The organism is Spirillospora sp. NPDC048823 (assembly GCF_043198445.1).
Classification (GTDB): Bacteria; Actinomycetota; Actinomycetes; order Streptosporangiales; family Streptosporangiaceae; genus Spirillospora.
In genome coordinates this window covers 172631-634003 of the sequence record NZ_JBICUT010000002.1, presented here as the reverse complement: position 1 = coordinate 634003, position 461373 = coordinate 172631, and the positions used below count along the sequence as shown (strand labels likewise).

The 461373-nt window shown below is 71.4% G+C and carries 389 protein-coding genes, 7 tRNA genes, 4 pseudogenes and 1 riboswitch (2 of these 401 only partly in view); of the genes and pseudogenes, 174 read left to right on the top strand and 226 right to left on the bottom strand.

What is annotated here, in order from left to right:
• Together ACGFK0_RS06430 and ACGFK0_RS06425 are read left to right on the top strand one after the other, a co-directional pair.
• A protein-coding gene (locus tag ACGFK0_RS06430) for a hypothetical protein (protein WP_392901053.1) crosses the window boundary here: on the top strand, positions 1–353 show its end. Its footprint begins 1009 nt before the window's first position; 353 of the gene's 1362 nt are visible here — the last part of the coding sequence; its start codon lies beyond the left edge, outside the window; its stop codon occupies positions 351–353.
• Between the two features lie 337 nt (positions 354–690).
• A complete protein-coding gene (locus tag ACGFK0_RS06425; RefSeq protein ID WP_392901051.1) occupies positions 691–1671 on the top strand; it encodes an alpha/beta hydrolase in 981 nt (326 codons plus the stop codon).
• A gap of 27 nt (positions 1672–1698) precedes the next feature.
• On the opposite strand, the gene ACGFK0_RS06420 is transcribed toward ACGFK0_RS06425, so the two are convergent.
• Together ACGFK0_RS06420 and ACGFK0_RS06415 are read right to left on the bottom strand one after the other, a co-directional pair.
• Positions 1699–2916 carry a PP2C family protein-serine/threonine phosphatase gene (locus tag ACGFK0_RS06420; protein ID WP_392901049.1) on the bottom strand — a complete coding sequence of 406 codons (1218 nt, stop codon included), beginning with the start codon at positions 2914–2916 and terminating at the stop codon, positions 1699–1701.
• 57 nt (positions 2917–2973) lie between these two features.
• Entirely contained in the window at positions 2974–3462 is a 489-nt protein-coding gene (locus ACGFK0_RS06415) for an MSMEG_6728 family protein (protein WP_392901047.1), read from the bottom strand.
• A gap of 350 nt (positions 3463–3812) precedes the next feature.
• On the opposite strand from ACGFK0_RS06415, the gene ACGFK0_RS06410 reads away from it, so the two are divergent.
• From ACGFK0_RS06410 to ACGFK0_RS06400, 3 genes are all read left to right on the top strand, one after another.
• A complete protein-coding gene (locus ACGFK0_RS06410; protein WP_392901045.1) occupies positions 3813–4676 on the top strand; it encodes an arpA protein in 864 nt (287 codons plus the stop codon).
• A gap of 84 nt (positions 4677–4760) precedes the next feature.
• Positions 4761–5576 carry a class I SAM-dependent methyltransferase gene (locus ACGFK0_RS06405; protein WP_392901043.1) on the top strand — a complete coding sequence of 272 codons (816 nt, stop codon included), beginning with the start codon at positions 4761–4763 and terminating at the stop codon, positions 5574–5576.
• Between the two features lie 15 nt (positions 5577–5591).
• On the top strand, positions 5592–7391 hold the full coding sequence (locus ACGFK0_RS06400; RefSeq protein ID WP_392901041.1) for a choline/carnitine O-acyltransferase: 1800 nt from the start codon (positions 5592–5594) through the stop codon (positions 7389–7391).
• A gap of 24 nt (positions 7392–7415) precedes the next feature.
• On the opposite strand, the gene ACGFK0_RS06395 is transcribed toward ACGFK0_RS06400, so the two are convergent.
• The 4 genes from ACGFK0_RS06395 to ACGFK0_RS06380 are packed head-to-tail and all read right to left on the bottom strand — an operon-like array spanning position 7416 to position 10973.
• Positions 7416–8591 (bottom strand): ABC transporter permease, encoded by a 1176-nt coding sequence (locus ACGFK0_RS06395; protein ID WP_392901445.1) that lies wholly within the window; start codon positions 8589–8591, stop codon positions 7416–7418.
• Between the two features lie 38 nt (positions 8592–8629).
• Positions 8630–9319, bottom strand: coding sequence for an ABC transporter ATP-binding protein (locus tag ACGFK0_RS06390; RefSeq protein WP_392901039.1), 690 nt, complete (start codon positions 9317–9319; stop codon positions 8630–8632).
• Positions 9320–9333: 14 nt separating this feature from the next.
• Positions 9334–10455: a peptidoglycan-binding protein gene (locus ACGFK0_RS06385; protein ID WP_392901037.1), complete on the bottom strand. Its 1122-nt coding sequence runs from the start codon at positions 10453–10455 to the stop codon at positions 9334–9336.
• On the bottom strand, positions 10452–10973 hold the full coding sequence (locus ACGFK0_RS06380) for a hypothetical protein (protein ID WP_392901035.1): 522 nt from the start codon (positions 10971–10973) through the stop codon (positions 10452–10454). Before ACGFK0_RS06380 ends, ACGFK0_RS06385 begins: the two co-directional genes overlap by 4 nt.
• Before the next feature lie 167 nt (positions 10974–11140).
• Between ACGFK0_RS06380 and ACGFK0_RS06375 the strand changes: the two genes are divergently transcribed.
• The 3 genes from ACGFK0_RS06375 to ACGFK0_RS06365 all read left to right on the top strand — a co-directional run bounded on the left by ACGFK0_RS06375 (position 11141) and on the right by ACGFK0_RS06365 (position 15363).
• Complete coding sequence (locus ACGFK0_RS06375) at positions 11141–11797, top strand: response regulator transcription factor (RefSeq protein WP_392901033.1); 657 nt, start codon at positions 11141–11143, stop codon at positions 11795–11797.
• Between the two features lie 2 nt (positions 11798–11799).
• Positions 11800–12978: a sensor histidine kinase gene (locus ACGFK0_RS06370; protein WP_392901031.1), complete on the top strand. Its 1179-nt coding sequence runs from the start codon at positions 11800–11802 to the stop codon at positions 12976–12978.
• A gap of 90 nt (positions 12979–13068) precedes the next feature.
• Positions 13069–15363, top strand: a complete 2295-nt coding sequence (locus ACGFK0_RS06365; protein ID WP_392901029.1) for an ATP-binding protein — start codon at positions 13069–13071, stop codon at positions 15361–15363.
• Between the two features lie 139 nt (positions 15364–15502).
• Here the strand turns inward: ACGFK0_RS06365 and ACGFK0_RS06360 are convergent, their stop codons facing one another.
• From ACGFK0_RS06360 to ACGFK0_RS06350, 3 genes are all read right to left on the bottom strand, one after another.
• Entirely contained in the window at positions 15503–15970 is a 468-nt protein-coding gene (locus tag ACGFK0_RS06360; RefSeq protein ID WP_392901027.1) for a hypothetical protein, read from the bottom strand.
• A gap of 202 nt (positions 15971–16172) precedes the next feature.
• On the bottom strand, positions 16173–16913 hold the full coding sequence (locus ACGFK0_RS06355; RefSeq protein ID WP_392901025.1) for a hypothetical protein: 741 nt from the start codon (positions 16911–16913) through the stop codon (positions 16173–16175).
• Positions 16914–16969: 56 nt separating this feature from the next.
• Positions 16970–17800 carry a helix-turn-helix domain-containing protein gene (locus tag ACGFK0_RS06350; RefSeq protein ID WP_392901023.1) on the bottom strand — a complete coding sequence of 277 codons (831 nt, stop codon included), beginning with the start codon at positions 17798–17800 and terminating at the stop codon, positions 16970–16972.
• A gap of 309 nt (positions 17801–18109) precedes the next feature.
• On the opposite strand from ACGFK0_RS06350, the gene ACGFK0_RS06345 reads away from it, so the two are divergent.
• From ACGFK0_RS06345 to ACGFK0_RS06325, 5 genes are read left to right on the top strand one after another with little or no spacing between them, the layout of a single operon-like run.
• The gene (locus ACGFK0_RS06345) at positions 18110–19429 is read left to right on the top strand and encodes an ATP-binding protein (RefSeq protein WP_392901021.1); all 1320 of its coding nucleotides are present in this window, start codon (positions 18110–18112) and stop codon (positions 19427–19429) included.
• Entirely contained in the window at positions 19426–19860 is a 435-nt protein-coding gene (locus ACGFK0_RS06340) for a roadblock/LC7 domain-containing protein (protein ID WP_392901019.1), read from the top strand. The genes ACGFK0_RS06345 and ACGFK0_RS06340 overlap by 4 nt, the downstream gene beginning before the upstream one ends.
• The gene (locus tag ACGFK0_RS06335; protein ID WP_392901017.1) at positions 19857–20261 is read left to right on the top strand and encodes a DUF742 domain-containing protein; all 405 of its coding nucleotides are present in this window, start codon (positions 19857–19859) and stop codon (positions 20259–20261) included. The genes ACGFK0_RS06340 and ACGFK0_RS06335 overlap by 4 nt, the downstream gene beginning before the upstream one ends.
• A complete protein-coding gene (locus ACGFK0_RS06330) occupies positions 20239–20835 on the top strand; it encodes an ATP/GTP-binding protein (RefSeq protein ID WP_392901015.1) in 597 nt (198 codons plus the stop codon). The genes ACGFK0_RS06335 and ACGFK0_RS06330 overlap by 23 nt, the downstream gene beginning before the upstream one ends.
• Positions 20832–22025, top strand: coding sequence for a cytochrome P450 (locus ACGFK0_RS06325; protein ID WP_392901013.1), 1194 nt, complete (start codon positions 20832–20834; stop codon positions 22023–22025). The genes ACGFK0_RS06330 and ACGFK0_RS06325 overlap by 4 nt, the downstream gene beginning before the upstream one ends.
• 68 nt (positions 22026–22093) lie before the next feature.
• Here the strand turns inward: ACGFK0_RS06325 and ACGFK0_RS06320 are convergent, their stop codons facing one another.
• On the bottom strand, positions 22094–23485 hold the full coding sequence (locus tag ACGFK0_RS06320; protein WP_392901011.1) for an SPFH domain-containing protein: 1392 nt from the start codon (positions 23483–23485) through the stop codon (positions 22094–22096).
• A gap of 124 nt (positions 23486–23609) precedes the next feature.
• Between ACGFK0_RS06320 and ACGFK0_RS06315 the strand changes: the two are divergent.
• Positions 23610–25316, top strand: a pseudogene (locus ACGFK0_RS06315) (cytochrome c oxidase assembly protein); the annotation flags it as partial.
• A 29-nt stretch (positions 25317–25345) separates the two neighbouring features.
• Here ACGFK0_RS06315 and ACGFK0_RS06310 read toward each other — a convergent pair.
• From ACGFK0_RS06310 to ACGFK0_RS06290, 5 genes are all read right to left on the bottom strand, one after another.
• Positions 25346–26680 carry an HD-GYP domain-containing protein gene (locus ACGFK0_RS06310; protein WP_392901009.1) on the bottom strand — a complete coding sequence of 445 codons (1335 nt, stop codon included), beginning with the start codon at positions 26678–26680 and terminating at the stop codon, positions 25346–25348.
• Between the two features lie 10 nt (positions 26681–26690).
• Entirely contained in the window at positions 26691–28037 is a 1347-nt protein-coding gene (locus tag ACGFK0_RS06305) for an HD-GYP domain-containing protein (protein ID WP_392901007.1), read from the bottom strand.
• 580 nt (positions 28038–28617) lie between these two features.
• Complete coding sequence (locus tag ACGFK0_RS06300; protein ID WP_392901005.1) at positions 28618–29538, bottom strand: NAD-dependent epimerase/dehydratase family protein; 921 nt, start codon at positions 29536–29538, stop codon at positions 28618–28620.
• Positions 29539–29615: 77 nt separating this feature from the next.
• Positions 29616–29912: a mycothiol system anti-sigma-R factor gene (gene rsrA, locus ACGFK0_RS06295; RefSeq protein WP_392901003.1), complete on the bottom strand. Its 297-nt coding sequence runs from the start codon at positions 29910–29912 to the stop codon at positions 29616–29618.
• Positions 29913–30001: 89 nt separating this feature from the next.
• Positions 30002–30607 (bottom strand): sigma-70 family RNA polymerase sigma factor, encoded by a 606-nt coding sequence (locus tag ACGFK0_RS06290; protein WP_392901443.1) that lies wholly within the window; start codon positions 30605–30607, stop codon positions 30002–30004.
• A 335-nt stretch (positions 30608–30942) separates the two neighbouring features.
• Between ACGFK0_RS06290 and ACGFK0_RS06285 the strand changes: the two genes are divergently transcribed.
• Positions 30943–31734 (top strand): class I SAM-dependent methyltransferase, encoded by a 792-nt coding sequence (locus ACGFK0_RS06285; RefSeq protein WP_392901001.1) that lies wholly within the window; start codon positions 30943–30945, stop codon positions 31732–31734.
• 36 nt (positions 31735–31770) lie between these two features.
• Here the strand turns inward: ACGFK0_RS06285 and ACGFK0_RS06280 are convergent, their stop codons facing one another.
• Positions 31771–32100 (bottom strand): TraR/DksA family transcriptional regulator, encoded by a 330-nt coding sequence (locus ACGFK0_RS06280; protein ID WP_392900999.1) that lies wholly within the window; start codon positions 32098–32100, stop codon positions 31771–31773.
• A gap of 75 nt (positions 32101–32175) precedes the next feature.
• Positions 32176–33027 carry an SOS response-associated peptidase gene (locus ACGFK0_RS06275; protein ID WP_392900997.1) on the bottom strand — a complete coding sequence of 284 codons (852 nt, stop codon included), beginning with the start codon at positions 33025–33027 and terminating at the stop codon, positions 32176–32178.
• Here ACGFK0_RS06275 and ACGFK0_RS06270 point away from each other — a divergent pair.
• The 6 genes from ACGFK0_RS06270 to ACGFK0_RS06245 all read left to right on the top strand — a co-directional run bounded on the left by ACGFK0_RS06270 (position 33026) and on the right by ACGFK0_RS06245 (position 38165).
• On the top strand, positions 33026–33925 hold the full coding sequence (locus tag ACGFK0_RS06270; RefSeq protein ID WP_392900995.1) for a DoxX family membrane protein: 900 nt from the start codon (positions 33026–33028) through the stop codon (positions 33923–33925). The two genes, ACGFK0_RS06275 and ACGFK0_RS06270, sit on opposite strands and share 2 nt — an antisense overlap.
• A gap of 126 nt (positions 33926–34051) precedes the next feature.
• Positions 34052–34645: a sigma-70 family RNA polymerase sigma factor gene (locus ACGFK0_RS06265; RefSeq protein WP_392900991.1), complete on the top strand. Its 594-nt coding sequence runs from the start codon at positions 34052–34054 to the stop codon at positions 34643–34645.
• Positions 34642–35361, top strand: a complete 720-nt coding sequence (locus ACGFK0_RS06260; RefSeq protein ID WP_392900988.1) for a hypothetical protein — start codon at positions 34642–34644, stop codon at positions 35359–35361. The genes ACGFK0_RS06265 and ACGFK0_RS06260 overlap by 4 nt, the downstream gene beginning before the upstream one ends.
• A 98-nt stretch (positions 35362–35459) precedes the next feature.
• Entirely contained in the window at positions 35460–36731 is a 1272-nt protein-coding gene (gene aroA, locus ACGFK0_RS06255) for a 3-phosphoshikimate 1-carboxyvinyltransferase (protein WP_392900985.1), read from the top strand.
• 58 nt (positions 36732–36789) lie between these two features.
• Positions 36790–37779, top strand: coding sequence for a ribosome small subunit-dependent GTPase A (gene rsgA, locus ACGFK0_RS06250; RefSeq protein WP_392900982.1), 990 nt, complete (start codon positions 36790–36792; stop codon positions 37777–37779).
• A 53-nt stretch (positions 37780–37832) separates the two neighbouring features.
• Positions 37833–38165: a protein kinase gene (locus ACGFK0_RS06245; protein WP_392900979.1), complete on the top strand. Its 333-nt coding sequence runs from the start codon at positions 37833–37835 to the stop codon at positions 38163–38165.
• A 267-nt stretch (positions 38166–38432) separates the two neighbouring features.
• On the opposite strand, the gene ACGFK0_RS06240 is transcribed toward ACGFK0_RS06245, so the two are convergent.
• Positions 38433–39284, bottom strand: coding sequence for a hypothetical protein (locus ACGFK0_RS06240; RefSeq protein ID WP_392900976.1), 852 nt, complete (start codon positions 39282–39284; stop codon positions 38433–38435).
• Positions 39285–39419: 135 nt separating this feature from the next.
• On the opposite strand from ACGFK0_RS06240, the gene hisN reads away from it, so the two are divergent.
• Together hisN and ACGFK0_RS06230 are read left to right on the top strand one after the other, a co-directional pair.
• Entirely contained in the window at positions 39420–40223 is an 804-nt protein-coding gene (hisN, locus tag ACGFK0_RS06235; RefSeq protein WP_392900972.1) for a histidinol-phosphatase, read from the top strand.
• Positions 40224–40368: 145 nt separating this feature from the next.
• Positions 40369–40560, top strand: a complete 192-nt coding sequence (locus ACGFK0_RS06230) for a hypothetical protein (protein ID WP_131882944.1) — start codon at positions 40369–40371, stop codon at positions 40558–40560.
• Positions 40561–40575: 15 nt separating this feature from the next.
• Here the strand turns inward: ACGFK0_RS06230 and ACGFK0_RS06225 are convergent, their stop codons facing one another.
• Both ACGFK0_RS06225 and ACGFK0_RS06220 read right to left on the bottom strand, forming a co-directional pair.
• Positions 40576–42093 (bottom strand): carboxylesterase/lipase family protein, encoded by a 1518-nt coding sequence (locus ACGFK0_RS06225; protein ID WP_392900967.1) that lies wholly within the window; start codon positions 42091–42093, stop codon positions 40576–40578.
• Positions 42094–42192: 99 nt separating this feature from the next.
• Entirely contained in the window at positions 42193–42837 is a 645-nt protein-coding gene (locus tag ACGFK0_RS06220) for a TetR/AcrR family transcriptional regulator (RefSeq protein WP_392900964.1), read from the bottom strand.
• Positions 42838–42941: 104 nt separating this feature from the next.
• Between ACGFK0_RS06220 and ACGFK0_RS06215 the strand changes: the two genes are divergently transcribed.
• Positions 42942–43796, top strand: a complete 855-nt coding sequence (locus ACGFK0_RS06215; RefSeq protein WP_392900961.1) for an oxygenase MpaB family protein — start codon at positions 42942–42944, stop codon at positions 43794–43796.
• Between the two features lie 70 nt (positions 43797–43866).
• On the opposite strand, the gene ACGFK0_RS06210 is transcribed toward ACGFK0_RS06215, so the two are convergent.
• The 9 genes from ACGFK0_RS06210 to ACGFK0_RS06170 all read right to left on the bottom strand — a co-directional run bounded on the left by ACGFK0_RS06210 (position 43867) and on the right by ACGFK0_RS06170 (position 55821).
• Complete coding sequence (locus tag ACGFK0_RS06210) at positions 43867–44670, bottom strand: SDR family oxidoreductase (RefSeq protein ID WP_392900958.1); 804 nt, start codon at positions 44668–44670, stop codon at positions 43867–43869.
• The gene (locus ACGFK0_RS06205) at positions 44667–46025 is read right to left on the bottom strand and encodes a cytochrome P450 (protein WP_392900955.1); all 1359 of its coding nucleotides are present in this window, start codon (positions 46023–46025) and stop codon (positions 44667–44669) included. Before ACGFK0_RS06205 ends, ACGFK0_RS06210 begins: the two co-directional genes overlap by 4 nt.
• A 108-nt stretch (positions 46026–46133) precedes the next feature.
• Positions 46134–49112, bottom strand: a complete 2979-nt coding sequence (locus ACGFK0_RS06200) for an AMP-binding protein (RefSeq protein ID WP_392900952.1) — start codon at positions 49110–49112, stop codon at positions 46134–46136.
• Positions 49113–49166: 54 nt separating this feature from the next.
• Positions 49167–50816 (bottom strand): AMP-binding protein, encoded by a 1650-nt coding sequence (locus ACGFK0_RS06195; RefSeq protein WP_392900949.1) that lies wholly within the window; start codon positions 50814–50816, stop codon positions 49167–49169.
• A gap of 140 nt (positions 50817–50956) precedes the next feature.
• Positions 50957–51325 carry a DUF3054 domain-containing protein gene (locus tag ACGFK0_RS06190; RefSeq protein ID WP_392900946.1) on the bottom strand — a complete coding sequence of 123 codons (369 nt, stop codon included), beginning with the start codon at positions 51323–51325 and terminating at the stop codon, positions 50957–50959.
• Positions 51326–51380: 55 nt separating this feature from the next.
• Positions 51381–52739: an FAD-dependent oxidoreductase gene (locus ACGFK0_RS06185; protein WP_392900943.1), complete on the bottom strand. Its 1359-nt coding sequence runs from the start codon at positions 52737–52739 to the stop codon at positions 51381–51383.
• A gap of 66 nt (positions 52740–52805) precedes the next feature.
• Positions 52806–54848, bottom strand: coding sequence for an AAA family ATPase (locus tag ACGFK0_RS06180; protein WP_392900940.1), 2043 nt, complete (start codon positions 54846–54848; stop codon positions 52806–52808).
• Between the two features lie 234 nt (positions 54849–55082).
• Positions 55083–55156, bottom strand: a tRNA-Met gene (locus tag ACGFK0_RS06175).
• A gap of 32 nt (positions 55157–55188) precedes the next feature.
• Positions 55189–55821, bottom strand: coding sequence for a TetR/AcrR family transcriptional regulator (locus tag ACGFK0_RS06170; protein ID WP_392900936.1), 633 nt, complete (start codon positions 55819–55821; stop codon positions 55189–55191).
• Between the two features lie 59 nt (positions 55822–55880).
• Between ACGFK0_RS06170 and ACGFK0_RS06165 the strand changes: the two genes are divergently transcribed.
• The gene (locus ACGFK0_RS06165) at positions 55881–57089 is read left to right on the top strand and encodes a cytochrome P450 (RefSeq protein WP_392900932.1); all 1209 of its coding nucleotides are present in this window, start codon (positions 55881–55883) and stop codon (positions 57087–57089) included.
• Here ACGFK0_RS06165 and pruA read toward each other — a convergent pair.
• Together pruA and ACGFK0_RS06155 are read right to left on the bottom strand one after the other, a co-directional pair.
• Positions 57086–58717: an L-glutamate gamma-semialdehyde dehydrogenase gene (gene pruA, locus ACGFK0_RS06160; protein ID WP_392900929.1), complete on the bottom strand. Its 1632-nt coding sequence runs from the start codon at positions 58715–58717 to the stop codon at positions 57086–57088. The genes ACGFK0_RS06165 and pruA overlap by 4 nt on opposite strands.
• 15 nt (positions 58718–58732) lie before the next feature.
• Entirely contained in the window at positions 58733–59635 is a 903-nt protein-coding gene (locus ACGFK0_RS06155; protein ID WP_392900926.1) for a proline dehydrogenase family protein, read from the bottom strand.
• A 119-nt stretch (positions 59636–59754) separates the two neighbouring features.
• Between ACGFK0_RS06155 and ACGFK0_RS06150 the strand changes: the two genes are divergently transcribed.
• Positions 59755–60891 carry a PucR family transcriptional regulator gene (locus ACGFK0_RS06150; protein ID WP_392900923.1) on the top strand — a complete coding sequence of 379 codons (1137 nt, stop codon included), beginning with the start codon at positions 59755–59757 and terminating at the stop codon, positions 60889–60891.
• Between the two features lie 234 nt (positions 60892–61125).
• On the opposite strand, the gene ACGFK0_RS06145 is transcribed toward ACGFK0_RS06150, so the two are convergent.
• The 4 genes from ACGFK0_RS06145 to ACGFK0_RS06130 form a co-directional block, all read right to left on the bottom strand.
• A tRNA-Met gene (locus tag ACGFK0_RS06145) sits at positions 61126–61199 on the bottom strand.
• Positions 61200–61263: 64 nt separating this feature from the next.
• A complete protein-coding gene (locus ACGFK0_RS06140) occupies positions 61264–62313 on the bottom strand; it encodes a PDZ domain-containing protein (protein ID WP_392900919.1) in 1050 nt (349 codons plus the stop codon).
• A gap of 27 nt (positions 62314–62340) precedes the next feature.
• A complete protein-coding gene (locus ACGFK0_RS06135; protein WP_392901441.1) occupies positions 62341–62757 on the bottom strand; it encodes a molybdenum cofactor biosynthesis protein MoaE in 417 nt (138 codons plus the stop codon).
• Between the two features lie 103 nt (positions 62758–62860).
• The gene (locus tag ACGFK0_RS06130; protein ID WP_392900916.1) at positions 62861–63397 is read right to left on the bottom strand and encodes a PPA1309 family protein; all 537 of its coding nucleotides are present in this window, start codon (positions 63395–63397) and stop codon (positions 62861–62863) included.
• Between the two features lie 118 nt (positions 63398–63515).
• On the opposite strand from ACGFK0_RS06130, the gene ACGFK0_RS06125 reads away from it, so the two are divergent.
• Positions 63516–66431 carry a UPF0182 family protein gene (locus tag ACGFK0_RS06125; protein ID WP_392900913.1) on the top strand — a complete coding sequence of 972 codons (2916 nt, stop codon included), beginning with the start codon at positions 63516–63518 and terminating at the stop codon, positions 66429–66431.
• Positions 66432–66626: 195 nt separating this feature from the next.
• On the opposite strand, the gene ACGFK0_RS06120 is transcribed toward ACGFK0_RS06125, so the two are convergent.
• Positions 66627–67709 (bottom strand): NAD-dependent epimerase/dehydratase family protein, encoded by a 1083-nt coding sequence (locus ACGFK0_RS06120; RefSeq protein ID WP_392900910.1) that lies wholly within the window; start codon positions 67707–67709, stop codon positions 66627–66629.
• An 89-nt stretch (positions 67710–67798) separates the two neighbouring features.
• On the opposite strand from ACGFK0_RS06120, the gene ACGFK0_RS06115 reads away from it, so the two are divergent.
• Positions 67799–69199, top strand: a complete 1401-nt coding sequence (locus ACGFK0_RS06115; RefSeq protein WP_392900907.1) for a zinc-dependent metalloprotease — start codon at positions 67799–67801, stop codon at positions 69197–69199.
• Between the two features lie 205 nt (positions 69200–69404).
• Positions 69405–69977: an NUDIX hydrolase gene (locus tag ACGFK0_RS06110; protein WP_392900904.1), complete on the top strand. Its 573-nt coding sequence runs from the start codon at positions 69405–69407 to the stop codon at positions 69975–69977.
• 40 nt (positions 69978–70017) lie between these two features.
• Here ACGFK0_RS06110 and ACGFK0_RS06105 read toward each other — a convergent pair whose 3' ends face one another.
• The 3 genes from ACGFK0_RS06105 to ACGFK0_RS06095 all read right to left on the bottom strand — a co-directional run bounded on the left by ACGFK0_RS06105 (position 70018) and on the right by ACGFK0_RS06095 (position 72246).
• A complete protein-coding gene (locus ACGFK0_RS06105; protein WP_392900901.1) occupies positions 70018–70689 on the bottom strand; it encodes a hypothetical protein in 672 nt (223 codons plus the stop codon).
• A complete protein-coding gene (locus ACGFK0_RS06100) occupies positions 70686–71249 on the bottom strand; it encodes a M48 family metallopeptidase (RefSeq protein WP_392901439.1) in 564 nt (187 codons plus the stop codon). The genes ACGFK0_RS06105 and ACGFK0_RS06100 overlap by 4 nt, the downstream gene beginning before the upstream one ends.
• A 196-nt stretch (positions 71250–71445) precedes the next feature.
• Entirely contained in the window at positions 71446–72246 is an 801-nt protein-coding gene (locus ACGFK0_RS06095; protein ID WP_392900898.1) for an enoyl-CoA hydratase/isomerase family protein, read from the bottom strand.
• Between the two features lie 251 nt (positions 72247–72497).
• Between ACGFK0_RS06095 and ACGFK0_RS06090 the strand changes: the two genes are divergently transcribed.
• On the top strand, positions 72498–73847 hold the full coding sequence (locus ACGFK0_RS06090) for an ABC1 kinase family protein (RefSeq protein WP_392900895.1): 1350 nt from the start codon (positions 72498–72500) through the stop codon (positions 73845–73847).
• Between the two features lie 60 nt (positions 73848–73907).
• On the opposite strand, the gene ACGFK0_RS06085 is transcribed toward ACGFK0_RS06090, so the two are convergent.
• From ACGFK0_RS06085 to ACGFK0_RS06070, 4 genes are all read right to left on the bottom strand, one after another.
• Positions 73908–74168, bottom strand: coding sequence for a hypothetical protein (locus ACGFK0_RS06085; protein WP_392900892.1), 261 nt, complete (start codon positions 74166–74168; stop codon positions 73908–73910).
• A gap of 82 nt (positions 74169–74250) precedes the next feature.
• Entirely contained in the window at positions 74251–74529 is a 279-nt protein-coding gene (locus ACGFK0_RS06080) for a WhiB family transcriptional regulator (RefSeq protein WP_392901437.1), read from the bottom strand.
• 648 nt (positions 74530–75177) lie between these two features.
• A complete protein-coding gene (gene tesB, locus ACGFK0_RS06075) occupies positions 75178–76050 on the bottom strand; it encodes an acyl-CoA thioesterase II (protein ID WP_392900889.1) in 873 nt (290 codons plus the stop codon).
• A gap of 68 nt (positions 76051–76118) precedes the next feature.
• Complete coding sequence (locus ACGFK0_RS06070) at positions 76119–78194, bottom strand: ATP-dependent DNA helicase UvrD2 (RefSeq protein WP_392900886.1); 2076 nt, start codon at positions 78192–78194, stop codon at positions 76119–76121.
• A gap of 129 nt (positions 78195–78323) precedes the next feature.
• On the opposite strand from ACGFK0_RS06070, the gene ACGFK0_RS06065 reads away from it, so the two are divergent.
• Positions 78324–78605 carry a mycoredoxin gene (locus ACGFK0_RS06065; RefSeq protein ID WP_392900883.1) on the top strand — a complete coding sequence of 94 codons (282 nt, stop codon included), beginning with the start codon at positions 78324–78326 and terminating at the stop codon, positions 78603–78605.
• Between the two features lie 57 nt (positions 78606–78662).
• On the opposite strand, the gene nudC is transcribed toward ACGFK0_RS06065, so the two are convergent.
• On the bottom strand, positions 78663–79574 hold the full coding sequence (gene nudC / locus ACGFK0_RS06060) for an NAD(+) diphosphatase (protein ID WP_392900879.1): 912 nt from the start codon (positions 79572–79574) through the stop codon (positions 78663–78665).
• A 22-nt stretch (positions 79575–79596) separates the two neighbouring features.
• The gene (locus ACGFK0_RS06055) at positions 79597–80997 is read right to left on the bottom strand and encodes a dipeptidase (protein ID WP_392900876.1); all 1401 of its coding nucleotides are present in this window, start codon (positions 80995–80997) and stop codon (positions 79597–79599) included.
• 110 nt (positions 80998–81107) lie between these two features.
• Here ACGFK0_RS06055 and ACGFK0_RS06050 point away from each other — a divergent pair, with 110 nt between their 5' ends.
• Positions 81108–81392 (top strand): DUF4031 domain-containing protein, encoded by a 285-nt coding sequence (locus tag ACGFK0_RS06050; RefSeq protein WP_392900873.1) that lies wholly within the window; start codon positions 81108–81110, stop codon positions 81390–81392.
• On the opposite strand, the gene ACGFK0_RS06045 is transcribed toward ACGFK0_RS06050, so the two are convergent.
• The gene (locus ACGFK0_RS06045) at positions 81382–81990 is read right to left on the bottom strand and encodes an HD domain-containing protein (RefSeq protein ID WP_392900870.1); all 609 of its coding nucleotides are present in this window, start codon (positions 81988–81990) and stop codon (positions 81382–81384) included. The two genes, ACGFK0_RS06050 and ACGFK0_RS06045, sit on opposite strands and share 11 nt — an antisense overlap.
• Before the next feature lie 199 nt (positions 81991–82189).
• Here ACGFK0_RS06045 and ACGFK0_RS06040 point away from each other — a divergent pair, with 199 nt between their 5' ends.
• Genes ACGFK0_RS06040 through ACGFK0_RS06025 form a run of 4 tightly spaced genes read left to right on the top strand, consistent with a single transcriptional unit; the run spans position 82190 to position 87631 of the window.
• The gene (locus ACGFK0_RS06040; protein ID WP_392900867.1) at positions 82190–83335 is read left to right on the top strand and encodes an acetyl-CoA carboxylase biotin carboxylase subunit family protein; all 1146 of its coding nucleotides are present in this window, start codon (positions 82190–82192) and stop codon (positions 83333–83335) included.
• On the top strand, positions 83332–84909 hold the full coding sequence (locus tag ACGFK0_RS06035) for an IucA/IucC family protein (RefSeq protein ID WP_392900864.1): 1578 nt from the start codon (positions 83332–83334) through the stop codon (positions 84907–84909). The genes ACGFK0_RS06040 and ACGFK0_RS06035 overlap by 4 nt, the downstream gene beginning before the upstream one ends.
• A 50-nt stretch (positions 84910–84959) precedes the next feature.
• Positions 84960–86561 carry an IucA/IucC family protein gene (locus tag ACGFK0_RS06030; protein ID WP_392900861.1) on the top strand — a complete coding sequence of 534 codons (1602 nt, stop codon included), beginning with the start codon at positions 84960–84962 and terminating at the stop codon, positions 86559–86561.
• Complete coding sequence (locus tag ACGFK0_RS06025; protein ID WP_392900858.1) at positions 86558–87631, top strand: type III PLP-dependent enzyme; 1074 nt, start codon at positions 86558–86560, stop codon at positions 87629–87631. The genes ACGFK0_RS06030 and ACGFK0_RS06025 overlap by 4 nt, the downstream gene beginning before the upstream one ends.
• Before the next feature lie 3 nt (positions 87632–87634).
• On the opposite strand, the gene ACGFK0_RS06020 is transcribed toward ACGFK0_RS06025, so the two are convergent.
• Both ACGFK0_RS06020 and ACGFK0_RS06015 read right to left on the bottom strand, forming a co-directional pair.
• A complete protein-coding gene (locus tag ACGFK0_RS06020) occupies positions 87635–88465 on the bottom strand; it encodes a maleylpyruvate isomerase family mycothiol-dependent enzyme (RefSeq protein WP_392900855.1) in 831 nt (276 codons plus the stop codon).
• Positions 88462–89091, bottom strand: coding sequence for a maleylpyruvate isomerase N-terminal domain-containing protein (locus tag ACGFK0_RS06015; RefSeq protein ID WP_392900852.1), 630 nt, complete (start codon positions 89089–89091; stop codon positions 88462–88464). The genes ACGFK0_RS06020 and ACGFK0_RS06015 overlap by 4 nt, the downstream gene beginning before the upstream one ends.
• A gap of 88 nt (positions 89092–89179) precedes the next feature.
• Here ACGFK0_RS06015 and ACGFK0_RS06010 point away from each other — a divergent pair.
• From ACGFK0_RS06010 to ACGFK0_RS05950, 13 genes are all read left to right on the top strand, one after another.
• A tRNA-Gly gene (locus tag ACGFK0_RS06010) sits at positions 89180–89251 on the top strand.
• A gap of 2 nt (positions 89252–89253) precedes the next feature.
• Positions 89254–91434, top strand: coding sequence for a transcriptional regulator (locus ACGFK0_RS06005; protein ID WP_392900849.1), 2181 nt, complete (start codon positions 89254–89256; stop codon positions 91432–91434).
• 112 nt (positions 91435–91546) lie between these two features.
• Positions 91547–92041, top strand: coding sequence for a hypothetical protein (locus ACGFK0_RS06000; RefSeq protein ID WP_392900846.1), 495 nt, complete (start codon positions 91547–91549; stop codon positions 92039–92041).
• Entirely contained in the window at positions 92041–93417 is a 1377-nt protein-coding gene (locus ACGFK0_RS05995; RefSeq protein WP_392900843.1) for a hypothetical protein, read from the top strand. The genes ACGFK0_RS06000 and ACGFK0_RS05995 overlap by 1 nt, the downstream gene beginning before the upstream one ends.
• Positions 93414–94793, top strand: coding sequence for a VWA domain-containing protein (locus ACGFK0_RS05990; RefSeq protein ID WP_392900840.1), 1380 nt, complete (start codon positions 93414–93416; stop codon positions 94791–94793). Before ACGFK0_RS05995 ends, ACGFK0_RS05990 begins: the two co-directional genes overlap by 4 nt.
• A gap of 68 nt (positions 94794–94861) precedes the next feature.
• Positions 94862–95983, top strand: coding sequence for an AAA family ATPase (locus ACGFK0_RS05985; RefSeq protein ID WP_392900835.1), 1122 nt, complete (start codon positions 94862–94864; stop codon positions 95981–95983).
• A complete protein-coding gene (locus ACGFK0_RS05980; protein WP_392900832.1) occupies positions 95932–98832 on the top strand; it encodes a DUF5682 family protein in 2901 nt (966 codons plus the stop codon). Before ACGFK0_RS05985 ends, ACGFK0_RS05980 begins: the two co-directional genes overlap by 52 nt.
• 275 nt (positions 98833–99107) lie before the next feature.
• A complete protein-coding gene (locus ACGFK0_RS05975; protein ID WP_392900828.1) occupies positions 99108–101765 on the top strand; it encodes a PQQ-binding-like beta-propeller repeat protein in 2658 nt (885 codons plus the stop codon).
• A 624-nt stretch (positions 101766–102389) separates the two neighbouring features.
• Positions 102390–102878, top strand: a complete 489-nt coding sequence (locus tag ACGFK0_RS05970) for an ATP-binding protein (RefSeq protein WP_392900824.1) — start codon at positions 102390–102392, stop codon at positions 102876–102878.
• The gene (locus ACGFK0_RS05965; RefSeq protein ID WP_392900821.1) at positions 102875–103744 is read left to right on the top strand and encodes an SAM-dependent methyltransferase; all 870 of its coding nucleotides are present in this window, start codon (positions 102875–102877) and stop codon (positions 103742–103744) included. The genes ACGFK0_RS05970 and ACGFK0_RS05965 overlap by 4 nt, the downstream gene beginning before the upstream one ends.
• A 141-nt stretch (positions 103745–103885) precedes the next feature.
• Complete coding sequence (locus tag ACGFK0_RS05960; protein WP_392900817.1) at positions 103886–104932, top strand: hypothetical protein; 1047 nt, start codon at positions 103886–103888, stop codon at positions 104930–104932.
• 26 nt (positions 104933–104958) lie between these two features.
• Positions 104959–105720: a class I SAM-dependent methyltransferase gene (locus tag ACGFK0_RS05955; protein ID WP_392900814.1), complete on the top strand. Its 762-nt coding sequence runs from the start codon at positions 104959–104961 to the stop codon at positions 105718–105720.
• 60 nt (positions 105721–105780) lie between these two features.
• The gene (locus tag ACGFK0_RS05950; protein ID WP_392900811.1) at positions 105781–106398 is read left to right on the top strand and encodes a methyltransferase domain-containing protein; all 618 of its coding nucleotides are present in this window, start codon (positions 105781–105783) and stop codon (positions 106396–106398) included.
• A gap of 85 nt (positions 106399–106483) precedes the next feature.
• Here the strand turns inward: ACGFK0_RS05950 and ACGFK0_RS05945 are convergent, their stop codons facing one another.
• Complete coding sequence (locus ACGFK0_RS05945; RefSeq protein ID WP_392900808.1) at positions 106484–107302, bottom strand: exodeoxyribonuclease III; 819 nt, start codon at positions 107300–107302, stop codon at positions 106484–106486.
• 350 nt (positions 107303–107652) lie between these two features.
• Between ACGFK0_RS05945 and ACGFK0_RS05940 the strand changes: the two genes are divergently transcribed.
• Both ACGFK0_RS05940 and ACGFK0_RS05935 read left to right on the top strand, forming a co-directional pair.
• Positions 107653–108798, top strand: coding sequence for an FKBP-type peptidyl-prolyl cis-trans isomerase (locus ACGFK0_RS05940; protein WP_392900805.1), 1146 nt, complete (start codon positions 107653–107655; stop codon positions 108796–108798).
• A 224-nt stretch (positions 108799–109022) separates the two neighbouring features.
• Positions 109023–111770, top strand: a complete 2748-nt coding sequence (locus ACGFK0_RS05935) for a transglycosylase domain-containing protein (protein ID WP_392900802.1) — start codon at positions 109023–109025, stop codon at positions 111768–111770.
• Positions 111771–111776: 6 nt separating this feature from the next.
• On the opposite strand, the gene ACGFK0_RS05930 is transcribed toward ACGFK0_RS05935, so the two are convergent.
• The gene (locus tag ACGFK0_RS05930; RefSeq protein ID WP_392900799.1) at positions 111777–112157 is read right to left on the bottom strand and encodes a hypothetical protein; all 381 of its coding nucleotides are present in this window, start codon (positions 112155–112157) and stop codon (positions 111777–111779) included.
• A gap of 385 nt (positions 112158–112542) precedes the next feature.
• Between ACGFK0_RS05930 and ACGFK0_RS05925 the strand changes: the two genes are divergently transcribed.
• The 3 genes from ACGFK0_RS05925 (at position 112543) to ACGFK0_RS05915 (ending at position 117350) form a co-directional block, all read left to right on the top strand.
• Positions 112543–115851, top strand: a complete 3309-nt coding sequence (locus ACGFK0_RS05925; protein WP_392900796.1) for an SseB family protein — start codon at positions 112543–112545, stop codon at positions 115849–115851.
• Positions 115848–116216, top strand: a complete 369-nt coding sequence (locus ACGFK0_RS05920; RefSeq protein WP_392900793.1) for a hypothetical protein — start codon at positions 115848–115850, stop codon at positions 116214–116216. Before ACGFK0_RS05925 ends, ACGFK0_RS05920 begins: the two co-directional genes overlap by 4 nt.
• 267 nt (positions 116217–116483) lie before the next feature.
• The gene (locus tag ACGFK0_RS05915) at positions 116484–117350 is read left to right on the top strand and encodes a hypothetical protein (RefSeq protein WP_392900790.1); all 867 of its coding nucleotides are present in this window, start codon (positions 116484–116486) and stop codon (positions 117348–117350) included.
• On the opposite strand, the gene ACGFK0_RS05910 is transcribed toward ACGFK0_RS05915, so the two are convergent.
• Positions 117351–118163, bottom strand: a complete 813-nt coding sequence (locus ACGFK0_RS05910; RefSeq protein ID WP_392900787.1) for a TrmH family RNA methyltransferase — start codon at positions 118161–118163, stop codon at positions 117351–117353.
• Positions 118164–118437: 274 nt separating this feature from the next.
• Between ACGFK0_RS05910 and ACGFK0_RS05905 the strand changes: the two genes are divergently transcribed.
• The 3 genes from ACGFK0_RS05905 (at position 118438) to ACGFK0_RS05895 (ending at position 124243) form a co-directional block, all read left to right on the top strand.
• Positions 118438–120720 carry a substrate-binding domain-containing protein gene (locus ACGFK0_RS05905; protein ID WP_392900784.1) on the top strand — a complete coding sequence of 761 codons (2283 nt, stop codon included), beginning with the start codon at positions 118438–118440 and terminating at the stop codon, positions 120718–120720.
• 316 nt (positions 120721–121036) lie between these two features.
• Positions 121037–122557: an RNA polymerase sigma factor gene (locus ACGFK0_RS05900; RefSeq protein ID WP_392900781.1), complete on the top strand. Its 1521-nt coding sequence runs from the start codon at positions 121037–121039 to the stop codon at positions 122555–122557.
• 216 nt (positions 122558–122773) lie between these two features.
• A complete protein-coding gene (locus tag ACGFK0_RS05895; protein WP_392900776.1) occupies positions 122774–124243 on the top strand; it encodes an RNA polymerase sigma factor in 1470 nt (489 codons plus the stop codon).
• Between the two features lie 21 nt (positions 124244–124264).
• On the opposite strand, the gene ACGFK0_RS05890 is transcribed toward ACGFK0_RS05895, so the two are convergent.
• Positions 124265–125347, bottom strand: a complete 1083-nt coding sequence (locus tag ACGFK0_RS05890; RefSeq protein WP_392900773.1) for a phosphotransferase family protein — start codon at positions 125345–125347, stop codon at positions 124265–124267.
• Positions 125348–125779: 432 nt separating this feature from the next.
• On the opposite strand from ACGFK0_RS05890, the gene ACGFK0_RS05885 reads away from it, so the two are divergent.
• Positions 125780–126475, top strand: coding sequence for a hypothetical protein (locus tag ACGFK0_RS05885; RefSeq protein WP_392900770.1), 696 nt, complete (start codon positions 125780–125782; stop codon positions 126473–126475).
• A gap of 27 nt (positions 126476–126502) precedes the next feature.
• Here ACGFK0_RS05885 and ACGFK0_RS05880 read toward each other — a convergent pair whose 3' ends face one another.
• Complete coding sequence (locus ACGFK0_RS05880; RefSeq protein WP_392900767.1) at positions 126503–127882, bottom strand: PLP-dependent aminotransferase family protein; 1380 nt, start codon at positions 127880–127882, stop codon at positions 126503–126505.
• 86 nt (positions 127883–127968) lie between these two features.
• Between ACGFK0_RS05880 and ACGFK0_RS05875 the strand changes: the two genes are divergently transcribed.
• From ACGFK0_RS05875 to ACGFK0_RS05855, 5 genes are all read left to right on the top strand, one after another.
• Positions 127969–128619 carry a pyridoxamine 5'-phosphate oxidase family protein gene (locus ACGFK0_RS05875; RefSeq protein WP_392900764.1) on the top strand — a complete coding sequence of 217 codons (651 nt, stop codon included), beginning with the start codon at positions 127969–127971 and terminating at the stop codon, positions 128617–128619.
• A gap of 52 nt (positions 128620–128671) precedes the next feature.
• Positions 128672–129268 carry an oligoribonuclease gene (gene orn, locus ACGFK0_RS05870; RefSeq protein WP_392900762.1) on the top strand — a complete coding sequence of 199 codons (597 nt, stop codon included), beginning with the start codon at positions 128672–128674 and terminating at the stop codon, positions 129266–129268.
• Positions 129269–129322: 54 nt separating this feature from the next.
• Positions 129323–129398 (top strand) — tRNA-His (locus tag ACGFK0_RS05865).
• Positions 129399–129597: 199 nt separating this feature from the next.
• Positions 129598–130167, top strand: a complete 570-nt coding sequence (locus ACGFK0_RS05860; RefSeq protein ID WP_392900759.1) for a response regulator transcription factor — start codon at positions 129598–129600, stop codon at positions 130165–130167.
• An 81-nt stretch (positions 130168–130248) separates the two neighbouring features.
• Positions 130249–130324: transfer RNA gene (locus ACGFK0_RS05855), tRNA-Lys, on the top strand.
• A 117-nt stretch (positions 130325–130441) separates the two neighbouring features.
• On the opposite strand, the gene ACGFK0_RS05850 is transcribed toward ACGFK0_RS05855, so the two are convergent.
• Genes ACGFK0_RS05850 through ACGFK0_RS05830 form a run of 5 tightly spaced genes read right to left on the bottom strand, consistent with a single transcriptional unit; the run spans position 130442 to position 135345 of the window.
• The gene (locus tag ACGFK0_RS05850; protein WP_392900756.1) at positions 130442–130687 is read right to left on the bottom strand and encodes a hypothetical protein; all 246 of its coding nucleotides are present in this window, start codon (positions 130685–130687) and stop codon (positions 130442–130444) included.
• A 57-nt stretch (positions 130688–130744) separates the two neighbouring features.
• Positions 130745–131920 carry a cytochrome P450 gene (locus ACGFK0_RS05845; RefSeq protein WP_392900753.1) on the bottom strand — a complete coding sequence of 392 codons (1176 nt, stop codon included), beginning with the start codon at positions 131918–131920 and terminating at the stop codon, positions 130745–130747.
• A 21-nt stretch (positions 131921–131941) separates the two neighbouring features.
• Positions 131942–133582 (bottom strand): phosphonate ABC transporter, permease protein PhnE, encoded by a 1641-nt coding sequence (gene phnE / locus ACGFK0_RS05840; RefSeq protein WP_392900750.1) that lies wholly within the window; start codon positions 133580–133582, stop codon positions 131942–131944.
• Positions 133575–134348: a phosphonate ABC transporter ATP-binding protein gene (gene phnC / locus ACGFK0_RS05835; protein ID WP_392900747.1), complete on the bottom strand. Its 774-nt coding sequence runs from the start codon at positions 134346–134348 to the stop codon at positions 133575–133577. The genes phnE and phnC overlap by 8 nt, the downstream gene beginning before the upstream one ends.
• A 10-nt stretch (positions 134349–134358) precedes the next feature.
• Positions 134359–135345 (bottom strand): phosphate/phosphite/phosphonate ABC transporter substrate-binding protein, encoded by a 987-nt coding sequence (locus tag ACGFK0_RS05830; protein WP_392900744.1) that lies wholly within the window; start codon positions 135343–135345, stop codon positions 134359–134361.
• A 159-nt stretch (positions 135346–135504) separates the two neighbouring features.
• On the opposite strand from ACGFK0_RS05830, the gene ACGFK0_RS05825 reads away from it, so the two are divergent.
• From ACGFK0_RS05825 to ACGFK0_RS05810, 4 genes are all read left to right on the top strand, one after another.
• A complete protein-coding gene (locus ACGFK0_RS05825; protein WP_392900741.1) occupies positions 135505–136929 on the top strand; it encodes a hypothetical protein in 1425 nt (474 codons plus the stop codon).
• Positions 136926–137906: a PaaX family transcriptional regulator C-terminal domain-containing protein gene (locus ACGFK0_RS05820; RefSeq protein ID WP_392900738.1), complete on the top strand. Its 981-nt coding sequence runs from the start codon at positions 136926–136928 to the stop codon at positions 137904–137906. The genes ACGFK0_RS05825 and ACGFK0_RS05820 overlap by 4 nt, the downstream gene beginning before the upstream one ends.
• Before the next feature lie 160 nt (positions 137907–138066).
• Positions 138067–139503, top strand: a complete 1437-nt coding sequence (locus tag ACGFK0_RS05815; protein ID WP_392900735.1) for a hypothetical protein — start codon at positions 138067–138069, stop codon at positions 139501–139503.
• A 24-nt stretch (positions 139504–139527) separates the two neighbouring features.
• Positions 139528–140388: a glutamate ABC transporter substrate-binding protein gene (locus tag ACGFK0_RS05810; RefSeq protein ID WP_392900732.1), complete on the top strand. Its 861-nt coding sequence runs from the start codon at positions 139528–139530 to the stop codon at positions 140386–140388.
• A 20-nt stretch (positions 140389–140408) separates the two neighbouring features.
• Here ACGFK0_RS05810 and ACGFK0_RS05805 read toward each other — a convergent pair whose 3' ends face one another.
• The 4 genes from ACGFK0_RS05805 to ACGFK0_RS05790 all read right to left on the bottom strand — a co-directional run bounded on the left by ACGFK0_RS05805 (position 140409) and on the right by ACGFK0_RS05790 (position 145961).
• Positions 140409–142124, bottom strand: coding sequence for a TerD family protein (locus tag ACGFK0_RS05805; RefSeq protein ID WP_392900729.1), 1716 nt, complete (start codon positions 142122–142124; stop codon positions 140409–140411).
• Between the two features lie 6 nt (positions 142125–142130).
• A complete protein-coding gene (locus ACGFK0_RS05800) occupies positions 142131–142700 on the bottom strand; it encodes a TerD family protein (RefSeq protein WP_392900726.1) in 570 nt (189 codons plus the stop codon).
• A 226-nt stretch (positions 142701–142926) separates the two neighbouring features.
• Positions 142927–144744 carry a rhamnogalacturonan lyase gene (locus ACGFK0_RS05795; protein WP_392900723.1) on the bottom strand — a complete coding sequence of 606 codons (1818 nt, stop codon included), beginning with the start codon at positions 144742–144744 and terminating at the stop codon, positions 142927–142929.
• Between the two features lie 332 nt (positions 144745–145076).
• The gene (locus tag ACGFK0_RS05790; RefSeq protein WP_392900720.1) at positions 145077–145961 is read right to left on the bottom strand and encodes an SDR family oxidoreductase; all 885 of its coding nucleotides are present in this window, start codon (positions 145959–145961) and stop codon (positions 145077–145079) included.
• A gap of 177 nt (positions 145962–146138) precedes the next feature.
• Between ACGFK0_RS05790 and ACGFK0_RS05785 the strand changes: the two genes are divergently transcribed.
• Together ACGFK0_RS05785 and ACGFK0_RS05780 are read left to right on the top strand one after the other, a co-directional pair.
• Positions 146139–146942, top strand: a complete 804-nt coding sequence (locus tag ACGFK0_RS05785; protein ID WP_392900717.1) for an SAM-dependent methyltransferase — start codon at positions 146139–146141, stop codon at positions 146940–146942.
• A gap of 158 nt (positions 146943–147100) precedes the next feature.
• The gene (locus tag ACGFK0_RS05780) at positions 147101–147337 is read left to right on the top strand and encodes a hypothetical protein (protein WP_392900714.1); all 237 of its coding nucleotides are present in this window, start codon (positions 147101–147103) and stop codon (positions 147335–147337) included.
• A gap of 34 nt (positions 147338–147371) precedes the next feature.
• Here ACGFK0_RS05780 and ACGFK0_RS05775 read toward each other — a convergent pair whose 3' ends face one another.
• Together ACGFK0_RS05775 and ACGFK0_RS05770 are read right to left on the bottom strand one after the other, a co-directional pair.
• Positions 147372–148016, bottom strand: coding sequence for a nitroreductase family protein (locus tag ACGFK0_RS05775; protein WP_392900711.1), 645 nt, complete (start codon positions 148014–148016; stop codon positions 147372–147374).
• Between the two features lie 70 nt (positions 148017–148086).
• Positions 148087–148890, bottom strand: coding sequence for an SAM-dependent methyltransferase (locus ACGFK0_RS05770; RefSeq protein WP_392900708.1), 804 nt, complete (start codon positions 148888–148890; stop codon positions 148087–148089).
• 320 nt (positions 148891–149210) lie between these two features.
• Between ACGFK0_RS05770 and ACGFK0_RS05765 the strand changes: the two genes are divergently transcribed.
• The 6 genes from ACGFK0_RS05765 to ACGFK0_RS05740 all read left to right on the top strand — a co-directional run bounded on the left by ACGFK0_RS05765 (position 149211) and on the right by ACGFK0_RS05740 (position 159254).
• Positions 149211–152378 (top strand): glycosyl hydrolase 115 family protein, encoded by a 3168-nt coding sequence (locus ACGFK0_RS05765; RefSeq protein ID WP_392900705.1) that lies wholly within the window; start codon positions 149211–149213, stop codon positions 152376–152378.
• Entirely contained in the window at positions 152375–153757 is a 1383-nt protein-coding gene (locus ACGFK0_RS05760; RefSeq protein WP_392900702.1) for an endo-1,4-beta-xylanase, read from the top strand. Before ACGFK0_RS05765 ends, ACGFK0_RS05760 begins: the two co-directional genes overlap by 4 nt.
• 126 nt (positions 153758–153883) lie before the next feature.
• Positions 153884–155713, top strand: coding sequence for a glycoside hydrolase family 15 protein (locus ACGFK0_RS05755; RefSeq protein WP_392900699.1), 1830 nt, complete (start codon positions 153884–153886; stop codon positions 155711–155713).
• Between the two features lie 18 nt (positions 155714–155731).
• Positions 155732–156784: a glucose 1-dehydrogenase gene (locus tag ACGFK0_RS05750; RefSeq protein ID WP_392900696.1), complete on the top strand. Its 1053-nt coding sequence runs from the start codon at positions 155732–155734 to the stop codon at positions 156782–156784.
• Positions 156785–156884: 100 nt separating this feature from the next.
• Complete coding sequence (locus ACGFK0_RS05745; protein ID WP_392900693.1) at positions 156885–158165, top strand: cation:proton antiporter; 1281 nt, start codon at positions 156885–156887, stop codon at positions 158163–158165.
• A 126-nt stretch (positions 158166–158291) separates the two neighbouring features.
• Positions 158292–159254: a DUF5954 family protein gene (locus ACGFK0_RS05740; RefSeq protein WP_392900690.1), complete on the top strand. Its 963-nt coding sequence runs from the start codon at positions 158292–158294 to the stop codon at positions 159252–159254.
• Between the two features lie 21 nt (positions 159255–159275).
• On the opposite strand, the gene ACGFK0_RS05735 is transcribed toward ACGFK0_RS05740, so the two are convergent.
• Entirely contained in the window at positions 159276–159659 is a 384-nt protein-coding gene (locus ACGFK0_RS05735) for a hypothetical protein (RefSeq protein WP_392900687.1), read from the bottom strand.
• Positions 159660–159827: 168 nt separating this feature from the next.
• Between ACGFK0_RS05735 and ACGFK0_RS05730 the strand changes: the two genes are divergently transcribed.
• Complete coding sequence (locus ACGFK0_RS05730) at positions 159828–161954, top strand: tetratricopeptide repeat protein (RefSeq protein WP_392900684.1); 2127 nt, start codon at positions 159828–159830, stop codon at positions 161952–161954.
• Here ACGFK0_RS05730 and ACGFK0_RS05725 read toward each other — a convergent pair.
• The 3 genes from ACGFK0_RS05725 to ACGFK0_RS05715 are packed head-to-tail and all read right to left on the bottom strand — an operon-like array spanning position 161899 to position 164778.
• The gene (locus ACGFK0_RS05725) at positions 161899–162396 is read right to left on the bottom strand and encodes a hypothetical protein (protein ID WP_392900681.1); all 498 of its coding nucleotides are present in this window, start codon (positions 162394–162396) and stop codon (positions 161899–161901) included. The two genes, ACGFK0_RS05730 and ACGFK0_RS05725, sit on opposite strands and share 56 nt — an antisense overlap.
• A complete protein-coding gene (locus ACGFK0_RS05720) occupies positions 162396–163631 on the bottom strand; it encodes a hypothetical protein (RefSeq protein WP_392900678.1) in 1236 nt (411 codons plus the stop codon). The genes ACGFK0_RS05725 and ACGFK0_RS05720 overlap by 1 nt, the downstream gene beginning before the upstream one ends.
• Position 163632: 1 nt before the next feature.
• Entirely contained in the window at positions 163633–164778 is a 1146-nt protein-coding gene (locus ACGFK0_RS05715; RefSeq protein ID WP_392900674.1) for a hypothetical protein, read from the bottom strand.
• Positions 164779–165007: 229 nt separating this feature from the next.
• On the opposite strand from ACGFK0_RS05715, the gene ACGFK0_RS05710 reads away from it, so the two are divergent.
• Entirely contained in the window at positions 165008–168145 is a 3138-nt protein-coding gene (locus ACGFK0_RS05710) for a tetratricopeptide repeat protein (RefSeq protein ID WP_392900671.1), read from the top strand.
• A gap of 618 nt (positions 168146–168763) precedes the next feature.
• Here the strand turns inward: ACGFK0_RS05710 and ACGFK0_RS05705 are convergent.
• The gene (locus ACGFK0_RS05705; protein WP_392901435.1) at positions 168764–169249 is read right to left on the bottom strand and encodes an ATP-binding protein; all 486 of its coding nucleotides are present in this window, start codon (positions 169247–169249) and stop codon (positions 168764–168766) included.
• Positions 169250–169367: 118 nt separating this feature from the next.
• On the opposite strand from ACGFK0_RS05705, the gene ACGFK0_RS05700 reads away from it, so the two are divergent.
• Positions 169368–170165 carry a helix-turn-helix domain-containing protein gene (locus ACGFK0_RS05700; protein ID WP_392900668.1) on the top strand — a complete coding sequence of 266 codons (798 nt, stop codon included), beginning with the start codon at positions 169368–169370 and terminating at the stop codon, positions 170163–170165.
• A gap of 14 nt (positions 170166–170179) precedes the next feature.
• Positions 170180–170371, top strand: coding sequence for a DUF397 domain-containing protein (locus tag ACGFK0_RS05695; RefSeq protein WP_392900665.1), 192 nt, complete (start codon positions 170180–170182; stop codon positions 170369–170371).
• Between the two features lie 47 nt (positions 170372–170418).
• On the opposite strand, the gene ACGFK0_RS05690 is transcribed toward ACGFK0_RS05695, so the two are convergent.
• Genes ACGFK0_RS05690 through ACGFK0_RS05655 form a run of 8 tightly spaced genes read right to left on the bottom strand, consistent with a single transcriptional unit; the run spans position 170419 to position 178083 of the window.
• Positions 170419–171414, bottom strand: coding sequence for a glycosyltransferase family 2 protein (locus tag ACGFK0_RS05690; RefSeq protein ID WP_392900663.1), 996 nt, complete (start codon positions 171412–171414; stop codon positions 170419–170421).
• Positions 171411–172658 (bottom strand): glycosyltransferase family 4 protein, encoded by a 1248-nt coding sequence (locus tag ACGFK0_RS05685; RefSeq protein WP_392900659.1) that lies wholly within the window; start codon positions 172656–172658, stop codon positions 171411–171413. Before ACGFK0_RS05685 ends, ACGFK0_RS05690 begins: the two co-directional genes overlap by 4 nt.
• Positions 172655–173956 carry a lipopolysaccharide biosynthesis protein gene (locus ACGFK0_RS05680; RefSeq protein WP_392900655.1) on the bottom strand — a complete coding sequence of 434 codons (1302 nt, stop codon included), beginning with the start codon at positions 173954–173956 and terminating at the stop codon, positions 172655–172657. The genes ACGFK0_RS05685 and ACGFK0_RS05680 overlap by 4 nt, the downstream gene beginning before the upstream one ends.
• A complete protein-coding gene (locus tag ACGFK0_RS05675) occupies positions 173953–174708 on the bottom strand; it encodes an NTP transferase domain-containing protein (RefSeq protein ID WP_392900653.1) in 756 nt (251 codons plus the stop codon). Before ACGFK0_RS05675 ends, ACGFK0_RS05680 begins: the two co-directional genes overlap by 4 nt.
• Complete coding sequence (locus ACGFK0_RS05670) at positions 174705–175334, bottom strand: HAD family hydrolase (protein WP_392900650.1); 630 nt, start codon at positions 175332–175334, stop codon at positions 174705–174707. The genes ACGFK0_RS05675 and ACGFK0_RS05670 overlap by 4 nt, the downstream gene beginning before the upstream one ends.
• Positions 175331–176545, bottom strand: coding sequence for a 2-phospho-L-lactate transferase CofD family protein (locus ACGFK0_RS05665; RefSeq protein WP_392900646.1), 1215 nt, complete (start codon positions 176543–176545; stop codon positions 175331–175333). The genes ACGFK0_RS05670 and ACGFK0_RS05665 overlap by 4 nt, the downstream gene beginning before the upstream one ends.
• Positions 176542–177339 (bottom strand): glycosyltransferase family 2 protein, encoded by a 798-nt coding sequence (locus tag ACGFK0_RS05660; RefSeq protein ID WP_392900643.1) that lies wholly within the window; start codon positions 177337–177339, stop codon positions 176542–176544. The genes ACGFK0_RS05665 and ACGFK0_RS05660 overlap by 4 nt, the downstream gene beginning before the upstream one ends.
• A 15-nt stretch (positions 177340–177354) precedes the next feature.
• Complete coding sequence (locus ACGFK0_RS05655; protein ID WP_392900640.1) at positions 177355–178083, bottom strand: hypothetical protein; 729 nt, start codon at positions 178081–178083, stop codon at positions 177355–177357.
• Positions 178084–178363: 280 nt separating this feature from the next.
• Between ACGFK0_RS05655 and ACGFK0_RS05650 the strand changes: the two genes are divergently transcribed.
• The 5 genes from ACGFK0_RS05650 (at position 178364) to ACGFK0_RS05630 (ending at position 186901) form a co-directional block, all read left to right on the top strand.
• Positions 178364–179908: a TIGR02677 family protein gene (locus tag ACGFK0_RS05650; protein ID WP_392900637.1), complete on the top strand. Its 1545-nt coding sequence runs from the start codon at positions 178364–178366 to the stop codon at positions 179906–179908.
• A complete protein-coding gene (locus tag ACGFK0_RS05645) occupies positions 179905–181068 on the top strand; it encodes a TIGR02678 family protein (protein ID WP_392900634.1) in 1164 nt (387 codons plus the stop codon). Before ACGFK0_RS05650 ends, ACGFK0_RS05645 begins: the two co-directional genes overlap by 4 nt.
• A gap of 17 nt (positions 181069–181085) precedes the next feature.
• Entirely contained in the window at positions 181086–185141 is a 4056-nt protein-coding gene (locus ACGFK0_RS05640) for a TIGR02680 family protein (RefSeq protein WP_392900631.1), read from the top strand.
• Positions 185138–186355 carry a TIGR02679 family protein gene (locus ACGFK0_RS05635; RefSeq protein ID WP_392900628.1) on the top strand — a complete coding sequence of 406 codons (1218 nt, stop codon included), beginning with the start codon at positions 185138–185140 and terminating at the stop codon, positions 186353–186355. Before ACGFK0_RS05640 ends, ACGFK0_RS05635 begins: the two co-directional genes overlap by 4 nt.
• Positions 186356–186433: 78 nt before the next feature.
• Positions 186434–186901, top strand: coding sequence for a hypothetical protein (locus ACGFK0_RS05630; protein ID WP_392900625.1), 468 nt, complete (start codon positions 186434–186436; stop codon positions 186899–186901).
• 5 nt (positions 186902–186906) lie between these two features.
• On the opposite strand, the gene ACGFK0_RS05625 is transcribed toward ACGFK0_RS05630, so the two are convergent.
• Positions 186907–187947: a phosphotransferase gene (locus tag ACGFK0_RS05625; RefSeq protein WP_392900622.1), complete on the bottom strand. Its 1041-nt coding sequence runs from the start codon at positions 187945–187947 to the stop codon at positions 186907–186909.
• Positions 187944–188918: a hypothetical protein gene (locus tag ACGFK0_RS05620; RefSeq protein ID WP_392900620.1), complete on the bottom strand. Its 975-nt coding sequence runs from the start codon at positions 188916–188918 to the stop codon at positions 187944–187946. Before ACGFK0_RS05620 ends, ACGFK0_RS05625 begins: the two co-directional genes overlap by 4 nt.
• Positions 188919–189083: 165 nt before the next feature.
• On the opposite strand from ACGFK0_RS05620, the gene ACGFK0_RS05615 reads away from it, so the two are divergent.
• The 3 genes from ACGFK0_RS05615 (at position 189084) to ACGFK0_RS05605 (ending at position 192175) form a co-directional block, all read left to right on the top strand.
• On the top strand, positions 189084–189902 hold the full coding sequence (locus tag ACGFK0_RS05615) for an SAM-dependent methyltransferase (protein WP_392900619.1): 819 nt from the start codon (positions 189084–189086) through the stop codon (positions 189900–189902).
• A 246-nt stretch (positions 189903–190148) separates the two neighbouring features.
• Positions 190149–191279 (top strand): acyl-CoA dehydrogenase family protein, encoded by a 1131-nt coding sequence (locus tag ACGFK0_RS05610; RefSeq protein WP_392900616.1) that lies wholly within the window; start codon positions 190149–190151, stop codon positions 191277–191279.
• Positions 191276–192175 carry an acyl-CoA dehydrogenase family protein gene (locus ACGFK0_RS05605; RefSeq protein ID WP_392900613.1) on the top strand — a complete coding sequence of 300 codons (900 nt, stop codon included), beginning with the start codon at positions 191276–191278 and terminating at the stop codon, positions 192173–192175. The genes ACGFK0_RS05610 and ACGFK0_RS05605 overlap by 4 nt, the downstream gene beginning before the upstream one ends.
• Here ACGFK0_RS05605 and ACGFK0_RS05600 read toward each other — a convergent pair.
• Positions 192159–193739, bottom strand: coding sequence for a FadD3 family acyl-CoA ligase (locus ACGFK0_RS05600; protein ID WP_392900610.1), 1581 nt, complete (start codon positions 193737–193739; stop codon positions 192159–192161). The two genes, ACGFK0_RS05605 and ACGFK0_RS05600, sit on opposite strands and share 17 nt — an antisense overlap.
• A gap of 193 nt (positions 193740–193932) precedes the next feature.
• Between ACGFK0_RS05600 and ACGFK0_RS05595 the strand changes: the two genes are divergently transcribed.
• Entirely contained in the window at positions 193933–195561 is a 1629-nt protein-coding gene (locus tag ACGFK0_RS05595; RefSeq protein ID WP_392900607.1) for a Coagulation factor 5/8 type domain-containing protein, read from the top strand.
• Positions 195562–195594: 33 nt separating this feature from the next.
• Here the strand turns inward: ACGFK0_RS05595 and ACGFK0_RS05590 are convergent, their stop codons facing one another.
• Entirely contained in the window at positions 195595–196365 is a 771-nt protein-coding gene (locus ACGFK0_RS05590) for a TioE family transcriptional regulator (protein WP_392900604.1), read from the bottom strand.
• Positions 196366–196423: 58 nt separating this feature from the next.
• Between ACGFK0_RS05590 and ACGFK0_RS05585 the strand changes: the two genes are divergently transcribed.
• Positions 196424–197653 (top strand): erythromycin esterase family protein, encoded by a 1230-nt coding sequence (locus tag ACGFK0_RS05585; RefSeq protein WP_392900601.1) that lies wholly within the window; start codon positions 196424–196426, stop codon positions 197651–197653.
• Between the two features lie 25 nt (positions 197654–197678).
• On the opposite strand, the gene ACGFK0_RS05580 is transcribed toward ACGFK0_RS05585, so the two are convergent.
• Entirely contained in the window at positions 197679–198044 is a 366-nt protein-coding gene (locus ACGFK0_RS05580; protein WP_392900598.1) for a DUF1330 domain-containing protein, read from the bottom strand.
• Positions 198045–198477: 433 nt separating this feature from the next.
• Entirely contained in the window at positions 198478–198729 is a 252-nt protein-coding gene (locus ACGFK0_RS05575) for a hypothetical protein (RefSeq protein WP_392900595.1), read from the bottom strand.
• Between the two features lie 296 nt (positions 198730–199025).
• Here ACGFK0_RS05575 and ACGFK0_RS05570 point away from each other — a divergent pair, with 296 nt between their 5' ends.
• On the top strand, positions 199026–199448 hold the full coding sequence (locus tag ACGFK0_RS05570) for a hypothetical protein (RefSeq protein ID WP_392900592.1): 423 nt from the start codon (positions 199026–199028) through the stop codon (positions 199446–199448).
• 2 nt (positions 199449–199450) lie between these two features.
• Here ACGFK0_RS05570 and ACGFK0_RS05565 read toward each other — a convergent pair whose 3' ends face one another.
• The 6 genes from ACGFK0_RS05565 to ACGFK0_RS05540 form a co-directional block, all read right to left on the bottom strand.
• Positions 199451–201271 carry a WD40 repeat domain-containing serine/threonine protein kinase gene (locus ACGFK0_RS05565; RefSeq protein WP_392900589.1) on the bottom strand — a complete coding sequence of 607 codons (1821 nt, stop codon included), beginning with the start codon at positions 201269–201271 and terminating at the stop codon, positions 199451–199453.
• Positions 201271–203268, bottom strand: coding sequence for a WD40 repeat domain-containing serine/threonine protein kinase (locus ACGFK0_RS05560; protein ID WP_392900586.1), 1998 nt, complete (start codon positions 203266–203268; stop codon positions 201271–201273). Before ACGFK0_RS05560 ends, ACGFK0_RS05565 begins: the two co-directional genes overlap by 1 nt.
• A 37-nt stretch (positions 203269–203305) precedes the next feature.
• The gene (locus ACGFK0_RS05555) at positions 203306–203485 is read right to left on the bottom strand and encodes a hypothetical protein (RefSeq protein WP_392900583.1); all 180 of its coding nucleotides are present in this window, start codon (positions 203483–203485) and stop codon (positions 203306–203308) included.
• A gap of 78 nt (positions 203486–203563) precedes the next feature.
• Complete coding sequence (locus ACGFK0_RS05550; RefSeq protein ID WP_392900579.1) at positions 203564–204355, bottom strand: SDR family NAD(P)-dependent oxidoreductase; 792 nt, start codon at positions 204353–204355, stop codon at positions 203564–203566.
• 138 nt (positions 204356–204493) lie between these two features.
• Positions 204494–205123: an HNH endonuclease family protein gene (locus ACGFK0_RS05545; protein ID WP_392900576.1), complete on the bottom strand. Its 630-nt coding sequence runs from the start codon at positions 205121–205123 to the stop codon at positions 204494–204496.
• A 327-nt stretch (positions 205124–205450) separates the two neighbouring features.
• Positions 205451–205996 (bottom strand): DoxX family membrane protein, encoded by a 546-nt coding sequence (locus ACGFK0_RS05540; RefSeq protein WP_392900573.1) that lies wholly within the window; start codon positions 205994–205996, stop codon positions 205451–205453.
• Positions 205997–206185: 189 nt separating this feature from the next.
• Between ACGFK0_RS05540 and ACGFK0_RS05535 the strand changes: the two genes are divergently transcribed.
• Positions 206186–206419: a hypothetical protein gene (locus tag ACGFK0_RS05535; protein ID WP_392900570.1), complete on the top strand. Its 234-nt coding sequence runs from the start codon at positions 206186–206188 to the stop codon at positions 206417–206419.
• A gap of 106 nt (positions 206420–206525) precedes the next feature.
• Here ACGFK0_RS05535 and ACGFK0_RS05530 read toward each other — a convergent pair whose 3' ends face one another.
• Genes ACGFK0_RS05530 through ACGFK0_RS05500 form a run of 7 tightly spaced genes read right to left on the bottom strand, consistent with a single transcriptional unit; the run spans position 206526 to position 214239 of the window.
• On the bottom strand, positions 206526–207701 hold the full coding sequence (locus tag ACGFK0_RS05530) for a lipid-transfer protein (RefSeq protein WP_392900568.1): 1176 nt from the start codon (positions 207699–207701) through the stop codon (positions 206526–206528).
• Positions 207698–208123, bottom strand: coding sequence for a MaoC family dehydratase (locus ACGFK0_RS05525; protein WP_392900566.1), 426 nt, complete (start codon positions 208121–208123; stop codon positions 207698–207700). Before ACGFK0_RS05525 ends, ACGFK0_RS05530 begins: the two co-directional genes overlap by 4 nt.
• Entirely contained in the window at positions 208120–209184 is a 1065-nt protein-coding gene (locus ACGFK0_RS05520; protein WP_392900563.1) for an acyl-CoA dehydrogenase family protein, read from the bottom strand. The genes ACGFK0_RS05525 and ACGFK0_RS05520 overlap by 4 nt, the downstream gene beginning before the upstream one ends.
• Positions 209184–210173 carry a bifunctional MaoC family dehydratase N-terminal/OB-fold nucleic acid binding domain-containing protein gene (locus ACGFK0_RS05515; protein WP_392900560.1) on the bottom strand — a complete coding sequence of 330 codons (990 nt, stop codon included), beginning with the start codon at positions 210171–210173 and terminating at the stop codon, positions 209184–209186. The genes ACGFK0_RS05520 and ACGFK0_RS05515 overlap by 1 nt, the downstream gene beginning before the upstream one ends.
• Positions 210170–211333 (bottom strand): acyl-CoA dehydrogenase family protein, encoded by a 1164-nt coding sequence (locus ACGFK0_RS05510; RefSeq protein WP_392900558.1) that lies wholly within the window; start codon positions 211331–211333, stop codon positions 210170–210172. Before ACGFK0_RS05510 ends, ACGFK0_RS05515 begins: the two co-directional genes overlap by 4 nt.
• Before the next feature lie 34 nt (positions 211334–211367).
• The gene (locus tag ACGFK0_RS05505; protein WP_392900555.1) at positions 211368–213047 is read right to left on the bottom strand and encodes an AMP-binding protein; all 1680 of its coding nucleotides are present in this window, start codon (positions 213045–213047) and stop codon (positions 211368–211370) included.
• The gene (locus tag ACGFK0_RS05500) at positions 213040–214239 is read right to left on the bottom strand and encodes an NADH:flavin oxidoreductase (RefSeq protein ID WP_392900552.1); all 1200 of its coding nucleotides are present in this window, start codon (positions 214237–214239) and stop codon (positions 213040–213042) included. The genes ACGFK0_RS05505 and ACGFK0_RS05500 overlap by 8 nt, the downstream gene beginning before the upstream one ends.
• Positions 214240–214446: 207 nt before the next feature.
• Between ACGFK0_RS05500 and ACGFK0_RS05495 the strand changes: the two genes are divergently transcribed.
• The gene (locus ACGFK0_RS05495) at positions 214447–216042 is read left to right on the top strand and encodes a class I adenylate-forming enzyme family protein (RefSeq protein ID WP_392900549.1); all 1596 of its coding nucleotides are present in this window, start codon (positions 214447–214449) and stop codon (positions 216040–216042) included.
• 85 nt (positions 216043–216127) lie between these two features.
• Here ACGFK0_RS05495 and ACGFK0_RS05490 read toward each other — a convergent pair whose 3' ends face one another.
• From ACGFK0_RS05490 to ACGFK0_RS05460, 7 genes are all read right to left on the bottom strand, one after another.
• A complete protein-coding gene (locus ACGFK0_RS05490; RefSeq protein ID WP_392900546.1) occupies positions 216128–216940 on the bottom strand; it encodes an SDR family oxidoreductase in 813 nt (270 codons plus the stop codon).
• A 111-nt stretch (positions 216941–217051) separates the two neighbouring features.
• On the bottom strand, positions 217052–218053 hold the full coding sequence (locus ACGFK0_RS05485) for a LysR family transcriptional regulator (protein WP_392900543.1): 1002 nt from the start codon (positions 218051–218053) through the stop codon (positions 217052–217054).
• A 51-nt stretch (positions 218054–218104) separates the two neighbouring features.
• On the bottom strand, positions 218105–218803 hold the full coding sequence (locus ACGFK0_RS05480; RefSeq protein WP_392900540.1) for a Crp/Fnr family transcriptional regulator: 699 nt from the start codon (positions 218801–218803) through the stop codon (positions 218105–218107).
• Between the two features lie 331 nt (positions 218804–219134).
• Positions 219135–219905, bottom strand: coding sequence for a succinate dehydrogenase/fumarate reductase iron-sulfur subunit (locus tag ACGFK0_RS05475; protein ID WP_392900537.1), 771 nt, complete (start codon positions 219903–219905; stop codon positions 219135–219137).
• Complete coding sequence (locus ACGFK0_RS05470; protein WP_392900534.1) at positions 219902–221920, bottom strand: fumarate reductase/succinate dehydrogenase flavoprotein subunit; 2019 nt, start codon at positions 221918–221920, stop codon at positions 219902–219904. Before ACGFK0_RS05470 ends, ACGFK0_RS05475 begins: the two co-directional genes overlap by 4 nt.
• Positions 221921–221932: 12 nt before the next feature.
• On the bottom strand, positions 221933–222763 hold the full coding sequence (locus ACGFK0_RS05465) for a hypothetical protein (protein WP_392900532.1): 831 nt from the start codon (positions 222761–222763) through the stop codon (positions 221933–221935).
• 451 nt (positions 222764–223214) lie between these two features.
• Positions 223215–223859 (bottom strand): DNA-binding protein, encoded by a 645-nt coding sequence (locus ACGFK0_RS05460; protein WP_392900529.1) that lies wholly within the window; start codon positions 223857–223859, stop codon positions 223215–223217.
• 132 nt (positions 223860–223991) lie between these two features.
• Between ACGFK0_RS05460 and ACGFK0_RS05455 the strand changes: the two genes are divergently transcribed.
• The 3 genes from ACGFK0_RS05455 to ACGFK0_RS05445 are packed head-to-tail and all read left to right on the top strand — an operon-like array spanning position 223992 to position 226290.
• A complete protein-coding gene (locus ACGFK0_RS05455) occupies positions 223992–224567 on the top strand; it encodes a hypothetical protein (RefSeq protein ID WP_392900526.1) in 576 nt (191 codons plus the stop codon).
• A 5-nt stretch (positions 224568–224572) separates the two neighbouring features.
• Complete coding sequence (locus ACGFK0_RS05450; RefSeq protein ID WP_392900523.1) at positions 224573–225130, top strand: OmpA family protein; 558 nt, start codon at positions 224573–224575, stop codon at positions 225128–225130.
• 14 nt (positions 225131–225144) lie between these two features.
• On the top strand, positions 225145–226290 hold the full coding sequence (locus ACGFK0_RS05445) for an OmpA family protein (RefSeq protein ID WP_392900520.1): 1146 nt from the start codon (positions 225145–225147) through the stop codon (positions 226288–226290).
• A gap of 136 nt (positions 226291–226426) precedes the next feature.
• Here the strand turns inward: ACGFK0_RS05445 and ACGFK0_RS05440 are convergent, their stop codons facing one another.
• On the bottom strand, positions 226427–227275 hold the full coding sequence (locus ACGFK0_RS05440) for a serine/threonine-protein kinase (protein ID WP_392900517.1): 849 nt from the start codon (positions 227273–227275) through the stop codon (positions 226427–226429).
• 194 nt (positions 227276–227469) lie between these two features.
• Here ACGFK0_RS05440 and ACGFK0_RS05435 point away from each other — a divergent pair, with 194 nt between their 5' ends.
• On the top strand, positions 227470–229245 hold the full coding sequence (locus ACGFK0_RS05435; protein ID WP_392900514.1) for an LCP family protein: 1776 nt from the start codon (positions 227470–227472) through the stop codon (positions 229243–229245).
• A 5-nt stretch (positions 229246–229250) separates the two neighbouring features.
• Here ACGFK0_RS05435 and ACGFK0_RS05430 read toward each other — a convergent pair whose 3' ends face one another.
• Positions 229251–229862 carry a prepilin peptidase gene (locus ACGFK0_RS05430; RefSeq protein ID WP_392900511.1) on the bottom strand — a complete coding sequence of 204 codons (612 nt, stop codon included), beginning with the start codon at positions 229860–229862 and terminating at the stop codon, positions 229251–229253.
• Positions 229863–230162: 300 nt separating this feature from the next.
• Between ACGFK0_RS05430 and ACGFK0_RS05425 the strand changes: the two genes are divergently transcribed.
• The 5 genes from ACGFK0_RS05425 to ACGFK0_RS05405 all read left to right on the top strand — a co-directional run bounded on the left by ACGFK0_RS05425 (position 230163) and on the right by ACGFK0_RS05405 (position 233935).
• Positions 230163–230564, top strand: a complete 402-nt coding sequence (locus tag ACGFK0_RS05425) for a hypothetical protein (RefSeq protein ID WP_392900508.1) — start codon at positions 230163–230165, stop codon at positions 230562–230564.
• Positions 230565–230943: 379 nt separating this feature from the next.
• The gene (locus ACGFK0_RS05420; protein ID WP_392900505.1) at positions 230944–232362 is read left to right on the top strand and encodes a hypothetical protein; all 1419 of its coding nucleotides are present in this window, start codon (positions 230944–230946) and stop codon (positions 232360–232362) included.
• A gap of 42 nt (positions 232363–232404) precedes the next feature.
• The gene (locus ACGFK0_RS05415; protein ID WP_392900502.1) at positions 232405–232803 is read left to right on the top strand and encodes a DUF3592 domain-containing protein; all 399 of its coding nucleotides are present in this window, start codon (positions 232405–232407) and stop codon (positions 232801–232803) included.
• A 64-nt stretch (positions 232804–232867) separates the two neighbouring features.
• Positions 232868–233497, top strand: coding sequence for a hypothetical protein (locus ACGFK0_RS05410; RefSeq protein WP_392900499.1), 630 nt, complete (start codon positions 232868–232870; stop codon positions 233495–233497).
• Positions 233498–233518: 21 nt separating this feature from the next.
• A complete protein-coding gene (locus ACGFK0_RS05405; protein WP_392900496.1) occupies positions 233519–233935 on the top strand; it encodes a hypothetical protein in 417 nt (138 codons plus the stop codon).
• Positions 233936–234281: 346 nt separating this feature from the next.
• Here ACGFK0_RS05405 and ACGFK0_RS05400 read toward each other — a convergent pair whose 3' ends face one another.
• The 8 genes from ACGFK0_RS05400 to ACGFK0_RS05365 form a co-directional block, all read right to left on the bottom strand.
• Positions 234282–235478, bottom strand: coding sequence for a C40 family peptidase (locus ACGFK0_RS05400; RefSeq protein ID WP_392900493.1), 1197 nt, complete (start codon positions 235476–235478; stop codon positions 234282–234284).
• A gap of 105 nt (positions 235479–235583) precedes the next feature.
• On the bottom strand, positions 235584–236018 hold the full coding sequence (locus ACGFK0_RS05395) for a hypothetical protein (protein ID WP_392900490.1): 435 nt from the start codon (positions 236016–236018) through the stop codon (positions 235584–235586).
• Positions 236015–236620 carry a hypothetical protein gene (locus tag ACGFK0_RS05390; protein WP_392900487.1) on the bottom strand — a complete coding sequence of 202 codons (606 nt, stop codon included), beginning with the start codon at positions 236618–236620 and terminating at the stop codon, positions 236015–236017. Before ACGFK0_RS05390 ends, ACGFK0_RS05395 begins: the two co-directional genes overlap by 4 nt.
• A gap of 15 nt (positions 236621–236635) precedes the next feature.
• On the bottom strand, positions 236636–238117 hold the full coding sequence (locus tag ACGFK0_RS05385) for a hypothetical protein (protein WP_392900484.1): 1482 nt from the start codon (positions 238115–238117) through the stop codon (positions 236636–236638).
• Between the two features lie 145 nt (positions 238118–238262).
• The gene (locus tag ACGFK0_RS05380) at positions 238263–238685 is read right to left on the bottom strand and encodes a DUF3592 domain-containing protein (RefSeq protein WP_392900481.1); all 423 of its coding nucleotides are present in this window, start codon (positions 238683–238685) and stop codon (positions 238263–238265) included.
• Positions 238686–238737: 52 nt separating this feature from the next.
• Complete coding sequence (locus ACGFK0_RS05375) at positions 238738–239433, bottom strand: hypothetical protein (RefSeq protein ID WP_392900478.1); 696 nt, start codon at positions 239431–239433, stop codon at positions 238738–238740.
• A 25-nt stretch (positions 239434–239458) separates the two neighbouring features.
• Entirely contained in the window at positions 239459–240358 is a 900-nt protein-coding gene (locus ACGFK0_RS05370; protein ID WP_392900475.1) for an ImmA/IrrE family metallo-endopeptidase, read from the bottom strand.
• A 186-nt stretch (positions 240359–240544) separates the two neighbouring features.
• Positions 240545–240976, bottom strand: a complete 432-nt coding sequence (locus tag ACGFK0_RS05365; protein ID WP_392900473.1) for a hypothetical protein — start codon at positions 240974–240976, stop codon at positions 240545–240547.
• Positions 240977–241133: 157 nt separating this feature from the next.
• Between ACGFK0_RS05365 and ACGFK0_RS05360 the strand changes: the two genes are divergently transcribed.
• On the top strand, positions 241134–242738 hold the full coding sequence (locus ACGFK0_RS05360; protein WP_392900470.1) for a serine/threonine-protein kinase: 1605 nt from the start codon (positions 241134–241136) through the stop codon (positions 242736–242738).
• Here the strand turns inward: ACGFK0_RS05360 and ACGFK0_RS05355 are convergent.
• The 14 genes from ACGFK0_RS05355 to ACGFK0_RS05290 form a co-directional block, all read right to left on the bottom strand.
• Positions 242719–243960 carry a glycosyltransferase 87 family protein gene (locus ACGFK0_RS05355; protein WP_392900467.1) on the bottom strand — a complete coding sequence of 414 codons (1242 nt, stop codon included), beginning with the start codon at positions 243958–243960 and terminating at the stop codon, positions 242719–242721. The two genes, ACGFK0_RS05360 and ACGFK0_RS05355, sit on opposite strands and share 20 nt — an antisense overlap.
• 14 nt (positions 243961–243974) lie before the next feature.
• Entirely contained in the window at positions 243975–245444 is a 1470-nt protein-coding gene (locus ACGFK0_RS05350) for a hypothetical protein (protein ID WP_392900464.1), read from the bottom strand.
• A 132-nt stretch (positions 245445–245576) separates the two neighbouring features.
• Positions 245577–246983, bottom strand: a complete 1407-nt coding sequence (locus tag ACGFK0_RS05345; protein WP_392900461.1) for a hypothetical protein — start codon at positions 246981–246983, stop codon at positions 245577–245579.
• 2 nt (positions 246984–246985) lie between these two features.
• Positions 246986–248530, bottom strand: a complete 1545-nt coding sequence (locus tag ACGFK0_RS05340; protein WP_392900458.1) for an OmpA family protein — start codon at positions 248528–248530, stop codon at positions 246986–246988.
• Positions 248531–248667: 137 nt separating this feature from the next.
• Positions 248668–248898, bottom strand: a complete 231-nt coding sequence (locus ACGFK0_RS05335; RefSeq protein WP_392900455.1) for a hypothetical protein — start codon at positions 248896–248898, stop codon at positions 248668–248670.
• Positions 248899–249069: 171 nt separating this feature from the next.
• Positions 249070–249816: a response regulator gene (locus tag ACGFK0_RS05330; RefSeq protein ID WP_392900452.1), complete on the bottom strand. Its 747-nt coding sequence runs from the start codon at positions 249814–249816 to the stop codon at positions 249070–249072.
• A gap of 1 nt (position 249817) precedes the next feature.
• Positions 249818–250996 (bottom strand): sensor histidine kinase, encoded by a 1179-nt coding sequence (locus ACGFK0_RS05325; RefSeq protein ID WP_392900449.1) that lies wholly within the window; start codon positions 250994–250996, stop codon positions 249818–249820.
• A gap of 10 nt (positions 250997–251006) precedes the next feature.
• A complete protein-coding gene (locus ACGFK0_RS05320) occupies positions 251007–251894 on the bottom strand; it encodes a type II secretion system F family protein (RefSeq protein ID WP_392900446.1) in 888 nt (295 codons plus the stop codon).
• 7 nt (positions 251895–251901) lie between these two features.
• Complete coding sequence (locus tag ACGFK0_RS05315; RefSeq protein WP_392900443.1) at positions 251902–252840, bottom strand: type II secretion system F family protein; 939 nt, start codon at positions 252838–252840, stop codon at positions 251902–251904.
• A 25-nt stretch (positions 252841–252865) separates the two neighbouring features.
• Positions 252866–254209, bottom strand: a complete 1344-nt coding sequence (locus tag ACGFK0_RS05310) for a CpaF family protein (RefSeq protein ID WP_392900441.1) — start codon at positions 254207–254209, stop codon at positions 252866–252868.
• A 3-nt stretch (positions 254210–254212) separates the two neighbouring features.
• Positions 254213–254593 (bottom strand): TadE/TadG family type IV pilus assembly protein, encoded by a 381-nt coding sequence (locus ACGFK0_RS05305; RefSeq protein WP_392900438.1) that lies wholly within the window; start codon positions 254591–254593, stop codon positions 254213–254215.
• Positions 254594–254598: 5 nt separating this feature from the next.
• Entirely contained in the window at positions 254599–256179 is a 1581-nt protein-coding gene (locus ACGFK0_RS05300; RefSeq protein WP_392900435.1) for a CpaE family protein, read from the bottom strand.
• A gap of 7 nt (positions 256180–256186) precedes the next feature.
• A complete protein-coding gene (gene cpaB, locus ACGFK0_RS05295) occupies positions 256187–256861 on the bottom strand; it encodes a Flp pilus assembly protein CpaB (protein WP_392900432.1) in 675 nt (224 codons plus the stop codon).
• A gap of 68 nt (positions 256862–256929) precedes the next feature.
• Entirely contained in the window at positions 256930–258531 is a 1602-nt protein-coding gene (locus ACGFK0_RS05290; RefSeq protein WP_392900429.1) for a hypothetical protein, read from the bottom strand.
• 709 nt (positions 258532–259240) lie between these two features.
• Here ACGFK0_RS05290 and ACGFK0_RS05285 point away from each other — a divergent pair.
• The 5 genes from ACGFK0_RS05285 (at position 259241) to ACGFK0_RS05265 (ending at position 266023) form a co-directional block, all read left to right on the top strand.
• Positions 259241–259732: a DUF4282 domain-containing protein gene (locus ACGFK0_RS05285; RefSeq protein WP_392900426.1), complete on the top strand. Its 492-nt coding sequence runs from the start codon at positions 259241–259243 to the stop codon at positions 259730–259732.
• Between the two features lie 12 nt (positions 259733–259744).
• Positions 259745–262102, top strand: coding sequence for a protein kinase (locus ACGFK0_RS05280; protein ID WP_392900423.1), 2358 nt, complete (start codon positions 259745–259747; stop codon positions 262100–262102).
• Positions 262099–263241, top strand: coding sequence for a response regulator receiver protein (locus ACGFK0_RS05275; RefSeq protein WP_392900420.1), 1143 nt, complete (start codon positions 262099–262101; stop codon positions 263239–263241). Before ACGFK0_RS05280 ends, ACGFK0_RS05275 begins: the two co-directional genes overlap by 4 nt.
• Positions 263242–263345: 104 nt before the next feature.
• A complete protein-coding gene (locus ACGFK0_RS05270) occupies positions 263346–265277 on the top strand; it encodes an AAA family ATPase (protein WP_392900417.1) in 1932 nt (643 codons plus the stop codon).
• Entirely contained in the window at positions 265274–266023 is a 750-nt protein-coding gene (locus ACGFK0_RS05265; RefSeq protein ID WP_392900414.1) for a 4Fe-4S single cluster domain-containing protein, read from the top strand. The genes ACGFK0_RS05270 and ACGFK0_RS05265 overlap by 4 nt, the downstream gene beginning before the upstream one ends.
• Here ACGFK0_RS05265 and ACGFK0_RS05260 read toward each other — a convergent pair.
• Positions 265927–266877, bottom strand: coding sequence for a hypothetical protein (locus ACGFK0_RS05260; RefSeq protein WP_392900411.1), 951 nt, complete (start codon positions 266875–266877; stop codon positions 265927–265929). The two genes, ACGFK0_RS05265 and ACGFK0_RS05260, sit on opposite strands and share 97 nt — an antisense overlap.
• Here ACGFK0_RS05260 and ACGFK0_RS05255 point away from each other — a divergent pair.
• On the top strand, positions 266863–267348 hold the full coding sequence (locus ACGFK0_RS05255) for an FHA domain-containing protein (RefSeq protein WP_392900408.1): 486 nt from the start codon (positions 266863–266865) through the stop codon (positions 267346–267348). The two genes, ACGFK0_RS05260 and ACGFK0_RS05255, sit on opposite strands and share 15 nt — an antisense overlap.
• A 139-nt stretch (positions 267349–267487) precedes the next feature.
• On the opposite strand, the gene typA is transcribed toward ACGFK0_RS05255, so the two are convergent.
• Positions 267488–269341, bottom strand: coding sequence for a translational GTPase TypA (gene typA / locus ACGFK0_RS05250; protein ID WP_392900405.1), 1854 nt, complete (start codon positions 269339–269341; stop codon positions 267488–267490).
• Positions 269342–269533: 192 nt separating this feature from the next.
• A riboswitch (cyclic di-AMP (ydaO/yuaA leader) is annotated at positions 269534–269668 on the top strand.
• Positions 269669–269675: 7 nt separating this feature from the next.
• On the opposite strand from typA, the gene ACGFK0_RS05245 reads away from it, so the two are divergent.
• Positions 269676–270689 (top strand): NlpC/P60 family protein, encoded by a 1014-nt coding sequence (locus tag ACGFK0_RS05245; protein WP_392900403.1) that lies wholly within the window; start codon positions 269676–269678, stop codon positions 270687–270689.
• Positions 270690–270973: 284 nt separating this feature from the next.
• On the opposite strand, the gene ACGFK0_RS05240 is transcribed toward ACGFK0_RS05245, so the two are convergent.
• Together ACGFK0_RS05240 and ACGFK0_RS05235 are read right to left on the bottom strand one after the other, a co-directional pair.
• The gene (locus tag ACGFK0_RS05240; RefSeq protein WP_392900400.1) at positions 270974–271366 is read right to left on the bottom strand and encodes a (deoxy)nucleoside triphosphate pyrophosphohydrolase; all 393 of its coding nucleotides are present in this window, start codon (positions 271364–271366) and stop codon (positions 270974–270976) included.
• A gap of 31 nt (positions 271367–271397) precedes the next feature.
• A complete protein-coding gene (locus ACGFK0_RS05235) occupies positions 271398–272174 on the bottom strand; it encodes a Mut7-C RNAse domain-containing protein (protein ID WP_392900397.1) in 777 nt (258 codons plus the stop codon).
• 138 nt (positions 272175–272312) lie between these two features.
• Between ACGFK0_RS05235 and ACGFK0_RS05230 the strand changes: the two genes are divergently transcribed.
• Positions 272313–272435, top strand: coding sequence for a hypothetical protein (locus tag ACGFK0_RS05230; protein ID WP_392900395.1), 123 nt, complete (start codon positions 272313–272315; stop codon positions 272433–272435).
• 24 nt (positions 272436–272459) lie between these two features.
• On the opposite strand, the gene ACGFK0_RS05225 is transcribed toward ACGFK0_RS05230, so the two are convergent.
• From ACGFK0_RS05225 to ychF, 8 genes are all read right to left on the bottom strand, one after another.
• Positions 272460–273518: an NlpC/P60 family protein gene (locus ACGFK0_RS05225; RefSeq protein WP_392900393.1), complete on the bottom strand. Its 1059-nt coding sequence runs from the start codon at positions 273516–273518 to the stop codon at positions 272460–272462.
• On the bottom strand, positions 273515–274147 hold the full coding sequence (locus ACGFK0_RS05220; RefSeq protein ID WP_392900391.1) for a hypothetical protein: 633 nt from the start codon (positions 274145–274147) through the stop codon (positions 273515–273517). The genes ACGFK0_RS05225 and ACGFK0_RS05220 overlap by 4 nt, the downstream gene beginning before the upstream one ends.
• A 42-nt stretch (positions 274148–274189) precedes the next feature.
• Complete coding sequence (locus ACGFK0_RS05215; RefSeq protein WP_392900389.1) at positions 274190–276715, bottom strand: type IV secretion system protein; 2526 nt, start codon at positions 276713–276715, stop codon at positions 274190–274192.
• The gene (locus ACGFK0_RS05210) at positions 276712–279201 is read right to left on the bottom strand and encodes an ATP-binding protein (protein WP_392900387.1); all 2490 of its coding nucleotides are present in this window, start codon (positions 279199–279201) and stop codon (positions 276712–276714) included. The genes ACGFK0_RS05215 and ACGFK0_RS05210 overlap by 4 nt, the downstream gene beginning before the upstream one ends.
• Before the next feature lie 157 nt (positions 279202–279358).
• Positions 279359–282196 carry a TcpE family conjugal transfer membrane protein gene (locus tag ACGFK0_RS05205; protein WP_392900385.1) on the bottom strand — a complete coding sequence of 946 codons (2838 nt, stop codon included), beginning with the start codon at positions 282194–282196 and terminating at the stop codon, positions 279359–279361.
• Between the two features lie 56 nt (positions 282197–282252).
• Positions 282253–282531: a hypothetical protein gene (locus tag ACGFK0_RS05200; protein ID WP_392900383.1), complete on the bottom strand. Its 279-nt coding sequence runs from the start codon at positions 282529–282531 to the stop codon at positions 282253–282255.
• Positions 282532–282593: 62 nt separating this feature from the next.
• The gene (locus ACGFK0_RS05195) at positions 282594–283622 is read right to left on the bottom strand and encodes a conjugal transfer protein (protein WP_392900381.1); all 1029 of its coding nucleotides are present in this window, start codon (positions 283620–283622) and stop codon (positions 282594–282596) included.
• A 485-nt stretch (positions 283623–284107) separates the two neighbouring features.
• Complete coding sequence (gene ychF, locus ACGFK0_RS05190) at positions 284108–285199, bottom strand: redox-regulated ATPase YchF (RefSeq protein WP_392900379.1); 1092 nt, start codon at positions 285197–285199, stop codon at positions 284108–284110.
• A 154-nt stretch (positions 285200–285353) separates the two neighbouring features.
• On the opposite strand from ychF, the gene rmuC reads away from it, so the two are divergent.
• The gene (gene rmuC, locus ACGFK0_RS05185) at positions 285354–286745 is read left to right on the top strand and encodes a DNA recombination protein RmuC (RefSeq protein WP_392900377.1); all 1392 of its coding nucleotides are present in this window, start codon (positions 285354–285356) and stop codon (positions 286743–286745) included.
• 125 nt (positions 286746–286870) lie between these two features.
• Entirely contained in the window at positions 286871–287368 is a 498-nt protein-coding gene (locus tag ACGFK0_RS05180) for a DUF6542 domain-containing protein (RefSeq protein WP_392900375.1), read from the top strand.
• Positions 287369–287391: 23 nt separating this feature from the next.
• Here ACGFK0_RS05180 and ACGFK0_RS05175 read toward each other — a convergent pair whose 3' ends face one another.
• The gene (locus tag ACGFK0_RS05175) at positions 287392–288357 is read right to left on the bottom strand and encodes a 4-hydroxy-3-methylbut-2-enyl diphosphate reductase (RefSeq protein ID WP_392900373.1); all 966 of its coding nucleotides are present in this window, start codon (positions 288355–288357) and stop codon (positions 287392–287394) included.
• Between the two features lie 184 nt (positions 288358–288541).
• On the opposite strand from ACGFK0_RS05175, the gene ACGFK0_RS05170 reads away from it, so the two are divergent.
• Entirely contained in the window at positions 288542–289621 is a 1080-nt protein-coding gene (locus ACGFK0_RS05170; RefSeq protein WP_392900370.1) for a hypothetical protein, read from the top strand.
• A gap of 73 nt (positions 289622–289694) precedes the next feature.
• Here the strand turns inward: ACGFK0_RS05170 and ACGFK0_RS05165 are convergent, their stop codons facing one another.
• Complete coding sequence (locus ACGFK0_RS05165; protein ID WP_392901433.1) at positions 289695–290114, bottom strand: MarR family winged helix-turn-helix transcriptional regulator; 420 nt, start codon at positions 290112–290114, stop codon at positions 289695–289697.
• A gap of 50 nt (positions 290115–290164) precedes the next feature.
• Here ACGFK0_RS05165 and xseA point away from each other — a divergent pair, with 50 nt between their 5' ends.
• Both xseA and ACGFK0_RS05155 read left to right on the top strand, forming a co-directional pair.
• Positions 290165–291421, top strand: a complete 1257-nt coding sequence (xseA, locus tag ACGFK0_RS05160; protein WP_392900368.1) for an exodeoxyribonuclease VII large subunit — start codon at positions 290165–290167, stop codon at positions 291419–291421.
• A gap of 50 nt (positions 291422–291471) precedes the next feature.
• Positions 291472–291708 carry an exodeoxyribonuclease VII small subunit gene (locus ACGFK0_RS05155; RefSeq protein WP_392900366.1) on the top strand — a complete coding sequence of 79 codons (237 nt, stop codon included), beginning with the start codon at positions 291472–291474 and terminating at the stop codon, positions 291706–291708.
• A gap of 6 nt (positions 291709–291714) precedes the next feature.
• On the opposite strand, the gene ACGFK0_RS05150 is transcribed toward ACGFK0_RS05155, so the two are convergent.
• Complete coding sequence (locus ACGFK0_RS05150) at positions 291715–292434, bottom strand: DUF4245 domain-containing protein (protein WP_392900364.1); 720 nt, start codon at positions 292432–292434, stop codon at positions 291715–291717.
• Positions 292435–292454: 20 nt separating this feature from the next.
• On the bottom strand, positions 292455–293120 hold the full coding sequence (locus ACGFK0_RS05145; protein ID WP_392900362.1) for a TetR/AcrR family transcriptional regulator: 666 nt from the start codon (positions 293118–293120) through the stop codon (positions 292455–292457).
• Between the two features lie 191 nt (positions 293121–293311).
• Between ACGFK0_RS05145 and glpX the strand changes: the two genes are divergently transcribed.
• The gene (glpX, locus tag ACGFK0_RS05140) at positions 293312–294346 is read left to right on the top strand and encodes a class II fructose-bisphosphatase (RefSeq protein WP_392900360.1); all 1035 of its coding nucleotides are present in this window, start codon (positions 293312–293314) and stop codon (positions 294344–294346) included.
• Here the strand turns inward: glpX and ACGFK0_RS05135 are convergent.
• The gene (locus ACGFK0_RS05135; RefSeq protein ID WP_392900357.1) at positions 294343–294963 is read right to left on the bottom strand and encodes a DUF1707 domain-containing protein; all 621 of its coding nucleotides are present in this window, start codon (positions 294961–294963) and stop codon (positions 294343–294345) included. The genes glpX and ACGFK0_RS05135 overlap by 4 nt on opposite strands.
• Positions 294964–295047: 84 nt before the next feature.
• On the opposite strand from ACGFK0_RS05135, the gene ACGFK0_RS05130 reads away from it, so the two are divergent.
• The 3 genes from ACGFK0_RS05130 (at position 295048) to ACGFK0_RS05120 (ending at position 298287) form a co-directional block, all read left to right on the top strand.
• Complete coding sequence (locus tag ACGFK0_RS05130) at positions 295048–296004, top strand: ABC transporter ATP-binding protein (protein ID WP_392900354.1); 957 nt, start codon at positions 295048–295050, stop codon at positions 296002–296004.
• A 157-nt stretch (positions 296005–296161) separates the two neighbouring features.
• A complete protein-coding gene (locus tag ACGFK0_RS05125; RefSeq protein WP_392900351.1) occupies positions 296162–296959 on the top strand; it encodes an ABC transporter permease in 798 nt (265 codons plus the stop codon).
• Positions 296960–297057: 98 nt separating this feature from the next.
• The gene (locus tag ACGFK0_RS05120; RefSeq protein ID WP_392900348.1) at positions 297058–298287 is read left to right on the top strand and encodes an MFS transporter; all 1230 of its coding nucleotides are present in this window, start codon (positions 297058–297060) and stop codon (positions 298285–298287) included.
• Positions 298288–298399: 112 nt separating this feature from the next.
• On the opposite strand, the gene ACGFK0_RS05115 is transcribed toward ACGFK0_RS05120, so the two are convergent.
• Positions 298400–298630 carry a hypothetical protein gene (locus ACGFK0_RS05115; RefSeq protein WP_392900345.1) on the bottom strand — a complete coding sequence of 77 codons (231 nt, stop codon included), beginning with the start codon at positions 298628–298630 and terminating at the stop codon, positions 298400–298402.
• Between the two features lie 29 nt (positions 298631–298659).
• Positions 298660–300135: a PLP-dependent aminotransferase family protein gene (locus ACGFK0_RS05110; protein ID WP_392900342.1), complete on the bottom strand. Its 1476-nt coding sequence runs from the start codon at positions 300133–300135 to the stop codon at positions 298660–298662.
• 312 nt (positions 300136–300447) lie between these two features.
• On the opposite strand from ACGFK0_RS05110, the gene ACGFK0_RS05105 reads away from it, so the two are divergent.
• From ACGFK0_RS05105 to ACGFK0_RS05095, 3 genes are all read left to right on the top strand, one after another.
• Positions 300448–302088 carry a fumarate hydratase gene (locus ACGFK0_RS05105; protein WP_392900339.1) on the top strand — a complete coding sequence of 547 codons (1641 nt, stop codon included), beginning with the start codon at positions 300448–300450 and terminating at the stop codon, positions 302086–302088.
• Between the two features lie 150 nt (positions 302089–302238).
• On the top strand, positions 302239–303498 hold the full coding sequence (locus ACGFK0_RS05100) for a serine/threonine-protein kinase (protein WP_392900337.1): 1260 nt from the start codon (positions 302239–302241) through the stop codon (positions 303496–303498).
• A 98-nt stretch (positions 303499–303596) separates the two neighbouring features.
• On the top strand, positions 303597–304991 hold the full coding sequence (locus ACGFK0_RS05095) for a class II fumarate hydratase (RefSeq protein WP_392900334.1): 1395 nt from the start codon (positions 303597–303599) through the stop codon (positions 304989–304991).
• 55 nt (positions 304992–305046) lie between these two features.
• Here ACGFK0_RS05095 and ACGFK0_RS05090 read toward each other — a convergent pair whose 3' ends face one another.
• The 5 genes from ACGFK0_RS05090 to ACGFK0_RS05070 all read right to left on the bottom strand — a co-directional run bounded on the left by ACGFK0_RS05090 (position 305047) and on the right by ACGFK0_RS05070 (position 310376).
• Complete coding sequence (locus tag ACGFK0_RS05090; RefSeq protein WP_392900332.1) at positions 305047–306063, bottom strand: lytic transglycosylase domain-containing protein; 1017 nt, start codon at positions 306061–306063, stop codon at positions 305047–305049.
• A gap of 453 nt (positions 306064–306516) precedes the next feature.
• A complete protein-coding gene (locus ACGFK0_RS05085; RefSeq protein WP_392900329.1) occupies positions 306517–307932 on the bottom strand; it encodes a PhoH family protein in 1416 nt (471 codons plus the stop codon).
• Between the two features lie 159 nt (positions 307933–308091).
• Positions 308092–308916 carry an isoprenyl transferase gene (locus ACGFK0_RS05080; RefSeq protein ID WP_392900327.1) on the bottom strand — a complete coding sequence of 275 codons (825 nt, stop codon included), beginning with the start codon at positions 308914–308916 and terminating at the stop codon, positions 308092–308094.
• Between the two features lie 202 nt (positions 308917–309118).
• Positions 309119–309676 carry a hypothetical protein gene (locus tag ACGFK0_RS05075; protein ID WP_392900324.1) on the bottom strand — a complete coding sequence of 186 codons (558 nt, stop codon included), beginning with the start codon at positions 309674–309676 and terminating at the stop codon, positions 309119–309121.
• Between the two features lie 178 nt (positions 309677–309854).
• On the bottom strand, positions 309855–310376 hold the full coding sequence (locus tag ACGFK0_RS05070) for a hypothetical protein (protein ID WP_392900322.1): 522 nt from the start codon (positions 310374–310376) through the stop codon (positions 309855–309857).
• A 97-nt stretch (positions 310377–310473) separates the two neighbouring features.
• On the opposite strand from ACGFK0_RS05070, the gene ACGFK0_RS05065 reads away from it, so the two are divergent.
• Positions 310474–311109 (top strand): TetR family transcriptional regulator, encoded by a 636-nt coding sequence (locus ACGFK0_RS05065; protein ID WP_392900320.1) that lies wholly within the window; start codon positions 310474–310476, stop codon positions 311107–311109.
• A gap of 4 nt (positions 311110–311113) precedes the next feature.
• Here ACGFK0_RS05065 and ACGFK0_RS05060 read toward each other — a convergent pair whose 3' ends face one another.
• The 4 genes from ACGFK0_RS05060 to ACGFK0_RS05045 all read right to left on the bottom strand — a co-directional run bounded on the left by ACGFK0_RS05060 (position 311114) and on the right by ACGFK0_RS05045 (position 316855).
• Positions 311114–312289 (bottom strand): C40 family peptidase, encoded by a 1176-nt coding sequence (locus ACGFK0_RS05060; protein WP_392900317.1) that lies wholly within the window; start codon positions 312287–312289, stop codon positions 311114–311116.
• A gap of 210 nt (positions 312290–312499) precedes the next feature.
• The gene (locus ACGFK0_RS05055) at positions 312500–314485 is read right to left on the bottom strand and encodes a thioredoxin domain-containing protein (protein WP_392900314.1); all 1986 of its coding nucleotides are present in this window, start codon (positions 314483–314485) and stop codon (positions 312500–312502) included.
• 50 nt (positions 314486–314535) lie between these two features.
• A complete protein-coding gene (locus tag ACGFK0_RS05050) occupies positions 314536–315894 on the bottom strand; it encodes a dihydrolipoyl dehydrogenase family protein (protein ID WP_392900311.1) in 1359 nt (452 codons plus the stop codon).
• On the bottom strand, positions 315887–316855 hold the full coding sequence (locus ACGFK0_RS05045) for a ribonuclease Z (RefSeq protein ID WP_392900308.1): 969 nt from the start codon (positions 316853–316855) through the stop codon (positions 315887–315889). Before ACGFK0_RS05045 ends, ACGFK0_RS05050 begins: the two co-directional genes overlap by 8 nt.
• A gap of 84 nt (positions 316856–316939) precedes the next feature.
• Between ACGFK0_RS05045 and ACGFK0_RS05040 the strand changes: the two genes are divergently transcribed.
• Complete coding sequence (locus tag ACGFK0_RS05040; RefSeq protein ID WP_392900305.1) at positions 316940–317419, top strand: pyridoxamine 5'-phosphate oxidase family protein; 480 nt, start codon at positions 316940–316942, stop codon at positions 317417–317419.
• An 81-nt stretch (positions 317420–317500) separates the two neighbouring features.
• Here the strand turns inward: ACGFK0_RS05040 and ACGFK0_RS05035 are convergent, their stop codons facing one another.
• From ACGFK0_RS05035 to mca, 3 genes are read right to left on the bottom strand one after another with little or no spacing between them, the layout of a single operon-like run.
• Positions 317501–318106, bottom strand: coding sequence for a tetratricopeptide repeat protein (locus ACGFK0_RS05035; RefSeq protein ID WP_392900302.1), 606 nt, complete (start codon positions 318104–318106; stop codon positions 317501–317503).
• Positions 318107–318152: 46 nt separating this feature from the next.
• Positions 318153–318410 (bottom strand): hypothetical protein, encoded by a 258-nt coding sequence (locus tag ACGFK0_RS05030; RefSeq protein ID WP_392900299.1) that lies wholly within the window; start codon positions 318408–318410, stop codon positions 318153–318155.
• Positions 318401–319264: a mycothiol conjugate amidase Mca gene (mca, locus tag ACGFK0_RS05025; protein ID WP_392901431.1), complete on the bottom strand. Its 864-nt coding sequence runs from the start codon at positions 319262–319264 to the stop codon at positions 318401–318403. Before mca ends, ACGFK0_RS05030 begins: the two co-directional genes overlap by 10 nt.
• Positions 319265–319442: 178 nt before the next feature.
• On the opposite strand from mca, the gene ACGFK0_RS05020 reads away from it, so the two are divergent.
• Both ACGFK0_RS05020 and greA read left to right on the top strand, forming a co-directional pair.
• Positions 319443–319826: a DUF4307 domain-containing protein gene (locus ACGFK0_RS05020; RefSeq protein ID WP_392900296.1), complete on the top strand. Its 384-nt coding sequence runs from the start codon at positions 319443–319445 to the stop codon at positions 319824–319826.
• A gap of 238 nt (positions 319827–320064) precedes the next feature.
• Positions 320065–320565, top strand: coding sequence for a transcription elongation factor GreA (gene greA, locus ACGFK0_RS05015; RefSeq protein WP_358461839.1), 501 nt, complete (start codon positions 320065–320067; stop codon positions 320563–320565).
• An 84-nt stretch (positions 320566–320649) separates the two neighbouring features.
• Here the strand turns inward: greA and ACGFK0_RS05010 are convergent, their stop codons facing one another.
• Positions 320650–321135 (bottom strand): Lrp/AsnC family transcriptional regulator, encoded by a 486-nt coding sequence (locus ACGFK0_RS05010; RefSeq protein ID WP_392900292.1) that lies wholly within the window; start codon positions 321133–321135, stop codon positions 320650–320652.
• Positions 321136–321263: 128 nt separating this feature from the next.
• Here ACGFK0_RS05010 and hppD point away from each other — a divergent pair, with 128 nt between their 5' ends.
• From hppD to ACGFK0_RS04985, 5 genes are all read left to right on the top strand, one after another.
• Positions 321264–322352: a 4-hydroxyphenylpyruvate dioxygenase gene (gene hppD / locus ACGFK0_RS05005; protein WP_392900290.1), complete on the top strand. Its 1089-nt coding sequence runs from the start codon at positions 321264–321266 to the stop codon at positions 322350–322352.
• 105 nt (positions 322353–322457) lie between these two features.
• The gene (locus ACGFK0_RS05000; protein WP_392900287.1) at positions 322458–323354 is read left to right on the top strand and encodes an RDD family protein; all 897 of its coding nucleotides are present in this window, start codon (positions 322458–322460) and stop codon (positions 323352–323354) included.
• A 76-nt stretch (positions 323355–323430) separates the two neighbouring features.
• Entirely contained in the window at positions 323431–324273 is an 843-nt protein-coding gene (locus ACGFK0_RS04995) for an RDD family protein (protein WP_392900285.1), read from the top strand.
• Between the two features lie 59 nt (positions 324274–324332).
• The gene (locus ACGFK0_RS04990) at positions 324333–325904 is read left to right on the top strand and encodes a M1 family metallopeptidase (RefSeq protein WP_392901429.1); all 1572 of its coding nucleotides are present in this window, start codon (positions 324333–324335) and stop codon (positions 325902–325904) included.
• A gap of 253 nt (positions 325905–326157) precedes the next feature.
• On the top strand, positions 326158–327579 hold the full coding sequence (locus ACGFK0_RS04985) for a M1 family metallopeptidase (RefSeq protein WP_392900282.1): 1422 nt from the start codon (positions 326158–326160) through the stop codon (positions 327577–327579).
• A 69-nt stretch (positions 327580–327648) separates the two neighbouring features.
• Here ACGFK0_RS04985 and ilvA read toward each other — a convergent pair whose 3' ends face one another.
• The 3 genes from ilvA to ACGFK0_RS04970 all read right to left on the bottom strand — a co-directional run bounded on the left by ilvA (position 327649) and on the right by ACGFK0_RS04970 (position 331140).
• Positions 327649–328887: a threonine ammonia-lyase gene (gene ilvA, locus ACGFK0_RS04980; protein ID WP_392900280.1), complete on the bottom strand. Its 1239-nt coding sequence runs from the start codon at positions 328885–328887 to the stop codon at positions 327649–327651.
• Positions 328888–328966: 79 nt separating this feature from the next.
• Positions 328967–329920: an ROK family protein gene (locus ACGFK0_RS04975; protein ID WP_392900278.1), complete on the bottom strand. Its 954-nt coding sequence runs from the start codon at positions 329918–329920 to the stop codon at positions 328967–328969.
• 56 nt (positions 329921–329976) lie between these two features.
• Entirely contained in the window at positions 329977–331140 is a 1164-nt protein-coding gene (locus ACGFK0_RS04970; protein ID WP_392900275.1) for an FIST N-terminal domain-containing protein, read from the bottom strand.
• A 241-nt stretch (positions 331141–331381) separates the two neighbouring features.
• Here ACGFK0_RS04970 and ACGFK0_RS04965 point away from each other — a divergent pair, with 241 nt between their 5' ends.
• Genes ACGFK0_RS04965 through ACGFK0_RS04955 form a run of 3 tightly spaced genes read left to right on the top strand, consistent with a single transcriptional unit; the run spans position 331382 to position 335532 of the window.
• Positions 331382–332818 (top strand): sigma 54-interacting transcriptional regulator, encoded by a 1437-nt coding sequence (locus ACGFK0_RS04965; RefSeq protein ID WP_392900273.1) that lies wholly within the window; start codon positions 331382–331384, stop codon positions 332816–332818.
• Positions 332819–332855: 37 nt separating this feature from the next.
• Positions 332856–334973, top strand: coding sequence for a VWA domain-containing protein (locus ACGFK0_RS04960; RefSeq protein WP_392900270.1), 2118 nt, complete (start codon positions 332856–332858; stop codon positions 334971–334973).
• A gap of 25 nt (positions 334974–334998) precedes the next feature.
• Positions 334999–335532, top strand: a complete 534-nt coding sequence (locus ACGFK0_RS04955) for a hypothetical protein (protein WP_392900267.1) — start codon at positions 334999–335001, stop codon at positions 335530–335532.
• 95 nt (positions 335533–335627) lie between these two features.
• Here the strand turns inward: ACGFK0_RS04955 and ACGFK0_RS04950 are convergent, their stop codons facing one another.
• Both ACGFK0_RS04950 and ACGFK0_RS04945 read right to left on the bottom strand, forming a co-directional pair.
• Positions 335628–336737 carry an alpha/beta hydrolase gene (locus ACGFK0_RS04950; RefSeq protein ID WP_392900264.1) on the bottom strand — a complete coding sequence of 370 codons (1110 nt, stop codon included), beginning with the start codon at positions 336735–336737 and terminating at the stop codon, positions 335628–335630.
• Between the two features lie 48 nt (positions 336738–336785).
• A complete protein-coding gene (locus ACGFK0_RS04945) occupies positions 336786–337943 on the bottom strand; it encodes a cystathionine gamma-synthase (RefSeq protein WP_392900260.1) in 1158 nt (385 codons plus the stop codon).
• A gap of 169 nt (positions 337944–338112) precedes the next feature.
• Here ACGFK0_RS04945 and ACGFK0_RS04940 point away from each other — a divergent pair, with 169 nt between their 5' ends.
• Positions 338113–340269, top strand: coding sequence for an MMPL family transporter (locus tag ACGFK0_RS04940; RefSeq protein WP_392900257.1), 2157 nt, complete (start codon positions 338113–338115; stop codon positions 340267–340269).
• A gap of 151 nt (positions 340270–340420) precedes the next feature.
• Here ACGFK0_RS04940 and ACGFK0_RS04935 read toward each other — a convergent pair whose 3' ends face one another.
• A complete protein-coding gene (locus tag ACGFK0_RS04935; RefSeq protein ID WP_392900254.1) occupies positions 340421–341812 on the bottom strand; it encodes a cystathionine beta-synthase in 1392 nt (463 codons plus the stop codon).
• 189 nt (positions 341813–342001) lie between these two features.
• Between ACGFK0_RS04935 and ACGFK0_RS04930 the strand changes: the two genes are divergently transcribed.
• From ACGFK0_RS04930 to ACGFK0_RS04920, 3 genes are all read left to right on the top strand, one after another.
• Entirely contained in the window at positions 342002–343006 is a 1005-nt protein-coding gene (locus tag ACGFK0_RS04930; RefSeq protein ID WP_392900252.1) for an SGNH/GDSL hydrolase family protein, read from the top strand.
• Between the two features lie 395 nt (positions 343007–343401).
• Positions 343402–344622 carry an acetyl-CoA C-acetyltransferase gene (locus ACGFK0_RS04925; protein ID WP_392900249.1) on the top strand — a complete coding sequence of 407 codons (1221 nt, stop codon included), beginning with the start codon at positions 343402–343404 and terminating at the stop codon, positions 344620–344622.
• Positions 344623–344825: 203 nt separating this feature from the next.
• Positions 344826–345053, top strand: coding sequence for a DUF4287 domain-containing protein (locus ACGFK0_RS04920; RefSeq protein WP_392900246.1), 228 nt, complete (start codon positions 344826–344828; stop codon positions 345051–345053).
• Between the two features lie 324 nt (positions 345054–345377).
• Here ACGFK0_RS04920 and ACGFK0_RS04915 read toward each other — a convergent pair whose 3' ends face one another.
• The 4 genes from ACGFK0_RS04915 to ACGFK0_RS04900 all read right to left on the bottom strand — a co-directional run bounded on the left by ACGFK0_RS04915 (position 345378) and on the right by ACGFK0_RS04900 (position 349223).
• Positions 345378–346208, bottom strand: coding sequence for a Bax inhibitor-1/YccA family protein (locus tag ACGFK0_RS04915; protein WP_392900243.1), 831 nt, complete (start codon positions 346206–346208; stop codon positions 345378–345380).
• A 78-nt stretch (positions 346209–346286) separates the two neighbouring features.
• A tRNA-Leu gene (locus ACGFK0_RS04910) sits at positions 346287–346362 on the bottom strand.
• Between the two features lie 17 nt (positions 346363–346379).
• Positions 346380–347804 (bottom strand): class I SAM-dependent methyltransferase, encoded by a 1425-nt coding sequence (locus ACGFK0_RS04905; protein WP_392900240.1) that lies wholly within the window; start codon positions 347802–347804, stop codon positions 346380–346382.
• A 57-nt stretch (positions 347805–347861) separates the two neighbouring features.
• The gene (locus ACGFK0_RS04900) at positions 347862–349223 is read right to left on the bottom strand and encodes an NAD(P)/FAD-dependent oxidoreductase (RefSeq protein ID WP_392900238.1); all 1362 of its coding nucleotides are present in this window, start codon (positions 349221–349223) and stop codon (positions 347862–347864) included.
• 243 nt (positions 349224–349466) lie between these two features.
• Between ACGFK0_RS04900 and ACGFK0_RS04895 the strand changes: the two genes are divergently transcribed.
• The gene (locus ACGFK0_RS04895) at positions 349467–350183 is read left to right on the top strand and encodes a DUF4232 domain-containing protein (protein ID WP_392900235.1); all 717 of its coding nucleotides are present in this window, start codon (positions 349467–349469) and stop codon (positions 350181–350183) included.
• Here ACGFK0_RS04895 and ACGFK0_RS04890 read toward each other — a convergent pair.
• Positions 350180–351001, bottom strand: coding sequence for a uracil-DNA glycosylase (locus ACGFK0_RS04890; RefSeq protein ID WP_392900232.1), 822 nt, complete (start codon positions 350999–351001; stop codon positions 350180–350182). The genes ACGFK0_RS04895 and ACGFK0_RS04890 overlap by 4 nt on opposite strands.
• Positions 351002–351139: 138 nt before the next feature.
• Here ACGFK0_RS04890 and ACGFK0_RS04885 point away from each other — a divergent pair, with 138 nt between their 5' ends.
• On the top strand, positions 351140–351940 hold the full coding sequence (locus tag ACGFK0_RS04885) for a DUF2510 domain-containing protein (RefSeq protein WP_392900229.1): 801 nt from the start codon (positions 351140–351142) through the stop codon (positions 351938–351940).
• A 35-nt stretch (positions 351941–351975) separates the two neighbouring features.
• Here ACGFK0_RS04885 and ACGFK0_RS04880 read toward each other — a convergent pair whose 3' ends face one another.
• The 4 genes from ACGFK0_RS04880 to eno all read right to left on the bottom strand — a co-directional run bounded on the left by ACGFK0_RS04880 (position 351976) and on the right by eno (position 355379).
• The gene (locus ACGFK0_RS04880) at positions 351976–352926 is read right to left on the bottom strand and encodes an exopolyphosphatase (protein WP_392900226.1); all 951 of its coding nucleotides are present in this window, start codon (positions 352924–352926) and stop codon (positions 351976–351978) included.
• Positions 352923–353492 carry a DUF501 domain-containing protein gene (locus ACGFK0_RS04875; protein ID WP_392901428.1) on the bottom strand — a complete coding sequence of 190 codons (570 nt, stop codon included), beginning with the start codon at positions 353490–353492 and terminating at the stop codon, positions 352923–352925. The genes ACGFK0_RS04880 and ACGFK0_RS04875 overlap by 4 nt, the downstream gene beginning before the upstream one ends.
• An 82-nt stretch (positions 353493–353574) precedes the next feature.
• Positions 353575–354096 (bottom strand): septum formation initiator family protein, encoded by a 522-nt coding sequence (locus tag ACGFK0_RS04870; protein ID WP_392900223.1) that lies wholly within the window; start codon positions 354094–354096, stop codon positions 353575–353577.
• Positions 354096–355379 carry a phosphopyruvate hydratase gene (gene eno, locus ACGFK0_RS04865; RefSeq protein WP_392900220.1) on the bottom strand — a complete coding sequence of 428 codons (1284 nt, stop codon included), beginning with the start codon at positions 355377–355379 and terminating at the stop codon, positions 354096–354098. The genes ACGFK0_RS04870 and eno overlap by 1 nt, the downstream gene beginning before the upstream one ends.
• A gap of 304 nt (positions 355380–355683) precedes the next feature.
• On the opposite strand from eno, the gene ACGFK0_RS04860 reads away from it, so the two are divergent.
• Positions 355684–357057, top strand: coding sequence for a sensor histidine kinase (locus ACGFK0_RS04860; protein WP_392900217.1), 1374 nt, complete (start codon positions 355684–355686; stop codon positions 357055–357057).
• A gap of 49 nt (positions 357058–357106) precedes the next feature.
• Here the strand turns inward: ACGFK0_RS04860 and ACGFK0_RS04855 are convergent, their stop codons facing one another.
• From ACGFK0_RS04855 to mfd, 6 genes are all read right to left on the bottom strand, one after another.
• Positions 357107–357367, bottom strand: coding sequence for a hypothetical protein (locus tag ACGFK0_RS04855; protein WP_392900215.1), 261 nt, complete (start codon positions 357365–357367; stop codon positions 357107–357109).
• Positions 357368–357425: 58 nt separating this feature from the next.
• A complete protein-coding gene (locus ACGFK0_RS04850; protein WP_392900212.1) occupies positions 357426–358370 on the bottom strand; it encodes an NADP-dependent oxidoreductase in 945 nt (314 codons plus the stop codon).
• A 129-nt stretch (positions 358371–358499) separates the two neighbouring features.
• Complete coding sequence (locus tag ACGFK0_RS04845) at positions 358500–361001, bottom strand: penicillin-binding protein (protein WP_392900209.1); 2502 nt, start codon at positions 360999–361001, stop codon at positions 358500–358502.
• Positions 361002–361083: 82 nt separating this feature from the next.
• Positions 361084–362139: a MazG family protein gene (locus ACGFK0_RS04840; RefSeq protein WP_392900207.1), complete on the bottom strand. Its 1056-nt coding sequence runs from the start codon at positions 362137–362139 to the stop codon at positions 361084–361086.
• A 5-nt stretch (positions 362140–362144) separates the two neighbouring features.
• Positions 362145–362801, bottom strand: coding sequence for a hypothetical protein (locus ACGFK0_RS04835; RefSeq protein ID WP_392900205.1), 657 nt, complete (start codon positions 362799–362801; stop codon positions 362145–362147).
• Positions 362802–362880: 79 nt separating this feature from the next.
• Entirely contained in the window at positions 362881–366510 is a 3630-nt protein-coding gene (gene mfd, locus ACGFK0_RS04830) for a transcription-repair coupling factor (protein ID WP_392900202.1), read from the bottom strand.
• 217 nt (positions 366511–366727) lie between these two features.
• Here mfd and ACGFK0_RS04825 point away from each other — a divergent pair, with 217 nt between their 5' ends.
• The 5 genes from ACGFK0_RS04825 to ACGFK0_RS04805 all read left to right on the top strand — a co-directional run bounded on the left by ACGFK0_RS04825 (position 366728) and on the right by ACGFK0_RS04805 (position 372225).
• Complete coding sequence (locus tag ACGFK0_RS04825; protein ID WP_392900200.1) at positions 366728–367669, top strand: class I SAM-dependent methyltransferase; 942 nt, start codon at positions 366728–366730, stop codon at positions 367667–367669.
• Between the two features lie 118 nt (positions 367670–367787).
• Positions 367788–369269 carry an adenylyl-sulfate kinase gene (gene cysC / locus ACGFK0_RS04820; RefSeq protein ID WP_392900197.1) on the top strand — a complete coding sequence of 494 codons (1482 nt, stop codon included), beginning with the start codon at positions 367788–367790 and terminating at the stop codon, positions 369267–369269.
• 150 nt (positions 369270–369419) lie between these two features.
• Positions 369420–370349 carry a sulfite exporter TauE/SafE family protein gene (locus tag ACGFK0_RS04815; RefSeq protein WP_392900194.1) on the top strand — a complete coding sequence of 310 codons (930 nt, stop codon included), beginning with the start codon at positions 369420–369422 and terminating at the stop codon, positions 370347–370349.
• A 125-nt stretch (positions 370350–370474) separates the two neighbouring features.
• Entirely contained in the window at positions 370475–371386 is a 912-nt protein-coding gene (locus tag ACGFK0_RS04810) for a hypothetical protein (protein ID WP_392900191.1), read from the top strand.
• Positions 371386–372225: a phosphatase PAP2 family protein gene (locus ACGFK0_RS04805; RefSeq protein WP_392900188.1), complete on the top strand. Its 840-nt coding sequence runs from the start codon at positions 371386–371388 to the stop codon at positions 372223–372225. The genes ACGFK0_RS04810 and ACGFK0_RS04805 overlap by 1 nt, the downstream gene beginning before the upstream one ends.
• Here ACGFK0_RS04805 and ACGFK0_RS04800 read toward each other — a convergent pair.
• Both ACGFK0_RS04800 and ACGFK0_RS04795 read right to left on the bottom strand, forming a co-directional pair.
• The gene (locus ACGFK0_RS04800; RefSeq protein ID WP_392900185.1) at positions 372203–373249 is read right to left on the bottom strand and encodes a hypothetical protein; all 1047 of its coding nucleotides are present in this window, start codon (positions 373247–373249) and stop codon (positions 372203–372205) included. The two genes, ACGFK0_RS04805 and ACGFK0_RS04800, sit on opposite strands and share 23 nt — an antisense overlap.
• A gap of 89 nt (positions 373250–373338) precedes the next feature.
• Entirely contained in the window at positions 373339–375216 is a 1878-nt protein-coding gene (locus tag ACGFK0_RS04795; protein ID WP_392900183.1) for a hypothetical protein, read from the bottom strand.
• Between the two features lie 509 nt (positions 375217–375725).
• On the opposite strand from ACGFK0_RS04795, the gene ACGFK0_RS04790 reads away from it, so the two are divergent.
• Genes ACGFK0_RS04790 through ACGFK0_RS04770 form a run of 5 tightly spaced genes read left to right on the top strand, consistent with a single transcriptional unit; the run spans position 375726 to position 382854 of the window.
• Positions 375726–377657: a Wzz/FepE/Etk N-terminal domain-containing protein gene (locus ACGFK0_RS04790; protein ID WP_392900180.1), complete on the top strand. Its 1932-nt coding sequence runs from the start codon at positions 375726–375728 to the stop codon at positions 377655–377657.
• Between the two features lie 30 nt (positions 377658–377687).
• Positions 377688–379250 (top strand): O-antigen ligase family protein, encoded by a 1563-nt coding sequence (locus tag ACGFK0_RS04785; protein WP_392900177.1) that lies wholly within the window; start codon positions 377688–377690, stop codon positions 379248–379250.
• Positions 379213–380418, top strand: a complete 1206-nt coding sequence (locus ACGFK0_RS04780) for a hypothetical protein (protein ID WP_392900174.1) — start codon at positions 379213–379215, stop codon at positions 380416–380418. Before ACGFK0_RS04785 ends, ACGFK0_RS04780 begins: the two co-directional genes overlap by 38 nt.
• Positions 380411–381286, top strand: a complete 876-nt coding sequence (locus tag ACGFK0_RS04775) for a sulfotransferase domain-containing protein (RefSeq protein WP_392900171.1) — start codon at positions 380411–380413, stop codon at positions 381284–381286. The genes ACGFK0_RS04780 and ACGFK0_RS04775 overlap by 8 nt, the downstream gene beginning before the upstream one ends.
• Positions 381283–382854, top strand: a complete 1572-nt coding sequence (locus ACGFK0_RS04770; RefSeq protein ID WP_392900168.1) for an oligosaccharide flippase family protein — start codon at positions 381283–381285, stop codon at positions 382852–382854. Before ACGFK0_RS04775 ends, ACGFK0_RS04770 begins: the two co-directional genes overlap by 4 nt.
• A 30-nt stretch (positions 382855–382884) precedes the next feature.
• Here ACGFK0_RS04770 and ACGFK0_RS04765 read toward each other — a convergent pair whose 3' ends face one another.
• From ACGFK0_RS04765 to glmU, 11 genes are all read right to left on the bottom strand, one after another.
• Positions 382885–383700, bottom strand: coding sequence for a WecB/TagA/CpsF family glycosyltransferase (locus tag ACGFK0_RS04765; protein WP_392900165.1), 816 nt, complete (start codon positions 383698–383700; stop codon positions 382885–382887).
• Entirely contained in the window at positions 383697–384635 is a 939-nt protein-coding gene (locus tag ACGFK0_RS04760) for a glycosyltransferase family 2 protein (RefSeq protein ID WP_392900163.1), read from the bottom strand. The genes ACGFK0_RS04765 and ACGFK0_RS04760 overlap by 4 nt, the downstream gene beginning before the upstream one ends.
• Positions 384632–385651: a sulfotransferase gene (locus ACGFK0_RS04755; protein WP_392900160.1), complete on the bottom strand. Its 1020-nt coding sequence runs from the start codon at positions 385649–385651 to the stop codon at positions 384632–384634. The genes ACGFK0_RS04760 and ACGFK0_RS04755 overlap by 4 nt, the downstream gene beginning before the upstream one ends.
• A gap of 104 nt (positions 385652–385755) precedes the next feature.
• Positions 385756–387063 carry a sulfate adenylyltransferase subunit 1 gene (locus tag ACGFK0_RS04750; RefSeq protein ID WP_392900157.1) on the bottom strand — a complete coding sequence of 436 codons (1308 nt, stop codon included), beginning with the start codon at positions 387061–387063 and terminating at the stop codon, positions 385756–385758.
• The gene (gene cysD, locus ACGFK0_RS04745) at positions 387063–387980 is read right to left on the bottom strand and encodes a sulfate adenylyltransferase subunit CysD (protein ID WP_392900154.1); all 918 of its coding nucleotides are present in this window, start codon (positions 387978–387980) and stop codon (positions 387063–387065) included. Before cysD ends, ACGFK0_RS04750 begins: the two co-directional genes overlap by 1 nt.
• Positions 387981–388104: 124 nt before the next feature.
• Positions 388105–389049 (bottom strand): inositol monophosphatase family protein, encoded by a 945-nt coding sequence (locus ACGFK0_RS04740; protein WP_392900151.1) that lies wholly within the window; start codon positions 389047–389049, stop codon positions 388105–388107.
• 102 nt (positions 389050–389151) lie between these two features.
• Positions 389152–390627 carry a sugar transferase gene (locus tag ACGFK0_RS04735; protein ID WP_392900148.1) on the bottom strand — a complete coding sequence of 492 codons (1476 nt, stop codon included), beginning with the start codon at positions 390625–390627 and terminating at the stop codon, positions 389152–389154.
• A 240-nt stretch (positions 390628–390867) separates the two neighbouring features.
• Complete coding sequence (gene pth / locus ACGFK0_RS04730) at positions 390868–391458, bottom strand: aminoacyl-tRNA hydrolase (RefSeq protein WP_392900145.1); 591 nt, start codon at positions 391456–391458, stop codon at positions 390868–390870.
• Positions 391459–391596: 138 nt separating this feature from the next.
• The gene (locus ACGFK0_RS04725) at positions 391597–392220 is read right to left on the bottom strand and encodes a 50S ribosomal protein L25/general stress protein Ctc (protein WP_392900142.1); all 624 of its coding nucleotides are present in this window, start codon (positions 392218–392220) and stop codon (positions 391597–391599) included.
• 521 nt (positions 392221–392741) lie between these two features.
• Positions 392742–393722: a ribose-phosphate diphosphokinase gene (locus ACGFK0_RS04720; RefSeq protein WP_392900139.1), complete on the bottom strand. Its 981-nt coding sequence runs from the start codon at positions 393720–393722 to the stop codon at positions 392742–392744.
• Between the two features lie 165 nt (positions 393723–393887).
• Complete coding sequence (glmU, locus tag ACGFK0_RS04715; protein ID WP_392900136.1) at positions 393888–395327, bottom strand: bifunctional UDP-N-acetylglucosamine diphosphorylase/glucosamine-1-phosphate N-acetyltransferase GlmU; 1440 nt, start codon at positions 395325–395327, stop codon at positions 393888–393890.
• A gap of 240 nt (positions 395328–395567) precedes the next feature.
• Between glmU and ACGFK0_RS04710 the strand changes: the two genes are divergently transcribed.
• Positions 395568–395638, top strand: a tRNA-Gln gene (locus tag ACGFK0_RS04710).
• 317 nt (positions 395639–395955) lie between these two features.
• Here the strand turns inward: ACGFK0_RS04710 and ACGFK0_RS04705 are convergent.
• A complete protein-coding gene (locus ACGFK0_RS04705) occupies positions 395956–396093 on the bottom strand; it encodes a helix-turn-helix domain-containing protein (protein WP_392900132.1) in 138 nt (45 codons plus the stop codon).
• Positions 396094–396563: 470 nt separating this feature from the next.
• Between ACGFK0_RS04705 and ACGFK0_RS04700 the strand changes: the two genes are divergently transcribed.
• Both ACGFK0_RS04700 and ACGFK0_RS04695 read left to right on the top strand, forming a co-directional pair.
• Complete coding sequence (locus tag ACGFK0_RS04700) at positions 396564–397517, top strand: acyl-CoA desaturase (protein ID WP_392900129.1); 954 nt, start codon at positions 396564–396566, stop codon at positions 397515–397517.
• A gap of 53 nt (positions 397518–397570) precedes the next feature.
• Positions 397571–398323, top strand: coding sequence for a TetR/AcrR family transcriptional regulator (locus ACGFK0_RS04695; RefSeq protein WP_392900126.1), 753 nt, complete (start codon positions 397571–397573; stop codon positions 398321–398323).
• Between the two features lie 244 nt (positions 398324–398567).
• Here ACGFK0_RS04695 and ACGFK0_RS04690 read toward each other — a convergent pair whose 3' ends face one another.
• The gene (locus ACGFK0_RS04690) at positions 398568–399368 is read right to left on the bottom strand and encodes a trans-aconitate 2-methyltransferase (RefSeq protein WP_392900123.1); all 801 of its coding nucleotides are present in this window, start codon (positions 399366–399368) and stop codon (positions 398568–398570) included.
• Positions 399369–399470: 102 nt separating this feature from the next.
• Between ACGFK0_RS04690 and ACGFK0_RS04685 the strand changes: the two genes are divergently transcribed.
• The gene (locus ACGFK0_RS04685) at positions 399471–400331 is read left to right on the top strand and encodes a patatin-like phospholipase family protein (RefSeq protein WP_392900120.1); all 861 of its coding nucleotides are present in this window, start codon (positions 399471–399473) and stop codon (positions 400329–400331) included.
• On the opposite strand, the gene ACGFK0_RS04680 is transcribed toward ACGFK0_RS04685, so the two are convergent.
• From ACGFK0_RS04680 to ACGFK0_RS04670, 3 genes are read right to left on the bottom strand one after another with little or no spacing between them, the layout of a single operon-like run.
• On the bottom strand, positions 400300–400959 hold the full coding sequence (locus ACGFK0_RS04680; protein ID WP_392900117.1) for a response regulator: 660 nt from the start codon (positions 400957–400959) through the stop codon (positions 400300–400302). The two genes, ACGFK0_RS04685 and ACGFK0_RS04680, sit on opposite strands and share 32 nt — an antisense overlap.
• A complete protein-coding gene (locus ACGFK0_RS04675; RefSeq protein ID WP_392900115.1) occupies positions 400956–402176 on the bottom strand; it encodes a sensor histidine kinase in 1221 nt (406 codons plus the stop codon). Before ACGFK0_RS04675 ends, ACGFK0_RS04680 begins: the two co-directional genes overlap by 4 nt.
• A 5-nt stretch (positions 402177–402181) precedes the next feature.
• On the bottom strand, positions 402182–404377 hold the full coding sequence (locus tag ACGFK0_RS04670) for an MMPL family transporter (RefSeq protein ID WP_392900112.1): 2196 nt from the start codon (positions 404375–404377) through the stop codon (positions 402182–402184).
• Positions 404378–404507: 130 nt separating this feature from the next.
• On the opposite strand from ACGFK0_RS04670, the gene ACGFK0_RS04665 reads away from it, so the two are divergent.
• Positions 404508–405011, top strand: coding sequence for a MarR family winged helix-turn-helix transcriptional regulator (locus ACGFK0_RS04665; protein ID WP_392900109.1), 504 nt, complete (start codon positions 404508–404510; stop codon positions 405009–405011).
• Between the two features lie 77 nt (positions 405012–405088).
• Here the strand turns inward: ACGFK0_RS04665 and ACGFK0_RS04660 are convergent, their stop codons facing one another.
• The 7 genes from ACGFK0_RS04660 to ACGFK0_RS04630 form a co-directional block, all read right to left on the bottom strand.
• The gene (locus ACGFK0_RS04660; RefSeq protein ID WP_392900106.1) at positions 405089–406219 is read right to left on the bottom strand and encodes an amidase; all 1131 of its coding nucleotides are present in this window, start codon (positions 406217–406219) and stop codon (positions 405089–405091) included.
• A 42-nt stretch (positions 406220–406261) separates the two neighbouring features.
• On the bottom strand, positions 406262–408103 hold the full coding sequence (locus ACGFK0_RS04655) for an ABC-F family ATP-binding cassette domain-containing protein (protein WP_392900103.1): 1842 nt from the start codon (positions 408101–408103) through the stop codon (positions 406262–406264).
• Between the two features lie 370 nt (positions 408104–408473).
• Positions 408474–408665, bottom strand: a complete 192-nt coding sequence (locus ACGFK0_RS04650; RefSeq protein ID WP_392900100.1) for a hypothetical protein — start codon at positions 408663–408665, stop codon at positions 408474–408476.
• Between the two features lie 125 nt (positions 408666–408790).
• Positions 408791–409711: a 4-(cytidine 5'-diphospho)-2-C-methyl-D-erythritol kinase gene (locus ACGFK0_RS04645; RefSeq protein ID WP_392901426.1), complete on the bottom strand. Its 921-nt coding sequence runs from the start codon at positions 409709–409711 to the stop codon at positions 408791–408793.
• Between the two features lie 76 nt (positions 409712–409787).
• A complete protein-coding gene (locus tag ACGFK0_RS04640) occupies positions 409788–410903 on the bottom strand; it encodes a glycoside hydrolase family 26 protein (RefSeq protein WP_392900097.1) in 1116 nt (371 codons plus the stop codon).
• A gap of 199 nt (positions 410904–411102) precedes the next feature.
• Positions 411103–411984 carry a 16S rRNA (adenine(1518)-N(6)/adenine(1519)-N(6))-dimethyltransferase RsmA gene (gene rsmA / locus ACGFK0_RS04635; protein ID WP_392900094.1) on the bottom strand — a complete coding sequence of 294 codons (882 nt, stop codon included), beginning with the start codon at positions 411982–411984 and terminating at the stop codon, positions 411103–411105.
• A 17-nt stretch (positions 411985–412001) separates the two neighbouring features.
• The gene (locus ACGFK0_RS04630) at positions 412002–412811 is read right to left on the bottom strand and encodes a transglycosylase family protein (RefSeq protein ID WP_392900091.1); all 810 of its coding nucleotides are present in this window, start codon (positions 412809–412811) and stop codon (positions 412002–412004) included.
• A 264-nt stretch (positions 412812–413075) separates the two neighbouring features.
• Between ACGFK0_RS04630 and ACGFK0_RS04625 the strand changes: the two genes are divergently transcribed.
• Complete coding sequence (locus ACGFK0_RS04625) at positions 413076–414050, top strand: hypothetical protein (RefSeq protein ID WP_392900088.1); 975 nt, start codon at positions 413076–413078, stop codon at positions 414048–414050.
• A 26-nt stretch (positions 414051–414076) separates the two neighbouring features.
• On the opposite strand, the gene ACGFK0_RS04620 is transcribed toward ACGFK0_RS04625, so the two are convergent.
• Both ACGFK0_RS04620 and metG read right to left on the bottom strand, forming a co-directional pair.
• Positions 414077–414901, bottom strand: coding sequence for a TatD family hydrolase (locus ACGFK0_RS04620; RefSeq protein WP_392900085.1), 825 nt, complete (start codon positions 414899–414901; stop codon positions 414077–414079).
• A complete protein-coding gene (gene metG / locus ACGFK0_RS04615; RefSeq protein WP_392900082.1) occupies positions 414898–416700 on the bottom strand; it encodes a methionine--tRNA ligase in 1803 nt (600 codons plus the stop codon). The genes ACGFK0_RS04620 and metG overlap by 4 nt, the downstream gene beginning before the upstream one ends.
• Before the next feature lie 131 nt (positions 416701–416831).
• On the opposite strand from metG, the gene ACGFK0_RS04610 reads away from it, so the two are divergent.
• The gene (locus tag ACGFK0_RS04610) at positions 416832–418475 is read left to right on the top strand and encodes an ArnT family glycosyltransferase (protein ID WP_392900079.1); all 1644 of its coding nucleotides are present in this window, start codon (positions 416832–416834) and stop codon (positions 418473–418475) included.
• On the opposite strand, the gene ACGFK0_RS04605 is transcribed toward ACGFK0_RS04610, so the two are convergent.
• Complete coding sequence (locus ACGFK0_RS04605; RefSeq protein ID WP_392900076.1) at positions 418472–420328, bottom strand: hypothetical protein; 1857 nt, start codon at positions 420326–420328, stop codon at positions 418472–418474. The two genes, ACGFK0_RS04610 and ACGFK0_RS04605, sit on opposite strands and share 4 nt — an antisense overlap.
• Positions 420329–420369: 41 nt before the next feature.
• Entirely contained in the window at positions 420370–421758 is a 1389-nt protein-coding gene (locus ACGFK0_RS04600; protein WP_392900073.1) for a glycosyltransferase family 2 protein, read from the bottom strand.
• A gap of 641 nt (positions 421759–422399) precedes the next feature.
• On the opposite strand from ACGFK0_RS04600, the gene ACGFK0_RS04595 reads away from it, so the two are divergent.
• Complete coding sequence (locus ACGFK0_RS04595) at positions 422400–423986, top strand: hypothetical protein (RefSeq protein ID WP_392900070.1); 1587 nt, start codon at positions 422400–422402, stop codon at positions 423984–423986.
• Between the two features lie 42 nt (positions 423987–424028).
• Here the strand turns inward: ACGFK0_RS04595 and ACGFK0_RS04590 are convergent, their stop codons facing one another.
• Both ACGFK0_RS04590 and rsmI read right to left on the bottom strand, forming a co-directional pair.
• A complete protein-coding gene (locus ACGFK0_RS04590) occupies positions 424029–424331 on the bottom strand; it encodes a hypothetical protein (RefSeq protein ID WP_392900067.1) in 303 nt (100 codons plus the stop codon).
• Between the two features lie 85 nt (positions 424332–424416).
• Complete coding sequence (gene rsmI, locus ACGFK0_RS04585) at positions 424417–425250, bottom strand: 16S rRNA (cytidine(1402)-2'-O)-methyltransferase (protein WP_392901425.1); 834 nt, start codon at positions 425248–425250, stop codon at positions 424417–424419.
• Positions 425251–425332: 82 nt separating this feature from the next.
• Here rsmI and ACGFK0_RS04580 point away from each other — a divergent pair, with 82 nt between their 5' ends.
• Positions 425333–426937: a dolichyl-phosphate-mannose--protein mannosyltransferase gene (locus ACGFK0_RS04580; protein WP_392900064.1), complete on the top strand. Its 1605-nt coding sequence runs from the start codon at positions 425333–425335 to the stop codon at positions 426935–426937.
• A 39-nt stretch (positions 426938–426976) separates the two neighbouring features.
• Here the strand turns inward: ACGFK0_RS04580 and ACGFK0_RS04575 are convergent, their stop codons facing one another.
• The gene (locus tag ACGFK0_RS04575) at positions 426977–428179 is read right to left on the bottom strand and encodes an MFS transporter (protein ID WP_392900061.1); all 1203 of its coding nucleotides are present in this window, start codon (positions 428177–428179) and stop codon (positions 426977–426979) included.
• Positions 428180–428315: 136 nt separating this feature from the next.
• On the opposite strand from ACGFK0_RS04575, the gene ACGFK0_RS04570 reads away from it, so the two are divergent.
• The 4 genes from ACGFK0_RS04570 (at position 428316) to ACGFK0_RS04555 (ending at position 433044) form a co-directional block, all read left to right on the top strand.
• Positions 428316–429410, top strand: a complete 1095-nt coding sequence (locus ACGFK0_RS04570; protein ID WP_392900058.1) for a LacI family DNA-binding transcriptional regulator — start codon at positions 428316–428318, stop codon at positions 429408–429410.
• A gap of 22 nt (positions 429411–429432) precedes the next feature.
• The gene (locus ACGFK0_RS04565; RefSeq protein ID WP_392900053.1) at positions 429433–430521 is read left to right on the top strand and encodes a magnesium transporter CorA family protein; all 1089 of its coding nucleotides are present in this window, start codon (positions 429433–429435) and stop codon (positions 430519–430521) included.
• 107 nt (positions 430522–430628) lie between these two features.
• Positions 430629–431612, top strand: coding sequence for a class A beta-lactamase (gene bla / locus ACGFK0_RS04560; RefSeq protein WP_392900050.1), 984 nt, complete (start codon positions 430629–430631; stop codon positions 431610–431612).
• A 7-nt stretch (positions 431613–431619) separates the two neighbouring features.
• Entirely contained in the window at positions 431620–433044 is a 1425-nt protein-coding gene (locus ACGFK0_RS04555; RefSeq protein ID WP_392900046.1) for an MFS transporter, read from the top strand.
• Here ACGFK0_RS04555 and ACGFK0_RS04550 read toward each other — a convergent pair.
• On the bottom strand, positions 432971–434620 hold the full coding sequence (locus tag ACGFK0_RS04550) for a penicillin-binding transpeptidase domain-containing protein (protein WP_392900043.1): 1650 nt from the start codon (positions 434618–434620) through the stop codon (positions 432971–432973). The genes ACGFK0_RS04555 and ACGFK0_RS04550 overlap by 74 nt on opposite strands.
• 135 nt (positions 434621–434755) lie before the next feature.
• Here ACGFK0_RS04550 and ACGFK0_RS04545 point away from each other — a divergent pair, with 135 nt between their 5' ends.
• The 3 genes from ACGFK0_RS04545 (at position 434756) to ACGFK0_RS04535 (ending at position 440091) form a co-directional block, all read left to right on the top strand.
• A complete protein-coding gene (locus ACGFK0_RS04545; RefSeq protein WP_392900040.1) occupies positions 434756–435799 on the top strand; it encodes a LysR substrate-binding domain-containing protein in 1044 nt (347 codons plus the stop codon).
• A gap of 104 nt (positions 435800–435903) precedes the next feature.
• Positions 435904–436821 (top strand): serine hydrolase, encoded by a 918-nt coding sequence (locus tag ACGFK0_RS04540; protein WP_392900037.1) that lies wholly within the window; start codon positions 435904–435906, stop codon positions 436819–436821.
• A 198-nt stretch (positions 436822–437019) separates the two neighbouring features.
• Positions 437020–440091 carry an AAA family ATPase gene (locus ACGFK0_RS04535; RefSeq protein WP_392900034.1) on the top strand — a complete coding sequence of 1024 codons (3072 nt, stop codon included), beginning with the start codon at positions 437020–437022 and terminating at the stop codon, positions 440089–440091.
• A gap of 23 nt (positions 440092–440114) precedes the next feature.
• Here ACGFK0_RS04535 and ACGFK0_RS04530 read toward each other — a convergent pair whose 3' ends face one another.
• Positions 440115–441401, bottom strand: coding sequence for an amidase (locus ACGFK0_RS04530; protein WP_392900031.1), 1287 nt, complete (start codon positions 441399–441401; stop codon positions 440115–440117).
• Positions 441402–442068: 667 nt separating this feature from the next.
• Between ACGFK0_RS04530 and ACGFK0_RS04525 the strand changes: the two genes are divergently transcribed.
• Complete coding sequence (locus ACGFK0_RS04525; protein WP_392900028.1) at positions 442069–444456, top strand: phosphoketolase; 2388 nt, start codon at positions 442069–442071, stop codon at positions 444454–444456.
• 74 nt (positions 444457–444530) lie between these two features.
• Positions 444531–445598: an acetate/propionate family kinase gene (locus ACGFK0_RS04520; RefSeq protein WP_392900025.1), complete on the top strand. Its 1068-nt coding sequence runs from the start codon at positions 444531–444533 to the stop codon at positions 445596–445598.
• 127 nt (positions 445599–445725) lie between these two features.
• On the opposite strand, the gene ACGFK0_RS04515 is transcribed toward ACGFK0_RS04520, so the two are convergent.
• Together ACGFK0_RS04515 and ACGFK0_RS04510 are read right to left on the bottom strand one after the other, a co-directional pair.
• Positions 445726–446019: a hypothetical protein gene (locus tag ACGFK0_RS04515; RefSeq protein ID WP_392900022.1), complete on the bottom strand. Its 294-nt coding sequence runs from the start codon at positions 446017–446019 to the stop codon at positions 445726–445728.
• A 32-nt stretch (positions 446020–446051) separates the two neighbouring features.
• Positions 446052–446447: an ATP-binding protein gene (locus ACGFK0_RS04510; protein ID WP_392900019.1), complete on the bottom strand. Its 396-nt coding sequence runs from the start codon at positions 446445–446447 to the stop codon at positions 446052–446054.
• Positions 446448–446609: 162 nt separating this feature from the next.
• On the opposite strand from ACGFK0_RS04510, the pseudogene ACGFK0_RS04505 reads away from it, so the two are divergent.
• Together ACGFK0_RS04505 and ACGFK0_RS04500 are read left to right on the top strand one after the other, a co-directional pair.
• Positions 446610–447466, top strand: a pseudogene (locus ACGFK0_RS04505) (helix-turn-helix domain-containing protein).
• Positions 447457–447642 carry a DUF397 domain-containing protein gene (locus tag ACGFK0_RS04500; protein ID WP_392900016.1) on the top strand — a complete coding sequence of 62 codons (186 nt, stop codon included), beginning with the start codon at positions 447457–447459 and terminating at the stop codon, positions 447640–447642. Before ACGFK0_RS04505 ends, ACGFK0_RS04500 begins: the two are co-directional and overlap by 10 nt.
• Positions 447643–447991: 349 nt before the next feature.
• Here ACGFK0_RS04500 and ACGFK0_RS04495 read toward each other — a convergent pair.
• Positions 447992–448827, bottom strand: a pseudogene (locus ACGFK0_RS04495) (transposase family protein).
• 338 nt (positions 448828–449165) lie between these two features.
• Between ACGFK0_RS04495 and ACGFK0_RS04490 the strand changes: the two are divergent.
• Both ACGFK0_RS04490 and ACGFK0_RS04485 read left to right on the top strand, forming a co-directional pair.
• Positions 449166–450428 carry a DUF222 domain-containing protein gene (locus tag ACGFK0_RS04490; RefSeq protein ID WP_392900013.1) on the top strand — a complete coding sequence of 421 codons (1263 nt, stop codon included), beginning with the start codon at positions 449166–449168 and terminating at the stop codon, positions 450426–450428.
• 268 nt (positions 450429–450696) lie between these two features.
• Positions 450697–451694: pseudogene (locus ACGFK0_RS04485) on the top strand (IS5 family transposase).
• Between the two features lie 512 nt (positions 451695–452206).
• Here the strand turns inward: ACGFK0_RS04485 and ACGFK0_RS04480 are convergent.
• From ACGFK0_RS04480 to galE, 9 genes are all read right to left on the bottom strand, one after another.
• Positions 452207–452992, bottom strand: coding sequence for an enoyl-CoA hydratase/isomerase family protein (locus tag ACGFK0_RS04480; RefSeq protein ID WP_392900010.1), 786 nt, complete (start codon positions 452990–452992; stop codon positions 452207–452209).
• Positions 452992–454152 carry an acyl-CoA dehydrogenase family protein gene (locus ACGFK0_RS04475; protein WP_392900007.1) on the bottom strand — a complete coding sequence of 387 codons (1161 nt, stop codon included), beginning with the start codon at positions 454150–454152 and terminating at the stop codon, positions 452992–452994. The genes ACGFK0_RS04480 and ACGFK0_RS04475 overlap by 1 nt, the downstream gene beginning before the upstream one ends.
• Complete coding sequence (locus ACGFK0_RS04470; RefSeq protein WP_392900004.1) at positions 454149–455384, bottom strand: acyl-CoA dehydrogenase family protein; 1236 nt, start codon at positions 455382–455384, stop codon at positions 454149–454151. Before ACGFK0_RS04470 ends, ACGFK0_RS04475 begins: the two co-directional genes overlap by 4 nt.
• Positions 455381–456406: a phosphotransferase family protein gene (locus tag ACGFK0_RS04465; protein WP_392900002.1), complete on the bottom strand. Its 1026-nt coding sequence runs from the start codon at positions 456404–456406 to the stop codon at positions 455381–455383. The genes ACGFK0_RS04470 and ACGFK0_RS04465 overlap by 4 nt, the downstream gene beginning before the upstream one ends.
• 118 nt (positions 456407–456524) lie before the next feature.
• Positions 456525–457103 (bottom strand): enoyl-CoA hydratase/isomerase family protein, encoded by a 579-nt coding sequence (locus tag ACGFK0_RS04460; protein WP_392899999.1) that lies wholly within the window; start codon positions 457101–457103, stop codon positions 456525–456527.
• Positions 457104–457234: 131 nt separating this feature from the next.
• A complete protein-coding gene (locus ACGFK0_RS04455; RefSeq protein WP_392899997.1) occupies positions 457235–457819 on the bottom strand; it encodes a TetR/AcrR family transcriptional regulator in 585 nt (194 codons plus the stop codon).
• 4 nt (positions 457820–457823) lie between these two features.
• Entirely contained in the window at positions 457824–459083 is a 1260-nt protein-coding gene (locus ACGFK0_RS04450) for an acyl-CoA dehydrogenase family protein (protein WP_392899994.1), read from the bottom strand.
• A 115-nt stretch (positions 459084–459198) separates the two neighbouring features.
• A complete protein-coding gene (locus tag ACGFK0_RS04445; protein WP_392899991.1) occupies positions 459199–459696 on the bottom strand; it encodes an Lrp/AsnC family transcriptional regulator in 498 nt (165 codons plus the stop codon).
• A 250-nt stretch (positions 459697–459946) separates the two neighbouring features.
• The gene (galE, locus tag ACGFK0_RS04440) at positions 459947–460966 is read right to left on the bottom strand and encodes a UDP-glucose 4-epimerase GalE (protein ID WP_392899988.1); all 1020 of its coding nucleotides are present in this window, start codon (positions 460964–460966) and stop codon (positions 459947–459949) included.
• A 367-nt stretch (positions 460967–461333) separates the two neighbouring features.
• Here galE and ACGFK0_RS04435 point away from each other — a divergent pair, with 367 nt between their 5' ends.
• Positions 461334–461373: the beginning of a response regulator gene (locus ACGFK0_RS04435; protein WP_392899985.1), read on the top strand. The gene runs 623 nt beyond the window's last position; only the first 40 of its 663 coding nucleotides appear in the window; it begins with the start codon at positions 461334–461336; the stop codon falls past the right edge of the window.

The window sequence follows — 461373 nt, the reverse complement described above, 5'->3', positions numbered from 1 at the left end:
GCCCGGCGGACGCGCGGCTGCGCGACCTCAAGCGCTGGCCGCAGGTCTTCGTCACGGTCTGGGTGCTGACCGTCATCCCGGTGCTGGTGTTCCAGATCGGCCTCATCATCAGCCAAGTCCCCGGCCTGGTCGTCAAGGACTGGGGGATGATCCGCCGGCTCCTCTACGACGCCGCGAACGGGGCGGGCCCGCTCGAACTGATCACGTCGGGGCTGCAGATCATCCTGCTCGTGCTGCCGCTCGCGGGTGTCGCGATGATCCTTTACGGGGTGGGCCGCCGGCTGCTCCGGTGGGCCGTCCGGTACGTGAACGGACCCGCCCCCGATCCGATGGCGCACGGCGGAGTTCGCTGAGTTCGCCGAGTTCGCACGCCCGGGTTCGCACGGTTCCCACGGGTTCGCGCCGGGTGCCCTTCGCGGGCGCCCGGCGCCGGCTTCCACCGCGACCCGGAATGCATTTTATACGCTTTTCAAATGACGCTTCGGGGGACCGTGCGACGGGAACCTACTCCGAGTAAGTAGCGACGCTCACCCATCCACTTACCGCCGAGCACGATCATCACCGGGCCATTCGGCCCGACGGCGGCCCGGGCGTTCACAAAACCCGGATCCGCATCATCAGCCGCACGGCGGCACTCCCCCCTTTTCGAAGGCCAGCACAACCCGACCGGCGTTTCCGAAAGGCCTCGCATTGCTTCGCAGCATCACCGCCGCCGCATGGCCGGCGGCCTTCGCCCTGCTCCTGCCGCTCGTCCCGTCCATCCTTGTGGACCGCTCCACAGCCGTGGCGGGCACCGGCGCCGAGGTCGTCGCCGAAACGGCCGTCGCGTCCCGCACCGTGGACCTGACCGTCGACTCACCCGCCATGGACCGCCGCGAGAAGGTCCGGCTCCTCCTGCCGCGCGGCTGGTCCAAGAACGCCCGCCGCACCTGGCCCACCCTGTGGCTGCTGCACGGCGGAGCGGACGGCTACAAAGCCTGGACACGCGACACCGACGTCGCCCGGCTGACCGTCCGCACCGGCGTCATCGTCGTCATGCCGAACGGCGGACGCTGCGGCAACTACTCCGACTGGTGGAATTACGGGAACGGCGGCTCCCCGCAATGGGAGACGTTCCACATGGCCGAACTCCGGCGGATTCTCGAACGCGACTACCATGCCGGAAAGCGGCGGGTGATCGCCGGGAACTCCATGGGGGGTCTCGGCGCCATGCTGTACGCGGCCCGCTTCCCCGGCATGTTCAAGGCCGCGGCGGCATTCAGCGGATACCTGCACACGCTGCACGGCCACGAGCCGGGTGAGAACTCGACCGGCTGGGGGCCGGCACTGGCATGCCCCGGCACCGACTGGCGGCGCGTCTGGGGCGACCCCGACGACCAGGCCGCGATCTGGCACGCGCACAACCCCACCGATCTCGCGGAGCGGCTGCGTGGCGTCCGGCTGTGGGTGGCCAGCGGCAACGGCGAGGCGGGGTCGCTCGGCGGGCTGCCGTTCACCGACCCGGTCGAGGCGGCCGCCAACGAGCACGCGCACGCGTTCGCCGGCCGGCTCCGCGACCGCGGCATCCCCGTCACCACCCGGTTCTTCGACGGGCAGCACGACTGGCCGTACTGGGAGCGCGACCTGCACGAGGCGTACCCGATGCTGATGGACGCCCTGGGGCTCGGTTAGCGGAGGGCTCAGGCCGGCGGCGCGGTCTCAGGTCTGCCGCATCGGATCCGGAGCGTCCGCGGGCGTCTCGGGCGGCCCGTGCCATTCGAGGAGCAGGACGGTGGCGTCGTCGTCCAGCCGGCCGGCGTGATGATCGAGGATGTTGCGGATGAGCCGCCGCAGCGTCTCGGGCACGGGCAGGCCGTCGGCCTCGTGCTTGATGATGAAGTCGACGAAACGGCGGAGGCCGAACTCCTGTTTGTTCGGGTCGCGGGCCTCCACGATGCCGTCGGTGTAGAACAGGACCCGGTCACCCGGTTCGAGTTGCACACCGCACGGCTTGGGAACGATGCCGAGGCCGGTGCCGAGCGGGGTACCCGGCGGGCACTCCAGCGTCGTCACCCAGCGTCCCCGCCGGAGGACGACCGGCGCGGGATGCCCGTACAGGGCCCACGACAGAATCCCCGTCCGGAGGTCGAGTTCCGCCAGGGCGGCCGTCACGAACCGCCCGCCGTCCTGTTCGGCCAGCACGTCCTCGATCGCCTGACCCGTCTCGATGAGGTCCGCGCCCTGCAGGCGGCTGTTGCGGCAGGCGGCGACGGCGAGATTGGACGTCAGCCCCGCCGCCGTGTCGTGCCCCATGGCGTCGAAGACGGCGAGGAAGGCGGTGCCGGCCGCCAGCGCGTAGTCGAAGGCGTCGCCGCCCAGCTGGTAGGCCGGTTCCAGGGTCGCGCCGACGACCACCTGGTCGTTGGCGAACGTCATCGGGGGCATCAGCCGCCACTGCATCTCGGCCGACACCGCCATGGGCCGGGTCCGCACCAGCCGGGCGAAGGAGTCGCTGTACGGCCCCTTGCTGACGATGATGAGCGCGACCAGCCCGGCCAGGTATTCGGCGTCGTCCTCGGCCCGCTCGTCGTCCCGCCTGATGGTGACCCGGATCACCCCGATCCGCTCGGCACCGTTGAGGATCGGCACCCACCGCTGGATGGTCCCGTCGTCGAACGCGTGGCCCGTGACGGGTGCCACGGTCTTGAACGCCCGCCCGGCCAGGGTGCCCTCGATCTTGTACTCCGCGACCTCGGGGCCGGGGTCGCGCCCGGCGCCGTCCCCACCCCCGGTCAGGAGCCTCAGGACCGTCTGCTGCAGGTCCGCGACGTAGATCACCACGTCGTGCAGGCCGGCGTCTGCGGCGTGCCGGGCGACGGCGTCCGGCAGCTGCTCCATGGACATCATGTGGCTCGCCGCCACCAGTTCTCTCAGCATCGATCCGCCGCCCTACACCGTCCGCTCCCCATGCCTCGTCCCGGTCCACGGTATGCGCTACCCGCCTGCGCGTTCCGTACGTGATCCCCGGTCGGAGGCGGGCCATACATACGGAAGATCGTCCGGGGTGTCCGGGAAGAGGGCGCCGTAGAAGCCGGGATCCTTGCGGACGAGGGCCGAGCGGTGGCTGAGGTGGAAGGCCGGGTCGCCCAGCCAGGGCGGCAGTTCCCCGGCGCGGGAGAGCCGTTCCTGGTCCCGCGGGTGCCGCACGCCCGTCGCCCCGGCCAGATCGGCCGTCAGTGTCCCCGCGCAGGTGTCGCCGTGCCCGAGGTCGCACCAGCGGCGGCAGATCTCCAGTCCGTAGCGGACGAGCGCCTCCTCGTACCCTCTCCACATCAGCGCCGCCGGATGGTGCCGCCAGCCGTATCCGGGCACGGTCAGCGCGCGCAGCACCTGGATCGCCTCGACCCGCTGCTTGCCGAGCCTGCGCCGGTCGAGAACGCGCGCCGTGGCGGCGAAGTCCGCATACGGCAGGAAAGTCTGCACGGCCGCCCCTCCGTCCCTTCTGTCGTCACACCCTTACCCGTGTCGCGGATCATCCATCTGCGCCTCGGCCCGCCTCCCCGTGTTTCGTCGATCATGCCTGCAGGACGGTGACGCCGCCGTGTGCCGCAAGGTTCGCGGAAGGTCGGGCCGGGCGTCACGTCCCTGGCCGTGGGGCGGGTGATATGGAACACACCGGACACGCCGGGCGGGCGAGCCCGGGACCGTTCGAAGGCACAGGTCACGGGCCCGGCTTATCGTCTTCTGACAAAGCAGACCCGAAAAGCAGGGCCTGAATTGCCGGAAGAGTTGTGCTAAACCCATCTGGGGTTCGCCGGACTGGAAGGATCTTCATGGGCGCAGCGGAGGCTCTCGGCCGGGTGATCGATACGAGGCGCTATCCGCTGACCGAGCCGGACGGCGCCGGATGGGACTCCGTCGTTTCCCGCACCCGCGCCGCACTGGCGGAATCGGGGTGCTGCGTCCTGCCCGACTTCATTCGCCCGTCATTGCAGGACGAACTGAGCGCGGAATGCGCGACGATCGCACCGCGCGCCCATTACGACGTCGAAACGGTCAACGCCTACAACATCGATGTCGGCAGCCCGTTGCCGGAGGATCATCCGGGCCGCATCACGATCGAGCGGGGCAACGCGTTCGTCGCCCGCGACCACATCCCCGCCGATCTCATCATCCACCGGCTCTATTCGAGCGGGCTCTTCCAGCGGTTCGTGGCCGCCTGCTTCGGGCTGCCGCGCGTGCACGAACTCGCCGACCCGCTGTCGGGGCTGTGCCTCAACGTCGTCAACCCCGGGATGGAGCACCCCTGGCATTTCGACACCAACGAGTTCACCGTGAGCCTGCTGACCCGGGAAGCGGAGGACGGGGGCGTCTTCGAGTACTGCCCGAACATCAGGTCGGCGGAGGCGGAGAACTTCGATGCCGTCCGCCGGGTGCTGACCGGACACGGCGGGGACCTCGTCCGCCGGCTGACGCTGCGCCCCGGCGACCTGCAGCTCTTCAAGGGGAGGTACTCGCTGCACCGGGTGGGGACCGTCAACGGGGACACGGCGCGGCACACGGCGATCTTCGCCTACAGCGAGCGCCCGGGGGTCATCGGCAGCGTCGCGCGCACGAAGCAGCTCTTCGGCCGCGTCCTGCCCGAGCACCTGGCGGCGGAGGGACGCGCCGTCCGGGTCGACCGGCTGCTGGACTGAGCGTTTTCCACCCGGCCCGTCCCCGAGAGGCCGTGACCGTTGCAGGCCACCGAGGATGGAAAGTGCTCACTAGGGAGGTTCTCCGTGCGCGTCGACACGACGGGCAAGATCTCGCTCGACCACATCTACACGCGGCCCGACCCCCGCGCCTACTTCACCACACTCCGCGAACTCGACTACAACATCCCGGAACTGGCCAAACCGCATTTCCGCCGGTTCATCGCCGATTACCGGGAGACGCGCGGAGTGCCGTCCCCGACCGTTCTGGACATCGGCTGCTCCTACGGCATCAACGCGGCACTGGTGAAATACGGCGCCACCATGGACGAGCTGTACGATCGCTACAGCGGCCGCGACGCCCACCGGGGCACGCGCGCGACGCTGCTGTCCCGCGATCGGGAGCTGATCCGTTCCGGTGAACCAGAGAACAGCCTGCGCTTCCTTGGCCTGGACGCCTCGGAACAGGCCCTTTCCTACGCCCTCGAAGCCGGATTCCTGGACGGTGCCGTCCACGCCGATCTGGAGAACGGCGAGCCGACCGACGAACAGCGCGCACAGCTCGCCCGTACGGACCTGGTCATCTCCACGGGCTGTCTCGGATACGTCACCGAGCGCACCATTTCCCGGGTCATCGAGGCCCAGGACGGACGCAGGCCGTGGATGGCGCACTTCGTCCTGCGGATGTTCCCGTTCGACCCGATCGCCGAGACGCTCGCCGCCGCCGGATACGAGACCGTCCGCCGCGACGGCCTGTTCAGGCAGCGGCGGTTCGCGACGCCCGAGGAGCAGTCGCTCGTCCTGGACCGGCTCGCGGGCATCGGCGTCGACCCGCGCGGCCTGGAGTCCGACGGCTGGTTCTACGCGCAACTCCACATCTCCAAGCCCGCGACTGAGCACTGACTACACGAGGATCGAATGAACGCCAGCGAAGAACTCTCGACCCGCACCTTCGGCAACGAGGCGCGTCTGCCGCGGGTGCCGCTGCCGACGCTCGACGCGACCTGCGAACGGTTCATGGAGTGGTGCGGGCCGCTGCTGACCGAGGACGAGCGGGCGCGGACCGAGTCCGCGGTGGCCGAGTTCGCCCGGCCTGACGGCGCGGGCCGCGCGCTGCAGGCGGCACTCGAACGCTACGACGCCGCCGAGGGCGTGCACAGCTGGCTCGACACCTTCTGGCCGTACCGCTACCTCGGCCGGCGTGACCGGATCGCGTTGAACGCGAACTTCTTCTTCCTCTTCAAGGAGTCGGACGAGGGGCAGGCGGACCGGGCGGCCGGGCTCATCGCCGGTGCGCTGGACTACAAGCTGCGGCTCGACGACGAGGCCGTCCCTCCCGTCCTGCAGCGCGGGCGGCCGCTGACGATGGAGCAGAACAGGTTCCTGTTCTCCACGACGCGCATCCCCGGCACCGAGCAGGACACCGTCCGCGCCCCCTACACGGAGGACTGGCCGGGGCCGTCGCAGGCCCGCCACATCGTGGTGTTCTTCCGCGGCAACATGTTCCGGATGGACGTGCTCGGCCCGGACGGACGTCCCCACACGCTGGACGAGCTGACCGCGGGGCTGGACGCCGTCATGAAGGCCGAGGCGGCCCCGGAGCCGTCCACCGGCCACCTCACCACCAAGGCCCGCGCCGAATGGGCCGAGAGCCGCCGGGCGCTCCTCGCGCTCGACCCCGCCAACGCGAAGGCGCTCGACGATGTGGAGACGGCGCTTTTCTGCGTCTGCCTGGAGAACTTCGCCCCCAGGAACACCCTCGACGCCTGCGACCATCTGCTCCACGGCGACAGCGGCAACCGCTGGTTCGACAAGGCCGTGTCCTTCGTCGTCTTCGGCGACGGCACCGCGGGCATCAACGTCGAGCACTGCGGGCTCGACGGCACGACGATCCTCAGCTTCGTCGACGCGGTGCTGGGCGCCTCCCCCGAGGAGCTCTCCCGGCGGTCGGGCGCGGTGCCGCAGGGCCTGCCTGTCACCGAGGCCATCGAGTTCGTCCTGGACGACGACCTGCGGCGCGACATCCAGGACGCCGCGTCGTCGTTCGCCGCGTACGGCGCCGCGACGGCCACCTCCACCGTGTCGTTCGACGACTTCGGCACCGATGCGATCAAGCGGCTGAGGATGTCCCCGGACGCGTTCGTCCAGATGGCCTACCAGCTCGCGCACAAGCGCGCGAAGGGCCTCACCGGCGCCACCTACGAGTCGATCGCGACCCGCCAGTACCGGCACGGACGCACCGAGGCGATGCGCGTCGTCACCCCCGAGGTGCTGCGCTTCGTGGAACTCATGGACGACCCCGCCGCCGGCGCCGCGGCGCGCCGGGACGCGTTCCGCGCCGCCGCCGACGCGCACGTCAGGCGCGCGAAGGAGTGCCAGTCCGGCCAGGCCCCCGAGCAGCACCTGTGGGAGCTGCAACTGATCCAGAAGCGGCGCGGCGCCGAGCTGGGCGTCACCGGTCCGCTCCCCCTGTTCGAATCGCCCGGCTGGGTCACGATGCGTGACGACTACCTGAGCACCAGCTCGGCGCCGTCCGTCAACATCCGGTACTTCGGTTTCGGGTCGACCAGCGAGCAGTGTGTCGGCGTCGCCTACGTGCTGCTCCCCGACCGCTTCAACGCCTACCTCAGCACCCCGCGCCCGGTGGCGGACGCGATGCAGACGTTCGCGGACCGGCTCCGCGACGCCGTCCGCGAACTGCGGGAGCTGCTCGCCTGATCAGCGGCCCGGCCGGTCCGGGCGTCACGTCGCCGCCAGCGCCTCGGTGGGGCTGAGACGGGACGCCCGGACCGCCGGGTAGAGTCCGGCCACCGCGCCGATCACCAGGGTCGCCGCCACACCGCCCCCCACCGCCCAGGCCGGGATGACGACCGGCCAGCCCTGGTAGAGGGCGTAGACGCCCGTGACGATCGCCCCGATGAGCGCGCCGCCGGCGCCGCCGAGCGTCGACAGCAGCAGTGACTCGGCGAGGAACTGCGTGCGGATCTGGCCGCGGGTCGCGCCGAGGGACCGGCGCAGGCCGATCTCCGAACGGCGCTCCAGCACCGAGATGACCATCGTGTTGGCCACCCCGACACCGCCGACGAGCAGCGCGACGGCGCCGAGCCCGAGCAGCAGCCCGGTGAACGCCTCACCGGCGGCCTTCTTCGCCGCCAGCGCGTCCGAGGGGCGCGACACCTCCACCTCGTTCGGCGCCTGCGGGTTCGCCGTCGCGCCCAGCACGTCCCGGACGTCCTCGACGCTCGCCTCCTGCGAACGGGTGTAGATCGTCGTAGGATGCCCGTCGAAGCCCAGCCGGTCCTGCGCCGCCGGCCAGCCGACGAGCGCGGCGGTGTCCAGCTCGGGCGCGAGCGGCGCCGGTTCGAGGATGCCGATGACGGTGAACCACCGGCCGCCGATGAGCACCCGCACGTCCGGGGCCGCGTGGCCGATGCCGAGCCGCTCCGCGGCGGTCGCGCCGAGCACCGTCGCCGGGAACGCCCCGGTCGCGGCGTTCAGCCAGACGCCGCTGCGGAGCTCGGCGCCCGTGGCGGCCCGCAGGTCGGTGCGGGCGGCGTAGGCGGCGATCCCCTTCGTCTCGGTCTCCGGGACCTTGTTCGTCCGGTACACCTTCGCCTCGTCCAGCAGGGCGGTCGCCGACACCTCCCGCACCGGGGCGATCCGCGCCACCATCGCCTCCGACTCCGGGGGTAGCTGCGCCTCCTCACCGGTAAGCGTGCTGCCGGGAGAGACCGTCAGCAGGTCCGTGCCCAGCGCGGCGAGCGCCCGGTCGAGGTCGGCGCGGGACGACGAGGACACGCCGACGACCGCGACCATCGCCGCGATCCCGATCGCGATACCGAGCGCCGACAGGAACGCCCGCATCGGGCGGGTGCGCAACCCGACCGCGCCGACCCTGACCACGTCCCCCGGCCACATCCGCGCCGGCCGCGGCGCGGACCGCGCCACCGGGGCCGTCACCGCGCCGCCCTCGTGGTGGACGGCTCTGCGAACCCGGCGCCCGTCGCGGAGTCGTCCACCACGAGGCCGTCGCGCATCCGGACCCGGCGGGGCAGCCCCTCCGCGATCTCCCGGTCATGCGTGATGATCACGACGGTGGTGCCGGCGGCGTGCAGCTCGCGCAGCACCGCCATCACCCCGTCCCCCGACGCCGAGTCGAGCGCGCCGGTCGGCTCGTCGGCCAGCAGCAGCGCCGGCTCGCCTGCCACCGCACGCGCGATCGCGACGCGCTGCCGCTCGCCGCCGGACAGCTCGTGCGGCAGATGGTCCATCCGGTGGCCGAGGCCGACCCGCTCCAGCGCCGCCGCGGCGCGCCGGCGCCGCACCACCGCACGAAGCCCCGAGTACAGGAGGCCGTCCGCCACGTCGTCGATCGCCGGGGTGCCCGCGGCGAGATGGAAATGCTGGAAGACGAAGCCGATGCGGCTCGCCCGCAGCGCCGAAAGCCGGTTGTCGGCCAGGCGCCCCACGTCGTGCCCGTCGATGTGGACGCTGCCCGAGGTCGGGCGGTCCAGCGTGCCGAGGACGTTGAGCATGGTCGACTTCCCCGAGCCGGACGGGCCGGCGATGGCGACCAGCTCCCCCGCGCCTATGTGCAGCGACACGCCGTCGAGGGCGCGGACACCGCCGGGGTACAGCTTCGCCACGTCCCGCAGTGTGATCATTTCGGTACCCCCACGACCGTGCCCTCGGCGATCCCCGGCCCGGATATCTCCACCCTGCCGTCCGCGAACAGGCCGGTTTCGACGGGGACGTACGACGAGGCGGCGCCCTTGACGACCTCCACACCGAAGCCGCCCTCCCGCAGCGCGACCAGCGCGGAGACCGGCACCGCCAGGACCTTCTCGCGCCTCCCGGCGGTGAACGCGACATCGACCGAGGCGAGCGTGTACTCGGCGGCGGCCTTCTTCGCCTCGCCGGAGTCGAGCCAGATGGTCACCTCCACCTTCGTCGACGGATCCTGGCCCTGTTCCCCGGGTTCGATCACCGTCGTGACCTCGTCGATCTTCGCGGTGACGGTCTTGTTCTCCGGCAGGGTCACCTGGACCTCGGCCCCCTTCTCGGCCATCCGCTGGTCGGCGGTGTCCAGTTCCACGGTCACGGCCTTGGTGGTGCCGGTGTAGTCGAGGATCTTCTTGCCGGGCGCCGCCGGCTCGCCCGCGTTCGCGTGGACGCCGTCCACCAGGACGGGCCCGGACGCGAACGCGACCCGCCCGGGTTCCACGGTCCCCGTCTCCGCCACGCCGATGTCGTCCTGCCATTCCATGACGGCGGCGGCCGTGTCCGCGGTGTACTCGCCGTCCACGGTGAAGCCGCCGTAACCGAGCTTGCCGAGATTCGTCTCGAACCGCTTCACGTCGGACCCCTCGGTGCCGATCGTCAGCGGCCGGTAGGACGGCTTGGACCCGTACATCAGCACGACCGGGTCGCCGTCCACCTCGTACAGCTCATGGCCCCGGGTGATCTCGTCGCCGCTCTCGGGGAGCTTCGTCAGCGTCCCCTTCGCCTGGCTCGTCGCGGTGTGAGCCGGGCCGTAGCCGAGCTGTCCGTCCTCGGTCAGGGTGTCCTTGAGCGTCTGCCTGGTCACCTTCGTGGTGGCCGGCGGCAGGTCCGTCGCCGTCCGGCCATCCGGGTCCTCGCCGCCGAGAGCCGCGGCGGTCGCGACGCCGCCCACCGCGACCAGGGCGCCGGCGGCCAGGGCGACCTTCAGGCGCGGGCGCCCGCGGGGCGGACGCTTCGGCTCCTTCACCGGCGCGGGTGCCACGGTGACATCGCCGGTCACTTCCCGCCGCCCTGCAGGACGTCCTGGCACTTGCGCTGCGCGGGCTCCAGGTCCGGGTCGTCGCCGACCGTCCTCTTGTCGATCATGATGCCGCGCTGGCCCGGCTTGGGGTCCGGGAACTTCTCCACGCCGTTCCGGCGCATGCACTCGGCGAACTTGCGGCCGCGCTCCTGCTGCTCGGGATCCGGCGCGCCGGTGGCGTTCGCCTGCGGGTCGTACTTCCGGCACGCGGTCATGGCCTTGTCCATGACCACCTTGTCGCCCTTGTGCTTGAGCCGGATGCCCTGGCCGGGCTTCGGGTCCTCCATGTCCACGCCGTGCTCGCGCATGCACTGGGCGAACTTGACGCCCATCTCCTCGCGGCTCCGCTTCTCGCCGTCCCCGGCCGCGGCGCCCTGCTTCCCCCCGCCCGCCGAGGCCACCCCCGACCCGTCGCCGTCACCGTCGCCCGAGCCGCAGCCGGACATTGTCAGGGCCAGGGCCAGCGGCACCATCGCGAACATCCGCAGACGCATCATGTCGTCCCCTCGTCTTCGCGGCCGGAGCGGTTCCGGCCGGACGGAAGGCGATGCAACCCGGCCGGACGTTTCCCCCGCGTTTCCGCTCCGGCGACCCGGATCACTAACGGAAACGAAACACCGCGCCGGGCACACTCTCACCGGTCGGGGAAGGCGGAGGGAGCATCATGCGGGTGCTGGTGGTGGAGGACGAGCGGCTGCTCGCAGGCGCGATCGCCGAATGGCTGAGGGACGAGGCCCACGCCGTCGATCTCGCCCACGACGGGGCCGCCGCCCTGGAACGCGTCTGCGTCAACGACTACGACGTCGTCGTCCTGGACCGCGACCTTCCCCTCGTCCACGGCGACGACGTCTGCCGGGAGATGGTGCGGGGCGAGACCTCGGCGCGCGTCCTGATGCTCACCGCCGCCGCCGAGATCACCGACCGCGTCGGCGGCCTCGGGCTCGGCGCCGACGACTACCTCACCAAACCGTTCGCGTTCCCCGAACTGGCCGCCCGCGTCCTCGCCCTCGGCCGCCGCTGCCGTCCCGCCGCGCCGCCGACGCTGCGCCGCGCCGGCATCACCCTCGACCCGGCGCGCCGCGAGGTGTTCCGGGACGGACGTTACGTCCCCCTCGCGAAGAAGGAGTTCGCCGTCCTCGCCGAACTGCTCCGCGCCGACGGCGCCGCCGTCTCGTCCGAGCAGCTCCTCGAAAAGGTGTGGGACGAGCACGCCGACCCGTTCACCGGGGCCGTCCGCCTCACGGTCCTCAAGCTGCGCCGCAAACTCGCCGACCCGCCCGTCGTGGAGACCGTCAAGGGAGCGGGGTACCGGATCCCATGAGGATGTCGCTCCGCACCCGGTTGACGCTCACCTACGGCGTCCTGTTCTTCGTCGCGGGCCTGCTGCTCCTCGGCGTCACCTACGTCCTGTTCGGCCAGCAGATGCCCCGCGCCAACACGAAGATCCTCGCCACCCGCACCGGCCCCGGCCCCGCCACGTCGCCCGCCCCCCTGGACGACAACGGCCGGCTCATGGCGGAGACCCGGCGCCTCTTCGAGAAGGAGCGTGACGAACTGCACGACGCGGCCACCACCTCCCTGGTCACCCAGGGGTCGATCGCGCTCCTCGTCGTCGGCGGGGCCGCGGTGGGCTTCGGGTGGCTCATCGCGGGCCGGGTCCTCACGCCCCTGCACCGCGTCACCGACACCGCCCGCCGCATCGCCGGCTCACCCGCCGCCGACCGCGGCCTGCACGAACGCATCGCGCTCCGCGGCCCCCACGACGAGGTCAAGGAGCTCGCCGACACCTTCGACACGATGGTCGAACGCCTCGACCGGTCCTTCGACGGCCAGCGCCGCTTCGTCGCCAACGCCTCCCACGAGCTGCGCACCCCCCTCACCCTGGGCCGCGCCCTGGTCGAGGTGGCGATGCACCGCGCGTCGGCGTCCCCGGACGTCCGGCAGCTCGGCGAGACCCTCCTGCAGATCAACGCCCGCCACGAACGCCTCATCACCGGCCTGCTCCTCCTCGCCCGCTCCGAGAACGAGATCACCACCCGCGCCCCGGTCGATCTCGCGGACGTCGTCGTGCACGTGGCATCGCAGACCGCCCAGGAGGCGAAGGACGCCGGCATCGCCGTCGAGACCGACACGGCCGAGGCCACGACCACCGGCGACGCCCTCCTCCTGGAACGCGTCGTCCAGAACCTCCTGGAGAACGGCCTGCGCCACAACACCGAAGCCGGCTGGGTCAGGATCTCCTGCCGGACACACGACGACCAGGCCGTCCTGGAGGTCTCCAACTCCGGCCCCGCCGTCCCGCGCTACGAGGTCCCCGCCCTCTTCGAACCCTTCCGCCGCCTCGACGCCGACCGCGTCGTCACCGCGAAGGGCGCGGGCCTCGGCCTGTCGATCGTCCAGTCGATCGTCCGCGCCCACGACGGCACCGTGTCGGCCGTCCCCCGCGAATCCGGCGGCCTCCACCTGACCGTCACACTCCCCAGCCCCCCGCCCCCCACGTAACGCCCAGGCGGTGTGTGCACTTGTGCGCAGTCCGCGGGAACGTCACGGGTTACGGTGAGCCCAGGTCGATCTAACCGCGGAGGGCCCGGCATGACGACCTATCTGGGCGGGGCGAACATCGGAGGCGACTCGGTCTCCGGCAACAAGATCGTTCACATGGCCACGGTGCCGCCGGAGGCCGACGATCCCCCGCGCCAGCTTCCCCTGGGCATCCCGGGCTTCACCGGACGCCAGGACGTTCTCTCCCAGCTCAACTCCCTCGTCGAGACCGGCGGCTCAGCACCGGTGATCATCGCGCTCACCGGTATGCCCGGAATCGGCAAGACCGCGCTCGCGGTGCACTGGGCGCATCTGATGTCGGAGCACTTCCCCGACGGGCAGCTCTTCATCGATCTGCGCGGCTACTCCAGACGCGGCGCCCTGTCTCCCCGCGAAGCACTCGGCCAGGCACTGCGGACACTACGGGTTCCATCGAGCCGGCTGCCCGTCGACGAGGACGAACTCGCGGCCCTCTACCGCTCACGGCTCGCCGGCAAACGCGTCCTGATCGTCCTGGACGACGCCGCGAACCCGCAGCAGGTCTCCCCGCTCCTCCCAGGGACGTCCTCTTGCGTGGTGGTGGTGACCGCCCGCCGGAAACTCACCGCACTGGTGGCGAGGTACGGCGCGCGCGCCCAGGCGCTCGACCCTCTCCCGGAGGCCGAGGCCCTCGCCCTGGTCAGCGAAGTGGCCGGGCACGAGCGGACGCGGCGCGAGCCGGACGCCGCCGCGGAACTCGTCAAGATGTGCGCACGCCTCCCCCTGGCACTCCGCGTCGCCGCCGCGAACCTCGCCGCCCGGCCGCGGCAGTCGTTCGCCGAAACCGTGGAGGCGCTCGCCGACGGCGACCGGCTGTCCAAACTCGCCTTGGGCGACGACCCCCGGGAGGCGGTCGGTGCCGCGTTCGATCTGTCCTACCGGGGACTCGACGCTGAGACGCGGCGCACGTTCCGGTTCCTCGGACTGGTCGAGGGCCCGAACGTCGCGCCCGAGGCCGTCGGCGCCCTACTCGCGGCGACCCCCGACGCCGCCCGGCGGCTCCTGGACCGGCTGGAGACCGCCGGGCTCGTCCAGGCGATCGGACGCGACCGCTACGACATGCACGAACTTCTGCGCGAGTACGCCCAGGGACGCGCGCTCAAGGAGGACTCGCCCGTCGTCCGGAGCGCGGCGGTCCAGCGGCTCGCGATGTGGTACCTCGCCACCGCCCAGCAGGCCGGACGGTTCCTCGACAGGTACCGCCGGACGATCCGGCAGGAGCTGACCGCACCGCCCGTGAACCCGGATCCGGCCGAGCGGACCGGCCACCTCGAATGGTTCGCGCTCGAGCAACAGAACCTGACCGAGATCACACGGCAGGTCGCCCGCCTGCACTGGGATCAACTCACCTGGGAACTGGCGGACGCCGTCTACGACTTCTTCGAGTTGCGCCGGTACTGCCACGAGAACCTGGAGGTCCACAGGCTGGGGCTTGAGGCGGCACAGCGCGGATCGAACCCGCTGGCCCGGTTCTTCATGCACCACCACTTATCGGTGATCTACCGCGAGCTCGGCCGCACCCAGGAGGCACTCCTGGAGGCGGCGTCCGCACTCCAGCTCAGCGTCCAGATCGAGGACCACTACGGCGAGGCCGCCGTCCTGGACAACATGGCCCGGACCTACCTTCAGCTCAGCGACTACCGGATGGCGCTCGAACTGGGCAAGCAGGCGCTCGTGATGCGCCGCGAGATCAGCGACCGGCACGCCGAGGCGACCACCCTCGACACCCTGGCCCGCGGATACCAGGGGCTCAGCAGGTACGACAAGGCTTTCAAATGCGCCGACGATGCGCTGACCATCCGCAAAGAGATCGGGGACCTCAGGGGCGAGGCCGAGACCCTCGACAACATGGCCCGGATCTACTTCGGCTGGGGACACGTCGACCACTCACTCGACGCCGCCGAACGGGCACTGAAGATTCGCCAGGAGATCGGGGACGAACGCGGGATCACGAGCTCCCTCGACCTGCTGAGCAAGGTGTACCTGAGAATGGGGCTCGCGGAGAAGGCGCTCCGGACCGCCGAAATGGCCTTCACGCTGGAGGAGAGCGTCGGGTACCGCTACGGTCAGACGGTCACGCTGAGGGCCCTGGCCGAGATACTGATCGTTCTCGATCGTCCCGCAGAAGCGCTGACGAAGGCCCGCCTCGCGCAGGACGTGGCAATGCGGCTGCGCGACCGCCATGAAGAGGCCAAGACACTTCGGCTCCTCGCGGCCATCCACGACGATGCCGGACGAACAGCCGAGGCGCGGACTGCGACGGCCGAGGCGGCCGCCATCTCCCGGGAGCTTGAACGGTTGCTGTAGCGGCGGCCAAATCCCGCCCTCGACTTTCCGTTAACTCGACATTCAGAAGGTTTCTCTGCGGCCATGGATATATCTCCACCTACAGGTAGATTTTTCAACAGGGCGCCAAACCCCAATAAAAATAACAACACATCACACATCACCCTATGATGTCATGTTGCATCACTGAGATTAAGTTTTGGAGCGCGTCCCTGTACGGCTTATGGACATCTTGCCATTCCTGCGACTCTCGAACACCAACGGGCAGATTGGTCTCGACCAGCGCTTCCCGAACGTAACGCAATCTATAATAAACTTCGTCGGAGGCGCTGACTACCGGCTCCGGTGCGATCAGATGGACTCTATATCGAAGCGCAAGGAGCGAATTCGCATCAAAAGCGTTCCTAACGCGATCACGAGTCACTGGCGTTCCTTCGGCTTGCGCAAGCGCTCGCATGCCTGCATCAGTATCAATGAGAGCGGCAAGGAACAGTTCGTACGCATCGCGCCTTCTATCCAGGAAACGTTCACGACGTTCATGCCTCCTGCGCTGCATATCAACGAGAAGCGCCGACCCCGATCCGATCACACCGCCAGCCAGAGCCAAAAGCACAGAACCATAGTCCATTGGTTGAGCGTAAACGTAATAGCAGATTACGTAAATAGCCTATCCGATGCAAGAATCTTGCATACCTTCGTATACGCAAGAAGTGGACACGGGAGCCAACTATTCGAAAGCGTTACTTATTTATCCGTTCCAGAAAGTTGGCACACCTGCCTTCAAGGCCACGCAACGTAGAGCGAGGGCTGGGAGCGATGGGGTCGCCGGGTCAGCGTTCGTTGATGATTTTGTTGCCGAGGACCAGGTCGCCTCTTACCTGGACGTCGCCGCTGAAGATGGTGGAGCCGTCGGGGTCGGGTGAGCGCGGCGCCGGAGGCCGGGTCGACGGGGGGTTCGCGCCGGTCAGGTACATCCACGCTTCGGTGGTCGTCTCCTTGACCTGGACGGTCACCTTTTCGAAGGACCGGGGATCCACGGGGCCGTGCAGGTGGGCCACGAAGGCTTCATAGACGAACGGCGAGACGATGAAGCCCAGGTCGGCGCCTGATTCGGCGAGGGCGGCCTTGAGGACGGGGGCCTCCATGATGCGGGCCGTCTGGATGATGACCTGCCCGTTCAGGCCCTCGGCGTCGGGGGTGACCGGGCCGACGTGCAGGGCGACGCGGAGCTGGATGCGGACGGCGGCGCTGGCGCGGTGGTTGTGCCGGCGGAGCGCGGCGGCCAGTTGGCCGGCGAGGGGGTCGATGAGGAACCTGGTGGGGATGGCGGGCGAGACGATGACCAGGGCGCCGTCGCCGCGGTCCTCGCGGTAGGTCTCCGAGGGCGGGACGCCCGATGTTTCCAGCGCGGACAGCAGGACGCGGTAGGTGACCTCGCGGACGACCTGGCGGTCCTCGTCGTCGCGGGACGGGTCGCCGAAGCCGGCGATGTCGCAGAAGAGGACGGAGCAGTTCAGCCCCGACCAGGTCGCGAGGGCGCGGGGCGGTGCGGGATCCAGGGATGCGTCCACGGCACGAGTGAACGCCCGGGATGGGCGGCTGTCCATGTCATGTGCCACAGAACGGGTCAGCGGGGCGCGGCGTGCCTCCGCAGTTCGCGGGGGCTGACGCCGAAGCGGTGCCGGAAGGCGTGGCTGAGGGCGCTGGCCGAGGAGAAGCCGGTGGCGTGGGCGAGGTCGGTGATGGTGACGTGCTGGTCGAGGGGGTTGCGCAGGCGGTCCCGGACGAGGCGGAGCCGCTCCTCGCGGATCAGCTCGCGGGGGGTGGTCCCGGCCCGCTGGAGGGCGAGCTGGATCTGCCGCAGCGACCAGCCGAGGTCCTGCGCCATCGCGGCGCCGGTCAGGCCGGGGTCGGTGACGTGCTCGCGGACGTAGCGGCGCACGACCGCCTCCACCTCGGCGAGGTGGCCGGGTGCGGGCGGCCGGTCCTCGCCGGCGACGACGATGCACAGCAGTTCGGTGATCCGGTCGCATGCGGCGTCGAACTGCGGTTCGGTGAGGGTCTCGTCTCCGACGGCCCTGACCATGTCGGCGACGACGCGGCCGAGGCCGGCGGACAGGTCGAGGCGGGTGGCGAGCGGCGACGCGGGGCGCAGCCGGCCGTCCACCTCGTGCGCCGGGATCGTCATGACGAGCGCGCGGGCGGGGTGGCGCTGGATGACCCGCAGCGGCACCGCCGGTGACAGCAGGCCGCCCGTCCCCGGCCGGAGCCGCGCCTGCCCGCAGTCGCGGAGCACGAGCATCTCGCCGTGGAGCGGCAGCAGGAAGCGGTAGGCGTCGTCGGGGTCGCGGCGGGCGTCGCCCGCGGTGCGGACGTAGTCGGTCCGGTCCGACCGGTAGAGGACGAGCCGGTAGGCGGCGCTGCTCTGCCGGACCGGCCCGCCGAGGAAGTCGTCCACCGCAGGCCCTTCCGCCGGTCGGTCCGCGTGCCGTGGCCGACCGCCGGCCGGCACCTGATGATCACCGCAGGTGAGCGTAGTACGGTCACGCCGCCAAATCAGGCGAATCAAGCGGAAAGTAACCCGAATCAGACGACGCGTGATCATGCGATGCGCCCGGCGGCAAGATCTCTGCGCGCGAGCACAAGCGCCCCCGTGCACGCCCGTCCTACGGTGCCGAAGCTGCGGCGTATCCGCGTCGTCCGAAACCCGGCCATGAGGCGGTCCGCGCAGGTCCGCCTCGCCCGATTCGTGTACACCGAGGATCTGATGGAGCAATTCCTCTTGGCGACGGCGTTCGCCATCGTGGCGGGCGCGGGCATCGCCGCCGCGGTCCTGCTGGTACGCCAGCGGCAGGCGACCGCCGATCTGCGCGAGCAGAACGCCGCGCTGGCCCGTGGTCTCGACCTGCGGGAGAAGGAGCTGCGGCACCTGGCCGACGTCCGGCTGCCGGAGCTCATGGAGTCACTGGGCAACCCGGGCGTGCACGTCGCCGGCCCGCTGCACGACCTGAACCGCGAGGCGCCCGCCTACGGGCAGTCGCTGCAGACCGTGATGGACCTGTTCGCCGGGTCCGCCGCTCGCGTCCGCGAGCGGTCCGACCGGTCCGCGAAGTCGACGCTGCGGGCGATGATGCGCGCCGTGCAGAGCCTGGCCAACGAGCAGCAGCTCGCCATCTCGACCATGCAGGAACGCCACGACGACCCCGGCGTCCTGGAGGGCCTGCTCCGCATCGACCACATGAACGCCCAGCTCGGCAGGCGCACCCAGGCCACCGCCGTGCTGTGCGGGTCGTGGCCGGGGCAGCAGCGCTCGGCGTCCTCGATGACCGACGTGGTCCGCGGCGCGACGTCCCGGATCCGCGACTACCTGCGCGTCAACATCGAGGGGACGGTGAACAGCGCGGTGACGAGCCGGGCCGTGGAGCCCGTCGTGCTGACGCTGGCCGAACTGCTCGACAACGCCGCCCGGCACTCCCGCCCCGACACCTCCGTCGAGGTCAACTTCCGGTCCGCGCACAACGGCGTCGCCATCACGATCGACGACGCGGGCGTCGCGATGGACGCCGACGAGCTGCAGCGCGCGTCCGACCTGCTGTCGGGCCAGACCTCGGTGGACATCCACCGGCTCGGCGACCCGCCGCAGGTCGGGTTCGCGGTGGCCGGCGTGCTCGCCGCCCGCTACGGGTTCCGGGTGTCGGTCGACAGCCGCTCCCCCTACGGCGGCGTGCGCGCCGTGGTGTTCGTGCCCAGCACACTGCTCACCACCGTCCCGGACGCGCGGCCGCCCGAACCGGTGGCCTCGCCCCGCCCGGCCCTGGAGACCGGCGCCGAGGACGGGCCGTCCACGGCCGGCGGCCTGCCCAAGCGCAGCCGCGTCGCGGTCGCCGAACGGCCCGCCGGGACGGACGGCGAGCCGCCCGCGACGGACACCGGCGGCCCGCCGCCGGCGAGGCCCGCCAGAGACACCGCCGCGGGCCTCGGCGCCTGGCAGCGCGGGACGCGCTCCGGCCGCGCCGGCACGCCGTCCGGCGGCGACGGCACGGACATCGCCGGGCCCGCCATCGAGAGCAAGGACTTGCGGCCATGAACGAGGGGTGGGACGGCGCGATGGACGACGGGACGAACCGGCTCGGCTGGATGCTGGACGACGCGCTGCGCATGCCGGAGACGCGCTACGCGATCCTGCTGTCGGCCGACGGCCTGCTCATGGCGCACTCCGAGCGGATCAGCAGGGACGACGCGGAACGGCAGGCCGCCGGCATGTCGGGGCTCCAGTCGCTCGCCCGCAGCACCGCCGAGTTCTGCGGCGACCCGGGCACCACGTGGCGGCAGACGGTCAACGAGTTCGACGACGGGTACGTGTTCCTCGTCGCCGCCGGCCCCGGCGCGTATCTGGCGGTGTCGGCGACGCAGCACGTCGACATGGAGAGCGTGTCGTTCCGGCTGCAGGAACTGGTGCAGCGGCTGGGCAAGGAGATGACCAGCCCGCCGCGTCCCGGCGCGGGCCGTCCCGCATGACCCCGCGCAGGAACGAGCGGGCACTGGTCCGCCCGCACGTCGTCACCGGCGGCCGGGCCCACCCGACCCGCAACGTGTTCGACCTCGTCACCCTCGTGATCGCCACCGGCGACCTGCCGCTCCACTCCGGGGGGACGGCCGCCCTGGGCCCCCGGCAGCCGCTTTCGAGGACCGGGCTGTCCCCCGAGAAGCTCCGCATAGTCGAACTGTGCCGCGGCGGCGCCCTGTCGGTCGTGGAGATCGCGGGGCATCTCGGCCTGCCCGTCGGAGTCACCAAGGTCCTGCTGTCCGATCTGGTCGACACCGGGCACCTCACCACCCGGGCCGGCGCGCCGGCGGCCCAGCAGTCCCAGGTCCGGCTCCTTCAGGAGGTGCTCGATGGACTCCGCGCTCGCCTCTGAGACGCCCTACCTGCGCGACAGCGTGCGGACGGCCGTCAAGATCCTCATCGTCGGCCATTTCGCGGTCGGCAAGACCACCTATGTCGGGACGCTGTCGGAGATCCGCCCGCTGCGCACCGAGGAGCGGATGACGCAGGCCGGCGCGATGGTCGACGACCTCGCCGGCATCGAGGACAAGACGACCACCACGGTCGCCATGGACTTCGGCCGCCTCACGCTCAGCGACAACCTCGTCCTGTACCTGTTCGGGGCGCCCGGCCAGCAGCGTTTCACCCGGCTGTGGGACGACCTGGCGCGCGGCGCCCTCGGCGCGCTGGTCCTCGTCGACACCGCCCGTCTCAAGCAGTCGTTCGAGATCATGGACCTCGTGGAGCGGCAGGGCCTGCCGTACGCGGTGGCCGTCAACCACTTCGACGCGTCGCCGGCCTTCCCCGAGTCCGAGGTCCGCGAGGCCCTCGACCTCGCGGACACCACGCCGCTGATCACCTGCGACGCCCGCGACCGCAGGTCGTCCACCGAGGCGCTGATCTCGCTCGTCGACCACCTCCTCACCCTCGACACGGAGACACCGTGACCGACGACCGGACCACCCGCGAACCGGCCCGCTTCCCGATGTACGGAGCGGAGTTCGCCAAGGACCCGCGGCCCGTCTACGAGCGGATGCGCGCCCACGGCGACCTCGCGCCCGTCGAACTGGCCCCGGGCGTCCCGGCGACGCTCGTCCTCGGATACGACGCGGCGCTGGAGATCCTGCGCGACCCCGACCGGTTCCCGCGCTGCAGCGAGGTGTGGGAGGAGGAGGTCGGCCCCGAGTGCCCGGTGCTGCCGATGATGATGACCCGGCCCAACGCCCTGTTCACCAACGGCGCCGTCCACGCGCGCCTCCGGTCCGTGATCGTCGACAGCCTGGACCGGGTCGACCCGGCGTCGCTGCGCGAGCACGTCGCGAACGCCGCGAACGGCCTCATCGACGCGTTCGCCGCCGACGGCAAGGCGGACCTCATCGGCCAGTACGCCCGCACGCTGCCGCTGCTGGTGTTCAACGAGATGTTCGGCTGCCCCCGTGACATCGGCGACAAGCTCGTGCGGGGCATGAGCGCCATCTTCAACACCGTCGGCGCCGAGGAGGGCAACGCGCTCCTCGGCGAGGCCACCCTCGAACTGGTGGCGCACAAGCGGCAGAAGCCCGGCGCGGACGTGACGTCGTGGATGATGCGGCATCCCGCCGGGCTCGACGACTTCGAGATGACCCACCAGATCACGCTGCTCGTCGGCGCCGGCACCGAGCCGGAGCAGAACCTCATCGCCAACGGCATCCTGCTCCTGCTGTCGGACGACCGGTTCGGCGGCGACCTGTCCGGCGGCAGCCTGCCCGTCGAGGACGCCCTCGACGAGATCCTGTGGACCGACCCGCCGATGGTCGCCTACGGGACGACGTTCCCGCGCCACGACATCGACTTCCACGGACACCGGCTGCCCGCCCACCAGCCCGTCCTGATCGGCTACGCCGCGGCCAACACCGACCCGTCACGGTCGATGACCGACCGCAAGGGCAACCGCGCGCATCTGTCCTTCACCGGCGGCCCGCACACGTGCCCGGCCAAGAGCCACGCCCGGCTGATCGCGTCGGTCGCCATCGAGACGCTCCTGGACCGCCTGCCCGACCTGGACCTGGCCACCCCGGCAGGCGACCTGGAGTGGCGCCCCGGCCCGTTCCACCGAGCCCTGACCGCCCTCCCCGTCATCTTCCCGCCCACCCGTTGACCTGTGCGGCGCGCCGCCCTTGAGAGACGCTCCCCAAGGGCGGCACGCCGCGGGTGAACGAGGTCCGGTCAGTCTCCGGTGGCGGAGCGCAGGGCGCCCACCACGGCGGTCAGCTGGGTGATCAGGCCGGCCACGCTGGTCTGGTCGGCGCCGTTGACGGTGACGGTGCGCAGCTCGTCCGGCTTGGGCAGCTTGGCCATGATCTCCGGCAGTGTGGCGATGAGACGGGCCTGCACCGCGGCGGGCGTCCGGTCGTTCTCGATCGCGGCGCGGGCGCCCTCCCGCTCCAGGTCCAGCAGCGCCTGCTCGTGCGAGGACCGGGCGCGGGACTCGGCCAGCGCCAGCTCGCCCTCCGCGCGGAGCCGGGCGAGCTCGTGGTCGCGTTCGATGCGCAGCCGCCCCGTCTCCGCCTCCTCCTCGTGCCGCTCGCGCTCCATCCGCAGCTTGTGCCGCGTCGTCTCGGTCTCCATCTCGGCGACCTCGCGGGTGTCGTCGTGCTCGCGTTTCGTGCGGCGCAGCAGCTCGGCCGCCTCGGTGTCGAACAGCTGCGACTCGTTGCGGGCGCGCAGCTCGGCCAGCTCCCGCTCATGCTCCAGCCGCTGCGTCTCCTTGATCCGCGCGGCCGCCATCTCGCGCTGCCCGACGGCCTCCTCGGCCTCCAGCTCCGCCAGCCGGGCGATCTGCCCCTGATGCGCCCGGTACGGCTTCTGCAGGTTCTCCCAGAGCCGGGACGAGCTGACCACGGCCTCCTTGATCTGCACGGTGACGATCCGCAGCCCGAGACCCTGCTCGCCGTCGTCCTGCCCCTCGGCCACCGCGCGGAGCCGGGCCGTCAGCTCCTCGATGATGGGCTGCTTGTCGCTGAGGACGTCCTGTACCCCCATGGTGGAGACCTTGTCCTTGATCGCGGCCTCCGCCTGCTCCCGAAGCTGCAGGTTGACCAGCCGCATCGGGTCGTCGGCGTCGCTGAAGTCGAGTTTGCGGTACGCGATGCCGAAGTCCTGGATGATCCACTGGACGTAGCCCTGGACGAGCACGCCCTGCAGCTCCCGGCAGATGCAGTACGCGTTGATCAGGATCGTCTGCGTCGCGCCCGGCACCACGAGGAACGAGTCGGTGGACGGGTTGAACCGGAACGACACCCCGAGCCCGATGTGCAGCGGCTCCGCCCGTCCGCGCCGGGTGTGGACGACGAACGCGTTCGGCGGGACGAGCACGTTCCTCCACCGCCAGAACCCGCTGATCCGGACGTCCACCGGGCCGGGCGCGGCACGGTCCCGGGCCGGGCCGCCGCCGAGGGCGCGGTCGCGTTTGGCCAGCGGACCGCCCGGCTGCGGCATGGCGCCCGCGGTGGCGGGCACCGGCGCCGGGGTGCGCCTCGCCCTGAGGTCGTCCTCCAGGACCGCCTGCTGGGCGACGACCTTCTCCAGATACGTGTTGCCCTGGTCCTGGGCGCTCATCTCGCTCCTCGGCGCTTGATCGGTTTGGCGGTACCTTATTGCGCTTCGAACCTTCTGATCGGCCGTATGCGTATGTCCGGCCGTGGCGACACGTGAGCAGCAGGCTCCCCCGACCGGCAGGCCGATGCTCGCCATCGGCGCCGCGGCGCTGGCGCTGGTCGTCCTCGCGCTGGTGATACGGCTTGGCGGGGCGCTCAGCGAGACCTCGGCGCCGGGCCTGTCGCAGGCCGGGGCCCTGACCAAGGTCGGCCTTTCGGTCGCCAGGCTCGGCGGGAACGTCGCCGCGGTCCTCACCGTCGGGTGGCTGCTGGTCGCGGCCGTCTTCGCCGGCCCGCCGTCGCCGGCCGGCCGCCGCTGCCTGCGCGCCGCGTCCATGACGGCGCTGGTGTGGGCATTGTGCACGCTGGTGCTCATCGTGTTCAGCGCCCTGGACCTGTTCGGCATCGGCGTCGGCGGCCTGACCGGGAACATGATGCGGACGCTCCTCATCGAGCTGCCGCAGGGACGGGCACTGCTGATCGTCCTCGCCGTCGCGGTCGCGCTGTCGGTCGCGGCGGGCCTGCCCCGCGCGGACGGCGGCTCCGGGTACCTGCTGGCGGCCGCGCTCGCCGCCCTGCTCCCGCCGCTGTTCACCGGCCACGCGGCGGGCGCCTCGTACCACGCGCTCGCCGTCTACAGCCTGGCCGCCCACGTCGTGGGCGCCGCGCTCTGGATCGGCGGGCTCGTCGCCCTGCTCACGGCCGGGCCCGCGCTGCGCGACCGGCTGCCGCGGATCGCCGGGCGCTACAGCGGGCTGGCGCTGGCGTCGTTCACCGTCGTCGCCGTGAGCGGCGCCGTCAACGCCTGGGTGCGGCTCGGCGGCCTCCACCTCGGATCGCGGTACGGGACGGTGGTCGTGGCGAAGGTCGCGGCCCTCACCGTCCTCGGCGGGCTGGGCTGGTGGCACCGGCGCACCACGATCCCCGCCCTGCGGGACGGAACGGGCATGCGGCCCTTCCTGCGGCTCGGGGCCGTCGAGGTCCTCACCATGACGGCGGCCATGGCCCTCGCCACCGGGCTCTCCCGCACTCCCCCGCCCGAGAACGCCCCCGGCACCCTCGACATCGTCGCGCTGCGCCTCGGCTTCCCGCTGCCCGGTCCGGCGGGCCCCGGACCCTACCTGCTCGACTGGTGGATCGACCCGCTGTTCCTCACCCTCATCGTGACGGGGGCCGTCCTGTACGGGCTGGGCGTCATGCGCGTGCGGGACTGGCCGTGGCACCGCAGCGCCGCCTGGGCCGCCGGGCTGCTCGTCGCGTTCCTCGCCACCGGCAGCGGGATCTCCCGGTACAGCATGGTCCTGTTCAGCGCCCACGCCGTCCAGCACGTCCTCATCGGGCTGCTGGCCCCGCTGCTGCTGCTGTACGGGGCCCCGATACGGCTGGCGCTCCGGGCCGCACGGGGCGAGAACGCGCCGCTCCTGGCCGCCGCGGCCGGCTGCCGCGGGATCCGGCTGCTCGCGCATCCCGTCGTCGCGTCCGTGCTGCTCCTGTTCAGCCTCTACGCGTTCTACCCGTCGCCCCTGTTCGGCGCGACGCTCAGCAACCACGCGCTGCACTCGCTCGCGATGCTCTGCTTCCTGATCATCGGGCTGGCGTACTTCCATGGGACGGCCGGGACGCTGGTCCCGTACGCCGCCCTGCCGCTGCACGTGATCGCCGGGGTCGCCCTGATGCGGGAAGGGACCGTCCTCGGCAGCTGGTACGAGGAACTCGGCCGGCCCTGGGGGGCGGCACCGCTGGACGACCAGCACCTCGGCGCGCTGCTGCTGTGGACGGCCGCCGCCGCCGTCACGGCCGCCGCCGCACCGGCCCAGGAGCTCTACGGGCGGGGACGGCGGTCCACGACCCGGCTGAGCGCCTCCACGACCGTCGGGTCGTACTCGGCGGCGGAGTCGAGCCTCAGCCGCTCCAGGACGGCGGCGCCCCTGTCCCGGTCGCGGGACTCGCCCACCAGGTCGTCGTAGGCGTTGGCGACCTTGATGATGCGGCCCGCGAGCGGCGGCGGGACGGGCCGCGTGTCGGCGGAGTCACCGCCGGCGGGTTCGCGTCCCGTCCGGTAGGGGTGCGAGGACAGCTGGACGATGTGCGCCACCCGGTCCAGGACCCCGGTCTGCTTGATCACCTCGGCGCCGAGTTCGGCGATGCGGCGCTGCTCGGCCGGGGACGCCAGCACGGTCGCGCCGCCCGGGATCGGGTCGCCGAGCGACAGCTGGCCGATGTCGTGCATGAGCGCCGCGTACTCCAGTTCGAGCAGTTCCTCCTCGGACATGCCGAGCTCGCGTCCCATCGCCACCGCGAGCCGCGACACGCGCCGCGAATGCCCCGTCTCCACGTAGCCGCCGACCTCGGTGACGCGCGACAGCGCCCGTACGGTCTGCAGGTACGTGGCACGGATCCCGGCGTACCGGCGGAACGCGAACTGCGTCACCAGGATCGGCACCGTGAAGATCAGCAGCGCGGCCTCTCCCATCGCGGTCGTCGCCACCGCGATCAGCATGGCGGTCGCGCTGGTCGCGGCGCACAGCGCCATCTTGGCCTCGATCTCGTCCCGCAGCGCGATCCCGATCCGCGCCCGGACGGCCTCCGCCCGGATCATCGCGGCGATCAGCACGTCGGTGAAGCAGGACGCGATCACGACGATGCCCATCACCGCCAGCAGCAACTGCCAGACGAGGTCGAGCGACAGCATCGGCCGGAAGCACAGCGCGACGATCGAGACCGTGAACAGCCGCCGCGCCATCGCGTCCGGCCGCGGGGACCGGCCCACCGCGATGTGCGGCAGCGACCCGATCAGCATGCCCACGGCGGTGACGGCCACGACCTGCAACGCGGAGTGCTCGGCGGCGACGACGCCGAGCGGCGCGTCCGGCGGGGCGCCCTCGGGGCCGACGCCGACCAGCAGCGCGTAGCCCATCGCGCCGGCACTGGCGATGGGGGCGACCTCCCGGTTGCCCGGCATCACCATGCGGAACAGCTCGCCCAGCGAGATCAGCACGCCGAAGATGATCGCGACGTTGGGCTGCCGCAGCCCGACGGCCGCGACCTGCGTGATCGCGACGATGACGAACAGCCCGGCGGTGGCGATCAGCAGCAGCTGCCCGGAGTCGATGGTCTGCCACGTGGCCCGTTCCCGGGTGCGGCCCTGGCTGCTCATGGACGTCCCGTCACCGCCGCGCCTCGTCGCCGGCGACCCGCAGGGGCGTGCTCGGGTCGTCGTGGTCCTGCCGTGTGGTCTCCACGACATCGTCGTCGGGCAGGACGACCGGACCGGGCGGCACCCACGGATCGCGTTCGAGCGCCCGCAGGAACGCCTCCACGATCATCGGGTCGAAGTGGTCGCCCATGCAGCGGCGCAGCTCCGTCACGGCCTCGTCCACGCTGCGGGCGGCCCGGTAGGAGCGGGTGGAGGTCATCGAGTCGAACGCGTCCGCGACGGCGATGACCCGGGCGAACTCGGGGATCTCGTCGCCGGCCAGCCCCATCGGGTAGCCGCGCCCGTTCATCTTCTCGTGGTGGTGCATGATGCCGGCGAGCGCCTCGTCCAGGAACCCGATCTCCCGGACGATCTCCAGCCCGCGCATCGGGTGCAGCTGGATCGCGGCGAACTCCTCCTCGGTCATCGGCCCGTCCTTCTGCAGCACCTTGGTGGGGACGCCGAGCTTGCCGACGTCGTGCAGCATCCCGGCGTAGCGGATCGCCTCGACGCGGTCGGGCCGCATGCCGATCTCCTGGGCGATCATCACCGAGCCGCGCGAGACCCGCTCGGAGTGGCCGCGGGTGTAGAAGTCCTTGGTCTCGACGGCCTGGCAGAGCGCGGCGAGGGTGGCCGAGTGCGCCTGCTGCTGCACGTACGCCTGGTCCATCGCCCAGCGCGCGATGAACAGCGGCAGCAGGACCAGGACGGCGGCGAACGGCCCGACCCGCGGCCACAGCCCGGCGATCAGCAGGCCGACCATGCCGTAGCCGAGGCAGCCGACGGCGAGCTGGCCGCTCTCGTGCAGCAGCTCGCGCGGCGTGGCCTGCCTGCTGAGCAGCAGCACCCCGGCCATCAGCGTCAGGTTGACGAGGACGAAGGTGACGAGGGCGCCGAGGAACGGCCCGATGACGTTCTCCACCCAGCGGGCCTGCTCGGGGTGGAAGCGGTCACCGCCGAGGAGGTCGAAGACCGTCCCGGCGATGAAGCCGGTGAGCGCGAGCTGCGCGCCGTTGAAGATCCGTTTGACGGGGGCGAAGAACCGCTGGCCGGTGATCACGGCGCAGAAGCCGACCAGCGCCGCGCCGGCCGGTCCGAGGAGCACCACCGAGGCCAGGCTCGCGGCGAAGCTCATCGACACCCTGGCGCGCGGGACGTTCAAGCGTGCGGGTGCGGAGTCGCAGATCAGGAACAGCAGGGCCAGGACGGCCAGCTTGCCCCAGTCGATCTCCGCGAAGGACGACGTCGCGATGAGGCCGACCGCGAGGGCGACCACACCACAGATGTACGCCCAGGCAGCGAGAGGTAGTCCACGCATTGCCGCCCCCTCGGGGAGGGAACACCCTCGTCCGCCCGTCCGCAGAGGCGTGGCCTGTGCGGTCTGCCGGGAATGAAGATGTTCAGTGACGAAATGGCGGGCCGCCACCGGGCTGACGCGTGCCTGCCGGCACCTACACCCAGGACACGCCCTCGGGCATCATCAGCGACGATGCCGAGGCGCTCTCACGCCGGCCGTGTCCCACCGGCATCACGCGCTTGAGCATGGCTCCTTGCCTCCCCCCGCGAACCGGGCCGTCCGGCCTCGCGGCCGGCCACCGGGACCGGATCGGACCGGTCCAGGCTTCCCGGCGAGCACATACCCCGAATTCACGGGCGTGCACGTGCTCCCGTCGCTGATTCCGGCACAAGCCTAACGTGAACTGCCCAGGTCACACAGGCATGCGAGGAAACGAGAGCAAGGCGTGAAGCAATCGTCACCTTAAGTGATCAATTATCTCCGGCGAATGCACCCAACGTAATTGCACAATCCCTCTGCACGTCACAATGCACGTGCACACACCGCCTGATCTCAATAATCGCCAGGAATTGGTCACAAACGGCCAAGCCCCTGCTTTGCGTCAAGCCGGGGCGTTTTCTCGTGCCCACGCGACCGTGTCGGCGAGCCCTTCCCGCAGACCCACCTTCGGCTCCCAGCCGAGCGCCTCCCGCGTCGCCCGCGGGTCGACGGACATGGCGGGCAGATCCCCCAGCCGGGGCGGCGCGAACTCCGGGTCGTCCGGCGCGCCCGCCGCCTCCGCCACCAGCGTGTGCAGCTCCCGGTCGGCCGTCTGCACGCCGGTGCCCACATTGAGGCGGCGCCCGCCGCCGCGCTCCCCCGCCGCGCGGGCGAACGCGTCCACCACGTCCAGCACGTAGACGTAGTCGCGGGTCTGCGTCCCGTCGCCATAGACCCGGGTGGGACGGCCCGCCAGCAGCGCGTCCGTGAAGATCGAGACGACACCGGCCTCGCCCTCGGGCGTCTGCCTCGGCCCGTACACGTTCGCCAGCGTCAGCGTCGTGAAGTCGACGCCGTGCAGCGCCTTGTACATCCCCGCGTACACCTCGCCGGAGACCTTGGACGCCGCGTACGGGGACGCGGGCCGCAGCTCGGCGTCCGCCGGGACGGGCAGCGCGTCCGGAACCCCGTACACCGCGCAGCTCGACGTGAACACCACCTTGCGGCCGCCCGCCGCCCGCGCCGCCTCCAGCACGTTCGCCGTCCCGACCACGTTCGTGCGCGCGTCGCCCAGCGGGTCCGCCACGCTGGCGCGGACGCTCACCTGCGCGGCCAGGTGGCAGATCACCTCGGGCCGCCGCGCCGCGGCCTTCTCGACGAGCCCCGGATCACCGACGTCCATCTCCCACAGCTCCAGCCCGGGACGGGCGTTGGCGCCGGACGACATGTCGTCCACACCGATGACCTCATGGCCATCGGCGAGGAGCCGGTCGACCAGATGGGATCCGATGAAACCGGCCGCGCCGGTGACGAGTGCGAGCACCCGCAGCACGATACCGGCGGACGTGCGACGCGGCCGCCCGGGACCGCGGCCGGCCGACCGGCGCGGTCAGGCGGCGGTCAGGCGCTCTCGGTCTTCTCGGCGTCGCCGGACGCCTTGATGTCGCCGCAGATCTCCTCGATGCGGCCGAGCACCTTCGCGCGCAGGTCGGTGGGAGCCTGCTCGCAGGCGCAGGACTTGTTCACCAGCTTCTTGACGGCCTCTTCGAGCCCGTACTCGCGCAGGCACGGTCCGCACTCGTCCAGGTGCTGCCGCACCTCGCCGCAGCCGCCCTGGTCGAGCTCACCGTCAAGATAGGTGTAGACCCGCGCCAGTACCTCGTCACAGGGGGTCTCATGGTGGTTGCCACAGCTCATGGCTCACTCACCCCTCTCGTTCACCGCGTCGCGGCACGGCGCGATGTCGGGCGTTTCGCTCCGCTGTACGCGGCAGGCGCGTTTCCCGCTCACTTGGACCCTCCGCCCGTCCTCGTGAGACCGCGGTCCTCGGCGTAGTCCTCCAGCATCACGCGCAGCTGGCGCCGGCCCCGGTGCAGACGGGACATCACCGTGCCGATGGGCGTGCCCATGATCTCGGCGATCTCCTTGTACGCGAAACCCTCGACGTCGGCCAGGTAGACGGCGATCCGGAACTCCTCGGGCAGCTCCTGCAGCGCCCGCTTCACATCGCTGTCGGGCAGGTGCTCCAGCGCCTCGGCCTCGGCGGACTTCAGCCCGCTGGAGGTGTGCGACTCGGCGCGCGCGATCTGCCAGTCCTCGATGTCCTCGGTGGCGGACTGCTGCGGCTGGCGCTGCTTCTTGCGGTAGTTGTTGATGAACGTGTTGGTCAGGATGCGGTAGAGCCACGCCTTGAGGTTGGTGCCTTCCCTGAACTGGTGGAAGGACGCGAAGGCCTTGGCGAACGTCTCCTGGACGAGATCCTCGGCGTCCGCCGGATTGCGCGTCATGCGCAGCGCGGCCGAATACAGCTGGTCCAAGAACGGGAGCACGTCGCGCTCGAACCGCTCCTGACGCTGCTCCACGGTCTCCGTGGTGCCCTGTACCTGACCCACCCCCTCGGCTGTGGCGCCCTTGGCCTCGGCTCGGCCGGCGGCGTCGTATCCCACAGACGATATCGGTCCGCGCGGCCTGGCCACGCGTACAGGGGCCTGCGCGTCGCCGCGCGGTGCCGCGGGCCCGGCTCTCCGCTGCTGATCGGCAACGGCTGTGGTCATCGGTGTGCACCTCCGCGTAATGGGTTGTGAGACGGTGCAACACCGGAGCCGCGCCGCCGATTCCCCGCGGGGCGGACGCGGCGATCACGGGCGTCCCGCCCCGGACCCGCACGGAGGGTGACGCCTCCCGGAACGGGGAAGTAGTGACATACATGGCGAGAACAGGAGCAAACGTGCACCCGGTGACGTCGGCGCGATCGTCCGAGCCCACCATCGCCAGTCTGCGCGACATCTCCGGTGACGGGGCGGGGGACGCCCTCGCGCGCTACTGGACGTTCTACTGGGCGGTCGCCTCCGCCCAGCTGACGCGATGGCTGCCGCGCACACCGTCCCACGTACTGGACATCTCGGACGGCCACTCCGCCGCCCAGGCCGCCGAGGCCCGCCACACCGTCCTCGAGGTCCGCGATCCCGTCCGGTTCCCGGGGAGCGCGCCCCGCGGCGCACCGTCCGCCAAGGGCACCACCATCCCGGTGATCGGCGACACCGGCGCCCTCCCGTTCCTCGCCGACGGCTCCATGGACGCCGTGATCGCCGAGAACCGCGTGCTGTCCCGCCATCTCGCCACCGAGACCACGGTCGCCGAGATCGCCCGCGTCCTGCGCCCCGGCGGCCGCGTCCTGCTCTGCGTCGACTCCCTGACGCTGGGCATGGCCCTGCTGGCCGAACGGAACTACTGGGCGCACCTGTCCGACGTCCCGAGCGCCGAGGTCGTCCTCATCCCCTGGCCGGACGGCACGATCACCCGCTCGTTCTCCGTGCACCAACTCCGCGAACTGCTCACCGACGCCGGCCTCGACGTCGAGTGGATCAGACCCCGCACGGTCCTGTCCCCCTCGACCGTCGAACACGTCCTGGCCGAGTCGCCCCGCGCCCTCCCCCGCCTGGTCCGCACCGAGCTCAACGCCCCGATCCCGGACGAGTCCCTGGGAATCCACCTGCTGGCCAGCGCCCGCCGGAGCTAGCCGTACTCGGCCCGCCATCCAGGTGACCGAGTACGGCTAGCGCCTGCGGTCGTGTGCGGATTGGCAGGTGATGCAGCGGGCCGCGTCGGGGCGGGCCTCCAGGCGGCCTTCGGGGACGGGGTGGCCGCAGCCGAGGCACCGGCCGTAGGTGCCGGCGCCGATCCGCTCCAGGGCGGCGAGCACGCCGCGGCGGTGGCGTTCGAGGGAGTCCAGGGCCGCCTCCACGCGGTCGTGGGCGGTCAGGCCCGCACCGGCGTCCGCGGCGGAATTGTCACGCTCGGGGCTTTCCCCGCGGAGAATCGCGATGGAACGGTCCAGATCCTCGAGCAGCACCTCGAGGCGGGAACGGGCTGCGGCGGTGTCCACGATGTTGCGAACTCCTCCCGGTGGGGGGCCCGGGCGATACGGCTCTCGCTCCGGCCGCCGCCGCGGCGACAGCGGTCAGAACAAACTGTCGGAATGGTTGCCAGAACTATCCCCAGAAGTCGAGGGTTCTATGAGTTCCGGCCCGTTGTTTCTCACGTTGTTGACCGCCTTGGACACCGGGTAGGCCTCCATTGTCCCGGCCATGGCGGGGACCAGGAGGCCGCGTACCTGCTCGATGTCATTCAGTGCGGGGTCGAGCCAGGCGTCCCAGCGGTCGGGTTCGACGACCATCGGCATCCGGTCGTGGATCCGGCCGAGGTCATCCGGCGCGTCGGTCGTGATCACCGTGCACGTCCAGAGCCATTCGTCCTCGGGAGACTTCCACAGCTCGTAGAGGCCGGCCATGGCCATGATCGCGCCGTCGTTGGGGTGGATGAAGAAGGGCTGCTTCTGCGGCTTCTTCTTCTTGGCCTTCTTCTCGCCCTCGGCCGGGTCGGGCGAGTCGCCCTGGTCCTGGAGCGTGTACCACTCGAAGTAGCCGTCGGCCGGCAGGAGGCAGCGGCGCCGCGCGAACGCACGGCGGAACGACGGCTTCTCGTGCACCGTCTCGAACCGCGCGTTGATCATGCGGGAGCCGATGGACAGGTCCTTGGCCCAGGACGGGACGAGTCCCCAGCGCACCGTCCGCAACTGCCGGACGGCCGCCTCCTCCTCGGCCGCGTCCTTCGGGCGCCGGTCGAGGACGACCGGAACCTGCTTCGTCGGGGCGACGTTGTAGTCGGGCTGGATGTCCCCGTCGACGGCGTCGAGCTGCACCTGGAACTCGTCCAGCAGCTCCTGACGCGCACGGGTGGTGGCATAGCGTCCGCACATGCGTCCCATCCTGCCGTGCTTGAGGCGTGGCGTGATGGGCATGTAGCGGGTCATGCGACCCTTCACGACCCTGGCCCGCCCGTTCGTGGCGGCGCCCTACATCATGACCGGCCTGGACTCCATCCGGGACCCACGCGAGCGCGCCGAGCGGGTCGGCCCGGCGGTCAAGCCGGTGGCCGACCGGATCGACTGGCTGCCGAAGGACCCCGAGACCCTCGTCCGCATGGAGGGCGCGCTCAGCCTCGGCACCGGCGCCCTGCTGCTGACCGGCAGGTTCCGGCGGCTCACCACGCTGCTGCTCGCCGCGCAGCTGATACCCGCGCTCGCGACCGAGCACCGGTTCTGGACCGAGGACGACCCCGAGCGCCGCGCCAGCGAGCGGTCCCACCTGCTGAAGAACGCCGGCATGTTCGGCGCGCTGCTCATGGTGGCGACCGAGCCGCGCCGGCCGCCGCGGATGGCGGAGCTGCGGCGCGCGGCGCGGGAGACGCAGATCAAGAGCGGCGCCGAGGCCAAGGCGCTGCGCAGGGAGGCCGCCGCGACGCTCCGGGACGCCCGCCGGGAGGCCGCACGGCAGGTCCGCATCGCCCGCGCCGAGGGCGGGCGGAAGTCCGCCAAGCAGACCGCGAAGGCCACGAAGGCCGCCAAGGCGGCCAAGCCGGGCGGCGCGTTCAAGGCCGGCAAGGCCGGCGGCGCGCTCAAGGGCGCCCAGCCCGGCGGCATGCTCAAGGCCGCCAAGGCCGGCAAGGCGGGCGGCGCGATGAAGAGCATCAAGGCGGGCGGCGCGTTCAAGGCGGGCAGGGCGTCCAGGCCGGGGCGCGCGGCGCGCGCCGGGCAGACGGTCAAGGCGGGGACGGCCACGCAGGCGGCGAAGGCCATGAAGGCGGGTAAGACCGTCAGGTCGGGGACGGCGGTCCAGGCGGGGAAGGTCAAGCAGGCGGTCAAGCGCTGACTTCCCGAAGAGAACCTTAAAAGAACCTCAAATGGGTTGAACCGCGGCCGGGGGCCGTCTCGTACTGCCACATGACCACCGTCCTCCAACCTCCACCCATCCCCCCACAACGGAGACGCCCCGGCCATGGCAGTTCCCGGATCGACCGGTCGCCAGACCGGCGGGTTGCGGAGCCTGCTCCGCCGCCCCGGCACGGCGCGACCGGCTTCGGCCGTACGCGACGAGGAGATCGTCGCCGAGCTCTACCGCGAGTACCATCGGCCCCTCCTCGCGTTCGTCCTGCGGCTGACCGGCGGTGACCGCCAGTGGGCCGAGGACGTGGTACAGGAGACCATGATCCGGGCATGGCGCAGTGCGGACCGGCTCGACGACCGCACGTCCTCGCTGATGCCGTGGCTGGCCACGGTCTCCAGGCGTATCGTGATCGACAACCGGCGGCAGCGCGAGGTCAGGCCGCCGGAGGTCGGCGACGGCCCCCTGGAGAACCTGCCGATGGCGGACGAGATGGACGGCCTGCTGCGCAAGGTCGTGGTGACCGAGGCTCTGGACTCGCTCTCCCCGGCGCACCGGCAGGCCCTGACCGAGACGGTGCTTCGCGACCGTACGGTGAATCAGGCGGCCGAGTACCTCGGCATCCCCGTGGGGACGGTCAAGTCCCGCGTGTACTACGCGCTGCGCGCCTTGCGCGTCGCCTTGGAGGAGAGGGGGGTGACCTCATGAGTTCGCAGGTCGAGCACACCGATGTCGGTGCGTACGCGCTGGGCCTTCTCGAAGACGGCGATCGGCGGGCGTTCGAGGCCCATCTTCGCGAGTGCGGGATGTGCCAAGCCGAACTGACCGAGATGTCCGGGACGGCCGGGGTCCTGTCGGCACTCGGGGGCGGGGACGCGGGCGGTACCGGCACCGGACCGGACGGAGGTGGGAACGAACCGTCCGGACCTCCCGCGCCGGTGATCGACATGATGCGGCGCCGGCGGAAGGAGGACCGCCGGTTTCGTCGCGGCGCGTACGCCGCGGGCGGTTTGGCCGCGGCCGCGATGCTGGCCGTCGGCCTCGGGGTGGGGACGGCGCTGAACGACGACGGGACCGTCCGGCGGCCGCCGCCGCTGACCATCACCGGCGAGAAATTCCAGGCGACGAACGCCGGCACGGGCGCGTCCGGCACGGTCGGCCTGGTGGACAAGGGCTGGGGAACGCAGGTCAGCCTGGAGTTGCGCGGCATCAAGGGCCCGCTGAGGTGCCACCTGGAGGCGGTGTCCCAGGACGGTGAACGCAGCGTCGTCGCCGGGTGGCGCGTCCCGGACAAGGGGTACGGCGTGCCGGGCCAGCCGAAGCCGCTCACCATGCAGGGCGGGACGGGGCTCACCCGCCAGGAGATCAGCCGCTTCGAGGTTCGGCTCGACAGCGGCGGGACGCTGCTGACCATCCCCGTGTGAGCGGCGCTGCCTGAGGCACGCTGCCCGAGGCGCCGTGGCTGGGACGCGCTGCCTGAGCGGCCCGGCCCGATCGTCCCAAGGCCCGATAACCTTGGGTCATGCCCACTCCGCACTGGACCGCCCCGGTCGCCCATGCCCCGGTCGACGCGACCGTGTCGCTGCCCGGTTCGAAGTCGATGACGAACCGGGCGCTGATCCTGGCCGCACTCGCCGAGGCGCCGGCGCGCATCGCGGGGCCGCTGCGGAGCCGCGACACCGAGCTGATGGCGGGGGCGCTCCGCGCGCTCGGCGTGGGAATCGACGAGGACTCCGGCGGCTGGCGGGTGCGGCCCGGTGAGCTGACGGGTCCGGCGCGGGTGGACGTGGGCCTGGCCGGGACGGTGATGCGGTTCCTGCCGCCCGTCGCCGCGCTCGCGTCCGGTGAGGTGTCCGTCGACGGTGATCCGCGGGCCCGGGAGCGGCCGATGGGCCCGATCGTCGCCGCGCTCCGGGCGCTCGGCGCCGGCATCGACGACGGCGGGCGCGGCACGCTGCCGTTCACGGTGCGCGGGACGGGGTCGCTGAACGGCGGGCCGGTCACGATCGACGCGTCGGGGTCGTCCCAGTTCGTTTCGGGGCTGCTGCTGGCCGCGCCGCGTTTCGAGAAGGGCGTGGAGGTCAGGCACGACGGCCCGCCGGTGCCGTCGGCGCCGCATGTGGAGATGACCGTCCGCATGATGCGGCAGGCGGGCGTGGCGGTCGAGGCGGAGAAGGATCTGTGGCGGGTGGCGCCCGGCCCGATCCGGGGCGCCGACTGGGTGATCGAGCCCGACCTGTCGAACGCGGCGCAGTTCCTCGGGGCGGCGCTGGTCACCGGCGGGCGCGTCACCGTGCCCGGCTGGCCGGCCGAGACCACCCAGCCGGGGGACGCGCTGCGCGGGCTGCTCGGCGCGATGGGCGCGCAGGTGTCCCCCGGGCCGGACGGGCTGACGGTGCGCGGTCCCGGCGGGTTCTCCGGGCTGGAGGCCGACCTGCACGACGTCGGGGAGCTGACGCCCGTGCTCGCGGCCCTCACAGCGCTGGCCGACTCCCCGTCCCGGCTGACGGGCATCGCGCATCTGCGCGGCCACGAGACCGACCGGCTCGCGGCCCTGGTCACCGAGATCAACGGGCTGGGCGGCGACGTCCGGGAGCTGCCGGACGGGCTGGAGATCCGCCCCCGGCCGCTGCACGGCGGCGTCTTCCACACCTACGACGACCACCGGATGGTGATGGCGGCGGCGCTGCTCGGCCTGGCCGTTCCCGGCATTGAGGTGGAGAATCCGGGCACCGTGGGCAAAACTCTTCCGGACTTCACGGAGTCGTGGGCGTCGATGCTGGCGCCCGCCTGACAGCAGGGACGGACCACTGGCACGAGGAACGCACGACTACGACGAGGACGACGTCCGGGTGCGGCCCGGTCGCCGCGGATCGCGTCCGCGCACCCGCCGCCGTCCCGCGCACGAGGACGCCTCACCCGGGTTCGTGATCGCGGTGGACCGGGGCCGCTACCGCTGCATCGTTGAGCAGGGCACGGGCGATGAGCGCGGCGTCACGGCGATGCGCGCCCGCGAACTGGGGCGCAAGGGCGTCGTCGTGGGCGACCGGGTCGCCCTGGTCGGCGACGTGTCGGGCGCCCCGGACACCCTGGCCCGCATCGTCCGCGTCGAGCCGCGGACGTCGTCGCTGCGCCGCACCGCCGACGACTCCGATCCGTTCGAGCGGATCGTCGTCGCGAACGCCGACCAGCTCGTGATCGTGACGGCGCTGGCCGATCCCGAGCCCCGCCCCCGCATGATCGACCGGCAGCTCGTCGCCGCCTACGACGCCGGGATGGATCCGCTGCTCTGCCTCACCAAGGCCGACCTCGCCGACGCCGGCGACCTGGTCGCCGAGTACGCGCCGCTCGGCGTCCCCTACGTCGTGACGCGCCGCGACGGCGACCACGGCGTGCTGCGCGGCGGTGAGCTCGACGAGCTCCGCGGCCACCTGAGCGGGCGGGCGAGCGTGCTGGTCGGGCATTCGGGCGTCGGCAAGTCGACGCTGGTGAACGCGCTCGTCCCGGACGCCGAGCGGGCCGTCAGCCACGTCAACGCGGTCACCGGCCGAGGCCGGCACACCTCGTCGTCGGCGATCGCGCTGGAGCTGCCCGGCGGCGGCGGCTGGATCATCGACACCCCGGGCGTGCGGAGCTTCGGTCTCGCGCACGTCGAACCCGAGAACGTGATCAACGCGTTCGAGGACCTCGCGGAGGGCGCCGCCGAGCGCTGCCCCCCGCTGTGTGATCACCTCCAGGAGAGCTGCGGGCTGGACGGCTGGGTCTTCGACGGGCGCGCCAGCCGGACCCGGCTGGAGTCGCTGCGGCGGCTGCTCGCCAGCCGCGAGGGGGAGCCGGAGTAGCGGCCCCGGATACCGGGCGACGCGCCCGCCTCGCGTCGGTATCGTCTTCCCCCATGGTCCAGTTGATCGCGGGGCGCTACGAGCTGATCGAGGTGCTCGGCCGCGGCGGGATGGGCGCCGTGTGGCGGGCACGCGACCGCACGCTCGGCCGCGAGGTGGCGGTCAAGGAGGTGTCGCTGCCGCAGGGCCTGGACGACGCGCAGGTCGAGCGGACGTACGCGCGGACGTTCCGGGAGGCCAGGTCGGCGGCGCGGCTCGACCATCACGGCATCGTGACGGTGCACGACGTCGTGGAGGAGGGCGGCCGGCCCTGGATCGTGATGCAGTTCGTCCGTGCGGAGGCCCTCGACGCCGTCGTCGCGCGGGGAGAGGCCGCTGCCGCCTGACCGGGTCGCGGCGATCGGCCTGGATCTGCTGGACGCGCTGAGCGCCGCGCACGCCGCGGAGGTCGTCCACCGCGACGTCAAGCCGGGGAACGTGCTGCTGCCTCCCCTGTACCGGGGTTCGGCCTTCGTCGCGGCCGTCCCCGAGGGCTGGAAGGACGACGGGACTACTACGAGACGTTCCTCAAGTCGTTGTGGAAACCGTGACGCGCCCGCGACGCGACCACACCCACGACCGCGGAAGCCCTGCTCCGCCTCCTCCGAGGCTCTCTAGCCCTTCAAGGGCTCGTCGAACAGGCTCCTGGCCCTGGTCTCGGCCTCGTTCAGCGCCCTGACGTGCTCGGGCGCGAGATCCTCCACGCACCGGGTCATCTCCTCGGTGACGCGGCTGAACGCGCTCTCCTCCGCCCCGCGCAGCGCCGCCCGGACGCTCGCGGACCGTGCGCCGAGCGCCGCCCACTCCAGCTCCAGCCGCGCGACGGCCTCGTCGAACGCCCGGGCCGTCTCCGCCCCGGCCTCCTTCAGCTCGTCCGGAACCGGCCCCCGTCCCGCCTTGCGCGCGTGACCCGACAGGGTCGAGATGCGGCTGGCGAGCGTCAGGCCCTCCCGGGCCAGCGGCAGCACGTCGTGGATCAGGTCGGTGACCGCCTTGGCCAGTTCCTCCACCCGGGTCAGGAGCGTCTGCGTCGCCTCCTCCAGCGCCCCGGAGGTGCGCTCCGCGACCCGCTCCGCGACGTCCTGCTGCTGCTTGAACAGCACCGGGACGATGTCGCGGTCCAGCCTGCGGCGCAGCTCACGCTCCCGCTCGCCGTGCCCGCCCGGCCCGGCCCGCTCGGCCCAGTCCGCCCAGACGCGCTCGATGCGCTCCTCGCCGGAGGCGGCGATCTCCGCCGTGATCTCGTCCAGCGCCTCGCCCGCGCGGGCCTTCAACCGTTCCACCCGCCCGTAGAGGGCCTCGCGTTTGAACGGGTCGTTGAGCTCGTTGAGCTGCGCCTGCAATCGACGGGACACGTCGATGGCGTGCTCGGCCAGTGGGACGAGGCGGTCGGCGAGCTCGTCGAGCGTCGCCGCCCGGCGTGGGTCGGTCAGCTCGGCCACCCATGCGGGAAGGTCGTGCGCCATGGCCCCATGCTGCACCACCGCGCCCGCGCAGCGGGCCACTTCGGCATCGGCGCGCCACACCCGGACGACCGAAAAGCCGGAACAGCCCGGGTAGGTGTGTCTGTACCACCCGTGATCAGGGTAGCGTTGCTCGCCGTGGCGGGCTATTCCGATGACCTGCGTCTCGCGCATGTGCTGGCGGACGGGGCCGACGACATCACGACCAGGCGTTTTCGCGCTCTCGATCTCGCCATCGAGACCAAGCCGGACCTGACACCGGTCAGCGACGCCGACCGCAGCGTGGAGGAGCAGATCCGCGGCACCCTGAAGCGGGCCCGCCCGCGGGACGCGGTGCTCGGCGAGGAGTACGGCAAGACCGGCTACGGCAACCGCTGCTGGATCATCGACCCGATCGACGCGACGAAGAACTTCGTGCGGGGCGTCCCGGTGTGGGCGACGCTGATCGCGCTGATGGAGAACGACGAGATCGTCGTCGGGGTGGTGTCGGCGCCGGCTCTGAACCGGCGCTGGTGGGGCGCGAGGGGCGGCGGCGCCTGGACGGGACGCAGCCTCACCCGCGCGACCCGGATGAACGTGTCGTCGGTCACGGACCTGTCGGACGCGTCGCTGTCGTTCTCCAGCCTCGGCGGGTGGGAGGAGCAGGGTCGCCTCGACCGGTTCCTCGACCTGACCCGGTCGGTGTGGCGGACCAGGGCGTTCGGCGACTTCTGGTCCCACATGATGGTCGCCGAAGGCGCGATCGACGTGTCCGCCGAGCCCGAGGTGTCGCTGTGGGATCTCGCCGCGCTCCAGGTCATCGTGGAGGAGGCCGGCGGAATGTTCACCGACCTGTCCGGCGTCCCCGGACCGGACGGCGGCAGCGTCGTGTGCACCAACGGCAGGCTGCACGCCGAGGTTCTGCGCACCCTGGGCGGCGGCCAGCTCTCCCTGCGCATCTGATCGGCGGCGCCTCCGGTCCCATGGAACGTGCCGCCTGCGGGAACGGTTCACTATGGCCATAGGGCAGACTCGCGACATATCGTGGAACAGCGGTCGCCGGGTGGCCGTTGTAGAAGGTAGGGCGGCCAGTCAACGGAGGTACCAGATGTCGACCCAGACAAAGTTCGTGATCGGCGGCGTCGTCGTCGGCTTCCTGACCCTGTTCATCTTTCCCTGGTGGCTGACCGCGCTGATCATCCTCGGCGTCCTCGGGACGCCGCTGGTCGGCTACATGATGCTCGACCCGTCCCAGCGCAAGCGTGTGCGCGCGCAGGGCCGCAAGCGCCTCGGCAGCTGACCTGACCGCGGACCGCTAGTCCCAGAGTTTGCGGTCGTCGCCGCCGGGGTCGTCGACGATCTCGTCGGCGGGGCCGTCGAAGACGTGGACCGCGCGGGTGGACGGGTCGAACCGCCGCCAGCCCGGGTCGCCGTGCACGGCGAAGTCCGTCCAGGCGCGGTGCATGCGGTCGGCGAGGGCCTGCGGCGGGTTCGGCCCCGCCAGGCCCTCGGTCTCGCTGCTCAGGTTGTCGAAGACGAAGCCGAGTTCGAGCGCGTGGCAGGCGCCCAGGTCGTGCACGGGCGACCGCCACGCGAACTCGTACATCCACGTCCCGCCGGTGCCGCCGGACGCGGCGTGCCCGGCCGCGGCGCGGTTGGCGGGGATGCGGAACAGGTGGTCGGTGATGATCGTCGCCATCAGCTCGCCGGGCGTCATGTCCGGGTGGCGGTCGCGGTAGGCGGCGGGCAGGCCCGCCGGAACGCCCATGCCCGCGGCGATGGCGCCCGCCAGGTCGTCGGTGAGGTCGCCGGCGAGGCCGGTCGGCATCAGGAAGAACCGGAACTCCTCGGACGTGTAGCCGATGAGCAGGTCCACGTCCCGTCCGGCGCCGGCCGCGATGGCGTCCTCGGGGCGCCGGGTCAGCAGCTCACCGTCCAGGATCGGGGTCAGTGACATGCCCCCCGCGGCGGTGGTGGCGCCCCAGCGGCCCGGGTCGGGCAGCATGGAGACCTCGGCGGCGACGGCGGACTGGACGGGCATGATCGTGGCCGGGTCGAGCGCCGCGAACGCCTCGGCGGTGGGCTCCACGCCGAGCCGGGCGGCCATCTCCGCGGTGACGAGCATGGCGTCGGCCGGGTCCTGGGCGATGGCGCCCGCGCCGCTCTGCGCGATCGCGCGGCCGAAGAGCCCGAGGTCGAGGGAGAGCAGGGTGGTCACGCTCATCCCGCCGGCGGATTCGCCGAAGACCGTGACGCGGCCCGGGTCGCCGCCGAAGCCGGCGATGTTGTCGCGGACCCACTCCAGCGCGGCGATCTGGTCGAGCAGCCCCCGGTTGAGGGGCGCGCCGGGCAGGTTCGCGAAGCCCTCGACGCCGAGCCGGTAGTTGAACGTCACGCAGACGACGCCGTCGCGGGCGAAGTTGCGGCCGCTGTAGACCGGCACGGCCCCGGAGCCGTTGCGGAAGGCGCCGCCGTGAACCCACACCATCACCGGAAGCCCGGGGCCGCCCGGCTCCGGCGTCGGGTCATTGAGCGAGGACCCTCCTGCGACCCCCCTGTAGGGCGTCCAGACGTTGAGATTGAGGCAGTCCTCCCCGGGGATCTCGGGGTCGGGCAGGAGCGCGTCGTACGGCTTGGGGTAGCCGGGCTTGGGCGCGGTCGGCCCGTACTCGACTGTGTCGCGGACGCCGTCCCACGGCTCCGGCGGGCGGGGCGCCTGGAAGCGGTTCGGCCCGAACGGGGGCGCGGCGTAGGGGATGCCGAGGAAGGCGGTGACGCCGTCCCGTGTCGTGCCGCGGACCTTCCCGTAGGACGTCTGAACGACCGCATCCATGCGCGCCTCCGGTTCTAGAACAAAGTTCAATAGACCAGCAATAGACCAGAGCGTACGGGACGGCCGGAGATCACGGAACACCGTCCTCCAGCCCTGAAGTCACCCCTTGCCCGGGCGCAGCATGCGGGTGAGGTAGTCGCGGGCGAACGCGCGGATGGCGTCGTCGTCGTCCAGCGCGAGCCCGCCGCCGGGGACGAGCAGCAGCGAGAACGCCAGCCGCAGCAGCACTTCGGCGACGGTGCCGTGGTCCCCCGCGTCGCCGGGACGGGCGCGGCGCAGCCGGTCGGCGAGGATGTCGCGGGCGGCGAGCATCACCGCGCCGCCGTTCATGCTGAGCTGCGGCAGGAACGCCTCGGGCTCGCTCTCCAGGACGCGCGTCATCAGCGGGTGCGTGCGGGCGCTCTGCAGCCCGACCACGAACCCCTCCACGATGGCGTCTTCGGGGGAGTCGAGGTCCTCGGTGGCCTCCGCGATCGCGGTGAGGAACCGGCGGCACTCGCGCAGGATCACGGCCTGGAGCAGTTGCTCCTTGTTGGTGAAGCGCCGGTAGATGGTGGTGCGCGCGACCCCGGCCCGTTTGGCGACGTCCTCGACGCTGACCCGGCGCAGCCCGTAGGTCTCGAACTCCGTGAGCGCGGCGTCCAGGATGCGGGTGTCGAGGCCGTCGGCGTCGGTCTCGGGTGTGGCCAGCCGGGCCCGCAGCCCGTCGGCGGTGGTCACGCGGGTGGTCGCGCGCAAGGTCATAGCCGCACCCTAACCGGGTCGGGCACCCGACTCATGACATCGAGTGCGACACAGTTACAATAACTGTTGTTCTGTACTTCTGTCTTCGACCTCCGGCGGTGCACATGACGGAACAGGCCGAGTCGCAGCCCCCTGCCCCGCTCGGGCCCGGATCGCTGACCTGGCGCTACTTCGGCGACACCCGGATGGTCCTCGTCGGTCCCCGGGCGGCCGTGCTGCAGAACATGCTCCCCGCGCTCGGCCAGGGCGTCCTCGACCACTCGGTGTTCTTCTCCGAGACGTTCGCGCGGGTGAAGCGGTCCGCCGGCCCGATCCTGAACACGGTGTACGGCGCGGAGCGGTCCGCGGAGACGGGCCGGCACGTCCGCGACTACCACCGCGACATCAAGGGGACGATGCCGGACGGCACCCGCTACCACGCGCTCGATCCCGAGACCTACTACTGGGCGCACGCCACCTTCCTCGACAACATGCTGTACGGCATCGAGACGTTCATCAGGCCCCTCGGTGAGGCGGAGAAGCGCCGCATATACGACGAGTCCAAGGTCTGGTTCCGGATGTACGGGGTCAGCGACAGGGCGATGCCGGAGGACTGGGAGGCGTTCCAGGCGTACTGGAAGCGGATGCTCGACGAGGAGATCGTCGCGCACAAGACCGCCCGGTACGGCGTCGGCTACGTCACCAAGGGGCTGCCCGCGCCGCCGAAGGTGCCGGCGCCGGTGTGGCGCGCGGTGTCGCCGCCGCTGAACGCCGTCGCCCGGTTCATCACGGTCGGCGGCCTGCACCCGCGGATGCGCGAGCTGCTCGGCCTGCCGTGGAGCGACGCCGACGAGCGCCGCTACCGGCGGTTCACCGCGGCCGTCCGCGCCGGGAACCGCGTGTGGCCGCTGCTGCCGGAGTCCGTCCGCTACGTCCCGCAGGCCCGCCGGGCCTTCCGCAAGGCCCGCCGCCGTCGTTGACCTGCGGCGTGTTGCCCTCCTGGACTGCTCCATGGGGGCAACACGCCGCAAGTCGGCGTGCGGCACGGGGTCAGGAGCGGATTCGGGCGTCGTAGGCCTTCCGCGCGTTCTCGTCGTAGTCCAGGAAGATCTTGTCCAGGCCCAGGCGGCGGGTGACCGCCTGCCTCAGCCGGTCGGGGAGCAGGCCGCTCAGCCTGACCTGCCTGCCGAGCTTCTTCGGGACGACGGCCTGCGGGCGCGGCTTGCCGATCAGCTCGACGACGACGGCGGCGATGTCCTCGGGCTCGCAGTTCCGCTGCCCCTTCGGGCTGCGCGTCCCGGCGACCAGCTCGGTGTTGGTGAACGTCGGAAGGACGGCGCTGACGTGCACGCCCCGGTCCTGGACCTCCAGCCGGGTCGCCTCCGTGAACGCGATGACGGCGGCCTTGCTGGCGTTGTAGAGCGCGAGGCCGGGGGTGTACATGATCCCGGCCACCGACGCCATGTTGACGACGTGGCCCGCGCCGCGCGGCAGCATCCGGTCGAGGGCGAGCCTGGTGCCGAGCATGACGCCGTGCACGTTGATGTCGAGGCAGCGGCGGGCGTCGGCGTCGCTCTCCGCGGTGACCGGGCCGATCGGCATGATCCCGGCGTTGTTGATGACGACGTCGAGCCGTCCGGCGGCCTCCTCGGCCGCGTCCAGGAACGCGGTGAACGACGCGCGGGACGTCACGTCCAGGGTCAGGCCGGTGACGCCGAGCGACTCCGCGGCCTCCTTGACGGCGGTCTCGTCGATGTCGCCGATGACGACGGTGGCGCCCTTCGCCTTGAGGGCGCGGGCGGTGGCGAGGCCGATCCCCCGCGCCGCTCCGGTGATCGCGACGACCGTGCTCATCGGTTCTGCTCCAGACGGTCCAGCCGGACGGGGAGGCCGTCCTTCGGCGACGGCAGGGACGTGGTGTCCAGCGGCCACTCGTACCGGGCGGGAACGCTCCAGCGGTACCTCTGCAGCACCTGGTGCAGGATCGTCCTGACCTGCATCCCGGCGAAGTACATGCCGATGCACTTGTGCGCGCCCCCGCCGAACGGCGACCACGCGTACTTGTGGACCTTGTCCTCGCGGCGCTCGGCGGAGAAGCGCCCCGGGTCGAAGGCGTCCGGGTCGGACCACCATTCGGCCATGTGGTGGTTGCTGAGCATCGGCACGACGACGAGGGATCCGGCCGGGATGTGGAAGCCGAGGATGGAGGTGTCCTTGACGACCCTGCGCGGCAGCGCCGGGACCGGCGGGACCATGCGCAGCGACTCCTTCATCACCATGTCGATGCCGGTGAAGTGGTCGAGGTCGTCGTAGCCGGGCTGCGCCTTGCCGAGGCCGAGGGACTCCTCGCGCAGCCGCTCCTGCCATTCGGGGTACTTGGCCAGGTAGTACGCCATCGAGGTCATCGTGATGGTGGTCGTGTCGTGCGCCGCCATCAACGCGAAGATCATGTGGTTGACGACGTCCTCGTCGGTGAACCGCTCACCGTCGTCGGTCTCGGCCTGGCAGAGCGCGGCGAACAGGTCGTCGCCCCCGTCGCGGCGCTTGGCGGGCAGGTGCCGGTAGAAGAACTCCTCCAGCACCTTGCGGGCCTGCAGGCCGCGGTGCCAGCGCAGCCCGGGGACGGGGAAGCGGACGTAGGCCGTCCCCGCCCGGACGGCGTCGATGAACGCGCCGTTGACCCGCGCGCGCTCGGCATCGTCGAGTTCGACGCCCATGAAGACGTCCACGGCGAGGTCGAGGGTGAGCTGCTTGATGTGGTCGTACACCTTGAAGCCCTCGCCGGGCTCCCACGACTCGACGCCCTTGATGATGCCGGGCGCCATCGCCTCCATGTAGGCCTGGAGCCGGGGGCGGGTGAAGGCCTCCTGCATGATGCGGCGGTGGTGCAGGTGCTCCTCGAAGTCCAGGAGCATGATGCCGCGCGTGAAGAACGGCCCGATGAAGTAGCTCCACGCCGGCCCGTTCGCGAACGCCTTGTCGCGGTTGACCAGGACGGCCTGGGCGGCCTCGGGGCCCTGGACGGTGACGGTCCGCTGCCCGAGCAGCCATCCCCAGGCGACGGCGCCGTACTGGTCGTAGCGTTTGCGGGCCATCCCGATCGGGTCGCGCATCACCGCGAGGGTGCTGCCGATGTACGGGATGCCGGGCACGCCGGGGACCGGCTTCAGGCCGCTGCCCTGCGGCGGCGGCGCGAGGACGCTCGTCATGACCCCTCCGGAACCTGTGCAACAAAAAACCCAAAACTGTTGCTTTGTTCTAACGTAGGGGACGGGTGTAAGTCCAGGCTTATCAGCCGTGACCTACACCTCCGGCCCTCAGCGCGCCTCGCGGGGCGCCGCGGCCGCGAGGAGCCGCCGCCGCGCCGCGTCCGTCAGCGGCCGGTACGCGCCCGCCTTGTTCCGGTAGTACGTGCGGCCGTCCCCGGCGGGCGGGACGCCCTCGTCCCGCAGCGGCGCCGTCCAGAGCCGCCGCCCCGCCGTGACGGGCACCTCGTCCACGACCCGCACGATCGCGGGCCGCAGCCCCGGCTCGACCCGGAGCAGCGCCTCCGACAGGTCCAGGGGCTTCAACTCCCCCGCGTCGCGCAGGCTCACCGCCGCCGCCACGACCTCCGCCTCCCCCACCGGGACGCCGTAGACGGCGACGGTGTCGATGTAGGGCAGGTCGCCGAGCGCGTCGCGGATCGGGCCCGGCGGGACGATGCCCTCCGCCGTCCGGACCAGTTCGGCCTCCCGCCCGACCAGCCAGTAGTCGCCGTCCTCGTCCCGGCGGAAGAGGTCACCGGTGATCGTCCAGGCGTCCTCGGGGGCGAAGACGCCGCGCACCGGACGGGCCGCGGCGCCGATCGCCGCCAGCCGCACCCGGGCGAGCAGCATGCCGATCTCGCCGGGCTCGCATTCGACCGCGAACCCGTCCGGCCCCTCCTCCAGGCGTCCGCTCTCCAGGTCGTACCGGGCGAGCCGCACCCCGGCGCTGCCCGGCAGCGTGCGTCCCAGCGACCCGGGCTTCTTGCCGCTCAGGTTGACCAGGACCGACTCGCCCTCGGTGGAGGCGTAGAACTCCAGCACGCGGGCCGGGGCGAACCGGTCCTCCACACGGCGCCACAGGCCGCGCGGCATGCCGGAGCCGATGAACAGCCGGACGGCGTGATGCCGCTCCGCCGGATTCGGCGGAGCGTTCACCAGATCACGCAGCAGCGTCCACGTGTAGGACGCGACGGTCACGCCGTAGCGGCGCGCCTCGTCCCAGAACATCTCGGGGTCGATCTCCCTGTGGTGGGAGCCGGCGAGCGCGAGCCGGGCGCCGCCCGCGACGGCGCCGCCGAGGCTCATCAGCAGCGCGGACGGGTGCTGGAGCGGCGTGATGCTGTACACGGTGTCGGACGAGGACAGGGAGGCCGACGACGCCGTCCCGAACGCCGACAGGGCCCAGCGCCGGTTGGTGATCCGGCTGGCCCGCAGGCGCCTCCCGTCGCCGGTGAAGACGACGAACGCCAGGTCGCCCGCGCGCCCCGGGTTCGGCCGGTACCAGCCGGGCAGCTCGACGCGGGCCGGGTCGATGGTCTCCATGTCCGTCAGCGGCGTGTCCGCCAGCGGCCCGCGTCCGCCGCGTCCGCCGCCGAGCAGGTAGCCGTCGACGCCGTCCAGCTTCGCGGCCCGCGCCGCGTGCTCCGGGTCGGCGATCACGCGGGTCACGCCGCCCAGCCGCGCCTCCGCGGCGGGGTCGCCGTCGGGGCGCAGCAGCACCGCGACGGCGCCGAGCCGGCTGAGCGCCGCGACGAGCGCCAGCGCGGTCGGCCGGGTGCCCATCAGCACCCCGACCGCGTCGCCGTGCCGGACCCCGATGTGGATCAGGCCGCGGACGACGGCGTCGATGCGCCGTTTGGCGGCGTCATGCGTGTGGGCCCGCCCCCGATACAGGAAGAACACTTCGCCGGGCCGGCGTCCGGCCTGCTCGTCCAGCAGCAACCCCATGGACATGCGCGTGTCGGACTGGATGCGTTCCAGCCGGGCCAGCCGCGGCAGGTTCTGCGCGGCCTCGCCGGTGAGCTGCCGGGTGCCGTGCAGCGCCCGGGACGCGGTGCGGACGGCGGACCGGGCGGCGTTCGTGCCGATGCCCATCGCGAGCTGGAGCCCGTACCCGGCGGACCCGCCGGGCAGCCCGGCCGGGACGGCCTCCTCGTCCCCGGCGACCGGCGCGACGATGTCCGGCAGTTCCCCTTCGCCCGAGCGCCACTTCGCCCATCCGGCGACCGCCGGCCATGTCCGCCCGATCGCGAGGCCGCCGACGACGAGCCCGAAATGCCCGGCGCGCAGGGACGCCTCGTACACCTGGGCGCGCGGCGCGGCCCGCCTGATCCCGCGGACCATCGGCGGCGCCGCGATCTCGTCGACCTCGCCGACGAACGTCAGCACGGGGCAGGTGATGTCGGCGAGCGTGACGAGCCGGTCGCCGATGACGAATCCGCCGGTCAGCATCCGGTTGTGCTGGATGAACTGGCGGATGAACTCCGCCAGCGCCGGGCCGGGCCACGACACCCAGCCCTCCCGCTCCAGGAACCGCCGCTGCCGCTCACGCGGCGCGAGCCGCTCCCGGTCGTGCAGCTGGAGGATGAAGTCGACCCGCGACCGCACCGACTTGACGGGGCTGAGCACCTGGAACCCCATGCGCGTCACCCACCCCGGCACGGCGAACCCGCCGAGCAGCGCGTCGGGGATCCGTCCCACGCCCTCGGACGCGAGCCGGCTCGGCAGCCCGAACGGGAGGCCGACGCTGGTGTCGGCCGGGCTGCCGAACGTCACCACCGATTCGATGCCCTCGCTGCGCCGGTACGCGGCGGCCTGGTAGACGAACATGCCGCCCTGCGAGTACCCGGCGAGATGCACGTCCCGCCCGGTGGCCTTCCGGATCCGGTCGACGGCGTCGCTGACGGCCAGGACGTGGTCGCTGACCGTCCGCTCCAGCCCGCCGGGCTCCCGTTCCGGGGCGCCGAAGTCCACCACCCACGGGTCGACGCCGAGCTCGTGCAGCACGCCGACCGCGCTGACCCGCGAGGAGATGTCGTACACCTCCGCGGTGATCATCAGCGGCGGGACGAGCAGCACCACCGGGCCGCCCGCCGACTCCGGGAAGTAGTGCCGCAGCCGGTACACGCGCTGCTCGGTCACCACCTCGCAGGGCGAGGCGTCCTCCTCGGTCTCGAATCCGCCGAACCGGGCGACCTCGAGGGCGTTCTGGGCGGTGGAGCCCAGGCGGGAACCCAGGCGCAGAAGCGTTTTGGCAACAGCCGGCATCGTCGACCTTTCACGGAATCACCGCCGACGTTACGTTATGACCGGCTTCAGCAGTCAGGGAACGATGCGTGCCCCGTCCATCTGGCCGTTCCGCAGCCGCTCCCACATGTAGCGGCGGCGCGGTTTGCCGCTGGACGTGCGGTGGATCAGCCCGGTGCCGACGACGATCGTCAGTTCCACGTCGTCGCCGAGGCGGCGGCGCAGCATCTCGCGGACGGCGCCGGTCCACGACTCGTCCTTCGTCTCGGCGAACAGCGCGAGGCCCTTCTGTCCCGCGCCCGGCACGCCGACGACCGCGATGCGGCCCTTGCCGAGCCGGCTCACCTCGGCGATCTTCGATTCGAGGTCCTCGACGTACACCGACCGTCCGCGGACCTTGATGCTGTCGCCCATCCGCCCGAGCACGAACAGCTGGCCCCTGTGGAAGAAGCCGGCGTCGCCGGTGTAGACCCTGCCGTCCATGAACCGCGTCGACTTGGCCTCGGCGCCCGCGTAATACCCCGGGCAGGCCGACGGCCCACCGACGACGATCTCCCCGAGCAGCCCGTCCCCCAGTTCGACCCCGTCGTCGTCGACGATCACGACCGGCACGTCGCTCTCCGGGGTACCGCACCCGACGACCCACCCGGCCTTCGCGCCGAGCGACTCCGGCCCCAGGGTGTGCTGGTCCAGGATGCGGACGGGCTCGCCGAACGACAGCGACTCGGGGTCGGGCCGGACGGCGAGCGGGTCGCGCTGCTCGCTGTCCATGGTGACCAGCAGCGTCGTCTCCGCCATGCCGTAGGCGGGCTTGTACATCGTCCGCGAGAACCCGAACGGCTCGACGAGCCGGGCGAAGACCTCCAGCGTGTGCGGGTCGATGGGCTCGGCACCGATCAGCGCCATCTTCCAGCCGGACAGGTCGAGGCCCTCCAGCTGCTCCGGCTTGACGCGCCGCGCGCAGTACGCGTACGCGAACGGCGGCGCCGCGGTGTGCGCGGCCTCGTCGAAGCACCTGATCCACCGTGCGGGGTCACGGATGAAGTGGTCGGGCCGCATCAGCCGCAGCATGCCCTGCCGCGCGATCGGCGTGATGAAGGTGCCGATGAGCCCCATGTCGTGGTAGAGCGGCAGCCACGTGGCCACCACGTCCCCGTCCTCGTAGCCGGAGGTCCGCGTGATCAGGTCGCAGTTGGCCTCCAGGTTGGCCCAGGTGACCATGACGCCGCGCGGCGCTCCGCTGGACCCGGAGGTGAACTGCAGCAGCGCCAGCTCTCCGGCGGGCTGCACCGCCGCCTCCTCCGGCGCCTGCCGCGGACGCCACGGCTCGCCGCTCATCCCGGCCTCGCCCATGGCCCGGCCCGCGTACTCGGACAGGTCTTTGGACGCGACGACCAGCGCGGGCGAGGCCTGCCGCAGGATCGCCGCCACGTGCGCGACGTAGTCGTCCCCGTCCTGGAACAGGGGCGGGGTGATCAGGCACACGGTCGCGCCGGCCGCCCACACCGCGTAGTAGGTCTCGATGCACGTGAAGTCCGTGGGGAGGATCAGGCACACGACGTCTCCTGGCCGTACGCCCTCCTCGATCAGCGCGCCGGCGGTGCGTCGCGCGGCGGAGGCCAGCTCGCCGTAGTCGCGGTACTCCCAGCCGCCGTCGTCGGCCGCCAGGTGGACGCCGCGTCCGCTGTTCGGCTTCTCCAGCCAGTCGCGCAGCGCAGATGCCATCGTGTCCCTTTCGACATGCCCTCGGTCACCCACGTGACTCGCGGGTAACTTCATCAGGACGGCACGTTTCCGTCAACTGGGAAGATCAGCAAAGAGACCGGGCGGTCATTTGGAGACGTCCCACAAGAAACCCGGTGGCTCTATCCCTGCCGGGACACTCTCCTCACCTGGACGAGACGGGCGGCGAGACGCCACCCGAGCATCGTCGAGCCCAGAAAGACACTGGCCACGATCACGAACGCGACGGCGGTGCCGTCTCCCGACAGGGCCCGCAGCCCCATTCCGGCGGCCACGGTGGTCGCCCAGACGGCGACGCCCGCGGGCACGAGCGCCTCCGGCCGCCGCCACGCCCGGCCGGCGATCCACCCGGCACCGGCCCCGACGAGAAACGGCCAGACCGTCGTGACGTAGCCGGTGAAACTTGCCGCATCCTCATGTGTGGCTCGCCCGATGGCAACGAAAACGAGCACGCAGCCCACGTCCAGCAGCCCAGCCCCGCCGTTTCGCATGCGCCCAGGCTATGCGCACCGCCACCACCGAGGCGGTGGCGGTGCGCGGACGGCCTCACACGGCGGCGCGCTCTTCCCGGACACCCGCACGCGAATCGCCGCCACGCCCGATGGGAACCAGGGCGCGGATCAGGATCGAGGGCCGCATCAGCGCCGCCGGCGGGTCGAGCAGCCCGATGACGCGGAAGAACTGCTCCGCGACGTCCGCGTCGCGGGAGGCGGCCGCCTGGACGCGGTCCACGTAGGCGTTCATGGCCTTGACGGCCGGTGACCGCCGCCCTTCGACCTCCGGCATCGACAGGTCGGCGGCGACCGCCATGCGCCACGGGTCGTTCAGCGCCTTGGCCACCGAGCGGAAGTACCGCCTGGTGAGCCCGTGCGGGCCCTCGTCCAGGCAGCGGCGCAGCACCTCGGCCTCCAGGCAGGCCACGGTCATGCCCTGCGCGTAGATCGGGTTGAAGCTGCACAGCGCGTCCCCGGTGGCGATGAGCCCTTCGGGGAGTCCCCGCACCCGCTCGTGGTGGTTGCGCAGATCCGAGGAGTACCGGTGTACGGCGATGTCGTCCAGCGGTTCGGCCGCGCGGATCGCTTCGAACACCTCCGGCGGCGCGAGTTCCCGCGCGAACGCGAGGAAGCCGTCCTCGTCCGCCGGGGGACGGCAGTCCAGGCCGGCGACGGTCAGCAGGTACCGGTCGCCCTCGACGGCGACCATCGCCATGCCCTTCGGCCGTCCGGGCCGCGGCCCCACCACGACGGCCTTGCCGGTCCGCGCGTCCAGCGCCAGCCGGATCGGGCGGGAGGCGTAGCCGACGGCGACGTCGATCTCCTCCTTGGGCACGGACTCGTGTCCCAGCCGCTCCAGCCAGTACCGGGTGCGCCCACCGCGTCCCATGGCGTCGACGACGAGATCGGCGCGAATCTCCTCGGCGGCGCCGCCGACGCTCCTCGGCATGACCTGCACGCCGGTGACCCTGCCGGGCCCGTCGGTGAGGAGCCCGACGACGTCGCGCCCGCACGCGAACCGCACGCCGGGCAGCGCCGCGACCCGCTCCCGCACGACCCGCTCCAGCAGCGGCCGGCTCGTCTGGATCGCCCGCTCCGCGCCGGCCCGCCGCACGAGCCGGTGGCCGCCCATGACGAAGTGGTGATCGGCTCCCGGGTCGGCGACGACGGCGCCGCCGCCGATCAGCTCCCGCTCCACGCCGGGGAAGAACTTCTCCAGGATCTGCTGCCCGCGCGGCAGCAGGATGTGGGCGTGCCTGCCCTGCGGGACGCCTTTGCGCGCCCGTCCCGTCCATGTCTCGTCACGCTCGACGATCGTGACCCGCTCGTACGCCCCGGCAAGTGCGCGTGCCGCGAGCAGCCCCGCCATGCCGGCGCCGAGGACCACCGCGTGCTCTGCGTTGCCTCGCATCTCGTGCCTCCCGTTGTCGGTCGATGAGGCGACGATGCGACGGCCCGCTGTCCACCTGCCAGGCCACTAGCTGTCCACCTGGTGGCCGGTTCCGTAGAGTTCGCGTTCCCACAGCCACGCGGCGATCCGCTCCACGGCCCGGTTGCGGTGCCGCCGGTAGGTGCTGAACGGCAGCCCGAGCATCTCGGCGGCGCGTTCCTGTGTGGGCGCCGGACGCAGGAAGGTCCGGTCGGCGACCCGGTACAGCGATTCTTCGCGCGGGTCGTCCCGCAGCGTCCCGGCGGCCTCCTCCACGAGCCTCCGCAACTCGGCGGCGGGCGCGCCGGCCTCCCGGACGAGCCGGGACCGCAGCAGCGGGTTGCCGGCGAGCCGGTCGGCGCGATGCAGGTCGCGCAGGGCGGCGCGGACGGCGTCGGCGAACTCCGGCTGCGACAGGACGAGTTCGGGCGCACTCGCCGCCGATGCGGTGACGGGGGCGCCGAGTTCCCGTTCGGCCGTCAGCGCGAGCCAGTCGTCGACCCCGAGGACCCGCCAGTCGTGGGCGTAGACGTCGTAGGGCCGTCCGCCGACCCGGTAGCCGGCCTCGGCGGCATGGTGGAAGTCGAAGAAGGACAGCAGCGGGTCCCAGTATTCGCGTTCCGACGGGACGGCGACGAGGTCCCACGCCTTGCCGGCCCCGGTGATGATCTCCTGCCCGTGCCAGAGCCGGATCATGGTCTCCGACCGGGATGGCCGCGCGTCCGGCTCGGCGTCCATGAAGAACCGCCAGGCCATGACGTTCTCCCCGGGCCGGGGCGGGGCGTGCCGCACCACGTGCTCCCACATCGCCCGCGCACCCGGGTCGTCTCCGAGGTCGGCCTCCTGCAGCTCCAGGTACGCCGCGAAACCGAACGGTTCGCCCGCCTCGTCCCGGAAGACCCCGAAGGCATCGGGTTGCCGCTCGATCCAGTACGCGGCGTGCGCGGCCTGTTCTTCGCCCTGTTGTTCGCGGGTCATGGCGAGAACGGTCTCGGCGTCCCCGGGCCGCAGGCCGGTGGCGGACAGCTGCCCGAGCCCGGTGAGCTGCCAGTATCCCTTGACGATGGGGTGGTCCCTGCTGAGGAACATGATGTCCGCGACGTTCTGGTGCCTGACCCGCTCGTCGTCGGCGGCCTTCCGCGCCCGCTCGACGAAACGTCTGCGCAGCCCCCGGTGCAGCCCCGCGTACCCGTCCGGGTCACGCCACCGCAGATCAGCGTCCAGGATGTCCCGCACGACATCATGCGGAAACAGCCCGAACTCGCGTTCCTCGATGAACGACAGCGTCCGCAGCCAGCCGAAGAGTGCCGGGGCATCGTCCCCGAGCATGGCGCGGAGAAGCTCTTCCGTGGTGAACCTCGCATGCGCGCAGATCTGGAGCGCCTCCCGATGCCGGGAACTCGGAACCCGGTCGACCAGCCGCGCAAGCAGCGCCCGCACGACGTCCGGCGCAACGCGCAGGCTTCGAGGGACGTCCTCCCGCCGGCGCACCAAGTCCACCAGCAGCGACAGAGTCAGCGGGTGCCCGTGCGCCAGTTCCAGAACGTGGTCATGCAGCTCCTCGGGAACCCCCTCGACTCTCAGATAGGCAAGGGCGTCCGATGGACTGAGGTTGCGCACCGACACGACACGCAGCAGTTCATGCCACCCGGCGTCGGCGACCCACCGGGCCGAGGGCGCGTCCCGCCCGGCGATCACGACGATGGTGTCGGCGGGCAATCCGGGCACGAAATGTTCCCGAACCCAGTCGTCGAGCGGGGCGAGCAGCTCGTAGGTGTCGATCAGCACCGCGTACCGCCCCGCCCCGGGCGCCTCCACGGCCCGCAGAAAGGCGGAGGCCTCAGGGGTCACGGTCCGCGCGTCCACGAGCACGGGCGTGACCCCGCTCTGCCGTGCGGCTTCCGCCATCTCCGCAAGCAGCGCACTCTTGCCGACCCCACCGGGCCCGTGCAGGAACAGCACGGCGAACGACCCGTCCGAGATCGCCCCGCGGAACAGCTCGATCTCCCCGCTGCGCCCCACGAACCGCCGCCGCCGCGCATGCCGCAGCCGATCCCCGACCGTCCCGCCGTAGGCCACCAAAGACTCCAAGCCCAGAAACCCAGCAACCCCGCCAACGCTAACCGCCAACAAGAAAGGGCGACAGGACCAACCCCCGAGGGGATAGCCGAGAGGGCCAGCCGAGGGGGGATAGGGGCGAAGCCCCAGGGGCGGGCGGGTGGGGGATGGCGGAGGAGACGGGGGCCCGGGGGTCGCCCCCCGAAAACGGCGAAGGGGCCCGCGAGGGAAAGTGCAAAGCACTGACCACGCGGACCCCAGGACCCGTAGCGGGGGCAGGATTTGAACCTGCGACCTCTGGGTTATGAGCCCAGCGAGCTACCGAACTGCTCCACCCCGCGGTGATGTCTTAACTGTATGGGGCTGGGGGTGGTTAGGCAAACCGGTTGCGGCCGGCGCGGGGGGCTTGGAGGGCGGCGGTGAGCATGGCGGTGAGGTCGGCGACGAAGGCGTCGTGGTCGAGGAGGGAGCTTTCTTCGGTGCCTGGGCGGGTTCGGCCAGTGCGGTCGGCGAGGGCGGCGGTGAGGAAGGCGATGAACATGGCGATGCGTTCGAGGGCGAGGGGTTCGGGGAGGCGGGCGCGGCAGGCGGTTTCGAGGGTGTGCAGTTGGCGGTTGAGGCGGGTGCCGTGGAGGACGGGCGGGGGGCGGTGGTCGCGGATTCCGGCGCGTCCGGCGAGTTGGGCGGTGATGCGGAGGAAGTCGCGTCCTTGGGGGGTGCGGAGTTCGCCTGCCGTGGGGTGGACGATGGCGGCGACGGTGGCGTGGAGGTCGGCGGGGTCGAGGGCGGTGGTGCGGGCGGGTTCCATGCGGGCGACGCCGGCGCGGAGGATGGCTTCGAGGAGTCCGGCGCGGGAGCCGAAGTGGTAGGTGATGGCGGAGTCGTTGCCTTGTCCGGCGGTGGCGATGATGTCGCGGGTGCGGGCGGCGTCGATGCCGTCGGCGGCGAAGTGGTGGGCGCCGGCGCGAAGCAGCCGTTCTCTGGTGGCCGTTGCGTCTTTGGGCACGGAATGATACTAACAGGGAGCGTTAATAACGACGCCTGTTAGTACCGGAGGCCCGCGCCATGGCGGACGTGTACGACCCGTTCGATCCCGGATTCCAGGCCGATCCCTATCCCGTGTACCGGCGGCTCCGCGACGACGATCCCGTCCATCGCCACGCGGATCCGCCGTTCTGGGCGCTGTCCCGCTTCGATGACATCTGGGCGGCGACGCGGGACGCGGGGACGTTCTCATCCGCGCAGGGCCTGACGTTCTATCGGGACGAGATCGGCACGCTCGGCCTGGCCCCGACGATCGTGATGCTCGATCCGCCGCGCCACACGGTGCTGCGGCGCCTGATCAGCCACGGTTTCACCCCGCGCCGGACGGCGGCGCTCGAAGACCTGCTCCGCGAGTTCGTCCGTTCCCGGATCAGGCTCATGGAGGAGATGACGGCCGACGGCGAGACGCCCGACCTGCACCGGAACTTCTCCTCACCGCTCCCCACGTTCGCGCTGGCGCATCTACTGGGCGTCCCGGAGGCCGACCGGGCGCGGTTCGACCCGTGGGTGACCGCGCTGACGACCCTGCAGGACGACGGCTTCGACGTGAAGGCGATCAAGGGCGGCGCGGCCGAGGCGGTGGCCGAGATGTTCGCCTACTTCACCGACGTGATCGCGGCGCGCCGGGCCGATCCGTCCGACGACCTGATCAGCGCGCTGACGGCCGCCGAGGTGGACGGGGAGCGCCTCACCGACTGGGACGTCCTCGGCTTCTGCTTCGTCATGGTCGCGGGCGGCAACGACACGACCGGCAACCTGGTCTCGCACGCCGTGGCGCTCCTGGACGGCGACCACGGCCAGCGTGAACGTCTGGCCGCCGACCCGTCTCTGATCCCGAACGCGCTGATGGAGTTCCTGCGTCTGGAGGGTTCGGTGCAGGCGCTCGCCCGCACGACGACACGGCCGGTGACGCTGCACGGGACGCAGATCCCGGCGGGCGAGAAGGTGATGATGCTGTTCGGGTCGGCGAACCGGGACGAACGCGAGTTCGGCCCGTCGGCGGGCGAACTGGACATCACCCGTGAGATCCCGCGCCACCTGGGTTTCTCCAGCGGCGTGCATTTCTGCATCGGGTCGCATCTGGCCAAGCTCCAGGCCCGCGTCGCCCTGGAGGAGCTCTTGCGCACCCACCCGAACGTCGGCGTGGACCTGGAGCAGGCCGAACGGATCTCGTCCCCCTTCACCCGTGGCTGGGTGACCCTCCCGGCCACGGGCGTCGGGAGCGCCTAACCCATGTGCGGGTACCGGTAGTCGGTCGGCGGGACGAACGTCTCCTTGATGGAGCGCGTCGATGTCCAGCGCAGCAGGTTGAACACGGATCCGGCCTTGTCGTTGGTGCCGGACGCCCGCGCGCCGCCGAACGGCTGCTGCCCGACGACGGCGCCGGTGGGCTTGTCGTTGATGTAGAAGTTGCCGGCCGCGTACCGGAGGACTTCGGCGGTGTGCGCGGCGGCGGCCCGGTCGCCGGCGATCACGGCGCCGGTCAGCGCGTACGGCGACACCGATTCCATCTGGGCGAGCATCTCGTCGTATCGTCCGTCCTCGTAGACGTGGATGCCGAGGATGGGCCCGAAGTACTCGTCCCGGAAGATCTCGTTCTCGGGGTCGCCGGACACGAGGACGGTCGGCCGGACGAAGTATCCGGCCGAGTCGTCGTAGGTTCCGCCGGCCACGATGTCGACGCCGGGGTCGGCGTGGGCCCGGTCGATGGCCGCCTTGTTCTTGGCGAAGGCCCGTTCGTCGATCACCGCGCCCATGAAGTTGGCGAGGTCGGAGACGTCTCCCATGGTGAGCCCGTCGACTTCGGCGGCGAGTTCCTCTTTGAACCCGCCGTCCCAGATCGACCGCGGGATGTAGGCCCGTGACGCGGCGGAGCATTTCTGCCCTTGGTATTCGAAGGCCCCGCGCACCAGCGCCGTCTTCAGCACGGCCGGGTCGGCGGAGGGGTGGGCGACGACGAAGTCCTTACCGCCCGTCTCCCCCACGAGCCGCGGATATCCGCGGTATTTCTCGATGTTGTTCCCGACCGTCTTCCACAGCCGTTTGAACGTCGCCGTGGATCCGGTGAAGTGAATTCCGGCGAGTTCGGGGTGTGCGAGCGCCACGTCGGACACGGCCAGCCCGTCACCGGTGACCAGGTTGATGACGCCGGGCGGGAGGCCGGCCTCCTCCAGGAGCCGCATGAGGAGGACGGCCGAGTACGTCTGTGTCGGGGACGGCTTCCACACCACCACGTTGCCCATCAGCGCGGGCGCGGCCGGCAGGTTCGCGGCGATCGCGGTGAAGTTGAACGGGGTGATCGCGTAGACGAACCCCTCCAGCGGGCGGTGGTCGGAGCGGTTCCACACGCCCGGCCCGCTGATCGGCTGTTCGGCGAGGATCCGCCGCGCGTAGTGCACGTTGAACCGCCAGAAGTCGACCAGTTCGCATGGGCTGTCGATCTCCGCCTGCTGGACGGTCTTGGACTGCCCGAGCATCGTGGCGGCCAGCAGCGTCTCCCGCCACGGCCCGGACAGCAGGTCGGCGGCCCGCAGGAAGATCGCGGCCCGGTCGTCGAACGTCAGCGCCCGCCAGGCCGGGGCGGCCTTCAGTGCGGCCTCGACGGCGTCGCGCGCGTCGTCTCCGGTGGCGGTGCCGAACGTTCCGAGGACGGACGCGTGCCGGTGCGGCTGCACGACGGCGACCTTCGTCCCGCCGCCGAGCCGCCGTTCTCCCCCGATGGTCATGGGCAGGTCGATCGGGACCTCGGCGGCGAGCCGGGCGAGAGCGGACTCGAGCCGGGCCCGCTCGGCACTGCCCGGGGCGTACCCGTGTACCGGCTCGTTCACCGGCGGCGGAACGTTGGTCACGGCGTCCACGGAAGAACCTCCTGGTCAGCGGGAAACGATCGAACGGAGAAAGAAGACGAGGTTGGCGGGCCGTTCGGCCAGGCGCCGCATGAAGTAGCCGTACCAGTCCGCCCCGTACGGGACGTAGACGCGCACTCGGTGGCCCTCCGCGAGCCGCCGCTGCTCGGCTGCCCGGACCCCGTAGAGCATCTGGAACTCGTAGGAGTCCGGCGGCCTCCCGGCGGCCAGGGCCAGCGCGATTTCGATCATCCGCGGGTCGTGACTGCCGACCATCGGGTATCCGTCCCCCCGCATCAGCGTCCGCAGCCCCCGCACGTAGGCGCGGTCGACGTCGCGCCTGCCCTGGTAGGCGACCGACGCGGGCTCCGCGTAGGCGCCTTTGACCAGCCGCACCCGCGCCCCCGCGAGGTCCCGGAGATCACCTTCGCTGCGCCGCAGCATCGCCTGGATCGCGACTCCCGCCCAGGGGAAGTCGGCGCGGAGCTTGCCGAGGATCTCCAGGGTCGAGTCGACCGTCGTGTGATCCTCCATGTCGAGCGTGACCGTCATTCCTGCCCGCCCGGCCGCGGCACAGATCTCCCGAGCGTGATCAAGGGCGAGGTCGCCGCCGAGCGCCCGCCCGAGGGCCGACAGTTTCACCGACGCATCGGCGCCACCCGCGAGCCCCTGGTCTCCCAGGACGGAGAACATCCGCAGATACGCGTCTCTGGTCGCCTGCGCCCGCTCCCGATCCCTGGTGTCCTCCCCGAGATGATCGAGAGTGACGTCGAGCCCGTCCGCCCCCAGTTCCCGAACGACGCCGACCGCGGCATCGAGATCGTCTCCGGCGACGAACCGGTCGACGACACCCCTGGTCAGGGGCACGGAAGTCACCAGGTCACGAACCCGCCCACTACGCGCGGCCGCCAGCAGCACAGAACCGACCACCGGAACCTCCAACGCCGAAGAACACCTCGCACGTTAGGAGGCCTTCACCCCCACGCCGTATAGTCAAATGCCACTTCCCGGCACCGACTTCTTCATACAAACGTACGAAGGACGTTCCGATGGACCTCCAGGAGATCGCGGAACACGCGGCCGACCTCCTCCGCGCCCCCGCCACCTTGGAGGACCGCGACTTCCACCTCGTGGCCTACGCCGCCCACGACGACACCATCGACCCCGTCCGGGTGGACTCGATCCTGCACCGCCGCGCGACCGACGCGGTCCGTGCCCGCTTCGAGCGCCACGGCATCGCCCGCGCCACCGGCCCCGTCCGCATCCCGGCGGACGTCTCGCTCGGCCAGCTGGGGCGCCTGTGCCTGCCCGTCCGCTGGAACAACGTCACCTACGGCTACCTCTGGCTCCTGGACGACCAGGAGCGCATCACCCCCGCCCAGGCGGCCAGCGCGATGCCCCTCTGCGACCGCGCCGGCCTCCTCATGGCCCGCCAGGCCAGGGAACGCGACGACCTCGGCTGGAAGGTCGCCGACCTTCTCTCCACCCATCCCGGCGCCCGGATTCAGGCCGCCGACGACCTGGCGAACGCGGGAGTCGCGGACCCACCCTTCACAGTCGCGGTCCTGCGAACGCCAACTCCGGAGCCCCTCAACCCTTGGCTGCTCCCCCACTCCGTCCTGACCACCCTGTGGCAACGCGACCACGTCCTGCTGATCCCGGCCTCAGCCTCCGCGCCCGCCACCATCGACCGTGCGCGCCGCCTCCTGGAAGAGCGCAACGCCCCCGTCCGGGCCGGCGTCCACTCCCCGTGCCCGACACTCGACCACGTCCACGAGGGCTGGCTCCGCGCCCGCGTGGCCGCCCGCACCGCCGCCCCCGGCGAAACCCGCGACTGGACGTCCCTGGGCGTCCTGCGCCTCCTGCGCACCGCAGGCGACGAGGCCCTGACGCGGTCGACCCAGACCCCGGGCACCCACCGCCTGCTACAGCACCCGGACCTGGCCGAGACGGCCCGCACGTACCTGGACCTGGCCGGCAACGTGCAGAAAACGGCCCAGGCCCTGAACATCCACCGCCAATCCCTCTACCACCGCCTGCGCCGCATAGAGACCCTGACGTCCCTGACCCTCACGAACGGCCAAGACCGCCTGACCCTCCACCTGGCCCTGACCCTGGCCCCCCACCTACCCAAGGAAGCCGACGAGAACAAGCAACCCCAAGACCACCACCCCAAGGGGAGATAGCCCCAGAAGGGAGAGGGAGACAGGACCCGAACCGAGGGGGGATAGCGCCCGAAGCCGAGGGGGGATAGGGGCGAAGCCCCAGGGGCGGGCCGAGGGGGGATAGGGGCGAAGCCCCAGGGGCGGGCGGGTGGGGGATGGCGGAGGAGACGGGGGCCCGGGGGTCGCCCCCCGAAAACGGCGAAGGGGCCCGCGAGGGAAAGTGCAAAGCACTGACCACGCGGACCCCAGGACCCGTAGCGGGGGCAGGATTTGAACCTGCGACCTCTGGGTTATGAGCCCAGCGAGCTACCGAACTGCTCCACCCCGCGGTGATGGTTGAAAGTCTATGGCATGGCGGGGGGTGGTTTGGACGGGCCGGTGGGGTGGGGCGGGTTATTTGGTGCAGGCGGGCACGTCGCCTTTGCCGGAGTTGATGGCGTTGATGGCGTTGAGGGTGCCTTGGAGGGTGTCGGCGCGGACGAGGCGGAGGCCGTCGGGGCGGGCGGTGCCGGCGTCGGCGCAGTTGTCGGCGGGGGTGAGGAAGATCGTGGCGCCGGCTTTGCGGGCGGCGACCATCTTCTGCTGGATGCCGCCGATGGGGCCGACTTCGCCGTCGGGTGTGATGGTTCCGGTGCCGGCGATGAATTTGCCCTGGGTGAGGGTGCCGGGGGTGAGTTTGTCGATGATGGCGAGGCTGAACATGAGTCCGGCGGAGGGGCCGCCGATGTCTCCGACGCTGATGTCGATCTTGAATGGGAACGTGTACCGGTCGGAGAGGACGATGCCGACGACGGGACGTTTCCCTGAGGGGTCGGCGACGGTCTTGACGGTGGCCTTGCGCTCTTCGCCGGAGCGCTTGTAGGTGAGGGTGACCGGTTCGCCGATCTTGTTGCCGCCCATGCTGTCGATGACCTGGGTGACGCCGGTGACCTTGGTGCCGTTCAGGGCGGTGATCTCGTCGCCGGGTTTGAGGACGCCGTCGGCGGGGCGGCCTTTCTGGACGTTCTCGACGACGACGCTGGTGGTGACGGGGATGCCGAGCTGGCGCAGGGCGGCGGCTTCGGCGCTCTGCTGGGAGTTCTGCATCTGACGGGTGTTCTCTTCGTCGATCTGCTTCTGCGACTCGTCGTCGGGGAAGATCGTCTCTTCGGGGACGATGGCGGTGTCGCCGGCGAGCCAGCCGCGCAGGGCGGTGAACAGGTCGATGCGTCCACCGGGGCCGCCCCGGTAGGTGACGGTGGTGAAGTTGAGGTGGCCGGTGGCGGGGTAGACCTCGCGGCCGTCGATCCGGATCAGCGGCTGCCCTTTGTCGTTCGTGCCGAGGGTGTTCTGCGTTGGCCCGGGCATCAGCGCGACGTACGGCACCGGCATGGCTGAGCCGACGACGGCGAGCACGAGAATGATCACGCTCGCGACGGTGAGCGTGGCGGCACGACGAGACATGCCGGAAACTCTATGCGGTCGGGGCGCTCAACAGGCGCCGACCCATTCGTCGCCGCCGTCGGCGAAGGTCTGGTGCTTCCAGATGGGGACGTGGGCCTTGAGGTCGTCGATGAGCCGGCGGCAGGCGTCGAACGCTTCGGCGCGGTGCGGGCAGGAGACGGCGACGATGACGGCGGTGTCGCCGATCCGCAGGTCGCCGACGCGGTGGACGGCGGCGAGGGCGAGGACGGGGTAGTCGGCGGCGACTTTTTCCGCGATGGCGCGCAGTTCCCGTTCGGCGGTGGGGTGGGCGCTGTAGGCGAGGCCGGTGACGGCGCGGGCGTGGTCGTTGTCGCGGATGGTCCCGGCGAAGACGGCGACGCCGCCGGCGCCGGAGGCGCCGACGGCGGCGAACACCTCGTCGATGGACAGGGGTGTGTCACGTACGCCGATCAACCGGATCACGCCGTCGGTGCCCTCGGGTCCGTCCCGGTCGGCACCCGGCCGGTCGACACCCGGTCGGTCAACAGCGTGTCCGTCAACACCGTCGTGGCTCACCCTCCGCAGGCTACCCCTCCGCGGGCGTGCCGGGTTCGTCCGGTTCGAAGGTGGCGGCGAGGGCTTCGGCGAGGGCGGGGACGAGGTCGGGGCCGGCGAGGACTTCGTCGTCGGAGTCGTGGCGGCGCAGCCGGAGGGCGGAGTGGCGGGCGCCGTCGCGGAGGACGCCGACGACCATGCGCACGTCTTCGCGTCCGGGGTGGGACGCGGCGAACGCGGCCGCCTCCGCCTCGTCCTCGGGGATGTCCTCCTCGACTTCGGGCGGCAGGACGACGCGTTCCATGACGAGGGCGCAGCCTTCGACGGCTTCGGGCCAGGCGATGGAGGCGAGGGCCTCCTCGACGGCGTCGCGCTCGGGTAGGGCGGGTTGTTCGAGCGCGGCTAGAGTGTCCGCGTCCGGGGGCAGGCCGAGCTGGTCGGCGAGGCCGGGTTCGGCTCGGCGCAGTTCGGTGCTCCGGACGAGGGCGTAGAGGCGCGGGGCGCTGTCCCAGCCCTCCTGCGCCGAATGACGTTCAAGGTCCAGCACGACTTCTTCCAGAAGACTCACGGGGCCATCTTTCCCACATTCGGTACGGGGAAGTGCGGGAACCCCCGTGCGAGTCGGTAAGTTGCATCTACAGCACCGGCGGGCGGCCGGTGGGCGAGATCTCGATCGGAGGGGCCTCTTGACCTTCCGGACTCCCGGTTTCGGGCGCCGGCTCGGAACCGGACGGACACGGCTGATGCTGCCGATACTGGTGGTGTTCGCGGTGTTGCTGATCGTTTTCATGGTCTTCACGGCGACGTACACGAACCTGCTCTGGTATCGCTCCATCGGCTTCTCCGACGTCTACACGACGCAGCTTCAGGCGAAGGTGGCGCTGTTCTTCGGGGCGGCGCTGCTGATGACGCTGGTGGTGGGCGCGAACGTGGCGGTGGCGTACCGGCTGCGGCCCGCGTACCGGCCGCTGTCGGTGGAGCAGCAGGGTCTGGAGCGCTACCGGGCGGTCATCGATCCGCGCAGGCGGCTGATCGCCTGGTCGCTGCTGGGGCTGCTCGGGCTGCTGACCGGCTCGTCGGTGGCGGGCCAGTGGCCGGTGTGGCTGGCGTTCCTGAACCGGACTCCGTTCAACGTGGAGGATCCGCAGTTCCACAAGGACATCTCGTTCTACGTCTTCACGTATCCGTTCTTGCGGCTCGTCCTCGGCGTGGTCTTCGCGACCGTGATCCTGTCGATCGTCGCCGCGGTGATGGTGCACTACCTGTACGGCGGGCTGCGGCTGCAGGGGCCGGGCGACAAGGCGAGCCCGCCCGCGCGGGCGCATCTGTCGGTGCTGTTCGGGGTGTTCATCCTGCTGAAGGCGTTCGCCTACTGGTTCGACCGGTACGGTCTGGTGCATTCCGAACGCGGGGTGTCGAGCGGTGCGTCGTACACCGACGTCAACGCGCTGCTGCCGGCCAAGACGATCCTCGCGGTCATCGCGCTGCTGTGCGCCGCGATGTTCTTCGGCAACCTGCTGCGCCGCGGCATGATGCTGCCCGGCGTCGGGTTCACGCTGCTGGTGCTGTCGGCGATCCTGCTGGGCGGGGTGTACCCGCTGCTGATCCAGCAGTTCCAGGTCAAGCCCGACGAACTGGCCAAGGAGCGCGAGTTCATCTCCCGCAACATCACGGCCACCCGCAAGGCCTACGGCGTGGACGGCGCGAAGGTCGTCCAGTACGGGCAGCAACCGGTGACCGACGAGAAGAAGCTCCAGGAGGAGGCCGACAGGCTCGGCGGCGTCCGGGTCCTCGACCCGAACGTGGTGGGCGAGACGTTCCAGCAGCTCCAGCGGATCAGGCCGTTCTACCAGTTCCCCGACACGCTGGACGTGGACCGCTACCAGGTGGACGGCAAGCTGGTCGACACGATCGTCGCGCTCCGCGAGCTGTCCGGGGCGCCCGCGGGCCAGCGCAGCTGGGTGAAGGACCGCATGGTCTACACGCACGGTTACGGGTTCGTGTCCGCCTACGGGGACCGCTTCGCCAACGGCGGCGTGCCCGACTTCATCACCAAGAACATGCCGGTGTCCCCCGACCAGAAGATCAAGCTGGAACGGCCGGAGATCTACTTCGGGGAGCGTTCGGCGGCGTACTCGGTGGTCGGCGGAACCGGCCAGCAGGAGCTGAACTACCCCGACAACAGCGCGTCGGGGCAGCAGAGCAGCAACTATGACGGGCAGGGCGGCGTCCCGATCGACTCGTTCTTCAACAAGCTGCTGTACGCGTCGAAGTTCCAGGACAAGAACCTCCTGCTGTCCGGCGCGATCAACGAGAACGCCAAGCTGCTGTACGACCGTTCGCCGCGGGAGATGGTGCAGAAGGCGGCGCCGTGGCTCACGCTGGACGGCGACCCGTACCCGGCCGTGGTCAACGGCCGCATCCTGTGGATCCTGGACGGCTACACGACGTCCAACAGCTACCCGTACTCGGAGGAGATGAGCCTCGCGGACGCGACCCGCGACACCATCACCGACACGCGGTCGGCGGTGGCGCGGCAGGCCGACGACCACATCAACTACATGCGGAACTCGGTGAAGGCGACGGTGGACGCCTACGACGGCACCGTGCACCTGTACCAGTGGGACGAGAACGACCCGATCACCAAGACGTGGATGAAGGTGTTCGACGACACCGTCCAGCCGCGTTCGTCGATCCCGCCCGAGCTGGAGGCTCATTTCCGCTACCCCCTGGACCTGTTCAAGGCGCAGCGGACGATCCTCGCGAAGTATCACGTGACGGACCCGTCGGCGTTCTACAACGGTGAGGGCTTCTGGGAGGTGCCGCAGGACCCGGCCAACCAGGGCAAGCGGCAGCCGCCGTACTACCAGAGCCTGCGGATGCCGGGCCAGGACGCCGAGTCGTTCTCGCTGACGACGGTGTTCAACCCGCGCAACAACCCGCAGCTGGCCGCTTTCATGGCGGTCGGGTCGACGCCGGGCAAGGACTACGGCCAGATCCAGGTCCTGCAGATGCCGCGCAACGCGCAGCCGGCGGGGCCCGGTCAGGTGCAGAACTCGTTCGAGACGGACACGAAGGTGAAGTCCGACCTGTTCGCGCTGAGACAGGGCGGTACGAAGACCGTGCCCGGCAACCTGCTGACGATCCCGTTCGGGGGGAGCCTGCTGTACGTCGAGCCGATGTACACGAAGGCGGCGGGCGGCGCGGAGCAGCAGCCGTACCCGATCCTCGGCAAGATCCTGGTTCGGTACGGCGACAAGATCGCAGCCGCCGACACTCTCGACGACGCGTTGGAGCAGGTCCTCGGCGGCGCGAGTACGGCGCCGCCGGAAACGCCGCCGGACGACGAGGGCGGCGATCAGCCGCCGCAGCTGAGCGCGGCGGCGCAGAAGGCGATCGCGGATCTGCAGAAGGCCGTGACCGATTACGAGAGCGCCCGGAAGAACGGCGACTATCCGGCGATGGGCGACGCCTGGAAGCGGATCAAGGACGCGCAGGCGGCGCTGGCGGCGGCGGGGCAGCCCGCGCCGGCCGCCTCGCCGAGCCCGTCCGGTTCGCCCAGCCCGTCGGGTTCGCCGAGCGCGACACCGTCGGGTAGCTGAGTCGACGCGGCACCGGGGCCGCTCCCGCCGTGATGCGGCGGGGGCGGCCCCAGTGCCGCCGAATCCAGTGCCGCCGAATCCAGTGCCGCCGAATCCAGTGCCGCCGAATCCAGTGCTGCCGGGTCCAGTGCTGCCGGCCCCAGTGCTGCCGGGTCCCGTGCCGCCGGGTTCGCTGAGGCCGGGTCCGGTGGCGGCTCAGCGGCGGCGTTTGCGGGCGCGGCGGATGGCGGCGGCCGCGCCGATGGCGGCGACGGTGGCGCCCGCGGCGGTCGCCACGGTGGCCTCCTTCCCGCCGACGCGGCGTCCGACGACGGCGTGCCGCCCCGCGGTCTCGTCCATCAGGGCGCGCAGCGCGGCCGCGTTGTCGTGGAGCGGTTTCCAGCCGGCGGCCCGCAGCCGCGCGCAGTCCACCGCCCACGGGTAGGCGACGTAGTGCAGGTCGGTGGCGGGTACCGGGGTCATGCCGAGGCGGTGCAGCCGCTGCGCCGTACCGAACGTGAGGGCGGCGGGCAGTTCGAGGGTGCGCTTGCCGGTGATCTCGGTGACCTCGTCGGGGCCGAGCCAGCCTTCGCCGCCGACCGCGACGGGCCCGGTCACCTCGCCGGTGACGACGACCTCCAGGGCGGACGCGAGGTCCTCGATGTGGCAGAACTGCCAGCCGGGCGTGCTGCCCTTGACCGACAGGAGCCGCGGCGCCTCGAAGTGGCGGGTGACGAAGGTGTCCACGCCGGGCCCGGTGAGCGCGGCGGGACGGACGACGGTGACGTCCAGGCCGGGGTGGGTGACGGGCGCGGTCGCGGCCAGCTCCTCCATCTCCAGGTGGTCTCCGGCGATGCTGGCGTCGGCCTCGGCGAGCAGCGGCGCGTCCTCGGCGAGCGGGACCTCGTTGCCGGGCCCGGCCCCGTACACCATCGCGGACGTGACGAGGACGACGCGGCGGACGCGGGCGGCCGCGGCGGCGGTCACCACGGTCTGGGCGCCGCGGACGTTGTGGGTGCGCCGGGCGCGGGGGTCCACGTCCGGGGAGTACTCGACGTCCAGGTTGACGATGACGTCCACATCGGAGAGCCGGCCCGACAGCAGCGGGTCCCGGATGTCCACGACCCGCCAGGTGACTCCGGGCACGTCGCCGCGGTGCGCGTCGATGGCGACGACCTTGCGGATCTCTTCCCTGTCGGCGAGCCGGGCGGCCAGCAGCCGCCCCGTACCGGTGGCCGCGCCGGTGACGGCGACGACCGGGCCCTTGCTACGCCGAGGGCGAACCTTGCCCGTTGCCACGGGGGTGCCCCCTTCCTTGTGTACGCGACCTTGCCGGAACCGGCTAACGTTGCGGATATGAGCCCATCATGCATCCCAGGGGCGATCCGATGAGTGACACTCCTTTCGGCTTCAACCGTCCCGGCAACGGCGACGACGACGACCGGCCCCAGGATCCATTCAAGGGCATGGGCGGCGACATGGCGCAGTTCGCCGACATGCTGCACCGGTTCGCGGACATGATCGGCGGCCAGGGTGCGGGCGGCGAGGGCGGCGGCCCCCTGAACTGGGATCTGGCCAAGAACATCGCGCGGCACCAGGTGGTCGAGCAGGGCGACCCGTCGGTCGTCGACACCGAGCGGCGCCAGGTCGAGGAGTCGCTGCGCCTGGCCGACCTGTGGCTGGACGAGAAGACGACGCTGCCCGCCGGCATCCGGACGCCGCAGGCGTGGAGCCGGTCCGAATGGATCGAGCAGACGCTTCCCGTGTGGGCGAAGGTGTGCGACCCGATCGCGACCCGCATGGTCGAGTCCATGGGCAGCGCGCTCGGCGGCGGTGAGATCCCTGCCGACATGCAGGCGATGGCCGGCCCGCTGATCGGGATGGTCAAGCAGATGGCCGGGGCGATGGTCGGCGGCCAGGCCGGGCAGGCGCTCGGCGCGCTGGCCCGCGAGGTGACCGGTTCGGCCGACGTGGGCCTGCCGCTGGCGCCGGACGGCGTCGGCGCGCTGCTGCCCGCGGGCGTCGAGGCGTTCGGCTCGGGCCTGGAGGTCTCCGGCGACGAGGTCCGGCTGTACCTGGCGCTGCGCGAGGCCGCCCACCAGCGGCTGTTCGCGCACGTCCCGTGGCTGCGTTCGCATCTGCTGGGCGCGGTCGAAGAGTACGCGCGCGGCATCACCGTCGACCTGTCGGGCATCGAGCAGGCCGTCCAGGGCCTCGACCTGAGCAACCCGGAGGCCCTGCAGGAGGCGCTCGGCGGCGAGATCCAGCTTCAGCCGGAGGAGTCGCCGCGGCAGAAGGCCGCGCTGGCCCGGCTGGAGACCACGCTCGCGCTCGTCGAGGGGTGGGTCGACACCGTCGTCAACGATGCCGCGCAGGGGCGGCTGCCCGGTTCGGTGAAGCTGGCCGAGGCGGTGCGGCGGCGCCGCGCGACCGGTGGCCCGGCGGAGCGGACGTTCGCGACGCTCGTCGGCCTCGAACTGCGGCCGCGCCGGCTGCGCGAGGCGGCGGCGCTGTGGCGGACCCTCACCGACGTGCGCGGCACGCAGGGCCGTGACGCGGTGTGGGACCATCCCGACCTGCTTCCGACGTCCGACGATCTGGACGACCCGGACGGGTTCGTGCACGGCCGCGACGAGATCGAGGGCCTGTCCGACCTGGACCTGTCCAAGCTCACCAGGTCCCCGGAGGACATCGAGGCCGACAAGCCCGACGACAAGGGCGACGACCTCGGCGAGGGCGATGACCCTGGCGGGGACGAGGGTCCCGGCGACGGCGGGTCCCGCGCATGAGCGGGCCGCGCGAGTCGCGAGTGCACGGCTGCCGGTACGCGCCGGGGTCGTCCATGAACGCAATCACGTGCTCGTCGAACGATTGGTCGTGGGCCGGAGGACGGTGGCGCACGGCGCGGGCGAGCCTGTGCTGGCACCGGCCGGTCGACCATGAGCGCCGGCGCCGCCACCCCGCCAACTCCCGCTACCCCCGCATGGGCCGCACGTGAGGGTGGCCCCGGGCGCGCGGTCGCTGACTCCGGGGTTCCTGTACGCGGACGCGGTGCGGGTCCTGTCGTCCTGGCAGGCACCCGGCCCGGGGCAGGAGGAGACCCGCCTGGAGTTCCTGCGGCACCTGGAGGACCATCCGGCGGACGGGATGTGGCGGGAGTGCGCGGCGGGGCACATCACCGCCAGCACCGCGGTGCTCGACGCGTCCCGGACGCGGGTGCTGCTGACCCTGCATGCGAAGGTCAAGGCGTGGCTGCAGCTCGGCGGGCACTGCGAGCCGGGTGATGTCACGCTCGCGGGCGCGGCGCTGCGGGAGGCGATGGAGGAGTCCGGTATCCGGGGCCTGCGGCTGCTGCCCGAGCCCGTCCGGCTGGACCGGCACCCGGTCCGCTGCCATCCGCAGGGCAGCTGGCATCTGGACGTCCAGTACGTCGCGATCGCCCCGGAGGGCGCCCGCCACACGGTGAGCGAGGAGTCCGACGATCTCGGCTGGTTCCCGGTGCACGATCTTCCCGAGCCCACCGACGACGCCGTCCGGGCCCTCGTCGCCCGCGCCGTCAAGACCTGAGCGCCGTCGAGGCCTGAGCGCCGTCAGGAGCCGAACGCCGTCAGGAGCTGAGCGGGTGGCCTTCGAGCAGCGCCCGGGTGTTCTCCCAGCCTTCCAGCCCCGGGTCGAGGAGCCGCAGGTCACCGGTGGTGCGGAGGCGGTGCCAGCCGGGCCCCTGCGGGACCAGGCCGGGGCGCGGGGCGGCGGCGCGCAGCCGGGCCAGCGCGTCGGGGGTGTCGAGATCGACGTCCCGGAGGGCGGCGGCCAGCCATTGCGGGAGAGGCAGCCGCGCGGCGAGGGCGACCAGCCCGTCCGGGCCGGTGGCGCCGTCCGCCTGGCAGGCGGCGGAGGGGGCGCTGCCGACGGCGCGGAAGAGTTTGCCGATCAGCAGCGGTGGCAGGTCGGGGGCGTCCGGCGCGACCAGCACGGCGGCGCCGGCGCCGAGGGCGTGCAGGGCCGCGAACGCGCCCGCGAGGGTCGGTTCCCGGACGATCGGCGTGCCGGGCCAGGTCACGGCCTCGGCGTCCGGCTGGTCCGGCGGGTCCAGGACGAGGGCGGACGTCACCAGTTCGAGTCCGGCGACGACCTCGTAGGTGTCTTCGAGCATGGCGAGCCGGAACTCGTCGGGGTCGATGCCGGGCGGGACGTCCGCCCGGCGGGCGGGAAACGACAGCACCGCGGCGAAGCGGGACGAGGCCCCGTCGGCCGCCGCCCGCGCCGGGGCGTCGGTCACCCGGCGACCTCGTGCGGAAATCCACCGCCGGTGTGCAGGCCGTCCCCGTGGTGGATGCCTCCCGAACCGGGCCCGCCGGCGACCTCGTCGTCGGGTGCGTCCGCTTCGAGGGGCAGGTGCGCGGCGGCGGCGACGCCCTCGAGGTAGCCGCGGGCGCGTTCGGCCTTCGGGTAGTTGCCGACCAGTTCCCAGAAGTCGGCGCCGTGCCCGGGGATGAGCAGGTGCGCCAGCTCGTGGACGAGGACGTAGTCGACGACCCAGGCGGGCATGCCGCGCAGGCGGGTCGACAGGCGGATGGTGCCGTCGTCGGGGGTGCACGATCCCCAGCGGGTGCGCTGGTTGGCGACCCACCGGACGCTGACCGGGTCGGCGCGGCCGTCGAGGTAGCGGCGGGACAGGTCGCGGGCTCGTGCCTGCAGGTGGGCGTCGGTGGGCCGCCGTCGGCGTTCGCGCTCCTCGAGCCGCTCAAGGATGGTCGCGATCCACTGTTCCTCTTCGGCCTTGCTCAGCCTGGACGGAACCATCACCACCACCTTGTCGCCATCGCGGTAGGCGGACACGGTTCGCCGGCGTCTGGCGCTGCGGCGGACCTCAACGTTAGGGGGCACGCCTGAACCGTACTCGAAATTTTGCGCGCCCCATAGGGGGTGTTTGACGTTACCGCAGGTCAGACCCTATGTTTTAACGAGCCGTTCAGGGTGACGCCAACCGCGGGCGATGGTGTGCCCGGGTGTCAGGGCGGTGGTGCGCCCGGTGTCATTCGCCGGTGAATCGCGGGCTGCGCTTTTCGCGCTGTGCCGTGAGCCCCTCCAACATGTCGGCGGACGACATCGTGACCGGCTGCGCAAGCGATTCCCAGCGCAGCGCCGACTCCATGTCGGGGTGGCCTCCGTTCGACAGGGCGACCTTGGTGAGCCGGGTCGCGACGGGCGCCTGCGCGGCGACCCGTTCGGCGACGGTGAGCGCCTCGGCCAGGACGTCTTCGCGTGGGACGGCACGGTTGACCAGTCCGTGCTCCGCGGCCTCGTCACCGGTGAGGACCCGTCCGGCCAGCAGCATCTCGCGGGCCAACGGCAGCCCCGCCACCTCGGGGAACAGCCACGTCGCGGCCATGCCGGGGTGCAGCCCGAGGGCGGTGAACGGGGCGAGGAGCTTGGCGCCGGACGCCGCGTACCGCAGGTCGCAGGCCAGCGCGAGGCACAGCCCGGCGCCGACGGCGTGCCCGTTGACGGCGGCGATCGTCGGGACCTCCAGGCCGCGGATCGCCAGCCACGTCCGGTAGAAGGTCAGCATCCGGTCGCGCAGGGCGGGTACGGCGACGGCGTTGGTGTCGGCGAGCCAGGAAAGGTCGCCACCGGAGCTGAACGCGCCGCCCGTCCCGGTCACCACGACGCAGCGGACCTGCGCGTCGGCGCGGAGTTCCTCGATCGCCGTCTTCCACGCGGCGGTCATCTCGTCCGACATCGCGTTGCGGCGGCCGGGATCGTTCAGCGTCAGGACGGCGATTCCGCCGGGACGTCGTTCGACCAGCAGCGCATCGAGGGACTCTTCGGACATGGCCCGCACCGTACCGCGCGCTCCCCGGCCCCCTGTTCTCCGGGGTCCCGGAAACAATGCCTTCCCAGGCCGGGGGCCCGGCCCGGCGCATCCCCGCGGCCCGCGGGAGCGTGGAACGTGCCTCTCACTCGGCGTGAGAAAGCGCACACTTACAACATTGGCGCAGGTCACAGCGGTACGCGGTTCGGGCGCCGACGATAGATCCCGGTGATTGTGGCGTGAACGACACTCGATCACCGACAATGGTCCGCGTGAGCGACCTTCCCCGCCGCGCGGTGACGCGGTCAGCAAAGCTGGCGTCCCTCCCCATCGGCTTCGCGGGCCGCACCGCGCTCGGCATGGGAAAGCGGACCTTCGGCAGGCCCGCCGAGGCCGTCGCGACGGAGATCCAGCAGCGCACCGCCGAGCAGCTGTTCAAGGTGCTCGGCGAGCTCAAGGGCGGGGCGATGAAGCTCGGCCAGATGCTGTCGATCTTCGAGGCGGCGCTGCCGCCGGAGATCGCCGGCCCGTACCGCGCCACGCTGACCAAGCTGCAGGAGGCCGCTCCCCCGCTGCCCGCGGGCACCGTCCACAAGGTGCTGGCCGAGTTCCTCGGGGAGGACTGGCGGGACTACTTCACGTCGTTCGACGACGAGCCCGCCGCGGCCGCGTCGATCGGCCAGGTGCACCGCGCCGTCTGGCACGACGGCCGCGCCGTCGCCGTGAAGGTGCAGTACCCCGGCGCCGGCAAGGCGCTGATCAGCGACTTCAACCAGCTCGCCCGGCTCGGCCGGATGTTCGGCGTGCTGATGCCCGGACTGGACGTCAAGTCGATGCTCGCCGAACTGAAGGAGCGGGTGGTCGAGGAACTCGACTACACGATCGAGGCCGAATCCCAGATGGTCTTCCGGGCGGCCTACGCCGACGACCCCGACTTCTACATTCCCGAGGTCATCGCGCAGGACGGCAACATCCTGATCAGCGAGTGGATCGACGGCACCCCGCTGTCGAAGATCATCAGCGATGGCGATCCGGAGACCCGGAACCACGCGGCACTGCTGTACTGCCGTTTCCTGCTCTCCGGGCCGAAGCGGTCCGGGATGCTGCACGGCGACCCGCACCCCGGCAACTTCCGGCTGCTGGAGGACGGGCGGCTCGGCGTCTTGGACTTCGGCGCCGTCGACCGCATTCCCGGCGGCTTCCAGGAACGGCTCGGGCTGCTCCTGCGGATCGGCACGATGGCCGACATCGACGAGCTCGAGGACGCGCTGCGCCGGGAGGACTTCATCCGCGAGGGCGTGGAGATCGAGCCCGAGGCGCTGCAGGCGTTCATGGCCCCGGTCACCGAGCCGTTCATGACCGAGACGTTCAAGTTCAACCGCGAGTGGCTGCGCGACATGGCCGCCCGGGTCACCGACCTGCGGCCGTCCAACGTCGTCCGCCAGCTGAACCTGCCGCCCGAGTACGTGATCATCCACCGGGTGCTGTCGGCGGGCACCGGCGTGCTGTGCCAGCTGGACTGCGAGATCCCGGCCCGCGCCGAATCCCTCAAATGGGTCCCGGGATTCGCCGACGACGAGGACGGCTGTGTTGATTGCGGCGCCCTTGGCGTCAGGCCCTAGAGGGCCTTCCTTCGGCGGGCGCCGCGCACTGATGTGGTGCGCGGGTCTCCGCCTGCAGGCTCAATGCCTGTGCGGGCTCGGCGCCCGCACGTACGTCTCGCCCGCGGCCGGCGCCGTCGGCGCGAGCAGGACGCGCCGCACCCGTGACGCCCTCGTCCGCGCGTCACGGCGCGCACGCCGCAGCACACGGACACGGGCCGCCAGCTCATCGGGCACGGCCCCGGGTATTCGCTCCCGGGACGGATCCTGGCCCGGCAAGGTCTTCTCGTCTTCTCCGAGGACCTGCCCTGTGCAGATCTCCCGCGGCTGAACGGTCATCATCGTGTTCCCTCCGGCGCCCGGAGGCGCGGTCCCCGCGCGGGGGCCGCGCCTCCGGGGTTGGTGCGGTCGTGTGCCGGCGTGCTCACACGGTCACTTCGTCCGGGCGCGGGTGCTTGCGCGGACGGCCACGCGGCCGCTTGCGCGGAACGATCACACCGCGGACGAACAGCTCGCCGCCCCAGACGCCCCAGGGCTCCTTGCGGTCGAGCGCGCCTGCGAGGCACTCCCTGCGAAGCGGGCACTCCAGGCACAGGGCCTTGGCGAGCTCGACGTCGGCGGGAGCCTCGGCGAAGAACAGCTCCGGGTCGGTCCGGCACGGAAGAGTGAGGTCCTCCTCGCTTACTGCGAGTGCCCCCTGCATCACAGTCACCCTTGTTCCTCTCGTTGGATCTCAACGGGCGTGTCAGTGGGTTGTCCGGGAAAAAGAAGAAGGCCGCGGATCCGGTCTGGATCCGCGGCCTGGGGGCTGTGCCGGTCTATTCGCTAGACCGGTCGCCTCCAGGGATACGGACCCGACACGCCACCCTTGACGGTGACGCCCACGTGGGCCGTGGCCGGAGCCGGGACGCTCGTGCCCTCGGAAAGGTGTTCGAGGACACTTCGCCCCTGGCCGTCCTGGATTCGCTGCGCAATGTGCAGATCACGCAGATTCGTTCCGCGCATGCTCCACATGCCGCGGGAATCGCGCAGTCGCACACCGGACGCCGCGGAATACGCGGCGGGGCCATCGGGGATCGAGACGCCAGGGCATGCGGCGGTCCAGGACGACGCGGATTTGAACAACGTGTTACTCACCGGACTGCACACCACCTCTCTGGCTGCTCGGGCCGCACCGGCGGATTCAAGATCCACACCGGTCTGGCCGGTTGATTGCTCGCGTTCGAGCGTACGGGGACTCCGCAGAATCAACAAGATATTTTTGACCTGCGGTTTTGTGGGTCACTTCACCCTTTTCCCGCGGAACCTGTGCCGTCCGGGGAGCGTCGAACCCTCCCGGGAGACCCGCACATCACCGCCGCGGCGAGTCCGCGACCCGGACGAGCCCTTCCTGCATCACGGACACGACCAGTTCCCCGGCCCTGGTGAAGACCTGGCCGCGAGCCAGCCCCCGCGCACCGCCGGCGAACGGGGTCTCCTGGTAGTACAGCAGCCAGTCGTCGGCCCGGAACGGCCGGTGGAACCACATCGCGTGGTCGAGGCTGGCGCCCATCGTCCGTTTGTCCCCCCAGGCCAGGCCGTGGTTGAGCAGGACGGTGTCGAGCAGCGTCATGTCCGACGCGTAGGTCATCAGGCACACGTGCAGGAGCGGGTCGTCCGGCAGTTCGCCGTCGACCTTCAGCCACACCTTCGACTCGGGGGTCGCCAGCGACGGGTCTTTCGCCGCCTCCCACGTCAGCGGCGTCGCGTGCCGGATGTCGAACGGGCGGCGCGTCACGAACTCCCGCGCCCCGACCGCCCCGAACAGCGGCGTCAGGCGCGCCAGGCCGTCCGGCAGCGACTCGGGCGCGGGGGCGTCCGGCATCGCGGCCTGGTGGACGGGCCCGTCCTCGAGGATCTGGAACGACGCCGACAGCGTGAAGATCGCCTTGCCGTGCTGGACGGCGGTGACGCGCCGCGTGGTGAAGGACCGGCCGTCCCGGACCCGGTCGACGGTGTAGACGATCGGGACGAGCGGGTCGCCCGGACGGATGAAGTAGGCGTGCAGGGAGTGCACGGGCCGGTTCGAGGGGACGGTGCGCCCGGCGGCGACGAGCGCCTGCCCGGCCACCTGGCCTCCGAAGACGCGCTGCCGCCGCTCCTCGGGGCTGCGGCCGCGGAAGATGTCGTTCTCGATCTGCTCGAGGTCCAGCAGGTCCAGCAGTTCCTTCAGCGATTCCTTCACGGCCGCCAGTCTTCCGTATCCGGTGGTGTGAGCGGCATCTCAGCCCCCCGGACGCCTGGAGGCCCTGCTCACACTCCGCACAGGCCGAGGACCGCATCGCCGTAGCGGTCGAGCTTCACCTTGCCGACGCCGGGGATGCGGGCCAGGTCCTCCATGGATTCGGGGCCGCGCTCGGCGATCGCCTGGAGCGTCGCGTCGGTGAACACCACGTAGGCGGGGACCTTCTGCTCGGCCGACACGCGGGCGCGCCATTCCCTGAGCGCGATGAGGAGTTCCTCGTTGAGCTCGGAGGGGCAGTCCTCGCAGCGGCCGAGCTTACGTTCGACGGCGGCGGTCAGCGGGCGCCCGCACACCCGGCACGGCTGCGGCCCCTTGGTGGTACGCCGCTTCGCCCGGTCGGCGCGGGCCGGGGTGTGGGTGGCGGTCTTGCCGGTCAGGCCGTCCAGGAAGCGGGACGGGCGGCGGTGGCGCGACCCGCCCGGTGAGCGCGACAGCGCCCAGGACAGCGACAGGTGGACGCGCGCCCGGGTGACGCCGACGTACAGCAGCCGCCGTTCCTCCTCGATCTGCGCGGGCGTCTCCGCGTAGATGATCGGCAGCGTCCCCTCGGCGAGCCCGACGAGGAACACCGCGTCCCACTCCAGGCCCTTGGCGGCGTGCAGCGACGCGAGCGTGACGCCCTCCAGAGGCGGCGCGTGCTGCGCGGCGGCGCGTTCCTCCAGTTCGGCGACGAAGTCCGGAAGGCCGGCCTTCGGGTTGTCGGCGGCCATGTCCTCGGCGAGCTGGGCCAGCGCGGCGAGCGACTCCCAGCGTGCTCGGGCGGCACCGGCGCCCTCGGGCGGCCGGTCGGAGAACCCCGCCCCGGACAGCACGTGCCGGACGGTCATGATCAGCCCCGTCCCGTCGTTCTCGGCGTCGGCGCCCGCCCGCGCCGCGCCGCGCAGCCTGACCACCGCCTCGCGGACCTCGGGCCGCTCGAAGAACCGTTCCGCGCCGCGCAGCACGTAGGGGACGCCCGCCGCCGCCAGCGCCGCCTCGTACGTCTCGGACTGCGCGTTGATCCGGTACAGGATCGCGATCTCCCGCGCGGGGACGCCCTCGTCGACGAGTTTGCGCGCCCGCCGCGCCGCGTCGTCGGCCTCGGCGACCTCGTCGTCGTACTCGTTGAACACCGGCTCGGGGCCCTGTTCGCGCTGGGCCTGCAACTCCAGCTTGTGCCGGACCGCCCCGTCGCCCCTCGCCTGCCCGATCACCCCGTTCGCCAGCCGCACCACCTGCGGCGTCGACCGGTAGTCGCGGACGAGCTTGACGACCTTCGCGTCCGGGTGCTCGCGGGTGAAGCCGAGCAGATGGGACGGGGACGCGCCGGTGAACGAGTAGATCGTCTGGTTGGGGTCGCCGACGACGCACAGGTCGTCGCGGTCGCCGAGCCAGGTGTCGAGCAGCATCTTCTGCAGCGGGTTGACGTCCTGGAACTCGTCCACGACGAAGTACCGGTACTGCTCGCGGACCTGGTTCGCCACCTCCCGGTGCTCGGTGAGGACGGCCGCGGTCAGCTCCAGCATCCCCTCGAAGTCGAGCAGGTTGCGTTCGCGCCTGAGCTGCTCGTACATCGCGTAGACGCGCGCCACGTCCACGATCTCGGCGGGCGGCTTCCGGGCGGCCTGGACGACGGCGGCGGGGTAGTCCTCCGGCCGGTGCTGGGTGACCTTCGCCCATTCGATCTCGCTCGCGACGTCGCGCAGTTCCGTCCGCCCGAGCGAGAGCCGGCACGCCCGCGCCGCGTCCGCCACCAGCCCGATCTTCGAGTCGATGATCTTGGGTGGTTCGCCGCCGACGACGCGCGGCCAGAAGTAGGTGAGCTGACGCAGCGCCGCGGCGTGGAACGTCCGCGCCTGCACGCCTGGCGCGCCGAGCTGCCGGAGCCGGCTCCGCAGTTCCCCCGCCGCCCGGGTGGTGAACGTCACGGCCAGCACCCGCTGCGGCGTCACCACTCCGGTCAGCGTGGCGTAGGCGATGCGGTGCGTGATGGCCCTGGTCTTGCCCGTCCCGGCGCCCGCCAGCACGCACACCGGCCCCTTCACCGCCTCGGCGACCGCCCGCTGTTCGGGGTCGAGTCCCTCCAGCACCGACTCAGCCAACATCCCCCCATACTCGCAGCCCGCACCACCCGTCACGGCCATCACGCCACCTGTGGACGAGTGGAATGCGCAGCGGGTGTCTACTGTTCTTCGGAGCGGATCGTACGAACGAACAAGGGAGACGACGGAGCGATGGCGACGCCGACGACCGACCGGGCCAAGGGCACGACCGGCCAGCTCACCATGTACACGACGACCTGGTGCGGGTTCTGCCGCCGGCTCAAGAGCCAGCTCGCCCGCGACGGCATCGAGATGGTGGAGGTCGACATCGAGCGCGACCCGGAGGCCGCCGACTTCGTCATGAGCGTCAACGGCGGCAATCAGACGGTCCCGACCGTCCTCTTCCCCGACGGCTCCGCGGTCACCAATCCCAGCGCCAAGGCGGTCAAGGCGAAGCTCGCCTCCCTCGCCTGAGCCAACCCGAGCCCGGCGCCCGTTGGGGTCGCCGGGCTCGCGCATGTCCGGTGGCGATCAGAAGTCGGGCATCTTGGGGAGGTCGCCGCCGTACCAGCGCATGATGAGCTGGGCGGCGATGGACAGCGGGCCGGGCGCGACGATGTCGCCGGCGTCGATGGCCGTGCGGAGTTCGTCGCGGGTGTACCAGGCGGCGTCCAGGATCTCCTCCGGGTCGGGGTACAGCGGGACGTCGCCGTCGGCCCTGGCGGTGAAGCCGAGCATGAGGCTCTGCGGCAGCGGCCACGGCTGGCTGCCGAGGTAGCGGACGTCCCGGACGGGAATCCCGACCTCCTCCTTCACCTCCCGCGCGACGGCCTGTTCGAGGGATTCGCCCGGCTCGACGAACCCGGCGAGGATCGAGCGGCGGTCGGCGGGCCACTGCGGGCCGCGGGCCAGCAGGATCCGGTCGGCCCCGTCCGTCACCAGCATGATCACGGCGGGGTCGACGCGGGGGAAGTGCTGAGAGCCGTCCTCGGGGCACACCCGCACGTGCCCGGCGGACGCCGTCCGCGTCTCGGCGCCGCAGCGCGGGCAGTACCGGTTGTTGCGGTGCCAGTGCTCCAGCGCCACGACATGGGTGAGCAGGCCGGAGTCCTGGTCGCTCAGGAGGGCGCCGACGCGGCGCAGCCCGGACGGCTGCGTCCCCTCGATGGCGGGCAGCGGGCCCGGCGTCCCGAAGTAGGCGGTGCCCGCGTCGTCCACGCCGAGGAGCCAGCGGTCGCCGTCCGGCGCCTGGTCCGGCGGGACGAGGACGAGCGCGGGGGTGGGCTCGTAGGTCACCAGCGCGCGGCCGTCCTGGACGACCAGGACGCGGGTGCCCGGGTCCGCCCAGGCCGCGTCCAGCCAGGCGTCGTCGCGGCGGTGCAGCGCGACCCTGTCCAGGGTTCCGCGTGAGAGTGCCAGCCACTCCAGGGGGCCATCGGTCACGTTCTGCTCCTCTCCAGGGGTTTCAGCGCAGCGCGGTGGCGAGTTCTTCCCACAGGTACGCGGCGGTCTCGGCGCCCTTGAGGAGCAGCGGTATCTCGACCTTCTCGTTCGGGGCGTGGATGCGGTCGCCGTTCAGGCCGACCGCGACGAAGATCAGCGGCGCGTCCAGGATGTCGGCGAGGTCGGCTTCGGGGCCGCTGCCGCCTTCGCGGGTGAACAGGACCTCCGTGCCGAACGCCCGTCCCATCGCGCGGCGCGCGGCCTCGACGCCGGCGGAGTCGATCGGCGAGAAGCACGGCCGGACGCCGCCGCCCGGGACGCGCACCTCCGCCTCGACGCCGGGCGGGGTGTGCTCGGCGACCCACGCCTTGAACGCCTCCTGCACCTTGCCGGGGTCCTGGCCGGCGACGAGCCGGAACGAGAGCTTGGCGTGCGCGTCGCGGGGGACGATGGTCTTGCCGCCGGGGCCGGTGTGCCCGCCCCACATGCCGTTGATCTCGGCGGTGGGACGCGCCCAGATCCGTTCGAGGGTGGTGTAGCCCTTCTCGCCGTGCGCGGCGCGGCTCTCGCCGGCGCCCCGCAGCCACTCGTCCTCGTCGAACGGGAGCCGCGCGAACAGGTCGCGCTCCTCGCCGGTCAGCGGGACGACGTCGTCGTAGAAGCCGGGGAGGGTGACCCGGCCGTCGCCGTCGTGCAGGGCGGCGAGCAACGCCGCCATGGCCTGCAGCGGGTTCGGCACGGCGCCGCCGAACGAACCCGAGTGCAGGTCGGTCGACGGGCCGCGCAACGTGACCTCGGCCTCCGTCAGCCCGCGCATCCCGGTGCACATCGACGGGACGTCCGCCGCCCACATCGTGGTGTCGCTGATGACGACGGCGTCGCAGGCGAGCCGGTCGCGGTGGGTGCGCAGCAGGTCGGCGAAGTGCTTCGACCCCGACTCCTCCTCGCCCTCGACCAGGAGCTTGATCGTGACGGGCGGCGCCGTCCTCCCGGACGCGGCGAGCGACGCGCGGATCCCGAGCGTGTGGAAGAAGATCTGCCCCTTGTCGTCGGACGTGCCGCGGCCGACGAGCCGGTCGCCGTCCTCGACGGGCTGGAACGGGTCGGTGTCCCACTCGTCCAGCGGTTCGACCGGCTGGACGTCGTGGTGGCCGTACACGACGACGGCGGGTGCGCCGGGGTCGCCGGCGGGCCATTCGGCGTAGACGGCCGGGAGTCCGGGGGTCTCCCAGATCTCGACGGCGGGGAAGCCCTGGCCGCGCAGGTATTCGGCGAGCCACTCCGCGGATTTCCGGACGTCCCCGGCGTGCGCCGGGTTTCCGGAGACGGACGGGATCGCCAGCCACTCCTTGAGGTCGGCGATGAACCGGTCCCGGCCTGCCTGGATGTGCGCGACCACGTCGTTCCGCTGTACGTCGTTCACCTGCATGCCCCTTCGCATGTGTACTGTCGGGCTGAGTTTCCCTCATCCGGTGTTCGCCGACGTCCGTACCCGTCCGGTCTGGAACCGGTCACTCGTCCCCCGGAGCCTTCTTGATCCTCATCGATCCGCCGCTGTGGCCCGCACGCGGCCGCGTCTGGTCGCACATGGTGAGCGACGTCTCGTACGAGGAACTGCACGCCTTCGCGGCGGAGCTGGGGATGCCGCCGCGGGCGTTCGAGCGCGACCACTACGACGTCCCGTCCGAACTCTACGAGACGGCGGTGTCGCTGGGGGCGCAGGCGGTCGGTTGCCAGGAGCTGCTGTCGCGCCTGACGGCGGCGGGCCTGCGCCGGCGAAAGGCTTACCGGCCACGGGGTGCCGCCGCTAGGCGTTGAGGAGCGTCAGCTCTGTCCGGATGTTGTTCCTTGCGCGTTCTTCGTAGCGTTCCCGGGCCGTGGCCGTGTGAAAGAGTCTCGGCAGCGCGAGTAGGCCGTTGAGCACTTGGGCGCGTCCCGCTTGGAAGAACTCGTCGGGGACGAACGCGTACTCCTCGCGGACTGCGGCGGCGTAGGCGGCGTACTGGTCGGAGTCCGCGCCGAGGATCGCGAGGTCGGCGTCGCACAGCACCTGGCCGTTCGGGTCTTCCTCGTGCGGCGCGTGCGTGGTGGTGAGCTCGATCAGGCGGACGACTTCCTCGATGTCCGGTTCCCGGAGGTCGGTGTCGGTGAGCATGCGGGCGGCGAGGCGGGCGCTGCGTTCCTCGTTGTCGGCGCGTTCGGGGTCGTAGACGGCGTCGTGGAACCAGGCGGCGAGCCGGACGAGGTCGGGGGCGGCGGCGTGCCCGGCCAGCTCGTCCACGAGGTCGAGGACGGCGGTGAGGTGGCGGCGCGTGTGGTAGCGGCGATGCGGCTCGCCGTAGCGCTTGTCCAGTTCCGTTCCGATATGCCGGGTGTGAGGCCCCGCAAGCGCGACCCACCGGTCGACGAGATCCATGGCACCATCCTGCCGGATCACCGAACGGGCGGGACACGCGATGTCATCGTTCTTGCCTCCCGCATGCGGCACCGCCACTATGGTGACGGCGAGTTAGGCAAGGCTTACCTCACCCAATGCCCGCCTCGCCCTCCGGCTCATCGAAACCACCCGGCTCATCTCACTGACCGGCTCATGTCTCGCACTGGAAAGGCCGATCGTGGCCGCCTCGCTCCATCTGGTCGCCGGAAAGACGACCGACTCGGTGACGCACGGATTCCTGCCCGCCGCCACGCGCCTGGGCCTCGCCACGACGCTCCTCACCGACCGTCCGGCCGCCCACGCCGGGACGCACAGCGGACCGGTCGTCGAATGCGATGTCACCGACTTCCGCGAAATCATCGCCGCCGTCGACGGCGAGCCTGCGGCCATCTTCTCGAACAGCGACCTCCTGCAGGCCCCTGCCGCGCTGGCCGCCGCCTATTTCGGGCTCCCGGCCAAGGACTGGCGGGCGGCGGCCCGCGCGAAGAACAAGGCGCTCATGCGGCGGCATCTGGCGTCCCTCGACCCGGTCTTCTCGGCCGACGCCCACCGGGTGCCGGCGGACGCGCCCTATCCGCTCGTCCTGAAGCCCCGCGAGGGCGTGGCCAGCGAGGACGTCTTCCTCGTCCAGGACGCCCTGGAGCTCGCCATGCGACGCGGCGAGATCGCCGCGCACCGGGACGGCCCCCTGGTGGCCGAGGAGTATCTTCCGGGACGACTCCACACGCTGGAGACGCTGGGCGACGGGCGGGAACTGCGCGTCCTGGGCTCGTTCCGCACGACCCTCTCTCCACCGCCGTTCTTCGTGGAGGAACGCCTGGAGTGGACGGCCCCGCCCCCGGAAACGCCGCAGATCCTCAAGCAACTCGAGGTGATGGGCGTCGGTTTCGGGGCCTGCCACACGGAGTTCGTCGTCCACGAGGGCCGCGCCCGCATCATCGAGGTCAACTACCGGCTGATCGGCGACCACTGCGACTTCCTGCTGGCCGACCTGCTGGGCGTGCCTCTGTTCGAGGAGATCCTGAACGTTCACCTGGGTGAACCGCTCCGGGCCTGGCGCGTCCCCGACCGAAGGCATGCCGTCGCCGAACCGGTCATCGCCGACCGCTCCGGCGAACTCACGGCGGCTCCCGGCCCCCTGCAGATGGACGACGGCCCAGTGCGGCTCGCCTATCGCCCTCAGCGCTCGGTAGGGGACACCGTCACCGTCACCCGCACCAACCGCGACTACCTCGGCACGATCCGCGCCATCGGTTCCGGGGCCGACGAGGTGAACGCCGCACTGGCGCGCTTCCGCGCCGCCCACGACTGGACGATCGCGTGACCGGCGACGACATCGAAGGCCGGCTCGCGGCCCGGGTCCTGGACGCGCTCCTCCGCGAGAACTACGCCGGCCTGCACCGCTTCATCGAGCACCGGACGCTCGATCTGCCGGGGCGTCCCGTACGCCTCCTGGACGCACGGCCGGCGTTCCTCTCCGAACTCGTCGTGGACCCGGCGCAGAACCTCAGGCTGAGCGATGTCTTCACCGCCGTCCGCACAGTGGCGGACCCGCGCGACGACATGGCCGCCTTCGAGCGGGAATGCCTGGACGCCCTGGCGGCCATCAAGCTCCACAACGACGCGCGCCCGGCGGTGTACCGGCGGCTGGCGCGCATCCCGCGCGAACTGCGGACCGGCCCCGGGACGTTCTACGAGACGCTCGCGGCCTGCAACGACCACCCGGTGCATCCGATGGGCCGCAGCCGCGCGGGCCTGTCCATGGCCGATCTGAGCCGCTACGCGCCCGAGTTCGCGCCGTCGTTCCCGCTCCGCTGGGCGGCGGTGCGGAACCCGGTGCTGGCGGGTTCGCTCCCCGGCTGGTGGCCGGCCCCCGCCGACGTCGGCCTGCCCTCCGCGGACGCGCTGTTCCCCGTCCACCCGCTGGCGGTGCGGCACGTGAGCGCGCTCCCCGGCGCGGCCCTCGTCGCCCCCGACCCGTACCTGCAGGTCACCCCCACACTGTCGATGCGGACGGTGGCGGCCACTCCGCTCGGGCACGTGAAGATGCCGCTGCCGACCAGCACCCTCGGCCTCCGCAACCGCCGCACGATCATGCCCGGCACCCTCCCGGACGGCGCACTCGTCGAACGCGTCCTGCGCCGCGTCCTCCTGCGGGAACCCTCGCTCCCGGTGCTTCTCACCGATGAGCAGACCTACGGCCACGCGCAGGACCCGTTCCTCGGCTACCTCGTGCGGCGCTTTCCACCCGAAACCGCAAACGCGCACATCGTCCCCATAGCGGCACTGCTCGCCGAGGCACCCGATCACGGTCACGTAATCGAAGGCTGGGACGTCAAGCCGCTCTTCGACGCCTACCTGTCGGCGCTGTTCTCATGGAACGTCACGCTGTTCCGCTACGGCATCGCACTGGAGGCGCATCAGCAGAACGTCGCCCTCGTCCTGGACGACGCCCCGCCCCGCCTGCTGATCAAGGACAACGACGGCGCGCTGATCAACACGTCCCGGCTCCGTGAACGCCTCCCCCCGTCCCCGGGCACGGACCCGCGCGACCTCGTCGACCGCAGGATGACGACCGATGACGACGAGGCGCTGGCCCGCGTCTTCATCACCATCACGCTGCACCTGTGCGCCGCCGCCCCCGCCCTCGGACTGGCCGAACACGGCCTGCTCCCCTGGCGCACCGGCCGCACGATGATCCGCGAGCGGCTCGCCGATGCCCTCGGGCCGGACGAGGCGTTCCTGCGCTCCCGCACGCTCGACGCGGACACGCTGCCGGGCAAGGCCATGGTCACCGCCGGAACCCTCGTCGGCAAGGCGCGGACCGGCGCGGCCGACATCAACAAGCACTACGGCCCGCCAGGGCCGAACTACCTGCGGGACGCGACGTGCCCGTGACCCGAACCACCACACCCACCGACCACACTGCACAACCCACGGGACCCGACGTGCTGCTGACAGAACCCGGCATCTCCGCCGACGACGCCACCTCGACCGCGCTGCTGAACTGCCTGATCCGGGAGGTCTGCGCGCCCGAGCAGCAGGTATGGCCGGACGGCGTGCACCTCGTGGCCCGCCTGCCCCGCGCGGGCGTCGTGCTGCGCACGGGCCTGGCCCGTCCCCCGGTCGGACCCACCTACCGCCTGGCGCCGCCCTACGAGGAGCGGCGTGGCGAAGAGTGGATCGCGGCTCCCTGGGACAGGCTGGCGAACCTGGTGGCCGGCGAGCTGGAGCTGGCCACCGGCCGCGCGAACCAGGAGTTCCTCACCCAGGTGGACGACAGCCGCAACGCCTTGGCCGCGATCATCGCCGCACGAAGCGAGCCCTCCGACGGCCGCTACATCGATTCGGAACAGTCCTTGGTGGCGGGGCACCGTTTCCACCCGTCCCCCAAGTCACGCCAGGGTTCCCCGGCCGACTGGCTTGAGTACGCCCCGGAAACGCGATCGCGCTTCCGCCCCCACTGGCTCGCCGTCCCGGAAGACCTCATCGCCGAAGAAGGGGACCCGGACGCGTTCGAAGCCCTGGAGTCGTACGGGCCGTCGTCCCCACCCGGCCGCAGACTTCTCCCCGTCCACCCATGGCAGTTCTCCTTGATGGCGGACAACCCCGTCCTACAGGACGCCCTGGCGCGCGGTTCGCTGCTCAACCTCGGGCCGTCCGGCGCCGAGGCGGTGGCCACATCGTCCGTCCGGACGGCCTATCTGCCGGACGCCGACGTGTTCTGCAAGTTCAGCCTGGACGTGCGCATCACCAACTGCGTCCGCAAGAACGCCTGGTACGAGCTGACCGGAGCGATAACCCTCAACGAGCTACTGCCGCCCATCTTCAAAGAGCTGGATTCCACGCTCCTCACCGAACCCGCCTACCGCAGCACCACCCTCGCCGACCGCCGCCTGTACGAAGGCCTGGGAGTGATCCTGCGCCAAGGCGTCAAGACCCTCCCCGGCACACCGCTCCTGGCCGGCGCACTGGCCGACCCCTACACCGCGCTCCTCGCAGACCTACCGGCCCTATCGGCGCCCGGCGGCGCCGAAGCCTGGTGGGACGCCTACGTGACGCAGGTCGCGCCCCCGGTACTGAGCGCCTACCTGGACCACGGCGTCGTCCTGGAACCCCACCTCCAGAACGTCCTCATCTGCGTGGACACCGACGGCATGCCCATCCACGCGGCGTTCCGCGACCTGGAGGGCACCAAGCTCACCGCGGGCCGATGGGATCTGAGCCACCTCCCGTCCCGCGTGGCCGAAAGCCTCACCTACGCCCCGGACCGCGGCTGGAACCGCGTCGTCTACTGCCTCGTCGTCAACCACCTGACCGAGATCGCGGCCGCGATAGCGGACCGGCACCCGCCCCTCGAACGAGCACTGTGGCGAACAGCGAGAAAGCATTTCGCGGCCCACGACCACCATCCGCAGATAAGGGCACTCCTGGCCGGCGTGCCCCTGCCCGCCAAGGCGAACCTCCGCACCCGCTGGTCACGCGCGGCCGACCGCGGCGCCGCCTACGTCCCCGTCCCCAACCCGCTCGCCGCACCCCGGCCGCTGTGAACGAGTACGCCGTCGGCCTCGGCCGCTACCCGGCCTACATCTACGACCTGCCCGGCCTGGACGCGCACGCCGCGGAAATCCGCGCCGCCCTTCCCAACACGGAACTCTTCTACGCCGCCAAGGCAAACCCGGATGCCGAAATCCTCCGGACCCTGGCCCCACACGTGGACGGCATTGAAGTCTCGTCGGGCGGCGAACTCACCCACGTCCGGGCGACTCTGCCCGACGTCCGCATAGCCTTCGGCGGCCCAGGCAAGACGACCGAAGAACTGTCCCTGGCTCAGCACCTCAACGTCGACCGCATCCACGTGGAGAGCCCGCGAGAACTGTCCCGCCTCCCCGGCCCGGCCGGTGTGCTCCTACGGGCCAATCTGCCCCTCGGAACCCCGAACGCCGCCCTCACCATGAGCGGCCCCTTCGGCATGGACGAGCCCGCACTCAACGAATGCGCCCGCCGCATATCCGAAAGCCCCCGCATCGACCTCCGCGGCGTCCACGTCCACCTCGCCTCAGGCCTGGACGCTCCCGCGATGCTCGACCTGGCCACCCGGATAAGGGACTGGGCACTCCCCTGGCTGGAAACCCACGGGATAAGCGACCCGGAACTCAACATAGGCGGCGGAATGGCCGTCGACTACACGCGACCCGACACCCGCTTCGACTGGCGGGCCTACGGCCAGGGCCTCCCCGCGACCCCGTCCCTCCGCATCGAACCGGGCCGTGCCCTCACGGCCTACCACGGCTGGTACGTCACCGACGTCCTGGACGTGAAAACCACCCGCGGCGAGACTTACGTGATCCTTCGAGGCGGCACCCACCACCTGAGGACCCCGGTGACGAAGGGCCACGACCAGCCCTTCAAAGCCCTGACCGCGAGCGGCCCTGAGAACCGGGCCACCCTGGTCGGCCAGCTGTGCACGCCCAAGGACGTTTTCGCCCGCGACGTCCTGGTCCCGCACCTGTCCCCAGGCGACGTCATCGCTTTCACCATGGCCGGCGCCTACGCCTGGAACATCTCCCACCACGACTTCCTCATGCACCCGAAGCCGGCGTTCCACTACCTACGCTGAACCTCACCCGGAATAGATGATCGACACGATTCTCAGCGCCGCCTCCACCATCGCCCGATCCCCCTCGGCCCGGACACGCTCAGCGGCAAGGTCCGGACCGATACCACGGGTGCACAGGCGCCAGGCAGTGCCGGGATCAAGTTCGACCAATCCCGAAGGACGGGCCCGCGTCTCCCGCCGCAGCACCCACCGATCGGCCCCGCGAACGCAGGCCCAACCCCCGAACCCGGTGACGACCACTTGGAGGACGGCGCCTTCGGCCGCGCCGACATCTCGCATCGTGTGCGGCAGCGCCCGCATGAAAGTGTCGAGGACGGGTTCGAGATAACGCGGGTCCGTGAGCCCCGCCCGTCCGGTCGCGTCGCAGATCTGCTGGTGATGCGTCCAGTACTCACTGAAGTCCCGGGCGGCGTCCAGCCACACCGGGTGCGGTTCGGGACCGGCCCAGGAGACCGGGCCGCCCACAGCCTCCATATCGGCGGCCCGCCAGAACGCCGCGATCTCGTCACCGGCGGACGACAGCATTTCGATGAGGAGCCGCGGGCTGATACGGCGCGCCGCCGTGACCCACTCGTCGTTGATGCGGTCGATGAAGTCCGGGAACGCCTCACCGCCCCGCGGCTTCAGCGCCTCGTACTGGTCGCGGCCCCTGGAAAGCCGTCCGACGTGGTCGCCCAGCACGTGCGCGGCGATGTCCTTGACGGTCCACCCGGGGCAGGCGGTCGGCCGCGTCCACTCATCGGGCCCGAGGCCGCGCAGCAGCCCGATGAACGCGGCCTGCTGCTCCGCGAACAGCGGCCGGACGTCGATCGGCGGACCGAGCCAGGCGCTCATGTGCGAACCGAACCGTGCCAGCACCAAGACGTCAGGCGCGAACGGCCCGGAAGCTCCGCACGGCCGGTCGCCCACAGCAGCGTCGGCCACGGCTCCGTGTCACGCGGAGCATCTGGGAACAGCCGTGCGAGCACACGCGAACACATCCCGGCGGGCGGCTCCCACGGCAACCCGAGCCCTTCCGCCAGGTCATGGGTGTGAACGAGAATCTCCACGATGCCCATCGCGGCGAACCCTCCGGGATCCGATGCCCCGAAAACATGATGGGCCCGCACGTCCGGCGGGGTACTGCGCACCATCGCGATGAGCAGCCCCCCGCACGCCTCCAGCACCTGCAAGAGCCCGGCGGGCCCCGCCTCACGGTTCGCGTGGACGGCGTTCGCGGGGCCACCGGGCCTCCGGCTCTCCCACACGAACGGCACCTCGCCGTCCATCGGCGGCGTCCTCGGCCCCAACTGGGCGGCGTAGGCGAACAGGTCGTCGCTCAGATGCTCGACGGTCTCCCAGCAATCCCATTCGAGCGACCCCGCCTTGGCGTCCCAGGCCCCCGGAGGCGCCTCCCGCAGCGCGGCTACGGCAAGCTGAACGGCCGAGTCCAGATCGTCGGCGGTCACGGCATCAGGCATAGGGCGACGCTACCCGGCCCTTGAGCCGCCATGGCACGGGAAATTCGCGTTGCGGGCGGGGACGGGTGGTCTTTAACGTGACTGCCGACAGCGTGTAGCTCAGCAGTAGAGCACCGGGCTTCCTACCCGGAGGGCGCGGGGGCGGAACCCGCCACGCTGGCTATGGACGAGAAGGTGCAGGCGAATCCGGGTTACGCCGCGGGCCAGATGGCCAAGGCGTTCGTCACGGCGCTGACCCATGAGGACCCGGAGACGCGGGTCCGGGCCGAGGAAAGGATGCGGCGCTGGGAGCGGGTCGCCTCCGGGATGAGGCGCGGGTCTCTGAACGTCGGGTCCAGGACGCCCGTCAAGGGCCTGCCGGCCTGGGCGACGCCCGAGGTCGTGCGGGGAGGGTTCGCCACGGGCGACGCGGCGGCCGGCGGGCCTCTGCTGGAGTACGAGGTGGAGGCTGCACAGCGCAGCGAACTCCCCGCTGAACGGCGTGAGCTGTTCATGTATCACCTGACCGACCGGGGCCTGGACGAGCTGTACACCATGCTCGACAGCGGGCGATATGACGTCGTCGTGCCCGAGGAGGCGGCGCTGCTCGTGGTGGCGTGGCTGCTGCGGGCAGGAGATCGGGACATGGCCCTGGGCGTCCTGGAGGCGATCGGGCCGTTCGCCGACCGGCTGCGGTTTCTGCCGCGTCCCGGGGAGGCCCCCGGCGATTCCTCCCTTGCGTGCCGCGAAACCATCGGGGACGTGAGGAGGCGGATGGCGGCCAAGCCGCCCAACACCGCCGTGGCCGCGATGAACGAGGCACTGGCGGTGTGGAATCCGTTCGGGGACGAACTGCTGGGGCATTGGCTTGAGACCGTCCGGGACGGGCGGGTCTTCGCCGATGAACCCGATGGCTGGCGGGAACGCGGTGCTGAACTGCTCGCGCGCTACAACGGTCTCGCCAAGGCGCACAGACTGTGCGGCAAGCATCGGCGTCCCAGGGAGAACCTCGCCATTCTGCGGACGTCCCTGGAGGAGGTCCTGGCCGGGCGGCCACCGTCCCGGCTGCTGAAGCACGCCGTCGACTCGATGGTCGCCAAGCGGGGCGCGCCTGGAGCGGCGGAGCACGTCGCTCTCCGCAACGGCCAGGCGGCCATCGCCGCGCGGCCGACACACCACGCGTTGGCACAGGTCGTGGCTGCGCGGCTGAGCAAGATGCCGCAGAACACCGGTGCGCCGTCCGTCGAGTCCTTCGTCGCACCCGTCGTCGACGGTGAGGCGCGGAGTGAGCTCCCCGAGTCGATGCGGCGCATCGTCGAGAACGCTCTGCAGGCACCGGTCAGCACGCTGGTCGAGCGCGGGATCGTCCCATCGGCGGAGGTCCTGGCGGAGCTGGTGCCTCAGCTTGTGGCATCGACGTCGGCGCTCTCCTACCCGGACCCCGCATTGCGGGCTTTGATGACGGCCACCTACCGGGCGTTCCGCAACCGCCGTTCGCTGCTGCTGTTGAATCTGGAGCATCAGGTACGGCTGAGTGAACTGCCGTGGGTCCAGGCGGTGGAGAAGTACCGCCGGACGGACCACGTCGCACAGAAGAACGCGCACACGGTGCTGGTGCAACTGGCCGAGCTGACCCTGCAGGGCTTCCCCGGAACCATCGTTCCGAACCCGATGGTCGGCGAACTCAGCACGCTGGCCCACCGGGCCGGTCTCAAGGTGCCGTTCGTCGAAGAACTGGCCGCCGACATCCTCATGGGCACGTTCTCACCGAAGTTTCTACGCGCGGCGCAGCTCGCGGGCGAGGTGCTGGAGGGCTCGGTCTACGAGCGTTACTACGGGATCGACTACGCGGCCGTCCGGACACTCGCGGCGGGGTTCGGCGAACTGTGCAGCGCGCGGGCCGGGGCGGCGACCGGGCGGTCGTGGGTCGCGGCCAATGGGACGGTGATCGAGCAGGCGCAGATCCTGACCACGCACAACCTGGCCGCGCTCGTCCATCCGATCGGGGTCGACCCCGCGGACGGGTGGGACGGTCTCGCCAGGCGCGCGTTCGGCGTCGCGTGCAAGCTCGTACGGCAGGTGCACGGGAATCCGCGTCCGCTCGCGACGGTCAAGGACGCCGCCTACGCGTGGCGTCAGGCCGTCTTCTTCCTGGCGCTTTGTGGGCTCAAGGACCAGATCGCTGTCATCGCGTGGATGCAGGCGGAACTGGACCGGCAAGCCCCGCATGTCGTCCGGCGGCTCGATCCGGTGCTCGCCGGGCTCCGGCATGTGCTCGTGGGCGGGAGCCTCGGCGACGGGTCGGCGGCGCCCGGCCGCCGGTTCCTCGGATGGACCACCGGAGAACACTGGATGACGTCCTGACCTGCGAATCCGCGAACGGCGGCGGAATGTCGGTGGGCGGTGGAAGGCTGTGCCGCACCTGACCGGTCCGGGTCGGGGTCGTGGTCGGCCGTACCGAGGTGCTGGAGGTCAATTGGACGCGGGCAATGCCGTGTGGGAGCGGCGGAGCGCGGTGCGCGTGGTGCCGCCCGTCCAGCCGCGCAAGCTGGCGAAGGTGCCGTTCGTCGAGATGGCGGACGGGCGGTTGCAGGGAGTCGTGTCGAGTGGTTCGGACATAGCGCGTGTGTACGTGTCGTCGGTCGCGTCCGGTTCCCACGGGTTCAGTTGCAGTACCAACAACAACCGGCCGTGCGGCGGGTTGTCGGGCTCGTATCCGTGCAAGCACCTGCAGGCGCTCGTCAAGGAGGCCGTCCTGCAGTACGGGGCAGAGCGGGTCGCCCGGTACCTGAAGGCCGAGGTGGACGAGGGCGGCGACCTCCTCGGCGCCCTGGACGGGCGGAAGGAGCAGGCGCCGGCGGCCGTGGTGTTCAGCCGCTTCCTCCGGCATCTGGCCTACCTGGAGTTGCCGTCGACGACGACACCTCTGGTCGAGATGCAGTGGTTCCCCGCCACGGGGGCGGTGCGCTGATGCTCGGAGTACAGCTCGGCGAGCTGACCGGCGCGACACCGCCGGGGGTGGACGAGGCCCTCGACGTCGTCGCAGGGTTCGATGAGGCGCTCGCGCACGGGTTCGGGCGGCTGGGCGAGGAGCAGGCCGCGGCGCTGACCGCGCTCGCCGGGGCGCTCGCCGGGTCCCCCCTGGGCGGTCCGGTGGCGGAGGCGGTCGGGAAGGTCGCCGCCGGGTCCGTCGCGGACACGCATCTGGTGACGCTGGCGGGGGCGCGCACCGCCGTGTTCGGCGCCGTCCACGACGCGCTGGCGGGGCATCTCGACGCGGCGCTCGGCCGGCCCCGAAGCGATTGGGACGACCCGGGCCCGGGCGCGGCCGAGGCCGAGAACCTGCTCAGCGGGTGCCGGTCCTGGCTCGGCGAGCTGGCCATCGCGGGCTGGCGCGGCGTCGACCACGACCTGGTGTCGGCGTCCGACCAGACGATCGAGGCGGCGCTGGCCGAGCCGCGGCTGCGGGGCCTGGGCGTCCTGCTGGACGGTCTCGCGGCCGAGCTCCGTGCGTCGTGCCCGGTGGCGACGATGGAGCGGCTGCCGGTGCGACGCTGGAGCGACCTGTGGGCCCGCGGGATGCTGCTGTCCCATCCGGGAACGCCCGGCCAGACGGCCGAGACCGTTTCGGGGCGGCTGCTCGTTCTGGGTGTGGACGTCCATGAGCACGCGACGGCCGTCCAAGTGCAGGTCCACGCGCTTCTCGAATCGGCGGGCGAGCGGCCCCGGATGGTGAGGGTCAGTGTGGGTGCGGCCAAGGTCGACACCATCGTGGGGCCGGCCGTGTGGCGGCTCCTCGGCGACCATCCCGTCCTCCTCGGTGCGCTGGCCGAGCAGCGGGCCCTGGACGTCCAGGACGTGCCCCTCATCGGCGGGAACCTGGTGTGGGACGACGGCCGCGCCAAGGCCGGCGACGTCGCCGATCCGTTCGCCACCGCCCGCGTCCAACTCGGTGAAGCGCTCGCGCCCGCCGTCCAGCCGCTCGACCGCCATCCCGTGCGGATCGCCGAGCCCGTCCTCCTGGAGGGCTACACGGTCAACGGCACGGCGCTCGAACTCGACGGCCGGCCCCTGGAGATCGACGTGGAACGGCTACCGTCGAGCGGTCCGCTGACGCCCGAGCTCGTCGCCGCGTCGTCGGCGTGCATCGGGCTCGTCCGGTGGGACGGCCGGTGGAGGGTGCAGCCCCTCGCCGTCCAGGCGACGGTCAAGAAGAAACCCGTCGAGGCGCACAACGGCGACTGGGCCCTCGGCCCCACCGACCCGAAGGTCGTGAAGGCGGAGGCACGCTCGGGTGACGCCGTGGCCGTGCTGCGTGAGCGGGCGGGGCGGTTGCTGCGGAAATGAGCATCCAGGACGCACAAGAAGCACACGAGATTCCGGAACGATCCGGCCAGAGCGCTGATGCGAACCGGCGGCAGGTCCTTTACTGGCGTCTCCTGGCGCGCGTGTTCGACGCGGAGGAACACCCGTCGCTGGAGTCGGCGAGCGTCGCGATCGTGGACGACCTGGACCTCCCTCCGGCGCTGCTCGACCCGGGCGTGTCGGTCGACAACCTCGTCCAGCGCTTCCCCGCCCTGGCCGCCGAATTCGAAGACCTGGCGAACCCCGCGGCGGACGCCGGCGCGGCAGACGCCGGGACGGCGGGCAGCGGCGCAGACAGTGGTGGCGCGGCCGGCGGCGGAGGCGAGGTGCGGCGGGCGGCGCTGATCTCGAAGCTGCTGCTCAACACGTTCCAGACCGGCAGCGGCAGCGTGACGGCGGGCCAGCTCGGGGCGTGGCAGAAGGACGCCGGCTGGCTGAAGCAGGCGCTCGGTGAGGAGGGCGCGGGCGAGGCGTCGGGCGTCCTGGCGGAACTGGAAGGTGATCTCGTCGGCCGGATGCGGCTCCGGGAAGTGCTGGCGGATCCGAAACTGGCGAGCCGGCTGACCCCGAGCATGTCGCTGATCGAGCAGCTGCTGCGGGACAAGGCGAACCTGTCGGGGGTCGCGCTCGCCAACGCCAAGTCGCTGATACGCAGGTACGTCGAAGAGGTCGCGGAGGTGCTGCGGACGCAGGTGCAGCAGACGAGCGCGGGCGTCGTCGACCGGTCCGTGCCGCCGAAGCGCGTGTTCCGCAACCTCGACCTGGATCGGACGATCTGGAAGAACCTCACGAACTGGAGCCCGGACGACGAGCGGCTCTACGTGGACAAGCTGTTCTACCGGCACACCGCCAAGCGCACCACGCCCGCGAAGCTGATCGTGGTCGTGGACCAGTCGGGGTCGATGGTCGACTCGATGGTGAACTGCACGATCCTCGCGTCCATCTTCGCGGGGCTGCCGAAGGTGGACGTCCATCTGATCGCCTTCGACACGCGCGCGGTCGACCTGACGCCGTGGGTGAACGACCCGTTCGAGGTGCTGCTGCGCACGAACCTCGGGGGCGGCAACGACGGCCCGGTCGCGATGCAGATGGCCCGGCCGAAGATCACCGACCCGCGCAACACGGTGATGGTGTGGATCTCCGACTTCTACGAGTTCGACCGATCGCAGGCGCTGTACGACGGGATCGAGGCGGTGCACCGGTCGGGCGTGAAGTTCATCCCGGTCGGCTCGGTGAACAGCTCCGGGAGGCAGATCGTCGAGCCGTGGTTCCGGCAGCGCTTCAAGAACCTGGGCACGCCCGTGATCTCCGGGAAGATCCAGAAGCTCGTGTTCGAGCTGAAGAACTTCCTCGCATAGCACTCTCCCCCAACCCCCATGGACCACGCTGCGGCCCATGCCGGCCGCATGCTGAAAGGCAGGCGACGATGACCGATGAGATGCTCCGCGCCCCGGCCGAGACGAAGTACGCCGAGGAACTGGACTGGCTGGAGTCGATCGACGACGGGCCCAAGCCGTTCGCGTGGCGGCTCAGCCCGAAGATGGTGCGGCTGTTCGTGCTCGGGTCGGAGCGGTCGGACGGCCTGGACCGGGAGATTCCGCAGAAGTGGTTCGGTGACCGCAGCTTCGTCGAGCGCAGCATCGTGACGCTGGCGTCCGACCGGGGCCTGCTGCTGATCGGCGACCCGGGCACCGGGAAGAGCTGGCTCGCCGAGCTGCTGTCCGCCGCGATCTGCCGGAACTCGACGCTGGTCGTGCAGGGCACGGCGGGCACCACCGAGGATCACATCAAGTACTCGTGGAACGTCTCCATGGTGATCGCCAAGGGGCAGTCCCGGGCGTCGATGATCCCTTCGCCGATCATGACGGCGATGGAGTCGGGGGTGATCGGCCGGTTCGAGGAGCTGACCCGCTCGACCAGCGACGTGCAGGACGCGCTGATCTCGATCCTGTCGGAGAAGTACGTGTCGATCCCCGAGCTCGACGACGACAACATCGTGTTCGCCCAGCCCGGATTCTCGATCATCGCGACGGCCAACAGCCGGGACCGGGGCGTCAACGACCTGTCGTCGGCGCTGAAGCGGCGGTTCAACTTCGTCCGCATCCCGGTGGTGACGAACAAGCGCAGCGAGGCGGAGATCGTCCGGTTCCGCACGTCGGAGCTGCTCCGCCGGCATCAGATCGAGCTGGAGCTGCCGCCGACGCTGCTGGACGTCCTGCTGCAGAGCTTCGCCGACCTGCGCGCCGCGGCCGCGTCCGCCACGAGCGACGACGAGAAGCTCGAGTCGGCGCTGTCGACGGCCGAGCAGATCGGTGTTCTGGAGGACGCCATCCTGCACAGCCAGTTCTTCGGTGACCGGACACTGCGGCCGGAGACGCTCGGCAGCTCCCTCGTCGGGTCGCTGGCGCGCCGCACCCCCGAGGACCTCGCCATCCTGAACAAGTTCTGGCACGGCGTCATCGAGCCGCGCAGCAAGAAGGACGGGGAGGACGGGCCATGGCAGGGGTTCCTGGAGGGCGGCCGCGACGCGATCTCGACCCTGTCGTGAGCGAGCCGACCGCACCCGCGGGTGTCTTCGGGGAGCTTCGGGACCAGCTGACGGGCGCCGCGCACGCGTTCGGCGGGGACGCGGTGTCGACCATCCTTTCGGGGCTGGTGGACGACGTCGACCGGGCGCTGCGGGAGGAGCTGGAGATCTTCCCGGTGTGCCATCATTCGCCGGCGTCGGCGCTGGCGATGGCGCGGCGGCTGCACGACAAGCGGCCGTCCGTCATCTACCTGGAGTTGTGCGAGGATCTGGCGCCGCTCCTCAATGAGCTGCGGAACTGCCGGCTGCCGGTGGCGTTGCAGGCGTTCGCGACCGAGCTGGACGGTTTTCCGGCGGCGTGGTCGCCGCTCAGCGTCGTCGCTCCGGTCACCGAGGCTTCGGCGGAGTACCAGGCCATCTCCTACGCGCTCGACACCCCCGGGGTCGAGCTGGTTCTCGTCGACCGCTCCACCGACCACGTCTTCCAGTGGGACCGGCGCGAGGACACCGAGGACACCGAGGACACCGAGCACACCGAGCACACCGAGGGCGACGCTGACGACGCCGGGAAGTCCGGCGGCGAGGCGGACGGCGAGGGGGCGCTGCACGGGGATTCCGTGGGCGTCGAGCTCGGTGACCTGCGTCCCCGGTTCGCCGAGCTGGAAGCGCATCTGCTGCATCACGGGAAGGTCCGGCACTGGTCGGAATGGTGGGACCAGTACGTCGAGCAGCCCCTCACCGGCGCCGGCTACGACACGTACCGGCAGGTCATGGTGCTGATCGGCAGCCTGTTCCGGCGGCTGCGGCCGAGCGGTGACAGGCGGCACGAGCTGGACGAGAACCGTGAGCGCTACATGTGGACGCGGATGCGCGAGCACCTGGCGGCGACCGGGACCGACCCGTCCGAATGCCTGTACGTCTGCGGGGCGTTCCATGCGGCCAGCCATGTCGAGCAGTTCGGGCTGGCGTCGGACGCGGAACCCTTCGAGATCACGCCCCGCACGTCCACACGCTGGCAGTACGGGCTGATCCCGTCCAGCCATTCGGCGATCGAGGCGCAGTTCGGGCTGGCGTCGGGTTCGGTGTCGATCGCGGCGGCGACGTGGGCGAAGGCCGTGAAACGGAGCGGCGTGAAGCCGTTCCGCCTCGACGGCCGGAAAGGCGCCGCGAAGCCGGCCGGGAGCAAGCAGCCGCCCAAGGGCCGCAAGCCGGTCGCCCCCGGCGAGGACCCGCCGGCCACGGACCGGCTGTCGGGGTTCCTGGCGAGCCCGCCCGCGCTGGACGACCTCGACGAGGCGGAGTTGCTCGGCTGGTGCGTCGACATCGTCCGGCTGGCGCGGCGCAACGGGTACATGGCGAGCACGGCCGACGCCATCGCCGTGTTCGAGACGTCCGTCCTGCTCGCGGGGATGCGGGGGCGGGCGCGCCCGACGCCGTACGACTTCCAGGACGCGGCGATCACCTGCATCGAGAAGGACGCGGTGCCGGGCCGCCGGGACGTGCGGCGGCTGTGCGAGATACTCCTCGGCGGCGACCGTATCGGCCAGGTCGGCTACGAGTCGCTGCCGCCGCTGGCCCGCGACGTCCTCGACCGGCTCGCTCCGCTGGGTCTCGACCTGGAGAAACGCACGATCCAGCGGGCCCTGCTCGATCTGAACGCCGACCCGCACCTGGTGCCGTGCTCGGAGCTGCTGTGGGTGCTGCGGCGGCTGCTGCCGGACGACACGGTCAGGCCGATCATGGGTTCGCGCAAGCTCGGCGAGCGGTCGATCCAGGAGAGCTGGGACCTCGCGATCGGCCGCAACCAGCGGGCGCTCGTCGAGCTGGGCTACGAGGGCGTCACCGTCGAGCAGGTGCTGGAGCAGCGGCTCCGCCGGGCGGTGTGGGATCCGAAGGCCACGGCCGCCATCGCGTTGCAGGCGGTCGAGGACGCCATCCTGTACCTGGGCGGACGCCGGTTCGTCGACGAGCTGGGCGCGCGGGCGGTGGAGCTGCTGGCCGCCGAACGGACCGTGGACGACGCGCCGGAGGTGCTGCGGCGGGTACGGCGGCTCCTGGCGCACTACCGGGCGACCGAGCCGGAACTGCCCGGTTGGTGCCAGTCGTTCGTCACGGCCGGGTACGCGCACTACTGCACGCTGCTGCCGACCGCGTTCCTGGACGAGGACACCGGTGTCCGGCAGGTCGCGGCGATGCTGGGCTTCCTGTTCGGGATGGAGAGCCTGGCCCTGTCGCTGGGCTGCGACCACGCCCAGCTCGAACTGGCCGTGAAGCAGTCGCATCCGGAGGCGCCGGCCAAGGTGGCGCTGCTGTGGGCGGCGATGTCGCAGCTCGGCCTGATGCCGCTCGCGGAGCTGCGGGAACGATGCGACGAGCTGCTGGCCAACCCGCTCGTCATCCCCGCGTTCCCGCACTACATGAGCGGGTTCGTCCAGGCGCTGGAGCCGGCGCCGACGCTGGCGCCGCTGGTGGTGGAGGTGATGTCGAAGGCGTTCGCGCGGCTGCCCGACTCCGTCCTGCTGCCGTGGCTGCCGCAGCTGATCACGACGCTGCGCAAGCATGCGCGGGAACTGGTCCCGGTGCTCGTCCGGGAGGCGGCGCGCACGTTCCCGGCCACGCTGGACGGTGTGGATTCGTGGGTGCCGCCGTGGGAGAGGTCCACCGCCGCACCGCCGGCGGCCCCCGCCGCGTCCGGCCCCGTCTCGGCCCTGCTGGCCGGGAACCCTGCCGCATGCGACGCGGTGGCGGCGCTGCTGGGCCTTCCCGCCGAGTGGGCCGCGTCCACCGGGCCTGGTGACGAGGAGGTGAACGCACTGCTCGGACGCCACCCCACGGCCGCCGACGCCGTGGCGGCACTGCTCACCGTCTGAACCGCCAAGCCCTCCTCGCCCTTCTCCCGCCGACCGAAGCCGGAGGGAAGGGCGGGGAGCCGCGGTAACGGCCGGTAACGGCCAAATCCGAGCAGGGCATGACGGAACCAGGTTCTCGGCGGGGGCATCCGATTCTGCGGCGGCCGGTCGATGGTTTCTGCGCACCCGCGTTCGCGGCAAGGCGGCGGCTACCGCTGTCCGTCGTCCGCCGTGCTCCCGTGGAAGGTGCCGCTTTGCCGCCAAAGCTTCTGAAGCCGCCGAAACTGCCGAAGCCATTGAAGCTGCCGAAGTCGACCAGGTCACGTGCTCTGGCGGCGGCGGGAGGGTTCCTCGCGGCTCTCCTACTGGTCTTCGGGGTGATCCGGGCATGCGGCGATGGCGGCTCGGACGCCGGGCCGCTTCCGCTGCCGGACGGGGAGAAGCAGCCGAAGGCGGTCTCGTTCAGCGACAAGGCGATGTGGAATGAGCACAGGCTCGGGATGTCCGAGGTCGCCGGTGTCGAACTGCGCGGTGATGTCGCGATCGTGGCCGGGGAGGTCGGTCTCGGTTCGGCGCGCCTAGCCGTCGTCGACGTCCGGACCGGGGCGCCGCGCTGGACCGTGGACGCCGGGTCCCCGCTGAGCAGCGGCGGCGGCGCCGTCGCCCGTCAAGGCAGCGGCTACCGGGCGAAGTACATGCGGAGCGTCACGGGAAACCCGGCCGTGTACGGCGAGGGTGACGACTGGACGGTCCTCGTCCAGTACACGGTGGGCCGGCAGAGGGATGAGACGGAGATCGGCGTGGCGGCCCTGTCGGGTGAGGACGGCGCCGTCCGGTGGAAGCATGCCCTCGTCCGGCCGCGTTCCGGTGCCAAGGGCGACGGCGACCGCGACCAGGAGACCCGGGTGCTCGCCGCAGATGCGCGGGTCGCCCTGGTGAGCGTGGAGGCGGAGGAGGGCGTCGATCCGAGGACCATCGCGCTGGACGCGGCGACGGGCCGGAAGCTGTGGGAGCACGAGGGCGGCTGGGCGTACCGCTTCGCCGGCGACCTGGTGCTCGGTGAGACGCGGGGTGACAGACCCCCGTCGGAGACGTGGGGGGACGAACGAAAGGGCGCGGACGTTTTCGCGCTGGACGTGAAAACCGGCAAGAAGCGGTGGGATCTGAGCGGGGCGTTCGACAGTTCCCATCTGGACGCGGTGGCCGGCGGTACGGCCGTCGTCAACGTGAGGAAGACGGATCCGACCGAGTTGTACCCGGACCTGCAGACGATCGTGCTCGACGCCGCCACCGGCCGCGAGATCCCCGCGGAGGGCGAAGGCGACGAGGGCGGCGGCGCGGCGCCGTACGAACGCCTTTTCGGCTGCGTCGATGACGGCCGGACCCTGATCGCGTGCCCGGGTTCCGACGGGCGGCTGGTGACGATCCGTTCCGGGCCGGGCGCGCAACGGTTCACCGCGGAGAGACCGCCGTTCGACGAGAGGACGACGCCCCACGTCGACATGGTCTGGCAGGACCGGATCTTCGTTCACGCATCGCCCGACGGGGACCGTCCCGCACGGCGCGCCGTGGTCGACCGGGCGGGGAACCGGATCGGCTCCGCGCCGCCCGGCGAGGTCGCCGCGGTGTCGGAGAAGGCCATCGCGTTCCGGGCGCCCCGGCAAGGGTCGTCGTCCTCGTCCAGGGTGGACGGGCTCGTCGTCCACGCGGCGGCCGCCGGCGCGAAACCACCCGGGCCGCGGCCGGGAAGGCCGTCGCTGAAGCCGCCCCGGATCGACGCGGCACCGCTGTGGACGGGTCACACCACCGAGGCCCCCGCGCCCGCCTCGGCATCGAAGTCGGCGAAGGACACGGGCCTGAGGTCGGTGCAGAGCATCCGGCTGGCCGGCGACGCGATCGTCTACACCGGCCGGGATGCCGGGGACCGCGACCTCGGCAAGCTGGTCGTCGCGGATGCCGGGACCGGGAAGGTGCGGTGGTCCGTCCGGAAGGACGCGTCCCTCGGCGGCGGCGCCGAGGCGAACATCACCGGCGTCCCCCACATTGTCGACACGGGTGAGAAGCGGCTGGCACTCGTCGAGTACTCGGGGCCCGGTGACGAGGAGGGCGTCGCGGCGCTCTCCCTCAAGGACGGAAGCGTCCAGTGGAAGAAACGGACAACGGGCTCGGACAGCCACGCGATCCTGAGAGCGGCCGACGGCAAGACGTTCGCGGTCGACGTGTCGAGATACGGCGGTTCCGCGAACTCGGAAGAGATGATCGTCCACGCGACAGGGACGGGGAAGGAACTGTGGCGCAAGCGCGGGGTGGAGCCGGAGAGCGTCGGAGCCGGTCTCGTCCTCGCCGCCGAGCTCGGCCCCGTCGAGGACGGGCGGCGGGAGCGGCGCGACCTCATCGCGTACGGGGCCTCGGACGGTGAGCGGCGCTGGCGGCTCGGCGACCGGTACCGCGAGCCGGAACTGCTGCACGACGAGGGCGGCAGAACGATCGTCGTCGGAACCGAGGACGGCGGGGCCGTCCTCGACCGGGCCACCGGACGCGAACTGGCCAGGACCTCTACGCCCCTCGCCCGATGCGACGGGGACGGCGACACGCTCATCGTGTGCCGAGGGGGGCCGGACAGGCAGGGAAGGGATGCCGGTGACCGCGCGGTGACGATCCAGACCCGCGGCGGCGCCACGAAGATCAACGACCTGCTGGAGACGGGGTTCCTCACCCGCTACGGGGCGATCGGGGACTGGTTCGTCGCCGTCCGGCCGGCCAGGACCGGGGCCCGCACCGAGGCCGAGCGGTTCCTGCTTCTCGACGGGGAGGGCCGGTTGATCTCCGACGACTTGCCGGGAAGGCCCAGGGCGATCGGCGGCGGTTTCGCGGTCCTGACCTCGTCCAAGATCGTTTACGCGCTCGGCGGCAGCGGCGCGGCGACCTTCAGCGTCCACCGTGTCCGCGAGTGAGCGGGCGAGGATGAGGGTCCGGCACGGATCGCGGACCCGGCGTGGGCTCGGGCCAGGGCTCGGGAAGAATTCGCGCCGGTTCTTTCCGGTGCCCTGCGATCCGGGCGGGATGCGAGTCCGAAGTAATGGCCGGGCGAATTTCTTCGCGGCTTTCTCCGCGACGACCCACTTTTTAGTTTATCGGTCAACTTTCGAACCGCTGAACCGAGTCCGTCGTTCTGGATCGTTTCGCGCGCAGGATCCGGACGTGTTCCCCGTGTGCGCCGACGCTCTGCCGGACGGGTTCGCCGTGCTCCGCGTCCGCCGCACCGTGGGCCCGTCCGGCCCTGGATGGCCTGGTCAGGCGGGAGGTGATCGCCGCCCGCCGCCCACGCGACCCGAGGCGGCGGCGGCGCCGCGTGGTGGATCACCGACGGACGGTGATGGTGCGCAGCGTGGAGCAGGGCCCTTGCATCCGCGCAAGCATCGGTGACTGGCTCATGCGCGCTGCGTAAGAGTGTGTGTTGTCTCACTTCCACGTCCGAATTCGACCAGGCCGAAGAACACATGTTCGCTTACAGCCCGACACGGAGACGTGAAGCCGAAGCCGCCATGAATGCATCAGACGCGTGGTCCGGAGCACCGGTGCTCGTACCGGCGCACGCACCCTCGCTGGAACTCGGAACTCCGTCCGCCTGGAACAACGGCAAGTCGGCCGGGCGTCTCATCGGCGAGATCGACCTCGCCGCGACGCCGGCCGCCGTGCGGCTCGCCAGGTCCTATGTCAGGGAACTCATCGGGCAGCACTTCGGTGCCGACCGGTCCGAACTCGGCGACCTCGAACTGCTGACCAGCGAGGCCGTGACGAACTCGGTGCTGCACGCCAGGCCGCGCCGGGACGGGACCGTCACGCTGTCGGTCCTGCACATCGACCGGTACGTCCGGGTCGAGGTCACCGACGGGGGCGCCGCGCCGGGCCAGCCGCGCGGGGCAGAGGAGCCGCTGCCGGTGCACGGGCGCGGTCTAGTCCTGCTGAAGGCGCTCGCCACCGACTTCGGTACCAGCCGGGGCAGGAACGGGACGGCCACCTTCTGGTTCGGGGTGGGCGTCCGGGAAGGATGGCGGCTGCCGTGACGCCGGGGCCGACGCTGAACCTGACCCGGTGGACGGAACTCCTTCTTCCGCAGGACGAGGAGGAGACCTCCGGACGGTTCAGCGGGCCGGTCCCCAGCAACGCCCGCGTCTACAACTACTACCTCGGCGGCAAGGACAACTACGCCGCCGACCGCGAACTCGCCGAATGGGCACTGCGCAGGTGCCCGGTCGTGGCGCGGCTCGTCCAGGCGAACAGGGGCTTCCTGGACCACGCCGCGGCGGTACTCGCCGGGGAGGCCGGGCTGCGGCAGTTCGTGGACATCGGCTGCGGGCTGCCCATGTCCGGCGGCATGGGCGGCATGGGCGGCGGTGTCGCCGACATCGTCCGGCGGGCCGACCCGTCCTGCCGGGTCGCCTACGTCGACAACGACCCGATGGTGGTCGCGCACGCGCGGGCTCTGCTCGCCGTGGACGCGGCCACCGCCGCGTTCGAGGCGGACGTCCGTGACCCCGCCGCGCTGCTCGCCGACCCGGGGCTTCGGCGGCTGATCGACTTCACCGAGCCCGTCGGGGTCCTGCTGACCGGCGTGCTCGACGCCATCGCCGACGAGGACGACCCGCGCGGCATCGTGGACGCGCTGGTGGACGCCCTGCCGCCCGGCAGCCACGTGGTGATCACCCACACGGAGCGGACACCGGAGCTGGAACCGGTCGCCGGGCTGCCGCAGAACCCCGCCCTGCCGTTCTGGCCGCGGAGCCGGGACGCGATCATCGAGATCTGCGGGAGCCTGGAGACGGCGGCGCCCTACCCGGCCGCCCTGCCGCTTCCGCACGCCGTGCACACCACGGGCCCGGTGCCGCTGATCGGCTGCATCGGGCGCACGCCCGCCCGCGAACCGGGATGACGGCCCGCCATGCCCTCCGCACCGTCCGCGACGCTCGCCCCCCTCGGTGACGGGACGGACACATCCGCAGATCGTCCGCACCCGATACCCGGTGTTTCGCTACGATCGAAACGTCAACAAGTGCCACATCTAGGGCGAGTGATGACAGCGGACGGTGAGCCGAAGTCCCTCTCCGAGATCACCAAGGGCATGGGGCTCAACATGTCCGACGTGGCGGCCTTCTCCGGGCTGGACGAGAGCACGGTCTTCCGGCTGTGGGACAACCCCGAATGGCTCGACCGGGTCACCGGGCGGTCCCTTCAGAGCCTCATGTCGTCCGTCCCCGGAATCGCCGAGTACTCGATGGCGCACGCCGTCCGGAAAAGGCGCGACGGGCTCGTCGGCGACCTGCACGGCGAAGGGCTCACCGTCGACCTGACCGCCCTGGAGCGTTCGGACATCGCGCAGCAGTACCTGCTCAACGCCCTTGAGGCGGCGCTGCACATCGTGCGCGGCGAGGCGACGCAGAAGACCTCGTCCTTCATCGCCCGGTTCTGGGGACGCGACCAGGACCGCGCGCTCGAGACGCTCTACTCCACCCGGCCCGGCAGCGGCCTGCTGAAGGACCCGCAGGCGCTCTTCGACTCGTCGATCGACCTGGCCCCCCGGCTGAACCGCAAGACCTACTCGTTCCACTCGATCCTGGCGCTCAACATCCTCACGCACCAGGTCAGCAAGGTGACCGGGGCCCTGGAGGCCGACCTGGGCTTCGAGGTCCCGGGACGGCAGACCGCGTTCATGATGCGCGGCGTCGTCATGGGCTCCCTCATCAGTTCCAACGACATCGAGCTCGCGGAGAGGTACCGCAAGGAGCTCGACGCCACGCCCGTGTACGCGGCGCTGGAGGAATGGTCGTTCCCGACCTACACCAGAGACGGCCGTATCAGCAGCGACTTCACTTTGCCGAGCTCCCTGTCGCTGCGCAATACGGCCACCGAGGTGCTGCGCGAGATAGCGGTGTACAACGACGCCTACGTGTACTACCTGGTGTCGACGTACATCCCGCTGGCACTGAAACGGGATCCCGCGTTCGGGGGAAAGATCACCGAGCTCATCCAGGCGATCGAGCTGCGCGGGGCCGAATGCCAGGACCGAAGGATCAGACAGACCTGCAACACTCTGGTGCGGCGGCTCAAGGGCATCGCCTGAACCAGGTCTTGGAGAATGGGGAGCCGGTGGAGGACACGGCGCAAGCCATCGCGAATCTGACACGGGAGAGATGGGAGGCCAACGCACAGTACTGGGTGAAGATCATCCGAGAGCGCCGCGACCGGTACCGGACCGACCTCACCGACGGCGCCGTCCTCGACGCCGTCGGTTCCTGCGAGGGACTGCGCGTCCTGGACGCCGGCTGCGGCGAGGGATACCTGGCCCGCACGCTCGCCTCCCAGGGAGCCGATGTCACCGGCGTCGACGTCTCCCAAGGGCTGATCGACGCGGCCGCCGCGCATCCGTCCCCGGACGGAACGGCCACGTTCACCCGCGCCGGCGTCGAGGATCTGCCGTTCGAGGACGCCGCTTTCGACCTCGTCGTCTGCAACCACCTGTTCAGCCACCTGCAGGACCCGACCGGCGCGTTCGGCGAGTTCTCCCGGGTCCTGAAGAGCGGCGGACGCCTGGTCCTGCTGACGCTCCACCCGTGCTTCTACGTGGAGAACTCCGAGCAGGGCGCGATGAACAGCGTCCCGGCGTCGCAGTACTTCGCCTCCCGCGGGATCGACCAGCGGTTCCTGGTGGACGGCCTGGAATCCCCTTCGATGATCACATCGTGGCTCCGGCCGCTGGAGTTCTACGCTGGAACGCTCCGAGACTCCGGTTTCGTCATCGCGGACCTGCGCGAGCCGCACCCGACGGAACAGCAGATGCGGGACGACCCCTGGTGGCGCAAGGGCTTCCCGACGGCGCTGTTCATGCTCCTGATCGCGGAGCGCCGCTGAGCCGCCGGTGACGCGGCGTCACCCGGCGAACCTGCGAGAGCGTGCCTTATCGTCGTCCGCATGGACGACACGTCACCGGAGCCGGTGCCGCCGGACTCGGCGCCGCCGGATCTGGCCGGGCACCCGGACAGGCTGCGGTGGAACGCCAAGTACGGGGACGCTCCGGCGTTGTCGCCCGTCCATCCGCTGGCGGAGCGGGCGCTGTCGCTCGGCCTGCCGGACGGCGGGGTGCTCGATCTCGCGTCCGGCCCGTCCGGCAGTGCCCTGCTCGCCGCCGGGGCCGGCCGGGACGTCACCGCCGTGGACGTCTCCGAGGTCGCCCTCGAACGGCTCGGCGCGGAGGCACGGCGGCGCGGGCTCGCGTCGCTGATCACGCTCGTCCAGGCGGATCTGAGCGGCTGGCGGCCACCACCGCCCGGATACGCGCTGGTGCTGTGCACCGGGTTCTGGGACCGGGCCGTGTTCGGGCGCGCGGCCGGGGCGGTCCTGCCGGGCGGGCTGCTGGCCTGGGAGGCCTTCACCGAGGACGCCCGCCGCGACCGGCCCGGCCTGCCCGCCGAATGGTGCCTGGGGCCCGGAGAACCCGCCTCGCTCCTGCCGGACGGCTTCACCGTCCTCCAGCCCCCACCCACCTCGGCCACCGGCAAACGCGGTCTGCTCGCCCGCCTCGGCGCCTGAACACGGTCGCCTGAACACGGTCGCCTGAACACGATCGCCTGAACACGATCGCCTGAACACGATCGCGCCTGCATGCGATCAGGCCTTAGTCGAGATCCACGACGACGGGGGCGTGGTCGGACGGGCCCTTCCCCTTGCGCGCCTCACGGTCGACGTAGGCGGAGCGGACACGCCCGGCGACGGCCTCGTTCGCGTAGAACAGGTCGATGCGCATGCCCATGTTCTTGTGGAACATTCCGGCCCGGTAGTCCCAGTACGTGTACGGGTGCGGTCCCTTCATGGGGGTCGGCACCACGTCGTGGAGGCCCAGATCCAGGAGGTCGGCGAGAGCCTGGCGTTCGGCCGGGGTGACGTGGGTGGAGTCGGCGAACACGGCCGGGTCCCACACGTCCTCGTCCGCGGGCGCCACGTTGTAGTCGCCGCACGCGGCCAGCGGCAGGCCCCGGGCCAGTTCGTCCGCCAGTGCCTCGCGGAGCGCCGCGAACCAGTCGAGTTTGTAGAGGTAGTGGGCGGAGCCGGGCGTGCGGCCGTTCGGCGCGTACAGGGACCACACCCGCACCCCGCCGCACGTCGCACCGATCGCGCGGGCCTCCGGCGTCAGCAGGACGGGCTCGGTCAGCTTCGTCTGGCTCTCCGCCTCCCCCTCGTACACGGGCTGTCCGGGAAAGCCGTTGGACACGTCCTCGATGCCGACCCTCGACAGGACGGCCACGCCGTTCCAGCGGCCGTCCCCGTGCGCCGCGGTGGCGTAGCCGAGTTCCTCCACTTCGGCGGCCGGGAACATGTCGGCGCGGCACTTGGTCTCCTGGAGGCACACGACGTCCGGCTCCGCCTCGTCCAGCCAGGACAGCAGACGCGGCAGGCGGGCCTTGACCGAGTTGACGTTCCATGTCGCGAGGCGCATCCCTCCAGATTGCCATTCGGCGGCGTTCACCGGCGCGGGCCGGGCGACGCGGCGGGCATCGGACGGCCGGTACATTGCAGGTGGGCCCGGTTACGCGCCGGACATTGTCACGCAGTGCCGCGTGACCGGTAGATTGCAGGTCGACCTGTCCCCCGCCAGACGGTGCCGCACAGGCCCGTGTGACCGGTGGATCGCGTCGGCCCGCCTTTCCGCAGGGCGCCACACCCGGCCGGGATGACCGGTAGATTGCGGGTCGGCCTCCTTTGCGCGGTTTTCACGCTGTGCTTAGCCCGGCCCTGGAAGGGTGGTCACGTTCGTGATGTCGTCAAACCCGGAGCAAGTGAGGAAACATGTCCGAGGATGACAAGCCCGGGGGCGAGCCGGCGATCAAGGCGAAGGCGAAGATCCCGAACGCCAAGAGCATCCGCAGCCCGGAATTCACCCCGCACGGCATCAGCGCCGGGCGCGGCAGCGGGCTCAACCGGCCGTCCGCGCTGACCGCCAAGCAGGCGCGCCGGCGGCGGATACTGGTGATCGTCACACTGGTCGTGGTCGGGGCGCTGCTCGGGGGCTTCATCTGGTGGTGGATCACCCGTCCGCCGCCCGAGATCGAGGTGACGGGCAAGTTCGCCTCCGAGCCCTCGGTGAAGATCCCCACCGATCTCGCGCCCGGCGGCAAGCGCAAGGTGACCACCCCGATGAAGGGCGATGGAACCAAGATCACCAAGGGCGACATCGTGTACGCCCAGTACGTCTTCTACCAGTGGTCCAAGGACAGCGACGAAGAGGACGGCTCCAAGAAGAGCAAGAGCAAGAAGCTCGCCTCCTCCTACGAGCAGGAGTCGCAGGGGCGGCCGACCCAGCCGCTCACCATCGGCGACAGCGGCATCAAGGGCTTCGACGAGGGCATGATCGGCCAGACGTCCGGCAGCCGTGTCGTGCTGCAGATCCCCCCGTCCCAGGGCTTCGGTCAACAGGGCTCGCAGCTCGGGCTCACCAAGTCCGACTGGGTGGTGTTCGTCGTGGACGTCCAGGCCGTCGTCCACAAGAACCAGGGACCGCAGGGCACGAAGAAGGAACTCGACGACGACAAACTGCCCAAGGTCGAGGACAAGGGCGCCGGCAAGGCGCCCGAGGTGAAGATCCCCGACACGAAGGCCCCGGAGAAGCTGCAGGTCAAGACCCTCGTGGAGGGCAACGGCCCGGCGCTGGCCAAGGGCGAGGACGCGGTCGTCAACTACCAGGGGACGATCTGGGACAGCGGCAAGGAGTTCGACTCCAGCTGGAAGTCCGGATCGCCGGCCAAGTTCCCGATCGGCACCGGCAAGACCGTCCCCGGCTTCGACAAGGGCCTCACCGGCGCGAAGGTCGGCAGCCGCGTGCTGCTCGTCCTGCCGCCGAAGGAGGGGTACGGCAAGGACGGCATGCCGCCGGACATCAAGGGCGACGACACCCTCGTGTTCGTCGTGGACATCCTCGCCAAGATCAAGAAGTGAGGCGGGCGCGGCACGGCGGCGCATGAGAGCGAGAGCGGCGGGGTACCCGGTCGGGGCCCTGCCGCTCGGCGTTTCACAAGTCCGCATTGCGACGTCCGTCACGACAACCGGACCGGCGCATTGCCCGTCCTCTTATCGGGAAGCCATGGGAGTGGTGCATTGGGCGTCCCACGGCACCGGATCCCCTCAGGTATCGTCGGTGACGCAATAATCACGGGGGGCTTGTGAGCAACGGCAGAAAGGGTCCGGAGGGCGAGGAGCCCACCGGTCCGGGCGAGGTGGACCAGCACGAGACCGAGACCGGGCCACCGGCCGGCGGAGACGGTCCCACGACCACCACACTGACCGTCGACGCCGAAGAATCCGCTCAGGACGCAGAATTCGGCCACGAGGAAGACATATCCGATAACGACGGAAAAGATCCCTCGGTCGCCGTCTCGGACGAGGACGAGAGCGAATCTCCCACCACCGATAAGCCCGCGAGCGGCACCTCTGACGAGCCCGAGAACGAAGCCCCGGACGAGCCCGCGAGTGACTCCGCGAATCAGTCCCCGGACGACTCCCCCAACGACTCCGCGGGCGACTCTCCGGCGGGCGACTCTCCGGCGGGCGACTCTCCGGCGGGCGACTCTCCGGCGGACGGCCCTCCTGTGGACGGCCCTCCTGTGGACGGCTCTGCCGGGGGCGAAGCCGACAAGGCGGCGTCCGAAAGTGTCGGAGGGGCGGTCGGCGGTGATACCAAGAGCATGCCGGCCACCTCGTCCACGCCCTCCTCGTCCAGCCGGGGAGGGCCGCCCGGACGCGGGTCCGGTGGCGGTGACGGAGACGGTGACGGCAAGGGGGCGGGCAAGCCCCGGAGCCGCCGGTCGCGGTTCCTGCGCCGGACGCTGTTCCTGCTGCTCGGCTTCATCGGGTTCTGCGTCGCCGCGTTCGCCGTCGCCTACCTGTTCACTCCGGTGCCGTCGCCGCTGGAGAAGGCGGTCGCGCAAGGGCCGACGTTCTACTACTCCGACGGCAAGACGCAGATCGCGAAGACCGGCGTCAACCGGGACGCCGTCGACCTGGACCGCATCCCCGAGAGCACCCGCAACGCGGTGATCGCGGCGGAGAACGGCAGCTTCTACGACGACCCGGGCGTGTCGGTACAGGGCACGACGCGGGCCTTCTGGTCCACGGTGACCGGCCGGCAACTGCAGGGCGGCTCGACGATCACGCAGCAGATGGTCCGCAACTACTACGGCGGCATCGGCAAGGAACGTTCGATCACCCGCAAGCTCAAGGAGATCATGGTCGCCCTGAAGGTCGACCAGGAGAAGCCCAAGGACTGGATCCTCGAGCAGTACCTCAACACCATCTACTTCGGACGCAACGCCTACGGGGTGCAGTCGGCCGCCCAGGCCTACTACGACAAGGACGTCTCGGAGCTGACGCCCGCGGAGGGCGCCTACCTCGCCGCCGCGATCCAGCAGCCGAGCAACTTCGCCGACCCGACCGGTCCCGACCGCGCCATCGCCGAGCAGCGGTGGAACGCCGTCCTCGGCAACATGGTGCGGGACGGCCACCTGGCCTCCGGCGACGCGGCGTCGATGACGTTCCCCACCCCGGTCAAGCAGAAGATCACCGACGTCCTCAAAGGCCAGAAGGGCTACATGGTCAACGTGGCCAAGAAGGAGCTCACCGAGCGCCGCGGCTACAGCGAGGACGAGATCAACCGCAGCGGGCTGAAGATCACCACGACGTTCGACAAGCGGCTGATGGACGCGATGAAGCGGGCGGTGGAGCAGCACGAGCCGGAGGGGATGAGCAAGAAGATCCGGACGGGGGCCGTGTCGGTCGACCCGTCCACCGGGCAGGTCATGGCGTTCTACGGCGGCCGCGGCTACCTGGAGGAGGCGCTGAGCAGTTCCTTCGGCGACTGGGCGCAGGCCGGGTCCGGTTTCAAGCCGATCGCGCTGGCCGCCGCGCTGGAGAGCGGGGAGACGCTCAGTTCGACCTATGACGGCGGTTCACCGCAGTACTTCGACGGTTCGTCCATCAAGAACGACGGCGGCCGGAGCTTCGGGTCGGTGAACCTCGTCACCGCCACCCAGAACTCGATCAACACCGCGTACGTGAACCTCGGCCAGGACATCGGCAACGAGAAGATCGTCGAGATGGCCGAGAAGATGGGCATCCCGAAGTCGCAGATGAAGCCGGAGCAGCGCGCCGCCGCCACGTTCCCGCTCGGCATCGTGTCGCTGCATCCCGTCCAGCAGGCCGGCGTGTTCGCGACGTTCGCGTCGGAGGGCACGTACCGGGAGCCGTTCGTCGTCAAGTCCGTCACCGACAACGAGAACCACAAGCGCACGTTCACCGAGAAGGGCGAGCGGGCGCTCGGCAAGCAGAACGCGCGGGACGCCACGTACGCGATGGAGCAGGTCGTCCGGGGCGGCACCGGCACCGGCGCGCAGCTGCCCGACGGCCGCGACGTCGCCGGCAAGACCGGCACCACCGACAAGGGCCGCGCGATCTGGTTCAACGGCTTCATCCCGCAGATGGCCACGTCGGTCGCGATGTTCCGCAGCGACGGCAAGCCCCTGGAGATCCCCGGCTACGGCGCGTACGGCGGGGCGCTGCCCGCCCAGGTCTGGCGCTCGTACACGAGCGACGCCGTGGACATCAAGGACTTCGAGCCGAAGTCGTTCGGGTCTCCGTCGATCACGCCGGGCGGCGGCTGGAACGGCCCCTCGGACGGCGGTGGACCGGACGAGACGGCGCCGCCCACGACCCGCCCGGAGGAGCCGCCGTCGACCGAAGGACCCGACGAGCCGGAGATCCCGACACCGCCGACCGGGCTGCCGACGGTCATCCCGACCGAGCCCGGCGGGGGCGGCGGCGGTGACGACGGCGATCCCGGCGGAGGTGACGGCGGAGGCGGCGGTGACGGCGGAGGCGGTGACGGCGGCGGAACCGGTCCCGGCGGGGACGGCTGACCGGCGCTAGTCGCAGGCCTTGCCGATCCGGGCCGGTGTCTCCTTCATCACGGTGTTGAGCTGGGCCATGTCGCCGCCGCCGACGGCCGGCGCGGCGGCGCGGAGCCGGCCCGCCTCGGTCTTCAGTGCCTTCTTCAGGTCGTCGTCGTCGGCCTTCTCCGCCAGGGCGTCGAGGCGTCCGGCGAGCTTGTCGGTCGCCTGCCGCCACTGCGCCGGATCCGACGCCGGAACGCTCCTGACCTGGGTGATGTACTGCTGGAACGCCTTCTTCGTGTCGATGCACACCTCGCCGGGGCCGCCGCCCAGCGTCCCGCATCCGCCCAGCAGGCCGGACGCGCCGAGCGCCACCACGCCGCCGGCCAGCGCCCGAACCACCCCGTACCGCATCGCACCCTCCCACTCGTTCCCCCGGACCCGGGTCCGTTGATCCCGGACGGTTTCCGCACATACTTCCGCACCGGGTCATGAGCGCCTCAAGCCCCGCCTTGCCGCGGTGCTCGCCCGTTCCCCCATCACGCCTGCTGTGACGCCCGCCGACGGGGTCCGGGTTCGCGCGGTTCACGCATTATCGGCGCGGACGTCCCGGTGCCGCCGCGGAACGGCGGCCGCGTCCCCGCGCCGGCCTCGGCGACACGTCCGGCACCGCCCTCGCCGAGCTGACAGCGCGCTGACCTGCGGAGTCTCACGCGCGGTCAGGTGATTATGCTCTTTGGTCCTGTTCGCCCATGTAGCGTAGGCAGTCGCGCGGGGACGAGCACGGAAGAAACAGGGGGTGGCGACCGTGGCCGACGCGTGGCGACCCACGTCGGAACTGGAGCACCGACTGCAGGAGACCGTACGGGCCGGGGACCAGGAGAGCTATTTCCGCCTGATCGCGGACAGCGAGCTCGTCATCCCCGTCCCGCCCGACCTGGTAAACGGCATGCTCTCGGGCCGCACGCAGGCGTCCTGGCCGACCCAGGAAGAGGACGGCCGGGTCCATGTGCTGGTTTACACGTCGGCATCGGCGATGCGCGCCTGCCTCGGCCCGGCCTACCAGCACTTCATGACCGTCCGGTTCGGCGAGATCGCCGAGACGTGGCCCGACAACCGCTGGTGGCTGGCCATCGACGCGCCCGCCCACGGTGTCGGGACCGCGCTGCCCATCGAGGCGCGGCTGCCGTCCTGGTTCGTCCGCCAGGTGGCGCAGGGCGACGGCCGCCCGCCCCAGGTCGGCCGCGCGTCCGCCCCCTGGGAGGAACTCCGCGACCAGCACCGCGACCTCCCCCGCGAGTCGCCCCGGCAGGAGTTCCAGCCCGCCAACGACGTCGAACGCGAGCTGCTCCGGGCGGCCGCCAACAACGACCACGACCTCTTCCTGCAGACCCTCGCGGCCACCGACGTGCTGCTGCCCGTCCCGGACGACACCGACTACACGATGCGACCGGGCCGTCCGGGGTTCCCCTGGCAGACCAGGGACGTCGACGGCTCCACCGTCGTCCCGGTGTTCACCTCACCCGAACGTCTCATCGAGGCGGCCCGCGCCACCGGGGCCGGCACCGAGTACATCAAGCTGCCGTTCACCGTCGCGCTGCGCTACTGGCCGAACCACGACTGGCTGCTGGCCATCAACTCCGGCTCCCCCGCCGGCGGCACCGTCCTCGCCCAGCAGCTCCCCGGCCTCGCCACCTGGGCCGACCAGCGCGCCGCGCAGCGCATGACGGATGGTTTCGAGCCGCAGAACGACGTCGAGCAGCGCCTCTTCGACACCGCCCGCCGCCGCGACACCGACGGCTTCTTCAAGATTCTCCTCGGTGCCCAGGTCCTCGTCCCCGCCGACCCCGACACCCCCTGGGGCATCGCCCCCGGCGACCCCGGTTTCCCGTGGCGGCCCGTTCCCGTCCACGGCCGCACGGCCATCCAGATCTTCACGTCCCTCAAGTGGATGAACGAGGCCATCGGCTCCTCCCGCTTCATCATGCCGACCCTCCTGGACATGGTCGCCGCCTGGCCGGACACCGAGTGGACCCTCGCCATCAACCCGGGGACGCCCATCGACGCGGCCATGCCCGGCGACAAGGTCCGCTCCCTGGGCGACCTCCCGCGTCCGGAGGAGCCCGCGACACCGCCGGCCGCGTCCACGCCCTCGGACACGCCGCCGGACACGCCCGCCGTCCCCGCGACGCCGCCGGCCGCGTCCACGCCGCCTCCCCCGGACACGCCCGCCGTCCCCGTGGCGCCGCCGGTCCCCGTGGCGCCCGCCGTCCCGTCCGAGCCCGACACGCCTGCCCGGGACGCACCGGGCGCCCACGCCGGTCCGCCGACCCCGGCCCCGGCCGGCCGCGAGGACGACCGCCAACCATCGGCACCCGGCTCACCTCTGGAAGCCGCACAAGGGGGCGCCGGAGCATCGGCGTTCGACACCTCAGACCCACTCGGAGCCCCGGGCGGCCGCGCGGACATGAGCGCCCCCGGCGGACCTCATCCAGGACGCAGACCGACGTGGGAGGACGATGTAGCCGCGTCCGACACCCCGGGCGCACCGGCCGGACCTGGCGCGCAGGGGAATCCGGGCGTGTTCGGCGACCCCGGCGAGACGGCATCGGACGAGCACGCAGGCGGCCCCGCCGCCGGCGAGGCCGCCCCGGGCGAAACCGTCCCCGGCCAAACCGCGCGGCCTGGCGCGGGTGCACCGAGCTTCCCGGCCGACACGCCAGGGAGCGACACTGCCGAGGCCGGACGTGAGCCCACCCCGCCCGACTCCCCCGGTGAACCCGCAACGCCCGGCTTGAGCGCCGCCGGTGGCCCCGAACCCACCGCACACCATCCCGGCCCGGCGCCCGACGCCGTCCGGCCTCCGCAGGGCGCACACGCGGCGCCCGGCATGCCGGACGCACCCCGCGACCCCCACAGCGCCTCACCGGAGACCGGCCCGCAGGGCGGCGACACCGCTGGGCCCGGACCGGCCGGCCAGGACGGCTTCGCCGCGTTCGACGCTCCCGGTCCGGCGGCCGGCCCCGGCCTGCCGGTCGCGGCCGGCACGGAAAGCGGCCAGGACGCGCCGGGTGAACGGCCGCTGCGGGCGTTGGACGAGCCGGAGCCGGCGTTCGAGCCGGGCAACCGGATCGACCAGGAGCTCCACGAGGCGGCCCTGAGCGGCGACTCGGACGCGTTCCTGCGCGTCCTGCTGAACGCGAACGTCCTCGTGCCGATTCCGGACGACGCGCCCCTTGAGGTGACGCCCGTCCAGCGGGAGTTCCGGTGGGACGCGGCGCTGCGGACGGAGTCGGCGGTGCAGGTGTTCACGTCGCTGGTCCGGTTGCGCGAGGTGCTGCCGGAGTCCCGGTTCGTGTACGCCGACTTCCGGGAGCTGATCGGCGCGTGGCCCCGCGAAGACTGGATGATGCTGCTCAACCCGGGAACGCGCATCGGAGCGTCGCTGCGCGGCGACCAGGTGCGGGCGCTCAGCGAATGGGCGGTTCGGGTCGGGCTCGTCCAGGCGCGGCCGGAGGTGCCGCTGCCGCCGCCGCGGCCCGAGCCGGCGCCGCAGATGCCGCCCGACCTCGACGACCGCGTGTCGTCGCCGTCCATCATGCAGAAGGTCGTGCCGCACGAGCATGTCGCGTGGTATCTGGAGCAGGGCTACGACCGGGTCGGCGGGTTCGTCCACTCGACGGGCGATGTGGCGGAGTTGCAGACACCGGTCCAGCTGTACGAGGCGCTGGGGCTTCTATACGAGGGCTCTTCGTTCTCACCCGGCGATGAGGGCGTCTACGTCATCCGGTGGCCCGCCTACTGCCCCGACCTGTACCGGATCCCTTTCGGCGGCCGGGACGAGGAGGAGAGGGCCACCTGGGGCGAGGCCGGCTGGGTGATCGAGCGGCCGCCGTTCACGGGAAGCGGCTTCGCGCCCGGAAGCGCCGGTTCCATCCGCGAGTACAAGGTGGACAGCGTCCGCCTGCCGTACGGGGCGGAGATGTACGTCCTCGGGCGCGACCGGTCCGAACGGTTCGTCGCCATGTACGACCCCGACCGGCTCGCCTGGCTGCGGCCGGACGCGAACGCCGACGCATGGGACGGGCGGACGGAGGCCACGCAGTGATCCGGGACGGGTACGTCGCGCGGTGGCTCGGCCGCGACTTCGAGGCCGCGCCGGGCGCCGACGGTGAGATCAGGCTGTACGCGCCGGGGCCGACGGACGGGTTCGAGGAACTGCGTCCCGGACGCTACCGCCGCATCGTCCCCGCGTCCGAAGTCGAGGACCTCCGCTACGTCCGGACGACGTGCCGCTGGCGCGGCGAACGGTTCGTCATCGTCGGCGAGCATGAAACATGGCTGCGGGTCGAATACACCGGCGGACGGGCCCCGGTCGCGGAGAACCTCGGGCTCGACCGCATCGACCAGGGCATCTGGCAGACATGGGCTCCCGGGTCGGAGGTCGAGGACGTCCGCGAGGAGTTGATCTGATGACTCACGGGGTTGATTTGGCTCGCGGATCCGTGTTGGCATGATTCCCGAGGGGACCCCTCGGGTAGTTGCGGGCACAGCGTTCAAAGGCGATGCGACGGAGGTGCTGCGGCAGTGATCTGCCGATCAGCGGTGAAACCGATCTTTGTCGGGCTCGGCACGGCCGCCGTCCTGGCCGCCGGCGGCGCATCCGCCATGGCCGACGACGCACCGTCCCCCACGCCATCAGAGTCGGGCACGGCGTCCCCCGCCCCGGGCGAGCTCGCCGTGAGCGTCACCACGGCTCCCTCCGCGCCGGCCGCCGGGGAGACCGTGACCGTCGAAACGACCGTCAAGGCCGTCGGCGGCGAGGTGGCAGGCGTCAAGATCAAGAGCATCGCGGCGAGCCCCGAGGGGGTGACCCTGGACGGTGAATGCGAGAAGCCGTTCACCATGGAGAAATGCACCGCGGGAGACCTCTCCAGCGAGAGCAACCGCGTCTTCTCCTGGAATCTGACGGCTCCGGAGAAGACGAAGGAGGTCGGGATCACCGTCACGGTCAGCGCGACGGAACTCACCGACATCGTCAAGACGACCACAGTGAACTTCATCATTCCGACGCCAACGCCAACGCCAACGCCGACCAAGACAACGACGCCGCCCACGTCGCCTAGTGCGACACCGTCGAAGACGACGTCGAAGCCGTCGCCCACGAAGTCGTCGTCCGGCGGGGGTGGCGGTGACGGCTCCAGTGACGGCTCGAGTTCGAGCTCGGGTTCCGGATCCGGATCCGGTGATGGCGGACCGTCGGCTTCCATCAGCGGGGTCGAGCCGCCGAATCCGAACTCGTCGTTCGATCCGGAGAAGCCGGAGGTGGCGTTGCCGCCGATCCAGGCGCCGAGTCCGTCCGTCGCGCCCGGTCCGGGTGCGGTGACGCCGCAGAGCCGGTTGCAGGGGAACAAGGCGCCCGTCGCGCAGGACCTCACGTTCGAGCGGATGGCGAGCACCCAGATCGCGTGGCTGGCGGCGCTGCTGGTGGCGATCTCCCTGCTGCTGACGCAGCTGCGGCTGGGGCGGCGGCGGCTGCCTGCCGGTGCCGCGAAGCGGCTGAAGGGCACGCACCGCCGGCCCCGCAGGGGCATGTTCGGAAAGTGATCAGCGGGTGAGGCCGTAGCAGGCGATCGCTGCGGCGGCGACCACGTTCAGGGAGTCGACGCCGCGAGCGAGGGCCGTCTCGCTCATCGGGATGCGGACGCGGTGGTCGGCCTCGTGGAGCCATCGGGACGACAGGCCGTCCCCTTCGGAGCCGAGGAGCAGCGCCCGGCGGTCCGCCGTCCGCGCGTCGTCGATGGGTGTCGCGTCGGGCGCGGGGGTCAGGGCGAGGAGTTGGAAGCCGCGTTCGCGAAGCGCGGCCAGGCCGGTGCGCCAGTCGGTCATCCGGGCGTACGGCAGCGCGAACACCGCGCCCATGGAGACCTTGACCGAGCGCCGGTAGAGCGGGTCGGCGCAGCGGGGTGCCAGCACGGCGGCGTCCACGCCGAGAGCCGCCGCACACCGGAAGATGGCCCCGATGTTGGTGTGGTCGACGATGTCTTCGCAGACTATGACGCGGCGGGCGGTGCTGAGGACGGTGTCCACGGTGGGGAGGGGGAGGCGTTCGAGGGACGCCAGGGCGCCGCGGTGGACCTGGAAGCCGGTGATCGACTCCATGGTGGCGTCGTCGGCGACGTAGGCGGGGGCGTCGAGGGCGTCCAGGACGTCGGCGAGGGGTTCGGCCCAGCGGCGGGCCATCAGCAGGGAGCGGACGGGGTGGCCGGCGCCGATCGCACGGCGGATCACTTTCTCGCCCTCGGCGACGAACAGGCCGTGCTCGGCTTCCAGGCTCTTGCGGAGATTCACATCGCGGAGTCGCACGTAGTCTGCGATGCGGGGGTCTGCGGGGTCGGTGACGGAAACCAGGCTGGCCATGCCCCAAGTCTGCCGGTGGGCGGAGCGTGGAGCGTCCCGGATGCGAACGGGATCCAGGCGCGGCCACCGCAACGTACACCACGGTTCGCGCGAGGGGGGGCCGTCGCGTAGCGCCGCCGTCGCGGAGCGTGCCGACCGGGGGCAATGCCAGGATCGTTGAGACATACGCTCATGACCTGCGTCATTATCACTTTTGAGTTCTTTGTAACCTCTAGTTCGTACTACTACAGTGCCGTGGAACATCGGCGGGTTTCTGGTGAATCGAGGGCAGGCCATGAGCGGACGTCATCGCAATGACATCCCCGAGGGGATGGGCGAGGGCGGGTACGACCCGTCTCGGCCCGTCTTCGGTCCGGCCAACGACGGGTCATCCGACTGGTTCGGCGCACGGGACGCCCAGGGCCAGCCGCTCGCCCAGCCGCAGGCCGGTCCGCAGGGGGCTCCGCCCGGCGCGGCCGGCCCCGGGGCGTCAGGCGAGACTCCCGAGTGGTTCACGCCGCGGCAGACGGGTGAGCAGCCCGTCTACGGCTCCGGCGGGCATGGCGGTGGACGCCCCGGCGGGCCCCGTCCGGGAGACCCGATGAGAGGCCGCCAGGGGCCGCCGCCCGGGAGTTCCTCATCGCCGCTGGCCGGAACCGGCTACAGCGAGTATGACTCCATCCGCAGTTCCGACGGCGGTCCGTCGGGGTTCTTCGGCGGTGCCTCGGGGCCGGGTGACTCCGGCGGCTACGGCGGCGGTTCCGGTGGATCCGGCGGTTCAGGCGGGTCCGGGGGCTCGGGCGGGTCCGGTGGTTACGGCAGCGAGTCCGGCGGCTACGAGTACGGGCGCCGCAAGCGCAAGCGCAGTGCGACCGCGCTGATCGGGCCGATGGCCGGCGCCGTGGGCCTCGCGCTGCTGCTGGGCGTCGGCGTCTACGCGTTCGCCGAGAGCGGCGGCTGCACGGGCGACAACGCGATGAACCTGTCGGTGTCGGTCGCGCCCGACATCGCGCCGGTGGTCGAGAAGGCCGCCGAACGCTTCAACGACGGCAAGCACGAGACCGACGGCAAGTGCGTCAAGGCCACGGTGACGAAGGCCGAGCCGGCGTCGGTGTCGACGCTGCTGTCCGGGCAGGGCGTCGCGAACCCCGCCAACGAACGCCCGGACGTGTGGATCCCCGACTCCTCGCTGTGGATTTCGCTGGCCCAGGCGAGCAAGGACACCAAGGACGCCGTCCTGGCGACCAAGACGTCGGTGGCCAAGAGCCCGATCGTGGTGGGCCTGCCGCAGTCGCTCGCGGCGCAGCTGAAGAAGCAGGGCATCACCGCCAGCCCGTCCTGGGACAACCTCCTCAAGGCCGCCGGCGGTACCGCGGGCGGCGCGGTGACCAAGAACCAGATGATCCCGCCCGGCACGGTGCGGCTCGTGGTGCCCGACCCGATGCGGAACGCGGCCGGCATGGGCTCGCTGATGGTCACGAGCACGCTGCTGGCGAACGACCCCAACCGCGACTCGATCTTCACCGGCATCGTCCGGACCGTCCGGGAGAGCACCGTCCCGACGGTCGACGCGGAGTTCGAGGCCTTCCGCAAGAACAGCGGCGGCAAGCAGCCGATCTCCCTGTCGTCCGAGCAGGCTCTGTGGAGCTACAACCGGACCAAGCCGGAGGAGCCGGCGGTCGCGCTGTACCCGCTCGAGGGCACGCTGTCGATGGACTACCCGTTCACCGTCACCACCAAGGACGCCGGCAAGCAGAAGGCCGCCCGCCTGCTGGAGAAGGCGTTGGGCACCGAGGCGACCCGCAACGACGTCCACGCGGCGGGGTTCAGGACGCCGGACGGCAAGGCGCCCAAGGGCTTCGACCAGAAGACCGGCGTCAGCCCGGCCCGCCCGCGGCAGCTGCCCACGCCGAAGAGCGAGGACGTCGCGAAGGTCATGCAGGCGTGGTCGAAGCTGTCGCTCGGACTGCGGATCCTCTCTCTGCTGGACGTGTCCGGTTCGATGCTCGAGAAGGTCGGCCCGAACACCAACCGGCTGCAGGCCCTCGCGCAGGTGTCGCAGGGCGGCCTCAGCATGATGTCGGACGACACCGAGCTCGGCCAGTGGCTGTTCTCGACCAACATGGACGGGGATCTCCCCTACAAGAAGTCGGTGGAGATCGGCCCGCTCGGTGAGCGGATCGGGTCCACCACCCGGCGCGGTCTCGTCCTGTCGACGCTCAACCAGATGCGGCCGAAGCCGAACGGCGACACCGGGCTGTACCGGACGATGCTCGCCGCATACAAGATGATGAACGAGACCTACAAGCCGGAGTTCGGCAACTCCATCCTGCTGCTGACCGACGGGAAGAACGACGACGCCGGCGGCCCGTCGCTGAAGGAGACGCTGGAGCAGCTCAAGGGCATGCAGGACCCGAACAAGCCGATCCAGGTCAACATGATCGGGTTCGGCAAGGGCGTGGACCGCAACGAGCTGGAGCAGATCGCCGAGGCGACGAACGGCACGGTCCAGGTCGCGATGACGCCGCAGGAGATCAAGAAGATCTTCCTCAAGGCGCTGTCCCGGCGCATCCAGTGACCGGCATCCAGTGACCGGCACCCGGTGACCGGCATCCGGATGATCACCGGTCGGTGATCATCCGGATGCGGCAGGTAGTTCTTGATTTTTCCTGGCGATCGGTGTCAACCGGGCGCCGCAGCCGATCGTCAATCTAGGTGGAGGCCCGACGGGGAGCGGGGCCGTCGGGCCTCCGATCTACTTTCCCTCCCTGGCCCGCGAGGGAGCCGGTCGGGAGACCGGGGCCGGGAGAGTACGTCGGCTCCCCAGTGAATCTTCCAAGCCCGTTCCCGTCGACGCGGACGAGGATTCCGAACACAGCCCGCGGGAGGACCTCGTGTCCGGTTGGCCCAGTCTCGATCGCGCCGATGACGAGCGCCTGGCGCGGTCCCTGGCCGCGGGCGATCCCAGCGCCCTCATCCAGGTCATGGATCGCTACGCGGCCCGCCTGTACGACTACTGCCACGCACTGCTGCGCGACCAGGACCAGGCGGCCGGCGCGCTGCACGACGCGCTCATCGCCGCGTACGCGCACGTGTCCATCATGCGCGAGCCCGACCTGTTCCGCGGCTGGCTGTACGCGCTCGTCCGCAACGAGTGCATGCGGCGGCTCCGCGACCCGGACCGTCCGGCCGAGCGCCACGAGGCCCCAGAGGCCGAGGACGGCTTCCTGGACGCCGCGGAACTGGCGCAGCGGCTGGAGGCCCGCCAGCTCGCCCACAGCGCACTGGCGGGGCTGCGCGGGCGTGAACGTGAGGCGCTGGACCTCATGCTGCGGCACGGCCTGGACGCCGCGGAGGTCGGCGGCGTCCTCGGGATGGACGCGCGGGAGGCCGCCGGCATGACCGCCGGCGCGCAGGCCCGCCTGGACGACGCGCTCGCCGCCGCCCACATCGCGCGGAACGGGCCCGGCTGCCCCAGCGTCGCCGCGCTCACCGACGACGGAGGATGGCCGCTGCCGCCACCCGTCGTCCGCAAGCTCGTCCACCACATCGAGACCTGCCCGACCTGTGCCTCCCGGCGTGACCGGCCGGTGTCCGCGGCGCGGCTTCTGCAAGTGATGCCCGTCGCGATGACGCCGACGGACCTGCGCGGCCTGGTCATGGCCACCGCCACCGACCCGGCCCTGGCACCCGACCTGTCCGAGATCGCCTACCGGGCCGAGCCTTTCGACGACTGGGGCTGGCCTGTCCACGTCGACCGGAGGGCGAACGAACGGGTTTCTTCGGAACGGGGCGCCCCGCGCGCGCTGTGGCCGATACTCGCCGCCGTCGCCGCCGTGGTGCTGATCGTGGCGGGCGCGTTCTTCATCATGCCCGACTCGTCCGGTGGACGGACGGACGCCCAGGGCTCCCCAGGGCCGTCCACATCCGTTCCCGACTCGTCCCTGCCGAGCGAGGCCGAAGAGCCGTCAGAATCGCCCACGCCCACGGAGAGCGCCACTCCGACGCCCTCAGCCACACCGACCACGTCCACACCGGCGCCGACCCGGACGCGCCGCCAGTCCTCCGAGCCGAGACCGAGCCTCACCCAGCCGAGGAAGGGCACCCTGTCGGTGGGCGGCGGCTCATGCAATCTCAGTGGCACCGGGGACGTCTGCTCGTTCCCGGTGCATGCGGACGGCGGGTCGGTCACGTGGTCGGCATCGGCCGGGTCGCCTCTGAGCGCCAGCGGGGGCGGCACACTGTCCCACGGACAGTCGAGCGCTGCCACAGTCAGGCTCGCGAGTTGCGAAGTACCGGGTTCCGGGGCCGGTGCCGTCGTCTTCTCTCCGGGAGGCGCCAGCAGATCCGTCTCGTGGACGTGCCCCCCGAACGGCGAAGGTGGCGGTGGCGGTGGCGGCGGCCCACAGGGCTGATCACGAAACGTGACATAGATCACATTTTTTGGCATAAGGGCTGATCGACTAGGTCGGATGGCCACGGCGCGTACCGATTCCGTCACGGAGATTCGAGCACCGGGGAGAAATCTCAGCAACTTGGTGGCAAGATCGGGCAACCAGAGCGGGCCGACAGGCGTCGGGCGCTCACCGGGGGCACGATCGACAACACCGAATTCGACTGGGAGGGTTCCCGTGGCCGGTGAGCCAGGGCCCGAGCAGAACGATGACCTCAGGCTGGCGAACTCGCTGCGAGCCGGGGACGTCATCGCGCTGACCGAGGTTTACGACACCTATGCACCGTTCCTCTACGACTACTGTCACGGGCTGCTCCGTGACCGGGTGGAGGCGGCCGGTGCGCTGCGCAACTGCGTCGTCGCGGCCCGCGAGCACATCGACCGGCTCACCGAGCCGGACCGGCTGCGCGGCTGGCTGTACTCGATCGCCCGCAAGGAGTGCATGCGGCGCCGTGACAGCCCCAACCGGCACACCGGGCAGGAGGCGCCGGAGGCCGACGACGACCTGACCGACGAGCAGCTCGCCCGGCGTGAGGAACGCCGCCTGCTCGCGCACAGCGCGCTCGCCGCGCTCAACGGCCGGCAGCGCGAGGCGATCGACCTGTCGGTGCGGCACGAGCTGGACGAGGTCGATCTGTCCGGCATCTTCGGGATGCCGCTGGAGGAGACCCTCGCGCTCGTGGAGCGGGCCCGCGAGGACCTCGCCGCCGCGCTGCACGCCGCCCTCATCGCGCAGAACCACTGGAAGGACTGCCCCAGCGTCTCGGCGCTGACCGAGTCGTGGCCGCTGTCCCCGCAGACGGCGGCGTCGCTCGTCCGGCATGTGGCGAGCTGCCCGGTGTGCGGGGAGCGCGAGACGCCGCCGCTGCCGGCCGACCGGCTGCTGTCGGTGCTGCCGATCGCGGCGATCCCCGCGGAGCTGCGGCTGGACGTGCTGACCGCGACGACCGCCGAGGACCGCGCCGGGAACCGCCGCGCCATCGCCGCCTGGACCGAGCCGTTCGACGAGTACGGCTGGCCGCTCCCCTACGAGCCGACGCCCACCCGCGTCCGCGAGCGGTCGCCCCGGCGCCGCGGCCCCCTCATCGGGGCCGTCGCCGTGGCCGTGGGAGTCGTGGTGCTGTCCGTGGGAGCGATGTCGGCGCTCGGCGGCGGGGACGGTGAGAACACGTCGGCGACCGGACCGGCGGTCCCCGGTGACAGCGGCGGGCCGGTGGATTCGGGCCGGCCCGAGGCCACGCCGACCGATCCGTCCCCGACGGTCACGTCACCGTCCCCGACCGAGTCGAAGACGCCGTCGAAGAGCCCCTCGCCGTCCAAGACGCCGTCGAAGACTCCGACGACGCAGCCCCCGCCTCCGCAGAACACCGTGGAGCCCGACCCTCCGAGGAGCGGCCGCCTCAGTGTGGACGGGTGCCGGATGGGCAACGACGAGTCGTGCACCATCCGCATCACCGCGGTGGGCGGGGCGGTGACCTGGCGGGTGACCGGCGCGTCCGGCGAGCTGAGCGCGGGCGGGAGCGGCCGCCTGTCGTCGGGCGAGTCCGCCGGCGTGACCGTCCGCCGGACGAACGTCATCTGCTGGGGGGACAAGACCGGGTCGGTCTCGTTCTCGCCGGGTGGCTCCGCCCGGGTCTCGTACTGCTGATCCCGGGTCGAGTACCGCTGATCAGAGGGTGCCGGTGTCCAGGGTGCGGTGTGCGCGGTCCAGCAGGATCGGCACACCGTCACCGATCTGGTCGAAGCCCTCGCCGACGGTCGCCTTCTGCAGATAGCGGGCGTGGATGCCCTCCAGGATGACGGCGAGCTTGAAGCACGCGAACGCGACGTAGAAGTCGAGGTCGGCGAGGTCGAATCCGGTGAGCGCCGCGTACCGCTCGGTGAACTCGCGCCGGGTGAAGAAACCGGGCGCCGAGGTGATCGTGGCGCCGACGGGGAGGCGGTCGGCGTCGGCGGCCTCGGCCCAATAGACGAGCGTCAGCCCGAGGTCGGACAGCGGGTCACCGAGCGTCGACATCTCCCAGTCGACGACGGCGGCGATTTCGGGACGCGGCTCCAGCCGGGCGAGCGCGTTGTCGAGACGGAAGTCGCCGTGGACGAGGCGGGCGGGGGCATCGGCGGGCATCCGGTCCGCGAGCCTGGCCACAAGCCGGTCGTATTCGGGCAGGTCACGGGTGGCGCCGGTGGCGCGAACGGCTTCCTGGGAGCCGTCCCACTGCTTGCCCCACCGCTTCAGCTGACGCGCCATGTAGCCGCTCGGGCGCCCGAAGTCCTCCAGGCCGACGGCCTTCACGTCGACGGTGTGGATCGCGGCGAGCGCCCCGGCCAGTGCCTCGCTGAGGCCGTTCGCCTGCTCGGGGGTGAGGTCCTCGGCGTCCTCGCGGCTGCGCAGGACACGTCCCTCGACGTAGTCCATGAGGTAGAAGTTCGCGCCGATGACGTCGACGTCGTCGCAGAACGCGAGCGTCCTCGGCACCGGCACCGCCGTGCCGACGCCGAGCGCGGTCAGCACCCGGTATTCGCGGCCCATGTCGTGGGCCGTCGGCTGGACGTGCCCGAGCGGCGGCCTGCGCAGCACGATGCGGCGGCCGCCGTCCAGGGTGATCCCGTAGGTGAGGTTGGAGCGCCCGCCCGCGATCAGGTCGATCGCGCCGATGCGGCCCGATCCGGGCAGCTCGCGGTCCAGCCACTCCGCCAGGCGGGGGGCGTCGATGCCGGGGACCCCGGACGGAAGCTCTGCGTCAACGGTCATGACGACCTATTAGAACGTGGCTCGGTCTGGGCTGTGAACCCCACCCCGGTACCTTGTCGCTGCGGCCGGTGACGCGTCGGCCACTTCCGGCCGACTTGCAGCTCAGGTGCACCTGACGTTCAGCATCGTCCTGATCTGCGGAAACACGTCGGCGTTCGGGGCCGGGCGGCCGATTCGGCGCGACCTCCGGAGGAAAAATGCAACGCCAGGTGGATTAGGCGAAACCCCGGGGTACGCATCTGCGACGACACCCGAGCAGCATGGTCTCTACCCGGCGCGAAGGGTCATAGCCGTCATACCCGGCCCATGACGGCAGGCTGGACTTTATGGGTCCCGCTGGGCTATGAGAGTAGGACTAGACCATTCGGGACTAGACCGCCCGATTGGGGGGGACACACCGTGGCAGACGCATGGCTGCCGGGAGCCGGCCGCATGCCGGCGCGACAGGACGGCGGAGCTCTGCGAGGAGGTGCTCCCCGGGTCGTCTGGTGCGCCGGCGAACACGATCCACGCACCGTCTCCGCCCGCTCGGTGGCCGCCGACCTCATCAAGGACGACCGGCCGCCGCATCTGGTCTGGCATCCCGGCACCGGCGAGATCGTCCAGCTCCTGCCCGCCACCCGCGCCGCCCGGCACCTCGGCGGGCGCGTCGGCCATGAGGGACGCGTCTGCGTGCAGATCATGGTGATCGGCCAGTCCAGGACGCCGTTCACCGGCACGCCGCTCAGCGGCATCGACGCGATCGTCCAGTGGCTGGACTCGTGGGGAGTCCCGCGCCACTGGCCCGCCGGGCCGCCGCTGCCGTCGCCGCAGTCGTACCACGCGAACCGCGACCGCAAGGACTGGGCGCGCGGCGGACACTACGGGGCATCGCAGGTACCGCTCGTCGACCGTCCCGACCCGGGCGCCATCGACATCCGCCGCATCACCGGGCCCGACACCCCCGTCGCCCCCATCCCGAAGCCGCGCGCACCCCTCCCCGACGCCGCGACCGCGCCCCGCCTCCTCCCCAGGCCCCCGCGCAAGCCCGACCCCGTCCGCCCGCCACAGAAGGAGCCGCCGCCGGGACGTCCCCTTCAACCCGCCCCGGAGCCCGTGCCGGTCGCGCAGTCCGCCATGTCCAACTGACCCCCTCCGGCACGGCTCACCTCCCCCTCACCCCGCCCGCGTCCCCACCAGCTCATGGACGACCTCGCAGCCCTTGCGGAGTTCCGCGAGGTTCGCCGCCGAGCCGTAACCGATCACCAGCCCGGACGCCCGCCGCGCGCCCCCGTGGCAGTGGTCGAGCGTCTCCACCAGAACGCCCCGGTCCGCCGCCTCGCGGACGACCCGACCCGCCACCTGCGCCGGGACGTCCACCACCAGGTGCAGACCGGCCGTGTCGCCGCGCAGGGGCAGCCCGTCCAGCGCCCGGACGACCACGTCCCGCCGCCGCGCGTACTCCCCCCGCATCCGGCGGACGTGCCGGTCCAGGTCGCCGCGTTCCAGGAGCAGCCGCAGCGCGTCCTGCGGCACGACGGCCGTGCGGTCGTTCAGCTCCTCGCGGCGCAGCGCGATCCGTCCCACCAGGTCGGGACGGCCCACGAGCCAGCCGACCCCCATGTCCGCCGTGAGGATCTTGGCGGTCGTGCCGAGGTAGACCACCACGTCCGGGTCCAGCCCGTAGAGCGCGGGGAGCGGCGCGACGTCGTACCGGAACTCGCCGTCGTAGTCGTCCTCCGCGACGAGCGCCCCGTTGCGCCGCGCCCACGCCAGCAGGGCCTGGCGGCGCGGAACGGGCAGCACGCCGCCCATCGGGAACTGATGCGACGGCGTCGTGTAGACGAGGCGCAGATCGTCCGGGAGGCCGTCGACGACGAGGCCGTGCTCATCGACCGGGCAGGGCACCGGCTCGGCGCCGCGCCCCTCCAGCACCGCGCGTGCCCGCCGGTAGCCGGGCTCCTCCACCCCGACCCGGTCACCCGGACACAGCACGGTCGCCGCCAGCAGATCCAGCCCGTTCGTCGCGCCCCGCGTCACCAGCAGCCCGTCCACAGGACACCCCACGCCGCGGCTGCGCCTGATGTAGTCGGCCAAGGCGATGCGCAGGTCCGGCAGGCCGTGCGGGTCCTGGCGCTGCTGGGGCGGCATCCCGGACGCGAGGCGCCACGCACGCCGCCACGCGGGAGTGTCCAGCGCCCCGATCCAGGCGAGACCCGGTCGCAGATCGATCTCGTGAGGGGCCGCCGTCCTCCGCACGGTCTCGGTCCTCACCGGCCGTGTTCTCGGCACGGGCGGCGCGGCGACACCGTCGGTCACGTACGTCCCCGACCCGTGCCGGCCTTCCAGCCAGCCCTCCGCGTACAGCTGCTCGTACGCCTCGGTCACGACCGTGCGGCTCACACCCAGCAGCCCCGCCAGCGCCCTGCTCGCGGGAAGCCGCTCCCCGGCCGCCAGCCGCCCCTCCCCCATCGCCGCACGCAACTGGCCGACGAGCTGGGCGCTCATGGGCTCACCGGCATCCCGGTCGATGCCGAGAGGCAGGTCTATCGACAAAGTGGTCTCCGTCTAAAAGTGGTCTCCGTCTATACGCATCGATTGGCCCTACCGGCCAGGCCACTCGCTCCATAGCGTAAACGTCCATGACCGCACTCTCATCGACCGCCCGCACCCGGCTCGGCAGATACTCCGAACGGTCCAGCGCCGACCGCTCCGTCCTCTACGAAATCCTCGACGACGGCATGATCTGCCACTTCGGCGTCACCATGAACGGCTCACCGCGCGTCCTGCCCACCGCCTACGGGCGCCTGGACGACACCCTCTACCTGCACGGCTCCACGGGGGCGAGCAGCCTCATGGCGGGACCGTCCCAGGACATCTGCGTCACCGTCACCCACCTGGACGGAATCGTCCTCGCCCGGTCCCTGTTCCACCACTCCATCAACTACCGCAGCGCCGTCATCTACGGGACGCCCCGCCTCGTCACCGACGCCGACGAACAACTGGCCGGCCTCCGGGTCATCACCGAGCAACTGGCCCCCGGCCAATGGGACGTGGCACGCCGGCCCACCCGCAAGGAACTCGCCGCCGTCTCCGTACTGGCACTCCCCCTGGACGAGGCGTCCGTCAAGATCCGGCAGGCTCCCCCAAGCGACGACGACGAGGATTACGCACTCGACGTCTGGGCGGGCGTCCTCCCCGTCCACCAGACGTTCGGAGTCCCCTCCCCCGACCCCGCCCTGCGCCCCGGCATCCCCGTACCCGCCCATATCGCCCACCGCGTGACCTCCTAATCCGATCCGGCTCAGTGCCCCGCGCAGTCGCCCATGGCCGTAGGGTGAATCCATGAACGAGCGGCTGGTCTGGATTGACTGCGAGATGACTGGACTCGACCTGCGCAACGACGCGCTGATCGAGATAGCCGCGCTGGTCACCGACAGCGAGCTGAACATCCTCGACGACGGCGTCGACGTGATCATCAAGCCTCCCCAGGAGTCGGTCACGCAGATGACCCAGGTCGTCCGGGACATGCACACCACGTCCGGCCTCCTTGAGGCGCTTCCCGGTGGCGTCACCCTCGCCGAGGCCGAGGACGTCGTCCTCACCTACATCAAGCGCCACGTCAAGGAGGCCAAGAAGGCCCCCCTGTGCGGCAACTCCATCGCCACCGACCGCTCGTTCCTCGCCCGCGACATGCCGACCCTCGACGGCCACCTCCACTACCGCATGGTGGACGTCTCGTCCATCAAGGAGCTGGCCCGCCGCTGGTACCCGCGCGTCTACTTCGCCAGCCCCGAGAAGAAGGGCGGCCACCGGGCCCTCGCCGACATCACCGAGAGCATCCAGGAACTGCGCTACTACCGTGCCGCCGTCTTCGTCCCCCAGCCCGGCCCCGACTCCGAGACCGCCCGCGCCGTCGCCGCCAAGGTCGCCTCCGGCTGACCCACGCCCGCGGAGCCGCTACACTACTGGGAGCCGGGAGCGATCTCGGCCACGGTGGGTGTAGCTCAGTTGGCAGAGCACTTGGTTGTGGTCCAAGATGTCGGGGGTTCAAGTCCCCTCACTCACCCCACGCAAAGGGCTTGGTCGCCATGCGGCGACCAGGCCCTTTAGTCGTTGGTCGTCAGCTCGTCCGGTGTTGCCGGGAGCAGGACGCGGGTCATGCGGCGGCACGGGCACCCCGAGCCTGACCGGCGCGGTCCATCGACTCCCGAAGACCGGGCCGTTATGCTCCGACCCTATAAATGTCAACAACCCCCCAAGGGCGACGGATGAGTGTCGACGAGACGGCCCCCCTGCGCGTACTCGTGGTGGACGGTGACCCGCAGGTCCGAGCGGCCGTGACCTCCCTGCTCGACGCCAGCGACGAACTCCAGGTCGTCGCCGAGAGCCCCGATCCCGCCGCGGCGCTCTCCCTGGCCGAGCGCCTGCGTCCCGACATCGTCCTGCTGGACGCGGCCTCCGCCGAGCACGCCGCCCCCTTCAGCCACTCCGCCCGCGTCTTCGTCCTCGCCGCCGCCGGTCACCCGGCCGTGGAGGACGCCCTCCATGCCGGCGCCAGCGGCCACCTGGTCCCCGGCTCCTTCACCGTCCCGGACCTCATCCGCGGTGTCCGCCACGCCTCCCGCACCTCCCTCGGCCTGTCCGCCCGCGAGTCGGAGGTCATGGACCTCATCGCCACCGGCCGGTCCAACGGCGAGATCGCCCGCCAGCTCTTCCTCAGCGAGAAGACCGTCAAGAACCACGTCAACCGCATCTACGCCAAGCTCGGCGTCAGCTCCCGGGCCACCGCCATCGCCCTCTGGCGCGGCATGATGAGCGTCCTCCCCGTCCGGGACTAAACCGGTTCGCACTGGTCCACCGCTCCTGATACTGTTCTTCCTGTCGCCAGGGACCCCCGGCCAGGGCCGGTCCCCCGACATGCGCCGTTAGCTCAATTGGCAGAGCAGCAGACTCTTAATCTGCGGGTTCGGGGTTCAAGTCCCTGACGGCGCACCACAACCACCAGGGCGTACACCGATCATCGGCGTACGCCCTGTTCGTGTTCGTTGCAGTCGCCGTTGGGGTCAGTCCTTCGGAGACCCCCAGAGGTGTCTCGTTGCGCATCGCCCGTGGTCAGCGGGCCTGCACCTTGTTGGCGACCGATGCCGATTCCGCCGGGGTCTCCGTGTTCTGCTCGGCTCGGGGCAGGAGGCCGATCCACACGAGCGCGACGCTGGCGAGGGTGAAGGCCACGTTCACGGTAAGGGCCAGGTGGATACCGTTCAGGTCGGACGTCTGGGTGGCGGCGACGGCGCTCAGGATCGGGATGCCGATCGTGATGAGAACCACTAGGTCCGAGCGGCGCCCAACGAGATTCATGTCCGGCCGGCGTGCCCCGTGCGTTGGCCGGACATGCGTATCAAGGGCGGTACCCCGTCATCGCCTGGTGAGGCGGAGGGGGGCCGACTCGGGGCCGAACTCCAGCCAGTTGAACATCTTCACGGGCCCGTCCAGGGTGATCTCGGCGGCGCCGTCGAGCAGTGTCCGCAGGGCGGCGGCCATCTCCATGCGCGCCAGGGCGGTGCCGGGGCAGCGGTGGGCGCCGCGGCCGAACGCGAGGTGGCGGTTCGGGTGCCGGTCCAGGACGAGCTGGTCGGGGTCGGTGAAGACCTCTTCGTCGCGGTTGGCCGAGGGGTACAGCATCGTGACCGGTTCCCCGGCACGGATGGTACGGTCGCCGATCTCCACATCGCGGGTGGCGGTACGGGCGAACACCCGGTACGGGGCGTAGAGCCGCAGCAGTTCCTCGATGGCGTTCGCCAGCAGGTCGGGCCGGTCTCGCAGTCGTTCCTGAAGGTCGGGGTCGCGTGCCAGGTGGACGGCGGCACTGCCGAGGACGGCCTGGGGGGCGCCGATGCCCGCGACGATGGTCTGCCGCACGGTCCCGACCACCAGGTCATCGGGGATGGCGGGGTCCGCCTCCAGGAGGCTGGTGACCATATCGGTGTCCGGGTCGCGCGGGTGGCGGCGGCGCTCGTCGACGAGGGCGCGGGCGATGCCGTACAGCTCGTCGCTGGCGGCCATGATCCGCGGCTTGTCCATGTCCTGGATGGCGAAGCTGTACTCCACGCCGATGCGGCGGATGTCCAGCATCTGGGCCAGCGGCAGGTCGAGGAACAGGGCGAAGCACTGCGCGGCGAACGGCAGGGCGAACTCCTTGGAGAAGTCGCCGCCGCCGCGTGCCAGCAGCGGCCGGAGCAGTTCCTCCGCGGCCTCGGCGAACGCCGGCTCCAGGCGGCGTACCGCCGCGCGGCTCATCACCCGGTCCAGCGGGGCGCGGTAGATCCCGTGCTCGGGCGGGTCGAAGTGCAGCGGCGGCCGGCGGCGGGTGCGCGGTACGTGCGGGACGACGTTCTGCACGGCGGTGCTGAACGTTTCGCTGTCGCGGGCGATCCGTACGACGTCGTCGTAGCGGGTCGCGGCCCAGAAGCCGCCGAAGGCGTCGCTCCAGGGCACCGGGCAGCGCCGCCGCAGGTCGGCGTAGACGGCGTGGGAGCTGTCGAAGGTCTCCGGCTGGAGCGGGTCCCAGTCGGATGGGCGTTCGGTGGTCATGGTCTCCCCGATCATCGGTGGTCAGAGCAGATGGCGGCGAGCGAGGCGGGCGAGCGCCTCGATGCCGTAGACGACGACGGCGATCGCGATGACGATGGCGCTGGTGACGTCGTAGCGGAGGGTGGCGATGGACTCCTGCATCAGGTAGCCGATGCCGCCCGCGCCGACGATTCCCAGCACGATCGACTCGCGCAGCGCCAGGTCGGCGACGAACAGGCCGTTGCCGGTGAAGGACGGCACGAACTGCGGCCAGATTCCGCCCGCGAAGGACTGCGGCCGGGTGGCGCCGACGGAGGTCAGCGCCTCGTGCGGGACCGGGTCGAGCACTTCGAGGGAGTCGGTGAAGAACTTGGCGGCCAGCGCGGTGCAGGAGATCCACAGGGCCAGGAACCCCGCGAACGGGCCGAGCCCCAGGGCCGCGACGAACAGCAGCGCGTAGACCAGGTCGGGGATGCCGCGGATCACCACGACCAGCACGCGGACGGCCGCCGACAGCGGCCGCCAGGGTGCGACGTTCGTGGCGGTGAGCAGGGCCAGCACGAGCCCGCCGAAGGTGCCGGCCGACGCGGCGCCCAGGGCCATGAGCAGGCTCTCCAGTACGCCCATGAGGATCTCGGTCGAGAAGGCGGGCGGCCACATTCCGGTGAGGATGCCTCGCACGTTCGGCCAGGCGTCGGCGAGCCTGCCGAGGCTGAGGTCCAGCGACCACAGCGACGCCAGGAACACGGCGGCGACCGCGGCCGTGCCGCCGAACCGCAGCACGCGTTCGCGGTCCCAGCCGACGTCGGACGCGCGCTTCCCGGCGGGCAGCGCGGCGGCCGCGGCCGTCCGGTCGTTCCCGGAGCGGCGGCGGATCGCCACCGACAGCAGTTCCAGCAGGAGGATCAGGACGATGATCACGCAGATGATGCCGGCCGCGCGCGTGTAGTCCAGGCTGCCGAGGGCGGTCTGGAGCGCCACCCCGATGCCGCCGGCGCCGACGACGCCGAGCACCGCCGATGCCCGGATGTTGATGTCGAGCCGGTACAGGACGATCGCGACGAGCGCGGGCAGCACCCGCGGCAGGACGTTGGACACCGCGATCTGTGTCTCGCGGGCGCCGCAGGCGCGGGCGGCCTCGGCCGGAACCGGGTCGGCCTCCTCGATCGCGTCGGCCAGCAGCTTGGCGATCATGCCGACCGAGTGGACGGCGACGGCGAGCGCGCCCGCGAGCGGCCCGAGGCCGAACGCCCGCACGAACAGGATCGCGAAGACCAGCGTCGGCACCGCCCGGGTCAGCACGATGACCAGGCGGGCCACCGGGCCCGTCCAGCGGCGGACGGGGCGGGTGCGGGCGGCGATGAAGGCCAGCGGCACCGAGGCCAGCACCGACAGGCCGGTGCCCGCCACGGCGATCAGCAGTGTCTCCAGGACGAGGGAGGCGGTGTCACCGGCCGCGGGGAAGTCCGGCGGGAGCATCCGTTCCAGGAGCCGCAGCGTGTCGCCGAGCCCGGCGGCCAGCGAGAGCGGCGACAGGCCGATCCACCAGAACGTCGCCCAGGTGACCCCCACGGCGCCGAGGAGGAGTACGGCCGCGACGGCGGTCCGGGCCTCCAGCGGCGGGCGCAGCGGCCCGGGGTCGGGCTCGGGCTCGGTGCGCACGGCCGGTTCGGTGCTAGTCACGGTGCGCGCCCGCGGTCTGGTAGACGGCGCGCAGCCGGTCCTCCTTCAACGTGGCGGCGGGCTCGTCCAGCACGATCCGGCCCGAGCGCAGCGCCACCACCCGGTCGGCGGTGGACAGCGCCAGGTCGATCTGGTGCAGGCTGCACAGGACCGAGATGCCGTCCTCGGCGCTGATCCGTTTGAGGGTGTCGAGCACCAGGACGCTGGCGGCCGGGTCGAGCGAGGCGACCGGCTCGTCGGCCAGGACGAGCCGCGGCCGCTGCACCAGGGTGCGGGCGACGGCGACCCGCTGCTGCTGGCCGCCCGAAAGCGTGTCGCAGCGCTGGAACCGCTGGTCGGCCAGGCCGACGCGGTCGAGCTGCTCGACGGCCCGCTCACGCAGGGCGCGCGGGTAGGCCATCACGCCGTACCGCGGCCAGCGCAGCGTGGCGAGCGCGCCCATCAGCACGTTCTCCAGCGCCGACAACCGGCCGACCAGGCCGAACTGCTGGAACACGAACCCCACCCCGGCGCGCAGGTCGCGCAGCTCGCGGCGGGAGCAGGCGGCGGGGTCGGCGCCGAGCGTGCGGACGGTGCCCCGGTCCGGCCGGTGCATCCCGTTCACCAGCCGCAGCAGGGTGGACTTCCCCGCGCCGGACGGGCCGACCAGCGCGACGAACTCACCCTGCGGAACGGTCAGGTCGATCCCGTCGAGCACGGTCTTGCCGGCGAACCCCTTGGTCGTTCCGGCGAGGTCCAGCACGGCGCCCTCGCGGGTGTCCCTCATGGCGGGCTCCTCAGTCACCGGACGTGCACACCTCGGCCTTGGTGATGTCGCAGATTCGTGCGATCGGCTGGTAGGTCTTGTCGTCGGCGGCGGTGAACGTCCAGGCGTTCGACGACCCCAGCGGGCAGGCCGTCGCCTCGGCGTGCTCCTTCCACGTCGGCGGGCCCTTGATCTCCTTGCCCTTGCACAGTCCGGCCGATGCCGCCGCGGTGGCGGTCAGCCGGGTCACCGACCGGGTGATCTTGTCTTTGACGTCCTTGGGCAGCCAGGCCCCGACCACGATGGGCGGGCCGGGGATGAGCGGCGAGGTCCACACCTTGCGGACCTGGCCGGGCTTGAGCTGGCCGCGGGCGGGCAGCAGCTGGTCGATGAAGACGTCGCCGACGAACGCGATGTCGCAGTCCCCCGCCAGCAGCGAGGCCACCGCGGTGTCGTGGCCCTTGGTGAACACGATCTCGGCGTCCTTGGCGGCGTCCACCCCGGCCTCCTTGAGGGAGGCGAGCGGCTGGAGGTAGCCGGTGGTGGAGCCGGGGTCGGTGAAGCAGATGTCCTTCCCCTTGACGTCGGCGAGCGATGTGACGGAGGTGTCGTCGCCGCGCGTGACCCCGTAGCCGTAGGCGCCGGGGTCGCCCCCGGGCGCCTGCAGCGGGACGGCGACCGGCTCGACCTTGGCGCGGCTGCGCGCCAGGTAGTAGCTGAACGCCCCGTAGACGGCGACGTCCACGCGCTTGGCGACCTGCGCCTCGACGACGGCGGCGTTGCTGGCGACGGCCTGGAACTTGACCGGGATGCCCACGTCCTTCTCCAGCGCGGCGACGATCGGGGCGAACGCAGCCTGGAGGTTGTCGGTCTGCTCGGACGGGACGGCGGCGAAGACGAGCTGGTCGGGGCGGTCCCCGTCGGCCGCACCACGCGCTCCGGGACCGGAACCGCAGGCGGATACGAGGGCGGCCGCGGTGGCGACCGCGAGCACGCTGGTGGCTGTCTTCCGGAACATCGGCGACTCCCTTGACGCAGGGTGGTCGGCTCAAAGTAAGCAGGTGAATAGATATTGTCAACACTTCTGTGACGACCGTAGGATTCGTGCCTAGCATTATCAACGGCTCTACCAGGACGACCGTCCATCTACTGTCTCCTTTCTTCCGGGAGTCGGATCATGCACCTCCCCCACGTCCCCCTCCGGCGAGTGGCCACGGCCGCCGCGGCCGCCACGGCGCTCGCCCTCACCACGGCCTCACCCGCGAACGCGGCACCGGCCGCGGGTCACACCACGACCCGGCACGAGCCGCTCAGCCTCCGCGGCGTCCACCCCACCGGAGCGACCTACGCCATCGAGGTCCCCGCGGCCTGGAACGGCACGGTGCTGTCCTTCAGCCCGGGCTACGGCCAGGGCGCCGGCGACGATCAGCGGCCCGCCGGGCTCGCCGGCGACGCCGACGCCCAGCGCTGGCTGCTGGAGCGCGGCTACGCCCTGGCCGGGACCCGGCCGTACGGGGACGGCTGGGCCGTCGAGGAGACGCTGCGGGACTCCGCCGCGACCCTCGCCGTCCTCGCCCGCCAGGCCGGAAAGCCCAAGGCCACGCTGGCGTGGGGCCCCTCGATGGGCGGCAACATCGCGGCGGGCCTGGCCGAGCGCCGGGCCGACCTCGTGGACGGCGCGCTCCCCTACTGCGCCTCGGTCGCCGGTCCCGTGGCCATGCTCAACCAGTCGCTCGACGCCGCGTTCGCGTTCACCACCCTGCTGGCGCCCGGCGACCACGGCATCACGCTGGTGCGGCGCGGCTCGCCCGAGGCGGAGGCGCACGCCAACGCCGCCGCCAGGACCGTCCTGGACACGGCCCAGCAGACCCCCCGGGGCCGGGCGCGGATCGCACTGGCCGCCGCGTTCGCGCAGGTCTCGACCTGGTCGGTGCCCGGCACGCCCGAGCCCGCCGACGACGACTGGGAAGGGCAGCAGGAGCAGCAGTACGCGGCGTTCATGCCCACCGTCTTCTCGCCGCGGTTCCCCCTGGAGCAGCGGGCGGGCGGCAACATGTCCTGGAACACCGGCGTGGACTACCGCCGCCTGCTCCGGCGCTCCGAACGCGTACCGCAGGTAAGCGCCCTCTACAAGGCGGCCGGGCTCGACCTCGACGCCGACCTCGCGCGTCTCGCCGGGGCACCGCGCATCTCCGCCGACCGGGACGCGGTCGCCTACATGGAGCGCAACTTCACCCCCGGCGGCGAACTGAACGTCCCCGTTCTCACGCTGCACGAGCGCGGCGACAACTTCCCCACCGTCACGCAGGCCCGCGCGTACTCCGACGTCGTCCGCCGGGCGGGGGACGCGCGGATGCTGCGGCAGGCGTTCGTCGACCGCCCCGGGCACTGCCGCTACACCGGCGCCGAACTGGTCGCCACCGTCCTGACCCTGGAACGCCGCGTCAAGACCGGCCGCTGGGGCGACACCGCCACCGCGCCGGAACTGCGGCGGCTCGCCGGACGCCTCACCGCCGGGGACTCCGGGCTGGGCACCGCGCAGTTCGTCCGCTTCACCCCCGATCGGTTCCTGCGGCCGCACGTCCCCGGAGGCGCCGGATGACCTCGCCCGTGACCGGCTCCCTGCCCCGCGGCAGGCAGGGAGCCGAGCCGCAGCGCCTGCTGACGACGCTGCTGGGCGACTACTGGTTCTGGCGCGAGGAGCACATTTCGTCCGCCGCGCTGGTCCGGCTGCTGGAGGAGTTCGGCATAAGCGAGACCGGCGCCCGCGCCGCGCTCCGCCGGGTCGCCTCGCGGGGGCTGCTCACCAGCTGCCGTTCCGGCCGTACGACGGCGTACGGGCTGCCGCCCCGCGCCCACGACGTCATCGTGGCGCACATGCTGCGGCTGCTGACGTTCGGCGCGTCCGTCCCGTCCTGGGACGGCGAGTGGACCGTGGTGATGTTCTCGGTGCCCGAGGACCGGCGCGACACCCGGCGGACCCTGCGCGACAACCTGCGGCTGCTGCACTTCGGCATGCTCTTCGACGCCGTCTGGGTCAGCCCCCACGACCGGACCGCCGACGTGGCCGCGCTCGTCCGCAGGCTGGAGGTCTCCGGGGTCACCGTCGTCCGCGCCCGCGAGATCGCCGAGGACGGCCTGGACGGCGTCCTGAACCGCGCGTTCGACATCACCTCCCTTCGCGAACGGTACGACCGGTTCATCGCCGCCTACCGTGAGCAGGGCGAACGCGTCACCGGTCCCGGCATCTCCCCCGCCGAGGCGCTGCGGGTGCGCACCGCGGTCATGACGGACTGGCGCGCGTTCCCCAACCTCGATCCCGACCTGCCCGCCGAGCTGCTGCCGCCGGACTGGCCCCGCGACGAGGCGCGGCGGCTGTGCGTGCACATCTACGACTCGCTGGGCACGCCCGCCGAGCAGCGGTTCCGGGAGATCCTGGCCGAGTACGATCCCGGCCTCGCCGAGCTGGCGTCCCACCACACGTTCGCCCAGGCGTCCACCCTGCGCGCCAGTCACGTGCGGCGGCGCACCGATTTCGACGAGAGCACCGAGCGCGACCGCCTGACGATGCTCACCTGAAACGTGCCGCCGGTGCGGCTGTGCGGCGACGAACGCGAACGGTCGGTGCCGGAGCGCAAGCTCGACGCCGTCGGCCGATCGCGCCGCGATCTTGCCGGGACCGCTGCGGGGGCCCGAGACTGGGACGTCCGAGGCGCCCCCCGAAGGAGAAGGACCGAGCGTGCCCTCCAAGCTCTTGGGTCTCCGTACCGTCGCGGGCCGTGTCCGCGCCCTGACCGCCCTGGCGCTGCTGGCGCTCGCCGTGCTGTTCACCGTCACGCAGACGGCCGCCGGTGACGCACGCGAGGGCATGCGGGCGCTGGGGCACCGCGAGGGTCCCATGGTGGTGGCCACCGCCGACATGTACCTCGCGCTCAGCGACATGGACGCGCAGGTCACCAACGTGCTGCTGACCGGGGCCGAGGAGGGCTGGCTGTGCGACCCCGACGCGGAGGCCTCGGACTGCGAGCGCAGCGGCTCCCGGTACACCTACGACATCCGCCGGGAGGACGCGCAGCAGGCCGCGTTGCAGGCCGCGCGGCTGGCGCAGGGCGACCCGGTGCGGCTGCGGAGCGTCCGGGCGGTCCTGGCCGGCCTGCACGCCTACGACCAGCGCGTGCAGGCGGCCATGGAGGCCGGGCGGCCGCAGGCCGGTCCCGCGGCGGAGCCGACGCCGGAGGCGGTCCGGCAGTACCGCGCCGCGACCGCCCTGATGGCGCGGGACCTGCTGCCGAAGGCGTACAACGTGACGCTGGACGGCGCGGCCGATGTCGACACCGCCTACCGCGAGGAGCGCTCGGCCGTGCAGGCGGGACGGCTCCGGGTGCTGGGGGCCGGGCTGGCGCTGGTGGCCGGGCTGGCGAGCCTGCAGGTCTACCTGGCGCGGCGGTTCCGGCGCCTGCTCAGCGTGCCGCTGGCCGCCGCGCTCGCGGGCACGGTGGCGCTGACGGCGGCCGGGGCGTCGCTGCTGGCCACCGAGGCGGACCACCTGCGGGCCGCCAAGACCGCGGGGTTCGACCCCGTCCTCCGGCTCACCCGCGCAAGGGCGATCAGCCACGGCCTGAACACCGACCGGACCCGCCTGATCCTCGACCCGGCGGACGCCGACCGCTACGACCAGATGTACCTGGAGAAGTCGCAGACGCTCCTCTACATACCGGGAGTGACCAATCTGGACGCCTACATGGAGGAACTGACGGAGCGGGTGGGCCCGGGTCAGGACGCGCGCGCTGCGGACATCGGCGGGTTCTATGGCTGGTGGGTGCACCAGGCCGCCACGCAGGGGCGAGCGGACGCCGCCGGCCCCCTGCTGCACCGGTACCGCGGCTACCAGGGCCACCAGTTCGCCGTCCGGGCGCTGGCCGCGGACGGTGACCGGAGCCGCGCCGTCCGCGCCCACCTGGACCCGCGCTGGCCGCACCTGCCCAGCCTGTCCTTCAGGCACTACGACCGGGAGTTCGACGGCCGGATCAGCCGCCACGAGTTCATCGGGGCCCGCGCCGTCGCGCGCGGCGACCGGGCCCTGGAGCCGTGGTCGTGGCTGCCTCCCGCCGCGGCACTGGCCATCGCGGGCCTCATCGTGGCCGGGGTCTGGCCGCGCCTGTCGGAATACCGCTGAGACACCGAGAACGGGGAGCCGACCGTGCACGCCGCCCGCAGCAACCGCACCCTCATCGCCACGGCCGCCCTGGCCGCCCTGTCCGTTGTGATCCTGGTGACGTCCCTGGCGGTGGCCCCGCTGCTCTACGGCGCCGACGACGGGCCGTCGTCGATCACGGACCTGGACGCTCTCGTGATCGGGGTCAAGGACGATCAGCCGGGCCTGTCCCTGCGGACAGGGGACGGCGAGCTGGAGGGCTTCGACATCGACGTCGCCACCTACGTCGGGGGCCGGCTCGGGATCTCGCCGGAGAAGCTGACCTTCCGGCCACTGTCGTCGGACGAACGGGAGAGCGCGCTGAGCCGCGGCACGGTCGACCTGGTGGTGGCGACGTACTCCATCACCCCGGAGCGCAAGCAGCGCGTCACCTTCGCCGGGCCGTACTACGTCGCGCATCAGGACATCCTCGTCCGGCCGCGGGAGACGTCCATCAAGACCGTGCGCGACCTGCGCGGCAAGCGGCTCTGCCAGGTGCCGGGATCGAACTCCTGGCGCCGTGTCACCGAGGAGCGCGGGGTGGCCGCCGAACTCGTGCCGGCGGGCTCCTACAGCGAGTGCGTGAAGGCGCTGGCCGGTGGACGCCTCGACGCCGTCTCCACCGACGACCTGATCCTCGCCGGGTTCGCCGCGGGCTCCGGCACCACACTGGTCAACGCGCCGTTCTCCGACGAGCGGTACGGGATCGGCCTGCGCAAGGGAGACCTCGGCGGCTGCCAGGCCGTCAACCGCATCCTGACCGGCATGTACCAGAACGGAACCGCGGAGACCCTGCTCGGCCAGTGGTTCACCGCGTCGGGCCTCGAAGTCACCACCACCGTCCCGGAGTTCGAAGGCTGCGCCTGAGCCACCGGGACGGCCGGGGCCTAGTCGTACGAGGCGATGGTGCGGGCGTGGGCGCCGAGAACGTGGGCGAACAGGGCAGGGGCGCGGGCGCCGCCGGCGGCGTCGGGGAGAACCTCCGGGGTGAGCGTCCAGTCCGCGCCCACCCACGCGTCGCCGATGGCGCCCTCGCTGGAGGAGAGGTTGTTGCAGGACTGCCGGATCCGCATGGCCCGCACCGACTCGGCCGCCGGGGTGTCGGTCTCCACCAGCACCACCGGGATCCCGACCAGCGGCCCGTCCTCCACCAGCCGCAGGAGCCGGTCCGCCTGCTCCCCGGCGACCGCGGCGCCGGCGTCGAGGATCACCACGAGCCGCACCGGGGGGCCGCCGGCACCGGACGGCAGGTCGTCGTCCTGGCCGCCGATCCTGCGCAGGTCCACCAGGTCGAGCAGGTACCGGAGCCGCTCGGCCGCCGCCGGCCCGGTGGCCACCCCGCCTCCCAGCAGCCGGGCGCTGGTGACCGGGTCGAACCCCTGCAGCCAGCCGGCGCCCGACAGTCCCGCCGCGTCGATCACCTCCAGCCCCGCCACACCGGGCGGGACGGCGGCCAGGAACCGGGTCGCCAGCGACCAGGCGAACGCGGCCGAGTCGCCGGGCATGATGCCGGTCGAGATCCACACGCCGCGCCGCCACGGCACCCGCAGGACGAGCGGTATCCGCAGGTCCGGTAGTTCGGCGGTGGACAGCCGGCCCACCAGCACCCCCTCGGCCAGGTCGGCGCGCGGCTGCCAGGTCAGCCAGGACGGCGCGTCGAACGGCGCGACCTCCGCGGTGACCTGCGGCTCCACCCGGGCCAGCTCGTCGCGGAGCTGCCCGGCGTCGGCCCGCAGGCGGTCGTTGGCCGCCGCCATGAGCTGCTCGAAGCGCCCGCCGGGCGCCCGCCCGGCGATCTCCTCGTTGCGGAGCGTGAGCGCGTGCTCGGTGGCGGCGCGGAACGAGGCCAGCGAGCGGCTGGCGTCCTCCCAGACCAGCCAGCACCGTTCCAGGTAGCCGACCTCCGTGCCGGACGGCGCCTGCTGAGGCGACGGCGTCTGCGGAGGCGGAGGGCTCTGCGGAGGCGGCGGCGTCCGTGGAGGAGGCGTCCGTGGAGGAGGCGGTGCCTGCGGGCCGGGAATCCCTGTCGGTGGGGGCGGCGCCCCGACGGCGGGGCCGGGCGGTGACGCGCCCACGACCCGCTGCGCGGCCTCGCCGGCCGGTTCGCCGGGGTCGTCCACCTCGACGCCGTGCGCCTCCAGCAGCTCGGCCAGCCCGCCGGCATAGCCCTGCCCGACGGCGCGCACCTTCCACCGGTCGTCCCGCCGGTAGATCTCCAGCCCGATGATCGCCTTCTCCGGTCCCAGCCCCGGGACGGTGAACAGGGCCGCGAGGCCGTCACCGTCCCCGGTGAGCCGGACCTGCGGCGGCGGCATCGACCCGAACGAACCGGTCCCCGACAGGCTGGCCGCGATCAGGACCGCCTGCGCGCCGGCGGGGACCGCGTCGAGGTCGAGTTCCACGCGCTGGCGTCCCCCGCCGTCGACCCAGCGCACGCCGGGCGCCTCCGGGGCGTTGAAGAACACCAGGTCGGCGTCGGAGCGCACCCGCAGGTCCGGGCCCACGAGCAGGGCGCTGACGTCCACGGGAACGGCGCAGGACACGGTGGCGGTCACCCGCCGGGCGGGCAGCGGGGCGTTGGCGCCGGGCGAGAGTTCGGTCATCGGCGGTCAGGCGAGCCCGGCGATCGTCGGCAGCATGTCCTGGAACGTGCGGCCATGGCACGGCTCACCGATCGCGTTCATCTTCCATGCGTCGCCGTGCCGGTAGATCCGGGCCATCACCATGGCGGTGTGGGTGCCGCCACCGGTCAGCGTGTACCGGGCCATCTCACCGCCGTCCATCTCGTTGACCAGCCGGCAGAAGGCGTTCTCCACCTCGTTGAACGTCTGCCCGTTGAAGGAGCTGACCGTGAACACCAGCGAGGTGACGTGCACCGGAAGCCTGCTCAGATCGACGATCACCGACTCGTCGTCGCCGTCGCCGGCCCCGGTCAGGTTGTCGCCGGTGTGCCGGACGGAGCCGTCGTCGCTGACCAGCTTGCCGAAGTAGACCACGTCGGCGATGGCGCCGTCGGCGAAGAGCACGCAGGACGCGTCGAGGTCGATGTCCCGCTCCCGGGAACCGAAGAAGCCCTTCTTCTTCACCGCGTCCCAGCCGAGCCCCATCCGGACCATGCTCAGCACACCGCCGGGCTTCTCCAGCGAGATCCGCTGGCCCTTCACCATCGAGACGGTCACAGCCGTCGCCTCCTTGATCTCCCCTGTGCCGTGCCGCACCCCAAAAGCGCACCGGCCTGAAGGCACCCGGTCACCGAGAAGAGGCGGCCCGGGTGCGAGGAAAGCCTTGCAGCCGATCCGCCCGTTGTCACCCCATTCGCAACCGAACGACGCCGCCCCGGCGCACCCGGCGCCCCCGGCCCGCCCCGGCGGGATGTTTCGGAGGCCGGTTACCGCGTCCCCCTCGTCACCGTACGTAGATCCGCGGCTGCGGCGGGGTGGGCATGCCGTCTCCCAGGAAGAAGCTCGGGTGCGGCGGCTGGTTGTAGGCGGTGTTCTGCCAGGCCAGCGCGGTCCGGTACTGGGTGTCGTGCAGGAGCGTGTACAGCTTGCGGCCGGTAACCTGCCGGGCGGTGTGGATGCGGAGGCGGGTGTTGTCGGTGGTGGGCCAGACGACCTCCTCCCGCCAGTCGCCGAGCAGGTCTCCGCTCAGTGACGGGACCGCCTTGGTGCCGTTGTTGGAGTGCACGCCCGAGGCCGTCAGCAGCCGGGTGTCGCCGGACGGGCCGTACTTGTCGATGTGGGTGCCGTCCAGCAGCTCGCGGACCGGGTCGGCGTCCCACCACACCAGGAAGTTGGCGGAGGACGGCTTGCGGCCGGCGTTGTTGCCGGTGACGCTGCGCAGTTCGGGGACCGACGCCGACCAGAACTCGGATGCGATCCGCCCCGTCCAGATGTCGCCGGCGACACCGCGGCCGTTGTCGCAGCAGGCGGACGTGGACCACAGGATCCGCCCGTCGCGGGCGTCGATGTACAGCGAGGACGGCCGGTTCGAGGACTCGCTGACCTTGAAGTACTCCAGCCCCGGCCGGGCGGGGTCGAAGTCGCCGAGGTGCTGGGCGTCGCCGTGGCCGGTGCGGGTCGTCCACAGGCCGCGGCCGTCGTCGTCCACGGTCATGGCGCCGTAGACGATCTCGTCGCGGCCGTCCTGGTCGACGTCGCCGACCGACAGGCTGTGCGAGCCCTGGCCGTCGTAGCCGCGGCCGGTGTTGGTGGAGCTCTTGGTGTCGAACGTCCAGCGGCGGGTGAAGCGGCCGTCCCGCCAGTCCCATGCGGCGATCACGCTGCGGGTGTAGTAGCCGCGGGCCATGATCAGGCTGGGGCGGACGCCGTCCAGGTAGGCGGTGCCGGCCAGGAAGCGGTCCACGCGGTTGCCGTACGAGTCGCCCCAGTCCGAGACGTCGCCGCGCGGCGGCACGTAGTCGACGGTCTGGAGCGCGGCGCCGGTACGGCCGTCGAACATGGTGAGGTATTCGGGGCCGTCGAGGATGTACCCGCCGGAGTTGCGGTGGTCGGCGGCGGCGTCGCCGATGACGCGGCCGGTGCCGTCGACGGTGGCGTCGGCGGTCTTCATGGCGACCTCGGCCCGGCCGTCGCCGTCGTAGTCGTACACCTGGAACTGGGTGTAGTGCTGCCCCGCGCGGATGTTGCGGCCCAGGTCGACGCGCCACAGCCGCGTGCCGTTCAGCCGGTAGGCGTCGATGTGGACGTTGCTCGTGAAGCCGCTCTGTGAGTTGTCCTTGGAGTTGGACGGGTCCCACTTGAGGACGATCTCCAGCCGCCCGTCGCCGTCGAGGTCGCCCACGCTCGCGTCGTTGGCGCTGTAGCCGGAGCCGGGTGACTGGATCGGCACGTCCAGGTATCCGTCGCCGAACCGGAGGGACGGCTCGGAGGACTGCCCCTCGGTGCCGTTCACGATCGGGCGGACGGTGTAGGAGGCGCCGGCCTGGGCGCCCTCGTCCCAGTGGTTGGTCGAGCCGGTGACGGTCGCGATGCGGTCCGTCCCGCGGTAGAGGGCGAAGACGGTGCCGGGCGGGTCGGTGCCGAGCAGCCGCCACCCGATGTAGTTGCCGCCGCCGGACCGGACGCTGATCAGGCCGCGGTCGAGCCGTTCGGCCTGGCGGGCCGCGGCGGCCCGGTGCGCCTCCGCGGGCACGGTGGTGAGCGAGGCGAGCAGGGTCGTCAGGACGATGATCGAGAGTGGCCGGCGCAGTTCGGGAGCCATGCGCTGTCCCCTATTCGAGGTAGAAGGTGGCGTCTATGCGAGGTAGAAGGTGGCGTCGCCGCGGGCGGTTCTGGATGGCCGTGGAACGGCGCAGGATGATCCGGTCGTACTCCGGCACGGTCGCCGTGTAGTAGTAGCGGCCGTCGGTGTGCCTGACGATGTGGGGGTCGGCGCTCCCGGCCTCGCCTGGAAAGCGCTTTCATGGGGAAGGTTCGGTGCTCACGGTGTGCTCATTGAGGGGGCTTGCTTCCTACTCGATGCAGCGAATGTTTGCGCTAACAACCCGCTGCTGTCAATACCCCTGTCACATCGTTCATGACCGGAGGGGCGGGTCAGCCGCTCGTCCCGCCGGTGAGCAGGGCGCGGTGCCGTTCCATCAGATCGGTGATGGGGCGGGCGGGACGGCCGGTGAGGCGCTGGACGGTGTCGGTCAGCGGCTCCCCGAAGCCGGCGCGGAGGGACACGCCGAAGGAGACGATCATGCCGCGCACCTCGTCGGGCACGCCCGCCGCGCGGAGCTGCCCGTCGAACTCCGCGTCGTCCACGCTGAGGTAGCCGACCGGGCGGCCGGACACCTTGGCGGCGAGCGCGGTGATGTCGGCGAAGCTGAGCAGCTCGGGACCCGTGACGTCGTAGGTCCTGCCCTCGTGACCGGACGACGTCAGCACCGCGGCGGCGACGGCGGCGCAGTCGTCGCGGTGCACGAAGGCCCCCCGGGCGTGATCGGTGTTGTCCACCAGCATGCCGCGGGCGATCGCCGGCGGCAGGATCTGGGTGACCGGGGTCTCGGCGAACAGGCCGTTGCGCAGGTACGTCACGTCGAGCCCGGAGGCGTCCAGCAGCTCGTGGGTGCGCAGGTGGTCGGGGACGACCGTGGACGGGCAGGCCGGATCGACCATGATGTAGGAGGTGTACACGAGGTGCCGCACCCCGGCGGCCGCGGCCGCGTCGACGGCGTTGCGGTGCTGGGTGACGCGGTGGCCGAGTTCGTGCAGGCTGACCAGGTAGAGCCGGTCGGCGCCCTCGAACGCCGCGGGCAGCGTCTCCGGCCGGTCGTAGTCGCCGTGCCGTACGGCCACCCCGCGATCCGCGAACTCGGCGAGCGCTTCCACATTCCTGCTGACCAGGATGACGTCATCGGGAGAGACCTTTTCCAGCACGTATTCCGCGGTGCGGCGTGCGAGCTGCCCGGATGCACTGGCTATGGCGATTCTCATCACGGTCCCCGATCGGCCGATTACGGGAGGCGACGTTCTTCCGGGACTTCTCTCCGGCAATGCCCGTCACGTTAAACTACCGCCCTCTGCCGCCGACAGAGTGGGAGTGACCGGAACGTGCCGACCCCGCGAGAAGAGAGAGCGCCGCTCCCCGGGAGCCCGGCGGAGTCCACGGCCGTGCGTCCGCTCGTCGATGCCGCCCATCCCTCCTCCGCGCGGGTATATGACTATCTACTGGGCGGTAAGGACAACTTCGCCACCGACAGGACCGCCGCGGCCAGAATCGCGGAGGCATTTCCGTCCATTCGGGTCGGCGCTCAGGAGAACCGCAGATTCCTGCTCCGCGGCGTCCGCTACCTCGCCGCCGAGGCCGGGATCCGGCAATTCCTCGACGTCGGCACCGGCATTCCGACGTCACCGAACGTGCACGAGGTCGCGCAGGAGGTCACGCCCGGCGCACGGATCGCCTATGTCGACAACGACCCCATCGTGCTGGTGCACGCCCGCGCCCTGCTGGTCTCCGATCCCCTCGGGCAGGTGGGCTACCTGGACGCCGACATCCGCGAGCCCCGGTCGATCGTCGACAGCGACCTCGTCCGCAGGATCCTGGATTTCGACGAGCCCATCGCGCTGATCTTGAGCGCGATTCTGCATTTCATCCCCGACGAGCAGCGGCCCGCCGAGATCGTCCGGACCTTCGTCGACGCCCTGCCGCCGGGCAGCCATGTGCTCGCCAGCCACGTCACGGCCGAGCACGAGCCGGCGCTGCGGTCGGCGTCGGCCGGATACCGTGACGACGGCGTGCGCACCCAGCCCCGGACCGCCCGCGAGTTCGAACGGCTCGTCTTCACCGACCAGGCGCTCGAACTCGTCCGGCCCGGCGTGGTCCTGGTGTCGCAGTGGCGCCGCGATCCCGGCGAGCCGCCCGCCCCCACACCGGCCCAGGTCTCCGCCTACGGCGGCCTCGCCAAGCTCTCCTGACCGGCGCGCCCCCTGACCGGCGTGGCCCTAACGGGGGGTGGTGAGGAGCGCGGCGAGGGCGGCCGTGAACCGGTCGGGGTCGATGTCGGCGGGGGGACGGCCGAAGAACTCGCGGGACAGGTGGTATCCGGTCAGCGCGGAGACCACGACCGCGAGGAGTGCGTGCGGGTCCTCATGGCCGGGCAGGGCCGGCAGGTCCGGTCAAGGCCACGCGCGAGCCCGGCTCGTCGTCGGCGCACCGGCTGCAGCTGACACCGGCCGGCGGCTCCGGGGCGGAGGTGCATTTCGCCCTCATCGTCGACACCACGGCCGGTTCACCGGTGACGCCCGCTCAGCTGGCCGCGGCCCGCGCCGAACTCTCCACCTGGGCGGCCGGCCGGTTCCCCGCCGGCTGACCCCCGGGAACGGCACGCCGAGCAGGCGGAGCCTTCAGCGCGCGTCGGTGAAGGGGGTGCCGTAGGTCTCGTCGTAGACGATCTCGCCGGCGGGGGCGCGGGTCAGGCGGGTGGGGAATCCGTGCTCGGGGTAGCCGACCGCGATGTGGGCGGCGGTGAGGACGCCGTCCGGGATGCCCAGCAGTTCCTTGACCCGCGGCTCGGCGTGGACGAGGAGGGTGGTCAGGGCGCTGGCGACGCCCTGGTCGCGCAGCGCGAGGCAGAAGTTCTGCGCGGTGGGGTAGATGGAGCCGCCGCCGACGACGCTGAACCGGTCGAGCTCCAGGTCGGTGGGGTGCAGGCCGTCGATCTCGGCGCACAGGACGACGATGGCCGGGACCTCGTGCAGGTGCTCGGCGAAGTGGTCGGCGTCGGTGACGGCCTTCGGGAGGGCGCCGACGCCGATGTCTCCGGTGCCGATGCCGCCGAGGTAGGCCTTCCAGGGCGCGAGGTACCACTCGGCGAGCTGCCGCTTGCGGTCCTTGTCGCGGACGACGACCCAGCGGACGGGTTGGCGGTTGCCGCCCTGCGGGGCGAACCGCGCGGCCTCGAACGCCGACATCAGGACCTCGTCCGGTACCGGGTCGCTGCGGAAGTAGCGGCACGTTCCCGTTGTCTTCATGGCCTCGATGACGTCCATGTCACCTCTCCGGGGGTCAGGTCGGGTCGGGCTGCGGATCTGCGTTAGCGGGCGGGCGGGCCTGGCCGGCTCAGGGTTTCCGGCCCACGGCGCCATACATCCAGATGAGATCGAGGTCTGGGGTGACCGGGCCGTCGGGGCGCCACAGGGGCGTCTGGACGATGCCGGGCTCCAGCACGTCGAAGCCGTCGAAGACGCGCTCGATCTCGGCTTTGCGGCGCGGCACGGCGGGGGCCTTGGCGCGGTTGTAGGTGCTGGCGACCTGGGTCGCCTGGCCGGCGCGGAAGTCCTGCGTGGGGTGCGACACGGCCAGGTAGCCGCCGGCCGGCATCACGTCCCGCAGCGGGGCGACGATGTCATGCGGCTCACGGTCGGGGACGAACTGGAGCACCGAGACGAGCATGACCGCGAGCGGCTCGTCGAAGTCGATCAGCGAGCGGACCTGGTCGTCGGCGATGATCGCCCCGGGGTCGCGGACATCGGCCTGGACGACGGCCGTCCGGCCCAGCCGGTGGGATCTCAGCAGCGCCCGCGCGTGCACGAGGACGATCGGGTCGTTGTCCACGTAGACGACGCGTGTCTCGGGCGCGATCTCCTGGGCGACCTCGTGGACGTTGCGCTGGGTGGGGAGCCCGGCGCCGATGTCGAGGAACTGCCTGACCCCGGAGTCCACCAGGTGGCGGACGGCGCGGCGCAGGAAGGCGCGGTTCTCCTGCGCGATGGCGCGCAGTTCGGGCGCGGCCTCCAGGGACGCTTCGGCGGCCACGCGGTCGGCCTCGTAGTTGTCTTTTCCGCCCAGGTAGTAGTCGTACATCCGGGCGGGGTGAGCGACGTCCGCGTTGAGGTCAACGTGGGCCTGCTCGTCGTTGGTCACAGTCCGGGCCCTCTCGTGCGCTCGCCGACCCACCACCGCGAGAGATCGCGGCCACCTGCGACAGAGCCTAAGCGTTCAGATCTTGTAGCGAAATATGCGGACTTTGCCGTGCCCGGCACCGATGTGATCGCCCGTTCCTCCCTCGAAATGTTTCGAACGACGGGCCGCGACCGCAAGCGTCCAGATCAGAGCGCTTTGCCTCAGACAAGGGTGAAAGAGGTGGTTGACGAAAGAGGTTCCTGGGGTTACTTTCCTGTCGGCTCTCGAAATGTATCGAAATATTTCGAAGCCGCATTGCTCCCGCAGTGAGGAGACAGCCGATGGGCAGACCGCATCGGACATGGACGTTGCTCCTGGCCCTGATACCGACCGCCATCGCCTTCGCCGCCCAGCCCGCCGCCGCGCTCCCCACCGCCCACGGAGGCCACGGCTGGGACAGGCCCGCCGACCCGTCCTCCTATATCTCGTTCCGGGACGGACGCGGATACTTCCCGCTCGTCGCCGGCGGAAAGGCCGCACCGCTGGTGGTCAGCGACGCCGACCACCCCGGCGTCGTACGGGCCGCCGGAGACCTGCGCGCCGACATCGAGCGGGTGACCGGCGAGCGCCCCGCGCTCTCCACCGGCGGCGACGTCCCGTCCGGACGGACCGCCGTCGTCATCGGCACGATCGGCGAGAGCCCGCTCATCGACCGGCTCATCGCCTCCGGGAAACTGGACGTGAAGGGCATCGCAGGCAAGTGGGAGACCACCCTCGAACAGGTGGTGGACCACCCCGTGCCGGGCGTACGCCGCGCGTTCGTCATCGCCGGCAGCGACCAGCGCGGCACCATCTACGGCGCCTACGACGTCTCCAGGAACATCGGAGTCTCCCCCTGGTACTTCTGGGACGACGTCCCGTCGCGGCACCGGGACGAGGTGTACGTGAAGCCGGGCCGCCACACCCAGGGCACACCGGCCGTGAAATACCGCGGCTTCTTCATCAACGACGAGAACCCCGCACTGAACCGGTGGGCGCCGAAGTTCTTCGGTGAGGGAAAGGCGCCCGGCCATCCCAACGGCTTCAACCACGAGTTCTACGCCAAGATCTTCGAGACGATGCTGCGGCTGAAGGCCAACTATCTGTGGCCGGCGGTCTGGGGACGGGCGTTCGCCGAGGACGACCCGCAGAACCACGCGACCGCGAAGAGGTACGGCGTCGTCATGGGGACGTCCCACGAGGCGCCGATGATGCGCGGCATCGAGGAGTGGAACCGGCACGCCGTCCCGGCGGAGCGCGACGAGGACGGGAACATCACCAAGCCGGGCCACGACCCGTACGGCGGGACGGGCGAGTGGAGTTTCCGCCGGAACTCCGAAGCCGTCAAGAAGTACTGGCGTGACGGCATCGAGCGGATGGTCGAGGACGACTTCGAGGGCGTCGTGACCATCGGCATGCGCGGCAACGGCGACGTCGGCCTGCCGGACGGCGACGGCATCGAACTGATGCAGAACATCATCGCCAATGAGCGCGACATTCTGGAGGAGGTCACCGGTAAGGAGGCGTCCGCCACCCCGCAGGTCTGGACCCTCTACAAGGAGGTGCAGCGGTACTGGGACCGGGGCATGCGCGTCCCCGATGACGTGACCGTCGTCTTCACCGACGACAACTGGGGGAACATGCGCAAGATGCCCGAGCGGGGGCTGCCGGAGCGCGCCGGCGGATACGGGCTCTACTACCACTTCGACTATGTGGGCGGCGGCCGCAACTACAAGTGGGTCGACACCGCGCAGCTCGGCAACACGTGGGAGCAGCTGCACCAGTCGTACCGGTACGGCATCCGGAACCTGTGGGTCGCGAACGTCGGCGACATGAAGGCGAATGAGCTGCCCTTGCAGTTCTTCCTCGACTACGCCTGGGACCCGGACCGCTGGCCGCTGCACAAGCTCGGCGAATGGGAACGGCTGTTCGCCGCGCAGAACTTCGGTTCCCGGCACGCGGACGAGATCGCCGAGGTGCTCAACGCCTACGGCGACCTCCAGGCGCTCCGCAAACCGGAACTGCTCAACCGCCGCATCACCGTCGACCCGGAGAAGGACCTGTCCACCGACCCGGCCGCGGTCGTCTACGACGACAAGGAAACGCCCTTCTACCTGAACCGGTACCGGGAGATGGACAGGGTCACCGCACGATGGCGGCGGCTCGCCGAGAAGGCCGAACGGATACGCCGGCGATTGCCGGAGGAATACCAGGACGCCTACTACCAGCTCGTCTACTACCGGGTGAAGGCGACGGCCAACCTGTACGAACTGCGTGAGGCCGAGTTCACGAACATCCTCTACGCGGAGCAGGGCCGGGCGGCCACCAACGACCAGGCCGAACTCGCCGAGGCCAGGTTCGACGAGGACCAGGCGATGTCGGACCACTACGACAACGGACTGGCCGGCGGTAAATGGAACGGCTTCCAGAGCCAGCCGAAGATCGGCTACGGGGACGTGGAGCGCTACGGCCCGAACGCGCCCTGGCAGCAGCCCGAGAAGGACTACATCGCCCTGCCGGACAAGATCTTCCCCGAGCTCAGGCGGATCGAGATACCGGACGGCTCCGAGATGGGCGTCGCCGTCGACGGCTCCGACAAGTGGTGGCCGAAGGAGGAGTCAGAGGCCGTCCTACCGGAATTCAGCCCGTACCAGTCGGCGCCCCGGCAGTACATCGAGGTGTTCAACCGAGGCTCCGATCCCTTCGACTACCGGATCTCGCCCGCCGAGCCGTGGGTGAAGGTCACCCGTGCGAGCGGCCGCGTCGACAAGCAGGTGCGGGCGACGGTGCGGGTCGACTGGCGGCAGGCGCCCAAGGGGACCAGCCGCGTGCCCATCGAAGTCTCCGGAGCCGACGGCCGCACCGTGACCGTCCAGGCCGTCGTCGACAACCCGGAATCGTTCAAGCCCCGCGGTTTCCTTGAGGCCGGCGGCTACGTCTCCATGGACGCCGACGGCTACACCCGCGCGACCCGCACGGGCGACGCCCACTGGAAACGCGTCCCGGGCGTCGGGCGGACGGGCGCCGGAATGGAGCCGTTCCCCGTCACCGCGCCCGGCCAGGAGCCCGGTGAGGGCCCGCGCCTCGAATACGACATGACGCTGACGACGACCGGACCGGTGAAGGTCTGGGCCTACCTGTCGCCGAGGAACAGCGTCCTGTCGGCCGGGGGCCTGAAGTACGCCGTCTCGATCGACGGCGACGAGCCGCAGGTCGTGAACATCACCGAGGCGACCGGCGCGAACGACACGACCATGAACAAGCAGTGGGAGAGGAACACCTCCGACAACGTCAACCGGACCGTCACCACGCACACCGTCACCGGACCGGGGACGCACACCCTGAAGTTCTGGATGGTCGACCCGACCGTCGTCCTGCAGAAGATCGTGGTCGACACCGGAGGACTCAGGACCTCCTATCTCGGGCCCCCCGAAAGCAGGCACCACCCCCAAGGAGGATCGAAACCATGAGAAGAGCACTCACCGCGGTGCTCGGAGCGGTCACACTGCTCCTGGCGATGCTGGTGGCCGGCGCGCTCCCCGCGTCGGCGGCTCCCACCACCCTGAAGGAGGCGGCCGCCGCCAAGGGCATCGTCTTCGGCACCGCCGCGGCTCAGAGCCACATGGGCGAGTCGGCGTACGTGAACACGCTCAACCGCGAGTTCAACCAGCTCACCCCCGAGAACGAGATGAAGTGGGAGACGACCGAGCCGTCCCGGAACTCGTTCAGCTACGGCGCGGCCGACCAGCTCGTCAGCCACGCCCGGTCGCAGGGCATGGCGGTGCGCGGGCACACCCTCGTCTGGCACAGCCAGCTCCCCGACTGGGTCGAGGGCATCTCCTCGCGCACCGAACTGCTCGACGTCATGAACAACCACATCTCGAACGTCGCGGGACACTTCCAGGGCGACATCGAGTACTGGGACGTCGTCAACGAAGCGTTCCAGGACGGGTCGGGCGCGCGGCGCGACACCGTCTTCCAGCGCGTCATCGGCGACGACTACATCGAGCAGGCCTTCCGGGCGGCCCGCCAGGCCGACCCCGGCGCCGAGCTCTGCTACAACGACTACAACATCGACGGCCGGAACGCGAAGAGCGACGCCGTCTACGCCATGGTCCAGGACTTCAAGGCCCGCGGCGTCCCGATCGACTGCGTCGGACTCCAGGCGCACCTGATCGTGGGCAGCCTCCCGGGTGACATCCAGGCCAACATCCAGCGCTTCGCGGACCTGGGCGTGAACGTCTACATCACGGAGTTGGACATCCGGATGCAGACCCCGCCGGACAGCTCCAAGCTCGCCCAGCAGGCCGCCGACTACCGCGCGGTGACCTCCGCGTGCCTGGCCGTGCCGCGCTGCAAGGGCATCACCGTCTGGGGCGTGACCGACAAGTACTCCTGGGTTCCGGACGTCTTCGAGGGCGAGGGCGCGGCGCTGCTCTTCGACGACGCCTACGCCAAGAAGCCGGCGTACGACGCGACGCTCGAAGCTCTGGGCGGCACCCCCGGTGACGGAGACGGCGACGGCGACGGCGACGGCGACAACGACGGCACCGTCACCTGCACCTACACCCGCACCGCGCAGTGGAACAACGGGTTCAACGGCCAGGTCACCATCACCGCCGGCAGCGGCGCGGTCAGCTCGTGGACGGCCATCCTGACCATGAACTCCGGCCAGGACCTGCAGGCGATCTGGAACGGCAGCCCGACGGAGAACGGCGACGTCATCACGGTGAAGCCGGTGGACTGGAACTCCAGCCTGGCACCGGGGGCGTCCGCCTCGTTCGGGTTCACCGTCAGCGCCCCGGGCGGGAACGTGGCCGACCCCGCACTCACCTGCAGCACGCCCTGACCCCGACCCCACCCCCTGACAACCGGCACGGCGGCAGCTCCCAGGTCGCCGTGCCGGTGCCTTTCTGCGGGAAGCGCCGACCGGCGCTACATACATCCACTATCACGGGTACTTCGCAGGAGTCGGATGGGACGAGAGCGGGGTTGCGCCTTGGCGTTGCGGATCGAGGACTACGGGCTGCTGGGGGACACGCAGACGGCGGCACTGGTGGGGCGGGACGGGTCGATCGACTGGCTGTGCCTGCCGAGCTTCGACTCCCCCGCGTGCTTCGCGTCCCTGCTGGACGACGAGAAGGCGGGGTTCTGGCGGCTCGCGCCCGCGGCGGGCGGGCTGTGCACGCGGCGCCGCTACCGGGACGACACGCTGATCCTGGAGTCGGAGTGGGAGACGCCGGAGGGCACCGTCCGGGTGATCGACTTCATGCCGCCGCGCGGGGAGGCGGCCGACCTCGTCCGGATCGTGGAGGGCGTCAGCGGGCGGGTCCCGATGCGCATGGCGCTGCGGCTGCGGTTCGACTACGGGCGGATCGTGCCATGGGTACGGCACCGCGAAGGGGAGCACAACGCGATCGCGGGCCCGGACGCCGTCTGGCTGAAGACGCCCGTCGAGCTGGAGGGGCGCGACCTGACCACGTACGGCGACTTCACCGTGGCGGCCGGCGACCGGGTCCCGTTCGTCCTGACGTACCAGCGGTCGCATGAGCGGCGTCCGCAGGCGGTCGAGGCCGAACGGGCGCTGGAGGAAACGGAGCTGTTCTGGTCGGAGTGGATGCGCGGCTACGACTACGACGGGCGGTGGGACGAGGCCGTCCGCCGGTCCCTGATCACGCTGAAGGCGCTCACCTACGCGCCCACGGGCGGCATCGTCGCCGCCGCGACCACGTCCCTGCCGGAGCAGCTCGGCGGGCCGCGCAACTGGGACTACCGGTTCTGCTGGCTGCGCGACGCGACGTTCACGCTGCAGGCCCTGCTCGGCACCGGGTTCGTCGCCGAGGCGAAGGCGTGGCGGGAGTGGCTGCTGCGCGCCGTCGCCGGCGACCCCGCCGAGCTGCAGATCATGTACGGCATCGACGGGACGCGCCGCCTCACCGAGTTCACCGTGGACTGGCTGGCCGGGTACGAGGGGTCGTCGCCGGTCCGGGTCGGCAACGCCGCGTCCGACCAGTTCCAGCTCGACACGTGGGGGGAGGTGCTGGACGGCCTGCATCTGGCGCGGGAGGCCGGCATCGGGGCGGACGAGAACGCCTGGGACATGCAGCTCGCCCTGATGGACTTCCTCGAAGGGCACTGGAGCGACCCCGACAACAGCCTGTGGGAGGTGCGGGGCGACCGGCGCCACTTCGTCCATTCCAAGGTGCTCGCGTGGACGGGCGTCGACCGGGCCGTCCAGGCGGTCGAGCGGTTCGGGCTGGACGGGCCCGTCGACACCTGGAGGGCGCTGCGCGAACGGATCCACGCCGACGTGTGCGAGCACGGCTACGACGCGGACCGCGGAACGTTCACCCAGTTCTACGGCTCCCGCGGCCTGGACGCGGCGCTGCTGCTCCTCCCGCAGGTCGGCTTCCTGCCGTGGAACGACCCGCGCGTCGTCGGGACGGTCGACGCGGTGCAGCGGGAGCTGTACAGCGACGGGTTCGTGCTGCGCTACGACACGGGCTCGGACGGCGGCGTCGACGGGCTGCCCGGAGACGAGGGCGCGTTCCTGGTGTGCACGTTCTGGCTCGCGGACGCCCTGCACGGCATCGGCCGGACCAAGCAGGCCACCGACCTGTTCGTCCGGCTGCTGGATCTGCGCAACGACCTGGGGCTGCTCAGCGAGGAGTACGACACGGCCGCGGGACGGCAGGTCGGCAACACCCCGCAGGCGTACTCCCATGTCGGGCTCGTCAACACCGCCCGGCATCTCAGCGGGACGCGCCCCGCCTGGCTGGAACGTGCTCAGGCATCACGCCCGTAGTCGTGGAAGGAGAGCGCCATGCGCGCCTTGACCGTCCTGCCGGGCAAGCCCGGCTCGCTCGCCGTCACGGACGCCCCCGACCCGGAGCCCGCCGAGCACGAGCTGCTCGTGGACGGGCTCGGCGTCGGGGTGTGCGGCACCGACAAGGAGATCGTCGCCGGCGAGTTCGGCTCCGCCCCGCCCGGCCGCGAGCGGCTGGTCATCGGGCATGAGTCGCTGGGCCGGGTGCGGCACGCCCCGTCCGGCAGCGGCTTCTCCCCCGGCGACCTCGTCGTCGGGGTCGTGCGGCGGCCGGACCCGGTGCCGTGCGGGGCGTGCGCGCACGGCGAGTTCGACATGTGCCGCAACGGCCGCTACACCGAGCGCGGCATCAAGGAACTCGACGGCTTCGCGAGCCGGGTGTGGACGGTGGAGGCGGACTACGCCGTCGCGCTCGATCCGCGGCTGGCGGAGGTGGGCGTGCTCATGGAGCCGGCCACGGTCGTCGCGAAGGCGTGGGACCAGATCGAGAAGGTCGGCGGGCGGGCCTGGTGGGAGCCGCGCAGGGCGCTGGTGACGGGCGCGGGCCCGATCGGGCTGCTGGCAGCGCTGCTGGGCGTGCAGCGCGGCCTGGACGTGCGCGTCCTCGACCAGGTCACCGACGGGCCGAAGCCGCGGCTGGTCGCCGATCTCGGCGCCGCCTACCATCACGACGGCCTGGAGAACGCCGTCGCCGGGTGGGTGCCGGACGTGGTCATCGAGGCGACCGGCGCGTCCGAGCTCGTGCTCGGGGCGGTGAGGTGCAACGCCGCCTACGGTGTCGTGTGCCTGACCGGGGTGTCGTCGGCCGGCCGCCACGTGGCCATGGACGCGGGCGGCCTCAACCGCGACATCGTCCTGGAGAACGACGCGATCATCGGGTCGGTCAACGCCGGCTTCGGCCACTACGAGGACGCGGCGCGGGCCCTGGCGCGGGCCGACCTGGACTGGCTCGGACGGCTGATCTCCCGCCGCGTTCCACTGGAGGACTTCGAGGACGCGTTCACGTCCAGGCCCGACGACGTCAAGGTCGTCATCACCCTGGACGAATGACCGATTTACACCTGTAGAGGCCGGGCCGTTAAGATTTCGGCCGGTGCGCCGGGAGCATTCGGTCCGCGGCACGTTCGCCGATCTGTGAAAGGGCCCGGTGATGACGAACCTCCTCCTGGTGTTCGCCGCTCTGCTGCTGCTGGCCGTGCTGGTGTCGAGCCTCGCGCACCGCACCGTCCTGTCGACCGCGGCGCTGTTCCTCATAGGCGGATTCCTGCTGGGCGACGGCGTCAGCGACGTCATCACGCTCAGCCCGGACGACGAGATCGTCAACACGCTGGCCGAGCTGGCGCTGTTCGCGGTGCTGTTCACCGACGGCATGCACGCGGGCTGGAAGGAAGTGCGGAGCGCCTGGCGGCTGCCGGGACGGGCACTGGCGGGGGGCCTGCCGCTCACACTGATCATCACGGCGGCTCTCGCGCACTACGTGGTGGGTCTCGGGTGGATCGAGTCGCTGCTGATCGGGGCGGTGCTCGCCCCGACCGACCCGGTGTTCGCGGCGGCGCTGATCGGCAACGAGAAGGTGCCGCCGCGGCTGCGCCGCCTGCTGAACGTGGAGTCCGGCGTCAACGACGGCCTCGCGCTTCCGTTCGTCATCGTGTTCCTGGCGATCGCCCAGGGTTCGGGCGATCTGCACATCGACGACCTGGCCCTCGAACTGGCTTTGGGGGTGGCCATCGGCGTGGTGATCCCGCTGGTCGCGCTCATGCTGGAACGCACCCGGCTGTTCGCGGTCGCACCGAAGTTCGAGCCGCTGAACGCCCTCGCGATCGGGCTGCTCGTGCTCGCGGTGGCGCAGGCCACGCACGGCAACCTCTACCTCGCCGCGTTCGCGGCCGGTGTGACGGTCGCGACGGTCGGCGACCACTACAAGGAGCAGTTCGAGGAGTTCGGCGAGTTGATCGCCGAGATGTTCAAGCTCGCGGCGCTCCTGGTGTTCGGCGCGCTGCTGTCCCCGGCGTTCCTCGGCGACGTCGGCTGGTCCGGCTGGGTGTTCGCGGTGCTGGCACTGGTCGTCGCGCGGCCGGTGGCGATCTGGGTGTCGTTCCTGCGGTCGAAGCTGACCGCCCGCGAGCAGGCCGCGGTGATGTGGTTCGGCCCCAAGGGGTTCGCCTCGGTCGTCTACGGGTTGATCGTCCTGAAATCGGGGATCTCGGCCGGCGACCAGATCTTCCACCTCGTCGCCGCGACGATCGCGCTGTCGATCTTGGCGCACTCGTCCACCGACGTCCTCGTGGCGCGCGGCTTCGACACCGAACGCGAGGTACCCGCGTGGTTCGATCATCCGGGTGACTCCGGCGGCGAGACGGACGACGGGCCGCCATCCGAAAAATCCGAACAATCCGAATCGTCCGAACCACCGAAATCGTCCGGGCGCTGAGCCGGCGGACGTCCCCGGCAAGAACGGACGTCGCACAAATCTCCTTTTCCGGTTAATTGCCGCGGGCGGTCGGCGGATCTCGCGAAAATCATGCGGGCATCCCGGCCGTCCGGCCAGGATGCGGGCATGACCTTCCCGCTGATGCACGGGTACGACTACATCAATGTGGTCGCCGAACTCGATCCCGTCGCGGCGGTGCGCGACCGGGAACTCGGTGAGCGAATTCTGCGGTACCCCAAGATTCTTCCCGCCGGCTCCCCCAGTTTTGGGCATGCAGTACAAATGGGAAAAGAGTGGCGAATTGGATCCCTGTGCTCCGATGATCCGTCCGCCGCCCGGTACGGCCTCGCCATGGACCTGCGGTCGGGAGCGGCCGAGGAGCAGGACCCGGAGACCGCCGAGGCCATGCTGGCGGCGGCCGCCCGGCTCGACCCCGAGGAGGGCGAGCAGCTCGCCAAGGACGAGTGGGAGATCGCCGACCGCCGGTACCGGATCATCCGGGTCGAGAAGTTCGTCCTGATCGGCGACCGGGTCATGGAGCCGCCCCGCTCCACCGACGCCGACCTCGCCGGAGACGACTTCCTCCGCGGCCACCTGCTCGACCCGCCGGCGCCGTGCGGGCAGTGGGAGGCGCAGCTCCGGCTGAACCTCGTCGCGCGCATGCCCGTCCCCGGCACCGTCCCCGACATGGTGCGCGCGGAGGCGCACCACGCGATCCAGACGCACCCCGGGGTCGTGCTGCTCCCGCCCACCTTCGTCGTCGTGGAGATCGACGGCGGCTCCTGGGCGCCCGTCACCGGCGGCGACGATCCCGCCGAGGCCCGCGACCGGCTGGCCCGGCACTTCACCGACCTTCTCCCCCGGCTCCGCGAGTTCCAGGGCGACCCCGCCACCCCCGCCGAACTCGCCGAGTGGACCGCGCTCGCCGCGGACATCCGGTCGGCGCCCGGCCACCACATCACCGCACGCGGCCGCGAGTTCCGCACCGTCCGCGTCTCCCGGATGCTGCGCCTCGGCCGCGACGGCCCCGAGGCTCCCCGCCCCTGCGACCAGGAACGCTACGGCCTCACGGGTGCCACCGAAGCCTGACCTCCCGCCCCCGAACCCGCGTCAGCCGAGGTTCACGTCTCCGTGCACGTCGCGGAGCTGAACGACCCGGCCCGCCTGGCCGTTGAGCACGTTGACCACGCCGTCGCCCGTCGCGGCGGCGTTGGTCTGCGCCTGGTTCCAGAGGCTGCGCGCCTCCGCCCCGAACCCTGGGTCGTCGGCCAGGAGGTGCTCGATGGCGGAGGCGAGGGTCGCGACCCTCTCGGGCGTCGGGTCGCCGGCGGCCCTCTCCAGGGCCTCCTCGTCGGACGGACGCCCCCGGAGACGCTCGCGGACCCGCCGGGACAGCTCGGCGACGGCGGCCCGGACCGGCTCGCCCGCCACCTCCACGGCCTTGCCGGCCATGGCGGTCGCGATGGCGACGGTCATCGGATCTGTCACCGCCATAGTTCATCACGCTGGGACAGGTGCGAACAATCTCCATTCTGACCCGTACCCCATAAATGGCATGGCCGAATTGCAATTACCATCTATGTGACTTGAACCGGACGTCCGGGTACGTTAACCGTAAAGCGGGCGATCAACGCGCCACCGAACCAATGGGATGGATAGAACGTGCAGTCTCCCGACGAGCGGGACCGGTGGACCAACGAGCTGACGGGGCGGATCGCGGGTTCCAGCGTTCAGGCCGGGTCCATCGCCGGCGGGGTGCACATCACCGCGCCCGCCGCGACGCGTCTTCCCGCCCCCGCGCAGCTGCCGCCGCCCGGACTGTTCGCCAACCGGCTCAGCGAGCTGCGGCAACTGTCGGCGCTCGCGGAACACCCGGGGCCCGTGGTCCTCACCGGGCCGGGCGGCGTCGGCAAGACCACGCTGGCATCGCGGTGGCTGCACGGCATCAAGGACCGCTACGAAGGCCAGCTGTTCGTCGACCTGCGCGGCTTCTCCGGCGCCGAGCCGCTCCCGCCCGACGAGCCGCTCGAACGCTTCCTGCGCGCCCTCGGCGCTGCGCCGGAGAGCATCCCGGCCGGCGCCGACGAGCAGTCCGCGCTGTACAGATCCATGACCACCGGGCGCCGCCTGGTCGTCATGCTCGACAACGCCGTCTCGGCGGCACAGGTCCGCCCGCTGCTGCCCGGTGCCGGAGCGTCGCTGGTCGTGGTCACCTCGCGCCACCGCCTGACCGGGCTCGTGGTGGACGGCGCGCGGTTCCTGGACGTCGCCCCGCTCGGCGAGCCGGGGGCACTGGAACTGCTGGAGCATCTGATCGGGGCGGACCGGATCGGAGCCGAACGCGATCACGCCCGATCACTGGTCGCGCTCTGCGGCACCCTGCCGCTGGCCGTCTGCGCGTCCGGCGCCCGCCTGGCGGCGCGGCGGCGCCGGCCGATCGCCCACGCGGTGGCCGAACTCGGCGACGAAGCGAGGCGGCTCTCCGCGCTGCGCACCGGCGAGGGCGACATCTCGGTGAGCGCCGTCTTCAACACCTCCTACCAGGCGCTCGACCCGGAGCACGCGACGGCCTACCGGCTGCTCGGCGTCCATCCGGGGCCCGATCTGTGCGCCGCCGCCGCGGCGGCCCTCATCGGGACAGGGGAGGAGCGCGCCGCCGAACTCCTGGACGGTCTGTTGGACGCCAGCCTGCTCCTCGAAGTCCCCGGCGACCGGTACGGCTTCCACGACCTGGTGCGCCTGCACGCGCGGGACGCGTCCCTCGCACCGGCCCCGGCACCGGACCGCGGGGCCGCGTTCGCGCGGCTCGCCGGCTGGTACCTGACGACCGCCGTCGCCGCCGACCTCACGCTGATGCCGGGACGGTGGCACCTCGGCGAACGGTACGCGGCGCCGCCGGGCGACCTGTTCGCGTCCCGCCCGGCGGCACTGGAGTGGCTCGAACGGGAACGGCCGAACCTGGAGGCGGTCGCACGGCAGGCACACGAGAACGGGCTGCACTCCATCACATGGCAGCTCTCCGAGGCGATGTGGCCGCTCTTCCTGCAACGCAGGCACTACCCGTCATGGATCCGGATGTACGAGCTGGGGCTCGCCGCCGCCGAGTCCGACGCCGACTTCAAAGCACAGGCACGGATGCTGGAGGGGCTCGGGGTCATCCGCCTCAACCTCCAGGAGCACGCCACGGCCGCCGGCCACTACGAGACCGCCCTCGCCATGGAGCGGCGGGCCGGCCACCGGCTCGGCGAGGCGTCGGCGCTCGAAGGACTCGGCGTCGTGGCGCTCGCCACCGGTGCCCCGTCCCGCGCGACCGAGCTGTTCGTCCTGGCGCGGGACGTGCACGCCGATCTCGGACGTCCGCGCGGGATCGCGCTGATGGACCGGCACATCGGCGAGGCGCTCAGTGCCGCCGGCCGGCACGCCGAGGCGGAGTCGACGCTGACCGGCGCGCTGGAGACGTTCACCCGTCTGGACGAGCCCTACCACCGGGCGCGGACGCTGACGTGCCTCGGCCAGGCCCGGCTGCGGTCCGGACACCCCGACGAGGCCGCCACCGCCCTCCACGAGGCGCGGGACGTCGCGCGGGAGATGGACGCACCGCATGTTGAGGCCGACACGCTGCGCGAACTGGCCCGGATCGCGCAGTACCGGGGTGATCCGGCGGCCGAGCGCCCGCTGCTGGAGCGGGCACTCGCCCTCTACACCGCGCTGGGGTCGCCGCAGGCGGCCCAGGTCACAGCGCGGCTCGCCGATCTTCCGGCCGCACCGCCCGGCGATGCCGGACCCTGACCATCGTGGCCGTGTTGCCGCGGACGAGGGTGAGCCGGGTGAGCGCGCCCACCGGCCGTCCGCCCGCCACGAGCCAGGCGTGGAGGGCGGACGCGTACAAGACCGCGTCGGCGGGTGGGCATATCCCGCCGAGCACCGGGTCGAGCCGCCCGTACAGACCGCCGGCCGCGACCAGGCAGCCCCGCCCGGTGACGGTCGCCGCGACGAGGCACCCCGGGTGGGCCGCCAGGAGGCGGGACGGGTCCCCCGCCCGGCCGACGATCACGTCCGCGCACGCCCGCCAGGCCCGCGAGGTCTCCTCCTGCCGTGCGACGAGGTGCTCGTCGCACGGCGGCGGCTCGCGCCCGTCGGCGGGCGAGCGCCGCAGTGCCAGCGTCCGCCCGCCGACGAGCACGCGCACCGGTCCCGGCTGATCGTCCCAGACTCTGACCAGCGTGACCATCACGCCGCCCTCGGAAGGCCGGGGACCGGGAGCGGGACGGGCTCGACGTCCGGCGGGCGGTCCCGGTCGGGCAGCCGCAGCAGCCTGTACATCTCCCCGCGGATGAGGCGGGCCGCCTCCCCCGGCCGGGAGCTGATGGCGCTCCGCATCGCGGCATGGACCCGTCCGGAGAAGGCGTGCACGGCCTCCTCCAGTTGCGGGGCCAGCGGCCGGTCCCAGTCGACGCGCGGCGCGAACGCGCCGAGCCCGGCGACATGGGTCCCGGGCGCCACGGCGTCCTCCGGGAAGGCGCCGAGCAGCACCGGTACCCCGATCGCGGCGCCATAGCAGGTGACGGACCCGTGATCACCGAGCAGCACGTCGGCGGCGACCAGCCCGGCGCGCCACCCCTCCTCCGGCGGGAACAGCCGGACACCGAGCCGCCGGCAGTCTGCGTTCCAGGCCATGACCTGGCGCTTTCCGTAGAAGGACCACACGTTCGGGTGCAGCGCGGCGACGACCTGGTACCTGTCACGCGGGAGCCCCGCCGCAACGCGCAGTAGCAGGTCGGGATGGCGGCCGAGCAGCGAGTCCTCGTTCCATGTGGAGCTGACGAACACCAGCCGCCGGCCGGGCCGCACGCCGAGCGCGCGGCGGTACTCCTTCCGGTAGGGCAGGCTCGCCACCAGCCGGTCCAGGCACGGGTCGCCGCCTGCGAACGCCACCGGACGCGCCTCGGGGCACTCCTGTTCGAGCATCTCCAGGTGCCGGTCGTGCGGCAGGACGATCGACGACGGCACGACCCGCCCGCCGACGACGAGCCGTTCCCTGATCAGGCCGCTGACCGAACGCGCGGCGGGCGGTCCGGAGCCGGCGTTGCGAGGATGGAGCTTGCCCGGACCGGCGCCGTGCGACACGGTCATGACCGGCCCGTGCAGCTTCTCCAGCATCCCGTGGCCCGCCGCAACGACGAGGTCCCACCTGGTGCTGATCGCCTGCCGCCAGGGCAGCACCAGCCCGCCGAGGTCGCGCAGATGCACGTCCAAGCCGCCGGTGTTTGCCGACGCCGGCGCGGCCGTGTACGCGACCGCGACCCGCCGGTCGGTCTCCAGCAGCGGCATGACGTCGGCAAGCCGGGTCGCCGCCGTCACGTGGTGCGCGACGGCGAGAACCGCCCGTCCCGCCTGCACCGTCGACCCCTTCAGGGCGTCCAGCCCGAACGGGCCCGGCACCCACCCGTCCCCCGGGAAGCTCACCTCAGCCTCCCCGGGTGAGGTGGCCGAGCGGCTCCCCGTCCCGGCAGCCGATGCGGAACGGCGGCGAGACCGGGTCCGCCACGGGGATCGTGGCGGGCTGCGGCAGCCGCATCAGCCCGTACATCAGGCTGCGGATGTTGCGGTCGAACCGTCCAGGCTCGGACGTGATCCGGCCGGCGACCGGCTGGACCCGCTCCGGCCGCCACCGCGCCGCCGCCTCGGCCAGCTGCGGGTGGACGGGCCGATGCGCCGTGAACCGGACGGCCAGCAGGCGCAGCGCGTCCCCGGGCGGCGGCCCGGTGATGAGCACCGGGACCCCGATGATCGTCCCGTATCTCGTCACCGGGCCCGGCGGCCCGATGATCCAGTCGGCGGCGACGAGGGCGGCGCGCCAGTCCGCATCGGGCGGCATGAGGCCCAGGCCGGCCCGCAGGTGGCCGACGAGCCCCGGCCCGCTCGGGCACCGGTCGCCGCCCGGCTCGGGAACGCCGAGAACGTGGTACCTGTCGGGCGGCAGTTCGGCGAGCAGGCGGCGCACGACGTCCAGGGACCCGCAGCGGGTGCACGGACCGGTGCCGCCGGCCGCGGGCAGGGCCACCACGACGAGCCCGCGCCGCCCGCCGACGCCCAGCGCGCGCCGGTAGAAGTCGCGCAGCGGCAGGCTCGCCACCAGCCTGTCGTGGTCGGAGTCGCCGACCACGACCGCATGACCGCCCCCGGCATCGGGGGGACGGTCCAGGTGGTGGGCATAGGTGTACACGGCGGGCGCGGGCCGGTGCGCGACCCCGGCCGGGATCGTTCCCGGCAGCGCGATGAGCGGCGCACCCGGCGGGCACGCGGGTATCCGCTGCGCGGCGACGACCAGGCCGACATCACCGTCCGCGATGTCGGACCAGCGCAGCGGTGCCGCGCCCGCGTCCCTGAGCATCATCTCCACGGCGGCCGAGGACGACCCGGGGGCCGCTGCGAAGAGCACGCGCAGCCGCGGGTCGGTTCCCGCGAGCCGCGCCACGTCCAGTGCGGGCTGCCCCGGTACGGGCGAGCCCACCACAACCAGCACTGTGCGCCGGTCCCCCAGCCGTCCCCACCAGCCGGGGTCGAACCCGGTCAGGGCCCGACGCCATTCGAAGCCGGTCATTGCCGTCAACGAACCCCCTTTGACCTTGGATGCGAACATCCGTCCCTCCGTCGCAGATCGAAATGACCTGCCTCCGGAATCGAGTGTCGATCGGAAATCTTGACGAAAGCTTGCAATCGTCCTGACTCGGTGAGTAGTGGGACACGGGGAAGCCGCGGGAAAAACGCCCGCGCTCTGGCCATTCGGTACGCATGATGCCAAAATCGGCTCAGGAGGATATTTTCACAAAGGGGAACCGGTGGAGTTCCGCATCATCGGCCCCGTCGAGCTGTGGATTGACGGCCGGCGGCGCGACCTCGGAACGCCCAAGGAACGGTGCGTGCTGGCCGTGCTGCTCCTCGGCCGGCGGCAGCCGGTGTCCACCGAGACCATCATCCGCCGGGTCTGGGACGACGCCCCGCCGGCCAAGGCCCGGCAGGGCCTGCAGGTCTACATGACGCGGCTGCGCCGTCGGCTGGAGGACGCGGAGGGCGCCGCGTTGATCTCCCGGCAGGGGTCTTATCTGCTCGATGTCGACGATGAATCGGTCGACCTGCACCGGTTCCGGCGGCTGCGCGACCAGGCCCGGGCGATCGCCGAAAGCGGCGACGACGAATACGCCCTCGACCACCATCGCCAGGCGGCGGAGCTGTGCCGGGCCGAACCGCTCGCCGACCTGTCCGGGGGCTGGGCTGAACGCGCCCGGCACACTCTGGAGCAGGAACTGCTGTCCGCCGCGTTCGCACGCATCGACCTGGAACTGAAGTACGGCAACCACACCGACGTCCTTCGCGAATTATCGGACCTCACCGATCGCCATTCGCTGGACGAACGGCCCGTCGAACGGCTCATGATGGCGCTCTACCGCTGCGGGCGGCAGGCTGAGGCACTGGAGGTCTACCGGCGCACGCACGACCTCTTCGCGGCGGAGTCGGGAACCGACCCGGGCCCCGGGCTGCGGCGGCTCCAGCAGCAGATCCTGCGCGGCGACCCGGAGCTGCTGCGGGTCCCCGGCACGCAGCTGAGCGTGGACCGGCGCCCGCACACCCTGCCGCACCACGCGCGGGTGTTCGTCGGACGCGACGACGAGATGCGGCAACTGATGGACACGGTGCCGGGCATCGCGGGTCCACCGGCCGGTGACGCGGTGACCGTCGTCGCCATCGACGGCATGGCCGGCGTCGGGAAGTCGGCGCTCGCCGTCCACCTCGCGCACCGGCTGGCCGAGCACTACCCCGACGGCGCCATGTACCTGGAACTGCACGCGCACGACGCCCGGCAGAAGCCCGTCGACCCGGCGGACGCGCTCGACATGCTGCTCCGCACGATCGGCGTCCCGGTAACGCGGGTACCGCGGGCGCTGGACGAGCGCGCCGCGCTCTGGCGGTCCGAGCTGGCGGGCAGCCGCGCGATCATCGTGCTGGACGACGCCGCAGGACGCGACCAGGTCGAACCGCTGCTCCCGGCCTCCCCCGGCTGCCTGGTGATCGTGACCAGCCGCCGCCGGCTGACCGGGCTGCACGACGCCTGGCCGCTGTCGCTGGAAATCCTGCCCGTCCGGGACGCGATCGTCCTGTTCACCGGCATCGCGGGCCCCGGCCGCGCGGAGGCCGACACCGACGTCGCCGCGGTGGTGGAACGCTGCGGACGGCTGCCGCTCGCGGTGAGCATGGCGGCGAGCCGCCTGCGCCACCGCCGCGCCTGGGACACCCGCGACCTGCTGGCCCGGCTGACCGCCGACGACCGGCGGCTGGACGAGCTGCGCGGCGAGGACCGCGAGATCACCACCGTGTTCGAGGTCTCCTACCGCGGCCTCCCGGCGGCACTGCGGGATGCGTTCCGCGCGTTCGCCCTGCACCCAGGCCCCGACCTGACGGCCCTCGTCGCGGCGGCCGCCCTGGGCCGTCCCGTCCGGGAGGCCGAGCGGATCCTGGAGGACCTCCTCGACCGCCATCTGATCACCGAGCCCGCCCGGGGCCGCTACCGCTTCCACGACCTCGTCCACGACTACGCCCGCCGCCTGGCCCGCGAGATCGACACCGACGAGGAGCGGCGCCGAACCGTCCACCGAATCCTCGACTTCTACCTCGCGGCGGCCGACCACGCGAACCACGTGCTGTCCCCGCACCGCCCGGACAGCATTGAGCCCGACCTACCGCCGGACTTGCCGCCCCTGGCTGACGAGGGGGAGGCCGCCAAATGGTTCGCCACCGAGCACGCCTGCCTCCTGAACGCTGCCGCCGAGGCCGACCGAATCGGCTCAGCGGCGCACACCGCCCGCTTCTCCCGCATACTCGCCGGACATCTGGAGTCGCGCGGCCACTGGGACGCCGCCGCGCGACTGCACAGCATGGCGGTCGAGGCGCTCCAGGGCCTGGACGACGATCCGGGCACCGCCCGCGCCTTGGCCGAGTTGAGCCATATCCGTTTCCGTGTCGGCGACTACGACACCGCGATGGAAGAGGCGGAAAAGGCGCTGGCAATCCAGCGTTCGACTGGTGACCGTCACGGAGAGGCCCATATTCTCGGCCGCATAAGCCTCATCCACTGGCACCGGTCCCGCTTCCCGGAGGCATTGGCCCGCGGCCGGGAGGCGCTGGAGATCCACCGCTCGCTCGGCAACCGGCACGGCGAGGCCGAGAGCCTCGACCGCATCGCGATCATCCTGGAGTTCACCGGCGGCTACCGGCAGGCCGAACGACTCCGCCTCGAAGCACTGGCGATCCTCACTGAGATCGACGCCCCGCACCTCCGGACGATGGCGCTCAACAACATGGGCGACCTGATGATCCGCATGGGCGACGTCGACCGCGCCGCCGAGTACTACGCACAGACCGCCGGCGTCGCCGAACTGAGCCGCCAGCACGAGGCCATCGTGCTCATCAACACAGCCAACGTCCACCGCCGGTACGGCGCTTACGAAACAGCTCTGATCAATTACCGCGCGGCACTCGCGATAGCGATGGAATTAGGCGATCGGCGAACCCAGGTCGACACTCTCATCGGCATCGGCGCCGCCTTCCACGACACCGGGCACTACGGTGAGGCCATCATTCACCACGAACGCGCTCTGGCCATTTCGCGCTCCATCAGCGAGCGTTATGAGGAGACAGTTGCCCTCCGCCATCTAGGCGAAGCACTCACCGCCTCCGGCCGCTACCCAGCCGCTGTTGAGCACCTCCGGCAGGCTTATGCCCTATCCACCGAAATAGATGTTCCCGACGAGATGGCAAGAACCTTGGCAAGCCTGGGCGCAGCTCTCCTCCACGTCCAGGGCAGCGAGGCCACCCGCCGCCCGTGGGAGGAGGCTCTCCGGCTCTTCACCACCCTGAACCTCCCGGAGGCGCAGGATCTGAGAGCCCGGCTCCAGTCCCTCGACCACGCCACCGGAACCTGACCCTGCACTGGAACCGATTTCATTTTCCGCCGGACACATCCCTCGAACACCTTGCCGTACAGCGCCGAACATCAGATAGGAAACCGGTTCTAATCTGCAGCGCACCGCGCGCATGCGTGCCACCGAACCGGACGTGCCGGCTCCGCCCTCCCGCACAATGCAGCATCTCGGTCTGCCGACTACGAGATTCGCGGATGTTGCCACACAGAACCATCCGGGCTTATAGGCTCTCTCACCAGAAATCCGGACGGACCGGGTTGTTTGCCGTCTAGTGGATGGGGTTTACATGACCCGTCTTTTGTATAGAGCCCTGGGCCCCGCCCTGGTGGTCGCCGTGGCGCCGATCGTCCTGGTGGTGTGCATTCACATGACCGGGTGAGGTCGTGATAAGGGGTCAGGTGGGCCAAAGGAGGCCCAGCCGACCCGCCGCTCGCAGAGGCGCCGCATCAGCGGCGCCTCTGTCGCGTTGTCGACCGGGAACAACAGGGCGCCCGGTGCTCTTGGCGGTGGAGTGACTTTGACACCGGGTCGAGCTGGTCGCCGCCCGCCCTGCGGGCGTTGGGAAACCCACCGCGCTGGGGGAGCCGGTGGGGAGGCGCTCCGCAGGGCGGGGGCAGTCTATGCGTGCAACTGCGCGCCTGGCCTGTTCACGTGACGAAGGGGCCCGACGATCGGACAGCCCGCCCTACGTGCGGCACCCAACATGTATCCGTGGTCGATCGCGATCCGCGCCCACACGACTTTGCCCTCGTACAGCTCGAACCACCCGCAGCCGCCGGACGCGAACGCCTGGACGAGGATCAGACCGCGTCCGGACGTGCAGAACTGGTGGGGCTGCTGGATCACGGGCCGGCCGGGGTGGTCGTCCCACACGCACATTTCGACACCCTGGTCGATCCGGCTGATCCATACGCGGATGTGCCTGCCCTCGCAGAGCCGGGCCGCGTTGGACGCGATCTCGCTCATGATCTGCACGGCGTCACCCTCGAAGGCGCCGAGCCCCCAGGAGGCGAGTGCGCTCTTCACGAGTTCGCGTGCGAGATAGACGGTTTCGGGATAAGCCCGAAAGGTCTCACTGAATATATTCTGTGGGTTTGTGTCCATTATGGGTGTCGCGAACATCGGCTGGCCTCTCGCGGTCTGCGTTTTCTATCCACAGCGTGAGCGCCGGCGACTACACTTGTCTCCTTTCGTTCATGAATATCAAGGTTAAGGATCTTGAATGGCGAAGGCCGACCGACTCGACCCGGACAACAACCCATGGCATTGGCTAGCTGTTGATCTGCGGATATGGCGCATCGAACGCAACCTTTCACAGGCGCAGCTAGCCGAGATCTTGAGGGTCGACAACTCTACGGTTTCGAACTACGAATCGGGCACCTCAAAAGTGCCCGAAAGCAAGACCGAAACTCTTGACCAGCTTTGGCGTACTCGCGGCCACTTCTCCCGAATTCGCCGGTATGCCGAGTCAGCTCATGACCCGGACTGGCGCCATCAGAACGTGGAGAACGAAGCAAAGGCGTCTGTCATCAGGGCCTACGAGAGTTTGTGGGTTCCTGGCCTCATCCAGACGGAGGGATACGCGCGGGCCGGGTTCAGCTCCGCGGGCATCAGCAGCACGGAAGCGGACGAGCTATGGGAACAGCGGTCGGCGCGCCAGGCGATCCTGAATCGCCCCGGCCCACCACAGCTTTACGTATTGCTTGATCAGGCAGTGATCGCCCGCCGTGTCGGCGGGCCGGACGTCATGCGTGAGCAGCTCGCCCGACTCCTGGAGGTTGCCGACTGGCCGCACGCCATGGTGCGCATCATCCCTTGGGAAGCCGGGGCGCATATGGGACAAGACGGCTCGTTCAAGCTGATGACAGTCAGAGCGAGCGACGTGGTCTACATCGAGGCTGCGATCGAGGGAAGATTGATCACTGACCCGGCAAAGGTCGCTGATGTAGGGCTACGGTGGGAACGGATCGGGGCGCGGGCGCTGCCCGAGCCCCTGACCCGTAGGTTAATCGCCGATTAGATGGAGACCACGCGATGACCGAACCCGCCTGGCGTAAGGCGAGCCGCTCCAGTTCCACGGGCGGTGACTGCGTCGAGGTCGCGAGCCTCAACACCGTGATCGGTGTGCGTGATAGCAAGGCCCCCGGCGCCGGACACCTCGCGCTCTCCCCGGAGGGTTTCGCCCGGCTCGTCACCGCTGTGAAGCGGGGAGAGCTGCACCTGTAGTCCCTGCCCCCACGAGAACGGATCGGCCTCGCCTTCGGGCGGGGCCGTCACCACGTCTCCGGGGAGGGCGGGGGCCGCCGCAGGCCCGGGAGGAGGCGGAGGGACCCGAAGGCCAGTCCGGAGACCAGCACCACGTGGACCGCGAGGTGCACCGCCACGAAGTAGGCGGTGAACGCGGGCCCGCGGTGCCGGTGGACGAAGCGCAGCAGGCCCGGGTCGGCGGCGGCGAAGCAGACCAGCAGGGCGAAGGGCAGCGCGACGAGTGCCGGGTGCAGCAGGCCCAGCGGCAGGGAGGCCATCGCCAGCGCGCACGCGAGGATGCCGGCGGGACGGTTGGCGTGCTCCGGCTGCCCGCCGCCGCGCCTGGACGCGGTGAGCGCGAGCGGAATGAGCGGGACTGCCCGGCGCCACTGCTCGGCGAGGATCGGCAGCAGGCGGCTCGCGTCGTCGTGGCGCCCCCGCACCTCGTCGGTGAGGACGACGCGGCACGTGCCCGCGAGCCGGCCGCCGTATTCGACGTCCTCGCAGTCGCGCAGCGTCTCGTCGAACCCGCCCACGGCGCGCAGCACGTCGCGGCGGATGGCGGCGAGCGCGAACACGACGCCGGTGACGTCGCCGAGATGGCGGCGGCGCCAGTACGCGGCGTGCAGGACGCGGTACCACTCGGCCGGCCCGTCGTCGATGAGAGGCTCGGGTTCGTAGACGCCCTGGACGCATCCGCATTCCGCATCGCCTTCCAGGATCCGCAGCGCGTTCGCCACCGCGTCGGGGCGCAGCTCCACGTCGGAGTCGAGGAAGAACACGACGTCCCCCGTGGTGGCGCCGACGCCCGCGTTCCGGGCGGCCGAGACGCCGCGGTTCACGGGCAGCCGCACGACACGGCAGCCGAGCCCCGCCGCGATCGCGGCGGAGTCGTCGCCGCTCGCGTCGTCGACCACGACGATCTCGTCCGGGCGGCGCGTCTGGGCCAGCACCGCCTCCAGGCACGGCCGCAGCGTCTTCGCCGCGTTGTAGCAGGGGACGATCAGCGCGACGGTCGTCATGGCCGGCCGCCCAGCGCCGCGCGGTAGACGTCGAGGGTCTCGCGGGCCGTCCGCGCCCAGCTCAGCCGTTCCCGGACGAGCCGTTCCCCATGCTCGGCGAGCGCCGCCCGGAGCTCCGGGCCGGTCAGCACACCGGTGACGGCGTCGGCGATGGCGTCCGGGCCGGTGCCGTCGATGAAGCGTGCCGCGGACCGGTCGGCGTCGCCGAGGAAGACCCGGGAGAACCCGGCGCCGAGGACCGTCGGCTTGCCCATCGCCATCGATTCGGTCGCGACCAGGCCGAACGGCTCGAAGAGGGAGGGGAACACGCAGGCGTCGGCCATCTCGTAGTACTCCAGCAGCGCCCGCCCGCCGACGAACCCGCCGGAGGTGAGGACGTGCCCGTCCAGTCCCGTCTCGGCGACGATGCGCGCGACCCCCGCGTCGTCTCCCTCCCCGACGAGCACCAGGCGCACCCCGGGGACGTCCTTGCGGATGCTCCGCATCGCCTCCAGCAGCTCGTAGATCCCCTTCTGCCGTTCGAGGCGTCCGACGAAGAGGAGAACCGGGTCCTGCGCCGGGATCGCGAGGCGTGCCCGCAGGGCGGCGGCGCCGAGGCGCAGTTCGTCCCGGTCGAGCGCGGTGTCGGCGAGGATCTGCTCGAACGTGCCGCCCAGGCACACGACGTCGATCGGCGTGCGGTCCCAGCCGGCGGCGGTCAACTGGTCGCGCACCTCCGGGGTGGGGACGACGACACGCCGCGCGACCCGGGCCAGCCACCGCTCGACCGCCGCGAACACGTTCAGCGGATCGGTGATGCTGCGCTGCGGGGCCACCCCGTACTCGGTGGTGTGGACGTGGAGCACGACCGGCAGCCGCAGCACGTAGTGGCAGAGCAGCCCGCACAGGAAGTTCGTCGTGTCGTGGACGGCGACCAGGTCGGGCCGCTCGTCCGGGCCGAGGCGCCGCAACCGCAGGAAGTACCGCCAGTTGCTCACCACGACGTTCAGGGTGAGCAGCAGGAACTCGATCCCGCGGGTGCGGTTGAGCCGCCGCCGGCGGCCGACCGCGCCGAGGACGCGGCCGGACGGCCGGTACACGGTGACCGTTCCGCTCCCGTGGTGCACGGGCTGCCGGCCGTCGTTCAGCGTGCACACGGCGAGCCGGTGCTCGCGCGCCAGATGCGGCGTGATCAGCTCGGCGTACCGGCCGAGCCCGGTGGCGACGCTCGGCGGGAACTGGTTGACGATGTACGCGATCCTCACCGCTGCGCCTCCACGCGTTCGGTTTCCGCCGCTTGCGCGGCGTGCCGCCGGGACGGGCCCGGCGGCCGGTACGTCCTGGCCGCGGCGGCGCCCACCACCGCCACGAGGACCGCGTTGCCCAGCGCGAAGCCGGCCAGCGCCCCGGTCAGCCCCCACCAGGCGGTGCACGCCGCCAGGCAGGCGAGCGCGGCGGGCGTGCCGGCCGCGAGGCAGCGGACCAGGAGCCGCGCGCCCCGCACTCCGTCCATGGACAGGGCGACGGAGTACAGGTTGAAGACGGTGTGCACGCCGATGCCCGCCGATGACAGCGCCATCAGCCCGAGCGAGTACGGGTACCCGCCGCCCAGCAGGACGAAGAACACGGTGCTCGCCGCGAACGACACGGCCGCCGTCCCCGCCGCGACCAGCGGCGCGATCCGCGCGATGCGCCGCATCACGGCCGGTTTCTCCGCCACCGCCAGGGCCGGCAGCAGCACCAGTCCGATCCCGTCGGTGAACAGCACGCCGAGCAGCCGTTTGGGGAAGCCGTTGTAGACGGAGTACACGCCGACGTCCCCCTTCCCCGCCCAGTGGTTCAGGAAGATCACGTCGATCCCGAAAAGGACGCCGGTCAGCGCGGCGATCACGGTCATGTAGGCGCCGAGCCGGTACTGCGAGCGCGCCGGCGTCCACGACCACGAACGCGGGACGATCCCCAGGCTCGGCACCGCCACCAGGACGAAGACGACGTTCGTGGCGATCAGCGCGAGAAGGTAGACCTCGGCGTCGCGGATGCCGAGGACCAGCAGGCAGAACGACGAACCGGCCAGGTACGCCACGGCGACGGCCAGCTTCAGGGTGGCCACGAACGCGTACCGCTTCAGGCCGCGCAGGAGGCCGTCGGTCAGCTGGTTCAACGCCAGAGACAGCCCGAGCGCGAACGAGAAGCACAGCGTCCGGGCGTCGACGCCCACCGGAACGGCGAGGACCGGGGAGAGCAGGGCCCCGGCCGCGGTGAGGCCGCCGCCGAGCGCCAGCGTGGACAGGAACGCCGTCGCCACCAGGGCCGGACGGTCCGCGGGCTCGGCGCGCGGCAACTCCTGGAGCATCACGTAGTGCAGGCTCATCAGCATGCCCACGGCGACGATCAGCGCGATCGTCAGGACCAGGGTGAAGTGCCCGAACTCCCGCGGGCCCGCGCCCCGGGCGATGACGAGCGTGGTGCCCGCGGCCGTGCCGCTGGCCAGGCCGCTCAGCAGCGTCGGCCCGGCCGCCCATCCGTGCCCGCCGAGCAGCGACCCCGCCCGCGCGAACTTCACCCCGCACGCCCCGCGTGGACCCGCCGGGCGAACGCCAGGTCCTCCGCGGTGTTGATGCCGCGCGCTTCGTCCGGATCGTCCACGTGCACCGGGTTGACGTCGCGGCCGCGGACCTGCGACAGGTAGGCGAGGAACGGCAGGAAGTTGACCTCTCCGGTCACCGTGCCCCGGGCGGCGCCGGCGAGGTAGTCCCGCCAGGCCGTTTCGAGCCCGTCCGTTCCCAGGCAGAACACGCCGACGTCGCTGAGCCCGCCGGGACGGCAGTCGTCGCCCTCGCGGGACTGCCGTACCCGCAGCAGCCGGCCGCCCGCGAGCTCGTACTCGACGTACGGATCGGGCATCGGCACGAGCGGAACGGTGAGGCCCGGCGCCCGCAGGTGGGCGTCCACGACGCGGCGCACCGTCGTCTCGGACAGGTTCGCCTGGTCGCCCCAGACCACCAGGATCCCGTCATGGGACTCCCAGTACCCGGAGGCCCCGAAAACGGCGTCGCCCATACCGGTCGGCTCGTGCTGGACGCTCACGGACACGGTGCCGCGGCCGATGTCGCCGGCGGCCAGGCGCCGGAACGGCCCCTCCGCCTCGGGCGCCACGATCACGTGGACGTGGCCGGTGGACGGCCGCAGCCGGCGGTGCAGCAGATGCCACACGGTGACGCCGTCGGCGACCTCCAGCATGATCTTCGGAACGTCCAGTCCGAGGCGCGTCCCGCGTCCCGCCGCCGGGATCACCGCGCAGACCGAGCCGGTCACCGCCGGGCCGCCATGTCGGCGAGGGCCGCGAGGTCGTCGAGTCCGCCCACGGAGACGGCGCCCGGGGCGGCCTCGGCCGCGTGCACCTGGTACGTCACCAGCCCGGCTCCGACTGCGGAGGCGACCCCGTGGACGGAGTCCTCCACGGCCGCCGCATCGGCCCGCCCGATGCCCCACCGTTCGCAGGCGTGCAGGTAGAACGCCGGATCCGGTTTGCTCACCGGGACGTCGTCGCCGGTGAGGACGCCGCGGAAGCACCCGTCCAGCGAGCAGGCCGCCAGCACCCGCTCCACCGAGCCGCGGCTGCCGCTCGTCACCAGGTACACGGGGTCACCGCGCCGGGCCAGCACCGCGAGGAACCGGTGCGCCCCCGGGAACACCACCACCTTCCCCGCGTCGACGTGGGCGCGGTAGTGCCGCCGCTTGCTCCGGATCAGCCGCCCGGCGTCATCGGCGCCGAGCCCCAGGACGGCCGCGACCTCGTCGGTGCCCGCCCCCGCATGGTCGTCGTACCGGAACGAGCCCAGCAGGTCGGGGGCGATCTCCGCGAGTGCGGCGCGGAAGGCCGCGTCGTGGGCGGGGGCGGAGTCGACGAGCGTCCCGTCCAGGTCACAGAGCCAGATCATCCGGCCTCCTCCAGCGGCGTTTCGGCGGGAATGCCCGCCAGGGCGGTGAGGACGTCCACGGTGCGCCGCCCGCTGTGCGTCCCCGGACGCGCGGAATCCTCCAGGTCCGCGCTGATCCACCGGGCCCTCGCCCGCGCGCCGCCCTCCGGAACGTCCACCGGCACCGCCGGGACGCCCGCCGCCGCGTTCTCATGGCACAGGACATGGGTGACGGTCCGCCGCTCGTTGAACGGGTCGCCGAGATGGAGCAGTGCGCGGCCGACATGCCCCGACGCGCTCAGCCCCCGGACGTCGTGGTCCTCCCGGATGTTGACGACCAGCACCTTCGCCGCGGCGCGGCTCGCCGCGACGGCGTCCGCGACGCCCGGCGTCAGGTAGCTCGGAAACAGCGACGAATGCGGGGTGCCGGGCCCGTACACGATCAGGCGGGCGTCCCGGATCGCCTCCAGCGCCTCCGGGTTCGGCGACACCTCGGCGCGGCGTCCGGCCAGGACCCGCCGCAGCCGCCCGGTGGGCATCGCCTCCAGCTCGTCCCGGTCGCGGACCGGCTCGCGGAGCAGGAACAGGCCGGTGATCGGCGACGGGTCCTGCGGCGCGACGATCTCCGCCTCGTCCGCCAGCAGCCGCCCGTCCTCCTTGAGCGCCACCAGGTGGGCGTTCTCACCGCCGGTCACGTTCAGCATCCGCACCGGGGACCCGAACGTCCGGGCGCACGAGCGGACCGCCGCGTTGAAGTCCTCCCCCAGCCGCAGGTAGGCGCCGGCGAACACCAGGTTGCCGAGCGCGCAGTCGGCGAGGTCGAAGCGTCCGGCGCCGGCGCCGAGGCGGTCCAGGAAGACCGCCAGGTCCCGGGCGATCGCCAGGCGCGGCCGCCGGGGCAGCGCATGGCATCCCTCGACGAGGTCGACGGCGAGCCCGTCGACGAGCTCGGCGAGATCGCGGGGCGTCGTCCCGTCCGGGAGGCGGTGCTCCAGGACGGAGGCCAGCGCCGCCTGCTCCGGATGGCGGGGGTCCAGATGCAGCAGGAGGTTCTTGCGGAAGTCCGACGGCCCGAGCATCCCCGGCAGGTAGCGGCGGAGCGCGCCGGTGGACATCCCGTTGTCATAGCCGTTGATCAGCAGGGACAGCCGGATGCCGGGCGTGCGCAGCAGCCGGCGGGCGATCGCGGCGCCGCCCCGCCCGCCGCTGAACATCGCGACCGCGGTGGTCACCGGGCCTCCCCGGCGGCCCGCCGCTCCGGCTCGACGGCGGACGGGGCGCGCAGCACGCCCCGCCGCTGCAGCCAGTGCCGGTAGCCGAGGTAGCCGACGAGCAGCGCCCGGTCGCGGGCGCCGCGCCAGTACCGCCAGCCGCGTCCGCCGCCGGCCCGCGCCCGGTGCTCGATCGGGATCTCCACCCAGGTGCGGCCGAGTTCGACGACCCGGGCGGTGATCTCGGTCGAGCAGTTCATCCCGCCGGCCTCCAGCGGCAGCGCGCGCAGCAGCGGGCCGTGCACCAGCTTGAAGATCGAGTTGAAGTCGCGGTAGCGGGTGCGGTGCAGCACGTTGCTGACCGCGCCGCTCGCCGCCGAGCCCCACCGGTAGGCGGCGCCGTCGGCCTTCCGGATCCGGGCGCCGGAGAAGGCCGTCCCCTCCCCGGCCCGGACGGGTCCGAGGAACCGGTCGAGGTTGGCGATCGGGAACTGGCCGTCTGAGTCCAGGAGCAGCACCCACTCCATCCGCGTGTGCGCGATCGCGGCGCGGATCGCGGCGCCCGCCCCCCGGTTGCGGTCGAACCGCACGACGACCAGTTCGGGGCAGTCCCGGCGCAGCTCCTCCAGGATGTCCCCGGTCGCGTCGGTGCTGCCGTCGTCGCAGACGACGATCTCCCATGCGGCGATCGCCGTGTCGCGTTCCAGGTAGGTCCGCCATTCGGTCACCGCCGCGGCGATGTTCTCCGCCTCGTTGTAGGCGGGCGCCGCCACGGAGATCTCGATGGCGGCGGACGCGTCCCCGTACGTAGGCATGGTGTCCCTTCCCGCTCAGGTACGGACCCGTCCGGTGCCGAGCAGGCGCCCGATCCAGCGGTCCAGAGGCAGCAGGTTGAACCCGGCGATGATCGGAAGATGGGCCAGTGCGAAGACGACCGTCGCGCCGAACGAGATCGGGCCGCCGGTGATCAGGTTGATGTGCGGGGCGTCGATCTCCTGCGGGATGCCGATCGGGTTGACGACGTACCACATGAGGTCGAGGAAGCCGGAGAAGATGATGAGGATTCCGGTGAAGACGACCTTCAGGCACCGTCCGGGCGTCCCGCCGCCGAGCCGGTACGCGGCGGCGATGGTGAGTACGACGCCCGGATAGAGCAGCAGGTAGAGATGGGTGTAGAAACTGTCGCCGTGTGCCCGTTCGCCGTCCAGATAGTAGAAGCCGCTGATCCGCGGAACGAGGTAGCCGGTAAAGAAGAGGAACGGCGCGTACAGCACCCAATGGGGAAGCTTGGACGGCCAGGGGAACAGCGCGATTCCGCAGGCCAGGCAAGCGAAGACGAGCAGCTTGACCGGCAGTTCCCACACCGCCCCGATGTCGCGGCCATGGGGCAGGAACAGCCACACGGCCGATGCGCCGGTCACTCCGGCGGCAAAGGCGATCCACCACAGGTGAGCGCCCCACCGGCCCGGTGGGGCCTGCACCTCGTCATCGCCCGCCGAGCCCGGCCCACCGTCGCCGGATGGCGCCTCAGAGAGCGACGCCCCGCCACTTACGGTCATTGCCCGACACCTTTCCCACGGCATCACGCGAAGGCGGACACCGAGCCCAGTGATCCCATTTTCAACTAGTCATGGGAGCGCTCCCATACTGCACGAACGTGACGGCGGCCATTATTTTTGGGAGCGCTTCCAGTAGATTGGACGGCGTCTATTCATGTCAAGGCGAAACCCGAAAACAGGGCCCCAGGGCCCAGGCCCGCCCGGCGGCCGGATGCGGGCACGGCGTCCCGGCCGTACCGGATCGGCCCTCTCACTCCCGACGAGGCGTCAGAATGGTGCGGTGACGGATCTGGACTCGGGGGCTGACGGACCGCAGCCGTTCGCCCATCTCAGCACTCCGAACGCGGCGCTCTACCGGACGGTGCTGCTGTCGTTCGCGAGGGCCAAGGAGCGGTTCATCGTCCATCTGCGTCCCGAGGACGTGGCCGCCGAGCTGCGCCGCGACAGCGACGAGCAGCTCGCGCAGACGCTGGACAAGCTGGTCGAGTGGGGCAACCTGCGGGCCGACGCCGACACCGGGCGCGTCACCACCGTCGAGGACTTCCACCGCAAGCGGTTCCTGTTCCAGCTCACCGCGGCGGGGCAGGCGGCCGAGCAGGCCATCGCGTTCTACGAGGAGGCGATCGGGCGCCGGGGCGTGCTGCAGTCGGTGGCACTCACCGACATCGCCGGGCATCTCGCGGCCCTGTCGGCGCTGGCGGACGAGGACGACCCCGACCCGGGCAAGGTCCATCTGCTGCTGCTGACGCTGGCCGAGCGGTTCTCCTCGCTCGCCGACAACGCGCAGGCGTTCATGGCATCGCTGCGCAGGGCGATCGACTTCTCCGACGGCGACGTCGAGGGCTTCATCGCCTACAAGGAACGCCTGATCGACTACATCAACCGGTTCATCGCCGACCTCGCCAACTCGGGGGCGCGGATCGCGGCGCTGCTGGACGAGGTGGAGTCGCGGGGCCATGAGCGGCTGCTGACCCTCGCCGCCCGGCGGGAGGCGTCCGACGCGGTCCCGGCGGGGACCGACGCCGCCGAGGCGTTCGCGCGTGCCGAGGCGGGCGCGCTGGAGTCGTGGCGCAACCGGTGGCGGGGGCTGCGGGACTGGTTCGTGTCCGCGGGGACCGGGCGCCCGTCGCAGGCGAGGCTGCTGCGGCAGTCGGCGGTGACGGCGATCAAGCAGCTCGTCGACACGGTCGGGCTGCTCAACGAGCGTCGTTCGGGCCGTTCGGACCGGTCGGCCGACTTCCGGGCGCTGGCCCGCTGGTTCTCCGAGGCCCCGGACGACGCGGCGATGCACCGGCTGTGGCGGGCGGCGTTCGGGCTGACCCCGGCGCGGCACCTCACCGTCACCGCCGCGACCGTGGCGGCCTGGGAGGACGAGGCGCCGCAGGGCGTGCCGTGGGCGGAGGCGCCGCCGGTGCGGATCTCCCCGCAGCTGCGCCGCACCGGCTCCTACGAGCGGCGCGGCAAGCCGAACCGGGTGCGGGACCGGACGGAGATGCGCCGGCTGCTGCGCGAGCAGACCGACCGGGAGGCGGCCGAGACGGCGGCGGCGCGGGCGCGGCTGCGCACCGGCGGCCCCGTCCTGCTGTCCGAGCTGGGCGTCCTGGACCCGAAGGCGTTCCGGCTGTTCCTGGCACTGCTGGGCGACGCGCTCGCGGCGCGGCTGCCGGGCGACACCGAGGTGAAGGCCATCACGGGCGACGGGTCGATGGAGGTGCGGCTGTCGCTCGTCCCGGACGGCGGTGAGGTGCGGATCGTGACCGAGGACGGCGTCCTCACGGGACCCGAGCACCTCATCGAGATCACCGACCTGGTGGGGAGCCTGTGAACGACGAGGATGCGGCGCGGCGGCGGGCCGCGTTGCGGACGTTGCTGCGGCGCCCGCTGCTGACCGCCGAGTCCGACCCGCAGGACCTCGTGCTCGTCCGCCGGCACCAGGCGGAGCTGCGCGACTGGCTGAGCCGGGAGACGGGATGGCGGCTGCAGGTGGACGCCGAGACGGCCCGGCTGTTCAAGACGGCGCCGACGCTGGACGACGGGACGCATCCGGCGCGCGGCAAGGCCGGGGAGCCGTTCGGCCGCCGCCGCTACGTCGTGCTGTGCCTGGCGCTGGCGGTGCTGGAACGCGCCGACGCGCAGACCACGCTCGGCAGGCTGGCCGAGGAGGTCCTGAACGCGGCCGCCGAACCCGACCTGGCTTTCCCGTTCACACTGGACGGCCGGGCCGAGCGCGCCGACCTCGTCGCGGTGGTGCGGATGCTGCTCGGCTGGGGTGTGCTGCGGCGGGTGTCGGGTGACGAGGAGTCCTACTTGTCGGCGACCGGGGACGTCCTGTACGACGTGCGCCGGGTCGTCCTCGCGGCGTTGCTCACCGGGGTGCGCGGCCCGTCGACGGTGACCGCGGCGGGGTTCGAGGACAGGCTCGCCGAACTCACCGACGAACCCGTGCCCGACACCGACGACCTGCGCAACCGGGCGCTGCGGCGCAGCCTGACCCGGCGGCTGCTGGACGACCCGGTCGTCTACTACGAGGACCTCGACGACACCGAACGCGCCTATCTGGTATCGCAGCGCGCCGCGATCACCCGCCGGATCGAAGAGGCGGCCGGCCTGGTCCCCGAGCTGCGGGCCGAGGGCGTCGCGATGGTCGACCCGGACGACGAGCTGACCGATGTGCGGATGCCCGAGCAGCGCACCGACGGGCATGTGACACTGCTGGTCGCCGAGTACCTGGCCGGCCGGGCCGAGGCCGGATGGGACGAGCTGGCCGCTTTCGTCCGGGACGCGGCGGCGCGGCACACGTCGTACTGGCGCAAGGGCGTCACGGAGCCGGGCGCCGAGAAGGAGCTTCTGGCCGTCGCGCTCGGGAAGCTGGCGGCGCTGCGGCTGGTGGAGGTGCTGCCGGACCGGGTCCGGGCACGTCCGGCGATCGCGCGCTATGCCGTGGAGGAACCGACCATCCGCGAGACGAGGAAGGCCGTGCAGTGAGCCGGGAGTCGACTTCGGTGCCCGTTCCGACGTCCGAGCGCTGGAAGCCGCTGCGCGCCGGGCTCGTCGACATGTTCTACTACGACGTCGAGGAGTTCCGGTTCCATGACGGGCGGCTGCTGCTGCGCGGCAACAACGGCACCGGGAAGTCGAAGGTGCTGGCGCTGACGCTGCCGTTCCTGCTGGACGGCGAGCTGTCCCCGCACCGGGTCGAGCCGGACGGCGACCGGCAGAAGCGGATGGAGTGGAACCTGCTGCTCGGCGGCAAGCACCCGCATCCGGAGAGGCTCGGCTACACGTGGCTGGAGTTCGGGCGCGTCCACCCGGATGGGACGCACGAGTACCGGACGCTGGGCTGCGGGCTGAAGGCGGTGAAGGACCGCGGCATCGTCCGGCACTGGTTCTTCGTCACCACGCGCCGCATCGGCGTCGACCTCGCCCTGGTCTCGGAGGGCGGCGTGTCGCTGACGAGGGAGAAGCTGCGTGAGGCCGTGGACGGCCACGGCATGGTCTACGACCGGGCGACCGACTACCGGCGGGCCGTGGACGAGGCGCTGTTCGGGCTGGGCGAGCACCGCTACGAGGCCCTGGTCAACCTGCTGATCCAGCTCAGGCAGCCGCAGCTGTCGAAGAAGCCGGACGAGCGGCTGCTGTCGCGTGCGCTGACCGAGGCGCTGCCGCCGCTCAGCCCCGCCCTGATCACGACGGTGGCGGAGGCGTTCCGGGGCCTGGACGAGGAACGGGACGCGCTGCGTGCCCTGGAGGAGGCGCACAAGGCCGCCACCGACTTCCTCGGGCACTACGTCCGGTATGCCCGGATCGCCGCGAAAAGGAAGGCCGCCGGGCCGCGCCTCACGCAGAGCAAGTACGAGCATCTGAACCGGGACCTCACCGAGGCGGAGGCGCGGTTCGCCGCAGCGGAGACCGACCTCGCGGAGACCGGCCGGCTGCTGGCCGATCTGGCTGCGGACAAGATCCGGCTTGACGCGCGCCGGCAAGCCCTGGAGGCCAGCCCGGAGATGCGCGACGCCAAGCGCATCGAGGAGATGGGCGAGGAGGCGCGACGCCGCGACGCGTACGCGACGCGCCTCGAACGCGACCGCGACGGCCTGTCCGGCGAGGCCGCGCGCAAGCAGTCCCGGGCCGAGACGACACGGACGCGGGCGGATGAGGCCGATGCGTCCTTCGGCACCGTCCGGGACCGTTCGGCGGCACTGGCGTCGGCCGCCGGATGCGGGTCCGCCCACGCGGAGGCCATGGCGGGCTGGGAGACCGATCCCGCCGGGGCGCGCCGCGTCACCGGTGCGCTGGCCGACGACCGGTCCCGCGCCCTCGCCGAACTGGACCGGCTGATGGCCGCGGTCACCGCCGCGCGGGCCCGGCTGGAGACCGCGACCGCCGAAGCGGAACGCCTGCGCGGCGAGTTGCAGGCGGCGGCCGAGCGGATCAGCGCGGCAGAGGCGCAGACCCGGGCCGGCGCGGCGGAACTGCTGGAGGAATACGTCGCCTACCTGGCGGGTCTGGACGAGATCCGGATGGACGACCCGGACGCGGTGCTGGCGAAGCTGGACGAATGGGCCCAGACCGCCGAGGGACGCAACCCGGCCGCGACCGCCGTGGACGACGCCGCCCGCGAGGCCACGGCGGCGCTCGGCGGCCGGGTCGCCGACGCGGAGTCGCGGCTGCGGGCCGAACACGCGGCCGAGACCTCGCTGCTGGAGGAGATCGAGCGGCTGGAGTCGGGCGGGCACGACGTCCCGCCCGCCCCGTACACGCGCATCGCCTCCCGCGAAGGCCGGCCGGGCGCTCCGCTGTGGAAGGTCGTCGACTTCACCGACGCCGTGCCGGACGACCACCGGGCCGGGCTGGAGGCCGCGCTGGAGGCGTCCGGCGTCCTGGACGCCTGGGTGACGCCGGACGGCACGCTCCTCAGCGCGGACGACACGTTCGTACTGACCGGCGAGCCCGTCCAGGGGCCGGCGTGCACGCTGCTGCTGCGTCCCGCGATCGACCGCGCCGACCCCGGAGCCGCCGCACTGTCCGACGACGCGGTGCACGCCGTCCTCGCCGGGCTGGGCCTCGGCCCGGGGGCGCGGACCTGGGTCGCGGTGGACGGCCGCTGGGCGAACGGCGTCCTCGGCGGCTCCTGGCACAAGGTCAGCGCCGACTTCATCGGGGAGGGCGCCCGCGAGGCGGCCCGCCGCACCCGCATCGCCCGGCTCCGCGCCGACCTCGCCGAGACCCGGTCCCGGATCGCGGCACTCGGCACGGAACTGGACGGGCTGGCGGAACGCCGGAAGGCGCTGACCGGCGAGCACCGGGCCGTCCCCCGCGACACCGCACTGCGCGAGGCCCACGTCCGGCTCGCCGGGGAGCACCGCAGGAGGCGGGAACTGGACGGTGAGCACACGAGCGCGCAGGAGATCGTGACACGCCGCCGCGCCGAGGTCACGGACGCGGCGGAACGGGCCGCCGAGTTCGCCTCCGACGTCGGCCTTCCGGACGGCGAACCAGAACTCGCGCGCGTGCGCGAGGCGGTCGGCGGCTACCGGCTGGCACTGGCCGAGCTATGGCCCGCCGCGCAGTCCCTGCTGTCGGCGCGGGAGGCGGCCCGGGACGCGGCCGAGGAGCTGACGCACGTCCGGGAGCGGCTCGGCGAGGCGGCGGAACGGGCCGCGGAGGCGCGCGGGCAGGCCGACGCCGCCGCCGAGGAGCACCGGGCGCTGCTGGAGACGGCGGGAGCCGCCGTCGACGAGCTGTTCCGGCGGCTGGAGGAGGTCAAGCAGTCGCTCGACGACCGGGACGGCGCCGAATCCCGGGCACGCGACCGGGAACGGTCGGCGCTGGAAGAGCGCGGCAAGGCCGAAGGGGCCCGCGACGGGCTGCACGAGCAGATCACCGAGGCGGCCGAGGTCCGGGACAAGGCGGTGGCGGAGTTCCGCGCGTTCGCCGCCACCGGCCTGCTGCCCGTCGCGCTGCCGGATCTCGACGTCCCCGACCCGTCCGAGGAGTGGGCGGCCAGCCGCGCCGTCCTCCTGGCCCGCGCCGTCAACACCGAACTCGACACGGTCGACGACGGCGACGGCCCGTGGGACCGCGTCCAGAAGAAGGTCACCGAGGAGCACAAGCTGCTGTCGGACGCGATGTCCCGGCATGGGCACTCGGTCGGCCTCACCCTCCGCGAAGGGATCATGGTCGTGGACGTGCTGTTCCAGGGCCGTACCCGCGACGTCCCCGGCCTGGCGGACGCGCTCGATGCGGAGACCGGGCACCGGGCGCACCTGCTGTCGGCCCGCGAACGGGAGATCCTGGAGAACCACCTGCTGAACGAGGTCGCCGGCACCCTCCAGGAGCTCATCGCCGCAGCCGAGGACGAGGTGCGCGAGATGAACACCGAACTGACGTCCCGCCCCACCTCCACCGGTATGCGGCTGCGGCTCGTCTGGAAGCCCGCGCGGGACGCTCCCGAGGGGCTCGACCGCGTCCGGGAGAAGCTGCGGCAGACCATCGACGCCTGGTCGGTCGACGACCGCGCCGCCGTCGGCCGGTTCCTGCAGGAGCAGATCGCCCGCGAGCACGCCGACAACCCGGCGTCCGGCTGGACCGAGCAGCTCACCCGCGCGCTGGACTACCGGTCCTGGCACGCGTTCACGATCCAGCGCCTCCAGGACGGCCAGTGGCGTCCCGCGACCGGCCCGGCGTCCGGCGGCGAACGCGTCCTCGCGGCCTCGGTCCCCCTGTTCGCCGCCGCGTCCGCGCACTACAAGTCGGCGGGCAACCCTCACGCGCCCCGCCTGGTCGCCCTGGACGAGGCGTTCGCGGGGGTGGACGACGACTCCCGCGCCAAATGCCTCGGCCTCCTCGCCACCTTCGACATGGACGTCGTCATGACGAGCGAACGCGAATGGGGCTGCTACCCGCAGGTGCCGGGCCTGTCCATCTGCCAGCTGTCGCGCCGGGACGGCATCGACGCCGTCCTGGTGACCCCGTGGCGATGGGACGGCCGCGAACGCACCCGCGCCGACCTGCCCGAACCCGAGCCCGCGTCCGGGCAGGCGGACATCTTCGGATGACGGACGACCGCCTGCGGCGCCTGCTGGGCGGGCCGGACACCGCCTGGCTCGTCCAGCGCGTCCGCTCCCGCCTGGAACGTGGCGGCTCCCCCACCGGCAAGGTCACCCTGCCCGAGGCGACCCCGTCCCAGCGGCGCGCGATCGAACTCCTCCTGGGCCGCCGCGCCGGTACCGGGACGTCCCTGTCGGTGTCGCTGGACGAGGTCGACCGCGTCCTGCGCACCAGCGGCGCGTCCCCGCACGGCCTCGCCGCAGCCGTCGAGTTCTTGGACGGCCCCGTCCGCGACCTGACCCGGGAGAACGCCGAGACCGCCGCCGCCTGGGCCTCGGCCTTCACCCCACTGGACGAGGCCGTCGCCTCCCGTCCCGAACTGGCCGAGTGGCGCGCCTGGCTGGACGCGACCGGCCTGGTCCGCCGCCTGACTTCCGGCCCCGCCGAAGCGGCCGAGATCCTCCATCACCTCGCAGCCGTGGTGAGGCGCCTCCCCTCCCCCGACATCCCCCTCGGCCGGTTCGCCGCGGAAACCGGCGGACACGCCCACGCCCTGGACGACGGCCCGCTCGCCACCCTCGCCCTCTCGTCCGCCCGCGCCCTCACCGGGCTCCCTTTCCCCTCTGACGGGGGCGCCGAGTCACGCCGCGAAACCTGGGCCATGGTCGGCGTGCATCTGGACGAACTGTCCTCCACCGTCCTGTGCCTCGGCCTCCTCGGCGATGCGGACACCCCCACCGGCAGAATGCTCGCCGCGATGCACGGCGAACCCGTGTCGCTCACCCTGCGCCAACTGCGCCGGCACGCCGCCCCCATGCGAAGCACCTTGGTCCGCATCTGCGAGAACCCCGTCGTAGTGGCCGCCGCAGCCGACGCCCTGGGACGGGACTGCCCTCCCCTGGTCTGCTGCAATGGCCGTCCATCCACAGCCGTGTGGCGCCTCCTGGAACTCCTCGCCGAAGGCGGCGCCGAGTTCGCCTACCACGGCGACTTCGACTGGGGCGGCGTGGCGATCGCCGCCGCCGTCCACGACCGCATCGGCTGGCGCTCCTGGCGCTACGACGCGGCCGCCTACCGCAAGGCGACCTCGGACACCCCCCTCACCGGCCGCCCGACCCCCACCCCCTGGGACCCGCCCCTGGCCACGGCGATGAAGGACCGCGCAGTCCGCGTGGAGGAAGAACAGGTCCTCACCGACCTCCTCACCGACCTGGCCTCCTGACTACGGAGCTCGACGTTGCGCCGGGACCGGTCCCGGGCGGGATGCGCGACATTGGCCTTGTCAACGGAAAGGAATCCCATGGCCCGGCCACCGCTCCTCGCCACCCTTGCCCTGCTCCCCGCTGCCGCGATGACGCTCGCGGCGTGCGGGAGCGACGACGCGAACCCCTCGGCGGCCAGGACGACTGCGTCCGCCAGTGCCACGCCGGCGGCCACGACCTCCGCGCCGCCCCCACCCCCCGCGGCCGAACCGCCGTCGATCGCCACGGCAGCGGACGGGAGGAAGCTGTCCGCCTGCAAGGACGGCGAATGCGAGGTCATCGTCGAGGAAGGGGACGTGCTCCGGTTCGGCGACGCGGTTCAGGCCGAGCCGGAGATCGACCGGCTGACGGTCGTCGGCATGGGCGAGGCAGGCCCGGTACTCGCGCTCCCCTCCGGCATGACCACCACCGCCAACGGCGGCATCGAGATCAACGGCGGGCTCAGCATCGAAAGCGGCGTGCCTGAGAAGGGCCGTGTCGCGATCAGGATCTCCCGGATCGGCTAGCCGGTTCAGGCGGTGAGGGTCAGGGACTCCAGGTCGCGGGCGTGGTGGGCGTGGCGGGTGGTCATGGTGCGGAACATCTCGTCGCCGCGGTCGGTTCGTTCGACGATCATGGAGGCGCCGATCGCCATGACGATGCCGTGGAAGGCGTGGCGGCGGTAGGCGTTCCAGCAGTCGTCCCAGGTGAGGGTGACGCCGCGGGCGGTGAGGGCCCGGTGGTAGCGCTCGACGAGTGCGTGTTCGTGGGTGCGGCGGGACTCGGTGGGGAGGCTGGAGCCGAGGAGGTAGGCGAGGTCGGCCGGACCCGGGCCGTAGGCGCAGGTCTGCCAGTCCAGGACGGCGGTGCGCGGCCCGCCGAACAGGAGGTTGTCGGCGCGGAAGTCGCCGTGGAAGAGGGTGGACGGGCCTTCCCGGTCGGCCAGGTAGGCGCCGATCGAGGGGAGGAAGTCCTCGATCAGGGTGAGGACGCCGGGGTCCAGGTCGGCGGCGTAGCGTTCCTTGAAGCCGTCGTACAGGCCGGTGACCATCGCGGCGGTGAAGGCGGCCGAGTCGGCGTCGTGGCGGTTGAGCCAGGGCAGGGCGGCGAGCGCGGGGTCGTTCCAGCCGGCGGCGTGCAGCGCGGCCATCTCGTCGATCGCGCCGGCGGCGTCCTCGGGGGTGATGCCGGCGAGCTGGTCGCCCGGCAGCGCGGGCGCGAGGTCCTCCAGGAGGACGGCGTACTCGTCCGGTTCGGGGTCGTAGGCGGCGAAGTAGCAGGCAGGGATGCCCGCGTCGAGACGGCCGGCGATCTCGGCGTAGAAGCTCGACTCGACCTCGTAGGTGCGGATGGCGCGGGCGGCGGCGCGGCTGGACGGGTCGGCGGCGGGGACCTTGGCGACCATGGTGGCCGGGAGGTCCGTGGGGCCGGCGTAGGTGAGGAAGAGGCGGAGGCTGTCGGACACCTGGCCGGTGCCGACGGGCTCGGTGCGGACGGCGGTGACCTTCGTGGCGAGGGCGTCGCTCAGCCAGGACGCCGTCAGGTCGCCGGCGCCGGAGACCGGTCGGGTCATGGGTTCTCCTGGACGAGATGGGACCAGCCGTGGTCCTGCCAGCCGGGGGGTTGGTGCCATTCCGTCCAGCCGTGGCCGGTGCGGCCGTCCTCGGTGTCGAAGCGGCACAGGGCGCGGGGAAAACGGGCGGGGCGGCCGTCGGGCGAGGTGACCGCGACGGGCGCGAAGGCCACCGGGGTCACGGTCGTGGGGGCGCCGGGGAAGCGCAGGCCGGAGCGGGCGGGCAGGCCGCCGGCGAAGGTCGTCTCGGCGGAGAAGCCGTCGCGGTGCTCGATCTCGCCGCCCGGCGGGACGGCGAAGCACGGCCAGGGGATCGGGAAGCCGATGTTGGCCTGCATGCCGTGGACGAAGGTGCCGTCGCCGAGGCGGCCGGACGTCCAGAGCCAGGACACCTTCCACCAGTCGCGTTCGCCCCAGCTGTGGTCGCGTTCCCCGTGGGCGTCGATCGCGAAGGTCTCTCCGCCGGCCGTGACGGTGCCGGAGACGGTGCACGGGATCTCGTAGCGCGGGATGTCCTTGTAGGGGTAGGCACCGCTGACCGTGTCCCATCGCAGGTCGAAGGTGAGGGGGGTCGTTTCGGCGGCGCCGTGCTCGCCGTAGGCGGCCGCGGGGTCGGGGAGTACCGAGGCCGTCGCGTCCAGGGTGATGAGGGCCGGGCCGAAGGGCTCGGTGATCCGCTGGGTCGCCGTGTAGGCGTCGGCGCGGACGTCGGCCGTGCCGGGCCCGGGGAGCGGTGCGTCGTTGTCGGCGACGAGGATGAGCGGACGGCCGGGGCGGACCAGCGCGGCCCAGTACCAGGCGCGGTCCCAGTTCGGGTACAGGCCGAGCCGCACGTAGCCCGCGATGGAGCCGTCCGGCGCGGCGAAGTCGAAGTAGTACGACTCGTTCCACAGCAGTTCCGGGCCAGGGTCGTGCAGGTCCTCGTCGACGGGTTCCAGGTGCCAGGTGCCGTGCTCGATGATCTTCGCCATGACCCCTCCGGCACACCCGAATCGGATTCTAGATCGCGATCCTAGCCCCGGTCCGGCCGCTTCGGCAGGGGTGCCGGCCGGAAGACTGCGCATCCGACGGAAAGTCAGCACGGCGGAAAGTATGATCACCCACAGACCGCGACAATCTCGGCATTGGAGGGTCCCATGGCCGGGCAGCCACAGATCGACTCGTCCGTCCCGCATTCGGCGCGCATCTGGAACTACTGGTTGGACGGCAAGGAGAACTACCCCGTCGACCGGGAGGTCGGCGACGAGTTCCTGCGGATCTTCCCGGGGCAGGCGGACATCGCCCGGCACTCGCGGGCCTTCCTCGGCCGCGCCGTCCGGTATCTGGCGGGCGAGGCCGGTATCCGGCAGTTCCTCGATGTGGGCACCGGGCTGCCGACGGTCGACAACACGCACGAGGTCGCGCAGCGGGCCGCGCCGGACGCGCGGATCGTGTACGTCGACAACGACCCGCTCGTCCTCACCCATGCCCGCGCGCTGCTCACCTCCTCGCCGGAGGGCGCCACCTCCTACATCGACGCCGACATCCGCGAGCCGGACGTGATCCTGGCCAAGGCCGCCGAGACGCTCGACTTCGGCCGCCCGGTCGCGCTGCTGCTGCTCGGCATCCTCGGGCACCTCACCGACGAGGAGGACCCGGAGGGCGTCCTCGCCCGGCTGGTGGCGCCGCTCGCGCCGGGCAGCCACGTGGTGATCAACGACGGCACCAACGTCTTCGGGATGCCGGGGGGGGACGGTGTGGACGACACCGCCCGCGCCCGCGCGATCGCCCGCTACGTCGAGGCGGGCGGCGTCGCCTACAACCTGCGCTCCCCCGACCGGATCGCCGGCTTCTTCACCGGCATGGACCTGGTGGAGCCGGGGGTCGTCACCGTGTCCCGATGGCGCACCGAGCCGTCCCCGTTCGCCGAACCACCCGAGCTCGACGCCTTCTGCGGCGTGGCGAGGATCCGCTAGCCCCCGAGCGGACGATCACGAAAGTCACTACATCGACGGCCACGGCCGCGCCGGTGACGGCACCGTGGACGTCCCGTCCACCCATCGGGAGGCGGTCGCGGTCGCCTCGGCGCGGTGATCGGGCGCGGCAGGTGACGCCGCATTCCCGGGGAACGCCGGCGGATCCGACTGGGCGGGACGCCGTGGCGGCGGCGGGCGGGAGAACCGTTACTCTACCAAACAGTTGTTAGAAAGAAGGGAGGCGAGATGGATCTCGAGTTCGGGCCGGCGGACGAGGCGTTCCGCGCCGAGGTGCGGGCATGGCTGCGCGAGCACGTCCCGGCGGAACCGCTGCCGTCGCTGGAGACCGAGGAGGGCTTCGCCGCGCACCGGGAGTGGGAGCGGGCGCTCGGCGCGGCACGGCTCGGGGTGGTCTCGTGGCCCGAGGAGTACGGCGGGCGCGGCGTCTCCGTCCTGCAGTGGCTGGTCTTCGAGGAGGAGTACTACGCGGCGGGCGCGCCGGGGCGGGTCAGCCAGAACGGCATCAACCTCCTCGCGCCGACGCTGCTGAAGCACGGCACGCCGGAGCAGCTCACCCGGATCCTGCCGCCGATGGCCGCCGGGGAGGTCATCTGGGCGCAGGCGTGGTCGGAGCCCGGCGCGGGCAGCGACCTGGCGGCGCTGCGCTCGACCGCCACCCGGACGGACGGCGGCTGGCTGCTGAACGGGCAGAAGACGTGGAGTTCCCGGGCGGCGTTCGCCGACCGCGGTTTCGGGCTGTTCCGCTCCGACCCGGAGTCGGCGCGGCACAAGGGGCTGACGTACCTGATGTTCCCGCTGGACGCGGAGGGCGTGACGGTCCGTCCGATCGGGCGGCTGGACGGCAAGCCCGCGTTCGCCGAACTGTTCCTCGACAAGGTGTTCGTCCCCGACGAGGACGTCATCGGGGCGGCCGGGGACGGGTGGCGCGTCGCGATGGCCACCGCCGGCAACGAGCGCGGCCTCACGCTGCGCAGCCCCGGCCGGTTCACGGCCGCGGCCGGGCGGCTCGTCGAGCTGTGGCGGGAGCGCGCCGACCCGTCCGACACGGCGCTGCGCGACCGGGTCGCCGACATCTGGATCAGGTCGCGGGCCTACCGGCTCAAGGGCTTCGAGACGATCTCGCGGAGCGAGGACGTCGGGTCCGAGTCGAGCCTCAACAAGATCTACTGGTCGGAGCTGGACGTGGCGCTGCACGAGACGGCCCTCGACCTGCTCGGCGCGGACGGCGAGCTGGAGTCGGAGTGGCTGGAGAACTACGTGTTCTCGCTCGCCGGCCCGATCTACGCGGGCACCAACGAGATCCAGCGCAACGTGATCGCCGAGCGGCTGCTCGGCCTGCCGAGGGGGTCCCGGTGAAGTTCGTTCTCTCCGCCGAGCAGCGGATGTTCGGCGAGACCCTGCGCAAGCTCCTCGCCGAGACCGGCACCGCCAAGATCGTCCGCGCCTGGGCCGCGGGGGACACCGGTCCGGGGCGCGCGCTGTGGTCGTCGGTCGCCGAGGCCGGCGTGTTCGCGGTGGCCGTCCCCGAGACGCACGGCGGCGCCGGCCTCCTGCCGGTCGAGCTGGTCGTCGCCGTCGAGGAGCTGGGACGCGCCGCCGCGCCCGGCCCCTACGTCGAGACACTCGCCGCCGCCGAACTGCTGGGCGACTCCCCCTGGCTCTCCCGGATCGCGGAAGGGGAGGCGATCGTGTCGATGGCCGTCCCGCACGCGCTGGACGCCGACGTCGCCGACCTGGTCCTCACCGCGGACGGCACCGAACGCGAGACCGGAGAGCGCCTCACCTCCCTCGACCCGGCCCGGCGGCTCTTCCGCGTCGAGGGCGGCGGCGGGTTCACCGGATTCGGTGCGCTGCTGTGCGCGGCGCAGCAGGTCGGGGTCGGGCAGGCGCTGCTGGACGTGTCCGTGGAATACGCCAAGACGCGTGAGCAGTTCGGCCGCCCGATCGGCGAATACCAGGCGATCAAGCACCATCTGGCGAGCGCGCTGGTCGAGCTGGAGTTCGCCCGCCCGCTCCTGTACGGGGCGGCGCTGTCATACGGGACGCCGGACTTCGCGCGGGACGTGTCGGCCGCGAAGGCCGCCGCGTCCGAGGCGTCCTACGGGCTGGCGAAGACCGCCCTGCAGGTGCACGGCGCGATCGGCTACACCGACGAGTACGACCCGTCGCTGTGGATCCGCAAGGCGCGGGCCCTGTACTCGGCGTGGGGCTCACCGTCCGAGCACAGGGCGCGCGTCATGTCCGGTCTGTGAGTTCCGCCGCGTCTTTGAGCTCGACGCGGCGGACCTTGCCGGACGCGGTCTTCGGGAGGTCGTCCACGAAGACGATCTCCCGGGGGACCTTGAAGTTGGCGAGCAGTTCCCGGCAGTGCGCGATGAGGTCCTCGGCCGTGGCCTCCCGCTCCGGGCGCAGCCGGACGTAGGCGCGGCCCACCTCGCCCATCCGGGCGTCGGGGACGCCGACGACACCGGACTCGGCGACGGCGTCGTGGCGTGCGAGGACGTCCTCGACCTCGGCCGGGTACACGTTGAACCCGCCGACGACGAACATCTCCTTCGTCCGGCCGGTGATGGCGAGGTTGCCGCGCTCGTCCAGGCGTCCGCGGTCGCCGGTGTCGAGCCAGCCGTCGCGGACGGCCTCGGCCGTGGCCTCCGGGTCGTCCAGGTACCCGGCCATCACGTTGTAGCCGCGGACGAGGACCTCGCCGTCCGTGCCCGCCGGGACCCGCTCGCCCTTCTCGTCGACGATGGCGACCTCGACGTCCGCGATCGGCCTGCCGCAGGTGGTGGCTATGGTCTCGGCGTCGTCGTCCAGCGAGCACGCGGTCACCGTGCCGGACGACTCCGTCAGCCCGTACGCGGTGACGACCTGCGGGAACAGTTCGGCCTTGATCCGCTGCACCAGCGCGACGGGCACGTCCGCCGCGCCGGTCACGGCCAGCCGCAGGGACGACAGGTCGCGCTCGTCGCGGCCGGGGGCGTCCAGCAGCGACGTGTAGATCGTCGGCGGGCCGGGCAGGACGGTGATCTTCTCCTGCTCGATCAGCCGCAGTGTCTCCGGGACGTCGAAGGTCCGCTGGAGCACCATCGTGGCGCCTTTCAGCACGCACGCCAGCACGCCCGCCTTGTAGCCGAACGAGTGGAACATCGGGTTGACGATGAGGTACCGGTCGCCGGCCCTGACGCCCGTCCGTCCCGTCCACGCGTTGTAGGTGCGGACGTTCTGCTCGTGGGTGCACATGACGCCCTTGGGACGCCCGGTCGTCCCGGACGTGAACAGGATGTCGGCGACGTCCCCGGGCTTGACGGCCGCCGCCCGGGCGTCGGCCTCCTCTTCCGAGGCGGCCCTGCCCGCGAACTCGTCCCAGGTGATGACGCCCGGCCGCGCCGCCCCGTTGAACGTGACGACCGCCTCCAGTTCGGGCAACCCGGGGATCGTGCCCGCCTCGTCCAGGCCGAGCATGGCCGGGTAGTCGATGCCGAGGAACCCGTCCTCGACGAACAGCATCTTCACCTGCGCCTTGGACAGCGGCCACCGGGCCTCGTCCCCCTTGAACCGGGTGTTGAGCGGCACGAGCGTCGCCCCCGCACCCAGGGCGCCCAGCACGGTGACGATCCACGACAGGCTGTTCGGCGCCCAGATCGCGATGCGGTCCCCCGGCCCGACGCCGGCGCCGATGAACGCGCCCGTCGCCTCGCGCACCCGATTCCGCAACTCCGCGTAGGTCACCCGGACGTCTCCGTCCACGACGGCCTCCATGTCCGGAGACTCCTCGGCGGCCCGCGCCAGCACTCCCGCGATCGTCAGCTCGCTCATAACCCTCCATAGTGGCCACCGCGCGCCCGTATGGGCCACACCGTCCCGCTCATCGGTACCGCCCCGGCGGACCATCCGGCGGCTGGGGCCGGACCCGGACGAATAACGTGAAGTTCGTTCAGTTTCAGGCGGGACCGGGCATATAGCAGGCACCTCAGCCCCCGACGACCGCTCCCCCCGCGCGAGGTGCCGGATGTCCCTCCCCCACCCCCTCCGGCGTTCGGCATCACTGCCGCTCGTCCTCCTCCTCATCGCCTCCTTCCTGACACCCGCCGCACACGCGGCGGCACCCTCCGGTGCCCCGCCCACCCCGACGGCCACCGACGGCGAGGTACGCGGCTATATCGACGCGCACACCCACCTGATGTCGTACGAGGCGTTCGGCGGGCAGCTGATGTGCGGCAAGCCGTTCGACCCGCGCGGGATCCAGGAGGCGCTGCGCGACTGCCCCGACCACGCGGGCAACGGGGTGCTCGCCTGGTTCGAGAACTTCACCAGGCACGGCACACCGTTCGGCACCCACGACCCCACCGGCTGGCCCACGTTCAAGGACTGGCCCGCATGGGACTCCCGCACCCACCAGCAGGCCCACTACACCTGGCTGGAACGCTCCTGGCGCGCCGGCCAGCGCATCCTCGTCAACCACCTGGTGGCGAACCGGCAGCTCTGCGACATCTACCCGCTCAAGCGCAACCCGTGCGACGAGATGGACGTCATCCGGCTCCAAGCGCAGCGGATGCGGGAGATGGAAGAGGGCATCGACCGGCGCAGCGGCGGACCCGGCGAGGGCTGGTTCCGGATCGTGCGCGACTCCGCGGAGGCCCGCCGGGTGATCGAGGCGGGCAAGCTCGCCGTCGTCCTCGGCGTCGAGACCTCCGAGCCGTTCGGCTGCCGTGTGATCAACGGTGAGCCGCAGTGCACCCGCAAGGACATCAACCGGGGCCTGGACGAGATGAAGCGCCTGGGCGTGTCGTCCATGTTCGTGTGCCACAAGTACGACAACGCGCTGTGCGGCGTCCGCTTCGACGGCGGCACCACGGGCGCGTTCGTCAACGCGGGCAACTTCCTGGGGACGGGACGCTTCTGGCAGGCCGAGACCTGCACCGGTCGCGCCCACGACCACACCATCGAACCGGCCGGCGCGGTCAACGACCAGGTCGCGCGGCTCCTGCGCCTGCTCGGGCAGGCGGGCATCACCCTGCCGCTGTATCCGGAGGCGCCGCACTGCAACGTCAACGGACTCAGCGACCTCGGCGAGCACATGGTGCGCGGCATGATGGAACGCCACATGATCGTCGAGATCGACCACATGAGCGTCAAGGCCGCCGACGAGACCCTGGGCCTGCTGGAGGAGGCGCGCTACCCGGGCGTCATCTCGTCCCACAGCTGGATGGACGACACCTACAAGCCGCGCGTCTACGCCCTCGGCGGCATGATCACCGGCTACGGGCACGCGGCGGACGGCTTCGTCCAGCAGTGGAGGCGTAACAAGGCCCACCACGCCCCGGGAACCGCCTTCGGCTACGGCTACGGCCTCGACGCCAACGGCATGGGCGCCCTTCCTCCCCCGCGCGGCGACGCCGACGACCCGCTGCGCTACCCGTACACCTCACCGTTCGACCCGGCCGTGAAGCTCGACCGCCTGCGCACCGGGACGCGGACCTGGGACCTCAACACCGACGGCGTCGCCAACTACGGCCTCGTCCCCGACTGGCTCGCCGACGTCGGCACCGTAGGCGGCCAGGAGATCATCGACGACCTGGCCCGGGGCGCCGAGACCTACCTCCGGATGTGGCACCGCACCGAAACCGGATCGGGGTGACAGGGCAGGCCGGCCGCAGCCCGGAGGTGCATGTCATCCGCGTTCGCGCAGGTAGGCGTCCAGCTCGGCGGCCCCGGCCAGCATCGCGCGCCCGCGGGCGGACAGCCGGCCGTGCCAGTCGCGCAGGGCGGCCTCCAGCGGCTCCAGCCCGCCGGCCGCCCGCACCTGGGCGATCAGCGGGGCGATCTGCTCCAGCAGGTAGCCGCCCCTCCTCAGCTGGTGGGCCAGCCGGGCGTCCCGCACGTCGGATTCGTCGTAGACGCGGTAGCCGGTCCGCGGGTCGCGGCGCGGGCGCACCAGCCCGGCACCCTCCCACTTGCGCAGCGTCGCGGGCCGGATTCCGAGCCGGTCCGCCAGCGGCCCGATGAAGGTGCCACCGGGTTCGGACGCCGCGTCGCCGGGCCCGGACGCCGTGGTCCGCTCGGACGCCGTGGTGCGCCCGGACGCCGCGCCGGGCTCCAGGTCGCGGAGGGCGCTCTCCACGGCCCGGAGGGTCCGGCGGTCGTCGAGGAGCTGGGCGTGACTCATGTCGATGAGGCGGAACGCCTCCTCGGCCGCGTCCTCGTTCACCGCCCGCATGATCGACGTCGCCGTCTGGTGGCCATGGCCGGGCACCAGGGCGAGGAACGCGCTCAGGGCCTGCGCGTGCAGCGGCGTATAGGTGCGGTAGCCGTGGGCCGTGCGAGCGGCGGCGGGGAGGATGCCGGCCTCCTCGTAGTTCCGGATCGCCTGCGTGGACAGACCGTGCCCGCGCGCCAGGTCGATCGGCCTGAGCCGCACACCGTTTTGAAGGTTTCGTCCCATCATCCTGCCGATATCGCGGTGAAGTTCAACCCGAAGGTTCAACGATACCGTTGAAGGCATGGCAATCGGTATCAAGGACAGCACCCACCCCGTCGAAGCCGCCGCCGTCATGAGGCTGCTTCCGGCCCGGCCGCGGCTCCTCGCCCTGGGCGAGCCCGCCCACCGCGAGGACACCCTGCTCGACCTGCGCAACGAGCTCTTCCGGCAGCTCGTCGAGCAGGAGGGCTACCGGTCGATCTCCATCGAGAGCGACTGCATGATGGGCCTGGTCGTGGACGACTACGTCACCTCGGGCACCGGCACCCTCGACGAGGTCATGGAGCACGGCTTCAGCCACGAGTGGGGCGAGCAGGCGGGCAACCGCGAGCTCGTGCGCTGGATGCGAGCCCACAACGACGGCCGGCCCGCGTCCGAGCACGTGCGCTTCGCGGGCATCGACGGCCCGCTGGAGTACTGGGCCGCGAGCCCCAGGCAGGCACTCACCGCACTCCACGGCTACCTCGCCGCCCAGGTGGAGCCGGACCTGCTCCCCTGCACCGCGGAAACGCTCGACCGCCTCCTCGGCGGCGACGACCAATGGTCCAACCCCGCCACGGTGATGGACCCGTCCCAGTCCATGGGCCGGTCGACCGAGGCCAGGCAACTGCGGGTACTCGCCGACGACCTGGTGGCGCTGCTGGACGCGCAGACGCCGCACCTGATCGCGTCGACCTCGCGGCACGACTGGGACCGGGCGCGCCTGTACGGCCGCACCGCCACCGGCCTGCTCGGCTACCACTTCTGGATGGCCGACACGTCCCCGGCCCGCGTGACGCGGATGTGCGCCCAGCGGGATTCGATGATGGCCGCCAACCTCCTCGCCGTCACCGAGTGGGGCCCGGCGCTGGTCCACGCCCACAACAGCCATCTCCAGCGGGACAAGAGCTCCATGCGGATGGGCGACCTGCCGCTGGAATGGTGGAGCGCCGGCGCGATCGTCAACTCGCACCTGGGCGAGGAGTACGCGTTCGTCGCCACGGCCCTCGGCACGATCCGGCACCAAGGCGTGGACGCCCCGCCACCGGACACCCTCGAAGGGCTCCTGTACGCGCTCCCGGAGGACCGCTACGTCGTCGACGCCGGCCGTCTGGCCGCCGCCCTCGGCGACACACTCCCCGCCGCCCGCGTGTCGCCCTGGTTCGGCTACGCCTCACTGGACCCGGCCCACCTGACCGAGATCGACGGGCTCGTGTTCATCAAGGACGTCCGGCAGAGCCAGACCCCTCAGCGGCACAGCGGGGCCGGGTGACGACCCGGCAGCGCTTCATGAACCGTCAGCCGACGGGGATGGTCGCCTGGAGGACGGCGTCGCTCAGCGCCTCCGTGCGGAAGTGCGCGACGGCCTGGAAATCGGGATCGGCGACCATCTGGGAGAACACCTCCCGAGACGGGTAGCGCACGAGGAGGACGGCGTCCCAGCCCCGCCCGTCCTCCGCGACGAGCGCCGTCGAGCCCTTGCCGTAGAACAGCACCTCGGAGCCGTACCGCTTGAGAATCGTCTCGCTGAGCACCCGGGAGTACCGGGCATAGCTCGCCTGCCCGCCCTCACGGAAGCGCAGCAGGTTCAGCATCACCACCGGGCCCCCGGGGTCTTCGGCGAGATACCGCTTCATCCCGTCACCGGTCGGATCGACCGCCATCCGGCCACCTCCCCTTCGCAAGCGTGGCCCCCGACTCTAGGGCCCGCCCGGCAGGCCATCGAGAGAAAGAGCCATCGCCTCGCCCCGACCACCGGAACGCTGTGCGGCTCGACACTCAGCCCTTATGCCGACTGTCGACTAACACAATCCTTAGCCTCGTGCCCCACTATTCGCCGCAGCTCGACGGGGTGTTCGCCACCCTCGGCGACCCGACGCGCCGCACGGTCGTCCGGCCGCCGTCCTCCGGACCCGCCGATGGCCGCTGACCGGCGCGGGCACCCCGGCCGGCCTCCGCCTGCTCCACCACGAGGCCACACCGAACGGCCTGCTCCTTCTGGAATACGGCTTTGACCGGCGACGCCCGCCAAGCCGAAGACCGAGGCGTCGCCGCCGTCATATGAGCAACGCTGCCGGGACCCGGCGGCCTCAAGTGTCAGGTGAAGATCTCGTCGAGGGATGAGGCGGTCGCCGCGTGCCGGGCCCAGGTGTGGATCTGTTCCAGGTCCTGGCAGGAAGTGACACGGCGGCGAAGGTCATCGTCGATCGTGAAGCCGCGCGACTCCAGGACGATGAGGAGCAGCTCGATCTCTCCCTCGACCTTTCCTTCGACCTTGCCCTCGATCTTGCCTTCGGCGATGTGCTTGAGGGCGAAGTCGCTCTGCCATTCGTAGACGCCTGCTTGCATGATCTCCTCCAGGCAGTGTCGTGCGGCTTGGGGGGTGAAAGCTATCGGCAATCGTTCAGTCACGGAGGGTCAAAGACGTTACGTCAGACTATGACTGAGGTGTTCGGATTGTCTGCATACCGACCCTCAAGGCGTCGATGCCGCACCGTTGTGCGGCCCTTTTGCCTGTTAATAACGGTGCACGTTCTCCCAAATCACCCTTAAAGAGGCAGTTGATCCGGGTTTGCACCCTCCCTGCAAAGGGGGAGCTTTCGGTCACCGAGTTGGCGGCCCAGGCCGCCAAGAGGGGGGTTTCGATGACGACAAAGATGGCCCACGGCTCTGCCTCAACGCGGCAGCGCCACCGCACCTCGGGGTGGCTGGCCTTCGCCGGCACGCTCGCCCTGGTGGTCGGCGCGTTCAACGTCATCGCCGGACTGGTTGCGCTGTTCAACGACGACTATTACCTCGTCGGCGAGAACCAGATCCTGGTGTTCGACTTCACGGCCTGGGGCTGGATCTGGCTCATGCTGGGCATCGTCCAGATCGCGGTCGGCGCGGGCGTTGTGGCGGGCCAGATGTGGGCCCGCGCGGCCGGCGTGCTCTTGGCCGTCCTGGCGGCGATCGGGCACCTGGCCTTTCTCCAGGCGTTTCCCATGTGGTCGGTGCTCACCATCGCCCTGTGCGTGCTGCTGATCTACGCGCTCACCGCTCCGCCGGCCGGGGCGAGGGGCGACTGAATTCATCGGTAGCTCCAGAGGCGGGTTGCTCCGCTTCCGGAGCCCGCGGCGGCGGCGAGCATCGTGCCGTCGGGCGCGAACGCGACTGTGGAGACTTCGGTGGTGTGGCCGCTCAGGGTGCCGATGGGCTCGGCCGTCCGCGTGTTCCACAGGCGGACGGAGTTGTCTTTCGAGCCGCTGGCCAGGACCCGCCCGTCCGGGCTGAACGCCAGGCTCAGGACGGCGCCTTCGTGGCCCTCGAGAACGGTGGGCGACTGTCCGGCTTCCACGTTCCAGAGATGGACGGCCCAGTTGCCGTCGTCGACGCCCGCGGCCAGCGAGCCGTCCGGGGAGAACGTCACGGTTTCCGTCGTGCCGCCCGACAGCGTGCCCGCCGGCCGGCCGGACGCCGTGTCCCAGAGGTTCGCGACACCGCCGCTGTAGCGGTTTCCGGTCGCGATGAGCCGTCCGTCCGGGCTGAATTCCAGGAAGGTGGGGTCGGACTCTCCGTAGGCGATCTCGCGGACGGCCCGGCCCGTGCGGGCATCGAGGATCCGGATCTTGCCCGCGCCCGCCGTGCCGACCCTTCCGGCGTCGTGGCTGAGGCCGAGGGCGTGGAAACCGGCGCCGACCTTGATGACGCCGGTGACGCGGCCGGTCGCGGCGTCCCGGAGTTCGATGCCGGCGTCGCTCTTGACGGCGACGACCCGTGCGTCCCCGCTCAGCCCCGCGTAGTCGCGTCCCCTGAGCGCTTCGCCGACCTCGGTGGAGCCGCCCTTTCCGGTGGTGAGGTCCCAGCGCCAGAGGCTCTCGAACCCGACTCCGACGAGCGTCCGGCTGTCCGGGGTGAAAGCGATGTCGAACATGTCCACCGGGCCGCCCGGCAGGAGGCGGGACGCGCCGGGGACGTCGAGGGGCGTGGGCGGGAAGGTCTTCGCCTTGCTCTCGCCGGACGGCCACAGCAGCACGGCCGCCGGGGCGGCGATGGCGGCCACCGCGGCTCCGGCGGCCCCCGCGATGACCGCGCGGCGGGGGACGCGGCGGGGCGCGGCGGTGAGGCCGGCGCCGATCTGCGGGAGGGGCGGGCGTGCGGCCGGATCCTTGGCCAGGCACGGGACGATCGCGCCCTGGAGGCCGGTGTCCATGCCGCCCAGGTCGGGTGGGGAGGACGTGATGCGGTGCACGATCGCGGGGATGGAGCCGGCGTCGAACGGGCCGCGGCCGGTCGCGGCGAACACGAGGACGCAGCCGAGCGCGAACACGTCCGCGGGCGGGCCGGCCTCGTCGGCGCGGATCTGCTCGGGCGCCATGTACGCGAAGGTGCCGACGGCCGCGCCGGTGGCGGTGAGCGTCGAGGCGTCGGCGGCGCGGGCGATGCCGAAGTCGATGATGCGGGGACCGTCCGGCGACATGATCACGTTGCCGGGTTTGAGGTCGCGGTGCACCAGCCCGCACGCGTGGATCGCCGCCAGGCCCTCCACCAGGCCCCGGCCCAGCGACCGGACGCCGCCGGGGTCGAGCGGTCCCTCGCGGGTGACGAGTTCCCGCAGGGACGGGCCGGGGACGAACGCCGTCACCATCCAGGGCTCGTCGGCCGCCGGGTCGGCGTCCACGACCTGCGCGGTGTAGAAGCCGCCGACCTTGCGGGCGGCGTCGACCTCCCGCGCGAACCGGGCCCGGAACTGCGGGTTGCCGGCGTGTTCGGCGCGTATCAGCTTCACCGCCACCTGCCGGCCGCCGGGCGTCGAGCCGAGGAACACCTGCCCCATGCCGCCCTCGCCGAGCCGCGCCTCCAGCCGGTACGGGCCGACCTGCCGGGGATCTCCCCGTCGCAGCGTCTCCATCAGGGCAGCCTCCACAGTCGCACGGTCGTTTCACCGGAGACGCCGCTGCCGGCCGCCACGGTCGTGCCGTCGCCGCTGATCGCGACCGACGAGACGAGGCCGTTGAGCCCGCTCAGGACGGCGGTCGCGCGGCGGGCGGCGACGTCCCACACCCGGATCTCCCGGTCCTGGCTGCCGCTGACGAGCGTGCCGTCCGCGCTGAACGCGACCTGGGTGATCCTGGCGGCGTGGCCGGGGAGGGAGGCCACGATCTTGCCGGACGCCACATTCCACACCGTGACCTCCGCGCTCTTGCAGCTGGTGGCGACGGTCCTGCCGTCCGGGGCGAACGCGAGCGACGACATGGCGCCCTCGGGGCTGCGGAGCACGCCGATGCGGCGGCGGGTCGCGGCGTTCCACATCCACACGGCACCGCGGTTGCCGGAATCCCCGGCCCCGTCGCAGGCGGCGGCGACGATCTTCCCGTCGCGGCTGAACCGCACGCAGCGGACGCCGGACGCCTCCCTGTCGAACCCGGCGACGAGCCGGCCGGTCCGGACGTCCCAGAGCCTGACGTCGGGGTTGCCCGCGGCGAGGATCCGCCCGTCCGGGCTGAAGTCGACCGAGCCGACGTTGAACGCCTCGACCGGAAACGTGCGGATCCGGCGGCCGGTCGCGACGTCCCACACCGTGGCGCTCGCGCTCATGTTCCCGGTGGCGAGCCGCCGCCCGTCCCGGCTGAACGCGACCGCGGCGGCCCCGCCCTCGACCCGCAGCGTCCGGTGCCGGGCGCGGCGCCCCACGTCCCAGATGAACACCTTCTCGTCGTTGAGGGAGACGCTGGCGGCGAACCGGCCGTCCCGGCTGATCGCCACCTCCTCGATGCCCGCCTCATGGCCGCTGAGCGTGGCGAACGGCGCCAGCGGCGCGTCCGGGGCGGGGGCGGCGGCGTTCGCGGGCGGGGGCTCCTCGTCGCCGTCGCCGCGCAGCAGGAGGACGGCGGGGACGGCGGTCATGGCGGCGGCGGCCGCGCCGGCGGCGCCGAGGACGACGGCGCGCCGCGACACCCGGCTGCCGGGCGTGCTCGGGGACGTCACGTCGCCGGCGCCCTCCGCCTTGGTCACGGCCATCGTCCCGCGGAGCCGCGTCGGCGCGTCGGGAGCGGCGGGCGGTGCCGGGACGGCGGCGTGCGCCGTGGCGTCCGGCAGCGGGTTCCCGGCGGGATCGGCGAGGTGCTCCAGGATCGCGGACGTCGCCGGGCGGGCCGCCGGGTCCTTGGCGAGACACGCGGTGACGAGCGTCCGCAGATCGTCGGCCACTCCGTCGAGCCGCGGTTCCTCCTCCAGGACGCGGTGCACGATCGCCGGGATCGTCGTCGCGTCGAACGGGCTCCTCCCGGTGGCGGCGAACGCCAGCACGCAGCCCAGCGCGAACACGTCGCACGGCGATTCCGCCTGGTCCCCGAGGACCTGCTCGGGCGCCATGAACGCGTACGTGCCGATGACCGCGCCGTCCGACGTCATGGGCGCCGCGTCGGCGGCGCGGGCGATGCCGAAGTCGATGATGCGGGGGCCGTCCGGCGAAATGATCACGTTGCCGGGTTTGAGGTCGCGGTGCACCAGCCCGCACGCGTGGATCGCGGCCAGGCCCTCGGCGAGCGCGGCGCCCAGCGTCCGCACCCGGTCCGGGGGGAGGGGGCCGCCGCGGATCACCTCGTCGCGCAGGGACGCGCCCGGGACGAACGCGGTCGCCATCCAGGGCGTCGCGGCTGCGGGATCGGCGTCGACGACCTGGGCGGTGTGGAAACCGCCGACCCTTCGCGCGGCCTCCACCTCCCGCGCGAACCGTTCCCGGAAGCGGGCGTCGCCTGCGTGCTCGGGGCGGATCAGCTTCACCGCCACCTGGCGTCCGCCGGGCGACTCCCCCAGGAACACCTGGCCCATGCCGCCCTCGCCGAGGCGGGCGCCGAGCCGGTAGGGGCCGATCGTGCGGGGGTCGTCGGGACGCAGAGGGGTCATGTGTCACCTGTTCGTCGGGAGCCGGGGAGTCAGGGAGTCAGGGCTGGAGCGACCGCCAGATGCGGGGCGGGAGGACGTCGGCGGCCTCGTCCAGGTCGATGGCGGGGTCGCACGACAGCCAGCGGCGGGCGGTCTCGGCGACGGGGCCGATGAGGAGCATCTCCATCGTCGCGGGCGAGAGCGGGGCCACCTCACCCGCCTTGATGTGCGGGACCATCCATGCGACGAGACGCGCGATGCGGGGTGCCTTCAAGCGTCGAGGACCCGGGCGACGGTCTCGTCCGTGCCCTGGTGCCTACGCGACATCGACGGCCTTCACGGCGTCGTCCCAGAGCCGCCGGGCGAGGGCGGTGTCGCGGGCGACGGGCTTGAGCCGCTGCTCCTTGCGCCCGTGGAAGTACCGGCCGGTGCCTTCGGCGGTCAGCAGGTTCACCACGGGCTCGGCGCCTGCCTCGGCGGACTTGAGCGTCCGCTTGACGGTCCGCAGCAGCAGTCCTTGGAATCCGCCGCGTTCGCCCAGGCCGGTCCGCAGGACGCCCGGGTGCACGGCATCGATCGTCACACCGGCATCTTTCCACCTCTCCGCGAACAGCGGCACCATCAGCAGGTTGGCGAGCTTGGTGTTGGCGTAGGTCCTGGTGGCGCTGAAGTCCGCGCCGGCCGGGGTCCGCTCCGGATCTGCCCTCCCCATGACGTACAGGCCGGCGCTGACCTGCACGACGCGCCGCAGCTGCCGCTCCAGCAGCCGGTTCAGCAGGAACGGCGCGAGATGGTTGGTGAAGAACGCCTGCTCGTATCCGTCCTCGTTGACGTCGCGGCGGCTGGGCCAGACCGCCGCGTTGTGGACGAGCGCGTCGATCGCGGGGACCGCCGCGGCGATCTCCCCGGCGGCGGCCCGCGCCGTGCGGAGGCTCGACAGGTCCCCGACGACGAGTTCCGCGCCGATCTCCCGCGCGGCGGCCCGTCCCTCGTCCGGCCGCCGCGCCATGATCGTCACCCGGTGGCCGCGCCGGACGGCCTCCGCCGCCACGGCCCGCCCCACCCCGCGGTTCCCACCCGTCACCACCACGTTCAGCGCCTCGTCCACGGCACGGGAGCGTAGCGTCCCACGAGAAGCTCTCTAGAGAGTTTCTCTAGAATTCACCGAGCGGCGGGCAGCGCGGCCGTCATGTCGGGACGGACCCGCCGCCCCGCCCGCGTGGGAACGGGGCGGCGGTGTCCGCACTCAGCAGGTGCCGAGCATCCCCGAGAGGGCGCTCTTCTCGGCACTGTCGACGGTGAGGTCGTAGTACCACTTCACCTGGATCCAGGCGCGGGCGTAGGTGCAGCGGAACGCGGAACGCGGCGGCTGCCATTCGGCGGGGTCCTTGTGCCCCTTGGCCTGGTTGACGTTGTCGGTGACGGCCCACAGCTCGGGGCCGCCGAGGTCGTTGGCGTAGGTCTGGCGGCGGGACGTCGACCAGGCCCAGGCGCCCGACGCCCACGCCTCTGCGAGGGGCACCATGTGGTCGATGTCCACGTCGGACGCCGCGTACCACGTGGCGCCGTCGAACGGCGAGTACCAGGAGCCGGACGTCGGGTAGCAGGAGGAGTTGGTGGAGACGTTCCGGCCGTCCCGCTTGAGGACGGTCTCGCGGGTGTTGCACGACCCGGAGATCGTGATCCAGTGCGGGAACAGGTCGCGGTCGTAGCTGCCGGCGTGCGACTCGGCGGCGACGGTGAGCGCGGCCAGCCGGGACGCGGCGGTGGAGGCGGACGGGATGTTGGGCGGGGTCGCGGACGCCGGCGCGGCGGGAACGCCGATCAGCGCCGCGGCCAGCACGGCGGGTAGCAGGAGCAGGAACGGTCGTCGCATCGGGGGGAGCCCTTCTGCGGCCGTTCCCTGCCAGGGCCGGGAGCGCCCTGAGCGGGGCGGGAACGGCGGCACTGCGACGGTGACATTTGGAACAAATCCCAATAAATGTCACGCATTGCCCAGCCGCGCCCCCGCCTTTGGTCGGAAGCTGCCGTCCGACCCCGCCCCACCCCCCTCTGGCCTGCCATGACGGCGCGGGCGGCGGACCCGTCGCGGCAGATGAAAACTCACTGAACCCCGTCCGGACCCGAGGAGTCGCACCTCCGAACGCCCGGGCCGGGCCGGGCCGGCCCGGGCGTGTCCGGGTTCAGGCGTCCGCGCCCACGGTCAGGACACCGGGCGGGACACCCGTTCGGGCGGTGACGAGGGCAGGGCGGACGCGGCCCGTCCGGCAGGCCCCACCCCCACCGCGCCCGGCGCCCGGCGTGCCTCCCGCGCGTGGTGCGCGACCACGGCGAGAGCGGCGGCCAGGAAGATCACCTGCATCGCGGTCCTGGGGGCCAGGCGGTCGTCCCACGGGATGTCCGTCCCATTGAGGGCCAGGTGCACGTTCGCCGGGAACATCCCGACCAGCATCAGGCCGAGCCCGCCCGCGGCCCACGGCGCGGTCCGCCCCCAGAGGAGCCCCGCCGCGCCGGCGAGCTCCAGCACGCCGGTCACGGTCACCAGGAACCCCGGTGCGGGCAGCGCGGGCGGAACCATGTCGATCAGCTCTTGGCGCATGCCGACGAAGTGCGCGATCCCGGTCACCGTGAACATCAGGGCGAGCCCGGCGCGCAGCGGCACCGGCCACCGCCGCAGCCGCCGCACGCCCAGACGGCCCGCCACCAGCCCGGCCAGCGTGCCCCCGATCAAGAACATCAGTGGTGCCATGTCGATCCCCCTTGAACTTGTCACTGTCAAGTTTCGCCCCGCACGGCCATCTTGTCAATGACTAGTTTCGATCCGGCCGGAAGTCGGCGTGGCCGCGCCGGCACGTACGTGGTTTCCCGGATACCGGCCGCAGACCCTCCGAGCACACAATGCAGTCGTTTGACCACTCAGAGTAATCAGGGAGGAATCGTGAGAATCAGGAAAGCCGCCCTCGCCGCCGTGGTCGCGGGCTCCGCACTGACCGTCGGCGCGACCGCCACCCCGGCGCTCGCCGCGTCGTGGCACAACACCGGCCAGACCTTCTACTGGTACTCCAGCTGCGCCGCGGCGGGCAAGGCCGGGGTGGCGTCCGGCTGGCAGGCCTACGACTGCAAGGGCAGCTCCGCACCGTGGGCCACCTACGAGCTGTGGGGCCTGTACTGATCAAGCACTGATCGAGTACCGGACGAGTCCGGACGGCACGACACCGCCCCCGCCCACCGCGGCGGGGGCGGTTTCCATGCTCCGCCAGGGCCTCGTTGGCCTCCGGTCACGCGTCGGCGCCGAGGAGCAGGCCGCTGGTCGGGACGCCCGTGCCCGCCGTGACGAGGACGTTGTGGACGTCGCCCGGCTGGTTCACCGACGTTCCCCGCACGAGGCGGACGCCCTCGGCGATGCCGTTCATGCCGTGGATGTACGCCTCGCCCAGCTGACCGCCGTGGGTGTTGAACGGGAGGCGTCCGCCGAGTTCGAGGTTGCCGTCCGCGACGAAGTCCTTGGCCTCGCCCCTGGCGCAGAAGCCGAGTTCTTCGAGCTGCGGCAGGACGAGCGGCGTGAAGTGGTCGTAGAGGATCGCGGCCTGAACATCGGCGGGGGTGAGGCGTGACTGTGCGTAGAGCTGCCGTCCCACCAGGCCCATCTCCGGGATGCCGCTGATCTCCGAGCGGTAGTAGCTCGTCATCATGTGCTGGTCGTTGCCGGATCCCTGCGCGGCGCCCCAGATCAGGGCGGGGTGGTGCGGGAGGTCGCGGGCCCGTTCGGCGGAGACGATGACCAGGGCCTGGCCGCCGTCGCTCTCCTGGCAGCAGTCCAGGAGGCGGAGGGGTTCGGCGATCCAGCGGGACGCCTGGTGGTCCTCCAGGGTGATGGGGCGGCCGTAGAACCACGCGGCGGGGTTCTTCGCGGCGTGCGCCCGGTCGACGACGGCGACGCGGCCGAAGTCTTCGCTCGTCGCGCCGTACTCGTGCATGTAGCGGCGGGCGAACATCGCGACCCACTGGGCGGGGGTGGCCAGGCCGAACGGTGTCATCCACGAGTAGGCGGCGCGGTCGGCGCTGACGTCCATCGGGCGGTCCGCCTGGCCGAGGCCGTAGCGGACGCCGGAGCGCTCGTTGAACGCGCGGTAGCAGACGACGACGTCGGCGACGCCGGTCGCGACGGCCATCGCGGCCTGCTGGACGGTGGCGCAGGCGGCGCCGCCGCCGTGGCCGATGCGGGAGAAGAACGTCAGCTCGCCGATGCCGAGGTTGCGGGCGATGTGGATCTCGGAGCTGGTGTCGGCGGTGAACGTCACCATGCCGTCCACGTCGGACGGCTGGAGCCCGGCGTCGGTGATGGCGGCGAGGACCGCCTCGCAGGCCAGCCGCAGTTCGCTGCGGCCCGACTCCTTGGAGAACTCGGTGGCGCCGATCCCGGCGATCGCGGCGGCCCCTGGGAGCACGCTCATGAGTCCCCTCCATGCGGTTGGAGAACGGGCAGTTGGACGACGACCGTGCCCGTCACGTGCGGGCCGAGGGCGTTGACGCCGCGCACCGAGATCTCGACGCGGCCGTCGTCGTGCTTGGCCTTGACGGTGCCGGTGAGGACCATCGTGTCGCCCGGGTAGTTCGGCGCCCCGAGCCGGATCTTGATCGCCTTCACCACGGCGGCGGGCCCGGCCCAGCCGGTGACGTACCGGTCGACGAGCCCGTTGGTCGTCAGGATGTTCATGAAGACGTCCTTGGAGCCGCGCTCGACGGCGAGCGACGGGTCGTGGTGGACGTCCTGGTAGTCGCGGCTGGCGAGGGCGGTCGCGACGATCATCGTGCGGGTGAGCGGGATGCTCAGCTCGGGGAGCTCCTCCCCCACCGCCACGTCGTCATGGTTCACAGTCTCGCTCCGAGGAGGTCGAGGTCGAAGGAGGCACCGCCGAGCGTCCCGGAGATCTGCTTGCCCCACAGGAAGTGGCGGTGCACCGGGTAGTCGACGTCCACGCCGATGCCGCCGTGCAGGTGCTGGACGCGGTGGACGACGTTCAGCCCGCCCTGGTCCGACCACCATTTGGCGACCAGGACGGCGCTCTCGGCGTCCTCCCCTGCGGCGATCAGGGAGATCGCGTGCCAGAGGCAGACGCGGAGCGCGTCGATCTCGATGTAGCAGTCGGCGAGCTGGTGCTGCACGGCCTGGAACGTGGCGAGCGGCCGTCCGAACTGCTCGCGTCCGGTGAGGTGGTCGGCGGCCAGGCGGAGGGCGCCTTCGGCCACGCCGATCTGGACGGCCGCCAAGGAGACGCGGGCGAGCCGGAGCGCGGTCGCCAGGGCCCCGTCTCCGAGGGGCCGGCCGGGGGCGCCGTCGAGGGTGAGGTGCCCGGCCTTGTCGCGGGTGGTGGTCTCGGCGCGTTCCCAGGACGTCCCGGCCGCTGAGGTCTCGACCAGGAACAGGCCGGGGCCGTCCGGGGAGGAGGCCGCCACCAGGACGTGGCTCGTCCCGGACGGCGCCGGGACGACGGCCTTCGTGCCGGTCAGCAGCCAGCCGTCCCCGTCGCGGACGGCGGTGCAGCGCGGCGCGGCGGGGTCGGCCGCCCCGAACTCCTCCAGCGCGACGGTCAGCCGGGCCGGCCCGGCCAGGACGTCCCGCTGGGCGGGCGTCCCGTGCTCGGCGATCGTCAGGGCGGCGACGACGGACGGCCAGATCGGGACGGGCGCGACCGTGCGGCCCTGTTCCTCCAGCAGGACGGCCAGCCCGGCGGCGCCGAGCCCGGCCCCGCCGGCGTCCTCCGGGAGCGCGACGCCGAGCAGGCCCGTCTCCCCCAGCTCGGCCCACAGGCTCTCGTCGAACCCCGCCTCCGACTCCTCGGCGGCCTTGATCCGCGCCTGCGTGGCCCGGTCGGCGAAGATCTGCCGGGCCAGATCGCGGACGGCCTCCAGCTCTTCGCCCAGTGTGAAGTCCATCAGCGCTCCTTGGCCTCGGCCGGGCGGAACGCCGGCAGCGACAGGTCGGGGTCCGGGTCGATCCAGTCGAGGACGACGGGCATGCCGACCTCGACGTCCTCGGGCGCGACCCCGGTCATGTTCGTGATCAGCCGGGTGCCCTCGGTCAGCTCGATCAGCGCGACGACCAGCGGGTAGTCGAACGCCGGGTGGCGCGGGTGGTGGTTGACCACGTAGCTGTGGACGTGCCCCTCGCCCTGTGCCTCGATCGTGTCCCAGTCGAACGAGCCGCACTGCGGGCAGCACGGGCCGGGCGGATGCCGCAGCGACTTGCAGTCGGCGCACCGCTGGATGACGAGCCGGTGCTCGCGGGCCGCGTCGAACCAGAACGCGTTGTCGGGGTTGATCGCGGGCCTCGGCCGCAGGGCCTTCGGCGCGGGTTTCCCGGCGGGACGGAAGCGGAGCAGCCGCCACCTCTGGGTGGCGACGATCTCGCCGGACGCGTCCCGGTACGTCTTGACCGTGCTGACGAAACGTCCCGCGCCGAGCGCCGTCCGCTTCTCCGGGGAGATCGACTCGACGGTCTCCTCGACGCTGACGTGGTCGCCCGGCACCAGCTCGCGGTGGAACTCGAACTCCGAGTCGGTGGCGACGACGGAGGTGTACCCGCCCTCGGCGAGCAGCGCGGTCAGCTCGTCGGGGCCGGCGGGATCCTCGTCCGCGCCGACGGACGCGGCGTACCCGCGCATCACCCACGCCTGCATCATCGACGCGGGCGCCACGACGCCGTCGCGCCCGTTCGCCCTGGCGGCCTCGTCGTCCAGGTAGACCGGGTTGCCGTCCGCCATCGCCTCGACCCAGTGGCGGATCATGGGGACGTTGACCGGGTCCGGTCCAGGACGGCGCCCGACCAGCTCCCGTCCCGCCCAGGCCCGCAGCCTCGCCTCATAGTCGTCCGGGAGTGCGGAGTCGTCCGGGAGTGCGGAGTCGTCCGGGAGTGCGTCGCTCATGATCGCCTCGACCTCGGCAGTCCCAGCCCCTGGACGGCGACCATGTCGCGCAGCACCTCGTTGACGCCGCCGCCGAAGGTGTTCACGATGCCCTGCCGCGACAGCTGCTCGATCTGCCCGTACAGCACCGCGCCCGGCGACTCGGGACGGATCCGCCCCGCCGCGCCGAGGATGCCGGTCAGCGTGCGCTGCACGTCGATGTGCGTCTCCGTCCCGTAGGACTTCGCGGCCCCGGCCTGCGCGCCGGTCAGCGTCCCCGCGTCGACGGCCATGGTCATCTTCCAGTTCATCAGCCGCATCGCCTCCAGCCTGGCGTGCGTGCGGGCGAGGTCGGCGCGCACCCACGGCAGGTCGATGGCGCCGTTGTCGCGGGCCCAGTCCCGCACGTCCTCCCACAGCCGGATCATCCGGCCGCCGAGCGCGGCGAGCCCGATGCGCTCGTGGTTGAGCTGGGTGGTGATCAGGCCCCAGCCGCCGTCGACGTCCCCGACGACCGCGGACGCGGGCACCCGGACGCCGTTGTAGTACGTCGTCGTCACGACCATCCCGCCGACGGTCTGGATCGGGCTCCAGGAGAACCCGTCGGCGTCGGTCGGGACGATCAGGATCGAGATGCCCTTGTGCTTCGGCGCGTCCGGGTTCGTGCGGGCGGCGAGCCAGACGTGGTCGGCGGTGTTGGCGCCGCTGGTGAAGACCTTGCTGCCGTCGACGACGAACGTGTCGCCGTCCCGGACGGCCTTGGTCCGCAGCGACGCGAGGTCGGTGCCGGCGTCGGGTTCGGTGTAGCCGATCGCGAACACGATGTCGCCGGACAGGATGCCCGGGAGGAACCGCTTCTTCTGCTCGTCCGTCCCGAAGCGCATCAGCGTCGGGCCGACCGTGTTGACGGTGACGAACGGGAACGGCAGCCCGGCCCGCTGCACCTCGTCGAAGAACACGTACTGCTCGGCGATCGACCTGCCCTGCCCGCCGTACTCCTCCGGCCAGCCGTAGCCGAGCCAGCCGTCGTTGCCGAGCATCTTGACGATCTCGCGGAACCGGTCGCCGCCCACGCCCTGCTCACCGGCGCGGCGCCGCACGTCCTCGGGCAGCAGGCCCGCGAAGTACGCCCTCAGTTCCGCGCGCAGCCTGCGATGCGCGTCGGACTCACGCAGATCCATACATGCCCTTTCCTTGTCAAGGGAGGAAGCGGATTCATGGGAGGAAGCGGATGCGGCCGGCGGCGGCGAACTCCTCGCGGAGCGCCGCCTTGTCCGCCTCGGTCATCAGGACGTACTCGGGTGCGCCCCGCACCGCGCGGCCCGCCCACCGGTACACGGGGTCGGTGGTCCGCCAGCCTTCGAGCTGCATCTCCTTCTTCCTGAGCTTGCCCGAACCGGTCGTCGGCAGCGCGTGCGAGACGCGCACGAAGCGCGGCGCGCCCTTGGTGCCGAGATCGTCCTGGGCGGCGAGGAACGCCGGGAGGCCGAGGTCCTCGAACGTGACGCCCGCGGGGGTCTCGATCGCCGCCATCACCTGGTCGCCGGAGCGCGGGTCGGGGACGCCGAACGCGACCGCGTCCACGATCTTCGGATGGCGGCGGACGACGTTCTGGGTGAGCAGCGCGGAGATGTTCTCCGAGTCGACCCGGATCCAGTCGCCGGACCGGCCGCCGAAGTACAGGAACCCGTCGACGTCGACGTAGCCGAGGTCGCCCGTCCAGTACCAGCCGTGCCTGACCCGCTCGGCGTCGGCGCCGGGGTCGTTGTAGTAGCCCTCGAACTTCGCGGCGCCGTGCACGTCGACGATCTCGCCGACGGCGGCCTCGGCGTTGGTGACGCGGCCGTGCTCGTCCAGGATCGCGGGGGCACAGGTCTCCCGGGTGTCCGGGTGGACGATCCGGACGCCGTCGTGGGCGGGGCGCCCGAACGCGGTCGGCGGTGCCTCCGGGTCGCGTTCGATCATGCCGGCGCTCTCGCTGGAGCCGTAGCCCTCGACGAGCTCCGCACCGAAGCGTCGCAGGAACCCGGCCTTGTCCTCCGGGGACGCCTCCGTCCCGAAGCCGTGCGTGAGCGTGTTGTCGCCGTCGTCCGGCCGCTCCGGCGTGGCGAGGACGTAGCCGATCGCCTTGCCGACGTAGGTGAAGAACGTCGCGCCGTAGAACCGCACGTCCGGCAGGAACCCGGACGCGGAGAACTTCGGCGCCAGCACGACGGTCGCTCCGGCGGCGAGCGCCGGCGCCCACAGCGCCATCAGCGCGTTGCCGTGGAACAGCGGCATCGGGCAGTAGCAGACGTCGTCGCGTTTCACGTCGTACTTCGCGCTGTTGTTGCGGCCCAGCTCGGCGAGCCTGCCCTGCGAGCAGCGCGCCACCTTCGACTTCCCGGTCGTCCCGGACGTGAACAGCAGGAGCATCTGCGTGACCGGGGTGATCGACTCATCGGGTTTCGGCTCGCACACGCGGTCCGCGACCTGTGCCGCGTAGCCGTCGTCGTCGATCAGGAGGAACCGGTCGCGCGGGACGCCGATGTCGAGACCGTCCAGCAGTTCCAGCCCGGCCCGATCGGTGACGAGAAGCTGAAGGTCGGTGTGCCGGACCTCCTGCTCCAGGTAGGCGCCGGTCCGGGTCGAGTTGACGCCGACGATCGTCGCGCCGCTCAGCGCCGCCGCCCCCAGCCACAGGACGTACTCCGGGACGTTCTCCAGCAGCACGCCGATGTGGAACGGCCCGTCCCGGCGCAGGTCGCGCGCCAGCGACGCGCGGGCGGCGCTCTCCCGGACGACCTCGTCCCACGTCCAGGTCCGTTCGCGGCTGCGCAGGCCCGGACGGTCGTCGTTCAGCCGCGCCAGCAGCAGACCGGCGATCGTCTCGTCACGCCCGCGCGCATCAGGCACCGGCGCTTCCCCAGGGCGGTTCGGTGGACAGGACGCAGTGGGTGCCGCCGTAGATCGCGGTCATGCACTTGTTGCAGTGGATGCACAGCGACCCGGTCGCGGGCTCGTCCTTGATCCGGTTGATCAGGTCGGGCTCGCGCAGCAGGGCGCGGGCCATCGCGACGAACTCGAAGCCCTCCGCCATGGCGGTGTCCATGCCGGCCTTGTCGGTGACGCCGCCGAGCAGGATCATCGGCAGCTTCACCGCGGCGCGGATCTGCCGGGCGTCCCTGAGCAGGTAGAGGTCCTCGTAGGGGTAGGACTTCAGGAAGTGCCTGCCGACGAGTTTGATCCCGAGCTTCGTCGGCTGCTTCATGACGGCGGCGAACTCGTGCAGCGGCGCGTCACCCTTGAACAGGTACATGGGGTTGAGGAGTGAACTGCCGGCGGTCATCTGGAGGGCGTCGACCGAGCCGTCGGCCTCCAGCCACCGCGCGACCTGGACCGCCTCGTCCACCCAGAAGCCGCCGGGCACGCCGTCGTCCATGTTCAGCTTCGCGGTGACCGCGAGGCGGTCGCCGACGGCGTCGCGGACGGCGCGGCCGATGTCGCGCGCCAGCCGGGCGCGGTTCTCCAGCGACCCGCCGTACTCGTCCTTGCGGTGGTTGACCTTCGGGCTGAGGAACGCGCTCGTCAGGTAGTTGTGCCCCATGTGGATCTCGATGGAGTCGAAACCGGCCTCGATCGCCATCCGGCCCGCCTGGCCGTGCGCCTCGACGACGCGCGCCAGGTCCGCGTGCGTGGCGGCCCTGGCGACGGTCTGCGTGGTGAGGTGGAAGCGGCGGCTGGGCGCGAGCGCGGGCAGCTTGTTGCTCTTGGGGTTGGCGACCGGGCCGGCGTGCCCGATCTGCGCCTGGACGGCGGCCCCCTCGGCGTGCACGGCGTCGGTCAGCTTGCGCAGGCCGGGCATCGCCTCGTCCCGCCAGTAGATCTGCCTGCGGTCGGTTCGGCCCTCCGGCGCGACCGCGCAGTACGCGACGGTCGTCATCCCGGCGCCGCCGCGCGCGTGCCGGACGTGGAAGTCGATCAGCGCGTCGGTGACCTGGCCGTTCTTGGTCAGCCCCTCGTACGTCGCCGCCTTGATGATGCGGTTCCGCAGTGTGACCGGCCCCAGCCTGCCCGGGGCGAACACGTCGGGCTTCTCGTTGCTCATTCGAAGTCCTCCATCATGACCAGACGTTAATCAGCGGGATGCCCGGGCACTCCGGACATCCCGCTGACCGGGAGCACCCCACCGCGTTGATCTGCGGCGTATCGCCCTTTCGAGGGGCGGGCCTCCGCCGTCCCGCTGAGCGGAATGTGCTGGTGGCGCCCTCGATGGGCCGCGGAGAATGGGCCGTCGGCGACGAGGAGGGGTTCGATGGACATCGAGAAGCTCACCGGCCCGGGCGGCGACTTCGAGTTGCGGGAGGAGAACGTGCTGGGCACCCGGCTTCCCGTGTTCGCCAACCGCGCCCGCAGCCTCGGCGAGGTGCTCGCCCGCTCGGCGTCCCACGGCGACCGCGACTACATCGTCACCGCGTCCCGCCGCATGAGCTTCACCGGGCACGCCGCCGCCGCCGCGTCCATGGCGAAGGCGCTGCGGGACGACCTGGGCGTGCGGCCCGGCGACCGCATCGCGATCAACGCGGCGAACTCCCCCGAATGGATCGTGTCGTTCTGGGCGGCGGTCGCGGCCGGGGCCGTCCCGGTCGGCTACAACGCCTGGTGGGCGCCGCAGGAGATCGAGTACGCGCTCGGCCACACCGACCCGAAGATCGTCATCGCGGACGAGAGGCGGGCCGCGCTGATCTCCGAGGACGTGCTGACGGCCGAGAAGGACGTCCCGTCCCTGATGGGGCGCTACCCGGGCGCCGAACTGGACATCCCGGACGTCGCCGAGGACGACCCGGCGGTCATCCTCTACACGAGCGGCACGTCGGGACGCCCCAAGGGCGCCGTCCACTCCCACCGCAACCTGACCTCGGTGATCGAGTACCACCGGTTCAACGACGCGATGATGGAGATGTTCGGCATCGATCCGTCGACGCGCCGGTACCTGCTCGCGCTGCCGCTGTTCCACATCGCGTCCCTGCACAACCTGGCCGTCCCGCGGCTCGCCACCGGCACCGCCGTGATCATGACCGAGGGCGCGTTCGACGTGGACAAGGTGCTCACCCTGGTCGAGAGGGAACGGGTGACGAACTGGGGCGCCGTCCCGACGATGGCGAACCGCATCATGGAGCACGGCGACCTGGCGAAGTACGACGTGTCGTCCCTCACCGCGTTCGCGCTGGCCTCCGCGCCGTCGTCGCCCGCGTTCAAGGAGCGGCTCCGGTCGGTGTTCCCGCCCGCGCGCGGCGCCCTCGTCGACAGCTACGGGCTGACGGAGTCGTGCACCGCCATCTCCGTCGCCACCCCCATGGACCTCGCCGAGGCGCCGGGGACGCTCGGCCGCCCCAACCTCGGCGTCCAGGTGGAGATCCGCGACCCCGAGGGCAGGCCGGTCCCGGAGGGCGTCGAGGGCGAGGTGTGCGCCCGCAGCGCCTACAACATGACGGGCTACTGGCGGGACCCCGAGGCCACCGCCCGCACCATCGGCGACCGCTGGCTGCACACCGGCGACATCGGCGTCATGGAGCAGGGGCGGCTGCGGCTCACCACCCGCCGCTCCGACCTGATCATCCGCGGCGGCGAGAACATCTACCCGATCGAGATCGAGAACGTCCTCGCCGAGTATCCGGGGCTCCGGGAATGCGCCGTCGTCGGCGTCGCCCACCCGGATCTGGGCCAGGAGGTCGCGGCGGTCGCCGTGTTCGCGGGCACGCCGCCCTCCGCCGAGGAGCTGACGGCGTACGCCCAGGAACGGCTCGCCTACTTCAAGGTCCCGTCACGCTGGCATGTGACGACCGACCCGCTTCCCCGGAACGCGACCGGCAAGGTGCTGCGCAGGCAGGTCGAGACCGAGATCTCCTAACGCGCGCCCCCCTCAGGCGGTGGACGGGCGTTCCCGGACGTGAACGAGCCCCGGCCACGACCGGGGCTCGATGAGCGGGTGGGGTTCAGCCGCTGCCGGGCGACAGGCTGTGGGCCGGCGCTCGTGTACTCCCCGCCTGCCCGAGCCGCTCGTCCAGGAAGTCCTCCCAGGTCCGGGTCCCGTGGTCGGCGCCGTCCAGGGCCAGGTTGTCACCGGCGCGGTAGGCGCGACCGGCCTTTCCCGGTATGCGGACGGGCACCATCGGGCGGCGCCTGCCGCGCGCCCCGAGGTATCCGCGGACCAGCTCGTCCATCCCGTAGACCTTCGGGCCGGCGAGGTCGGGGACCCGCCCGGCCGGCTCACCGAGCGCCAGTCCCGCGATCCGCGCGGCGACGTCGCGCGCGTCGACCGGCTGGAACCGCAGACCGCCCGGGTTCGGGACGACCGGGAACTTCGCCATGCTCTGCACGGCCTTCAGGACGAGGTCATGGAACTGGGCGGCACGCAGGATCGTCCACGGCACGCCCGAGTCGATCACGGCCTGCTCCGCGTCCGACTGCGTCCTGAGCCAGGACAGCGGGACCCTGTCGGAGCCGATCACCGAGATGAACACCAGGTGCTTCACGTCCGCCCGCGCCGCGGCCCGCACCAGGTTCCGGGCGGCCTCGTCATCGCCCTTGGCGCCGCCCGCGAGATGGACGACGATCCCGGCGCCCCCGATCGCCTCCTCGATCCCCTCGTTCTTGAGCAGATCACCGGTCACGTACTCGACACCGTCCGCGGGCTCACGACCGCGCCGGCTGAGCACCCGCACGTCACGTCCGGCCTCGCGCAGCAGCGGGACGACGTGCCGCCCGAGCGTGCCCGTACCGCCGGTGACCAGGATGGGTGATGCCATGACTCCTCCAAACGCGCCCGGCCCGAAAGCCGCATGAGCTTGTTTCCGCATGTGCCCTCACGACTCCCGGGACGCCTGGAACGTGACATCGCCGGCGCGGCCGCCGCGGAATCAGTCGTGGACGAGGGTCTCCACGCCGGGCGGGAGGTTGCCGGCCAGGCCCGCTTCCACGAGGAAGGTCTCCAAGGTGTCCTGGAAGGCGCGGGCGGCGTGGGTCAGTTCGACGTCCTTGCGGTGGGCGAGGGCGATCGTGCGGAGCAGGCCGGGGCCGTGGCGGCCGCGGCGCGCCTCGTCGTCGGCCAGGACGAGCGGGGTTCCGCGCAGGCCGGGCCGTCCTGCGAGAACCATGCTCGGGACGACCGCGATGCCGAGACCGACCTCGACGAAGCGCAGGACGGCGTCCATTTCGCCGCCCTCGACCGCGAACCTGGGCTCGAACCCGGCGGCCCGGCATGCGCTGATGGTCGCCTCACGCAGGTCGTAGCCGGGACGGAACATCACCAGCGGGCGGTTCCGCAGGTCCTCGATGCGCAGGTACGAACGGCGCGGCAGCTTCGCCGGCTTCAGGGAACCCTCCGGGACGGCCGGGTCGGCGCCCGTCGGGGAGGCCACCACCAGGAACTCGCGCAGTATCGGGGTCGTGTCCAGCGGCGGGTCGCCCTGAAGCGGGAGGATGACCAGGGCCATGTCCAGGGAGCCGCGGGTCAGCTCCCGGACGAGGTCGCGCGAGCCGCCTTCTTCGACGAGGAGCTGAATCCCCGGGTACGCGTCGTGGAAGCGGCGCAGGACGTCCGCCAGCAGGCCGGCGCAGAGGGACGGTGTAGCGCCGAGCCGTACCCGGCCGCGTCTGAGCCCGGCGAGCTCCTGCACTTCCAGGCGGGCGGTGTCGACGTCGGCCAGTATGCGTTTGGCCAGTGGCAGCAGGGCCTCACCCGCGGGTGTCATGGTGATGTTCCCCCGGGCGCGGCTGAACAGGGAGACGTTCAGCTCCGCTTCCAGCGCGCGGATCTGCTTCGACAGCGAAGGCTGCGCCACCCGCAGAATCTCGGCGGCCTGCGTGAAGTGGCGTACCTCCGCGACCGCGACGAAGTAGGCGAGCTGCTGCAACTGCATCCTGCACAGGGTACGCATCACCGTTCTGCGCGCTCGCACGCGCCCGCCCGGTCAGCGGGCGTGGCGGCGGAGAGCCTGCAGGTCGTGGACGATCAGGCGCCGCCGTCCCGTCTCGATCCAGCCGTGCGCACGCAACGTCCGCAGCGCCTTGCTGACCGCCTCACGGGACGCGCCGACCCAGCCGGCCAGCTCCTCCTGCGACAGGTTCAGCGTGATGCGGACGCTCTGGCTCTCCTCCCCCGTGCCCGTCCGGCGGTCGTACGGCACCCCGAACCGCTCGGCCAGCTCGACGAGGCGCTGCGCGACGCGGCCGGTGGCGTCGAACATGCCGAACTCGGCGCGTTTGCGGTCGGCGTCACGCCAGCGCTGGCACAGCATCCGCATGATGATGATGGAGACGCGGCCGTGGGCCTGCAGGAACGCCATGAACTCGTCCGCCGTGACCGCGATCGCCCGCACCGGTTCGAGGGCGGCGACCGACGCCGAGCGCGGCAGCCCGTCGATCGCGGCGACCTCCCCGAGGAGCGCCCCCGGCCCGCGCACCGCCAGCAGCGCCTCACCGCCCTGCTCGCGGTAGGAGAACGCCTTGACCCGGCCCTTCAGCAGGACGGCGACCCAGCCGGGCTGCTCCCCTTCGACGAAGAGCGTGTCCCCCCGTTCGAAGTCGCGGACGCGGCCACGGGACTCCAGGTCCGCACGTTCCGCCGGGGTGAGATCGGCAAGGAACGAACCCTGTTCGAGGGCGCTCATGTCCACCACGCTAAAGGGCCCCGGGCTTTACGGGGCCCCGGGAAACAATCACGAATCCATCACGCGTTGTGTGCACTATTCCCTGTTCGCATGGCGGGGAGTGCATGAGTGTTGGTCGCGGCGTGTGCGGTCGGCAGGCCGTCCAGCGTCCACGGCGTTCATGGGAACGGCGGAACGGCGGGCGGCGGTCCGGGGGCACGCCGCCCGCCGTGTTCGGGGAGCGCCGCTTGCCAGAGCGCCGTTTCCACGGCGGAACGTGAACGTCCCCCACCGCGCGGGGCGGTGGGGGACGTTCACGAAAGCGCCGGGGCCGGCCGGGGCCGGGAGCCCGTCAGGCAGACGGGGTGTCCTGGCCCTTCTTGACGATGCCGAGCTTGCTGCCGAGCCACACCACCGGGTCGTACTTGCGGCCCGCGACCCGCTCCTTCATCGGAATCAGGGCGTTGTCGGTGATCTTGATGTGCTCGGGGCAGACCTCGGTGCAGCACTTGGTGATGTTGCAGAAGCCGAGGCCATGGTCGTCCTGCGCGATGTTGCGCCGGTCGGCCACGTCCGCCGGGTGCATCTCCAGCTCGCTGATCCGCATCAGGAAACGCGGGCCGGCGTAGTTCTCCTTGTTCTCGTCGTGGTCACGGATGACGTGGCAGACGTCCTGGCACAGGAAGCACTCGATGCACTTGCGGAACTCCTGCGAACGCTCCACGTCCACCTGCTGCATGCGCAGCTCACCGGGCTTGACATCGCCCGGGTCGAACGACGGGATCTCCCGCGCCTTCTGGTAGTTGTACGACACGTCCGTGACCAGGTCGCGGATGACCGGGAACGTCAGGACCGGCGTGACCGTGACCGTCTCGTCCGGGTCGAACGTCGACATCCGGGTCATGCACAGCAGCCGCGGCCTGCCGTTGATCTCCGCGGAGCACGAGCCGCACTTGCCCGCCTTGCAGTTCCACCGGACGGCGAGGTCGGGGGCCTGCGTGGCCTGCAGCCGGTGGATGATGTCGAGGACGACCTCGCCCTCGTTCACCTCGACGGTGTAGTCGACGAGTTCCCCGTCGCCGTCGTCACCGCGCCAGACCTTGAACTTGGCCTCATAGCTCATCGGTCGCCCTCCTCGTCCTTCTCCTCGGTGGCGTCCGCGGCGGTCGCGGCGGTCGCGCCGGACCCGGCCGCGGCCTCCGCCTCCTCCGTCTTGACCTCATCGGCCAGGGCGGCCGGCAGCTCCTCGGCGGTCAGGTACTTCTTCAGTTCGTCGTTCTCGAACAGTTCGAGCAGGTCGTCGCGCATCGGCATCATCGGCTGCCGCTTCAGCTCGACGTGCGGGGAGGACGGGTCGCCGGCCAGCGAGCAGACCAGGTTGACCTTCCGCCAGTCCGCCGACATCTGCGGGTAGTCGTCGCGGGTGTGGCCGCCGCGGCTCTCCTGCCGCTCCAGCGCCGCCTTGGCGACCGCCTCCGACACCAGGAGCATGTTGCGCAGGTCCAGCGCGAGGTGCCAGCCCGGGTGGTAGCCGCGCCCGTCGTTCACCGCGACGGGGTCGACGCTGACGTTCGCGACCCGCTCACGGAGCTTGCCGAGCGCCTCGAGCGCCTGCTTCAGCTCCTCTTCCTTGCGGATGATGCCGACCAGCTCGTTCATCGTCTGCTGGAGCTCGGCGTGGACGGCGTAGGGGTTCTCGCCGCCCTCCCGCTCGAACGGCGCGAGCGCCTCCGCCGCGGCCGCCTCGATCTCGGCGTCGGAGGCGGCGGGACGCGCCGGCAGCCCGTCCACGTACTCGGCCGCGCCGAGCCCCGCCCGCCGGCCGAACACCAGCAGGTCCGACAGCGAGTTGCCGCCGAGCCGGTTCGAGCCGTGCATGCCGCCGGAGACCTCGCCCGCGGCGAACAGCCCCGGCACCAGCGCCGCCCCCGTGTCGGGGTCGACCTCCACGCCGCCCATCACGTAGTGGCAGGTCGGGCCGACCTCCATCGCCTCCTTGGTGATGTCGACGTCCGCCAGCTCCTTGAACTGGTGGTACATCGACGGGAGCCGCTTGACGATCTCGGCGGCGCCGCCCGGCATCCGGTCGACGACGGTGAGGAACACCCCGCCGTGCGGCGAACCCCGCCCGGCCTTCACCTCCGAGTTGATCGCGCGGGCCACCTCGTCACGCGGCAGGAGCTCGGGGGGGCGCTTGTTGTTCGCGGGGTCGTCGTACCAGCGGTCACCCTCCTCCTCGGTGGTGGCGTACTGGTCCTTGAACACCTCGGGGATGTAGTCGAACATGAACCGCTTGCCCTCGGAGTTCCGCAGGACGCCGCGGTCACCGCGCACCGACTCGGTCACCAGGATGCCCTTGACGGACGGCGGCCAGACCATGCCGGTCGGGTGGAACTGCACGAACTCCATGTTCAGCAGCGTCCCGCCCGCCAGCAGGGCCAGCGCGTGGCCGTCCCCGGTGTACTCCCACGAGTTGGACGTGACCTTGAACGCCTTGCCGATGCCGCCGGTCGCCAGCACCACGGCGGGCGCCTCGAACACGACGAACTTGCCGGTCTCGCGGACGTAGCCGAACGCGCCGCAGATCTTGCCGTCGTCGTCCTTCAGCAGGCGGGTGACCGTCGTCTCGGCCCACACCTTGAGGTTGGCCTCGTAGTCGCCGTGCTCGGCGTGGTCCTCCTGCTGGAGGGCGACGATCTTCTGCTGGGCGGTGCGGATCAGCTCCAGGCCCGTCCGGTCGCCGACATGCGCCAGCCGCGGATACTCGTGCCCGCCGAAGTTGCGCTGGCTGATCTTGCCGTCCTTGGTGCGGTCGAACAGCGCGCCCCACAGCTCCAGCTCCCACACCCGGTCCGGAGACTCCTTGGCGTGCAGCTCGGCCATCCGCCAGCTGTTCATGAACTTGCCGCCGCGCATCGTGTCGCGGAAGTGAACCATCCAGTTGTCGTTGGAGTTCACGTTGCCCATCGCGGCCGCGGCGCCGCCCTCGGCCATCACCGTGTGCGCCTTGCCGAACAGCGACTTGGAGATGATCGCGGTCTTCTTGCCCTGGAGGCGCGCCTCGATCGCCGCGCGCAGCCCGGCACCGCCGGCGCCGATCACCACGACGTCGTACGAGTGCCTCTCGATCTCAGTCATGATTCCTTGGCCTCAGTTGAAGATACGCAGGTCGGAGATGGTCTCGCTGGCGACCAGCATCACGTAGAGGTCGGCCACCACCAGCGAGCCCAGGGTGATCAGCGCGTAGGTGCCGTGCCGCTCGTTCATCTTGGACACCCAGCCCCACATCCGGTACCGGAACGGGTGCTTGGAGAAGTTCTTCAGCCGCCCGCCGACGATGTGCCGGCACGAGTGGCACGACAGGGTGTACATCCAGAGCAGGATCACGTTCCCGACCAGGATGAGCGTGCCGAGCCCGATGCCGAACCCGCCGTCCTTGCCGTGGAAGGCGAGGATCGCGTCGTAGGTGTTGATGAGGGAGATCAGCACGGCCGCCATGAAGAAGTAGCGGTGCAGGTTCTGCCCGATCAGCGGGAAGCGCCGCTCACCGGTGTACTTGCTGTGCGGCTCCCGCACGGCGCAGGCGGACGGCGACGCCCAGAACGAGCGGTAGTACGCCTTGCGGTAGTAGTAGCAGGTCAGCCGGAACAGCAGCAGGAAGGGCAGCGAGATCGCCGCGAACGGGATCCAGCCTCGGGTGCCCGCCGGGAGGAACGTCCCGAACTCCGCGGCGCTGCCGGTGTGGCCGTTCACCGTGACGTTGTTGCAGATCTCGTTCAGGCACGGCGAGTAGAACGGCGTCAGATAGTGGAACTCCGGCACGTAGAACGCGGCCCCCCAGAAGGCCCGGACGGTCGCGTACACCACCCACGCGGTGAAGATCACGAAGATCGACACCGGATACAGGCGCCAGTTGTCCTTGCGGAGCGTACGTTCCTTGAACTGGGCGCGCGATTTCGCCGGCGCCTCCACAGTGCTCATCGATCGCTCTCCTGAGCTCGGGTCGTCGTGGCCCCGTACCACGGTCTGAGCGCACTCGTTCGGCCGTCGCGCCCGACCGCCGACCTCATGCGCGTGAGCCGCCGGCCCATGCGCCAGAGCCGATGGCCATGCGTCCGGCCCGGGCCACCCACCGGCGGCCGGAAGCCGTGCCGCATGCGGGCGGTGACGCCTCGTGTGCGCTTCTAGCGAAGCGACCCTACGCCACCTTCAAGCAGCTGTGACATACACAACAGCAAGACCCGCATGTGAGCCTGACCACAGACTTTAGCCCCCGGACCGCCCGGTGGCACCGTCCGCCATCCATAACCAGTTGTTATGGCCCAGCGGAATCGAGACGAGTGCACTGCGGCATGACCGCCCCCTACCGCCGATCACCACCATCCCGACCGGCGAGCTCCGGTCACGGATCGTGTGGAGCGGGCGTCCGGGACTACACCTGGCCGAGGATCGTCCGGACGAAGTGGGCCTCGGCCTCGCTCGCACGGCCGTTGCCGTACACGCGCAGCACCTCCGCGAGATCCGGGTAGCGCTCGGCGATCAGCGCGGCGGCGGCCTCGATCTCGGCCGCGGAGGCGACCTCCCGCAGGACGGTCTGGACGAGCCGGGCCGACTCGGCGGGCCTCCGGGCGCCCGCGGCAGGGTCGCCCGCCGCCCCCTCGCCGGAGGCGCGGGGACGCTCGCCGGAGGCCGGGGGGTGCTCGCCGGTGCCGGGACCGGACGGGACGCGCTCGGGAGTGGTGAGTCGCAGCCCGGTGGTGGTGGCCGCGGACTCGCCACGGATCTCCTCCAGGCGCTCCTTGATCTCGGCGGCGGTCATCGCGCCGAACGCGGGCCCGGCGACCAGCTCTTCGACCGCCATCAGCCGGTGCAGCACGGCAGGGTTGCTGATCTTCGCCCGCTGGCCGGACATCAACTGGGAGAGCATCGGCGCGGACAGGCCGAGCACGCCTGCCAGACCGGACTGCGAGAGCGCGAGCCGGTCGAGGAGCGGGCGGACGCGGTCGCCGAGCGGCTCGCCGTACCACTCGGTCTGCAGCGCGCGGTTCCGGACCACGGTGTCCTCGGCGACGGCCAACCTTCATCAACCCCCTTGACGATTCACAAGTGCAAACACTATATTCGCGAACGCACACACGTTGCGGTGGTCACTGCCATGGTGCCACGGAAGATAACGTTTGCATATGCGACAAACCAGGAAGGACCGAACATGCGCCTCTCCCATCGCCTGGCGACCGCCGCGGCCGCGGCACTGCTCGTCACCGGGCTGACCGGCTGCTCCGTGCTGGAGGGCGGCTCCGACTCCACGTCCGCCGGAGGGCAGGCCGAAAGTAAGGCGGACGAGACCGTCGAGGGCGGCAAACCCGGCTTCGACGCCGCCGGCGAGCCGGTGACCAAGGCCACCTTCGACTCCCCGATCGCGGCCGGGGCCAAGGTCGACATCGCGATCATGGGCATCAAGGTCAGGGGCAGGCTGGCGACCCTCACCGCGCAGTTCACCCCGCACATCCCGCCCGGCGGCGAGGACAATCCCAACCCGTACGAACTGAACGGCAGGAACGCTCTCGGCACCTCGCTGATCGACCCGGTGAACCTCAAGCGGTACGTGGTCGTGAAGGACTCCAGCGGCGACGAGATGGAGACCGACGACATCTTCACCCACATCGCCAACAACCAGACCGGCAGCTTCTTCTTCAACTTCGCCGCCCCGCCGGAGAACGTGAAGTCCGTGGACGTGCAGATCGGTTCATGGCCCACCTTCCGCAACATCCCGGTCGAGCGGTGACCGGTATGCGGCGAACGATCCTCGTCGCCGGCGTCCTCGGCCTGGTGCTCGCCGTCCCGGCGGTGGCCGGAGCGGCCCCGGACGTCCCCGACTCCAACATCGCCAAGTCCGTGCGCACCGTCGATACGGCCAAGTCCGTGCGCGACATCGACCTGGCCAAGGCGGTCATCCCGCTGGAGACCGAGGAGGAGGACGGCCGGCACGTCACCGTGCGCATTTCGGCGGACGTCCTGTTCGACTTCGGCAAGGCGACCCTCACCGACGCCGCCGAACGGCGCGTCACCGAACTCGCGAAACGGTTGCGCGACGTCAGCGGCACCGTCCAGGTGTCCGGCCACACCGACTCGGTCGGTTCCGACGACTACAACATGACCCTCTCGAAGCAGCGCGCCGAGGCGGTCAAGGCCGGGCTGCAGCGCGCTCTGAAGGGGGCCGGCCCGCGCATCGAGGCCGAGGGCCGCGGCGAGACCGAACCCGTCGCGGACAACCAGAAGGGCGGCAAGGACGACCCCGCAGGCCGCGCGAAGAACCGCCGGGTCGACATCACCTACGAAAAGGGCTGACCAACGTGAAGCGCGTGTCACGAATCCTCGTCGCGGCGGTGGCGGCCGGCCTGGCCGTCTCCGCGTGCGGCCTCGGGGACGGTGGCGATCCGAAGAACACGGCGGGCGGCGCGTCCACGGGCACCGCGCAGGTCTCCACGCCACCGCCCTCCCCCGGGCCTGAGCCGACGAGTTGCCCGAACGGCGGCCGACTGATCGAGGCCGTCGACATCCCCGCCGTCCACGCCGACCCCGTGCACATCCCCGCAGCGACGGTCGGCGGCCAGAAGATCCCGGCCGTGACGATCCCGGGCGTCGACATCCCGGCCGACCACATCCCGGCGCAGTGCGTCGAGCGCAAGCCGGCTCCCGGCGGCTGCCTCGGCGCGGTCTCCATCCCGGGGACGTCGATCCCGGGCACGGCCATCCCGGCGGCGCGGATCCCCGGCGTCCAGGGCGCGAGCATCAATGCCGAGCCGGTGGAGGAACCGGCGGTGACACAGGCGGCGGTCACCCAGGCGGCGGTCGCGCAAGCGGAGGTCTGTCAGGGCAAGCCCTCCGAAGAGGGGCAGTACGTCGCCTCCGTGTACCGCCCCTCCGTCTACCGGCCGTCGCTCTACCGGCCATCCCTTTACCGGCCCGCGCTGTACCGTCCGCGCACCTGCAACGACAAGGGGGAATGCATCCCGTCCATCTCCGTCCCCTCCGTGTCGGTCCCGCCGGTCAGCGTCCGCTCGGTGAGCGTCCCGTCCGCATCCCTCAAGTCGTACGTCGCCGGCCCGGGCCAGGTCATCAAGGGAGGGGACAAGATCGCCTACAACATCGAAGCGGACGTCCTGTTCGACTTCGGCAAGGCCGGCATCAAGCCCGACGCCGCCGACGGGCTCGCCGAGGTGGCCCGGTCGATCCGCAAGGAGGTTCCGTCCGGCGCCCCGGTCCAGGTGGACGGCCACACCGACTCCAAGGGCGACCCCGCGTCCAACAGGACGCTCTCCGAACGCCGCGCGCAGGCCATCGTCGACTGGCTGGCCACCAAGGGCGGCATCGACCGCTCCCGCCTGAAGGCCACCGGCTACGGCGAGACCAAACCGGCCGCTCCCAACACCAGACCGGACGGCTCCGACGACCCGGAAGGCCGCGCGAAGAACCGCCGCGTGGTCATCTCTGCCGCCCACTCCTGACCCCGCCCCGCCACGGGCTCGACGAGCGCAACACCCACCGCCGGCACCGGCCGGCGGCTCAGCAGAGCGACGGGTCAGCGCGGTGGCGGGTCAGCGCGGTGGCGGCTCAGCGCGGTCGCTGCTCCAGCGCGACGAGTCAGCGCGGTGGCGGGCCCAGATGGTCGAAGATCTGCAGGCGCTCCCCGTCCAGCGTGCGGACGGGGAACTGCAACTGGAGGCCGCATGCGGCCAGCGGCCGGCGCGCGGCGTCGGCGTCCGCGGGACGCTGGGCCGGGTCGGCGGCGCACAGATGCGCGACGACCGCCCACAGCCTGGGCGGAACCCCGGCGGGCGGCGCCCCCACCCGCTGCCGCGGTTCGGGGTCGCCCGCACCGGTCAGCATCCGCCAGCAGACCATGCCGGCGGCGTACAGGTCCTGCCGTGGCCCCGGACGGTTCCAGTCGAGCACCTCGGGCGCCAGGTATCCCGGCGTGCCCACGGTGAAGCCCGTCGTGGTGAACCGCATCCCGTCGTTCCCCAGCGCGATCCCGAAGTCCGCCAGCCGGACATGCGGTGCCCCGACCGGGCTGGGCTCCAGTAGCAGGTTCGCGGGCTTCACATCCCTGTGCACGACGCCCGCCCCGTGGATGTGACTCAGGGCGGCCAGCAACTGGTCCAGAACCTCCGCCGCGTACGCCGGGGGAAGCCGGCCGTAGTCCCCGAGGAGCGTCTCCAGCGAGCCGCCGCTCACCAGGTCCATCGCCAGGAGCACGTCGTCGTCCGCCATGCATGACGCGTACGGTGTCAGCACATGCGGATGCGCCAGCCGCAGCGCCCGTTCGCGGACGACCCGCAGCATCGACGTGGGACCCCGCTCCCGGACGAGCTTGGCCGCGCAGTAGCGCCCCGCCCCGTGGTCGTACGCTCGCCACACACGGCTCGTCCCCCCCATCCCGATCCGGTCGAGCATGGTGAACCGACCACCGATCACCCACCCCGCGTTCACGGCAACGATCGTACGGAAATCCTCCGGCCGGCACCGCCCCCGCTGTCCAGTTTCCGCCTCTATGTGAACACATTGGGGGTGTCGCGTGTCCAATACGTGAAGGTGCACGCCCTCGTGGATCCCGCCGCCTTCATAGACTGACGAACCACGCAAACCACGCGCCCTGGACAGGGGCCCGCGCCGAGACGGGACCGATGAGCGACAACGAACCCGGCCGCGACGATCTCGCGGGGGACAAGGCCGCCCACACCACTCCCGGCGGCTCCCCGGCGGACTCCCCTCTCCCCGAATCACCGGCCGCCGACGACACGCCCCCGTCCGACCGTGACACCCCGGATCCGGAAAAGGGGAGCCCACAGCAGACCGACGAGAACGCTTTCCCGGACGGTGACGGTGAAAGCGCGCAGGAGCTGGGCGGTGATGCGGGGGCGAGCCCGGGGAGCAGCGAGGAGGCCGCCATCGGGAACTCGTCCGATCGGGGTGGCAGTGTCGGGGGGGCGGGGAACGGTGCCGGGTCGGTCGATGCGGCGCGGGCCGGTGACGCCGGGCCTGAGGACGGTGACGCCGGGCCTGAGGACGGTGACGCCGGGCCCGAGGGCGGCGGGAAAGGGAAGCGGAGGTCGCGGCGGCGGAAGGTGCTGCGGCGGACCGCGCTCGGCTTGGCCGTCGTCATGCTGCTGGGAGGGGCGGGGGCCGCGTGGCTCTACCGCGATCTCATGGGCGGGATCGAGCAGAAGGACGTCAGCGACCAGCTCGGCGATGACCGGCCGGTGAAGCTGAACAAGTCGCTCAACATCCTGCTGCTCGGGTCCGACAGCCGGGAGGGCGACAACGCGGAGTACGCGACGGCCGGGATGTCGGGGGCGCGGTCGGACACGGCGATCCTGCTGCATCTGTCGCCGAACCGGGACCAGGCGGTCGGGATCAGCTTCCCGCGCGACTCGATGGTGAAGATCCCCGAGTGCAGGAAGGAGAAGGACGGGACCGTTCCAGCGAGGTTCGGAATGCTGAACTCCGCGTTCGCGTACGCTGGCCCCACCTGCACGTGGAAGACGCTGGAGTCGCTGACCGGCATCCACATCGACCATTTCGTGCAGATCGACTTCTCCGGGTTCAAGCGAATGGTGGACGCGCTGGGGGGCGTCGAAATCTGCGTCGACAAGCCGGTGAACGACCCGAGGGCCGAGCTTCATCTGAAGGCGGGCAAGCAGACCGTCAAGGGCGACCAGGCCCTCGGCTACGTGCGGGCCCGCTACTCGCTGGGGAACGGGTCCGACCTTGAGCGGATCGAGCGCCAGCAGAAGTTCATGGCCGCGGTCGTCGAGAAGGCCACCGATTCCGTTCTCGGTGATCCTGCGAAGACGTACAAGTTCCTCAAGGCCGCGACCAAGTCGATTACGACCGATGACGAACTCGACCTGTCGGCGATGCGGAAACTGGCCGACGGGCTCCGCGGGATGAGCGCGGGACAGGTGCGGTTCGTGACCGTCCCGGTCGAGCGGTACGCGCCGGACCCCAACCGCGTCCAGTGGAACCGGGAGCGGGCGAAGCCGCTGTTCGAGGCGCTCCGGCACGACAACGACCTGCCGGCGGAGCCGGTCGCACCCGTCCAGGCCAAGCAGGCGCCGCCCTCACCGGACGGGGTGAACGTCACCGTCGTCGCCGCCGGGGGTAAGGACGCGCTGGTCAAGCGGGTCGTGAAGCAGCTTGGACGGCGCGGTTACAAGGTGGCGAAGAAGGTCGAGAAGGCGGCGGCGGTGCCCGAGAGCCGCATCGTGTACGCGGGGCCGGCCGAGGCGCAGGCGTCCACGCTCGCGCGCGACGTCCCCAACGCTCTGCTGACTGCCGACGCCAAGGCCCCCGCGGGCGGTGTGCGGCTCGTCATCGGCGAGAACGGGCTCCGTCTCTCCCCACCGCCCATCAACAAGATCGGCGGGGGCGTCAAGGCCGGAGAGGACCTCTGCGACTGAACGTCTCAGCCAGCGGAGAACGAGAGAACGGCGATGAGCGCGCCGGCGAGCATGTAGGGGCCGAACGGGAACTCGCCCTTCCGGGTGCGGCGGACGATCATGATGCCGACGGCGACGAGTCCGCCGAAGAAATAGGTGGCCAGGAGGCCCAGCACCCAGGCGTCCTGGCCGAACCAGCCGAGGTAGAGGCCGAGGACTCCGGAGAGCTTCACGTCCCCCATCCCGATGCCGGAGGGGGCTATGAACGCCTGGACGAAGTAGAGGACGAACAGCAGCGCCATCCCGATGAGCGCGTGCTGGAAATGCCGCAGGCCATCGTCGGTGAAGGGGGCGGCCGCGGCCAGCAGCGCCGCCGCGATGCCGTACGAGGGCAGCGTGAAGCGGTCGGGCAGCCGTTTGACCTCGACGTCGATGAAGCCGAGCAGGGTCCCGATCGACGCGAGGTACAGCAGCGCCACCAGGACGGGCTCCGGCCCGACCCGCCATCCGAGGATGCCGTAGACGGCCGCGGTGACCAGGCCCATCAGGATCCGGCGGCGGCGCGGGACGTCGCCGACGAACGGTGCCGCCATCGGCGCCAGGAGCAGGCCGACAACGAGCCCCACGGGGAGCAACACCAACCCGACCATCGAACCTCGCCTTGATCCGGCACTGACTCCGGCACCATAACCCGGCCGGACCCGTACGGCGGGTCGCGATCCGATGGGCCGATCGTGCGACCGTCACAGATCACGTCGGGCTGCACAATCTCCGGCGTGGACTGTACCTGCGGATTCGTAGTAGAGCCAAGGGTCCTGGGACCCAGTTCGAGGCCCCCGAGTTGACGTGGGCCGGGTTGCGAACTCGCGCCGGCCACCCTTTTCGAAAAATGATCGCACCATATTCAGCCGACAATAGAACTTGGATATGGTGATGGCGTGGGCTCCACAATTCTGCTGATCTCGGCCGAGCAGCCCGATCCCGAGACGTTTCTCGACCTGATCGACGATCTAGGCGGGGAGCGGCGTCCCAACGAATGGGTGAACGGGCATATTCGCCGGGACGACGCGCATATCTGGGTCACCGTCGATCCCGATTCGGTGCCCGAGATCGAGGCGGAGCACCGGCTGGAGTACGAGGAGAAGCTGGGGGTCACACCGCACGGGGTGGTGGAGCTGCGGATGTCGGGGGGCGTCCGGGCCGACGCCATCGCCATGGAGATCATCGAGGCGGCGGCGCGGCGTTGGCGTCTGATCGTCGATGACGATCACGGCGGGCTGCACACCGTGGCGGAACTGCGCGGATATCCCGAGGGCAAGCTGCCGTTCGGCGGTAAGTGACGCTCGGCTCGATAGTCGGCGGATCAGTTCAGGGCCGTGCACAGGAGAACGATTCCGAGGGCGGCGAAACCGACATCGCGTCAGCGCACCTTGATGTCCCATCCACCCGGGGCACATGGGCCCCAGGGCCCACTTGGAGCCGCTCCCCGGTTCGCCTGAGCGACCCGGCACCGGTGGGCCCAGGTCGGGGCGGCGGGGCCAGGCAGGGTCCGCGCTGGGTCTCCGGGCCCACCGAGAAGCCCGGCCCCCCGAATGCCACGAGGATTTCGAGCCCGAATGACTGGGCCTTTGATTTAGGTCTCCGTGCCCTGGCCCCTCCACCGGCCGGCGTCGTATCTTCGCACCTTCTCGACTGAATTATCGGTGAAGGGTGGCCGCGGTGGAACTCCCGCGCGAGCGACGTTCTGACGCCGGTGCGAGCGCCAAAGAGTACGCCGCACTCATCGCCATCGGGGCGCTGATGCTAGGCGTACTGTTCAGTGTCGTCTCGCCCGGCACGTTCGGGGCCGATGTCGAGTACGCGCTGTGCAAGTTGTTCACGACGGACGACAGCCAGTGCGAGTCGCGGCACGATCTGGCGCTCAAGCCGAAGTGCCTGGCCGGCCTGTCCAGTGACAGCTACGGCGGCTCCATCGATGTGGCCATCTTCTCGGTCGGCCGCGACTACGGGTTCTTGAAATACACCACGATCGGCCCCGACGGGAAGAAGACCATCAAGGTCATCGCCGTCAAGGGCGTCAGCGGCGGTGTGGGCACCGGAGTCGGCGTCGGCATCAACGCCGGGAAGGTCTTCAATGTCGGCGCGGACGCCAGCGTGGACGCCACACTCCGGGTCGGCGCGGGCGACGGCTGGGTGTTCGAGGGCCCGAACGCCGAGGACGACGCCAACGCTTTCATGAGCGACATCAAGGAGCAGTACTCCATCGATGCCGTGAAGGAGAACGGCGGTCTTCTCGGCTCGATCGGCGGCAACATCTACGACACGTTCGCCGGACCCGACATCCCCGAGTCGGAAATCGAGCGTTACGAGGGCCAGCTCGACGTCAGCGGCTCGCTCACCGCCGGCCTCGGCATCGGCCCCAAGGACAAGCCGGAGTACCAGGGCAGGCACCGCAAGGAGACCTGGCAGGACAAGGTCCCCGACTCCCGCGGCAGCAACGGGGTCACCCCCAACTTGAACGCCTACGTCGGCATCAGCGGCACCGAGAAGGTCATCTACGAGGACAACAAGAAGACCGGCGACACGTCCATGACCTTCATGCTGACGGGCGAGGTCAACTACGGCGAGAACCACCTGGTGCCCGGCGCGCAGGGCAGGGCGAACGCCACCGGCGCGATGACCATCACCAAGGACAAGAACGGCAAGATCAAGAGCGCCTCGTTCACCCAGGTCCACATCGTGAACGGCAAGGCCACCTCGATCACCACCACTCTGCCGATCACCAATGACGCCGAGCGCGCGGTCCTGGCCGAGTATCTGCTCAACCCGTTCAACACCGGCGGTCCCGGCGGCCAGGCGCTCAGCCTCACCTGGGACGACATGGCCCCGACGGACCCGCCGGGCGAGGGCGCCCACCCGTTGCAGCAACTGCTGTACGAGAACGGCAAGACGTCCAAGGTGACCTACGACTACGACCAGTCCGACGCCTCGTACGGGGCGAACGTCAAGCTGGGCCTCAAACTGGGCGCCAACTACGCCATCTCCAACTCCAACAGGGACGTCACCGACGCCGAGTATCTGGGCGCCGAAGGTCCGGGGGGAACGAGAGAGTGGAAGGATTTCGAGGAGTGCCACTGACGCGCACGGCCACCGGCCGCACCCCACCGGAAGGTGAGAACGATGGGCAACCTGATCGGCGTCCTTCTCGGAGTCGCGCTCGTTGGCGGCGGCGTCTACGAAGTGGTGAAGCGGCTGCGGCTGCAGAGCCGGATGCTCCGGGCCGCCGGCGTCTTCGTCGGGCGGGACGATGTGCTGGGCCCGGGCGGTCCGAGCACCACGAGCCGCGTGGGGCGGTTTCGGTTCACCACCGCGCAGGGGCGGCCCGTCGAGGCCGGCAGCTCGCTGTACTCCTTTCCCGGCCCCAAGCCGGGGAGGTCCGTGACGGTGGTCTACGATCCCGCCCAACCCGAGGAAACAGCCGAGCGCCTCGGCGTGCACTACCTGCAACTGGTCGCGATCGGGCCGCTCCTCATGGCTGTCGGCGTCGCCGTGGCGGCGGTGAACGCGGCCGCTCTGTGACGATCGCGGTCTCCGGGTGCATGAGCTTCAGCCGTCGGGAACGACCATGAGAAAGCGGGCAAGGATGAACTCGGGTTCGGGCCGGCGAGCCGGCGGGCGGCGGGGGCCGTGCGTCGTACTGGCGGCCCTCCTCGCGACGACCGCTGCCGCCGGGTGCGCAGGCGGCGAGTCAAAGGACTCCGCGAAACCGCCGGCGTCCTCCTCCAAGACCGCGCAGGCGCAGGTTCCCCCCGGGTTCACCCGGGCCGCCTCGGGCGCGGTCAGGCTCGCCCACCCGTCCGCCTGGAAGCCGGCGAAGCCGCCGAAGGGCTGGTCGTTCCTGGCCGAGCTCACCGCCGAAGGCGAGGTCGAGGCCCGGATCGGCGTGATCACCGACGTGCCGCAGATTCCGAACGCCAAGCTGGTCACCGAGTCGGCGATCACCGTCGTCCAGATCAACCTGGGCAAGGTGCAGCGCGGCCCGAACCAGAAGATCGACGTCCCGGGGGCCGACGAGGCGTACCGCGTCGACTACTCCTACCCCAACCCCCAGGCCGTCGCCGGGACCGCCGCCGACGCGCCGGTCAGGGGCATCGACATCGGTCTGGTCATCGGCGACCGCCAGGCGGCCGTCGTGCGGCTCACCGGGCTGCAGAGCAAACTCCCCCCGGCGCTGGTGGACCAGATCGTGCGCAGCGTCGCGGTCAAGGCCTGACCCCGAACGACGGAGACGGACATGGATCTTGTGAAAGCGTGGACCGCGGCCATCCTGGTCTTCGTCGTCGGCAGCATCGGCACCGCCGGAATCGCCGTCAGCGCGATCGTGTCCGAGGACGACCTGGAGTCGGTCACGGGCACGCTCCTGTGGACGGCCTTGCCGACCTTCATCGTTTTCGCGCTGATGGCCCTCGTCAGCGCGATCCTGCACCCCCTCCCGCAGCGGGAGAACACCGGCCGGCATGCCCTCGCCGTGCTGCTCGTCCCCGGCCTCGCGACGCTCCTCGGCATCGTCCTGGGTGTCGTCCAGAGCTCCCCCGCCCAGACCACCGCGGCCGGCGCGGCCGCCGGCCTCCTCGGCGCGATCCCGACGTGGTGGCTCCTCACCCGCCGCCGTGCGGGCAGCACCGCCAAGAACAGCTACACCGGCTACTGATCAACGCCACGACCTCGTCCTCGACTCGCCGCCAGGTGGGCCGGACGGGGTGTTGTGTCGTGCGGGTTCTCGCCGATCAGGCCCACGTCGACGCTCCCGCCAGGCACCCGCCCAAAAGCGTTGGACGACTACGCGCCCGCGCAGCCGACGACCCCGTGTTGAACGCCGCGCCCTGGACAAGGTCGAGCCCGCCCAGCGGCGACCCCCCGCATTGAGCGACGCCCCCCGAACGACTTGGCCTCCCCGTCCCAGCGGCGGCCCCTCGCGTGGAGCGCCCCGGGGTTTATCGGCCGTTCCGGGACGTGCCACGGGCCGGGGGCGCGCAGGTTCGATGGGCGACGTCCCGTCAGCCGAATCTCCGGGCGGCGTCCACTGTCCGCAGCGGGGAGATCTTCACGACGTCGCCGGTCTGCGGGGCCTCGACCATCTTGTTGTCGCCGTAATAGATGGCGACGTGGTGTGTCGGATTACCGAAGAACAGCAGGTCGCCCGGCTTGAGCTGGTCTGTCGGGACCGCCGTGCCCCGCGGGTCGGCGATCTGGTTGCCGGTGTAGTGCCCGAGCGCGATCCGTCCCCTGGACGCCTGGTAGACGGCGTACAGCGTCAGGCCACTGCAGTCGAAGCCGAAGTAGTTCCGTCCGTCATATCCGCCGGGTGAGCAGCAGATGCCTTGCGTGGGCCCGCTGTAGTTGCCGCCGCCCCACGCGTAGGGGGTCCCGAGCCAGCACAGCGACCAGGCGACCACCGCGGCGCCGAAGCTCAGATCCTCCGTCGGGGTCTTGCTCTCGTCCTTGGCGCAGTGGTTGACGACCGCGCCGCTGCCCCCGGACGTGAGCCCGTTCGGTGCCCCGTTGTAGGCGATCGGGTCCTCGTCGTCGACGAGCCGGATCTTGAACAGCCGGGTGACGCGGGCGCGGTCGCCGCTCGGGAAGACCTGCACGCCGTCGCAGACGACCCGGCGGACGGGGCCGAGGCCGGTCGCCTGCTCGACGGGGTCCCAGTAGTAGACGACGCAGTCCGGCGCGAACATCTTCGCGACGGCGGTCGCCGTCCCCGAGCGGCCGATGCCCTCTTCGCCGGTGCTGTCGGTGCACAGGTTGCGCCTGTTGCGAAGGTCCTCCTTCTCCTTCGCGGTCAGCTCGTCCTCGTTCTTGAGCTGGCACCATTTCGTGGCGGCCTTCACCATCGCGGTGTTGCCGGTCATGCCGCTGAGCCGGGCCTTGGTCACGCGTACGTTGTTCTCGTCGGCGAACTTCTTCGCGGCCGCCTCGGGGGGCGCGCCGACCGACCAGTAGCCCGCCGCCGACGGGTCGATGCCGCTCAGCGCCAGGTTGACGGCCTGGTCGCGCAGGGGGGCGAGGGTGCCGAGTGCCGCCGCGTCCGCGCCGATCTGGGCCTGGTTGCGCATGTCGCCGGCCTGGGCGATCCGGCCGAACGCCAGAAAGCCCGCGGCGAGGACCACGGCCATGCCCATGACCAGGACGGACGTGGCGACCCCCGCGTCGCCTCCGTACCTGCCGGCGGATCTGATCCGTTGCAGCATCTACGCCCCATCGTCACGAGATCGCGAATTTTCCCCGAATGAGGATTCTAAGGATCACTTGAATCAAGTGACAGGGCCCTGAGACCCAATTGAAAAATGGCGTTGTCAGCCGTAGGCCCACGTGGAGGTATGCGCCTTGGGTGTGATGCGCTTTCGATGCAGGACGACGGCGAAGCCGCCGCCGAGCGCGGCCTGAGCCGTCCACACCGGCAGTCCCAGAACGTCGCCGAGGCTGAATGCGGCGTCACCGCCGAGTGCGGCGAGCATGACCATCAATGATAGGAACAACACGTATCCCACGGCGCCGGCGATTGCTCCGGCACCGGCCACCCGGCCTCTGCCGCCCGTCCGGACGCTCATGCGCGCGGCCGCATAGCCGCCGACCGCCCGGATGATCGTTCCGAGAGTCCACGAGAGCGCCTCGGCGGCGCCGCCCGGTTCGGTCTCGGGGTCCTGCGCGAGGCCGAAGGCGACGATGAGCAGCAGCGTTCCCACGAATGTGACCGCGGCCCCGACCAGAATCGCCTTCCGCGGGATCACGAGCCGCCCCCGGAAATCCTCGCGGACGAGATGATGCGCTGCGCTCCCGCCTCGTCGAAGGCGGACTGGAGTCCTCCGTAACGAATGGTGTACTGGGGCCCGGCCGCCGTGCCGATGACGACATCGAACTGCTTGGAGGAAGCCCCTGGGTAGAGCGTCTCCATCACCACGGCCTCGGCCGCCCCCTTGATCTCGACCTCGCGTTTGGTGATCAGGGCGTCAGGCGCGTCGGCCTTGATCCGGCCTTCGATGAGCCCGACTCTGATGCTCACGTTGGCGAGATCCCGTCCGCCCTGGAACACCTGGACTCCGGGCGGCGGGACGTCCTGCCCCGGGTTCTCCGTCGCTCCGCCGACGGACATCTCCAGGACCACGTCCGCCTCCGTCGGCTCGATGCGGGCCATGCGGTCGGGCGGCACGAACGAGAGGGTCCCGACGGTCACCGCCCCCGGCTGCTGCGAACCCCGCGAGGCGTGCGCGCTCGCCGCCGGCTTCTCCGCCGCGGGCTCGCCACCTCCTCCGCAGCCCGCCGTCATCAGGACGGCTGTCACGAGGGCCGGCACGAACGCCTTGCGGCCCAGGATCACGCCAATGGAAGCCATTTCTGTGCCTTTCGGTCAGCCCTGGGGGCAGTTCGCCAAGGTCTGCCAGCCCATCTGCGGCGCCCTGTTGTCCCGGTACTTCCCGGAACGGTATTTCGCCCATGTCCGCTCATGGGTCACACCGACGCCGAAGCCTTTCCTTTTGAAACCGGTCTCATCGTTGGCGCCCGCGCCCTCGATGGTGTTGCCGCTCGTGTCGTACTCGAAATGAGCGATCTGCCCGTTCTTGGCGAACGCCCGGCCGTACTGATCAGCGGCGTCGCTCAAGTTCCCCGGAGTCTGCGGCCTGGGCACCGCCACCAACCCGCCGATGGTCATGTACATGCGGTCGAAGGCCGCACGATTCTCGGGCTGGTTGAGATCCAGGCTGTACAACGTGCTGGTCTTGTGCCCTTGCACCGCCTTGCCCTTCACCTTTCCCCCCTGGTTCTCCTTCCTGTTGCCCCCCACCGTGGTGGACAGACCGCCCTTCCATTCCTTGTCGAGCTGGATGGTGAACCGGATGGGTTTGCCGTTCCGGTCGAAGGTCACCGTCTGCGTCCCGGCGATGCCCGCACCGCCCTCCGCGGCGAGTTTGGGTCCGCCCTCCCACTCGCGGGGAAGCATCCTCTTGAGATCGAGACCGCCCTGAATCTTCCCGTTCGCGTCGAGCGTGAACTTCTGGGTGAAGATGCGCATGCCATTGTTCTCGGGCTTCTTCTTGTCGTCGACAACGATCGTGACATCGCCGGACGTGGTGGCCTTCCCCTCCGCGCCGACCTCGAGCCCCAGGTCGGCCTTGGGCTTGTTCGGGTTCTTGTCGTCGAGCCCCTTCCTGCCGCTCCACTTCCCGCCGACCATCGCCTCGCCCCCGACACGGAGGGTCACCGCCGAGGGCGTCAGGCCCTCCTTGTCGAGCTCCTTCGAGTCCTTGCCGCGCAGCCAGTTCCATCCCCGCTTGACGCCGTTGACCGCCGTGGCGATGCCGTTCTCCGCCGCTTGGCCCTGCGTCCCGCCGAGGCCTGCCAGCGGGCGCTTCCAGAGCCCTCCGCGCCGGCCGTCGAGGAACTTCTCCGCCCGGCGGTAGGGGTCGCCGCCCTCGGACTCATTGAAGTCGTACCGGAAGCCGAGTTCGTTGTTGAACCCCGCGAAGGCCGACATGTCGACCTTGCCGTTCTGACCGACCTTGAGCTTGTCGTTGAGGCCTTTGATGTTCCGGTCACCGGTCTCGACTCCCAACCCGCCCTTGCCGGTCAGAGTCACCTGTGCGCTCTTCTCACCCGTGGCCGGATTGATCTGGGTGACGATCTGGTCCTTCCCCCCCAGGTCACCCCTGATCCCGCGGAACACGGCGTTGAACCCCATGGAACTGTTCGCGTCGTTGACGTTGCATTTCGTCCAGTCGAGCGGTCTGGCCGTCTGCGCGGGCTGGCAGTCCCCGCCGAAAAGGCGGCACAGTCCGGTCTTTACTCCGTTATCGAACGTGCCGAGAACGGAGACCGCCAGAATGGCGGCCACGAGGGCCCCTACCGCGATCGCCGCACCGTACTCTACGCCCGACGCTCCACAGTCACCCCGTAAGCGAGAAAAGCGCCTTGTCATGGCCTTGAACCGTAGAACGCCCCCAATCCCGGTAACAGGGTCTCAGGACCTAAAAGGGGTCTCAGGACCTAAGAACGAACCACCAGAGGACGAAGGCGGCTGCGGCAGGGGCGAACAGCAGCATGAGCACCGCCAGGCCGGCCCCGCTCCCGCGGAACCCGGTCAGCCGGAAGTGCTCAGGCTGGGCCGGGTTGTACTTGACCTGGGCAGACTCTCCCATTTTCAAGATCAGGCCGGTCGACCAGTCTCCAAGGAGGTCATGGATCCGGCGACCGTCATGTGTCCAGAATTCAATAACCGGCGAATAGAGGATGTCGCGGCGGCCGTCCCGGTAGCGCGACTTCTCTCTGATCTCCACGGCAGTACCAGTCGTCTCCGGCCAGCGGCGCGATGGCCACATCCGTACGAAACCCACTAGGCAACTGACCCAGCCGGCCATGAACGCCGCCGCGATGAGGAACGCTAGTACCTTGAGCACAACCACAACCGGTTCCTTCCACAGAGGGCCGTGACGTCTCTGTGTACACCGTTCAGGATCAGAGTGTGTAGGGGACGGGGAGGTCGGGCACCAGAGTCTTCACGTCGTCCTCCACGGCGCCGTTCGGGGAGATCTTGATGACGTGGCGCTGAAGGGCCTCGCCCTTCACCGAGTAGACGGTCGCCGTGAAGCCCTTCCCGCCCGCGACGGCGGTGGGAGCCTTGATGCGCGGACGGTACTCGGCCACGATCGCGTCGCGCTGCCGGGCGTCGTCGCCGGTGATGCCGGGCCGGAACTTGATGTCCTCCACCCGCCCGACCACGTACGTAAGGATGCCGCTGGGACGGGTCGTCTCGACGTAGACGCGCGCCAGCGCCGCCGCGGCGGCGGCGTCCTCGACCGTTCCCCCGTCTGCGGCCATCACCTTTCCGAACGCCTTCGGTGAGCCGGTCAGCAACTCGACCTGGCCATGTGCGGTGGCGACGTGCAGCAGGACCGGATGGGAACTCTGCCGGTACACCACGCGGTAGATCTTCCAGTTCCCCAGGAAGGGCGCCTCGACCCGGCTCAGTCTGCTGCCGCCCAGCTTGACGATCCGCGCCTCCTCGCGCTTGCCGCTCTTCAGCAGACCCTCGCTGATCGTCTGGCGGGTCCCCTCGTCCGGCCGCGTGTTGCGCTCGGGCGTGCCGCCCGTTCCGGAGGCCGACGCGCACCCGGTGAGGAGCAGCGCCACGAGCGCCAGCGCCACGCCCATGGCGACGCGGCGAGAACGACGCCGGTCAGCAGAAGATCCACAGGAAACAGTCATGTGCGTCATCCCATGCCTCCCCATAGTTGTCGCCGTAGGTGTTGCCATCGACGGACGAAACGACCTCTCCGTTCTCGAATGCCTGCTCGACCCTCTCACGCCCCGCACGCTCGCCGACCTCGCGCGCGGCCTCGGCATCCAGCGCGGGAAGCCCGGCGGCGGAACGTGCGCGGTTCGCATCTGCGATGGCACTGTCATAGGCATCTTCGTACTCCTGCTGCAGCAGGGTATCGGGGGGGTTGTTCCCGCCCCTGTTCTGCTGCAGTTGCTGATTGTTCAAAATCGCCTCGACCGTTCCCTCGACCTCTTCGTCGATGGACTGCTCGATGAAGTCCTCGCGGCTGAGGTCGTCGATATCGGGCTCATCGCGGTGTTCGGCGTGGTTGACCTCGTGCACGAAGGTGTTCGCGCGCTCTTCCGGGGACTGGTTCGTGTCAACGTAGAAGACATTGGCGTCGCCGTCGTAGTAGGACCCGCCGCCGGCCCGGTAGACGACCCGGACACCGTGATCCTCCACCCATTCCAGCGCATCCCGGCCGAGCTGCGTCTCATTGAGCGCGGCCTCGGTCTCGAGTTCCTCCTGGGACGGCTCCGGCTGCGGGACGGGCGGCCCCGGGCTGGGACTCGGCTCCCTCGGCTGCGACTCCTCGCCGCCGCCGGCCGTGTTCCGGGTCTCGTCCCCGCACTCCGAGCCGAACAGACCGCATATCGCGCTCTGAATACGCCCCTCGGCGGTCGTGGAGATGAGCGACCCGAGCACGCCCACGGCAAGCGCCGCGACAACGACAAGGGCAGCGTATTCCAGGCTGCCCGCACCTCGGTCCCGACGTCTGCGGGCTTTCAGCGCGAGTCGTGAACGGTCGATCAGCATTTCTTGAAATTAAGGGCGCGCTGACCGCCGCGCCCAGAGTCCCAGGTCCCGCACCAGGCCTAATCTGTGGCCAATCGCCGATTGGGCCCCCACGCGGCATGGCGCCCGTGATTGGGCCCCTGGGCCAAGGCATGAGGGCCCATGGGCTCAAAGGAGACCCGGGCCCGCCGCGAATGCGCATTTCCATCAGCGGTTCTTCCGCCATTCGCCCCGTTCCCTGGCTTCGGCGCCTCCCGCGTCCCATCGCTGGGAGAGGGCCTTGGAAAGGGCCAGTCCGAGGATGATGCCGAGCACGGCCTCGATCAGGTGGAGGATCAGGCCCACCGGAGTGTCCGACGACGGGACGCCGACGAAGGCCGCGGCGAAGCTGCCGAGCACGGGGGCCGGGAACGCCACGAGGGCGAGCCCGAGTCCGCCGATCCGGTCCCGGACGTAACTTCCCGCGGCGACGGTCATGAGGACGCAGAACACCAGCCAGGGCAGATGGACGCGCATGACCTGCGCATACTCGTCGACCGGCCCGCCCCGTCCCTCCGCCGGCGCGAGCGCCTTCAGCGCGAGGAGGGCCATGACGGCGAGGGCGCCCGATGTCAGCCAGGCCGAGAACACAGCACGCATGGCCCAGCACGGTAGGTTTTGTGTCCGGAATTACCCAGGGTCCCCGGACCCCGGCCGAACCGCGTTCTCATCACGCACGATGGGTCCCTTCCTGGGCCTTAAGACCCATATCGGACGCCACTTGCCGCACCCTGCGGGCCTGGATAACGTCGACCGCATGACTTCGGCGGATACGGACGATGCCGCACTCCCCGGCCGCCAGGTCGGCCCTTACCGGCTGCTGCGCGAGCTGGGCAGAGGCGGAATGGGGACGGTCCATCTGGCCGAGGCCCCGGACGGCCGCCGCGTGGCGATCAAGATCATTAACCGGGAGATGACGGGTACCCCCGATTTCCGTGAGCGTTTTCGCCGGGAAGTGACCGCGGCACGCCAGGTCCGCCCGTTCTGCACGGCCCCCGTCCTGGACGCGAACATGGACGGCGAGCCTTTCTACGTGGTCACGGAGTACATTCAGGGCCCCACCCTGGAACGCGTCGTCTCCTCCCACGGACCCCTCAGCGGATCGGACCTGGACGGCCTGGCCGTCGGCGTGGCGACCGCACTGGCCGCCATCCACAGCGCGGGCGTCGTCCACCGCGACCTCAAGCCGGAGAACATCCTGCTGTCGCCGTTCGGGCCGCGCGTCATCGACTTCGGGATCGCGCGGAGGCTCGGCACCGACCACCGCATCACCCGCGCGGGCCAGAGCATGGGGACGCCCGCGTTCATGGCACCGGAAGGGCTCGTCGACGAACCGATCACGGCCGCGGCCGACGTGTTCTCCTGGGGCAGCGTCATGGCCTACGCGGGAACCGGGCGGCTTCCGTTCAACGGCGAGAACGTGGGCGAGGTCCTCTACAAGACCGTCTACGGGGAACCCCGCCTCGACGGCCTGAAGCCGCCTCTGCGCGACGTCGTCGCCCGCGCGCTGGCCAAAGACCCGGCGGCGCGTCCCACGTCGTCGCAACTGCTGCAGGACCTGACCGGCCAGACCGACACCGAGCAGGCCGCCCAGTCCGTGGGAATGGTCGGGCCGACGCTCCCGGAGTTCCCCAGGAGTGGGCCGACCCCGCCGTCGGACGGCCTCACCCGCCGCCTGAGACGCCTGCACGGGACCCGTTACCGGCTGGCCCTCGTGGGCGCCGTGGCGGCGCTGGCCGTCGCCGGAGGCCTGACCGCCGTCCTCTGGTCCGGCCAGGACGGTGCCTCGGGCGGCCTGCTGAAGGACGACTTCTCCGACCCGCAGTCAGGTTGGAAGACCGGCCACGTGAACGAAGAATACGAAGAATACAAAAACGGATCCTTCGCCGTTTCGCAGGTCGCGCACGGATACCACCAGGTTCAGCGGGCGCCCGTGTCGAAACCGCCGGAGAACGTCCAGGTCGCGGCCACGGTGCGCGTCGAGTCGCAGGACCCCGCCGACGAGGCCGGCGTGTTCTGCAGGAATGCCGGGCGGAGGCGCTACGACGTGCTGCTCATGCGGAACGGGCTGGTGAGGATCAGGAAAGGGGACGCGCGCTCCGGCACCGAACTGGCGAGGACCACGTCGCCGGCCGTCCCGGACGCCGGCTCCGGCGCGCGGATCACCGCGGTCTGCACGACGTCCGGATCGGGGGTCGAGATCAAGGCGCTGGTCGGTGGAGCGCAGGTGGCCGCGGCGACGGACGGCGATGACCCGCTGCCGTCCGGCGATGTGGGAATCGTGGCCGGCCGTGAAGGACGCCTGTCCACCGAACCGGCCACCCTGGCGACGTTCGACGACTTCAGCCTCGGCCGGCCCTGACCTCGTCCGCGCCGCTCGCCGCGCCGCTCGCCGGGCCGCTCGCCGGGCCCGCCCACAGCCTGCGGATCGAAACGGCGAGCGCGGCGATCAGGACGAGGTCGCGCACCGTCACGATGCCGATCGCCAGCGGATCACCGTCGCGGGCCGCGTGCCAGGCGATCGGGAACTCCAGATGGGTGATCGCGACCGCGGCCAGCACGAGCACCGCGACGGGACGCTGCCGGGTGTCGCGGTGAACGAGGCAGACGGCGGCGACACCGATGATCCAGATCATGTACTGCGGCGACAGGACACGGCTCGTGACCGTCACGATGAGCGTCGCGGCGAGCGCCAGGTCACAGCCGAACGCCGGGGTCCAGGCGTCCGGACGGCGCCGCCAGGCGATGACGGCGGCGAACGCCAGGCCGGCCAGCGTCAGTCCCATGCTGACTTCCCCGGCCGTCCGGACACCGGGGCCGAGCAGTTCCCAGGACCCGTACCGGTATTCGATCGACCCCGACCAGCCGAAGAGCCTCGCCACGTGGAACGGGACCGCCGGGACGGCCTCGATCTCGATCCCGCGGCCGCTCTGCCCTTGCAGAAAGCCCCACTGCCCGTCCGCGACCAGAGAAACCGCGCCCACGATGCCCGCGGCCGTCAACGCTGACGCGATGACGGCACGGAACCCGGACCTGTCACGTGGAAGGGACATGAGCAGGATCGCAGGCCAGACCTTGATCAGCACTCCCACCGCGACCACCGCGCCGAAGACCCGCGATCGCGCGATGACCAGCAGTGCGCACACCGCGACCGCCGTGACCAGCAGATCGAAGCGGAAGTAGCCGACGGGGCCGAGGAGGAACAGGCCGGCGGTCCAGTACCAGGCGCCCTTCGCGGCCCGGCCGCCACGGAGCAGAAGCCGCAGGACCAGCAGGTCGAGCAGCACGGCGAACAGCATGAACCAGAACGCGTAGGCGGTCCCGGGCAGATGCGGCGGGACGATCATCAGCGCGGCCAGCGGCGGGTACTGCCAGCGGTCGTCGTCCACGGGGAACTGCCCCGTGACCATCTGCTCGGCCCACTGCCGGTACAGCGTCGTGTCGCCGGTGACCGGGTCGGCCGGGTAGGCGGGCAGCAGGAGGATCACGAACATGGACAGGCGCGTGAGCGCCCAGACGATCGTGACCTGCCGCGGATGCGCATCGTCGAGCCAGGCCGGCGCCCGGCGTGCCCGTGTCAGCACCCGGCGTGCCCGTGTCAGCGCTTGACGAACACGGTCGCCTGCCGATCGCGGTAGATCCGGCGCCATCCCGGGTCCTGCGAGACCAACTCCGTCAACGGGGTCCCCGTCTCCCACATCACCACGGTCACCCGATACCGGTCGAACATCCCCCGCCACTCCGGACCCCCATCACGAACCTTCATGTACTCCTTGGTGAACGCCACCGGATACATGTCGTAGCGGTCGTCCATGAAGACTTTCTGACGCGGCCAATAGGCATGGATCACGTAAGCGTTCCATGTGTGCGTGGTGAACAGCCGCTGCCCCAGAAGGCCGTGCCGCTCGATCGCCTGCATGGCCCGGACCGGATATTCGTCGAAGGCGAACGCCGGTTTCGACAGGGTCGTACTGGAGAAGAGCGCCACCACCGTGAGAACCGCAGCGATGATGGTCAGATCGGTTCTTCCGCGCCGCGCCTCCCGCTCGTCCGGAACCGCGAGCAGGCGGGCGGCGATCGGCAACCCGACCAGCGGCGCGAGCGCGATGTTCCGCAGCGCCCAGAAACCGAGCAGCAGGAACGGGACGGCCACGACCAGGTCCCGCCGGGACGCCCTGCCGGGCGCCCGTGCGAGAACCGCGACGAACACCGCTATCCAGACGGCGAAGGTGACGCCGAGGGTGGACCTGAAGTCGGGTGACTGCCATTCCTGGACGTTCCTGAGGACCTCGCCCCTCGACAGCAACTCCACCGGGAAGAGCAGCAGGCGGTATCCGTAAGGATTGATGAGACAAGCCGCGACCCCCAGTACCGCGGCCAGGGTCAGATGACGTTCCCTGCCTTTCCACGGCGCCGCGCCGTCCAGCCGCCTACCGATCAGGTGCAGCGCGATATAGGTGAACCCCAGCGCGAAAGAGCCGTGGACGTTCACCCAGAGACACATCAGGACGGGCACGGCGACCAGTGGACGCCGCCCTGCCCAGGAATCGGGGACTTCGACGATCCACAGCAGGACGAGCATCGCCAGAACACCGAAGAGCAGCGGACGCTCGACCCAGAAATGCAGCGACACCGTGAGCGCCGGCAGCACGATGTGAGCGGTCCGCCCGCCGCCGCGCAACCGGTCGGCCAGCGCGAACGCCAGGTAGGCGAGGGCGGCGTTCACAAGGCCGTCCAGCACCAGAATGCCCGCCGGCCCGGTGACGTTGTCGAGCACCGCATAGAGCACCTCGACCAGCCAGGACTGGGCGATCCACGACGTGCCGGACGCGGTGTAGGAGTAGACATCCTCCCGCGGGATCCCGTGGTCGAGAATCCAGTGCCCGGTCCGCAGGTGCGTCAGGAAGGAATTGTCGTCGAGCGGATCCAGGCCGCTCATGAAAGCGAGCGCCATCCAGAGGACCGCGGAGCGGGTACGCGCGGACGGCAGCCGCAGACGCGGCCTCCACGCGCGCTCGTGACCACCGCCGGCGTCCTGCCGTTCGTCCTCCGAGACAAGCACATTCACCGCTCGCGCCTCTCACGCGGCCGGACAAAGAGCGGGCCAGTGAGTCAGCCCCCGCATGGCCACCGAAACTAACAACAGCGCTTCCGGCGGGAACAGGGCCCTGGGACCCAGGACGGGGCCCGACCTGCCCGTTTACCGGCGAATGAACACCGTGGCCTTCCCGTCCGCGTGCAAGGACCGCCAACCCGGGTCTGCGCGAAGAGTCTGCGTGAGCGGCTCATTCGTCGGCCAGACGACCACGTCGATCCGATACCGGTCCTGGAGAGAACGCCATTTCCCGGGCTGTTCCCGCGCCTGCAGATAATCCTCGATCAACGCTGTGGGGTACATGTCGTAACGGTCGTCCAGGAACACCTTCTGCCGATGCCGGTAGGCGTGGATGACATAGCCGGCCCACTGATCGGTGGTGAACAACCGGCGCCCGAGCAGTCCGTTGTCCGCGACCGCACGCATCGCGGCGACGGGATAGTCGTCCACGTTGTACGCCGGGCGTGTCAGATGACCCACCGTCCATTGCGCCGCGACGAGAAGCGCCACGGCCGCGAGCGCGAGAGAGAGGCGGCTCCGCGCGTCCTCGCGCCGCTCGGTCTGGAACATCCGGGCGGCGATCGGCAGGCCGATCAGCGGCGCGACCGCGATGTTCCGCATCGCCCACAACGAGATCAGCAGCGAGAACCCGAGGAGCAGGACGTCACGGCGGGACGGGCGGGTCCGCGCGAGGCCGAGCGCCGCCACGATCACGGCGATCCAGATGGCGAACGTGATGCCGAGCGGAGTGTGGAAGTCCGGGGACCTCCATTCGACGAGCTGCCCGAGGATGTCGCCCCTGCCGAGGAGCTCGACGGGGAAGAGCACGAGCGCGGGCCCATAGGGATTCACGAAAGCGGCCGCCGATCCGAGAACGGCCCCCTGCGTCAGACGCAACTCCCGGCCGCGCCACGGCGGATGGCCGTCCAGCCACCGTCCGGCGAGATGGACGAACACGTACGCGAGCCCCAGCATGAATGATCCGTGCACGTTCGCCCACACCCACATCAGGGGCGGCAGGAACGGCAGCGGCCGGCGACCGGCACGCGAGTCGGGGATCTCCACGATCCAGACGAGCGCGAGCATCGCGAGGACGCCGAAGAACAGCGGGCGTTCCACCCACAGCCGCGTCGCCGGCGCCAAGGCGGCGATGACGAGAAATGCCGACGCCCCGCGATCCCGCTGCACGCGATAGGCGAGGCGGTAGGCCAGCAGCGCAATCAGCCCGCCGGTCGCCATGTCCAGCAACTGGACGCCGTGCGGGCCCACCGACCGGTCGATGGCGGCGTAGACGGCCTCCGCGAGCCACGACTGGGCCACCCACGAAACACCTGGGGCGGTGAAGGAGTAGAGGTCCTCCCGCGGCACCCCGTGGTCGAGAATCCAATGCCCGGTCGCCAGGTGCACCATGAAGGAGTTGTCGCTCAACTCGCTGAACCCGAGCATCCATCCGAGGATGAGGAACAGCACGGAGAACAGCCCCGCCACGCCGGGAAGAAAGCGAGTGTCCACCTCTACTTGATCGTGAGTCCCTTCACGACGGCGTCGGCGCCCCGGTCCCACGGAACCTGCATTTCGAGGTTGGCCGCGTTCGCCGGCGGTTTATAGGCGTTCCAGTAGACGATGCTCTCCCCCGGCCCGATCACCTTCCGCGCCTCGTCCTCGCCCACGATGCTGCAGACGCAGGGACCGGTCTGAATGCTCAGCGAGTTGTAGCGGACCTGGTTGGCGGAGTCGAAAAGCATCACGCCACCGGAGCTGCCCAGCCTTCTCGGCTGCGGATCGGCGCCGTGAACGGGGGCGGTCTTCTCGAACTTCTGGCCGACGTCCGGCTTGCCCTGCCCGGTGTTGCGCAGCGTCCACACCAGGATCGTCAACCCGGACGAGTCGCGGTGCAGGCTGTTGACCTCGACCTTGAGGCCCTTGGCCTCGGCCGCCTGGAACGTCGCGGAGCCCAGCACGGCCGAGGAGCCTCGCTTGTACGGCTCACCCGTGGCGGGCGGCGGCGCGGGCGCCGGAGGGCGCGCGAACGTGACCGTGACCCGCCGGTTCTTGCGGCGCCCCTCTTCGGTGCCGTTGCTCGCGACCGGCTCCTTCGAGCCGTGCCCCGCCGGCTCATAGGTCACGCCCTGCCGGGTCACCAGGCTCTTCAGCCGGTCGGCGACCGCCTTCGCGCGGCGCTCCGAGAGCGGCTGGTTGATCGCGTCGTTCCCGGTCTTGTCCGCATGCCCGTCGACCTTGACCGTGGTGCCCTTGGAGGCGTCGATCTGCTTCGCGACCTCCTGGAGAAGCTGACCCGCCCGCGGGGTGAGGTCGGCCTTGTTGATGGCGAACAGGACGTCGGCGGACAACCGCACCGACCGGTCGTTCGGGTCGTCGTCCACCGACTTCTCGGTGCCCTCGGTGAGACTGCGCACGTTGAGGGCCCTCGGCTGCTTCAGTTCGACCTTGGTCGGGTCGGTCTGGGTCTTGAGCGGCTCGACGGGAGCGTCGGTGATCGGCACATCCGTGAAGGGAACGGAGAGCGGGACGATCAGCGTGGCCTTCTGGACGTTCGCTGGAGGCGACGGGAACGTCGCGTAGACGTTGATGTACCCGCCCGGCTTCACCGGGTTGTTGTGCAGCCGCGTGCAGACGCAGTTGTCCGAGTTCCCGTTCTTCTGCAGCGGGAAGTACATCTTCTCATTCCGGGCGTCCAGCAGCCCGATCCCGCTGGCCGACAGCGAGTCGCCGAGATTCGGGTCGTCGGACGGCCCGGGTTCGTTGAGGCTCGTCGTCAGGTCGATCGGGTTGTCCCCGTCATTGACGATCTTGAGCCGGGCGGTGACCGTGTTCCCCCCGGTCCGGCTCAGCGCGAGCAGATCGACATGCGCGGGACCGTCCTTGTCCTGCAATGGCATCGAGGCGATCGGCTTGAGTTCGCCGCCCGGCGTCGTCTTTCCCGGCGGCGGCGTCGATTTCCCGGCCTTGGGCTTGTCGTCGCCGCCGCAGCCGGAGAGGGCGAGAATGAGAGCGAGCGGCACCGCAGCATAACGAGCGGTGCGCCTTCCCGCGGTCATGCGATAAATCATGATTCCTCTCTAACAACGTGGACATGCGTCAACGCCCGATGGGGAGAACCGCAGTGGCTGCGGTTCTCCCCATCGGGCGTTGACGGATCGCTTCAGGCCGGTCCAGGCTCGCGGCCCCTCCAGGATCAGCTGGAGCCGCCACCCGGGTTGAACAGGTCGGAGATCGCCGTGGAGACCTTCTCCTTGACGGTGTCGTTGATGAGGCCGTACAGGATGCCGACGACCAGCGCGGCGACCACGATGAGGGCGCCGTACTCCAGCGCGCTGACACCCCGGTCGTGCCGGTCCTTGAGCTGCTGGGCGCGGTCCTGAACGAAAGTCTGGAGGGTGATGTAGAGAGGGATCAGCGAGTTCATCTGGGGCCTCCCGGCTGTTTCTGTCTCGCCCTGACACAGACAACATTAGGGAATCCAGATCGCCTTCCCCAGGGCCCAGCGGCCCAATTATGGCCACCTCTCGGACCCAACCGCGATGGGGTCTCTGGGCCCAAGATGACCGGCCCATTCCGATCGCGGCGACGGCCGGCATCACCCGTCCCCCTCTTCCGACGTGCCCATCCATTGGGCGATCGCCGCGGCCCGCGAGGTGACGCCGAGCTTGGCATAAATGCGGTTCACATGATTCTTGACGGTCTTCTCGGCGAGGAACAACTGCTGGGCGATCTGGCCGTTGGAGCGTCCCCGCGCGATGAGGCGCATGACATCGGCCTCACGGGCGGACAATCCGAAGTCGCCGGCTTTTCTCACCGCCGGAACGAACCTCTCGCGTGTCGGCGCATCCGGCGTCTGCCCAGGCCGCGAATCCTGCCCCGCCCGGGAGGGATCCCGGGCGCTCTCGGAGTCGCGGGCGCTCTCGGAATCGCGGCGGACCGCGCCGACCAATGCCGAGACCGCGGCCGGGGAGAGCGGGTTCGAGCCGTCCACCACGCCGTGGACGGCGGCCGTCAGTTCCTCGGGCGTGAAGGAGCCGTGCACCAGATAGCCGACGGCGCCGTTCCCGATGGCGGCCCTGACGACCTTCGGGTCTTCGGTGTAGGTGAGCATGATGACCCGCGTCTTGGCGCTGAGGACCTGGGCCGCGGCCACCCCGTCCATCAGCGGCATCTGCACGTCCAGCAGCACCAGGTCCGGATTCAGCCGGTCGACCAGCTCGATGGCCGTGCGCCCGTCCCCCGCCTCGCCGACGACCTCGGCGCCGGACGCCTCCACCAGGGAGACCAGGCCCGAGCGGACGACCACGTTGTCGTCGACCACCACCACGCGCGGAACTCCCATGTCAGCTCACCTCCGCCAGACGAACATCGCCGGACACGTCCACGGGAAGCCGGACGGAGACGGTGGTACCGGCCCCCGGCTCGGAGGAGATCGTCACCGTGCCGCCGACACGCTGGGCGCGTTCGTGCAGGCCGATCAGGCCGTAGTGACCTTCCCTCGCCAGGTCCGTCAGCTGCCGGGGCCGGAAACCCGCGCCGTCGTCGACGATCGTCAGCACGAGGTCATCCTGTTCCTTCACGAGCCTCACCTTCACCGAAGCCGCTTTCGCGTGCCGCTCGACATTGGTCAGCACTTCACGGAGAATCGCGACCGCCTCATGGCGCATGCGCAGCTCCGGCTCGACGCCGGCGTCGAGATCGCAGGTCACCGTGGTCCCGGACTCCTCCGCCCAGCGGTCCGCGGCCTCCCGCAGGGCCTCGTGCAGGGACCGTGTGATGGCATCGTCCCGCAGTTCCGTGAGCAGATCGCGCGCCTCATGGGACGCGACCGCCGCGGCGGTCGCGATCTGCTCGGCCTCCAACGCGGCGCGCGCCTGGTCCCGGGACGCCCACACCGGCAGCGCGGACGCCGCGAGCGCGATGCCGCGGAGCGTTTTGGCCAGGGAGTCGTGCATTTCGCGGGCGAGCCTGGCCCTCTCCTGGGACGCCGCCGCGAGGACCTGGGCCTGTCGCAGCGCGGCGTCCTTGGCCGCGTAATCGTCCAGCAGACGGCGAAGCGCAACCCCGGCGAATCCCGCGAGCGGGTAATAAAGGGGCTGGCCCAGCAGCGCCTGGAAGGTCATCTCTCCCACCTGGGACGCGGTCAGCGCGTACGTCAGGTAGTAGACCAGAATCTGGAGACCGGCCACGGCCAGCATTCCCTGCCACCGGTAAAGAAGCCCGGCCACGGTCGCCGTGGCGACGGTGGACAGGAAGTACGGGCCCGCTATCCCGCCGACGCTCAGGACCGCGAAGGAAAGGAACATGTCGAGCGTGTAGAGGGAAGGGTGGGCGGCGACGCGCGGGGCGACGACACGCCACTGCCGCGCCGTCCCCCAGGACAGCAGGACCATCGCGAACATGAGGACGAACACGCCGGCCGACAGGTTCTCACGTGGCAGCAGCAGCATGCTGAGCGCCGTGATGAGCATCCGGATCTCCATGAGCATCCGGAAGGCCGATCCGACGCGTTCAGGGAACACCCCGCCCCCGCTATCCGAGGATCCCACCTGCACCACCCATTCCCGAGCCGATGAACAGGGCACCGAGAACGACCATCATCAGTGCCGGGAGCGTCATCGACATCGTGATGGCGGTGATCTTCGGTGTGGTCCGCTGCGCCTTGCGCTTGGCCCACTGGGCGGCCTCGCGCCGCATGTCGCCGCCGATGTCGACCAGCGCGGTACCGAGGGGCGCGCCGAGTTCCTCCGCCTGCAGGATCGCCGTGACGAACAGGTTCACCGCCTCGGAGCTGTTGCGGTTCCGCAGGTCCTCGAACGCCTCCCGCCGTGGCGTGCCCAGTTCCATCTGCCGCAGCGCCACCATGAACTCCTCCGACAGCGGCCCCGGCATGCTCTCCGCGACGCGTGCCAGCGCCAGGCGGAAGCTCAGGCCCGCGCTGACCGTGACCGCCAGCACGTCCAGGAAGTCCGGCATCGACCGCTGGATGTTGTCCTGCCGCGCCACCCGCTTGCTGTAGAGGATCAGTTCCGTCTGCAGGCAGCCGAGGAAGGCGAGGATCCCGAACGGGACCTGGCCGTTGGCGATGAGCCCGAGGCCGAGCAGCCCGAACAGCATCGCGTAGCCCGCGGTCCGGCGGGCGTAGGTCTCCACGGTCATCCCGCCGGGGCGGCCCGCCGCGTCGATCCGCTTGCGGATCTTCAGCCGCCACGGGCCCAGCAGCTCCATCGTCATCCGGGCGAACGGGTTGCCCAGGAAGTCGGCGATGACGTCCAGGATGAACGTCTCGTCCTTGTCGGGCTTCTTGGCCAGCGGCACCGCGGACGTGGCGACCCGGTCCCCGGCGGTCAGCTGGGCCAGCCCGACGACGCCCATGAGCACGCACAGCGCCCCGCCGGCCGCCATTGCGTAGATGGCCACGTTCACCTCACACGTCGATCCGGGTCATCCTGCGGATGATCAGCAGGCTGGTGATGAACAGGCCGGCGGCGACGCCCAGGATGATCTGGCCCACGGGTTTGCCGCTCATCACCCGCAGCGCGTCCGGCATGATCACGTTGACCATCGCCAGCCCCGCGATCCCGAGCAGCCCGATCGCCCAGTTGGTGACGACCGCCTCACCCATGATCGTCTTGACCTCGCGGCGGATCTCCTTGCGTTCCTCCAGCGTGGCCGCGATCGTGCGCAGCGCGGTGACCAGGGAGCCGCCCGCCCGCGCGGACACCAGCAGGGTGCTGATCAGCACCCCGAGCTCCCGGGACGGGAGGCGATCGCCGAGGTCGCGGAGCGCGTCGTCCACGGGCTGGCCGAGCCGCAGCGCGTCCGCGGTGCGGCGCAGCTCCTCGCCGGCGGGGTCCGCGAGCTCGTCCGCGGCGATCTCGATGGCGGTGCGCATGACCAGGCCGGCATGGGTGGCGTTGGACAGCACCCGGGCCAGCTCCGGCAGCTGGGCGATGAACTCCTCCCGGCGCCGTTCCTCCCGCCGCCGGACATAGGACAGGAACGCGAAGGCGACACCGATCGCGGCGGCGATCCCGAAGATCGGCGCCATCCACCGGCCGATCAGGAAGATCGCGGCGACGCCGGTCGCCGTCATCAGCGTGAGGAACGTCGACACCCGGATCCGCATACCGGAGGCGGTGAGGCGCCGCGCGAGCGTCTTGCCCAGGGACGTCCGGCGGATCACGACGTCCAGCCGCCACATCAGGCCGCTCATGCTGTCGTCGGAGACCAGCGCGGAACGGGCGACCAGGCGGCTGCGCTGCCCCCACCCGATCATCAGGTCGCCGACGCCCCAGACGGCCAGCGCCAGGGTCGCCACCAGCATCAGCAGAATCACCGGCAGTGGCAGGCTCACAGCGGACACCCCCTCGTCTCCTCGTCGATGCGGCTCATGGGCCCACCCGCGGCCCGTGGCCGTTCGTCCCGCCGCCGCTCACGCGATGGGCGAACGCCGGCGGGACGCTCTCGCCCGCGTGGAACAGCCTGGTGAGCAGCGCGTCCGGCAGCGGCAGCGGCCGGAACACGCCCCGGACCTCGCGGTTCGGGCCGATCGGCTCCGACTCGAACCGCATGACGGGGCACAGCGCGGACGCCTCCCGCCGGGCCGGGTCCACCACCGCGACCTCCGTGATCCGGCGGGACCCGTCCGGGCCCCGGCTCAGCTGGACCACCGCGTCGACGGCGCTCGCGATCTGGTCGCGGATCGCCTCGAACGGCAGCTTGACGTCGCTCATGCTCGCCAGCGTCTGGAGGCGGTGCACGGTGTCCTCGGTCGAGTTGGCGTGCACCGTCACCAGCGAACCGTCATGGCCGGTGTTCATCGCCTGGAGCATGTCGAGCGTCTCGCCACCGCGGACCTCACCGACGATGATGCGGTCCGGACGCATGCGCAGCGCGTTGCGGACCAGGTCGCGGATCGTGATCGCGCCCTTGCCCTCGATGTTGGCCGGGCGCGATTCGAGCGGGATGATGTGCTCCTGCTTCAGCTGGAGCTCCGCGGAGTCCTCGATCGTGATGATGCGCTCGTGGTCCGGAACGAACGCCGACAGCGCGTTCAGCATCGTCGTCTTCCCCGTGCCCGTACCGCCCGAGATGACCAGGTTGAGCCGGGCCCGGACGAACGCGGCCAGCAGCATGCCGCTGGCCTGGTCCATCGACCCCATGCCGACCAGTTCCTCGACCGAGTACGCGCGGGGGAAGCGCCGGATCGTCAGGATCGGGCCGACGAGCGACAGCGGCGGCACGATGACGTTGACCCGCTCGCCGGTCGGCAGGCGCGCGTCCACCATCGGGCTCGACTCGTCCACACGCCGGTTGACCTGCGCGACGATCCGGTCGATGGTCTGGTAGAGCTGCTCCTCGCTGGCGAACCCGGTGTCCAGCCGGTGCACCCGGCCGGCCCGCTCCACGAAGATCGAGTCGGGGCCGTTCACCATGATCTCGGTGACGTTCGGGTCGGCGAGCAGCGGTTCCAGCACGCCGAGGCCGAGCGCCTCGTCCACCACCCGGCGGATCAGGTTGGCCCGCTCCCCGGCGGCGAGGACGGGCCCCTCCCGCGTCACCAGCAGCCCGACGACCTTCTCCAGCCGGGCACGCCGCTGCGCCATCGTCAGGCGCGCCATCTCGTCGAGGTTGATCTCCTCCAGCAGCCGCTGGCGCCAGTGCTGGACGGTGTTCTTACTGGTCCGGTCGTTGGCCGACCGGTCGTCTTCGAGGCGATCCTTGAGTGCCATCGCTCACCCCAGCGGCATCGTGACGGTGCGCTTCACGGTGTAGTCCAAGGGCACGCCCTTGAAGAGGAGCGGGAGCTTCGCCTCCACGTGGCAGTAGACGGCGTCGGCGCCGTCCACCGTGGTGGTTCCGCCCTCGATCTTGTAATCGTTCAGCCATGCGGGCCGGACGCTGTTGGCGTACGCGACGCACAGTCCCGGCTCGTACCGCTGGCTGGCCTCGCGGGCCCCGGTGCGGGCGATGTTCTCCACGCGCGACACCGTGGTGAAGGAGATGTAGGCCTGGAAGGAGAGGAAGATGATGAAGAACGCGATGGGCACCGAGCCCGCGAACTCCAGCGCCACCGCTCCCCTGTCGCGCCGGCGCCGGGAACCGCGCGCCGCCATGCCCCTCACTCCGAACCCTCGTCAACGATCTTGGTTCTGGTCTCGATCCCCCACGAGCTGCGCAGCCCCGGGATGAGGATCGGGGTGTCGATGGTGACGACGGCGTAGCCGTTCACGACATTGATCGTCAGATGCTCGCGGTCCTTCCAGTCGCCCTTGATACGGCTGATCGCGCGGCGCCGCACCTCCTCCCGGTTGGCCCTGGCCTCCGGGGTGTCGCGCTGGTCGTAGCCGATCACCGCCACCGCGCGGGCCGCCTCGTTCGCGGCGTGGCTGGAGTAGGTGGAGGTCAGCCCGATCAGGACGACCTGCCACACCAGCAGGAAGACGAGCGCGATGAGCGGGAGGATCCCGGCGAACTCCACCGCGACCGCGCCCGCGTCGCCCTGCTTCTGCGGGGGCGGTTGCGGAACGGCCTCCGGCTGCGGCACTGTGCCGAGCAGGCCCAGGTCGGCGGCGGCCCTGCCGACCGCCTTGCGGAAGTCGGAGTTCTTCACCGCCGTCGGCGAGCCGGTGTTCGCGGCCTCCTCCAGCGCCCGGAACACCGCCGGCACCACCACGCCGCGCAGCGGGGAGCCGACCATCTTGCGCGCCAGGTCGGGCTGGATCTCGTTGCGCTTGTCGTGCCGCGTGAGCAGGACGCTCATGTCCTCCTCCTTGCGGATCGCGAGCCGCGCGAACATCCGCGCCAGCCGCCGCGCGGACCGCAGCGACGGCACGTCCGGCGTGGCGACGATGACCGCCTCGTCCGCGAGTTCCACCGCCATCGCGTTGGCGTCGGCGACGTGCGTGCCGCCGTCCACGATCACCACGTCGTACCGGGACCGGACGACCGTGAGGATCTGCCGCACGGCCCGCGCGGAGATCTCCTCGGCGTCCTCGCCCTGCCCGGGCGCCAGCAGCAGGTGCGGTCCCGACGGGTGGACGAACAGCGCCTCGGCGACCACCGCCCCGTCCAGGTCGCCGGCCGCCGCGGCGAGGTCGGCGATGCTGTGCCGGTGCTGGACGTCCAGATAGCCCGGGATGTCGCCGTTCTGCAGGTCCATGTCGATCAGGCAGACCGTCTGCCCCGCGCTGGACGCCGCGATCGCGAGGTGGATCGCCAGGGTGGTCGTGCCGACGCCGCCCTTCGCCCCGCACAGGGTCACCAGCCGCGCCAGCCGGCCGCCCTGCCCCGGCGCCTCCGCGGAGGTGAAATGCCGCCGCATGGTGCGCGACCACTCCGACGCCTGGTGGACGCGGTTCTGCAGCTCCGACAGGGTCGGCTCGTTCGAGATGACCCCGCGGGCGCCGGCCGCCATCGCCCCCGACAGCGTCTCCGCGGTCGCCTCGTCGGCGATCAGGATGACGGCGAGCTGCGGCTGGCGGACCACCATGTCGCGGATCAGGTCGAGCGCCGGCAGCGGCCCGAGGCCCTGATGCACCAGCACGACGTCCAGTTGCGGGACGGTCGTGACCGTGCTCGCCAGATGGCTGGACGTCGTCTCCACCGCGATGACCTTGATGTCGGCCAGCTCGCGGAACTGGCCGGTCAGTGAGGCGGCGAGGTCGCGGTCCTCGATGCCGAGCAGGACTTGGATGGTCATCGCGGGTTCACCTCGCCGGGATCGTCTCGCAGACCGGGGGCAGCTTGACGCCGTCCACGCCGGTCCCCGATCCGCCGATGAGCGCGAGCCTGATCTTGTTCGCGAAGCTCTCCTCGCGGGTGAGCTTCAGGCTGTCCGCGGCGCTGAGCGCGAACGTCATCGGCACCTGCGACTGGGTCGCGGAGGAGTTCCGGTCGTCCTTGACCTTGGTCTCCTGGCCGATCTGGATGACCCGGGCCGCCCGGACGATCCGCGCCGCGCAGGACTGCTGCTTGTTGCCGTCCTGCTTCTGGTAGGTCGCGTAGATGTCGACGGGCATGCCCTCGTGGACCTTGCCGGCCACCCCCGTCTCGGCGTCGATCATGATGGCGATCTCGCGCTGGCCGGGCTGCAGCGTGGGGCCGGGGACGAGCATGCCGGTCTGCAGGTGGGACCCGGCCGGGAGGTCGGCCGCGGCGACCTTGCCCTCGAGTTGCGCGACATCGGTGACCATCGTGTCCGGTGACCACTTCTTCGGTACCCGGATGCGTTCGAGATCGTCCCCGGTGATCGGGGTGAACGCCTCGATAGGCCGTTTGAGCTTGAGCACGTCGGTCTTCACGCCGACCTCGGCCCGAACGGACCCGACGTAACCGATGATGCTGACGAATACGGCAACGGCGCCGAGCGCAGCCAAGATCATCAGCAGAACTCCACGACGCTGGCGCGGGTTCATGGGACTCCGTTTCTCTGGTCCGGGGGTCGGGAGGCTTAGCGGGGGTGCTGCGGACGGAACGTGACGGTGTCGGCGCGCGGCCAGTCGTCGTCGTCCGGCGCCGTCCGGGACATCCGCTCGGGGTCGGGTGGTTCCGCCTGCCTGGAGGCGGCACCGTTGAGGAGGCGCCCGATGGACGACGCGCCCTCGGACGGGGGCGCCTCGCCGGTGTCGGCCTCGGCATCGGCGGGTTCGGCGGGTTCGGCGGGTTCGGGAGTGTCCGTGGGGTCTTCGGGTTCGGAGGGACCGGCGGACGGGACCTCGTCGCCGGTCCGGCGGGATTCGGGCGTGGCGGGGTGATCCGGCGGGGCCGGATGGTCGGGTGAGGCGTTGCCCCATGAGTTCGGCGGTGTCTGTGCGCGCGTCCGGACCGGTGCCGCCAGGACGGGTTCCCGGCGCGTCGGCGGCGCCGGCGCCTCCTCCGCCTCCGAGACGGGCGTGACCGTGTGCGGGTCGTGCGGGTGCAGGGAACGCGGCCACTGGGGCCGCTGGGGCGCGCCCTCCTGTGGCTGCGGGATCTGCGGTCGCGTCGGCGGGGCCTCCGGGTACTCCGGCCGGGTGCCTTCCCGCGGGGGGACCTGCGGCGCGGGCGGCTGAGGCCGGGCGGCCGGCGCCTGAACAGGCTGCGGTTGCACGGCCGGCGCCTGAACGGGCTGCGGCTGGACGGGGTGGGAGTGCGGGCCCGGCTGCTGAGGACCCGGCTGCTGAGGGCTCGGCGGCTGAGGGCTCGGCGGCTGCGGCCGGCCACGGGAGGGCTGGGCGGCGGACGCGTGATCGTCGCCCCGCTGGACCATGAAGCAGAACGGGCACTCGGGGAGGGCGGTCGGCTCGCCGCACCATCCGCAGGGCCGGTAGTCGGCTCCGGCGAGCAGCCCCTGCAGCGCCTGCGGGTGCCCGCTGAAGGCCACGAACTCGGCGTATTTCTTGGCGCCCCAGTATTCGGCGCTCATCGGCTGCGCGGCGACCGGGGTCATCGAAACCGCCGCGATCGCCGGACTCAGCTTGTGCTGAAGCCAGTCGACATCGCCGTTCTCGTGGCTGAACAGCATCAGCACGGGATCGGCCGGGCGCGAGGGCGGCTCGGGGGCGGGCTTGGCCGAGGTGATGCGGTGGACCGCGGGCCGGGGCCCCGCCGACACCGAGAAACCGTTGCCCGGCAGATAGGACGACACATGCGCCGCGAGTCCGGTCTTGATGTGCTCCAGGCGGGCGACACTGTTCACCCAGGCCCCGGCGTAGACGCTCTCGCACAGTCGCGGGGCGAGGCTCGCGAGAACTCCGGGCCGGGCGTAGGAGGACGCGAACGTCAGCTGGTCGGCTATCAGCGAGAGTGCGAGCGGGGGAACGTCGAGCGGCATGCCGGCGATGCGGTCGGTGAGCAGGGCGGAGCGGGCCAGCCTGACCAGCCGGCGCGCCTCCGCGCCCTTCCACGACGGGTAGATCACCAGGACCGCGTCCCGGTGGCCGAGCGCGTACGCCATGTGATCGATGAAGGCGGGCGGCACGTCGCCGCCGCCCCCCAGGCCGAACCGCTGGGCCTCGGTGGCCTGCAGGATGCCCGTGCTCGGAAAGTCACCGGCGAGTACGACCGCTGTCACGGGCGCCTCGGCTCATTCTCGGGCCTCACCGGGCCGCCCCCTCCTGTTCTCCACAGCGGACGATCACCCGCGACCGCTTTCCGGTTGCGGGTACGCTGACGTTAGTCACCGCGGTTGTCACGACTCAAGCGATTACCCCTTCCGCGGGCGAATCGCAATTGAACCGTGGCACCGCATTCTTCGATGGCGTCCGCATTCCCCCGGTTCCACTCGCCCGGCAACAAGTTCGAGGAATCTCGATGCGGCCACGTGGCCTGGGGAGATGCCGGGCGCGGGACAGGCCGGAGCAGTCGGGGGACGGCGTCCGCGGGCTCTCTCGGTCACCAGCGGCAGGTACCTGACGTCCACGGTCACCTCCCGGGAGTGACACAACCCCAGAGCATTGTCCCGGAACGGGCGGAAATGATCAACATTCAGGCAGAAGTCCACAGTCGGCCAAGAAAATAGGTCCCAGGGCCCTGGACGTGAGCACACAGCGAAGTTCTCGCCACAATTAATTGAATAGTGGACCACTATGGTGCAGGTGGGGCGGTCGCGTCCCGCCGTGTGCCAGTGACAGAGCGTGCGGGGTGTGCGGCTGGGGCTCTTGATGCGGGGGCCGGGAACCCCGGTCTCCGTGGACGCCGTCGCCGCGCGGCTCGTTCCGGCGCGGGGCCGGGCGCAGGCTCTAGAGTCTCCTTGTAGGCGGCCCCAGACTGGAGCGACGGAGATGACGAACCCACCCGACCCCGGTTACCCACAGCGCCCGCCGGCGCCCGAGCAGCCGGGGGGCCCGGGTGGCCAGTACGGCCCGCCGCCCCAGCCGCAGCAGCCGGGCGGGATCCCCGGCCCCCGGCCGCCCGGCCCGGCGTACGGGCCGCAGGACCAGCAGCAGGGCTGGACGCCTCCCCCGCGTGATCCGACGGACAAGGGCGTGTTCGCGGCGTTGTTCGACATGAATTTCGACCACATGATCACCACCAGGCTCATCAAGATCGTCTACGTGATCGCGCTGGCCCTGATCACCCTGGTGGCGCTCTCCGTGGCGGGGTACGGGCTGGCGTGGCTCGCACAGGGCGCGACGTTCCTCGCGCTCCTGCTGCTCGTCGCGGCTCCGTTCCTGTGGGTGCTCCAGCTGCTGGCGGTCCGGATCTTCATGGAGTTCATGATCAACCAGTTCAAGATCAGCGAGTATCTGCGGGCCATCAAGGACAAGGACTAGACGGAGCCGACGGTGGGCGAGTTCGACGGGACCGGGCCCGGTGGCGGTCCCCCACCACGGGACACGCGGCGCGACGCCGGAGCGACGCGGCGCGAGTCGCGCGTGCCCGGGCCGCGCCCGGCCTCGGAGACGTGGCGGGACGGGGAGGCCGCCGGCGGTTCGCTGATGCGGCTCCCCGCGGTGCTCGGCGAGCGCTACGAGGCGGTCGCGGAGCTGCCGGTGCAGGGCGCCGAGTCGGATCTGCTGCTGGTGCGGGACGCGCGGGGCGACGAGTACGTGGCGAAGATCTTCCGCCGCGGGTACAACGCCGACCGGGAGGTGTGGGCCAAGCTGCCCGCGCTGGAATCACCGCACGTGCTGCGGATCCTGGAGACCGGGCATGCGGACGGGCGCGACTACGAGGTCGCCGCGTACGCGCCGGACGGCAATCTGCGGGCGCTGATGCAGGAGGGGCCGCTGCCGGCAGGGACGGCCGGTGAGATCGCGGCGCAGCTCGCGGCGGGGCTGACGGCGCTGCACCGGGCGGGCATCGTCCATCGTGACCTGAAACCGGAGAACGTCCTGGTGCTGGGCACCGAGCCGGTGCGGCTGGCGATCGCCGACTTCGGGCTGAGCAAGGTGCTCGACCAGAGCGTGGTGTTCGCGTCGTCGTCGCGGACGCTGGCCTACGCGGCGCCCGAGTCGCTGTCGGGCCAGGTGTCGCCCGCCCGTGACTGGTGGTCGCTCGGCATGATCGTCCGGGAGCTGGCCACGGGCCGGGCGCCCTTCGAGGGCCTGAGCGAGACCGTCGTGGTCGACCATCTGGCGACGCGTCCGGTGAGCGCGGACGACGTCGGCGACCCGAGGCTGCGGCTGCTGTGCCGGGGCCTGCTGGCCCGCGACCCGCGCAGAAGGTGGACGGGCGAGCAGGTCGGCGAGTGGCTGGACGGCGGTTCGCCGCACGTCGCCGAGGAGAGCGTCCAAGCGGAGGCGGGCAGCGGCCTCCCGTTCAGGGGACACCGCTACACCCGCCGGGACGAGCTGGCCCGCGCGCTCGTCGAGCACTGGGACCACGCCGCACAGTACTTCTTCGGCCGCGGAGAGTCGGGCGAGGCGTGGCGGAGCCTGCGCGAGTGGCTCGCGGAGATTCCGGACGACGGCCGCATCGGGCTCGTCGACGGCTACCTCATGACGGCTCTGCCCCCGGACGTGAAACTGCTGCATCTGGTGCGGTGGCTGGATCCGGCACTCCCCCCGCATTTCCTCGGGCGGCGGCTGACCGCCGGCGACCTGTCCGGCCTCGCCGTCCTCGCCGACGATCGCCGCCATGCCGACCATCGCACCGCCTGCCTCATCGGGCGGGCGCTCTGGGAGCACCACCTCCTGCACGTCCTGGCCGGGTTCGAGACCGGGGAGGACCTGGCCCGGGTCGACGACCAGTGGCGCGCCCATGTGTCGGCCTGGAACGATCTGGCGCGCTGGCTGCGCGACCAGGACTCGATGCCGCAGGGCCTCGCGAGGCGGCTGCCCGACGCCGGGTCCGAGGAGCCGCCCGCCGTCCTGCTCACGCTGCTCGCCCTGGCCGCGCGTCCCGCCGAGACGCACCGGCTCCTCGCCGAGGGCGCGGCGCGGGCGCGCGAGTCGATCGCCGAGCCGGTGCCGTGGTTCACGTGGCTGGCGGACGGCGCGGGCGACGATCCGCTGCGGCTGCTCGCGGTGACGCTCGCCGCGGCCGAGGCCGCCGTGGAGACCGAGGCGCGGGCACGCGAGCGGAGTGCCGCGCGGCAGCGGGACGAGGCGCTCCGCGCGCATTGGGAGGAGCGGGAACGGCAGCGGCTCGCCGGACGCGGTTCGGCGGTGACGCGGGCCGTGCTCTGGACGGTGCCGTTCCTGTTCCTCTGGCTACTCGGAAGCTGGGTGGTGGGCTCCCTGTTCGGCGGCGGCGGCGATGAGGGAACGGCCTCCGTCGGACTGCAGAAATCGTCCTCGGGCGTCTCGTTCGGCGTCCTGGCCGTCTTCTCCGTGCTCGCCTGGGCGGTCCACTGCGGCAGCGAAGTCTTCTTGGCGCGCGCGCAGGGCACGGACTATCTGCCCCAGGGGCCGTGGTCCATGATCTCCGGTTTCCTCGGCGCGAGCGGCCGCGGCCTGTCGAAGGCGTCTCAGACGATGACGGGCGCGGCGCAGAGCACCGGGCGGCGCGGTTGCGGGTTCCTGCTGCTCGCCGGGACGATTCCGCTGCTGCTGCTCTTGCTCCTGTTCGGGGCGCTGTCGTCCATCGCGAGCATGCTGTGGCTTCTCCTGCTCATCGTGGGGCCCGCCGCACACGCCGTGGGGGCGGGCGTCCGGCTGCACCAATGGCGCCAGGCGCGGACGACCGGAGGGACCTCGTGAGCAGCGGGATCGAAGCGGAGGTCGTCCTGGACGCCGCGGTGGTGCTCAGCCTGGGCATGAACCGTGTTCTCGGCGGCGGGGCGGGGCTGGCGGGGCGGGGCGCCGAGGCGCTCGCCGCGCTCGCCGCGGGACGCGCCGAGGCGCGGGCGGCGGCCCTGGCCGAGGTCGAGACCCACGAGCGGGCCCTGCGCGAGGTCGTGGAGCGCAACGCCCGCATCGCGGCGCTCGCCGAGACCGGTGCGAAGATCGGCGCGGAGGTGGCGCTTCCCGGGCGGCTCCAGCCCGGCGAGCAGTCCGCCGAGGAGCTGACCGCCTGGTGCGCCGCCACGGACCCCGTCCTGGACGCGGCCGAACGGAGCCTGTCGGAGCATCTCGCCGCCCAGGTCACCGCGCAGATCTTCACGGCCCCCGCCGAAGGCCTCCGGGCCGACACGGAGCGGAGCGCGCCGCCGCCGTCCCCAGAGGACGACGTCCGGGCGGACGACATCCGGACCGACCTCGAAAGGATCATGACGCGGCTGCTGCCCGACGTGGCCGAGGCGGAGCGGCGGGCGGTCGCGGAGGCCGCGGGGCTGCTCGCCGGGATCGGGACGGCGGAGGAGGCCGAGGGCGTCCTGCAAGAGGTGCGGCTGCGGATCCAGGCCGCCAACCGCCGCACCGAGGAGCACCGGGAGCAGGAGCGGCGCCGGGCCGCCGAACGCGACGCCGCCGAGCAGGCGGAGGCCGAGCGCCGCTACGTCCTCGACTCGATCACCACGGCGTTCGAGGACATGGGGTACGAGGTCCAGGCCGGGTTCGAGACGTTGACGGCGGAGGACGGCACCCTGACCCTGACGAAGGGCGGCTGGCCCGACCACAGCGTGCGGATGCGGGTCGACGACGCCGCGCACGTGCGGGCGTCGATGGTGCGCGAGCGGCCCGCGGAGAGCGAGGACGACCGGCGGGTGGACGTGGAGCGGGAGCAGGAGTGGTGTGAGGCGTTCGAGGCCGCCAGGGGCCGGCTGGCGGACGCCGGGGTCCGCTCGGACGTGGCGTGGCGGCTGGAGCCCGGGGTCCGCGAGCTGCCCGTTTCGGCCGGGCCGGGGCAGACTAGGGGCCGTGCGGGCCAACGCGAACGCCACCGGGAGCGTCACAAGTGAAGTGCCGGAACACGCCCGGGGGCGTGATCGGAGCGGAGCGGAGTTTCGGATGAGCGGTGTGAACCGGGGGGTGCGGGGGTTCGTCACCCCGCGAGGGAGTGTGCATGAGCATTGAATCGCCGACGCTCGGGGGGCGGCTGCAGGGCTGGCCGCCGTTCATCCGGGAGCTGGACGCGACCCTTTCGGTGCACTCCCAGTACGTCCTGTCGGGCAACCTGTACGACAGCTTCCTCGCGCCGCCGCTGGAGGGCGGCGGGGTGGCGCGGCTGCTGCCGCTGCGCATGCTTCTGTGGGAGACGCTGCGGTCCAGCGGCGCGGACTGCATGATCGTGTACGACCCGGTGGACGGCCTGCAGGTCTATCCGGGTGGCGGCGACGTGGGCGCGGACGATGCGGCCCAGGCGGCCGAGCGGCTGCTCGGCAAGATCAAGGCCGATGACAAGCCGTCGCTGGAGGGGCTGACCCGGCATCTGGCCGCGGTGGCCCGGCCGAAGGAGAACATCCGCGCCGCGTTCGTGATCGACTCGGCGTCCCGGATCGCCCGGAGCCCGACGGATCTGGAGCCCGCCGAACGCGACTTCTTCCGCGTCTGCGCGAAGCTGTCGCGCAGCGCCCGGCCCGTCCGGGTGACGGGGCCGCGGCCGAAGCCGCTCTACAACCCGATCGTGTGGCTGGTGGAGCGGCCCGGTGACCTGCCGCCGTGGCTGACGACCGACAACGAGTCCATCCGCGAGATCACGATCCCGCGCCCGCATCTCGGTGACCGGCAGGAGACCGCGCGGCTGCTGGCCCGTGCGTTCGGGGTGAGCGACGTCGGGGCGGACGAGGTGGCCGCGGCGGCGTGTGACGCGTTCGCCGAGCAGGCCGACGGGCTCACCCTCCAGTCGATGATCGAGGTGACCCGGCTGGCCAAGGAGCGGAACGTCGACCTGGCCGATCTGCCGGACGCGGTCCGCACCTACAAGCTCGGCGTGCTCGACAACCCGTGGAGCCGCGGCCACCTGCGGCGCCGCGTGCTGGAGGGCGAGAAGCGCGTTCCGGATCGGGTGATCGGGCAGCCGCAGGCGGTCACCAAGACCCTCGACATACTGAAGCGGGCGGTGCTCGGGCTGTCGGGCGCGCAGGCGACCCGGTCCGGCAGCCGTCCGCGCGGGGTGCTGTTCTTCGCGGGCCCGACCGGTACCGGCAAGACGGAGCTGGCCAAGGCGATCACCGAGCTGGTCTTCGGGGACGAGTCGGCCTATCTCCGGTTCGACATGAGCGAGTTCTCCGGCGAGGGCTCCGGCGACCGGCTGATCGGGTCGCCGCCCGGGTACGTGGGCCACGAGGCGGGCGGGGAGCTGACCAACGCCGTCCGCGAGGACCCGTTCCGGGTGATCCTCTTCGACGAGATCGAGAAGGCGCACCCGCGGATCCTGGACAAGTTCCTGCAGATCCTGGAGGACGGCAGGCTCACCGACGGGCGCGGCAACACCGTGCACTTCTCCGAGTCGATCCTGATCTTCACCTCGAACCTCGGGATGTTCGTCCCCGGCCGCGACCTGACGACCCGCGACGCGCCGGCGCACGGTGCGGCCGACAGGTTCTCGGTGGACAGAGTGCAGAACATCACACCGGGAATGTCGTACGAGGAGGTCGAGCAGCGCATCAAGAGCGCCGTCGCCGACCATTTCACCGAGGTGCTCAACCGGCCGGAGCTGCTCAACCGGTTCGGCGACAACATCGTGGTGTTCGACTTCATCTCCGGCGAGGCGGCACAGAAGATCTTCGACCTGCAGTTCGCGAACATCTGCAGGCGGGTGACCGACGAGCACCGGCTCGTCCTCGCCGTGAAGAGCGAGCCGCTGGAGACGCTCCGGGGGTGGTGCACCGAGGAGCTGGCCAAGGGCGGCCGCGGCATCGGCATGGCGCTGGAGTCGCACTTCGTCAACCCGCTGGCGCGCGCGCTGTTCGACCGTGAGCTCGTACCGGACGAGAAGGTCACCGTGACGGGAATCCGGCGCGAGGGCAGCATCGTCCATCTGGATCTCCAGTGACGTCCGGCCGTCCGGTGGCCGGAGGCGGCCCGGAGGAGACGCTGCTTCTCGCCAAGGCGCACTATCCGGTGACCACACTCGGCCCGGGTACCCGCGCGGGCATCTGGACGCAGGGGTGCACGCTGCACTGCCATGGCTGCCTGTCGCGGGACACGTGGGACGCCGACCCGGGCAGGGCCGTCCCCGTCGAGGCGGTGCTCGGCTGGCTGGACTCCCTGCCGGGACCGGTCGATGGGGTCACCGTCTCCGGTGGTGAGCCGTTCCAGCAGCCGGGCGCGCTGGCGGCTCTGCTGAGGGGGATCCGCGCGTGGCGAGACGACCGCGACCGTGAGACGATTGAGGTGGACATATTGGTTTACAGCGGATATGTCTACTCTCGGCTCGCCCGCATCGGAGAGACGCGCGAGATCCTGGGCATGTGCGATGCCGTGATCACGGGCCCGTACGTCGACCGGCTCAACCCTGGGGGGCGACACCCCGAGGGTGGCTCTCTACTCTGGAGAGGGTCGGCTAACCAGCGCGTCGTACCGCTGTCCTCACTGGGACGCGAACGGTACGGGGCACTGGCCGACATCGGGAAGACTGGAGATGAAACAGGGCCCCGAGTACAGGTGTCCGTGGACGAAGGGCCGGAGGGAAGGCGGGTGTACTACATCGGGATCCCGCGAAGGGGTGACATGGAGCACCTCACGTCGAGGCTCGACCGCGCCGGGGTGCGCTCGGGGGATGTGTCATGGCGACCTTGAACTGTCCTGTCTGTGACGAGCCGTTCCAGCAGGGAGACCTGCTGTGCATGAGCTGCGGGGCCAACCTGGCCCGCGCCGGCGGCGGCGCCCACCGGCAGGCACCGGGCGGGTACGACGACCAGCAGCGGCAGGGCTACCCGCCGCAGGGGGCGCAGGGCGGCCAGCCGTACGGAGCCCCGCCGCAGCACGGCCAGCCGTACCAGCAGGCGCCCCAGCACGACCCCTACCAGCAGCAGGCGCCCCAGCAGCAGGCCCCTCACCAGCCGCCGGGCCCGCCCGGCCAGTCGCAGGACCCGTGGGGGCCGCCGCAGCAACAGCAGCCGCAGCAGGACCCGTGGGGAGCGCCGCCCGTGCCCCAGGCTCCCGATCAGCACGGGCAGCCCCAGCACGGTCAGGCTCAGCACGGTCAGGCTCAGCACGGTCAGGCTCAGCACGGTCAGCCCCAGTACGGTCAGGCTCAGCACGGCCAGCCCCAGAACCAGCAGCACGGGGGTCAGCCGCAGCATGGCGGCGGCCAGCCGCCGATGCCGCAGCAGCAGGCGCCCGGGGACCCGTGGGGAATGCCCCAGCAGCAACCGCAGCAGCAAGACCCGTGGGGGCCTCCGCAGGGGCAGCAACAGCAGCCTCCGATGCCCGACCAGTACCAGCAGCCGGAGCAGCAGTACCCCCCGCAGGACCAGCAGTTCCCACCGCCCCAGGACCAGTACCAGCAGCGAGAGCCGCAGTACCCGCCGCAGGACCAGTACCAGCAGCAGGACCAGTACGGTGTGCCGCAGCCCGGCCCGGCCGACCACCAGTTCGGCCAGCCGCCTCAGCAGCACGGCGGCGGACAGCCGCCGATGCCGCCACCGCACGGCCGTGAGGCGACGCTGCTGCCGCCCGACCACAACCAGGGCCAGCAGCGTCCACCGGCCCCGGACAGCACGGCGTTCATGTGCCCCTACTGCGAGGCGGTGCTGAGCAACCCCGGCGCCGCGCAGTGCGACTCGTGCCTGCGCCCGCTGCCGCAGAAGGGCACGCCCATCCTGCGTGTGATGTTCCCCACGGGCGAGCTGAAGGTCTCCGTCGGGCAGCACCTGGTGCTCGGCCGGGACGCGGGCCAGTCGCCGGTGGCGGCCACGTTCACGCAGTACGACAACGTGTCGCGCCGCCACTCCACCGTGTGGCTCGACCCGTCCGGGACTGCGTGGGTGCGTGACGAGGGCTCCACCAACGGGACGTTCGTCAACGGCGAACGGCTCCCGCGCGGCGTGGAGGCCCCCCTCCGCAACGGGGACCAGCTTCGCCTGGCCGCCGACGTCACCGGGACCGTCCAGCTGAACTGAGCAGCACGGCAAAGGGCGGCCCCGCGGTTCTCACGACCGCGGGGCCGCCCTTTGTCTTCCGCCTGCCCGTCGCCTCGCCGGACCGCCGTGCTGCGCGACCGCCGCGCCGAGGGACGCCGCGCCGAGGGACGGAGACGAACTAGCCGGCGCGCTTGGTGCGGGCGCGCGTGCGCTCGCGCTCCTTCGCGGCCAGCACGACCTTGCGGATGCGGACGGCGCCCGGGGTGACCTCGACGCACTCGTCCTCGCGGCAGAACTCCAGGGCCTCCTCCAGCGACAGCAGCCGCGGCGGGGTGAGCCGCTCCAGCTCGTCACCGGTGGACGACCGCATGTTCGTGAGCTTCTTCTCCTTGGTGATGTTGACGTCCATGTCGTCGGCCCGGGAGTTCTCCCCGACGATCATGCCCTCGTACACCTCGGTCGTCGGCCCGACGAAGAACGTGCCGCGGTCCTGCAGGTTCGTGATCGCGTACGCGGTGGCGGCGCCGGAGCGGTCGGCGACGAGGGAACCCGACGGACGGGTGCGCAGCTCGCCGAACCAGGGCTCGTACGCCTCGAACACGTGGTGCGCCATGCCGGTGCCGCGGGTCTCGGTCATGAACTCGGTGCGGAACCCGATCAGGGCGCGCGCCGGAACCAGGAACTCCAGCCGGATCCAGCCGGTGCCGTGGTTGGTCATCTGCTCCATGCGGCCCTTGCGGACCGCCAGCAGCTGGGTCACGGCGCCGAGGTGCTCCTCGGGAATGTCGATGGTGAGCCGCTCGACCGGCTCGTGCTTCTTGCCGTCGACGACCTTGACGACCACCTGCGGCTTGCCGACGGTCAGCTCGTAGCCCTCGCGGCGCATGTTCTCGACCAGGATCGCCAGGGCCAGCTCGCCGCGGCCCTGCACCTCCCACGCGTCCGGACGCTCGGTCGGCAGCACCTTGATGGACACGTTGCCCACCAGTTCGCGCTCCAGCCGGTCCTTGACCATCCGGGCGGTGACCTTGGTGCCCTTCTCCCGTCCCGCCATCGGCCCGGTGTTGGTGCCGACCGTCATGGAGATCGCGGGCTCGTCCACGGTGATCAGCGGCAGCGGGCGCGGGTCGTCCGGGTCGGCGATGGTGTCGCCGATCATGATGTCGGGGATGCCGGCGATCGCGATGATGTCGCCGGGCCCCGCCTCCTGCGCGGGCTTGCGGGTGAGCGCGTCGGTCATCAGCAGCTCGGTGATCTTCACCCGCTCGATGCTGCCGTCGTGCCGGCACCAGGCGACCTGCTGGCCCTTCTTGATCGTCCCGGCGTGCACCCGGCACAGCGCGATGCGGCCGAGGTAACTGGAGGCGTCCAGGTTGGTGACGTGCGCCCGCAGCGGGACGTCCGGGTCGAAGGACGGCGCCGGGATCGTCTCGGTGATGACCTTGAACAGCGGCTCCAGGTCGTCGCTGCCGGGCATGGCGCCGTCGGCGGGCTTGTCCAGCGACGCCCGCCCGGCGCGGCCCGACGCGTACACGATCGGGAAGTCGATCTGCTCCTCGTCGGCGTCGAGGTCCATGAACAGCTCGTACGTCTCGTCCACGACCTCGTCGATGCGGGCGTCGGGACGGTCGGTCTTGTTCACGACCAGGATCACCGGCAGCCGCGCGGCGAGCGCCTTGCGCAGCACGAACCGCGTCTGCGGGAGCGGGCCCTCGCTGGCGTCCACCAGCAGGACGACGCCGTCCACCATGGACAGCCCGCGCTCCACCTCACCGCCGAAGTCCGCGTGCCCCGGGGTGTCGATGATGTTGATCGTCAGCCCGTTGTGCCGCACGGCGGTGTTCTTGGCGAGAATGGTGATCCCCTTCTCGCGCTCCAGATCGTCGGAGTCCATCACGCGGTCGTCGACGGTCTGGTTCTCCCGGAAGGCCCCGGACTGCCAGAGCATGGCGTCGACCAGCGTCGTCTTTCCGTGGTCGACGTGGGCGACGATCGCGACGTTCCGGAGGTCATCGCGCGTGGTGATGGGCATGCGGGGCTCGCCTTGGGGTGAGAGTTCGGGATCCGCCGCAGAACACGGCATCGGCCATTCTACTTGCCCGTGCCCGCAACCCGTTCGGCGAAGGCCTCCCCACCGGTCACAGGGACCCCGATTCGCCAACTTTGCTCGTTCTTTGTAATCTTTCCGAGATCCGGTCGTCCGAGGCCCCCTCTCCCCGGGGCTGCGACCGGAGCGCCGAATCTCCCGCGAACGGGAGAGCCGGGGACCCAGGTCCCTGGGGTGAATCGACACACGTCGTAGGGCGACTCCTGGCCCGAACCCGTCAGCTAACCCGGTAGGCGCGCGAGGAGAGGAGAACACCGGCTTGGCACCGGCCCCCCGACGGTGGCGGCGCGTCACGCCCGCCGCCACGGCCACGATGCTCCTGATCGGCCTCGGCGCCACCGCGCCCGTCGCCGCCCACGCCACGTCGCCGTTCCAGCTCGCCGCCGCGACCTCCCCGACCCCCACTCCGACGACGGAGGAGGGGCTGCGCAAAAGCCTCGACGCGCTGAACGAAGAGGCCGAGATCCTCACCGAGAAGTACAACAAGACCCGCGTCGACCTGGGCAAGGCCAAGAAGGCCGAGCAGGCCGCCGCCAAGGAGGCCGCGGCGTTGCGCGCCCAGGCCACCCCCGCCCGCGAGCGGCTCGGACGGATGGCGGCCGCGAACTACATGACCGGCGCCCCCGACGTGATCTTCGGTGCCGACGGCTCGGCCGAAGGGCTGGCCGAACGCGCCTACCTGACCCAGAGCCAGATCACCACCGTCCAGGCGCTGCAGAAGCAGATCGAGCAGGCCGAGACCGCGCAGCGCACCGCCGAGGCGAAGAAGGCGCAGGTCGAGAAGGCCGCCGCGGACGCCGAGAAGGCCCGCGAAGCGGCCAGGCAGAAGGTCGCCGAGGTCACGAAGCGGCTGGACAAGCTGACCACCACCCGGGTCAGCGACCCCCGCAGCGGCCTGCGCGCGACCGTGAAGGGATCGGGTGCGCCGGCCGACATGGCCCGCAAGGCGCTCACCAAACTCGGCTCGCCGTACGTGTGGGCCGCCGCCGGGCCGAACAGCTTCGACTGCTCAGGGCTCGTCGTCTGGGCGTACGCCCAGATCGGCAAGCGCGGGCTGCCGCACTACACCGGCGCCCTGTACGGACTCGGTTCCAAGGTCCCCCGGAACCAGCTCCGCTCCGGCGACCTGGTCTACTTCGGCGGCAGCCTCCACCACATGGGCATCTACCTCAGCGACGGCAAGTACCTGCACGCCCCGCAGACCGGTGATGTGGTGAAGATCTCCAAGATGTCCGACCGCTCCGACTACGCCGGCGCGAATCGCATCTCCTGAGAACGTCGGGGGCTTCCCGCGGCGCGGCGGGAAGCCCTCGTCCTTTTTTTGCAGTGCCCTTGGCGGTCGGGCCCTGGAGGGCCCTCCCTTCGGCGGGCACTGCGTGCGATCGCTGCATCGCTCCGGCTCGCCTTGCGGCTCGCTGCGCGATCAGGTTTCTTGCTTCGCTCGAAGCCTGCCTTCGGACGCGATCGCGACGGTTTGGGTCGTCGCGGGGTCGGGGTGGGGGCCGGGGTCGTCCGCCCCTTCGGACGGCGGGCGTCTTGCTTCTGCGGCGGGCCGTCTCAGGTGAGGCCCTGGTGGGCGAGGGCGTCGATTACGGGGAGGTCGCCGGGGAGCCAGGCGACGTCGTACAGCTCGTCCGGGGACAGCCAGCGGAGCGCCAGGTGTTCCAGGGCCTGCGGTTCGCCCTCGGTGATCTGCGCCGTCCACACCCGGAGCACGGCCTGCCCGCTGAGCCGCCAGTCGCCGCCGATCCGGTCTTTCAACCGGATCTTGATGGCGAGCTCCTCGTGGCACTCGCGCACCAGCGCGTCCTCGTCCGTCTCGCCCGGGTCGACCTTCCCGCCGGGCAGCTCCCAGCCGCCCGCCATGTGCGGCGGCTCGGCACGCTGGGCGCTCAGCAACCGCCCGTCGGAAATGATCGCCGCCCCGACCACCACGAGATCGTTCGCCACCGGCTCCTCTTCCCTGTCGTCCCCATCGGCGTCAGACGGCGCTTCCGGCCCGTCCGGTCTCCCGGATGGACTCGACCTGGCGTGTCGCGTCACGGACGATCTCCTCCAGGTGGCCGCCGTGCGCGCCGCGCCAGTAGAGCTGACCGCAGTCGGCGCAGCGGCCGTAGACGTCGTAGCTGCGGCGCGTGCCCAGCTCAAGGTCGCCTTCGATCTCCTGCTTGTCGACCGGGACGAGTTCACCGTTGCAGGCGGTGCAGCGCGTCCACGGGCGGAGCACGGGCGCGAACCGGTCCAGGAGGTCGCGGAGCTGGTCGTCCGGGCGTGAGCCGCGGACGTACGCGCCGAACCACAGTGCGCGGCGGCGGAGGAGCCCGCGGTCCTGGGTGAGCAGGACGCGGCGTTCCTCATTGGCCTGGACGACCAGCGCCGGGTCGTCCATGTCGTTGTGGTAGGCGGTGTCGAGGCCGAGGAGGCGCATCCGCCGGGCCAGCGTGCCCAGGTGCACGTCGAGCAGGAAGCGCGGGGCGGCCTGGCCCGGCTCCAGCGGGACGGGCTGCGGGCGCGGCACCGCCTCCACCCCCACCTCGGCGCCGGGGTCCGGGCGGGCGGCGGGACCGGCCGGTTCACCGTCGACGGTCATCGGACCGGCCTCGGGCAGCGGGACACCGAGCGACTCCACGAGGTGCCCCAGCGTCGAGGTTCCGTCGTAGGCCAGGCGGCTCACGGGCTCGCGCCGCGCGGCGGGCAGGAACATCAGCAGCTCGCCGGCGACTCGGATGGTTATCTCGTGCTCCACGCCGATCAGCATGCCACGCGTCCCGGCGGTTCCCCGCCGCATTTATCGCGTCAGAGGGCCGGGTACGTCGAGCGGGAGGCCAACACGGGGGACGCCCGAAGCCGCTTCGTCCAGCTCACCGAGGAGGGGCTGAGCGTCACCGGGCGTGCGATGGCGGCGTCGCGCGTGGCCCATGAGGAGATCATGGCGGGCGTGCCGCCCGAGGACGTCCGGGACGCCGCCGACGCGCTCCGGGACATCGTGCTGGTCGTCGGCAGGCGCCGGTTCCGGTGACGTCGCCCCGGGCAGGCCGGCGGATCAGCCGCCCGGCCGCCGCGCGGCCAGTTCGCCGACCTTCTTCTGGAAGTCGGGCCGGGCGAGGGGCCGGGTCACGCCCACCCAGTCGGAGCGCTTGTAGGGCTTCACGCCGATCGCCGGGACGCACGTCGAGCAGCTCGCCACGATCATCTTGTTGTCGGCGATCACCATCCCGACATGGCCGGGACTGTTCGACGAGGTCCCCGGACCGGAGTTGAAGAACACCAGGTCGCCGGGCTGCTCGTCACCCTTGTCGATCTTCACGCCGAACGGCCACTGCTGGAAGGTCGTGCGCGGGATGTCGAGGCCGACCTTCCGGTAGGCGGCCTGGAGGAGGCTGGAGCAGTCCCATGCGTCGGGGCCGTTGGCGCCGAACACGTACGGCTTGCCGCGCTGCGCCATCGCGAAGGAGATGATCTGCTTGACGATGTCGCCGGCGTTCGCGGGCAGCTCGTTGTCCTCGCAGTTGACGCCGGTCGCCTGAACGACTTTGAACTCGCCGCCGACGTACCGCTCGGCCCACTCCAGGACGAGGTCGACGTAGTCCCACGAGTGGTTGTAGGCGAAGATCGCGGTCCGCATCCGGTCCGGCGCGCCGGAGTGCTTGAGGTAGTTGGCGGCGGAGGGAATCGCGTCCTCCGGGTCGTAGCGGTCCTTGCGGCCGTCCTCGTTCCCGTCCACCGCGAACGACTTGAACGTCGCCGCGAGGAACTGCATGGGCCCGCCGGCGCCCGCGTAGTTCTCGCCGCTGCTCACGCCCGGGAGCGTCGACCGGCCATGGTCGGTCTCGACCTTGCCGACGGCCGCCAGCACGTTCCACGGAATGCGGTACTTCTCGCCCGCCTTCCGGTAAAGGTCCAGGTAGTTCGAGGGGATGGCCTGCGCGTCGCCGGCCGCTTCGGGCTGCGCCCCGGCCTCGGAGACGTCCACGCATCCGGCGCTCCCGCCACCGAACATGAACCGGTTCGCGCCGAACAGGATCGGAACGAAGGCCAGCCCCGCGAAGAGCGTCGCGGCGACGCCGAGCGCCCCGACGAGCAGCATGCGGCGGACGGTCATCCCGTGTCCCCCGCCTGGCCCACGTCCGCCGGCTGGAAGGCGTACACCCTCAGCGAGCCGCCCTCCCTCGCCACGGTCACCGCGTACCGCTTGCTGTCGCTGCTCTCGGTACCGCCCTCGGTGATCTGCTGCCGGCCGGTCACAACGAACACGATCGAGTTGGCCTCGATGTTGCGCACCTGGTCGATGGTGGCCGTGCTCTCCGCGACGACCTGGTCCCGTCGCCGGTCCTCCAGCAGCCCGGGCGTCGCCGCGTCCCGTTCGAGCTGCGCCTGCAGGTCGCCGGTGACCAGGCCCGACAGCCGCCCCGTGTAGGCCTGGGGCGTCTCGTCGAAGCGGTACGTCCCGTACTCGGCGACGAAGCGGCGCGCCAGGTCGGCGGCGGTGGCGAACTCCGCCCGGGAGAACGGCAGCAGCCGGTAGATGTCGAAGTCACCCGCGTCGACGGTGCCCTCGGTCCCCGGTGGCGGTGACGCCGAGCCGGTCGAGGCGCCCGTGGCGGCGGGACTCGGGTCCGGATCGTCCGGCCCGCCCCCGGGCCCGGCGACCGTCAGGTAGACGCCGACGGCGGCGAGCACGACCACGAGCCCTCCGAAGAGAAGCCTGCGCCGGCGGTCGTTCAGGTTCATCGCTGAGTCTTCTTCATCCTTGGGAGGGCTGGTGGGTGAGACTCACTCGTCGTCCCGCTCACCGGACGGCCGGTCCGGTGGACGCAACCAGAACGGAAGCGGCGGGCCCTCCTGCGACTCTCGCCTGCCCCACAGCGGCGGAGGCTTCTGCCGTTCGCCCTGCGGCCGGGACGCCGAGGGTGCGCCGCTCGCATCGGCACGCGGCCGGGGGACGTTCGACCCGCGGTCGCCGGACCGGCCGGACCCACCGCCCGAACCACCCGATCCGCCGCCGGAACCACCGGAGCCGCCACCGGAACCACCGCCCGAGCGTCCGCGTCCGCGGTCGGCGGGACCGGACGAACGCCCGCCGCCACCGAACCAGCCGCCACCACCGGCACCCTTCCCGGAGCCGTTGCCGCCGGACCCGCCGGACGGGCCGCCGGAACCGCCCGAGCCGCCCGATGGGCCGTTGCCGCCAGAGCCGCCAGAGCCGCCAGAGCCTCCGCCTCCGCCTCCGCCGGTGATGCCGCCGCCACCGGTTCCGCCGCGTCCCGTCCACGAGGTCGGGCGGGCGGTCCCCGTGCCGGAGCCCGCACCGGGGGACTTCCTCCCGCCGCCGCCCGCTCTGGCACCGGCGACGCCGCCCGCGACGCCGCCCGGCCGTGCCGCCGCGTCCGCCGCGGCACCACCCGCGGCGCCGCCGTCCGAGCGCTGGTCGCCGAGCGCACCCGCGCGGGACGGCAGGTTCAGCGGAGGAGCACCCCGCCGGGAACGTCCCGCCTGCGCCGCCGCGGCACCCGCGCCGCGCGGCTTGGCCGCGAGCACCGGCGCGTCCTCCGGCGACGGGCCCTCCCCCTCGCCGGCGCCGCCCCGCCGGTCGGCCGCCACCGCCGTTCCCGGAGCCACATCGCCCTGCGTGGCCGGGGCCACCGCCTCGGAGGTCGCCTCCCGCCTGGCCCAGCGGGCCAAACCGGCACCGGCCGCGGCCGGTGCCGCCGAGGCGACCGCCATCGTGCTTCTCCGCGCCTCGGAGACGGACCTGTTGAGCTGTGCCTCGCTCTTCTCCCGCGCCCCCACCGCGCCGTATCCCACCGCGGAGAACAGATGCTGGAACGGCCTGCGGTAGACGAACGCCGCGAACGTCACCAGCGCGATGAGCAGGATCTGCAGACCCCACGGCAGTGCCTCACCGAGGATCAGCCCGTACGCCCACAGCAGCAGCGACAGCACGCCGATCAGCGCCGCCTGTTTGAGCAGCATGGACAGCAGCAACTCCAGCCATCGGATGGCGATCACCCGTCCGATGCCGGGATGGATTCCTATCCCGAGGAAGATCGGCCCCGCCACCAGCAGCAGCAGGAACGCGATCTTCACCACGATCAGCGCGATGGCGATGACCATGATGAGGATGCCCGCGATGAGCGCCGCGAACAGGCCGCCGAACGCGACCGCCAGCCGGTTCTCCCAGTTCTTGCCTTGGAAGAGCGCGTATGTCTCGGGATGCTCCTCCTTGATGTTCGCGGCCACGTCCTTGTATGCCTCGGCCTTCTTCCCGAGGTCGGCCTCGTTGTTGGGGCCGTGCGTCTCGGGCAGGTCGACCGCCTGCGACCAGAGGAGCTTGTCGGCGTTCTCCTTGACGATCTTCGCGTTGGGATCGGTGGTGCCGAACTCACCCTGCAGCCACGGCTTGCAGACCAGGGCCACCCAGAGCCTGTTCGCGTTGCGGGATGTCTCGTCCAGGTTCTCCGACGTGGCCGGATCCGGTTTGCCGTCGGGTCTCGGGATGCATATTCCGCCCTCGGTGTTGCTCTGCGGCAACGCGGCGTTGAACGCGGCGCTCGTCGCCTCCGACGTCTGCGTCCCGAGCGTGGTGAAGTCCGACGGCCGCGCGATCAGCCAGACGAGCGCCACCATCGCGACGACCATCCAGATCACGCCCTCGGTGACCTTGCTCGCCCGCTTGCGGACGAGGCCCCACCAGGCCAGCCACATCGCACCGAGGATGACCACCCAGGACCAGTAGCGCGCGTTGAACGTCTCGCCCATGTCGCTGATGACGCCGTCGACGGTGTCCTTCAGCCAGTCGAGCAGCGACGGCGACGCGGCCGCCTGGTAGACGCTGATCGTGGTCCGGTCGACCGCCCGGACGAGCGTGAACACGGTGTTGGCGATGGCGTTGCCCGTCATCGCCATCGCGTCCGAGCAGCCCATGTCGACCGCGTACCAGGACTGCCCGGCCATGCCGTACCGGTCGTAGTAGGTCAGGTTCTCGACCGGGGTGTTCCGCAGCTTCTCGCTCGGGTAGTCCGGCGGCTTGATCATGCCGTCCGTCCCCGAGCCGTACCGCTCCGGCGCCGGGTTGTCCGCCGGGCTGCACAGGTCGTTCGGAGTCCACGGGTCCGGGATCGACGCCGACGCGGGCGACAGCGGGCCCAGCATGAACAGCGACATGAAGAGCAGGAGCATCACGGAGCGGCGCGTGCGCGGGCGCCGCCGGCGCCGGGTCCGGCGGTCGAGGACCGCGCGGTCGAGCCCTTCGCCGGGTGAGCGCTGCAGGCGCGCCATCCGGCCGCGGGGACCCCTCATCGACTGACCTCCTCGACCTCGGCCCCCGCGGCGGTGAGTTCGGACGGACCCGGATGCGACCGGGTCGGGTTGGTGTCCAGCCAACGCTGCAGTTCCTCGGAGATCAGGTCGACGCCGATGCGCCCCGCTCGGCCGTCGAGGTCACGGAAAACGCACTCGCCGTTGCCGAGGTTGCGCAGCACGGCCTTGTGCTCGTCGGACGCCTCCACGCCGAGGAGCGACATGACGTCGCCGACCTCGACGCGTTCGGTGGAACGGAAGCAGAAAACCGACGACAGGCAGTTCGTCACCTGCTCGTTCAGCAGGTCCCCCGCGTTCTGGGAGACCAGGATCAACGCGGTGTTGCGGGACCGTCCCATCCGCGACACCTCGGGCACCAGCTTGGCGCCCTCGGGCGTCGCGGTGATGGCCCACGCCTCGTCCAGGAAGATCGCCTTGGGCAGCCGCCGGTCGAGCCCGTGCATGAGCCGCCGCGCGAACTGCGACACCAGGTACATCAACGCCACCGACAGCCGCTGCTCGTAGGAGTAGTCCTCCCGCGAGATCGCCACGTCCGGGAGGGTCAGGCCGCCGAGCGTGAACACCGTCGTCCACCCCGCGGTGTCGATGCGCTCGCCGCCGGACGGGTCGAAGCACAGCCGCGCCAGATGCATCTCCGACATCGAGCGGAGCACCGCGCCGAGGTTCTTGGACGCCGGATCGTCCATCGCCTCAAGATGGTCGACGACGCGTCCGAGCGAGGGCCGTTCCGCGTTCGCGACCGCGCTGACCGCCTGGATCATCGCGGACTCGCGCTCCTCCGACATCCTCGGCAGCAGCAGCCGCAGCGTCTCGGTCGCCATCATCTTCTTGGTGGCGAGGTCGTCGCCGAACGAGAACGGGTCGAGCAGGCCGGGCGCCGCCGAGCCGAGCGGCAGGATCCGCGCCTGGCGGCCCCGCGACTTCAGCAGCTCCACCAGCGACTCGGCGTCGCCCTTCGGGTCGATCGCCGCGATCGTCACGCCCCGCAGCGCCATCTGGTAGATCAGCAGCAGCGCGAGCGTGGTCTTGCCGCCGCCGGGCTCACCCGTGATCGCCACGGCGGTCGGACGGTTCCGCGCCGCGGCGACGAGCGGGTCGAAGTGCACGATGGCACGGGCCCGGCCGAGCGTCTCGCCGATGTACGGGCCGATCCAGCCCTCGTCGTGCTCGTCGGGACGGTCGCCCAGGTCGACCGTCGCGATCGGCATGCCGCCCGCGATCGTCCGCAGCGGCTGGCGCTGCGCGTAGGCGTTCAGCCTGATCTGGTCGCCGGGCAGCGACTCCAGGAACAGCGAGAACTGGTCGCCGGTCGAGTTGACCACGTCGATGCCGATGTCGCGGTAGTGCTCGACGACCGCGTCCACCCGCTGCGCGAGCAGGTCCTCGGTCGGCGCGGACACGATCAGCCGGTGCCACCCGTACACGAACGGCAGCCGCTCCTTGGTGATGCCGTGCTCCAGCATCCGCGCCGCGTCGATCTGCTCCGCGAGCGCGATCGGCGCCTCCGCGCCCGCCTCCCGGATGTGCTGGTCCATGTCGCGGGCGTGCGCCAGCTTCCGTGAGACGTCCTTGGACGCCTTCGCCGGCGGGATCAGCTTCATCCGCGCGCTGATCTCCACGGGGAACGGGAGGGCGTCGGCGTAGTGGAGCCACGGCTCGCCGTCCGGGAACGGCATCAGGTCCGGGAAGCGCGCGAACGACAGGTACGCGACGTACGACGCGGCCGTGGCGCCGCCGCCCGCACCCGTGAAGTTCGGCTGCTCGACCCTCAGGTAGGAGCGCCCGTTGTGGATGGCGCCCTCGACGAGCGACTCGATCTCGCCCTTGCCCCACGTCCGGCGCGGCACGGCGGACGGCGGCGGATCGGCCAGCGACCCCGACACCGCGTGCTGGAACAGCCACGCCACTTCGGTGGAGGTGGCGTGCCTGGCGTACAGCGCCGATCCGCCGAGTGCGCGCCCGACCCGCTCGGCCTGCTCCGTCCAGCGCGCGATCTCCTTCTTGTCGATCGCGTCGTCGTGGACGCCGAGGACGTTCTCGCTGCGCTTGTAGAAGCCGAGGAACTGCGACAGCACACCGCCGGACAGCTGCGCGCCCATGCCGCGCGGCCCGAGCCGGACCCCGAGGTAGACCTCTTTGGTCCAGAAGTCCTTGGCCCACACATGCGCGTAGGTTTCCTCCAGGTACTCCCGCCACCCGGGCCCGGCGTCGGACGTGCGGTCCAGCGCCAGTGCCCAGTCCGCCGCCGGGTACGTCCGGTGCGCGATCCGCAGATGCACCTCGGCGTCCTGCATCCGGATGCCGGCGAGCGCGATGGTGATGTTGGTGGCGAGCGCCTCGCGCTCCTCCCCGGTGGTGAACTCGTACGACACCGTGGGCAGCCGGAAGTACGTCCAGGCGGCGGTGTCGGTGAACAGCACGCGGTCGTCGAAGTACCGCACGGCCAGCCTGCTGGACTTGCTCACGCCCTCACCCCCACCGCGGTCCATTGTCCCGGTGCGCCGGCGACCGCGCAGGGTTGCCGGAGAGAGTCTTTCCCGTCCGGGCGGTCATCCAGGTCAGGCGCGCCCGCCAGCCGCGCCCGGCCCGTCCCGGTCTCCGCTCGATGCCCGCGAGGGGCGCTCATCGGGTGGCCTCCTGCTCCTGCTGAAGCTCCTGGTAACGCTCGGGCATGACGGTGAAACCACCGGCGACCACGCCGGCGAGCGCAAGATAGGCACGCCGCGTCGGCGTCCGCAACGACTTCAGCTCGTTGCGCGGGGCGCGGTCCATGCTCAGATGATCGTCCCATGGAATGCGCACCAGCGCCCGGCAACGCCCCCGCGCCACGGCCTCGGCCTGCTCGACGTCGTCCATGCTGCGGCGGCTCACCCCGTTGATGACCGTCACCGCACGGGACCGCAGTTCCTCGTAGCCGTGCCCGTCGAGCCACTCGAACGTCATCGCGACGGCGCGCGGCGCGTCGGCGCTGGCCGGTGCGACGAGCACGATCTGGTCGGCGTACGGCAGGACGCGCGCGACCACCGCGGCCGCCGAGTCGAGTAGCGTCACCGAATAGAACTTGTCGATGGTGCGGATCGCCAGCGCGTAGTCGCGGTCGTCGAGCGCCTGCAGCGGGTTCTTGCCCGCCGCGATCACATCGAGGCCCGACTTGGCCTGCGAGGTGTACCGGCGCATCGCGGTCAGGCTGCCGACCTGGTCGGCGCGCGTGATGAGCCCGGTCAGCGTCTCGTTGGTGTCGCTGCGCGTCCGGCGCGCCAGCGCGCCCGGCCCGGGGTTCACGTCGATGGCGACGACCGGCTCGCCGTTGTGCTGCGCGAACGTGTGCCCGAGCATCAGCGCGGTCACCGTCTGCCCCGCGCCGCCGGTGCACCCGAGCACGACGACGTGCCGCGTCCCGTGGAACGGCTGCTGCAGCCGCTGCTGGTACTCGGCGTCGACGTCGCCGTGCCCGCCGCCGACGGCGTGGAACAACCGCCGCAGCCCGCCGCCGCTGACCTCGTGCTCGGGATCCGGCGGCGTGATCGCCGGCCCGGACGGCGGCGGCGCGGGCGGCGGCGGCAACGGCCGCGGCCGCATCGGTGAGGCCGGCTGCGACCGCACCTCACGCGGCGGCGCCTGCTCCTCCGCCGGCGGCGGCTGCTCGACGGGGACGGGCCTGGTCTCCGGCGTGTGCCCCGTCTCGGGGGCGGAAGGCCACGCGGAACCGTCCGCCGACGCGGGGCGCGGCGGCTTGGACAGCCCCTCCGACCACGGCCTGGGCGCCTCCATCCGAGGCGGTCCGGGCGCAGGCGGCGCGGGCGGCGGCGCAGCCGCGGGCGGCGGTCCGGCCGCGGGCGGTGGTCCGGCCGCGGGCGGCGGCACAGCCGCGGGCGGCGCGGCCGGGCCGCTCGGCCGCGACCCGAAGGCCCCGGGCACCATGGGAATGTCCGGCCGGGTCGGCCCCGGAACCTGCGGCCGCACCGCAGGCGGCCGCTCGCCCTCCCGCCCGGTCTCCCGCTGCGGCGGCGCCCAGGGCCGCGGCAGATCCCGCCGCGTCTCCCGCACACCGCGGTCGTCGGACGGCGCCTGAGCCGCCGCGGGCGGAACGACCTGCTCCGGCTCCCGCCGCGGAGTGGACTTCTTCTCTCCGGCGACCTTCTCGTCACCGGCCTCACCACCGGACCGCCGCGCCGCGGGCACGCCGTCACCGGAACGCCCGCCGTCCCGGCTCCGCCGCTCCTCGGCCGCGGGCGTCCCCGACTCCTGCCGGACGTCCCGCCGCGGCTCCCCCTCCGACCACACCGGCTCACGACGCTCACGTCCGGCCGCACCGTCCGCGGCCTCAAGCTCACCCGGCTGCCCGGCGTCGCTCACCGGCACATCTCCACCGGAGGCAGGCGGCGGAACCTGGTGCGGCCGCCCGGCGCCGCTCACCGGCGCACCTCCACCCGACGCACGTCCGGGCACCCGGGCACCCGGCTCCTCACCGGAAGCAGGAGGCGGAACCCGGTGCGGCTGGGCGGGGCGGCTCGGTGCTTCTTCGCCGGGCGTTCGCCCGGCCGGCGGGGAGGCCTGGTCTTCACCGGACGCGGGAGGTGCGGGTGTGCCGTTCGCTATCTCCTCGGCGGCCCTGCGGACGTCGGCGCGGGGCCGCTGGGGGATGTCGGGTCGAGTGGGCTGCGGGTCGGCCTGCCAGAACTCGGCGGGGGCGCCGGGGCGGCGGATCCCGGAGGCCAGGGCACGCTTGCCGGACGGCGGGACCTCCAGCCGCGGGGTCGCCGGGGGGTGGTCGAGTTCGGCGGGGACCGGCTGGACATCGTCCTCGTGGGAGATGTCGCGCGTGGTGCGGCGCCACGCTTTGGGCGGTGCCCCCGGGGCCTCGGGGGCGGGGGACGCAACGTCAGGAGCGGGCACGTCGCGGTGGGCGGCGTAGTCGACCAGGGACGGTGGCGCGGAGGCGGTGGTGGGGCGCGCGAGCATGGCCGGTACGGGCATCGCGGCCGGCTGCACTGCGGCCGGCTGGACTGCGGCCGGCTGGGCGGCGGCGGCCTTGCGCTTGCGGCGGGACTTGATCGCCGCACGTTCCACGGCTGCGACGGGGGCGGGGGCCTCGGCGCGGCGCCAGACACGGGCGACGATGACGACCTCGCGGGGTTCCCGGATCGGGGTGAGGCGGCACCAGGTGCGGGGCTCAGCGAGGTAGCGGCTCTGGGAGAGCAGCAGTTCGGTGAGCCTCTTGCCCTCGATGACCGGACGCGTGGCGAGCCAGGTCAGCACGCCCGGCGGGACGATGTACAGGACGTGCCAGGGGGATTCGAAGGGGATCCCGAACAGCCTGAGCAGCAGGATCCAGGGCACGAACACGCCAAGGAACACGCCGATCTGGACGAGCGGCAGCGGCATGGGCAGCCGCAGGTCGTACAGCTTGTACAGCCGCTTCTCGATACGCCAGATGTTCGTGTACGTGGGTAGATCCAAGCCCCTACTCCCCTAACTGCGCGAGCACGGGTCCGTCCGCCGACACCGGTCCGGGGTCAGGTGACGTCCACGCCGAGGGCCGTGGCTATCGCCTTGGCCGTGGTCTCGATGATGTTGGGCACGTAGAAGACCACTCCGATTCCGATCGCCAGCACGATGAACTGGACGAAACGCGTGATTTCGCGGGTGAACAGGAAGAAGATCGCCACAATGGAGACGATCACCAGGAAAAGCGGACCGAATATCTGCCGCAGCCAGTCGGCGAGCTGATCGGTCTTGAGTTCATCGGCCGCAAGGAGTTCGTAGGGAATAGACGCCATGATGTGGTTCAGCATCGACGGCTACCTTCCTTGGTCGGCGGATTCGCTGGGGGTCGATTCGTTCAAACCAGGGCCTTTCATGATGCGTTAGGTTGGGTGGTGCCGCGAATATCGCGGACGAGCCACTTGTTGCCCTTCTTCACCATGGCGAGCTGGTAGGTCTGCTCCAGCTCACCGCCGCCGCCCGCGGCCGGCTGCCATACGACGGTCGCGGTGACGGTGCGCTCGCCCGAGGATCCCTTCGGCGCGACGACCTCCTTGACCTGCATGAAGGTCACGGTGTTGGCCAGGCCGGCGATGGCCGCCCCGTCGGAGAAGCGCGACAGGGCCTCCTGGTTGCCGGTCGCGTACTCCTGGAAGAAGGTGCCGAGGAAGGGCTGGAGTTCGGTTTCGAGCGCGGAGTCGCGGTTGTCGACGCCACCCGGAGGAAGCTGCGCCTTGGTCGGCGGGGGAAGCAGCGCGGGACGGGCGGACACGACCAGGGAGCCGCTCTTGTCCGCGTACACGGGAACGGCGAGGCGCAGCCACTTGTCGGACGTGCTGGCGAGCAGCGTCACGGTCGCGTTGTTGGCGTCACGGGCGTCCACTCCGGCCACCTGGACGGACTGCACCTGCATCTTGCCGACGCCGTTCCAGCCGAATTGGGGGTCGGCGCCGTCGGGCAGGAACGTCCGCAATTGGGTCTCGCGGGCGGGGGCGTTCTTCTGGTCGTAGTTGAGATAGACGTTGGCGAACTGGATCGCGAACGCGCCGGCCGCGCTGCTGGGGAACGCCGCGCCCTTCGGGGGCTTGGCCCCGGGCGTGGTCCCCCCGGAGGTCTCTTCGGCGGTGAAGCGCTCGAACGGGGCGCGGACGCCGTTGACGAGGATGACGATGATCAGCGCCCAGAGCACGGCGCGCCCGGCCCACACCCACCAGCGCCCGCCGGAGCCGCCCCAGCGGCCGCCTCCGCGGCCGCCGTCGCCGCCGCCCGAGCGCCCGCGGCGCTGGTCGCCCGCAGGCAGGTCCCACGGGTCGACGGCCGACGAGAGCGCCCTCCCGGGCGCCACCGTCTCCTCGACTACGGCGGTGTCACGGCCGCGTCGTACGGCCGACCTGCGAGCCATCCTGCCTCCGCTCGCGCCTCGCCCCCGGTCGGCGCGGTCATGTGTCCGGTCATGGTGCCGGTGGCCTTTTCTGAACCCACCTCGGGCCCAGCGTAACCACGAGCGTCAATTGTTCCAGCGCATCCCGGCGAAGCACAGCCCCGGCGCGCGGTTGTGGATAATGCAATCCACCTCAGCAGGAACGGGGAGGATTGCCAAACGGTGACGATCCCCTATCCAAGGCTCCGAACAGTGCGCAGGTCCAGGTTCCGGACAAGCGGCACGAGCCGGGAGTCATTTGGTTACCGGGTGACGGCGGCGACCGCACCTTGTTCCCAAAAGAAAACCGTCATACTGTCATATTCGGGACATCTGCCGACAGAACGCCCAGCTCAGTGGCCACTTCGCCACCTCTGGCACCTGCTGTTGCCAAAATCACACAGGTCACGGCACTGTCCGATTCCCGGCAGGGCCCGGACGCCGCGGCATCGCGGCTCCCGGCACGGTCAGACGTTGAAGCGGAACTCCACGACGTCGCCGTCCTGCATCACGTACTCCTTGCCCTCCATGCGGACCTTGCCGGCCGTGCGGGCGGACGCCATGGAGCCGGTGGCGGTGAGGTCGTCGAACGAGACGACCTCGGCCTTAATGAAGCCGCGCTGGAAGTCGGTGTGGATGACGCCGGCGGCCTCCGGGGCGGTGGCGCCCTTGCGGATCGTCCAGGCCCGCGCCTCCTTGGGGCCCGCCGTCAGGTACGTCTGCAGGCCGAGGGTCGCGAACCCGATTCGCACGAGCTGCGACAGCCCCGACTCCTCCTGGCCCATGCCCTGGAGCAGCTCCAGCGCCTCGTCGTCCGGCAGCTCGATCAGCTCGGCCTCGATCTTGGCGTCCAGGAAGATCGCCTCGGCGGGGGCGACGAGGTCGCGCAGCCGCGCGCGCATCGCCTCGTCGGTCAGCTCGCCCTCGTCGAGGTTGAAGACGTAGAGGAACGGCTTGGCGGTGAGCAGGTGCAGTTCGCGCAGGAGCGCCAGGTCGATCCCGGCCTTCTCGGCGCCCGCGAAGAGCGTGACGCCGTCGTCCAGGAGCTTCTGCGCGGCGTTCACGGCGTCGACGACGGCGAGCTTGTCCTTGTCCTTCTTGGTGCGGGCCTCCTTGTCGAGACGCGGCAGCGCCTTCTCGATCGTCTGGAGGTCGGCCAGGATCAGCTCGGTGTTGATCGTCTCGATGTCGCGGGACGGGGCCACCTCGCCGTCCACATGGGTGACGTCGGCGTCCTCGAAGGCCCGGATGACCTGGCAGATCGCACTGGTCTCCCGGATGTTGGCGAGGAACTTGTTGCCGAGGCCCTGCCCCTCGGACGCGCCCTTGACGATGCCGGCGATGTCGACGAACTCCATCGTCGCGGGGATGATCTTCTGCGAGCCGAAGATCTCCGCCAGCACGGCCAGCCGCGGGTCGGGCACCCCGACGACGCCGACATTGGGCTCGATCGTCGCGAACGGGTAGTTCGCGGCCAGTGCGTCGTTCTTGGTCAGCGCGTTGAACAGGGTGGACTTGCCGACGTTGGGCAGCCCAACGATTCCGATGGAGAGGCTCACGGCCGCCAAGTTTATGACCGTCCGCGGACCCCTCGGGCTGCCCGGATCGTCCGGCGGGCCACAAGCTGGTGAACGCTGAGCCAAATGTCCGGTGCCGTGGGGCGTCCCGGCGCGTCGCGATCGCTGTTCCGCGCCGCGCTGTCACGATGAACGGATGGACCTCGCGCTGTTCACCGGCCTCCTCATCGGAGCCGTGTTCGGCGCCGTCGCCGGGTACGCGCTCGCGACGGGCCGGCAGGGCGCGCTGATCGCGCGGGCGAGGGCGGCCGAGGAGAAACTCGCCTACGCCGAGGAGCGGATGGCCGAGCATTTCGAGAACCTGTCCGCGAAGGCGCTGGACGCCAGCAACCAGCGGTTCCTCGAACTGGCCGACGCCCGGCTCAAGGCGGCGGGGGTCGAGGCGGCGGGCGAGCTGCAGCGGCGGCAGCAGGCCGTCGAGCATCTGGTCGCGCCGCTCAAGGAGACGCTCGCCAAGGTGGAGGAGCAGCTCCGGGAGGTCGAGACGGGCCGCCGGGAGTCGCACGCGATGCTGGCCAAGCAGGTCGACTTCGTCCGGCAGAGCTCCGACCAGCTGCGCCGCGAGACGCAGTCGCTCGTCCGGGCGCTGCAGCGGCCCGAGGCGCGGGGGCGCTGGGGGGAGCTCCAGCTCCGCCGCGTCGTGGAACTGGCCGGGATGGCGCACCACTGCGACTTCGACGAGCAGGCCAGTTCCCACACGGTCGATGGCACCGTCCGTCCCGACATGGTGGTGCGGCTGGCCGGCGGCAAGAACATCGTGGTCGACTCCAAGGTGTCGCTGGCCGCGTACCTGCAGGCCGCGGAGAGCGGCGATCCGGTACGGCTGGACGCGCACGCCCGCCATCTGCGCGACCACGTCGACCGCCTGTCGGCGAAGTCGTACTGGCAGGCGTTCAGTCCCGCGCCGGAATTCGTCGTGCTGTTCATCCCCGGCGAGGCGTTCCTGGCGCCCGCCCTCGACCGCGACCCCGGTCTGCTGGAGTACGCGATGCGCCGCCGGGTGCACATCGCCACGCCCACGACCCTCATCACGATGCTCCGGACGGCGTCGTACGCCTGGCAGCAGGCCGCCCTCTCCCGCAACGCCCGCGCGGTCTTCGATCTGGGCAGGGAGCTGTACGAGCGGCTGGGCACGATGGGCCAGCACGTCGATGAACTGGGCCGCGCGCTCACCGGCGCCATCAAGTCCTACAACCGGACGGTCGGCTCGCTGGAGACACGCGTGCTGGTCAGTGCGCGCAAGCTGAACGAACTGGGCGTGGTCGACGACGACCTGGACGGCCCCCGCCCCGTCGAAGAAGGCCCCCGCTCGCTCTCCGCTGCCGAACTGACCGGACACGACGAGCCCTTCGAACCCCCTCTGGACGACCGTCACGTCCCCCTGCAGGACGACCACGACCCCGATGATGAGAGGTCTCAGCCTGACTCGGCCGCGGAACCGGTAGGTTTCGGCGGACGGGCCATCCCCGAGCAGATTGACCGGTTCGATCGGCGAGATCGGCGAGATCGGCGAAAGAGGTGGCCATGAGTTCATCGTCGGTACGCGACGCGCCCAGCGGGACGTCGCCGGCATCTGGGGGTCCAGTGCGAGATCGGCGCGGCGCGTTCTCCCCGCGAGAGCACTCCCCGCGACCGCACTCGGCCGCCTCGCCGGTGAGCCCGATCACCCTGACCGGACGCGGCGGCATCGTCGTCATGTTCGGCACCGGGGTGGTGTGCGGGCTGCTGTCGCGCTGGTTCGGCGTGCCGCTGCTCGCCGGCGCCGGGTTCGCGATCGGCTGCGCGCTCGCCGCGTTCGCGACCCGTCCCGCCGACCTGCTCACGCTCGTCGTCAGCCCGCCGCTGGTCTTCTTCGCGGCGGCGTTCGCGGTCGAGTTCGCCACCACGCTCGGGAACGGGTCGCTGGTGCGCGGCATCACCGTCGGCCTGCTCACCACGCTCGCGTCGACGGCGCCGTGGCTGTTCTTCGGCACGCTGCTGGTGGCGGGGATCTGCCTGGCCCGCGGGCTGATGACGAACGTCAGAGAGCTGCGGGACAAGCTCGCCGGGATCCGTCTCTTCGAGAAGGAGGAGAACGAGAACCCCGTCCGGTGGGACGAGTCCCCCACCACGACGCAGGAGCGCCGCCTCCACCACGGCGACGTGGACTGACCCGCCGGATGCGGACCGGCCGTTCAGACCGGGGTGATCCGGAGGTCCTTGCGGAGTTCCTTCGGGAGCGAGAAGCGCATGTGCTCCTCGACGGACTCGATCTCCTCCGCCTCGCCGAAGCCCCGCTCCGACAGCCAGGCCAGGACGCCCTGGACCAGCTCGTCCGGGACGGAGGCGCCGCTGGTGACGCCGACAGTGGTGACGCCCTCCAGCCAGGCGGGGTCGATCTGCTCGGCGTAGTCGACGAGGTGGGCGTCGTCGGCTCCGTGCTCCTTGGCCACCTCGACCAGGCGGACGGAGTTGGACGAGTTCGTGGAGCCGACCACGATGACGAGCTGGGACTGCGCGGCCATGTCCTTCACCGCGGTCTGCCGGTTCTGCGTGGCGTAGCAGATGTCGTCGGACGGCGGGTCCATCAGCTTGGGGAACCGCTCACGGAGCTTCTCGACGGTGGCGATGGTCTCGTCCACCGACAGCGTGGTCTGCGACAGCCACGCCACCTTCTCGGGGTCGCGGACGTTGACGTTGGCGACGTCGCCGGGGCCGTCCACGAGGTGGATGTGGTCGGGGGCCTCGCCGGTGGTGCCGATGACCTCCTCGTGGCCCTCGTGGCCGATCAGCAGGATGTCGTAGTCGTCGGCGGCGAACCGCACGGCCTCCTTGTGGACCTTGGTGACCAGCGGGCAGGTCGCGTCGATGGTGCGCAGGTCCAGGCCCCTGGCCTCTTCGTGCACGGACGGCGCGACGCCGTGCGCGGAGAAGACGACGATCGCGCCCGCGGGGACCTCCTCGGTCTCGTCCACGAAGATCGCGCCGCGTTCCTCCAGCGTCTTGACGACGTGGACGTTGTGGACGATCTGCTTGCGGACGTAGATCGGGGCCCCGTACTTCTCCAGGGCGATCTCGACCGTCTCCACGGCGCGGTCGACGCCCGCGCAGTAACCACGCGGCTTTGCGAGCAGGACACGGCGCTGGCTGTTGGCGGTCATGCCTCTATCGTACGAGTGACCGCCGGGGGGCCGTACACGCGTGTGACCCACCGCACGCGGCTTTTGGACAGAAATCCATTAACCCGAGGTGACCGCACTCGCACCATGGGGCAGAGTGAGGTTCGACGAGACGAAGCCGCATGACCCGATCCGGTGATCAGGACGGCAAGGAAGAGGAAAGACGATGACGAGATCGCCGCGCCGCCTCAAGCAGCAGGTCCAGGACACGGTGGGCGAACAGGTCCGCGACCTTCCGCTGCACGCCGTCCGGCTGGCCATGTTCGGGGTCGGCCGGGCGCTGCTGCTCGGTGACCGGGTGACCCGGGACTACAAGGAGATCACCGAGGGCGGCGGCGTGAAGCCGGTGCTCGGACGGCTGCGCGACGACGTGCAGAACACCGCCGAGAACCTGTTCGGCCGGGTGACGGAGCGCGTCCGCGGCGAGGAGGCCGAGCCCGAGCCCGTCCGCCGGAGCCGGCCGGGGACGGCGACCGCGCGGAAGGCCGGCGAGGAGATCACGATCGGCAAGCCCGGAGCCGCGGCGCGCCACACGCCCAAGCACACCCGCCCGGGGCCTCCGCCGAAGCCGCCGAAGCCCGCCGCACCGGGCAAGCACCGGGCGGAGCCGGGCGTCCCCGCGGACGCGAACGGTGTTTCCAACAAGACAGGCGTTGCCGACAAGACCGACCCGGCGGACAAGGCCGGCCCCTTCGCCGAGCCCGCGCCGAAGCCCGCGCCGGCCGAGCCGAAGCCGGAGCCCGCACCGCAGGCTCAGCCCGCGCCGAGCCCGAAGGCCGCCGAGCCCGCCAAGCCCAAGCCGGCCGAGAAGCCCGCCGGCCGGCCTGCGGCCGAGCCGAAGGCCAAGACGAAGCCCGAGCCCAAGGCGAAGCCCGAGCCCAAGGCGAAGCCCGAGCCCAAGGCGAAGCCCGAGCCCAAGGCGAAGCCCGAGCCCAAGGCGAAGGCGGAGCCCAAGGCGAAGGACGACGCGAAGACGAAGGACGCGGCGAAGGCCGGGGACGACGCGGCGTTCGAGCCGAAGCCCGAGTCCAAGCCCGCCGCGCCCGCCGAGGCCGAGCACATCGCGGAGGACCTGCCCGTCCCGGACTACGACAGCGCCACGCTGCCGCAGCTGCGGGCACGCCTGCGAGGCCTGACCATCGACCAGGTGAAGCTGCTGCGCGAGTACGAGCGCAAGCACGCCGCCCGCGAGGACGTCATCCGCATGTACGAGCGCCGTATCGCGAAGCTCAACGGCCTCCGCTGAGCACAACGACCTGAGAAGGGCCCCCGGCAGACCGGGGGCCTTTCGCATGCGTGGGCGGCTCCCGCCCACGGGTTCACGGCGTGCCGAAGAGCTTGCCCAGGGCGGGCAGCGCCTCGGCGACCGCCGCACGCTCCTCGTCCGTCAGGTGCGCGAGCCGTTCCGCGAGGAATCCGATCCTGCGTTCGCGCCCGGCGGCCAGCCGGTCGCGTCCCGTTTCGGTGAGGCCGGCGGTGACGACGCGGGCGTCGGCGCCGTCCCGGCCGCGCGTGACGAGCCCGTCGCGCTCGAGCCGGTTGATCTGGGCGGTCATGGTCGGGAGCCGGACGCCGTGCTCGGCGGCCAGTTCCGTCATCCGGCGCGGCCCGTTCTCCAGGGAGCCCAGAACGGACAGCTGCTGGCTGGTGATCGGCTGGTCGGCGCTGACCCGGCGCAGCATCAGCACGACGTCGCGGAGCCGCTGGTTGAGCCCCTCGGCGAGCTCACGGTCGGACACGGTCAAGGTCACTCTCCTCGGAGTCACGGACATCACCGTAGGCTGCCCGCATGGCAATGGAGACCTCGGCCGAATCGCCCGTTCCCGTGCGGACGGTCCTGCAGGCCGTGAGCGGCTGGATCGGCAAGCTCGGCCGCATCTGGGTCGAAGGCCAGATCACCGACATCAACGCCCGCGGCGGAACGGTCTATCTGACGCTGCGCGATCCCGTCGCGAACATGTCGGTGCGGGTCGTCGGCCCGCGCGCGGTGTTCGAGGCGGCCGAGCTGGTCCCCGGCGGGGGGACGGCCCCCAACGCCCGGGGCGGACCGGTGGTGACCGACGGCGCCCGCGTCGTCGTGCACGCCAAGCCCGACTTCTGGATCAACCGGGGGACGTTCTCGCTGAGCGCCCTGGAGGTCAGGCCGGTCGGCGTCGGCGAGCTGCTGGCCCGGCTGGAGCGGCTCAAGCGGGTGCTGGCCGCCGAGGGCCTGTTCCGCCCCGAACGCAAGCGGCCGCTGCCGTTCCTGCCCGGCAGGATCGGGCTCATCACCGGGCGTGACTCCGACGCCGAGCACGACGTCCTGGAGAACGCGCGGCGGCGGTGGCCGGCGGTGGCGTTCCGGGTGGAGAACACCGCGGTGCAGGGTTCGTACGCGGTCGGCGAGGTGATGGAGGCGCTGCGGGCGCTGGACGCCGACCCCGAGATCGACGTGATCGTCATCGCGCGGGGCGGCGGCGCGATGGAGGACCTGCTGCCGTTCTCGGACGAGGCGCTGGTCCGCGCGGTCGCCGCGGCCCGCACACCGGTGGTCAGCGCGATCGGGCACGAGCAGGACGCGCCGATCCTGGACCTGGTCGCGGACGTGCGGGCGTCCACCCCGACCGACGCGGCGAAGAAGACCGTCCCGGACGTGCGTGAGCAGCTTCAGCTCGTCCGGCAGCTGCGCGACCGCGGGCGGCGCTGCCTGGCGGGCGGCGTGGAACGGGAACTGGCATGGCTGAAGGCGATCCGGTCGAGGCCGGCGCTGGCCGACCCGGTGCGGGAGGTCGAGCGGCAGTCGGAGCAGGTCCTCGCGCTGCGCGACCGGACGCGGCGCTGCCTGTCCGGCGCGCTGGACCGGGCCGGGGACGAGTTGTCGCACACCCGCGCCCGGCTGCTGGCCCTGTCGCCCGCCGCGACGCTGGAGCGCGGGTACGCGATCGTCCAGCGGGAGGACGCGTCGGTCGTGCGGGAGTCCGCGGCGGTCAAGGACGGTGAGCGCCTCCACGTCCGGCTGGCGGACGGCCGTCTCGGCGTCACGGTCGCCGACCGCGACGCGTCCTGAACGCTTCCGGGGATATGGGGGTTGTCCCCCAAGGATGAAAGGGTGGGGCGATGGCGGACGAGAAGGCGGCGGCGGACAAGCCGTCGTACGAGCAGGCACGGGACGAGCTGGCCGATGTCGTCAAGCGGCTGGAGACCGGCGGGCTGACGTTGGAGGAGTCCCTCGCCCTGTGGGAGCGGGGCGAGAAGCTCGCCGCGATCTGCGAGGAGTGGCTGGAGGGCGCGCGGGCGAGGCTGGCCGCGGCGATGGCCCGGCCCGGCGAGGACGAGGCCGGAGCGCCGTTCTGAGCCTCGTCAGGAGCGCGGCGTGGCCGCGCCCGAGGGGACGAGAGGCGTGTCCTTGCCGGTCTGCGGCTTGAGCGAGCCCGCCAGGATCGCGAGTTCCTGGTAGGTCGCCGTGCCGGTCACCACCAGGCTCGGCCCGTCCGGCAGCGTGAGGGCAAGGGAGTTGGCGTGCTTGTCCTTGCGGTGGTACTTGGTCCACGTCTGGCCGTTCACCTGCATCGTGCCGGTCGGCTTGCTGCTGTTGGCCATGCGCGGGACGAAATCGGACGCCTTCTCGTCGCTCTGCTCCAGCGCCGCGTACTGGTCGCCGGGCGTCAGGAACCCGAGGTGCCAGGCGACCGGCTCGCCGCCGCCGTCGCCGAGGCCGTGCAGCCGGGAACTGGTGGGACGCCAGGTCGCGGGGAGCCCCTCGGGCGCGTACGCGGTGTACGGCGCGTCGTTGGCCATCGCCCACAGCTGCGAGCTGTAGTCGACGGTCGGCAGGACCTCCTCGTCGCTGCGGGGCGTGACGGCGTAGATCGCCAGCACGAGCACCAGGCATGCGGCCATCGCCAGCGCGAAGCCGCCGAGCCCCGTGGTCAGCCGCTTGTGCACGGCGGGACTCACCTGCACCACGGGCCGCCCCGCAGGCACGTCCGCCTCGCGCGGGACGTCCTGCTCGCGCGGGACGTCCTGCTCGTGCGGGCTGTCCTCGGCTTCCGGGACGGAGGATGGGGTCTTGTCGGTCACCCCTCCAGGATCCCGCACGCTCAGCGCTGCTCGGTACGGGGGTTCCTGATCGTGCCGACGATGCTCATGATCTCGTCGGCGAGCTTGCGGGCGGCGTCCTCGTCGTCCATCAGCGAGATCTCCGACACGGCGCCCGCCATCGCGCCGGTCAGCACCATGACCAGGGCCTCGTCCACACCGCCGTCGGCGGTGTGGAACAGGGCGGCGTTGCGGCGCGCCCACTTGTTGAGCCGCTGCCGCATGACGCGGTCGAAGCCGGGCGGCCCGTCGCCGGAGATGAAGAGCCGGGCGACGTCCCGCTCCTCCAGGCAGCCGTTGAGGTAGGCGCCCGCACCGGCGATGAACTGCCGCATCGGGTCGGTCTCGCCCGCGTCCCGGACGGCGTTGATCGCCTCGCGGGTCCGCTCCTGCTGCCCGGCCTGGAACTCCTCGAACAGCGTCAGGTACAGGTCGGCCTTGCCGTTGAAGTGGTGGTACAGGCTGCCGACGCTGGCGCCCGCCTTGGCGACGATGTCGGTCACCGCGGCCTGGGCGAAGCCCGACTCACAGAAGACGTCCCTCGCCGCGGCCAGGAGGGCGCCGCGCGTGGCGGCCCCGCGGTCGGAGGTCCTCGCGGGGACGTCGGCGGGCCGCGCGTCCCCGTTCTGCGTCACCCCGCCGGACGGGACGTCGATGTGGCTGCTCATGACGCCTGAGATTACGCCCTCTCCCATGGGGAAACGATCCCCTGCCCGTGGGACCGTCAAATCTCGCCCTCACGCGGTACATGTTCACCGGCCGGAACGACCCGCGGCCCGGTTGGTCTGGTCCAATTTGTGGCAGGGCGTCCGGTCCACGGAGAATCCGAGTCACGACCGACCGAAGGGGCTACCGCGTCATGTCCGATGAGACCACCGTTTCCTCTCCGCTCACGACCGAGCCCGAGGCCCCGGACCGCAACCTGGCGATGGAGCTGGTCAGGGTGACCGAGGCCGCCGCCATGGCCGCGGCCCGCTGGGTCGGCCGGGGAGACAAGAACGGCGCCGACGGCGCCGCCGTCAACGCCATGCGCCAGCTGATCAACACGGTGTCCATGAAGGGCGTCGTGGTCATCGGCGAGGGTGAGAAGGACCACGCGCCGATGCTGTTCAACGGCGAGCAGGTCGGGGACGGCTCCGGCGCCGAGTGCGACGTCGCCGTCGACCCGGTGGACGGGACGCGGCTGACCGCGCTCGGCATGAACAACGCGATCGCGGTGCTGTCGGTGGCGCCGCGGGGGTCGATGTTCGACCCGTCCGCCGTGTTCTACATGGAGAAGCTCGTGACGGGCCCGGAGGCGGCCGACGTGGTCGACATCGAGCGTTCGATCGCCGACAACATCCGCGCGATCGCGCGGGCCAAGGGTTCCTCGCCCAACGACGTGACCGTCTGCATCCTGGACCGGCCGCGCCACGAGGGCATCGTCAAGGAGGTCCGCGAGGCCGGGGCCCGGATCAAGTTCATCATGGACGGCGACGTCGCCGGCGCGATCATGGCGTGCCGTCCCGGCACGGGCGTGGACCTGCTGCTCGGCATCGGCGGCACCCCGGAGGGCATCATCGCGGCCTGCGCGATCAGGGCGCTGGGCGGGGTGATCCAGGGCCGGTTGTGGCCGCAGGACGACGAGGAGCGGGAGAAGGCGGCGGCCGCCGGCCACGAGCCGGGCCGGGTGCTGACCACCGACGACCTGGTGACCTCGGACGACGTGTTCTTCGCCGCGACCGGCATCACCGACGGCGAGCTGGTCGACGGGGTCCGCTACGACAAGGGCACGGCGGTCACGCATTCGCTGGTCATGCGGTCCCGCAGCGGGACGATCCGGTCGATCTCCAGCGAGCACAAGCTGAACAAGCTCCGCGCCTACAGCGCGATCAACTTCGACACGGCGGTCTAACCGTTCCGCCCGCCGCGGGTGAGGCGGTTGCGGAAACGTGTGCGCAGCGGGAGCCGGGGGGCGCGGGCGCGCACGGAGCCGAAGACCATGGTGCCGGCGACCTCGATGGTCGGGCCCTCGGCCGCGGGGCGGGCGCGCACGTCCCGCGTGGTGAGGATGGTGCGGCCGGTGACGTCCACGCGGACCCCGTCGGGGACGAGGATGCGGATCCGGCCGCCGAGGATCAGGGAGTCGACCACGATGTGGCGGCGCTGCAGGACGGCTTCTCGCAGGTCCAGCTCGACCGTTCCGAACAGGGCGACCAGCGGGAGTTTCACCGGGACGACCCAGCGTCCGTCGCGGCGGGTGCGGCCGAAGAACACCGAGACCGGGCGGTCGTCCACGAGGATGGGCTGCGCCTCCTCGGGGCTGAGGTCGCCGGTGAGGCCGGTGAGTTCGCCGAGGGTGCGGGCGGCGTACGCGAGGGAGGTGCGGTCGCCGTGCTCGTCCATGGTGAGCCTGCCGTCCGCGAGGGCCTCGCCGAGGACGGCGACGACGCGTTCCCGGTCGGCGTCGGACGCGCGCAGGTCGCGCACGCGTGTCACCTTTTCGGCGGCCGGGCGATGGGGGACGTCCACACCTAGAGATTAACCGCCGGGCGGCGTGGCCCCGCCCGGAAAACCGTTGGGGTCGTCTCCGGCTTTCTTCGTACTGTGAGGGTTATGACGTTGCAACGTGCCCAGGTCGAGCCTGCCCGGCAGGATCCCGGCGCGGCGCCGGCGATCAGCCTTCGCGGCGTCGTCAAGCGCTTCGGCGACTTCACCGCCGTCGACGGGCTCGACCTCGAGGTGGCCGCGGGGGCCTGCATGGGGCTTCTCGGCCCGAACGGCGCCGGGAAGTCGACCACGATGAAGATGCTGACCGCGCAGGCGATCGCCGACGAGGGCGCCATCCGCGTGCTGGGCTTTCAGGTTCCGCGGGAGTCCAAGCGCGCGCGGGCCGTGATGGGCGTCGTCCCGCAGCAGGACAACCTCGACGAGGAGCTGACGGCCCGGGAGAACCTGGAGGTGTTCGCGCACCTGTACCGGGTGCCGCGCCGGTCACGGCGCCAGGCGGTGGACGACGCGCTGGCGTTGGCGCACCTGACCGGGAAGCAGCGCACCAAGGTCGACGACCTGTCCGGCGGCATGCGGCGGCGGCTGCTGATCGCGCGCGGGCTGGTGCACAGTCCCGCGCTGGTGCTGCTGGACGAGCCGACCGTCGGGCTCGATCCGCAGGTCAGGGCCGAGCTGTGGGGGCTGATCGACGGGCTGCGCGCCAGGGGCACGACCGTCCTGATGTCCACGCACTACATCGAGGAGGCCGAGCGGCTCGCCGACGAGTGCGCGCTGATGTCCCACGGCCGCGTCATCGCCCGGGGCTCCCCGTCGGCGCTGGTGGCCGAGTACGCGGGCGACCGGGTCGTCGAGCACCACGGGCCGCCCGACCGGCTGACGGAGGTGGAGCGGATCGCCAAGGGCGCCGGGCTGTCCACGCGCCGCACCGGCCCGTCGGTGTCGGTGCTGAAGGCCGAGACCATCCCGCCGTCCCTGGAGGACGAGCTCGGCCCGGACGGCGTGCGCCGCGCCGCCAACCTCGAAGACGTGTTCGTCGTTTTGACCGGGGAGCGTGTGGAATGAGCGGAGCGAACCGGGGGGCGCGGGGGGTCGCCCCCCCGCAGGGAGCGGGAATGAGCGGAGCGAACCGGGGGGCGCGGGGGGTCGCCCCCCCGCAGGGAGCGGGAATGAGCGGAGCGAACCGGGGGGCGCGGGGGTCGCCCCCCCGCAGGGAGCGGGAATGAGCGTCCAGGTGGAACGGGCGCCGCGGCTCCGGCGCTTCGAGTTCGCGCCGGTGGCAGGTATCTGGCGGCACGAGCTGGCCCTCTACAAGCGGTACTGGAAGTCGCAGTCGTTCGCCTCGATGGTGGAGCCGACGTTCTTCCTGCTCGCCTTCGGCTACGGGTTCGGCTCGATGATCGCGGTGATCGGCGACTACCGGTACCTGGACTTCGTCGCGACCGGCGTCGTCGGTGTGGCGGCGCTGTTCACATCGGTGTTCCCGGGCATGTTCAACGGCTACATCAGGCGCGTGTTCCAGCACACCTACGACGCGATGCTCACCACGCCCGTGGACGTCCACGAGCTGGTGACGGCCGAGGCGCTGTGGATCGCGGCCAAGTCGGCGGTGTACTCGTGCACGCCGCTCGTGGTGGCGCTGTTCTTCGGCCTCGACCCTTCGTTCGGGATGCTGCTCGTCCCGTTCGTGACGTTCTTCACCGCGCTCGGTTTCGGGCTGTTCGGGACGTGGACGTCGTCGGTGGTCCCGTCAATCAACTCGTTCGACTACGTGATCACCGGCGTGGTGACGCCGCTGTTCCTGATCGCCGGGACGTTCTTCCCGGTCGACGCGCTGCCGGACTGGGCGCAGAAGGTCTCCTACTTCAACCCGCTCTACCATTGCGTCGAGCTGGTCAGGGACGCGGTGTTCGGCCTGGACCCGCTGGCCGATCTCGGGCACCTCGGCGCTCTGGTGCTCTTCGCGGCCCTGATGTGGGTGATCGCCGTCCGCGGCATGCGCAAACGCCTCATCGACTGACGGGCGGGACGCGACGACCCGCCATTGACCAGGGACGTCCGCTGTCTCTACGCTGACGCGAATCTTCCTCACGTTCGTTGGCGCAGAGGAGCCGGGCCATGAGCAAGGGAATCACCGCGCGGGACCGGCAGGCCCGGTTCGCCGCCTACACGGCGTTCGCCGTCCAGGGGCTCTGCTTCGCGTCGCTCGTGACGCAGGTCCCGCAGATGCAGAAGGCCCACCACCTCAGCGACGCCACGCTCTCGCTGGTGCTGCTGATGGTCCCGCTGGTCGCCGGGGTGGGCAGCGTCGCGTCCGGTGCCCTGTTCCAGCGGTTCGGCAGCGGGCCGGTGCTGCGGGTGTCGCAGCCCGCGGTCGCCGTCACGATCGCGCTGATCGGTCTCACCGGCGACAACGACGTCGCCCTGTACGTCGCCGTCGCCGCGTTCGGCCTGTTCGTCGGCGCGGTGGACGCCTCCATGAACGCGCAGGCGGTCGCGGTCGAACGCCGGTACGGGGTCAGCCTGATCACCGGCTTCTACGCGGTGTGGAGCGTCGCCGGCATCCTCGGCGGCCTCTGGGCGGCCCTCTCCAACAAGATCGACCTGCCGCTGTTCGCGTGCTTCACGATCGCCGCCGCCGTCGCGGTCGCCGCCTCCGCCGCCACCGGCCACCGCCTCTACCGCCGCGCCGAGGAGGGCGACGGGCCGACCGCCGCCGAACTGAAGGCCGCGGGACGCAGCGTCCCCTGGCGTCCGATCCTCATCGTGGGCGCCGCGATGGCCGTCGCCTACCTCGCCGACGCGGCCATCTCCAACTACGGCGCCATTTACATCGACGACGAACTGTCCGGCGCCGACTGGGTCGCGCCGCTCGGCTACGTCGCGTACCAGGTCGCCATGGTGATCAGCCGCGGCGTCGCCGACCTCGCCGTCCGCCGCTCGGGTCCCGTGCGGGTCGTGCGGCTCGGCGGCGCGGTCGGCATCATCGGCATGGTGGGCGTGGTCGCCGCGCCGAACGCGGCGTTCGCCATCGCCGCGTTCGCGGTCGCCGGGCTCGGTCTCAGCGTGATCGCCCCGGTCTGCTTCACCGCCGCCGGGCGGGTCGACCCGACCGGGCTGGGCGTCGCCGTGGCCCGCGTGAACATCTTCAACTACGTCGGGTTCGTCCTGGGCGCCGCCATCGTCGGCGCCATCGCCCCCCTCAGCGCCGACAACGGCCTGCGCCTGGCGTTCATCGTCCCCACGGCCCTGATCCTCGTCGTATTCGTCACCGCGAAGGGCTTCGCCCCGGTTCCGGTGAAAGGCGCCCGACCGGACGCCCCCGCCATGGAACGCCCGACAGTCTGAACGTCAGCACAGTCTGCACGTCAGCACAGTCTGCACGTCAGCACAGTCTGCACGTCAGCACAGTCTGAACCTCAGCCACCGGTGAACGGGCAGACGCGCGCCCCCTGGAGGATCAGGCGTCCTCCATGGCCGTGATGGCCTTCTCGCCTTCGGTCATGGCCTGCTCCGGGGTCAGGTCCTTCAGGGCGCGGCTGAGGGCGACTTCGGCGGCGTCGGCCGCGGCCCGGAGGGTCACTGCGTGCTCCTGTGCCCTTTCGAGGTCGCCAAGGCCGACACAGTCGAAGGCCACCTGCGCGTCGTGGCCGGCCATCTTCAGCTGCCGCGCGGCCTCTTCCAGACTCATGCGTACCTCCTACACGGGGAATGCTTGTCCTACCCCTCAGCACCGTGAGTAACCGCTTGACCAAGGAGTTCCGCGGCCTCGACCAGGCGGGTTTCGGTGAGCCTGGCGTAGCCGAGGACGAGTGCCGGCGGGGCGTGGCCCGCGCGGGCCGCGGACCACATGGGCCTGGCGCCCGCGACGGACACTCCGGCTTGTGCGGCGCGGGCCACGATCTCGTCCTCGCCGCGTCCGGCGGGTAGTTCCACATAGAGGTGGATGCCCGCTGAGACGCCGTGAACCGTGGCGCCCGGCAGGTTTTCGTTCAAAGCGGCGGCGAGGGCGTCCCGCCGGGTCCGGTAGCGCCGCCGCATCGTGCGCAGGTGCCGGTCGTATCCGCCGCCGCGCAGGAACTCGGCGAAGGCGTACTGCTCCAGGACGGGTCCCCCGAGGTCGGTGTTCTCGCGGTGCTCACACAGGCGCGCGGCGATGGCCGGTGGCGCGACGGCCCAGCCGAGGCGCAGTGCGGGGGCGAGGGACTTGCTCACCGAGCCGAGCAGGACGACGCGGTCCGGGTCGACTCCCTGGAGGCAGCCGACGGGCTCGCGGTCGTAGCGGAACTCGGCGTCGTAGTCGTCCTCCAGGATCAGGCCGTCGACGCCTCGCACCCAGGCGATCAGTTCGGCGCGGCGGGCCGGGGACAGGACGACGCCGGTCGGGTACTGGTGCGCGGGCGTGACGAGGACGGCGCGTGCCCCGGTGCCGGCGAGCGCGTCGACGTCCACGCCCTCGCCGTCGACGGGGACGCGGACGATCCGGAGGCCGGACGCCTCCAGCATGGGCACCTGCCGGACGCTGGTCGGGTCCTCGACGGCGAGGGTCGTGTGGCCGCCGGCGCGGAGCAGGCCCAGTAGGGCCGACAGCCCGTGCGCCACCCCGTTCATGATCACGACGCGGCCGGGGCCGGTGTGGGCGGCGCGGACGCGGGCGAGGTATCCGGCCAGTTCGGCGCGCAGTGCCGGCACGCCGCAGGGGTCGGGGTAGGTGAGCACGTCGTGCGGGAGTGTGCGCAGCGCGGCGCGGGCGGCGGCGATCCAGCGTTCGCGGGGGAAGGCGGACAGGTCGGGCCGGCTCGGCCACAGGTCGTACGGGAGCGCGGCCTCCGGCGGCGGCTCGGGCGACGGGGTCGGCTCGGGCGACGGGGGCGCGGCTCCGCGCGGCCGTGGCGCGGCACCGTCGCCGAGCCCGGCCGGCGGCGCGACGGGGGCGCCGTCGTCGGGCCTTGCCAGCGGCGCGATGCGGGTGCCGTCGCCGCGCCGCGCGATCAGGAAGCCCTCGGCGGTCAGCTGTTCGTAGGCGGCGACGACGACGCCGCGGGAGACGTCCAGGTCGCGGGCCAGGTCCCGGCTCGACGGCAGCCGCGTCCCCGCGGTCAGCCGGCCGGACCGCACGGCCGAGCGGAAACCGGCGGCGATCTGGGCCGCCAGCCGTCCGGTGGCCCGGTCGAGGGGGAGATGAAGGTCGGTCACATGACACTCAGCGCCGGGAGGGAGGCCGCGCGTCACGGGAATCTCATTGGTCCGGGTTCGCGAGGTCGAATTGGCTCTGTTTACAGTACCAAGCGGGTCATAGCGTCCCTTGTCATGAACCTGATCGCCACTCGCCCGCCCGGCGGGCTCGGTACGGCCGGCCCGGACCGGCGGATCTGGCCGGGGCCGCGCTGGTCGCGGCGGGGGTCGCGGTGGGCCTGCGCACCCGCGTCGCCCCCCGTCCGCCCGCGGCCGGCGAGTGCGTAACCTGTGATCCGGCCCCCATCGGAATCGCGCGAGGATCTGCCTGAGATGCCTGAGTTCTCCTACACCGACCTGCTGCCGCTCGGACCCGACGAGACCGACTACCGGCTGCTGACCTCCGGCGGCGTCTCCACGTTCGAAGCGAACGGGCGGACGTTCCTGCAGGTCGAGCCGGAGGCGCTCCGGCTGCTCACCGAGACCGCGATGCGCGACATCGCGCACCTGCTGCGTCCCGCGCACCTGGCGCAGCTCCGCCGGATCCTGGACGACCCGGAGGCGTCCCCCAACGACCGTTTCGTCGCGCTGGACCTGCTGAAGAACGCGGGCATCGCGTCCGGCGGCGTCCTGCCCATGTGCCAGGACACCGGCACCGCGATCGTGATGGGCAAGCGCGGCCAGCACGTCCTGACGGACGGCGGCGACGAGGAGCACATCTCCCGCGGCGTGTACGACGCGTACACGAAGCTGAACCTGCGCTACTCGCAGATGGCGCCGGTGACCATGTGGGACGAGAAGAACACCGGCAGCAACCTGCCCGCGCAGATCGAGCTGTACGCGACGCCCGGCGAGGCGTACAAGTTCCTGTTCATGGCCAAGGGCGGCGGCAGTGCGAACAAGTCGTTCCTCTACCAGGAGACCAAGGCCGTCCTGAACCCGACGCGGATGATGTCCTTCCTGGAGGAGAAGATCCGCTCACTCGGCACGGCCGCGTGCCCGCCCTACCACCTGGCGATCGTGGTCGGCGGCACGTCCGCCGAGCACGCGCTGAAGACGGCCAAGTACGCCTCCGCGCACTACCTGGACACGATGCCGACCGAGGGCTCGCCGCTCGGCCACGGCTTCCGCGACCTGGAGCTGGAACTCCAGGTGTTCGAGCTGACGCAGAGGCTCGGCATCGGCGCGCAGTTCGGCGGCAAGTACTTCTGCCACGACGTGCGGGTGATCCGGCTGCCGCGGCACGGCGCGTCCTGCCCGGTGGCCATGGCGGTGTCGTGCAGCGCCGACCGGCAGGCCCTCGCCAAGATCACCGCCGAGGGCGTGTTCCTGGAGCGGCTGGAGACCGACCCGGCGCAGTACATGCCCGACACCACCGACGATCATCTGGACGACCAGGTGGTCGCGATCGACCTGAACCGTCCCATGGCCGAGATCCGGGCCGAACTGACCAAGTACCCCGTGAAGACGCGGCTGTCGCTGACCGGGCCGCTCGTCGTCGCCCGCGACATCGCGCACGCCAAGATCAAGGAGCGGCTGGACGCGGGCGAGCCGATGCCGCAGTACATGCGCGACCACGCCGTCTACTACGCGGGACCGGCCAAGACGCCGGAGGGCTACGCGTCCGGTTCCTTCGGCCCGACCACGGCCGGGCGGATGGACTCCTACGTCGAGCAGTTCCAGGCCGCGGGCGGCTCGCTGGTCATGCTGGCCAAGGGCAACCGGTCGAAGCAGGTCACCGACGCCTGCAAGGAGCACGGCGGCTTCTACCTCGGCTCGATCGGCGGCCCCGCCGCCCGGCTCGCCCAGGACTGCATCAAGAAGGTGGAGGTCCTGGAGTACCCGGAACTCGGCATGGAGGCCGTCTGGAGGATCGAGGTGGAGGATTTCCCCGCGTTCATCGTGGTGGACGACAAGGGCGAGGACTTCTTCGCCGACACCACCGGGCCCGTCCTCACCATCGGCAGGCGCTGACGATCGGCAGCGGCTGACAGCCCCGCGGGAGGGCCGTCGGCCGCCCATTCCCTATGTTTCTGGCCGGTAGGTCACATTATCGGCCCAAAATCCAAGTTGGTAACGAGGTCTCCCCGATGACCGCCTGGCCACTCCGGTATCTTTTCCGCCATGTCACAGTCAGAGCGCCTCGTTCTAGCGACGCGCTACCGGCTGGTCTCGGAAATAGGTCAGGGCGCCAACGGCACGGTCTGGAGAGGGCATGACGAGCTCCTCGATCGGTCCGTGGCGGTCAAGGAGCTGCGCCTCCCCGAAGACCTCTCCGAGGACGACCGGGTGGTCTTCTACCGCCGTACCCTCCGAGAGGCGCGCGCGCCCGCCCAACTGCGCACGCACTCGATCGTCGAGGTGTACGACGTGGTCATCGAACAGGGTCGTCCCTGGATCGTGATGGAGATGATCGAGGCGCCCAGCCTCGAACACCTCCTCGAACGTTCGGGGCCGCTGCCGCCCGAACGCGTCGCGCACATCGGCCGTGCCCTCCTGGACGCCCTCAACACCGCGCACAAGGCCGGCATAGTGCACCGCGACCTCAAGCCCAGCAACGTGCTGCTGGACGGCGACCGCGTCGTCCTCACCGACTTCGGCCTCGCGTTCTCCTCGGGCTCGGCCAGCCTGACGAAGACGGGCCACTTCATGGGCTCGCCCGCGTACGTCGCGCCCGAGGTCGCCGCCGGGGAGAAGGCCACCCCGCGGTCCGACCTGTGGTCGCTCGGCGCGACGCTGTTCGCCGCGCTGGAGGGCCACCCGCCGTTCGAGCGCGACAACGTCATGGCGACGCTGAGCGCCCTGGCGAACGAGTCGACCCCCTCCCCGCAGAACGCCGGCGCGCTCGCACCGGTGATCATCGGGCTGCTGGAGAAGAACCCGACCCGCCGCCTCAGCCACGCCCGCGCGGTCGACCGGCTCGAACGCGCCCTGGCGGGTCCCCGGTCGGGACGCCGGCCGGCGACGCCGCGCTACCGGCTGATGGTCGTGATCGGGCTCATCGGCGCGACCGTCGCCTCCTGCGGCATCGGCGCAACCGCGCTCATCGTCGGCATGATGAAGGAGGGGCCCGGCCCCTCCCCCACGGCGACGACGTCCAGTCCCGCGGGCGGCGGCGCGCAGGCCCCGCCCGGCGTCGCGACCAACACGCTGGTCGTCCGGGCGCGCACCGACGCGTGCAAGATCTTCGTGTCGGTGCCGGGCGACGCGATGACCGTGCTCAGCGACGAGACGCTGAAGAAGAACGAGGCGCGGCAGTACGACCAGCCGCGCATCAACGCGGTGATCTACGACGCGTCCGCCTGCGACGTGTGGGTGAACGGAGAGCAGAAACCCGTCGGCCAGCCCGGAGAACGCAAGAACTACACCCTGAACAAGGAGTGACCCCGGTCCCAGATGCCTCCGCGCGGGAATCGGGTAACCCCCTGAGAAGCTGCCATGGAAGACGGCGGTGATGGTTTCCGGTTCGGAGGTGGCGTGCCATGGGTGAGCAGGAGTTCCGGGTCGAGCGTGACTCCATGGGTGAGGTCCGGGTACCGGCGGCGGCGAAATGGCGGGCGCAGACGCAGCGCGCGGTGGAGAACTTCCCGATCTCGGGACGGACGCTGGAGGCCGCGCACATCGCCGCGCTGGGCCAGATCAAGGCCGCGGCGGCGACGGTGAACGCCGAACTCGGCGTGCTCGACAAGGACCTCGCGGGCGCGATCACCGACGCCGCGCGGGAGGTCGCGGACGGCCGGTGGGACGACCAGTTCCCCATCGACGTGTTCCAGACCGGGTCCGGGACGTCGTCCAACATGAACGCCAACGAGGTCGTGGCGACGCTGGCGGCGGAGCGGCTCGGCCGTCCCGTGCACCCGAACGACCACGTGAACGCCTCTCAGTCGTCCAACGACGTGTTCCCGTCGTCCATCCACATCGCGGCGACCGGGGCCGTCCTGAACGATCTGATCCCCGCGCTGCGCCATCTGCGGGACGCGCTGGCACGCAAGGCGGACGAGTTCCGGGCGGTGGTGAAGTCGGGCCGCACCCACCTGATGGACGCGACGCCGGTGACGCTGGGCCAGGAGTTCGGCGGGTACGCGGCGCAGATCGGGCACGGCGTGGAACGGCTGGAGGCCGTCCTGCCCCGGCTGGCGGAGCTGCCGCTCGGCGGAACCGCGGTCGGCACCGGGATCAACACCCCAGACGGCTTCGGCGGCCGCGTCATCGCGGAGATCGCGCGGGTCACCGGGCTGCCGCTGACGGAGGCCCGCGACCATTTCGAGGCGCAGGGCGCGCGGGACGGCCTGGTCGAGGCGAGCGGCGCACTGCGCACCGTGGCGGTGAGCCTCACCAAGATCGCGAATGATCTGCGCTGGATGGGCTCCGGGCCGCGCGCCGGGCTGGCCGAGATCCGGCTGCCGGACCTGCAGCCCGGTTCGTCGATCATGCCGGGGAAGGTGAACCCCGTGCTTCCCGAGGCGGTCACGCAGGTCGCCGCGCAGGTCATCGGCAACGACGCGGCGATCGCGTTCGGCGGCGCGTCCGGCAGCTTCGAGCTGAACGTGATGCTGCCGATGCTGGCCCGCAACGTCCTGGAGTCGGTCACGCTGCTGGCGAACGTGTCACGGCTGTTCGCCGACCGCTGCGTGGACGGCATCGAGGCGGACGTGGAGCGGATGCGCGAGTACGCCGAGTCGTCGCCGTCGATCGTGACGCCGCTGAACCGCTACATCGGCTACGAGGAGGCGGCGAAGGTCGCCAAGCAGGCGCTCAGGGAACGCAGGACGATCCGCGAGGTCGTGCTGGAGCGCGGTTACGTGGACGACGGGAGACTGACCGTCGAGCAACTGGACGAGGCCCTCGACGTGCTCGGGATGACGGGCTCGTCGTGACATGACGTCCAGCGCGCCCCAGGGCCTCACACGGCGCCTGGGACGCGTCCGCGACTCAGTACCAGCCGACGTTCTGGGAGTGCGACCACGCGCCGCACGGAGTGCCGTAGCGGTTCTTGATGTAGCCGAGACCCCACTTGATCTGCGTGGTGGCGTTGTTCTGCCAGTCGGGCCCAGCGGTGGCCATCTTGGAGCCGGGATTGGCCTGCGGGATGCCGTACGCCTCCGACGACGGGTTGTCGGCGTGGACGTTCCAGTGACTCTCCTTGTTCCAGAGTTTCACCAGGCAGCCGAACTGGCCGTCGCCGGTGAAGCCGAAGCTCGGCATCAGCTTCTTGGCGATCTCCTGCGCCTCACCGGCCGGGACCGGGTCGCCGGACGGGCCGCCGCCGCCACCGCCGTCGTCCTTCTTCTTCTCCGGCTTCTTGGTCGGGAGCGGCTCGCCCTTCGGGCGCAGGGCCGGTCCCTTGCCGTCGTCCGCGCGGGTCTCGCGGGAGGCGCGTTCCAGGGCCAGCCTGCGCCTCTGCTCCTCCAGGACCTTCGGGTCGACCTTCGGCGCGGCGTCCGCCGGCTGCCGGGTCGGCTTGACGGTCGCCCCGTCGTCGCCGGAGCCGCCGGTCAGCGCGAACGCCGCGACGGCGCCGCCGCCGACGGCGACCGCGGCGCCCGCGAGGACCGCGGCGACCCGCATGCCGTTGCGCCTGCCGGCGCCTCCCCGCGAGGCGGCGCCGCGCGGCGCGCGGTGACCGGACGCGACCTCGTCGCGGGGGGCCCCGGCGGGGGCGCCGGCGTGGGGCGGCGCGGCCTGGGGGGCCGGGGCGGCCTGGAAGCCGAGCGTGTCACCGGCCGACGTGCCGACGCGGGTCCGGTCGTCGCCGGCGACCCTCACGTCGTCCCCGTACGGTTCCGGCTGCGCGACCGCGGGCTGGGGCGCCGTGGGCTGGGGCGCGGCGGCGAACGGGTAGGGCGCCTGGGCCGGGTTCTGTGGGGCGGCCGCGGCGGGCCACGGCTCCTCGGGGGCAAAGCTCTGTCGTTCGTCTCGCCTAGGGGACCCGGGACGGTCTCCGTACAAGGCGGCCCTTCCGACGGTCGCACGCGCATGGGCACGCGGGCGAACTGTTTCCACCCCCGGTCCGGCCGGCCGCCCGCAGGCGGGGCGGTCTCCGGACCCGGGCGGGCGCCGTGTCCGTCGCGCGTGTTCAAGGGGGACGCGCTCGGGCCCGGCACCTTCCGGGGGGTGCTTACGGGGAGCCACAATGCCTGAGGCCGAGGGATGCTCCGCAACCGAAACGAGACAATTGCTGCGGGTGAGACACGTGTCAACTTGACCGGAACATTGCCGAAACCCCGCGGGACCAGGGGATCTTCATCATCGGGTGAGCGAATGTGACCTTCGCCACAAACCTACGGTACGGGGTTTAACGATCACTTTCCGTAGAGATTCCGGCGATGCCCCGGCGGCGCGAACCCGACCACGGCGAACCCCGGCGGCGCATCGGCCGCCGGAGTTCGCTGCGAACTCCTCTCAGGCCCCGACGTCCCCGAGCATGTCGGTGACCAGGGCGGCGATCGGCGACCGCTCCGACCGCGTCAGCGTCACGTGCGCGAACAGCGGATGCCCCTTGAGCCGCTCCACCACCGCCGCGACACCGTCATGCCGTCCGACCCGCAGGTTGTCGCGCTGCGCCACGTCATGGGTCAGCACCACCCGCGACCCCGTGCCGATCCGCGACAGGACGGTCAGCAGCACGCCGCGCTCCAGCGACTGCGCCTCGTCCACGATCACGAACGCGTCGTGCAGCGAACGTCCGCGGATGTGGGTGAGCGGCAGGACCTCCAACATGTCACGGTCCACGACCTCGTCGATGACCTCCGGTGTGGTCACCGCCGACAGGGTGTCGTAGACCGCCTGGCCCCACGGCGACATCTTCTCGTTCTCCGTGCCCGGCAGGTAGCCGAGCTCCTGCCCGCCGACCGCGTACAGCGGGCGGAACACCACGACCTTGCGGTGCCACCCGCGCTCCATCACGGCCTCCAGGCCCGCGCACAGGGCGAGGGCCGACTTGCCCGTGCCCGCCCGCCCGCCGAGCGAGACGATGCCGACGTCCTCGTCCATCAGCAGGTCGAGCGCGATGCGCTGCTCGGCGGAGCGGCCGCGCAGCCCGAACACCTCCCGGTCGCCCCGCACCAGCTTCACGGACTTGTCCGGCTGCGTCCGGCCGAGGGCCGAGCCCTTCTCCGACAGCAGCCGCAGCCCGGTGTGGCACGGCAGGTCCCGCGCCTCCTCCATGTCCGCGGTGCCCGTCTCGAACATCTCCTCGACGAGGTTCGCGGGCACCTCCAGCTCGCGCATTCCGGTCCAGCCGGACTCCACGACCGCCATTTCCGCCCGGTACTCCTCGGCGGCCAGGCCGACCGAGGACGCCTTCACCCGCATCGGCAGGTCCTTGGAGACCAGGACGACGTCGCGGCCCTCGTGGGCCAGCCACGCCGCCACCGACAGGATCCGGGTGTCGTTGTCGCCGAGCCGGAAACCGTCCGGCAGGACGCTCGGGTCGGAGTGGTTCAGCTCGACGCGGAGCGTGCCGCCCTGGTCGCCGTGCGGCCCCTCGACCGACACGGGCTCGTCCAGCCGGCCGTGCCGCAGGCGCAGGTCGTCGAGCGTGCGCAGGGCCTGCCGGGCGAAGTACCCGAGCTCGGGGTGGTGACGCTTGGCCTCGAGCTCGGAAATGACGACGATGGGGAGTACGACCTCGTGCTCGGCGAACCGGGTCATCGCCCCCGGGTCGGCGAGCAGGACGCTGGTGTCGAGGACGTACGTGCGCCGGTCCGATTCGCTGTGGGGGGACGACCCCCCACACCCGCCGGAAACACCCGGAACGTTCCTTCCGGAGGTGTTCTCGGAGGGGTTGCCGGGACGGCGCGCGGAGGTTGTGGCCACTCGATCTCCCTGACTATGGGGGACGTACCGGTGGCGCGACGGCCCCGGCCGCACTGCCCCGCAGGGCCCGGGGAACGGTCCCCCCGGAAGCGGCACGCCCCCACGCGGCCGGTCCCCCCGCTCGGGGAACGGCCGGGAGCGGTGATCGGAGGTCGGCGGTCAGGAACCGAAGCGCCGGTGCCGCGCGGCGTACGAGCGCATCGCCCGGAGGAAGTCCACCTTGCGGAAGTCCGGCCAGTGGACCTCGCAGAAGTGGAACTCCGAGTGGGCGCTCTGCCAGAGCATGAAGCCGGAGAGACGCTGCTCCCCCGAGGTGCGGATGACCAGGTCCGGATCCGGCTGGCCGCGCGTGTAGAGATGCTCCGCGATGTGCTCCACGTCGAGGGACTCGGCGAGTTCCTCGATGCTGGTGCCACGGCTCGCCTGCTCGACGAGCAGAGAGCGCACCGCATCAGCGATCTCACGCCTACCTCCATACCCAACGGCGACGTTCACAATCAGGCCGGGAGCACCAGATGTGGTCTCACCCGCATCTTTAAGGACGCGGGCGGTCTTATCGGGCAGCAGGTCGAGGGCGCCGACGGGCTTGACGTTCCAGCCGTCGGCGGCGAGCTTGCCGACGGTGTTCTCGATGATCTCCAGCAGCGGCTCCAGCTCGACCGCCGGGCGGTTCAGGTTGTCGGTGGACAGCAGCCACAGGGTGACGACCTCGACCCCCGCCTCCGCGCTCCACTGCAGCAACTCGGAGATCTTCGCGGCGCCGCGCTGGTGCCCCGAGTTGATGTCGGCCAGGCCCATCGCCCTGGCCCAGCGCCGGTTCCCGTCCAGTATCACGCCGACGTGCCGCGGCGTGACGTCGGTCGGCAGCGACGCCTCGACCCGGCGTTCGTACATCCGGTAGACGGCATCGCGGACGGCCGCGTACGGGCCGCTGCGGCGGACGGCGGTGGTGAGCCGTCCCCCCTCGGAAGGGCGGCGGCGCACGCCGTCCCTCCGAACACCGCGCGGCATCCCGCGCGGCTTTCCCGTACGCCGAACCCCCATGTGGGCTTCCCTTCGAGCGACCGTCTCTGACGGAAAGACGCTCAATTATGGCCCGAGGTTCGTACTTCTCCGCTCCGCCTTCCCACTTCCGCCTTCCGGTTCCGCCTTCCCGGTTCCGCCCTCTCCGCTCCGCGACGCCGGGTCAATGCGCGGGTGGCGCCGGGCGGACGCTCCGGCCCGCTCCGGCCCGCTCCGCCTCGGCGAGCACATCGGCGAGAAAGCGGGCCAGGTCGGCGGAGGTGAGCACGGCGCGGACGCCCCGCCCGCCCGCGCCCCACGCCTCCAGGACGGCCCGCCGTGCGACACGCCATCGCCCGGCGGCGGACTGCTGGCGGCCGACCCACATCGAGGACGTGCGGAGCGCGCAGCGCAGTTCGCCGGTGCTGACCACGTCACCGCGGTCGCGGTACCGGAACGCGAACAGCTCGGGTTCGCGAGCCGGGTCGCCGGGGGCCGGATCGGGGAAGCGGTCGTCGGGATCGGGCCAGCGGGCGGCCTGCGGCGACCCGTCGGCCCGGGCGGCGGCCACCCGGGCTGCGAGGCCGGCCAGGAAGTAGCCGCATCGCTCCCCCACGGCGCCGAACGAGTCGCCGTCGCGCCACAGCTCCAGCGTGACCTCGAACGGGGTGCCGCCGCGGTCGAGGGACGCGACCGGCACGACCGCGAGGTCGGAGCCGTCCAGGCAGCGCAGCCCCCTCACCGCCGGCCACCCCCTCGCCGCGTCCCGTCCGCCTCCATGACGGCCTTCCAGGCACAGTAGGCGAGGCAGGCCCCATGATCACACCCGGTGATCATCGAGATCCGGTAATGATCGCGGCCGGACGCCGGACGCCGGACGGTGGCGCGGTGGCGCGGTGGCGCGGCGCGGGGGTCCTCGGTCAGGCCTGCGGGCCGGCGGCGCGGGCGCGCTCGACGTACTGCAGCGCGGTGCGCAGTTCGGCGAGCCACTCGTCGGTGTTCTTGCCGACGAGCCGCACGCACCAGGCGAGCGCGTCGCTGCGGCTGCGCGCGACCCCGGCCTCGACGAGGGTGTCCAGGACGCGTCGCTCCGGCTGCCGCAGCCGCGTCATGACCGGTACCGACAGCGTGGTGAACATCTCCCGCTCGCCGCCGCACTCGGCGCCCCAGGAGACCTTGTGGCCGAAGCGGTGCTCGGCTTCGCGGGCGATGCGGATGCGACGCTCGCGGGTCTCCTCGCGGAAGCGCTGGATGTGCCCGGCGATCACGCCGGCCCGCTCCGCCCCGGACGCCTCCGCCGCGGCGGCGGGTTCGGGCAGGCGGCCGACGACGCTGACCTCCTCGCGGTCGAGGACGACGTCGGGCGGGCCCTCGAACCACTCCTCGGGCAGCCGTCCGGAGAACCACCCGCGTAGCTGCTCCGCCGCTTCGCTCGTATCCATGTAATCAAAATTACAGCCCAAGGACGCGTTATGCCAGCCTTCCAGCCGGACGCGCGCGAAGATGCGGCTCCTGCCGCCGATGCCGGAGAATCGGCACATGAGCACGTCCAACGCTGAGCATCCGATCGACCGGCTGCAGGACCGGCTCTCCCGGCTCCCGCTGCGCGAGCGCAAGAAGCTGAGGACCCGGAGGGCCGTCCAGGCTCACGCGCTCCGGCTCTTCGGCGAGCAGGGCTACGATGCGACCACCGTCGAGCAGATCGCGGCGGCGGCGGAGATCTCGCCGAGCACGTTCTTCCGCTACTTCCCGACCAAGGAAGACGTCGTCATCACCGACGAGTACGACCCGATCATGGCGGAGGTGTTCCGCGACCAGCCGGCGGACCTGCCGCCCCTGGAGGCGCTGCGCGCCACGCTCCGCGAGATCCTCCCGCAGATGTTCGACGAGGACCTGGAGGTCATCAGGACCCGGATGCGGCTGGCCGCCGAGATCCCCGCCGTCCGGGCGCGCATGTTCGAGTCGATGAGCAAGGGCACCCACGCCGTGCTGACGGAACTCGTCTCCGAACGCACCGGAAGGCGCCGCGGCGACCCCGCCGTCGAAGCGTTCTGCTGGGCCGTCCTGGGCGTACTACAGGGGGCGATCTACCGGTGGCTGGACGCCCCGGGCAACGGCCTGGCGGACGTCATCGACCACGACCTGGAGTTCCTGAGCCGAGGCTGCCCGCTGTAGCCGCTCACCGGTTCCTGGAGGCCAGCAGCTTGGGGCTGACCCGGACGGCGCCGCGCATGTTGCGGGTGTAGACGTCCTGGACCTGCACCACGGTGCCCCTGCGCGGGGCGGCGATCATCTTGCCCTTGCCCAGGTAGAGGGCGATGTGCGAGATGTAGCCCGGCGCGGTCGGGTCGTTGGCCCAGATCAGCATGTCGCCCGGCTCGGCCTTGCTGTAGGGGATGACCCAGCCCGTCCGCGCCTGGTCGGCGGCGACTCGCGGCAGACGGATCCCGGCCTTGGCGAACGCGTACTGCATGAGGCCGGAGCAGTCGTAGCCGCCCTCGGCCTCGGACTCGCCGCCCCACACGTACGGCCAGTCGATCCGCGTGTAGGCGGCCTTGATCACGGTCCGCACCTGCTGGGCGGTCATGACCTGGCCGTCCGCGGTGGGCACGTCGCCGGCCGCCGGGAAGTCGATCTCCGGGTTGACCGCGACCGCCTTGGCGCCCTTCGGCAGTACCTTGCCGAGCTTCTTGATGAACGTCTTCGGCTCGGCCTTCGGGACGCTGATCAGCATCGCGTTGCCGGTGGGCATGCCGAGCGCCTGCGCGGTGGAGTGCGAGATGACGGCGTCGACGTCGCTGATGCCCATCGTCGCGTACGCGCCGACGCGCAGCCGCGACTGCTCCAGCTTGCCGCCGACGGGGACCTGGCTGCCGAGCTGGACGCCGCCGTCGTGGCCCATCGTGAACGAGATCGCCACGTCGCCGGACGCCACGTTGCGCCACAGCGCATCCGACTTGGCGGTCGGCTTCGGCGTGTAGTTGCGGAACGTGGACGGGTTGACGCCCATCAGCCCGACCTGCTTGCCGGCGACCATGCCCTGCACGGCGTCCACGACCTCGACGCCTTTCACGCCCTTGGCGCCGCGGACCTTCTGGACCAGGTCGGCGGGAAGCGTGGAGGACGCCGCGACCAGCACGTGCGGAGTGAGCCGCTTGCCGAGCGGCGTGATCGCGGCGGGCGACACGCTCGTGCTGCCGGACGCCGCCACGTACCGGGCGCGCTGCTCGCCGGGCGTCGTGGTCTCCGGGTCGTCGCCGCCTCGCGCGACCAGGACCGCGACGTTGGCGGCGAGGGTCGTGACGAGGGAGATGCCGATGATCGTCGGTAGGATCCGGCGGTTCGGCTTTCCCACTGCCACACTCCCTCGACGGTCGCCCTGCCCGCATCCCGGCCCGGCCTGAGACACGACTATGACTCAGTCGGCGGGCCATCGTCCAGATACCCGGCCGGACCACCCGCCACCCTCGCCTGCCGCGCCCCATAGGGTCAGCTCAAGCCCTGCTACTCAGTGGTAACACCAAGCGACGACGAGATCAAGGTCACACTGCCACAAAGTGGACCCTCAGTCCAATTGCGCACGTAGTTCGCGGGTCAGCTCCGACGTGGACGTCACGGGCAGCCGGCAGACGAACCCGCGGCACACGTACGCCGCCGGCACCTCGTCCACGAGACCGCGCCCCTCCAGCAGCGGGACGCCCTCCGCGTCCGGCGGGCCGACGCTCACCACCGCGCCCGGCGCGACCGCCATGAGCGCGGTCCGGTGCAGAGCCCGCGTGCGCTCATCGTCCCGGTCGCCGATCACCGCGATCTCCACCGGGCCCGTCGCGTGCGCCTCTGCGACGGCCAGCCCCCAGCCCGCGAACCGCGCGTGCTTGTCGGCCAGCGTCCCCGCCGGGCCGAGCGCCGCCTCGGCGGCCTGCCGGTGCCGGTCCGACGCGGTGAGAGCCGAGAACGACAGCAGCGCGCCCGCGGCCGCGAACTGCCCCGAAGGCGTCGCGTTGTCCGTCGGGTCCTGCGGACGCCGGAACAGCCGCTCCGCGTCGTCCGCGGTGTCGTAGAACCCGCCGGACCCGTCCCCGAACCGTTCCAGGACGGTGTTCAGCAGCTCGCCCGCCAGCCGCAGGTGACGCGGATCCCCCGTGACACCGTGCAGGGCGAGCAGGCCCTCGGCCACATCGGCGTAGTCCTCCAGGACACCGGCGTTCGCGCCCGCCGCCCCGTCCTTGGACGTACGCGCAAGCCGCCCGTCCCGCACATGCACATCGACCAGCAGCCGCGCCGCCTCCTCGGCGGCGCGGACGAGGTCCGGCCGGTCGAACAACGCACCGCACTCGGCCAGCGCAGCGATCGCGAGCCCGTTCCACGCGGCGACGACCTTGTCGTCCCGAGCCGGAGGAACCCTGTGCGCGCGCGCCGACAACAAAGCCGTCCGCACGCGCTCGTACCGCTCAACGTCCTCGGGGTCGTGCAGAAGCTGCAGGACGGACGCCCCGTGCTCGAACGTCCCCGTCACCTCGAACAGGCTCGCCGCGAACGCCCCGTCCTCATCACCGAGCACCTCACGCAGCTGCTCCGGCGTCCACACGTAGTACTTGCCCTCGACGCCCTCACTGTCGGCGTCCAAGGCGGACGACAGGCCGCCCTCGTTCGTCCGCAGGTCACGCAGCATCCAGTCGCACGTCTCCAGCGCGACCCGCCGCGCGAACGGCGACCCGGCCAGCCGCCACCAGTGCGCGTACACCCGCGCCAGCAGCGCATTGTCGTAGAGCATCTTCTCGAAATGCGGGACGACCCATTGCGCGTCCACCGAGTACCGGGCGAAACCACCTCCGAGCTGGTCGTACAGCCCACCCCGGGCCATCGCCTCCAGGGTGTGCCCCGCCATCGCGAGCGACTCCTCATCACCCGTCCGCGCATGGTGCCGCAGCAGGAACTCCTGTGCCATCGACGGCGGGAACTTCGGCGCACCCCCGAACCCGCCGCGCGCCGCGTCGTACGACCCGGCGAGCACCTTCACCGCATGGGCGAGCATCTCCTCACCGGGCGCCCGCGTCCCCGCCAGCCCCGAATCCCGCGAGGTGAGCGCCGCGACGACCTGCTGCCCCTGCCCGACCACGTCGTCCCGCTGCTCCGTCCACGCCTTGTGGACGGCCTGCAGCAACGCCCGGAACTGCGCCCGCGGAAAATACGTCCCGCAGTAGAACGGATGCCCCTCCGGCGTCATGAACACCGTCATCGGCCACCCGCCCTGGCCCGTCATGGCCTGGGTCGCCTCCATGTAGACGGCGTCGATGTCCGGACGTTCCTCCCGGTCCACCTTGATGTTCACGAACAGCTCGTTCATGATCCGCGCGGTCCCGTCGTCCTCGAACGACTGATGCGCCATCACATGACACCAATGGCAAGCCGCATATCCGACAGAAAGGAGAACTGGGACATCTCGCCGTCGCGCCTCGGCGAGCGCCTCGCCGCCCCACTCCCACCAGTCCACTGGATTGCCGGCGTGCTGCAGCAGGTACGGGCTTGTCGCGTCCTTGAGCCGGTTCATGCCACCGATCCTGCCCGATCCGGCTGCCGCCTCACTCCCCCTGACCGGGATCAGTCGGTGAGGTTGGTGAGGGCGGTTTCTATGGCTCGGTGGAAGGTGGGGTAGGCGTACATCATTTCGCGGAGGGCGGTCGTGGGGGCCTCGGTGTGGACGGCGACGGCGAGGGCGCCGAGGATTTCGCCGCCGGACGGGCCCACCGCGGTCGCGCCGACGAGGGTGCCCCATTCGGTGTTCTCGACGAGCTTGATGAAGCCGTCGTTGCCGGCCTTGTGGATCCAGCCGCGCGCCGACTCGGGGAGCTTGGCGATGCCGGTGCGGACGGGGAGGTTCTGGTCGCGGGCTTGGGCCTCGGTCAGGCCGACGGACGCGATCTCGGGGTCGGTGAAGGTGACGCGGGGGACGGCGCGGTAGACGGCGGGTGAGCCCTCCTGGCCGAGGATGTCGCGGACGGCGATGGCCGCCTGGTACATGGAGACGTGCGTGAACTGGCCCACGCCGGTGATGTCGCCGATCGCCCACACGCCGTCGGCGGCGCGCATGTGGCCGTCCACCTGGATCTGGCGGGCGTTCTCGTCCAGGCCGACGTTCTCCAGGCCGAGGCCCTTGAGGTTGGGGCGGCGGCCGGTCGCCACGAGAAGGCGCTCGGCGCCGAGGGTCTCCTCGCCGAGGTTCACGCTGAACTCGTCGTTCTCGTGGGTGACGGCGGTGACGTTCACGCCGGTGCGGACGCCGATGCCCTCGCGTTCGAAGACGTCGCGGAGGACGGCGCTGGACTCCGGTTCCTCGTTGACGAGGACGCGGTCGGCGGCCTCGACCACGGTGACGCGGCTGTCGAAGCGGGAGAACACCTGCGCCATCTCGGCGCCGACGACGCCTCCGCCGAGGACGATGAGCGACTCGGGGACCTCGGTGGCCTTGACGGCTTCGCGGTTCGTCCAGAACGGGGTGCCGGCGAGGCCGTCGATGGGCGGGGCCGTGGGGGCGGTGCCGGTGTTGAGGACGATGCCGCGGCGGGCGTGGAAGACCCGGTCGTTCACCGTGACCTCGCGGGGGCCGGTGATGCGGCCCTCGCCCCGGACGAGTTCGGCGCCCTTGCCGGTGAGGCGGTCGGCCGCGACCTTGTCGTCCCACGAGTCGGTCGCCTCGTCGCGGATCCGGGCCGCCACGGGGGCCCAGTCGGGGCGGACCGCCGAACCGCCCGCCATCCCCGGGACGCGGCCGCCTTCGGCCAGGAGGCCGGCGGCGCGGACCATCATCTTCGTGGGCACACAGGCGTAGTACGGGCATTCGCCGCCCACCAGCCGGGACTCCACGGCGACGACGGACAGGCCCGCCTCGGCCAGCCTCCCTGCCGCGTCCTCTCCCCCTGGGCCCGTACCGATCACGACGACATCGACTTCATCAGCCATGCTGGGTGTCCTGCCCACCTCGCGATGCGGTTAGGCGGCGCGGTGGCATCGGAATGCGATCGAGGTCGTGAACGAGGGTGATGTCGCCGTCGAACACGGCGGACGCCTCGCCGGTGAACCGCGGCTCGTCCTCGGCGCGGTACCGCTCCGAGAAGTGCGTCAGGACCAGGTGCCGGACGCCGGCCTCGGCGGCGACCGCCGCCGCCTGGACCGAGGTCAGGTGGCCGTACTCGGCGGCCAGGGCGGCGTCCTCGTGCAGGAAGGTGGACTCGATGACCAGCATGTCCACACCGTCGGCCAGTTCCCGGACGCCGTCGCACAGGCGGGTGTCCATGACGAACGCGAACTTCTGCCCGGGACGGGGGACGCTGCACTCCTCGAGCGTGACCGTCCGGCCGTCCGGGGCGGTGACCCGGCCCTCCTCCTGGAGCCGCCTGACCAGCGGCCCCCGCACGCCTCGCGCGGCCAGTTCGGCGGGCAGCATCGTCCGGCCGCCGGGTTCCTCCAGCCGGTACCCGTACGCCTCGACGGGGTGCGACAGCCGCCGCGCGACCAGGGTGAACGGGGCGTCGCCGGTGTCGAGCGGCATCCGCTCACCCGAGACGGGCCGTTCGCGGATCACGTCGGTGTCGCGGAAGACGGCCGCGTTCCTCAGCCGTTCCCAGTAGCGTCCGCCGCTCGCCGGGAACGCCGCGTCCACCGGGTGCTCGACGCCGTCGCGGGCGATGCGCTGGACGACGCCGGGCACGCCGAGGCAGTGGTCGCCGTGGAAGTGGGTCACGCAGATCCAGGTCACGTCGGTGGCCGAGACCCCGGCGTGCGTCATCTGCCGCTGGGTGCCCTCGCCCGGGTCGAACAGCAGGCCGTGGCCGTCCCAGCGCAGCAGGTAGCCGTTGTGGTTGCGCGTTTTGGTGGGCACGGCGCTGGCGGAGCCGAGAACGATCAGATCGCGTACCGACATCCCCCCATGGTGCCGGTACCGAGCCGTTGCAAGCGCTTGGTTATTGTGGGCGCGTCGCAGGCGAGCAGCATCAGGGAGGGCCCGTTGGCCGGAAGCAGCAAGCGCGAGAAGATCAAGATGACGCCGGACGAGGTGGCGTCCTACCTCGCCTCCAATTTCAAGGTCCAGGTCGCCACGGTCGGCAAGGACGGCGAGCCGCACCTGGTGACGATGTTCTACGCGCTGCTCGACGGCAAGATCGCCTTCACCACGTACAAGTCATCGCAGAAGGTGCTGAACCTGCGCCGCAACCCCACCATGACGTGCCTGGTCGAGGACGGCGTGGAGTACAACGAGCTGCGCGGCGTCGCCCTCTACGGCCGCGGCCTCGTCATCGAGGACCCCGAGCCGAGGAGCAAGGTCGGCATGGTCGTCGGCTCCCGCATGGCGGGCCTGCCCGTCCCCGAGATGGGCGCCCCGGTCGACCCCGTCATCGCCGAGGGCATCGAGCAGGCGCTGGCCAAGCGCGTCCTCGTCATCATGGACCCCGACAAGGTCGTCAGCTGGGACCACGGCAAGGCCTGAGCCCTCGGGGCGCCCCCCGAACCCCCCGGCCGCGCGGCACGCGTCTCGCTCCGGTCGCCGGCGCTCGGGGTTCCACTCGCGTCAGCGGGCGAGGGTGGCGCGGCGTTCGGCCAGGGGGGCGGCCTCGGGGCTGGGAATGGACTCGTAGAGTTCGACGGCGCGGTCCAGTGCGGCGCCCTCGGCTGCGTGGTCGCCCCGCTGCCGGGCCGCGTCGGCGATGTGGACGAACATTCCGGCCTGCTGGTCGACGGCGTTCTCCTTGCGGAGGATCTCCAGGGCCTGGCCGAAGAAGTTGATGGCCGCGACGGGACGCCGCGCCCGCAGGTACGCCTCGCCGAGGCTCGACAGGGCGCGGGCGCGGTTGGCCTGGTCGGGTTCGGGGAGGGCGGCGAACTCGTCCGGGAGCGGGCCGAGCAGCTCGATCGCGCGGCCGGTGTCGCCCGTCCGGGTCAGTGCGCGGGCGAGGTTGTGGCGGGCCACCAGGACGGCGTGGCGGTCGCCGCCCTGGACGGCGAGGCGCAGGCCCTCTTCGAGGACCTCGGCCGCCTCGCTCCAGCGTTCCCGTTCCAGGAGCGCGAGGCCCTCGGCTTCGATGTCCCCCTCGCCGGCGGCCGCGGCGGCGAGATGGCCGTCGAGGGCGCGGTGGAGCGCGGCGTCCCGGTCGGAGTCCTCGAAGTTCACACGCACGTCGAGGGTCCTCCCCGGACGCGGCCGGATCCAACCGAGCCGCAGGTCAGGCTTCGTCGGCTGGCGGCGCCTTGGACTTCGCCGCCTTCTCCGCCTCCGCGCGCTCCCACTCCTGCTGCACCAGGTCGGCCTCCCGGGGCGCCTGGATCCTCTTCATCTGCTTGCCCATCGAGCGGATGAGGAAGACGGTCGCGACCACGAGCGCGAGGAAGACCGCGAACCCCAGGAAGCCCGGGCTGACCGTGTCGTCGTTGAGCGGGATGGCGCCGACCTGCACTGCGGTGAGCGAGAGCACTACAGACACACCTTCTCCCGGATGCCGGCGAACAGGTCGTCCTCCGGCAGTTCGGTGTCGATGAGGGACCTGGCCAAATGGTAGTCCTCGGTCGGCCATGCCTCGCGCTGGACGTCCAGCGGGACGACGAACCAGAAGCCGTTGGGGTCGATCTGGGTGGCGTGGGCGAGGAGGGCGCGGTCCCTGGTCTCGAAGTGGTCGGCGCAGGGGACGCGGGTGGTCACGTCCCACTTCGCGCGCTTGTCGCTCTCCTCGTCGAAGCGCTTGATCCAGTCGTTGTAGGGGGATTCCAGGCCGGCCTTCTCCATCGCGTTGTGCAGGGCGAGGATGCGTTCCTTGTTGAAGGTCAGGTGGTAGTAGAGCTTGAGCGGCTGCCAGGGCTCCCCGGTGCCGGGGTAGCGGTCCGGGTCGCCCGCGGCCTCGAACGCCTCCACCGACACCTCGTGGCATTTCACGTGGTCGGGGTGGGGGTAGCCGCCCTTCTCGTCGTAGGTGAGCATCACGTGCGGGCGGAAGTCGCGGACGGCGCGCACCAGCGGTTCGGTGGCGCTCTCCAGCGGCTCCAGCGCGAAGCAGCCCTCCGGAAGCGGCGGCGGCGGGTCGCCCTCGGGGAACCCGGAGTCGACGAAGCCGAGCCAGCTCTGCCGGACGCCGAGGATCTCGCGGGCCCGCGCCATCTCCGCCTCGCGGACCTTGCCGATGTCGGCCTTGACCTCGGGACGGTCCATCGCCGGGTTCAGGATGTCGCCGCGCTCGCCTCCCGTGCAGGTGACGACGAGGACCTCGACGCCTTCGGCGACGTACCGGGCCATCGTGGCCGCGCCCTTGCTGGACTCGTCGTCGGGGTGGGCGTGCACCGCCATGAGGCGCAGCGGCTCGTCGCCGCCGCAGGGTCGTTCGAGCGTCGTACCGTCGATGACCTCGGACACCTGGGGATCTCCTTGTCGGGCCGTGATGAGCGGACCCCGGTTCGAGGCACGCGCCATGACAGACGAGAATTGTCCCTGACAACGTCCGCACACCGCACGGAGATTCCCCGCCATGACGACGAGCGTGCCGAAGACAGCGGCTCCCGCAGGGCCCCGGCAGGGCCGGCTCGGGCTGGTGGTCATCGGTGTGCTGGTGGCGCTGGCCGCGGGCGGTTTCGGGATCCTCGCGATGAACACCGGGCAGACGCCCGGGATCGCGGCGCAAACGGTCACCTATGACATCACCGACACCTCGGTGGAGATCAACTTCCAGGTGGCCAAGGGAGAGGACGACGAGGTGCGCTGCACGGTCGACGCCTTCGACAAGAATTTCGAGGTGCTCGCGGCGAAAGAGGTGGTCGTGCCGGTGGGGACGTCCGGCATGAAGGGGACGGAGACGCTGCAGACGGCGCGGCGGGCGACCGGGGCGAGGATCCGCGACTGCCGCGTGGTCTGACGCGCCGGCCCGGCACCATCCGGCCCCGACCGGTATCGGCGCCGGCCGCGGCCACCTGGCCGCCGATACGCCGGGTGAATGCCAAAATACGATTGGCGGATTGCAGACGCCGAGTTCAGGGAACCTTTACCCGCACACACCGGATAGGCTAGAGGTTTCACCCGGCCGCACTTCATGTCGATGTAACACCCGTCTGCCACGGGCGGGCTAGATCGCAACATGTGGATGAGGAGTACCCGTGACCGAGACCCGCGCTGACAACGTCACCTGGCTGACCCAGGAGGCGTACGACCGGCTCAAGTCCGAGCTGGAGCATTTGTCGGGCCCGGGCCGCATCGAGATCGCTCAGAAGATCGAGGCGGCGCGGGAGGAAGGCGACCTGCGCGAGAACGGCGGCTACCACGCGGCCAAGGAGGAGCAAGGCAAAATCGAGGGCCGCATCCTCCAGCTTCAGGGCATCCTGGAGAACGCGCGCGTCGGCGAGGCGCCGCGCACCGAGGGCGTCGTCGGCCCCGGTATGACCGTCACGGTCTCGTTCGAGGGCGACGACGAAGAGGTCACGTTCCTGCTCGCCTCCCGCGAGGAGGTCGGCGCTCCCATCGACGTCTACTCGCCCAAGTCGCCGCTCGGCGCCGCCATCAACGGCAAGAAGGTGGGCGACAAGGCCACCTACTCGCTGCCGAACGGCCGCGGCATGACGGTCGAGATCCTCGACGCCACCCCCTACGGGGCCGCGTAGCCTCCGGAGACGTCCGAGAGCCTGTGGGGACGGGGTGCTGCCGGGCACTCCGTCCCCGGTTCAGTTCGGGGGGTGTTCCCCGGGTCAGGCGCCGGCCGCGGCGAGGACCAGCGGGAGGGTGCGGTAGGGGACCTGGGTGGCCAGCGAGATCACCGAGGACGCCCGTTCCACGCCCGCCACGTCCACGATCACGTCGATGACGCGCTGCAGGTCGGCGTTGCTGCGCGCGACGACACGGCACAGCATGTCGCCGGGGCCGGTGATGGTGTGCGCCTCCATCACCTCGGGCACCTGCGCGAGCCGCGCGGCGACGGGGTCGTGCCCGCTCTGCCCCGGCCCCCGGCTCTGCCGCAGTTGCAGCGTCACGAACGCCGTCACCCCGTAGCCGAGCGCGGCCGGGTCGATCTCGGGGCCATAGCCTGCGATGACGCCGTCGCGGGACAGCCGGTCCAGCCGTGCCTGGACGGTGCCGCGCGCGACCCCCAGCCGCCGGGACGCCTCCAGGACGCCGACGCGGGGTTCGGCGGTGAACAACGCTATGAGCCGGCCGTCCAGTTCGTCGATCGGCATGCCACCCTCCGGCGGTCATGGTCACCATGTACAGGGCGACCGGTCGGTATCGCGGTTCACTGTACAGATTGCCCAGTGTTTTAAGACACTCTTGCGCAGCTTGTAGGCGCCTGTCCAGATTGGGTGGCATGGATGAGTTTCCGGTCAAGGGCATGGACGCCGTCGTCTTCGCCGTCGGCAACGCCAAGCAGGCGGCGCACTACTACTCGACCGCGTTCGGCATGCGCAGGGTCGCCTACCGCGGCCCGGAGAACGGCAGCCCCGACGAGTCGGTGCACGTACTGGAGTCGGGCGGCGCACGGTTCGTGTTCCGGGGTCCGGTGAAGGCGGGAACGGAGATCGGCCGGCACATCGCCGAACACGGCGACGGCGTGGTCGACCTCGCGCTCGAGGTTCCCGACGTCGAGGCCGCCTACCGGCACGCGCTCGCGAACGGCGCCGCGGGCGTGCAGGAGCCGCAGGTCTTCGAGGACGAGCACGGCAAGGTGACGGTCGCGGCGATCGCGACCTACGGCGAGACCCGCCACTCGCTGGTCGACCGCTCCAACTACACCGGCCCGTACCTGCCGGGATACGCCCCCGCCGGCCCCGTCGTCGAGCCGGGCGAAAGGTTCTTCCAGGCGATCGACCACTGCGTCGGCAACGTCGAGCGCATGGACGAGTGGGCCGACTTCTACCACCGTGTCATGGGGTTCACCGACATGGCCGAGTTCGTCGGCGACGACATCGCGACCGAGTACTCGGCGCTGATGTCCAAGGTCGTCGCGGACGGGACGCGCAAGGTCAAGTTCCCGCTGAACGAGCCGGCGGAGAGCAGGCGCAAGTCGCAGATCGACGAGTACCTGGAGTTCTACGGCGGGCCGGGCGTGCAGCACATCGCGCTCGCCACGGGTGACATCCTCGCCACGGTCGACCGGATGCGGGCCGCGGGCGTGGAGTTCCTGGAGAGCCCCGACTCCTACTACGAGGACCCGGAGCTGCGGGAGCGCATCGGCGAGGTGCGCGTCCCGATCGAGGAGCTGCAGAAGCGCCGGATCCTGGTCGACCGGGACGAGGACGGCTATCTGCTGCAGATCTTCACCAAGCCCGTCCAGGACCGGCCGACGGTGTTCTTCGAGTTGATCGAGCGCCACGGCTCGCTGGGCTTCGGCAAGGGCAACTTCAAGGCGCTGTTCGAGGCGATCGAGCGGGAGCAGGAGCGCCGCGGCAACCTGTGAGACGCCCGCCGCCCGGGGATCCGGGCCCCGGACGCGCTCGCGTCCAGGGCCCGGGCCTGAGCATGGGGTGACCGTGCGCCCCCGGTAACCGGCACACTGTGGCTCATGAGCGAACCGCCGCAGAACCCCCAGCCCGCGGGCGGCGACTGGCAGGCCCCGGACCCGCAGGCCGCCGACACCCCCGCCCCCGACGCCCCGGACGCCCCCGCAGTTTCGAATGCCGAAGACGTCTCGGACGCCTCCCCCGAACGTCCGCCGCCGTACCAGGGCACTTACGGCGCCCAGCCCGGCCAGGCTCCTCCCGCTCCCGCGCCCGGGGCCGGTTACGCCCCGCCCGGACAGCCACAGCCCGGCTACGGACCGCCCGCACAGCCCGGATACGGACCTCCCGGATTGCCCTATCCCGGCTATACGCATCCGGGAGCGGGCGGCCCGCAGGACATGCTGGCGGGCCGCTGGGCGCGGCTCGGCGCCGGAGTCCTCGACTCCCTCATCCTCAGCTTCGTCGCCACGCCGGCGGTCCTGCTCTCCATCCGCTGGGACAAGATGCAGGAGTCCATGACGTCCGGTGAGCCGATCATCAACCCGATGGACCTCTACAACATTCCGCGACTGCTGGCCGGGTACGCGGTCGTGTTCCTGCTGGGCTTCGTGTACTTCACCGTCATGCACGCCAAGTGGGGCCAGACGCTTGGCAAGAAGGCCCTCGGCATCCGGGTGGTGAGCGCCGCCGACCAGTCCGCGGTGAGCTGGGGCCAGGCGATCGGCAGGCAGGCGTTCGTCTACGCCATCACGATCTCGACGGCTCTGGTCAACTTCCTGGTGCCGGCCGGGGCCCTCCTCGGCATGGTCGGCATGCTCGACAACGCCTGGATCCTGTGGGACGACCGGCGCCAGGCCCTGCACGACAAGGTGGCCGGGACGCTGGTGGTGAAGGCGCAGCCGTGGATGCCGAACCCGTACGCCCGGCCCGAGGCGCCCGCCGATCCCGGCAAGCTTTGATCATCCGCGGGTAAACACTGCAGGCCCCCCGGACGCGGCGAGGTTTGGACGGCAACGCTGCGGCCACCCTTCCGGCATGACGCAACCGCCGAACGACCCCGCGTCCGGGGGATGGCCGGAAGACCGGCCGCACGGGCACCGGCAGCCGCCCGAGCAGCCAGGGCCGTACGGCGGCCGGCCCCCCGGCGGTCAGCAGCCCCCCGGACGGGAGGAGCCGTACGGGCAGCAGCCGGGATACGGACAGCGGCAGCCGGGATACGGGCAACAGCCTTACGGGCAGCCGCCCTACGGACAAGAGCAGCCCTACGGGCAGCAGCAGCCGTATGGGCAGCAGCCGGGGTACGGGCAGGAGCTGCCGAAGTACCCCGGACAGGGCGACCAGAGCGGATACGGTGCGGCGCCCGGTTACGGCGGCGGCGGGATGGGCGGCTACGCCGATCCGTCGCAGGGGCTCGCGAGCCGCTGGGCACGGCTGGGCGCCGCCCTCGTGGACCTCATCCTCGTCGGAATCGTCACCGGCCTCCTGTCGCTTCCGTTCGTCGACTGGAACCGCGTCTTCAACCCGGAAACGGGTGAGTCGATGTACAACGGCGCCCAGCTGTCGAGCAACGCGATCGGTGTGGTGCTGGGCTTCCTCTACTACTGGCTGACGCACGCCAAGTGGGGGCAGACGCTCGGCAAGAAGCTGCTGGGGATCCGGGTCGTCCGGCAGGACGACGGGCAGGCGATCACCACCGGCCAGGCCGCGGGGCGTTCCGCGTTCTACAGCGTGCTCGGCGGCATCTGCGGCTGCATCGGGCTGATCAACATCCTGTGGATCCTGTGGGACCCGCGGAAGCAGGCACTGCACTGCAAGGTGGCGCGGACCGTCGTCGTGAAGGCGGGCCCGCACGTCCCCGATCCCTACGCCCATCGCTGACCGGGGCCCATTGGAGTTGCTCTGCGCACCCCCTGCCGGGCAGGCTTGGCGGCGTGCATATGGCCGGAAAGTCCCCCAGCCCCCGCCGCCACGGCTCGCGGACGGCGTTCCGTGGTGCCGCGGGCCTGGCCGCTCTCGCCGTCGCGGGGTCGCTGACCGCGAGTTGTCAGCTGTCCCCGTTCGACGACCCGGAGCCGTCGGGTCCGGGCTCGGGGTCGGCCGCGTCCGGCCCGGTGGGGCCCACCACCGCGGGTGACGACTATGTCCCCGGCGACGGCAACGGCGGCTATGACGTCCAGCACTACGGGTTGAAGCTGAACATCGACCCGGACGGCGCGCAGCAGTTGGACGGCACCGCGACCATCACCGCGAAGGCGACCGAGCGGCTCGCCCGTTTCAACCTCGATCTGACCGGCCTCGAGGTCTCGGCGATCAAGGTGGACGGCAAGCCGGCGCGGCAGCAGCGCGGCGGCAGCGAGCTGGAGGTCACCCCGGCGCAGCCGCTGAAGAAGGGCGCGAAGTTCACCACCGTGGTCGAGTACGCGGGGACGCCGGAGCCGGTGTCGGACCCGGTGCTCGGCACATACGGCTGGATCCGCACCTCCGACGGCGTGTTCGTGGCGTGCCAGCCGAGCGGCGCGCACACCTGGTTCCCGAGCAACGACCATCCGAGCGACAAGGCCACGTTCGACTTCGAGATCACGGTGCCGGCCGGGTTGACGGCGATCGCCAACGGCGAGCCGGAGACGCCGCCCACCGGTTCCGGCGGCGGGACGCCCGGCCGGCCGGGCGTGCCGCCCAGCACGGGCCCGGGCGGCCCGCCGAGCACGGGACTGCCGGGAGTCGAGCCGATCGGGCATCGCGCGCAGACGACGTCGAAGTGGCACGTCAAGGCGCCGATGGCCACCTACCTGGCGACGGTCACCGTCGGCCGGTTCGAGGTGCGGACGAGCCGGACGCCGAGCGACGTCCAGGTCATCACCGCCGTCGACCCCTCCGTCTTCGCGGTGGACCTGGGCACTTTCCACAACCTGAACTCCAAGATCACCGAGGAGTTCGCGACGCTGTTCGGCCCGTACCCGTTCACCTCCTCGGGCGGGCTGATCGACAACGCGGAGGTCGGCTTCGCGCTGGAGACGCAGACCCGGCCGGTGTACGGGTCGTTCGGCCTCCAGCCGACGATCGTGGCGCACGAACTCGCGCACCAGTGGTTCGGCGACAGCGTCAGCGTCACCGAGTGGAAGGACATCTGGCTGAACGAGGGCTTCGCGACTTACGCCGAATGGCTGTGGGAGGAGAAGACGGGCGGCCAGACCGTCCAGGCGCAGTTCGACCAGCGCTACGAGAGCGGCGCCGCGAGGGAACTGTGGGACAACCCGCCCGGTGACCCGGGCCGCAAGCAGATGTTCGGCCGCTCGGTGTACGACCGCGGCGGGATGACGCTGGTCGCGCTGCGCGACAAGGTCGGCGAGGACACCTTCTACGACATCCTCAAGACGTGGACGAAGGAGCGCCGGCACTCCAGCGGGACGACGAAGCAGTTCATCGCGACGGCGAACAAGGTCTCCGGCAAGAAGCTCGACTCGTTCTTCGACGACTGGCTGTACGAGAAGGGCCGTCCTTCGAAGTAGCCGGCCAGGCTTCGACCAGGCCCCGGCCAAGGCGGGCAAAAGCCGGGGACCGCCCGGCGGGTCGGCGTGCCCTCCGGCCGTGCCCGCGTCACCATCGGGCGGCCGGGTGCCGGATCCGGCCACAGATTCCACCCCGTATCCACGGATTTGAGACCGGATCGCGCTTGAACCGGCCCAGATCACAGGAAAGTCTTGATCACGGCCGTCGCAACTTACCGGCGGCCGTCACCGAGGAGCACCGAGGACGAGGCCGATGAGCAGAACCCCCAGAGCCCTCGCCGCCGTGGCGCTGACCGTCACCGCGGCCCTCGCCGTGTCGGCGGCGCCCGCCGGCGCCACCGCGCGGTTCACGCCCGGCGCGCCGGGAGCGGGCGACGCCTACTTCCCCGACATGGGCAACGGCGGCTACGACGTCGCCCACTACGACATCGGGCTGAAGTACGACCCGGACACGAAGGGAATCCGGGCCGTCACCAAGATCAAGGCGCGGGCGACGCAGAACCTGTCCCGGTTCAACCTGGACTTCCTCGGCCCGCTCACCATCTCGTCGCTGAAGGTGGACGGGCACCGCGCGTCCTACGAGCGGACGGGTGCGCAGGAGCTGGTCATCACCCCGCCCAAGGGGCTGCGGAAGCACCGGCACTTCACCGTGACCGTCGCCTACTCCGGCGTCCCGCAGACGATCAACGACGCGACGCTGGGCACGTCCGGCTGGGTGCCGACGCCCGACGGCGCGGTGATGGTCAACCAGCCGTTCGGCGCCGCCACGGTCTTCCCCGTGAACGACCACCCGACCGACAAGGCGACGTACACGTTCACGCTTTCGGCGCCCAAGGGCACCACCACGCTGTCCAACGGCGACCTGCGCGGCACGTGGACCCGGGACGGCTGGACGACCACGCGCTGGGTCGTGCGGCACCCGATGGCCAGCGAGCTGTCGATGCTCGCGATCGGCAAGTACGACGTCCTCACCGGGCGGACGGACGGCGGTGTGCCGAACCTGACCGCCACCGACCACGCCATGGCGATCAAGCCGGAGGACGCGGAGAAGTTCCACCGGCAGACCGCCGAGGTCACCGACTTCCAGTCGTCGCTGTACGGCCGCTACCCGTTCACCTCGACGGGCGGGATCGTGGTCAACGGCGGGTTCCGGTACGCGCTGGAGACCCAGGGCCGCCCGGTGTACGACCTCGGCAGCCGGCTGGGCCGGATCCCGAGCGAGGCGCTCCTCGCGCACGAGCTGGGCCACCAGTGGTTCGGGGACTCGGTGTCGCCCGAGCGGTGGGCCGACATCTGGATGAACGAAGGCTTCGCGACGTACTCCGAATGGCTGTACGCCGAGAAGGTCGACGGCACACCCGTCCAGGACAGCTTCGACGCCGTCTACGCCACCCCGGCGGGTGACGACCTGTGGAAGGGCATCGTCTCCGACCCCGGCCGCGACCACATCTTCGACGGTCTCGTCTACGACCGCGGCGCGATGGCCGTCCACGTCCTGCGCACGATCATCGGTGACGAGACGTTCTACCGGCTGCTCAAGGCGTGGCCGGCCGAATACCGCTACGGCAACGCCTCGACTGAGGACCTCGTCCGCTTCGCCGAGCGGCTGTCCCACAAGAAGTTGGACGGCTGGGCCGATGCGTGGCTCTACTCCGAGGGCAAGCCCGCCCTTTGACGTCGGCCTGCGGCGTGTCGCCCTTGTGGAGCGTTTCATGAGGGCGACACGCCGCAGACGTCCGGAGGTTCAGCTCAGCGTGAGGGTGTAGCCCTTTTCGCGTAGGCGGCCTATCACGTCCTCCGAATGGCCGGTGCCGCGCGTCTCCAGGTGCATGAGGACCTCGGCCTCCTCGACGTGCAGGCGGGCCGCGACCCGCTCGTGCATCACGTCCAGGACGTTCACGCCCAGTTCGGCGAGTTCGCTGAGCAGCGTCACGAGGGCGCCGGGGCGGTCCTTCAGCCGGCAGCGGACGACGAGGTAGCGTCCAGCGCCCGCGAGGCCGTGCCGCAGCACCTTCGACAGCAGCAGCGGGTCGATGTTGCCGCCGGAGAGCAGCACCACCACGGGCGGCTCGACCGCGTACGAGTGCTCCAGGACCGCCGCCACCCCGGCGGCACCGGCGGGTTCGACGACCTGCTTGGCGCGTTCGAGGCACAGCAGCAGCGCCTGGGAGATGGACTCCTCGGTCACGGTGACGACCGCGTCGACCAGGTCGGTGAACATGTCGTAGGTCAGGTCGCCCGGGCGGCCGACGGCGATCCCGTCCGCCATCGTCGGCTCGATCTCGACCTGCACGGGCTTCCCGGCGGCGAGCGAAGGCGGGAACGCGGCTGCGCGCTTGGCCTGCGCGCCGAGCGTCTTGATCTCGCGCCCGCCGGTCTCCGCCGCCACGCCCTTGACGGCCGCGGCGATGCCGGCCATCAGGCCGCCGCCGCCGACCGGCGTCACGATCGTCCGGACGTCCGGGCACTGCTCCATGATCTCCAGGCCGATCGTGGCCTGCCCGGCGACGACGTCCGGATGGTCGAACGGGTGGATGAACACCGCGCCGCACTCGTCGGCGTACTCCTGCGCGGCGATGAGGCAGTCGTCGACGGTCGGTCCCGGGAAGACGACCTCGGCCCCGTAGCCGCGGGTCGCGGCGATCTTGGGGAGCGGCGCGCCGACCGGCATGAACACCGTCGCCTTGCAGCCGAGCATGGACGCGGCGAGCGCGACGCCCTGCGCATGGTTGCCGGCGCTGGCCGCGACGACGCCGCCCGCGCGTTCGGCCTCGCTCAGCCCGGCGATCCGCACATAGGCACCGCGGATCTTGAACGAGCCGGTGCGCTGCAGGTTCTCGCACTTCAGCAGGACGGGCCCGCCGATGTGCTCCGACAGCACCCGGGAGGGGATCATCGGCGTGGGAACGACCACGTCGCGGAGCAGTTCCCGGGCGGCGCGGACGTCGTCGACGCTGACGGCACTCACTCCGCGTTCGGTCATACCTGCCTCCTGTGGGGGGACGACCCCCCACACCCCCCGGTTCGCTTCGCTCATTCTTGGATCCTCGCACCCCCCGCGCTCAGCCCGCACTCCAATAGCGATCTTGTGCGAAGACCAGGGCGGCGGCGCCGACGAGCCCGGCGGTCTGGCCGAGCGCCGCGGGGACGATCCGGACACGGCGCGCGAACTCCATCCGGGCGTGCATGCGGAAGGCGTCCTCCAGGGGGTCGAACAACAGCGCCCCCGCCTGGGACAGGCCGCCGCCGATCGCCGCGACATCCAGGTCGCACAGGTGCGTGGCGGACGCGATCGCGACGCCGATGGCGTGCCCCGCTCGTCGCATGGCGGCGACGGCGACCGGGTGCGCCCGGCGGGCGTCGGCGGCCAGTTCGACGCCGGTCACGTCCCGGTTCCCCTGCCGCCAGCCCTGCTCCTGCGCCCAGGCGACCAGCCCGGGCCCGCGCGCGATCGCCTCAAGGCAGCCGCGGCCTCCGCACGCGCAGGGCGGCCCGTCGGGGTCGACGATGACATGCCCGATGTGCCCGGCGTTGCCGGTACCGCCGTTGATGAGCCTGCCGCCGAGGACGAGCCCGCCGCCGACACCCGTTGACACCACCATGCCGAGGACGTTGTCGCGGCCGCTTCCCGCACCGCGCCAATGCTCACCGACGGCGACGCAGATCGCGTCGTTGTGGATGCGGACGGGCAGGCCCGGATAGCGGTCGCGGAGCCTGGCCCGCAGCGGGAAACCGTTCCGCCACGCCGGGATGTTGAGCGGGGACACCTCGGCGGCGGGCCAGGTCATCGGCCCCCCGCAGCCCGCGCCGACGCCCGCGAGCGGCGGATCCCCCGCGTCGGCGACAAGCTTGGCGAGCAGCGCCTCCAGCGTCCTCCACAGCCCGTCGGCGTCCAGCCCGGGGCCGCTCGGCGTGGCGACGCGGTCGTAGGCGGCGATGCGCCCGCCGGGTTCGACGAGCGCGGCGGCCAGCTTCGTCCCGCCGACGTCCACGGCCAGCACAGGCGCGGCGTCCACCGAAACGGTGTCCGGCCCGCTCAGGGCATCCGACTCGCCCGGGGCTTCCGGCCCGCTCAAATGGGATCCCCCGCCCTTCCGAACGCGAGGATGGACGCGGTGAAGCCGTGGACGTGGTTGCGCCCGGCGACGGGTCCGATCTCGCCCGCGCCGAAGAAGCCGCCGACCCCGGCGGGGCCGAACGCGCGGTCGAGGACGCGGGCGTCATGGTCGGAGTCGGGGAACATCGCCTGGCCTCGCCCGTTGCAGGAGAACAGCAGCGCGCCCTCGACCGGCGCCATGTCGAACCGGTCGAGCAGCGCGGCGAGGTCCTCGTCGGCGGCGCCGGCGTCGCGGACCTGGAACCGGACGGTGCGGCCCACGTCCACCACGTCGCCGATCGCGATGGCGCCGCTGTCGGTGTCGGCGCCCACCACTCCGCGGACGAGGAAGTCGCCGTGCTCGTGCTCGTCGGCGTACTCGTCCATGGCGACGCCGATCAGGAGCCCGCGCCCGGCCAGTTCCTGCTCGTCCTCCGGCAGTTCGAGGACGATCTGCTCCAGCTTCTCCAGTGCGGGGACGCCCGCCAGCTCGTACAGGACGTTCTCGTCGGCCCTGGTCACCACCATGTCGGGGCCGATCGGCCGGGCACCCTGGCTGACCACCGTCGCGGCGGCCACGGACCCGCCGATCACGATGCCGACCGCGCCGTCCTGATAGACCTCGCCGCCGACGAACAGCCGCGCGTCGCCGCGCTCGCGGCCCTCCGCGAGGCCGCCGACCAGGGGGAGGCCGGGCAGCGCGTCGTCGGAGCGCTCGACGAACGCGTCCACCGGGAAGCTGTACGGGTCGGTCAGCAGCACGCCGACCACGTCGTCGGCCTGCGCCTCGGGCATGCCGACCACGATCAGGCGGTCGTCGGCCTTCAGCGTCTCCAGCCGGAAAGGGTCGAGCCGCGCGCCGGGCAGCACCGCCGCCCACGCGCTGACCGCGCCGGCGTCCTCCACGCCGCGCCCGGCGCCGATGACCCCGGACGCGGTGCAGCCCAGCAGTACCGCGGGCCCGGCCGCATGCGCCGCGGCCAGCGCCGCCGCCTCGAACGCCTCCGGGTCGTCGCCCGTCATGAAGACGCAGACCAGGTCGGGTGCCGCGCTGAGCGGAGCGAGCGCCTGCTCGACCGCCGAGACGGCCGCCTCACACAGGTCGGGTCCGAGGGCCAGGCCATCACCGAAACGCGCCATCGGCGCCGCCTCCCTCACTGGATATCGCCGGGTGCATCACACCCCCAGTCTCCCCCGCCGCGCGCCCTCCACCCAAACAACGCCCGATCCACGCAGGCCGGGACACGCCCGGACGAATCCTCCGGCGATTCCTGCGGCGATCCACCGGCGATCGCTGCGGCGATCGCTGCGGCGATCCAATCCTCCGGCGAATGCTCCGGCGGGGTGCGATTCCGCGTACCGGCGACGTAATGTCGATCGCGTGCGTTCATCCACACCGCGTGAATCCCCACCCAGCGAGACCACACTGGGCGAGCTGCGCACCAGTGGTCACGTCCAGCGCTCGGTGAAGGCCGAGATCCGCCACAACCTGCTCGTCCGGCTGCGATCCGGGGAGCCGCGCTTCCCCGGGATCCTCGGGTTCGACGACACCGTCCTGCCGCATCTCGAACGCGCCCTGCTCGCCGGGCACGACCTGGTGCTGCTGGGCGAGCGCGGTCAGGGCAAGACGCGGCTGATCCGCACCCTGGCCGGGCTGCTGGACGAGTGGACCCCCGTCGTGGCCGGCTGCGAGATCAACGACCACCCGTACGAACCGGTGTGCGTGCGCTGCCGCCGGCTGGCCGCCGAGACGGGCGACGACCTGCCGGTCGAGTGGCGGCACCGCGGCGACCGGTACGGGGAGAAGCTCGCCACACCCGACACCAGCGTCGGCGACCTCATCGGCGACGTCGACCCGATCAAGGTGGCGGAGGGCCGCACGCTCGGCGACCCGGAGACCGTCCACTTCGGGCTCGTCCCGCGCACCAACCGCGGCATCTTCTCCATCAACGAGCTGCCCGACCTGGCCGAACGGATCCAGGTGGCGCTGCTGAACGTCCTTGAGGAACGCGACGTGCAGATCCGCGGGTACGCGCTGCGGCTGCCGCTGGACGTGCTGCTCGTCGCGTCCGCCAACCCGGAGGACTACACCAACCGGGGCCGCATCATCACCCCGCTGAAGGACCGCTTCGGCGCCGAGATCCGCACGCACTACCCCCTGGAGCTGGACGCCGAGCTGGCGCTGATCCGCCAGGAGTCCGACTTCGCCGACCTGTCCGGCCTGCCCGCCGAGGTGCCCGACCATCTGGTCGAGATCATCGGACGTTTCACCCGCCTCGTCCGGGAGTCGACGGCGGTGGACGCCCGGTCCGGGGTGTCGGCGCGGTTCGCACTCGCCGGCGCCGAGACCGTCGCGGCGGGCGCGGTGCGGCGCGCGGCGCTGACCGGCGAGGAGCACGCCGTCGCGCGGGTCTGCGACCTGCCCGCCGTCGTCCCGTCGCTGATGGGCAAGGTGGAGTTCGAGGTCAGCGAGGAGGGCCGCGAGCAGGAGGTGCTGGAGCATCTGCTGCGCCGCGCCATCGCCGAGACCTACCGGCGGACGCTGGGTCCCGCCGACCTGAACGGGCTGCTGGACAAGTTCGACTCCGGCGAGAGCGTCGAGTCGGGCGAGCTGGTGGCGGCGACGGAACTGCTGCGCCGCATCGGCCGGGTTCCCGGCCTCGCCAAGATCATGGAGCGGCTCGGCATGAGCGGGGAGTCCCCCGGGCAGGCCGCGGCCGCGCTGGAGTTCGCCCTGGAGGGGCTGTTCCTCACCAGGCGGCTGTCCAAGGACGCCGCCGAGGGACGCTCCGACGGGACGGCCACCTACCGGACCTGATGTCCGGACCTGAATTCTCCACGCGCAAGGAGATTCGATGAGCCGATACCGCTACGGCGCCTACGAGGACGGGCCCGACCCGCTCGCCCCGCCCTACGACGTCCGTTCCGCCCTCGACGCGATGGGCGACTCGGTGCTGGACGGCACCCGCCCGGACGAGGCGCTGCGGGACCTGCTGCGGCGCGGCCTGCCGGGCGCGCAGGGCCGCCTGCCGAACAGCGGGCGGGGCCTCGACGACATGCTCCGCCAGGTGCGGGAGCGGCGCCGTGCCCTGCGCGACCGGGGCCGGCTCGACGGGACGCTGGAGCAGGCCCGCGCGCTGCTGGACACCGCGATCGGGCAGGAGCGGGCCGAACTGTTCCCCGATCCGAGCGACGAGGCGCGGCTGCGCGAGGCGGAACTGGACACCCTGCCGTCCGACACGTCCCAGGCGATCCGCCGCCTGTCGGACTACGACTGGCGCTCCGACGCCGCCCGGCAGACGTTCGAGCGGCTGAAGGACCTGCTGCGGCGCGAGGTGCTGGACGCGCAGTTCCAGGGCATGAAGCAGGCCCTGGAGAACCAGGACCCGGCCGCCATGGAGCGGGTCAAGAACATGATGGGCGCGCTGAACCAGATGCTGGAGCGCGACGCCCGCGGCGAGCACACCCAGGACGACTTCGACCGCTTCATGGGCGAGTACGGGGACATGTTCCCCGACAACCCGCAGAACCTGGAGGAGCTGGTCGACTCCCTCGCCCGCCGCGCCGCCGCGATGGACCGCCTGCTCGCCTCGCTCAGCCCGGAGCAGCGCGCCGAGCTGGGCGGCCTGATGGAGCAGGCCATGCAGGACGCGGGCCTCGCCATGGAGATGACCCGGCTCGGCGACGCGCTGCGGACCCGCCGTCCCGACCTCGGCTGGGGCCAGTCCGAGCAGATGACCGGCGAGGACCCGCTCGGCATGGGCGACGCCACGACCGCGCTGGCGGAGCTGGCCGACCTCAGCGAGCTGGAGGCGGCGCTCGGGCAGGAGTATCCGGGGGCGCGGCTCGACGACATCGACGAGGACGCCGTCCGGCGGGCGCTCGGCCGGCAGGCCGTCGACGACCTGGCCGCGCTGCGCCGCATCGAGGCGGAGCTGGAGCGGCAGGGCTACCTGCGGCGCAACCGCGGCAAGCTGGAGCTGACCCCGAAGGCGGTGCGGCGGCTCGGTGAGACGGCGCTGCGCCGTGTGTTCGCGCAGCTCACGTCCGGGCGGCAGGGCGACCACGACCAGCGGGACGCCGGCCAGGCGGGCGAGCTGACCGGGGCGAGCCGGGAGTGGCGGTTCGGCGACGAGCAGCCCCTCGACGTGGTCCGGACGGTGAGCAACGCCATCCGCCGCAGCGCCATGGACGGCGGCGCCGCGGGTGTCGTGACCTCGAAGGTCGTGGAGCCGGGCACCGCCGACGTCATCGAGATCAACGGCACTGGATCACGGAGTCCCGATGGCGTGAAACCCGATGGTCTGAAACCCCGTGGCGTGAAACCCCGTGGTGTGAAACCCGGTGGCGTGAGACTCGGCGTGGACGACTTCGAGGTGCACGAGACCGAGCGGCGCACCGGCGCGGCCGTCTGCCTGCTCGTCGACCTGTCCTACTCGATGGTGCTGCGCGGCACATGGGCGGTCGCCAAACAGACCACCCTCGCCCTGCACACGCTCGTGACCAGCAAGTTCCCGCAGGACGCGATCCAGATCATCGGGTTCTCCAACTACGCGCGGGTCCTGCACCCGACGGAGATGGCGGGCCTGGACTGGGACATGGTGCAGGGCACCAACCTGCACCACGCCCTGATGATCGCCGGACGGCACCTGGACCGGCATCCCGACTTCGAGCCGATCGTCCTCGTCGTCACCGACGGCGAGCCGACCGCGCACCTGCGTCCGGACGGCCGCTCGCTGTTCGACTACCCGCCGTCCACCGACACGCTCGTCCTCACGCTCGCCGAGGTCGACAAGATGACCCGGCGGGGCGCCTGCATGAACTTCTTCATGCTCGCCGAGGACCGGCGCCTCGTCTCGTTCGTGGAGGAGGTCGCGCGGCGCAACGGCGGCCGTGTGTTCGCGCCCGACGCCGACCGGCTCGGCGAGTACGTCGTGAGCGACTACCTCAGGGTGCGCCGCGCCCGCCGGTAGAACGGGAGGGGCTAGGGTCGGCGTCATGTCGACTTCCGACCACCTGCTGCTGTTCTTCCACATCGGATTCGCGATCTTCACGCTGGGGCCGCTGACCGCCGCGACCATGTCCACCCCGCGCTACATCCGCAAGCGCAACGTGGTCGTGGTGCGCTACCTCCACCGGGTCACGCAGATCTACGGCGTCGCCACCCTGGGGATCTTCCTGTTCGGGCTGCTGCTGGCCCAGGGCGACCTGGCGGAGGTGTGGCTGTCGGCGTCGATGACGCTGTTCATCGTCGCGCTGGTGCTGCTGCTGATCGTCGAGCGCGACCAGCGCAAGGCGGCGCATCTGCTGGAGGTCGCCGCGGCCGAGGAGGCGGCCGTCCCGGTCAAGCCCGCCGCGGCGGTGGACAAGGACGGCAAGGACCGCGAAGACGGCGGCGGGGCCGAGAAGAAGCGGCCCGCCGCGGCGGACGGCGACATCGCCCAGGTGGAGCGCGGGAGGCTGGCCGCCATCTCCGGCGTCGTCGCGCTGATCTGGCTCGTGATCCTGCTGCTGATGGTCTGGAACGGCTGATGGTCTGGAACGGCTGACGGTCCGGAACGGTCAACGGGCCGGAACGGCCGGCGGTCGGAAGGGCCGGGCGCCGGCCCGGCCGCCGGCGCCGCCGGCTATTCGGGGGGGCCGGCCTTCAGGCGGTTCTTGAGCCAGCTCAGGATCGTCGGGTAGGTGTTCCCGTCCTCCAGCAGATGCGCGGCGTGCCCGCCGCCCTCGATGGTCTTCACCGTCACCGGGACGCCCGCGGCCCGCAGCGCGCCCGCCAGCCCGGCGCTCTGCGCGGTCGGAATGAAGTCGTCGCTGCCGTGCATGAGGAGCATCGGCGCGTCCCCCGCGGAGACGTGGGCGGAGGTGTCGGCGTCTTCCAGCCGGTCCCAGCAGTCCTTGGAGGCGGCGCCGGGGACGCACTGGACGAGGTCCACCACGGCCTGCCGCAGCTTCTGCTGACTGGGTGTGGCGGCCGGCTTCCCGCCCGTCTGGTAGGCCAGGTACGGGCTGATCGGCGGCGACATCGCGATCACGCCGCGGACCTGCGCGGTGCCGGTCCCGAACGTGCCGAGCTGCGTCGCGAGGTGCCCCCCGGCCGAGGAGCCGATCACGGCGATGCGCCGCGGGTCGACATTCCACGTCCGGGCGTGCTGCTTGATGAAGGTGAGGGCGGCCAGCGAGTCGACGCGCTGCGCCGGCCACTGCGCCTTGGGGGCCAGCCGGTAGTTCGCCGACATGACGACGAAGCCCTCTTCGGTGAGCCGGCGCGCGAAGTACTTCCAGCCGCCGCCCTTGTCGCCCGACAGCCAGTAGCCGCCGTGCAGGATCAGCACGGCCGGACGCGGCGTGGCCCTGGGCCCGGCCTCGCGCCAGTAGGCGTCGACCCGCTGGCTCGGGCCCTTGCCGTAGGCGTACGTGCGGAACTTCGGCAGCTCGGGGGTGACCATGACCGCCTGCGCCGTGACGGTGCCGTCGGGCTCGCCGTCCGGTGCCGCCTCCCCCTCGCGGGGATGCGACGTGGAGGACGTGGAGGGCGACTGCGACCCGGGGCCGCCGGCCGGGGGCGCGTCGGAGGGTGTGGTCGTCCCGGGCTCCCCGGTGGGCGGCGCGGACGGGACGGGCGACGACGTCGGCGGTGCCGGCGCCGGCGTCGTCGCCTGGGCTCCGCCCGGAACGGCTACAGCGGAGACACACGTCGCGGCGAACGCCGCACCACAGACCAGAATTTTGCGCACCCCGGGCCCCTTCTTTACGAACCTGGCGCGCTGAGTATAGATGTTTGATCAAGTGGCGTGGGGCAGAGCCCGCTCAAGATCCCGGAGAAGATCGTCGACGTCCTCGATCCCGACCGACAGCCGCACCAGGTCACCGGGGACCTCCAGCGGCGATCCGGCCGCCGAGGCGTGCGTCATCCGGCCCGGGTGCTCGATCAGCGACTCGACGCCGCCGAGCGACTCGCCGAGCGTGAACAGCTTCGTCCGCTCGCACACGAGGACGGCGGCCTCCTCCGACTCCATCCGGAACGAGACCATGCCGCCGAACGCCTTCATCTGCTTGGCGGCGACGTCGTGCCCCGGATGGCCGGGCAGCCCCGGGTACAGGACCCGCCGGACGGCCGGGTGCCGCTCCAGCATCTCGACGATCCGCTCCGCGTTGGAGCAGTGCCGGTCCATCCGCACGCCCAGCGTCTTGATCCCCCGAAGGGTGAGCCAGGCGTCGAACGGGCCCGCGACGGCGCCCATCGCGTTCTGGTGGAACGCAAGCCGCTCGCCCAGCTCCGGGTCCGACACGATCAGCGCGCCGCCGACGACGTCGGAGTGGCCGCCGATGTACTTGGTGGTGGAGTGGACGACCACGTCCGCGCCGAGTTCCAGCGGGCGCTGGAGATACGGGGAGGCGAACGTGTTGTCGACGACCAGCAGTGCGCCGGCGTCGTGGGCGACGGCCGCGAGCGACGCGATGTCGGCGATGCCGAGCAGCGGGTTCGTCGGCGTCTCCACCCAGATGATCTTCGTCTCGGGGCGGACCGCCCTCCGCGCGGCCTCGACGTCCCCGAGCGGCACCGAGTCGAACGCCACACCCCACGGCTCGGCCACCTTGGCGAACAGCCGGTAGGTGCCGCCGTAGGCGTCGTCCGGGATGATCACGTGGTCGCCGGGGCGGCAGACCGCGCGCAGCAGCGCGTCCTCGGCGGCGAGCCCGGAGGCGAACGCCAGCCCCCGCGAGCCGCCTTCCGCTTCGGCGAGGCATATTTCGAGCGCGGTACGGGTCGGGTTCGCCGACCGGGAGTATTCGTAGCCGCCGCGTAGGCCGCCGACACCGTCCTGTTTGTACGTTGATACCTGGTAGATCGGCGTGACGACCGCACCGGTGGTGGGGTCGGGCTCCTGCCCGGCGTGGATGGCCAGGGTCTCGAAGCCTCTCTGAACTTCGTTGTCCATGGGTACGAGGCTATCCACCCCGCTCCCCTCCTCGAGGAGGAGGCGCTCCCCCGCAGGTATCAGCCTTTATTTCAGCGCAGCGGGTGACCCCAACGCCCCATCCGTTCTCTACCGTTTTACACATACCCAATCGACCTTGATTCCCATCACCCTGAACTGAGGAAGCCCCATGTTCGCTCGGCTCGCGCGCTTCGTCGTGAGACACCCGTGGTGGACGATCGCGGCCTGGCTCGTGACCGCGATCCTCGTCATCACCCTGTCCCCCAAGCTCACCACCGAGTCCGACCAGGGCGAGTTCCTGCCGTCCGGCTACGAGTCCGTCCAGGCCGCCGAGATCGCCGAGAAGGCCTTCCCGGAGCAGGCGGGGCTGACGTCCCTGATCGTGGTGCAGCGCACCGACGGCGGGAAGATCACCCCGGCGGACAGCGCCAAGATCGCCGAGACGGCCAAGAATCTGACGGCCAAGAAGTACCCGACCGTCCAGGGCTTCATGACCGGCCCCGACGCGGTCGCCCCCAACAAGAGCATCCAGCTCATCAGCGTGCCGATGGAGATGGTCGCCGGGGACGCGGCCCTGGATCAGAGCCAGGCCATCAAGGACATCCGCACCGAACTGCCCAAGCAGCTCGGCGGCGGGCTGGAGGCCAAGGTCGGCGGTGAGGTCGCGGCGTGGGTGGACAACGAGGACTCCTTCACCCAGTCCTTCGCGCTCATCACCATCGCCACCTTCGCGCTGATCATCGGGCTGATCCTGGTGATCTTCCGGGCGCCGCTGGCGGCGATCCTGCCGATCATCGTGATCATCGCGACCGAGCAGATGGCGATGGGGCTGATCGGCGCCGCGTCCAAGGCGCTGGACTTCTCCGGTGACGACAGCCTGCAGATCATCCTGACCATCGTGATGTTCGGCGTCGGCGCCGACTACTACCTGTTCCTGCTGTTCCGCTACCGGGAGCGGCTGCGCGCCGGCGAGGACCGCAAGACCGCGCTGATCTCCGCGGTGGAGCGGGTCGGCGAGGTCATCACCTCCGCGGCGGCCGCGATCGCGGTCACGTTCCTGGTGCTGATGCTGGCGTCGTTCGGCATCTTCGCCGCCTGGGGCCCGTCGCTCGCCATCGGCGTCGTGGTGATGGGCATCACCTCGCTGACGCTGTTCCCCGCGATCCTGTCGCTGATCGGCCCCGCGGTGTTCTGGCCGTCCAAGTCCTGGAAGAAGCAGCCGAAGGCCACGACCTCGGCCCGGCTCGGCCGGATGGTCGGCGCGCGTCCGGCCCTGGTCGCGCTCGGGGCCGGCGCTCTGCTGGTCGCCCTGGCGTCCGGCGCGATCGGCTTCAAGTCCGATTACGACTTCCAGTCCAGCTTCCCGCAGGACACCGAGTCCGCCCAGGCCACCGAGGACATGAAGAAGGGCTTCCCGGCCGGGCAGAGCACGCCGGTGCAGGTGATGGTCCGCTCCACCGACGGGCAGCCGCTGACCGAGGCCGAGCTGAACGCCTTCGGGCAGCAGGCCAAGTCACTGCCCGGCGTCGGCGGCGTCGCACCGGCGCAACTCAGCAAGGCCGACCCGAAGCTGGGCCAGGTCGACCTGATCCTGAACGGCAACCCGGCCAACAACGAATCGATCAACCTGGTCAAGAACGACCTCGCGCCGGCGGTGCACGACATCGCGCCACAGGGTTCCGAGGTGTTCGTCGGCGGCGAGACCGCGATCTACAGCGACATCAACAAGGTGGTCAACCGGGACCTGTCGGTGATCCTGCCGGTCGCCGGGGTGCTCATCGCGCTGATCCTGCTGATGCTGCTGCGCTCCGTGGTCGCACCGCTGTACCTGGTCCCCGCGGTGCTGCTGGGCTTCGCCGCGACCATGGGATCCGCGGTGTACGTCTTCCAGGGACTGCTCGGCCAGCCCGGTGAGATCTTCCACCTGCCGATCATGCTGTACCTGTTCGTGCTGGCCATCGGGACCGACTACAACATCCTGATGACCGCGCGGCTGCGCGAGGAGGCCAAGGAGGGCCACGAGCCGCGCAAGGCCGCCGCGCTGGCGGTCCAGCACGGCGGGCCGACGGTCGCCGCGGCCGGGCTGATCCTGGCCGGCACGTTCTCGGTGATGCTGCTGGCCAAGGTGTCGATGCTGCAGCAGATGGGCTTCTCCATCGCGCTGGGGATCGCGCTGTCGGCCTTCATCATGGCGATCTTCCTGGTGCCGGGCATCACCGCGCTGCTGGGCCACAAGGCCTGGTGGCCGGGGCACGGGGACGAGCCGAAGAAGACGCTCAAGCCCGCCGACACGCGGGAGGACTTCATCCCGTCCGGGCAGCGGTAGCCCGGACATCCCACAGACGTCGGGTTGCGGAGCCCGGCCCGAAATGCCGCCCACCGGCCGGGCCCCGCAACCCGACACCCTTCCGCACAGAACGAGGCGCCGGAGACCGCAGCGGTCTCCGGCGCCTCGGCTCGTCCGGCCGCGGCGTCCGTCAGGGGGTGGACGCGGCCAGGAAGGCGAGGAGGTCCTGGCGGGTGACGAGGCCCTTGGGCTTGCCGTCCACGAGGACGACGGCCGCACCGGACTTCTCCAGCACGCCGACGGCCTTGCTGACCGGCTCGCCGGACCCGAGGGTCGGCAGCGGCTCCGACATGTGCATCTCGACCGGCTCGGCCAGCTTGGCGCGCTCCCTGACGAGGATGTCGAGCAGGTCGCTCTCCACCACGGAGCCGACCACCTCGGCCGCCATGACCGGCGGCTCCTCCTTCATCACCGGAAGCTGCGACACCTCGTACTCGCGCATGATCGAGATCGCGGTCTGCACGCTCTCGTGCGGGTGGACGTGCACGAACTCCGGCAGCGTCCGGCTCTTGCGGGTGAGCACCTCGCCGACCCGGGCCTCCTCGGTGGACGGAATGAGGAAGCCGTAGTCGGCCATCCACTCGTCGTTGAAGATCTTCGTGAGGTAGCCGCGGCCGCCGTCGGGCAGCAGCACCACGATCACCGCGTCCGGGTCGGCCTGCGCGGCGACGCGCAGCGCGGCGACGACGGCCATCCCGCAGGACCCGCCGACCAGCAGCGCCTCCTCGCGGGCCAGCCGCCGGGTCATGTTGAACGAGTCCTTGTCGGACACCGCGATGATCTCGTCGCAGATGTCCCGGTCGTAGGTCTCGGGCCAGATGTCCTCGCCGACGCCCTCGATGAGGTAGGGGCGGCCGGTGCCGCCGGAGTACACCGATCCCTCGGGGTCCACCCCGACGATCTTCACCCGCCCGCCGGAGACCTCCTTGAGGTACCGCCCGGTGCCGCTGATCGTCCCGCCGGTGCCGATGCCCGCCACGAAGTGCGTGACGCGGCCGTCGGTCTGCTCCCAGATCTCCGGCCCCGTCGTCTCGTAGTGCGAGCGCGGGTTCTCCTGGTTGGTGTACTGGTTCGGCTTCCACGCGCCGGGGATCTCCGCGGCCAGCCGGTCCGACACCGAGTAGTAGGAGTCGGGGTGCTCGGGCGACACCGCCGACGGGCAGACCACGACCTCCGCGCCGTACGCGCGCAGCACGTCGATCTTGTCCTTGGCGACCTTGTCGGGGCAGACGAAGACGCAGCGGTAGCCGCGCTCCTGCGCCACGATGGCGAGCCCGACCCCGGTGTTGCCGGACGTCGGCTCGACGATCGTGCCGCTGGGCGCGAGTTCGCCGGATTTCTCGGCCGCGTCGATCATGCGGACCGCGATGCGGTCCTTCACCGAGCCACCGGGGTTGAAGTACTCCACCTTGGCGAGCACCTGCGGCCGCCGGCCGCCGGTCGTGCTGTCGCCGATCACCTTGCGCAGTCGAACGAGCGGGGTGTTGCCCATCAGCTCGACGAGCGAGTCGTGTACGTGCACCGCGACATCCTTGTCGTTCAGTGTGTCGATCTGAGCGTCGCGTCCCTGCTCAGCCCGCCTGTTCGGGCGGGATGCCGGGCGCGGGGTCCGGATGGTTTCCCTCCTCCCGACGGTATCCGAGTCCGGTACCCGCAGGCATCAACCACCGGGGCCGCGGGTAGGAACTTAATCACGGAGGGTCAGCGGAACATGTTGAGAGCATTCACGGCACGCCGGATCGCGGCGGCCGCGGCGTACGGGGGCGGGGGCATCACGGCCCTCGGCGGCATCACGTTCGGGCTCGTCGTGATGGAGGCCAGACTCGCCCGAAGAATGATCACGGCGACGCCGAGCGGCGACCCGCCGGTGGCCGACGGCCTGTACGGCGGGACGCTGGGCGGCGACCCGCTGTCCCTGGTCATGATCGGTGACTCCACCGCCGCCGGCCTGGGGGTGCACACCCCGGACGAGACCCCCGCCGCCCTTCTGGCGGCCGGGCTGTCGGCGATCGCGGACCGTCCCGTCCGGCTGACGAACGTCGCCCGCTCCGGGTCCCGCTCGCAGGCCCTCCGCGGCCAGGTCGACCGGGCGCTGCGAGCCCGCCCCGACATCGCCGTCATCATGATCGGCGGCAATGACGTGACCGCTCGGGTGCCGGCGGCCGAATCCGTCCGCCATCTCGCGGACGCCGTCGAACGGCTCCGTGCCAGGGGCAGCCACGTCGTCGTCGGCACCTGTCCCGACCTCGGCACCGTCAAGCCGCTGATGCAGCCGCTCAGGTTCATCGCCCGCCGCGCCAGCCGGCAGCTCGCCGCCGCCCAGACCATCGCGGCCGTCGAGCGCGGCGCCCGCTCGGTGTCGCTCGGCGACCTGCTCGGCCGCGAGTTCGCCGCCGACCCTCGCTCGATGTTCAGCGAGGACCGCTATCACCCGTCCGCCCGCGGGTACGCGTCCGCGTGCGCCGCGGTGCTGCCGTCGATGGCGTCCGCGCTGGGCCTGGAGCCCGACGTCGGCGACCTGCTCGGCGACGGCGTCCTGCCGGTCTACCTGGCCGCGGCCGAGGCCGCGGAGGTCTCGGGCACCGAGGTGAGCGGCGCCTCCGTGGAGGGCAGGGAACGCGGCCCCCGCGGCCGCTGGGCCACTCTGCTCCGCCGCCGCACCGTCCTGGCCGGTGATGCGCTCCCCACCCCGGCGACCAGCGACCCGGCCAAGTAACCCCCGAACAGGTAGCCCCCGCTCGTCGCGGCGGAAGAACAACCGGGGCCCGTCCGGTCACCGGTGACGAGCCCCGGCCGACTTGGTGGCCACCGGGCCGGCCGCCGCCCGCGCTTGCGGCGGCCGAGGCCGGTGGCGTGAGGTTCAGGGTCCGGCGGTCGCCGTCCCGCCCACATGGGACGGGTGTCATCACCGGTCCGGGAATCCGCAGGTCGATGAGTAAGTCAACACTTATTGTACTCATTGTCAACACTGTGCGGGGGCACATTGTACGTCGGCGGGGGCGGACGGTTAGATTGCTGGTGACCGGCGAGTAACAGCGTCACGGGAACACGCGTCCCGCGGACACGCTGCCCGCTCGCCGAAGAACGGCCGCTGAGACAGGAGACCCGCACATGCCCGAGGCAGTCATCGTCGCAACCGCGCGCTCGCCGATCGGCCGCGCATTCAAGGGGTCGCTCAAGGACATGCGGCCCGACGACCTCACCGCCCAGATGATCACGGCCGCGATGGCGAAGGTCCCGCAGCTGGACCCGAGCCAGATCGACGACCTCCTGCTCGGCTGCGGCCTCCCCGGCGGCGAGCAGGGCTACAACATGGGACGGGTCGTTTCCGTGCTGCTGGGCTGGGACAGCGTGCCCGGCGCCACCGTCACCCGGTACTGCTCGTCCTCGCTGCAGACGACCCGGATGGCGCTGCACGCGATCCGCTCGGGGGAGGCCGACGTCATCGTGTCGGCGGGCGTCGAGACCGTCAGCCGCTTCGCCAAGGGCAGCAGCGACGGCCTCCCCGACACGCAGAACCCGAAGTTCGCCGACGCCGAGGCCCGCACCGCGAAGGCCGGCGAGGGCGGCACGCCCGTGTGGCACGACCCGCGCGAGGACGGCAACCTGCCCGACATCTACATCGCGATGGGCCAGACCGCCGAGAACGTGGCCGGGATGCGAGGGGTGTCACGGCAGGCGCAGGACGAGTTCGGCGTCCGCTCGCAGAACCTCGCCGAGAAGGCCCTCGCCAACGGGTTCTGGGAGAAGGACATCACCCCGGTGACGCTGCCGGACGGCACCGTCGTCGCCAATGACGACGGCCCCCGCCCCGGCACCACCTACGAGAAGGTCTCGCAGCTCCAGCCGGTGTTCCGGCCGGACGGGACGGTCACCGCGGGCAACTGCTGCCCGCTGAACGACGGTGCGGCCGCGGTCGTCATCATGAGCGACACCAAGGCCGCCGAACTCGGTATCACCCCGCTGGCCCGGGTCGTGTCGACCGGCGTCACCGGCCTGTCCCCCGAGATCATGGGCCTCGGCCCGGTCGACGCGTCCCGCAAGGCCCTGGCCAAGGCCGGCATGACCATCGGCGACATCGACCTCGTCGAGATCAATGAGGCGTTCGCCGCGCAGGTGCTGCCGTCCGCCGAGGACCTCGGCATCGACATCGACAAGCTGAACGTCAACGGCGGCGCCATCGCCATCGGCCACCCGTTCGGCATGACCGGCGCGCGCATCACCTCCACGCTCCTCAACGGCCTGAAGTTCCACGACAAGCAGTTCGGGCTGGAGACGATGTGCGTGGGCGGCGGCCAGGGCATGGCGATGGTCCTGGAGCGCCTTTCCTGACGTCCTCCGCGGTGGCCTGCACGGCACTCGCCCGCCCACGATCACAGGGCGGCCGTCGTGCGGGCCACCTGCGCGTTTCCGGAGAACATCCCCGTTATTTGCGATCTACGTAACGTAATAGATAGGTGGCCGTTAGGGGGTTGTCACATCCGTTCTCCTGTTGCAGAGTCAGCAGGAAGAGCCCCGCGACCTGGAGGTGCCAATTGTCACTGAACCACTCGCCGGAGACGCACAGCAAGCTGCTAGCCCGCATTCCGCAAGTCACAGGACGTGACATCCCCGAGTGGTTCACCGCCATCGAGAACGGCCCGTCGTTCACCCGCTGCGAGGAACGCAGCTCCTGGCTGGCCGACGAGCACAACCTCTCCCACGGCTACGCGTCGGCCCTCGTGCGCGAGCACGAGCGCACCCGCCGCGCGCGGCACTACTGAGTCGCCCTCCGGCGCGTTCCGCCGATCGGCCGGCCCGCCGAGGCTGAGGACGACTCACCGAAGAACTTCATACGGACCTTCCTCATATGAATCCGCTTCATATGACCTGGTGGGATCCCGCCAACGGATGCCCCCGCCGTCGTGCCGCCATGCCGCGCCACGACCCTGGCGCAGAGATCCCACGCAGATCAGCCCCGCGCCGGACGGCGCGGGGCTGATCTGGGTCCCGGGGCGAGCGGCGCCCCAATGGCTGGGGCGCCCCAATGGCTGGTCCGTGCCGACTGGTCCGTGCTGGCTGGTCCGCGGGGGGCCGGTCGGTGGCGGCTAGTCCCTGCCTCCGTAGATGTAGCTGAGCAGCCGCAGCATCTCCAGGTAGATCCACACCAGGGCCAGTACCAGTCCGAACGCGCAGTACCAGGCGAACTTCTCCGGCGCCCCGGCGCGGACGCCCTCCTCGATCGAGTCGAAGTCCAGCAGGAGGAAGAAGCAGCCGACGAGGATCGCGACGACGCTGAACACGTAGGCGAGCGGGTTGCTCGGGTCGCGGATGCCGAGCCCCGCCTCGGAGCCGAACATGTTCATCAGCAGGTTGATGATCATCAGGCTGATCAGCGCCACGGCCGCCGCCATCGTGAACTTGGCGAACTTGGGCGTGACCCGGACGATCCGCAGCGCGTAGACGGCGAGCGTGGCGGCGAACGCCAGCGCCGTACCGATCACGGCCTGGAAGACCACGCCGTGGAAGAGGTCGTTGTAGGCGTGGCTGACGATCCCGACGATGACGCCGTAGACCGCCGCGAACGTCAGGACCGTCAGTGCGTTGGCCTTGCGGCCGAACGTGATGAACGCCCAGATCCCGAGTTGGGCGATGAACGCGACGACCAGAACGGGAATCGCGATGCCGGATGGCACCAGCACCCAGGCCGCGGCCGCGGCGAGCACGAGGGTGACCAGGGTCATGAACCCGCGGACGACGACGTCGTCCATGGTCATCGGCCTGGTACTCGGTAGCGCGTAGCCCGGCGCCGGGTAACCCGCGCCTCCCTGCTGCTGCGTGCCGTACCCCGGGGCACCGTAGACCGGCGCGCCGTAGCCCGCGCCTCCGGCCCGCTGCCCGAAGGCGTTACCCCGGAACGCCGGGTTCCTGCTCTCCATCAGAGCCTCCACATTCGGCCGACCTGACCTTGCAGTCTATGCGTGGAAGCCCTTCACGATCAGCCGGACCCGCCGCAATGGTGCCCCTGGTCGGACTCGAACCGACACGTTGGCTCTTTTAGGGAGCCCGCCTCTGCCATTGGGCTACAGGGGCGGCGTCATCATATCGAGTCAGCGGCTCGTCACGGTGGGTCCCAACGCCCGGTCCATGCCCGAACGGGTGCCGCGGTCCTGGCGTTTCGCATGAATCTCATGCCTGCCGATCCGGCCGTTCTCGCAGGCCAGCGCGGACGTGACGAGGTACAGCAGCCAGACGCGGGCACGGCCGGGTCCGGCCAGCTCCGCACATTCGGCCCAGTGCCGCTGTAGGCCGGCGGCCCAGGCCCGCAGCGTCCGCGCGTGCTGCTCGCGCAGCGCCGCCACACCCCGCACTTCGAGGCCCGCCTCCTCCAGTTCGTCGGCGAGCGCGCCGAGCGGCCGCGGCTCGCCCTCGTCCGGGAACATGTAGCCGCTGGTGAACGTGCGCCGGGCCCGGGGCGGGCCGGGGCGGCGCACCGGCTGCTGGAGGACGAGCCGCCCGCCCGGCGCGAGCAGTCCGGACAGGCGGGCCGCGGGGCGGTCGAGGGACGCCACGTCCGCCAGCCCGACGATCGCGTCGTAGGGCCCGTCGCCCGCCTCGGCCAGGTCCCAGCCGCGGGCCTCGACGCCGGCTCCGGTGCCGGCGGCCATCGCGCGGACGTGGTCGGCCTGTTCAGAGGTGCGGGTCAGCCCCACGACCCTGGCGCCGTGCCGGACGGCGGCGTGCCGGGCGAACGCGCCCCAGCCGCAGTTCAGGTCGAGGAGCCGGGCGCCGGGATGCAGCCCGAGCCTCTCGGCGACGGCCTCGTGGGCGGCCGACTGGGCGGCGTCCAGGTCGCCGTCCAGGTGGCCGTGCGGGTCGGTGTGCGGGCCGGGGGGCGGGTCCCACGATCCGGTGCCGTGCGCCAGCCCGTCCCCGAAGAGCCGGGCGAAGAACGCGGCGGGCTCCCTCATTGGCCCCGCGTGCCCGTCCAGCCCGGTGCCCTGCCGTTCGGCGCGGCCGGGCGCCGACTCCTCGGGCGGCGGCTTCGGCTCGGGCCCGACGGCGCCGAGGGTGACCGCGGTGCGCACGATGTCGCGCTTGTCGTCGCCGCTCAGCCGGATCGGCTCGGCACCGCCGCCCATCACCCGCTGGACGGTGTCCAGAGCGGCGAAGACGTCCCCTTCGATGTCCAGCTCACCGGCGACGTAGGCGCGGACGAAGCCCAGCTCGCCGGGCTTCCACAGCAGCCGCCGCAGCGCCCGCCGGTGCTTGATGACGAACGCGGGGGCGCCGGGCGGGCCGATGGTGCTGCCGTCCCATGCCCGGACCCGGATCGGCAGCCCGTCCACCGGCTCCCGCCCCTCAGGCCCCCGCGCCCCCGGCACCATGATCTTGATGAGCAGGGGCGCCAGCCGGGCGGCGACCCCGGCCGCGCCGCCCGCCTGCCCGGCCTCCGCGGGCGGAGGCTCCGCGGGCGGGGCCGCGGCCTCGAGTTCCGCTCGCGCCTCGTTCCAGGTGGCATCTCCGTCGTGCATGGTGAGGGCACGCCTCCTCCGCGGACGGTGCCGGCCGGACGAGGGCCGGCCTTGCGGTCACTGGTCGCGGCGCCGGCCGGCGGCGAGCTCGAACTCATGGCGGGGCCGCTCCAGCTCGCCGAGCGAGACGATCTCGCGCCGGAAGAAGAAGGCGAGCGTCCAGTCCATGGTGATCCGGAGCTTGCGGTTGACGGTCGGCATCCGAGACAGATGGTAGGTGCGGTGCATGAACCATGCGGGGAGGCCGCGCAGCTTGATCCCATAGACGTTCGCCACGCCTTTGTGCAGGCCGAGGCTCGCCACCGAGCCGACGTAGGCGTGCACGTACCGCTTGCGGGGCCTTCCGCGCAGATCCGCCACGATGTTGTCACCGAGGCGCCTGGCCTGCCTGACCGCGTGCTGGGCGTTCGGCGCCGTGAACTCGCCGGAGTCGGTGAGGTCGGGGACGGCCGCGTTGTCCCCCGCCGTGTAGACGTGCTCCAGTCCCTCGACGGTCAGTTCGGCGGTCGCCTTGACGCGCCCCTTGTCGTCCAGCGGCAGGTCGCTGTCCTTGAGGACGGGGTGCGGTTTCACGCCGGCCGTCCACACGAGCGTCCCGGCGTCGAACGCGTCGCCGTCGCTCAGCACGATGTGCCGCCCCTCGGCGGACTCCAGCAGCGTGTCCAGCTTGACCTCGATTCCGCGGCGGCGCAGCGCCTCGGCGGTCCAGCGGCCCATCTCCGGCCCCACCTCGGGCAGGATCCGGCCGGTCGCCTCGACCATCAGCCACCGCATCTCGCCGGGGTCGATCGTCGGGTACCACTTGCAGGCGTCCCGTGCCAGGTCCTCCAGTTCGGCCATGGCCTCGACGCCCGCGAACCCCGCCCCGACGAACACGAACGTCAGCGCCCGCCTCCGCACCCGCTCGTCGCCCGCGTTGGACGCGGCGATGTCGAGCTGGTGCAGGACGTGGTTGCGCAGGAAGATCGCCTCTTCGACGGTCTTGAAGCCGATCCCGCATTCGGCGAGGCCCGGGATCGGCAGCGTCCGCGAGATGGAGCCGAGGGCGACCACGAGCATGTCGTAGTCGACGTCCCGCTCCGGAACGCCCGCGCTGTCCGTGCCCGCGGGACGCACCGTGACCCGCCTGGCGGCGTGGTCGATCCGCGTCACGTACCCGTTCATGATGCGGCAGCGTCCGAGGACCTTCCGCAGCGGCGCGACGACATGGCGGGGCTCCAGGTTCCCCGCCGCGGCCTCGGGGAGGAACGGCTGGTACGTCATGTAGGACTGCGGGTCGATGACGGTGACGGCGACCTCGCCGCGGCGCAGTTCGCCACGCAGCTTCCGCTGCAGGCGCAGGGCCGTGTACATGCCGACGTACCCGCCGCCGATGATCACGATGTGCTTCGCGGAGTCCGCGGTGCGCTCGGATGGCATGTCGAGGGCGATACCCGCATATGTGGCTCGCTCACCACTTCGCCCTATTCACGAACTTCATCGTCCGGTCTCGCATCTCACCCGATGTATCACCGAAGACGGTGGGACAGGGCCGGACGGGGGCGTCAAGCGGCCCTGGGCGGCGGGACCGGCAGGGGGCCGACCGCCGCCCGGGCCGCTCGGCCAGGCCCTGCCCCGCCGTCTGCGGGTTCACGGGGAGACGCGAGGACGGGGAACGCTCGAATGCCACGGATCATCTGGGGGACGCTGGCAGCAGCCGCCGTCACCGTCACGCTCACGGGATGCGGCCTCACCTCGAACGCGGGACCTGCCGCATCCGAGGTCGGCAGCTCGACGACACCGACCAGCACGGCGACGGCCGGAACCCAGGGATCGGCCACGGGATCGGACTCACCCGGCAAGGGATCGCCCTCCACCGGCTCGCCGGGCACCGGAAGCGGCACGGGGACCGGCACAGGGACGGAGACCGGCGAATCACCTGGAGGCGGGGTCGGCGGAGACGGTGCGGCGGACTATCCGCTCTGCACCAGCGCCGTGCTCAACGCACGCCTCTCCAACAGAAGCTTCGTGGAGACCAACCGCTACGTGACGCTCATCCTGACCAACACGTCCAAGACCACATGCAAACTCCGCGGCTTCGCCAGCCTGCAGCTGATCAACGCGGACGGGCTCGTCGAGACGAGGGTCAGCCGCCACGGCACGCCCCGGACGGTCACGCTCCGGGGCCACGACTGGGCCTACGAACGACTCCACTGGACGTCGGAGCCCGACGGCGGCGAGAGCGGCACCGGCCCCTGCCAGCCCACCGCGACCACCCTGCAGGTCTACACGCTGTACCAGACCCAGCCACTCACGGCGTCCTGGACCAACGGCCCGGTCTGCCACCACGGGAGGATCTGGCTCACCCCCATCACGCCGAACACGACGCCCGGCTACTAGCGATGGTCGCGGGCGCGGACGAGAACGGCGTCCAGCATCTCCTCCGTGACCCGCCCGGTGAAGGTGTTCTGCTGGCTCGGGTGGTAGCAGCCCAGCATCAGCACGGGGTCGCGCCGCGCCACCACAGGCGGCGGCACCAGTTCGACCTCGGCGCCGTGGCCGAACTTCGGCCGGGGACGCGGCACCCCGTACCCGGACTGCTTCAGCGCCGGCCACACGCCCTGCCAGGCGAACCCACCGAGGCACACGATGCAGCGGACGCTCGGCGCGACCATCTCGACCTCGCGGGACAGCCACGGCAGGCACGTCGTGCGCTCCAGCGGCGTCGGCTTGTTGTCGGGCGGGGCGCAGCGGACGGTCGCCGCCATCCGGGCGCCGATGAGCCGCTGCCCGTCGCCCGCGCGCACGCTGGTCGGCGACGCGGCGAGGCCGACCCGGTGCAGCGACGCGAACAGCCAGTCGCCCGAGCGGTCCCCGGTGAAGATCCGCCCGGTGCGGTTGCCGCCGTGCGCGGCCGGGGCCAGCCCGACGATCAGGATCCGCGGCTCCGGATCACCCCATCCGGCGATGGGACGGCCCCAGTACTCCTCGTCCGCGAACGCCCTGCGCCGCTGGACGGCGACCCTCTCCCGCCACTCCACCAGCCGGTCGCAGGCGCGGCACACCGACTGCCGGGCGCACAGCTCGTCCAGGTCCGGCGCCTTGGCCGCCAGCTCGACGACGTCGCCGGTGCCGTGGGCGACGGGGGTGTCCGGGGCGGCGGGATCTTCGGGCCACCCGGAGCCGGGCGGCACGAACGGGGCGTTGGCGGTCGGCATACCACCGATCGTCGCACGCCACAGGCGGTGGCCGGGTTCCGCCCATGTCTCTGCGGAACCGGTCTCGGTCGGTACGATGCGTTCGCCGGTCGGGGAGGCGGGTGTCCGGCACGCCGAAGGCGAATCGGAGGCAGGCAGTTGTCGCAACCGGGCTGGTATCCAGACCCCTACGGCACTGGCAGCCTGCGCTGGTGGGACGGCCAGAGCTGGACGGAGCGGCTCAACCCGGAGCCGTCCCGCCCGCCGCGGGTGCGGCTCCCCCGGCAGGAACAGCGTTCGCGGGGCCACGAGGAGCAGGAGCCGTGGACGATCTACGCGGCCCCGGAGCAGGCGAGCTGGGGCACCCGGCCCGCCGTCCGGCCGCTGGACGTGAACGTGCGCGGCCTGCACCTGCACGCCGACGACCAGATCGTGGCGTACGGGGGCACCTCGCTCGCCTGGCCGCATGTGGAGTGGGTGGCGTACTGGGCGGCGGAGCGACCGGCCGGATACGGCCACGTCCCCGGCACCCAGTGGGTCTTCCAGGCGGGCCGGTTCCCTTTCCGCAGCGGACCCCGCGTCGAGGTCGTCATCGAACCGGACGCCCTGTCCCCGGGGACGAGCGGTCAGGCCGCGGCCGGGCAGGGCGAGCCCGAGTACGTGTGGGGCCGGCTGATCCAGCTGTGCCAGGAGCACGCCGAGCACCGTCTCGTGGCGGAACTGGCGAAACGGGTCCGGGCCGGCGAGTCGATCGACGTGGCGCAGGGGCTCACCGTCCATCCGGGCGGCGTCCGCGGCAACCGGGTGTCGCTGAGCTGGTCGGCGATCTCCGGCGCCACGGTGGACAGCGGCCGGGTGTGGATCCAGCAGTCCAGCAGCGCCTCGCCGATCCTCTACGTCCCCCAGCAGAACCCGAACGCGGTCCTGATCCCGGCCCTGCTGGCGCAGCTGAAACACTGAGCACCCGCGGCGGACGGCGGGTCACACCAGCGGGGTCACACCAGGGACCAGGCGATTCCGTCCAGGATGTCGTGTTCGCTCACGACGACGGCGCCGAAACCGTACTCCCGCATGATCCGGTCGAGGATCAGGGCGCCCGCGCCGATCACGTCGACCCGGCCCGGGTGCATGACGCCGAACTCGGCGCGTTCGGCGCGGGTGGCGTGCAGCAGCCGCCGGGTGACCTCGTGCACCTGGGATGCGGTGATCCGGGACAGGTGGATGCGGGACGCGTCGTACTCGGGCAGGTCGAGCGCGATACCGGCGACGGTGGTGACCGAGCCGGCGAGGCCGACGAGCGTGCGCGCCTCGTCCACCGGGACGGTCTCGCGGACGGTGGCGAGGGCCGTGTCGATGTCGGCGGCGGCGTTCGAGATCTGCAGCGGTGACGGCGGGTCGCCGTCCCTCAGGTGCCGCTCGGTCATCCGGACGCAGCCGATGTCGATCGAGCGGGCGGCGTCGGCCGACGAGCTGCCGACCACGAACTCGGTGGAGCCGCCGCCGATGTCGACGACCAGGTAGGGGCGGGCCGGGCGGAGCTCGGCCAGTTCCCGGGTGGCGCCGAGGAACGACAGTCCGGCCTCCTCGTCCCCGCTGATCACCTCGGGGACGACGCCGAAGATGTCGACGACGCCGTTGACGAAGTCGGCCCGGTTCTCCGCGTCGCGGGTGGCGCTGGTCGCCACGACCCTGGTCTTGACGGGGCCCTGCCGGGCGGGGGGTCCGTGCCGCTCGATCAGTTCCGCGTAGCCGCGCATCGCGGTGAAGGTGCGTTCCAGCGCGGCGGGCGACAGCCGCCCCGTCTCGTCGACGCCCTCCCCGAGCCGGACGATCTCCATCCGGCGTTCGACGTCGGTGAGCGTCCCGCCGCCCTCGCCGGGGACGATGTCGGCGATGAGGAGGCGGACGGAGTTCGTTCCGCAGTCGATGGCCGCGACACGCGTCACCGTGCCTCCCCCGCATCGGTGCCCGCGTGATCCGCCTGACCCGTCTGATCCGCGGGGACGCAGGGGCCGGAGCGCCACCATTCCGGGAGCGCGTCCAGCGCCTCGCGCCCAAGCGGGTTCACGCCGGGCACGGCCAGCTCGTGGGCGATGAGGGCGTGCAGGCATTTGACGCGTTCGGGCATGCCGCCCGCGCTCTGCATGTCCTCGGGCAGCGGCTCGAGGCCGTCCTCGCGGGCCGCCTCATCACGGCGGCGCAGGTAGTCCTCGTGGGCGGCGGTGTAGCGGGCCTTCAGCTCCGGGTCGGCGGCGAGCCGGTCCTGCATCTCCCGCATGAGGCCGCCGCCCTCCAGGGTCCCGATGGCCGAGGCGGCCTTCGGGCACGTCAGGTAGAACAGCGTCGGAAAGGGCGTCCCGTCGGGCAGCCTCGGCGCCGTCTCGATCACGGCGGGCCGCCCGCACGGGCAGCGGCTCGCCACGCCGCGCACGCCGCGCGGCTCCCGTCCGAGCTGAGCCGCTATCGCGGCCCGGTCATCGTCCCGTGCCACCCGGTCACCTGCCTGCATCATCTGCGTCCCACCCGCGGATCTCACGTCCGGCCCCTCCCGCCGGGCGTGTCCGGCATCGTCTCGCCGCGAGCCGCGCGACGGGTCAGCGCGGCCTGTCTGCCGCCTCCACCGACCGCCACAGCGTCTCGTACCACGGCGGCCTGCTCGTCGGCCCGCCCTTGCGGGCCTGCCGGCCGTCGCCGTCGCCACCGTCCAGCACGATGTAGCACTTTACGTCAGGACGGCAGTAATGGAGTCTTCGCGTCGCCTCACGCTCAATGTACGACTTATCCCCGAGTTGCTGCTTGCGTTGGGCGAGAATCTCCACCTGGCGGCGCGCCACCGCCTCCTTCTGCCGGAGGTCGGCGATCTCCTTGCGCTGCGCGATGTACTCCCGGACGGGATAGGCCAAGCTCAGCGCGATCGCGCACACCACCACGGCCAGGATGGCCGCGCGGCTGGTCAGCGCCGGGTTGCCGCGGCGCATGCCGCTCGCGCGGCCGTCCCGGTGGTCGTCGGCACGGTGGTCGTCGGCACGGTGGTCGTCGGCACGGTCGTCATCGGCGTCGCCGTGCCCTTCTCCGCGCCCGGCTCCGGGGCCCGGCCGGTGCTCGCCCCGCGTCATCAGTCCTGCGCGTCGAAGCGCGGGAACGCGGAGGCTCCGGCGTAGCGGGCGGCGTCGTCCAGCAGCTCCTCGATGCGCAGCAGCTGGTTGTACTTGGCGACGCGGTCGCTGCGGGCGGGGGCACCGGTCTTGATCTGGCCGCAGTTGGTGGCGACGGCCAGGTCGGCGATCGTGGTGTCCTCGGTCTCGCCGGACCGGTGGCTCATCATGCAGCGGAAGCCGCTGGTCTGCGCGAGCGAGACGGCGTCGAGGGTCTCGCTGAGCGTGCCGATCTGGTTGACCTTGACCAGCAGCGCGTTGGCGGCGCGGGCCTTGATGCCGCGGGCGAGCCGCTCGGGATTGGTGACGAACAGGTCGTCGCCGACGATCTGGACGCGCTCGCCGATCGCGGCGGTGAGGCCCTCCCAGCCGGCCCAGTCCTCCTCGTCGAGCGGGTCCTCGATGGAGACCAGCGGGTACTCCGAGACCAGCTCGCCGTAGTAGGCGGCCATGTCGTCGGAGCTCCTCTTGGTGCCCTCGAAGGTGTACTGGCCGCCCGCGTGGAACTCGCTGGCGGCCGCGTCCAGCGCGAGCGCGATGTCGCGTCCGGGGACGAAGCCGGCCTTGCGGATCCCCTCCATGATCAGGTCGAGCGCGTCCCGGTTGCTCGGCAGCTCGGGCGCGAACCCTCCCTCGTCGCCGAGGCCGGTGTTCAGGCCCTTGGCCTTCAGCACCGACTTCAGCGCGTGGTAGGTCTCGGCGCCCCAGCGCAGCGCCTCGGCGAAGGTGGCCGCGCCGATCGGCGCGATCATGAACTCCTGGATGTCGACGTTGGTGTCGGCGTGCGCGCCGCCGTTCAGGATGTTCATCATCGGGACGGGCAGCAGGTGCGCGTTCGGCCCGCCCACGTAGCGGAACAGCGGGAGACCGGCGGAGTCGGCGGCGGCCTTGGCGACGGCCAGGCTGACGCCGAGGATCGCGTTGGCGCCGAGCGCCGACTTGGCGGGCGTGCCGTCGAGGTCGACCAGCAGCCGGTCGATCAGCCGCTGGTCGGAGGCCGGGTAGCCGACGAGCTTCTCGTCGATGGTCTCGTTGACGGCCTTGACCGCGTTGCGGACGCCCTTGCCGCCGTAGCGCTCACCCCCGTCCCGCAGTTCGACGGCCTCGAACTGGCCGGTGGAGGCCCCGCTCGGCACGGCGGCGTGCGCCTCGGTCCCATCGGCGAGCAGGACCTCGACCTCGACGGTCGGATTGCCGCGGGAGTCAAGGATCTCCCGGGCGAGTACGGCCTCGATCGACGACACGGGGAACCCCCTGGTGGTGCGAGTGGTCTGGCATGCAGCGGTCTGGTTCGATCACCGAGCCTATCCGCGCGGCCCCCGCGCCGCCCAACTGGCTCGCCGTCGTCCGGCGGGACGGCCCACATATCGGACACGGCCGGGGCCGTCGGACACGGGCCTGCCGGACACGGGACGGGGCGAACTGAACGATCTTTTACCCGCCACCCACGGTCGTGTTTGCCCCGTTCAGGCAAGAAAACACGGGTACTGGCAGGAACGTGAGCGCACCCGGGAGGTCGTCATCCGCGTCCGGTCCCGCCGGCCGCCCGTGCAGCTGAGCCGCTGGATCTGGCGGGCCGTCCTCCGCAATCCCGAGATCCGGGTGCGCATGACGGTCACGGCCGTGCTGTTCATGCTGTTCCTCTCGACGGCATTGTGCGTGGCGGTGTTGGTCCAGGCCAGGCGGCAGGTCGCCAACGACGTAATCCAGGAGCTGTCGAGAGACGGCCGCAGCGTGATGAACGATTACCACGCCGGCCAGCTGGATCAGGAGATCGACGCGCCCAACGACGAGCTTGAGCAGGTGGTGGACCGGCGGGGCCGGGTGATCGCGGCCACACCGCGAATGCAGGGCCGGCCGGCCGTGCCGTTCCCGCCTCCGCGCAGGGGCGCCGACCACCGCGAGGGCCGGATCTGCGGCATCGACTTGCCGGGCGGGGACTGCTTCCTCGTCGTCGTCAACCAGATCGGCCTCGGACAGTCCGCGCTGTTCGTCTACACCCTCGCACCCGCGCCGGGACTCTTCCCGCGCCCGCTGATAGCGACGCTGCTCATGCTCAGCATCCCGTTCTTCTCCGGCTTCGTCGGCTACGGAACGTGGCGTGCGGCGACCCGCACCCTGCGACCGGTCGACATGATCCGCCGGGAACTGGACGAGATCACCGCCACGGACCTGGAACGCCGGGTTCCGTACCCGCCGCGCCGCGACGAGGTGGGGCTGCTCGCCGAGAGCATCAACGCGACCCTCGACCGGCTGGAGCAGGCGGTCGCGCGGCAGCGCGGGTTCGTCACCGACGTCTCCCACGAGCTGCGCAGCCCGCTCGCCGCGCTGCGGATGGAGCTGGAACTCGCGCTGTCGGCACCCGAGGAGACCGACATGGCCGAGACGCTGCAGGCCATCCTGGCCAACACCGACCGGCTGGCGGCGGTGGTGGACGACCTGCTGGCGCTGGCCCGCCTGGAAGCCGACAGGAACTTCCAGCGCGAGACGGTGGATCTGACCGAGCTGACGGATCAGGAGGTGCTGAGCCGTCCCCGCCGCGCCCAGGTGACCGTCCTGTCGGAGGGGGCGGTGACGGTGCAGGGCGGGCGCAGCGAGCTGGCGCGGCTGCTGACGAACCTGATCGACAACGCCGTCCGGCACGCGTCCCGCGAGGTCACGGTGATCCTCCGCCCGGAGTCGCCCACGACCGCGGTCGTCGAGGTGATCGACGACGGCACCGGCATCGCGCCGGAGGACCGCGAGCGGGTGTTCGAGCGCTTCACCCGGCTGGCCGAGGGCCAGCACCGCGACGCCGGCGGCACCGGCCTCGGCCTGGCGATCTCCCGCGACATCGCCGAGGCGCACCGCGGCTCACTGATCCTCACCGACCGCGTCGACGGCGTCCCCGGCGCCCGCTTCGTGTTGCGGCTGCCGCGGTGAACGGTCGTTCCCGTCCCCGGCGCGGCCCGCCGGAGACGGGAACGGTCCGTCAGGAGATCCCGAGGTCGGCGCGGAGTCGTTCGCGTTCGGACTCCAGGAGCTCGATCTGGCCTTCCAGCTCCTCGCGGGCGGCGAGGTACTGGCCGGAGTCGGCGAAGTCCGTGGCGTCGCCGGGCGGCGCGGGAAGTTCGGCGCGCAGCCGGGCGAGGGTCTCGTCGAGGTCGCGGAGCCGGGTCCGCCGGTCGTCGCCGCCGGCCTCGTTCATGCCGCTCTGGCTCATGTCGCCCTGATTCATGCCGCTCTGGTTCATGTGGTCCTCCCGTGGGTCTGCATGCCCGTGACGCGGTGGTCCTCACCCCAGCACGCGATCAGATGCGGATCACGGTCTTGCCCCGGGCGCCGCCGGCCCGGTTGGCGGCCAGCGCGTCCGGCGCGTCCTCCAGCGGCACCTCGCGTTCGACCCGGACCCGCAGCTCACCCGCGTCGATCAGGTCGGACAGCCGGTCCAACAGCTCGGCCGTCGGGTCGCTGTCGAGGTTGACCCCGCGCAGCCCCTGGGCCTCCATCGAGTCGGGGTTCACCGACCAGACGGAGCTGACGTACGTCCCGCCGGGGCGCAGCAACTGTGCGAGGACCTCGGTGCCCGCGGTGTCGCCGACCATGTCGAGGACGGCGTCGATCCCGCCGTCGTGGACGGCCAGCACCTGGGCGTTGAGGTCGCCCTTGGAGTGGTCGACGGTCTCGTCCGCGCCGAGCCTGCGCATCGTCCCGGCCATGTCGGCGCGGGCGGTCGCGATGACCTTCGCGCCCTCCCGCGCGGCGAGCTGCACCACGCCCTGCCCGACGCCGCCGGTCGCCCCCACGACGAGGACGGTCTGCCCGGCGTCCACCCGCGCCTCCTCGACGATGCCGAGCGCGGCCGTGCTCGCCGTCGGCACCGCCGCGGCATGCGTGTAGATCATGCCCTCCGGGATCTTGGCGACGGGGCCGTCGTCGCGGGCGAGGGCGTACTCGGCGAACGCGCCGAGGCCGCGGTCCTCCATGGCGAAGGTCCCGTAGACCTGCTCACCGTGCCGCAGCCGGGTCACGCCCTCGCCGACCGCCTCCACGACCCCGGCGCCGTCATGGCCCAGGATCAGCGGGAAGGACGCGTCGACGGAGTCCTTGAACATGCCGTCGGCGATTTTCCAGTCGGACGGGTTCAGCCCGGCCGCGATCATCTTCACGAGGATCTCGCCGGGCCCCGGCTCCGGACGCGGCAGGTTCATCGGCGCCGGCGTGGCGCCGTACTCGGACACGGCGATGGCTCGCATGACGATCGTCCCCCCGAACGGCTCAGCAGGGGCCCGACACCCCGCCACGTGATCTACCCGGCCGCCGGACGATCACACAGGCGATCACACCGACCCTCACACAGGCGATCACACAGGCGATCACACAGGTCAGGCGGGTTCCTGCTGCGCCGGGTCGGCGGGGGGCGGCGGGAGCGTCGGCGTGTTGGTCGACCGCGGTGGGAGCGGTGGCGGCCGCTCGCCGTCACCGCCGCCCCCGCCGCCGTCGTCGCCGCCGTCGCGGCCGGGGCCCTTGCTGACGCGCAGCGTGATGGTGGCGCCGGGTTCGGCGGAACCGGGGCCGGGCGACATCTCCGCCACGGTGCCCTCGTCGTACTCGCGGGACTCGACGCGCCCGCCGACATCGGTCCGGAAACCGGCGCCGCGGAGCTTGCCGATGGCGTCGCGCAGCTTCATCCCGCGCACGTCGGGGATTTTGATCCGTTCCTCGCCCGAGCCCTTGCTGAAGTAGAACGACGGCGGCCGGCGGAACGAGGACGCGTCCGTGCCCTTCAGCGCCCCGCGCATGCTCTGCTGCCAGATCGGCGCGGGGATCGTCGCCCCGTACACGGCGCCGTAACACCGGCCGTTCATGCACAGGCTCGTCATCGGGTGCTTGTAGCCGCCGCGCGGGTCGCCGACCCACACCGCCGAGGCGAGGTCCGGGGTGTACCCGGCGAACCATGCGGCGGAGAAGTCGTCGACGGTGCCGGTCTTGCCGGCGGCGTCGCGGCCGAGGCCCATCCCGCGTGCGGTGCCCTTGGTGATGACGCCGCTCAGCACGTGGTTGACGGCGTCCGCGACGCCCTTGTCCATCACCTGCTCGCAGTCGCGCGGCGGGACCTTCAGCTTCTTCCCGGACGCGTCGGTGATCTCCTTGATGGCGATCGGCTCGCAGTACTCGCCGCGGGCGCCGAACGCCGCGTAGGCCGCCGCCAGCCGCAGCGGGGAGACGGCGTTGAAGCCGAGCGTGAACGCCGGATACTGCTCCAGCGGCTTGCCGCTGGCCTGCGTCATCCCGAGGCGTTCGGCCATCTTGACGGTGTCGCAGAGGCCGACCTCCTTCTCCAGCGCGAGGAAGAAGGTGTTGACCGAATGGTGGGTCCCCGTGACGATGCTGAACTGCTTGCCGCCCTCGCCGTCCGCGGCGTTGCCCAGCGACGCGGTCGGGTCGCCGACCTTCTCGCCGTCGCAGTTGCGGAAGCCGACCGGGGTGTACTCGCGCGGCGCCATCAGGCGGGTACCGAAAGGCATGCCCTCGTCCAGCGCCGCGGCCAGCGTGAACGCCTTGAACGTGGATCCGGCCTGCATGCCGATGCTGGAGCCGTGGCTGGCGTCGGCGGCGAAGTTGATCCAGGTCTTGCCGCGCTCCTCGTCCGGGCCGAGCTCGCGGTCGACGACCATGGCCTTGATCTCGCCGGTGCCGGGCTCGACCATCGCCTCGGCGGCGGCCTTGTGGGCGGAGTTCTTGGGCGGGACGTGCTCGTCCACGGCGCGCTGCGCCGCCTTCTGGGCCTGCCGGTCCATCGTGGTGCGGATCGTCAGCCCGCCCCGTTTGAGGAGTTTCTCCCGCTCCTTGGCGGTCTCGCCGAACACCGGGTTGATGAGGATCTCGCGCTGGACGTAGTCGCAGAAGAACGGGGCGTCGCTGGACACGCAGCCGCTCCGGACGTTCTGGACGTCCAGCTTGACGGGCTGCTCCTTGGTCTTCTCCGCCTTGCCGGGGTCGAGCCAGCCGAGCTCGGCCATCCGGTCCAGGACGACGTCGCGGCGCTGCCGGGCCGCGTCGGAATGCCGGGTCGGGTCGTAGGCGTAGGGGTAGCGGATGACGCCGGCGAGCAGCGCCGCCTCGGCGAGGTTCAGCTCGGAGGCGTGCTTGGAGAAGTAGTGCCGGGACGCCGCCTCGATGCCGTAGGCGCCGTCGCCGTAGTAGGCGATGTTGAGGTAGCGCCGCAGGATCTCGTCCTTGGTGAACCGCTCCTCCACCGCGACCGCGTACCGCAGCTCGCGGATCTTCCGCGCGGCGGTGATCTCCTTGGCCCGCTTGCGCTCCGTGTCGGAGTCGGCCTGGGCGAGCAGCAGGTTCTTCACGTACTGCTGGGTGATGCCGGAGCCGCCCTGCTCCACCGAGCCGTGGCTGAGGTTGCTGGCCAGCGCCCGCAGCGTGCCCTGCACGTCGATGGCGCCGTGCTCGTAGAAACGGCTGTCCTCGATGGCCAGGACGGCCTTCTGCAGGACCGGTGCGATCTTCTCCAGCGGGACGTCCACCCGGTTCTGGTAGAAGAACGTGGCGATGGTGCGGCCGTCCTCGGACAGAATCCTGGAGCGCTGCGGGACGCCGGAGGTCGTCAGCCCGTCCGGTTCGGTCTGGAACCAGTCCGCGGCGTCGCGGGCGCCGACGCCGGCCGTGCACGCGGTGGGCAGCAGCATGAGCGCGACGATGAAGCCGGCGAGACCGCCGAGCGCCCCCAGCCCGCGGACCGCGCGGGCCTTCTCTTCGCGCGTGGTGGACGCGGTGAGGATCCGGCGGGGGTGGCGAGGCCGCGCGGGACCGCCGAGGGGACCCTCTCCTGCATCCGGATTCCCTGCGTCATCTTCGGCCCCAGCCAGCACGCGCTTAGCGTAAACGTGCATCTCCGGCCGGACCACCCCATCTTCGATGTTCCGGTCGAAATCGCCCAGATTGCCGCCCGGGTCAGTCGTGCGGCGCTCGTCGCTCCCAGGCTCGGACACGATCGCGGAATACCCGAGATACCGCCCGCAATTCGGACTCCGGATCGAGTCCCCGCTCCGCGGCCTCCCGGACGAGCTCGAAAAGCCGGACGCCCAGGTCGGCCCCCGCGCCTTCGCCGTTCCCCGGCACGCCTCCGCCGTTCCCCGGCACGCCTTCCGGGGTGCCTTCGGACGCGCCGCCGGGGTCCGCCGCCGCGAGGTCGGCCGCGAGTCCGGCCGGGGCCTTCATCCGCGCGGCGCGGCGCTGGAGCTGCGCGGCCAGCGACAGCGCGGGCTGCCCCATCGGAACGCCGTCGAGCGCCGACGCCTCCGCGCCGCTCTTCTCCGCCCGCTCGGCCGCCTTGATCTGCTCCCAGTTGGCGTTGACCTCGTCGGCGCCGGAGACCGTCACGTCCCCGAACACGTGCGGATGGCGGCGGACGAGCTTGTCGACGATCCCGCCCGCCACGTCGTCGATGGTGAACGCGGTCTCGTCGTCGCGTTCGGCGGCCACCACCGAATGGAACGCGACCTGCATCAGCACGTCGCCCAGTTCCTCCCGCAACGCGCCGAGGTCGCCGGACTCGACGGTGTCGAGGACCTCGTACGCCTCTTCCAGCAGGTACGGGACGAGCGTGGCGTGGGTCTGCTTGCGGTCCCACGGGCACTCGCGGCGCAGCGTGTCCATCACCGACACCAGGTCGAGCAGCCGCGCGCCGGGCAGGTCGTAGGACCCGTGCAGAACCTCCACGTCCAGCGGGTCGTTCACGACCAGGGTGCCGATCTCGCGCATCAGCGGCTCGTCGCCCTCCGGCGCGGCCACCCACACGACGTCCCCGCTCCGCGCGTCCGCCACCAGCCGGGACGCGTCGGGCGCGTCGACCACCTCCGGGACGATCCCGGCGTCGAGGAGGGGCGCCAGCAGCGGGTGCCCGTCACGGAGCCGGACGGCACCGGCCGACCGGAGCGCGTCCCAGGCACGCCAGGTCAGCAGGCCCGGCGCCACCCGGTGCGTGGTGGCGAGCAGTGTCAGGCTCATTCGCCTCAGATACCCGAATCGGGGCTGGACAGCCGGTGCTCCGCAGGGTTGACCTCGAACTTGCCGGGGTCGTAGCTCCCGTACCGCGGGCTGATCTCGATCTTCATGCCGTCCGCGGTGCGCCGGAACAGGTCGTTCCACTTCTGCCCGGCCTGCTGCGTAGCCGGGTCGAACCGGTTGTTCAGGTTCGCCCCGAAGCGCTCCATCACCGCGATCTGCGTGGCGACCAGGCGCGCCAGGTCGCGGGTGCGCTCACGCGGCAGCCCGCTCGCCAGCGTGACCGACTCGGCACCGCCCTGCCGGTTCAGGCCCTCGACGGCCTGGTCGACCCGTCCCCGGGTGATCTCGACGCCCGTCTCCTCGGCCACCTCCTCGGCGACCCGGAAGTTGATCAGCAGGGTGAGCGCGCCCCGCAGGTCGGACTCGGAGTCGCCGGCGAGCTGCGGCGCCGGGTTCGCCGGGTTGGCGCGCAGCTCGTTGGCGGCCGGGTCCGTGCGGAACTGCTCCCGCCAGTCGCGGACGGTCTGGCTGAGGTCGGTGACGGTGATGCGGTCGCCGTCGACGAGGGCGGCGGTCCCCGCCTTCGGCGTCCCGCCGCAGCCGGCCAGCGCGCCGGCCGCCACCACGGCGGCCACCGCGACCTTCACGGACTTACCGAACACGGAAATTCCCATCTCATCGATCGATCGTCGGGGGCGCCTGAACACTACCGCCGTTGCCGGGGGGCGTCCCCCGGAGACGCTACCGCGCGGCGGTGGCCGGTGACGCCTCCAGGAACAGGGCCTCCACCAAGTCGGTGGCCCATCTCAGCAGTTCCTGGTCGCGCAGCGGCCGGCCGCCGAGCGGCGCGGTCTTCGGCGCCGGCACCAGCAGGGTGTCGGTCGCCGGCTTCAGGATGCTCTTCGGGTACAGCCGCTGCAGCCTGACCTGCTTGGAGTCGGCAAGGTGCACCGGCGTGAACTTGATGAAGCTGCCCTGGACGGTGACGTCGCCGAGCCCCGCCCTGCGCGCCTTCGCCCGGAACCGCGCCACCTCCAGCAGGTTCAGCACCGCGACGGGCAGCGGCCCGAACCGGTCCTTCAGCTCGTCGTGCACGGCGCCGATCTCGTCCTCGGACGTGATCGCGGCGATGCGCCGGTAGGCGTCCAGCCGGAGCCGCTCCCCCGGCACGTACTCGTGCGGCAGGTGCGCGTCCACGGGCAGCTCCACCTTCGTCTCGACGGCCTCCGGCTCCCGGCCGCCCTCCTTCAGGTCCCGGACGGCCTCCCCGACCATCCGCACGTACAGGTCGAACCCGACGCCCGCGACATGACCGGACTGCTCGGCGCCGAGGATGTTGCCGGCGCCGCGGATCTCCAGGTCCTTCATCGCGACGTACATGCCGGCGCCGATCTCGCTGTGCTGCGCCAGCGTCGCGAGCCGTTCGTGCGCGGTCTCGGTCAGCGGCTGCTCCGGCTGGTAGAGGAAGTAGGAGTACGCCCGCTCCCGGCCGCGCCCGACCCGTCCGCGCAGCTGGTGCAGCTGCGACAGCCCGTACATGTCGGCGCGGTCGACGATCAGCGTGTTGGCGTTCGGCACGTCCAGCCCGGACTCCACGATCGTCGTCGCGACCAGGACGTCGTAGTTGCGCTCCCAGAAGTCGACCATGACGCGTTCGAGTTCCTGCTCGTTCATCTGGCCGTGCGCGATGCCGATGCGCGCCTCCGGGACGAGGTTCGCCAGGTTCGCCGCGACCTTGTTGATCGAGCGGACCCGGTTGTGCACGAAGAACACCTGGCCCTCGCGCAGCAGCTCGCGGCGGATCGCGGCGGCGATCTGCTTCTCCTCGTACGGGCCGACGAACGTCAGGACGGGATGCCGCTCTTCCGGCGGGGTCAGGATCGTCGACATCTCACGGATGCCGGTCAGTCCCATCTCCAGCGTCCGCGGGATCGGCGTCGCCGACATCGCCAGGACGTCCACCTGCGTCCGGAGGCGCTTCAGCTCCTCCTTGTGCTCGACGCCGAACCGCTGCTCCTCGTCGATGATCACCAGGCCGAGGTTCTTGAACCGCGTCTGCGACGACAGGATGCGGTGCGTGCCGACGACCACGTCCACGGTGCCGTCCGACAGGCCGCGCAGCGTCTCCTCGATCTCCGTGCCGGACTGGAACCGGCTGATCGGCTTCATCACGACGGGGAACGCCGCGAACCGCTCGGTGAACGTCGACATGTGCTGCTGCACCAGCAGCGTCGTCGGCACCAGCACCGCGACCTGCTTGCCGTCCTGGACGGCCTTGAACGCGGCGCGCACCGCGATCTCGGTCTTGCCGTAGCCGACGTCGCCGCAGATCAGCCGGTCCATCGGGACGGGCCGCTCCATGTCCTGCTTCACCTCGTCGATGGCGGCGAGCTGGTCGGGCGTCTCCACGTAGGGGAACGCGTCCTCCAGCTCCCGCTGCCACGGGGTGTCGGCGCCGAACGGGTGACCGGGGCTCGCCATCCGCGCCGAGTACAGCCGGATCAGTTCCCCGGCGATCTGCTTGACGGCCTTGCGGGCGCGGGACTTGGCCTTCTGCCAGTCGGCGCCGCCGAGCCGGTGCAGGCTCGGCGCCTCACCGCCGACGTACCGGGTCAGCTCCTCCAGCTGGTCGGTCGGGACGAACAGCCGGTCGCTCTTGGCGTACTCCAGGATGAGGTACTCGCGGGTGGCGCCCTGCACCGTCCGGCTGACCATCTCCACGTACCGTCCGACGCCGTGCTGCTCGTGCACCACGTAGTCGCCGGCCTTGAGCTGCAGCGGGTCGATGCCGCCGCGCCGCCGCGACGGCATGCGCCGCGCGTCCTTGGTGGACGACTTCTGCCCGGACAGGTCGGTCTCGGTCAGCACGGCGAGCTTGACCGACTCCCAGATGAACCCGGTCTCCAGCAGCCCGGTCGCCACGTTGACCAGGGACGGCTCGGGCGGCCCGGCGACGTCGGTGAGCCGCGCGCCGAGGCCCTCCTCCCCGACGAGCTGGACGAGCCGCTCGGCGGGCCCGTGCCCGGCGGTGACCAGCACGACGCGCCAGCCGCCGTCGATCCAGCCCTTGAGGTCACCCACGACGCGCGTGGTGTCGCCCCGGTAGGCTTCCGCCGCCTGCACCCCGAGGTTCAGCGCGTCGCCTGTCTCTTCCAGGGGGGACGCCCCCCCTGACCCCGCCGTGCTTTCTTCGCCCCGCATTCCGGGGTTCAGAGCCGTCACGCTCCACCGCGGCAGACCCAGCTCCGCGCTGTGCGCGCGGACGTCCTCCAGTGACCGGAACGCGGCGGCGCCGAGGTCGATCGGCGCCTCTCCCCCGGCGGCGGCGTTGACCCAGCTCGCCTCCAGGAACTCCTGGCTCGTCCGGACCAGTTCGGCGGAGCGCGTGCGGATGCGCTCCGGCTCGCACACCAGCAGCACCGACCCGTCCGGGAGCAGGTCGGTCAGCAGCTCCATGCCCTCCGCGAGGACGGGCGAGAACGCCTCCATGCCCTCCACGGTGTCGCCGTCGGCGATCCGGCCGAGGATCTCCTCCAGGGCCGGGTGCTCCCCGGCGAGCCGCTTCGCCCGCTCCCGCACCTTCGCGGTCAGGGGCAGCTCCCGGCACGGAGGCGCCCACAGCCCGCCTTGCGCGACCTCGAGGGAACGCTGGTCGGCGGCTTTGAAGTAGCGGATCTCCTCGACCGTGTCGCCCCAGAACTCCACCCGCAGCGGGTGCTCCTCGGTGGGCGGGAACACGTCCAGGATGCCGCCGCGCACGGCGATCTCGCCGCGCTTCTCCACCAGGTCGACGCGGTGGTACCCGGCGTCCACGAGGTTCCGGACGGCGTCGTCCATGTCGGCGTCCTCGCCGGTCGCCAGCCGCACCGGCTCAAGGTCGGCGAGCCCGGACACGATCGGCTGGAGCACCGCGCGGATCGGCGTCACGACGACGTCCAGCGCCCCGCCCTTGCCGGTGTCCGGGGAGTCCCCGGCGGCGCCTGTGCGGGATGCGCCTGTGTGGACCGCGTCCGGGTGGACGAGGCGGCGCAGGACCGCCAGCCGCTGCCCGACCGTGTCCGACCGCGGCGACAGCTTCTCGTGCGGCAGCGTCTCCCACGCCGGGAAATGCGCTACCCGGCCCGGGTCGAGGAGGCTCGACAGCGCCGCCGTCAGGTCCTCGGCCTCGCGGCCGGTCGCGGTCACCGCGAGCACGGCGCCGCTGCTCGCCGGGGCGCCACCGCGTGCACGGATGGTACGGGTCAGCGCCGCGGCCAGGATCGGCCACAGGGAGGGGGGCGCGACGACCTCGGTGTCCACGCGCACCTGTTCGAGGGCGCGCTCCAGACCGGGATCGGTGCACGCAAGGTCAACAAGTCCAGAAAGCGTCATCTTCGCCCGCTAATTCGCCATTCACCCCGTAGCAGGGCAGCCCGAAAACCCGGAAACCCAGCCGGGTCCCGGTAACCGCCTACCAGGGTACGCGCCCGTGGGCGCGTATGGTCAGGCGACCGTGCAGAGCAAGGGGGTGCACGCAGGGCGACACGGGCGTTACCAAGGATAGGCAAATAGCAGACGGAGCGCAGTCAGGCGATTACGCTGCGAAACTGTGACCGAACTGCGTACGCCGCCGGTCAACGACGGCGATCTCTTCTCAGAACGCGCTCGCCAGTACGCCCTAGAGAAGCCCCTGCAGCGGATCCACATCCTGGAGGCGGGCTGCGGCTGGGGGACGAGCCTGGACCTCGGCGACCGCGAACACCACGTCACGGGGGTCGACATGGACGTCCCCGACCTCCGCGCCTACACCTGCGAGCGGCCCGACCTGGACGCCTGGCACCTCGGCGACCTGCGCACCGTCCCGCTGCCGCCGCGCGCCTACGACATCGTGCACGCCTCTCACCTGATCGAGCGCATTCCGCACGCCGAGCTGGTGCTCGACCGGTTCGTCGCCGCGCTGAAACCCGGCGGGCTGCTGCTGGTGCACCTGCGCGACCGCAACACCGCGTTCGGCTTCCTGGACCGGGCGCTCCCGCGGTGGCTGCACGTCTCCGGCCGCCGCCGGCGGCGCACCCGTCCCGGACGGGGCCCGCGCGGCGCCCACGCCCGCATCGCGTACACGACCGGGGACGGCGTACCCGGGAGCGGGGGCAGCGCGTCCGGAGACGGCGCACCCGGGAAGGGCGCTTCCGGGAACGGCATGTCCAGAGGGGGCGCCGAGCGCGGTGCCGGGCACGCCGAGATCGCGGGCACCGAGACCCCCGCACGGCCCGTGACCCGGCCGGCGGTCCGGACGAGCCCGCCCCCGGCGACCTACGACCGCGTCGCGTCCCGCTCGGGCATCCAGTGGTACTGCGTGATGCGCGGGCTGGTGATCTCCGAGGAGTACACGTCCCGGCAGGCCATCGACGCGCTCGGGGCCGGAACCGGCCCCGCCGAGCTGCTGTGCCGCCTGGTGTCGGCGCTCAGCCGGGGACGCCTCACCGCAGACCACAGCGAGGTCACGTTCGTCATCCGCAAACCCGAGAACCGTTTCGCCCGGGTCATCTGAGCCCCCGCACGCGCGGGGGAAGGTGCGTACTCCCAGGCCGGCGCAGTATTTTCCCTGCGGAGACCCCCATGCACACGGACCAGCCCGGCCTCCGCGCCGGGCGGGATCGGAGATCGCGGTGACCGCCGAAGCCGGCCTTTCCGACACGCTGCGCGACCTGCCCGTCTGGACACCGGATCCGGTGGAGCTCGCCGACCTGGAGCTGATTCTGGCCGGTGTGTACCGCCCGCTGACCGGCTTCCTCGGCTCGTTCGACGCCGCCATGGTGATCGCCGGCGGCCGGCTGGCCGACGGCACCCCGTGGCCGGTCCCGGTCACCCTGTCGGTCCCGAAGGAGCTGACCGAGCACGAGCGGGTCGTCCTGCAGGACCCGGAGGGCGTGCCGCTCGCCGTCCTGCGGGTGGCCGAGGTGTGGCAGGACCCGACGAGCCAGGCATGGCGGCTCGCCGGGCCGCTGGAGGCCCTCCGCGCCCCCGCCCACGGGCCGTTCCACAGCCTGCGCCGCCGCCCCGACGAACTCACCCCCCGCGAGGGCACGGTCCTCGGAGTGGCCACCCGCGGCTTCCTGCACCGCAAGCAGCTCGGGCAGCTCCGGCAGGTCGCCGAGCGGCTCGACGCGGAGGTCCTCGTCCTGCCGATGCTGAGCGGCGAGCACGACGAGTCCCTCGTCCGGGCCCTGCTGGGCGTCCGCAGGGAACTGCCGGACGGCGCCCGGATCATCCCCGTTCCGCTCCCGGCCCGCGGCGGCGCGGACGTCCAGGACGAGCGCGACGTGCTCCTGCACGCGCACATCGCGGCCGCGTACGGCGCCACCCACCTGCTCGCCGACCGCGAGATCGAGGGCACCGCGATCCCGGTCGCGGTACCCGAGCCGTGGGCCTACGACGCCGACGTGGAGGTCTGGCGGCCGGTCGCGCGGATCGAGCCCGACCACGTCCAGGCGGAGCTGACGCCCGGGCGGCTCGGCGAGCTGCTGGACGCCGGTGAACCCGTCCCCGACTGGTTCACCCCGCCCGCCGTCGCGGCCGAACTGGCGCTGGCGCGTCCCCCCAAGCTCTCCCGCGGCATCACGGTGTTCTTCACCGGCCTGTCCGGCTCCGGGAAGTCCACGGTCGCGCGCGGCCTGGCCGACGCCCTGATCGAGCGCGGCGGCCGGACGGTCACGCTGCTGGACGGCGACGTCGTGCGGCGGATGCTGTCGGCGGGCCTGACCTTCTCCCGCGACGACCGGGACCTCAACATCCGGCGGATCGGTTTCGTCGCCGCGGAGATCACCCGGCACGGGGGCACCGCGATCTGCGCACCGATCGCGCCGTACGCGGCGACCCGCGCGGAGGTGCGCCGGATGGTGTCCGCCGTGGGCGACTTCATCCTCGTGCACGTCGCGACGCCGCTGGAGGAGTGCGAGCGCCGGGACCGCAAGGGCCTGTACGCCAAGGCGCGCGCGGGCCTGATCCCGGAGTTCACCGGCATCTCCGACCCCTACGAGGAGCCCGAGGACGCCGACCTGACCCTGGACACCTCGCGGCTGGCACCGGACGAGGCGGTCGGCAAGGTCCTCGATCTGCTGGTGGAGGGCGGCTGGGTGCGGCCCGCCTAGCGCCCCGGCCGCCCCGGCCGCCCCGGCCGCCCCATCGGACGCAGATCGTCCGACCCGTCCCGTTTGCACCTCCGAGCCCGGGTTACGACACCCGGGTCAGGTGCTTTAGGGTATACGCGAGTTTTCCTACATATCTGGTAGGTCATGCCGATGGACTTCGATTGGGCGATGGCGCTGGGCTCGTTCCTCGTCGCCATCATCGTCGGGCTGACCGGTATGGGCGGCGGCGCCCTGATGACGCCGATGCTCGTGACGTTCTTCGGCGTCAGCCCGCTTGCAGCCGTGTCCAGCGACCTGGTGGCCGCCGCGGTCATGAAGCCCGTCGGCAGCGCGGTGCACTACCGCCAGGGCACCATCGACATGCGGCTGGTCGGCTGGCTCTGCGCCGGGTCCGTGCCCGCCGCGTTCTCCGGCGTCCTGCTCGCCAAGGCCCTGGGCCGCGGCGGCTCGGTCGAGGACGTCATCAGCATCGCGATGGGCGTCGCGCTGATGGTCGCGGCGGGCGGGCTCGTGCTGCGCGCCTACATGTCCCACCGGCGGCGGGGCGAAGCCCCCGACGAGAAGGGGGAGGCCCCCGAGATCGAGGTCCGCCCACTGCCGACCCTGCTGGTCGGCCTGGTCGGCGGGCTCGTCGTCGGCATCACCTCGGTCGGCTCCGGCTCCCTGATCATCGTCGCGCTGCTCGCCCTCTACCCGGCGCTCAAGGCCAACCAACTCGTCGGCACCGACCTCCTCCAGGCCGTCCCGCTGGTCTTCGCGGCCGCCATCGGCCACCTGCTCTTCGGCGACTTCCGGATGGAGGTCACCACCGCCCTGCTCGCCGGCTCCATCCCCGGCGTCTACCTCGGCTCGAAGATCTCCGCACGCGCCCCGAGCACCCTCATCCGCCGCTTCCTGATCCTGGTCCTGGTCGCGTCCTCGCTGAAGATGTTCGGCATGGGCGCCGTCCCAATGGGATGGACCCTCCTCGCCCTGGTCACCGCCACGGTCGCCGCCCGGCTCTACCTGCGACGCCGCACCCCCGCCCCGGCCACCGGACCCACCGGGCCGCCGCGATCGCAATCACCCGCCGTCCGCTGAGGGCGGTCGATTTCCGATCGCGGGCGCCCGTCCGGCCGGGCAATGGCACGAATCGGCGATCGCACGGACGGCAAATCCGTAGAATCGCCCCATCAGCGCTGTTCATCCCCATCAGGAGGCCGTCCGTGCAAGCCCTGCCGGTCCGCCGCGTCGCGATCGCGATTGCGGCGGCGGCTCTACTTACGCCGCTGGGCGCCCCCGGCGCCGTCGCCGCGGCGCCTAGCGGCATCGATCTCGAGGACGTGGTCGTGAGCCTCGCCGAGAACGGCGGGCTCTACATCGCCCCCGGCGTCCAGGACCTCAGTGACGTCCAGCTCGACAAGCTGCGCAGCCCATTGGAGAGCGCCGACCTCCCGGTGTACATCGCGATCTTCCCAGCCGGGACGATCCCCGACCGGGCCACCGCCTACAACCGGCTGATCGTGGACATCCACGATGAGGTCAAGCGCAAGGGCACCTACGCCGTCGTGGTCGGCGGGAAGCTGCGGGCCTACTCGTGGAGCGTCCCGCCGCGCACGACCGCGAAGGCGTGGGCGGGCGCGAAGAAGAACGGCGGCGGGAGCCTGATCAACGAACTCTCGCTGTTCGCACGCAACGCGGGCGGCGCGAAGCCCGGCAAGCCCGGCCCGGGGCCGGACATCGGGACGGAGAGCCCCATGGCCACGCCCATGCCCGAGCTCGGCGAGGAGGTCACGGACAAGCCCGGCAGCGCGTCGGGGCCGATCGGCGAGGAGGGCGGCGCCCCGGTCGGCCTGATCGCCGGCGGCACGGCGGCCGTGGCCGCGGCCGCCGGCGGCGCGGTGTTCCTGCTCCGCCGCAGGCGGCGGCCGGCCGCGGCCGCGGCGGGCGGGCCCGCGCCCGGCGCCGGCCAACCGGGCGGCCCCCCCGGCACGCCGGGCCGGGACGGCACGGGTGGCCCCGATGCCGCCGCGCAGGCGCCGCCCGCACCGGGCACCGTGCCCCCGGACGCCCCGCGACCCGCCGGCCCCGCCTCCGGTGGTCCCACTACTGGCGACGACCTTCCGCCGACCGTCTGATGGCCGCGCTCATCGCCTTATGCGCCCTGGGCGTGGTCCTGGCGTTCGTCATCGGGTACGCCTGGGCGAGCCGTCCGTGGGGCACCCAGACGGCAGCGGCCGTGCGGCTGCGCGACGCCCGTACGCAGCTCGACGAAACCCTCGGCCCGATCGGCTCCTTCGTCGCCTTCCTCGGCGCGGGCGCGTTCCTGGTGACCGCGGCATCCCTGCTTCTCGGCGAGCTGTGCCAGCGGCTCCTCTCGGCTCATGACGTCCCGATGTTCAACCTCGCGCAGCGCACCGCCCGGTCCGGCGCGTGGACGGACGCGATGGAGGTCATCACCCAGTCGGGGAACGTGTGGCCGACCCGGTACGTCGGGTTGGCCGGGGCGCTCGTCCTCACGCTCGTCGCCATCCGGACGCGCCGCCGCCCGTGGGTGCCGATGCTGCTGATCGGCACGGTCATCCTGGTGGAGCGCTTCCAGCAGACCGCGCTCGGCGCACTGGTCGACCGCGGCCATCCGCCGACGACGTTGGGGACCTACCCGTCGGGCGGATGCGCCCGGCTGATCTCGATCTACGGCACGATCGTGCTGATGACGCTGTGCTACCTGCGGGCGGGTCCGCGGGTGCGCGCCCTCGTGTGGGGCATGCTCGCCGCCTTCGCGTTCCTGGAGGGGTACACGCGCTGGTACCTCAGCATGCACTGGATCACCGACGTGTACGGCGGCTGGATCTACGGCTACGCGCTGCTGGCCGTGGCCATGTTCGCAGGCCGGTCGCTGCTCGCCGAGAACGCGGACCGGGAGCCGTCCGGGCACGGCGAGCGCGAGCCGGTCAGGGCGGCGTCAGACGATTGAAGTCCGGCATTTTGGCGACCTGCCGAAATGCATGCGCCGAGGCGCCCGTGGTGTTCCACCTCGTGTCCCCCACGGGCGTCTTCGGCGACTCGAAATACAGGAGACCCTTCAGCCGCGGATAGTCGGGAAGCTGGCGCGGGACGGACGCGAAGAAGCGCCGGCTGAAATCGGGATCGTTCTTGCGGTTCACAGTGCCCCACTCGGCGAGCATGAGCGGCTTCGTCGGGAATCGCACCGACGCCCACGTATAAAATCCCGGCCATTTCGGATAATCCGGGCGCGTCTTGTTGACCAATGTCGCAAAATCGCTCACCCACTTGTCCGCGTACAGGTCGGCGGCCACCCAGTCGATCACGTCGTCGCCCGGATAGAGGTCGTTGAACCAGGGCTGCGACCCCCAGTTAGGGACCCCCATGTAGGCCATCACGGTCACCGCGTTGTCCGCGCCTCCGGCCCGCAGCCGCTTGATCACGTGCCGGACCATGGCGCGGTAGTCGCCGGCGGTGTACCCCGACCCGCGCGACGGCCGGACCTCCTCCTCGGGCTCATGGTGGACGGCGAGGAAGAACCGGTGCGGATGGGCGGCGCGGATGCGGCGGGCGATGTCGTCGATGTGCTCGTCGACCACCGGGTCTCCGGCGGCGACCTGCGCCCAGGTCCTCCCCATCTCGGGCTTCCAGTTGAGGAACAGCAGCCGGCGGCGGCCGCCCTCGCGCGCCATCGCGATCTCGCGGTCGGTCGGGAAGATCTCCCCGTCCCGATGGTACAGGTGCACGGCGTCGGCGGGGTGGCGGGTCTTGTCCTCGAAGTCGGCGAGGGCCTTCTCCGTCGACTTGTTCATGAAGACGCCCGGCGCGACGCCCCACCACCGGCCGCACTCGGGGACCAGCCGGTCGGAGACCGCGCAGCCGGGATCTTCGGCGGAGTCACCGCCGATGGAGACACCGATCCCGACGCCCGCGGCCAGGACGACCGCGCCCGCACCCGCGCCGAGCGCCCAACGCCCCATCCTTGTCATGGCCATCAGAAAACAGACTCCCCCCGTCGAACGCGAAGGCCAGGCGTCCCCCGTATTCGGGGGACGCCCGGCCCTGGATCACTGCCGCGCTCAGGTCAGCCGACGAAAAGACCGCCGCCCCGCCAGTCTGCTGTACTGATCACGGTGGAACTTCCGCTCGGGGCGCCGTCGACGAACTTCACCGTGTTCAGCTTGCCGTCGCTGGCGACGTAGTAAAGCTTATCACCAGAAACAAACATCCCTCGGACATTTGTCCAGCCAGAGGACGCCGCGGTGTACTCAATGGCGCCGAGGACTCCGCTTTCCGGTGTGAAGTAGCGGTAGTACAGCGCCGAACTCCCGGACCTGGTGTAGTACATCCGGCCGTTGTCGAAGAACATCCCGAGCGTCCGGCCACCCGACGTCGAGCTGTAGAACTGCGGCTCGTTGCCCTTCCAGCGCGGCTCATCGGCATCCCATTCCGCGTCGGCGTAGGGGTTGGCGAGCTGCTCGGCGCCGACGGACGTGCCATCGAACGTGCGCTTGTACAGCTTGCCGTCGGACTTGGCGTACCAGAGGGCGCCGTCGATCAGCATCGTGCCCCGCACGTCCGACCAGTCCATGCCGCCCGAGACCGACTCGGTGACCGCGTCGCCGGCCGTCGTGCCGTCGAACGTGCGCGAGAGGAGCTCGTTGCGCTGCACGAGCGTCCCCGGCGCGGCGACGTAGACCTTGCCCGGGAGCTGCCCGGTCGCGTCCGCGGGCAGTGTCTTCCCGCCCTCGAACGGGAAGAAGCCGATCTTCCCGCGGAACTTGTGCGACGACGGCGGCAGGAAGTAGTTGGTGTCGCTGCCCACCCACAGGCCCTCGGAGGTCACCAGCAGCGACCACGCGCCGTCGCCGCGGGGGTCGCGGCCCGGGTTCCAGGAGAGCGGGACGCCGTTGCGCGGGTCGAGGGCGGCCAGGCCGGGCCGGGTCACCGCGCCGGGACCGGCGCTGTCCCTGCCGTAGGGGTTGTTGGACCAGCGGGGGTGCCCCCCGGCGAACACGGCCGATGCGGAGACGGTGACCGAGTCGATCGTGTCGCCGCCCGTCCAGTTCACCCATGCCGGCCGCACGTCCGAGCCGGTGGTGTCGTTGTCCCAGCGGGTGACGCTGTCGCAGAGCTGGGACGTGCCGTACGGGCCGCCGGTCGTGCCGACCACGACGAACTTGCCGTCCGGCGACATCGCCATGTCGCGCACGTAGCTGTTGAAGACGGTGTTGCACGTGGTGGCGAACCCGCTGGTCTTCCAGGTCGTGTCGAGCGAGTCGGAGGAGTCGCCGAGGTTGAGCCGGGCGAACTGCCGCCGCTCCTCACCGCCGGCCGTGCGGAAGTTCCCGATCGCGTACATCTTCTCGCCGTCCGGGGTGGCGGCGATCCGCCGGACGCGCGTGATGCCGCCGTTGTGCACACCGGTGAACGGGACGGTGCCGTACTTGGTCGACAACCCGCCCGTCGTCGGGCTGAGCGCCGCGAAACCCTTGCGCTTGATGCCCGCGATCTTGGTGAACTGCCCGGCGATGTAGAGGCGCCCGTGCGCCAGCTCGATGTCGTAGACGGCGCCGTGGCGGACCCCCGGCGTCCTCCAGGTGCCGTTGGCGACCTCCTGGCCGGTGCTCACGTCGATCCGGGCGAGCTTGGGCCTGGCATTGCCGTTGACCGTGTTGAACTTGCCGCCGACGAACACCGACTTGCCGTCCGGCGCGGGCTCGAGCGCCTCGACCACGCCGTCGAGCTGCGGCCGGAAGCTGGTGTCGAGGTGCTTGTTCCGCACGTCGATCGCCAGCAGGTTCGTCACGGGGTATGTCGTCGTGCCCTGCTTGACCGACTTGAACTTCCCGCCGACGATGATCTTGTCGCCGACCTTGGCCATCGCATAGACCACGCCGGCCCAGCCGCCCTGGTTCGGCTCGATGTTCGGGGTTCCGCCGTAGGGAATCTCACTGGGCATCTTCCCGGCGGTTTGCGCGGCACTGGCAACTGCCGCGACCTGGTGGTCTCCGGCGAACTGCGGGATGGTCACTAGACCGATCCCAGCCAATACCGTCGCCACGACCGCCGTATCACGACGCAGACGCGACACTTATGCCTCCTCGGCGGGGAATCCTCAGAAATCAGAAGTATTGACCAATGCGCCCATCGTGTCGCGGGGTACGGCGTCATGGGACGAGAGTTACCCGACTGATACTTATGGGGGGAGCCTGCGGTAGCATAGCGGTGGGTCGGCTCGACCACCAGGCCGCACCCCGTACGCGAACGGCACGGCGCGACGGTCTCCGGTCCCCGTGCACCGGTTCCACCACTGATGCCCACCGGCACGGAGATTGTCTGAATCACGTCGTCGCTCGCTATAGTGACCGCGACGCCACGCCCCCATCTCACCCGGCGACTTCCGGCCGCCAGCTCTGGCAGCCCGGCGGTCCGCGCGGCGTCGGGGGCGGTGACCGCGAAGGGACTGAAGTGTCGTCTAGTCCAGCACCCGCCAAAGAGTTCGTCGACTACACGGGGTTGATACGGCGGCGTTGGGGGATCATCGTGTGCTGCGCCTCGCTCATCTTCGCCGGCGTCGCCGCGTACACGTTCACGGTGGCCAAAACCTACACCGCCGAGGCCCAAGTCCTCGTGGCGCCCACCGGGTTCGACGACTCCGCCCCCGCGGCGTCCAAGAGCAAGACGGACGTCAACCTCGACACCGAGGCCCAGGTCGCCAAGTCGCTCGAGGTCGCCAAAGAGGCCAAGCGCCTGCTCAAGTACGACGACACCGAGAACCACCTGCTGTCGCACGTCACGGTCTCAGTCCCCCCGAACTCGGGCGTCCTGACCATCGCTTACACCGACGACAACCCCCGTGGCGCCGCGAACGGCGCGAACCTCTTCGCGCAGGCGTACCTGAACCAGCGCACGGCGTCCGCGCAGGCGAACCTGACGGACCAGATCAACATCATCAGCAAGAAGATCGAGGATCTCAGCAACAAGAACAAGATCCTGCTGGACCGGATCCCGCAGTACAGCGGCGCCAACCGCACCTACGCCCGCAGCCAGCAGCAGGTCATCAGCCGCCAGATCACTGCGCTGACCGGCCGCGTGAACTCCCTCAGCACCACGACCATCAACCCCGGCCGCATCATCAGCAACGCCTCCACACCCACGCAGCCCAGCGGCCCGAACGTGCCGCTGTTCCTCACCGGCGGCCTCATGGCGGGGCTACTGGCCGGGTTCGGCGTCGCCGCCACCCGCGACCGCCTTGACACCCGCCTGCGCAGAGCGGCGGACGTGGAGCGGATGCTCGACATGCCCGTTCTGCTGGAGCTCCACCCGGCCGGCAAGGGCGACCGGCTCGGGCTGCTGCCCGCCCGCAGCCGCAACGGGCAGGAAGTGCACGAGCTGAGCCACCAGCTCAATGCCGTCCTCGGGCACGGCAACCACGTGATCCTGGTGACGAGCGCCACCGACGGGCCCGGCGCGGGCCTGTCGGCCGCGAACCTGGCCGCGGCGCTCGCCCGCACCCAGTCCCGCGTGGTGCTCGTCTGCGCCGACCTGCACTCCCGGGAGTCGGCGCGGCTGACGGAGGCCCCGGCGAGCCCTGGGCTCGCCGAGGTCCTGCTCGGGGCGCGCCCGCTCCGCGAGGCGATGGTCCGCTCGCCCGTGCAGAAGCGGCTGTGGGTCGTCCCGCCCGGCATCGACACCGACCTCGCCTACGAGCAGCTTCAGACGCGGCAGATGGTCCATATCGTGGACCAGCTCCGCTCCAACACCGACTACGTCGTGATCGACGCACCGTCGACCAGCGCCAGCGCCGACGCGCAGGCCATCGCCGAGGCCGCCGACACCGCGCTGGTCGTCGTGGAGGTCCCCCAGGTCAGGCGCAAGGACGTCGAGGAGTCGGTGCGCGCGCTCGACAGGATGAGCGTCACGGTGCTCGGCATGCTCGTCGTCCCGGCCCAGCCGCACTCCGACACCGCCCACCCGCAGCCGCGCCGCGCCGCGCGGCCCGGGAAGGCCCCTGGCGCGGCGGCCGGCTCGGCCAAGTCCGGCGGCGTGGACCTCGAGGCCTTCGGAACCGGACCTGCGGACCGCACCATCGTCGATCTCAAACCGGTCACCCCACCGGTGCTCGACTTCGACGCGGAGCCCGGCACGAACCGGGAGACGGGCTCCGCCCCGGGTTCCGGCGCCGGCCGGGAGACGGGCCGGAACACGGGCCACCGCGCCAACACCGGTGCGGGTAGGACGAGCCGCCGCGCCGCACGGCCGGGCGGGCCCGCCAAGTCCACCACTGACTCGGACACCGAGCACCACACAAAGACCAATGGCGATGAGCCGGACACGACGTCGGTGATACCCCGCTACGGTTTGCACTCCGACCCGGAAGACCAATCCGACCGTCCCTGAACCGTTCCGCCGCGATCCGAGTCGATGCCGTTGCCCTCCCTTTCCTCCACGAGCCGCGCGCTGAGCGGTCCCGTCCCCCCGTCACGGGCCGACGAACCGCTCCCGGCACGCCTGCGCGACCTGCCGCACACGACGTGGCCGCTGATCGCGCTGCTCGTCGGCTTCCCCATCTGGTGGATCGTCGGCCTCGGCGTGTTCAGCTTTGTCATCTGCGCGGTGCCGATGGCGCTCATCCTGCTCAACCGCCGCCCGCTGCGGCTCCCGCCCGGCTTCGGGCTATGGGTGCTGTTCCTGGTCTGGTACCTGGTCAGCCTCACCATGCTGGACGAGAACCCGGCGGGCGCATACGGCGATCTCGATTTCGGTCGGATCGTCTCGGTCGTGGTGCGGCTGGCCATCTACCTCGCGTCCGCGGTCATCGTGCTGTATGTCGGGAACCTCAGCGAGCGGGAGCTGCCGCGGCTCGCGCTCCTGCGGATGCTCGGGGCACTGTTCGTCACCACCACGCTCGGCGGGCTGCTCGGCGTCGTGTACCCGGACTTCCAGGTCCCGCCGCTGCTCGGGATGCTGCTGCCCGGGCGGATAAGCGGCAACCCGTTCGTGCAGAACATCATCGATCCCACCGCGGCGCAGATCACCTGGGTCGGCTCGGTCAAGGCGATCCGCCCCGAAGCCCCCTTCGAGTGGGCCAACACCTGGGGGAACAACTACTCGATCCTGCTGATCTGGTTCGTCCTCGGCTGGTGGGTGTACGCCTCGCGCAAGCGCCGGATGCTGGGCGCGGCGATCCTCGCGCTCTCCTTGGTCCCGGTGGTCTACGGGCTGAACCGCGGCCTGTGGGTCGGGATCGGGATCAGCATCGTCTACGTCCTCGTCCGGCTGGCGCTGCGCGGCCGGGTCATGGCGCTCGGCGTGGCGGCCACCGGGCTGGTGCTCGGCGGCGCCCTGTTCGCGATGTCGCCGCTGTACGCCCAGGTCGAGACCAGACTCGACAACCCGCAGAGCAACGGCATCCGCGCCTACACGCGCGCCAAGACGATCGAGGCGACGCTCACCTCCCCCATCATCGGCTACGGCAACACTCGGTACGCCGTCGGGAGCGACAAGACGGTCGTCACCGGCAAAACGGAGGCGTGCCCGGAGTGCAAGCACCCTCCGCTCGGCTCCGACGGCCAGCTGTGGCTGCTGCTGATCTCGCAGGGTTTCGTGGGGGCGGGCCTGTACATCCTGTTCTTCCTGAACGCGATGCGGCGGTACTGGCGGGATACCTCCCCGATCGCGACGGGCGGCGTCCTGACGATGCTGCTCGTGCTCTTCTACATGACGATCTACGACGGGCTCTACACCCCTATGCCCCTCTACCTGCTGTCCTTTGCGGTCATGTGGCGCAACGGCATGGACCTGAGCCCGCCGCGCCTCGAACCGGTCGCCGAGCGCGCCCTGCGGGCACGCGGTAGGACGCGTGCCGCCGCCCGCAGACGCCGGCTGCTGGAGACGAAGACACGTCAGGCCGCGCGGATGAACGGCGCGGCCATCAGGATTCGGGAGGGACAGCGTGAGCGACACGGCGGACCGGCTGACGGCGCTGAGTGAAACGACCCGGCTGCTCTGGCCCGAACCCGCACGCGTCACCTTCGGCTCCGGTGACCGCCTCCTCGCACCCGGCGCCCGTCGGCCCAGGATCCTGCTGCCCGCCGACCGGGCGGCCGCCGTCGCGGCGCTGCGCGCCTACGGCCGGGTCGAATCGCGCGCCGCGCGGCTGGTGACGGCCGGGCTGATCTGGTCGCTGCGCGGCGGGCTCGGGCACGCGGTGCTGCGCCGAGGCGTGCGCGTGGAAGTCCCGGACGGGGCCGAGACCGTGGAGACGTACCTGACCGCGGCCCTCGGGCGTCCGGTGTGCGCCGCGCTGTACGCGCGGCCCGCCGGCCGCGCCAACGACAAGCCTGTCCTGCAGGCGCTGTCCCCCGGATCGGACGGACCGCCGATCGCCTTCGTCAAGGTGGGGGTGGACGAGCTCACGGGGCGGCTCGTGCGGGCCGAGGCGGCGGCGCTGGCGCGGCTGCCGCGGACGGCGGGTGCCGTGGTGCGCGCGCCGGAGGTGCTGCACCACGGTTCGTGGCGAGGCCTGGACGTACTGGCGCTGACCCCGCTGCCGACGTGGGAGCCGGGCCGTCCCGTCACATCGCAGCTGCTGGCCGATGCGCTGCGGGAGATCGCCGCGGCGGCCGGGACACGGCGGCTCCGACTGGCGGCCTCCCCCTACTGGGCGGCGCTTCGCGACCGCGCCGCCGCGCTACCGGGCGGGGCGGCGGACCGGCTGCGCGCGGCACTCGCGGCGATCGGCGAACGGCACGGCGACGCCGAGATCGTCTTCGGTTCGTGGCACGGCGACTTCACGCCGTGGAACACCGGCGGCTCGGACGGCGGCCTGCTGGTGTGGGACTGGGAGCGGTTCGCCACCGGCGTCCCCGTGGGTTTCGACGCGCTGCACCACCTCCTCCAGCGGGCGGTCTCCGACCCGGCGGCCGACCCGGCGCGGGCGGCGGCCGACTGCGTGCGCGGCGCGGCCGGCGCGCTGGCCCCGTTCGCCGCCGAGGCCGCGCACGCCCGGCTCGTCGCGCGGCTGTACCTCGCCGAACTCGCCGCACGCTACCTCGCCGACCGGCAGGCCGAGGCGGGCGCCCGCCTCGGCGACGTCGGCGCGTGGCTCCTCCCCGCCCTCGCCGAGGGCGCGCAAGAAACGAAGGAAACGAATGGCTGACAAGCACCAGGCGGCGCGTCCCCCCAGGCACAAGCGGCTGGCCCAGGCCGCCGCCGTCACCGCGGGCAAGGCCACCCACCGTGCCCGCATCCTGCCCGGGTTCCTCATCGTCGGCGGGCAGCGCTGCGGCACGACGTCGATGTACCGGACGCTCAGCCAGCACCCGGCGCTGCTCAAGGCCCTGTGGCACAAGGGCGTCCACTACTTCGACACCGGCTACGGCAACGGGCTCGCCTGGTACCAGGCGCACTTCCCGCTGCGCGCGACGGCCGCGCGCGTCGAACACCGGTATGGAGTGGAACCGCTGGCGTTCGAGTCGTCGCCGTACTACGGGTTCCACCCGCTGGCGGGCGCGCGGATCGCCGCCGACCTGCCCGGCGTGAAGCTGCTGATGCTGGTGCGCGACCCGGTGGAGCGGGCGTACTCGGCGCACTCCCACGAGATGGGGCGCGGCTTCGAGACCGAGCCGTTCGAGCGGGCGGTGGAGCTGGAGGAGCAGCGGCTGGCGGGCGAGGCCGAGCGCCTCGCGGCCGACCCGTCCGCGACGAGCCGCGCCTACCAGCACAACGCCTACCTCGCGCGGGGACGCTACGTCGAGCAGATCGAACGGCTGGAGGGGCTCGTGGGCCGCGACCGCCTCCTCGTCGTGGACAGCCACGAGTTCTTCACCGAGCCTGAGCCCGTGTACAAGGGCATCCTGGACTTCCTGGACGTCCCGCCTCTCGGCTCTCCGGTGTTCGAGCGGCACAACGCGCGCAGCCGCTCGCCGCTCCCGGACGCGCTGAACGAGCGCCTCGACGAGTACTTCCGCCCGTACGACGAGCGGCTCGCGGAGTGGCTCGGCCGCACCCCGTCCTGGCGCCGATGAGCGCACCCGCGACCGGCGCGGCCGAGCCCGCGGCGAGAGGCGGCGCCGGCTCGGGATCGATGGGGTCCGACGTCGGCGCCCTCGCCCGCGGCGGCGCCCTGAGCATCGTGGGCGCGGCGATCTCGGCGCTGACCCAGCTCGCCGTCGTCGCCGTCATCACCAACGCGTTCTCCCAGGACGAGGCCGGCGTCTTCTTCGTCGCGACCTCCGTGTTCCTGCTGTTCGGCGCGATCTCCGAACTCGGTACCCAGACGAGCCTGGTTTACTTCATCGCCCGGTTCCGCTCGCGCGGCCGCTTCGAGCGGATCGGTCCGCTCGTCCGGCTGGCGCTGCGGCCGATGGTGCTGTTCTCCGCGGTGCTCGGCATCGCGCTCTTCACGGCGGCGCCGTGGGTGGCCGATGCGATGGTCCGCGGCGACCCTGGGGACGGCGCGACCTACCTGCGCGTGCTGGCGGTGTTCCTACCGGTGATGAACCTGTCGGGCGGGGCGCTGGCGGCGACTCAGGGGTTCCGGCGCATGCGGCCGTCGGTGCTGGTGGAGAACATCGGCCGCCCGGTGACGCAGCTCGCCGCGGTCGGCGCGGTGGCGGTCGCCGGGGCATCCGGGCTCGTCGCCGTCGCATGGGTCGGGCCGTACGTGCCCGCCGCCGTGCTGGCCGTGCTGGCGATGCTCGCGCTGGTCCGCCGCACCGCACCGGAAGGCGACGCCGCCCCGGATATCCCGCCCGACCTCGGCCGCCGGTTCTGGCGCTACGCACTACCGCGCGGCCTCGCGGCCATCACCCAGATCCTGCTGCAGCGCATGGACATCCTGCTGGTCGCGTCGATGCTCGGCGCGCGCGACGCGGCGATCTACACCGCGGCGTCCCGGCTGCGCGTCGTCGGGCAGCTCGCCAACCGGGCCATCTCGCAGGCGGTCCAGCCGCACCTGTCGGAGGTGCTCGCGCACGATGACCGGCGCTCGGCCAACACCCTCTACCAGACCGCCACGAGCTGGCTGATCCTGACGAACTGGCCGCTGTTCCTGCTTTCGGCGCTGTTCGCCGAGCAGCTGCTGCGGATGTTCGGGAACGGCTACCACAGCGGTGCTTCGGTGATCGTGGTGCTGGCGGCCGCGATGGTGCTCCGCGCAGGCACGGGCATGGTCGAGGTCGTCCTGATGATGGCGGGCAAGACCACCTGGAACCTCGGGAACATCGTGCTCGCGCTCGGCGTGAACGTCTGCGTCAGTGTGCTGCTCATCCCGCACATCGGGATCATGGGGGCGGCGCTCGGCAGCGCCGCCGCGCTGCTGACCCGCAACGTCATCCCGCTGCTGCAGCTGCGGCTGAAGCTGGGCCTGCACCCGTTCAGCCGGGGCTCACTGGCGGCGGCGGCGCTGACCGGCGTCTGCTTCGGCGCGGTGCCGCTGCTCGCGCGGCTGGCGGCGGGCCACGGGCTGTCCGAGCTGGCGGCCGCCGCAGTCGGTGCCGCCGGGTACGTCGCGGGCTGCTACCTGCTGCGCCGCCCGCTGCACCTGGACGAGGCGGCGCGCTCGATCCTGCGCCGCGGCCAGCCGCGGCGCTGACCGGCCGGCGCTCACACCCCGGCCGCGGGCCTAGCGGCGGTACCGGTCCAGCGCGCATCCGGTGAGAAACCGCGCCGCGAACGGAAGGTCGTGGAGGATGTAGCGGCTGAACAGGCGGCGGGGCTCGCCCGCCAGACGGTGCAGCCACTCCAGGCCCGTCCGCTGCATCCACTCCGGGGCGCGCTCCAGCTCGCCCGCCGCGAACGGGATCGCCGCGCCGCACCCCACGAACCACGCGCCGGGCAGCTCGGGCCGCAGCGCGGCGATGAGCCGGTCCTGGCGGGGGAACCCGAGGCCGACGAACACCAGGTCGGGCTTGCGGGCCGCGAGATCGGCGGCGATCGCGGCGACCTCGCGCTCGTCGCGGTCGAACCCCATCGGCGGCGCGGACGCCCCCGCGACGCGCAGCCCCGGATACCGCTCGGCGAGCACGGCGCCGGCGCGTTCGGGAACGCCGGGCGCGCCCCCGCCGAGCAGGTAGACCGACCGGCCGTCGCGTGCCATCGCCTCGCTCAGCGTCCAGATGAGGGACGCCCCGGTGACACGGGCGGGCAGCGGCCGGCCGGCGAGCCGCGCACCCCACAGGATCGGCGTCCCGTCGGCGACGACGAGAGCGGCGCCGGTGACGAGCGACCGCCCCTCACCGTCCCGCCGGGCGTGCCGCACGATGTCGATGTTCGGCGTCACCAGGTGGCCGCCCGCGCCGCGCGCGAGGCTGGCGGCGACGTGCTCGACCACCTGCGCCTCGGTCAGCGCATCGAACGGCACACCGCGCAGCACGACGCGCGGCGTGCCACCAGGGGCCGCGGCCTGCGCCGCGGGACCGGCCGCGATCTCGCCCGTCATATGCCGTGCCCCCGCGCGTGCAGGGTCCGCAGCACCCGTTCGTCGGAAACGAGCCCGGAGGCGACCGCCAGCGCGAACGGCACGCGCCGCTCCCGCCAGTTGGCGCGCAGAGCCCGCCGCGACCAGCTCAGCGCCTCCCGACGGCGGCCGAGGCCCGCGTTCCAGAATGCGATCTGGCCGTAGACGCGGGCCGCCCCGACCGGGTCCCCGGCCAGCTCCGGGTGCCGCCGCAGCATCCACCGCAGCCCGTCGATCTTGGTGTCGTACTCGCCGGCGAACAGCGACGTCCGCCCCCACAGCACCCGCACCAGCGGGCGGTCGACGTTCACGATCGGGTGCCGACGGGCGGCCCGCAGCGCGAGGTCCCAGTCCTCGTTCTGGCTCGCCGGGATGGTCTCGTCCACCAGCCCGATCCCGTCCCGCCCGGTCAGCGCCGCGCGGCGCACCAGGTACGTGGAGGAGTGGACCATCACCATCCGGGACCGCACGAGGTCGGCGTGGGTCACCTCCGCGGCGCCCGCGAGCCTCGCGTTGTCGCCGCCGCGGAACTCCACGAGGATGCCGCAGCTCGCCAGCACCGCGTCCGGCCGCGCCGCGAGCGCGGCCGTCTGCGCGGTCAGCTTCTCCGGCAGCCACCGGTCATCGTCATCGCAGAACGCCACCAGCTCGGTGTCCAGCGCGAGGATGCCGGTGTTGCGCGCCCCCGCCAGGCCCGGCGTGCGGTCGTTGGCGAGGACGGTCACGCGGCCGTCCGCGCCGGGCACGTCCGCGAGCGACGGGTCGGGCGCGGCGCGGTCGAACACGACCGCGACCCGCAGCCCGCCCGGATAGTCCTGGGCCAGGACGGCGTCCAGCGCCGCCCGCAGCAGTTCCGGACGGTCGTGCGTGGGGATCACCACGCCGACGGACGGGTGTCCACCCGGCTCCTCCGTCATACGTCGCCTCCTAGATAGCTGTAGTGGCGCAGCAGCGGCAAGGTCATGGCGGTGACCCTGCGCTGGTCGGCGGCCGGCAGCGCGGTCCGCCACCGGTCGTCGGACCGGACGTCGATGCGTCCGGTGCGGAAGCGCATCGGGTTGCCCGACGCCGTGTGGTTGACCGTCAGCTCCGCGCGGCCGTCGCCGACGAAGGCCAGCGCGGCGCCGTCGGCGGGGAGCCCCGCGAACCGGGCGATGTCGCGGAGCCGGGCACGCGGATCGGCGACGAAGTCCTCGTAGCGCATCCGCCGCACCCGCACGCCGCGCCGGGCGAGGAGCTGGTAGGCGCCGTTCTCGGCGTTCCAGTGGACGGCGGTGCGGGGGGGCGACCACTGCGTCATGTGCTCGTCGCCGCCCGCGTCGGCCTCCGGGCGCCGCACCTGGCGTGTCCACGAGTAGGCCACGCCGCGGCTGTCGCGCACGACGTGCAGCACCCGCAGGTCGAGGCGGCCGACGCGGGCCGCCCAGCGCAGGCAGAATGCGAGCGACGCCTGCTTGCTGGAGTCGATCAGGACCGTGGCGCCGGCCTCCGCGGCGACGGCGCGGTACAGGCGCAGGTAGTGCTCGACGTACTCGACGACTTGCGGCGCCCGGTCGGCCGGGAGCCGGTCGCGGGCGAGCATCGGGATGTGGCGGGTGCGGTCCACCGCGGCGCGCAGTTCGGCGAACCTGTCGAGGTCCACCGCGTCCCAGCCGCCGAACGCCGCCTCCCCGACTCGCCGCCAGACCGGGCACTCGCCGAACGGGACGCCGCAGCCGCAGCGCTCCCCCTCATGGACACCGCGCTCCCACAGATGGATGACCTCGCCGAGCGCCATCGCACCGGGCAGTTCACCGAGCAGGCGCTCGACCAGTGTTGTGCCGCTGCGGCCCAGTCCGCCGAGGAACAGGACGCGGGGCGGCGCCGTCCCGTCCGCGGGCCCGGCCGCACGCTCAGCGGACTCGTCCGCTCTCCGGTGGGGGACAGGCGTCATCGGCTGGACCTCGCGGGCATTCGGGGGATGGTGGTCCGGGGGTGGTCGGGAGACCACTGTTCCGCACCTTAGAGGACGTGACCGGCGCTCGCGGCGCCACCGGCCTACTTCACGCCGGTGATCATGCCGGCGGCGACGGTGTTGTTGGTGGCCTCGTCGACCAGGATGAAGCCGCCGGTGAGGCGGTTGCGGCCGTAGTCGTCGACGAACAGCGGCTGCGTCACGCGCAGGGAGACGCGGCCGATCTCGTTCAGGCCGAGCGCGTCCGCCCGCTCGTCGCGGTGCAGGGTGTTGACGTCCAGCCGGTAGTGCAGGTCCTTCACCAGGACCTTCGCGGTGCGGGTGGTGTGCTTGATCACCAGCTTGGAACGCGGGGTGAGGGTGCGGTCCGGGGTCATCCAGCAGATCATCGCGTCGATGTCCTGCGCCACCTCGGGACGGTTGTTCGGGCGCGCGATCATGTCGCCGCGGGAGATGTCGATGTCGTCGGCGAAGCGGAGCGTCACCGACATCGGCGCGAACGCCTCGTCGACGGGACCGCGCGGGCCGTCGATCTGCGTGATCCGCGTGGTCAGCCCGGACGGCAGATGCACCACCTCGTCGCCGGGCTTGAGGACGCCGCCCGCGACCTGGCCGGCGTAGCCGCGGTAGTCGTGCAGGTCCGGGTCGGTGGACGCGTGCGGCCGGATCACGTACTGCACCGGGAACCGCACGTCGATCAGGTTCCGGTCGGACGCGATGTGCACGTGCTCCAGGTGGTGCAGCAGCGAAGAGCCCTCGTACCACGGCATGTTCACGCTGCGCTCCACGACGTTGTCGCCGTGCAGCGCCGAGATCGGCACGAACGTCATGTCCGTCACGGCGAGCTTGGAGGCGAACGCCGTGAACTCGTCCACGATCCGCTCGTACACGCTCCGGTCGTAGTCGACCAGGTCCATCTTGTTGACCGCCACGACCAGGTGCGGGACCTGCAGCAGCGTGGCGAGGAACGCGTGCCGCCGCGACTGCTCCAGGATGCCCTTGCGTGCGTCCACCAGGATGATCGCCAGGTCCGCGGTGGACGCGCCCGTCACCATGTTGCGGGTGTACTGGATGTGCCCCGGCGTGTCCGCGATGATGAACTTGCGGCGCGGCGTCGCGAAGTAGCGGTACGCGACATCGATCGTGATGCCCTGCTCCCGCTCGGCGCGCAGCCCGTCGGTCAGCAGCGCCAGGTTCGTGTACTCCTCGCCCCGCTCGGTGCTCGTCCGCTCCACCGACTCCAACTGGTCCTCGAAGATCGACTTCGAGTCGAACAGCAGCCGGCCGATCAGCGTCGACTTGCCGTCGTCGACGCTGCCGGCGGTCGCGAAGCGCAGGAGGTCCATGCTCTTGCCCGGGTGCTGGGCCTGGGCGGGCTCGTTCGCGGCCATCAGAAGTAGCCCTCCTTCTTGCGGTCCTCCATCGCGGCCTCGCTGGTGCGGTCATCGGCGCGGGTCTGCCCGCGCTCGGTGATCCGCGTCGCCGCGATCTCCTCGATCACCTCGTCGAGGGACGAGGCGCTCGACTTCACCGCGCCCGTGCAGGACGCGTCCCCGACCGTCCGGTACCGGACCGTCGCCTCGAACTCCGGCTCGTCGTCGCCGCGGTTGGCGAACCCGGTCTGGGCGTCCAGCAGCAGCCCGTCGCGCTCGAACACCCGGCGGGTGTGCGCGAAGTAGATCAGCGGAAGCTCCAGCTCCTCCCGCCGGACGTAGTCCCAGATATCCAGCTCCGTCCAGTTCGACAGCGGGAACACCCGCACATGCTCGCCCTGGACGATCCTGGTGTTGAACAGGTTCCACAGCTCCGGACGCTGGTTCTTCGGATCCCACTGCCCGAACTCGTCCCGGAACGACACCACCCGCTCCTTCGCCCGCGCCTTCTCCTCGTCGCGGCGCGCACCGCCGAACGCCGCGTCGAACTGGTGCTCCTCGATCGCGTCCAGCAGCGGCGTGATCTGCAGCCGGTTCCGCGACGCGCGCCGCCCCTTCTGCTCCACCACCCGGCCGCTGTCGATCGCGTCCTGCACCGACGCCACGACCAGCCGGACGCCCAGCTCCGCGACCCGCCGGTCACGGAACTCGATCACCTCGGGGAAGTTGTGCCCGGTGTCGACGTGCATCACCGGGAACGGGATCGGGGCGGGCCAGAACGCCTTCTCGGCCAGGCGCAGCATGACCAGGCTGTCCTTGCCGCCGGAGAACAGCAGCACCGGCCGTTCGAACTCGGCCGCCACCTCCCGGAAGATATGGATCGACTCCGCCTCGAGGACGTCCAGCTGGGACAACAGATAATCGGAACGCTGCATGGTCTGGGGCTTCTCTCCACGCTTTCTGGCAGATGCAACCGGTGGCACGCGACGGGCGCACGCCTCCCACCGGATCCGAACGTCGGCACGCCTCGATCGAGTCCCGCCGGGTCTCCGGGCAGGATCAGGGCAGGGCTCCACGCACTTCCCGTATGCCGGTCAGCAGCGTCGGCGCCGACACAGGGTGACACACCAGGATATCCGGCAGCCGCGGGTCCTTCCGGTTGTACTCCAGAACCGACCCGTCGATCCGGGACGCGTGCGCCCGCGCGGCGAGCGCCACCGCCGCCGGCGCGGCCGAATCCCACTCGAACTGGCCGCCCGCGTGCACGTACGCGTCGACCTCACCGAGCAGCACCGCGGAGATCTTCGCACCCGCCGACCCGATGGGCACCAGCTCCACGTCGAGTTCCATCCGGTCCGCCATCTGGCGCACGAACTCGGGCGGGCGCGTGCGGCTCACGGCGATGCGGAGCTTGCCCGCATCCGGTGCCGGGACGTGCAGCGGCACCTCGCGCGGCAGCGCCCCGCGGGCCGCCGCCGGCCCCGCCGTCACCGGGTCGGGCTCCCCCGGATCCACCCGGACGAGCGACGCCCCGCCCGTCGCGTCCGTCCGGAGCGTCAAGCCCTGCGCCGGAAGCGCCACCGCCCCGGCCGCCAGCCGTCCCCCACCGGACGCGTCACGCTCCCACAACGCCACATGAACGGCCCAGTCGCGGCGGCCCTCCTCGGAGAACTCACGGGTGCCGTCCAGCGGATCGACGATCCACACCCGCCCGGCCGTGAGCCGCTCGGCGTCGGCGGTGTTGCGGGTCGGGGCACGGTCATCACCCCGCGACCGCTTCCCCGCGACCGAGGAACGACCCTCCTCGGACAGGACGGCGTCACCGGGACAGCGCTCCGCCAGCGCCTCCATGAGGTACTCGTGCGCCCGCAGGTCGCCCGTGTCCTTGAGGACCCGCGCATCCGCGAACCCCACCTCGTCCCGCACCCCCAGCAGCAGCCGGCCCGCCGCACCGGCGAGCTCCGCCGCGAGCGCGTGGTCGTCCGCCGCCACTCCCGCTGTCATCCCTTGATCACATTCCCGACTCGACTGGTCTGTTCGGTCCACTTTCTCATGCGGCCCGCCCGCGCCCGCGGGCCAGGGTGCCCGCCGGCCGGTACCCGTCGCTCAGTAGGCGCCGGAACCGCGGAACACCGCCGACCAGGTCTTCCACATGATCTGCAGGTCCATGGCGAGCGTCCAGTTGTCCACATAGCGCAGGTCGAGCCGCACGGACTCCTCCCACGTGAGGTCCGAACGGCCGCTCACCTGCCACAGCCCCGTCAGGCCCGGCTTCACCACCAGCCGCCGGTACACGTCACCGCCGTACTGGGCGACCTCCTCCGGCAGCGGCGGACGGGGCCCCACCAGCGACATCTCGCCGCGCACCACATTGATGAGCTGCGGCAGCTCGTCCAGCGAGTACCGGCGCAGCCACCGCCCCACCCGCGTCACCCGCGGGTCCGCACGGATCTTGAACAGCACGCCGTCGTTCTCGTTGTTGTCCAGCAGCTCGACCTTGCGGGCCTCGGCGTCCTGCACCATCGTGCGGAACTTCAGCACCGTGAACTCCCGGCCGCCGCGTCCCACCCGGGACTGCCGGAACATCACCGGACCCGCGCTCGTCACCTTGATCAGGAACGCGACGACCAGCAGCAGCGGGCTCAGCAGCGCCAGCCCGGTCAGCGCGGCCGCGCGGTCGAACAGGCCCTTGAACACCTTCCGGCTGCCGTCCAGCTCCGGATGCTCCACATGCAGCAGCGGCAGCCCCGACACCGGCCGGATCGAGATCCGCGGGCCCGTCACGTCCATCAGCGCCGGCGCGACCACCAGCTCCACGTCGTCCCGCTCGATCTGCCATGCCAGCCTGCGCAGCGCCACCCCGTCCATCTCCGGGCACGCCAGCACCGCCACCGAGTCCGCGCCGATCCGGTCCGCCACCGCCGCCGCCTGGGAGAAGTCGCCCAGCACCGGCACGCCCTCCACCTCGGCGACCGCGTCGTCGCCCGACGCCATCGCCGGCGGCAGGCACACCGCGGCGATGTCCATCCCGTGGTACCGCTTCTTGCGAAGCAGCTTGATCAGATCCTCCACCGACGTGCGGTGCCCCACCGCGACCACACGCCGCATGCACTCGCCGTTCCACCGCTTCTTGTGCAGCCACTTGCGCAGCCGGTACCGCGCCACCAGATTCAGGAACGTCCCGAGCGGCAGCGCCATCACCACGTACCCGCGCGCCACCTCGGTCTTCGTCGCGTACGCCACGATCGCGACCGTCGCGGTGAGGATGAACCCGGCCCGCAGCACCCGGTGGAACTCCTCGTACCCGACGCCGACGTATCGCGGCTGGTAGGCCCGGCACAGCATCAGCGTCGGCATCCACACCACCGGAAGGACCACCGTCAGCGCCACGTACGGGGCGTTCAGCTCGCCCGGCACCCCCGGAAACCGCAGCACGAAGGCGATCACGCCCGCCATCAGCATGCTGAGGAAGTCCAGGCAGCGCGCCAGGCGGCGATAGGATCCGCTCCAGTTCTGCGACCCCGAGCGCTTGGGCTCATGGCGGATCGATGACTCGGCCTGGACCTTGTCAACGACTGCCATAGACCACTCACCAATCCCCTGTAACGCGCGCACCAACTGCGCGATTCACATCGAAGACGGTTGAACGCCACTTGAGGTTCACACACAACATGAACCTCACTCGGGGAGCATCCTACGATCTCTTTGCCGTGGTCACGGGCCGAACCTCGGCATGCACAGGACAACACCGGCGAACCTGGGCGAAACATCGCACGTCGGCATGATCACCCGCTCTGTACGGCACCTTCTGGCCGGATCCGGTCAACCGGCATGGAAGACGTTCTGCGCCGTGCCCAGCCCATCGGCGATCAACGCCTCCGCCGCGTCCGCGGCCCGGTCCACCTCCAGCTCCAGAACCTTCCGCTCCGCCGCCGAGAAGTCCTTCAACACGAACGCCGCCGCGTCCATCCGCCCCGGCGGCCTCCCCACCCCGAACCGGACCCGCAGATAGTCCCGCGTCCCCAGCGCACTCGTCACCGAACGCAGCCCGTTGTGGCCGTTGTCACCACCACCCCGCTTCAGGCGCACCGCGCCGAACGGGATGTCCAGCTCGTCATGGACGACGATCAGCCGCTCCACCGGGACCTTGTAGAAATCACACAGCCCCTTCACCGGCCCACCCGACACGTTCATGAACGAACGCGGCTTCGCCAGCACCGCACGCGCACCCGCCAAGCGCCCCTCAAGCACATCCGCCCGCGCCCCGAAGGCCTTCGAGCGGTGCGACTTGAACGTCCCCCCGACCCGGCCGGCCAGCACGTCCAGCACCATGAACCCCGCGTTATGCCGGTTCTTCGCATACGACGGCCCCGGATTGCCCAGCCCGACCACCAGCCAAAGATCAGCGCTCACCCGAACTCCTCCACCACGACCCCGCCGACGACCCTCGGAAACCAGCACGGCCCCCGCCGGTGCACACTGACTATGCGCACCCGCGGGGGCCATGGAAGAACACTGCGGCCGGCTACCCGGCGAACATCGGCGCCACCGTCACTCGGCGGCGCCCTCGCCCTCGCCCTCGGCGCCCTCCGCCGCGGCCTCGGCGCCCTCCGCCTCGGGCTCCGGCTCCGTCGCCGCGGTCGCGTCGAGGATCTGCAGAATCAGAATGTCCTCGTCCGCCGCCAGCGTCGTCCCCGGCGGGAGCTTCAGGTCCTTCGCCAGCACCTGGCTGTCGACCTCCAGCCCGCTGATGTCCAGCTCCACCGACTCGGGGATCTGGGTGGCCTCGGCCTCCACCGAGATCTCCACCGCGGTCTGCGCGACCTGACCGCCCGGCACCACGTCGCCGACCAGCTGCACCGGCAGCTCCACGACGACCTTCTCACCGCGCTTCACCAGCAGCAGATCGACGTGCTCCAGGAACCCCCTGATCGGGTCCCGCTGAACGTCCTTCGGCAGCGCCAGCTCCGCGCCGTTCCCGAGCCCCTCGATCGTGAGCAGCACGTTCGGCGTCTTCAGCGCCAGCATCAGAGCGTGACCCGGCAGCGAAATGTGCTGCGGGTCGGTGCCGTGACCATAGAGGACGGCGGGCACCTTGCCGGCCCGGCGGGTGCGCCGCGCGGCACCCTTACCGAACTCGGTGCGCGGCTCGGCGGCAATGCGTACCTCGGACACGGCGAAAACTCCTCGTTGTTGCGATCCACGGCCGTCCGGCACTGGACGTCCGCTACGGACAGAGCGAATCAGGCGATGCTCGATGCGGCAGGCGCCTCGAAGATTCTTTGCGTTCCCCGGGGAATGCGGCTCCACTACCGGCACCGCACTGACGACCCAGGCATACGCGGGTTAACCGAGTCTAGCAGTATTCATGGCAGTGCCCTTGGCGTCGGGCCCTGGATGGCCCTCCTTCGGCGGGCACTGAGTGCGATCGCTGCATCGCTTCGGCTCGCCTTGCGGCTCGCTGCGCGATCAGGTTTCTCGCACGCTCGGAACCTGCCTTCGGACGCGATCGCGATTCTTCAGGTTGCTGCGGGGTTTCGGTGGTGGCTGGGGTCGTCGGGGTCGTGGGTCACGAAAGTCCCCCGGGGGGTGACTGAGAAGGACTTGGGGTGCCTGAACCTCGCGATGCCGGGGGGTACCCGGGCATCGCGACCGGAGGGGGTGCCTTATCTCACGCTCCCGGGGCTCGCCGGTGGTCAGCTGTGGCCGCCGAAGAGGCTCGTCACCGAGCCGTCACTGAAGACCTCGTTGATCGCACGGGCCACCAGGGGGGCGATCGACAGGACGGTCAGCTTGTCGAACTGCTTCTCCTCCGGGATCGGCAGCGTGTTCGTCAGCACCACCTCGGAGATCCGCGAGTTCTTCAACCGGTCCACAGCCGGGCCCGACAGCACACCGTGCGTCGCCGCGACCACCACCCGGCTCGCACCCTGGTCGAAGAGCGCGTCCGCCGCCTTCAGGATCGTGCCGCCGGTGTCGATCATGTCGTCGACGATCACACAGGTGCGGCCCTCGACCGCGCCGACGACGTCGAAGACCTTCACCTCGTTCGCCACGTCCGGGTCGCGCTTCTTGTGAATGATCGCCATCGGGACGCCGCCGAGCCGGTCCGACCAGCGCTCGGTCACCCGCACCCGTCCCGCGTCCGGCGCCACGACCGTCACCTGCGAAGTGTCCAGCCGGCTCTCGAAGTGCTGCGCCAGCAGATCCAGCGCGAACAGATGATCCACCGGGCCGTCGAAGAAACCCTGGATCTGAGCCGTGTGCAGGTCGACGGCCATCAACCGGTCCGCCCCCGCCGTCTTGAACAGATCCGCCATCAGCCGCGCCGAGATCGGCTCACGGCCCCGGTGCTTCTTGTCCTGCCTCGCATACCCGAAGAAGGGCGCCACCACGGTGATCCGCTTGGCCGACGCGCGCTTCAACGCGTCCACCATGATCAGCTGCTCCATGATCCACTGGTTGATGGGAGCGGTGTGGCTCTGGATCACGAAGGCATCGGAACCGCGGACCGACTCAAGGAACCGCACGAACGTCTCACCGTTCGCGAAGTCGTACGTGGACGTCGGCGTCAGTTCGACGTGGAGACTGTCGGCCACCTCCCTGGCCAGCTCCGGGTCGGCTCGGCCGGTGAAGAGCATCAGCTTCTTCTGGCCGCTCGCTTTGATCCCACTCACCTCTGACAACTCCCCCTCAATGGAACTGTGCTTCATGTGGGTTGTCGTCCCCACTCCCCGCGCACCACAAGACTCGGGCGCACGGATGCTCGGTTGTCCGCGGAGGACGACGCTGTCCTCCACCTCCCCGCCCTGCGGCGGGGCAGTCTCATCGGGCGCGCCGCGCTACGGCGCGTCCCCGTCCCGCGCCCGGCGAGCCGCCTCCGCCGCCGGCGAACCCGCCCGCCTGCGCTCCACCCAGCCCTCGACGTTGCGCTGCCGCGCCCGCGCGACCGCCATCGCCCCCGGCGGGACGTCCTGGACGATCACCGAACCCGCCGCGGTGTAGGCCCCGTCGCCCACCGTCACCGGCGCGACGATCATGTTGTCGCTGCCGACCTTCACATGCGAGCCGATCACGCTGCGATGCTTCTCGACACCGTCGTAGTTCACGAACACCGAGCTCGCGCCGATGTTGGAGCCCTCGCCGATCTCCGCGTCGCCCACGTAGGTCAGGTGCGGGACCTTCGTGCCCTCGCCGATGTCGGCGTTCTTCGTCTCGACGTAGGTACCGATCTTGGCCTTGCGCGCCAGGCGCGTCCCCGGCCGCAGGTACGCGTACGGACCCACCGACGCGTCCGGGCCGATCTCCGCCTCCACGCAGACGGCGTTGATCACGGATGCGCCTTCACCGACACGCGTGTCCGTCAGCGTGCAGCCCGGCCCGACCCGAGCGCCCTCGCCCAGGTGCGTCCGGCCGTGCAACTGCGTCCCGGGGTGGACCTCCGCGTCCTGATCCGCGGTCACCTCCACGTCGATCCACGTGGTGGCCGGATCCACGATCGTGACCCCGGCCCGCATGTGCGCCTCAAGGATCCGGTCGTTCAGCTGCCTGCGCGCCTGCGCGAGCTGGACCTTGTCGTTCACACCCTGGGTCTCCACCCAGTCGGCCGCGAGATGCGCGCCGGTCCGGTGACCGTCACCGCGCAGAATCGCCACCACATCGGTGAGATACTCCTCACCCTTGGCGTTGTCGGTGGTCACCCGCTTCAGCGCGTCCGCCAGCAGCGCACCGTCGAAGGCGTACATGCCGACGTTGATCTCGTTGATGGCCCGCTGCTCTTCGGTGGCGTCCTTGTGCTCGACGATCGCCGTGACGCTCCCGTCCGCCGCCCGGACCATCCGCCCGTAACCGGTCGCGTCCGGAATCTCGGTCGTCAGGACGGTCGCCGCGTTCCCCTCTGCCTCGTGCGCCTGGACGAGCGCTTGGAGCGTCTCCCCCCGCAGCAGCGGATGATCGCCGTTGGTGACGACGACGGTCCCGTCCAGCGCGCCGGTCTGCTCCAGCGCCATCCGCACGGCGTGGCCCGTCCCGCTCTGGCGCTCCTGCACGGCCGCCTCGGCGTCCGGCGCGGTCTGGGCGAGATGCTCGACGACCTGCTCGCGCCGGTGCCCGACGACCACCACGAGCCGCTCGGGCTCCAGTTCCCGCGCGGCGGCCAGGACATGGCCGAGCATGGTGCGCCCGCATAGCTCATGCAGCACTTTCGAGGTGCGGGACTTCATCCGGGTGCCCTCGCCCGCGGCGAGGACGATGACGGCGGCCGTGCGGCTCGCAGCACTCACAAGGAGGCTCCTCGGCATCGCGGACGGGATCGGTGACGAGCGCGCCCACCTGCACCATCACGACATGACAGGCCCGGCGCACCCGACACGGGCAGGATACCGCCCAACCCCCACCTGTCACCCCGCCGCCCACCCCGGCCCGCACACCGCGTCAATGATGTGGGGTTCACGCCTCCGGCTCGGTATCGTTGCCTTCGGTGAAACGGGCGTTCACACCGGAGGGACGTCCGATTTGCCCCATCCCGGGTCGTCTAATGGCAGGACTGGGCGTTTTGGTCGCTCATATGGGGGTTCGAATCCTCCCCCGGGAGCACGTTTGCCCGAAGTGTCGGACGCTGCAGAGCCTGACTCACTGAGACGGCGTTCGATCCGAAGCCGCCTCATCGCATCCTCTGAGCGGGCAGCCAGGCGAGCGAGGCAGCCTCCTGGCCCAGCATGGCAGCGAAGGCCCACCCTTCGATTCGTCGATATAGGTCCGCACTCTGGTTGACGGTGATGAGCAGGCAACCCCCTCACCAGATCGGCCGTCTCGTGGATGTGCAACCGGAACCGGATGTGCCTGGTGGGTGCTCCGGCCACCCACAGGAAGCGAAGCATGCCGCCCAGGCGTGTAGGGACGACGAGGCGGTCAAGGAAGGTTCCGTAACCACAGCGAACAGGTGCTTTTAGAGATGCCGAGCGCCTGCGCGATCTCGGGATAGGTCCAGCCTGCCAGGCGGAGCTGGACGGCCTTGGGCTTGAGCTCGTTTCGGACCTCGTCCGACATTGGTCCAGCCATTAGGTGACCATAGCACTTTTTTACTCTTTGTGCTTGATCCGCTACTTATCGCAATGCCGCGGGTCGGCAGTTATGTCCGGGATCGGTTTAGAACGTCTGGTACGGGCAACTCGTCTTGCGTGGTGCCCGGCCCGCGGCCGGGGTGCGGGCGGCACACCGGCGTCCACGGGGACGTGCCGGTTGACAGCACCAGTTGAAAGCAGGGGCCGTTCGCGGGAGGCGGCGCCGGCCGGTGGGCCGGCGAGCGAACCTTCGTCGAGCGTCGAGCGTTGATGCTGGTGAGGGCCATTTCGTCACCCTTCCGCGACGGTCTGAGATTCATCTGTTCCGCAAGAGGGTTTTGTGGCCCATGAGGCAGTTTCCCACTTAATTTACGGTTCGGCAGGTGCTACCTACGGTTCCGTAGGTTACGTTGGCGTAGGTAAGACTGCCCCTAGTCGCACAGGAAGTGGTGACGCATGACAACGGCTCCAGCCATGGATCCCCCTCGTCCACAGCGGCGTCCAGAGATCGAACCCGAGCCCAGAGGCAACGCCGAACGCCTGCTCATCGCCGTGTTCACCGGTGTGCCGTTCCTGGCCTTGTTCGCGGCCGTGCCGCTGGCCTGGGGACACTTCCTCGGCTGGACGGACGTCGTGCTCGTCGCGGTGTTCTACGTGCTGTCCGCCGGGGGGATCACGGTCGGGTACCACCGGCACTTCACCCACGGATCGTTCAAGGCCAGGCGCGGCCTGAAGATCTTCATGGCGGTGGCGGGAAGCCTGGCCATGGAGGGGCCGGTCATCACGTGGGTCGCGGATCACCGGCGTCACCACAAGTACTCCGACAAGGAGATGGACCCGCACTCGCCGTGGCGGTTCGGCACCGACTGGAAGGCGCTGGCGAAGGGGCTGGCGTGGGCGCACTACGGCTGGCTGTTCGACGCCAACCGGACGTCCAAGGAGCGGTTCGCCAAGGACCTGCTGAACGACCGGGACCTCAAGCGCATCCACCTGGCGTTCCCCGGGCTGGTGGCGGTGTCGTTCCTGCTCCCGGCGGCCATCGGGGGCCTGGTGACGATGTCGTGGGCCGGGTTCCTGACGGCGCTGTTCTGGGCGGGTTTCGTGCGGATCACGCTCGTCCACCATGTCACGTGGTCGATCAACTCGATCTGTCACACGTTCGGCAATGAGGACTTCGAGGTTCGCGACAAGTCCCGGAACGTGTGGTGGCTGGCGATTCCGTCGCTGGGCGAGTCGTGGCACAACCTGCACCACTCGGACCCGACGTGTGCGCGTCACGGCGTGCTGAAGAGGCAGGTCGACATCAGCGCGCGCATCATCTGGGCGTTCGAGAAGCTGGGTCTGGCGTACGACGTGCGGTGGCCGAACGACGACCGGCTCGCGGCGAAGCGCACCAAGCAGGCGGTTTGACCGCCACAATTGATCCCGTGACGGAACCCGCCCCCAGGCCCCGCAGAAAGCGGATGACCGGCAAAGAACGCCGTGAGCAGCTCCTCGACATCGGCCGGGCGCTGTTCGCCGAGCGCGGCCTGGACGGCACGTCGGTGGAGGAGATCGCCTCCGCGGCCGGTGTGTCGAAGCCCGTGGTGTACGAGCACTTCGGCGGCAAGGAGGGGCTCTACGCGGTCGTCGTCGACCGGGAGTTCGAGAGCCTGCTGAGGCTCGTCACGGACGCGCTGAACTCGGCGATCCATTACCGGGGGAAGCTGGAGAAGGCCGCCCTGGCGCTCCTGGAGTACATCGAGGAGCATCCGGACGGGTTCCGGATTCTGGTGCGGGATTCTCATGGCGGGACGGGTACCGGCAGTTACGCGAGCCTGCTGAGCGAGATCGCCGGCGAGGTCGAGCATGTGCTCGCCCAGGAGTTCGACCGGCACGACTATGACGACAAGTTCGCGCCGATGTACGCGCAGATGCTGGTCGGCATGGTGGCGATGACGGGCCAGTGGTGGCTGGACGTCCGGAAGCCGCGTCGTGAGGATGTGGCGGCGCATGTGGTGAATCTGGCCTGGAACGGTTTGGCGGCGTTGGAGCCGAGGCCGTCGCTGGATCCGCGGCGTCGCCGCAAGGAGTTGGAGCGCCGGGAGCGGCGCGCGGAGAAGGCGGCCGCGAAGGCGGAGAAGGCCGAGGAGAAGGCCGCGGCGAAGGCGGAGAGGGCGCACCGCAGGGGCCGCCGCGAGGTCGAAATGGACGGTTTCGCCGATCCGCCGGTGTGATCCGTCAGTGTGATCCGTCAGTGTGATCTATCGGTGTGATCTATAGGTGTGACGAGGGGCCCGGTGGGACGGCGGCGCCGATGTGGCAACCGGTGGCCGCCCGGAGTTCGTCCGGGCGGCCGCCGGCCAGGGGTCGCCGGCTTCGGGTTGCGAGGCCGGGATTCGCCGGAAGCCGCCCGCCCGTCCGAGCTGGCACACCGCAGGGGAACGAGTAGCTTCCCTCGGCGGGCGGGCGGCGTCCCGTCTATGGGGTTGTCCGTCTGGCGATCACGAAGATCCTCCGGAACGGGTACACGGTGCCGTAGGGAGCGGCGGGGTAGGCCTGCCGCAGTGCTTCCCCGTAGGCGGTGAGGAATTCGGCTGTCTCGCCGGGGTCGAGGGCGGTGAGGACGGGGCGCAGCGTGGTGCCTTTGACCCACTCCAGGACGGGGTCGTCGCCGTGGAGGACCTGCGTGTAGGTGGTCTCCCAGGCGTCGACGGCGTATCCGTGGCGGGTGAGGAGGTCGAGGTAGCCGGCCGGGTCGAGGACGGGGGCGTCGTGCTGGAGGGCGCCCAGTTTGCGGCGCCATCTGTCCGAGCGGCCCAGTTCGCGGAGCAGGACGTGGCTGGGTGCGTCGAAGTTGCCGGGGACCTGGAAGGCGAGGCATCCGCCGGGTGCGAGGGCGCCGGCCCATCGGGGCAGGAGGTCGGTGTGCTCGGCAATCCATTGCAGGGCGGCGTTGCTGACGATGAGGTCGACGGGGCGTTCGGGTCGCCAGGTGGTGATGTCCGCGACGCGGAACCTGAGCCGTCCGGGGATCTCGTGTTCGCGGGCACGGGCGATCATTTCGGGTGAGCTGTCGAGGGCGTCGACGGCGGCGTGGGGCCATCGTCCGGCGAGGGTGGCGGTGAGTTCGCCGGTTCCGCATCCGAGGTCGGTGATGCGGGCGGGGTCGGTGCCCGCGGCGCCGAGGCGCGCGGTGAGTTCGGCGAACGGCCTGGCCCGTTCGCCGCCGAAGGCCCCGTACTGGGCGGGGTCCCATACGGCCGCGGCTTGTCTCGACATCAAGAGAGAGCATGCCCGACGTATATCTTGATGTCAAGAATTCTTGGGTCTAGGTCGAATGACGGATCCCTCGCCGGTGGGGGCGTTCGTAAGGTCGGTCTCATGGAACTCGGAGAAGGCGGATGGGCGCTGGTGCTCGGGCCCGGCGGGCCGGTGGGGACGGCGTGGCTGACGGGCCTCGCGGCCGGGCTGCGGCGGGCGGGCATGGATCCGGCGGCGGCGGATGTGATCGTCGGGACGTCGGCGGGCGCGATCGCCGGGGCGGCGATCGCCACCGGGCGTGACCTGGCGGAACTGGCGGAGCTTCCGCTCTCGGACATCCCGCGGGCGGCGCCGGACGGTTCGGTGATGGCCAGGGTGTTCGAGATCGGCCGTGCCTCCGATCTGGACCCGGACGAGATCAGGCGGCGGATCGGGCGGCTGGCCCTGGAGGCGGAGGCGCTGACGGAGGAGCGGCACCGGGCGAGTATGGAATTCCTGGTGGGCCGATCAGCCGTGGCCGGGCAGCCCGGAGGGGCGTCGCCCCGGAACCAGACGGACGAGTGGCCCTCGGGGCGGCTGCTCATCACTGCGGTGGACGTCGAGTCGGGCAAGCCGGTCGTGTGGGACGGGACGAGCGGTGTCCCGTTGACGGCGGCCGTGGCGGCGAGCAGCGCCGCGCCCGGGTTCGCGGAGCCGGTGACCATCGGTGGCCGGCGGTACATGGACGGCGCGTTCGGCGGCGGGTCCAACGTGGGTCTGGCGAAGGGCGCCGGCGCGGTGGTGCTGGTCGAGCCCATGGCGCACATGTCCGGCGGCGCGGAGGCCGACGTGCGAATCGTTCCCGATGAGGGGGCGCTGGAGGCGTTCGGGGAGAACGTCGGTGACCTGACGCGGTGGGCACCGGTCTACCGGGAGGGGTTCCGGCAGGCGGCGGAGGCGGCGGAGCGCATCAGGCCCGTGGCCGGTGTCCCGGGCGGGTGATGAGCCCGCGGTCGAGGGCGACGATGACGGCGTGGGTGCGGTCGCCGACGTCGAGTTTCGCGAAGACGCGCAGGAGGTGGGTCTTGACGGTGGCCTCGGCGATGACGAGGCGCCGGCCGATGTCGGCGTTGGAGAGCCCGTCGGCGACGGCGTTCAGCACGTCGATCTCCCGGGCGGTCAGCGCGGGCGCGGCGGGCCGCCGCATCCGGGCGACGAGTTTCTCGGCGACGCGGGGGGCGAGGACGGTCTCGCCGCGCGCGGCGGCGTGGATGGCGTCGACGAGCTGGTCGCGGGTGGTGTCCTTGAGGAGGTAGCCGATGGCGCCGGCCTCGATGGCGTGCTCGATGTCGTCGTCGGTGTCGTAGGTGGTGAGGACGAGGATCCGGGTGCCGGTGGTTCCGGCGGCGATCTCGGTGGTGGCGGCGACGCCGTCGAGGACGGGCATGCGCAGGTCGAGGAGCGCCACGTCGGGGCGGAGGCGTTGGACGAGCGCGATGGCCTCGCGGCCGTCGCCCGCCTCGCCGACGATGTCGATGGTGGGGTCGGCGGCCAGCAGCGCGACCACGCCGGCGCGCATGACGGTGTGGTCGTCCACGACGATGATCCGGACCCTGCCGCCGCCGGTCATGCGGTCTCCTCTGCGGTCTCCTCTGCGAGGACCTCTGCGCGGATCTCTGCGGGGATGGTGGCGAGGATGCGGGTGCCGTCGCCGGGTGAGCTGGTGACGGTGAGTTCGCCGCCGAGTTCGGCGAGGCGGCGGCGCATGCCGTCGAGGCCGAAGCCGCGGGAGTCCTCGACGGAGAATCCGCGTCCGTCGTCGGTGATCTCCAGTTCGATGCCGTGGGGGTGGCGTTCGAGGACGACGCCGACGGTGCCGGCGGCGGCGTGTTTGCGGACGTTGGCGAGGCTCTCCTGGGTGCAGCGCAGGAGCGCGATGCGGGTGGTCCGGTCGCAGTCGATGTCGGGGAGGTCGGCGGTGACGGTGAGCCCGGTGTCCTGGGTGAACCGGTCGAGGGTGCGGCGCAGCGTGCGGGCGACGGAGCCGGAGGCGACGCTGTCCTGGGCGGCCGAGCCGACGAGGACGCGCGCCTCGGCGAGGTTCTCGCGTGCGGTCCGCTCGATCGAGGTGAGCTGCTGGGCGGTCCTGCCGGGTGCGGTGGCGAGGCCGTTCCGGGCCGCCTCCGCGAGGACGACGATGGACGCGAAGCCCTGCGCGAGGGTGTCGTGGATCTCGCGGGCCAGCCGTTCGCGTTCGTCGGCGGCGCCCTGGCGGCGCTGCGCCTCGGCGAGCCGCCGCTGGGCGTCCTCAAGGTCGGCGGCCAGGAGGCGGGCGCGTTCGTCGCGCTGGCCGACGACGCGGTGCATCCAGAGTCCGAGGAGGACGGCGGCGGCGTAGCCGATGAGGGTGGCGATGGAGTTGCCGGTGAGGAGTTCGGCGAGGTGGCCCCGCCCGGCGGTGTCGCCGGCGACCGCGGCCGCGGCGGCGGCGCCGCTGAGGGCGACCGCGCGCCGCGGGCTCCCCGCGAAGATCCAGAAGTGCGGGAGCGACACGATGAGGAGGGAGGCGGCGCCGTCCATCAGGTAGGAGACGCCGCCGATGCCGGCGATGAGCAGGGTGAGGAACGTGTGGCGGCGGATCCCGGGGCGGCCGGGGAGCGTTCCCGTGATCGGGTAGCCGAGGGCGAGCACGGACAGCAGCGCCAGCGTGGTGGACCGGGCCGGGGCCGGCTGGTCCCAGACGCCGATGGCGGACGGGATCAGTCCCAGGAGCACCCAGAGGGCGGCGTACCACCGGATGAGCGCCTGTGTCTGGAGCCGGTCGCCGGGCTGTGGCCGTTGCTCCATGGAGGTCAGCCTACTTTTTCGAGGGGCGTCCCGCCCGCGGGGGATCCGGCGGTGGTGCCCGGTGCCGGGCGGGACGGCCACCAGCTCCTGTCGCCGAGGAGCAGCATCAGCGACGGCAGGATCACGATCCGGATGACGACGGCGTCCAGCAGGACGGCGACCGCGAGCGCGAAGCCCATCTGCTTCATCTCCAGGATGTGCAGGGGGACGAAGCTGGCGAACACCGTGACCATCACGAACGCGGCGCTGGTGACCACGGCGGCGGAGCCGCGGATCCCGCCGAGGACGGCGTCGCGGGTGGGGACGCCCCGCCGGGCCGCCTCCCTGATCCGGCTGATCACGAAGACCTGGTAGTCCATCGAGAGGCCGAACAGGATCACGAACAGGAACAGCGGGACCCGGGAGCCGATCGAGCCGGTGGAGGTGAAGTCGAGCAGGCCCTCCGCCCACGTTCCCTGGAAGACGAGGGTGAGCACGCCGAGCGACGCGCCGGCGGACAGGAGGTTCAGGACCACGCCGACCAGGCCGAGGGCGATCGAGCGGAACGCCAGCACGGTCATCGCGAACGTCGCCAGCAGCAGCGCGCCGACGACCAGCGGCAGCTTGCGTTTCTGGTGGTCGGGATAGTCGGCGTAGCGGGCGACGTCGCCGGTGACGGCGGTCTCCACGTCGAGTGTCCCGAGGGCTGCGGGCACGTGGTCGTGACGGAGCGTCTCCAGGGACGACTGCGCCTCGGCCGAGCTCACGTAGTGGGGGACGGCGAGTTCCAGGAGGCTGATCCGGCCGTCCGGTGAGGTGCGCAGCTCCGAAGTGCCGGCGAGCCGGGCGTCGTTCCTGGCGTGCCGGGCCAGGTCGCGGAGGGCGGCGGTCACCTCGTCCGTGCGGTCCGGGCCGGAGCGGACGACGATCTGGTGCATGGCCTTCAGGTCGGGGAACGCCGCGGTCAGCCGGTCGTAGGTCCGCATGGCCGGGATGTCCCGGGGGTGGGTTTCGCGGCCCATGTCGGTCAGGTTGATGCTCAGCAGCGGCGCGGCGAGGGCGAGCATCACCGCGACGCCGGCGAGGAGTGTCGCGGCGGGGTGCCGGCCGACGGGCCGCAGCATCGCGGACGTGATGCGGCCGCCGTCCTTCGACTTCGGCGCCCGGGCGGTCTTGCCCCGCCGGGCGCGGCGTGCGGCGCGGCGCTCCGCCTGCCGGCCGAGCACGGCGAGCAGTCCGGGCAGGACGGTCAGGGAGCTGACGACGGCGACGAGGGTGACGACGATGGCCGCTGTGGCGATGGAGGAGAAGATGACGTCGTCGGCGAGGTAGAGGGTGGCGCTCGAGACGGCGACCGCGAATCCTGACAGGACGACCGCCCGCCCGGACGTCGCCGCGGCGAGTTCGACGACGGCGCCGGCTGAGAGCCGCCCGCCGGACCGGACCCGTTCCTCCCGTTCCCGCTTGAGGTAGAAGAGGGTGTAGTCGACGCCGACGGCCATGCCGATGAGGAGGATGACGCTGGTGCCGATGCCCGCGTCCGGGAAGACGTGCGAGGCGAGCATCGACAGCCCGACGGCCGCCGTGATCGAGGTCAGCGCCAGCAGCAGCGGCACGGCGGCCAGCGACACCGACCCGAACACGACCAGCAGGGTGATCAGCGTGACGGGGAGCGCGATGACCTCGGTGCGGGACAGGTCCTCGCCGCGCAGTTTCTCGACGCCCTTGCTGATGGACGGGCCGCCCGTCTCCTCGACGCGGACGCCGGGATGGGCAACCTGGACCTCGGCGGTCTGCGCATGCAGGAGGTCGACGTGGTCCTTGCCGTCGAGTTCGGGGCCGCGCAGGGTGACCTCGACGCGGACGGCGGTCCCGTCGCCGGCCCGGACCGGCGCGGACACCGACTCGACCTCGGGCAGCCGTTCCATGCGGGCCGCGGCGTCGCGGGCGGCGGCGTCGGCGGCGGACGCGTCCAGGGGCCCGGTGCCGGGGCGGGCGGTGATCAGGATCTGCTCGACGGGCCTGCGCTGCAGACCGCCCTCGGCCGCCATCGCCTCCGCCCGGCCGGCCTCGCCGATCCGGAAGTCCTCGGTCGTGGCGGCCTGGCCGCCGATCGAGATGCCGGCGCCGAGGCACAGCGCCACGAACAGGAACCACCCGGCGATCGCTCGCCAGGGATGCCCGGCGCTCCACCGGGCCATGCGCACAGGAAGGTTCGTCATGACGTAAATGCTGGTCGCGGGGTCATGCCGACCGGCAGGCTCGTCCGGTTGAACCTGGTGTCCACCGATCGGTGGACATCGCCCCCGGTCGGGCAGTGTTTCTCGATATCAAGACAGGTAGGGTGTCGGCATGCACGATGAGGTGGACCGGCTGGTCGAAGCGTGGAACACCGAGCGTCCGGACCTTGACGTCCGGCCGCTGCAGATCCTCAGCCGCGTCTCCCGGCTGGCCCGGCACCTCGACCGCGCCCGGCGGGCGGTGTTCGTGGACCACGACCTGGAGTCGTGGGAGTTCGACGTCCTCACCGCGCTGCGCCGGGCCGGGGCCCCCTACCAGCTGAGCCCGGGGCGGCTGCTGCGGGCGACGCTGGTGACGTCCGGCACCATGACGAACCGCATCGACCGGCTCGCGGCGGCGGGCCTCGTCGAGCGGCACCCCGACCCGCAGGACAAGCGCGGCGTCCTGGTCCGCCTCACCGACGCGGGCCGGACGCGGGTGGACGCCGCGTTCGCCGACCTGCTGGGCCGGGAGCTGGCGATACTGGAGAGCCTGAGCCCCGACCAGCGCGACGTCCTCGCCGGCCTGCTCCGCACCCTCCTCATCCCGTTCGACAAGGACACCGAACGCCACTAGGCGGCGGCACCACGAACGACGGTGCACCCCGAACGACGGTGCACCCCGAACGACGGTGCACCCCGAACGGCGCGGCGTCATGACGCCAGGGCGGTCTCCAGGGCGGCGGCGAGGCCGCAGAGGCGTTCCTCGCCGCCCGCGGGGCCGATGAGCTGGACGGACGCGGGCAGATGCGACCCCGGCACCGGGACCGGCAGCGCGAACGCCGGGAGGCCCGCGACGTTGATCTGGCCGGTCAGCGTGGTGAGCAGAAGGTCGGAATGGTCGTCGTCGCCGGGTTCGGGCGTGACGACGGGCAGGACGGGCAGGGCGATCGCGGAGTGCCGGGTGAGGATCGCGTCCAGCTCCGCCCTGATCGACTCGCGGACGCCGGCGGCCCAGCCGAGACGCCCGGCGGTGGCGACGTCGTGCAGTTCGTGCAGGCGCCGGTGGATGCGTCCGCTCATCTTCGGCGGGTCGCCGACCAGGTGGCCGTTCTGCCGCCACCCCTCGTCGGCGACGTAGAACCCGTTGGCCGCGGCGGCGTCGTGGTAGTGCTCGGACGTCACGTCGGTGATGGGGCCGAGGCGGCGCAGCGCGTCGTCGACGGCCGCGTCGATCGCGGGGTCGATCTCGAAGGCCGGGCCGCCGAGGCGCAGGCGCGCGACGGTCATGGACGCGTCGTACGGGACGGGCGCGAAGCCCGGCTCGATGAGGCTCATTCCGAGGACGACGGCGGCGACGTCGCGTCCCATCGGCCCGACCGTGTCCAGCGTCGGGGACAGCGGGTAGACGCCGTCGAGGGAAACGCGCCCGCTCGTGGTCTTGAGGGCCGCGATGCCGCAGCACGCGGCGGGAATGCGGACGGAGCCCGACGTGTCGGTGCCGAACGCGACGTCGGCCTCACCGGTCGCGACGGCGACCGCGGACCCGCTGGACGACCCGCCCGGGACGCGGGACGGGTCGAGCGGGTTCACCGGGGTGCCCGTCCACGGGTTGACGCCGTCGGCGGCCACGCACAGCTCGTTGAGGTTCGTCTTCCCGGCGACGCGGGCGCCCTGGGCGCGGGCGGAGGCGACGACGGGCGCGTCCGCGGCGGCGGGTTCGGCGCGTTCCGCGACGGCCTGGCAGCCCGCCGTGGTCGGCAGCCCGGCGACATCGATGGCGTCCTTGACCGCGAGCCGGGGGCCGTCACCGGGCTCGTCCGTCCTGATGATCCATGTCGTCATCCTGGGATCATCCCCGGTCTGACCTGGGAATTCCAGTCGGGGTCAGCCGATGTCCTCGGCGAGCATCAGCCACTCCTCCTCGACCCTGGCGGCCTCGGCCTGGATCTCCTTCAGCCGGCCGTCCAGCTCCTGCAGCTTGGTGTAGTCGGTGGCGTGCGCGGCCAGCTGCTCGTGCAGGCCGGCCTCCTGGCCGGCGAGTTTCTCCAGGCGGCGTTCGAGCCGGTCGAGCTCCTTGCGGGCCTTCCAGTCCTGCCCGCCGGCCTTCGGCTTGGCGGACGCGGACGCGGGCGCGACCGTGTCCGCGACTCTGCCCGCGCCCCTGCCCGCAGGGGCGGCCGTCCGCTCGGGTGCGGCGGGCCGGTCGGGACCGGCCGGCTTGGGGGCGGTGCCGGCGGCGCGGCGTTCGAGGTACTCGTCCACGCCGCCGGGCAGGAGCGACACGCGGCCGTCGCCGAGGAGCGCCACGACATGGTCGGTGATGCGCTCCAGGAAGTACCTGTCGTGGCTGACGACGACGAGCGTCCCCGGCCAGCCGTCCAGGAGGTCTTCGACCTCGGTGAGGGTCTCGATGTCGAGGTCGTTCGTGGGCTCGTCGAGGAGCAGGACGTTGGGTTCGCCCATGAGTAGGCGGAGCAGCTGCAGGCGGCGCCGCTCGCCGCCGGACAGGTCGCCGACGGGCGTCCACTGGCGGTCGCTCTGGAAGCCGAGGCGTTCGAGGAGCTGGCTCGCCGTCCAGTCGCGTTTGCCGACGGTGATGCGGCGGCGGATCTCCTCCACCGACTCCAGGACGCGGCGGGACGGGTCGAGGTCCTCAAGGTTCTGCGACAGATGCGCGAGCTGGACGGTCTTGCCCTGGACCACCTTTCCCGAGACAGGCGGAACGGACCCGTCGAGCAGGCGCAGCAGGGTGCTCTTGCCGCTGCCGTTGACGCCGACCAGGCCGACCCGGTCACCCGGGCCGAGCCGCCACGTCATGCGTTCGAAGATGGTGCGCTGGGCGTCGCCCTCCCCGAGCTCGACCGTCGCGTCCTCCACGTCGTAGACGGTCTTGCCGAGCCGCGCGGTCGCGAACCGGGTCAGCTCCACCGAGTCGCGCAGCGGCGGCTCGTCGGCGATCAGCGCCTGCGCGGCGTCCACCCGGAACTTCGGTTTGGACGTGCGGGCCTGCGGGCCGCGCCGCAGCCACGCCAGCTCCTTGCGCAGCAGGTTCTGCCGCTTGGCCTCGGTGGCGGCGGCGATCCGGGAACGCTCGGCCTTCGCCAGGACGTACGCGGAATAGCCGCCCTCGTAGCGTTCGACGCGGCCGTCGACGACCTCCCACGTCCGCTCGGTCACCTCGTCCAGGAACCAGCGGTCGTGGGTGACGATGAGCAGCGCGACCCTGCGGCCCTTCAGATGCCGGGCGAGCCAGTCGATCGCCTCGATGTCGAGGTGGTTGGTGGGCTCGTCCAGCAGCAGCAGATCGGACTCGGGGACCAGGAGCCGCGCCAGCGCGACGCGGCGGCGCTCACCCCCGGACATGCCCGCGAGCGGCGCGTCCAGGTCGAGGTCGGCGATCAGGCCGGCGAGGACGTCGCGGGCGCGGACGTCGCCCGCCCACTCGTGCTCGGCACGGTCGCCCAGCACGACGGACCGGACCGTCGCGTCCTCCGGGAACTCGTCCCGCTGCGCCAGGATGCCGAGGCGCAGGCCCCGCGCATGGGTGACGCGCCCGGCGTCGGGTTCGGTCTCCCGCGCGATGACGGACACCAGGGTGCTCTTGCCGCCGCCGTTGCGGCCGACGACGCCGACGCGGTCCCCCTCGTCCAGGCCGAGGGAGACGGCGTCGAGCAGCGGCTGGGGCCCGTAGGCCTTGGCGACGTTCTCAAGGTTGATCAGATTCACGACGCCACCCAGCCTATTGGCCCGGGCGAGCCGATCGTGCGGGCGGTCACCGTGCGGGCGGCCATCGTGCGGGCGGTCATCGTGCGGGCGGTCACGTGCGGGCGGTCAAGGCCCGGGCGGCGGCCCCGGCGGGGGCCCCTGTCCGGGCGGCGGGCCGTATTCCGGTGGGACCTGGCCGGGCGGACCGTATCCGGGGGGAGGGTTCCCGGGCGGGCCGTATCCGGGCGGGAGGCTCTGGTTCTTCCTCCGGCCCGAGGACGTGGCGACGGCGATCACCACGACCACGACGGCGAGCACGAGGACCAGCAGGGCGACTACAGCCAGCAGCGTGGCGAACGAAAACAAACGGGCCTCACAGATCGGGGGGAGCTCAGCGCACGGCAGGGGGCGACGCCGGCCCGCCCTCGCTCCGTGCCCCAAGAGTAGTGGCCTGCGGCCGCCGCGCCACCACCGAACCGGGCGCGTTGCGGCGGAGGGCGCGGTCGCGGCGCACGGCCAGCAGGACGAGCGTCGCCAGCATCGCGACCGCCACGAGAGCCAGGAGCCCGGACAGATACGTCATCGGTCCTCCTCGTCGGAGGGAATCGGTGTCACGGGTACAAGACGTCCGCCGCGGGCACGAAGTTCGCTTGTGTGACGAGCGCAGCTACCGCCGCCGTCACACCACGACCCGTCACACCACGAGCGTCACACCACGGTCGCGCCCGGGACGGGACCGGATGCCCGCAGCACTTGCGCGGCGACGCCCGTGGCGTCCAGCGCGACCGCGAGACCGGCCGCGTCCTCCTCGGTCTCGGCGAGGAACGCGCAGGTGGGCCCGGAACCGGAGACGACCGCGCCGGCCGCGCCGAGATCATGGCCGGCGTCCAGGACGCGGCCCAGCGACGGCCGCAGCGACAGCGCGGCGGCCTGCAGGTCGTTGGTCAGGGCGGCGCCGAGGCCCTTGGCGTCGCCGGTGGCGAGCGCCGTCATGAGCTCCTCGGACACGCTCGGCCGCGGCGCGCCCTCCCCTGCGGCCTCGCGGATCCGGTCGCATTCGGCGTAGACGGCGGGGGTGGACAGGCCGCCGTCGGCGGTCGCGAACACCCAGTGGAAGGTTCCGCGGGTGAGGGCGGAGGTGAGACGCTCGCCGCGTCCGACGCCGACCGCGGTGCCGCCGAGGACGGCGAACGGCACGTCGCTGCCGAGTTCCGCGCCGAGTTCCATCAGGTCGTCCCTGGCGAGGACGGGCTGCTCCCGGTCGTCCCACAGCCGGGCGCAGGCGACCAGCGCGGCGGCGGCGTCGGCGCTGCCGCCCGCCATGCCGCCCGCGACGGGGATGGCCTTGCGGATCCGGAGCGCGACGTGCGGCTCGACGTCCAGCCGCGCGGCGACCAGCCTGGCGGCCCTGACGGCGAGGTTGTCGTCATCGGCGGGGACGCCTTCGACCGCGACCCGCGAGTGCGGGGCGGCCTGGACGCGCACCTCCAGCCGCCCGGCGTGCGCGGCCGTGACCTCGTCGAACAGGGACACGGCGTGGAACACGTTGACGAGGTCGTGGTAGCCGTCATCGCGGGTCGGCCCCACGCCGAGCTGAAGGTTGACCTTGGCGGGGACGCGTACGGTCACTGCGCTCACGCCCGAAACCCTACGGCCTGTCGGTATCTCCGGTGACGTCCCCCCGGGGCCGGCGCCGCCGCCGGGGTCAGTCGCCGCTGGTCACCGGGAGGTTGCGGGGATTGAAGTAGGGGGTCGTGGCGAGCTCGCGGAGCGCGGAGAAGGCCTGCTTGTCGCCGGTCACCGAGTACGCGTGGCGCTTGTCGCGGGCGTTGTCGGCCAGCTCGTCGGAGTTGAAGTAGATGACGGCCTTGACCTGCGGGTCCTGGAGCGTCTTGGCCGCCTCACGGAGCCATTCGGCGCGGCGCTCACCGTAGGACTGCGGTACGCCGAATTCGGCGATCATGATGGGTTTGGGGCGGTCCCGTGCCCACTCCGTGAACGACTTCAGGTCCTCCGACAGGTCGCGGTAGTCGGCGCCGCCGCGCAGGGCGTCGGCGCAGATCCAGTCGACATGGTCGTCGCCCGGATAGAACGCGCCGGCGCCGGCGGTACCGCCGAATCCGCGGGCGGTGGGGCACCACACCCAGGCGACGTTGCGGACCTGCTCCTGTTCGAAGATCCGCCGCAGGTGCTTCCACGCCGCGATGAAGTCGTCGGGCGAGTGGACCTGTTTCCTCGCCGACGCCGCGTCCATGTTCCGCGACCAGCGCAGGAAGATCGGCTTGCCGAGGTCCTTGACCGCGCGGGCGCGCCGCTGGATCAGCTCGTCGTACTCGCCCTGGACGACCTTCCTGGTGTCGGCGCCGCCCCAGGTGAGCAGCAGGTAGCGGTTGCCGTCGACGACGGACTTCTCCAACCCCGCCGGGAAGTCGGACTTCCAGCCGCGGTAGCTGTGCACGACGTCGAGCCGCCGCCCGAGTTCCCCCTCGAAGCCGACGATCGGCGCCATGCCCGGCTTGCCGGCATCCTCACCGGACGGCGAATTCTCCGGCGAGCCGGAAGGGGACTCGGACGGGGACTCGGACGGGGACTCGGACGGCTTCGCGGACTCCTCCGGCGGCACCCAGGCCCCGAAGTAGGCGCCCTCCCCCGGCGGGACCGGCGCCACACCCGCCCGCGCCGTGGTCGTGATCTTCGGTGCCGCGCCCGCGCCGCCCCCGCAGCCCGCCGCCACCGTCGCGATCATCGCCGCGGTGGCGAGCAGGGCCGTCCCCGCGATCGGCAACCTCGCCCGCGCCGTCCGCGAACGCGCCTTCACCATCGACCTCCGCTCGTACCGATTCTCGGTGTCCCCGGGGCGATGTCCGCCCAGTCCACTCCGTCACACACCGGCTTCGTCCCACCTGCCGTACAGACACCGGCCGTGAAGACACCGGCGAAACACACCGGCGAAACACACCGGCCGTGAAACACATCCGCCGCGAGCACACCCGCATCGAACGCACCCGCATCGAACACACTCAGGGAGCCTCGGGATCAAATGCCCGGACTGAAGGACCATACTCGGCAATGCGGGCGAAGGCGGCCACGTCCAGAGCTTCGCCCCGCGCGCGCGGGTCGACGCCGGCGGCGCGCAGCGCCTCCTCGGCGGCGGCCGGGGACCCGGCCCAGCCGGCGAGGGCCGCCCGCAGCGTCTTGCGGCGCTGCCCGAACGCGGCGTCGATCACCGCGAACACCTGCTCGCGGGTCGCCGTGGTCGTCGGCGGCTCACGGCGGGTGAACGCGACGAGCCCCGAGTCCACGTTCGGGGCGGGCCAGAACACCGCGCGCCCGACCGCCCCGGCGCGGCGCGCGGCGCCGAACCAGGCGAGCTTCACCGACGGCACGCCGTAGATCCTGCCGCCGGGTGGCGCGACCATCCGGTCGGCGACCTCGGCCTGCACCATGACCAGCGCGGACCGCAGCGACGGCAGGGTCGCCAGCAGGTGCAGCACGACCGGCACCGCGACGTTGTAGGGCAGGTTCGCGACGAGCGCCGTGGGTTCCGGCCCCGGCAGGTGTGTGATCTTCATCGCGTCGGCGTGCACGACCTCCAGCCGTGCCGCGAGGCCCGGGGCCCGCGCCTCGGCCGTGGCGGGCAGCTCGGCCGCCAGCGCCGCGTCGATCTCCACCGCGACGACGCGCCGTACCGCCGGCAGCAGCGCCAGCGTCAGCGACCCCAGACCGGGCCCCACCTCGATGACGACGTCGCCGGGGCTCAGCCCCGCCGCCCGGACGATCCGCCGGACGGTGTTGGCGTCGATGACGAAGTTCTGCCCGAGCGTCTTCGTCGGCCTGATGCCCAGCCGCTCGGCCAGCTCCCGCACGTCCGCCGGCCCGAGCAGGCTCGATGTCTCCCCCACAAGACAAGTGTTCCAGCTCAGGAGAACAGGAACTTGCCGCAGTTGGGCCACTGCCCCTGCCAGCGGCCGTCCACCTTCTTGTAGAGGAGCTGCGCTCGGTAGGTCTGCTCGCCCGCGCTGGCGTCGGACGGCCTGCCCGTGCCGCCGACCGACTGCCACGTCGCCATGGAGAACTGGTAGAGCCCGTAGTACCCGGCCGGGTTCACGGCCTTCGGGTTGTTGCCGGACTCGCATTTGGCGAGCCCCTGCCAGTTCAGCCCGGCGGCGGCACCGCCGCCCGCCGACTGCGGGCCGACCGCGAGGATCCGCGCGACCGGCTTGCGCTTCACCTTCTGCGCCAGGACCTTCTTGACCTTCTTGACCTTGCCGTTCTTGCCCTTGCGCGGAACGTACGCCCACTTCACGATCTTGATGCCGGACTTGCCCTCGCGCAGCACCTTCTCGCTGAACGGCGGCACCGAGGAACTCTTCTTGCGGATCGTCTTGGCGGGCGTCTTGACGGTCTTCAGCTTCGGAGCCGACAGCAGCCGCATGATCTTCACGATGTCCCCGGCGGGCTGGTCGATGGCCGGTTTGACCAGGTCGTACCGACCCAGCGTGATCTTGGCCTGGTCGAGGACCTGCTGGACGGTCGCGCCGGTCGTCATCGTCTGCGTCTTCTCGCCGTCGACCACGATGAGGACCTGGCGCGGCGCGGGCGCGCTGGTACGGGGCGCGTCCGCGGCGGCCATGCTCTTCGGGTCCGTCCCGCCTCCGCCGCAGCCCGCCGCCATCAGCGCGGCCGCCACCAGGACGGGGACGGCGGGGGCCCGGGGGCCGCGACGCACGGAATTCCAAGACAAGAGGTTCCTCCAGGGGGCCGGGCTCGGGGGCGCCCGCTCAACGGCCAGAGATTAGAGCCACCCGCCCGTCCTCCGCCACCTCATCACCCACATGCGCCCCCGTCGCACCCAGAAATCGCCACAAAACGCGATCACTCGGGAACGGAACGCCAAGGTACCAGGCCCGTGATCCGTTGGCCGCCGACGGTCGGAAAGCCGCACATCCGCACCTCCGCGGAACCTCCGCTTGAGAGGACACGTCCCACGACCATGCGCCGCCGAATTCTGATCATCGGGCTCATCGCCATCGCCATCTGCGCTTGGGCGTTCTATCCGGCCGTTCTGGCGTACACCTTCGCCGAGGGCGAGCGGGCCACCGCGACCGTCGCCGAATGCGTCGCCGGCTCGGGTCGGGGGGGCCGGGCGACCTGCCACGGCACCTGGCGCACCGAGGACGGAGAGCACGGCGAAGGCGAGATCTACGGACTCGACTACGAGCAGACCCATGGGCGCGACGACGACGCCGTCCCCGTCCGGATCGGCCCCCTGGGCCCCTACGCGAACGGGTGGGGCGGCTCATGGGACTACTTCCTCAGCCTGGTGCCGGTCCTGTTCTTCGCGTTCCTGTTCGTCTGGATCCGCCGGCGGTTCATCCTCCCCGCCCGGAGGCTCGCCGAGTCGCTGCTCGCCGCGTCCGGCGACGTACTCGTGATCTCCGAAAGGGAAGGCGTCCGCCGCCCGGACGGCTCCCCGTACGCCACCGTCACCACGAGCCTGGAGCCCCCGCCCGGCCACCGGCGCCTCGAACTGCCGGGCCGCCCCGCGAGCACCCGTGACCAGCCGACGCTGGGGTCGCGCGACAGCCTGCACCGGTTCCAGTCCGTGGTGGACGCCGCCGGCCGGCCGCTGATGCACCTTGAGCACCGCTCGGACCGCGGGCTGCACCCCGAGCACGTGCTGCTCGACCCGTCGGGCGCCCCGAGGCTGCTCATCCGCCCGGACACCGAGCGGGGCCCCTTCTTCCACCTGCTGCTGGACCCCGCCGGCGCCGGTCTCGGCACCTCCGGGCCCGCCGAGAACCGCAACATGACGACGCTGGAGGTCCGCGATGCCGGCGACAGGCCGGCCGCCACCGCAGCCAAGCTCCGCCGCCGGCGAGTGCTGCGGATGGAGGACGGCGTGCCGCCTCTCCTGCGGGACGCCGCCATCGCACTCGTCCTCATCCAGCTGATCAACATCGACTGACCTGGCCGCCCGAGAACCGGCCGGGCTCACCAGGGGCCGAAGACGCGTTCTCCGTTCGCGGCGATCGCGGTGCACAGCTCCGCCACGTCCACGCCCTTCACCTCCGCCATCGCCCGCACCGTGTGCGGGATCAGGTACGAGGCGTTCGGCTTGCCCCGGTGCGGGATCGGCGTCAGGAACGGCGCGTCGGTCTCCACCAGCAGCAGGTCGAGCGGGGCCGCCCTCAGGGCCTCGCGGAGCGGCTCGGCGTTCTTGAACGTGACGTTGCCGGCGAAGCTCATCACGTAGCCGTTCTCGGCGCAGACCTCCGCCATGGCGGCGTCGCCCGAATAGCAGTGGAAGACGACCCTGTCGGGCGCGCCCTCCTCGCTCAAGATGGCCAGCACGTCGTCGTGGGCGTCGCGATCGTGGACGACCAGCGCCTTGCCGGTCCGCTTCGCGATCGCTATGTGCGCGCGGAAGGCGCGGTGCTGGTCGTCCTTCGGCGCCCAGTCGCGGTAGTAGTCCAGGCCCGTCTCGCCGATGGCGCGGACCTTCGGGTGCGCCGCCAGCCGCTCGACGTCGTCCAGGACGGCGCCGGAGACCCCGGTCGTCTCGTTCGGGTGGATCGCCACCGCCGCGTACACCTCGTCGAACTCGCCGGCGGCCTCCACCGCGAAACGCGACGACGGCAGATCGCAGCCGATCGTGACGATCCGGGCGACTCCCGCCGCCTTCGCCGACCTGAGCTGCTCCTGCACGGGCGTGTCGACGATGTCGAGGTGGCAGTGGCTGTCGAACACGTCGACCGGCAGGCGTTCGGGAAGCGGCGGGAATGAGCGCGAGCTCTGCCCGTCCCCGTCGCGGCTCACCGGTTCTCCAGGCGGGCGAGTTCCTCGTCGACGACGGACGAGTCCAGCTTCGTGAACAGCGGAGTCGGCTTGGTCAGCGGAACGCCCGGCTTGACCGGTATGGACTCCCAGCGCGCCTCGGTCGCGTAGTCGCCGGTCAGGATGCGGTAGTCCGGGCCGCCCTCCTCGGAGACCGTCTTCAGCTCCGGCATGCCGCTCCACACGCCCCGCCCGCCGAGCATCTCGTACACCTTCTGCGACGAGTTGGGCAGGAACGGCGTCAGCAGCGTCTTGGCGTCGTCGACGACCTGCAGCGCGGTGTGCAGGATCGACTGGACGCGTGCCGGGTCGTCCTTCAGTTTCCACGGCGCCTGGTCCGACAGGTACCGGTTGGCGTCGCGGACGACGTCCAGCGCCTCGGTGATCGCGTTCTTGAACCGCGACCGCTCGAGTTCGGCGCCCACCGCCCGGAACGCGTTGCGGCTGCGCTCCATCAGCGCCCGGTCGGCGTCGGTGAGGTCGCCCGCCTCGGGGACCGCGCCGAAGTTCTTCGCCGCCATGTTCACCGAGCGGTTGACGAGGTTGCCCCACGCGGCGACCAGCTCGTCGTTGTTGCGGCGGACGAACTCCGACCACGTGAAGTCGGTGTCCTGGTTCTCCGGCCCGGCGATCGCGACGTAGTACCGCAGTGCGTCCACGTCGTAGCGCTCCAGGAAGTCCTGCACGTAGATGACGACCTGGCGGGACGAGGAGAACTTCTTGCCCTCCATCGTCAGGAACTCCGACGACACGACCTCCGTCGGCACGTTCAGCGCCCCGAGCGAACCGGCCGTGCCGCCCTTGTCGCCCTGGCCGGAGTAGCCGAGCAGCATCGCCGGCCAGATCTCCGCGTGGAAGACGATGTTGTCCTTGCCCATGAAGTAGTACGACAGGGCGTCCGGGTCCTGCCACCAGGCCCGCCACGCCTCCGGGTCGCCCGCGCGCCGCGCCCACTCGACGGACGCCGAGAAGTACCCGACGACCGCGTCGAACCACACGTACAGCTTCTTGGCCGGGTTGTCGCGCCAGCCGTCCAGCGGGATCGGCACGCCCCAGTCGAGGTCGCGGCTGATCGCCCGCGGCTGCAGGTCGTCCAGCAGGTTCAGCGCGAACTTCAGCACGTTCGGCCGCCACGCCAGCGACCCGCCCTGCTTGCCGCGCAGATACCGGCCGAGGACCTCGGTGAACGCGGGCAGGTCGAGCATGAAGTGCTCGGTCTCGACGAACTTCGGCTTCTCCCCGTTGATCCGGGACACCGGGTTGATCAGGTCGACGGGGTCGAGCTGGTTGCCGCAGTTGTCGCACTGGTCGCCGCGCGCCCCGTCGTACCCGCAGATCGGGCACGTGCCCTCGATGTAGCGGTCCGGGAGCGTCCGGCCGGTGGACGGCGAGATCGCGCCCATCGTCTTCTGCGGAAAGATGTAGCCGTTGTCGTACAGGCCCTTGAAGATCTCCTGGACGACCGCGTAGTGGTTCAGCGTGGTGGTGCGGGTGAACAGGTCGTAGGACATGCCGAGGCCGTGCAGGTCCTCGGCGATCACGCCGTTGTAGCGGTCGGCGAGCTCGCGGGCGGTCACGCCCTCCTTGTCGGCCTGCACCTGGATCGGGGTGCCGTGCTCGTCGGTGCCGCTGACCATCAGGACCTTGCTGCCCGCCATCCGCTGGTAGCGGGAGAACATGTCGGCGGGCAGCGCGAAACCGGAGACGTGCCCGATGTGACGGGGCCCGTTGGCGTACGGCCATGCGGGCGCGGTCAAGATGTGACGGCTTGACGAGGACATGAAATCAAGGGTAGTCGCGTCACAGGGGCCCGTGTGCGCGAGTAGCCTGGTCCGGCGTCCCGGCGGCAGGACGCTCCCCCGCCGTGCAGCGTCCCCGTAACAGCAGGCTCCGTAGAAGGCAGAAGCGAAGCATGGCCCACACCACGGCCGACGAGCAGGGCGTCGAGCAGGCGGCGGGAGACGAGGGCACCGAATCGGATCGGCCGGGCCGGCCCGGCCGCGCGGCGGCCGCACGGGTGGTCTCCCGGCTGCGGCGGACACGGCGGGTGGTGTGGCTGACCCTGCTGGTGGCGGCGGCCACGGTGCTCGTGCAGTGGGTGATCATGACGCCGCCGCTGTACTTCGACCCGTACTACGTGTGGCTCGCCGCCCGATCCTGGCCCGACATCCCGCTCACGACGTGGCCGTACGACGAGGTCCCCCACCAGGTCACCCGGATCGGTCTCGTGCTTCCCGCGCGGCTCGTCCAGGAGATCCTCGGGCCCGGCGAGACCGCCTACTTCGTCGTGGCCGCGCTCGGCGGCTGCGCGTTCTTCGCCGGGACGTACCTGGTCGTCCGGTCCCTGTTCGGGGACGTGGCGGGGCTGGCGTCCGCGGCGATCCTGCTCGTCCACCCGTTCTTCACGCTGACGAACCCGTACGGCCACGAGATCACCTGGTCGACCGGGGTGGTGCTGCCGGACATGCCGGGCGCCGGGCTGTTCGCGACCGGGATGGCCGGCCTGGTCGTCGCGAGCCGCAGGACCGGGCGGGCCCAGACCCGCATGCTGCTGGCCGCCGGGGTGTTCCTCGGCGCGTCGTTCCTGGTCCGGGAGTTCCTGGCGTTCCTGTTCCTCGCCATCCCCGTGTACCTGGCGCTGCTGCGGATCCCGTGGCGGCGCAACGTCACGGTCGGCGCGCCGATGCTCGCGATCCTGGTGCTCAACCTCGTCCACAACCAGCTGGTCTGGGGGACGCCCCTCGCCGGGCTGGCGTCGGCCGCCACGCACGGCGGCCAGTCCCGCGACTACGTGACGCGCGAACTCGCGCTCCGCTCCTTCACGCGCGCGATGCACGACTGGCATCCGCTCGGCCTCGTCTTCACCGCCGCGCTGGCGCTCACGATCGTCGGCTGGGCGGTCACCCGCGACCGGCGGCTCGCGCTGGTCCTGGTGTGGTTCCTCACCCTCGCCGTCCCGCTGACGCTGTTCTCCGGCGTCCTCGACCCGAACGACATCAAGCTGCGGGCGTGGCTGCAGCGGTACTGGTTCGCGGTGCTGCCCGCGCTCCTCGCCGGCGGGTTCGGGTCATTGACCCTGATGGTGCGGATGCTGCCCGCCGGGCTCACGTCCCGGCTGCGCCCGCTCGCCGTCGTGCTCGTCGGCGCCGTACCCGTCGCGCTCGGCGGTGCGTACGCGGTCGCCGCCGTCCGCGCCGTCCCCGACCTGCCGCGCGACAAGGCGTGGGACGAGCTGCGCGGCTACCTCGGCGAGCACCGCGAGATCACGCTGATCTGCGCCGACCGGCGGCTCGCGCAGACCCTCACGTTCTACACGCGGGACGTGTGGGGCGACCCGGTGTGGCGCGGCGAGATCCGCGACTTCCCGCACTATCTGCCGAAGGTCCCGAGGAACGCGACCGAGGGGCCGATGCTCTACACGCGCTGGCGCGGCATGGAGTCGCAGATCGGCGGCGGCTGGCAGCCGTCCACCGAGCGGGGCTGGACCCTCATGTGGCGCTCCTCCGACGGCGTCCTCCAGATCTGGAACCCTCCGGCTCCGCCTCCGGGGAGCTAGCGGGACCAGGCGACCCAGTCGCCTTCGATGGTGCGGCGGCTGTCGACGACGCGCCAGCCGGGCGGGGCTCCATGCGGCCAGGACGCGGTGTCGGGGACGTCCTTCGGCCACGCCAGGACGACGACGTCCACGTTCTGCGGCGGCGGGGTCCACCGGGCGTTGAAGACGCTGCCCTCGCTCCACCACGCCCAGTAGTAGTGCGAGAGCCGGATCGTCCACGGGACGTTCCAGTCGATGGCGATGGACCGCCGGCCGCGCAGGTCGATGCTCTGCCGGATGTCGGTGTGCGCGGTCGCGTCGCGCACCAGCGGGCGGGCGATGCGGTCGGTGGCGGTGAGGCACATCCCCACGGCGACGACCGCCAGCACCACCGCGAGCAGCAGCGGGCCACGGCGCCGCAGCCGGACGAGCACGACGGACGCGATGAGCAGCACGAGACCGGCCAGGGTGGCGTGCCACAGGCGGAACGACGTCCAGTCCCAGGTGAGGAACGCCGTCTCGGGGAAGTCGTAGGCCGTGTAGGTGTACCGGGTGAGCAGGTCGCCCGCGTACCACTGGACGACGCACGCGGCGGTGAGGATCAGGGTGGCCGCCGCGGCCGACGCCCACAGCAGCGTCCGCTGCGACGCGCGCAGCAGGACCGCGACACCGGCGATGAACAGGACCGGCGTGATGCAGGCGAGGTAGCGGCCGTACACGTAGTTGCCGATGCGGTACTCGACGGGCAGGGCAGCCGAGGTGGCGAACGCGATGCCCGCCACGATCGCGACGACGGCGAGTGCGAGCGCCCGCGTCCGCCCGGACGTGCCGTACGCGCCCGGTGTGCCTGGTGTACCCGACAGGGCGGACTCGGCGGCGGAGGGGCGGATCGCGGCGAACGCGACGGCGACGAGGCCGACCGCCGCCATGCCGCCGGTGGCGACGGCCTGGTACCAGACCTGGCCGGTGCCGAGCGACAGAATCCACGCCCACCCGTCCTCGCCGGTGAGCCGCCGCGCGACGTTGCCGCCGAGGTCGTTGTCGCCGTGCGGGTACATGTGCGGCAGCAGCGACCGGTTCAGCAGCGTCCCCGCGGCCGTCCCGGCGGCCGCGGCGAGCGCGGCGACGGACACGCCGCGCCACGACCGCCACCGGCACACCAGAGCGACCGCCAGCAGCGCCGCGTGCACGGCCAGCAGGATCGCGCCGCGCGAGTGGCAGGCGTAGGCGTAGGCGGCGAGGAGCGACGCGCCCGTCCCGGCCAGGTGCAGGCGGGAGGCCGCGCGCCGGTCCGCGGGGGGTGGGGCGTTCAGCCAGGTGTGGACGAGCAGCAGCCAGCCGGTCAGGATCAGCGGCAGGACCGCGTCGGTCAGCACGAACCCGGAGTAGAACAGGACGCACGGCAGCATCGCCGTCACGTGCGCGAAGACGTACGACCATCGCCCGCCGACCCGCAGGCGGCGCAGCAGCAGGAAGGCGAGCGGCAGCATCGCCGCGCCGACCAGCGCGTTGATGACCAGGGCGGCGCGGTAGACGCCGACCGGTTCGTCGCCGAACCAGAACGCGGGCGTCAGCAGCAGCGGATACCCGCCCCGGTAGATCGTCCCGAACGACATGTCGGCGTCGGGACCGCCGGTCAGGACGCGGGCGGCGAACAGGTAGCCGGACTCGTCCGGTGTCGCCACCGGCACCGTCTGCCCCGAGCTCAGCCAGAGCCGCACCGCGACCTGCGCGAGCCAGCCGAGGCCGAACAGCCAGGCCCAGCGGCGTCGGCTCGCCCCGGCGTGAACGGCGCCCGGGTCGGCGGGGGCGACCGGTGGTCGTGCGACGGCCTGGGACGTGGTCTCGGCGTCCGCCGGTATTCGCGTGCTCATCGACGTACGGGCCCCCCGGGCACGGGCTGGCGGGCCGGCCGTCAACTCCCGGCCGAGCCGTCCTCGTCGACGTCGCCCTCGGACGCCTGCACCCCCGCCTTCACAGAGGCCGCCTTCGCAGGGGCCGCCTTCGCGGCGGCGCGACCTGCGGGGATCTTGTCCGCCTCGGTCTTCTCGGCACGCCCGGCGGCCGTCTCCGGCTCCTCGGCCTCGCCCCGGGCGACCTTCTGCGCGGCGGCGTCCACGACCCCGGCGGCCTCCTCGGCCGCGTCGGTGAGCGGCGGGTGCTGGCGGCGGCGGATGCCGAGGATGCTGACGAACAGCGAGGCGAAGATGGCCTGGAAGCTCATCACGAGCGCGGTCGCGGCGGGGACGACGATGCGCAGCGACTCACGCGGGTCCAGTTCGCCGAAGCTGTTGACCCGCCAGTGCAGCAGCGACGCGACGAGACCGGCCAGACCGGCGGCCGCGAGCAGGCCGCCGAGCAGCAGCCCGCGCTCCAGGCTCCACCAGTCGATGATCTTCTGGACGCGGCCGTCGTGCGGCAGGAATCCCTCCTGCATCGCGTACACCTTCGTCAGCAGCGCGAACAGCACCGCCTGGAAGCCGATGACCAGTGCGGCGCCGGCGCCGACCAGGGTGTCGACGTCGAACGCGATCTCCCCGACCGTGACCGGTCCGGTCGACAGCGCGACTCCGGCGACCAGTCCGAGAGTCATGAAGACGAGACCGGGGATAAGGAACAGCCAGCGCGGGCTGTAGAGCATGAGGAAGCGGAGATGACGCCACCCGTCACGCCAGGTGTTCAGATGCGGGGCGCGCGTCCGCCCGTCCGGCGAGAGCGTCGTCGGGACCTCGCGGATGTCGTATCCCTGCAGGGTCGCCTTGACGACCATCTCGCTGGCGAACTCCATGCCGCCGGTCTGCAGCCCGAGCCGCAGGATCGCCTCCTTGTCGAAGGCGCGCAGCCCGCAGTGGAAGTCGCCGCTCTTGCTGCCGAAGAACAGCCGGCCGACGAAGCTGAGCACCGGGTTGCCGAGGTAGCGGTGCAGCGGCGGCATGGCCCCCTCGGCGATGCCGCCCTTGAAGCGGTTGCCCATGACGAGGTCGGCGCCGTCGCGCAGCTCGTCGAGGAACGGCCCGAGGGTGGTGAAGTCGTAGGAGTCGTCGGCGTCGCCCATGGCGACGTACCTGCCGCGCGCGGCGGCGATCCCGCCCATCAGGGCGTTGCCGTATCCCTTTTCGATCACCGGCACGACCCGCGCTCCCGCGTCGCGGGCGAGCTGCTGGCTGCCGTCGGTGCTGCCGTTGTCGGCGATGACCACCTCGCCGTCGATACCCTTGTCCTCGAAGAAGCCGATCGTCTTGCGGACGCAGGTTTCGACCGTCTCGGCCTCGTTCAGGCATGGCATCACTACGGAGAGTTCCACGCGATCTCCTTCGTTACCCCTGGTGACCGTCTGCGGTGTTTTCCACTAATCTCTTGGGTTCCGCGGGGCGGCCCGTCGTCGGTTCATGATGCCTGCCGGGGACGGGTAATGATGGCCGCTCTCGTCAAGAGCACCCGTATCGTGTTGCGCACTTGCAACCGAAAGACCCTCTCCGCCACGGTCGCGGGCGGCAGGCTAGGACGTCAAGCATACGGGCACAGCGGCCCGGAAAGGTTGGGTCGGCTGTGACGCGCGACGGGGAACGCAGTGCCACCGGACCGGGGGCCGGACACCGAAGGGGAGGTGCGGCAGTGGCGGGCGAATCGCCGCAGGGCACGGCGCTCGGCACGGCGCCGGGCAGGGCGGCCGACGATGCCGCGTCGGACGGGGCCGCGTCGGACGGGGCAGCGCCGGGCGGGACGGCGCCGGGCGGGACGGCGCCGGGCGGTGCCGCGGGGGGCGCCGGCGACGCGGGCGCGGGGGACGGATCCGCCGAGGTCACCCCCGCCGGGCGGCCGGGCGTGGCGGGCACCGCGGCACGCCGCGACACGCCCGGTGGGACGAAAAGCGCCGGAAAATCGGCCGGCGACATTAAGGACGGGCCGAAATCCGGCACATCGTCTGTCTCAAAATCCGGTCCGGTGCGTACGGCCGACACCGCCGACAGGCCCGGCCGAGGCGACGAAACGCCTGATGAGAGCGTCGATTCCGGACGCCGGCGGCGCGCCCGCGGGCTGTGGACGCTGGCACGCCGCCATCCGGCCTTCAGTGTGATCATTGCCATAGCGGCACTGCTCCGGGTCATCGCGATGCTCGGCTACCAGCCGGTGATGTTCTTCAACGACAGCTTCGACTACCTGCACGTCGCGACCGACCCGTACCCGCACCCGCTGCGTCCCGACGGCTACGCCTTCCTGCTCATCCTGCTCAAGCCGTTCCACAGCTTCGCGCTCGTCGCCGCCGTCCAGCACCTCATGGGCCTGGCCATGGGCGTGATGATCTACGCGTTGCTGCGGCGCAAGTTCCGGCTGCCCGGCTGGGGCGCCGCGCTCGCCGCCGCGCCCGTGCTGCTGGACGCCTACCAGCTGCAGCTCGAGCACCTGGTGCTGTCCGACACGATGTTCATGTTCCTGGTGATGAGCGCGGTCACGCTGCTGCTGTGGCACGACCGCCCGTCCTGGCGGATCGCGGCGGCGGTCGGGCTGATCATCGGGCTGTCCTGGCTGACCCGCTCGGTCGGGATGCCGGTGCTCCTCGGCGTGCTGGTGTACATGCTGATCCGGCGCAGCGGCTGGAAGCTGATGGGCGTCACGCTGGCGGCCTGCATGCTGCCCGTCCTGTCCTACATGGGCTGGTACAAGCTCGACAGCGACAAGTTCGCGATCACCGAGAGCAACGGGATCTTCCTGTACGCGCGGGTCTACAAGTTCGCCGACTGCCACCAGATGAACGATCTGCCGGTCCGCGAATACCCGCTGTGCACGGAGCCGGCGAACCGGCTGCCCAACTCACAGGACGGCATCTGGAACGCCCAGTCCCCGCTGAACCGCTACACCGGCACACGGTTCGGCCCCGAGAACAACGCGCTGGGCAACGACTTCGCCAAGCGGGCGATCATCGCGCAGCCCGGCGACTACCTGCAGGTGGTCGCGTACGACTTCTTCCGGGTCTTCCGATGGGAGCGGACGACGTTCCCCGACCCGGACACCTACAAGCAGTACGAGTTCCGCAAGACCACCAGCAGGACGCTGCCCGACTGGAAGATGGACGGCAACTCGATCGCGTCCGCCGAGGCGAAGGCGTACGAGAACGGCGACGCCGAGACCCGGGTCGTCGAGCCGTTCGCCGGTGTCGCCCGCGGCTACCAGGACGTCTTCTACCTGCGCGGGACGATGGTCGGCGGCATCCTGCTCATCGGCCTCGCCGGGCTCGTCCCGCTGTGGCGCCGCTTCGGCGGCCAGGCGCTGCTGCCGTGGACGCTCGCGACCGGGCTGCTGCTGGCGCCGGCGGCCACCGCCGAGTTCGACTACCGGTACGTGCTGCCCGCCGTCCCGCTGGCGGCGCTCGCCGCGGGGATGGCGTTCACACCGGAGGTCCGCGGTGCGGTCGCCGGGTGGGGACGCCGGCTGCGGCGCGGGGACGGTTCGGGCACGGCCGCCCCGACGGACACGTCGGAGGTCCCGGCCGAACCCGCCGAGCCCAAGGTCCCGGAGGTCGCGGCCAAGTAATCAGGCCGCGTAGCCAGGCCGCGGCAAGTAGTCAGGCCGGGGTCACCAGGCGTGCAGGCGGCGGAGGTGGAACACCATCGCGACGTCGTCGCCGCTGCGCGCCTTCGGCACCTCGTCCCGCCTGCCCCGTACCGCGGACAGCGCCTTCACGTTCTGGCTCTGGCAGCGGGGGCAGCAGCGGTCCATCCAGGGCGTCGTGCAGGGCTGCCCGCCGCGCTCGTAGATGACGGCCTCGTTCCCGTGCCCGTCACCGCAGTGGCGGACCTCCAGTTCCTCGTTCCAGGTCGTCGAGCAGTTCAGACACTCGAAGACCCACGCTTCATGGCTCGACCATGCGTCCCGCACGGCGATCACCCCCCTCGGTGACGCCCTCCATGCGCCGCTGCCCCGGGTTATTCCCCGGACGCGCCGGTTGCATCGCCCGGCGGGTTTACTTCTTCGCCTGGACGACGGCGTCGTAGACCACGCGTTTCGGGGTGCCGTTCTCCTTGGCGACGTCCACGATGGCCTGTTTGCGGGGCGTCCCGGCGTCCACCCGCGCGGCGACGGCGGCGGCGAGGTCGGCCGGATCCGAGAGCCCTTCAGGCTCGGGCGCACCGCCGACCACCAGCGTGATCTCGCCGCGGACGCCGTCGTCCGCCCACGCGGCCAGTTCGCCGAGCGTCCCGCGGCGGACCTCCTCGTACGTCTTGGTCAGCTCCCGGCAGACGGCGGCCGGACGGCCGGCACCGAACGCGTCCGCCATCGACGTGAGCGTGTCGGCCAGCCGGCGCGGCGACTCGAAGAACACCATCGTGCGGGGCTCGGCGGCCAGCGCGGCCAGCCGCCGGGACCGCTCGCCCGGCTTGCGCGGCGGGAAGCCCTCGAAGCAGAACCGGTCGGTGGGCAGGCCCGACACCACCAGCGCGGTCGTGACGGCGGACGGCCCGGGCAGCACCGAGACCGGGACCCCCTCGGTGACCGCCGCGCGGACGAGCCGGTATCCGGGGTCGGACACGCCCGGCATGCCCGCGTCGGTGATCACGAGGACGTCCCGTCCGGACAGCAGTTCCGCCAGCAGTTCGGCCGCCCTGGCCTTCTCGTTCTGGTCGTAGTACGACACGATCCGCGCGGTGACCTCCACGCCGAGGTCGCCCGCCAGCCTGCGCAGCCGCCGGGTGTCCTCCGCGGCGATCACCGGGGTGCCGGCGAGCGCCGCCCGCAGCCGGGCGGAGGCGTCCTCGGCACGCCCGATCGGCGCCGCCGCGAGCAACAGGGTCCCCATCACGCACCCATTCTCCCAGCGGAGCGACCCATGGAAGCCAATGAGGCGCCTTGCGGCCTGAGTAACGCAATAAACTCCCAAGATGGCGACAACGGATCTGGTCCCCGCCCCGGCCGTTGGGTCCCGGCGGATGCCGCCCCCGCTCCGGGAGTGGATGGCGCCCGCGATCCCGGGCAGCCCGCTGCTGTCCTGGCTGGGCCCGCTGCTGGTGACGCTCTTCGCGGGCTACCTGCGTTTCGACCGGCTGGGGACGCCGAAGACGGTCGTCTTCGACGAGACCTACTACGCCAAGGACGCCCTGGCGCTGCTGGAGTTCGGCTGGGAGCACAACACCGTCGAGAACGCCGACAAGATGCTGATCGCCGACCAGAACGCGAACATCTGGGGCGAGGGCGCCGCGTTCGTGGCGCACCCGCCGTTCGGCAAGTGGATGATCGCGATCGGTGAGTGGATGTTCGGCGCGACACCGTTCGGGTGGCGGTTCATGCCCGCCCTCGTCGGGACGCTGTCGGTGCTGATCCTGTGCCGGGTCGCCCGCCGGATGACCGGCTCGACGCTGCTCGGCTGCGCCGCCGGGCTGCTGCTGGCGCTGGACGGCCTGCACTTCGTGACCAGCCGGGCGGCCCTGCTGGACATCTTCGTGATGTTCTGGGTCCTCGCCGGGTTCGCGTGCCTGGTGGCCGACCGGGACCGGTCCCGCCGCGTCCTCGCCGAGAAGATCGAAGGTGGGACCACGTCGGTCCACGGGCCGTTCCTCGCGCACGGCTGGCGGTACGGCGCGGGGATCTGCCTCGGGCTGGCCTGCGCCACCAAGTGGACGGGCCTCTTCTATGTCGCCGCGTTCGGGCTGATGGTGGTGCTGTGGGACTACGGCGCCCGCCGCGCGGCCGGGGTCCGCGCGCCGTTCGCCGGGACGATGCTGCTGGAGGCCGTTCCCGCGTTCGTCCAGATCGTCGTGGTGGGGCTGGTGACCTACGTGGCGACCTGGTGGGGCTGGATCTTCCGGCCGGGCGGCTGGGGACGCGGCGACGTGTCCGGCAATCCGCTGTGGCGGCCGTTCGAGGCCCTGCCGGACCTGTGGCGCTACCACGGGCAGATCCTCGGCTTCCACAGCGGGCTGGACGACAAGCACCCGTACCAGTCGTGGCCGTGGGACTGGCCGATACTGCGGCGTCCGGTCGCGTTCTTCTACACCGAGCCGAAGAACGCCTGCGGCGATGCGGGGCGCTGCTCCCGCGAGATCCTCGGGATCGGGACGCCCGCGCTGTGGTGGGGTGCGCTGGTCGCGCTGGTCGCCGTCGCCTTCATCTGGATCATGCTGCGGGACTGGCGGGCGGGGGCGATCCTGCTCGGGTTCCTCGCCGGCTGGCTGACCTGGTTCCCCTCGGCGTTCAGCGAGCGCACGATGTTCCTGTTCTACGCGACGCCGCTGATCCCGTTCATGGTGCTGGCGGTCGTCCTCGTGCTGGGGTTCCTGATAGGGCCCGCCCCCGCCAGAGTGGGCGGCGCGCACGGGCCGGAGGTCGCCCAGGCGGCGGGGACGCGGCGGCTGGTCGGCGCCGCGGCCGCCGGGGCGTTCCTGCTGGTGGTGCTGGCGAACTTCGCGTACTTCCATCCGATCCTGACGGCCCAGACGATCCCCTACGACGACTGGCACGAACGGATCTGGTTCCAGTCCTGGGTCTGACCGCCGCCCGCTCCTGGGTCCGACCTCCGGCGGCGGGGTTCAGGCCGGGGCTTCGGCGGTGAGGGCGGGCGCGGTTCGGGGACGGAGCGTCCGGGCGCCGAGAAGGCAGAGCACCAGGGCGAGGACACCGCCGACGCCGGCCCCGGCGAACGCGCCCGGGACGCCGGCGGCGTCCTGCCCGACGCCGGAGACGAAGGAGCCGAGGGAACCGCCCGCGCCGATCGCCGCGACGACCCACGCGAACGCCTCGGTGACGGTCCCGCTCGGCGCGAGCCGGTCGACGAGCGCGAAGCTGCACGCCAGCACGGGCGCGAGGGAGACGCCGCTGACGAACGCGAGCACCGACATGACCGGCAGGCCGGGCGCGAGGACGAGCGGGACGTACCCGGCGGCGAGCGCGGCGAGCAGCCACGCCAGCCGCCGGTGCGGCTCACCCGCCCATGGCCGGGCACCGTAGACGAGTCCTCCCGCCAGCGCACCGCCCGCCATGCAGGCCAGCAGCAGCCCGGACGCCAGGTCGCGGCCGTACCGTTCGGCGTAGGCGACGACGGCGACGGCGTAGACGCCGAGCGCGATGCCGGCGCAGGCGAGCGACAACAGCAGGATCCGCAGCCCCGGGGAGCGCAGCGGCCCGGCCCAGTCGGCGGCGCGCGGCTGCCCCCGCCATCTGCGGGACGGCCCGGACAGCGTGACGACCAGCGTCCCGGCGATGCCGAGTGCGCCGGTGAGCAGCAGCGCCGTCTCGGTGTTCACGACGGCCGCGGCGACGACGAGCAGGGGGCCGACGGTGAAGAGGATCTCCTGGGCGGCGGCGTCCAGCGCGTACGCGGCGTCGACCTGTTCCTGGCCGTCCAGGACGTCCGGCCACAGGGCGCGGAGCCCGGCCTCCAGCGGCGGGGTGGCGAACCCGGCGATGACCGCCGCGGTGACGGCGGCCGGCAGCGGTTCGGCGCCGACGGCGGCGAGGAGTCCGAAGCCGGCGGCGGCGGTGCAGGCGGCCGGCAGCAGGACGCGCGGCTGGCCGAGCCGGTCCATGGCGCGGCCGAGGACGGGCTGCCCCGCGGCCGTCGCGAGCCCGAAGATCGCGGCGAGGGTTCCGGCGAGAGGGTATCCGCCGCCGTCCGCGCGGATGTGCAGCACGACGGCGAGCATCCCCATGCCGTTGGGGAGCCGGCCGAGCAGGGTGCCGCCGAGCAGCCTTCCCGCATACGGCCTCCGCAGGAAGACGACATAGCCGCGCATCGATGGCTCCCCGGAGATTGAGTCATACGTATTACTCGCAAGGTCATACGTACCACTTCGGAGGTGTTCGGCTCTAGTCTGAATTGGTCCCGATCAAGTCCGCGTTGGTCCCGGAACACTCCACAGGGAGGCGCAGGTGCCCTTAGTCGGCCGCCCCACCAGCAAGGACGTGGCTCAGGAGGCCGGGGTCTCGCAGTCCACGGTCTCGCTCGTGCTCGGCGGCAAGTGGCGGGGCCGGGTCTCCCCCGCCACCGCGCGCAGCGTGCGCGGCGCGGCCGAGCGCCTCGGCTACCGGCCCAACCAGGCGGCCCGGAACCTGCGGCTCGGCACCACCCGGACCGTCCTGCTGATGGTCCCGACCCTGACCGCGCCGTTCTTCGGCCCCGTCTACACGGGCGCGGCGAGGGTCGCGGCACGGCACGGGTTCGGCGTCGTCGTCTCGACGTGGCCGGACGACGCGGCCGGGCCGGCCGACGGCCCGTTCGCGGCGCCGGACGAGGCGATCGACGGGATCCTCGCGTCCTCGATGGCCGTGGAGGCGCTCGGCGAGTTCCGGGAGACGCCCGCGGTGATGCTCGACAGCGGCCCGGCCCCCCGCGCCGGCGGCTCCATTCCCACGGCAGGCGCCCCCACGGCAGGCGCCCGCGCGGCCGGCGCTTCCACGGCCGCGATCCCCACGGTCGACTTCGGCGTCGCCGACGGGATGCGCGCGATCGCCGATCACCTCGCCGGCCTCGGCCACCGCCGGATCGGGCATGTGGCCGCCGCCGTCGACCAGTGGACGTTCCACGCCCGCGCCGCCGCCCTCGCCGCCGCCGTCGCCGCACTGCCCGGCGGCCGCCTGACCCGGTCCACGTGCGCGATCGACGTCGCCTCGTCCAAGGAGGCCGCCGGGCGGCTGCTGGACGGCCCCGGCCGGCCGACCGCGCTCGTCTGCGACGACGACCTGATCGCCGCAGGCGCCTACAAGGCGGCGCGGGCGCGCGGGCTGGACGTCCCGTCCGACCTGTCGGTCACCGGGTTCGACGACGTGCTGCTCGCGATCGCGCTGGAACCCGAGCTGACCACCGTCCGGCTCCCCGCGGAGGAGCTGGGCGCGCAGGGCATGACGGCTCTGCTCGACCTCCTCGCCGGCGGACGCCCGGGTCCCCGCGTCCTTCCCGGCGAGCTGATCGTCCGCGATTCCACGGCGGCCCCGGCGACCGGGCGCCCGTCGTCCTCGCGGACCTGAGGAGGACGGGTATAAGGGGCACATGGAAAGCCCACCGTCCGAAACCGGGCCACCGTCCGAAACCGGGCAGCCGTCCAGAACCGGGCAGCCGTCCGAAACCGATGTCGAGGGGCATCCGGAGAACCGCATCGGCACGGCGGCGCCCCGGACCCGGGCCTGGCGCAGCGGCAAGATCGAGGCCGAGGGCTTCCCCGTCCACCGGATCCGCGAGTATCTGCGGCGGCCGGACGTCGTCGTGTGGCTCGACGTGTGCGGGCCGCGCCAGGAGGACCTGCACGTCGTCGGCGACGAACTGGGGCTCGACCCCGTCGCGGTGGAGGACGCGGTGTCCCGTCACGAGCGGGCGAAGCTCGACCGCTACGAGGGGTACTCGTTCCTCAACATGTACGTCCCGCTGGTGGACGACGCCGAGCTCACGATGCACGAACTGTCGGCCTTCCTCGCCGAGCGGGCGCTGGTCACGGTGCGGCAGGACGGCGGCTTCGACGTCGACGCGCTCATCCGCCGCTGGGACGAGAGCCCCGGCGGCGAACTCGGCGAAACCGGCGCCGCGTTCCTGCTGTACGGGATGCTCGACCTGGTCGTGGACATGCAATTGGAGGCCGTCGAGGCCCTCGACGACGAGGCCGCCGTGGTGGAGGAACTGGTCTTCGGCGAGACGTTCCCGGTCAAGGAGATCCAGCACCGCAGCTACCGGCTGCGCAAGAATCTGGCCACGCTGCGGCGGGTCGCGCTGCCCATGCGGGAGGTCGTGGACACGCTGCTCCGGCGCGACCTGCGGCTCGTCGCACCGTCGCTCGTGCCCTACTTCCAGGACGTCCACGACCACACGCTGCGCGTCGCGGAGTGGACGGACGGGCTGCGCGACCTCGTCGCGGACCTGATCGAGACGCGGCTGGCCCTGCAGAGCAACCGGATGAACGAGGTGATGAAGAAGGTCACGAGCTGGGCGGCGATCATCGCGGTGCCGACCGCCGTCACCGGTTTCTACGGGCAGAACATCCCCTACCCGGGTGAGGGGGAGTATTCCGGTGTCGTGGCCAGCACCCTCATCATCGTCATCTGCAGCGTCGGCCTCTATGTGATCTTCAAGCTCCGCGACTGGCTGTGATACCGCCCATATCCACAGGTCACCGTGGATTTATATGTCAACGCATATCGGTGTTTCTCCAATATCAATATTGGACATCGCCGTCGCGGCTCTGGTCTGCTCGCTGCATGCGAACGAGATCAACCCGCCTAGGAACCGTCCTCGGGGCCACCGGCCTGACGCTCTCCCTCCTCCTCTCCGCCGCCGGATGCGGCGGCGGAGAGGAGACCGGGACCGCGACCGCGACACCGCAGAGCGCCACCGCTCCCCTGCCCGTGGTGCCGGACCGTCCGGCCTCGTCCCAGGGAACGGTCAACACGCAACTCCGCGCACTTGAGAAGACCCGTCAGGTGCGGATCGGAGCGTATGCGATCGACACCGGCAGCGATCGTGCCGTCGGCTATCGTGCCAACGAGCGTTTCCCCTTCCTGTCCACGTTCAAGGCCGTGGTGTGCGGCGCGGTCCTGCAGAAGGCCCGCCGCTCCGATCCCGGCCTGATGGACCGCGTCATCCGCTACAAGGAAACCGACCTTGTCGACTACTCCCCCGTCACCGAGAAGCACGTGAAGACCGGCATGACCGTCGCCGAACTGTGCCACGCGGCGATCACCGTCAGCGACAACACCGCCGGGAACCTGGTGCTGAAGCAGATCGGCGGTCCCGCGGCGCACACCGCGTTCTTCCGCTCGCTCGGCGACCGGCTCAGCCGGCATGACCGCTGGGAGACCGCGCTCAACGACTGGAAGCCGGGCGAGCGACGCGACACGCTCGTGCCGCGCACCTGGGCCCGCAGCCTCCGGGCGCTCACCGTCGGGGACGCGCTGGCGCCCGCCGACCGGGACCGCCTGACCGGCTGGATGAAGGCCTCCGAGACGGGCGCCGACCGCATCCGCGCCGGGCTGCCGGACGGCTGGACGGCCGGCAACAAGACCGGCACGGGCGGCACCTACGGCACCGCGAACGACGTCGCGATCGCCTGGCCCCCGTCCGGCGGAGCACCGCTGATCATCGTGGTGACGACCAACCGGCGGACGCCGGACGGCGCCGCCGACGGCGCGGCCATCGCCAAGGCCACCGCCATCCTGGTCCGCGCCCTCCGGCCGGCCGGCTAGAGGCACGATGGTCCCGGGCCGCACCACCGCCTCCGCGCGTCCCCTCCCGGCCCGGGACCCGTCCCCCGGCGGCCCGGAGACCCCCGGCCCGGAGACCCCCGGCACGGAGACCCCCGGCACGGAGACCCCCGGCACGGAGATCTCCGGCACGGGGACCTCTGGCGGGCGATCCGCCGACCGCCGGACCATCCTGGTGATCGCCGCCATCCAGGTCGCCATCGGCCTCGGCTTCTACGCCGTGTTCGGCCACGTCGTCGCCCATATGCGCGACGGCGTCGGCCTGGCCGCCGGGACGATCGGCCTGGTGCTCGGAACCCGGCTCCTCATCCAGTACACGCTGCTGCTGCCGGTCGGTGCGCTGACGGACGCTCTGGGCGCGCCCCGGGCCGGGACGCTCGCATGCGTCGTCCGCGCCGGCGGATTCGGGCTGCTGGGCACGGCGGACGGCATCGCCGGGCTGGTCTCCGCCGCGGTCCTGCTCGGCGTCGGCGGCGCCCTCTACCATCCGGCCGCCCAGTCGCTGGTCGCGGGACTCTCACCCGCACGCCGGCCGGGCGGCTACGCGACCTATCTGATCAGCGGGCACATCTCCGCGGTGATCGGCCCGCCCGCCGGGCTGGTGCTGCTGGCCGGCGGAGGCTTCCCCGTTCTCGCGGCGGCCGCGGCGGCCGCCTGGGGCGTCGCCGCCGCCCTCTTCCTGCTGCTGCCTCCGGCCCCGCGCGCGCCCGGCGCCTCGGCGCCCCGGACGCTGACGCGGAGCCTCGGCGAGGTGGGCCGGGACCGCCGGTTCCTCCGGTTCGCCGTGGCCGTCGCCCCCTCCACCCTGCTCGCGAGCACGACCACGACCGTCGTCCCGCTGAAGGGCTTCGACTCCGGCTGGGCGACCGTGTTCTTCTGCGTGGCCGCCGCCGTGATCGCCGCCGTCCAGCCCTGGTGCGCCACCGGCGGGCGGGCCGGCCGGCCCCGTGTCCTGCGGGCCGGGCTGCTCCTGTCGGGCACCGGGTACCTGGCACTCGTCCCGCTGGACGGATCCCAACTCACCGGTGGCGGGGACGCCGCGCAGGTCGCGGGGCTGCTGGCCGCGGCCGTCCTCAGCGGGCTGGGGGCGGGCCTCCTGCAGCCGTCGATCTTCCAGGTCGTCGCCCGGCACGCGCCGCCCGGACGGGTCGGCGCGTATCTCGGGACGTCGTCGTTCCTCGCCGGGATGATGGCCTTCGCCGGCGGCCTGGCCGTCGGCGCGCTCTTCGACGCGGGGCCCGCCGGCGCGGCCACCGCGCTCACCGGGCTGGGCGTCCTCGCGCTACTGTCCGCCGTCCGCCTGAGCCGGACCGCAGACGGTGCCGTGACCCCGTCCCCGGTCAGAGGGCCTTCAGGAACTTCGCGGCGATGGGCGCGGCGGCTTCGGCGCCGGTGCCGCCGCCCTCGACGATGACGGCGAAGGCGACGTCCTCGCGGTAGCCGATGAACCAGGCGTGGGTCGGCGGTTCCTCGCCCGACCCGTACTCGGCCGTCCCCGTCTTGCCCGCCGTCCCGGACGGGAAGCCGACGCCGGACGCGGTCCCCTCGCTGACCACGGCGGGCATCAGGGCGTGCAGGGCCTTCTCGACCGCCGGCTCCAGCTTCTTCGGCGGCACGGGCTTGCGGCCGCCGGCGTCGGCGGCCTGCGAGGCGACCGCCGCGTCCACGATGCGGGGCGAACGCCAGGTGCCGTCGGCCGCCGCCGCGGCGACGCTCGCCATGTTGAGCGGGCTGGTCAGCACCTTGCCCTGGCCGAAGGACGCGGACGCGAACGCGGTGTCGTCCTTGTTGCCGGGGAACGCGGCGCGCACCGCCGGGAGCCCGGCGATGATCGGGACGTTGAAGCCGAACTGGCCCGCGACCTCCGCGAGCCGCTTCTCCCCGAGCTTGTCCACGGCGAGCCGCGCGAACGTGGTGTTGCACGAGTGCGCGAACGCCTCACGGAACGGGATCGTCCCGAAGTCCTCATGGTGGTAGTTGTGGAACGAGCGGCCGCCGACCGTGGTCGTGGCCGGGCAGGCGACCTTCGTTCCCACGCCCACACCGTCCGCGACGAGGGCGGCGGCGGTGACGACCTTGAACGTGGAGCCGGGCGGGTACTGGCCCATCAGGGCGCGGTTGTACCCGCCGGGCTTGTTCGCCACGGCGAGGATCTCGCCGGTGGACGGACGCAGCGCCACCATGGAGGCGGGCTCGCTCGCCTCGCCGAGGGCTTTGCCGGCGGCGGCCTGCACCTTCGGGTCGATCGTCGTCTTCAGGGGCTCGCCGTCGGCGCCGCCGAAACGCTGCAGGGTCTTCACCGCGTTGTCTTCGGCGTCGACGATCTGCACGCCGAGAGCGGGCGTTCCGGCGAGGCGGCGCTCGTACTGCTGGTGCAGGCCGCCGGTGCCGACCGCGTCGCCCTCGCGGTAGGGCGCGCCGAGCTTCTTCGCGGCCTCGGGGGACGCGACCCCGAGCTGCCCGGCGAGCTGGCGGGCAGACCCGGACGGTGAGGTGCTCAGCACGCTGCCGTCCGCCGCGAGGACGGCGGCGCGGTCGGGCCAGTCGCGGGCCACGCGCAGCCGCTGCCCTTCCTTGAGCCCGGGATGCAGGAGTTGCGGCGACCACCGGACGAGCCACTCTCCGTCCCGCTCGACGAGCGGCAGAGCCCCGTCGTACTTGAAGGTCCGGTCACCGGCGAGCGTCAGTTCGGCCGAGTAGGACCCGCCCGCCCTGCCGTCGTCCGGATCTCCCACCGAGGCGACGGTGTAGCGCTGGCGGACGACGCCCAGGTCGTCCCGCATGCCGGAGACACGCTTGTCGAAGTCGGCGGGCGCGCCGTCGGTCAGGGCCTTCATCGCGGCGAGGTCGCCGCCGCTCCAGGCCGCGAGGTAGCGCTCCGCCGTGTCCCTCGGGTCGTCCCCCCGGCGCACGAACCACACCGCCCCCGCCCCCACGATCACGACCACCACCGTGACCGCCGCCGCGACGATCACACGGGATCGGTGCATATCGAACTCCCTTCCCTTGACAGGCCCCACCCATGGTCGGGCACGGTCGGGACACAAGAACACCAGCCACACCCCGGAATGTCCAAGATTGATATCGGTGTCACAGAGATACGTTGATTGATATCGTCGCTGGTCGTGAACGTCGTGGGGCATCTGCGGTGCTTCGTCGTCGTGGCCGAGGAACTGCATTTCGGCCGCGCGGCGGAGCGTATCGGCATGGCGCAGCCGCCGCTGAGCCAGCGGATCCAGCGGCTGGAGCACGAACTCGGCGTGCGGCTGTTCGACCGGTCCAGCCGGAAAGTGGAGCTGACCGCGCCGGGAAGGCTGCTGCTGGACGAGGCCCGTGACATCCTCACCCGCGTGGAACGCATCTACTCCGTCGCCGAGCGCGCCCGGCTCGGCGAGGTCGGCACGGTCCGGGCGGGCCTGCCGAGCGACCTCGGCGGGCCGATCGTCGCGGCGCTCATCGCCGCGTTCCGGGACCGCCGCCCGGACCTGCGGCTCGACCTCCGGGAGACGGGGACGGCCGAGCAGGTCCGCGCGCTCGCGGACGGCGCGCTGGACGCCGGAATCGTGCGGCACCCGTGCGACTCCCGAGACCTGGAACTCGGCCCGATGCTCTCCCAGCCACTCGGCGTCCTGCTGCCCACGGCCCCTCTCCCCACCGACCCTCCACCCACAGCCCCTCTCCCCTCTTCCCCTGGTCCCTCTTCCCCTGGCCCCGCCGGTGCTCCCGGCCCACTCGGCGCGGCCCCCGAGGTGCATCTCGCCGACCTCGGCGGACGTGACCTCGTGGTGTCCCCGCGTGAGGAGTCCCCCGGCGCCCACGACGAACTGCTGGCGGCCTGCCGCAGGCACGGCTTCGCGCCCGCCGCCGTCCACGAGGCGCGGCACCCGCAGTTCGCGCTGGGACTCGTCCTCGCGGGGACGGCCGTGGCCCTCGTTCCCCGCGTCGACGACACGGCGGGCGTGACGTGGCGTCCGCTGGTGGGCGAGCCGCTGGCGTGGCGGACGTCGTGCGTGTGGCGGCGGGCCGCCGACCCCGAGCACGCCCGCGCGATCGCCGACTTCACCGCCGTCGCGACCGCCGTCCTGCGCAGTGAGGCCGGAATGACTCCGCTGGACGGCACGCCGGCCCGCCGCGTCGTCCCGCGGCCGTCGTCGGGGTTCCTGGCATGAGCGAAGCGAACCGGGGGGCGTGGGGGGTCGCCCCCTCACAGGAGACAGGCATGAGCGAAGCGAACCGGGGGGCGTGGGGGGTCGCCCCCTCACAGGAAACAAGCATGAGCGAAGCGAACCGGGGGGCGTGGGACGTCCGGGAGGACGTGGCGGAGCGCATCGAGGCGGAGTTCCGTTCCGCCGGCGTGACCGGTTTCCTGCACGTCACGGACATGGACACCGGACGTGAGGTCGCGGTCCGCGCCGATGACCCCGTCGTGCTGGCCTCGGTGTTCAAGGTGCCGCTGCTCGTCGCGTTCCACCGGCAGGCCGCCGACGGGCTCCTCGACCCGGCCGAGCCGGTCACGCTGCGCTCGCGGGACCGCACGGAAGGCCCGACCGGGATATCGGCGATGCTGGACGACGTCCGCATGTCCCTGCGCGACCTGACCCTCCTGATGATCACGGTGAGCGACAACGCGGCCGCCGACGTCGTCCTCGACCGGGTCGGCCGGGACGCGGTCAACGCGACGGCCGCCGCGCTCGGGCTCCGCGACACCGTCGTCGAGGTCAGTGGGCGTGAACTGCACGAAACCCTGCTGGCGGACGCCGGGGCCGCCACCTTCGCGGACGTGTGGACCCGGCTGGACGAGCCCGGCGTGGCGGCGCGGCTGCGTGCCCTCGACCCGCTGCGCACGAGCCGCAGCACGCCCCGCGACATGACCCGGCTGCTGTCGATGATCTGGCGGGACGAGGCCGCGCCGCCCGACGGATGCGCGGCGATGCGGCGGCTTTTCGGGCTCCAGGTCTGGCCGCACCGCCTGTCGTCCGGGTTCCCCTACGACGACGTGGTCGTGAGCGGCAAGACCGGGACGTTGCCGACCCTCCGCAACGAGGTCGGCGCCGTCGAGTACCCGGACGGTGGCCGGTACGCCGTGGCGGTGTTCACCCGGTCGCTGCTGCCCATCGCCGTCCTGCCGCAGGCGGACGCCGTCATCGGCACCGCCGCCCGCATGGCCGTGGAGTCGCTCCGCCGCCCCTGAGCCGCCTCCGCCGCGCCCCCGAGCCGCCTCCGCCGTGGCCCTGAACCGGCTTCGCCGCGCCCCTCAAGCGGCTCCGCCGCGCCAGTGAGCACATTGCGATCGGTCCAATACCGTCGGATCCGCATGACCGCTAAGCCAGCACTCCCTCGGTAAACATAAGCTATACCCCGGCTTGGACCAGACTTGGGGAGAATTTCGTTGCGGCTGCCGGATCATCTGGAGCTACTGCTCACCGACGAGCCGGTGCTCGACGTCTACTCGCACGGTCCATGGCGCGTCCCGGACGGGCTGTTCGAGGAGATCTCGGCGCGGATCGACGGCCTGGCGGCCGACCCGCGGGCCGCGGAGCTGACGACCGACGAGCACAAGCGGCTCACGCTGCCGGCGCCCCTGGTCACCGCTGAGATCTTCGGCATCCTGGCGTTCTTGCCCGGCGGCGGCGCGATCAAGGCGGGCTCGTGGTCGCAGCTGCCCGAGCGGCTGCTGTACCGGCACCTGCTCAACCCGGGGCCGCTCAGCACCCGGATGACCCGCTGGGACGCGCCGGGCGGCCGGTGGCGTCCGCCGGTGGACTGGCTGGACGAGGCCCCCGACCGGGAACTCGCGATCGACCTGGCGCGCGACTGCCTGTCCGTCCTGGAGGGCATCGAGCCGCTGGAGGAACGGCGCAAGGCGCTGCTTCGGCTGTACGACGACGCGCCCGTGTGCGACGTGAACCTGCCGAAGATGGAGCTGCGGGAGCATTGGCACGCGCACGCCGGCGACGACATCGTCGCGGCGCTGCCCGAACTGCTCGGCCCGGTCGGCTACCTGGAATGGGTGTGCGCGGGGCTGCTCGCGTCCTACGAGAAACTGACGGAGGCGGCGCCGCGCGATGAGAGCGTGGAGGTCCACCTGATCCAGCTGCTCCTGCAGGGCAGCATGGAGCACGTCCCGGCGGAACTGTCCGCGGCGCTGGGCGAGGACCGCTACCACGAGCTGCAGCAGCGCTTCGCCGTCGAGCGCCGCGGGTTCAAAGCGGGCGCCTGGCAGGAGCGGACGCGGGCGTGGCTCGTCCGGGCGATGGTCGCGGGCGCCGCCGACGCCTGCCGCGGCTGGCTCGACATGGCGATGCGGTTCTGCGCGATCGTCCAGGGCCTGCCCGGCGACCCGGGGTTCCCGAGGGCCGAATGCATCCCCGTCGGCCAGTTCCAGACGGACCTGCGGCGCCTGTACGCGCCGCGTCGCCGCGTCGTCAACCCGCTCACGGAGACGCTGAAGAGCGTCCCGGAACCGGCCGGGGACGCCGCCGTGCGGCAGGGCGGGCGGGCCGCCGCGCGGGCGGAGATCGCGACGTCGCTGGTCGAGCAGCCCGAGGTGGTCGAGGCGCTGGACGAGCTGACCCGCGGCAACGAGCCCGTCCGGCTGCTGCTCACCGGGCCCGACGGCACCGGCAAGCGCGACGCCGCCCAGGAACTCGGCAGGGCCCTGGCGCTCGGCCGCGACCCGCACTGGGTCACCGACAACCTGTTCACGGGCCAGCGGCTGTCGGACGCCGTCGCCAAGCTTCACGTCGACGCCCGCGACTGCGCCGGCGACCGGCTCCTCATCATCGAGGGCCTCGACGGCATCGTCACCGACCCCGGCAAGGGGGAGGCCATCGCCGCCGAACTGTACCGGCTGCTGGCCGTCCACCCCGACCTGCACCTGGTGGCGCTGTGCGACACCGACGGCGAGGAACGGATCCGCGACATCAATCCCGTCCTGCCGCAGCGGTTCCGGATCGCGCGGACCCGGCCCTTCACGGCGCAGGGCCACGCCGAGCTGTTCCGCCGCGCCCTGAACGCCCGCGGCGCCCGCGGCACCCGGCAGGCGGTCGAGGCGGCGGGCGAGCTGCTGGCCGCGACGCCCCCGATGCAGACGCTCCGCAACGCCCGCCTCGCCCCCCACCTCGCCGACCAGGTCGTCGCCACGGCCAGGGCACGCATGACGCCGGACGCGGACTCGGCGGACGCGGCGAACACCGCGACACCGGACGCCGCGACATCGAAGGCGACGTCACCGACAGCCGCGACACCAAGAGCCGCGTCACTAACGGCAGCGACTCCAAAAGCCGGGTCACCAAAAGCCGGGTCACCAAAAGCAGCGTCACCAAGAGCAGCGGTGCCGGACGCCGCATCGCCCAATGCCGCGACACCTGAAGCAGCGTCCTCGGAAGCGGTGACGCTAGAAGCGGCGGCCCCGGCAGGCAGGCTGGTCATCCGCAAACAGGACATCCCGGAGACGCTGGACACCTCGCTGGCGACCGGCAACCCGCTCGCCGAGCTGCGCGACCTCACCGGGCTGGAGGCCGTCAAGCACGAGATCGCACTGCTCGTCGCCGGAACGCATGCGGCGAGGCTGCGCAGCGAGTCCGGGCTGACGATCACCCCGCCGACCCGGCACATGGTGTTCACCGGCAACCCCGGCACCGGCAAGACGATGGTGGCCCGGCTGCTCGGACGCATCTACAAGAGGCTCGGGGTGCTGTCGTCCGGGCATCTCGTCGAGGCGTCCCGCGCCCACCTCGTCGGCGAGTACATCGGGCAGACCGCGCCGCGCACCCGCAGGCTGGTGGAACGCGCGATCGGCGGCGTCCTGTTCATCGACGAGGCGTACACGCTCACCCAGTCGCCGCTGAAGGGCGACTACGGGCATGAGGCGATCGCCGAGCTGGTGAAGCTGATGGAGGACCACCGCGACGACCTCGTGGTGATCGTGGCCGGGTACGAGCAGGAGATGGCGGAGTTCCTGGTCGCCAACCCGGGCCTGGACTCCCGCTTCCCCAAGCAGATCCACTTCCCCGACTACACCGACGACGAGCTGATCACAGTGTTCGGGCAGCTCGCCGCCGCGGACGGTTTCCGGCTCGCCCCCGGCACCGAGGACCTCCTGCTGACGATGCTGCGACGCGCACCGCGAGGCCCGTCGTTCGGCAACGGCCGCCTGATGCGCAACATGCTGGACGTGGCCGTCGCGAACCAGGCCGACCGCGTGGCGTCCGCCGCCGTCAAGGACGGCAGCGCAAAGGACGGCAGCGCTAAGAACGGCGGCGCGAAGGTCCACGGTGCGAAAGGCCACGGTGCGAAGGGCGGCGAGGACGGGCGGGGCGCCAAGGGCCGCAAGCCCGCAGGTTCTCCCAAGAAGGCCCCCGTCAAGGCCCCCACCAAGAAGGAACTGATCACGCTCACGGCCGACGACCTGCCCCCGCTCCTGGAACATCCCGAGGAGTTCTTCGGTCTGTACCTCTGACTCTGAGCGGATATGACGCGGCCTCAGTGTGCGAGGCGGGCGGCGGCGTCGAAGAGGAGGGTTTCGGCGCCCGGACGCGTGATGAGTTGCGCGCCGACCGGCAGGCCGTGGACCGTTCCGGCGGGGATGCTCAGCGCCGGCAGTCCCAGCACGTTCCACGGGCACGTGAGGCTCACCAGCGTCGGCACGTGCGGGCCGAGCGGCCCCTCCGTCTCGCCGATCTTCGGGGCGGTGATCGGGAGGGTGGGCATCGCCAGGTAGTCGTAGCGGTCCAGCAGCGCGGCGACCTCCCGGGCGATCCGTTCCCGTTCGCGGACGGCGCGGAGGTACTGCCAGCCAGGCGTGCGGCCCGCGTTCTTCAGGCGCTCAAGCGTCGGCGCCTGGTACAGGCCGGGCGCCTCCGCGACGCGCTCGGCGTGCACGTCGTACGCCTCGCCGTCCTGGATGGCGCGGAAGACCTGCCGTATCCCGAGGAGGTCGATCCGCTCGGACGGCGCGTCCGGGAACAGCGCCCGGACGGTCCGCTCCACGTCCGGGTCGATCGCCGACGGTTCGATCCACGCGACGCGCCCATGCGGTGCGCTCTCGTCGACCGGCGACGGGACGGCCTCCGCGGGGCCGGTCAGCGCGTGGTAGGCGATGCGGCAGTCGGCCGCGGACCCGGCGAGGACTCCGACATGGTCGAACGACACCGACAGCGGGAACACGCCCTGCGTGGGGATGGCGTCGTACGGCGGCTTGAAGCCGGCGATGCCGCAGAACGCGGCGGGGATCCGCACCGAGCCGCCCGTGTCCGTGCCGAGCGCGAGCGGGACCATACCGGCGGCGACGGCGACGGCGCTGCCGCTGCTGGAGCCGCCCGACATCCGTTCCCGGTCGTGCGGGTTGCGGACCGGCCCGTTCACCGACACGTCGCCGGTGCCGCCGTACGCGAACTCGTGCGTGCCGGTCTTGCCGACGATCACGGCACCGGCGTCCCGCAGCATGGTCACGCAGGCCGCGTCGGTCTCGGCCACATGCCCGTCGAAGTGCGCCGAGCCCATCCCCGTCGGGAGGCCGGCGACGTCGATGAGGTCCTTCACCGCGACGGGGACGCCGTGCAGCGGCCCCCGGTCGACGCCGGCCGCGAGTTCCTCGTCCGCCCATCTGGCGGCGGCCTCGGCGCCCTCGGGGTCGAGGGTGACGAAGGCGTTCAGGTCCGGGTCGACCGATTTCAGGGCCCGCGCCAGCAGCCCGGTCGCCGACTCGTCGCCCGCACGCAGGTCGCGGCCGATGTCCGCGAGCGTCCGCCCCGTGAAGAACCCGCCCATGTAGCCTCCCGTCCGTCCAGCCTTCCGGTCTGCGTAGCATGACAGACCGGCGGCGGTGCGGGCCGACCCGCTCGTCGCTCTCCGTCGTCCGCCGGTCTCCGAGTGTCGGCTCCTCGTCGCGGAAACACGACCGCCGATCGACCGCCCACCCGGACACGTGAACCTACGCGCGAGTAGGCGGCAGGCTTCAACGCACCCAATGGAGACGCTCCCACCGGTTCGCTGGGGGGCGGGGCGGAGACCGCGCCTGCTTCCGGACGCGGCCGCCGCCCCTGTAACCGGTGACGTCCACATCCAGGTGGGGGGACAAGGCCACGGCGGCACGCACACGCCGCCGTGGCCTTGCTGTGTCTCGTGGCGACGGATCGCGGCGGATCGCGGCGGTGGGTCGTGGCGGTGGGGCGCGGCCGGGGGACGTGGTGCTGGGCCGTGGCGGTGGGGCGCGGTCGGGGGGACGTGGTGCTGGGTCGTGGCGGTGGGCCGTGGCGGTGGGGCGCGGTCGGGGGGACGTTCGGCCCTAGGGGCGCGATCCCTTTGGTGATGGGCTTTCGGTGATGGTTGAGGAGGCCGATCCAGGGGACGTGATGCTGCCAGGACGGTACCGACATACCGGGCCAGGCACCGGCCCCGGCACCGGCCCCGGCACCGAAGGGACAAGGGACGCGCCATGACCGAGTCCGTCGCCATGACCGACGACGAAGTACGCCGGATCGACGCCTACTGGAGGGCGGCCAACTACCTGTCCGTCGGGCAGATCTACCTGCTGGACAACCCGCTGCTCCGCGAGCCGCTCGAACGCCGGCACATCAAGCCGCGCCTGCTCGGGCACTGGGGCACCTCCCCTGGCCTGAACTTCTGCTACGCGCACCTCAGCCGGGCCATCAAGGCGCGCGACCTCGACATGATCTACATCATGGGCCCGGGGCACGGCGGCCCGGCGGCCGTCGCGAACGCATGGCTTGAGGGCACCTACAGCGAGGTGTATCCGGACGTGTCGCTGGACGAGGAGGGCATGCGCCGCCTGTTCCGGCAGTTCTCGTTCCCCGGGGGCATCCCCAGCCATGTGGCGCCGGAGACGCCGGGCTCCATCCACGAGGGCGGCGAGCTGGGGTATTCGCTGGCCCACGCCTACGGGGCGGCATTCGACAACCCTGATCTGGTCGTCGCGTGCATCGTCGGGGACGGTGAGGCGGAGACCGGGCCGCTGGCGGCGAGCTGGCACTCCAACAAGTTCCTCGACCCGGTGAAGGACGGCGCCGTCCTGCCGATCCTGCACCTGAACGGGTACAAGATCGCGAACCCGTCGGTGCTCGCGCGGATCCCCGAGGAAGAACTCGTCCAGTTGTTCGACGGCTACGGATACCAGCCGTTCCTGGTGAGCGGCGACGAGCCCGCGTCCATGCACCGCAAGATGGCCGCCGCGCTCGACCAGGCGCTCACCGAGATCGGCGACATCCAGCGCGGCGCCCGTGAGGGGCGGACCTCCGGGCGGCGGCGCTGGCCCATGATCATCCTGCGGTCCCCGAAGGGCTGGACGGGCCCGAAGGAGGTCGACGGGCAACCGGTCGAGAACACGTGGCGCTCCCACCAGGTCCCGCTCGCCGGAGTGCGCGACGACCCCGCGCACCTCGCGCAGTTGGAGGAATGGCTGCGCTCGTACGGCCCGGAAGAACTGTTCGACGACGAAGGACGTCCCGTCGCGGAGCTCCTGGCGTCGGCGCCCGCGGGGGAACGCCGCATGAGCGCCAGCCCGCACGCCAACGGCGGGGTGGTGCTGAAGCCGCTGCGGCTGCCCGGCTTCCGTGACTACGCGGTGCCGGTCGACAAGCCCGGCACGACGTCCACCGAGCCCACCCGGACTTTCGGGACGTTCCTGCGCGACGTCGTGAAGGCCAACCCGTCCAACTTCCGCATCATGGGCGCCGACGAGACCGCGTCCAACCGGCTCGGGGACGTCTTCGAGGCGACCGACCGCGTCTTCCAGGGCGAACGGCTCCCGACCGACGAGCACCAGGGGCCGTCCGGCCAGGTCATGGAGGTGCTGAGCGAGCACCTGTGCCAAGGCTGGCTGGAGGGCTACCTCCTCACTGGACGGCACGGGCTGTTCAACAGCTACGAGGCATTCATCCACATCGTGGACGCGATGTTCAACCAGCACGCCAAATGGCTGAACGTCACCCGCCATCTGCCGTGGCGGCGTCCGATAGCGTCGCTGAACTACCTGCTGTCGTCGCACGTGTGGCGGCAGGACCACAACGGCTTCACCCACCAGGACCCCGGCTTCCTCGACATCGTCATGAACAAGAAGCCGGAGATCGTCCGGGTGTACCTGCCGCCGGACGCGAACACGCTGCTGTCGGTCGGCGACCACTGCCTGCGGTCCCGCGACTACGTCAACGTGGTCGTCGCGGGCAAGCAGCCCGCCCTGAACTGGCTGCCGATGGACGAGGCGATCGCGCACTGCACCCGCGGCATCGGCATCTGGGAGTGGGCGTCGCATTCTCCGCCGCGGCCGGCCAGCACCGCCGAAGAGGGCACCGAGCCCGACGTGGTGCTCGCCTGCGCGGGCGACATCCCGACGCTGGAGACGCTCGCCGCCACCGACCTGCTGCGGCAACTGTTCCCCGATCTGCGCGTCCGGGTCGTGAACGTCGTGGACCTCATGCGGCTCCAGCCGTCCAGCGAGCATCCGCACGGGATGCCGGACCGCGACTACGACGCGCTGTTCACCACCGACAAGCCCGTCATCTTCGCGTTCCACGGCTACCCGTACCTCATCCACCGGCTCACCTACCGGCGCGCCGGGCACCACAATCTGCACGTCCGCGGCTACAAGGAGGAAGGCACGACGACCACGCCGTTCGACATGGTCATGCTGAACGACCTGGACCGCTTCCACCTGGTCATGGACGTCATCGACCGCGTCCCCTCACTCGGCGGACGCGTCGCCCACATCAGGCAGCAGATGGCCGACCGGCGTATCGCGGCGCGCTCCTACACGCGGGAACACGGCGAAGACGCACCAGAGATCCGCGACTGGACCTGGCCCTACTGATGGCCGCCGAACCAAGGCCAACCGAACCAAAGGCAACCGAACCAAAGGCAACCGAACCAAGGACGTCCGAACCGATGCGGGTCCTCACGGTCAATCCCGGGTCGAGCAGCCTGAAGGTGAGCCTGCTCGACCTCGACGGCACCGTCCTCGCCGTGGAGTCGGGCACCGGCCACGAGATGGCCCCGATGGTCACGGACATGCCGAAGCCCGACGCGATCGGCGTGCGGTTCGTCCACGGCGGCACCGAGTTCACCGAACCCGTGCTCATCGACGCCAAGGTCACCGAACGGCTGCACGACCTCGCCGACCTGGCCCCACTGCACCAGCCGGCGTCGCTGCACGCACTGTCGGAGATCACCAGTGCGCTGCCCGGCATCCCCGCCGTCGCGTGCTTCGACACCGCCTTCCACGCCACCCTGCCGGACGCCGCCGCCACCTACGCGCTCCCGGAAGAATGGCGACGGCGGTTCGGGCTGCGGCGGTTCGGCTTCCACGGGCTGTCGTTCTCCTACGCCGTCCGCCGCACCGGCGAACTTCTCGGCACGACCCCGCCCCGGATGGTCATCTGCCACCTCGGCTCAGGCGCGTCCCTCTGCGCCGTCGCCGAAGGCCGCTCCGTCGACACCACCATGGGCTTCACTCCACTGGAAGGGCTCGTCATGGCGTCCCGGGCGGGCAGCATCGATCCGGGCATCCCGCTGTGGCTGATCAAACACGGGCTCTCCGCGCAGGACGTCAACTCCGCTCTCGACCGCGACTCGGGGCTACGCGGCCTCACCGGCACCGGCGACATGCGCCGCATCCGCGAACTGGCCGGCGAACGCGACGTGAACGCCCTCGCCGCCCTGGACGTCTACCACCACCGCCTCCGCGCCTGCGCCGCCGCCATGACCGCGTCCCTCGGCGGCCTCGACGCGCTCGTGTTCACCGGCGGCGTCGGCGAACACGACCCGTCCGTCCGCATGCGCCTGGCCGAGGACCTCGCCTTCCTCGGCGTCTCCGTCGACCCCGACCGCAACACGGAAGCGGACGGCGACGCCGACATCACCTCCGACGACGCCTCCGTCCGCACCCTGGTCGTCGCCGCCCGCGAAGACCTCGAAATAGCCGTCGGCACCCGCCGAGCGCTCGTCGGCGTATAAGCGCTCGCCGGTAGATGAGCGCACTGTCGTCGGCTACCCCGTAGGTCATCCGATTGCGTGAGTCACCTGGTTCCGTCAGCTATCCGATCGTGCAGCCATCCGATCGTGCAGCCATCCGATCGTGCAACTATCTGAAAGCGTCAGGCATCCGATCCCGCAGAACATCGCTCAGGATGTTCGCCACTGGAATGACCGCCTTACACGGGTACTCGATCAACCGCGACGTCTGGAAAACCCACTGTCCGCCGGTGTTCGTGGCCGCGATGCTCAATGCGGACTCCTCGTTCCCGTCCGCGTAGACGAACAAAACCGGCGGCGACTCCACATACAGTTTGAGCCGCGCCCAGCCGCGCGCCTGCATCTCCCCGGCCAGAGCGTCCAGATGTCGTTCCGCGATGCGATGCCGATAGCGGACGCGCACCCACCAAACCCCGAGCCGACTCCGTGGGACCCTCACTCGCCCAGCCGCGCCCACGTCACCTTCCCGCCGCCGGCCAGCGTCCGAACACCCCAGGCCTGAACGAGCAGCGACATCATCAGCAGCCCTCGCCCGGACTCAGCCAGGTCGCCCTCTGCGCCGCCCTCCACACCACCTTCTGCGCCGCCCTCCGTGTGGACGAGTGGGAGGCCATCGGAGCGGTCCTCCACCTCCACCACCGGATGGCCGTTCTCCAGAAGAAGACGTACGGGAATGAACTCCGTGTCGGTGTGCCTGTGGACGTTCGTGACCAATTCAGTGACGACCGTACGTCCGATGTAGTCGTCCCCAAGCCCCCACTCCTGGAACACACCTGCAAGCCATCTACGAGCCATCTCCGGCGCGCGCGCGGAAGATTTGAGCGAGATCACCCCTATCTTCGTGGCGAGTTTGAATCGATCACGGAAAACGACCTCCAGAACCGATGTTGTTCGCGAAATCCGGTGGCCAAATCATCTCCCTCATGTCACTCTGTGCACTGGAATTTGCACGAAGAGTGCACATGGACTGCCCTTCCGCGGCAGCCGCCACACATGGCCGGTCATCACCGGCCGTCCACGATCAAGGGAGACGGAGCAATGGGACAACGTCCGAACGATCTACGACCCTGGGAGTCACCCAACGCGCTGTTCGGCTCCGAACTGCGGCGTTACCGGGAAGCCGCGGGCCTGAGCATCGCCGGCCTGTGCGACCTGATCCAGGACGGTGCGCCGTACTCGAAGAGCACGATCGGCTCCGTGGAACGCGGGGAGTCACGCCCCGACCGGCTCCTCGCCGTCCACGCCGACCGCGTTCTCGACACCCGCGAGGCGCTGACCCACATGTGGGACGGCCTGTTCAAGGGCGCCAACGCCGTCCCGGCATGGTTCGCCGACTGGGCGATGCAGGAACCGAAGTTCGACGCCATCCGCAGTTACGAACCGCTGGTCGTCCCCGGTCTTCTCCAGACCCCCGCCTACGTCGCCCACCTGCTCGACAACAACGAACCCGCCGTCGAGGCCCGCCTGGCACGGCAGGAGTCCTGGCCAGTGACACGGCACCACACCTGATGTACGTGCTGGACGAGAGCGTGCTCCTCCGCGACGCGGGCAACCCCGACGTGATGCGCGACCAACTCCAGCACCTGCTGACGGTCTCCTGCCGTCGTATCCGCATCCAGATCGCCCCGCTCCGCCTGCACGAGGGCATCGGCGGAGCCTTCGCCATCGGAACGCTCCCGGATGGAGGCGAGGTAGGGTACAAAGACAACGCAATCAGCGGCGACACGACCACCGATCGCCTCGAAATCAAACGGCTCACCGGGCTGTTCGCGTCAATTCAGTCCGCCGCGTACCCCGTGGACCAGTCCCTCGAACTGATAGCAAAGGTGGCGAAGGAGAAATGGACCTGAGCATCGCCACATGGCGCAAGGCAAGCCGTAGCTCCAATAACGGCGGCAACTGCGTCGAACTCGCACGCGTCAGCGACACCGTCGCCATACGCGACAGCAAGGACCCCCGCGGACCCCAGCTCCTCCTCACCCCCCACGACTTCAGGCAACTGACCCAGAGCCTGAAGAACGCCTGATCCAGAACAGCGCCTGCCGCTTCAATCTCGAGTGCTGGCCCGGGAGCTCGTAGCTCGTAGCTCGAAGTTCGTGAATCGGCGTTGTGCGGTGGGGGCGGCGCTGCGTACGGGGCCGCCCCTCCAAAGTCAAGGGCGCCTTCGGCGTCGCTTCGCGATGGGACTCCGTCCCACCCTTGACTTCGGAGCCTCTGCGGCCCCTGAGTGCAGCTTTCGTCGGGCAGGCTCCGCCTGCCCTCTGCCCGACGCACCGCCCCCACCGCCGGCCAAGAAGCTTCACCGTCACCCCTTTAAAGGGCACCAGCTATTTTGAATCCGTTCTGATGGGATGAGACGGCACATTGAGGTGATCTCACCGAGTTTCGGGTAGGTGGCGGTGCTCGAAATGGGTGAGGACGAGTGCGGCGCGGGTGATGTCGCCGATTCTGCTGGGGCTGGTGGTGATGTGCTGGAGGATGCGCCAGCGGCCTTTGAGCAGGGCGAATCCGCGTTCGCCGAGGCAGCGCAGGCCGCGCTGGAGCTGGTTGTAGGTGCGGTTGCCGGTGCTGAGGGTCTGGCCGTCGGCGGGGTTCTTGATGGGCGTGAGGACGCCGATTCCGGCGCCTTCGTAGCCGCCGTCGGCCAGGGTGGGGAGTCCCTGAGCCGCAGCGGCGTACAAGGCGCCCAGGACGTGCGCGCGGGCTGCTGTCAGGTCGTGGACCGAGCCGGGTTCGACATCGGAGACCCACAGCGGGAGCCCGGTCGGGGACGAGAGGGCCTGGATGTTGCCGGCGTGCTGATGGGCCTTGCCGGAGTACCACAGATCGATCTGTTCGCCCTTGATGCTGATGGTCTGCTCGGCGCACCGGTCGGTCGGCAGCAGCGTCCCGTCCGTGATCAGGTAAGCGTGGCCGTCGCTGCGGGCGCGATCCAGCGCCTCGTGGAGACCCGGAGCCTGAGCTGCAAGGACGGCGATCCCCTCGTCGATGTAGCGGTACGCGGTGGCCCGCGACACCTTGTGGTCGCGGCCGAGTTTGGGGATGTCGCGCTCACCGCGGAACCAGCGCAGCACCATGACCGCCTGCCGGAAGCAGGTCAGCGCCCGACTGCCTTCGGCGTTCCGCGCAGCCTGCGCTCCTGCCACAGCAGCCGCCCGAGGTACTGAGCGAGTTCACGAGAGACGTCGAGCGTGGCACGATGGGGGATCACGTGGAGCCTTCCGGGCGAACAAGGTCTTGTGGTGATTCCTTCTTCTACCGGGGCTCCACGTCCCGTTTCACCGCCCGGCGCTCTGCCCGCGTGTCTCCCCGAACCGCATCTTTCAGATCACAGAAAGCCTTGTTGTCCGGTTCGAAATCCCTGAGATCACCTCATTGCCTATGGGACCATGCAATCTTGTGGAACGATGCATTCCCTGTGGGGCGATGCCCGATTTTTCGGACTCGTTCCTTTGTTAAATACCGCCAAACTCCGACGTGGCGCGGTGGTGACAATATTGGAGCCTGATATGGACTGCGATTGGGGGTGAGGGGCGTTAGAATTGAGTTATGGGAACAGTCGCGGTCGATCTGGCGGGGGCGTCCACCATGGAATTGGTGAACGCCGCGTCCGCGATCGCGGCCGAACTCGCCCGGCGCGAGCCGCCCGAATCGGCGGCCGCCTGCCTGGAACTCACCGAAATTCTTTCCGCGGCCGGTGACATGAACGAGGCCGCCCTCGCCGGGTTCGTCTCCGTCGTGGACACCGGTCGTGAAGTGCAGCGGTGGGGGTTTCCCTCAACGCAGTCGTGGCTGCGCAACCGGCTCGGCATGCGCGATACCCGGGCCAGGGAACGCCTCACACTCGCCCGGCAGCGGCACCGGCTCACCCAGGTCACGAGGCGGTGGCGCACCGGTGACCTGTCGCTCGGATACGCCGCCACCATCGCCGGTGCGGTCGCCCGGCTGGACGATGAGGACTGCGGCGCCGCCGAAGAGATCCTGCTCAGCATGGCCGACCAGGACTTCTCAGCCGGGAAGGTCGCCTCGTTCGGCAAGCGGATCCGCGACGTCATCGCCGAGCGGGACGGCACCGAACAGGCACCCCGCGACGCCGAACGCGGCTACGAGCGGTCCTGGATCGATTCGACGCGATCCCTGGACGGCGGCCGGTACATAAAGGGGTGGCTGAACGCCGAGGACGCCGCCATCTGGGACGGCACCCTCGGGCCGCTGGCCAAGCCCGCCGGGGCCGACGACGATCGTGACCTGCCCGAGCGGGCCGCAGCGGCGTTGTCCGCCGTGCTGTCGGGCGGGCATAGGGCCACCAAGGTCACCGTCATCTGCGACCTGGACACCCTCACGGGTGGCGCCGCCCCTGCGAGGTTGACCGACGGAACACCGATCCCCGCCGAGCAGGCCCGGCGGATCGCTCTGGCGGCCGGAGTCTCGCCCCTGCTGCTGGGACGCGGTCACGTGCCGCTCTACCTTGGATACCGGGAACGGTTCGCCACGCCGGGACAGCGACGCGTCCTTGAGACCCTCTACCCCACCTGCGCCGTCGTGGGCTGCGAAGTCCCCGGGACGTTGAGCGAGGTCGACCACGTTCACGGCTGGGCCCTCGGCGACAGCCCCACCGACATCGACCAACTCGCCCTCACCTGCGGATTCCACAACCGGTACAAGGCGGCCAACCCCAACCAGATCACCATCCGCCGAACAGCCGACGGCCGCTACACCTACCGCCTTCAACCTCCCAGACCCGACATCGGGAGCGAGACACGGGAACCCGCCGCGACAGGTCGCCCACCCCCCTGGCCTCAAGCCGCATAAGGCTCTGCCTACCTTGCGCGATCGCTACAGGGAAGTGCGTCACGGTTCGGGTGTTCTCGTCGGCAGTGCGCATCTTGATCGCGAGCATGTCGGTGTCGTTCACCTAAGCGCTGCACCCGCAGCGGCGCCCTCAACGCACTGGTCCATCAGTACGCCGGTTTCTGACCGAAGGCGTGCTAGGGCCTGTTCGTAGTTCTGATCAGTTGCCGCTGGTCACGATTGAGTGACTCGCTCACACCGGGGCGGGAGCGGGCTGTACCACCGGTGTATGACGCGCGGTGATGTGACCGATACGGAATGGGAACTGATCGAGCCGCACCTGCCGCTGGGAGTGTCAGGGCCGATCGGTGACCTGCGCAATCAGTTCAACGCGGTGATGTGGAGATTCCGGACCGGCAGCCCGTGGCGGGACGTGCCCGCCGCCTACGGCAACTGGTCGACGATCTACGACCGGTTCCGGGCCTGGGCATGCCAGGGCGTCTTCGAGAACCTGATGAACGCGATGATCAGCCAGGCGGCGGCCCGCGGCGATGTCGACCTGGACCTGGTCAGCGTGGACTCCAGCACCTCCCGCGCGCATCACCACGCCGCCGGGATGAGGGTCGCACCCGAACGCCTCCAGGAGCTGGAGCGGGCCGTGGCCGAGGAAAAGGGGCTGCGCCAAAGGGGCAAACCGGGCCCGTAGAGCAGCAGCCCGAGGACGCGCCCGATCCCGTGCGGGAGCGGCGGCGCCGGATACGCCGCCGCCGCAGGGCCCGGCTGAAGGCCGCCGCCCTGGGCCGGTCCCGGGGCGGCCTGACCAGCAAGATCCACCTGTCGGCCGACCGGCGCTGCCGTCCGCTGTCGCTGATACTCACCCCCGGGCAGGCCGCCGACAGCCCCCGTTTCATCCCCGTCATGGACAAGATCCGGGTGCGCGGGCCGGTCGGCCGCCCCCGCACCCGGCCGCGCGCGGCCGCCGGCGACAAGGCCTACTCCTCCCGCGCCAACCGCAGCTACCTGCGCAAACGCCACATCAAGGCGGTGATCCCAGAGAAGGCCGACCAGGCCGCCAACCGCAAGAAGAAGGGACGGCGCGGCGGACGTCCGGTCAGCCACGACGCCGACCTCTACACCCACCGAAACACCGTCGAACGCTGCATCAACAAGTTCAAGGAATGGCGAGGGCTGGCCACCCGCTACGACAAAACCCCCGAAAGCTACGAGGCCGAACTCCACCTGCGCGGAGCCATCATCTGGCTGCGCAGCCTCCCATCCCCCTCATGATCTGAACTACGAACAGGCCCTAACGCCGGCCTCCGGATGGTGCCCGTCACCGACCTGCTTCCCGAAAGCTACATCTGGGCCAACCACCAGCTCGATGCTGAGGAGAGCGCACCACTCGGCACGAGCTGACGCGCCAGGCCGTTACAGGGCGAACGTTGCCTGCTGTGGCACCAGCAATCGTGCCGGGCGGGACGAGCGCGTATTCCGGCCGAGCGCGTATTCCAGCCGATTCGCCCGTGCACCCGCATCCTGGTCGTCCGCATCTCAACCTGACGGGCAGGCATTTAGAAAAGTACCGATACCTGTCGATGCCGTTGGGCCGCCCAGCGCGGAGCCCCTGGTTACCGGGTCGCCGACCGTCGTCATTTGCTCCATCGCTTGAACGGCGCCGTGTAACGTGCCGTCCTCCCGTCACCGTGGCGGTCTCCGCGAACCCCGGCAGGAACCGCACCCGTCGGCAGCTGCCGACGCCTGCGAGGTCCGGGAGAGCCCGGGTGCCCGGGGGGTGAAGGTCAGTCGATGGCCCATTCGCCGGTGAAGGTCGGTTCGCGTTTCTCGTTGAAGGCCTCGAACGCGGCCGGGGCGTCGGCGGTGGCGAAGTTGACCGTCTGGGCGCGCGCCTCGTTGGCGAGGGCGTCGCGGAATGAGCTGTTCGCGCCCTCGGTCAGCAGGGCCTTGCTCTGCGCCAGCGCCACCGGTGGCCCGGCGGCGAGGCGTCCGGCCAGGTCGGTGACGAACGCGTCGATCTCGGCCGGGTCGACCACCCAGGTCACCAGGCCCAGCCGGTGAGCTTCTTCCGCGTCGATCATTTCGGCGAGCAGTGCCAGGCGTTTGGCTTGTTGCAGGCCCACCAGCTTGGGCAGGAGCCACGAACCGCCGAAGTCCAGGGACAGGCCGCGGCGGGCGAAGATCTGGGAGAAGCGCGCCTCGGGGGTGGACACCACCAGGTCGCAGCCGAGCGCCAGGTTCCAGCCGGCGCCGACCGCCACGCCCTCGACCTTGGCGATCGACGGGACCGGCAGTTCGTGCAGGAGCAGCGCCACGTCGTTCACCGTGCGCATCCGGTTCAACGGATGTCCGGACGCGACGCCGCCGGACAGGTCGGCGCCCGCGCAGAACGCCCCGCCGGCTCCGGCGATCACGACCGCGCGGACGGCGGGATCGTTGCGGGCGGCGGTGAGTTCCTGGTGCAGTGCCGCCCACAGGTCGGCGTCGATCGCGTTCCTGCGGTGCGGGCGGTTCAGTGTGAGGGTCAGGACATCGGTGTCGCGGGTGACGAGCAGGACGTCGGTGGCCATCACAGGTCCTTCGGGTCGTCGGTCGGTATGTGGTCGGTCGGTATGTGGTCGGTGATTACAAGGGCGGCCAGGCGGGCGCGGTGGTCGCTGGGAGGGCCGAGCAGTAGTTCGCTGCTCTTGGCGCGCTTGTAGTACAGGTGGGCGTCGTGCTCCCAGGTGTAGCCGATGCCGCCGTGGTAGTGGACCATGGCGGCGGCCGTCTCGAAGAACGCCGGGCCGATGTAGGTCTGCGCGAGTGAGGCCGCCGCCGGGAGGCCGGGGCGGTCGTGGTCGGCCGTCCATGAAGCGAAGCGCAGTACGGACACCGCCTGCTCCCAGGCGCTGTACATGTCGGCGCAGCCGTGCTTCACGGCCTGATAGGAGCCGATCGCGCGGCCGAACTGCATGCGCGCCTTCGCGTACTCGACGGTCAGCTCCAACGCGCGTCCCATTCCTCCGACCTGTTCGGCGGCCAGCGCTACCGCCGCGAGATCCGCGACGGTCTCCAGCGCCGCTGCCGCGTCCGGTACCGACAGCGGACGGGCCGGTGTGCCGTCGAAGGCGAGTGCGGCGAAGCGGCGGGTCGGGTCGAGGCCGGTCAGGGCGGTACGGGTCAGGCCGACCGCGTTGCCCTCGACGGCGAACCAGCCGGGGCCGCCCGGCGTGCGGGCGTGGACGAGGACCAGATCGGCGGAGTCGCCGGCGAGGACGGGCGTTTTGACGCCGTCCAGCCACCATGTCCCGTCGTGTACGGTCGCGGTCGTCGTCCCGCCGGCGCGGTCCCAGGAGCCGCCGCCCTCGGCCGCGGCGACGGTGCCGGCCAGTTCGCCGGCGGCCAGCCTCGGGAGCAGCGCGGCGCGGGCGGGTTCGTCCGCGTCGAGGGCGAGGAGGACGTCGGTCGCGAGGACCGCCGAGGCCAGGAACGGGGAGGGTGCGAGCGCGCGGCCCAGTTCCTCCATCACGACGGCGCGTTCGGTGTGGCCCGCGCCGGAGCCGCCCAGGTCCTCCGGGACGACCAGGCCGAGGACGCCGAGATCACCGAGCGTCCGCCACAGGTCGGGGTCGTAGCCGAGCTCCGAGTCCATGACCTCGCGGACCTTCGCGGTCGGTGAGCGGTCGGTCAGGACTTTGCGGACGGTGGCGCGCAGTTCTTCCTGTTCGGCGTCCAGGACGAGTTTCACCGGCCGCCCTCCTCACGCTGGGTGCCGACCTTGAGTTCGCGGAACGGGACGTCCCGGTCGACCTGCGGTTCCTTCGGCAGGCCGAGGATGCGTTCGCCGATGATGGTGCGCTGCACCTCGTCGGTGCCACCGGCGATTCCGGACGCGGGCGCCGCGTTGATGCCGAGCGCGAGGCCGTCGCCGTGGACGTCGCCGGGCTCCCAGGCCACCGCGTTCGCGCCCGCCAGCTCACCGGCCACCGCGATCGCACGGCGCAGCTGGAGCGCGCCGGCCAGCTTGGCGACGGAGCCGCGTGCCCCCGGCGGCCGGCCCGCGGCGGCCTCCTGGCGCATCCGCGCGTTGAGCAGGTCGAGGGCCCGCTCGTGCGCGTACAGGCCGGCGAGGCGTTCGCGCTGTGCCGGGACGTCCGTGGCCCCTTCGCGGCGGGCCAGGTCGAGCAGCGCCGCGAAGGTGAGCGCGCTGTTGCGCGAAGGACGCGATCCGCCGATCGACACCCGCTCGTGGCCGAGCATGGTCACCGCGGCCCGCCAGCCGCCGCCGACCTCGCCGATCACCGCGTCCGCGGGGATGCGCACGTCGTCGAAGTACACCTCGTTGAACGGCGCCTTCCCGGACATGTCCTTGAGGGGACGGACGGTCACGCCCGGCGCGTGCATGTCGACGATGAACATGGTGATGCCCGCGTGCTTGGGAACGTCGGGGTCGGTACGGGCCAGCAGGGCGCCGAAGTCGGCCCATTGGGCGTTGGTCGTCCACACCTTCTGGCCGTTCACCACCCAGCCGTCCCCGTCGCGGACGGCCCGGGCCTGGAGGCTCGCCACGTCCGATCCGGCGCCCGGCTCGGAGAACAGCTGGCACCAGATCTCCTCGCCGCGCAGCAGGCCGGGCAGGTGGCGCCGCTTCTGCTCGGGTGTGCCGAGGTCGACGAGGGTCGGCCCGCACATGCCGAGGCCGACGATGAACGGGTAGGTGGGGAGGTCGTACTCGGCGGCCTCCTCCGCGAAGATCTGCTGCTCGGCGGTGCCAAGCCCCCGACCGCCGGCCTCCTCGGGCCAGGTGATCCCGGCGTACCCGGCGTCGTACAGCGCGGCCTGGAACTCCTTGGCGCGGCGCAGATGTTCGTCGGGGGTCGCGTCCGGGTCAGGCGCGGGCGCATGCGCGCGCAGCCAGGCGCGGACGCCGGCCCGGTAGTCCTGTGATGTCATCGGCTGTTCCTTCCCCTCGCTCGTCATGCCGCCAGGCTGCGGACGGCGTCGCGGGCGGCCTCGGCCAGGCGGATCTCCTGGTCGGCGCGGGCCTGCGCCTCCTCGCGGTAGCCGTCGTCGGCCATGTGCCCGGCCGCGTAACGGGCCCGGACGCCCACGCTGATGCAGGCGGAACGCCACTGGGCGAACGCGACCCAGTACGGGACGTCCGACACGTCGCGGGACGACAGCCGCTCATACCGCTCGACCAGGTCCGTTCTGGACGGGAATCCGGGCACGACGGTGGGGCCAGGGGTGCCCACCGGCTCGGGGTCGTCCGGTTCCTGCCAGGTCGCCACGAGGTAGCCGACGTCGGCCAGCGGTTCGCCCGAGGTCGCCAGCTCCCAGTCGAAGACGGCGCGGACCGTGCCGTCGGGACCGAACGCGAGATTGCCGGGACGGTAGTCGCCGTGGACGATCCCGGTCCGCTGCGCCGGGACGTGCGAGGCGAGCAGGTCGTGCGTCTCGTCGAGCAGGGCGAGATGCGCGACCTCCGACTGGCGGATCTGGCGGTGCCAGCGCCGCAGCTGCCGCTCGGCGTACCCGGTCGAGCGCACCATCGCGTCGAGGCCCTGTTCGTACGGGTCGAGGACGTGCAGCGCGACGAGCACCTCGACGAGGCTCTCCCCCGCCCGCGCCCGCGCCGCCGGTTCCAGGCGCGCCGCCGCGTCGGCGTCGGCGAGCACGAGTCCGTCCACGAAGCCCATGACGTAGAACGGGGCGCCGGCGACGCCGGTGTCGTCGCAGAACGCCAGCGGCGGCGCGACCGGGACGCCGGTGCCCGCCATCGCCGTCATGAACCGCCACTCCCGTCCCATGTCGTGCGCGGTCTGCAGGACGCCGCCCATCGGCGGGCGGCGCAGCGCGTACGCGGCGCCGGCGGCGTCGGTGACCCGGTAGGTGAGGTTGGACCGGCCACCCGAGACCAGTTCGAACTCGACCGGCGCGATCAGCCCCTCGACGTTCGCGGCTAGCCAGCGCCCGACCCGTTCCCGATCGATACCCGGCAAGGGGTGAGCATCCCCGGGCTCAGCACCGCCCGATCGGACGCCGCCCGATTGGACGCCGCCCGGCTGGACGCGGTCAGGTTGGACGCCGCCCGGCTGGACACTGCCGGTGGGACGGGGCTCAGCGGCCGACATAGTTCGGTTCCCTCTTCTCCAGGAAGGACCGGACGCCTTCACGGTGGTCTTCGGTGGTGAACAGTTCCCCGAGCGTGGTGGTCACCCACACGCCGAGGTCGTCCCAGTCGGGATCGAGGGCACGCCGCAGCCCGCGTTTGACGAACAGCTCACCGAACCTCGCGCGGCGCGCCGCGACCCTCAGGTCGGCCAGCAGCGCCAGCTCCATGCCCCAGCCGACGGCGGGCCCGTTGACGGCGGCGATCACCGGGACATCGGTGTCGAGCAGCGCACCGGCGGCCGGTGTGAGCCGGGGTCCGGGCCTCGCCGCCGCGCCGCCCGTGTCACCCGCAGTGCCCGTGTCACCCCCTGTGTCCGTGCCGCCGGTCATCAGTTCGCGGACGTCGTCTCCGGAGCAGAAGGAGCGGGCAGCGCCGGTCACCACCAGTGCCCGTGCGTCGGTCGTGCGCACCAACTCGGTCAGTTCGTCGTAGGTCTGCCGGCGCAGAACGTTGTGGACCTGCGGCCGGTCGAGCGTCACGATGCCGACATGCCCGTCGGTGTCGTACCTGACGTCCCGTTCCATACTGTTCCTCCCTGGTCGGCTCGCCGGCGCTGGGACGGTGGTCTCGGCGGGGCCGGTCTTGGTCGATGACCACGCTTTTCCGCAAGATTTCCTGTATGAACGTTAGGTCCGCCCGCATCCTCCGAGCGGTGTCAGGGTCGGCGTGCGCCCACCATGTCGAGCGCGAGCCGCCGGTAGTTCCGGGCGACCTCGGGCCGGCCGAGCGGACCGTCCGGCGAGAACCAGGCGGCCACTCCGGTGCACATCACGACGATCGCCCTGGACGCCTCCAGCGGGATCGGCGTGGTGAAGACACCGAGTTCGGCGCCCTGCGTGATCACACCGTCGAACAGCCGCTGCTGCTGGTGGCGCTTGCCGATGTGCCTGGTGCGGACCGGTTCGCCCAGCGCGCGCAGTTCGCTGGTGCCCAGCATGGTGCCGCGCTGGTCCCGGAGGTGGAACAGCACGTGCGTCTCGACGAGCGCCCCGAGCCTGCCGGCGGGGTCGTCACCGGCGGCGGCGAGCGCCGCGCGGCTGTCGCGGAGCAGGGCCTCGATCCCCCGCTCCATGATCGTCGCCAGAACCTCCTGCTTGGACTCGAAGTGGTAGTAGAGCGCGGGCGGGCTGATCCCCGCGCGCATCGCGATGTCCCGGACCGAGGTGCCGTGGTAGCCGTGCTCGGTCATCACGGCGATCGCGGCCTCCAGGATCCCCGCCTCGCCCGGCCCCTGCGCCATCCGGCTAGTCCCTCGCCCTGTTCGGGCCGGCGAAGCCGAACAGGTAGCCGGCGACCTTGCGCATCTGGATCTCCTCGGAACCCTCGGTGATGCGGTACCGGCGGTGATGGCGGTAGATGTGCTCGAACGGCGTGTGCCGCGTGTAGCCGAGACCGCCGTGCACCTGCATCGCGCGGTCGGCGGCCTCGCAGACGAACCGGTTGGCCCGGTAGTTGCACATCGAGACCCGGTCGCTGATCTCCATGTGCGGCAGCCGGTCCAGTTCCCAGGCGGTCTTGCGGATCAGCCCGCGCAGCATCTCGGCCTCGGTCTGCAATTCGACCAGCGGCCACTGGACCGCCTGCCGCGTCGCCAGCGGACGGCCGAACGTCACGCGCCGGCGGGCGTACTCGACGCTGCGGTCCACGCAGTACTGCCCGGCGCCGACTCCGGAGGCCGCCTGCCGGATCCGGTTCTCGTGGACGAACGTCTGCGCCACGGCCAGGCCCTCGCCCTCGCCCCCGAAGACCGACGAATGCGGTACCCGCACGTCCCGGATGGTCACTTCGGCGTGGTCGGTGGGCATGTTGAACGTCCACCAGTGGAAGTCGACCGAGAAGCCCGGCGCGTCGGTCGGGACGAAGAACGCGGTGATCCCCCTGGCGTCGCCCGGTTCGCCGCTCGTCCGGGCGAAGACCACGTCGTGGGTGGCGGAGTGCATGCCCGAGTTGAACCGCTTGGCGCCGTTGATGATCCAGTCGCCGCCGTCGCGGACCGCGGTGGTCTCCATCCAGGTGGCGTCGCTGCCGTGCTCGGGTTCGGTCAGGCCGAAGCCGATCCGCTTGTCCCCTGCGAGCATCGGCTCCAGGTACTCCTGTTTCTGCTCGGGCGTCCCGAACTCCAGGAGCATGTGCGCGAACGGGAAGTTCCCGACGACGGACGCCTCGTTCTGCAGGTCGTTGTGCAGGCCCAGGCCCTTGTGCGCCAGGTGCTCGCGGATCACCGCCATGTCGAGGTTCGTCCCGTCGGAGCCGCCGACCTCCTTGGGCAGCCCGTAGCGCAGCCACCCCGCCGCGTCGGCGCGCCGGAACATCTCGCCGAGCAGTTCCTCCCACTCGGGACGGGGCACCCCGCCGTTCTCGAAGTCGGTGCGCGCGTACTCGCGGCGGTGGTCGAAGAAGCGCTCGTTGTCGTCCTGGGATTGGAGCGGAGCGATCTCCCGTTCGATGAACGCGTCCAGCTCGGCGAGCCTCCGGGTCAACTCAGCCGGAAGGTGGAAATCCATAAAATCTCCTTAACCTTTGTTCAGGCAGGATGCCACCGGTACCGGCCCGGAAGGAAGAGACGGGGAGGAAGGGGGCGGGGAGGGAAGGGGCGGGAGGGAAGGGGCCGGGAGGGCGTCAGCGTCCTGGTTTCTGGTCCTCGCGGGCTCGGCGTTCCTCGTCCTCCAGGAGCGGGCCCACCCGGAACGGGACCTGGTGGGTGAGGACGATCGAGGTGGTGCTGCGGCGGACGCCGGGGCAGGCGAGGATCGAATCGATCACCTCGTGGAGTTGCTTGCCGTTCGGCGCGACCGCGCGGACGAGGAGGTCGCCCTGTCCGGTGATGCCGAGGACCTCCAGGACGCGCGGGATCGCGGCCAGCGCGGCGGCGGCTTCGCGGAGGCGGCCCTGGGCGACTTCGAGGGTGACGAACGCGGTCAGCTCGAAACCGATGGCGCCGAGGTCGACCTCGCGGCCGCGGTGGCCGATGACGCCGTCGCGTTCGAGCCTGTCGACGCGAGCGTGGGCGGTGTTGCGGGCGATGCCGAGCCTCGCCGCCAGTTCGGTGATGCCGATGCGGGGCTGCTCGACGAGGCGGCGAAGGATCTGCAGGTCGAGGAGGGTGGTACGGGTCACGAACGCTCAGCTCCGGCAAGAAGTCAGATCGAACCTGAGCAATCTGCTCAGATATCGCCCCATCATCTTGCACGACGCTCATCCGGGATGGCCGCCCCCGCGGAGCCGGCGCCCGAACGCGACGGCAGGGCCCGTCCCGTCCTCCCGTCGCGTCGATGGCGCCGGGAGGCCCGGACGGGCCCGTGCGGGCGGAGGCTCAACGGCCTGAAGCCCGGCCGTCAGCCGGGGTGGGCCGGGGCCGTTTCGCGGGTCAGGTGGCCTGGGGTTCGAGGACGTCCAGCCGCCGGCGGCGTTCGGACCATTGGAGTGAGTGGCGGATGGCGTCTTCGATGTTGTACTCGGGTTTCCAGCCGAGCAGCTCACGTGCCTTGGCCGGGTTGACGTAGGCGCCGACGACGTCGCCGGGGCGGGCGGGGGCCTCCTCGGCCTGGAACGAGTCGCCGACGACCTCGCGGAAGGCTTCGACGAGTTCGCGGACGGTGGTGCCGTCGCCGGTGCCGAGGTTGATGACCTGGTAGCCGGACCGGCCGCCCAGCGGCGGAATGAGGGAGTCGAAGCGGAGCGCGGCCTCGTAGAAGGCGCGGGCGATGTCCCAGACGTGGATGTAGTCGCGGATCGCCGTGCCGTCGCGGGTCTCCCAGTTCACGCCGGTGATCTTGAAGGGGACGCCGAGTTCATGGCACTCGATCATCTTGCCGAGGGCGTGCGTGGGTCTGCTGCTCTGCAGTCCGGTGCGCAGCTGCGGGTCCGCGCCGATCGGGTTGAGGTAGCGCAGCGAGATGACGCGCAGGCCCTGGGCCTTGGTGAGGTCCTCCAGAAGGAGCTCGGCCATCATCTTCGAGCGGGTGTAGGGGTTCTGCGGTTCCAGGGCCGACGTCTCGGAGACCGACAGGTCCGGCTCGGGGCGGTACATCCCGGCGGTGGACGCGAAGATCATCCGGTCGCAGCCGTTGCGGACGAGGTGACCGGCGAGGTCGAGGGTCCTGCTGAGGTTGACCCGGTAGTAGCGCAGCGGGTCGGTCATCGAGTCGGGCACCACGATCAGCGCCGCGCAGTGGACGGTCGCGATGATGTCGGGGTGGTCGCGGAAGATCTCGTCGACCAGGTCCCCGTCGCCGATGTCGCCCTGGTAGAAGATCTTGCCGTCGGCGAACTCCGGCCGGCCCGTGATCAGGCTGTCGAGCACCACGGGCGTCACCCCGCGTTCGGCGAAGGCGGAGGCGATGGTGCTGCCGATGAACCCGGCTCCCCCGGTGATCAGGACTTTCATGTGGCATCCCCCAGATGGCCAGTGCGTCCCCTGAACGGTCACGCACAGGATCAGCAGGGGAACCCGGACGGTCAACGTCCCGCACGCCGGGTGACCGGCACCGGACGCCGGTGAACCCGCGGGGACGCCGGAGCGTCCGCGCACGAGTTCTTCCGGGCCGTCACCAGCGAAGATCGCCGAGCGTGGCCGCACGACATACGGATGTCCCAAACGGGCGCCGTCCGAACGGGCGCCGTCCGAACGGGCGCCGTCCGAACGGGCGCCGTGCGAACGGGCGGCGTCCGGGAGGGGCGTCCGGGAGGGGCGTCCGGCGCGAGTACAGCGTTTGCAGGATCCGCTCGGCGCCGGCGCCGGTCATCGTCGGTGGATGCAACCGATCCGCGTCCTCATCGTGGACGATCACGCGC

Coding starts and splice junctions, on each gene's coding strand:
- ACGFK0_RS06260 (WP_392900988.1), top strand. CDS start 34,642: ATGAGTTCGCAGGTCGAGCACACCGATGTCGGTGCGTACGCGCTGGGC.
- ACGFK0_RS05950 (WP_392900811.1), top strand. CDS start 105,781: ATGGACGACACGTCACCGGAGCCGGTGCCGCCGGACTCGGCGCCGCCG.
- ACGFK0_RS05570 (WP_392900592.1), top strand. CDS start 199,026: ATGACGACAAAGATGGCCCACGGCTCTGCCTCAACGCGGCAGCGCCAC.
- ACGFK0_RS05465 (WP_392900532.1), bottom strand. CDS start 222,763: ATGAGCACTGTGGAGGCGCCGGCGAAATCGCGCGCCCAGTTCAAGGAA.
- mca (WP_392901431.1), bottom strand. CDS start 319,264: ATGGCGGTGCACGCCCACCCCGACGACGAGTCCAGCAAGGGCGCGGCC.
- ACGFK0_RS05225 (WP_392900393.1), bottom strand. CDS start 273,518: ATGACCGTCCGCCGCATGCTGCTCGTCGGGGCGCTCGGCGTCGCCGCG.
- ACGFK0_RS06270 (WP_392900995.1), top strand. CDS start 33,026: ATGCGACCCTTCACGACCCTGGCCCGCCCGTTCGTGGCGGCGCCCTAC.
- ACGFK0_RS05875 (WP_392900764.1), top strand. CDS start 127,969: ATGACCGCACTCTCATCGACCGCCCGCACCCGGCTCGGCAGATACTCC.
- ACGFK0_RS05530 (WP_392900568.1), bottom strand. CDS start 207,701: ATGAGCGTGCTCCCAGGGGCCGCCGCGATCGCCGGGATCGGCGCCACC.
- ACGFK0_RS06240 (WP_392900976.1), bottom strand. CDS start 39,284: ATGGCGCACGACCTTCCCGCATGGGTGGCCGAGCTGACCGACCCACGC.
- ACGFK0_RS06210 (WP_392900958.1), bottom strand. CDS start 44,670: ATGAGCACGGTCGTCGCGATCACCGGAGCGGCGCGGGGGATCGGCCTC.
- ACGFK0_RS05235 (WP_392900397.1), bottom strand. CDS start 272,174: ATGCTGATCGGCGTGGAGCACGAGATAACCATCCGAGTCGCCGGCGAG.
- ACGFK0_RS05700 (WP_392900668.1), top strand. CDS start 169,368: ATGGCGAAGGCCGACCGACTCGACCCGGACAACAACCCATGGCATTGG.
- ilvA (WP_392900280.1), bottom strand. CDS start 328,887: ATGACCGAACGCGGAGTGAGTGCCGTCAGCGTCGACGACGTCCGCGCC.
- ACGFK0_RS04525 (WP_392900028.1), top strand. CDS start 442,069: ATGACCGAGTCCGTCGCCATGACCGACGACGAAGTACGCCGGATCGAC.
- glpX (WP_392900360.1), top strand. CDS start 293,312: ATGTCCGATGAGACCACCGTTTCCTCTCCGCTCACGACCGAGCCCGAG.
- ACGFK0_RS04675 (WP_392900115.1), bottom strand. CDS start 402,176: ATGGAGCAACGGCCACAGCCCGGCGACCGGCTCCAGACACAGGCGCTC.
- ACGFK0_RS05820 (WP_392900738.1), top strand. CDS start 136,926: ATGACCTCGCCCGTGACCGGCTCCCTGCCCCGCGGCAGGCAGGGAGCC.
- rmuC (WP_392900377.1), top strand. CDS start 285,354: ATGGACCTCGCGCTGTTCACCGGCCTCCTCATCGGAGCCGTGTTCGGC.
- ACGFK0_RS05705 (WP_392901435.1), bottom strand. CDS start 169,249: ATGGACACAAACCCACAGAATATATTCAGTGAGACCTTTCGGGCTTAT.
- ACGFK0_RS04990 (WP_392901429.1), top strand. CDS start 324,333: ATGGCCGGAAAGTCCCCCAGCCCCCGCCGCCACGGCTCGCGGACGGCG.
- ACGFK0_RS06005 (WP_392900849.1), top strand. CDS start 89,254: ATGGACGAGAAGGTGCAGGCGAATCCGGGTTACGCCGCGGGCCAGATG.
- ACGFK0_RS05520 (WP_392900563.1), bottom strand. CDS start 209,184: ATGGACTTCACACTGGGCGAAGAGCTGGAGGCCGTCCGCGATCTGGCC.
- rsmI (WP_392901425.1), bottom strand. CDS start 425,250: ATGGGGACCCTGTTGCTCGCGGCGGCGCCGATCGGGCGTGCCGAGGAC.
- ACGFK0_RS06085 (WP_392900892.1), bottom strand. CDS start 74,168: ATGATGACCGTTCAGCCGCGGGAGATCTGCACAGGGCAGGTCCTCGGA.
- ACGFK0_RS06320 (WP_392901011.1), bottom strand. CDS start 23,485: ATGAGCGCCCAGGACCAGGGCAACACGTATCTGGAGAAGGTCGTCGCC.
- ACGFK0_RS06080 (WP_392901437.1), bottom strand. CDS start 74,529: ATGCAGGGGGCACTCGCAGTAAGCGAGGAGGACCTCACTCTTCCGTGC.
- ACGFK0_RS05830 (WP_392900744.1), bottom strand. CDS start 135,345: ATGTTCCGGAAGACAGCCACCAGCGTGCTCGCGGTCGCCACCGCGGCC.
- ACGFK0_RS04925 (WP_392900249.1), top strand. CDS start 343,402: ATGCCCGAGGCAGTCATCGTCGCAACCGCGCGCTCGCCGATCGGCCGC.
- typA (WP_392900405.1), bottom strand. CDS start 269,341: ATGCCCATCACCACGCGCGATGACCTCCGGAACGTCGCGATCGTCGCC.
- ACGFK0_RS05175 (WP_392900373.1), bottom strand. CDS start 288,357: ATGACCGCCAACAGCCAGCGCCGTGTCCTGCTCGCAAAGCCGCGTGGT.
- ACGFK0_RS04765 (WP_392900165.1), bottom strand. CDS start 383,700: ATGACGGGCGAGATCGCGGCCGGTCCCGCGGCGCAGGCCGCGGCCCCT.
- ACGFK0_RS04915 (WP_392900243.1), bottom strand. CDS start 346,208: ATGGAGAGCAGGAACCCGGCGTTCCGGGGTAACGCCTTCGGGCAGCGG.
- rsrA (WP_392901003.1), bottom strand. CDS start 29,912: ATGAGCTGTGGCAACCACCATGAGACCCCCTGTGACGAGGTACTGGCG.
- xseA (WP_392900368.1), top strand. CDS start 290,165: ATGGCAATGGAGACCTCGGCCGAATCGCCCGTTCCCGTGCGGACGGTC.
- ACGFK0_RS05890 (WP_392900773.1), bottom strand. CDS start 125,347: ATGACCGTTGACGCAGAGCTTCCGTCCGGGGTCCCCGGCATCGACGCC.
- ACGFK0_RS05985 (WP_392900835.1), top strand. CDS start 94,862: ATGACCGATGAGATGCTCCGCGCCCCGGCCGAGACGAAGTACGCCGAG.
- ACGFK0_RS05930 (WP_392900799.1), bottom strand. CDS start 112,157: ATGCGGTACGGGGTGGTTCGGGCGCTGGCCGGCGGCGTGGTGGCGCTC.
- ACGFK0_RS06165 (WP_392900932.1), top strand. CDS start 55,881: ATGGCGGACGTGTACGACCCGTTCGATCCCGGATTCCAGGCCGATCCC.
- ACGFK0_RS06380 (WP_392901035.1), bottom strand. CDS start 10,973: ATGATGCGTCTGCGGATGTTCGCGATGGTGCCGCTGGCCCTGGCCCTG.
- ACGFK0_RS04945 (WP_392900260.1), bottom strand. CDS start 337,943: ATGGACAACGAAGTTCAGAGAGGCTTCGAGACCCTGGCCATCCACGCC.
- ACGFK0_RS05130 (WP_392900354.1), top strand. CDS start 295,048: ATGACGTTGCAACGTGCCCAGGTCGAGCCTGCCCGGCAGGATCCCGGC.
- ACGFK0_RS05195 (WP_392900381.1), bottom strand. CDS start 283,622: ATGGCTCGCAGGTCGGCCGTACGACGCGGCCGTGACACCGCCGTAGTC.
- ACGFK0_RS05725 (WP_392900681.1), bottom strand. CDS start 162,396: ATGGTCACGCTGGTCAGAGTCTGGGACGATCAGCCGGGACCGGTGCGC.
- ACGFK0_RS06065 (WP_392900883.1), top strand. CDS start 78,324: ATGGCGACGCCGACGACCGACCGGGCCAAGGGCACGACCGGCCAGCTC.
- ACGFK0_RS04900 (WP_392900238.1), bottom strand. CDS start 349,223: ATGCCATCCGAGCGCACCGCGGACTCCGCGAAGCACATCGTGATCATC.
- ACGFK0_RS06115 (WP_392900907.1), top strand. CDS start 67,799: ATGAGTGACACTCCTTTCGGCTTCAACCGTCCCGGCAACGGCGACGAC.
- ACGFK0_RS04735 (WP_392900148.1), bottom strand. CDS start 390,627: ATGGCAGTCGTTGACAAGGTCCAGGCCGAGTCATCGATCCGCCATGAG.
- ACGFK0_RS04760 (WP_392900163.1), bottom strand. CDS start 384,635: ATGACGGAGGAGCCGGGTGGACACCCGTCCGTCGGCGTGGTGATCCCC.
- orn (WP_392900762.1), top strand. CDS start 128,672: ATGAACGAGCGGCTGGTCTGGATTGACTGCGAGATGACTGGACTCGAC.
- ACGFK0_RS06275 (WP_392900997.1), bottom strand. CDS start 33,027: ATGACCCGCTACATGCCCATCACGCCACGCCTCAAGCACGGCAGGATG.
- ACGFK0_RS05470 (WP_392900534.1), bottom strand. CDS start 221,920: ATGACTGAGATCGAGAGGCACTCGTACGACGTCGTGGTGATCGGCGCC.
- ACGFK0_RS04995 (WP_392900285.1), top strand. CDS start 323,431: ATGACGCAACCGCCGAACGACCCCGCGTCCGGGGGATGGCCGGAAGAC.
- ACGFK0_RS06230 (WP_131882944.1), top strand. CDS start 40,369: ATGTCGACCCAGACAAAGTTCGTGATCGGCGGCGTCGTCGTCGGCTTC.
- ACGFK0_RS06095 (WP_392900898.1), bottom strand. CDS start 72,246: ATGTCCGAAGAGTCCCTCGATGCGCTGCTGGTCGAACGACGTCCCGGC.
- ACGFK0_RS05860 (WP_392900759.1), top strand. CDS start 129,598: ATGAGTGTCGACGAGACGGCCCCCCTGCGCGTACTCGTGGTGGACGGT.
- ACGFK0_RS05635 (WP_392900628.1), top strand. CDS start 185,138: ATGACGGACGACCGCCTGCGGCGCCTGCTGGGCGGGCCGGACACCGCC.
- ACGFK0_RS06375 (WP_392901033.1), top strand. CDS start 11,141: ATGCGGGTGCTGGTGGTGGAGGACGAGCGGCTGCTCGCAGGCGCGATC.
- ACGFK0_RS04970 (WP_392900275.1), bottom strand. CDS start 331,140: ATGGCGCGTTTCGGTGATGGCCTGGCCCTCGGACCCGACCTGTGTGAG.
- ACGFK0_RS05655 (WP_392900640.1), bottom strand. CDS start 178,083: ATGACCGTAAGTGGCGGGGCGTCGCTCTCTGAGGCGCCATCCGGCGAC.
- ACGFK0_RS05765 (WP_392900705.1), top strand. CDS start 149,211: ATGGGCAGACCGCATCGGACATGGACGTTGCTCCTGGCCCTGATACCG.
- ACGFK0_RS04905 (WP_392900240.1), bottom strand. CDS start 347,804: ATGCACGACGGAGATGCCACCTGGAACGAGGCGCGAGCGGAACTCGAG.
- ACGFK0_RS04670 (WP_392900112.1), bottom strand. CDS start 404,377: ATGACGAACCTTCCTGTGCGCATGGCCCGGTGGAGCGCCGGGCATCCC.
- ACGFK0_RS06330 (WP_392901015.1), top strand. CDS start 20,239: ATGGACTCCGCGCTCGCCTCTGAGACGCCCTACCTGCGCGACAGCGTG.
- ACGFK0_RS04855 (WP_392900215.1), bottom strand. CDS start 357,367: ATGAACCAGAGCGGCATGAATCAGGGCGACATGAGCCAGAGCGGCATG.
- ACGFK0_RS05660 (WP_392900643.1), bottom strand. CDS start 177,339: ATGCCTACGTACGGGGACGCGTCCGCCGCCATCGAGATCTCCGTGGCG.
- ACGFK0_RS05050 (WP_392900311.1), bottom strand. CDS start 315,894: ATGGCTGATGAAGTCGATGTCGTCGTGATCGGTACGGGCCCAGGGGGA.
- ACGFK0_RS04605 (WP_392900076.1), bottom strand. CDS start 420,328: ATGAGCACGCGAATACCGGCGGACGCCGAGACCACGTCCCAGGCCGTC.
- ACGFK0_RS04540 (WP_392900037.1), top strand. CDS start 435,904: ATGAGCGAAGCGAACCGGGGGGCGTGGGACGTCCGGGAGGACGTGGCG.
- ACGFK0_RS04460 (WP_392899999.1), bottom strand. CDS start 457,103: ATGGAACGGGACGTCAGGTACGACACCGACGGGCATGTCGGCATCGTG.
- ACGFK0_RS04800 (WP_392900185.1), bottom strand. CDS start 373,249: ATGGCCATGACAAGGATGGGGCGTTGGGCGCTCGGCGCGGGTGCGGGC.
- ACGFK0_RS05980 (WP_392900832.1), top strand. CDS start 95,932: ATGGCAGGGGTTCCTGGAGGGCGGCCGCGACGCGATCTCGACCCTGTC.
- ACGFK0_RS05850 (WP_392900756.1), bottom strand. CDS start 130,687: ATGAATCTCGTTGGGCGCCGCTCGGACCTAGTGGTTCTCATCACGATC.
- ACGFK0_RS05100 (WP_392900337.1), top strand. CDS start 302,239: ATGTCACAGTCAGAGCGCCTCGTTCTAGCGACGCGCTACCGGCTGGTC.
- ACGFK0_RS04625 (WP_392900088.1), top strand. CDS start 413,076: ATGCGCCGCCGAATTCTGATCATCGGGCTCATCGCCATCGCCATCTGC.
- ACGFK0_RS04640 (WP_392900097.1), bottom strand. CDS start 410,903: ATGGTGAAGGCGCGTTCGCGGACGGCGCGGGCGAGGTTGCCGATCGCG.
- ACGFK0_RS04890 (WP_392900232.1), bottom strand. CDS start 351,001: ATGCCGACCGCCAACGCCCCGTTCGTGCCGCCCGGCTCCGGGTGGCCC.
- ACGFK0_RS05270 (WP_392900417.1), top strand. CDS start 263,346: ATGAGCATTGAATCGCCGACGCTCGGGGGGCGGCTGCAGGGCTGGCCG.
- ACGFK0_RS04470 (WP_392900004.1), bottom strand. CDS start 455,384: ATGACGAGCGAGGGGAAGGAACAGCCGATGACATCACAGGACTACCGG.
- ACGFK0_RS05310 (WP_392900441.1), bottom strand. CDS start 254,209: ATGGCACTCAAGGATCGCCTCGAAGACGACCGGTCGGCCAACGACCGG.
- ACGFK0_RS05905 (WP_392900784.1), top strand. CDS start 118,438: ATGAGCGGACGTCATCGCAATGACATCCCCGAGGGGATGGGCGAGGGC.
- ACGFK0_RS05065 (WP_392900320.1), top strand. CDS start 310,474: ATGAGCACGTCCAACGCTGAGCATCCGATCGACCGGCTGCAGGACCGG.
- ACGFK0_RS05845 (WP_392900753.1), bottom strand. CDS start 131,920: ATGACCACCGAACGCCCATCCGACTGGGACCCGCTCCAGCCGGAGACC.
- ACGFK0_RS05115 (WP_392900345.1), bottom strand. CDS start 298,630: ATGAGTCTGGAAGAGGCCGCGCGGCAGCTGAAGATGGCCGGCCACGAC.
- ACGFK0_RS05805 (WP_392900729.1), bottom strand. CDS start 142,124: ATGACCGAACTCTCGCCCGGCGCCAACGCCCCGCTGCCCGCCCGGCGG.
- ACGFK0_RS05145 (WP_392900362.1), bottom strand. CDS start 293,120: ATGAGCAGCCACATCGACGTCCCGTCCGGCGGGGTGACGCAGAACGGG.
- ACGFK0_RS06370 (WP_392901031.1), top strand. CDS start 11,800: ATGTCGCTCCGCACCCGGTTGACGCTCACCTACGGCGTCCTGTTCTTC.
- cpaB (WP_392900432.1), bottom strand. CDS start 256,861: ATGATCTTGGCTGCGCTCGGCGCCGTTGCCGTATTCGTCAGCATCATC.
- hppD (WP_392900290.1), top strand. CDS start 321,264: ATGGATGAGTTTCCGGTCAAGGGCATGGACGCCGTCGTCTTCGCCGTC.
- ACGFK0_RS04680 (WP_392900117.1), bottom strand. CDS start 400,959: ATGACCGGCGGCGGCAGGGTCCGGATCATCGTCGTGGACGACCACACC.
- ACGFK0_RS04930 (WP_392900252.1), top strand. CDS start 342,002: ATGTTGAGAGCATTCACGGCACGCCGGATCGCGGCGGCCGCGGCGTAC.
- ACGFK0_RS05600 (WP_392900610.1), bottom strand. CDS start 193,739: ATGAGCGAGCTGACGATCGCGGGAGTGCTGGCGCGGGCCGCCGAGGAG.
- ACGFK0_RS05565 (WP_392900589.1), bottom strand. CDS start 201,271: ATGGAGACGCTGCGACGGGGAGATCCCCGGCAGGTCGGCCCGTACCGG.
- ACGFK0_RS05615 (WP_392900619.1), top strand. CDS start 189,084: ATGGCCGGGCAGCCACAGATCGACTCGTCCGTCCCGCATTCGGCGCGC.
- ACGFK0_RS05485 (WP_392900543.1), bottom strand. CDS start 218,053: ATGCAGTTGCAGCAGCTCGCCTACTTCGTCGCGGTCGCGGAGGTACGC.
- ACGFK0_RS05055 (WP_392900314.1), bottom strand. CDS start 314,485: ATGAACCGGCTCAAGGACGCGACAAGCCCGTACCTGCTGCAGCACGCC.
- ACGFK0_RS05340 (WP_392900458.1), bottom strand. CDS start 248,530: ATGACCGCGGGAAGGCGCACCGCTCGTTATGCTGCGGTGCCGCTCGCT.
- ACGFK0_RS04960 (WP_392900270.1), top strand. CDS start 332,856: ATGAGCCGATACCGCTACGGCGCCTACGAGGACGGGCCCGACCCGCTC.
- cysD (WP_392900154.1), bottom strand. CDS start 387,980: ATGCAGCGTTCCGATTATCTGTTGTCCCAGCTGGACGTCCTCGAGGCG.
- ACGFK0_RS05695 (WP_392900665.1), top strand. CDS start 170,180: ATGACCGAACCCGCCTGGCGTAAGGCGAGCCGCTCCAGTTCCACGGGC.
- ACGFK0_RS05500 (WP_392900552.1), bottom strand. CDS start 214,239: ATGAGCAACGAGAAGCCCGACGTGTTCGCCCCGGGCAGGCTGGGGCCG.
- ACGFK0_RS06335 (WP_392901017.1), top strand. CDS start 19,857: ATGACCCCGCGCAGGAACGAGCGGGCACTGGTCCGCCCGCACGTCGTC.
- ACGFK0_RS05435 (WP_392900514.1), top strand. CDS start 227,470: ATGAGCGACAACGAACCCGGCCGCGACGATCTCGCGGGGGACAAGGCC.
- ACGFK0_RS05300 (WP_392900435.1), bottom strand. CDS start 256,179: ATGACCATCCAAGTCCTGCTCGGCATCGAGGACCGCGACCTCGCCGCC.
- ACGFK0_RS06140 (WP_392900919.1), bottom strand. CDS start 62,313: ATGTCTCGTCGTGCCGCCACGCTCACCGTCGCGAGCGTGATCATTCTC.
- ACGFK0_RS05230 (WP_392900395.1), top strand. CDS start 272,313: ATGGCGGCGTCGCGCGTGGCCCATGAGGAGATCATGGCGGGCGTGCCG.
- ACGFK0_RS06340 (WP_392901019.1), top strand. CDS start 19,426: ATGAACGAGGGGTGGGACGGCGCGATGGACGACGGGACGAACCGGCTC.
- ACGFK0_RS05790 (WP_392900720.1), bottom strand. CDS start 145,961: ATGAGAATCGCCATAGCCAGTGCATCCGGGCAGCTCGCACGCCGCACC.
- ACGFK0_RS05745 (WP_392900693.1), top strand. CDS start 156,885: ATGACGAACCTCCTCCTGGTGTTCGCCGCTCTGCTGCTGCTGGCCGTG.
- ACGFK0_RS06205 (WP_392900955.1), bottom strand. CDS start 46,025: ATGACGAGCGTCCTCGCGCCGCCGCCGCAGGGCAGCGGCCTGAAGCCG.
- ACGFK0_RS04555 (WP_392900046.1), top strand. CDS start 431,620: ATGGTCCCGGGCCGCACCACCGCCTCCGCGCGTCCCCTCCCGGCCCGG.
- ACGFK0_RS05690 (WP_392900663.1), bottom strand. CDS start 171,414: ATGACGACCGTCGCGCTGATCGTCCCCTGCTACAACGCGGCGAAGACG.
- ACGFK0_RS04660 (WP_392900106.1), bottom strand. CDS start 406,219: ATGACGACATGGATCATCAGGACGGACGAGCCCGGTGACGGCCCCCGG.
- ACGFK0_RS04530 (WP_392900031.1), bottom strand. CDS start 441,401: ATGGGCGGGTTCTTCACGGGGCGGACGCTCGCGGACATCGGCCGCGAC.
- ACGFK0_RS05405 (WP_392900496.1), top strand. CDS start 233,519: ATGGATCTTGTGAAAGCGTGGACCGCGGCCATCCTGGTCTTCGTCGTC.
- ACGFK0_RS04840 (WP_392900207.1), bottom strand. CDS start 362,139: ATGAGCCTGACACTGCTCGCCACCACGCACCGGGTGGCGCCGGGCCTG.
- ACGFK0_RS05625 (WP_392900622.1), bottom strand. CDS start 187,947: ATGACCCGACCGGTCTCCGGCGCCGGCGACCTGACGGCGTCCTGGCTG.
- ACGFK0_RS04700 (WP_392900129.1), top strand. CDS start 396,564: ATGACAACGGCTCCAGCCATGGATCCCCCTCGTCCACAGCGGCGTCCA.
- ACGFK0_RS05795 (WP_392900723.1), bottom strand. CDS start 144,744: ATGGCTCCCGAACTGCGCCGGCCACTCTCGATCATCGTCCTGACGACC.
- ACGFK0_RS05400 (WP_392900493.1), bottom strand. CDS start 235,478: ATGCTGCAACGGATCAGATCCGCCGGCAGGTACGGAGGCGACGCGGGG.
- ACGFK0_RS04455 (WP_392899997.1), bottom strand. CDS start 457,819: ATGGCGCAGGGGCCGGGCGAGGCGGGGATCCTGGAGGCCGCGATCGCC.
- ACGFK0_RS04705 (WP_392900132.1), bottom strand. CDS start 396,093: ATGTCGGACGAGGTCCGAAACGAGCTCAAGCCCAAGGCCGTCCAGCTC.
- ACGFK0_RS04815 (WP_392900194.1), top strand. CDS start 369,420: ATGGACTTCGATTGGGCGATGGCGCTGGGCTCGTTCCTCGTCGCCATC.
- ACGFK0_RS04500 (WP_392900016.1), top strand. CDS start 447,457: ATGGACCTGAGCATCGCCACATGGCGCAAGGCAAGCCGTAGCTCCAAT.
- ACGFK0_RS06215 (WP_392900961.1), top strand. CDS start 42,942: ATGACGGAACAGGCCGAGTCGCAGCCCCCTGCCCCGCTCGGGCCCGGA.
- ACGFK0_RS05540 (WP_392900573.1), bottom strand. CDS start 205,996: ATGGCACCACTGATGTTCTTGATCGGGGGCACGCTGGCCGGGCTGGTG.
- ACGFK0_RS05545 (WP_392900576.1), bottom strand. CDS start 205,123: ATGCGACGACCGTTCCTGCTCCTGCTACCCGCCGTGCTGGCCGCGGCG.
- ACGFK0_RS04575 (WP_392900061.1), bottom strand. CDS start 428,179: ATGCGCGGCTATGTCGTCTTCCTGCGGAGGCCGTATGCGGGAAGGCTG.
- ACGFK0_RS04695 (WP_392900126.1), top strand. CDS start 397,571: ATGACCGGCAAAGAACGCCGTGAGCAGCTCCTCGACATCGGCCGGGCG.
- ACGFK0_RS05215 (WP_392900389.1), bottom strand. CDS start 276,715: ATGAGGGGTCCCCGCGGCCGGATGGCGCGCCTGCAGCGCTCACCCGGC.
- ACGFK0_RS05220 (WP_392900391.1), bottom strand. CDS start 274,147: ATGAACCTGAACGACCGCCGGCGCAGGCTTCTCTTCGGAGGGCTCGTG.
- ACGFK0_RS04650 (WP_392900100.1), bottom strand. CDS start 408,665: ATGACGTATCTGTCCGGGCTCCTGGCTCTCGTGGCGGTCGCGATGCTG.
- ACGFK0_RS04940 (WP_392900257.1), top strand. CDS start 338,113: ATGTTCGCTCGGCTCGCGCGCTTCGTCGTGAGACACCCGTGGTGGACG.
- ACGFK0_RS05415 (WP_392900502.1), top strand. CDS start 232,405: ATGGGCAACCTGATCGGCGTCCTTCTCGGAGTCGCGCTCGTTGGCGGC.
- ACGFK0_RS05610 (WP_392900616.1), top strand. CDS start 190,149: ATGGATCTCGAGTTCGGGCCGGCGGACGAGGCGTTCCGCGCCGAGGTG.
- ACGFK0_RS05945 (WP_392900808.1), bottom strand. CDS start 107,302: ATGCGCCTCGCGACATGGAACGTCAACTCGGTCAAGGCCCGCCTGCCG.
- ACGFK0_RS06410 (WP_392901045.1), top strand. CDS start 3,813: ATGGGCGCAGCGGAGGCTCTCGGCCGGGTGATCGATACGAGGCGCTAT.
- ACGFK0_RS05125 (WP_392900351.1), top strand. CDS start 296,162: ATGAGCGTCCAGGTGGAACGGGCGCCGCGGCTCCGGCGCTTCGAGTTC.
- ACGFK0_RS06420 (WP_392901049.1), bottom strand. CDS start 2,916: ATGCTGAGAGAACTGGTGGCGGCGAGCCACATGATGTCCATGGAGCAG.
- ACGFK0_RS05960 (WP_392900817.1), top strand. CDS start 103,886: ATGACAGCGGACGGTGAGCCGAAGTCCCTCTCCGAGATCACCAAGGGC.
- ACGFK0_RS05735 (WP_392900687.1), bottom strand. CDS start 159,659: ATGGCGGTGACAGATCCGATGACCGTCGCCATCGCGACCGCCATGGCC.
- ACGFK0_RS05480 (WP_392900540.1), bottom strand. CDS start 218,803: ATGAGCGCCCTCGAACAGGGTTCGTTCCTTGCCGATCTCACCCCGGCG.
- ACGFK0_RS04740 (WP_392900151.1), bottom strand. CDS start 389,049: ATGACAGCGGGAGTGGCGGCGGACGACCACGCGCTCGCGGCGGAGCTC.
- ACGFK0_RS05365 (WP_392900473.1), bottom strand. CDS start 240,976: ATGCGTGCTGTGTTCTCGGCCTGGCTGACATCGGGCGCCCTCGCCGTC.
- ACGFK0_RS05910 (WP_392900787.1), bottom strand. CDS start 118,163: ATGGCCAGCCTGGTTTCCGTCACCGACCCCGCAGACCCCCGCATCGCA.
- ACGFK0_RS06345 (WP_392901021.1), top strand. CDS start 18,110: ATGGAGCAATTCCTCTTGGCGACGGCGTTCGCCATCGTGGCGGGCGCG.
- ACGFK0_RS05255 (WP_392900408.1), top strand. CDS start 266,863: ATGCCGCCACCGCACGGCCGTGAGGCGACGCTGCTGCCGCCCGACCAC.
- ACGFK0_RS05335 (WP_392900455.1), bottom strand. CDS start 248,898: ATGAACTCGCTGATCCCTCTCTACATCACCCTCCAGACTTTCGTTCAG.
- ACGFK0_RS06400 (WP_392901041.1), top strand. CDS start 5,592: ATGAACGCCAGCGAAGAACTCTCGACCCGCACCTTCGGCAACGAGGCG.
- ACGFK0_RS04520 (WP_392900025.1), top strand. CDS start 444,531: ATGCGGGTCCTCACGGTCAATCCCGGGTCGAGCAGCCTGAAGGTGAGC.
- ACGFK0_RS05585 (WP_392900601.1), top strand. CDS start 196,424: ATGGCAATCGGTATCAAGGACAGCACCCACCCCGTCGAAGCCGCCGCC.
- ACGFK0_RS05410 (WP_392900499.1), top strand. CDS start 232,868: ATGAACTCGGGTTCGGGCCGGCGAGCCGGCGGGCGGCGGGGGCCGTGC.
- ACGFK0_RS06185 (WP_392900943.1), bottom strand. CDS start 52,739: ATGCGAGGCAACGCAGAGCACGCGGTGGTCCTCGGCGCCGGCATGGCG.
- ACGFK0_RS06195 (WP_392900949.1), bottom strand. CDS start 50,816: ATGGCATCTGCGCTGCGCGACTGGCTGGAGAAGCCGAACAGCGGACGC.
- ACGFK0_RS06020 (WP_392900855.1), bottom strand. CDS start 88,465: ATGAGCGCCTGGCTCGGTCCGCCGATCGACGTCCGGCCGCTGTTCGCG.
- ACGFK0_RS05575 (WP_392900595.1), bottom strand. CDS start 198,729: ATGCAAGCAGGCGTCTACGAATGGCAGAGCGACTTCGCCCTCAAGCAC.
- ACGFK0_RS05750 (WP_392900696.1), top strand. CDS start 155,732: ATGCGCGCCTTGACCGTCCTGCCGGGCAAGCCCGGCTCGCTCGCCGTC.
- ACGFK0_RS05580 (WP_392900598.1), bottom strand. CDS start 198,044: ATGGCGGTCGATCCGACCGGTGACGGGATGAAGCGGTATCTCGCCGAA.
- ACGFK0_RS05020 (WP_392900296.1), top strand. CDS start 319,443: ATGACGACGAGCGTGCCGAAGACAGCGGCTCCCGCAGGGCCCCGGCAG.
- ACGFK0_RS04480 (WP_392900010.1), bottom strand. CDS start 452,992: ATGGCCACCGACGTCCTGCTCGTCACCCGCGACACCGATGTCCTGACC.
- ACGFK0_RS06045 (WP_392900870.1), bottom strand. CDS start 81,990: ATGGATCTCGTCGACCGGTGGGTCGCGCTTGCGGGGCCTCACACCCGG.
- ACGFK0_RS06190 (WP_392900946.1), bottom strand. CDS start 51,325: ATGCGAAACGGCGGGGCTGGGCTGCTGGACGTGGGCTGCGTGCTCGTT.
- ACGFK0_RS04550 (WP_392900043.1), bottom strand. CDS start 434,620: ATGCACCGATCCCGTGTGATCGTCGCGGCGGCGGTCACGGTGGTGGTC.
- ACGFK0_RS05095 (WP_392900334.1), top strand. CDS start 303,597: ATGGGTGAGCAGGAGTTCCGGGTCGAGCGTGACTCCATGGGTGAGGTC.
- ACGFK0_RS04665 (WP_392900109.1), top strand. CDS start 404,508: ATGCACGATGAGGTGGACCGGCTGGTCGAAGCGTGGAACACCGAGCGT.
- ACGFK0_RS05360 (WP_392900470.1), top strand. CDS start 241,134: ATGACTTCGGCGGATACGGACGATGCCGCACTCCCCGGCCGCCAGGTC.
- ACGFK0_RS05990 (WP_392900840.1), top strand. CDS start 93,414: ATGAGCATCCAGGACGCACAAGAAGCACACGAGATTCCGGAACGATCC.
- ACGFK0_RS04870 (WP_392900223.1), bottom strand. CDS start 354,096: ATGACGCGGGGCGAGCACCGGCCGGGCCCCGGAGCCGGGCGCGGAGAA.
- ACGFK0_RS04490 (WP_392900013.1), top strand. CDS start 449,166: ATGGGAACAGTCGCGGTCGATCTGGCGGGGGCGTCCACCATGGAATTG.
- ACGFK0_RS05070 (WP_392900322.1), bottom strand. CDS start 310,376: ATGGATACGAGCGAAGCGGCGGAGCAGCTACGCGGGTGGTTCTCCGGA.
- ACGFK0_RS04875 (WP_392901428.1), bottom strand. CDS start 353,492: ATGATGCAGGCAGGTGACCGGGTGGCACGGGACGATGACCGGGCCGCG.
- ACGFK0_RS06150 (WP_392900923.1), top strand. CDS start 59,755: ATGGACCTCCAGGAGATCGCGGAACACGCGGCCGACCTCCTCCGCGCC.
- ACGFK0_RS05760 (WP_392900702.1), top strand. CDS start 152,375: ATGAGAAGAGCACTCACCGCGGTGCTCGGAGCGGTCACACTGCTCCTG.
- ACGFK0_RS06395 (WP_392901445.1), bottom strand. CDS start 8,591: ATGTGGCCGGGGGACGTGGTCAGGGTCGGCGCGGTCGGGTTGCGCACC.
- ACGFK0_RS05885 (WP_392900770.1), top strand. CDS start 125,780: ATGCCGGCGCGACAGGACGGCGGAGCTCTGCGAGGAGGTGCTCCCCGG.
- ACGFK0_RS04610 (WP_392900079.1), top strand. CDS start 416,832: ATGGCCCACACCACGGCCGACGAGCAGGGCGTCGAGCAGGCGGCGGGA.
- ACGFK0_RS05940 (WP_392900805.1), top strand. CDS start 107,653: ATGTCCGAGGATGACAAGCCCGGGGGCGAGCCGGCGATCAAGGCGAAG.
- phnC (WP_392900747.1), bottom strand. CDS start 134,348: ATGAGGGACACCCGCGAGGGCGCCGTGCTGGACCTCGCCGGAACGACC.
- ACGFK0_RS06220 (WP_392900964.1), bottom strand. CDS start 42,837: ATGACCTTGCGCGCGACCACCCGCGTGACCACCGCCGACGGGCTGCGG.
- ACGFK0_RS05755 (WP_392900699.1), top strand. CDS start 153,884: ATGGGACGAGAGCGGGGTTGCGCCTTGGCGTTGCGGATCGAGGACTAC.
- galE (WP_392899988.1), bottom strand. CDS start 460,966: ATGAAAGTCCTGATCACCGGGGGAGCCGGGTTCATCGGCAGCACCATC.
- ACGFK0_RS05515 (WP_392900560.1), bottom strand. CDS start 210,173: ATGAGCGACGCACTCCCGGACGACTCCGCACTCCCGGACGACTCCGCA.
- ACGFK0_RS06245 (WP_392900979.1), top strand. CDS start 37,833: ATGGTCCAGTTGATCGCGGGGCGCTACGAGCTGATCGAGGTGCTCGGC.
- ACGFK0_RS04805 (WP_392900188.1), top strand. CDS start 371,386: ATGGCCGCGCTCATCGCCTTATGCGCCCTGGGCGTGGTCCTGGCGTTC.
- ACGFK0_RS05490 (WP_392900546.1), bottom strand. CDS start 216,940: ATGGCATCACCCATCCTGGTCACCGGCGGTACGGGCACGCTCGGGCGG.
- ACGFK0_RS05000 (WP_392900287.1), top strand. CDS start 322,458: ATGAGCGAACCGCCGCAGAACCCCCAGCCCGCGGGCGGCGACTGGCAG.
- ACGFK0_RS06360 (WP_392901027.1), bottom strand. CDS start 15,970: ATGGACTATGGTTCTGTGCTTTTGGCTCTGGCTGGCGGTGTGATCGGA.
- ACGFK0_RS04985 (WP_392900282.1), top strand. CDS start 326,158: ATGAGCAGAACCCCCAGAGCCCTCGCCGCCGTGGCGCTGACCGTCACC.
- ACGFK0_RS04955 (WP_392900267.1), top strand. CDS start 334,999: ATGTCGACTTCCGACCACCTGCTGCTGTTCTTCCACATCGGATTCGCG.
- ACGFK0_RS05620 (WP_392900620.1), bottom strand. CDS start 188,918: ATGGCGAAGATCATCGAGCACGGCACCTGGCACCTGGAACCCGTCGAC.
- ACGFK0_RS04690 (WP_392900123.1), bottom strand. CDS start 399,368: ATGTCGAGACAAGCCGCGGCCGTATGGGACCCCGCCCAGTACGGGGCC.
- ACGFK0_RS05305 (WP_392900438.1), bottom strand. CDS start 254,593: ATGGCGGCGCGCGGTTCCCGGCGCCGGCGCGACAGGGGAGCGGTGGCG.
- metG (WP_392900082.1), bottom strand. CDS start 416,700: ATGTCCTCGTCAAGCCGTCACATCTTGACCGCGCCCGCATGGCCGTAC.
- aroA (WP_392900985.1), top strand. CDS start 35,460: ATGCCCACTCCGCACTGGACCGCCCCGGTCGCCCATGCCCCGGTCGAC.
- ACGFK0_RS06310 (WP_392901009.1), bottom strand. CDS start 26,680: ATGAGCAGCCAGGGCCGCACCCGGGAACGGGCCACGTGGCAGACCATC.
- ACGFK0_RS05670 (WP_392900650.1), bottom strand. CDS start 175,334: ATGATCTGGCTCTGTGACCTGGACGGGACGCTCGTCGACTCCGCCCCC.
- ACGFK0_RS05450 (WP_392900523.1), top strand. CDS start 224,573: ATGCGGCGAACGATCCTCGTCGCCGGCGTCCTCGGCCTGGTGCTCGCC.
- ACGFK0_RS05560 (WP_392900586.1), bottom strand. CDS start 203,268: ATGACCCCTCTGCGTCCCGACGACCCCCGCACGATCGGCCCCTACCGG.
- ACGFK0_RS05740 (WP_392900690.1), top strand. CDS start 158,292: ATGACCTTCCCGCTGATGCACGGGTACGACTACATCAATGTGGTCGCC.
- ACGFK0_RS05455 (WP_392900526.1), top strand. CDS start 223,992: ATGCGCCTCTCCCATCGCCTGGCGACCGCCGCGGCCGCGGCACTGCTC.
- ACGFK0_RS05475 (WP_392900537.1), bottom strand. CDS start 219,905: ATGAGCTATGAGGCCAAGTTCAAGGTCTGGCGCGGTGACGACGGCGAC.
- ACGFK0_RS05595 (WP_392900607.1), top strand. CDS start 193,933: ATGTCCCTCCCCCACCCCCTCCGGCGTTCGGCATCACTGCCGCTCGTC.
- bla (WP_392900050.1), top strand. CDS start 430,629: ATGCGAACGAGATCAACCCGCCTAGGAACCGTCCTCGGGGCCACCGGC.
- ACGFK0_RS05370 (WP_392900475.1), bottom strand. CDS start 240,358: ATGCTGATCGACCGTTCACGACTCGCGCTGAAAGCCCGCAGACGTCGG.
- ACGFK0_RS04750 (WP_392900157.1), bottom strand. CDS start 387,063: ATGGCCGCGAACGAGCCCGCCCAGGCCCAGCACCCGGGCAAGAGCATG.
- ACGFK0_RS05105 (WP_392900339.1), top strand. CDS start 300,448: ATGCCTGAGTTCTCCTACACCGACCTGCTGCCGCTCGGACCCGACGAG.
- ACGFK0_RS04565 (WP_392900053.1), top strand. CDS start 429,433: ATGGAAAGCCCACCGTCCGAAACCGGGCCACCGTCCGAAACCGGGCAG.
- ACGFK0_RS05155 (WP_392900366.1), top strand. CDS start 291,472: ATGGCGGACGAGAAGGCGGCGGCGGACAAGCCGTCGTACGAGCAGGCA.
- ACGFK0_RS04775 (WP_392900171.1), top strand. CDS start 380,411: ATGGCTGACAAGCACCAGGCGGCGCGTCCCCCCAGGCACAAGCGGCTG.
- ACGFK0_RS04580 (WP_392900064.1), top strand. CDS start 425,333: ATGGCGACAACGGATCTGGTCCCCGCCCCGGCCGTTGGGTCCCGGCGG.
- ACGFK0_RS05170 (WP_392900370.1), top strand. CDS start 288,542: ATGACGAGATCGCCGCGCCGCCTCAAGCAGCAGGTCCAGGACACGGTG.
- ACGFK0_RS05330 (WP_392900452.1), bottom strand. CDS start 249,816: ATGGGAGTTCCGCGCGTGGTGGTGGTCGACGACAACGTGGTCGTCCGC.
- ACGFK0_RS05775 (WP_392900711.1), bottom strand. CDS start 148,016: ATGGACGTCATCGAGGCCATGAAGACAACGGGAACGTGCCGCTACTTC.
- ACGFK0_RS05390 (WP_392900487.1), bottom strand. CDS start 236,620: ATGGCTTCCATTGGCGTGATCCTGGGCCGCAAGGCGTTCGTGCCGGCC.
- ACGFK0_RS05285 (WP_392900426.1), top strand. CDS start 259,241: ATGACGAACCCACCCGACCCCGGTTACCCACAGCGCCCGCCGGCGCCC.
- ACGFK0_RS05630 (WP_392900625.1), top strand. CDS start 186,434: ATGGCCCGGCCACCGCTCCTCGCCACCCTTGCCCTGCTCCCCGCTGCC.
- ACGFK0_RS04685 (WP_392900120.1), top strand. CDS start 399,471: ATGGAACTCGGAGAAGGCGGATGGGCGCTGGTGCTCGGGCCCGGCGGG.
- ACGFK0_RS05375 (WP_392900478.1), bottom strand. CDS start 239,433: ATGGGCGTGGCGCTGGCGCTCGTGGCGCTGCTCCTCACCGGGTGCGCG.
- ACGFK0_RS05995 (WP_392900843.1), top strand. CDS start 92,041: ATGCTCGGAGTACAGCTCGGCGAGCTGACCGGCGCGACACCGCCGGGG.
- ACGFK0_RS04895 (WP_392900235.1), top strand. CDS start 349,467: ATGCCACGGATCATCTGGGGGACGCTGGCAGCAGCCGCCGTCACCGTC.
- ACGFK0_RS06365 (WP_392901029.1), top strand. CDS start 13,069: ATGACGACCTATCTGGGCGGGGCGAACATCGGAGGCGACTCGGTCTCC.
- ACGFK0_RS04850 (WP_392900212.1), bottom strand. CDS start 358,370: ATGCGAGCCATCGCCGTGTCCGAGTACGGCGCCACGCCGGCGCCGATG.
- ACGFK0_RS05825 (WP_392900741.1), top strand. CDS start 135,505: ATGCACCTCCCCCACGTCCCCCTCCGGCGAGTGGCCACGGCCGCCGCG.
- ACGFK0_RS05120 (WP_392900348.1), top strand. CDS start 297,058: ATGAGCAAGGGAATCACCGCGCGGGACCGGCAGGCCCGGTTCGCCGCC.
- ACGFK0_RS06265 (WP_392900991.1), top strand. CDS start 34,052: ATGGCAGTTCCCGGATCGACCGGTCGCCAGACCGGCGGGTTGCGGAGC.
- ACGFK0_RS06225 (WP_392900967.1), bottom strand. CDS start 42,093: ATGGATGCGGTCGTTCAGACGTCCTACGGGAAGGTCCGCGGCACGACA.
- ACGFK0_RS04770 (WP_392900168.1), top strand. CDS start 381,283: ATGAGCGCACCCGCGACCGGCGCGGCCGAGCCCGCGGCGAGAGGCGGC.
- ACGFK0_RS06305 (WP_392901007.1), bottom strand. CDS start 28,037: ATGCGTGGACTACCTCTCGCTGCCTGGGCGTACATCTGTGGTGTGGTC.
- ACGFK0_RS05510 (WP_392900558.1), bottom strand. CDS start 211,333: ATGGATCTGCGTGAGTCCGACGCGCATCGCAGGCTGCGCGCGGAACTG.
- ACGFK0_RS05200 (WP_392900383.1), bottom strand. CDS start 282,531: ATGCTGAACCACATCATGGCGTCTATTCCCTACGAACTCCTTGCGGCC.
- ACGFK0_RS05495 (WP_392900549.1), top strand. CDS start 214,447: ATGGACATCGAGAAGCTCACCGGCCCGGGCGGCGACTTCGAGTTGCGG.
- mfd (WP_392900202.1), bottom strand. CDS start 366,510: ATGACGCTTTCTGGACTTGTTGACCTTGCGTGCACCGATCCCGGTCTG.
- ACGFK0_RS05010 (WP_392900292.1), bottom strand. CDS start 321,135: ATGCCGATCGACGAACTGGACGGCCGGCTCATAGCGTTGTTCACCGCC.
- ACGFK0_RS06015 (WP_392900852.1), bottom strand. CDS start 89,091: ATGCCTGATGCCGTGACCGCCGACGATCTGGACTCGGCCGTTCAGCTT.
- ACGFK0_RS06200 (WP_392900952.1), bottom strand. CDS start 49,112: ATGCCGGCTGTTGCCAAAACGCTTCTGCGCCTGGGTTCCCGCCTGGGC.
- ACGFK0_RS05045 (WP_392900308.1), bottom strand. CDS start 316,855: ATGTCGGTACGCGATCTGATCGTTCTCGGCTCCGCCAGCGCCGTGCCC.
- ACGFK0_RS05590 (WP_392900604.1), bottom strand. CDS start 196,365: ATGGGACGAAACCTTCAAAACGGTGTGCGGCTCAGGCCGATCGACCTG.
- ACGFK0_RS04795 (WP_392900183.1), bottom strand. CDS start 375,216: ATGCCCAGTGAGATTCCCTACGGCGGAACCCCGAACATCGAGCCGAAC.
- ACGFK0_RS04755 (WP_392900160.1), bottom strand. CDS start 385,651: ATGACGCCTGTCCCCCACCGGAGAGCGGACGAGTCCGCTGAGCGTGCG.
- ACGFK0_RS06070 (WP_392900886.1), bottom strand. CDS start 78,194: ATGTTGGCTGAGTCGGTGCTGGAGGGACTCGACCCCGAACAGCGGGCG.
- ACGFK0_RS05555 (WP_392900583.1), bottom strand. CDS start 203,485: ATGGTCCCGCACATCAAGGCGGGTGAGGTGGCCCCGCTCTCGCCCGCG.
- ACGFK0_RS04450 (WP_392899994.1), bottom strand. CDS start 459,083: ATGGATTTCCACCTTCCGGCTGAGTTGACCCGGAGGCTCGCCGAGCTG.